The organism is Bacillus cihuensis (assembly GCF_000504145.1).
GTDB lineage: Bacteria > Bacillota > Bacilli > Bacillales > DSM-1321 > Peribacillus > Peribacillus huizhouensis.
The window spans coordinates 22,619-483,991 of sequence record NZ_KI632495.1; the positions used below are offsets into that span (position 1 = coordinate 22,619).

Below are 461,373 nucleotides of genomic sequence, written 5' to 3' on the forward strand. Positions count from 1 at the left end.
TATTTCTGACAATTTACTGTTGTTTTCACCTTTAGGGTTTTTCATCCCCTTAATTTGGGAAAAGTGGTATTCCTTTAAAAGAGTTTTATTTTTAGGTTTAACAGTAACTTGCTTTATTGAAATTATTCAAATGTTTATTGGGCGTAGTACCGACATTGATGATGTTATTTTAAATACATTCGGAATACTTATAGGATACGGAGTATTCTTAATGCTTAACTTAACTATTGTAAAACTGATTCATAAAAAAACACCCCAAAAACAAAGAGTTTTCTGAGTAAAACCAGTCAATTTCTATATAATGATAATGCTTTATTATAAAGAGTTTGTGAAAAATTGTACTTAAGCTAACGGGTGCGTTACTTCTGTAAGGAGTATAAATTCAATAAAATAAAGGAGTAAAATTAATTGAGTGAATATATTTCATCAGGTGCTATTCTTGGAAGCATTATTGGATTATTTTTATTAGTAGTAGGTATATTTCATAACAAAAATCGCCATGAAAAATCGAGAAATGTGGGAGGGCTACCTTTTTTAGCAGATATTATTTTATTGCTTCCGTGGTACATAATAAAAATATTACTCATATTATTGGGAATATCATTAATTATACTTCCAATAATTTCTTTATAGAAATTGAGAATTCCTTATTAAACTAACGGGTGCGTTAACGCCATAAAAAGGCTGCCAAATGACGGCCTTTTTCGAATGTATGATTCTATCTAAAATCATACATTCAGAAAAAACTTCTTCAACTAACGGAGCAAGTTAGCTGAAGAAGTTTAGACGCGACGTACTATAATTTTTATTATGAAAATTATAGAATTATTGGAAAGGGGGCTGTATATGAAGCTAAATTATAAAATTTTTTTACCCAATCACCTTAAGGGATATTTGGAATTAAGAGATGTAATTATTAATTGGAGTAAAATACAGAATAACTCTGGTTTTGAAGAGTTTACAATGATAGATAATAATGGGGTAGAAAAAGGGTACGTTATTACTTTAGGGTTAGTTAAAGAATCATTCGAAGAATTGAAACAGAAAATATTTACCGAATTTTCGTTAGATTTATCAGATGCGGTGATTATTGACTACAAACATTATCACATAAGTCGTTTAAACGATAATTATGAAGTTCTACACGAAGCCACAGCATTTCAGATAGATGAAGATGTTTGGGAAGTTTACTATACAGATGGAGTATTTTCTGATCTACCAGAGGTATATAAAGGTACTTTACTAGATGAGGGCATTTTTATATTTAAGTTAGAAATTAGTAATAGTAAGGATCCTATGGATATGCTAGAACTTAATTTTGATAAGTGGATTGAACGGAAAAAATAGAATTTCTTATTCAATTATCGGGTGCTTATGTGAAAGAAGAATTTGCATAAAACAGCCTTTTTTATGCAGATACCAGGCTTCTTCAGAAGCCGAAATTGTTGATTCATCAACATTGTATAAAATCATGTATAACCAATAAAAACGGACGATTCGGAACTTCCGATAGTTCCCTTTATGTTAACTAGGTTTGTATACAGTATTCATTATGTTTATTTAATAGGGCCATAGATAATAGCCTATAATAATATTAAGGATTTTAAATAAAAAGTAGGTGAAAATCAAATGTTAAATGAAGGTGTAGGTGGATCATTAATCGCTTATTCGGATTTATTTCTTGTTCACTGTCCTAGATGTAACAGCTGTTCTAGAATTTTTACTCCCAGCAATGCAAAAGGTCAGAATGAACCAGGGTATATAGGACACGAATCCAAGCGTTTAGTATGTAGTAAATGTGGGTTTATCAAAGATATACATCCAAAAAGAAGATGGGATAATCTGTGGGCATTTAGCCATGAACTATTTGATGAAAAACAAGGGATTGATTGGTACTTCGGTTTACCTTTATATCTTCAAACACAGTGTTGTGGACATAATATATGGTTTTTTAATTTCGAGCATCTTTCCCATATAGAAGATTATATTAAAAAACATGTAAGACCTTCTGGATTATATTATTTGAGTATTGAAAGTAGGCTGCCAACATGGATGAAACTTTCAAAAAATAGAGAAGAAGTACTTAAAACGATAGAAAAATTAAAACAAAAAGTTTAACCTGCAATTTATTCTTGTTTTATTTTCTCTTCCGATAAAGGTGATTATGTAAACTCTTCTTGAAATAAAATAAGAGGTGTTTTTTAATCTAGCTTATTAAGCTCCCTCAGTTAGATACGATTATCTCTCGAATACTCACTTATTCGCAGGATTTCAAATCACTTGAAAGAAAAATAAGGGATTGATTGAATGAGTTTTGACAATTTGGCTACATGAAGGCGTACTTAAATAAAGGAGGCAGTGATAGCTCCAATGATTTCCATATAATGTACGTATTCTCCACGCCACCCTTGGAGGTTTTCACTCCCATGTCTCAACGGGTCAGAGCCCTTTTGCACAATAAATCCGGTACTTCGTACTTTCTTTTGAGATCCTACGAATAAGCCAATATTCGAAAGATATTAATCTTAAAAGCTATCAGCTACTTTGATATGGTTATAAAAGAATTGCAGTAAGTTTACGTTAGGCTGCCAATGGTGTGATAGGGTGCACTTCGTCAGGGCGATAGGATTCATTCTTTCGCGCCATTCCTACTAATATTCTTGCAAATTTATTAATTAATTTCATGATGGATTTCATTTTTTTCATCTTTTTTACATGAACATTGTTAGAGTGTAGCTCTTTAAAATCAGGGTTGTTCATGACAAGACTCATTGTCGCTAAGTACAAGAAACGCCGCAAACGGGACCTCCCACGTTTAGAAAGGACAATTTGACCCTTCCATTTACCCGAACTAGCCTCTGCTAGATGTAAACCGGCATGACGTAATAAAGAATTACCATGAGCGAACCCACTTAAATCTCCTGCTTCACCTAAAATGCCTGCAAGTGCAATTTCACTGATTCCTTTAATGGTAAGTAACTTTCTCGCGAAAGTAATTTGTTTAAGGACCTCAGTGACTTCTTTTTCAACTCGCTCAAGTTGGATTGTTGCTAGATCAAATTCTTCAATTAATTGTTCTAGGTGTAATTTATAAGCATCAAGAGCTTGGTGAGTACCAACAGAATGCTTAGCTAATTCAATTAGTAATTGTGCTTTTTTTAATCCAGCTTGGCGTTTCATCTGGGTTTTCCAGCCATTAACGATATCCTGTGCTTTCATTGAACGAAGTTCAAGTGGTGTTGGAAATAATCGAAGGGTGGCAATTGCACCTTTTCCTTTAACATCTTTAAATACCTGTCGAAGTTCAGGAAAAACAATATCTACCCAACGATTGATTTGATTGACAGCACTAACAAGTCGTTTAATTGTCATGTCACGGTTAGACATTAAAACTCGTAGTTTTTCAAAGGCCTCTGAAGCAGGACGAATAAAGGAATAGTAACCATTCTTCACCATATCAGCGATGACAAGAGCGTCTTTTTTATCACTTTTTGAACGGGAATTATCTCGGTTTTCTTTGTTCTTTTTTACAAGATGGGGGTTAACAGTTACTACTTCAATATCTTGTTCATATAGCCATTTTGATAAGTTAATCCAATAATGACCCGTAGGTTCCATACCAACTATTGTAGAATCAAATCCTTTTAGGGTTTGTAACTGGTTCATCCATTGTAGTAATCTAGCAAATCCTTCTTCATTATTATTAAAAGAGAGAGGATCACCGACTATAATCCCTCGAAAGTTAACAGCACGAGCGACGTGAACTTCTTGTGCTATATCCACACCGACAACGAGATGTTGGCTAGAAATTCTTTCAATCAGTTGATTTTGTTTGTCTTGCATTTTAAACTTCATAGTAGAGCTTCCTCCTAAGAATGATTTTGTGTTGTGTGTGTATAATCATCTTACTGAGGGGCTCTATTTTTATCAAAGGTGAATATTAACCATCTACAGGAATTCTAACGGTGCAGAATAGTTTAATAAGATTTTAGGAAAAATACTCTTTAATTTAATATTAAAGGGGCGAAAAGATGAAAAAAGTTGGAGTAATTTTAATTAGTTTATTTATAAGTGTATATCTCAATAGTCACCTTGTTTTTGCTGAACAAAATTCACCAGAAAAATTTCCTAAACCATATGTAACTACTCAAGATGTTTTATTCACACTCCTTCTTCCTGAAATGGATAAAATTATTAATGTGAACTATGATAAAACTAAACAACATTGGAATATAGATAGAGTTCTAAATGTTAAGTACGATTCTGAAAAATTAAAAGGGTGGTATGAAATTGATTTTTCAATTCAAGTTTTTGATAATCTTGTAAAAGATATCTACCATTATGATTATATGACCATAAAAGTAGGAATTAAAAATGAAGAAGGAAAAACAGATAATAAAATTGAGTTAGTGAACTATAAAAAGAAGTAAAGTAACATCTTCTTCAATTAACGGGTGCGTTAGTTGAAGAAGGCAATTCGCCGCCATCGGATATCCAACAACCGTCATTTGTCTCAATGGATGTTTAAGGGAACCACATTAGGTCCCTTTTTTTATTTGCATTTTGCAGGAATTCCTATGGAAGTCCCTTCAATTTCCAGTATGATTGAGCAAGTATAAGCGATTACAATGGAAGATGATAGAAATCACAAAAGAGCGACCGTAATTGTCTTGGTTGCGTGGAGGACTGCTTCAATGATAAGTAATTATGAAATAATTGTAAGTGGCTCTGAAGGAATATACGGTATGATTATCATATGTTTTTTATTCAGTATACTAACCGCGGCGAGATTCGGATCAAAAGATAATGGACCAACTAATTTAATGATATATATAAACAAAGTGACATCGCTTTTTTTATTTTTAATCCCTTTTAATCGTAAAATCACAGTATGGGCAGTTCTAATGCAACTATTTACTTATGTTACTTTCGTTAGTTTTACTTTTTTAGATGTGGTACTGAAGATAAATAGTAAAGGAATAGATAGAACATTTGCTTTAATAATAGCGATTTATATGGGTGTTTTTTTAGTTATGTTAATTATTGATGTTATTGTGTACGACGTAAGAAACAAGAACATTATTTAAGACATTGGTTATTTTATTGCTGCAAAATCAATTTCTTTTAAGCTATCTAAGCCTAAATAATAAATTTCTTCTTAAGCTAACGGGTGCAAGAGCTGGGGACTGGGTAGCTGTTGCAGCCTCTTTGTTGTTCCACCAACGGATAGAATAATTGAAGATTATAGTTAAAACTAAGAATAAAATTAACAAAAAATAAACGGTGATTTTTATGCAAATGTACATTCAAATCTGGATTGTTGGTATCTTAATATTCCTAACTGTATTCTTTAAGGAAAAAACGAACTGGAGAAAACATCTTCTTAGGTTTATTTATTTTGTTGTTGGTTTCTCCATTTTGTATTTTCTATTAGATCTATTGTTAAACAGGATTTTGTAATTTTTTACTGACAGGGTGCGTTTCTAAAATAGTGAAGACGCATCTCTTCTTCAAGTAACGGGCAGCTTAATTCAATATGGGATAATTAAAACGCTTTGAGAAACGAATAAAAGTAAATGGAATCCTTTAATACAATAAATAGGAGTAGAAAAGATGAATTCTTTGATAAAAGATTTTTTATTTTATTTAATGGCATTCTTAGGTGTTTTAATTATGTTTATTAGCGTCATTAATATGTGGATTATAGATACGATGAATAAGAAGAGTGAACAAAAGAAAAGTAAATCAAGACATGTAAAATTACTGATATCTGGGTTAATTGTTTTTGTTTTATCCCGTATCTTACATGGACAAATTCTCTAAGTGGTTAATAATGACAACCCTTTTTAAGCTAAATGGTGCAAAAGTTTAAGATTTAATGCTGTCATTTTGGGAGCTTTTCTTGTTTTACTAACGTGGCAGGATAGTTTAATAAGCAATCACAAAAAAATCAACCGTAAAAGAAGGTTAGATTGTTAATATTAATATTGACATTAATTTCATTTAATTACTAAAGAGGCGACGTGTATGAAAAAAGTATTTATTTTTATGTCTTGTATTGTGGTGCTTTTTGTAATGATTGTGAGTACCAAGAGTGCTTCAAATTATTTTGCTGTTCTTACAAACATAGAACCATTGTCAAAGAGTGCTTCGTTGCTAACTTTATTGTTTATGCTCTTTTTCTTTCTTGGAGTTTTCTTTACTGCTCTGGTAGTTTTAATGTGGGTACGCTTTTCTAAGACGAAATCGTGAAGATTAATTGCAAAAAAAACGGGTAGCTTTAATTGAACAGCGGGGTTGCGGAGGCTATCCTGTTTTTTATTGAGCTAACGTGGAAGGTTAATAAGATGTTAAAGGAAAACTAGTCTGTTTTGGAGAATTACCTACATAGATAAATGACTAGAGGTGGGAAATAGTGAGAAAAAATGTATTTTTATTGGGGTCAATTTTCCTTATAGCGTTATTTATATTCAATATTTATCAATTGAATCGCCCAAAGGTTGGTCCAATTGGAAATGGTGAAATATCTACAATATCTTGGATTTTAACCTTTTTCCCATTAATATTGGCATTAATATTTTTATTGTTGTTTATCACTTTGAGCGTCCGTAATAGAAAAAAATAAAGTGGCTAATTGTGTAGAAGAAAATTCAGCATCACCACCTTACAATATAAATCAAATACATTTACTATCACCTTTAGAATAGCTTTGTGAAATAGTGTACTTAAAGTAACGGGTGCTTTAGTGAAAGAAGAATTTGTATAAAATACCCCTTTTTTATGCAGCTACCAGGCTTCTGAAGAAGCCGGAAATATTGATTCATCAACCATGTATAAAATCATGTATAACCAATAAAAACGGACGATTCGGAACCCCTTGAGTGACTTTATGATAACTAGATTTGTATAGAGCATTCATGTTGTGTTCCTTAGAAACCTTATTCAGCAAACGGGCCAAATTGTTTAATAAAGAAATTTAGCAATCTAGAAGAAATTATTGATTGTTATGTGTGCTAAACTTGACTCTGCACATAACATTAATGAAAACTGCAAAGTATAATGTGACATCCCTCATGAACAAAGGAGAACTGAAAATGAGAAAACTCGTTCTATTTCTGCACGCATCGCTTGACGGTTTTGTAGAAGGGCCAAACGGTGAAATGGACATTGGCTGGGTTTCCTACGATTCTGATTTGGAGAAACACGCGAAAGAAATTCTGAGTACTGCCGACACTGTCATTTGGGGACGTGGGACTTATCAGATGATGCACAGTTACTGGCCATCTGTGCCTTCGAACCCATCAGCTTCGCAGTATGAACGGAATCATGCCGAGTGGATCGAAAAGACAGCCAAAATCGTTTTTTCCACGACGCTGGAGAAAGTCGAATGGAACAATTCCAGACTGGTGAAAGAAGATGTCGAGGAAGAGATCAAGAACCTCAAACAGCAGCCAGGCAAGGATATGGTCATCCTAGGCAGTCCTAGATTCGCACACTACCTTATGCAGCTTGATTTAATTGATGAGTATAAAATTACGGTTTCTCCCGTCCTGGTCGGCAGCGGGTTGCCGTTATTCCAAGGTCTCAAGGAGAAGATCAATCTTAAACTTATCGAAAACAAGACATTTGATTCTGGAGCCATAGGTCTCGTTTACCAGACGGGTAGATGACCTTGTCACCTAAAATAGATTACGCTAACCGGATTACGTTAGCACAATAAAAGCAGCGGCAGTCTAGGTCTTTCGAGTTCCTAGTCCGTCACTGCTTTTTTTACGAGTCAGTCTAATTCAGTTTGTCGGGTGATCGACAAACTTTATTTTTTAAACCAACACCAACCCCTTTTTCTTATTTTTAAGTAACAGGGGAACAATGGAAATTGTAATTGTATTATCTTGAAATCAAGTCTTCCATATAAGGGCGCGATTCTTCAATAAAGAGGATCGCTTTTTTCCGTTATAGGGACATTTAATAGATGAATAATTTCAAGATAATTGTGTTTCCGAAAAATTTCACATAGACTATATGGGCAGTTTAGAGCAATAATCACAACCGTATTCTGGTAATATACTTCATAGGAGGAAGTAAGATTAAGTGGGATAATTGTAAGAAGTATTAGTACTTCGGGCAGATCATCGGCTATGTGTACTAACAGGCCCTCGAGAAAAAGCTTCTTTTCGACATTCTCAAGCTACTTGTGTCTGGATATGAAAATAAGTTTGAAGAATTGGAGGGTATAATAGAAATATATAATAAGTTGAATCAGGTTAGAATTGCGAACAAATCAACTACAATACAAAAAGTTTTTTCAATAGTAATTGCAATTATTGCCGGAGTTATATGCTGAAAATAAACGTCAAATTACTATGAGAAAACAACGTGAAAAGGAATTTTTTGATACTAAGAAAGATACATATCCATCATTATATAATTGGCTTGAAAACTCATTCTAGGGGGAAATGTAGAGATGAAACAATTGGATATAATCCTTTGTTTTCTTCTACTAGTTTTGTCACTACCTCATGAAACATCTGCACACAGTGGAAGAACGGATTCGTATGGTGGCCATAATAAAACAGATGATGGCACGTATCACTGCCATTCTGGAGAATGTTTAGAGGACGCTTGGGAAAGTACATATAAGACTGTGTTCCCAATTGGTCAAGAAGATGGCCGAAAAGGTGAAAATCGTTATGAAGAATATGAAGATATATTACACAATAGAGTGCTTACCGGAGAAATAGATGACGAAAAAGCTGATTATTTGATACCTTACACTTTGAAGGCTTATAAAATGGGTTATGAAGATACCTATGTCCCTACATTTTGGGAAAAAGTTTGGGAAACATTCAAGGAAAATCCATTATATATTCTATTTGGTCTAGGTATATTGATATTTTGGGTAATTCCTATAATTTATAACGTTTTTCACGCGTATAGAAACAACTGTAAAAATAAAATATCCCCTAATAGCCATAAAAAAGACCATTAGGGGGATGGATGTAGTTTTATAAAAAAGATTGATCATTTAATACAAAGTTCGATTATTTAAAACAAAGATTGATCATTTATAATAAAGTTTGATTAAAAATCCTGTGTTGATATGCAGGATTTTTTTTGTTCAACAAACGGGCCATATTGTTGAGGAAAGTAAACAAATATTTATCTCTAATGCAATTGAGATTGTGAAGGATTACACTTAAAGTAACGGTGCAGTTTAGTTGAAAAAGCGAGATAACTCCTTCATGTTGCTTTTGAGCGAAACAGGTACACAGAAAAGGCATGGTTTTAGCCATGCCGATAGATTTATTTATTTAATTTATCTAAAGCCCCAATATTGCTGATACTGAGGCATGTAGGGATATTGTTGATTATATTGTTGTTGTTGATACTGTTGAATTAAATACCGCTGAGAGAAATTTTCATTTTTACTATTGCAGTTTGTGTAAGGACCTATAACTGTTGATGGTTTAACCGGTCCAATTGCATCTTTCCATTTATTTTCATCAAGACAGTAGGTATGTGCCATAATATTTGTAGGAGTATATTTTAATATGTCTGAACCAAAAACCACCTCTGGAGTTGGTGCATCAAAAATTGCTAAAAAGTGAGTGTTATCAGCAGTAGCCATTTGATAATGCCACCAACCTTGTGGAATGTTTACCACTTGACCGGGGGTAATAGCGTAATTGAGAATTTGTTTTGTAAATGGGTTCAGCATCGAAACAGTTATCGCCCCGGAAATACAATAGTTCAACTCGGCAGCATTTGGGTGATATTGAGGTTCTGCTACATTATTGGCACTTAGGAAAATGTCTAACAGAGATACATTTTCCAATGTATTTAACTGGTTCACACCTAATATGTTAATAAGGTTGTTGTTATCCTTTTTAAACAAGGGACTGTTATTTACGTCAAATGTGTATTGAGTTGATGGTGATGTGTAATCCATATATAAAGTCATAATTTTCTTCACCTCATTACATAAGAAATATATAGGTATTTTATGTACTTAAAACATGTTCGGTGTGCAAAGTGATTGAGAATAACTTAGTGTGAAGCAGAAGAGAAGGTACATCTCAAAAATGAACGTTTTTGAGATGATTATGTTTATGCTTTGTTATAGCTAATTCGCTTCCTTTTAAAAGTGGTTTTGGACAAGATAGTAGTACATGAAGGGAACTTGTGAAACATTGTACTTACACTAACGGGTGCGATAGTGAAAAGGCAGCGGAGAATCCGTTGCCTTTTGCCATTCACTTTTAAAAATATTTTCTGTAAAATTCTCTTCTAACACTTCCACTTAGCTGAGCATAAATCCTAGTGGTCTCGCTTTTTTCGTGTCCCAGTAAACTTTGAATAACATCAATAGGAGCTCCGTTGTTCAATAGGTGTGTCGCATAGCTGTGGCGTAGTTGATGTGGATGAATTTCTTTGTCGATCCCTGCTCGACTTGATATTCGTTTTATGATATATCTCATTTGTCCAATACTCATTCTATGTGGGTGCCGTTCAGTAACAAAAATAGCTGGGTCTTTATCCTGACGAAGATCCAAGTATCGTTTGAGCCAGATTTCACACCGTATATTAAAGTAGACCTCCCTTTCCTTATCACCTTTCCCAAGCACAATGGCGGAACGATTTGACCAATTAATACAATTTTTATCAAGAGAAACAATTTCCCCTATTCTACAACCTGTTGAAAACATAAATTCAAATAACGCCTTTTCCATTGGCGTAATACATGCTTCCCTCAAATGTTCTATTTCTCTCTCTGTTAAAAATTTTGGAATCCGTTTTCCTTGTTTAGGTTCTTTGATTTTTGCAGCAGGATTCTTCGGTATGTGCCCTTCTTCGTGTGACCAACGAAATATCGATTTAATAAATCGAATTCGATGAGCCATACTTGATGGCTTGAGGTGTTCACTGGATTTTTCCAAGTATTCTTTCAGCCGATCAGTAGTCAATGATTCAATATTCACATCGTCAAAGTATTGGATAAGTAGCTTAGATTGGAGATTATATGCTTTTAATGTCTGAGGGGAGAATCCTTCGATCTTTTTATCCGATCCATATAATTCCCAAGTTCTTGATAATAACAAAAAAATCTCCTCCTTTTCGTATTGGAGGAATTATTGCCTTGATTGTAGAAATGGAGACGTAAGGAATTGTTTCGCATTGGAAGAAAACAATCTCAGTTCGTCAACGAAAACATCTGCTCTATTTGAACCCTTAATTAAACTCTCTTTATTAGAGAGCTACAACAAATATATATTTTATTCCAAAACCACAAACAAAAATTCCTAAAACAAGGAGTTTTCCAAATTAATTTTGCGCCGTTTCTTTAAAACGTGGAGGAAAATTATGATAACTATTGATAAAAAAGGTTATTTTAATTTATCTCTAAAAAAACCCTGAATATAAAGCCGAGATCCAGTTTTAATTTTAAAGTCTTTCTTCATTCTCGGTGAAGCCGCCAATACCACACTACCTTGACGGTCCGTGCTGCCAACAACAGCAAGGTAACAACTCATTGGATCAAGTCCAAGCATTACTGCTGCAACACTAGCATAAAAAGCCTTCATGTCTATACATAAGATAGCACGTTTAGGAAATTGACTATAATCCATCATTTTTCCCTCCATTATGCTTCTTGCACGCTAATAATATTTTTAAAAGGGATGTGATGAAAGTAACCATCTAAGTCTTGGAAAATAATTTGGCTTTTTAACTGATTAATGTAATGAGTAGTTCCGGTAATCGACTCTACAAAACCATTATTAAAAACTTTAAAAGTGACAGGCGTATTATATTCCATTGCCTCACATATGATTATTTCTATTTCTTCAATTTCTTGTTCATCAAGTATGGGTTGTTTTATCCGTTGTTCATCAACTAGAACATCCTTTAGACTTTGTACATGTTCTGGAAGCATCATAGCTGTCCATTTAATTGTTCCTCTATCACGAATCATATGACCATCTCCTTCGATATTAATATTATATGCAAACATTCGTTCGGATACAACTCAAAACCGAACTAATGTTCTTATAAAATAATGGTAAAAAAGGAACTGGTAAAATGTTGGGATTATTTATATCGTCACTTGAAAAGCAAATACCTGTAGAAATTATGTATATGAATAACAAGGGAGTCATTACGGATCGATTGATTATTGTTAAGAGGATAGAGGAGAAATTTATCCGTGCTTATTGCCTAACAAAAAGGCAGCCTAGAATATTTATCAAAGCCAACATTTTGTCAGTCGCTAAACCACGGATAAGAAATGGAGTAAATTATGCTTAGTGAACTTACAACAAGACAGATTAATATAATGAAGGCGATTAAGGATATAACTTTAGAAAATGGAAATCCTCCAACTATTAAAGAGGTGGGAAATGAAGTTGGGTTAAGTTCGTCATCCACAATTATGGGGCATATAATTATGTTGAAAAATAGGGGAATTGTGGACTGGGAAGATGGTAAACCAAGAACATTGCATTTAATAAATAAAGAGGAAGAAGCACTTGTGTAAACAGATAAATGAAGAGTCCTATTCGATGTATGCGGGACTCTTCTTATGTAAATTATGCGGTTGCTTTGACTTGCTGAATTAATTCCATTTCCAATTGATTGGTTTTTGATTCAATTCTTTTTCCAATAAAAAATACATCAATTAATGCCCAAAGTCCCAATCCACCTAAAGTTAACGTCATCCCAATCCCTATACCAATATCCCCAGCATAGTATCGATGACCACCAATTCCACCAAAGAAAAACCACAATAGATAGGCAAGCCCTTTACTTTTTTGTTTCTTTTCTAGTTCACTTTGAACCATTGCCAACTGTTCGGCCGATAGATCTTTTTTTAATAAAATATTATTCATATATAATACCTTCCTTTCAGAGTAAATAGTACCAGTTATGGCACTTAGATGTAAATACCTATTTTTTGTTAATTTTACCCATTGTATAAAAAGGAAAAAACTAATATAGATAAAGACCTTCTCTAAAAGGGACTGTTTTTGAGTCTTTTATACCATTAGTGTAGTCTGGTATTGTGAATTGGGATATAATTTGAAAAAAATGAAAATATAGGAGGATGTACATATGGAAAAGATTTGGCTTTTAGCAATAGTTTCAATGTTTACTATTATTCTAGCAGCGTGTGGATCTGACCAAAAAGCAAATGTGCCACAAAAAGACGATAACAAAGCTTCTTCTAATACAGAGGCTATAGCTGATGAAGAAGCTCCTAATAAACCGGTAATTAGCCAGGAGGCATTTTACGCTGAAGTGTTTAAAGAAGACATATAGATTTTAACAGACCATTAACTAGAACTATCCCAAGAATCTTATGATTATATTGTCGCAAATCACAAATTATCCAGCTATATCAGATGAAACAATTACTGAAGTAAAGCAAAAAGCAGATTCGTCCAAACAGCTAGGCACTTAAATAAAAACCCTCAACCATATTTCAAAAAATTGAACTTTCCAAGGTACAGTGGTTAATGTTGAGGAGACCCCATTTGAAAATCGTGAGGTCGTTTCAGCACTGCATGTACTTGATGACAATGTGAACTCATACCAAATTTTGATGTATAAAACTACAGGTGACATTTTCCAAGAAGACACTGTTCGATGTTTGGGTGTTCCAGTCGGACATCCAGTTTTGAAAATGTGTCAGGTGGAACAACATATATACAGAACCTCTTTGGATCTCATGTTGAAAAAATATACTAATTTCATTAATGCTCCGTTCCTTTAAGAAAGGGGTTTTTTATACTCTTCCAGCCAAGTATTTAGATATGTTTTCTAAGATTCGTTAGTTATCTCATAACCTTCTCGCAATTGCCTTTCCATTTCTTCAGCTGCTAACTGTGTTCTGGTTTACTTTCGGACCCTTTCTTTGATCTTTCCTTTTGTTTATTTGTGAAAGGGTCCTTATGCAATACTCGGTATTCCGAGAAGTATTTTGCATATCCTTTCTTTTTATACTTGTACAAATAGATCATTTCGAAACTCCTTTCGATTCGTTCAGAATTACTCGTACTAACCTTTTAGAACCCCTTTTCGAAACCTTTAGAATGTTTCAGAACCTACTTTTTAAGAAAAAGTGAGCCGTCACCCACTTTATTTGATTAAATTGCTAACGTTAGAAATTTAAAAATCTTGTGTAAAACGAATTTCTTTTCCGATAATTCTTGCCGGATTATTTTCTGTGACTATAAGCCAAATCAGAAGTGGGTACCAGACATTACAGAGTTTAAATTATTCGGGGAGAAACTCTATTTATCGCCTGTTTTAGATTTATTTACGGTGAAATCATTACCTATACAATCGGATCTAGACCCACCTACTCCTTTGTTTCAGAGATGTTAGAAAAGGCGTTTGAACACTTATCTGAAGAGGATGAGCTTCTAATGCATTCCGATCAGGGCTGGCACTATCAAATGAAACAGTATCGCCACTCTTTAAAAGAAAGAGGTATTACATAAAGCATGTCTCGTAAAGGCAACTGTTACGATAATTCCGTTATGGAGAATTTCTTTGGCATTATGAAATCAGAGTTTCTATATTTCAAAGAATTTGAAAGTGTGGAACATTTTAAACTAGAAATGGAGAAATACATAAAGTATTATAACAATCAACGAATTAAGGCAAAATTAAAAGGCATGAGTCCGGTACAATACCGAATCTATGCCCAACAAGCTGCCTAATGAAATAACCGTGTCTAACTTTTTGGGGTCACTTCATTGAGAAAGGGGTTCCGTTAGGGAGGGAAATTTAAAATATCTCACGAATTAACACTGAAATTAGTAAAAGATTTAAACCAATAAACAGCATAAAAAAGAGCATCCACCGATGCTCTTTTTTATATGGAATTTACAAGTTATTATTTTTAACATCAGTTATAATTGAATTTCCCTCTTTAATTATTATATACAGGAAAAATACTGCGAAAATAATGAATAGAAGTCCGATTAAAAAGTATGTGATTTTTACCAAAATATTTGCGGTTTTCTTCGGTAATATAAGGTGAAAAATCACTACAAAAATACCAACAATGAGGTATCCGATGGTTTCAGGTAGGTTGAAAAAACTAAATTTCTTAGAGTTGTCTAGAATTTGCTCAACATCTTTTACAAATTTTCCATTTATCATCGAAAAACCCCATACCGCAATTCTAATGACTAACAGAGGAGCCATTACATAAAAGAATACTGTAATAAACAATATAATCCCTCTCGATCTTCATTTTGGATTGGGTGCTACCTTACCCCTTACTCGTTAGAGGGGTTATTATTTATTGGATGTTTCTATTTAGCAAATGTTTTTAGCAAGATTATTATTAAACGCTATTCCATCTCTAAGGAGTTTTAATTCAAGCTTATCATGCTTTGTTGTGGAAAAGAGGATAAACAATAAAAAATCTTACTCGATTAATGTTTGCTTCTATGTTGAATGGGGAAAATAATAAACACCCCTGTGATTCATATGCTAAAAGCCCTTCTCTTAATTGAGAGGGCTTCTTTTGGATAATCGTTTGTTAAACTAAAGCATCAGTTAGTCATAATGAACGAAACGGCCCCATCGCTTAACGTAGGTTGCACTTGGTCATAATGTTACTACCCAAATAAAAAACTAAGTGTAGAACTACACACGAAAAGGAGCCGTTATTATGAAGGATGTACAAAAATTTGTTGGTTTAGATGTATCTAAAGTTACTATTGCTGTCGCGATTGCTGTTTCTCGTCAGAGACTTGTGCACTTTTTACTTCGTCATGAAATTCGTTCTCCTCAAGGAGTCCGTAATTGGACTGTAAAGCATCGTGAGTGGTTAAATAAATTAACCTTTGCAAGATCTTCACAACGGATCGTTTTTCAGGAATATCTTCATGCCATCTATGAGGTTGAGGAGAGTATGAAACGACTTGAAACTCAAATACATGAAGAGGCTATTCAAAGTGAACATGCGCCCGTCATTCAAGCACTTCAAACACTAAGAGGAGTCGCAGAGGGAACCGCCGTTACTTTGCTAGCTGAAATTGGACAATTTTCTCGCTTTTCTAATCCAAGACAACTGATGTCATATGCTGGTCTAGTCCCTAAAGAATACTCAAGTGGGTCCAACCGTTGGCAAGGCTCTATTATGAAAACAGGAAACTCTCAAATTCGTCGTTCCATAGTAGAAGTTTGTTGGTCTTATCGTCATCGTCCATCTCTTAAGGGTGAGTTGCTTAAACGTCAGGAAGGTCAAGATCCGGGGGCAAAACGTATTGCTTGGAAGGCTCAACACCGTCTTCATATGAAATATCATCGTATCTCTACGAAAGGAAAAGGTTGAAAGGTAGCTGTTGTAGCTGTAGCTAGAGAGTTGCTTGGATTTGTTTGGGCTATCGGTTGTACATTGAGAATAATCAAGTAAGTGAATCAAATGTTGCTTAAGTAGATTGAAAGTAATACCACGTAATAAATAACATAGAAGGATTAGCAACTGGATCAAGGATTTTACCAGGATATATAGGTCGTATACCATTGGGGAAAATGGCTAAACTGGATGATGTAACGGGTGCTGTCTTATTTTTAGTGCCTAATATGGACAATCTTGGTATCGTACAATTAGAAAAAAATCAAACAAGAAATGAAAATGAATTCAGAATTGGTAGCTACTTTTGGAAGCTCAAGATAAGACATCTAAGTTAGTTTGGTTTAATTTCTTGCTAACGCTATCGCTTATGGTAGCTCTTATTCTAAGGTTAGCGACAATGCCTGTTATATTTATAATAGGTTTTGTAATAGCTCTTTCAGTCAACCATCCTAAATCTTGCAGAACAAAAAACGTCATTAAAGAAAATGCAAGTCATGCTGTACCAGTAGTTATGTTGGTTTGGGGTGCTGCTATTTTTACAGTTTTCTTATCTGAGACAAAAATGGTAGATTCAATGACTACAGACTTGCTGACAATTGTCCCTGATTCATTAGGGCCATTCTTCACACAATTATTGTTGCATTAATCAGTTTGTCATTAAGTTTCCTAATGTCAATAATGCGTTCTTCTTCGGTGCTTTGCCTGTTCCCGCCCATTCAGCTTCCGAATATGGGATTAGTCCTATGGAAATAGCGTGGGCAGGAGTAATTGGTCAACCACTCCATTCTATGGGACCAAAATCTACACCATTATGGGTTTTGTTAGAGTTTGTAAGAAGAGTTTTAGGACAATTCCAAAGTTACGCTCTTGTCCCGGTTATTATTTTGTCACTAATGTTTTTTATGTTTAGCTTGATTAGAGGGGCTAAAGAGAAGCTAAAGTAGGGAACATAATCAAATCTAAAAAACAATTGGGAACACTGTCACCAAAGATGAGATTGATACAATGGAAAGAATATCCGACTGGTGAGGCTTATGTAAAATAAACTGGATTAACTAATAATGAATACGTGTTCTAGATGCAGCTCCTGAAGAGCAAACCATAAATGTCACTCCAGACATTCTAAAACTAATTGAATCAAAATATGAATTCAATATTTCTATACTACTATAGATGGTCGAGACATTAAGATTAGTTTGGAAAATTAAAATAAATTAATTTACATAAATAACAATATAGATTTACGTAGTGTTTAATAAGTGCGTATTAGAGGAGAGCAGGTCAGATGGAAGACTCTCCTCAATAATTCATATAATAATCAATTAAATTTTAATGCTTAAATCCACCCATTTGTTGCTCAGCCATTTGCACCAGTCGCTTAGTTATTTCTCCACCAACTGATCCATTAGCTCTTGATGTAGTTTCAGCACCTAACGTAACTCCAAACTCATGTGCAATTTCATATTTCATTTGATCTAATGCTTGCTGTACTCCCGGAACAACTAGATTATTACTGTTACTGTTGTTACTTGTCATGATGTACATCTCCTTAGAATTTTAGAATATGGTGTTGCATGAGTAGTTTGTATTAGTTGGATAAATTTTATACATAAAAAAGAATGAAATTAATCATTCTGTTTTGTTCCATTCATATAACTCTTCTATAGTACAGCCTAGTTCTTTTGAGACTGTCATTGCGGTACTTATGCTCATTATTTTTCTCTTGCTATAATCTGAAAGATTTACCAATGGGATACCTGTATTTTCAGATAGAGTTTTAAAATCAATATTGCTTTTATTCAAAAGGGTCGTAAGGTTGCTCTTTTTTGCTTTATAAATAGCCAATTAAATCACCTCGATTTAATCAAGTCTAACACAGTGGCAATATGAAAGATACCAAATCAAGTAATATTAGGTAATTGAGGTGATATTGCATAGTTATAGGGGAGTTAGAAAGGGAATGGACGAATGGTAATGGTATATTACAAAGCTAGAATCCAAAAAGTTTCAAAAGGATTTTGAAGCAAATGCTAAAGAGCAATGTAAATTACAAAATTGGGACAAAAAGACGTCATGATCATCATTATATAGATAATATTTCCTGCTTTGATCGTACAGACAAAAATTCTCAGAATTATATCAAGGTAATGTCAGATGTATTAATAGAAGATTCATGTCCATTAGGTCCTGTCCAAAATTCATAACCTATTGGTGAAAGGAGGGAATGAATTTATGGAGATTAATGATGAGTCAATTTGTAAAATGTTCGCAAAAATTATCGGTGGCCAAGAAGGATTCGACGGTGGAAAATGCATGGTAACAATAATTCGAGATGATATAAATGTAACAATATTGAAAAAACGTTTTAGAGTAACAACTTCTTTCTCATTCAAATCGAGAGATAATTCAGGAAGAGCCTTGTGTCTAGGCAGAAGAGTCCTCTTACAAAAAGAAGTAGGTGGATTTGTTGCTGCACTTCTTAATTAAGGAATAAAAGTTTCGTCAGTACACAACGAGTGGTTGTTTGATAATCCAAATTTGATTTACGTTAATATTGAAGATGTTGATGATCCACTAGTTTTTTGCAAAAAAAGTCAGAAGAGCGTTATGGAATTAGCCGAGGAATTTAATTATGTAATCTATCTAGTAGGTGAAATTAAATAATTACATGTAGTGAGTCCTGTTCTAGGGCTCTTTCTTTTTATTTTGCAAAGGGATTACCAAATGACAATAGAAATCGGTGTATTAATTGGAATTGGAGCATTATTAATAAGTTTTCTTACTTACTTATAAAACAAACGAAAGGAATTAAAAACGGACATGCGCAAGGCTTCAAAATAGAGGCGCATCTTGACTATGTTGGCATAACTTAACGCTTATGATTTGTTATTGAAAACTAAAAAATCTGGTAAGTAATATTGTAGGAATCATATTTAAAATGATCGAACTTATCAGTTCAGCTTAATCCAGAAAGCTCAGATATAAGATCCCTATGATGCCTAATTTTCAGAATATTAATATTTTCCAACTCAGAATCCCTGGGTGAAGATACGCTTCTAGAATAATAAGAAGGTCATGTACGTAAATTAGTAATTTTCAGCCTAATAAATTTCATTCGATATTTATTAATAGTTAGGTTTTGTAGACCATATCGGTGTATTAAGTTAGTTCCTTTCAGTATGTCAAAAAACAAAAAATGCTTATCATTAAAATGGAAACTAGTCATTAAGCACTGTGTATTAATTCATAAGATTATTGGTTATTTTTGTGATCGTATAGTATATATTAACTGTATTATAAAAAGCAAGTGTTTTTGGAAAATAATGTTTTGTGTTTTATGAAATATTTAGTATTATTGTATTTTATATGTAAGAGATAGAAAAATAAGGTAGAAGGGACGTTGCCAAATATGAAAAAGCATCTTGTTTATCCATTTATAGTTGTATCTTTAAGTTTTTTATTAGGAGCTTGCTCAGATCAGTCAAAGGAAACAACTATACCAAAAAAAGAAGAAGTAACTGACACGAAAGAAAACAAAGCAACAGAGTTAAATGATACACCCACTACTCACTGGTCTTATGAAGAAGAAACAGGACCTGAACATTGGGGGGAATTGAATCCCACATACTCAGCTTGTATCAATGGAAGTGAACAATCACCGATCAATATTGAATTCTCTCAGTTGAAAACAAGTAAAAAAATAGAAAACATTGAAATTCAATATCAACCGACACCTTTCTCAATAGTCAATAACGGTCATACAGTACAGGCTAACGCGGCAACACCAAGCAATAGCATTATCGTTGAAGGAAAGGAATACAATCTTGCTCAATTTCATTTCCATACACCAAGCGAGCATCAATTTAATGGTCAACTCTTGGATATGGAACTGCATCTTGTACACCAAGATGCGAACGGTGAGCTTGCTGTCCTAGGTGTAATGATTCAAGAAGGAAAAGAAAATGAAAAACTGGCATCTATTTGGAGTGTTTTACCAAATGGTGAAACAAAAAAAGATATTTCCATAAAAGAACCTATTGATTTACAAGCTTTACTCCCTTCAGATCAAACCTTTTTCTATTATAACGGTTCATTAACGACGCCACCTTGTACCGAAGAAGTGAAATGGATTATTTTCGAAAATCCGATTGAAATGTCAAAAGAACAAATTCAAGCATTTCAGCAAATTTTCCCTGATAATCATCGTCCTGTTCAGCCTTTAAACGAACGTGAAATTATTAAGGACTAGGTTAAGAAAGATTCCATTCACATTGAGGCCTATAACACCAAAATTCTAAAATACAGAACATTGGGAAAGCATATTTGATTAGAACTTCTCAGATAAGTATTATTTCTATAATAATATAATTTTATGAGAAAGTTTTTTTCTTATCCTTTTAAAATAAGAATATATTGATAAAGTAACCATCCCAATAGGATAGACCTATTGGGATTTTTGGTCATTTAAGAGAATGCGGCTTAAAAGGAATTGAATAGTCTAATAGAAGATGGATGGTATTCAGAATTTTCATCAACTAAATGGTCAGTTTAACACAAATGTATTGAATTTTTAGTGTATTGAACAGACCAATTATTAAAAACTATTCTTTGTTATAGTTGAAGAAGTCAGAGAATTTTTTTTGAGGGTTAAAATATATGAACAATTTATACAATGTACAACTAATATTTTTGCTCATGCTTAACTACAGCTTTTGCTGTATCAACAGCAGTGTTGAATTCAACTTTTAACGTTTTAGCGTTAATCGCACTTTCCCTTAGAACATGATACCCATAAATAAAAGTCCAATCCTGTCCTATCAAGGGTTTAAGAGGATTGTCCCGTATATCAAATATTCAGGTTAATATCCAAATTGGTGTACTCCATCTAAAAATCGAAACACACTGGCTGCTTAGACTTTATTATAGCTGTCTATTTGATAAGGATTAGACCATTTTCTGCTAATCGAAACTTAGCAAAAGAATGGGGCTTAACTATACCAGCTGGGTTTTAAAAAAAAAAAGAAGAAATAAAGGATGTTGAATTGGTTGATGAAGAAATTTTCGGTGGAGAGATATGGCTTATAGGTGAGTTAATCTAAAACTTTTGTTCTTCAACTAACTGGTGCGTGGGACATGGATCACGTCAGGAATGCGGATTTACAACGGTAAGCCCATTTTCTTGACGGTACCCTTAAACCAATCCGACATTTGTCCTCTGAATAAAGAGATTCAGGTTCGAATAAAATAAACCCAATATGGTTATTACCAGGAGGGGTAAAATGGATATTGCAAGTCGTTTAATCATCATCACATTTACTTTTGGTGCACTTGCTTTAATCGCACTTGTCATTTTTCTAATCTATTTATTAATGTTTGACCGAAATCAGAAGCATCACGCCATACTAAGGAATTACCCAGTACTAGGCAGGGTGCGCTATTTTTCAGAAAAAATCGGTCCAGAATTGCGGCAATATTTTTTTAACGGTGATAATGAAGGAAAGCCGTTTTCAAGGGATGACTACGAACATATCGTAAAAAGCGCAAAGTATATGCGAGATGTAGTTGCGTTTGGTTCAAAACGTGATTTTGATGAAGAAGGTCTTTTTGTTCGAAATGATATATTCCCAAAATTAGCCGAAGAAGAAAAATTCGATAGAGAAACAAAGGTGATAACCAAAAGATCTATCTTATTGAAGGATCCGCTTTTTTCGCAGCGAAAGGAAAAATGGGAGGATGAGGAATCGTGTGCTTACTTATTGCATGACCATGATGCCGTGGTCATTGGCCCAAATACAAAGCATCCATTTAGATTAAAAGGTTTGATTGGGATGTCGGCGATGAGCTATGGTTCATTAGGTTATAATGCTATAACAGCTTTATCAGAAGGATTAGCGTTAGCAAAAGGTACGTGGATGAATACTGGAGAAGGTGGGCTATCTTCCTATCATTTAAAAGGTGGCGTCGATATCATTATGCAGATTGGCCCGGCCATGTTCGGAGTTCGTGATAAATTTGGAGAAATGGATTGGGACGAGTTAAAGCTGAAAAGTGAAATTCCTCAAGTAAAAGCATTTGAGATTAAGCTCGCTCAAGGTGCCAAAACTCGCGGGGGACATATTGATGCAGAAAAAGTTACGCCAGAAATTGCCGAAATTCGCAAAGTGGAACCATTCAAGTCGATTGATAGTCCCAATCGTTTTCATCAGTTCAGTGATATACCGACGATGTGTGAATTCATTGAAAGAATTCGTAACCATACAGGTAAACCTGTTGGAATGAAGATGGTTGTCGGTGGTAATGATAGCGTCGAAGAACTAGCCAAATATATGAAGGAGACAGGCAAAGGGCCGGACTTTATCACCGTAGATGGCGGGGAAGGCGGTACAGGGGCTTCCTATCAAGAATTAATTGATAGTGTCGGATTGCCGATTAAATCAGCCCTACCAATTGTTGTCTCGACCCTTCAAAAATACGGGGTGCGCGACCGGGTTAAAATTATCGCTTCAGGTAAACTTTTCAGCCCTGACCGGATTGCGATTGCTTTGGCGATGGGAGCCGATCTCGTCAATATTGCGCGTGGATTCATGATTACCATAGGATGTATCCAAACATTGAAATGTCAATCCAATGCCTGTCCAGTTGGGGTAGCGACAACTGACCCAGAATTGCAAAAGGCTCTCGTAATTGACGAAAAGAAATACCGCGTCGTCAATTTTCTCGTGACACTTCGAAAAGGACTATTTCGAATTTCAGCAGCAGCAGGTTTGGATTCACCCGTTCATTTTCAACCGAAGCATATTAGTTATAAAGATAGCAAAGGAGTCGTGACATCACTGGAAAATATCCTCCATGAAATCCGGCAGCAAATAGGTGTAAATGAACCTAGAAAGTAGAAGTTCCTTATAAACAGAATGATTCACAAACAGTAAATAGTGAAATTAAATCATAATTTTTATGCGCTAGAGAAAACTAAACAAGCAAGAATAGAAAGGAAAGAATGAGTATGAGTCGTGGTAAAAAAATCTCGTTGCTGATGTTTTTTCATGGACCTCTCGCTTTCTGAAGAATTACATCTATTCTCACAAGAATTACAGCGTTTACTATCTCCAATCGTTCTACAAAAAATCGCTAAACAGGTTGGTTTTGTGCAGCGATCTAGTAGGTATCAAGCAGATGAACTCATCGACCTTTGCATTTGGCCCAACCAAGAAGTCGACAGTACATCTCTTACGCAACTATATACATTCAACTTGATATGGTAACATGATGTCAGAGCTGGTAGCTGGTGAAACTTTAGAAATTCCTGAAGCCTATTTGGACAAAAACAAAAGCTTCTAACACGTGTGATTATCCATCGTTTAACAGACGATCAAACGCAAACACGTCTCAACAATCAAGCTGTGCGTGAAAAGAAGAAAGGCATTGTCATGAAGGACAAAAGTAAGCAATTAATGGGGATTAACGTAGTATACCCTATCAATTATTCTTTCTATTTAGGAGAAAAGGATGGAAATATATAGAAAAACTATAGTTGAATATATTTATAAAATTGTGAACATTAACCATGAATGAACATTACTTAATACCTGAATTATTTATAATATTTGCTTTGAGGTGAAGGCAGAGCTTCTTCCGTTAGTCAAACTAGCATCTATTAAGAATTTATGAGAATACTATGGTAAGGCGCTATGATCGTGGATAGATACGGCATTAGAAACAGCTGACAACGCTTGGAAGTTACCTTGATTGTTGTAGCAAACTCTTTGAGGGAATTGAAGGTAAAAGAATAAGAAATTAATGAATAGTAAAAAGCAGCGAATTGTCAATTCGCTGCTTTTTAAATTATTAGAAGAAATAAACACACATATTTTTACAAAAGGGGTATAAAAATAAATAAGTTAAATTTAATTTACCGCAGTTATTGTTCCTTTAAACATATTCATTCCACAAGCATAATGATATGTTCCGGGCTTTAATGCATCAATATTAATGTAGTTGTTAGTATTTTCATTTAATGCAATATTAAACCCAAGTTCATCTGATAAGATAATGCCGGTGCAGCCAACTTCTTCTGTTTTAAAGTTAATTATAAATGGTTTGCCGGCCTTTATTACAAGGTTATTTGGGGTGTATTCGGTTGGAGTTACCATTACTTCATATATATCACTACTTGTTGATGTGAATTTTATATCCTCTACCTCATTTGAAGCCTGTTCACTATTAGTTTGAAATAACGTACCCTTTCCAAATACAAGGATACTCATAAATACTAATAAAACAATTAGTACAATTGGATTGGCTACTAAAGGCCTTTTATTAAAGGTTTTTTCTTTATTATTTCTCTTAGTTTCTTCATCAATTAATCGAATGAGTAGTACTATCACTAAAACGAAAATTACAACAATAAAGTAAATCATTACCTCTACGGATTTGGGCTGTAACATCACGCCTAACATGGAACCCATCATACCGCCCATTATGCCGGCTGTTAATCCATCTAATGAAGCCATGGACGAAACAGGCCTACCAGTTAAATATCCTACAAGCATACCTATTGATACAGATAGAATGGTAGGAATGGTTAAATCTTTGTCTTGTATATAGGCTCCTAATATTGTACCTAAAGCAATACTGGACATCATCGAATTTGTCATGCTTACCATCATTCCGGTCATGGATGTAAGCCTATGTCTATTTCTGAAAGTGTAATAAACAACATAACTTGTTAAGAGAACGATTAACGCAATACTTACTGATAGTAACATTCTTTTTCCTCCACGGTCATAATGTCGCAAAATGAATTTAATTAATTTTAAACCTATTTTATTATAAGTTGTAAGATTAATTACAACAATAAAAATTTTGCGACAAGTGATTCCGCTATATAAATGCCTCAAAACTCTCTATATTAACCAATACTAAATCTAAAAATAATACATATGCCACTAAACAAAAGGACATTAATTAGAGGTAAAAAGATGACGTTAATTCGAGATGTAAACTCGGGGGATCTAGAAGCTATAATGAGAATTTATAATCAAGGAATTGAAGATAACATAGCAACTTTAGAAACTGAAATGAAATATTTACAATACTTGGAAGAATGGTTTGAACAGCATAGAGGGTGGTACAAAGTTATTGATGTTGAGGTGGGGAAAATTAGGATGGTCTTCTTTAAATCAATATAATAACCGTTGTGCTTTTGCTGGAGTAGTAGCTTTATCTGTATCTGTACATATTGCTAGGGAGTACAGAGGAAAAGGTATAGGAAGTTTGTTGCTGGCAGCCATCGAAAGTATTGCCATTAAACATGATTTTCATAAACTAGCTTTTTTACATTTCCATTAAATAAGCTTGGTCAAAATTATTTCAAAATAAAGGATATCATGAGGTAGGTACTTTTAAGAATCAGGATATTCTAGACGGAAAATCTGTTGTTGTTATGTTAAAAAGAAGAAATAGAGACCTGAAAACTTGAACAAAATATGATAAGAACCTTTTTCCTTCTTCATATAATGAATGTTAGAGGAGAAATTAAAGATTTAGACTTAGACAATCAAAGTTGACTAGTCATGCATTTTGAGAAAAGGGTTAATGTTCAACAATTTATCACATATTTCACCATATACCGGATTGTTTTTATTCTTCAACATAGATACTATATAAATAAAGTAATCATCGTTCATGTTCTTTTATGAGGGGGACAAAATGTACCAGTTGAATGACAAGTTTTAACATGGTTAGATGATACTTTAATAGGGTCTAAAATCAGTAAAAGATTAGGCAAGGCAAATATAAAATGATTGTCTATTCATACTGTTCCCAAGTGATAAGTTTAGGAGGGTTTATTTTGAAACGTATATTTACCGTATTAACAGCAATCTTACTAGCAATGTCTATTTCTACTAGTGCATTTGCTCACTCGCATATAGGAGGATCAAATCCAGCAGATGGTGATGTTGTAACGGAGCCATTAAATGAAATTGTTCTTGAATTTGATGGGAAAATTGAACAAGGTAGCTATATAGATGTAAAAAATTCAAAGGGGCAGGCCATTGATCTACAAGAAATTACTATTGGTGATGGTAAATTAATAGGTACTGTTGCTGAGCCACTTCCAAATGACGAATATCAAGTAAATTGGAGTATTATTAGTGCAGACGGTCATCCATTAGAAGGTAATTTCTCATTTACAGTCAATGCTCCAGTTCCTGAATCTGTGGAAGAGCCAACGGAGGAACCGTCAAAAATAACAGAATCAGTTGAGCAATCGACAAAAGATCAAAAAGATGTAGCTTCAGCGGATGAAGTAGAGAAAGAATCCTCTTCTATGACAGTTCTTCTAATTGTTCTTTTAGTTGTTATTGTAGCAGGTGGTTTCTTCATACTTATTAAAAGAAAGAAATAATGAATGGATATTTTAGTAATTATTAGTCAGACGCTTTTATATTTATGTTTTTCGGTCTTAGTAGGAAGTTTTTTTCTACTACTTGTCCCAAACGAATATCGTCCTGATATAAAGATTTCAAAGCGCTTATTACTTATTAGTGCCATTACGCTACCTGTTTTCGCCTTTATTCCTGTACTTGATATTACGTTGTATATTGCTCCACGCTTAGGTTTATTTGAATCGTTAAAAATTGTTTTAACAACTTATTCAGTTGGGACTGCATGGGATTTTACCCTTCTAGGTTCCGGTGTGTTAATACTATTAATTGTCTCGGTAAAGACAACAGAAAAGAGCAATTTCGCTATTTTAGGAGCATTACTAACATTTGGATTAATATTAACAGTTGCTTGGTCAAGCCATGCAAGCGTTATTGATCCAATTATAGGAACTATAAGCGACTTTCTTCATATAGCAGCTGTTAGTATTTGGGTTGGAATTTTACTTGTTATTGGCTGGTGTTCGCTCAATCATAAAAATTGGCTTGAATATTTAAGCTGGTTTTCAAGTGTCGCTATTGGCTGTTTAGTTGTTACAGCTCTTAGTGGTATGTTCTTGATGGATGTAATGGTGGATGGGTATATTGATTCGTGGCTGGTTTCATATGGACAAGGGTTATTAATCAAACATTTATTCCTACTGCCGCTTGTTTTTTATGCCTTGGTGAATGGCTTTATTGTGAAATTTATGATATCAAAAAATGCTACATTTAATCCCATTCCTTGGATTCGTGTAGAAGGCTTTATTTTATTTGTAATTTTTATGATAACAGCTATTTTTTCACAACAATCACCACCTCATGGCAATTATTTAACGAGTGATGCAGTATCACCTTTATTCCGTCTATTTCACGATGGCATAATAGATTCTGGTAGCACAATTGGCTTTGTTGTGAACTTAAATACAGTATGCTTCTTTTTCCTATCCATTTTATTTATGGGATTAATTGTGTTATCGTTTTTCAAAAAAGCATCGATTATTATATCTTTTCTTTTTAGTTGTTTATTTGTAATGAGTATATATCTTATGATAATGATGACTATAGTGATTCGCTAAAAAGAGTGTAACTTAAAAATTAAGAAGAATCTCAAGAGATATTAAGTGAGTTTGTATTCTAAATGCTATAAATAGGGTTGCGATTATTTTTTAGGTAATCAAGAATCGCGATTGTGGAATAAAATCGACTATATTGTTTTATCTTTTTGTATAGTGAAGTATTTCACATGGGAAATTAAACAACTATATATTTACCCCCGTCCTAAGTTTAGAACGGGGGTATTCTTGTTTAAGCTTTTAAAGTTAAATAACTTTATTGTCATTTTACACTTGTGTCAGGGATATACGATTCGGACAGAAACTGTTCTATGAAGAACGGGCGAGTAATGAGGCTACATATAATGGGGTAACCTTCACTAAAATTGGCTGCCCTTTATGAGTAGCCTTTTTTTGTAGCCTATCATGAAGGATCATATAGAACTTGGTGTTAATAAATTGAGAGCTGGGTCAGTGAAGAATTGGCCTATTAAAAATTGACTCTTTGGGTGAATTCTCAATATATTTGTTGGATTGAATTAGGAGAATTGTTCTTTGGTGTATTTACATCGGATGATACTTCAAAAGCTTCCATTTTGAGTGCGGCAAATGGTTCAAGGAACTGTTGCAGATAGCGGTAGCATGGTATAGAAGTATCTAACCATACTTTCTCATCCTCGGGCTTAAGAATAACAGGCATTCTGTCATGAATTGAGGACATCAGCTCATTAGGCGTTGTAGTGATAACGGAACAGGAATAAATCGATCCTCCATCAGGTGATTTCCATGATTCCTATAATCCAGCCATAGCAAATGGGTTCATCTGTCTTAAGTTTGATTCGCATGGGAATTTTACGTTCGGGTGTTTATTTCACTCATAAAAAGAATCAGCAAGTATTAAACAACGTTTCTTTTTGTATGCATTTTTGAAACTTGGTTTCTCAGCAATCGTCTCAGCCCTTGCGTTAATCATTTTGTAACCAATCTTTTCATCTTTAGCCCAGAAAGGAATTAACCCCCAACGAAGGAACGTTTATGTCCAGTTTGAATTTTTCTTCAGTTGTTCATTTATACTCTTCTTTCTTTCGACCACGTTTATCTCGAAGTGCTCCTTCACCATTCGCTTCAAATTTCTTGACCCATTGATACACAAGTTGGTAATAAACCTCAAATGTTTCAGCTGCGAGTTGATAGTTTTTTTGATGGTGTAGACAGTAATTCACAATAAGGATTCGTTCTTCTAGCGTCGTTTTTCTACTATTTGTCATAGAGTTTGTTCTTCCTTTACTGGTATCGTTTAATTCTCTATGATTATTATACTTTTTAATCCACTTTCTCAAAACCGACGTAGTAGATAAGTTGTATTTTTGACTGACTTCTCTTAAAGAATATTTACCTGATAGATAATTAGTGACGGCAGCTAACTTTAACTCTTTCGAATAAGAATTCCAAGAAGGTGCTTCTTCCAGACTGTCTTCACCATTTACTTCATATTTTCTAATCCACTCTCTAATAGTCCCGGGATCTACAGAAAATTTAGCGCTAATATCGGCTATTGAATGATGACCATCTTTATAAAGGTGTAGAATGGCTAATTTCTCAGCTTTAGAATATTTAATTCGAGCCATAAAAATACTCCCCTTAGAGAAACAGAAACTTCACATTATTGTCTTATTTACTTTAAAAATCATTTAAGTATACCCTTGCCTAAATGATTTTTTTAAGGATATTAATGACTGAATTTTCAAAAAACAATTAAAGTAAGAAGTAGGATTTAAGAAGTATGTCTTATTTTTACCTTTCTCTTATAAATTAATCGTGTAAACATACTGATATCAAGGGGTGGCAAGGATATCCTTAAATTCACAATAAACCACTAATTCATCTGAGCTTATCTTCCGCAATCCTTCCTCAAGTTTGAATGTACACCGTTTAGTAAAAGAGACAATTGAAATAAAATGAGGGTCATATTTCTTCTCAATCACATTTTTTAAGGCATTAATATGACCAAAATTTTGCATCAATGGATTCATCATTTTAAACTTCCTATTAATTAACCAAGCTTTTCGATCTTTTCCTCCATAAATTGTTCCTTGATAATTCTTTGTCTCAATTACGAATATTCCATAAGGAGTTATAACAACATGATCAATTTGGGAATAACCAGTTTTAGATTTAGGATTTTCTATTAATAAGTCATTTAAATACATAAATTCTTTAGGCATTTGAGATAATTGAATATCAATTTTGTATTCTCCAAGTTCACCTTTTCTTAAGGCAGTCCGTTTATTATTTTTCTTCGGAGAGTCACCTTTTTCCTTCCGATCTGTAATTTGTTTCCGTTCATTTTATTAAAAAGCCTGAAACCCTTGAAGTATAAGGGTTTCAGGCTTTTTATATTTGCCTTATAAGTTATGGAAAGTGCGATTAATGCTAAACAAGTAGACATTTAATTTAGCAACGAAGTTGACGTAACTGATGCTGAGACTGTATTTAACTATGACTTTTCTAAAATCGTAGGTTCGGCGATTGGTGCAGCTCCAGCAACAGTTAAAGTTCAAGCAGATGGTAAATCAGTAGTACTAACTCTTTCTACGCCAATTACTGTAGAAACAATATTTACTACAACTGTTTTCGGTATTAAAGTTAAAGGTACTGACAATACGTTCCCAACTTTTGCTACATCTGATGACTTCTTATACATCAATGCAGATGGTGTAGCTGGATATCAAGCTGCAACAGATATTAAAGTAACTGGTGCTGCTACTGCTGGTGTGGTTAACCTAAACTCTGCTGCTATTACATCTATTAAAGTAGCAACTAAAGCTGCTGGTCCTTTAACAGGGGCAGATTCTGCTAAATGAAGTGAAGCATGTGAACCGCATCGTGTACGATGTGACAAGTAAACCGCCTGCGACGATTGAGTGGGAGTAACACACAAACACAACTGATAAAATGGAATAAATGCAATGGAAACGAACGTTCTTTATACACGTTCATTTTTGTATTTATTGCCAAAAAGATTTAAGAGCGGAAACCTCTAGAAATTATAATATGACGCCTTTAATATATGGAAAAGTTAAGTAAAATTGATTTTTTTTATATTTTTCATATTTAACTTCAGATGATAACATAATTGTTAAAGAGAAAAAGATTAATTAGATTTTAAGTTTTGCGCCAATAATATTTTTTTCTGCTTTATCTTACCTCACCATGGCGCTACTTGCTGATCTTGTTGGAGTCATGCGGCAAACTTCTGTACTTAGTTTCTCCATGGGGGACGCCATGAACCAACAATTAATAATAGCAGCAGAGAAAGGTGATATTGAGAACGCTCTAAAGCTTCTTAAAGATGGAAACGAGAATTCCGAGAAATTGAAAATATACTAAGAAATGCGAGTGCGTAACTCGCCTAAGTTTTAAAATCTATGCCAAGGCATGAATAAATTAAATACAATTCAAAATAAAAGGAGGTTAAAGAAAGTGACAGATATAGCATATTGGTTAACAAATGTAAGATTAGAAACTGGATACCACTATGAAAATGGTACAGTTACGGGAACAGAAACGAAGCTTTTCCATCTGAGAATTGAAGATGGGAAAATAAATGAAATTGTCTTTGCTGATAAAAAGTTAGAAACTACTTTACCTAAACGGGATGCGAATAATTATTTAATGCTTCCATCATTTAGAGATATGCACATCCATATTGATAAAACATATTACGGAGGTCCATGGAAAGCGCCTACGATTCCAACTAAGGGTCTTTTGACAAGGTTAGAAGAAGAGGAGGTACTACTCCCATGCTTATTGCCTGTTGCAGAAGAAAGAGCGAAAAAATTATTAGATTTATTGCTACATTCAGGTTCAACTCACATACGCACACATTGCAATGTCGATCCTGTAATCGGATTGAAAAACCTCGAAGCAACTTTACAAGCGGTGGAAGCTTATAAAGGAAAAGCTGCTGTCGAAATAGTCGCTTTCCCACAGCACGGATTATTACGCAGCAATTCAGTTTCGCTAGTTAGAGAAGCATTAAAACACGGAGCTTCATTAGTAGGTGGAGTTGACCCTGCATCAATTGACGAAAATATCGAGAAATCGTTACAAATGGTAATGGAACTTGCCGTAGAAGCAAATGCAAACATTGACCTTCATATACATGACCCGGGACATCTTGGTATTTTTACATTTAAGCGATTGGCATCTCTAACGGATGAAGCTGGATGGCAAGGGAGAGTTACCATAAGCCATGCATTTGCTTTTAGTGATATCCCGCTTAAAGAAGCGAGTGAAGTCGCAGAATTACTCGCTCATCAGGGGATTTCGATTACATCATCCGTTCCTATAGGAAAGACGATTCCGATTCCTCTCTTGAAGGAAAAAGGAGTAGAAATTTCCCTCGGTGATGACAGCATTACGGATCATTGGTCTCCTTTCGGAAAAGGAGACAGCTTAGAAAAAGCAGGGATGTTAGCAGAACGTTTCGGCTTAAGTGATGAACAATCACTAGGACAAACTCTTGGGTTTATTACAGGAGGGGTAACCCCTTTAAATAAAAAAGGAGAACGTATTTGGCCAAATGTAGGAGACGATGCGGACTTCGTTTTCGTTGATGCCAGTTGTTCCGCTGAAGCTGTTGCTAGAAGAGCAAAAAGAATAGCTGTTTTATTTAAAGGAAATATAGTCGCTGGGGCACTTAAATCAAAAATAAATCTTTAGATTAAAGGCATAAATCCATTAAATCGGTGAATTAGTAAATTTTTATTCTCACCACATTCTACAATAAAAATATAGAAAGGGTAGATATAAGATGAGTTCTATTTTTTGGCTAACAAATGCACGATTAGAGAGTGGTTACGACGTTGAAAATGGCGTCATAACGGGTACAAATACGGAATGTTACCATCTATTGATCAAGGACGGGAAAATTGCGAAGATCGTATCTTCTGATGAAACTATTACAGATGATTTACCAAAAAAAGATGTGAAACAATTGTTGGTTCTTCCATCTTTTATAGAAAAACATTGTCATTTAGATAAAACATTGCTGGGTGACCGTTGGCGTTCAGTAACACCTGTTAACAATATTTTTGAACGACTTGAAATTGAGAAAGGAGTTCTACCGAACTTAGAAACTACTACTCAGGAACGTGCGGAAAAGTTGCTTGATATTTATTTGAAATCCGGAGTAACTCACATACGTACACATGTTGATATTTACCCTGAGGTTGGCTTGAAGAATTTTGAAGAAGTTCATAAAGCGTTGCAAACGTTTGAGGGAAAGATAGCTTATGAAATAGTTGCCTTTCCACAACACGGTTTATTGCGTACGAGGTCAAAAGATTTAGTAAGAGAGGCTCTCCGTCAAGGAGCGAGCTTTGTAGGTGGCGTAGATCCTGCAACCGTTGATGGCGATATTGAAGCATCTTTACAACTGATGGTTGAACTTGCTGCAACAGAAAATGCGGGGATTGATTTACATTTGCATGACGGGGATCATTTAGGTATCTTTACAATAAAGAGATTGGCGCAGTTAACGAAAGAAGCAGGTCTTCAAGGTAAGGTGGCTATTAGTCATGCATTTGCACTTGGGGATATTCCTCCATCTGAAGCTGAAGAAATGGCAGAACTATTGGCTGATTCAGGAATCACCATTATTACGAGTGTTCCTCTTGATAGAAGGTTTCCGCCTGTTGGCTTATTACACAGGAAAGGTGTATCGGTTGCCGTTGGATGTGATAATATTTTTGATGTTTGGTCACCATTTGGAAATGGGGACGTATTAGAACGAGCTGGTCGTTTGGCGGAGATTTCAAGATGGGCAGATGAACGTTCTTTAGCACAAACGCTCCAGTTTATTACCGATGGAAAAATACCGCTTAATTCTGAAGGAAATCAAGTTTGGCCGCAAATTGGGGACGAAGCGAGTATTGTGTTTGTTGAAGCTTCTTGTTCCGCTGAAGCCGTTGCAAGAAGATCTAATCGTGTAGCAACGATGTTCAAAGGAGAAATCGTTTCAGGTTCTCTTGATTCAAAATAAGTATGATGAATAAACCATTTTCAAGAAGAATCAACTATTATTTTTTCGAGCAAAGAGGAGAAAAAACCACGCCAAAAAATCTGGCCGGGTATTAAGTGTCTGCCTTCGGCTTGTCACAGTTTTTCCTATGTTAGCATATTAGTATATGTAAATTGAATTAAGGATGGAAATATCTTAGAATTAAAAGTAGGGATTCCCTTTTTTGGGTGTCGAATCCTTCCGACTTTTCAGTGAAGAGTGGTAAGATTCAATGAAAGGCATTGTCTTTAGTAACTTCCTTTACGGAACTGCTAACGACAATGCCTTTTTCTATGCTAGAACTAAATAAAAGAAAATGATTTTTTTAATAAAGGCTAAATTAAAGAGCATTGTTGATTTTTTAACCAACAGGCAAATTTAACACAGCCTAAATAAAAGAAATAAGTGCTTCAGATATTTGAATGAATAGTTTAAAAAAAGGTAATTTCGATGAACTAGGAGGAACGATAAGATGGAGATTGATACAAGAGTAAACTCATTAGTCAACATTAAAGTAATCGGTGTTGGCGGCGGAGGGAATAACGCTATTAACCGTATGATCGAGCATGGAGTTCAGGGTGTAGAATATATTGCTGTTAATACAGATGCACAAGTTCTTAATTTATTAAAAGCAGAGATTAAGATACAAATCGGTGCAACATTGACAAAAGGATTAGGATCAGGGGCAAATCCAGAAGTAGGTAAAAAAGCAGTAAAAGAAAGCAAAGGGCAGATCCAAGAGGTATTAAAAGGCACTGACATGGTATTTGTTACAGCAGGAATGGGCGGCGGTACAGGTACAGGTGCTGCCCCTGCTATAGCTCAAATTGCCCGTGATCTTGGCATACTGACCATTGGAATTGTAACACTCCCATTTTCGTTTGAGGGCCGTAAACGTGCAAAACAAGCGGCAATCGGAATCGCCTTAATGGAGAAAGCAGTGGACACATTAATTGTTATTCCAAACAATCGTTTATTGGAGATTATACATAAAAATACACCCATAGTCGAAGCATTTCGAGAAGTGGATAATATTCTTCGTCAAAGTATCCAAGGTATTTCCGATTTAATAGCTGTACCAGGATTAATCAACATTGATTTTGCTGATGTACAAACGATCATGTCCAATAAAGGATCTGCCTTAATAGGAATTGGCAGCGCAACAGGTAAAGACCGTGCTGCTGAAGCTGCAAAGAGAGCTATTTCCAGCCCGTTACTTGGCACTTCTATTGATGGAGTTCAAGGTGTGCTAATGAAAGTCACAGGGGGCACCAATTTAAGTCTATATGAAGTACAAGAGGCAGCAAACATTGTTACTTCTACTGCAAGCCACGAGTTAAATATGATTTTCGGTTCTGTCATTAACGAAAACTTAAAAGATGAGATTATAGTAACCATCATTGCTACTGGCTTTAATGACAAGGAGGTTCCATTATTAAGAACATAGTAAAGATAATTTAAATATACGTAAACATTTTTATTTAAATTTCCTTAATATTTTTTATAATTAAAAAAACAAGTGGTCTTTGCAATATTTTAAGTGCTATCAATGCTAGTAAAAGATACTTTTAAGAGAATAAAAGGAGGATGTATTTTGAAACTGATCAAAATTTTGGCGATCATTCCGTTCCTTGCTGGTATTGCCGCTATTCTTCCAATTCCCGCTTGAAGGTGGGATCATAGCACTTACTATAAATATAATCGGTGATCTTTGTAAGTGTGGTCACAAAGAATTATAGTGTTTCTAAAAATAGAACTGAAAAAGTTGCATCATAATGTTGATAAACCTTTTGTTTTGGAGCCCCTCAAAATAATTTTTGACGGGCTCTTAACTATTTCATTTCTACTTAAAGTTTTTATTGCTGTTTTCGTGTAGATTGTGGCTTTCTTGACCATACTGTTAAAAGGCTGAAATAATGGGCATTCAGGAGGCGTTCGAGTATGTGGAAAGACGTCAGCGAATTAACCAAATCGGAGCAAATAGCGTTATATAATGCGATGAAACAAGACTTGTTTCCAGATGAACCAGATAAAATTACGAAACTACTCAAAAGTATTCGTGAAGCCCGATTCGCTTCTGGTTTGGGGTGTGTTTATTGTGGAAGCACATCGGTTAAACGGAACGGTAAATATCGTTCGCTATCTGTGTAATGATTGCGGAAAATTTTTCAATGATATGACAAACACACCATTTTCAGGCTCTCGTTACCCTGAAAAGTGGTTGAAATACATTGAATTAATGGTTTAAGGTTATACCCTGCCAAAAATCGCTGAACGCTTGAAAATTCATATCTCCACTGCTTTTTATTGGAGACATAAAATCTTGAACGCATTAGAAAGTCTTGGTTTTAATCAACTGCAAGGAATAGTCGAGAGTGAAGAAACCTTCTTTCGTGAGTCTATGAAAGGTCGAGAAGTAACGCACAGAAAAGCCAAGAAGCGTGGCGAAAAAGGCGAAAAGAGAGGTATCTCTAACCTTAAAATTGCCGTTGTGGTGGCACAAGAACGCAATGGTAGTGTAATTGCTCGAAAAGCAGGAACAGGTCGAGTAAAAGCCGAAGAAATTAACGCTGTGATAGGTGAGTTTATTCACCCGTCTGCTTTGTTATGCACTGATACCGCAACGAATTATAAGAAGTTTGCCAAAATGAAAGGATTACAGCACGAAACAGTCAATGAACGTCAAAAACAGCGTGTAAAGAAAGGAATTTACCACGTGCAACACGTTAATAACTTTCATAATCGCTTGAAAACTTGGATGGTGCGTTTCCAAGGAGTTGCAACAAAATATTTAGATAACTACCTCTACTGGTTCAGATGGCTTGAACTTGGTAAAAACTTAGCATTTGAAAATCGAGTGGGGCAAATGCTTATTTCGGCGTGCAAAAAATCTATCACTCAACCACAGATTATTTTAGAGCTTCATAAATTTCAATTAGTATAAAAAATACGAAAAATATAACTAATAACCGCAAAAACGGCTCCCGAAGCTCCAAACAAAATGACCCAATGAAGTTTTTTGGTCCACTTTTTTGCTAATTCATCAGTCAATTCTTGGTCTTTATCAATTTTTTTCAATTCTGTTCTAAAACGTAATAACTGTATTACTGCTCCAACGAAACTAATTGCTGCTATTAACTCGAAAAGTTTAACCCATTCCATTTAATTCGCTCCAAATTTCCAATAATGATTTTCTGTTAAATCATTATATCATGATGCTAATACTTTATTGAATAGCAACAAAGTTTACGAAAACAGCCTTTTTATTTAATAGTCTAAAAATCTTTAAGGCCAATTGTATATGTAGTAATTCCTCTGAGTGTTGTTAAGATTGCATGATACGGTTCCTTTGTCACGCAACTCTACAGTTGCTTGTGATTGACAAGCAACCGTAGAGTTGCTTATACTCGATATATGAATTGGGACAAAGACGCTATATTCAAAGCACTTGGCGATTCGACTCGGCGGCTTATATTAGATGAACTATCCGAACGCAACGAGCTCACGTTGTATGAACTTACGATACGTCTCATTATGAAGCACGACCTTTCCATTTCGCGACAAGCGATAGCTAAACATCTTTCTGTATTGGAAGATGCTGGGCTCGTAAAATCGAAACGAAAGGGAAAATATCGAGTACTTATATTCAACAACGAACCACTTAACAATTTGCTGAAGGGATGGATAGAGTAATTTTATTAAAAAAACTTCTGACGAATGTATGGTTTTTCTGCTTGGAGCCAGATTGTTAGCAGAGTACCATACGTCGAAAATATCAAAGGAGGCAATAACATTATGAAAATCATTGTTACCAGTATCTTCGTTCAAGATCAAGACAAGGCATTGGAGTTTTATACAGAAAAGCTGGGCTTTGTAAAAAAGCATGACGTTCCCGTTGGAGAATTTAGGTGGATAGCCCTTGTTTCTCCCGATAATCAAGACGGTACCGAGCTTTTGCTCGAACCGAATAACCATCCTGCCGCAAAGGAGTACCAAAAGAAGATAGTTGCCGATGGCATCCCAGCAACAATGTTTGGCGTTGTAGATATTCACAAAGAGTACAAACGATTATTGGAAAAAGGCGTAAAGTTTACTATGGAACCGACAAAAATGGGCCAAATCACAATTGCTGTATTCGATGATACATGCGGCAACCTTATTCAGATAGTGCAGAAGTAACTTCATGAAGAAGTAACCTAGTTCTATACGATTTTATTGGCAAGTATTAAGTTCGGTGAAGTGGTTTTTATCAAAAATTAAACACCTTTACGTTAACCCTGTCCTATTATTAGGACGGGGTTATACATTTTTAAAGTCTAAAATAAATGAGATTGTTGTCGTTCTTCAATGGAAATGTACTTTGTAAATTAGTTCACTTAAACTCTAACGGGTGCTTTCCTTTATTAACGATCTACAGCAAAATAGCTAAAAGTAGGTAGATGCTTCTTCAAGAATCGAGCGCTTTAATGGCATAATGATCACGGAAATGATCAAACTTTTTTATAAATCTACTAGAAAAGAATCTATTTTGATCAATCAAAATGGATTCTTTTTATTTACCATAAAAATCATCTTCATTCCGTTGAAACAAGCAAAAAAGGAACTTGAAATAGCGCTTATTCTAAAAGCTGTAATTTTTATGGCAATACATACAAAGCTGCTAAAGCTTTAGGGAGGATCAATCCTTGAGAGTCGTTACATGAAGCTTTTAATAATGAGAAAATCATTATCACCACCATTGATACCTCAGAAATACATAAAGCAAAAGGAGTTTAAAACTACATAACTAATCGTAGATCTGATGTTTATATTAAAGAGGGGTTAATTTAAGGAAGAATTAAAATAAAGAACAACTTGTTCTAGTATCATCTTCTGAATGCTAAATGGCGGGGTAGGATGTAATACATTATTAAGCCCTGAAACAGTATCACTTGATGCTAGTGTAGCAATGGAACCAACATGAATTAAATATTGGCGGACACTAGGAATCCTATGAATTTAGCGGGCATAGGAATCCTTTTTAATGTTATTCGGTTATGTAAACTGGTCCATGTGTTAATGTACATAATCGGCCATCTCTAATCCCTCAGGAAGTATGGGAGCGAATAGCGTCCTACTATGTTGATGTGTTCATGCCAGAGTAGAAAGCTTAGCAACTTCATTCTCCTCTATAATATGTGTATATTCTTTGAATGAAAAGCAGAAGAGTTTACGTGTAATTCTTCCTTTATCACCGATAAGCTGGTACCAGGATTGACCAACATAAAAAGGGTTTGAAATGATCTTATCGATGATGTAAGAAATGCGATCGTTTGCTTCCGAATTTTCAATTTTAGTTTTACACGATAGTGACAGAACAAAATACGATTTATCACTTTCAAGTTCAAGTAATTGAAGGTGATAACTCTCTTTCTGGGTATTATTGAATTCATTTAATACCTTTTCAATACTTTTTTTTACGTCTACTTCATATTTATTTGCTTCTCCCCAATTTGATACAAGAGAATCATATAGTGACAACGTGAGAATATAATGTGTAGCATAATCTTGAGGATCAAATTCTTTCGGATTATCTTCTTCCAAAGGGTAAATAATAAAATCTTTATAGTTAGCAAAAAAATTTCCATTCATATTACTTACCTTCTTTCTTTAAAATGGTACGTTCTAACATGACTAAGATTAACTTGTTAATTCTCTATAGTAGATGCTTAACCCTTTTTCAGAAATGAAAGATAGTCAAAAATACCCATATTTAGGTATTTAAAAATCTCTACCTTTTTCAATAAATTAGTTCGATAAAATCAATGTACATCAACGAACGTTCATAAATGATTTTTGGACTTTTATGACATTACAATCATTGCCATACTGTGAACTCCCACTTAAGTTCAGACGACCACTTCCGAATCCTCACAATTGGTTCCGAATTGGTTTTGAATATCTTGGAATGAAGATAAAAGCAAGGAGAGGACCATCTGCTATCGCATCATGATCTTTTTTATCAAAAAATGAGTGAACATCTTTGAATATAGACCGCTACGAGCCATTCGGCTGCCGCGAGCATTGGCAATGGAAAATAGATTTTCATTCTGATTAATAGACAACAGAGACGTTGAGCCTTGATTTGACAACGTCAATAAGGAGTAGTGAAATGTGTGTTCGTAAATTTGGTGTAGTTATTTAAAAAAGTTTGATCATCTAAAATAAAGTACGATTATTTAAAATTAAGATTGATTAATAATCCTGTGTTGATGTGCAGGATTTTTTCTTGTTCCACAATCGGGCCAGATTGTTGAATAACACCTAAATATCTAGGTGAAAGTTTAGACGAGTTTGTGAAACTTTGTACTTAAAGTTACGGGGCAGTATAGTTTAGGATCATGTACGGTGAACCGTATCATAAGTAAGTGAGGTTTTATATAAATAAGGTTTTTGTATGCCTAATAAAGAAACTCGCCATGCTTGGCGAGTTTTACTTTTTTATATACCAATAACGATGCCAATACGACTGCTATTTCGGCACATATTTTAAGAAAAGCACCTCAAAATGGAACCCTTAATGCTGAAATGCACCATGGTTGAAGAGTGCTTGAAAGTTTGATTAAGCTAATGTTGGTATATATATAGAAAAAGTATAGCCTGAATTTTTTAATATGTTTTTAGAAAAGCCTAGGAAGAAAGGTTATAGCTTGTTTCGAACCTTCCCCGGTTTAATTGTTGTCGCTGAATTTTAAGCTGATGAATTTTTCTTCCATCATTTCGCGCATGGCGTATTTAACGCCTTCTCTGCCTACGCCGCTGTCTTTCCAGCCGCCATAGGGCATATTGTCGATTCTGTAGGTGGGAATGTCGTTCACAATGACACCGCCTGTTTCCAAGCGGGTGGCCGCATAGAAGGCACGTTCAATGCTTGGCGTGATGATTCCGGAATTCAAACCGTAGCGGGAATCGTTTGCTTCGGCTATTGCATTGTCCAGGGTATCAAACGGTGCAATACAAACGACTGGTCCGAAAACTTCAAAACGAGACACTTTTGAATCACGGTTCACATTGGTTAGAACCGTCGGTGCCAAAACATTGCCTTCCACCGTTCCACCGCATTCGATTTTCGCGCCTTCCTGAACGGCTTCATTGATCCAGCTCTGTAGACGATCTAAAGACTTTTTCGAAATAACCGCGGTGATATTCGTTTTTTCATCCAGTGGTGAACCAATCACCAGTTGCTTCGTTCTGCTGACGAATCGATCCAAGAATTCGCCGTATAAGGATTGATGGACATAAATCCTCTGAATTGAAATACACACTTGGCCATTATAGGAAAAAGCCCCCATGACCGATCGCTCTATCAATTGGTCAATATCGACACCTTCGTCTATGATAAAGGGTGAATTAGACCCAAGTTCAAGTGTGAGTTTGCGAAACCCGGCCTGCTGCTGAATGATATGACCGACTTCCACACTCCCCGTAAAGGTCACCTTTTTTACATAGGGATGGGTGGTTAATGCCTCACTTAAAACATCCCCCTTGCCCGGAATAATGTTTAGCACTCCGTCCGGCAGCCCCGCTTCTTTAAAAGCCTCTGCTAAAAATAAAGAAGAAATCGGCGTTTGTTCGGCTGGTTTCAACACGATCGCATTCCCTGCAGCAATGGCCGGCCCGACCTTGTGGGCAACAAGATTAAACGGAAAATTGAACGGGGTAATAGCCGTCACCACACCAATTGGCGTGCGAATCGTAAATCCAAAGCGGTTTTCCCCGCCTTCAGCTGCATCCATCGGAATTTGTTCCCCGTAATTACTCTTGGCGGCTTCTGCTGCGAAACGATAGGTTTGCACTGTGCGATTTATTTCCTCGCGAGCATTACGGATGGATTTGGCGCCCTCTAACGCCATGATTTCCGAACATTCCAAGCTTCGTTCCTCCAGGATGTCGGCGACTTTTGCTAAAATTTTGGCACGGGCATGCGCCGGATAGTTCCTAAATTTTTGAAAAGCCGCATTTGCCTCGACAATCGCCTCTATGGCATCTGCTGGCTCTGCTTGTCCAATATCTGAAAGAAACTCATTTGTATGTGGACTATATAAAGGTTCATACGTTTTTGCTTCTCGCCATTTTCCGCCGATCCACAATTGCCATTTCTTTTTCACCTGATAAACCTCCTATAATTTACAAATATAATCACCAAGTGTTTTTGATAACTTGACATTCTCCGAATAATCAACATCCACATCAATCAGCACAATTTCGTTACTCGATAGTGCTTTTTCAAGCATTGGAAGCAATTCATCAGAATGAGTCACTTTCATCCCTTTTACCCCAAAGCTTTTGGCAAAATCTAAAAAGTTTGGATCTGTAAATTCAATATCCGCTGACCGATTAAATTTATTCAGCTGTTTCCATTCGATTAAGCCAAATTTCGAATCATGAAAAATAATGACCACAAACGCTAGTCCAAGCCGTTTGGCTGTTGCAAGCTCGACCCCATTCATGAGGAAACCACCATCACCCGTTACCGCAATTACTGGTTTTTCCGGATGGGCAAGTTTCGCGGCAATGGCTCCAGGTACGGCAATACCCATCGTTGCCCAGCCATTTGAGATAATCGTATGATTTGGCTTTTCAGGCTGATACAAGCGGGCAATCCACAATTTATGGGCCCCAACATCTGAAATAATAATGGCTTCGCCTTTCTCTGCTTTTTTTATATCGGCAATGATTCGCTGTGGTTTCACGGGGCTTCCTGACAGCTCATCGGCAGCATGCAATTTTTCCACCAGCTGCTCCTTTAACTTCACAACTGCCGGCCACAGTTCTTTCTTTTCAACCAAAGGGCTTAACGCCTCTAGTGCTTCCTTCACATTTCCAACTAATTCAGCTTCAAGTGGATAGTAGGCATCGACCTCCGCTGGAAGGCTGTCAATATGAACAATTCTGTTCCCGGCCTCGTCATTCCAATATTTTGGTAAGTATTCTACAAAATCATAGCCAACCGTAATAATTAAATCCGCTTGATCAAATCCGCAAAGAACATAGTCTTTGGCTTGCATTCCTACTGTATATAGTGTTAAAGGATGATTGGCTGGCAGAACGCCTTTCGCCATAAAGGTGTTTACGACCGGAATATTTTTTGCTTCGGCAAACTGTCTTAACTCTACGGCAGCCTCATCGCGAATCACGCCGTTTCCTGCTAAAATAATTGGCTTTTTCGAATGGTTTATTGCCTCGGCTGCTTTGTTCAAAGAACTTCTTGAAGGACTGGAAGATGGCTTTTGCGATACTGGAAGTGGCTTTCCTTCCGTTTCTTGCATGGCAATATCCTCAGGAAGCTCGATATGAACAGCGCCAGGTTTCTCCAGTACTGCTTGTTTAAATGCTTTACGGACGATTTCCGGAATCGTGTGGGCTACCCGGATTTGTTGATTCCATTTGGTGATTTTATCAAAAACACCGACAATATCTACATATTGATGGGATTCTTTATGGATTCTCTCCAAACTCGCTTGGCCTGTGATGGCGACAAGCGGTGCATGGTCAAGAAAGGCATCCCCGATTCCGGTTAGTAAATTGGTTGCACCTGGCCCAAGTGTGGCTAAGCAAACACCGGGTTTACCGGTTAAGCGGCCATATACATCAGCCATAAATGCGGCCGCCTGTTCATGATGAACCAGGATTAGTTCAATATCTGACTCAATCAGAGAATCAACGAAATCAGTGTTCTCCTCGCCGGGGATCCCAAATATGTATTTAACCCCTTCATTCTCTAAACATTTCACAAATAAATCCGAAGCTTTCAATTCATCGCCCCCATTTCCAATTTTTTTTCGTTTGCTTATTTTCCCTCACAAAGGAAGAAATATGTAGAAATGTATAAACTTTTAAAATCTGCATTAATTAATTCCATATGTCTTTTTAAGGGGCTGGATTCAGATGAATATTGAAAATATTTTGATTATCATTGTGATTGGCTTAGGAGCGCTCATTGTTCTCGGACTTATTATTTTTCTTGTTTACTTATACATATTTGACCGTAATCAAAAAGCCCACTCGATTTTACGCAACTATCCCGCGCTTGGCAGGATGCGTTATTTTTTAGAAAAAATAGGGCCGGAATTTCGCCAATATTGGTTCAATAGCGATACGGAAGGGAAGCCGTTTTCACGCGACGAATATGAGCATATTGTGAAAAGTGCTAAATAAAAAAGGGATGTCGTTGCATTTGGATCAAAACGGGATTTTGATGAGGAAGGTCTCTATATCCGCAACGCGATGTTCCCTAGACTTGCCGAAGAAATAAAAATGGACCGTGAAACAAAAGTGTTTACTAAACGATAATTCTAATGAAGGACCCGCTTTTTTCCCAACGTGAGGAAAAATGGGTGAACGAGGAGTCCCTCGCCCAGTTATTGCATGATGATGATACCGTTGGAGTTTCAGGAGTTCCAATCACACTCACTATAACGAGTCCGGCAACGGTTTCTCCAACTTTAGTTACGACAGGTGCAAGTGTGGTACTTTTAGCGCTACAGTAACTACTCCAGTACCTGGACAACCTGTCACCATTACTGCTACCTCGGCTGCTGTGGATGGACTTCCTTCCGTATCCCAGAGTGCTACTTTTACTTGCACACTATAACAACAAAAGGAGGCTTATCCAGCATCTTCTTTTGCACAGGCCCTTAAGAAAGTCCTTTCTTAGCGGTTATTTTTTGCTATTTGTCCTTTTAGATGCAAAATGGTATCAGGAGGGATTGACCATGATTGGTAATTACCAATCATGGTTTTATCGATGCGGGGCATTATTAGTGCATCATTTGCTTCGACACCCAAATGAAATTGAAAATATTAAGAAAGATGGCCTTGAAGCTGTTCGCGAACACTCCTATAAAGAAAGTGCACAATATATGTTACTAGTTTTGGAGACCAGAAAAATGGAAGTTCTACATCCATTATGTTGTACTTACAATAAAGCAGAAACAACGAAAACCTCATTTACATACATGACGGTTAACCGTACCATAAGTAAATGAGGTAATTAATTAGTATTTTACTATTAAAGGGCACTTTTCACATTGAAAGGTGTTCTTTTTAGTAAAATAAATAAATTAGATAATTAAACAAGGATCATAAAAAAAGTATTGAGTTTCATCGATTGAAAGTTATTGGTATTGTATAATTATCTTTCAATCGATGATGCTGTTGATAGTTAACTTTGCTTAAGGATGAAATAATTTTTCCTGAAGAGTATCGATTGCACGTTCAATCTCTTCTAAATCTTCTTTAGAAGCATTTTGTATTCGATTTAGAAATCGGGTTTCAATTGTAGCAAATGCTTCGTTCATTACAACTTCCCCAACTTGCGATAGATGAATATATTGTTTTCGTCGGTCTTTGCTATCATTTATCTTTTCAATTAATTTTTTGTCACTTAACTTGCTAAGCTCACGACTAGTATTTGACATAGACATATTCTGACAATCGTTAATTTCACTAGGAGTCACAGGTTGACTAACTGCAATAAATTCAAGAATGTTATATTGAACTTGCGAGATTGAATTTGGCTTTGCATTTTTCGTTAATTTATTTGTTACACGATGAACAGAAGTTGTAAATGATACGAGTTTGTAAAAAAGTTCTTTTTTGTCCATTCTCTCACCTCTTAAAGACAAGATAACAAAATGGTTATCAAAATACAATTATCAATTGATAATTAAATTTAATGATGCTACAATTTAGTTATCAAATGATAATTAAGAGGTGCCTAATGAAAATGTTAATCATTTATACATATCCCAATCATAATAGTTTAAATTATGTATTTTTACAAAACGTTATCAAAGGCAGTAAACAGAATCCCAATATTAAGGAGATACAGGTCTTAGATTTATATGATGAGGGATTTAACCCACTTTTAGTGTTTAACGAGCAAAAACGAAGACGTGATATGCATACTGATCCTAATATTGAAAAATATAGACAACAAATTACATGGGCTGACAAGATTGTTTTTATCTATCCTATTTGGTGGGGAAGACCTCCTGCGATGCTTATGGGATATATAGATCAATTATTTGCTTCCAATTTTGCTTATAAAGATAAGGGGGGACTTTTCCCGGAAGGGCTACTGAAAGGAAAGTCCGTTGTATGTGTATCTACCATGAAGGGTCCTACTCACTATCCATTTCTTTGGTTGAATAATGCACATAAAATTTTAATGAAAAGAGCCTTATTTAATTTTGTGGGAATCAAGAAAGTGAAGATCTTTGAATTTGGGAATATGGAAAGTCCAAAAGGAAAACAAATGAAAAAACTAGAAAAGATTTATAATTATTTTAAAAGACTAGACCACTAGGATAACTCGAAACCTCATTTAGATAAGCCACGGTAGGAAATTTCTAGCATGTCTGCAATTGTATTCTTTAGCCAGATTTCTAACGTGTTGGGGGGATCATGTGCAATGAACTACTCATTCATTAAGTTGAGAATACTAATTTATTAATTAGGGGGGATAATAGTGCAGGAAATAAATCAGCATATATTAAATGTTATTGATTTTATGAACACAGATCACAAAACCTTATTTGTAAAAGTTATGGGGTACGATGCGTATCTCGGGAAAGAATTTTCTGGGGAAATAAAATTTCTTAATGGAATGCCTTTTGGCGATTTAATCCATCCACAAAGGTCAATTTTATCTCCTGATTGCATCCGGTACATACGCGAGAATTTATTAAGTAAGTATAACGCGGGGAAGTTTACTTAACTGTAGGTTAAAACCACTTCTGAGATCGCATTAAATAATTAGCAGAATAGACATAGAAAACTCTGGATAAGGGCGTGAAAAGCCCCTTATTCAGGGTTTTCTATGTTTTAGTATTGTAGGAAAATCACACAAAAAAAGCGAATTTTCAAGAAATTCTCCTTGTTTTTCTTTGTTCTCTACACTGATTAAGGTGGAGATAATTACAGCCCGATAAATATTGATACAATTATTTATTATCCGTTCAGATATATGGGGGGAGTATGTTAATCGGCTATATGTTAGGGTGGGTAAACTTACAGGGAAATTACTAATACAAATTATTTTCGAGTATGGTTTTTATGTAGTTATGCTTTAATAAAATTAACCTCAGGCTGTTTAAAAGTCTTATTTAAATATAAAGATTGGAGGGTTCCTGACAGCCTTCCTTATCTTTTTTTATGGTATTGGGAAGATCAAATATTGTGCTAGCTATTTTGGAATTCGTTAACCCTTAATCTGGAGTAATCGAGGAAGTACATGATTAAAAAGGATTAAGAAAAAAATCTAGAAAATAGTACAGGATATTTATTTCTCTAATCATAAAATAATTTTGAGGTGATAAGCATGGTAAAAAAAATAAAGATTGACCCAGGACACGGTGGAAAAGACCCAGGTGGGGTAGCTAATGACCTGCAAGAAAAAAACATCGTTCTAGATATTTCAAAAGAAATGAAAAGGTATCTTGACGAAGAATATACAGATCATAAAACCACTCTTACGCGTTTTACTGATGTCTTTATAGCATTTTCCGAACGCGCTAATATTGCCAACAGAACCAATGCTGATGTATTTATCTCAATTCATGTTAACGCTGGTGGAGGCACTGGTTACGAGTCTTATATATACACCAAGGCAAGTGCTAATTCTGAGAAATTACAAACTCTAGTTAATGCAGAGGCACTTGAAACGGCTAAAAAATACGGGCTAAGAGCACATGGTGATGATAAGAAACGAGGGAATTTAGCAGTTGTTCGAGAAACAAATATGCCAGCAGTCTTAACTGAGATTGCATTTATTGACTCCAAAGACGCTGAATTGTTAAAGAATAGAGATTTCATTAAAGATATGGCATCAGCTTATGCGCGAGGTGTAGCGAAATATTTGGATTTACCAGTTAAAAAAACGACAGTGCCGAAAGAGGAACCAAAAGTGGTAGAAACAGATATAAATAAAGTGAGCAATTGGGCGCAATCTTCATGGGATGAGGCTGTAGCAAACGGCTATTTTGACGGTACAAGACCGGGAGCTTCAATCACAAGGGAAGAAGTAGCGGTAGTAGTAAATCGTTTACGGAGTATCTTGCTTAAATTAATTTCTGAAAACTCAGGTGACATAAAGGCTCTTGAAGTGAAGTTGCATGAAATTGAAAAACAAGATCAGTAATGATTAAAATCTTCTTAAGTGAGTTACCCATATTTTTAAAAGGAAGTCAGCTTTAATCTTATTTAAATAGGAAGGGCAAAGGTTATAATCATTTTCAGAACATTAATAGTTATATTTGTAGCTTTATAACAAAGTCCGATAATTGATAAAAAAGATTGCTAATTTGTAATAAAGTTTGATTAAAATCCTGTATTATTTAAACAGGATTTTTCTTTTTATGTTCTTGCCGATGTTGAAAACTTCAATATGTTACTCCGTTAAAGGGCTGGATTGTTGAATATCACTTAGAAAGAAATGAAACGAAATTGTTAGAATAAAAAATGGAGATTGTGAAGGATATGTACTTAAACGAATGGGAAAGGTTAGATACTAAGGATTCTTTAAGTAAGCGATATTTTGTATACATAGTACATCGCAAAAGCTATCTTTCCCTTAATGAAAAGATAGCTTTATCCTTATCATACTTCCTTGGAAAACATAATCATATCTATCCTCATTTTTTTGTTATACCTTTACACGATGAAAAGGAAAAAACAGCAAGTGATAACCAAATAAAACTAAAGGAGATCCATTGGATCAAAGTGATTGTATTTTCAAATATAAATACCCCGAGGAGAAAAGTAATAGTTGGAGTAATATACTGAAAAAATCCGATTGTTGTTAAAGACATTCTTTTTGAACCTTCTGTGAACCATAAAAGAGGTAAAACAGTAAGGATACCTGCACTAATTAATAATAATGATAAATGAATGTCTGAACCAAAATACATTTTATTATTGCGTTGAATAAACACTAAAAAAAGCAATGCAAAAGGGATGACCATGATTGTTTCTATACACATTCCGACTAGTGTATCGGTCTTGATATACTTTTTCGTTAATCCATAAATCCCAGAAGTCATAGCTAAAGAGATTGCAACCCAGGGAATTTTACCATATTCATAAGTAATAACCAATACTCCTAAAAAAGCCATTATCATCGATATAAGAGTGCCTGTTCGTATATTATCTTTTACTATAAGGACGCCTAAAACCATACTAACGATAGGCGTAATATAAAGTCCTAAACTTGCCTCCATGATATAACCGAAGTTAACTGCCCAAATAAAAATTAGCCAATTTGCACTTATCGCAAGAGATGCTACAAAGATATAAGAGAATTGTTTGAAGTTTACTTTAAATTCTTTAAACAGCTTAAAGAAAGCCCGACGCTTTTTAGTCTGACATGCCATAATAATAACCACAAAGATAAATCCCCACAGAATTCGGTGAGCTAAGATTTCCATTGAGGAGACGGTATCCAGGGCGTTCCAGTATAATGCTAGAAACCCCCAGAGCAAGTAAGATAAGGAGATATAGATATAACCCATTATTTTCTCTGAATGACGGTGCACATAATCTTTTTCTTTAGCTGATGGATTCCATACTGGCATAGCTTTCACCTTTCAGTAATGAACTATTTATAAATATCGCAACGAATATTTTTATACTTCTACAGGATCTTTAGGTCCGTTAAGTTCTAATTGATAAAAAGCTAAGTCAAGCCATCTATTGAATTTGAAACCTGCCTTTTCTATTGTGCCTGAATAAACAAAGCCAAAGTTTTTATGCATAGCAATACTTTTTTCATTTGCTGCATCAATGCCAGCAATTAAGGTCTTATACTCTCTTTCATTGGCAATAGCGATTAATTCTTTCATTAAAGAAGTGCCAATTCCTTTTCTTCTGTATTCCTTATCTAGGTAAACAGAATGTTCAATTGAATATTTATAAGCTGGCCACACCCTAAAAGGACCGAATGTCGCAAATCCAACCACTTTATTATCTTGTTCGCAAACTAGTATTGGATAATCTTCATCCCTCTTTTGTTGATACCAAATTTGTCTACTTTCAAGCGTTTGGGGTTTATAGTCGTATACAGCCGTAGTATAAAGAATGGCATCATTATATATATCTAAAATATCCATTAAATCTTTTGAAGTTGCTTCCCTTATCATTTTTTTCTTCCTTTCATATTAAATTTGTTTTTCTTCATTTATTTTAGAATTCTTCATGTATAACGTAAAATTGAACTTTTTAACCACCTGCTATAGACTAAAGTTATGGCAAAGCAGGCAGCAGGAAAAAACAAGGGACGGTGAGGACATGACTCTTCAGCAATTTCGTTATATAGTGGAGATTGCCAAGCATAATTCTATCAGTAAAGCTGCAACCGCACTTTACGTGACACAACCCAGTATCAGCAAAGCAGTGCGTGATCTGGAAGCTGAGTTAGGAATTAAGATTCTAGATAGAACGAACAAAGGGGTAGTCTTTACAAAAGATGGCACAGAATTATTATTTTACGCTAAAATGCTTCTGGAACAAACGGAGTCTGTCGCCCATCATTTTCATAAAGAGAAAAAAAAAGACTTAACAAAGTTTTCTATTTCATCTCAACATTATGGCTTTGCTATAGAGGCTGTTGCGAATCTAATGAATTATTTTGCTGATCGGAAATATGAGTTGGCAATTCGGGAAGGTAAGACAACCGATGTGATTGATGACGTGTATTCAAGTAGAAGTATTCTTGGAATTTTATCTCTGACCGATTTAAACAAGCATTTTTTTGAGCGTTACTTCACCTCAAAATTACTAACGTTTACTCCCCTTGCTTCATTGAAACAGCACGTCTTTCTACGAAAAGAGCACCCTTTGGCTCATCTCGAATGCATTACATTGGAGCAATTAAGGGACTATCCTTATCTGACTTATCAGCAGGATGACATGTTGTTACATTTTGCGGAAGAAGCCCTCAATGTAGACAATATCAGGAAATTAGTATATCTCAAGGATAGAGGGGCCATGAATAATCTCCTGTCAAATACAGATAGCTACAATTTAGGAACAGGCTGTATCGTGAATAATTACATGAACCCGAATATTATCTCTATTCCATTGGAAGGTGGCAATCTGATTCAAGTGGGCTTGGTGAAACGAAACGATGTTTTTTTGCCAGAAGAAGTTCTGGTATATATTGATTTTATAAAATTAGCTTTAGAAAAATCTATGCCTAATGATCTTATAAAGTAAGTGTCCAGGTCTTGCTGCATCTAAAACCAACTTATTTGAGGATAAAGCTTGGAGGGATTACTGATTACGAAGTAAAAGATAATCAACTTATTGTGAAAGTAAGCGCTCAAATTTCTCTAGCCAGTTATATTGGTGAAATTGTAATAGTTTATGAATATGGTGATAATAGTTTCAAGCCAAATCAATTGAATTAAAAGGGTGATTTACTTCAATAACGATCTTCAACAATCGGGCTCTTTAATGAAGTAATGAAAAAGTCCAATTTCTCAATAAATTTACGGAGAAGTTGGGCTTTTTAGTATTGGAATTTCCTTATCGTTGTAATTCGCATTTTTCTTACGGTACCCCATATTAGAATCATTTTCACTACTCCGTTAACGGGCGCTTTAATGGCATAAGGATCACTAAAATTATGAAAAAACGATACTTCACATCCATAATGGTATTTTACTATGACGTATTCGTTTGTTGTAATTCTAGGGCGTGTACTGGAAACATTTATCCTAATGAGGGATGGTTCCTTGCATGTCTCTTTATTTAGTGGGCCAGTAGTTATTAGCCTACGTTCTAAGAAAGTTCTAAATGATTTTTTTGGTATTTACTATGAAAAAGGTTATAAATTAATATCCACCTTATGAAAAAAAAGACATGGAGAATCCATGTCGGTAGTGCTCTTTATTTAATATCCCCAATATTGTTGATCATAAGGAAAGTAAGGGGTTTGTTGGTGTTGCTCCATATTTTGTGCTTGCTGATGAAAATAATAAGGTGTATTTTCCTTTTGTCTGCTGCAGTCCTTGTATGGCCCAATATATGTTGTTGGTTTAACTGGTGAAATTACTCGTTTCCATTGATTCTCATCGAGACAATAGGTATTTGACATGATATTTGCAGGAGTGAATTTTAAGATGTCAGAACCTAAAATTACTTCTGGAGTAGGTGCATCAAAAATTGCTAAGAGATGAGTGTTATCAACTGTAGCTACTTCATAGTGCCACCAACCTTGTGGAACGTTCGCCACTTGTCCAGGTGTAATAGGATAATGGAGAATTTCTTTAGTATATGGGTTCAGAATTGATACTGTAGCAGCACCAGAAATACAATAGACTAACTCTGCTGCATTTTGGTGATAATGCGGTTCCACAATATTATTTACACTAAGAAAAATGTCTAACAGAGACACATTCTCTAATGAATTCAACTGTTTAATACCTAATACGTTAATATAGTTTTTATTATCTTTTTTATATAAGGGACTTCTATTCACGTCAAAAGTATATTGAGTTGTTGGTGATGTATAATCTATATTTCCAACCATAACATAGTTTCACCTCTTATTATTAACTATAGGCATGTTATGTAAAAGCAATAATAAGGTTCGTATCAATTAAAAAATTCCAGTATTTTACTAATAAAGCTGATATACAAATAATATAATTTAAAAACAAGGGGGGATAGAATGTTTGAACAGGACGAAAGGTTGATTTCTGAAAGTATTGATCGTTTAGAAAGTAATGAGCTGTTGATTGTAAGTCAAAAAGAGGAATATATCAAACTTTTAGAGCTACAAGAACAAAAATTTCTCGAAAGAGCTGAAAAGGTAAAGCCAATCATTTCATACCTAAAAAAACATCATTATTCTTTTTATAATAAAAAGTTCGATTGCCGTTCGTATAAAGGCCCAATTATCGGTCGAAATGAAAATGAGGTGTACATTTACGAAGGGGAATGGTCATTAGTTACTTCAAAAAATCTACAAACAGGGAAAAAAGACTCGATGATGATTAAGACCTTTTTAGATGAAAATTCATTTAAGGATGCGATGGATGCTTTATTAGAAACGGCATTTCTGCAAGAGAATGAATTAACAATTGATCAAAAGAAAATAGAGAATGCAAACAAAGATCTCAATAGTGTATTTGGGTAAATCTGAATAAAGAATCTTTATAGATTTGTAGATTCAACATGGCGAAGGGATCACCACTTATTAACTATTTTAACTGTCAAGAAACTCTTGACAGTTCTTTTCATCTTCAATGCAATCTCCTCCCTATAATATAAAGAATATTAATATTATTTATGTCCAATTTTTTTGGTAAAAAGAAGCCGTTGTCTAAAAGCAAATGCTTTTGGACAGCCACTAAATTTTACTTTGTAATCTTTACTCTCTAGTACTACTATCCCATCGAACATTGCCACCCAATGATTCATTTGTAATGCGTAATGGAACCATAGTTGAGCCATTGGTTATTCCGCAGGTTTTGATAAATCAAACGAAGTAGTATTACCATTTGATTTAATATTAGCTTTTCTATTGCCGATATTTAAAAAATCGTTTTTGCACTTTAGATCCAGTAACTTTTTTAGTGCTACTTTCAAATTGTACAGTAACATCTAATGCCTCAAAGATTGGTCATTGGAATGGGTGTTGTGCCGTTATTATGTAGGCACTTAAATTATAGCTTTGTTTTCCACAATTAAGATAAACGCTAGCGCTAACAGTTGCAGGTTTAGATGTGCTAGGTTTAGATAGTGTTTTTGATGAACCAAGTCCATTGGTAATTACTCTCCGAAACTTAACCTCCATTTTACAATTAGTCCATCTGTAATGCCCTCCATTACTATCGGTACGCCCTGGATGAGCATCTACTTTAGGAACTTGTGTAGTTACAAGGACTAACGGAAGTAGTCCAATAGAAAGTTTTTTCATATAATATACCACTTATCAAAACATCGATTATATAAAAATAATCCTATGAATAGATATATCGATATATTATGGGTGATCTAATATCGAAAAATCTAAACTTCTTAGATTTTTTGTCGCTACATCGTTAGCTGTTGTTTCATGAGGAGTTTCCACATCATCTTTAGCATTCACTTAAAATGAATATTTTACAAATTTAAGAAGTGATTAATTATCTGTAATAATTCCAAGAAACGGTTCATATGAATGATCTAAGTGAGGTTGTCCAAAAAGACAGGGAAATCTCATGTAAATAGCTTTATTAATACGTGGCTTTATATAGGGAACAAATTGCATCCAATTTCTTCTTAATGTTATTTATTTACATGCGCTGTAGGGAGTACTCAAGATAAGTTGTTATAAAAAAATAAACCTCCTGTAATAAACAGGAGGAAAAAACATTAATGGATTTGGCGGTAAAGTCCAATTACTCTTCCAAGAATTGATACGTTCCCAAGAATGATTGGTTCCATATTGGAGTTTTCGGGCTGTAAACGGATGAAATCTTTTTCTTTAAAAAAGCGTTTTACCGTTGCTTCATCATCCTCAGTCATAGCAACAACAATATCACCATTATTCGCTGTACTTTGTTGCTTCACAATAACATAGTCGCCATCATGGATTCCAGCTTCAATCATACTATCGCCCATAATTTCGAGCATGAAGACATGTTCGTCATGTGTTGCCATCGATTCTGGAAGTGGGAAATACTCCTCAATGTTTTCAATTGCAGTAATTGGTAGACCAGCTGTTACCTTTCCGAGTAAAGGCACATTGATGACGTTGTTTTTTGGTATATTGTGCGTTTCAGATGGATCTAGTATTTCAATGGCACGAGGTTTGGTAGGATCGCGACGAATAAGACCTTTACTTTCTAATCTTGATAAATGACCGTGAACTGTCGAGCTTGAAGCTAAACCAACAGCTTCTCCAATCTCTCTCACTGAAGGTGGATAGCCTTTAGTACGAACTTCGTCTTTAATAAAATCCAATATATCATTTTGCCTTTTTGAAAGCTTAGACATACTTTCACCCCTTCTCTCTTATTCTTGTTTTTATTATATCACGCGAAAAAAAAAGATACAAACATAAGTTCGAATAATGTTGACTAAAAACAGATGTTCGGTATATACTGAGATTAACAAATTGCGAACAGGCATTCGATTTTGGAGGGAATAACGATGAAAAAACTATTAAAAAGTTATACTTATACACTTTCACTAGCAGTAATCGTGTTTATTTTTTCTTTATTTTTCTCAATGAATAAAAATTATGATAACCTTGACAAATATATCTCTATTACAGTAGATCATGGTGATACTCTATGGAAAATGGCTGAAGTATACAAAACAGAAGATTTATCGAGAGATGAGTTCATAGACTGGATTATTACTCATAATGAAATATCTGCAAATTCACTTGTACCAGGAGATTCTATTATTATACCAGTAACTAAAACAAATCTAAGTTTAGCAAGTAAGCAATAAGAAAGTTGGAAATAAATGAGAGCAATTATATACTGCCGTGTTAGTACAGAAAAAGAATCACAAGAAACATCTTTAGTCAGACAGGAAGAAGAGTTGAGAAAACTAGCAAGTAAATCAGAATTTGAAATTGTTTCTGTTATTAAAGAACAAGCAAGCGGTTACGAACTTAATCGTGATGGCATTTTTGAAATGTTAGATATCTTAAAAAAGAAGCAGGCTGACGTTCTATTAATTCAAGATGAAACGAGGCTTGGTCGTGGAAACGCGAAAATTGCCCTTTTTCATGTAATTATTAAGGAAGGTGTAAAAATTTATTCTTTATCACATGATGGGGAAATTGAACTATCTGATTCAGATTCGATGGTCATTAATATTGTCGGAATTGTTGAGGAGTACCAGCGGAAGTTACATAATATTAAAATTAAACGTGGTATGCAGCGGGCAGTTGAAAATGGATTTCGACCACAAAAAAATCTGGCCAATCAAGGAATGAGTGGTGGAAGAGAAAGAAAAGAAGTTCCAATTGAAGAAATAGTAAAACTTCGAAACAACGGACTTACATTTGCAGAAATTGCAGCAACTTTACGAGGATTTGGTTATCAAGTTTCAAAAGCAACAATAAATCGAAGATATTTAGAATACAAAGCTGTAAAAGAAGATTAATCAAGAGCAGAGAACTTGTATTTTCGCTTTTTTTTTTATAACATGACACTATTAAAAGTAAAAGGGAGCGAAAATATGTTATCGAAAGAAAAGTTAGCTCGTATAAATGAACTGGCTAAGAAGGCCAAGTCCAGCTCATTGACAGTGGAAGAAGCGAAAGAACAATCTAAGCTGAGAAGTGAGTACTTAGAAACGTTTCGGAAATCTATGTCAAATACGATCGAGCATTTGACAATTATTGACCCAGAAGGAAACGATGTTACACCTGAAAAGCTTAAAAGTATTAAAGATTCAAAAAATCGTTTACATTAATAGATGAAATAAAAAGAATATCGGTTTCGATATTCTTTTTTTGTTTGAAGAATGAGCGGATTATTGAAGGAAGACAGGGCACTTTAATAAAGTATCTGAATTATTGTTGTTTTTATCAAAATGACACTATAATATAGTAAGGGTATACATAAAGGAAGGATGGTTTTATGTTAAACAAAACTGATGCACTTTCAATCAATACAATTCGTACACTGTCAATTGATGCTATTGAAAAAGCGAATTCTGGACACCCTGGAATGCCGATGGGCGCTGCTCCGATGGCTTACACTCTTTGGACCCAGTTTATGAATCACAATCCGAAAAATCCAACTTGGTTTAATAGAGACCGTTTTGTTCTTTCAGCTGGACATGGATCGATGCTATTGTATAGTCTTTTGCATTTATCAGGCTATGATTTATCAATGGATGATATTAAAAATTTCCGCCAATGGGGTAGCAAAACACCAGGTCATCCTGAATATGGACATACTGCAGGGGTAGATGCAACAACTGGGCCTCTAGGCCAAGGTATTGCAATGGCAGTAGGTATGGCTATGGCTGAACGTCATTTAGCAGGAACATATAATCGTGGCTCATATAATGTAGTAGATCATTATACATATGGTATTTGTGGAGACGGGGATTTAATGGAAGGTGTGTCTTCAGAGGCCGCTTCGTTAGCTGCTCACCTTAAGCTTGGTAGAATGGTCGTTTTATATGATTCAAATGACATTTCACTTGATGGGGATTTGGACAAATCTTTTAGTGAAAGTGTTGAAGGTCGTTTTAAGGCATACGGCTGGCAGTATATACGTGTTGAAGATGGAAATGATTTGAGTGAAGTCGCTAAAGCTTTGGAATTGGCGAAATCAGATGAATCACGTCCAACACTTATTGAAGTGAAAACTGTTATTGGTTATGGTTCACCTAACCGATCTGGTAAATCATCCTCTCACGGAGCTCCATTAGGTGCTGAAGAATTAAAACTTACAAAAGAGTATTATAAATGGACATTTGAAGAAGATTTCCATGTACCAAATGAAGTATATGAACATTTTAAGAAAGCGGTAGTAGAAGAAGGCGTTAAAAAAGAAGCCGCATGGGAAAGCTTATTTAGTGATTACAGAAGAGAATATCCCGAATTAGCGGCGCAACTTCAAGCAGCAATCAATGGCGAATTACCTGAGGGATGGGATCAAGACATCCCAGTATACGAAGAAGGGAAAAGTCTGGCTTCAAGGGCTTCAAGCGGTGAAGTATTGAATGCTATTGCTTCTAATCTACCAAGTTTCCTTGGTGGTTCAGCTGATTTGGCCGGTTCAAACAACACATTGATTAAAGCGGCTACAGACTTTGTCCCAGGTGAATATGAAGGTCGTAATATTTGGTTTGGTGTTCGTGAATTTGCAATGGGAGCTGCATTAAACGGAATGGCACTTCATGGGGGAGTCAGTGTGTACGGTGGAACATTCTTTGTATTCTCAGACTACTTGCGTCCAGCAATTCGTCTAGCTGCTTTGATGGGACTTCCGGTAACTTATGTATTCACTCATGACAGTATTGCGGTTGGTGAAGACGGACCTACTCATGAGCCAATTGAACAGTTAGCATCTTTGCGTGCGATGCCAAATCTAGGTGTTATTCGTCCTGCTGATGGAAACGAAACAGCAGCAGCTTGGAGAGAAGCAATTCAATCTAAGAATAAACCAACTGCGCTAATATTAACAAGGCAGAATCTACCTACTCTAAAACATACATCTGAACTTGCGAATGAAGGTGTTAAAAAAGGTGCTTACATCGTTTCTCCTTCTAGCAAAGCAGATGCAGATGTTTTACTGCTTGCAACAGGATCGGAAGTTAATTTAGCAGTTGCAGCTCAAGCAAACCTTGCGAAAGAAGGAATTGACGCAGCAGTCATTAGTATGCCGTCGTGGGATCGATTCGAAGCTCAATCTAAAGAATATAAACAAAGTGTCATTAATCCCGCAGTGAAAAAGCGTCTGGCTATCGAAGTTGCGGCTCCATTTGGCTGGGATCGTTATACAGGAGATGAAGGGGAAATTCTTGCAATTAATCATTTTGGTGCATCAGCCCCTGGTAATAAAATTATGGAAGAGTTCGGATTTACAGTTGAGAATGTTGTAAATCGAGTAAAAGCACTTTTAGAAAATTAATTTAGAATCAAGGATGTCTCAATAAACCTGCTACTTCAATATACGTAGTTTAAAATAGGTGTTTACAACACTATAAGCTGCTTATATCAAATGAGGTCAATGGTATTTGGGATATCCTTGTTTTGCTGTTTAAATGGTTATTGATTCAAAAAAAGAATTTTAATCACTTTCTTATTTTGGTAATATGTACTATAATTGTAATAATTTTTAGAAAAATGATGATTTCGACAAAAAAACAAGCTTTTTTCTCCATCAAACAACATATCTTTTTCACTTTCAAGAATATAATACAAAAAAGAATGTTAGGAGGCAGTTAAATGAGAAGCTATCAAATTTATTTAATCGAAGATGAGTTTGCCCGACATTATTTTGGTAGAGAAAAGATTTTTTTCAATTTGTTTTTGGAGTATATTCAATCATCTAACTGGCATAAGGATATTTTGCAAAAACAAATCGAATATATTACAAAAAAAATTCCTGCTAGCAACATTCATTATTCATTCGAACAAAGTTTACAACGTAAACAAGGATATCTGTCCCAAAATGGGGTATATTATTTAAAAGTAAAGAGTAATAGTAAAGCTACGGTTTATATACATGATCAATCCATTATTTTAAAAGCTGAAGGTGACTTTGACGCGGAAACTACTTTTTTTGAATGCATCCGTAAATGTGAGGCAAGCTTCCTTGCCATTGATTTTGAGAATAAACGCTACGGTTGGTTAAAACCGATAAAAGAAAGAAAATATGGATAAAAGGAGGACATGACCACATGGAGTATTGTATAATAACGATTGGTCTAGTACACTTAATGTAGACAACATGAAGGAGGAAATAATATGCTTTGGCAAATAATTTTAGCCGCAGTATTGGCTTTAATCGCTGGTGTAGCACTTGGCTTTTTCATCGCTAGAAAATATATGATGACTTACCTTAAGAAAAATCCACCGATTAATGAACAAATGCTTAAAATGATGATGATGCAAATGGGAATGAAACCATCTCAGAAAAAAATCAATCAAATGATGAGCGCAATGAACAAACAGGTAAAATAAATTTTACTTAAAAACATTGATATGACGGGGTTTACAAGGTGATAGAGGTAATGAATTATGAAATGGAAAGCTCATCTAATTACTTTATGAGTGAATCATTCTCCTTATTTTTTACCGAAATTACTTAATCCTTCTTTTTAAAACTAAAAACCATCTTTTCTGTTGAATGATTCAGCAGGAAGGGTGGTTTTTTTTGTGCTTTTGGAGGATATTTTAGCAGAATATATTTACCATTGTGAAGCCAAAGGATTTACGCCAAAGACAATGATAAACAAACGACAAGAATATAAACATTTCATGAAATATCTGATAGATAAAAGGGCTGTTAGTGAACTAGAAAGTATCACCGTCCATGAATTAAGAGCCTATTTTAGACTTAAGCAGAAAGGAGGATTACAGCCACAAAGCATTGTGTCCATGTACAAAATGATTAATGCCTTTTTCAACTGGTGCGTAAAGGAAGAGTATTTAGTAGAGAATCCCATGAAAAAGGTTGAGATTCCAAAAATTCCTAAAAAAGTTTTGAACGGATTCACGCAAGAAGAAGTACAAGCCATGATAGGAGCTTTTTCTTTCAACGATTATTTAGAGGCAAGGAACAAAGCTATTATCGCTATGATGGCAGATTGCGGTCTAAGAGCAATGGAAATTAGAGGATTAAAGTCGGCAAATGTAAAGGAAACGACGATTCTTGTTAATGGCAAAGGAATTAAAGACCGATTCGCCTATATTTCTCCTGCATTAAAGAAAATTCTAATCAAGTATGAACGACTGAAAAAGCAATATTTCATTGAAAAAGTAGCAATGGAAGACAACTATTTTCTCACGTACTTTGGAACTGGAATATCGCATGTAGGATTATACAATGTCATCAAGGAAGCAGGGAGAAGAGCAGGCGTAGAGGGAAAGAGGGTAAGTCCTCATACATTTCGTCATTTTTATGCGGTTCAGAGTTTAGTTAGTGGGAATTTGGATGTGTATTCGTTGTCACGCTTATTAGGTCATGCTGATATTTCCACTACACAAAAATATCTTCACTCTTTAAACGATGAACAACTTTTTGACAAGGCAATGTCTAGTAGTCCGTTAATGAACACAGGTAAAAAAATAAAATAAAAATAGAAAATCACCCTAACCTTTTCAACTTTTGGCGAGTAGGAAGGTTAGGGTGATGGGAAAAAGCGCTAATACTTAACGCTAGTAGAACTTTGATAATTATATCATATCTTCTCATTTGTATTAAGTGTTTGGTGTATTTTTCTCTTCTAAATGGGGGATTTTTAATGGAAAGATTTTTTACAATAGAAGACAATCAAACCCTAATTTATTTCCAGATGCCAAAGGTTTTAATGCTTGCGGAAAGATATAGGGATATGTCAAATGATGCCAAGCTTTTGTACATGTATTATTTGGACTTGAACAAGCAGTCAATGATGAATGGATGGAAAGATAAAGAAGGTCACTATTACATCAAATTCAGTGATGAAAAGGCTATGGAGTTCATTAGATGTGCTAAACAAAAGTTGGCGAAATTGAAAAAGGAACTAAGAGATTATGGTCTAATCAAAACTAAGAAAACAGGTCAAGGATATGTTGACAAGACCTATGTATTGAAACTTGAATACACAGATGATGATGTTTACGAGGTTAATAAGTCATTTAAAGACGTAGTTGACGACTCTAACGAAAAAGATAAGAAGGCAGAAGTACGAAAATCAAACTTCTTTACCGAGAGTAAGGATGAGCCAGTATCAAACACGCAGGCGTATGAAAATCAAACTCCTAGAAGTATGAAAATCAAACCTTTAGAAGTTCGGAAATCAAACTCTATTAATAAGAATAACTCTAGTAAAAACAATCTTAAAGAGAATAACTCTATTAATAAATCTTCTTCTTCTTTAACAGAGGAACAAGTTTATTTAGAGAACGAACCTTTTTCAAAAAAAGAAGAAGAGGAAATTAAAGGAAATATGGTATCGTTAGGAAATCAGATTGCTTCTAGTAACATTATGAAATCAAATAAGCAAATCAATAGCACTTTAAAGCTTATGATTGAGAATGGTATTTATAAATTTGATGCAATAGATATACATAGAGCCATTGAACATTACAAAGCAGAATGTTTTAAACGAGGTAGTATCGCACGACCGCCTAGCTTCTTTGTCACTGGATTTGAATTAAAGTGGAATGAAAGATACTCAAGAAGCATCGGAAACGACATTAAAAAGCAATATGAACCTAATAGAGTAGGTCAGTTACATACAGTTAAAGATGTCCCATTTTACAATTGGTTGGAGGTGTGACAATGTGTTAATTCAAGATTCATTGTGGAATGAATTAATGGAAAGATATTACGGTGATGAGTCCAAAACTAGAGATTTATGGATTATCATGATTGACATAATGCACTACTCGAGATTCGATAGAGTTAAACAACCATTTTATAGCAATCTATGTAATGGAAAAGGAGTTAGGAAGTTTAGGAAGAAAATTGAATGGCAATTGCGGTTGGAAATGATTACTATTATTGAAACCAAAGATAAGCAACTTTTTGATTTGCTATTTAAAGATGTCGAGGCTTGGATGACTGCCCAAGCAACCGAGTTGTTAAAATAGAAACATAAATTGAGAGCGAGAGAGACACATCTCAATACAAGAGATGCCTTTCTAGCGCACGTAATGAGGCTCTACGAGCCATTCTGGATGGCAGGGGCAGCCACTAATTCTATTTAAGTCTCACGGTGGCTATATGGTGAAGGCGTAATGACCTAAAATGTCGGACTTGTCAAAATAGCCTACCGACTGTAACTGAACAATTCGTTATTTTATAATAATACTCGCTAGAATATATAATTGTATCCGTCTACTCAAGTTTGAGCAATTAACATTACCGAAATGTTTGTAACCCTTGGGAGAGTGAGGCTAGGGACGAACTCTGCAAAAAAAGGGGAGTGTGCGGGACACAAATAAGAAGATGAAAAATAATAGAAATATATGTGGTAACCTGTGAATACAGCCACAGCACAAGAAAACGAGGACGATAATCGTCCCATTTTGGTACTGTAAGAAGAGGAGAAGAATATAAATAGAGAGAAATTTAAGGCGCACCCGAGTCGCTTCGCTTTTCGGGAGAGTCTTCTAGAATTGGCTTCTTGGTCTTTGTCACTTTTAGGGGAAGTGATATTTTGACCATGGCAGCAGTTGAAATGCTAAAGGCAATGGATGAAATGGATAATAGAGAGAATTAAATTATTAGATGTTCTCTTCTATAAACACTAAAACAATGGTTCTAGGAAAAATTCCATATGCGACTAGAAAAGTCAATCTATGTCCAGTATGTGGAGAACTACTTGGCATGCAAACAATTACCTTTAGAGATGTGATTTAAAAGTCTGTGCAACCTGTTTCTTTGAGAATGCACCCGATATATCTTCATACGAAGACAAAGACTATATATATCGGAAAAACCGTAATGCGTACACGAGCTATGGAAGACAGGGAAGAAAGAATTCTTGATTAATGAATATGGAAATAATAAATAAAGGTGATAGCAATTTATGAAACGAATGAATTGGTAATTAATTACTAAAACTTCGCTCTCAATTAAAAAAATGGTATAATATACTAAGGCGTTCAGCACTATGAATGCCGAACGCTTAACTATCACTTCGACAAGATGTGGTAGCCAGTATTACGAAATTTGATAGAAGTCAAAAAAGTAACTCAACCCTTCATACCATGCGACTGGCGAGGGAGGGTTACTTTTTTGTAACTGAGATTATTGCTTTGAGGCATTGATTAAAAAAACATGGTAGCACCTCAATCTACACCAATCTGGTGTGAAAAATCTCGATTCGAGACGGATAATAACTACGTTACTCTATTAATAGTGTTTACTTTAAATAGATTTTTCAATGCAAACCATTAAATTCTCCAAAATTCTTCAATTAGTTTACACGCAGATTCCCTTGTGAAATATTATCATTTCTTCGATATGAATTAGAACACTTATACAAAAGACGAAACTTTTTGTGAAAAAGTTCTTGACACGATATTTTGAAATTTATAATGAGAAACGTCAGCTTTTTTATGAGGGTTCTAGACCTAATTTATCAATATATCGATTTGATATAATAATATCAGACCTGTTAAGTTAACAATTTAGTCAATTAATAATGACTGTAGAAATTAATACACTCATTCCAAAGTTAGAATCAACTAGTGTATAAATATCTACACTCAATTATCTAGATGGTATCACTGACTGTAGAAATATACACACTCAACGGTACTCTAATAAGAAAAAAACAAGGTAATAAGAAAGAAACAAATAATAAGAGAATAGACGCTCGCAGGCGAGCTATTGTTTGCTTTCTTTTTTCTCTCTTCATCTTCAAATATGATAATAATAGGAAATTATCAATGGTAAAGGGTAAAACAAGGGGAATGAATAATGACTCTGAGGAGGTAATGTCAATTTAAAAAATTACATTACAAAGGAGTTTTACAGTTGTTAAAACAAGACGATTTACACATTCAAATTTCAAAAACAATTTTAAACCTAGGGGCAAATGAAGCTTATATCTATTCTATCCTTAGTAAGAGTTCCCTTCTTGATGGTGGTGCAATGGTGCATTTACCGCAGTTAGCAGAAATGCTTGGTATTGGTAATAGGACAGAAAACAGAAATAAGATTAAGCAATCATTAGAAAATTTAGGAAGTAATTTAGGATTTGAATATTACACGGACTTTCAGTTAAAGAAAAGTCTTAACCTGTTGGAACTGAAAGGCTCACAATACTTCTATGCTAAAGTCCCTTTAGTAGAGGACAATTTTGTAAAAATGTCTTTGAGGGATTTTAACAAATTAGTTTTCTTCCAAGAGAAAGAATGTAAACAAATGTTTATGTTACAATATTTGTACATTGTTGGTATGGTAAATGAGGGTGGAAAAGAAAGGAAAATTTCTTATCCTACTATAGAACAAATCGCTGAGGCAACAGGATTCGATAGAAAGACTGTAATTAGGTATAATGAAATACTAACAAAAAATGAAATTATTTACATTGAAACAGTTAACATTAAAGATAAATCTCATAACATATACTCTCGTTGGAGTGATAGAGAGGATTTAATAGAAGCGGCCGCTGAAGCAAAAATTACAGGTCGTATTTCTAAGGTTAGAAAGAAACAACAGGGAGCTGCTGTTGTTGCAAAAAAAGAAATTGTAGATATATCTAATATACAAAAAAGTAATAATACTGGTTTTGACCCGTCCGTTGACACAGCCTTAGAGGTTTTTATAAAAGCTGGATTAGCAATGCATAAGGGGACTAAATCAAAGATAGATGAGGCAATTGAAATCTGTGGAATAGACCAACTTATCATTGGTACCAAAGAATTGGAATTTACTTGTCGAAATAATGGTATTCCAGAGTCTGGGTGGGGTGGGTACTTCTCGAATAATATAATTTCAAAAGCAACTGAGCGTAAAAGACTGGTGGATGCACAAAAAAGAGCGAATGAAAAGTTAATGAACGAACCTACGAGTGTATTCCATGATTACGAAGCGGCATACAGAAAAAAACATTTGGAAAGTAAGGAGGGTACAAAGAAAAAGAAAGTTAAGACAGGTTTAGAAGATATTTTTCCAGAATTATATGGAGAGACAGAGCAAACTAAAAAAGATGATTGGATGATTGCATTACAAGCTAGATAACTTGTACGTTCAAAAGGCTTTTGCTGGGAGAAATAGGTGTAAGTGAAGGGGAGCTTTTATAATTCCCCTTTCTATTTTCTTTAAAAGGTCTGTATGTTTATGATACTTAAAACTTAATAAATTTTTGATTTTATTTATCCATAAAGGAGAATTTGACTTAATGGTAATGTGTAAGTACGGGCAAGCGTTATGCAAACCCGTATTTTTTTACGTTTATTTAACTAGATTACTAACTAATAACCTTTTAATTTCGGTAATTGATAGCCAAGGTCTTTTACGGTGTAGCATGCGGTGACAGTTAGCACAAACTAAGGCTATATCTTCTACCTTTGTTTGTTCATTTTCAGCCATTTCGGAAATAGGTTTTGTATGATGCCCTTCTATATACCCTTCGCCTATATCACCGTAATGTGCTTTAAAATCAAATCCGCATACCTCACAAAATAACTTGTCGTGCCGTTGCATAAACCGCTCCTTTGCAAGTTTTATAACTTCGGTATTACGTTCCCTTACTAAATGCTGTTTTAAAATCAGCTTCCCTTCTGGAAACCCCTCGTCATCTTCTGTAAAACCAACACTTTCAACTTTATTAAGTTTACGTATAACATCATCAACTGTACTAAAGCCGTATTCTAAAATTGCAGTTACTTCTGAATCAGTTATTTGCCTCCCAGACATAGTGCCATTATCAAATTTTACATTTATATTACTTAGATAAACGGGGTTATCAAATACTTGAAAATCCTTAAGAATTATACAACCTATTTTTCCCGTATATGTATCAGTATCAAACATTTCATTCATTTTTTTAACGAAACTTCTCTTATCTTCAACACCGTTGGAATTACGGTAGTTATCCCAAGCTTCATCTACCGTTAATACTTCATATCTTTCATATGTAGCCTTACCTAATACCGCCCTTTCGCCTTTAACTCTCTTTTCATTTTTTACTAGGAAAAAGAACGGTTCACCATGTGCTAATACTTTAAAATTATTGGTGTTTTTACGCCAAAAATTCACTTCTTTTAGACTTTCGTTATTTGATAAATACATAAACCATTCCCTAGTAGTAACGCCAATGTAACCTTTCATGTTTACTCTCCTTCTATTAAACTTATTTATTTTATCTGTAAAATATTGTACCAACCTGCTAGCGATATTGCACGGTAAAATAAAAAGTGCCTCTTTTAATAGAAGGTACGATAGCTGAAGAGAAAGATTCACATATTCTTTTAGATTTCAAAATTGGTTGAGCCTATCTACACTAAGAATAAACATAATTACATCAATTTTTATCTCATTATTTATCAAAAGATTAGGCGGTTTTAGATGTACTAGACTCAATAAGAGCATCATGTTGTAAAAGCCATACTCCAGTAATGGTTTTTACTTTGGAATAACAGTTACCGAATGAGTGTACTTATATGGTAACGATAATAAACATTTTACAAATACAGTAGTGACAAGGGTTTCTGTATGTTTGGATTGTTACCGTAAGAATGTTACTAGAGAAAATTAGGATTACACTTATTGAAACAAGAAAGTTAACCTAGTATAGGCTCTCCCTTATTGGATATTGGAGCGGATGAATGAACATGGGTTAGAATTCAAAATCTTTGTAAATGTATTGAAAATAATGGAATGTAACTGTTATAATTTTCAAAAAAGGTAAAAGCGTTTGATTACCTATTGATTGTACAAATAAAGGTGATTACAGATGGATATTATATTTAAAATACAATTGTTGCTTGTTGCAGGAACAATAGGGTGTACTATATCAGTAATAATATCGACTTTACTTGGTATCACACCTACCCCCATTACCTTCATTTTTCTTCCTCTTTGTTGGGTTTTAATGATTAAAAAGAATCTTGCTTGGAAAATGCTTTGGGAAAAATGGACAAAAAAGTAGTGTGCAAATAAGTACGGTGTAGGACTCCAAATAGCAAACCAATAGGAGGGTCTCTAAATCGAGGCTCTCTTTTTTTGTATATTGGAGCGGATGATTGAACATGAGGTCTGAATTCATTGCATTGTCATACAAACTAATAAAACCCGTCTTTTATTTTGTCTGACAAATATAGAAACTTAACTTGTATAAACAGAAAAAGCCATAACAAGTATTTTGCATATTGATTTGAATATCATTTATGTTTGCATTAAAAATTTAGGAGGTTTTTATACTTTGTTTGTCGAAATCCATACTATTACTTATTGGGGGAGATAATTTGTTAAAACTAAGAACGGAGTCATTAGAATGGGCATTGAAACATATAGAGAATTATGGTGATACCGATATTTTCCCAGTTCCTTTTGAATATGAAGCAATTAGGTATTTATGGGATACTAATACAAGAGAATTACCTAATGGCACGACTCTTAAAGAGTACTTAAGAAATCAAGATATGTTACAGTGGAAAGTAAGGGACTTTAGAAGGAGTCTTACACCAAAACATAAATATGGTTTTCGGCTATCCACTCAGTTAGACCCGTTGGATACGTTAGTTTATCTAGCTTTAGTTTACGAGATTGGTCACGATATTGAATCAAAGAGGATTCCTGTAGATACGAACGTAAGTTTTTCTTATAGATTTAACCCAAATGATGAAGGAAGAATGTTTGATTCAGAAATTCATTATGGAAGTTTCTTGAATTACTGCGAAGAGAAAGTTGATGAATTAATAGGTGATGAAAACATTAAGTATGTTGTAGTAGCAGACATAGCAGATTTTTTTCCTAGATTATACTTACATCCATTGGAAAATGCTTTAAGTTCTTGTACTACTAAAACTAATCACGCCCTTGCAATTAAACGTTTATTAAACAATTGGAATTATAGCATTTCTTACGGAATACCTGTTGGGCAGGACGCATCAAGATTACTAGCCGAACTTACACTTAATGATATAGATGAAGGATTGCTTAGTGAAGGTGTTGATTTTTGCAGATATGTTGATGATTTTAGAATATTTTGCTCTAGTGAAAAAGAGGCTTATCAACAGTTAGCATTATTAGCAGAAATGTTGTTTGAAAATCATGGTTTAACTTTACAACAGCATAAGACTAGAATAGTGACTGTGGATGAATTCAGAAGGGAATACTTAAAATCTAAAGAATCAGTAGAGATTGAGAGATTATCTGATAAATTTTGGGAAATACTTGAAGAGATGGGGATAGAAGACCCTTACGGAGATATTAATTATTCTTTTTTACCCGACGACATTCAAGAACAAATCGATAGTTTGAACCTTATGGCAATTCTTCAAGAACAAATTGACTCAGAAAGTGCCGATTCGAAAATAGTTGGGTTCGTTTTGAGAAGGATGGCTCAGTTGAGAAACACTGAAGCGTTAGAGTTAGTTTTAGAGAATATTGATAAATTATATACATCTTTTAAACATATTTTCGTGTACCTAAATGAACTAGAATTAAATGAGTTACAAAAGGAAGCTGTAAGTGAAAAACTAATTAGCATACTTGATGATTCTATTGTTGGTCATTTGGAGTATCATAGAATGTGGTTATTTAAAACTTTTAGCAATGGACAAGGATGGAATATCGATAAACTGGCAACATTCTACAATGAATATTTTGATGATTTTTCAAGAAGGAAAATAATATTTGCACTCGGTCAAGCAAATCAACAATCGTGGTTTAAGACTAGGAAGAGGAATATAATGCAATTTCCTAATTGGCAAAGGCGTGCATTTTTGGTTTCTGCTAAATGTCTCCCTGGTGATGAAGCAAGCCATTGGTATCGTTCAATTTTACCAAGATTGGATGTTTTGGAGATAGCGGTTGTAAAGTGGGCAGAGAGAAGGTAAACTTTGAAATGATTAACAATAGCATGATAAAAATAGGTTATTAATATTGAATCTATGGGCATTATGTTAGCCAGATGGAGTTCTATGTTAGTGTGTTAGTTTGATTTTTAGAAACCATGCACATCCACAAAAAAGCATTCGGTAAATTTCTGATACGACTCTCATAATTGGCTTACTGGAGAATACTGGGTAGGTAAATATGTTTGTAATAGACTGATGCAGTTCGAGGGCAATATCTGATGCGTGAAGTCTTCTTTCGCTTAAAAATAGGCATTATGTTGTCGAATGTAAACTAATACATAAAAATTTGCATTCGATAACATAATGTTATTTTGATTTTATTGTATTACAAGATATAGTGAATTAGCGGGGGAAACGATGTTTACGCTTATGAAAATGAAGTATTAATTGGGTCAATATGAAAAACACAAAACTAAAGTATTTATAGATAGGGGGGAATTGAATGGTTCAAAAAATGTATATGCTGACTGAGGAAGAGTTTTTAAAGATGCAGGAAGATATTGATAATATGGAACGAGTCTTACGTATAATTGATAAAGCTATAATACATGCAGAAGAATCCAATACTCTTCGAGGTCATAATGCAAAGTTGTTTTTGAGCATTGAGGATATTAAAGTTGCCTACACGACCTTATTGCAGGAGAAAAATCGAATGGGTAAGGGGGCTAATGTTACTCTTTACCTTGATGAAAAAGCACCTAAGAGTCAAGATGATTGGTATGAATTTAGAGTAGATAGCCACAAGAGGGGAGATGGATATTAGGTGAAGAAATGCCTAAGAAAAAGTGGGCAAGAAAACCCAAAAAATTGAGGCAGTTTGAGCTGCGAAACGACTGAAAAGAGCTGAAATTAATCAGCCTTTTTCCTGTTCATTCACTTGAATTTTATCTTTCTTTTTTACCCACTTAAACTTTAACTTTCCTTTCAGTTTCCATACACTTCTTCTAAGCTTCATCTTTCTAGCTTTCTTTTTAGCCTGCTTTTCATACTTTTCTTCTTGTGATAAGTTGATTAAGTAAAAGTCATCCACATTGACAAAAATTTGAAATAACTCAGCTAATGCATTAACTCCCATTTTTTCAATTCCTCTAAATTCCACAGGAGTACCTTTCTTTACTTTATCTATACCATTGTAGAAACTCTTTATAGAGTATAGTAAGGGGTCTTTTCCTAATTTATATAAGATGCTGTCATGATTATTGTATTTTTCTGTAGCTAAGCTGTCAGCTAAAAGGTCAAAATTGGCACGCTTTTTAGTATCTGGCTTACCTCCGAGTGCATTTACAATAGCAATAGAGTCATTTTCCTTTATCAAATTATTTAATACCTCTACATTGTAAGCAATTTCATGATAGATGATGTTTAAAGAAAGATTATCCTCTTTACTCTCTTTGATTGTCTCCCTTTTAATTTGCTCTTTGTTCTGTTTTTTCAGATTTGACCTAGTTACAAAGTAAGTTATGCCTCCCCCTGCTAATGTACCTGTTAAAACAGGTATAGTCTTTTCAAGTATTTCTATCCAATTCATAGCCATATTCCTCCAAGATGATTGATAGGTCAATTATACTGCATAATGGTATATTTTAGTGTGCATATTTTGTAACACTGTCAAAAAGTTGGAAGCTTTTTAGTTGATACACACATGCCAATTCGTGGCAGCGTTTACGGGATTGATGGTAGTTTTGTTTTTAGGATGGAGTCTGATGGCATATTTAAACTCACTGCGGTGTTGGTTTGTTTGTAGGTTAACGATACAGAAACCACTTTCATCCACACACAAGAATCCATTAAATTTCCGATACGACACAAATAATTGCTGCATTTTAGTGCAGAAAAGTGATAAAACATGTAGTAATAACCTATTTAAGTTCGACAATGATATCCGACGATAGAGAAGTACCTTATATGTGATACTAAAGGAAAAAACACCGTTTTTTAATGTTGTTATCTTATATGCATAAGTTTCAAAAGGTACACTTTCTGCAACGCATTTTGTGAAACGGTAGAATAAGGGTTCGTATAGTCTCGTATGGTATCAAATACAGTTATGAAACGTATCATATTTACCGTTGACCTTTTGATACACATCGAATGAGATGAGAGTATCAAATAACAAAGGCGGAATTAACCATGGACAACAAAGAATTCGGATATGTACGAGTAAGCAGTAAAGACCAAAATGAAGCACGACAAATGGATAGCATGTATGCTCTTGGAATTGTTGAGCGTGATATTCATATTGATAAGCAAAGAGGTAAAGACTTCAATAGACCTCAATACCAAGCTTTGAAATTGCGTTTGCGTAAAGGAGATACATTATACATTCATTAGATAGACTAGGGCGTAACAAAGAGATGATTCTAAACGAGTGGAATGATATCACACAGAACATTAAAGCACATATTGTCGTAATTGATATGCCATTATTGGATACACGGAAATACAATGATTCAATGGGTTCTTTTGTAGCGGACTTGATATTACAGGTCTTACCATGGGTTGCTGAGGAAGAGAGAACTAAGATTAAGACTCGTCAAGCTGAAGGCATAGCATCGGCAAAGGCACAGGGTAAACACCTAGGAAGACCAAAAACATCTATTACATCTGAATTTGAACTGGCTTATAAGGAATGGAAAGCAGGAGAAATCACAGCTGTTGAAGCAATCAAGTATGACTAAGGCTACATTCTATCGCAAGGTTAAGGAATATGGGGCAAACTAAAGAGACTCCCCAAGGAGTTTAACGGGTTCGGTTGGTGGGGAGAAAAATGCCAATAACAAAGTAAAATTCATACTAACCAGCATATATTTCAACAGCAAATTGGCAATATAAATGACAAGTAAAAACGCTCACGAATATGAGCGTTTTTTGATGTAATATTTCACCATTCTTATTGAACTAAAGCACCCGTTAGTTGAGTAAGGTGTGTTAAATATAATCGATAAAAGTACCTTCTTTTATATAACCATAAACCTTTATAGTATTACTTAATACCTCACCTGGTACATTAATCTCTTTAAGGATTTTTACTACTGTATTTTTTATTTCTTCACTTTCCACTTTAATCTCTAACCATTCAATTGTTTCGTATTCTCCAAGTCTAAAATATTCATACCAATCATTTGACCACGGACAAATATAACCATCTTTAACATACTTTGTCCTCCATTGAGTAATAACACCATCCACATCTTCATACCTATCCATTTCTAATCTAATCTCTTCCCATTTTGTATCATTCATTAAACTTTGAAATCCAACAAACTTCATTATTTTCCTCTCCATCCATCTACTTTTTACCAATATTTTTCCCATATTATAAATGACCTTATTGAACTATCCTGCCCCATTACTTGAATAAGAAAAAGGGGTGCCACAGCAACTCCCTCTTAAACTCAGGCACTCCGTTAGTTTAATAACTTTCGTATAAATCTCACTGAAATTGTGGTACTAATTTAAATAAGGAGAATTAAAATTCTCAACAAATAATCCAGAATCTCCAACTTTTTTACGGGCGTTAGGACAATCCTTATTTGCTCCAATGTACATATAGTAATCGTATCCGAAATGAACAAAAAAATCATTTTTGTAACTTAACTTACACCAAATAACATTCCTTAAAGTTAACTTTGCCAACTCATTGATTTCTTGAGTAGTTACACCTTTGCCCACCCACATTTTTGATAAAAAGCCAGAAGCATTTTGATTTGCAACCTCGTCAGACCACATCTCTAAAGCATTTAAATAAACCTTATTTAAACCCATCTCATCCATAAAAGTAGTGATTGCGTTTATGTAATTTGATTCTGTTCTTAAATAATCTTCTTCGCTTACTTTAGTTCCTACCTCTGAAAAACAAGTCCATTCCTTGCCATCAAGATAAGAGCCTCTTTCATCTCTGTTTTTAGGATTATATTTTGTTATCCTCCAAGAAAACAATTGGTTTCACACCTACTCTTTTTATCTTTATTATAAGACTATTATATAGTGTTTATGGGACAATTTTTTCTTTCACTAAACTGCCCGTTAGTTTAAGTGGAATATTTCACAATATTTAAATTTATTTTAACATAAAATTTCAAGTTACCTTCAAAAAAATAAGTCTAGTATATCTAAATCGCAACAGTTTTAGCATTTGTTTTAACAACATCACATAAATTTATGCGGTGTCTTCAATTTGTGTACGTATTGATGTGTTAATTAGTTTGAAGAAGGGAAAGTATTGTATATCATGGAATAACATGTATACATATTGAAAAAAGGAGTAGATGATGTGATTGATAAAAGACTAATAAGAGATAATGACCATGATATAGAGGATGCCTTACAAGAGATTTCAGATACAACAATTTTAATAAACTTTCAAAAAGCAATCGTTAGTTTGTACCCGCATTTAATACCGATTCATGCTTTTGCTTATGATTCTTGGGATGATATTATAATGCCACTATTCTATGAGATGGTTTATAAAACTTTTGCTTTTAAATATGGAATTGATGTTAAACTTAATGAAACTCACACTTATATGTTTTCATTAAGTAGCTATAAAGGAATAAATCACATCGAGTGCATACCGAAGCATCCTTTTTTCAAAGTTTTAATAAACGAAGAATGGATTGAAATGGATATGAGTAGCTTGGTAGATAAGGCACTTGTGTTCAAGTCATTTGGGGATGGAATACATTTTCTTATTAGTGGTCTTGAAGTCGAAGAAGCGTATAAGGTGAGTTTTGACCTTGTTGAGGTAGATATCGTTTCTACGATAACAGGTAAACCTACTAAGACAAGTGTATTTATTAGTAAAGAGGAGTTAGAATTTGTGTTTGTTGCAGAAACCTATGATGAAAATTTACAACATTAATTCCAAGACCAAATAAGAAGGTGATAATATTGGTAAACCAAATACAAGCCATTCATAAATTAAACATTGACCATATAGCAGTAAATCATGACACACATAATATCTGCATTGATTACGATGGTAATCTAATTTTGCTGACTTCGACTAAAAAAAGCGGGAAATACCATCATTCGGTTTTTCATGTTACAGAATGGGGAGTACAGAAAATTATAATTCCCCCTGTAAAAGAACAATTTCATTATGCTCAACCATTAGGGGATAATTGGCTACTTGTTAACGGCCGTGTAGAGAATGATAAAACACATAATGCCTTTGTATACGATGAAAATAAGAACGTGATGTCTTCCTTTCATATGGGGGATGGAATAGAAGATGTCCAAACTACCAAGAATGGTGATATTTGGACTAGCTATTTTGATGAAGGAGTGTTTGGGGATTCTATTGGAGCAAGCGGGTTACTTTGCTTTGATAAAAAAGGTGTAAAAATATTTGATTTTGTAAGATTTGTACAAACACCTAGCAATAATGAAATTCCTTTCATGGATGACTGTTATGCTTTGAATGTTTATTCAAATGAAACTATATATTTGTATTACTATTCGGACTTCCCTTTTTTAGCATTACATAATAAGACAGACTACGAGTTATATAATGATAAACTGTTTAAAGAATCGCCGATTGAAGGAAGCCATGCTTTTTCAATTTGGAAAGATAATATCCTATTTGGACACGGCTATGATGATAAAGGGAAAATTCATCTTTATTCATTAAAAAGTAGGACAATCCAAAGCTATTTTCCTGTGAATGAAGAAAATGACATCATTAACTATGATTATGCAGTAGGGAGAAAGCATAAGCTGTTTTTAGTTTGTAAAAATGCCGTTTATCATGTTGATATTAGAAACATGATTGAGTAGCTTTTTCTAACCTAAAAGCAGTATGAAATAAAGGTTGTATGAATAGAGGGTACTGCCTTTTATGAACACTTTACAGTTTTCTATCACTACTTAATAATTTGAAATGAAGCTTTATCACGAGAAGTGGTTAGTGCTAGTTGAAGATAAGTAATACATGATTATATCAAGGTTTTCAGCTTCTGTGGCTGCAATGACCTTAACAACTGAAGCTGTTATAGCTATTGCTAGTAAGTAAGAGGAAAATGCAGCGAAAAACAATGATATATTAATGTTTTGTAGTGGCAGAAAGGGGATACTGGTGTCCTCACTGTATTCAAAATTATTTACCCTAAAAGACCAAAGACAGTGAGAAAACTGAAATGCTCTCTGTTCTTGGTCTTTTATTTTTACTCAATTCTTAATGAAATATTGATTTTAATAAGAGTAACAATCCCTTTCACTCCCTCGCTACATGCTAAGGTGAATTGAAAAATGATAATAGTTCTAGTATGAAGATAAGCCACGATTCTAGATTGTGCTTATCTTCTTGTGTTTATCTATGGTTGAGTACGAAACAATTAGAGAAGGATTAACGATTGGGCAGGTAGAATATTAGTAGTGCGAGTTGTATCCCAGTAAAGGAAGAAAGAATTCAGACTAAAAAGAAGAGGTAATGTTATGTATCAGAATCTCTTAGGTGAGTGGAAAAATACATTAAGTTTAATTGAGAGTGTTGGTGGAGAGACATATTGTAAAGTTGAAATGAAAGCAACAAATGAAGAAATCGTATTAAAAGAAAAACAATTAGGTATTAAATTGCCATTTAGATTTACTAATGCTCTGCTTGATTTTTCAAAAGATGTTCAAATCAGCTGGAAATTTCCTTATGAATTGGATGCTCCTAAATTTATTGAAGAGGTTTATTCTGGAGAAATAGGATGGCAATTTGCAAAGGTAAGTATAGTTAGTACAAGAGGTGGACAATCGGATAAATTAGTTTTTCACTATACAGCTAATGGTGATTTTCTCGCTTTTGATTTGGCATCCTCATCAGATGACCCAAGAATTATATATTGGGATGATGACGAAGAGACCGAAATACTTTTAGCCTCAAATTTTGATTTGTTTTTACAGGAAATGACTAACTTACACTTTGTAGGAGGAGAACACTGGCAACTTAGATACTTTTTAGGACGGAATGGTCTTGACTCAACCTCCGAAATTGCTTTGAAATGGAAACAATGGCTTGAGAACGAAATCAATGTTAATGATAAAGAAATTGACATTACTAATCTGAATGATATTTTTGAATTGATTTTTAGCTTAAATAGATTACGGAAAAATGAAATTACAATCTTATCATCAATCCCCAAAGATTTACTTTTTAATTTAACTTTATCGAAAATGAAAACAACTTCTTATTTGGAACAAAAATTATTATGTTTCATTATGGGGGAAATTTTGAAAAATGAAGTAAGTGAATGGGTGGAATCACTATGGGAAAGTGAGAATGAACTAATAGTTCCTGGGATGCGTTCTTACCTCAGTTCGAAATGTTTACCTAAAGAAAAAGGACTCTCCTATGTTTTAGAGTATGTTCAGAAAGAACAGCTTGATGGTTTTGGAGCAAATGAACATTTAAAATATTTTAGAGCAAATCATATTATTGTTTGGATGCAGGAGAATGCAAAACTACCATATGAAGGGTGGGACTATCTTTTTGCTTATTCAAATCCCACTTGGAAGGATATTGAAACTTGGTTAAATTTGGATTTCAAACATAAAGTAATTTGTGTTAATTCGTTAGCAGTGATATTAAGACTAAGTAAAAAACAAAATGCTGCTCTTCCTTATGAGGATGAACCCATTCAAATTTTTGATTTACCTTGTGTAGATGAAGTTATAACAACAATTAATAACATTAGGGATACGGGTAAAGTAAAAAACCGACATTATGTACTGGATGAACTTATTGAGAATATAAAGTTCTTTTACTAATAAATACCTATTAAGCTAACTTAATGCGTTTCTGTAACAAGACGGGAACGCTTTTTTTGTATTGTGGTAAGAAAGAGGTTTAGCTAAAGAAGGAAATGCTGAAAAGAAGTTGAATATCTTCTTTAAACTAATTGGGCAGGTGTTTTTTTTGAAAGAAGTAAGAGACCTAATACCTACAAGGAAAATAGGAGTTGGTGAATTAGATATAAAAACAGCGGAAGAACAGATAGGAGCAGATTTCCCAGAACAATATAAAGAATTATTCATGTTAGTTAATCATGCCGAAATAGGTGAATGGATACTTTATCCTATTAAAGACCATAGAAACCCAAAAAAGACTTGGGATGATATTGTAAGACAAAACACTGAAGTCAGAGAGGAAGATATGTCGAAAGACCTTATTGCAATCGGTGATGATGGTACAGGAGATAAATTATGTTTAAAAATAAATAACGGAAAAATGGGCGATGAAATTTATCTCTGGTATCACGAAGATGCTGAAATTGAAGAAATTGCCCCTAATTTGAAAGAATTCATTATTATTATCTCAGAAGAAGATACTGATGATTTTGATAAAGAATAAATTCGTATTTAACAAACGAAAAGCGTTTCTGATATAAGCAGGAACGTTTTTTCATTAATGTGGTCGAGGATAGTATTATAACAATATCAGAGCATGTACATAGGGAGAAATAACAATGAAAAATAGTAAAGAGTTAAAAGCATTTGCAATCGGTGATGATTTCAAACTTAAAATCGTTCAAGTTGTTATCAGCCATAGTAAAGACATTGCTGTCTTCTGGTTAAGAGATGTAGAAGGATATACTAACGAGGAGATAGCAAAATTCAAAGTATGCGAATTTCCTTTGGATAAAAAAGTTTATATTAAGGATTATGGAGAAACAACAGCGAGGGAACTGATGAAGGAAATCGGAGAATACCCTGCTTTTGTTTTCTCAAAGGAAAATGATAATGATTATTATGAAAATTGGTTATCGGACTTAGAGAAAGATGAAATGGATATTTGGGATAAATGTAATTATGTAAGAACTAAAGATGACTTAATATCGTTTATTAATTTGTTAAGAACAGACTTAAAAACAAATGAAGAGGAATGGGAAAATACCACACTAGAAGCATATTTAGAGTCTATTGAAGCTTGGATGACTAATGCAAATAAGTTATCAGACAAACCAAATTGGAAGGATTTTGCACAAATACTCGTATCGGGAAGATTTTACGAATAGATTTCTTATTGAATACTAATGATTTAACATTCTAACAATGAAAGGGACTTGGGGACTCTCCAAGTTCTTTTTAATGTCTATTACAAAGTGATTTCCTGCGTGATTCGACCTGTTACTTCCCTACTTTGTTCTGTTTCTCTCCTTAAAACTGAACCCGTTAATCGGAATCATAGAGAGTCCATTTTATGAGTTTAGTGAGTCCGTAAAGCACATATTCCCACACGCTCAGTATTTGCTCTTGGTGGCGTTTTAAGAGGTCTCACAAGCACAAGATACAAGATAAAGATGCTCTTAGAGGATTGAAACTGAGGATATTATGTATCGCTGTGGTGTTGATGATACTGAAACCACGCTCATCTACACACAAGCATTCGATAATTGTTCGACACGACTCAAATAATCGACATGATTTATCGCAGTAAAGCGATAAAACAATCAGAGATATACTGATACAGTTCGATAAGAATAATCGATAACAGGGTGTAACCTGTTGAGTGTTACCTAAGGAAAGATATCGCCGCTTTTATCATATTGTTTTCGATAAGTTATATGTAAATCTAGAGCGTGCCTTAAGTTTACAACCGATAAGCATTACTGTATTGTAAAATTGAAATTGGTATCATAATTAATTTACAAAATGTAAATAAAGTCTTTGATTCTAATTTTACAATATGCTATCTTGGATTCATCAGATAAGTATGGAAGGAACGATGAACTTGAACATAGCATATATCAGAGTATCAACAGTTGAACAGAACGAAGCAAGACAAGTCGAAGCAATGAAACAGTACAAGATAGATAAGGTGTATCAAGAAAAAGTCTCAGCCAAAAATACAGACAGACCAAAACTACAAGAGATGTTAGACTTTGCAAGAGAAGGAGACACAATCTATGTTGCAGACTTCTCAAGATTAGCACGCTCCACGAAAGATTTGTTAGAGCTAGTAGAACTATTAGAATCAAAAGGAGTTCAACTAGTATCAATTAAAGAGAATATCGACACTTCAACAGCAACAGGTAGACTAATGTTAAAGATGATTAGTGCTATTAACGATTTTGAACGTGAAAATATGCTTGAAAGACAGCGTGAAGGAATAGCAATTGCTAAAGCAGAAGGAAAGTACAAAGGGCGAAGAGAAGTATCAATCCCAGATTTCGATAAGCATTATAAACGGTATATGAATCGAGAAGTATCAAAGACTCAGCTTGCTAAAGAACTAGGAGTATCGAGACCAACCCTAGATAAGTTATTTAAAGAGCATCAACAAGTGAGTTAATAAGGGACTCCCCAAGGGGTCTCTTTTCATTTGCAATTGATATGGGGGTATATTCCCACAGTTTCACTGGGTTAATTGTTGGGATATGGGTTAGGTAGCCTCATCCACACGTCACAGAAAATTCGAGTGTTGCAGAAGGCGATTCTAAGCGACTTAGAAATAAGGTTATGACCTATATGAATCTTAGTCATTTGTACATATATCTATAAATGCAATTGCTTCACACTTCAACAAATAGGTTTGTTACTTGCGGCAAGACTTTAACCCCTTGTATTATGAAATTAAGATTTGTTGTCGAAAAAAGAGTGGAATGGGGTATAATTTTGCGAATTGATATTTATTTTCATGATTATAAAGATAAAAGTGAATCAAACAGGACTTTGGAAGTTCTGAAGTTATTCCTTAACAAAATCATAATCATGAATAATTATAGTAGTTTATACAATAGTATATCATTTAAATTTTTGAATAACCCACCGAAGAAGAGGGAGGCAAAAGTACTTATGCCTTATGGGATTCATCCTGCGATGGAGATTCTCTCCCGTTTTGAAGATAATAGAAAATTATGTGTAGATACATTTCATATTGCACTAGGTTTATTGCAAGAAGCAATTCCTCGTATACCAAATGCCCCAACTAAAAAAGAATTTGATTTTGATGTTGAAGGACTTTTGAGAGATATTAGTATGGCTGCAAAAGATGCCCCACATTCCAAAGAAGCACTCAAACATTTGGAGGACAACAAACAGCAACTTACTATACAAAATCTTATTAATCACAAATTAAGGATAATTGAGAATTTTAGGGAGAATCCTAGACCGTTGGATACTAAGATTGTAGGAGTACGTATCATTAACAATTTTCGATTTAATGATGATGAGGATGTTTATTTCTATCAGAATATGTATGAAACTATCTTTTCAAATGTTCTTCACAGGTATGAAATTTGTTTACCCAGCTATCGGGAAATTTATTTCGATTTAGTAACTACAATAGAAGAAGCCACTGATATTAGCACTAGTAAGGAAGACTGGTTTCAGTACACTCATGCAATATTAGATTACACACGATTTAAACAATCATCACTAGAAATGAAAGAACAATTATTATTAGATAGTTTAATTGAAGGACTAAGGTATATTACAGATTTTGACCACTTAGAAAAGGACAAAATTGAAAGTGCAATTAAGTATATCCAAAAGCATAAGCTGCAAACACCGCTTATTTATGCCATAAAAGAAAATGAAGAATATGAGGTGAAAATTCAATATAAAGTAACAAGAGAGAATATCATCAGAAACTACGTAAAAGCCAGTTATAATTTACAAATTTTCCAAAAGGCAACAGGAGAAGAGCGTGTAATTCCTCTTGGGGTCTTCGAAACATTTAATGTTCCTTACGTTTTGGGTAGTATTCGTCTAACTAAGAAACAAGTCACAATTAAAGGAAGAACAGGGTTAAGAGCAGAAATCTATCGTTCAAGCGAAAAAGCACCCAGTGAGTACAAATTTCAGTTCTATGAACTGTTTGAGCATCAAAGTTGAAAGTATATACTAACTGTTTATCAGTTGCTGGTTAAAAAATTTAAGACAATTTATTTTGGAGGAGTAAAAAATGGGTGCTTGGGGAGTAGCGGTATTATCAGATGATATAGCCGAAGATGTTAGCTTTAGATATAAGGATTTATTGGGTGATAATTACTCGAATGAAGAAGCAAGTAAAATTGTGATTGAAGAATTTCAGAATGAGTTAGATGATGAAGAAATCACGGCTTTTTGGTTGTCATTTGCTTTAATACAATGGAAATTAGGAAGACTTCAAGAACAAGTAAAAAATAAAGCACTTCAAATTATTGATAGAGGTACTGACCTTGAACGTTGGGAAGAAGACCCTAAATTAAAGAAGAAGCGTGAAGCGGTTCTACTTAAACTAAAAGAACAATTAAATTCTCCACAACCCAAAGCTAAAAAAGTACCAATGAGGTTTGTAACTGACACGTATTTAAAAACAGGTGATGCCATTAGTTATCAATTACTAACAGGGGATTATATTATCCTTAAGGTCATAGGTATTATTGAACAATGGACTGGAGATAGATACCCTCTTTTTGAAATATGTGATTGGGAAGGCAAAGTAATTCCTACTAAAGAACATATAAGTCAACTACCACTTAAAGAGTGGACTTTGGGAAATGGAAATAAAGAAATGAACAAACTGGCAATCTTCCCAGCTGGAAAAAGAGATGACCCGACAAAACGGATTAAAGTAGTAGCTGAGAATGTAAAAATAAAATTGGATATGGAAGCACCATACACATTATTTACTTGGAAAGAATTTGATGAAAAGCTAAAGCGATTTTATCATTTTGAGTAGTTTTAATACTTTCAAAAACCATAAGAGGTTACTAAAAGCAAAGTAGTTGTGAGGGACTCCTTAAGGGGTCTCTTTTTTATGTTGAGGACGTAGGGGGCATATTTCCACATTTTCATTAGGAGCATATGCTGGTGATGGGGTAGGCAGACTCATTCACACGTCAGAGTGTGTTGCAGGGACATTTGAAACAGACAATTTAAAGGCAACAAAGGTGGATGCAAATACAGTTGATGCAGTGTCAGTTCTTACAGAAAAGCTTGATATTTCCATGGGGACATCTCTAAAACAATAATTAAACATTCAATAATAATGTGGGTCCTACAAGTATTGGTGGAGTTGCTAGAACTGGTGCTATTTCATTCTTTATTGTTATGGGAGGACTATTATTCGTTGAGAATATTGCTCAGATGGGTGTTACGATGCCTGCTTTTGTTAAAAAATACTTACTTGTATTGAAAGAAAAGACGATGATGTTAATAGGAAGAAAGATGACGAAGGCAAGTAGAATATTGTAGAATGATAAACCACTTTTTTAATAATCATAGACATATAGGTGAGATATATGGTAAAATTTTCTCATCAGAAAAGGTGGTCACAAAAAGACGGAATCACCTTGTATAACCCTTGATATATCAACGTTTCTTCATGATGATGATGCAAATGGGGCAAAAACCATCTCAGAAAAAAATCAATCAAATGATGAGCGCAATGAACAAACAGGTAAAATAAGAAAACCTTATGAACCTTGTTATATCAACGTTTTGGGAAGATATATCTAAAAATCATAATAGAATCAAGTAGGAGAAGGATTATCTAGACTGTATCTTTCCTCTGATTTCTTATGATTCTTGGTTTATCTTTCATTTTTACACTTTAAACCACTTTTTCTGGATGAATGATTCAGTAAAGGTGGTTTTTTGTAATCCCTATTCTCCCATCCCCTACTTGGAAACTTGCCCATAGCAACGAATTGTGGATGGAACAGAATCCTAATTTAGTGGCGGAGGGACGTCACATGTTTAACTTAGAGGATCAGTATAAATTTAAGAAGATCGTGGAGATATATCGAACGAGGAAACTAACTCAACGAACAACAAAGGACTCCTTAGGGAGTTCACCTAAGAGTAACAGAAAAGTCACTATACGAATCAAATAAAGGTTTTAGAATAGGGAAGGTGAGAAAGGCTAGCACCTATCGTGTACATAGGAGATGGCTGTCAGAGACGGAAAAGGGGATATTACTTGGTCTCGGAGCTATTAGCTTTCTATCTGATTCCTAAGCTTTTCTTTGGTAAATAAAAAACTACTGAGTGATTAAATTTACTCAGTAGTTTCATTTTGTTAAGGGAAGATTTTCTTATTATTAGCTTGAATTCAATTTTCTTACAGCATTTTTCTGAATTCTCTTTAGTTATCTATTTATCCAGAAGTTTAAGTTCAAAACTCATTATCGTTCATGTAATTCACTCAGTAATTGTTCCTTCTTAAACGTGATATTATTTGATGTTTTATCAAAATGATAAATAATAATAATTTCTTCACCATTAGAATTAGAATCTCCTCTTAAAACACCAAAATCTCCATCACCGAAATCAATTATATTTGAATAAGAAAATTGAGGATATGTCTGCTCATTATCATAATAAACTGGGTTTGATTCATTATGACTACAAGTTGCAAGAGCAAGTATAACAGTTAAGATAACAAGAGTTATCCGAATTTTTCTTAACTCAGCTGAAGAATTATCGTTCATTCCAACCCCTCCTTATAAAATTATACAATCCCTTTCAATGAATTGATTATTTAATCGTTACTTTGTATTGTGAATTATTCCTAAAAAAACAATAATCTCCTATAAATGTAATGTAGTCAATAAAGTAGATAAAAAGATTATAGCTACCAATAAATTCTAAAATTTACACAATTATAAATAAGACTAGTTTACTGTCTTCACGAATGTATTAAGAGCATAGGATTCAGGCCAAAATACATGTAACTAAGAATTATATTAATATTTTTGGAGATGTTCGACTAAGATACCTGTAAAAATTGAGAATCCAATGAACCATGAACGTTTTTTAATCGGAGAAGCATTCAGGAGGTATGAATAAGTGAATATTATTACTTTGAGAGGGAAGGGGAATACGAATAGGAACAGAGTTTGATAGTAAGTGTTAACAAGAGATCTATATGAGGGGGAGAAATGGAAAATAGAAGAAAACTTATCGATTCGGAGTTGTAATTACAAATATAAAAAGGAATATCTCTTCGTTTCCTACATAACTATAGAGAGTGTACGAGATACTTTAAAAAGGTAAGGGGAGAATCTGTATTGAAACAAATCGTAATCAAAGAAAATATTAAATTCGCTAATAACTATTTATCCAATCTTCATGAAGAAGGAGTTATAGAACCTAATCGAAAAATTAAATATCAGCAAATAGTAAAAGTTAACTACCTCATTCAAAAATACAACTTGGAACCTAACCATAAAATTATCAATGAATATTACAATGATGAAGGGAATCTAGTTAAGCGTGTAGAACATACAGTAGAAGAATACATTCATAAATAAATTGATTAATTTACATAGAGAATCGATATTTGAATGTATGGATGAAGGAGCTGAGCCTAATGAAATATATTATTCCGGCATTTTTAGCATACTTAATTATTTGTATAATTGCTGTATTATCACCAGCATCAGAAGGTTATAATACGGTAGGTTGGAAATTGTTTGTTGGGCAACTTTATGCAATTCCTGTTGTAATCGTAGTAGCTTTGGTCACAGTATTTGTAAGCAAAAAACGTTTAAACAAAACGAATAAATAGGTTATGAATAATCATTTAATGAGTATTCATAACCTATTTATAAGGTTAATATATTTGCTTTATCGCTCACGGTAAAATAAGGTGAATTTACATATAATGGATTGATGTATTCTGACACCTTTAAATGGTCTAATCTTAGCTGCATTCATACTGTTAACTGTATCTGAAAAGGGTTTAATAAAAAATTTCAATATCAAAAAGAGGGACTTTCCAATGCACACGTAAACAACAAGCATAAACGTGGCGAGTGGATAATCTTATCTTTCTTTTTAATCACTCTAATGTATCTTGTGTATGTAAATTCTCTAAATTCAGCATATATTTTATTACCTTAATACATTTTGATGATATCCTTCCGTACAATCATGGAATGGAAATATCAACGTGAAACTAGAAAGCAATTATTATCCACATCAAACATGGTGGATAGTTTTTTATCTTCTACATTCATTTGGAGTAATTTAGTACCAATCACACTTAAGGAATATTACACTCATGTCATCAGTACTATTCACACAATCTAACATTTGGAATATTGCGAGGCCATTAATCATTACTGCTATTTCAATACTAACATCTTTGTGTTTTTTGTATTGGCATTTAATATTTTCAGATGATGCGAGTTTTGTGTCTTGCTGGTGTAGAAAAAACGAAAAGGCATTGGAGATAGAGTAAAAGACCATATAATAATCTTTTACTAAGAATACATATTTCCCTTAAAATGGCGAATTCGCTATTCCTTTAGAATAGTTGTGGAAAAATTTTAAAACCCGCCTATATAAGTCATAAAGGCGGGTTGTATGTTTTGAATGATTAACTGCTTAAGTTAACCAATTTGTTTTAGGAACAATTGGTTATATTGATTTAGCAGCATGTCCAATTCTTGGCTGTATACGATAGTTATTTGAGAATTAAGACCGTTTTTAGAAACGATTTTAATGAGCTCATTTCGTTTTTTTTCGATAAGCTCGAGAAATTCTAATCGGGTCACAACTGCTAGTCCTTTCTAAACATTAATAGAGAGGTGTTTTTACCTGATGTAATCTTATCCCTAAATATGTATGATACTTACAAATTTTATTATACTAGCTTGTGGAAATAAATTCAAACACTTATTCATTATTTTTAACTTTATGCTTTTTTTGAGATATTCACAATTCAGTAAATATCTTTTTCTTGGATCATTTGGTAGAATAAAGGTAAATTGCTATACATAGGAGTTGACATGATTGAGTGACGTTAGCATTTTACTAGCTTTTGGAGCGGGGTTCCTGAGTTTTATTTCTCCTTGTTGTTTGCCACTTTACCCAGCCTTTTTATCGTACATCACAGGGATGAGTGTCAATGAACTAAAAACAGAGAACGCTATGTTGCAGAAGAGAAGCTTATTTCACACATTATTTTTTTTATTGGGTTTTTCTCTAATATTTATCGCATTAGGATTCACTACTTCCTTTTTAGGTGAATTTTTTGAGAATTATCAAGATTTAATTCGCCAAATAGGTGCTATCATTATAATCTTTTTTGGTTTAGTGATTGTTGGAATTTTTAATTTTGAATTCTTAATGAAAAATAAACGAATTGAATTCAAAAATCGTCCAAGTGGCTACGTAGGTTCAGCATTAATTGGTTTGGCATTTGCTGCAGGATGGACACCTTGTACAGGGCCAATATTAACCGCAGTATTAGCAATGGGTGTTAATAACCCAAATTCCGCTATGTTATACATGATTGCTTATATATTAGGTTTTGCAATTCCTTTCTTTATTTTGTCTTTCTTTATCGGGAAAATGAAATGGATCAAAAAACATAGCCACCGTATCGTCAAAGCAGGTGGATATATTATGATTCTGATGGGAATTGTGCTCTTCTTTGATTGGATGACGAAAATTATCATTATTTTTACCAATCTTACTGGAGGTTTTCAAGGTTTTTAATTAGTATTCTAATAGCAATCCACTAATAAAAAACGGAAAATTCTGGTGAGTGGAATATTTGAATATCTTTTGATATTAAGGTACTCTATAAGAATATGTATTAATGAAAATTAACGAAGTGTGTAGCTGATTTTTTTGGTGTTATTTTTACTTGTTGTATGATTTAGGAGGGTTAAGAAATGGCCAGAATATTAGTAATTGATGATGCGAAATTTATGAGAATGACCCTTTTAAATATATTAAATAAAGCGAATCATATCGTGGTTGGCGAAGGGGAAAACGGTGAAGAAGCAATTGAGCTTTACCGTAAATTACATCCAGACATCGTTACTATGGACATAACCATGCCAATTATGAGTGGCATAGATGCAGTGAAAGAAATAAAAAAAGAGTTTCCACATGCAAAAATAATTATGTGCTCAGCAATGGGACAGCAAAAAATGGTTGTTGAGGCTATTGAAGCCGGTGCGAAAGATTTTATTGTAAAACCATTCGATGAAAATCGAGTGATTGAAGCGATTAGCAGGGTGAGTAATTAACTTTTTTTTGAAGGACAATGGGACAGTGCTTTAGCCAATCTACATGAAAGATATACATACATTATTAAGAAAGTAATTCAATATCCGATTCCGTACCGCCAATATTGTGATTAGATGAGAGTAGCGTGCTATAGGATGGATCATTCAAGGTGAATGATGTCGTTTTAATATTGTATTCGTTTGCGGTGAAGCCAAACAGTATGAACTACTATGGGAAAGAATTTTTGATAATTGTTTGTAGTAAGATATAATAAGGTCACAAGCAACATACCTTATTAAATAAAAGGAATGAATGGTTATGATTTATATATCATCAGCTGTGGCGTTACTTATGGCCATCACAGTACTTATTGTTCGTTTAAGAGCGTCAAAAAAACCGGTTAACTTGAAAAAAATAGTATTACCTCCGATTTTTATGAGCACTGGAGCTCTTATGTTTCTGTTTCCAATGTTCCGTTTAACTGGTTTAGAAGTCCTTGAAGCAGTGTTGGTGGGGATGTTATTTTCTATATTCCTTATTAAAACATCTAATTTTGAAGTTCGGAATAATGAGATTTATATTAAGCGATCAAAAGCATTTGCTTTTATTCTCATCGGATTACTTATTGTCAGATTGGTTGCTAAATATTTTTTAAGCTCATCAATCGAAGTCGGTCAATTAGGTGGCATGTTCTTTCTTCTTGCCTATGCAATGATTGTACCATGGCGGATTGGCATGTATCTTCAATATCGCAAAATCCATAATAAACATTTTGGAAACGGTAAAATCGCAAAAGTATAAATCCACTAAAAAAGCGGTAGCAACTATTGCTAGCCGCTTTTTTAGTGGATTCATAAAAACCTAAATGATTTAGTTAGAATAAAGAGTCTAAAGATCCAATAACGTTCATAGTCAGGAATACAACAAAATTAGAACCCAATGAAATAATCGGTGTACTGCTTGTCAAGATTTAGCAAAATGACTATAATAATAGTATTAAATATTTAAAAAATTCGGGGTGAATGACGTGCTTGAAGGTTGGTTTTTATGGTTTATCCTTGCATGGACGGTCATTTTGATCACATTAATGGGAATTGGCGGATTCTTCATGTTTCGCAAATTTCTTAAACGTTTTCCTAAAGAAGATGGAAAATCAGATATGGATTGGGAAGAATATTATGTAAGTCAAACTTCTCATTTGTGGACAAGTGAACAGAAAGAATTACTCGAAGATTTAGTAAGTCCGATTCCAGAACTGTTTAGAGATGTTGGTAGACAGAAAATTGCTGGTAAAATTGGAGAATTGGCTATAAAGGAAAAGTCAGAAACAATTACTCAGGATCTAGTTGTTAGAGGCTATATTATCGCGACACCTAAACGAGATCATAAGTTTTTACGAAAAAAATTAACCGAACGGCAAATTAACATGAATCCATATGAACATTTATTTAGTTGAACATGATGAAGTGGACAGTTTACAGGCTGTCTGCTTTTTTTGTCGTTTTTAGTAATTCTTTGATATGTAAAATGTGGCGTAACCAACTATATCCGAGTTTTGGTATAATGGGGATACGATAAGGAACGGAGTGATTTTATGAAATTTATTCATACAGCGGACTGGCACTTAGGTAAAATTGTTCATGGTGTCCATTTGACAGAAGATCAAAGGCATACACTATGGCAACTAGTACATGTCATTGAAGAAGAGAATCCCGATGCAATTGTCATTGCGGGTGACTTATATGACCGTTCCGTACCACCTACAGAAGCCGTAGAATTGCTTGATGAAATTTTATATACAATTAATGTGAAAATGAATAAACCAATTATTGCGATTTCGGGAAATCATGACAGTGCTGAACGATTATCTTTTGGATCGTCTTGGTATCGTCATAGTAATCTATTTATCCAAGGAAAGCTTAATAAGGATTTAATGCCAGTTCAGGTAAACGGAGTGAATTTTTACTGTGTACCTTATGCGGAGCCTGGTGTTGTACGGCAAGTATTGCAAGATGATCGAATCACATCTCATCAAGATGCAATGGCCGCTATTACCTCGAAAATAGAACAACATATTAATCCAAATGAACCCAATGTTTTGGTTGGACATGCTTTTGTATTAGGCGGGAAAACAACGGATTCTGAGCGTGTTCTTTCTGTTGGAGGATCGGGATGTGTTTCTGCAGAAGTTTTTAATGCTTTCGACTACACGGCTCTTGGTCATTTGCATAGTCCTAATGCTCTCAATCATCCTAAGGTTCGGTATTCAGGCTCGTTAATGAAATATTCATTTTCAGAAGCAAAGCAAAATAAATCGATTTCAATTGTGGAAATGGAGGAAAATGGCGATTTTGATTTGAGATATCGTTCACTTTCCCCGAAGAAGGATATGCGAGAGCTGGAAGGCTATATGGACGAGCTTCTTGATTCATCATTCTATTTATCTCAAAGAACGGATGACTATTTGAAAATTACACTACTAGATGAAGGAGCAATTATTGATCCGATTAATCGCCTTCGAAAAGTGTATCCTAATGTTCTTCATTTAGAAAGAAAATGGGATTTGCTCGACATCCGCAGAAAAGAATCGTTTTCTTCTATTAAGGATGAAAAAAAATCAGAATTAGATTTATTTGAAACATTTTATGCTGAAATGACAGATCGTCAATTTGATCAAAAGAAGCGAGATCTAATGGCTTCAGTCATTAATGCTGTAAAAAAAGAAGGTGTATTGAAATGAGGCCACTTCGATTAATGATGCAGGCATTTGGACCATATGCAGGTAGTGAAATGATCGATTTTTCACAGCTAGGAAATCGAACAATGTTTGTAATTTCTGGGAAAACTGGAGCTGGTAAGACGACCATATTTGATGGAATAAGCTATGCAATATATGGGAAAGCAAGTGGTGAAGATCGAAATGGGCAGGAGCTTAGGAGTCAATTTGCAGCAGATGATCATTTGACAGAAGTAAGTTTGGAATTTATGCTCCGTGGAAAATTGTATTATATCTGGCGTTCTCCTCAGCAAGAGCGGAAAAAGAAGTCTGGTGAGGGGACGACGACGGTTACGGCGAAAGCAGAGTTATATGAAGTCAAATCGAACGATGAAAAAAAATTGCTAGGTGCAAATGTTCGTGAAGTGGATGAAAAGATTAAGAGTATTATTGGGATTGACGCAAATCAATTTCGTCAAATCTTGATGATTCCACAAGGTGAATTCCGAAAGCTATTAACTTCGGAAAGTAAGGAAAAGGAACAGATACTTCAAAGGCTATTTCATACCGAATTATATAAAACGATTGAAGACAAGTTGAAAGAAGAAGTGTCTGAATTAAAAAAGTTAAGCGAGAAAAGCAAGTTAGATAGAATTCGTTATATGAAAGAAATTATAGCAAGTGATAATGAAGAGCTGATAATCGAAATAAATCAAGATGAACCTACTGAGCAAAAGGTCCTGCCACTTCTAGAAAAACAAATAATAAATGACGAATTACAATTAGTTGAACTGCAAACTGTCATTGAAAAGAAACAAAAATCTCGTGATTCGCTTAAAGAAGAATTATTTCGTGCCGAAGAACAAATCAAACGATTTTTGGATTTAGAAAAATTAACCATAGAGAAAGAAAAATTAGAAGCTGTCAAAGTGGAAATTGATCAGCTGAAAATACAAATTTCTAACGCATACAAAGCAGCGAATGCTGAGAAACAAGAACAGTTTTATTTAAGAATTGGTAATCAAGTGAAAGAGTTACAAATGACTCAAGAGCAATTAGAAAAGGAACTTAAACAAAGTGAAGAAAAGAAAAAGAAATTGCAAATGCAATATGATGAAGAGTTAGCCAAGTCTAACAAACGAGAAGAAGCGTCGGTTGCAGTCCATCAACTACAGCAGTTGAAGGAATCAGTTGAAAATCTAACAATTCAAATTCAAAAGACATCACAATTGGAAAAGCAATGGCAGCAAACAGCTAGCCAAATGAATAAGGCAGAAACAGATCTCAGCTCGCTCGAAAAAGAAGAAGATGCTTTGAACGTTATTAAACAAGAATCGGAACAAGCGGCTATTCAAATTGCAGAATTGGAGCGGCAAAAGGATCTCAATGATCAAATTTTATTTGGAATAACTAAACTAATTGAAGTAACAACAACAATGAATCAAGCTAAACATGCATTAGATCGCAACCAGGTTATTCTGGCAACTTCAGTTAGCAAGCTTGAAAATGAAAAGCAGCAGTTGGACTTATTAAACAAAAAATGGCGTGAAAGCCAAGCTGGATTATTAGCACAAATGCTCGTCCATGGCGAAGCTTGTCCTGTGTGTGGAGGGGCGGAACATCCTAATCCTGCTCATTTTAAAGAAGATATGCCGAATGAAGCGGATATCGATAGACAAACGAATCTTGTCAGAGCTGCTGAACAGAAAAAAGCGCAATCAGAAACAGAATATTATCAAGTAAAATCACAATATGAATCAATCCGAGAGACATACAATGAGCGAGCAGCGGAAGTTCAAGAGCGAATTCCTGAAATGGACTTGAACAGCTTAGCTGAAAATGAAAATGAATGTAAAGAGATTAAAAGCGAATTGGCACGCCGATTAAAGACACTTGCAGATAAAAAAGCACAACTTGGGCAAATTTCCGAAAAGCTTCTTAAGTTAAAAGTGACTAAAGCTGAACTGAAACAGCGCTTGGCAGACTTGAAAAAAACTGAAGATTCTTCCCGTATAGCATATCTAGAGGAAAATGCCAAACTCACATCCTTGAATGATGCGGTACCGGATACAGTTCGGACGCCTGAAGGATATCAGAATGAGCTAAACAAAGCGATAACGCAACAAAGAATACTGCAACAGGCGTTTGAAAGCACTCAACATGCCTTGCTAACAGCAACAGAGCAAGTGACGATCATCCAAACTAAACGAAATTCCGTTGCTGAAGATTTGGAAAAAATAGTAGTTGAGCTTGATAAAGAGCGAATTCGTTTCAAAGAAGATTTAAAGAAGCAAGGGTTCGATTCTTACGGACAATATACTGCTTCAAAAAAAACAGAATCTGAATTAAATAATTTAGAGAATCAGGTTCAGGAATATGATAAACAATATCATACAGTAACTGGTCTGCATCATGATCTTGAATTGAAGTTAACTGGTGTTACTAAACCTGACATTTCTGGCTTACAAAAAACGATTCAAACTGTAGATGAAGATTTAGAGAAACATCGCAAATTGTATAATTTCATCTTTACATCAAAAGAACAGAATATCGTTATTCAAGAGAAAATCCTTTTGATTATCGAAGGTCAAAAAGAAATTGATGAAAAATATGCAGTTATTGGTCACCTCCATGAGATATCCAAAGGGCAAAATCCATTTCGTATTACTTTCGAACGTTATGTCCTTGCCGCTTTTTTAGATGATATTTTAAAAGAAGCGAATTTAAGACTAGTGAAAATGACAGGTGGACGATATCAATTATTACGGAAAGTGGATCCGACTAGAAGAAACATTCAAAGTGGATTAGAGTTGTCAGTGTATGATCAATATACAGGACAGGAAAGGCATGTAAAGACATTGTCAGGAGGGGAAAGTTTTAAAGCAGCATTGGCATTAGCTCTTGGATTAGCGGATGTTGTTCAGCAAAATGCAGGAGGAATCTCATTGGAAACGATGTTTATTGATGAAGGCTTTGGCACACTTGATCCGGAATCTTTAGATCATGCGATTGAAACCTTGATGGATATTCAAAGCAGTGGCCGTCTTGTTGGGATTATTTCTCATGTACCTGAGCTTAAAGAAAGAATTGACGCTCGTCTCGAAGTCATTGCAACTCAGAAAGGGAGCAGAACAGAATTTCAATTTTCAAATTAATACTAGATAAAAGAAGAAGGGCTATCACAGTAGTCATTTGAATTTCGAAGAGACGATCGTTCCAATGATCGCCTTAACTTTAGAACTCATCTTTTAACTACGGACACATTCAGTAGACAAACGCTTTATACTTGGTGAAGCTTTAAGGCTGTTAAAAATCAGCATATAGCGGATCAGTCAACGTTTTAACGAGCTTATCTAATCAACAAAATGAAAGAGTAGGACCTCACTAGTTCTAATATTAGTTCGAAATTTAGGAACTGTATATTAGAGTATGAGGTCCGACACTTCTCCAGTATTTAGCTTACATGTCGTGACTAGAATTGTGTTTTTGGCGACTGTGATTTCTGTTTTTTACTTTATGTGACCCGCTTAAAGGAGCGGGTTGTCCGGGATTATCCCCTTTGGGAGCATTTTTCCTTATATCTTTTCCATCATTTTTGTTCATGTGTGATCCCTCCTCTTATCAATTATGATGAGCAGGAATATATAGAATATACACGATTTCACTTTCTAATTATCGTATAATCTTTGTCAATAAGTAAAACCTACTCCTATATCGCAATTTTATAATTTAAAAAGGAGTGGGCAAAATTGCAAGATAAACAAGATAAAAGGCGTGCATTTCAGGCAGCCGATCAAAGCTATAAACAAGTGCAAGAAGCAATACATGGAATTGTTAAAGAGGGACCAGATTATGGAAGTCAACTTAAACATGTGAAGCAAGAAATGAATGAAGCATATCAACAAATTGAAAGTGCGCTGCAAGTTGCCTCAGAGCATCAGCGGGAGCAACTGCAGCAGTATCAACAGGATCTTCAAAGTATGCTCGATGAAGTCGAACAATCGTAATAAAGATTAATCCAGGACACTATTTACAATGGTGGCGAATTTTGAAGAACTTTCTTAATGAGTACGTATAACTGCCAATTAGATGGGTAATATTAGCAAGTCATGAAGCCCAGTTCCCATCTCCTTCATACAAAAGTAACCGCCAGCTGAACGTTTTACTGGCGGTTTTTTGATTACTGGTTTTTCTTTCGCTTTTTATTATTTTGTTTTTGTTCTTCTGTCAAAGGTTGTGAAATTTCTTCGGTATATCCTGCCACACTCCCATTTGCCTTAGCTGCATTCAATCTAATAATATTCTCCGCTTTACGTTTAGTCATGTAGATCACCTCCACTTATAGCATTAGTCATAAATGGGGTTTCTATGTAGATATAAACATTGATAAAAGGTAGAACAGTCCGTAAAAGATGATCTTTACAGAACGTTTCTAATTTGTTGGATTATTTATTAGATGACACAAAATGTTTAGCAAATAAAATCACAAAATGATGATTAAAATAAATCGGTTTTAAGTTCTCTAAGAATCAAAAGCACACCAATACCATACACAATAGAGATGGCTAATGAACTAGAATAAATGCTTGACTAATAAGGAATCCTCCTGAAATTAGAGAAGAAAGACGGTTACCTAATTTAACAAATTAACAAAGTCTGCTTATATATATCCACATGTAAGACAGAAAATGTGAGCCTCCTAATAACCCGATCGTGAAAGGAAGATATTCAGGTATATGCATATACGCAATTATAAAAAAGGGGGTACATGGAAAAATGAGTTAATATTTCTTCATCGTTATTTTACCAGGTAGATCTAAATAAATTATTTATAGTATGGAAAAGTTTTTAAGGAGGAGCAATGCTTGCTGTAAGCATTTTTGCAAGTATGAAACTGATTATATTCATCAAAAATTAGTATGGTATTAAAATTGGAACTATTACTAATTCAATTCCAATTCTAATGGTATGGAGAGAAGTGATTTTTCACCTAACCACTTTCGACATCAAAAATAAATTTGACCACCAACCGTCGATGAAATATGAAAAGTTGTAGTGGAAAACTAATTATAAGAGGGATTACATATGATATATTTCGAATTGGAAAAATTTCTTTAGGTAGAGGGAAATATTATGTTCACTTTACGAGGTCTCCTATTGATATAGCAATCAATTCAAAGATGTGGGTCGATTTCAACCGCGTAGTTCTCTATGAATGTTCGTTTGAAGTGGATGATTTATATTCCATGATGGATTTTACTTTAGATACAGAAGATAGGGGGGATGAGTTACAGGGAAGATTGCCAGTGGGGTTCCATTTTGAGGCAGATCGAATCTTTTAGTCTAGGTTGATACAAATCCAACTTCCGAACGGTTCGGAACATCGTTTTAAATGATTCGGAACGTCCTTGTGAGCTATTCGGAGGTTCCGATCATTTCGGAACGATGTAATAGGTAGTAGACACAGACTATGCAATAAACCAATTTGAAGGAGGAAAACTAATAACGAAATTTAAGTTTGACCACAGCGAAGATCAACACAAAAGGATTAGATTCACATAAAATAAAGGAAAACTTGAGTTCTGGGGTTGGTACTAATGGAACATCCTAAAAATAAAAGCAATAATAGACAAGATTTCAAAGATAAAAAAAGTAAAAAAATTTTAGAACTGGAAAAAGAAATTGAATTGGGGTTGTGGATTCAAGTAATAGGTCAGATTATTGAAGTTAAAGGCTTATCAGGGCTTTTGCATATTGAGGAAGATGCAAATTCATCAGGGGAACAACAAATACTAACTGGTGCATTGATTAGGACGATTGGCCAAATATTAGAGGCTATTTCTGTATCAAGTCAAATAGGGGAAACCGATATAATAAAACTTCTGCGAGAACAAAAACTCGCTATTACAGGAGATTTTCTTGTGTCAATTGGTTCAGCTTATGAAGTAGCCGGGGGAATCCGTGTACTTCAAGAGGAATCAGTCGAAACACCTCACATTGTTCTATAAAGAAAATAACCAATCTGACACTTTGTAAAAAAGTTAACATTCAGTTAATAAAGAGAAATATGTACTACGATACTGATATAAGGTACAGATTTGGCGTGAAAGGTTACTGCACAGTTCGAATAAATAGTGATTGAGAGGATTTGAGATTAATATTATGAAAGCTAATCCAGGGGATTAACTGCAGCTGATTAGTGAGGTTTATTTTAGGAATACCTTTGGGCTTGTATAAACGATTCATTAACTCGGAGCATATTACGCATCTCGCCCTAATGAAAAGTGGGTAACTGATATTACGTACAGAAACTGTATTTGTCTGCCATCAAAGACCTATATAATAATGAAATCGTTGCCTACCAAATTAGTAGACGTAATGATAATAAACTAGTTTTGGATACGTTTAAAAAAGCCATAAAATGAAGGGACGTGTATTGGTATCCTTCTTCATAGTGATCAAGGATACCAATACACGTCCCATAACTATAAACAGGTACTCATAAAATATAAAATGAAAGCTAGTATGTCTAGAAAGGGAAACTGCTGGGATAACGCTAGTATGGAAAGTTTTTTCAGTCATTTAAAAACAGAATGTTTTAACCTTGAATTGCAGTCTCTTATAGCGATATGTAATAAGCTCATACGTATTCTTTTTACAATTGGTACAAAACAATGTGAATTTAGTGAAGAAAGAATGTTGAAGGATATTCCATATTTGGCACCATTACAGAATGCAGTATAGGGTTCATTAGTTGCTAATCAAAAGGTTTTTTAGGAATTATTATTTAGGTATTTGAAGCACGGATTAGTCAGTAAAACAACTAAAGTACGGACTTTGATCCTGTCGGTTAGCATCACTGACATCCACCTCATGGAAAAGTTGGACGAAGGAATTTTGGAGCATAGACTCTGTGAGACATGGGAGGGTTGACCTCCATAAGACATGTGGACATCCACCAGTGTAAACGTACTTTTACTAGTTATCTATTTTTTGGATAGAGTTGGCTAAGTAGCTAAAGTCCTTTTTTCTCTACAGTACCAAAATTGCCCTTACTTTCAACTTACATCCACCGATTTAATGGCTATCTAATACAGATCATAATGAAATCTTAAGAATAAGCGAGGAATCCAGAGTTATTCCTTTCTTTATAGAGGGAGTTTAGTTAAAGAAGAACTGAAAGAATAAATAAAAACAGCCAGATAGGCTGTAAAAAATCCAAATTATTGAAAAAATTAATCAGATTTATGGATAGTTATATTAATTCCAGTTTTTCTCTATAAATTGAATTGCAGGTTGTAAATTTGTTCTGTTAGCAATTGAAATGACAGCGGGAACCACAGTTGGGTCCGTTTTGGAGAAATTAGGAATCCGTGGATTTAACCGAAAAAAACGATTTCCTAGAAGCAGAGAACTGACCATGGATTCATAGTAACCGGATCCACTAGAGATAATCTGAAGAAATGGCAGTAAAGGTTCATTGGGCGATCGGTCCAAAAGAACTCCCCAATTTGGGGGAAGGTTCTTCATATTTTCGGGGCGTATGTTATCCGCACTCACCATCCCCCACCCCTCCGTATCTCTTCTTAATTGAGTCGGCTCCTCACCTGTTCCAATGGATAATACCGCAATTTGATCGAGCGGCTGTTTGGCTTTCCCCACTGCAAACGCGATACTGGCTGTACTGGGGTTAGTTGCAACTGTATACCCATCCACGTAGTTTTGATAGGCTCTTTGCGTCGCGGGAGCACCACTGCTCCGTAGTATTACATCACTCGCTTTCTCATTAAAATAGGGAGAGCCAGGAAAGTTGTGGAATAACACAGGAGTCCAACGATTCAGCTCCGGTGAGAATAAATGAAATGCAGGGACAACAATTCGTCTTTTTAAGTCTTTGAGGAGAAGATCTGGTGGAAAAAATGTTTGTACTGCTTTAATGAAACCAGAATATGGTAATTGTTGGTTGAAAACAGGTCCACCTGGTCGGGAAACGCTGAATGCCGGCAGGATTTTATCCTTAAAAAATTGGAGTGTCTCCTTTGGCGATCTTCCACTTGCTAACGCAAGGGCAGTGAATGAACCGATTGAATTTCCCGAAAAAACATTGGTTCGACTAATTAATTTTGGGTTTTGCTGAGCCAGTCTGTTCAAAAGTTGTAAACTTAATGCACCTAAGGTACCGCCTCCATCAAAGGACATGATCCGATATTTTGTCAAAGTTGATTTCTCCTTTCTAATCTGATCACAAGTATCATTAAGTATATGTTTATTACGTGTCTTGTATGGGTATGAATTTCCTTTCTCCTTTCAATAACGTTTTTGTGACCATTGGTACAGGATTTCTTATAGTAATTGTTGATTTTTTGTTCACGTCATATGTTGTTCAATACGAAGAGGTATTGTGAGGAATTCTACTTAAACAAACGGGATGCTTTACTTTAAATAGAAGTAGAACCCTATTCTTATTCAAGTAACTGGCATGTTAGTTCATAAGGTTGTTGAAAATTTTGTGGTTATGAAGAGAAAAGACCCTTAGATTAGAATCCAGGGGTCTAAAAAGCATTCTAATTATGAGCCTTTTCTAGAGCCAGTTTAACACCAAAACCTATTAGTATGGTACCTGTTATTCCTTCAATAAACGTTTGGGTTCTAGGCTTTTTCATAAAAGCACTAATCTGGTTAAGTAAATAGATATAGAACAAAAACCAGACGGCGGTTAAAACGGAATAAGTTATTCCCATTAATAGAAACGGTAAAAAAGTATTGCTTCCCGAATCCACGAACTGCGGCAAGAAGGTTAGGAAAAAGATAGCGACTTTTGGATTTAGGATGTTGGTAAGGAAACCTTGTTTAAAACAAGACTTGCTTTCATACTTACTTTCGAAAGTCATTTCGGTGGTGCTTGCTGCTTTCTTGTTCTTTAGTGCCCATAATGTCTTGATGCCTAGATAAATTAAGTACACAGCACCGACGTATTTGAAGACAGAAAATAATAAAGCCGATTTCACAATAATTGCTGAAAGACCTACAACAGCAGCCAATGTATGAATTAGTAGTGCACAACAAGTACCAAACATTGTTTTAAAACCTCCTGTTCTTCCAGCAGTGAGGGTATTTTTTGTAGCGATAGCAGTATCAGGACCAGGTAAAATAATGAGAAAAATACACATAATTAAAAACAAATAAAAGTTTTCCATTTTTATTAACCACCTTTCCAAGTATTATTCCTTAATTCTTGTTAAACTTAATTTACCATAAACATTTTAAAAAGTGGGTTATTTTCAAGAACAACTTATCTTCAGCTAATGAAGCAAATTATCTGAAGAAGACATTTTCAAAAAAGGGAATTGTGTCTTTGGAAAATAGTGAAGTGAATGTTGAATTTGAGAAAAAAAGTTTTTACAAAAAATTGTTTAAGGGATTTATAATAGTTGGTTTGTTATTTGTTGCAGTGGTCGGGTATGGAGTTTATTGGGCATTCTTTGATATGAAAAGGTTACCAACGGGAGAATATCTTACAGAAGAAAAATCAACTGATGGAAAATACACGTTAAAAGCATATGTAACCATGGGGGGCTACATCTTCTTATTCTGTTCGTGGTGAGTTGGTATTTAATCGAAAAGGAAATAAAACAAAAAATATCTATCGGAATTATCGATAAGATACTGCAAATATTATTTGGACATACAATAATACAGTGGTAATAAACGGACATATATTAGATGTGCCAAATGATAATTTAGATTTTAGAAATCAGTGATAATGCCCTTTTATCTTCAAGTAACTGCAAGGTGAGTTCAATTAGAAAATGGTATGATACTAATCAGTGATGTTAATCATTTGGACTACCTCTGAACGTTAAAAGGGAATACAATATAAATAAAAAGGTGATTACAATGAAAAAACTAAAAAGTATACTGTTTTTGTTTCTTGGATTTATATCCCTTGTGATTGGCATTGCAGGGACTGTGTTACCTGTTCTGCCGGGCGGTCCGTTTTACTTATTTGCTGCTTTTTGCTTTGCAAAAAGTTCCAAGTCGATTGAAAACTGGTTCAAAAGCACCTCATTATATAAGAAATACGTTGAAGCATTCCTACAAAAAAAAGGGATGACTCTAAAAGAGAAAATTAGAATCAATTTAATTGCCGATTTCTTCATCGTAATTTCTGTGTTTTATGTGGATATCCTTTTAGTGAAAGTCCTGTTGGTAGTGAGCGCCCTCTACAAACATTATTATTTCATTAAAAAAATTAAGACAATTGACCGAAACAGGACGAAACAAAGAGCTTCTTGAAAACTTACTTTGACGAATGGGTGCTTTACTTGATTAATGAGTAAACCCTTTTTCTTATTGAAGTAACGGGGCAATTTAGTTAAAGAAGAAACTCAAATAGCATAGCCTGCAAAAAATAAAGCAAACTAAAATAGTGGGTGCCAATAACAAAAAAATACGGAAAAGATACTACTCTGATATCTTTATATAGTGCATTTATAATTGTTGGCATCCTAGTGAAATAACTAAATCAAACTACAAGGGTGGTGAAAAAATGTCTAAAAAGAAGAATAAGCAATTTAAGAATAATAATGCTCTACCTAAAACAGATGTAGAATTTGCGCATGATGGACTTGAAAAAGTAGCATTAAAAGCCCAAGAAAGCAAGAATAAATAAACATATGTGACAGTCCAACTGCCTCTCAATTAAACTTGATGTTTTTGGGGGATCCTAAAATTAATCGTCATAAGCCCGTCTTTTTATTTTAGGTCATACAAATGGAATTAACGGGTGCAAGAGTTAAACAGGGGTTGCTGCGGCAATCCTTTTCTTTTTGTACTAACGGGCAGGTAGGTTGAAGAAGGAATTTGATTTTATTTCTTGAATATCTAATTTAATCGAAAAATTAAAGAAAGAGAAGGGAACGAGTTTATTATGATGATAAAAGGCTTCGGGGGAATATTTTGGAGGACTAAAAATCTAGATGCTATAAAAAAATGGTACAGTGAAGTGCTGAAGATTGAAATAGATAATTGGAATGGGACTATTATTAAACCCCATTCAGAAAATGAAACTATCTTTTCTTTCTTTACTGAAGATGACCTTTACTTCCCAACAGAACAGCAAGTGATGTTAAATTTCCAAGTTTATAATCTAAACGAGACTATTAAGCATCTTGAACAAATTGGTGTACCAATTGTAAAGGAAAAAGAGATTAGTGAATTTGGTAAATTTATTTGGATTAAAGATCCTGAAGGTAGACTGGTTGAGCTATGGGAGAAATAACGGGTTGTAATTATTCATATTTTGTTGAACAAACGGGTGCTTGAGCGAAACAAGGAGTTGTAGTTACGGCTCCTTTTTCTTGTTCGACTACGAAGCAGTTTAGCATTCCTTTAGATCGCTATTTTTCAACTTTGAAAAAAATAATAGTGCTCCTCAGTAAGATATGAGTTTAGGGGAGTTTGAATTGTGTGAATCTTTTTAAGCTATTTGTTTATCAAGTCGTTTTTTCTATTATTGGTATGGTAAATAATTATTTTTTTAGGGAGTTTTTATATGAACACTTCCACATTAATAATAAATTTATTATTTCATTAATTAAGACACCTATTGATTTGATAATACTTTATTACACCTTTCGGTTATATTTCTTATTGAAAACTAAGCTGAGATACAAGATTTTAATTCACATAGGTGCTTTTATTGTTGGGGCATTAACTTTAGGGTTATTAACTAATTATATAGTTATGTAAAAATCTTAAGGTTCAACGAATGATTTCTTCTTCAACTATTGCGTAGCTATAGCATGATAAGGGGGTGCTACGGCAGCCTTTTTCTTATTGAACAAACGGGTAGTTTAGTTTAAGAAGGAAGTGGTAAAATATGCTATCATTTAATAAAATAAGAATACTTAATAAGCTGGTGGTATCCGATGGAATGGATAGAAGGTAAAGATAGTAAAGATATTGAAAATCTCTTGGATAAATTTGGTGGTTTTCATGATAGTTGTTTAAAGGAATTATATATGTGGACTGACAGTTATGTGGATGAGAATTTATCGATGGGGGTATCAACAGAACTGGATACTAATGTACGAATCCTTTTCCAAAGGCAGTTTCGTGACCCTTCCGCAATTGAGTTATTATTTGAAGGTGTAACTCAGTTTCACATTGTTCCAAGTCCAATTAATTACGATTCAATCATTTATGATGCAAAACTGATTTTACATAAAGGTTTATTTTATTGGGCTGATGCCTATGATTGGGAACCTGAAGACTATTCTCTTCATACAAATAGCTGGATTTCTGCCAAGAGTTTGAAATGGCGGGACGCTAGTTCATGGATGGGGAAACAAAATAGATACGGTGTAATAAATAAAGAGTAAAGGGTTTCTTATTAAACTAACAGGTGCTTGTGCGGCCGAGCCTAGGTCGTATCATATAGCGGGGGGGATTCCCGTCGAGAAAGAACTAGCCATTCACTCGTAGCGAGTCTTGGAGGGCTAATGGTAACATTAGCCTTTAAGCGTAGACAGTTAGGTGGCGGGCCGAAAGCCAAATGGTTGAAGGGATTGAGCTCCATAATGTTAGTAAATCGAGAGGGCTGATGCCTTAAGCACAGCAGAAAGCTATATTTTATCCATCGTTAAAGGCAAGAAGGATAAAACCTCTCTGGAGTCAGAGACCTTGGCACGTCACACATTGATATGATACGGCAACTCGGGAGACCCTACCGGTCTTTTCTTCTTATAGAAGAGTATGGTGTACAAGCGATAATAAGCAAGGAAGCCAAATGCCGTTGTAGGGAGTCGGATAGCAGCGTAGTACCAATGAAGTTGGGTAATGCCGATGGAGGAAAGGCTGCTACCAAGTTATCACCCTTACTAGGGACACATTTACTACACGCAGAGGTAGGGATAATAAATGGAAACAAAACTATTAAGGATAGCAGAATTAGCAAAATCTGAACGGAAGAGATTACCTATATTTTGTGAATGGTGACTAGGAGGAGCCGTGTGCGTAAATAGCGCAAGCACGGTTCTGTGAGGGGGGAGGAACACAATCTACCGCAAGGTAGAGAGGTTCCCTTCTACTCGACTAGTGAAAGAGGAAATAAGTAATATTATGATTGAAATCATATTTTAGCTATTCCATTATAGGGAGCGAATATGGAGTAACGTAGTTGGGAAATTGTCAGGCTTCTTAATAAAAGTGAGACAAAAATTTGAAAACTATTTTTCGTCGACAAGATATCCCCATAATTCTTCTACACTTATATTTTCAAAGCCCTTCCAATCTTCAAAGCTACATGTGTAAGACATTAGTGACAATTGCCCATACTTTGGATCCTTTGATTGATCTTATATTTGCTCTATGTTTTACAGTTTGTTCTGTAATTATTGTAGGAGCATGCTTATTCTTCAGGTTAAGAAAAAGTGATAGAGCATGGAGTAGTATACAGAACGCTGATTTAGGTTATATTCTAATCCAAATCATGCCCCTTTTATTGAATGGGTTGAAAGTTGTTTGGGGGTGATTTAAGTCTTTTTAGAAAGCTCTTTTCGTAAAGAATGTTGTTTTTAGCAAGAAACCAATTCGAACAGATGTTGATTGTAGTGGAAGGTGCGAGACTCCTGCGGGAAAAGCGTGTTGAGGGAGACCCCGCAAGTGCAAAGCACTGAGGAGGCTTCTGAGACCGCCCGCGGAAAGCGAGGACCTGCAACGGAAATCAACCCGGGTATTAGTGTAAAAATGATTGAAAAGTAACAAAGTATGTGAAAACAGCCTTTTAGAAAGAGAATCACTTTAAATAAAATTGACCACATGTTAACTATACTTTGACCACATAATTGACCACATAACTTCCGAATCAATGTGAAACGTTATAACAAAAAAACTAATAGACTGTTTAAGTTTATATAGGGAATACTATACATAATAAGGAAGTAAATAATTACGAAACAGATTAATATAAGTAAAACTTATCAAAAACAATAACTTTCTTGTTATTTACTTATATTCATTTCTATATTACTATTAGTTCGTAAGAAAAGTTTTGATGGGAGAAGATTCAAACTTTTCGACAAAAAAGGGGTTTTTTTATATAGTTGAAAAAGAACATGGTAATGTGGGGATTTTTACTTAACATGTTATAATTTTTCATGTTCAAATGATTTTCGTATAGTTTTTTAGGGGGTAATATTCTGATGACAAAAAATGATGTGTATCAATCACGCTCTTCTTTTGAAATCGATGGAAAGCGCTATAACTATTATAATTTGGAAGCGCTTGAGAAAGCAGGAGTTGGAAACGTTTCTCGTCTTCCATATTCCATTAAAGTTCTGCTTGAAGCGGTACTACGCCAAGTAGACGGCAGAGTTATTACAAAAGAACATGTCGATAATTTAGCTAAGTGGGGGACTAGCGAATTAAAAGACATTGATGTACCATTCAAACCTGCACGTGTTATTCTACAGGATTTTACAGGGGTACCGGCTGTTGTTGATCTTGCATCTTTGCGCGGTGCAATGGCTGCTCTTGGGGAAGATCCTGATAAAATCAATCCTGAAATTCCAGTTGATTTAGTTATTGACCACTCCGTCCAAGTAGATAAAGCAGGTACTTTAGATTCACTTGCAGTGAATATGGATCTTGAGTTTGAAAGAAATGCTGAGCGCTACCAATTCCTTAGTTGGGCTCAAAAATCATTCAATAACTATCGTGCAGTTCCGCCGGCAACTGGGATTGTTCACCAAGTTAACCTTGAGTATTTAGCCAATGTTGTTCAATCTGTTGACACTCCAAATGGGGACTTAGAAGTATATCCAGACTCTGTATTTGGTACAGATTCTCATACAACAATGATTAATGGTATTGGAGTTCTTGGATGGGGCGTAGGTGGAATTGAAGCAGAAGCAGGCATGCTTGGCCAACCTTCATACTTCCCAGTACCTGAGGTTGTTGGAGTAAAACTTACAGGTGAACTTCCAAACGGAACTACAGCTACTGACCTTGCATTAAAAGTGACACAAGTGCTTCGTAAACATGGAGTAGTTGGTAAATTTGTTGAATTCTTTGGGGCTGGAGTATCTAAACTTCCATTAGCAGACCGTGCAACTATTGCAAACATGGCTCCAGAATATGGTGCTACTTGTGGTTTCTTCCCAGTTGATGAAGAAGCAATTGATTATCTTCGTCTGACCGGTCGTGACGAAACTTTAATTCAAGTAGTTGAAACATATTCTAAAGCAAATGGATTGTTCTTTACACCTGACAAAGAAGATCCAATTTACACTGATGTAATTGAGCTTGATTTATCTGAAATTGAACCGAATCTTTCAGGTCCTAAGCGCCCGCAAGATTTGATTCCACTTTCTCAAATGCAACAATCTTTTAAAGAAGCGCTTAATGCTCCTATGGGGAACCAAGGCTTTGGTTTAGGGTCTTCTGAGATTGATAAAGAAGTAACTGTGAATTTCGCAGATGGTCATGAGTCCAAAATGAAAACTGGGGCAATCGCAATTGCTGCGATCACAAGTTGTACGAATACGTCTAACCCGTATGTTATGCTTGGCGCCGGCTTAATTGCGAAAAAAGCGGTAGAAAAAGGCTTAACTGTTCCTGACTATGTAAAAACATCACTAGCACCTGGGTCTAAAGTTGTTACTGGCTATCTTCGTGATGCTGGTCTACAGCCTTATCTTGATCAATTAGGCTTCAACCTTGTTGGTTACGGATGTACAACTTGTATTGGAAACTCGGGTCCACTTGCTCCGGAAATCGAAGCAGCCATTGCAGAAGGCGATCTGCTTGTAACGTCTGTGCTTTCTGGTAACCGTAACTTTGAAGGACGTATCCATCCATTGGTTAAAGCAAACTACCTAGCATCACCAACGTTGGTTGTAGCATATGCTCTAGCTGGAACAGTGGATTTTGACCTCCAAAACGATTCATTAGGTAAAGATAAAGACGGTAATGATGTTTATCTAAAAGACATTTGGCCATCTCAAGATGAAGTAAATGCTGTTGTTAAAGCAACTGTAACACCAGAATTGTTCCGAAAAGAATACGAAACCGTATTTAACGATAACAAGCGCTGGAATGAGATTCAAACAAGTAATGAAGCATTGTATACATTTGATACAACTTCAACATATATTCAAAATCCGCCATTCTTTGAAGGAATGTCACCAGAACCAGGTACAGTTGAAGCACTTTCTGACTTACGTATTGTAGGTAAATTCGGTGATTCAGTTACAACGGACCATATTTCTCCTGCAGGTGCTATCGGTAAAGATACACCGGCCGGTATTTACTTACGTGAAAATGGCGTAAAACCACGTGATTTTAACTCATATGGTTCACGACGAGGCAACCATGAAGTTATGATGCGTGGAACATTTGCAAACATTCGTATTCGCAACCAAGTAGCTCCTGGTACAGAAGGTGGTTATACTACTTACTGGCCAACTGGTGATGTTATGGCTATTTATGATGCTTGTATGAAGTATAAGGCAGATGGTACTGGTCTTGCTATTTTAGCCGGCAAAGACTACGGAATGGGAAGTTCACGTGACTGGGCAGCAAAAGGTACAAACCTTCTAGGCATTAAAACAGTAATCGCTGAAAGCTTCGAACGTATTCACCGTTCTAATCTAGTGTTAATGGGTGTTCTACCACTTCAATTCAAAGCAGGTGAAAATGCTGAGACACTTGGCTTAACGGGTAAAGAAGCAATTGATGTTCAAATTGATGAATCTGTAAAGCCGCGTGATATCGTAAAAGTTACAGCTACTGATGAAGCTGGAAACAAAAAAGAATTTGAAGTACTTGTTCGATTCGATTCTGAAGTTGAAATTGACTACTACCGTCATGGCGGTATTTTACAAATGGTATTACGTGGTAAATTAAAAGGGTAATTTCACCTTAATAAAGAGGATGTCCTAGAAAGAGGAGACTTCGCCTGCAGCACACAGTTTACTGAATGTTGCATGGCGGGGTCCACCTTTAAAAAGGGGCATTCTTTTTTATTAATGTCATATCTATAAGGAATCTACTTATTCGTAATCTGCTCATTAAAAACCTTTATTACTTCAATGAATATTGGTAAGATATAGTCGATACCAAATACTAATTAAATTATCCAATAGAATTAGGTGAATACATATGTACAAAAGAATAATGGCAGCAACTTTTTTACTTGCGCTTATTATCGTTGTTATTGTTCAGGCTATGGACACAAGAGAAGAACGAGAAGCAGAAAATGGTGGCTTTAGCAATCTTAGTAGCGGCCAAAAGGCACCCGACTTTGAATTGGCAACACTAAATGGTGAGACGGTAAAGTTATCGGATTATCGTGGAAAGAAGGTCATGCTCAATTTTTGGGCTACTTGGTGTGGACCGTGTCGTGAGGAAATGCCTGATATGGAGGTATTTTCAAACGGATTAGGTAAAGATACGGTAATACTTGCGGTTAACATTGATTCACAGAATGATGTTCAAACTTTTGTCGATGAAATGGGCGTTACTTTCCCAATCTTGCTTGATTCTCAAAACATAAAAAATGCTGTAAATAAGCGGTATAAAGTTTCGGCTATGCCAACTACATATTTTATTGATAGCGAAGGCCTTATAAGCCGGAAACATATTGGTCAAGTTTCTCTTCAGTCAATGGAAAAATTTATTGCGGATATGAAATAAGAATGTCTATGAAAGGGTCAGATCTAAACACTCTATACACCGTTTATCGTGTCATCATCACGTCTTAAACGATATATAGATGTTTGGGATCTGGTCCTTTTGTTTAGGTACTTTTTACAGCTAATTGAATTTTTTGAAAGTTCACTTATAAACCACTTATTAATTGGTAATAGTAATGTTAAATACAATTGGGTAGGTGGGTGAAGGGTTTGAAACGAAAGAAAAAGACTTTTGCAGAGTTAATTAACGAAAATAAACAAGAGTTGTTGCAAGATGAGGATCGTTTGGCAAAAATTGAAGATCGTATTGAGCGGAGACATTTACAAAAAGCAGAGTAATATTTAACAAATAATTCCGGTAATGTTTACTTATCCTTCGGTCATCCTATTCTTGAGGAGGGGAAAATTGATGAGCAATCCAAAAAAAGATTCCAAACATTTTGCACCGAATCAAATTGGAATGAAATCTCGTTCTGCAGGTGGAAATAAAGGTAAACAAATGCAAGATCAAAGCGGCCAGCACCCACAAGTTATTCAAACGAAGGGTGAATAGTAAAATTAGTTTACATAAAATAATTATGTAAACTAATAAAATTTATTTTTTATTAGGAGGCCATTTCGATGAATTATAAGCATAATCCTGATGATCGCAGTGATAACGTAGAAAAGCTTGAAGACATGATTCAGAACACAATGGAAAATATAGAAGCAGCTGAAGAAACATTGGAGTTTGCTTCTGGAGATGAAAGAAATGCGATAAAAGAAAAAAATCAGCGAAGACAAGAAAGTATAGAGTCTTTTAAAAATGAAATTCAAGATGAAAAACAAGCCAGAGAGAATGGATATGAATAAATAACTTCGAGTAGTAAATAAAAAGGAGAAAGAAGAAATTCTTTCTTCTTTTTTTATGGAAAAAAGAGGGCGGTTCTTCCAAACGAGAAAAAAATCGACTTAGTATGATAAGATGGAAAAGAATTTGTTATTGGAAGATGGGATAAGAATGAATACAAGGAATAAACATCAACATCATGATTATGATGTAAAAATAAAAGAATTAACGGAAGAGATTAATGAAAAAGGGTATATAAATGACTTACATAAAATCATGGCACTTTTAGCTGAGATTGAAAACATTCAATCATTAGCTTCTTATCAATCTGAGTTATTTAGTATGCTTGCTAAAAGCCAGAAGTTTCTTCATGGTGAGGACTCACTATATGAAACATGGCTCAGAGAAGCAGTCCGTTCTGATGCGAACAATAAGCGGGCGAATGAGCTCCTTGTAAGCTCTGGTTGGAAGAAATATAGTGAAGTGTTCTCTGTTATTGAATTTCCGCTAATACGTGAAACAGATAATCGAACAGCAAAGAAAAAAGTAGCTGAAGAATATATTTATTTATGTGGGAAATACATGGAAAGTATAATGGAACAGCGTAGCAAACTTGAAGAATCACTTAAACAGGCAAATAATCATGTTGAGGATGGAACCATCAAAAACTACAAAACAGCTATTACTTTGCTTTCAGAAGCATCAGAAGAGCTTACAGAGCTCCTTCAGGCTGCAAAGGAATATGAGGAGTCCATCTCAGGTGTATTCCATACAGCGACACACTTCAACGATATGAAGGAACATTTGGATCGTGTAATGAAAGTGAAAAAACAGTGGAATGCTTTATTTCAAACGAGCATGGACGTCTTACCTCAACCTAAAGATGCACTTGCCGAACTGCAATCAATGATTGGATTAGCTGAAGTGAAAAATAGAATGAATGAATATTATCGTTTCTTGCAATATCAAAATAAAAGAAAAGAACTTGGTCTGCAAATTAGAGATGAGTTAAGTCTAAATATGGTGCTAACCGGGAATCCGGGAACAGGCAAAACGACCATTGCTCGCCTCCTTGCTAAAATTTATTATGAATTAGGTGTTCTTCCACGAGAAGAAGTGATAGAAGTGGATCGCTCACAACTAGTAGGCTCATTTATCGGTCAAACAGAAGAAAGAGTGCAAAATGCTGTGGAAAAATCTCTCGGCGGTGTGTTATTTATTGATGAGGCATACAGTTTAAAGCGAGAAGGTCAATCAGGGAATGATTACGGACAAACAGTAATTGATACACTTGTGTCACTGATGAGTAATCAAAAATACGCAGGTAAATTTGCCGTAATCTTAGCTGGATATCCTGATGAAACGCGTCAATTTTTACAGGCTAATCCAGGTTTAAGAAGTAGATTCCCTCAGTCCAATCATTTCCAGCTTCCAGACTACACAACTGAAGAATTGCTTCAACTTGCGGAAGGGATGGCACGAGACAATGATTATCTAATGACTAAGGATGCAAAGATGGAACTTGAGATGCGTATTGAGGCCGAAAAAGTAGATGAAACCTTTGGGAATGCTAGAACTGTACGATCAATTGTCAATGACGCAATTTTTAAAAGAGGAGCTCGTACAGACTTAGATGAAAATCCTATTCTCCATTATACGTCACTCACAGGAGTAGACTTCCGGAGAAATGAACTAAAACCTACTATCTCTCCTGGAGAAAAGCTAGGTTTATTAGTAGGCTTAGACGAAATTAAGAAAGAAGTACAAGCGATTATTGCATTTGTTGAGATGCAGCAACTCAGACGCAATTATGGTCTTCAAGCTGTACCAATTCAATCACATACAGTGTTCACGGGGAATCCTGGAACAGGTAAGACAACGGTTGCCAAAATCTACTCAGAATTATTGAAAGAGACAGGTCTGCTTAAAAGAGGCCATATGATTGTAGCTGGTCGCTCCGATTTTGTAGGTGAATATGTCGGACAAACAGCTATTAAGACGAAGAAAAAAATTCGTGAAGCACTAGGCGGAGTTTTATTTATTGATGAAGCATATTCTTTATTCAGTAAGTCGGAAAATGATTTTGGTAAAGAGGTCATTGATACACTTGTTGAGGAAATGACAAAGCATAATGAAAATCTAGTTGTCGTTCTTGCTGGATATAGTAAGGAAATGAACCGTCTTCTTGAGAGCAATCCGGGGCTACGTTCTCGATTTCGAAAATTCATCCATTTTCCTGATTATACAGCTGAAGAGCTTTTACAAATTATCGAAAATTATGCGGTTCAATACCAATACAAATTGGAAGATCAAGCAATTAGTTGGTTGAATGAATATTTAACCAATCATCTAGTTAAAGGGAATGGTCGTTTTGCAACAAGTTTAGTTGATGAAGCTATACAAGAACAAGCGATGCGGATCATGAATAAGTCGATCGAAAATAATTCACAAAACTTGACCATTTTAATGACAGAAGACTTAAGAAAAGCAGCAGAAAAAATAGGGAAGAGTGAAATGTAATGCTAGTATCTGAAAAAAAAATTGAAGTTCGATATGCAGAAACGGATCAAATGGGCATTGTGTACCATGCTAATTATGTGATTTGGCTGGAGATTGGGAGAACACAGCTTATAAAAGATTTGGGTTTTAATTATGCAGAGATGGAGGCAGATGGGATTTTATCTCCAGTCATTGATATCCAGGTATCTTATAAAAAACCACTTCGTTACGGTGAAATTGCCATTGTTAAAACATGGATTGAGTCATATGATGGACTTCGTGTTGTGTATGGGTATGAAATTCTGACCGAAAATGCAGAGTTAGCTGTCTCTGCTAGTTCTGCTCATGTATGTGTGAAAAAGGAAAGCTTCAGGCCAATTTCAATTAAGCGACTTTTACCGGATTGGCATGTGGTTTATGAAGCGAACAAGAAAAAGGATATTGAACAATAAAGTGAAACTTCAACCAGTGGAGGCATCATCCCCACTGGTTGTTAATCCCGTTCCACTGTCGCTAAGATCTTCGCTTTTGCTTCGATCAATCGGACAGTACGAACCCGAATCAATGAATCATAGACTAAGTACGCCGCGTCCTCATGTCTTCGTCTGTGTGACCCACATTCTGTGGGCGCAAACTTAACTTCTGCTCGTGTATCGGTAAGTTTCACTGGACCTCACCAATCGGGCTTTAACGGGCAGTGTCCACCACCTATGCTTCTTAGATTCCTCTAAGCCTTGAGGTGGGGGTCTTACTGCCCGTAAAAGCGGGATAAAAGACTTTACAAATAACAAGCAGTTGCGTGCGTAGTAATGACACAAGCAAAAAATGGAGGTGTGTGTCTTGGCATTCGGCATAAAACGTAAAGATATTACTGAATGGAAACGGAAAATAGATAATGGAGAAATAGCATTTATTACCCACTATTGGCTAGATGATCGATTTCCAGGTTGCGATACTGTGACAAAAGTAGGTTGTAAGAATATGAGGCAGTTAGCAGAGTGGGGAGCACGTCATGGGCTTAAGCAAGAATGGATACACAATCGGAAGGATGGGTACTCACATTACGATCTTCTCGGTGAAAAACAACGTGAAATCCTGAAGACAGAAGGCATTGTAAATAAGCTTATTCGTATGTAAGCGTCTGCAGACAAGAGAGGATGTCTCAATGCATTGAGACATCCTCTTCTAATTCAATCATTATTTTTCGTAATGAAATTCAGGCTCATTATATTTTTCATTATAATTTACTCTCAAATTATGACCATCAAAATACCATAAGTCACTTTCTTCAACGAAAAAAGTAATGTCATCTTTCTGTACAGATACACCTATATCAATTGGTTGATCGCTGTTTACACCTAACGAAAAACCACTTTGGATCGGGCTATGGCCTCCATATCTTGCGAAAAAACGAACACTATCGCCACTTTTTAAATTTAATTCTTCTTTATACCACGTGATGGCCTTATCAGAGATAATAATATTCATCGTAATCTCCTTCCAATATGCAATAAAGTGAAACTTTAATCAGTGGGGGGCTTTTCATCCTCACTGATTGTTAGTCCCGTTCTAGTGTCACTAATATCTCCGTTCCACTTCGTTAAAGCGGGATAGATGTAGTATAAAGCATATTGGAGAAAGATGCGAATGATACGAATGAAGTGTGTTGAACATATATTGCTTATTATGATGTGTTTTTGATATATCTACAGTAAAGCTGCTAACCTTATTGAGAGATGAATTACCACTGATGTTAGTCTTCCTTTATTTTTCGCGAGGCTTTTGCTCTAGCTCTGCCAGTTTTGCGACTAATATATGAGAAGGCATATGTAAAATTTGTTCGATTGGAAGCTTTAGTTTTTCCGAGAGTTTAATTGCTGTTTCAGGTGAAATTTGTAATGGCTTCAAGCTAATCACTCCTTCAATGATATCTGTATTCAACAATAAAAGTAATTATAAAGAGATGTATAAAATTTACTGGCAGAGTCTGACTCAAAAGAGTCTGACCTCACACTTTATACACAGTCTATCGAGTTATATATACATCAATTGAACTATATATTGTAGTTTGGGGTCTGACACTTTCGTTTGAGACAGTCTCAGGAGAAAAAACTAGATAAAGTGAGGAATGCTAAAGCCACTTAATTTTTGGTTCTGTTTTATTAATAATACGTTTAATATTTGCCCGGTGACGATAGCATATAAATATGAAGAGTACAGAGACAACAATTAATAAAATCCATTGCTCTCTTTGAAAAGCCAATACGTATATAATTGAGATGAACGAAGTAATCATCGATGATAATGATACGTATTTTGTTAAGTATAATGTTAGAAAAAATACAATCAAAATAATACCGAATAATATAGGGGAAAAACCAAGTAAAATACCACCAGAAGTAGCAACTGCTTTTCCACCTTTAAAGCGAGCAAAAATTGGGTACATATGTCCAATAACTGCGACGACTCCAGGAATCAGTGGATGAAGATTATCTGCCCCGAACATAAGCGGCAACAGTGTTGCGAGTGTTCCTTTTAAAACATCCATACTCGTTACAATCAGACCGGCTTTAATACCAAGCGTTCGGAATGTATTTGTTCCACCAAGGTTTTTACTGCCATGTTCCCGAATGTCAGTATTATAAAATGTTTTGCCAATAATTAAACCAGAAGGAATAGAGCCTATAAGATAGGCAAGAATTAAAATTAGTATAATAGTAAACATATTATAGCCCTTTCTCATCAAAATTTAGAAGGTTCCTGTTATGTATTTTATCATTTCTTCTTAAAAATACTATGGGTGTAGAAAAAAATATTTACTATAGAAGCTGTATGATAGATTTTTCGTGTCTTTTAATAGCTAAATTGATAATATTCGTTTGACTATAGAACTATTAACTCTTTTCTCAATTATTTTCATTTGCCATAAAATAGTGGGAAATGATTGTATTAGACGTGTGCTAGAAATTTTTGAGAAAAAATGATAGTATTTTTTATGGCTTTTAGAACAGCAAATAAATTTCTGAAAAAGAGGATTAAGACGATTCTGTTTTTTTATAGGAAATGAAAGGACTTGAGAATTTATGAAAACTGTCTTTGCAGCCATCCAGTGGGTGGCTTTTATGCTTGCTTCATCAATCGTTGCTCCGATTGCAATTGCAGATTTATTCGGATTAACAGGAGAGGATGCTGCTAATTTTGTACAAAGAACAGTATTTATTTTTGCGCTTGCTGGACTTTTACAAATATTTTTCGGGCATAAATTACCGATAAATGAAGCACCAGCTGGACTTTGGTGGGGTGTCTTTACAATTTATGCGGGATTTAGCACAACACTTTTTTCTTCGGCAGGAGAAACATTGCAAGCTCTTCAAGGAGCGTTAATTGCAAGTGGCCTTCTTTTCATTTTATTAAGTATGGCTGGTCTTATTGATAAAATTAGCAAGATGTTTACACCAGCTGTAATTGGAATTTATTTATTATTACTTGTCATCCAATTGAGTAAATCCTTTTTAAACGGTATGCTAGGTGTAGGGTATGTAAGCGAAAAAGTGGATTTGAAAATTGCTGCTTTAAGTTTTGTAACTGTTCTTTTGACATTTTATTTTACGAGGCATAAGCTTAGTATAGTCCGCCAATATGCAGTGCTAATTTCGCTTGCTGTAGGCTGGATTTTGTTTGCCGTTTTTGGGGCAATTAAACCTAATACATACACACCTGTGCAAATTTTCAATATGCCTCAAATATTTGTATACGGTAGACCGACATTTGATAGTGGAATGATCATAACGGCGGTGTTTGTAACCTTGCTTTTACTCACGAATTTGATCGCAAGCATAAGAGTAGTTGAACTTGCGGTTCAGTCGATCATTAAAAAAGAAGCGAAAACAAATTTACGTGCATCTGGATATATTACCGGCATCAGTCAGATGCTGGGAGGGGTATTTAGTGCAGTAGGACCCGTACCATTATCAGGGGCTTCGGGTTTCATAGCTACTTCAAAAGTCGCGGCAAAATTGCCATTTATAATCGGATCCCTCCTGCTAATACTATCTAGCTTTATGCCAAGTGTCATGAATTTTCTTGCATCCATTCCAGTTCCTGTAGGGTATTCTGTTATGTTTGTTGTCTTTACAAGCATGATCGGCATGGCATTTTTAGAAATAGAAAAAGAAGAAGAATCTAACCGAGTGAGAACAGTGGTTGGGATATCGCTCCTTGGGGGAGTAGGCGTTATGTTTGTTCCAGCTAGCGCATTTACAGGTTTACCTCCGATTGTAGTATCATTATTAAATAATGGATTAATTTTTGGCTCGATTTTGTCAATTATTACAGACCAATGGACAAAATTTATTTATAAACGAAAACAATACTAAGTTTTAAAACAGTTTAATATGGGGAAAAGATAGGATATTGCTCCTTATTAAAACTATTTTTCATAGTAACAAGGAATTGGATCATAATGAAGCGAATTTTCAACAAAAGGGGAGGTATTGTAATGGCTATTGAGAATCCTACTAGAGAAGAAATAGGTATCATATTAAAAAAGGCAAAACGAATCGCTGTAGTTGGTCTATCTGATAACCCAAACCGCACTTCATACATGGTTTCAGAGGCAATGCAGAAAAGCGGGTATGATATCATACCGGTAAATCCAGCAGTAACTGAAGTTTTAGGGGTTAAAGCTGTTTCTTCTTTAAAAGATATAGAGGGGAAAATTGATATTGTCAATGTGTTTAGACGCTCTGAATTTCTACCTGAAATTGCAAAAGAATTTGCCGAAATTGATTCAGATATTTTCTGGGCTCAGCTTGGCGTTGAAAATCAGGAAGCGTATGATTTTTTAAAGGAAAAAGGTTATACTGTCATAATGGACCGGTGCATTAAAGTCGAACATGCCCTTACAAAGTAATGGAAAAAGGAGCGGACTAGCGCTCCTTTTTTTTGCACTGTATTTGAATAATTACGTATTTGTATACATAGTAGTTATTTTGTTAAATTAACAAGCAAATTTGCTATATTGAAAAATTTCGCTACAATAAACATAGATATGCCTTTGATCGGGCATTTTTAACTTTTTAAATTAGAACGTTTGTTCTTTTGAGTGAATTCATTTATAATTAGTTCATAATATTATTTATCATTTCCATTCATTTTCGCTTCTCCAAAGAGAAATGAATAAGTTTTAATGAGTTTTAGTATTTAGCTAATAACTTACATGCTAGAGGTATCTAGCATACGGTTGAACTGAAAGCTAGCGCATTTCTTAATATTTTCAGTCATTTCATCTTTTTGATATGGCCCGGAAATTGTGGTAATGAAGGAAAGGGGAATTTCTGTGGCAAGAGTTACAAATAACATAGAATATAATGATGAAGCCATTCAAGTATTAGAAGGGCTTGAGGCAGTCCGGAAGCGGCCGGGAATGTATATCGGAAGCACTGATGCGCGAGGATTGCATCATTTGGTATATGAAATTGTCGATAATTCCGTTGACGAGGCATTGGCCGGTTATGGAGATGTTATTATTGTTAAAATACATAAAGATAATAGTATAAGTGTAACGGATAAAGGACGAGGCATGCCAACTGGGATGCATAAAATGGGTAAACCAACGCCAGAGGTTATTTTGACGATTTTACATGCTGGCGGAAAGTTTGGACAAGGTGGGTATAAAACGAGCGGTGGTTTACATGGTGTTGGTGCATCAGTAGTTAATGCTCTTTCTGAATGGTTAGTCGTTAAAATTAAACGAGACGGTTTTATTTATGAACAACGGTTTCATCATGGTGGAAAACCCGAAACAACCCTTGAGAAGATAGGAAAGACAAATCAAACTGGGACAACGATACACTTCAAACCAGACCCAACTATTTTCTCAGTGACAACATTCAACTATGATATTTTGTCTGAGCGATTACGTGAATCTGCCTTTTTATTAAAAGGTATGAAAATTGAGCTGATTGATGAGCGACATGATCAAAAAGATGAGTTTCATTTTGAGAATGGGATTGAAGCTTTTGTTGAATATTTGAACGAGGAAAAAGATACACTCCAAAGTGTAGTTAGCTTTGAAGGCGTTCAGAATGGAATCGAAATGGATTTTGCCTTTCAATTTAACGATGGATACTCAGAAAATATTTTGAGTTTTGTAAACAATGTTCGTACTAAAGATGGTGGAACGCATGAAGTCGGGGCTAAAACTGCGATGACACGTGCTTTTAATGATTATGCGAGAAAAACAGGATTATTAAAAGAAAAAGATAAAAATCTGGAGGGAACAGATATTCGTGAAGGTCTTTCTGCGATTATTTCTGTAAGGATTCCAGAAGAGCTATTGCAATTCGAAGGTCAAACAAAAGGGAAATTAGGAACAAGTGAAGCCCGTTCTGCTGTCGATTCCATAGTTTCTGAGCATCTTGCCTATTTTTTTGAAGAAGATCCGAATACGAGTACAATGCTAATTAAGAAATCAATAAAAGCATTTCAAGCAAGAGAAGCGGCCCGTAAAGCAAGAGAGGAAGCAAGAAGTGGAAAGAAACGTAAGAAATCAGATTCAGTTCTTTCTGGAAAACTAACACCTGCCCAATCGAAAAACCCAGAGAAGAATGAAATCTATCTCGTCGAAGGTGATTCTGCCGGTGGTTCTGCTAAACAAGGTCGTGACCGGCGATTCCAAGCTGTGCTTCCTTTAAGGGGTAAAGTCATTAACACAGAAAAAGCTAAGCTTTCGGATATATTTAAAAACGAAGAAATTAATACGATTATTCATGCGATTGGAGCTGGCGTTGGACCAGATTTTAATGTAGAAGATACGAATTATAATAAAATAGTGATTATGACTGACGCAGATACTGATGGTGCACATATCCAAGTATTATTGCTTACGTTTTTTTACCGCTATATGAAGCCACTTTTTGAAGCTGGAAAAGTATATATTGCTCTGCCGCCGTTATACAAAGTGAGTAAAGGTACAGGTAAAAAGGAAGTAATGGAATATGCATGGAGTGATGAAGAGCTTCAGGGCGCCATTAATAAAATCGGAAAAGGCTATATTATTCAACGGTACAAAGGGCTTGGAGAAATGAATGCTGATCAACTTTGGGAAACGACAATGAATCCTGATACAAGAACTTTAATTCGTGTCAAGATTGATGATGGTGCACGAGCAGAACGTCGTGTGACAACATTAATGGGGGATAAGGTTGAACCGCGCAGAAAGTGGATTGAATCCAATGTTGCATTTGGTCTCGAAGAAGAATCGAACATTTTGGATAACGAAAATATGTCGATTTCAGAGGAGGGCAACTAAGAGATGGCTGAGGAAAAAGTACTTGATTTACCTTTAGAAGAAGTGATTGGCGATCGGTTTGGTCGTTATAGTAAATATATTATTCAAGATCGTGCCTTACCTGACGCACGTGATGGATTAAAACCTGTTCAACGTCGTATCCTTTATGCTATGCACGTTGAAGGAAATACCCATGAAAAGAATTTCCGTAAATCGGCGAAAACTGTCGGAAATGTTATTGGTAATTACCATCCTCATGGTGATTCATCTGTCTATGAAGCAATGGTAAGGATGAGTCAGGATTGGAAATTAAGAAATGTCATGATCCAAATGCATGGAAATAACGGAAGCCTTGATGGTGATCCACCAGCAGCAATGCGTTACACAGAGGCGAGGCTTTCTAGAATTGCATCTGAATTGCTTCGGGATATTGATAAACGTACGGTTGATTTTGTACCGAATTTTGATGATACTGCTGTTGAACCAGTTGTGCTGCCAGCGATGTTCCCCAACTTACTTGTAAATGGATCGACGGGTATTTCAGCAGGTTATGCAACAGAAATGCCGCCACACCAACTTGGAGAAGTTATTGATGCTGCCATAATGCGCATTGATAACCCTGAGGTCACGGTTGATGAATTGATGACAGTTCTAAAAGGACCGGATTTTCCTACAGGAGGAATTATTCAAGGTGTCGGTGGTATTAAGAAGGCGTATGAGACAGGTAAAGGGAAAATTATCATTCGTGGAAAAGCTGAAATTGAAGACATTCGCGGTGGTAAACAGCAAATTGTTGTGACAGAAATTCCTTATGAAGTGAATAAGGCAAACCTTGTTAGAAAAATGGATGAATTCCGCCTCGATCGAAAAGTAGAAGGCATTTCAGAAGTTCGTGATGAAACGGACCGGACAGGACTTAGAATTGTAATTGAATTAAAAAAAGAAGCGGATGCCAATGGGGTCTTGAATTATTTATACAAAAATTCAGATTTACAAGTGGCTTATAATTTTAATATGGTTGCCATCGATAAAAAACGGCCAACTTTGATGACTTTGCCAAAGCTTTTGGATGCTTATATTTATCATCGTAAAGAAGTTATCGAAAACCGGTCACGTTATGAGCTACAAAAGGCACATGATCGAGCGCATATTGTTCAAGGGTTAATGAAGGCGTTGTCCATTCTTGATGAAGTAATTGCAGCAATCCGTGCCTCGAAAGATAAAAAAGACGCTAAAAATAATTTAATGAAGATGTTCGGCTTTACGGAGCCTCAGGCTGAAGCAATTGTTTCGTTGCAATTATATCGTTTAACGAATACTGATATTACCGCACTCCAAGAAGAGGAAAAAGAGCTGAAAAAGAAAATTGAAGAGCTAACAAAAATTCTTGAAAGCGAAAAAGCTCTATTTCAGGTTATGAAGAAAGAATTAAAATTTATAAAAAAAGAATATAATGATCCACGCCGTTCAGTTATTGAAGGTGAAATTGAAGAAATTAAGATTAACCTTGAGGTTTTGGTTGCAAGCGAGGATGTGATAGTAACCGTTACGAATGAAGGATATGTTAAACGGACATCACTCAGATCATATACTGCATCCGGTGGTCTAGATTTTGGGATGAAGGACTCAGATCGTCTTATGCAAAAATTCGAGGTCAATACTACGGACGTTCTTCTATTATTTACGAATAAAGGAAATTATCTATACTGCCCAGTTCATCAGCTTCCGGATATTCGCTGGAAAGAAACGGGTCAGCATATAGCTAACATCATTCCAATTGACAGAGATGAACAAATTGTAAAAGCAATTCCGGTTAAAAGTTTTGAACACCCACATTATTTGTTATTTATTACAAAAAACGGTATGGTGAAGAAGACCGAGTTAAGTTCTTATAAAGCACAACGCCATTCTAAGCCTTTAGTTGCCATCAATGTAAAAGGTGACGATACTTTAGTGGATGTCTATTTAACAGACGGGAACAGTGATGTTTTCTTAGCAACGAACATGGGCTTTTCACTTTGGTTCGATGAGGAAGAAATCAGCCCGATTGGAGTCAGAGCAGCTGGAGTTAAAGGTATAAACTTAAAGGATGAAGATTTTGTGGCGGGGGGTAAAATTTTCGACAAAGGAACATCTGATGCCATCTTAATTGTGACACAGCGCGGAGCAGTTAAGAAAATGAAACTTACTGAATTTGATAAATCTACGCGAGCGAAACGTGGTCTCATTATGTTAAAAGAACTTAAATCAAATCCGCATCGAGTAATCGGTCTTGAAACAGTCGTACCGAGTGATGAGATTTATATTGAAACAGAAAAAGGTATTATTGAATCTGTTCTTGTTAACGGATTACGTTATACAGATCGCTATACAAACGGCTCATTTATAGTAGATGAATCGGAGACAGGAAAAGCGAAAGAAATTTGGAAGGTTAGTGCAGAAAGAGATAAAACGAATCCAGATTCCTGATAATTGTAACTTAAAAAATGGATCCGCTAAATCGTATACTTATTTTTAATAGTTATATAAAAATCCTGTACAAGTGTAAATTCCTTGTACAGGATTTTTTTTCATACTTTTTCATTGTCTGGTAATAATAAACTTACAAAACAAATATGGCGTTAAAACGCCACCATTTATTAATAGAGATCTATCATTGAGCACGCTACACTCACCAAATCACAATCGTGGCAATGCGGAGCCGAATTTTGAAGTACTTTCTTAATTAGATGTGTATATCTGAAGAGTAGATTAACTATATCGGTTAGTCGCGAAGCTTCGTTCCCATGTCCTATATATGAGTGGGAATGTATCTTAACTATAGAGATACTAGTTCTCATTTACATTGTTGAGAAAAAATTAAGCAAAAAAGAGAAAGATTTAACAGCTCAATTTAGCTGTTGCACCTAGCTTGTCTGAGGGCTGAAAATCGCCTCTTTTTCCAAGTTTTGTAGTAAAACTCTTTTCTGCAGATTAGGGAGAGTATTAGCGTAAGTAAAGTGGACCTAACCAGTAATGGGGATGAGAACTTCTTTGCTGAGAGAAATATCAATCGATGAATGAAATGGTTAAGAGAGGTAATAAAGATTTAATAAAAAATTCGGAAGGTGTTTACATGAATATGAAAACAAATATGTTGAAATATTTAATCTTTCTACTAGCCGTTTTTTTTACGTACCAAGCAGTTTCAGCACAGGACCATGGCATATCAAACGAAACGATTTTCGATATAGAAAAACAAGATATCACTGGTGATAGTATCAAGGATCGATTGGTGGTTAAAGGTCTTAAATACGAAGAAGATGCTGAATTTTTAAAGGAAATAACATTGTATGTCGATACAGGAGAGAAAAAGTTTAAATTACCGCTTGCTAGTGGTTATAAGCCAACCGTTCAATTTATTGATGTGAATAATGATGGTGTTAAAGAAGTGTTAATAACAACAGAAACTAGTCGAAGTAGCGGAATATTGAATTCCTTTCTATTCGGTTTTAAGGATCACATGATAAATGAAATACCAGTTCCAAAAACCGTACCAATCACAGCTCAGTTTCTAGATAATTATCAGGCGCAGCTTACCATAACTGGGAAAAAGCCAGTGGTCATCGATTTAACTGATCGTAAAGTAGACTATGAGAAATTAGGCATCTATTCAAATGGTATTTTGAATGAAGCGACAGAACTTTTGGTTGATGGTTTTTCTACTTTAAAACCTGCAAAATTTATCGGAAATGGTAAAGGGCTAGTTGGAATTCAGTTAGTAAGTGGAATAGATCAAATGGATGGTATTGCGCTTATTGAATCAAAATGGACTTATAAAAAAGGGGAATGGAAGTTCGCTAAAGCAAAAATCAAACCATTACTGAACGATTAAAGTGAAATCGTGGGGGAGTACTCCCCCATTTTTGCTGAAAATTCCAGTTTCAAGCAATCGTCTCGATAACACAGTAATCAAGTAATAAGTTTATTGAAAATTGACAATTCATAATTTTCTGATAAAATAAACTTGACCGGATAATTTCAAAAGATTGAACAGTAAAAATGAGAGTATTTTTACATTAAAAAAGTAGGAGGGGATGGCTACGGAATTAAAAGAACAAATTATTAACACATCACTATTCCTCTTTGAAAAACATGGTTTTCACGGTGTATCTGTAAACCAGATTGTTAAGGCAAGCGGTACTAGTAAGGGAGGATTCTATCACCATTTTCAATCTAAAGATGAGCTTCTTTTTGTCATTCATGACTATTTTATTTCATATGTATTAACAAATGCAGAAAAAGCAATTGTATCTAGTACATACCCCACAGACAAACTACAAAAAATTATCAAATCCTTTGTTACTGTATTTGACCTCTACAAAGCACATATCTCAGTTTTTTATCAGGAAAGTACGTATTTAAAACCAAAATATGAAGAAACCATTAAGCAAAAGCGGCAGACATATCGAGATCTAATATTTGCGGTGATTCAAGAAGGAATCGATTTAGGTGAATTTAGACCTGAAATTTCAGTCAGTATAATTGGAATGTCGATTATCGGCATGATTAATTGGTCGTACAAATGGTACAAAAAGGATGGCGAGAAAACGATTGAAGAAATTGCTGATATGTATGTCGACTTTATTCTTCAATCTCTTCTGACAGAAAAAGCGAAACAAAATCCAGAATTTCAGTCATACTTCCTTCATAACCGTTTACCTACTGGTACTTGAATTAGGTGTTACATGATAAAAAAGTTAATTTTATGTTAAACAGACCAACTAGTCGGTCTTAGCTCTAGGGTTCTTGATATTCTAATCTAAAAGGGGGAAAATTATGGATTTTGAATTATCGAAAGAGCAGCAGATGATAAAAAAAATGGTTAGAGAATTTGCAGAAAAGGAAATCAAGCCTATAGCGATTGAGCTTGATGAAAACTCTCGATTTGCTGAAGCTGCTTTCAAAAAAATGGGCGAACTAGGTTTATTAGGTCTGCCGTTTCCGGAACAATATGGCGGTTCAGACGGTGATATGATTTCATATGCCATTGCTGTTGAAGAAATTGGCAAGGCTTGCGCTGGGACTGGGTTAAGCTATGCAGCAGCTGTTTCACTCGGATCAAGTCCAATCTATTACTTTGGTACAGAAGAACAGAAACAAAAATATCTCGTTCCGTTAGCTCAAGGAAAAACGTTAGCAGCCTTTGGATTAACGGAGCCTAATGCTGGTTCTGATGCAGGAGGAACGAAAACGACTGCTATACTCGAAGGTGACGAGTATGTGATTAATGGTGAAAAATGCTGGATTACTAACGCTGGCTATTCAAGAACCGTCACAATTACAGCTGTTACTGGGAAAGACAGCCGAGGAAAGAATATTATTTCAGCTTTTATTGTGCCAACAGATACGTTAGGAGTATCGATTACATGCAACTATGAAAAAATGGGAGTTAGAGCTTCGAACACTTGTGCAATTGTTCTAGACAATGTCAGAGTTCCAAAAGAAAATTTGCTTGGTGATGCAGAAAAGGGATTTAAACAATTTTTGCATACGCTAGATGGCGGAAGAATTTCCATTGCGGCTCTTGCAGTCGGTATCGCACAAGCGGCATTTGATCGGGCACTTAACTATTCAAAAGAACGTATTCAATTCGGTCAATCAATTTCAAAGTTCCAAGCGATTCAATTTAAATTAGCTGATATGGCCATGGAAATTGAATTAGCACGCAATATGGTATTCAAAGCAGCATGGCTTAAAGATAAAATGCAACCGTTTACAAAAGAATCCGCATATGCCAAATTGTTTGCGACAGAAACCGCATTCCGCGCGAGCAATCAAGCAATCCAAATTCATGGTGGCTCAGGGTATATGCGTGAATATGAAGTTGAGCGATATTTACGTGATGCAAAGCTGCTTGAAATTGGTGAAGGAACTTCTGAGATTCAGAGATTGGTGATTGCCAGGCAGCTTGGCTGTTAATGACCATATACAGAAATATAAAAAATCCTAAAAAAATAAACGAGTTTAACTAAAATCGTCTTCATCTGGAGGATTACGATGATAAAAAAAATTCTAATTGCAAATCGGGGTGAAATTGCTTCAAGAATCATTCGAACTTGCAGGAAAATGGGAATTGCTTCTGTAGCTGTTTATTCGGAAGCCGACAAAGACGCCCCATATGTGTCTGAAGCGGATGAAGCCTATCTACTAGGTGGGCCTCGAGTTAATGAAAGCTACTTAAATGCAACGAAAATCTTTGAAATTGCTAAACTGACAAATTGTAATGCTGTTCATCCCGGTTATGGTTTTTTAAGTGAAGATGCTAATTTTGCACGGAAATGTGCCAAAGAAGATTTAATTTTCATCGGTCCTCATCCGGATGTAATTGAGAAAATGGGCAATAAAGTCGCCGCACGTAAATTGATGGAATTATGTGGTCTGCCTGTAGTTCCAGGTTTGTCACGTCCGCTTGTCGACAGCAAAGAAGCTGTTGTGGAAGCGAAAAGGATTGGATACCCTGTCATGTTAAAAGCAGCAGCTGGCGGGGGTGGTATCGGCATGCAGGTGGCGAATAGTGAAGCGGAATTATTGAAAATATACGAAGGTAATCAAAAGCGCGCACTTATGTTTTTTGGGAATGGTGAGATGTTCATTGAAAAATTGATTGAAAAGCCAAGACATATCGAAATTCAAGTGCTTGCAGATTCATTTGGTCATGGTGTTTATTTATGGGAAAGAGAATGCTCGATCCAAAGAAGGCACCAGAAGGTTTTTGAAGAAGCTCCGTCACCTTTTCTTGATGATGAAATGAGAAAAGCAATGGGAAACGCAGTAGTAAAAGCTGTTGAAGCGATTGGCTATTACAATGCTGGTACATTCGAATTTCTCGTTGATAGTGATAAAAATTATTACTTTTTAGAAATGAATACTCGGCTACAAGTTGAACACCCTGTTACCGAAGAAATAACGGGTCTGGATCTTGTTGAACAGCAGATTAGGATTGCTCAAGGAGAAAAATTAGCATTTACACAAGCAGAGATTAATAGAGACGGTCATAGTATTGAAGTTCGCATCTATGCCGAGGACCCTATTACATTTTTACCTTCACCAGGAAAAATTACCGCGTTAAAAGTGCCACAGAAGGAATATATTCGTCATGAGTTAGCTGTTGATAATCGCTCTATTGTGTCTCATTTTTATGATCCGATGATAGCAAAATTGATTGTAAAAGGGAGTACACGATCACAAGCCATTCAACGCTTAATTGAAGCCTTAGATCTTTACAAAGTGGAAGGTATTAAGACGAATCTACCATTATTAAAAGAAATAGCAGTCCATGAGAAATACAAACAAGGTGAAACGACTACAGATTTTATCGACAGGTATATAAAGAATAATAGCACTACTATTTAGGAGGAATCTATATGTCAGATGTAGTCGCAAGTATGGCAGGAAGTGTTTGGAAAATAGTTGTATCTGAAGGAGACACCGTAAGCAGAGGACAAGAAGTGATCATTCTTGAATCGATGAAAATGGAAATACCACTTGAAGCAGTAACATCGGGCAAGATAAAGCAGATATATATAACGGAAGGCGATTTTGTAAATGAAGGCGATGTCCTGGCGATTATAGAATGAATTGGCCCAAAAGCGTAACGATTAAGGAAGTTGGACCACGGGATGGTTTGCAAAATGAAAAACAGATTTTATCTACAGCTGACAAAATTGAGTGGATTAATCAATTATCATTCACAGGACTTACTTATCTTGAAGTGACTTCATTTGTTCACCCAAAATGGATCCCGCAGCTTGCAGATGCAGTAGAAGTCGCTCGAAATATCAAGAAAAATCCATTGGTCACTTATGCGGCTCTTGTCCCAAACATGAAAGGACTTGAAAAAGCGATTGCTTGTTCAGTTGATGAAGTATCCGTTTTTATCTCAGCAAGTGAAACACATAATAAACAAAACATAAATAAAACCATTTCAGAGACATTTCCTGTATTACAAGAAGTAATAGCTGAGGCAATAGCTGAAGGAAAAACAGTTCGAGGCTATATTTCAACGGTATTTGGATGCCCATATGAGGGGGAGGTTGATTACAATCAAGTCCTAAATATATGTGAAAAGCTATTTACAATGGGGATTAGTGAAATATCGTTAGGTGATACAATCGGTGTTGCTTCCCCAAGGCAGGTAGAGAATTTTTTAATTCAGGCGCTTAAACTATATCAACCACAGAGTTTAGCCATGCATTTTCATGACACGAGGGGAATGGCGCTTGCCAATATTGTGAAGGCGCTTGATTATGGCATCACAACCTTTGACTCGTCTCTTGGAGGGCTGGGTGGATGTCCTTATGCGCCAGGTGCTAGTGGAAATGTAGCCACAGATGATTTGGTTTACATGTTTGATAAAATGCTCATCCATACAGGTGTGAATCAAGAAGCACTAGTAGATTCAGCTTTATTTGTTCAGGAAAAACTAAACAAAACACTACCAAGTCATAGAATGGCTATGTATTCTGATTCGAAAGGATGAAAAGTGATGAGTTGCGGTGGATGTAATGACTAATCTGATCGAAATCACAAATACGAAAAAAGATGTAACTGTTCTAACGTTAAATCGTCCAAATTCAGCCAATGCATTATCATTCAAACTTTTGGAAGAGTTTAATAATGTGTTAGATTCATTAAAAAGTAATAGAACGGTACGTTGTGTAGTCATTACAGGTGCTGGTATTAATTTTTGTGCTGGAGCCGATTTGAAAGAAAGAATCGGGATGGATGGGGATCAGGTAAGGAGGACAGTCGAATTAATCCGTTGTACGATGGATGCTATTCAAAATCTGCCGGTACCCGTTATTGCAGCGATAAACGGTGCTGCTTTTGGAGGAGGATTGGAGCTAGCTTTAGCGTGTGATATCAGGCTTGCTTCGACTACAGCGAAAATGGGCTTAACTGAAACATCATTAGGGATTATCCCAGGAGCAGGTGGAACACAGCGTCTACCTCGAATTGTTGGCGTTTCTATAGCCAAAGAACTTATTTTCACTGCTAAAAGAATCGATGCCGAGGAAGCCCTGAAGTTGGGGCTGGTAAATAAGATAACCGAAGCTGATCAACTCATGAATATAGCATATGAACTCGCTTGTGAAATCTCACGAAATGCTCCGCTAAGTCTAAGAGCGGCAAAAAAAGCGATCAATGAAGGGATGGATTCGGATCTAGCAAGAGGGTTGGAAGTTGAAAGAAATTGTTATGACACGATTATTGAATCAAAAGACCGCTTGGAAGGGCTTCAAGCTTTCAAAGAAAAAAGACGTCCTGTGTTCACCGGAAAATGAAAGGAGCTACATGTATGTCAATAGTAGACAAATTACAGCAATCTACAGAGCATATTAAAAAAGGCGGCTTACAAAAATACCATGAGAAAAACATGGAAAAAGGAAAACTTTTTGTTCGCGATAGACTACGTTTATTGTTTGATGACGACATGGAGATCGAAGATGCGTTTTTTGCAAACTGTGAAAGTGATGGTCTACCTGCTGATGGAGTCGTTACTGGGATTGGAAAAATCGATGGTCGAACCGTATGTGTAATGGCTAATGATTCTACAGTTAAAGCCGGCTCTTGGGGAGCTAGAACGGTTGAAAAAATCATCCGTATCCAAGAAACTGCAGAGAAATTAAATGTCCCACTACTATATTTAGTTGACTCTGCAGGAGCACGTATTACAGACCAAGTAGACATGTTTCCTGGAAGAAGGGGAGCGGGGCGGATTTTTTATAATCAAGTAAAACTGTCTGGCAAAGTCCCGCAAATATGCTTACTTTTTGGACCTTCTGCGGCTGGTGGTGCGTATATTCCTGCCTTTTGTGATATTGTTGTAATGGTAGATGGAAATGCATCGATGTATCTCGGCTCCCCAAGAATGGCCGAAATGGTTATCGGTGAAAAAGTGAGCGAAGAAGAAATGGGCGGCGCACGCATGCATTGTAGTGTTTCCGGATGTGGTGATGTGCTTGTGAATACCGAGCAGGAATCAATTGAATTTGCTCGGCGTTATTTGTCTTACTTCCCTGGGAATTTCATGAAAAAGCCCCCTGTAGCTGAAATACGCCTACCGAAAAAATCACAAAAGACACTTGAAGAACTGATTCCGGCCAACCAAAATGCCCCATTTAATATGTACGATTTAATTGACCAGCTCATTGATGAGGGCTCCTTTTGTGAAATTAAAAAATTATTTGCTGCTGAACTTATTACAGGGATGGCAAGAATAGGTGGCCAATCAGTCGGCATTATCGCCAATCAACCAAAAGTAAAGGGTGGAGTTTTATTCCATGATTCTGCTGATAAAGCAGCCAAATTTATTACCTTATGTGATGCCTTTAACATTCCACTTTTATTTCTAGCTGATATTCCAGGATTCATGATTGGTACGAAAGTGGAAAGAGCGGGGATTATTCGTCATGGTGCTAAAATGATTTCGGCAATGAGTGAGGCGACGGTGCCGAAGATTTCGGTAGTTGTCAGAAAAGCATATGGTGCTGGGCTATATGCAATGGCTGGTCCAGCTTTCGAACCAGATTGCTGTTTGGCGTTGCCTAGTGCTTCCATTGCTGTCATGGGTCCGGAAGCAGCGGTCAATGCTGTCTATGCAAATAAAATACATGCATTACCTGAAGAGGAGCGAGCGACATTTATCGAATTAAAGCGTGAAGAATATCGCAAAGATATCGATATATATCGGCTTGCGTCAGAAATGATTGTCGATGAAATCGTCCAGCCTAATCAACTCCGATCAGAACTAATTCTTAGGTTTGCAACATATAGCAGTAAACAACTTTCATTTACACAGAGAAAACATGGGGTGTACCCAGTCTAAATATCGTAGTTATGAGGCCTGACCTAATTCTTTTTCTAGGCAGCCTCATTTTTTGTTTCATTCGGCCAATTCCGATTGTTAAGCCTTATATTAGGCATGAATGCGGCTAAAGTTATTGAAAAACATGTGTAAGGAGTATAGTATAATAATAATTATGTTTTTTGGGGAGTGAGGTAATGGGAAAAAGAGCCTTAATTAATATTGATTATACAAATGATTTTGTCACCGATGATGGTGCGTTAACTTGTGGTAAGTCCGGCCAGGAATTGGAAGACAGAATCGTAAATATAACGAAAGAGTTTATTAATCAGGGTGATGAGGTCTTTTTTGCCATTGATATTCATGAAAAAAATGACCAATATCATCCAGAATCGAATCTATTTCCACCTCACAATATTAGAGGTACAATAGGAAGAGATTTGTTTGGTTCATTACAAAATATATATGAAGCGAATAAGAATAAAGCAAATGTTCATTATATGGATAAAACGAGGTATTCAGCATTTGCCGGAACAGATCTTAGTATCAAATTACGAGAACAGGGTATTACAGATGTCTATCTTGTAGGTGTTTGTACAGATATTTGTGTATTGCATACAGCTGTAGATGCGTACAATCAAGGATTTTCAATCTCGATCTACCAAGATGCAGTAGCATCATTTGATCAAGCAGGGCATGAATGGGCTTTACGCCATTTTAAAAATTCACTAGGAGCTAAATTGCTCTAATTAAAAATAAATAGGAATAGAAAACCTAACCACACCTTATTTCGAATAAGTCTGTGGATATTTTGACGACATGGATGATGGTATGCTTCGTCAAAGAATGTTGGTTGTTCTTAAAAAAGGGGGATTTTCTCCGTCGTAGCAGGGGACAGTACTTACAAGTATTAGAGTTACTCTGCGGGAGGATATTTTTATGGGGAATACATATTTGGACGATAGCTATACACTTCATACAGATCTATACCAAATCAATATGGCGCAAACCTATTGGGAAGACAATATTCACAATAAAATGGCCGTATTTGAAGTCTATTTTAGAAAGCTTCCCTTTAATAGTGGCTATGCGATTTTTGCAGGTCTTGAGAAGGTTGTTCATTATATTGAGAATTTTCGGTTTTCAGACTCTGATATTGAATATTTACGAACTGAAATCGGATATGCAGAAGACTTCCTTGCTTATTTAGCAAATATGAAGTTTACCGGACATATTCGTTGTATGAAGGAAGGAGAGCTTGTATTCGCAAATGAGCCGATTTTGCGCGTAGAGGCTCCACTTGGGCAAGCTCAGATTATTGAAACTGCAATACTAAATATAATAAATTATCAAACGCTAGTTGCGACGAAGGCTTCTCGAATTAAACAAGTAATTGGCGATGAAGTGGCGATGGAATTCGGTACAAGACGGGCTCAAGAGATGGATGCGGCTTTATGGGGTGCAAGGGCCTCCTATTTAGCTGGCTTTGATTCAACAAGCAATGTGCGGGCAGGAAAGGTGTTTGGTATTCCTGTTTCAGGAACTCATGCCCATTCTATGATTCAGGCTTACAAGGATGAATATACTGCCTTTTATAAATATGCAACATCACATAAAGATTGTGTATTTTTAGTTGATACGTACGATACACTTCGTTCTGGTATTCCTAATGCGATTAAGGTTGCAAACGAACTTGGCGATCAAATTAATTTTATTGGCGTTCGATTAGATAGTGGCGACTTAGCTTATTTATCAAAAGAAGCACGAAAAATGCTTGATGAAGCAGGATATCCTGATGTGAAAATTGTTGCTTCAAATGATCTAGATGAATACACAATCATTAATTTGAAGCAACAAGGTGCAAAGATAGATATGTGGGGAATAGGAACAAAACTTATTACAGCTTTTGACCAACCAGCTTTAGGAGCCGTATACAAAATGGTTTCAATTGAAGGTGAAAGCGGGAATATGATCGATACGATTAAAATTTCTTCAAATCCAGAAAAAGTTTCAACTCCTGGGTTAAAGCGTGTCTATCGTATTATCAATTCTATAAACTTACATTCAGAAGGCGATTATATCGCTATGGAAAACGAGAATCCTCAAACTGAGGAGAAATTAAAGCTTTTTCATCCTGTTCACACATTTTTAAGCAAGTTCGTCACTGATTTCATCGCAGTTGATTTACATGAAGATATTTTTATTAGTGGTCAACTTGTTTATGAATTGCCGCATATTGAACAAATAAGGGCATTTTCGAAAGAGAATTTATCTGTTCTATGGCCTGAATATTTACGTGCACTTAATCCTGAAGAATACCCAGTTGATTTAAGTCAAGCCTGCTGGGACAATAAGATGAAGAACATTCAGGAAGCGACAACTAAAGTAAAAGAAATGCTACGGGCTAGATGAACTCCGGAAGAGAGGTTTAGGAGACTATGCGTCCTTTACAGAAAGAAATTGTGAAAAAATTATTAGTACAGCCTACGATTGATCCAAAAGAAGAATTTAGAAAAAGTGTCGATTTACTCAAAAATTATCTCGAAAAGTATTCATTTCTAAAAAGTCTTGTCTTAGGGATATCAGGTGGGCAAGATTCCACTTTATGTGGCTATATGGCTCAAACAGCAGTGAATGAATTGAATGAAGAATTAGGTAAGGAAGAGTATCAATTTATCGCTGTCAGTCTGCCATATGGTGTCCAAGTTGACGAAGATGACCGTCAATTAGCATTACAATTTATTCAGCCAAGTAAGACGGTTACGATTAATATTAAAGCAGCAGTCGATGCTTCAGTTAAAGCTGTAGAAGACGGCACAGGCGAGAAGCTGAACAATTTCTTAAAAGGAAATGTTAAAGCACGTGAAAGAATGAAAGCTCAATACGATATAGCTGGAATTTATAGTGGCATTGTCTTGGGTACCGATCATGCGGCAGAAGCAGTAACTGGTTTCTATACTAAGCATGGGGATGGGGCAGCAGATTTAATCCCACTTTATCGCTTAAATAAGAGACAAGGAAGAGAGATTCTAAAATATCTGAACGCTCCAGAACGTTTATATAAAAAAATACCAACAGCAGATTTAGAAGATGACAAGCCACAACTTCCAGACGAAGTAGCTCTAGGTGTTACTTATGAGGACATTGATGACTACCTTGAGGGCAAGGAAATCAAAGAAGTTACGGCTGAAAAAATCGAAGGCTGGTATCAGAAAACGGAACATAAACGAAATCATGCGATAACGGTTTATGATACGTGGTGGAAATAGAAAAAAGTTTGCTCTTGCAATAAGGGCAAACTTTTTTTCTATTTTAATCTTGAATGTTTTAGAAGCCAAACAGGAATATGATTACATTCTTCCCGTGTTGTTTCCTCTCCAAAATTCCAAATGTATCTTGAAGTTTATCAAGTTTAAATAGTTACTACACCTATTTCAAATATTATGTCAATTAACATTTCTAGGATGTATTTTTCCCTGGGAAATTGTAACAAACCTATAACGGTAGTATTTCCCCAGTTTATTCCGCATTAACGGGCAGTAAACCCCCAATTGGTTCAACTAACAATTAGTGGTGGATGAAGAAAACCCCCATAGATTGAAGTTTCACTTTAAGTTAACTTAAACAGCACTCCTAGTAAATGGTAGGTTAGACTACATCTCGTGGAATAATCTATAAAATTGTATTGTAGATCTGCCTTCTTATTCGAGATAGATTGCCTGTTTTATTACGCATACCTGCAAGCTAGATTGTGTTTTTTTGGTGTTTTGAAGGGAGTGGTACAAAATTCGCCTTTTTTTAATACAGCATGATAAATGTATGAGCCAAGCTGTCCGAATTAGCATTAATTATATTAACCATTTAGAAAGAGGTGAATTAAATGTCTGGTATTACTCCTAGACGCCCTGATGTAGTGACTATACTTTGGCAAAGAAATCTGTTAACACCTTTAACACCTAGAATTGTAGAAGCTACAGTGATCGGAAGCGCTAAACCCTGCGATTTAAGTGCTGGTCAATCTCTCATTACAGCATCAATTTGTTTATTGTCTAATCGATTTGTATTAGTATCGAATACTGACTTGGGTATATTCGGAATTTCCAAATTTGTCCGGCTATTTTAATATGTTAATATGGACAAGGTATTTTAGAATTACGAATCTAACATACCTTGTCTATTTATATAAACAGAAAAAACTAATTTATATATGGCAAATATAGCTGAATCTGAAGAAAGGGAGGAGAATTTTATGATGTCAAAAGGTGAAGGCAGTATAGCGGAAGATTGTAATAAGTATCATAAACTGCTAATAAATCAAAATTCATTTAATTTAAAGACATAAATTTTTTTCTCAATTCTTCCTCAGAGACTACGATCTTACCTCTCATATCTTCAGATTGCAGTACATAGCTTTTCGCTCCAATGAATTCCGATTCGGAAATTACAAAGAATTTAGTACCTTTTTTGTACATAGTGCGATAATCTTCAATTAATTTAAACAACTTCATATTTATCACCCTAAATTAACCGAGAACCTGTTCTATTAATGTGGCTAATTGTTTTTATGATAACTTTAACATATGTCTTACAGAAAGGACGTCGTCTCGATTGATAGAGTTAGGTGCAAGTATATACTTTGAACAATCAAATAATTTAAATGAAATCATTAATATTCTCATTTACCCAGACGTATATATTATCTCTAACTTTCTGATTATCTTCTCCATCTTTTTCGATAAGTAAATTAATCTCAGATGGTAGATTTTTTAACACTTCATCAATTTGTTGTTCTGATGGAGCTGTACCAAGTACATCCACAAAACAATCATGGATAACATCTCTCATTTTATTAGCCTCCTTTAATTAAGCCTTTTACTAGAATCCCCATGCCTTTATTTCTAATCGTTTTGTCGGGAGTGTTATGATAATATATTTCCTATGCACTTTCTCTTTAAGATATGAAGGTAAATATCTCTCTACATTGTGGTTATTGGCATAACAAACAGTCTCTAATAAACCGTTACCCTTATGTTGTTCACGATCAGTCTTAAACTCTTGCTCTGTGGATTCTGTGAAGTCTTGTTCATTTAAATACTCGTGAACTTGTTCCACCGTAAGCGAAAAGTACATTTTGTCACCTTCCTTAAATACTATTATAGATCTTCTCATAGTTCAACTGATTCAAACAAAAACTTATTGACCCCAAATATAAATGAGTATTCTATTGATAATCACAATAATTCCATATACCATAGCTAATTTTATCTCATTTAAGCTGAAAAGTAATCCTACTGGTACTAAGAATATAATTACTTCTAATACTAAGTGAAGTGGTTCAGATAATTGAATACTCGCTTTTGGAGAGCCAAATACCCCCCAAATAACAGCAATTCCCACTGGGATAATAATACATAGTAACCCCTTTATGAATCCAGAGTTCCCTATCTTAAAGCCCCAGTATCCATATACAACGAGTGCACAAATTTCTAAGATAAATCTTAGCCCTAAGTTTATCAATTTAGCCACATCTAGAATCACCAGTAACTCCGCCTTTCTTAACCGTACTTTTCTATTCTTGCAAAAGATTCTTTAATCACCGGTAAAAATGTGTTACAAATTATTTCTTTCGAACAATAATTTTCTATAATTGAATTGTAGTTTATAAAGTAGATAAAAGGATTTATTCATTACAAATATTTATACAACTTTTACAAAGGCTATATTACAAACTCTTGAATGAAATGAGTAAGAAATTTTGGAAAGGGGTATAGAGAAAAATCAATCAGAAATTCATATAACTAAATTTACCAGGAAATTTGACATGGAAACTTGTGGAAATCGAAAAGTGAATATATCGTGAGGCCTTAAAAGGGAAGAAAGATGCCTAGTGAAAAAGATAGAAATTAAAAGGGAATAATCATCTAGTGTCGAAGGTATTAAGTGGTATAAGGTGTGAAAAATAGAGAAAGTTGAAATAATGCACGTTTTTTCGAATGATCAAACGGTTGTAATAAATAACGAAATTATGGAAATTCGATACATAGAAGAGTAAAATGAAGGAAGGCTTAATAAGACAATATGAACCAGGAAAAATTATTGAGAATACATTTTATGTAGGGATCATTTACATACTAGGGTATGCTCAATCCAGAAATACATATAACTACTTTCAGGAGGATTCTATGAACGAATATAATGTTACGGTTAAGAATGGTAGTACGATAATTTTATCAGACATAATTGAAGCTGAAGATGAAAGAGATGTCCTTGGAGCACTATTAATAAACAGCGAATTATTCAACCAACCATTTACGGATATTAGAATTTTAGTGCGTTAATAAGATACCCACAAGCTCATTTTCTGCAATCAATCTTACTAACCATACAAGTAGGTGAAATTATGTGGACGCTTTACTTTGTTCACTGATATAGAAGAAATAATTGACCGTTTTGACATTCAAGCTCCTTTTAATGATGATTATCAATTCAGTTATAACATCGCCCCTTCACACTCAGTTTTATCAGTTATCAAAGATGGAACTAAGAATCGTTTAGGTTATCTTCGTTAGGAATTAATTCCATTTTGGGCTAATGATGAAAAAATTGGGTACAAAATGATCAACGCTAGAGCTGAAACTCTCGCAGAGAAACCAAGTTTCAAGAATGCATACAAATAGAAACGTTGTAATTAAAGATACTCATTTTCTACAACAATACTTAAAACCGTTTGATGCAAAACAAATGGAAGCATTTGAGGTATCAGCCGATATTAACTCGCCTAATAATAATTCATCTTACTTGATAGAACAAATTGGTTAAGTAGTTCATTAGATCTCTTTTCTTTTTGAAAAATCAAGAATTTGATTAGGTTTTAACACCTCCAATGGAGGAGTTTTTTTGTTTAGAAAGATGTTTTTCTACGAAAATGATTTAATAAAAAGGCCATGTTAAAGTTCATTGTTGTTTTGGCTCTATGTTGATTGGAGCGGAAGGCATGAGACTCCCGCGGAAAGCGAACGGCTTACGTTCCAATCAACAAGCATGTTTAACAGAGACAATAATAAAAAGAAACTTCAATTTGTGAGGGTTGGAGAATACCCCAAAGATTGAAGTTTCACTTTATTCTACTGTATTCTTGACAGGGCGCTTTTCAGATTTCCGTAGTCCTTTAACAATAAACTAATTAAAAATAAAGGACTACATACTATACGCGAAAGAGTATAAAACAGGGGGATGTAGATTTAAAATAAAGTCACGATGTTTATTAAAAAGTTGCGAAGTTTTGCCCCTTTGGAAGTAGTCTAAAGGGGTTTCTTATGGTAAATGTAATATAGGGTTATTTCACAATTGGGCCAGATTGTGGAATAACATGATAAATTGTATAGTGAAGATTGTGAAGATATGTACATAAACTAAAGGGCCGGTTTGTTGAGGATTTATACAGAGTTTTTTGAAATTATTATCAAAGAGGATTTTGAAGTCCTTTGGCGAAAATTATATATTAAATCTATAAAATAAGAGGGATGTTGTGATGTTGAAACTGTTTCAGTATAACTGGCAAGTGCGTGATGACTGGTTTACATGGTGTAAGGATGTTCCGGAGGAAGAATTATTAAAAAAACGTGTGGGTGGGGTAGGAAGCATTCTATACACACTGTTTCATATCGTGGATGTTGAATGGGCTTGGATAACCCTGGATCTCAGAGGAGAACAAGTCCCCAAACACCCTACATTTGAAGAATATTCTAGTTTACAAAAGGTGTTAAATCTATCGCGGCAATATCGCAGCGATGTGGAGCCATATGTGAGATCATGGACAAGTGAAATGGAGTCAAAAATATTTTCGGAAAATAATCCTAACGGAGAAACAGAAAACTTTAAATACGGGGAGATCATGCGTCATGTCATTGCCCATGAAATCCACCATATCGGCCAATTATCTATATGGTCACGTGAATTAGGGAAAAAACCTGTGACTGCAAATTTGATTCGAAGAGGATTATTTGACAATTAGACTGTCTTTGCCAATAATACCGTAAACCCGCGCTATTCGCTAAAAAGGATTAGCGCCAATACTTCATCAATCGGGCCAGATTGTTTTATAAAAGGTTTTTGTTATTGGGGGACAGAAGATATGAACCTTGCAGATTATAGGGAAAGATTGGTTGCTATCAATGAGATAGTTTACTTTGATAAAAATGAATATCTTCGTGAAAAAACCTCTAATCCTTTAAAACTAAAGGAACTTATTGATGAAGCAGAAAACTTATTACAGTCAAGCAATGGAGATGACAGATATTTTCTGTATGGAACTATAGGTAATTTATACAGGATAAATGAACAACCAAAAAAGGCATTAAATTCTTTATCGTATTGTCTTAACCATGCAGTCAGAGAAATGAATCTTACAAGAGAAATCGTTGCGTTAATTCGTATTGGTGAAGCCCATAAATATGATAACAATCATACAAAGGCTTTGGAACTATTAGCTAAGTGTGATGCAAAAAGGTTGATGAATATTTGGACTTTGTATTGCAACATAAAGGCAAATGTCTTATGGAATTATTTACTTTGTTCCATACAAAAGAACATAGTAAAGGGGGTAGGTATTGCTTTTAGGTGATTGGAACATATAAAAATCTGACAGAATTTTTATTTTATTAATAACTCATCGGTTTTGCTACTAGAATTGTAACAAAACCAATGAAAAAAACTTCTAAATAGGAATATTACAATGCTTATACTCCCAAACGTTCTTCAAGATAAAAGATTCTAAACCTTAATTCATTGTTGATATCTAAGACACCTATAATAATCTGATTATCTTCAGTTAAAGTAACATATCTGAAGGTTTCACCACTTTCGATCATTAAGTTTGTTTCCGGTGGTGTCTCCATCTTTGCAAAGACCGAATGTGTATATTCAAGTGGAAGAATGTTATCTAACCCTTCCTCAGGACTACCAAGCCACTTATACATAATATCTTTCAATGACATTTGTTCAATTATCGATAGATTTTCCTTAAAAACTAATTTATCCACAGTTACTTCTTTCAACTTTATCACTCCTTAACAGTAGATAAAGTTTATAACTAATGAATCTCAACAACAAGGGTATTCCAATGACAAACCTTTTACAATTTGATTACTTTAAGAAATAAGGGACTGACTTAATGTGTTTTTAAAATGGATAGTAAGAAATTCGTTGTAGATATAAGGCAAGTAGATTATTAAATCATATAACCGCTCTGAGTTGGGTGGCATGGGGGCATCTCATTAAATTAGGAGGAACTATCATTGAAGTAGAAATACTACTTTTGCTACTCTAAGCAATGTCTGACTTTCTAAGAGGTCGAATTTATAAGTGTTTTTATAGTTAATATCCAATTCTCGCACTATCGAGTATGCTTTTTAAATTACTCTAGAATGGGTGCCTATTGTCCAAAGGTGAACAAAAACTGTTAATTGGGAGTTGTGTAATAGGAATTTGGTATTATTATCAGAGAGTTCGCAGACTATTGTATCGAAGAACTCATAGAAAAAGATGAAATAGTAATCATGTATACAACGAATATTATATAGAATAACTCGTTAGAATACATATAATACTAGAACAATTGCCCCTAAGCACAATTTTCCACTAAGCTTACAATTTAATGTATAATGATGTTATATTTTACAATTAGGAGGATTCTGTTAATGGAAGTCGCTAATGGTTTATTTGGTCTTTTTGCAATAATACCTATATTAATTTATCTAGGTCTTGTTGTGTTCAGTATTTATTTTATTGTTAAGGTGATCAAGTTTATGAATGCCAAGACAAGATTGGATGAGCAGCGAAATGAAAAGCTTGATGAGTTGATAAGGGTAATGGGAAATGATAAATAATCATATATAGATAGAAAAAGTCGCTTACTGATTACGTTGAGTGGCTTTTTGTTTTTTTAATCTATTCTTTTTTAACAGTTTTGCTTCTAACAGGCAGATTACCGACAAAAGCACCCTGTAACTTTCCCAATAAGGTCTGCTTGACATGACACCAATTAATGTCCTATTATAAATCAACACTAATCGGAGTCTTTTTAAAACTCGAAAGTAAGGGGAGGGTGATTTTGAACGATACAAATAAAACGAGGGATGTATATGTTGCCGTTGCCGACCCAACTCGACGTGAACTGATTCGTCTATTGGCAGACGTAGAAGAATTACCTCTTCACGAATTGACATCTCAATTTGAAATGGGGCGTACGGCGGTTTCCAAACACTTAGCTATCTTGAAGGATGCTCGTCTTGTAACCACCCGAAAAGTCGGACGGGAAACACGTTATAGGCTCAATGCTAATCCACTGCAGGAAATTCAAGGTTGGGTGGCTTTCTACAGTAAGTTCTGGAGTACGAATATGTTGCGATTGAACCAACTATTAGAGGAGGAAGAAGAATGAGTTTAACATTATCCCTGGATTTTCAGTTCACGCTATCTATCAAGTAGGTTTGGTTCACCTTAACTGATGCAAGCTAGTTTGCCAAGTTGGACATGGAAAATGATTCATGATTGAAAATATTCAAGTAAATCCAAAAAAGTGACAGGAAGAATTGGAGAAATTGAGAATAATCACTTTTGACTGTCAGTTGATCGCAAAATTGAAGAGGGGTATTCCTTGATGACAAATAGTAGAATGAATCCTAAGGTTGATGAATTTTTAAGTAAAACTAACAAGTGGAAGGAAGAATATGAGAAACTGAGAATGATCATTCTTGACTGTGAGCTGACTGAAGAATTTAAGTGGATGCATCCATGTTACACGTTTGAGAAAAAAAACATAGTTTTAATTCATGGATTTAAAGAATATTGTGCCCTGCTGTTTCACAAAGGTGCCTTGTTACAGGATACCCATAGTATTCTAATCCAACAAACGGAGAATGTACAGGCGGCGCGTCAGATACGGTTCACTAATGTTCAAGAAATAGTTGAAATGGAAACCATCTTGAAAGCCTATATATACGAAGCCATTGAAGTTGAAAAATCCGGTTTGGAAGTGAATTTTAAAAAGAATACAGAATTCATAATTCCTGAAGAATTTCAAAAAAAATTCGATGAAATCCCTGACTTGAAAACTGCTTTTGAAGCATTGACGCCGGGACGGCAAAGAGCATACATTCTTCATTTTTCTAAACCCAAACAATCCAAAACTCGAGAGTCAAGGGTTGAAAAATGTTTACAGCAAATTCTCAATGGAAAGGGATTAAATGATTAGCATATTCGATGTAAAAATCAATTAATCAAACTTTAAGATATTACCATACTTAGTGTTCATTCGAACTCCTTGAATCGCAGGTAACACCCAAAAAGATAATTAAAATGGAAGAAAACAAAAAAGGGTTCATAGTGTATAAGCAAATTACCCTGTAATAGGCTTACGTATTACCAGCAAAGAAAAGAAAAATACTTCACAAAAAAAGTTTACCCTTTGGCTGCTGAAGGACGCTTTTCTTGAACTAACACGTAGATTTTTTAATATCTTAAATTATCCACAAGTCGAAAGTATGCAAGTTGTTATTCATTTCTTGCAAATTTTCGGCTTTTTATTTTTAGAGAACATACTACCATAAACAGTATATTATTTGCTAAATGCAGCAGTTTTCTGTTTTTCAAGAATTTCTTTGTTTTTTTATTGATCGACTCAGTATTACTTAGCTTAACGTGGTCATCGATTGAATCATGAATTCCATATAGACTAGTAACAATTCAACTGACTTATCTAGCAACAGGTAGGGGAAGACCAATTTTATAGATAATGAAAAGGATTTATAATATTAGCAAAGTTTTAATGAATGTATGAGAAGTGATTTGGTTCAGTAATGAAAAAATTGAAGCTGAATTTTTCAAGTTGGACCAATTACCTGAAGAAACAGATCCTTTCATTAAGAAAAAGTTGGTTGGATTGAAGGAGAAGCTTGTAAAGAGTTAATGTAAAAGCTATTTCTTTATCGAGCTAATGAGTGCTTTAGCACAATAACAAAGAATAATTTTGAAGTTCCTTTAAATTTTTCGATCTTCAGCAATCGGGCACTATTACTGAGCAACACAGTTAGAAAAAGATCAAACATTTTAAAAAAAATAATCCAATTGAATATATTAAAGGTTTGTTTTGATCAATATTTTTTCAAAACAAGCCTTTTCTTTTTGTTCGTTTATCAAGGGTATTAGTATTAATTTAATCAATCTTCATTTAAAAGCAACACTTAATGGTGTTCACGAATAATAAAGTTCTTTAATTTACAATAAAGTCGTTTAAAACATAATAAAGTTGTTTATAAATATCAGTCGTGTTATTCCATTGTGAAGGATTGCACTTAAACTAACGGGTCAGGTTAGTTTAAGATGAAATGCTATAATTATTATCACGTCAACTATTTATGTATATAAATCCAAATCTTTTTCGGATATCTTGAATTCGATGTAAACGAAAGCGAGAATGAGTAAATGAACATAATGGACTATCTTAATGGAAGGTTTCCAACTGTCGAATTAGTCCCAAGCATTTATTATCAATGGGACATCGGCGTCCACTTTTCACTTGGTGGGGAAATCTATCAATTCAAAGAAAATGATGAACTCAATCTTGAACGATTTCGTCTAGTATATAAGCAAACCTCCACAATTTTTAATGAATTGTTTGAGCAAAACGACGACTTGTTCTTTGTAACGAATGTATATAAGCACAAAACAAAAGAGAAACGTACAAAAAAACTGAAGGTATACCAACCGTTTCTGAAGTGTAAAAATAATTTGAATCGGATTCAGGTGAAGACTTACCCTTATCCCTTCGAGTTGGACGAAGCAGAAGAATTTGAGATGCAACAATTTTCCTTGCTGTGTAAAAGAGAAGACATACGTGTAAATGAATTACTTAAGGCAGCGAGTAATGAGGATTTTCCATTGAAACCAAAGTTTGGGGGATACGCCATTGATTATCCTGATGTTTTCTTTGTGAACATCACAAAAGACATTATTTTCTTTGTTTACGACGACCGAGGGTGCGAAGTCATAGCACGTGAAGCAGACCAGATACGTCCACTTTATGAGAAATACTATGATTGGGTACAAGAAGTTGATAGAAAAAGGATTGAAAAAGGGTTAGGTGAATGAGAATAAAAAATGACCAAAGTTTCATCTAATTTCTCTTGTTGAACTAACAGGGTGCATTACTTATTGAAGCGAGGTAATAAAAGTGACAAATTCATGTGAAGGTTTTTTGGATATTATCGGTTTAGAACAAAATACAAGAGAAAAAGCTAAATTAATGGTGTTAATTGAAAATCCTTCAGGAGAACCTAACAAAGAAATTTTGTTTAACATATTTGATTTTATAAAAAAAGTATATGGAACGGAAAAGTGTACTATTCTCTGGTGGGATGGTCAAATCAAGCCGTCCACAAAAATAATAAGTGTAGAAGACATTGAGTTCTTGCAGAATTTGTGGTCAAGGATTGCGGGCAATTATCTTGTATTTTTACCAGTTCAATTTGATGTAAAACAAATTACTCAAAAGGATGAAGAAGAGTTTATTGGATTAAGTTTAATTACATATTCCCATTTGATATTAAAGTCACCAGATGCATATGAAGTATTATATTTAACCATGAATAAATGGGATGTATTAAACTGATTTTATTGAACTAACAGGTGCATAACTTCAATAAGAAGTAATGCTTTTTTACTACACCAGCTAATAGAGGTTATTTTTTTATTGCATTAAAGGGTGCGAATATTGATAATTGAGAGTAATCGGCAATTACGAAACAGTTGATACTGTTAAAAACCAACATCAATGAAAATGTTCGAATAAAGATACACTATCTGATGATAGAAAAGTTATTTTAAAATAACTCTAAATCACTGAATTATATGATTTATGAAGATAAGTTTCTATAAACTCAGCCAATCCATCATTTTCGTGGTGTCCTGTAACAAAATCAGCTGCTGCTTTAACCTCCTCGCTAGCGTTCTCCATTGCCACGCCAGTACCGACATGACGAAGCATCTCTATATCATTGGGTCCGTCTCCAATGGCTACGACTTCGCTTGGACTAATTCGAAATGCGTGAAGTAAGTTTTTTATAGCAGACCATTTGGAAACATTAGGAGCAACCAATTCAAACCCGTCATTCCAATTGATGACCTCTGCTTCCTTTTTAAACAAAGAGGATAACTCAGGTGTTGGTGCACCTGTTCGAACACTATATTTAAGAACATCTTGATAATTTGCCTGTCTTAAATCTCCAATATAACGTGGCGGAATTTGCCCAACTTTTGTCCAATAATCGATTTCTTCATTTGTTTCCTTACAATAAAGCCCATTTGCTGTATGGATAATAACATTACAAGAATTTTCAGCGGTCAGCTGGTGGAATCGTTCTTCGTTCAGTCGGACGGTTTTCATTTGCATAGCTCTTCCTGTTTCTGCATCGTGAATAGCGGCACCATTCAAACAGATCATTGGAGTTTGTAATCCAATTTCTTTATGGTAGGGAGCGGTTACTTCATAGTGTCGACCAGTAGCTAGAAAAACCTTGACTCCCTGATTAATGAGCCTATTAATGGCTTCCATATTTCGGCTGGAAATGTTGTTTGAGGCCTTTAGTAGTGTACCATCCATATCAATAAATATTGCACGCACAATCATTTATACTGCCTCCTCATCGTTGGTAAACCAATCATATCATCTGACTATTAAAGTCTTGTAAACTCAGTGTACAGATTTAATAAAGTTTATTGGGAGGTAAGGGACGGTTCTATGCAGGTAAAAATATTATTCCATTAACGGGTGCTTGTGCGGCCGAGCCTAGGTCGTATCATATAGCGGGTGGGATTCCCGTCGAGAAAGAACTAGCCATTCACTCGTAGCGAGTCTTGGAGGGCTAATGGTAACATTAGCCTTTAAGCGTAGACAGTTAGGTGGCGGGCCGAAAGCCAAATGGTTGAAGGGATTGAGCTCCATAATGTTAGTAAATCGAGAGGGCTGATGCCTTAAGCACAGCAGAAAGCTACATTTTATCCATCGTTAAAGGCAAGAAGGATAAAACCTCTCTGGAGTCAGAGACCTTGGCACGTCACACATTGATATGATACGGCAACTCGGGAGACCCTACCGGTCTTTTCTTCTTATAGAAGAGTATGGTGTACAAGCGATAATAAGCAAGGAAGCCAAATGCCGTTGTAGGGAGTCGGATAGCAGCGTAGTACCAATGAAGTTGGGTAATGCCGATGGAGGAAAGGCTGCTACCAAGTTATCACCCTTACTAGGGACACATTTACTACACGCAGAGGTAGGGATAATAAATGGAAACAAAACTATTAAGGATAGCAGAATTAGCAAAATCTGAACGGAAGAGATTACCTATATTTTGTGAATGGTGACTAGGAGGAGCCGTGTGCGTAAATAGCGCAAGCACGGTTCTGTGAGGGGGTAGGAACACAATCTACCGCAAGGTAGAGAGGTTCCCTTCTACTCGACTAGTTCCACAAGGAAATAAACAACTTTATTATCTGCTTTAATTTCAGAAGTAAAGCTGAACTTAATCTTTTTAAAGAACTTTAAAAGGAGATACTACAATTTAAGTAGTGTCTCCTTTTACGTTTTTATAAGTGAATTTTAATGACTTTATTATTCCTATTCAAATGGTTCATATCTTGTAGCTTGAAAAATATAGCTATTATTCTTCTCTTTTTATCCCAATGTATGTAATAATCACAGCCAGCTATATCGTTGATAAAAGGGGACAAGGTATCATAGATCGTTTTAACATGTTTCGGAAGTTTCGAACCCTTATTTCTTAAAAAGAATTCTTCTCTATAACATTTAAAAAATATTCTAAATTTTTAAATAATTATAAACGAAATATGGTATATAATAAGAGAAGTATATAACTGTTTTTAGGAGGATGAAAGATATGTTAAATGTTTGCTCAAAAATTTTGGTTCCGTATGATAATTCTGAATTAAGCAAGAAGGCATTGGATACGGCCATAGCACTAGCAAAACATGAGGAAAATATCGAATTGAATGTTATCACTGTCATTGATGTACATGGTACCATCTATTACTACGGTAATGGCGATCCCGTTACTGAAGCTCAACTTGAAGCAGCAAAAGAATCACTCAGTGAAGTAGAACGAAAATTAAAAGCCCTGCCAAACAAGACAGAAACATTCATAGTGGAGGGAAGACCTGCTAATACTATCGTGGATTTCGTTAAGCAGGACAATGCCGATCTTGTTGTTATGGGAAGTCGTGGATTAAGTGGATTGAAAGAAATGTTTCTAGGAAGTGTCAGTCATTATGTTGTGCAACATTCCACATGCCCAGTATATATTGTTAAATAGTACTACTTCTTTTTATTGTTCATTAGTTTATCCCCTTTCATATTAATACAGTAATTACACAAGATTTCGCATATTTTAAAGTACTAGAAAAGGATCTTCGAATGAAGATCCTTTTCTAGTACCAATAAAAATGATTATGTAAACTCCTCTTAAAATAAAATAAGAGGAGTTTTTTAATCTAGTTTATTAGGGGGAGCGTCAGGAAAATGCGGATTTACAACGTTAAGAAAGTTTCAAACTAATAAAAAAGGTCAATCTCCTGTAGAACTGAAATCCAGAATCGTTTCCATACCCCTGGTAGTCCTCTTAAAAAGTAATTATATACAATATAAAGAATATTTGTAAAATAAAAACAAATACGCTAATATAATGATGAAAATGTATATTTAAATACATTAGATAATGAATTCTTGACCGAGCAGGAAATTATTAATTTACTTGAATCCTTCGAATACGTAAACAACTAAGTTGAAATCCAACAAAGAGGGTGATAAACATGAAGAAATTCACATCGAGTATTATCTTTTTAGTTACTATAGTGTGTATTCTATCAGGATGTTTTAAACCTACTGATAAGGATTTGGCTTCAGTAAAAGGTACTTACTCTATATATTCTGTTGGGGACTATGAAGTGGATGTTAAATTGGAAGAAGATCTAGGATTAGTTAATTATATTCATAGCATAACTTTAGAAAAAGACTATGAATATGCAAAAGAAGTTGCCCCCTATTTGAAAATAGATAAATCAAAATACAATTATTTTGTGTTTGATAGTAAGGGATTGATATACGAAACAACAGACTATGGAAAATTATTGCGATTCTTAAAAGACAATCCAAACCCAAAATAATTAATTATAATATTTGTTTTGAGTTAACAGTAGTATAGTAAGACATGTGAAACTTACTATACTACTGTTTTTGTTATTGAACTCCAACACGCAATATCTAAAATATGAAAAGATATACCAGCGTCCTCCTCAGAGAAGGACGTTTTTTAGTTAGAGGGACCCTTCGTTAACCTAATTGGGTGTTTTTGCACAACGCCCCGAAAAGGTTTAATAAGCTGTATCCCTTGAGCCACTTGAGTTTAGGGCAAGTCTTTCAAAAAGTGTGCTTTATGACAAGCCTAATATCCATTGAATTCATTATGTCAAAAAGCCTGTATTCAAGTTATGCAATATTTCGTTTGATTGAGGGACTTTTTGACATATGGACATTAGGAAGGTTCCCTTAACGTTGTCATATCAATGGATTCTTACGTTCTACATCCCTTAGCGTTGTTAATCCGCGTTTCGCTGGCGGTACCCCCTATTAGGCTAATGGGTGACATCGGTTCAAGAAGAAGACCCTTTTGGTGATCTTTTCAATGTACTGAAATAAAAAAAGGTTTCCAACCCAAGATGGAAGCCTTCTGGCAATGTCCCCTTCGTTTTACTTCATCCAAAAAACTTTGATAGAAACCCTTTCTGCTCTTTCTTTTGACTGCTTAGTTGAGCCTCAATTAACTGTAATTTATCTTCTAATTCTGTTCTTTTATGAGCTTCTTCCTGTTTTTGTTCCTGTATATAAACATTAAAAGTATCTTTTAAATTTTTATCTGAGCTAATTAAATCTTTAACCAATCCTTTTAAAGCTTCATTATCCTCCTGGAGCGTATTTAATCTGTTATCTTCAAGCGATTTTGTTTTATTTTGTTTTTCTATTAATTGAGATAAACGATTTATTTCTTGCTGCATCTGACGGAACTCATTGCCTATTTGCATAAACATTTCATTAGCGCCACTTTGTTCAAAGGCCTGTCCAAGCAACAAAGCCATTTCGTTCTCTTTCTCTTTTTCTTTTTGCTCCTTATCCGTTTGCAACTGATGATATAAGTTATCCTTAATTAGCTCTTCTTTCACATCATCAAACGTGACATTTCCTCCACGATTGAAAACTTCAATGATCTTTTCGATCTTTGGAAACTCAGTATGTAATTTATAAAACATACAAAACCACATAAAAGAGTCAGTAAAAAAATATTAAGAGCTTGTTTTATCAATCTATCAAAACAGACTCAATTCTATGATCGTTTATCAAGCAATATTAGATCTAGTTTCCAAGGGAATTTGGGTGGGTTTTAATGGTAATACTAATAAATATTATTAAGGATAAATAGGAGTGAAACCATGCCACAAAAACCTTCTAAGTCTACCGAAGAGTTAAATACGGAAAAAAATGTTCAAATACCAAATAATAATCAGCAAGATAAGGATGCAATTGATAACTTAACACGTATGTTAGCATCCCTATTGAACTATCTATCAGATGAAGAAAACGAAGAGTTAGATATTGATTACATTATTGATGATACGGAGGGTCTTCGAGAATGGTGGAATCAATATAAGGAGAGTAACCGGAAATTGATTGAAGAAGAAATCAGAGAATCTCTTGGTAAACTATCTATTGAAGCCCTTCACAAGATCCATGAACAAGTAAAAGAAAAACAGGATTAATTGTTATGAAGCTAAAATATGAGAAGCGGAAATTTTTTTGTAGCTCGTCATATATTTTGTGATGGATAAAAAATTGATAATATTATTAGAAGTGAGGTGGGACAGGATGAGTACTAAAGTGGTACCAAAAGATGGGGTTCCTATTTAATTAGGACCGCATTCGCTAACAAATACAATAAGATTATTTTTCTTATCTACAATCGGAGCTGAAATCCCATTTTCACTTTCATCCAGTTCTTCTAAGGCAAAACTTGTTTGATGCTGGACAGAATTTTGATGACTTGGCTAAAGTATCTAGTGAATTACGATTACTTGCTTCTTGCTTAATCAAGTTTGCAAAAGATTTACGGTTATTATCATCAGGTCCGGAAGCTGGGTTCCCCTATAGAGAGTGAAAAAGAATTAAATATTGTAGACATTTAAAGAGCACATGTTGATGTTTAGCTTTGAAACATAGTCAAGGACTAAGGTTTTTAAACTATATATCCATCTGCTTTTTCTCAGGAAAGTATAAGAGGGAGTGATTCATGTGGTTATGGTTACACATCCTGTCAGAGGATATGGTTCACCTAATAAATACGTTCAAGGAAAAGGATTGTTACATTCTTTAACTGAATACACTGGCAGATTCGGAGAGAAAGTCATTGCATTGGTCGATTCCTTCTTTTTTGAGGAGTATGAAGTGATTTTAAATAATTTATATAAAAAAGCAGGCTATGAAATTAATGTTGTTCGCTTTAATGGTGAAGTAACAGAAAATGAAATAAAAAGAGTGACAGACATAGCAAATCTTGAAGATACAGAAGTGATTGTGGGCATTGGTGGCGGAAAGACTTTAGACGTGGCTAAAGGAGTTGCCGCTGATGCGAAACTATCATTGATTATTATGCCTACAACAGCTTCTACAGATGCGCCTTGCAGCGCTCTTTCTGTAATTTATAAAGAAAATGGGCAGCATAGTGATGCAAGATGGTATGATAGGAATCCAGATCTCGTTTTGGTTGATTTAGATATTGTGATTAATGCTCCGGTCAGGTATCTTGTTTCTGGTATGGCTGATGCATTAGCCACCTATTATGAAGCTAGAGCAAATGAATGGTCTGATAGTAGCAATTACATATTTATGAATAAAGACGGGAGCGGGTGCAGAAGAACAAGATTAGCTATGATTATCGCTAAATCATGCTATAGAATCCTTATGGAAGATGGGCTGAAGGCTAAACAAGCTGCAGAGTCTAAAATTTGTACAAAGGCATTTGAAGACGTAGTAGAAGTAAACACGCTCTTGTCCGGATTAGGTTTTGAAAATACTGGTGTTGCCGGAGCTCATGCCATTGCTAACGGTTTAACAGCGTTGAAAGAAAGTCATAAATCGCTTCATGGAGAGAAAGTTGGATTCGGGATTATATGTCAATTGATAATGGAGAATAGGCCTTTGAGTGAAATTGAGGGAGTTGTGAATTTTTGTTTAAAGATAGGGCTGCCGCTTACATTGGAGAGTCTAGGGATTGAACCTACAGAAGAAAATATAAGCATCATTGCCCAAAATTCAACAAAATCAAATTTGTTATGTGAACCAATCCTGGTAACAGAAGATTTAATTTACGATACCATCATTCAAGCAAATGAATATGTAAAATCATTTGAAATTTCGTAAATGTTTAATAAAAAAAACCAAATTTCTTATTACAATGTGCCCTATTAAGTAGACACCAAAAAAAGTCTACCAATAGGGTACTTTTTTGTATAATTACGGTGCTTACGTAGCAAGTAAAGCGGCGGTTGAATCAATGATAATGATATTGGCTCGCGAATTGCGTGGTAAAGATTTCTTGACTCCTTTATTAATAATATTAAAAAATTTGGAGTTAAGCCAAAAAAGGGAGAAATACTGGAAAATGTTAAAGAAGTCGTAATTCAATTAAATGAATTAAATGACAAATACGGTTACTTTATTCAGACAATGGAGAGAGAAGAACTATATGAACTTATTACTGAAGCTGCCCGTATAGCTGGTTTAGAAGTCGAAGGAGACATAACCGAAGAATGGAGATAGTGGTAACGTGGTTGGACAAATGAAAGCATAGCAAAAGTGATAAATAAACCATATAAGACGGCTAGTGCGGTAAATAAATATACAAAAAATTCAGTTACAGTTTACTATAAAGATAATATACACTATGTAGCAGTAGATAATGGTTCTGGGAAGGTAATACAAGTTTCTGATTTAACTATATCAAATTGGAGATTTGATCCTGATTTTTCGAAATAGGTGGTGATGTAATGATAATAAAAAAAGAAGGCAAAATTAATGAAATAATCTATGAATATACAACAATTAATAGCGGTAAATCCAGATTATATCCAACAATTACTGATTTAAACGGTATTTTAGAAAAGATAATTGAATCCAAATCAACGACAGAATATATAAGAATTAATCCATTTTATATTAATGAAAAGATTAATATGCAGATAGAATTCGAAGAATTTATGTTTTATTTGGAATGTAGGGAACAGTTCGATAAAAAAGCACTAAAAGACCATATTTTAGATTGCTTAGATGCACATTATCCAACTGTGTCTACAGAGCAATTTGAGATGGGTAAAATACTGTATCCTCTATGTCAACACAACGATTTAAAGAGTTATAAGCTCTCGCTAGAAAAATATCGTGATTATTTAGGTACGCTTTTACCGAGGTTATTTGATTATGCTAAAAGAAAAATGCAATTAAAAGACGATGACTTAGCATTTGGATATTTTTGTTTTGAAGTTCATAGTGGATAATATTTGAACCTTGATAGGCTATTTGACATTCAAGGTTCAAATATTAAAAAGTGTAATGGAAACAATAATTTTATGTATGTAACAATAGATGAAGTAGCTATCTTTAATAAAAAAGGTGTCCTACAAACGGCGTACGGAAAAGACCAATATAAAAAACCAATAGAAATGCTATTAATCAATTTTATGGAAAATAAAAGGAGTTACTAAGCTATGAGTAAGACAAAACGAATAATAAATAAGTGGGATCCTATGAATCTTCTTTTGCATGCACCAGATGATGAGTATGAAGAAGAAATATTACTAATTAATGACGTCTTAGCTCTAACTAGTGATGTTAATCAAGTGGCAAATGAAATTAAAGCTATTTTTATAAAAATGTTTGGTGATGACTTTAAAAGAAGTTATAACGATTGTTTAGAAATAGCAAAAAAAATATTAGATTAATTAAAAACCTTGATTGGCTATTCATGCCTTTCTAGGTTTCTTTTTTTGTTGGTGGGGCTATCGCATTTATTTCCCCTAAAACGGACAGCATAAATCCGTCCGTTTTAGGAGAAAAACCAATATTATTTTTGACAGTTGATGTTTTTTATACCTATTATTTCTTGCCTTGCGAAGGATCACTGTAATAAACTTGTGGATCTTACTAATCCACTTCTTTCCAACCACCTGCAAATCCATCTTTATCTATCCATGAATAAACATTTACTGTGTGGCTCAAAAAATTAAAATCATAAAACCCGAAAAACGTTGCACGAACTTCAAATGGTTGATTACCCACTGCTCTATCATTTTGTTTAAATGTGCTAGATACTCCATCAAAAACCGATACAAACGGATAGATATTTTTTGATCCACCTGTAGCATTATCAGGAGTAATATCACCATCTTTAATAGTCGCAAATAATGTTACATAATATCTACTTACTTCAATATCATTTATTTTTACTGTTGTTTCATATTTGTAATAATATGATCCGTCAGGCACCGATTGCAAAGAATTTATTTTCTGTCCGTTCATATTTTCTATTGAAGAGGTAACTAGAAGATATCCTCCATCCTCACCAATAGGGATTTTTTTGTTTTCTGGTAATGATTCTATGTCATTTAATTTATTAAAAAAATCTTTAGCTGTCTTTGAAGAAAGAGTTGCCTTAAGAAATTTGTTTTTCTCACCTTGATTTAACTTGTTGAATTTTTCTAATTGTTCTTTCGCAAAATCATCCTCTTCAGCATTAGCTTCCCACCAAGCCATATAATGTTTTTTCAAAACACCAAATGCAGGAACACCATTGTTTTCATTGTCCTCTTTTTCCGCATTAACAATTCCACTAGATGATACGAACATTGTAATAACTAGCAAAAAAGTTAACAGTGAAGATCTGACAAAATTAAATTTTTTCAAAACAATCCCTCCTATTTTCATTTTTTTACATATATATAATATAATGTAAAATATTTCGTTGAAAGGGTCTGAATAATCAAATAAATATTGTTTTACTTATTTTATTAATTAAAATACATTAAGAAAGACCCAGCTTATCTCTCTATTTTCATTTGCATGGCTTATCCCACTCGCACCGAAAATTCCTGTGATTTCCCTTTCATAACCAAGAATCTCGCGATTGTGGAATAAGATTTTAAAACGATTATATTGTTTTATCTTTTTGTATAGTGAAGTTTTTCACATGGGAAATTAAACAACTATATTTTTACCCCCGTCCTAGATTTAGAACGGGGGTATGCTTGTTTGAACTTTTAAAATTAAATAACTTTTTTGTCAGTTTACATTTGTGTTAGGGATAAACGATTGGATAGGAACTGTTCCGTTATGAACGGGCAATCATGGAGACTACATATAATGGGTTAACCTTAACTACTATTGGTTGCCCTTTATGGGTAGCTTTTTTTGTGGTCTACATAAGGTTTATGTAGAATTTATATTAATAAATTGAGAGCAGGATCAGTGAAGAATGGACCTATTAAAAGGGTAAATTGACTCTTTGGGTGCATTATCAGCATATTTGTTGGGTTAAATCAGGAGAATTGTTCTTTCGTGTATTTACATCGGATGATACTTCAAAAGCCTCCATTTGGAGTGCGTCAAATGGTTTAAGGAACTGTTGCAGATACGCTGAATGGGTATAATTATGCTAATAATAACCCAGTGATGTTTGTTGATCCCGATGGAACGTTTGCTCAGATCTTAGTGGGCGCTGTGTTAGGCGCGTTTGTGAATGCGGTAATTTATTATGCTAACTTAGTTTTTAAATATGGCTTTAAGAATTACAAAAAGCATATCTCTGGAAGAGCTCTTACTATAACAATGCTTAGAGGAGCGGTTGCAGGGTCAATTGGTATAGTGAGATACTGGCAAAAAATAGGAGTATTTGATAAGGTTGGTGTTCTAATTATGAGCTTTCAACTAGCTCCTGCAGCATATTTTTTCAGTAATTTAGGTGGAAAGTACAGTAGACGTGGCTTTATAGAAAATCAATTTTTATCTCTTTTCAGTCCGAATAAAAGCATTATATATGGTACTATTGTGAAAACTTTAGAGAGAAGTTATTCAGGAAGATGATTTCTTTTACTGTTATAATAGCAAATGAGTAATCAGTAAAGGAGAGTATAAAATGAAAGAAACAATTCTCAAGTTGGCAGAATTACTCAATAATATCCATGATTTTATTCAAATCTACGTTAGCAATCATTTAAATCTAGGTTTAAATGATAAAGATTTACATTTTTGGATTATGGGTATTATTGGGATCTTGATATTTCTTTTTGTGCTAGTTGTATCAAAATTTATTTCTAAACTGCCTTTTGGAATTACAATACTATCATTCATATATAGTTTCACGATTATGATCGTTTTAGTTTTTGTCATTGAAATACAACAAGCCCTTACCAAAAGAGGAAATATGGAATTTCAAGATGCTGTTGTGGGATTATGGGGATTCGTTGTATTTTTTATAGGTTTTGTGATAATTTCATCAATCTTTTTACTAATTAAAAGGTTAATAAATAGTTTTACTGATAAAGATTCTATTAGAAAAAGTTAATCTTTAATATTTATAATGAGAAATATCACCCATTTCGGGTGCTTTTATTTGTAATCTTGTTTAACTATATAAGGACAATAGGGGAGATGACACGGATACCTTTATTAAGCTATTCAAATGATCATTTGGCTATCTAAGTTTGATTTTTTTCCTTCAAACATAGATAGCCAACTTTGCATCTGAGCAAGTTATCTCTCCACGCTGCCAATCGGGCAGGGGAGAGATAATCAAGTTTGAATAATAATACAATGGAACCAAGATTGTTAGCGGTAATATGTTTACATTAATTTATAAACTCTGAAACTCGAAGAAAGAAAAACTAAATACGTATAAAAGGAAATATTAAAAGATAATATTTCCATCGTTAGAAAAAGATTCAGGTGATAAAATATTAATCGAGAGGTATGCCACATGTATAAAAAATCATTCTTAAATTTCATTTTTTAAAGTATGTCTTGTCTTTTTAATATTTCTAGGAGGATATCAGAATTGCGCAAAGAAAAAGTTTCAGCCATCATTGGAGAATCACATAAACTTATGAATCAAGTTGTAACCGATACTGCTAGTATCCTTTCAGATGCTAATTTTGTCTATAAAATTGATGAGTTATTGAATGAGAGAAACATAACTCAAAAGGACCTTGCGTCGATGACGGGTATGAGGGTAGGTACTATTTCTCAATTGGTCAACGGTAAGACAGGTGTTAGTCTCAATAAAACTCAGCTAATTGCTCTTATGGTGGCACTGAGAGTTACTAAGTTATCGGATATTGTTGATTTAGAATTGCCACAGGATGTCTTGTTGAAATTTCAAAAACAGCAAGCTGAATGGTTATTGGATAAAGAAATGCCTATTGAGCTCAAAGAGATGCATAGAAATAATATATTAAAAGCAAACAATTTATAATGAGTTAACAGTTATTTGCAAACTTCTTTTGATTTTGATACTTTATGACTAATCGTTTGTAGATGCATTCTTCTTAACAATTGAAGCAGTTTTTTTGAGTATTATGAAATAGCTTTGAAACTCATTTAAATATTGTATGAATGATTAAGCAATTTCCTTAAAATAACTCACTCAATTATGGACCTTCAGAAAGCATTATGGCATATTTTTCTCAATAGGAAAGGTCGTTACGCATCCTGCTATAAACCATGATATAACAGGGTTTTGATGCAAATGGATATGAAACCATCGCAAAAGAAAATTAATCAAATGATGGCAGTCATGAATAAACACCCTTATATAGAAGGGGTACTACCCTCATATATTGATTTTAGTAATTAAAAAAGAGGAAAAGGTGAATCCTTCACCTCTTTTTTAGGTACTGAGTTAGTTAATTCTTATTAAAATGGATTCATAAACCACCTTTTCTGTTGAAAGATCAGCAGATAGGGTGGTTTTTGTTTTTTTAGAAGATGTTATAGAGGAATATATCTATTACTGTCAAACAAGAGGTTTCACAAAAAAGACGATGATAAACAAACGAATTCCTTAAGTAACAAGAGAAGATTTTATGTGAGTACGATTAAACTGTTTCAATGTTCATTAATGAAGATGTTAAAAGTAAGGCGAAAGAAAGAATTGTAATTTGGTTTGGAGAAGATGCTATTACCGATACTAATACAATTATTGATGATAAATTACATAAAAAAACAAATGAAGAAACAAAGAATGAAGAATAATATAGATTTAAAAAGACACTCAAACTATTCCGTGAGTGTCTTCTTGTGTATCCAACTTATCTTTCTTTAACAATTTCTTATTTTGATTGATAAGTTCTTTATTTTTATTAATAGTAGCATCATTATTCAATTTAACATGATTCGTGAAAGAACCTTTTTCTCCCATAAAATCTAACAGCAATTCAACTGACTTATCCAATAAAATATCTAATGCAATAATTCTATCCTTAGATAATTGAGTGAGTCTTTTGTTAAGATGAGAATCTAGTGAAACGACAATTGAATCTCGTGATTCATTCCTCATTCCCTCTCCTCCTTTTCCGACTCTATAATTATACTTATATTATATGATAGAAGAAAATGGGAAACAACACTATGTATCTGAAATTGTATAAATAGAGAAAAGTACCCACAAAATATGGGTACTTCTTTGTGTATATTTAGAAAATGGTCTATATCAAAAGTTGTGTCTCACGAAGATTAATATATAGCCATGTAAGGTGCAAATCCTTACCCGTGTATTTGTATAGAAGTTATATAGAAGTGGGAGAGAGAATGTAGATAGGGTAAAGATGATAAGCTGGAATAAACCCTTGATGAGAACAAAGGAGCATCGTGGGACATTAACTTAGAGTTGATTCGAGAAGGTGAAAGTGAAATCAGGAAGTTTTAATTGGATCCCGGTTTAATGGAAGACGAGAGGATTCTAATTGTAGTGGGAGTCCTTACATAAAAATTCGATTTAAAAAAGGGGATAACTAAAATTAAAAAATCAAATGTGAGCATAAATGTAGAAGCAAAAAATACTATGAAAAAATTCTTTATTGGGACTATTTTATCTTTTGATATTTCGATTGATGTTAATTGTGAAAACCATTCTGAGGCGATTCAAGAAGGATTACGAAAGCTTGGAGAGTATGCAGTGGCTATTCCTGAGTTGAAGTTAATATTGAATGATGGAACTGTAGTAACTCCTAAAGTTCATAATTGGAGCAATTAAGAAACTGAGTATTGATGAAAACGATGAAGTTGTATCAATTAATGAGGTTAGTGATGAAGAGTGTAGACAATCATAAAACGCTATTTATTTAAAATTATTCTTGCTTCCATTGTATTTATTTACGTCTTATACACGAGTGTGACTATAAAATAAAGAGCCTAGACAGCTGCAACTACTAGACTCTACAAACAATGAAATTTACTAAATAGGGAACACTAATCAGCCTCTTGATTATATTATTTCGAAAACATGATTACAAAGTAGCTTATGCAGTGGACTTGGTTTGGAGATATAATGTAGATAATGGCAAATGGTATCGAATAAAAGGACATTAATATAATAACTATTTTAAAAATAAATTTACAGAAAGTTAACTTTGTGAAAAGCGATTTTGGTTTCATCATGCACACTTTAATATTATTTCAATTTACTGATTATTATAAATAATCGAAATTAGGTCTAGAGAAAGCATACGTTGCATGGTATCATAATGGTATCGACATATAAATACAAAATCCAACAATTTAATTAAAGGAGTAAAGTAATATGAAGAAATACATAATCAAAGATAACAATTCGAGTCGAATCACTGGGAAGCAAGTATTCCTCAAAGCAGATAAATCACAAACTTTGAACTTCGACTATGCTCACATTTATCCTGAAGTAGAAGCAATCAATATAAAAGAACATGATGATAACATGGAATTGATTGAAGTTAACGTAGTAGTTGTTTAAGGGGTTAGATTTATACAAGATTTACCGATCTGCTAATTCAATTATGAAGAAATGAAGCAATCTAATTAATATCTTGAATACTCTTTGTATCTTCATAGCATGACTTTACAAAATTATTTTAAAAAAGTTGAGAACTAAAAATGAAAAAATACGTTAATATAGACTTAGTTTCAACTAAATTAACTGGGAAGCAAGTATTTCTGAAAGTGGATAGATCGCAAACATTAAAATTTGATTTTGCAAATTTATTTCCGGAGAAAGAAGCTAAAGAATTGAAGCCCGGAAACCATAACTTAAGCTATACAATCGATCATTGCTGTCGGCTATCTTAGTTTCTTGATTATTTTTATCTTGAAACTCAGGTAGCCGACTTTACTCACATCCGTTTTCCATACGTCTGCTGCCAATCGTGAAGGGGGAGAGCGAATCAAGTCAAGTTTTTTTGATAGATTGATAGTAAAATATTTTAGTAAGACGTATATTACTGAAAATGGATTTAGCTTGGTGGTGTAAAACTGTGACACTGGGAGTCACAAATCATCATATTTTCGTGTGACTCGTTTAAAAATCTCCACTTATTCCTTCTGCCTGATCCGCTCCAATATCGACATGACATCTTCTGGTTTATGAAATTCAATCGGTGAGACACCTTTTTCAAACACAATCGACTCTGCATCCACAAGCAAAACATACCGTCCGTTAATTTTCCCTAAATGGACATTTTCGCCGAAATCGGAAAGCAATCCTTTCACAGAAGTATTACCAAGCGTCATTCGCATTTCTGCATCAGGCGTATGTTCAACAATTTGTGCTGTGGCTTCAATCACTTGATGCGTATCGAGACGCTCTTGAATCTCCCGTTTTTCACTTGCTTCCCAAACTTCCATTGCCTGTTCAAATTGCTGTAGTTCTTCGCTGTTATCAGCGAACGTTTCTTGGACATGCTCCTGCACCATATTCATGACTTGTGCTTTCATAATTTCTGGCATTGATTCACCATAATCAACGAATTTCAAGAAGTCTTCAAAGTAGCGGGCATGAGAGGCTTGATGAATCTTTAGTTCGCCAGGTTCAACCATTCCTTCTTCTGGCATGTACGGATATTGGATAGATTTCATGTTTTTCGTTGTAATGGCCATTTCTACGTTTCGAATTAAGGTTGCTTCGTCGGATATGGAGGCGACCTTTGGCTCGAAGTCACATTTAAGTAAGAATACGAATGGTTCATCAAAGTATTTTGTTAATTTTGCACTTGTGATGAGAAAAACACCGCCCCGAACTGCGCTAGTGTCTAAATACGCGCTAACAAATTGTTCGTTCTCATCATGAAACTGGTCTTTTGTATCTGCAAAACGAACACGATTGAATAAATTATAGTTTGGATTAGAGTCTAATTCATGTCCTTCTTCGACGATAAAAAAGCCAATTTTAGTTGGAACTTGTTCAGCTTTTGGATGCCGATCAACTTTACGTTTGCTAATTTTCATTAATTCTCCATCAAGAAAATCCTTGAGTGAGCTATTTTCATATTCTTCTTCATCCAATGTTTGGAAATGCTTATATCGTTTATCCGCCTGATCACCTTTTCCTTCGACAGATATTACGTAAAAAGATAAATATTGTATCGAAAAATCCACTGCATTCACCTATTTTCTATCATTCATTTATACAGTATAAGAATCTGTGAATCGAACGTCAATGGCAGTTCTTCGTTTTTTAGGAAGTGACTTGTATATTTGTACCAGAGTTATTAAAATTTTAACAAATTTACCGATATATAATTAAACACTTTAATACAGTATTGAGGAGATTTGATTAATGAAACCATTTATTATGAGAAACAGGAAAAAAAAAGAGAAGAGCTTGCATGAACAATATGAAGATATGACTGAAATTAATGTTAATCACTATCCAGATGTCTTAATTCAAATGGATTTGATTCAGCTAACAAAAAAAGATTTATGTGTTGCACGTTCTCTTCAACCACTGATTAAAGAAAACATAGACATGATTGTCGGTAATTTCTATCTCAATCTGGAAAAACAACCTGGACTGATGAGAATTATTCAAGATAATAGTTCCATCGATAGATTGAAAAAAACATTGAACCGTCACATTTATGAAATGTTTAGTGGGAAAATTAATGATGACTACATAAAACAGCGGAATATCATCGCACACGTCCATGTTCGAATAGGATTGCAACCCAAATGGTATATGTGCGCTTTTCAAGATTTACAAAAATCACTAATTGATTTGGTAACGCCCATAGCAGAAACGATGGAAGAGTATCGAGAAATTGTACTTGCAATTACTAAATTATTAAGTTTAGAACAACAAATCGTTCTGGAAGCATATGAATTGGAAAGTGAAAAGATACGTAACCAAGTTGAATCAGAAAAACAAGTAATTAAATCAACTATTCAAGCTAACACTCAAGAATTAGCGTCAGTTAGTGAAGAGACAAATGCTGCCACACTAGATATTCAGTATAAAATAAATGAAATTCAATCTTTAACAGAGGAAGGCTCCAATATTGCAACTGATACAGTTCAAAAGTCAAAAGAAGGAGTAACACTTTTGAAAAATGTTGAAGAGTTAATGATTAGTTCACAAGAGGCTATGAACCAATTTTCTCATCAAATGGAGCAATTAACTAATACTTCACTTAAAATAAATGGAGTCGTTACAATGGTAACTGCAATTGCTGATCAGACAAATTTATTGGCCTTGAATGCTGCAATTGAAGCTGCTAGAGCAGGAGAAAACGGCAAAGGATTTGCAGTCGTAGCAGGTGAAGTAAGGAAACTTGCTGAAAGTACGAAGAAATCTGTATCTGAGGTTTCGTTGTTAATAAGTGGAATTCAATCTTATACAGAGGAAATGAACGCTTTTATATACTCAGTCAAAGATGATATGAAAAATGTAAAGGAACATTCAGAAGAAACGACGGTATTTTTTAATCACATTCTAGCTTCGATGGAAAAAGTAATGGAGCAAAATGTTATTATTGCTGGAGAAATGTCTGATTTTACAGATATTTTCCATAGCTTGAGCTCTGGATTTGATAAAGTAGCCGTATCTTCGGATGAATTAAGTCGATTAATGATAAATTTGTAAACAAAAAATATATAAAATTGATAAAAAATACAGCAGCTTATCATTTAGAGTTGCTGAATTTTTATAATTTGAGTATTTTGTAAATTTCCTCGTTAGAATATATTATACTTTATTATACCTATGATAGTAAAAAGCTAAATATGGTTATGCAATTAAGACAGAAATACTCAAATTTCAGTATTTAAGGGAAAAATAATGAATAAATTTATGATTATTTCATTAATAACCTCGTCAGAATATATTATATACGACTAATCTAAAAAAGATAATACCCAAATTTTAATTACTAAGGGGTACTTTCTAAACAAAAGGTTAAAGGAGTAAATAAAGGAACCCAAAGAGAAAAAATTATTTTTCAAATAAACCTTGTCTGCTGATCGTCAAAATGATATATTAATAAAGCGATGAGCTAATTTGCATAAGACGAGGAACATGCTTAACGCACGTTAGGGATGTGGCCCAACGGTTTCTCGCCGCAAACGCATCAAAGACGCCTGCAATGCAGGCGTCTTTTCTTTTCGGAAATTTAAAAATAGTTAATTCTTTTTTATCAAGTGAAACTTCAATCAGTGCGGGGCATCATCTCCCACTAATTGTTAGCCGATCCAATCAGGATTTCGGCAGTTTAACTCCCACCAAGGCTTCTTCAAATCCACTAAGCCTTGAGGTGGGGACTGCCTGTTAATGCGGGATAAATTGTGCAACTGAGGATATCACGTATATTACTATTTTAGTGAATCTTGTTTTGCGATTTTAATGTCTTCTTTTACATCTTCTTTAATATCATCTGTTAATTCTTTTGTCGCTTTTTTAAATTCGCGTAATGAATTTCCGACGGCTCTTCCAATTTCAGGTAGCTTACTAGGGCCAAAAACAATAAGTGCTAATATAAGAATGAGAATTAAACCTGGTACTCCAATATTGGAAAACATAAATTTCACTCCTCTTATGTAGATATTTATTATTATAGACTTTTCTTAAGCGTTTGCAAGGTGGAAGTTTAATGGAAGGCTCGTGAACATACTTAGATATAAGTGAAACTTTGACAAGTCTTTTTTTATTCCCAAAATGGGGTTAATTAAACCGCGATTAAAAGCATAATGAATTGTATTATCCAATCAATAGGCTTGCAATTCTTGTTCATTTCAGATATTATACTAATACAAGCTGCGTTGTACGTATTGATAATTAAGTTTTAACCTTTAAGCTGTAATAGGGAGTTTTATATCAAAACAAGAATGTCAGGCCTTTTTCATTGACTGAGGACATACAGGACTGTTTTTGCAAACACCCACTTTGAGGAGTGGTGGTTTAAAACTTTATTACTGAGCTTACGGCAATGGCGGCTACCTAATTGCTAGGGACAAAACCAGTTCTTTATTGAACTGGTTTTTTTATTTTCTAAAGGTGTACCCCATTCCTTAAAGATCTGATCATTGGGTATTTGGGCATTGTACATATAGCTTAAAATAATTATGTCTACTTAGTGAATAATAATTCATTTATTCAGAATTTTTCTTACAATCAATCTTGACATTTAGTAGTAATATCTATAGAGTAATAATTATATTAAAACTAAATATATAATTTTCTTATCCAGAGAGGTGGAGGGACTGGCCCATTGATACCTCAGCAACAGACTATTTTGTACTGTGCTAATTCCAGAAGCGAGAAGCTTGAAGATAAGAAGAGTAAATAGCATAAAGTGCTAAAACCTCTTCTTAATTATAAGAAGAGGTTTTTTTGTATAAAGTTAAGAAAGTTTTTTTAAATAGTTTTGAACGTAAGCAACTTACATCTAAATACTAAAGTCAAACATGTGATAAGGAGTGGCTCTCCTTAAAATGATAGCTTGGTATGAATCCATAAAGATTAGCGAGATAAACGAAAAAGGAGGAAAATTTCGTTGGTAAAAGAAAGAATATTTAGAATGTAATTAATTGAAAGAACAGAAGATGATTGTGCAAATACAAAATGGTCAAGATTCACTATAACTGTCTGCATTTGTTTAAGGCGATTGTGGTTTACTTTATCATGATATACAAAAACAGTGAGTACGAAAACTGAGTAAACTTTACAAGCTAACATACCAATTTCAGTAATGGAATGCTTCGAAAATAAATAAGAATGATGAAAACAGTGAGGATGTCCCATAATGAAAGACTTGCGATATTCCTCAGAAAGAGGGTAATTATGGATTTTCGTCAAGAAATGAAAAAACGAATATTAGTAGGAGAAGGAGCAATGGGAACTTTATTGTATTCCCACGGCATTGACTTCTGTTATGAAGAATTGAATATCACGAATCCAAATCAAATTGAAACGATTCACCAAACATATTTGAATGCGGGAGCCGATATTATCCAATCGAATACATATGGGGCTAATTTTTATAAGTTAAAGCGTTATGGATTGGAGGATCAGGTAAGTCAAATCAATCGTAAAGGCATTGCAATTGCAAAAAAGGTGGCGGCACAAGGGAATGCATTTGTATTTGGTACGATAGGTGCCTTAAGAAGTATACGTAAATCAGATTTAAGCTTGGAGGAGATCAAACGGATTTTCCGGGAGCAGTTATATAGTCTCCTACTTGAAGGTCCAGACGGTGTTATACTTGAAACGTTTTATGATTTTGAAGAATTGGAGACTGTTCTTCAAATTGCACGTCAGGAAACGGATTTACCAATCATCTCAAATGTCTCACTTCATGATATTGGAAACCTACAAAATGGGATGTCGTTAAACGATGCTTTTCAAAGATTAGAGCAGTTGGGAACAGATGTAGTCGGTATTAACTGCCGGCTTGGTCCACATCATATGATTCGTGCATTGGAATCTGTTTCGTTACCAAAACAGGCAGCACTTGCCGTGTTCCCGAATGCCAGTTTACCCGATTATGTCGATGGAAGACTTGTATATGACGCAGTACCTGAATATTTTGCTTCTTCCGCACTTGAGCTTAGAGAGCAGGGAGCCTCCATTATCGGAGGCTGTTGTGGCACAACGCCTTTTCATATTGAAGCAATAAAAAATGCTGTAAGTACGCTAGCTCCAGTTCAAGATAAAAAAATAAAAATAAGAGACATCGAGATTATTGAAGTGGGGAATTCTGATGAAGGGCAAGCATTCCATGAAAAAGCAAAAGTGGAAAGAACGATTTTAGTTGAATTGGATCCTCCAAAAAAATTAGGGATTGAAGCCTTTATGAAAGGTGCCATTGCTTTAAAGAAAGCAGGGGTAGACTCAGTTACTATGGCCGATAATTCGCTCGCCTCACCGCGAATTTCTAATGTGGCATTAGGTACACTTTTGAAAACACAGCATGAAATAAAGCCGCTTCTACATATAACATGCCGTGACCGTAATTTAATCGGTTTACAATCGCACTTGTTGGGATTGCAAACACTTGGTTTAAATGAAATTTTAGTCGTAACTGGAGACCCATCTAAAATCGGTGATTTTCCGGGGGCGACATCTGTATATGATTTATCATCATTAGATTTAATAAGTCTTGTCAAACAATTTAATGAGGGACTTTCTTTTTCTGGGCAAAGTCTAGGACAAAAAACGAATTTTAAAGTTGCTGCTGCTTTTAATCCAAATGTTAAATATCTCGATAAAGCAGTTAAACGGATTGAAAAGAAGATTTCCTGTGGGGCTGACTCTTTTTTGACACAACCAATTTATTCGGTGAAGCAAATAGAGGAAGTATATGAAGCCACGCAGCATTTAGAAACACCTATATTTCTTGGTATTATGCCATTAACAAGTTCAAGAAATGCTGAGTTTATCCATAACGAAGTGCCAGGCATCCTATTGCCAGACGAGGTCCGCAGAGCAATGGCATCTGCAGGTAATGATCTAAATAAAGCTAAAAATGAAGGAGTAGCCATTGCCAAGGAATTGCTTGATGCTGCCATGGATAAATTTAAGGGGATTTATTTAATTACCCCGTTTTTATATTATGACATGACTGTAAAATTGACGAAACATATTAGAAAAGTAGATAGTAGGCAAACTTCGGAGGTGGGAGCATATGAGTAAACAGTTAATACAGGAACAAATGAAAAAGAAAATTTTATTACTAGATGGCGCGATGGGGACTATGTTACAAGCAGAGAATTTAACCGCAGAGGATTTTGGTGGTGAACAATATGATGGCTGTAACGAATATTTAACGATAACCCAACCTGATATTATTCGATCCATCCATGAAAGATATTTGGCAGCTGGTGCAGACATCATCGAAACAAATACATTTGGTGCTACAAGTATCGTGCTTGATGAATATCAAATAAGTTATCTGGCATATAAACTAAACAAAGAATCTGCCGAAATTGCTAAAGCTGCTTGCGAAAAATATTCGAGTAATGAATGGCCTAGATTCGTGGCAGGAGCTATGGGACCAACGACAAAGACCTTGTCTGTAACTGGTGGAACTACATTTGAAGCTTTGACTGCTTCTTATGAAGAACAGGCATTAGGACTGCTAGATGGTGGAGTGGATTTACTTCTTATTGAAACATGTCAGGATATGTTAAATGTGAAGGCGGCCTTTTCTGGAATAAAAGCGGCGTTTGCTAAATTCGGACGAGAAGTTCCCATTATGATCTCTGGCACAATTGAACCGATGGGAACGACACTTGCCGGTCAGTCGATAGAAGCGTTTTATCTTTCATGTGAACATATGAATCCACTTGCGGTCGGATTGAATTGTGCGACTGGACCAGAGTTCATGATTGACCATATTAGAACATTGGCGAATTTATCAAATCGAGCTGTTAGTTGTTATCCAAATGCCGGACTCCCAGATGAGGAAGGGCATTATCACGAATCACCGATTTCTTTAGCAGAGAAAATGAAACAGTTTGCAGAAAAAGGCTGGGTAAATATCATTGGTGGTTGTTGCGGTACAACCCCTGAGCATATAGCTGCATTAGTAAAAGTACTAGAATTGATTGAGCCACGAACTATTGAAAATAATACACACGGTCATGCAATATCAGGAATTGAACCCCTAATCTATGATGATTCAATGCGTCCATTATTTGTCGGTGAACGGACGAATGTTATCGGGTCGCGTAAATTCAAGGAACTAATTAGGGAAAAGAAATTTGAGCAGGCGGCAGAAATTGCTCGAGCACAAGTGAAAAAAGGTGCTCATGTCATTGATATTTGTCTGGCTGATCCTGATGATGATGAATTAGGAAATATAAAAGAGTTCGTCACTGAGGTGGTTAAGAAAATCAAGGTACCACTTGTAATTGATACAACGGATGAAGCTGTCTTGGAGGAAGCGTTAAAAAGATCGCAGGGCAAAGCGATCATTAACTCTATTAATCTTGAGGACGGAGAAGATCGCTTTGAAAAGATTGTACCACTGATCCATCAATATGGCGCTAGCGTCGTTGTCGGTACAATCGATGAAGAGGGGATGGCGGTTAGCGCCGAGAGAAAGCTTGAAATTGCTAAGCGTTCTGTTGATTTACTAGTCAATAAATATGGATTGTTAGACCGTGATTTGATTTTCGATCCGCTTGTATTTCCAGTTGGGACAGGAGATGAGCAGTATATCGGATCTGCCCTTGAAACGGTAAAAGGAATTCAGGCAATCAAAGAAACTTTTCCTGAATGTCTGCTAATTCTCGGGATATCTAACGTTTCATTTGGTCTTCCGCCAAGGGGAAGAGAAATCCTCAATGCCGTTTTCCTTTATCATTGTACAAAAGCGGGATTGGATTATGCGATTGTCAATACAGAAAAATTAGAACGCTTTGCTTCGATTCCGGAAGAAGAGGTCAAACTGGCTGAAGCACTATTGTTCGATACATCATCAGAATCATTAGCGACGTTCACAGAATTTTATCGTGGTAAAAAGGCGGAGAAAAAAGAAAATACCGCCGTCCTTCCTCTAGATGAACGATTGGCAAATTATATTATTGAGGGTACAAAAGAAGGCTTAATTACTGACCTAAATATGGCACTTGAACGCGGAGATGAACCGCTTGAAATCATTAACGGACCGCTAATGGACGGAATGGGGGAAGTGGGTCGCCTCTTTAATGACAATCAGCTTATCGTTGCGGAAGTTTTACAAAGTGCTGAAGCTATGAAAGCGGCTGTTACTCATCTTGAACCGCTAATGGAAAATACAGAAGACAGTGCGAAAAAAGGAAAAGTGCTACTAGCGACTGTCAAAGGTGATGTGCACGATATTGGCAAAAACTTAGTGGACATTATTCTATCCAACAATGGCTATGAAGTAATCGATCTTGGGATAAAGGTGTCTTCACAACAAATCATTGAAGAGGTTCGTAAACATAACCCAACAGTTATTGGACTGTCTGGATTACTTGTCAAATCAGCTCAGCAAATGGTCCTTACAGCGCAGGATTTAAAACAAACAGGCATTGACATTCCTATTCTGGTTGGAGGTGCCGCATTATCACGTAAATTTACAGATTTCAAAATTTCTCCTGAGTATGATGGTCCAGTTTTATACTCAAAAGATGCAATGGACGGGCTTGCAGTTGCAAATATTTTACATGACGATCATAAAAAAACAGAGTATCTAAGGGAAGTAAATGAAAAACGAGAGATAGCAAGGGAAAATGCGGCGATCGTGGCTACAATGGAAAAACCGGAACGAAAAAAAGCAGAAGTAAAACCGTTATCTGTCGCTCCCGTCAAGAAGCCAATTGATCAACTACGTCATGTATTAAAGAACTATCCAATCGAAGTCGTTCAACCATACATAAACAGGCAAATGTTGATTGGTCACCATCTTGGTTTGAAAGGAAAAGTGGCTGAACTACTAAATCAGGGAGATGAGCGGGCGATCGAGCTTAATGACCTTGTTGATGAACTTATCGATTTTTTAAAGTCAAATCATGAATACAGTTTAAATGGAATTTATCAGTTCTTCCCTGCACAAAGTGAAGGTAATAAAGTTAAAATATACAATCCTGATAACCACAAGGAAATTTTGGAGGAATTCGATTTTCCTCGTCAGGAAAGTAGCCCATACTTATGTTTGGCTGATTATATAAAACCTGTTTCGTCAGGTGAAATGGATTTTGTCGGTTTCTTTCTTGTTTCGGCTGGTAAAGGAATTAGAAAATGGGCAGAAAAATGGAAGCAGGAAGGTGACTTCTTAAAAAGCCATGCGATACAATCTCTCGCCCTTGAAACGGCTGAAGGTTTTGCTGAAAGAATGCATCATTTGATGAGAGATGCACAGGGGATTAGCGATCCGATAGAAATGACGATGAAAGAACGTTTCGCAGCAAAATATACAGGTCAACGTTTCTCATTCGGTTATCCTGCATGTCCTAATCTTGAAGATCAGGAAAAGCTTTTCCGTCTCTTAAAACCTCAAGATATCGGTGTAGAATTAACTGAAGGATTTATGATGGAACCAGAAGCCTCCGTCTCAGCAATTGTTTTTGCACATCCTGAAGCACGATATTTTAATGTAGAAAGGTAAATTATTATAGTAAACTTGAATTTTATTATTTCGCTTGAAGATGCAGTAAAACCTCGAACGGTTCTGCTAACAATCAGTGGGGATGAGGAACCCCCACTGATTGAAGTTTCACTTGATAGCATCTATATATGTAAATTCATAGAGAAGTATTCCAAATAGAGTTTTATATAGTGAGATAGAATTCTAAATGTACTTCAAGGTAGCGTATCTATACAACAAATAAAGGTAGGCTAACTTTTTAAGCTGTGAACACATTAATATAAGTTCACAGCTTATTGTATTGGGCTTTCATAAATCGATAGTTAATAGGCAAGGATTGAGATACATACAGAGTGCGTAAATAGGAGTATTACTGGGTTATTTTACGCTTAAGTTGTTTGTCGACTGTTAGGATAACAACTAATAATCATGAAAGAGGTGCCTTGTTAAGTACCTTTTGAAAATATCATTTGTGAGGTATACTTGAAAGTATGATAATTTTGTAAAATAGTAAGGAGATATAATGAATAAAACAGCAATACTGCAATTATCACTAGCTATGGCAATATTCGGCTCTATCGGATTCTTTTCTGAGCTCACTGGGCTACCAGCAATTGAACTGGTATTTGTTCGTTGTGTGTGTGCAGCCATATTTTTATGTACAGTTTGGATTATGACAGGTAACTTTAAGAAAGAGAAATGGAATCTAAAGGAGTTTCTATTAATCGTTTTTTGTGCGGCAGCCAACTTATTGAACTGGATATTCCTTTTTAAATCATTTGAATTAATATCGGTGACTATTGCTATTTCACTCTATCATTTAGCACCTATGATAGTGCTAATTATAGGTAGCTTTATTTTTAGAGAGAAGTTGAAATTGTTCTCAATCTTAGCTATCACTCTATGTTTTATAGGAACTTTATTTATTATGGGGACAGAAGGGTTTAGCTCAAATACTTTTGAATGGAAAGGAATTATATACGGAATTGTTGCAGCATTTTTCTATGCAGCAACAATGCTTCTTGGAAAAAGTATTACAAAGACAAGTGTATATGCGACCACATTCCTTCAAATGCTGATTGGTATTCTAATTCTACTTCCTTTTATTCATTTTCCAAGTTATACATCAATAAATTCTACTCAATGGTTTTACGCAGTTCTTACTGGTGTTGTTCATACAGGTATAGTGTACCTTCTGTTTTTTAATAGCATTCGTCATTTATCTACAAACATCGTTTCCTTTATGATATTTGTAGACCCTGCTGTGGCCATTCTCTTAGATATCTTGCTGGTTGGCTTTCGTCCAGTTTGGTTCCAATGGCTGGGTATATTTTTGATTTTTAGTGGATTGTTCTATACGCTCAAAGCACCTAAACCTGCCTATGATCAAAACAAAAAAACTTTTTTAGAAAACTAAGCTGATAAAGGATAACTGGGTTTAAGTTTAGGTATAGTAAATAAATTCAGTTGCTTTTTTCCATACAAAACATTAGAGAGCTGCTTTTGTTGCAAAAGGACTATTATTAAATGAATATATTTTTTCTCATTTTGAGTAGGTTAATAAAGAATACATATAAGTAGAGGACTATATATAATAGCGATTGAATAAATGGGTAAAAAGTAGCAAATTCCAACTGAATAATGATATAATTCAATAGTTAATGGTGTGAATTTGAGAGAATACCAAGCAGTTTAATATATTAAATGAAAAAATAATAATTCCCAAAGTGAAATTTGGAAAGTATTGTTTTGTTCCCTATCAAGTGAAGACCATCTTTTTTTCGTTGAAATAGTTCCGAAAAAATAAAACTCGATGGGTTATTTTGAAATGAATCACTCCTTTAAATATCTGTCCATTAATTTTCGCGATAATTATACTATAATAACAATACTGCCTTCTATCTCATTTAGAATAATTACATCTTGGAATAGTTTATAATCAAAGGGTGGTAAGTTTGAAAGATAAAGTAGTTGTAACAGGATATGGGGTAAAAGCCCCAAACACAAATAATATTGCACAATACATAAATAATTTAAAAAATGGGATATGTTGTTTAGAAACTGTTACAGACCTTTCACCAAATGGTGAGACAACAATTATTGGGCGTTTAAATAGTGGTTTAGATGAATTGGAGACAGATAATAAGTTTAAACGATTACCAAGGGCTACTTTACTCGGGATGGCATCAGGAAAGGAAGCCTTAAAACAAGCTCAGCTTTCGGATTTAACGGATAAAAAGGTTGGGCTGTTTTTTGGAATCTCTGTGGGAGCAATTGGTGAGAAGCTTTTTCATGATTCAATCATTCATGTAAATGATAATAATTATAGGAAAGTGCCCATAACTTTTTCTCATTTTTCAAATTATCATAGCATTACTGCTGAAATCGCTCATTATTTATCAATCAAGGGGATAACAAAAACGATAACCACTGGTTGTACATCTAGCTTAGAAGCTATCCAAGATGCAATGCTATACCTAAAAAATGGTATTATAGATGTAGCTGTAGTCGGTGGTGCAGATAGTTTAGTGAATAAAATGGCTTGTTTTGGTTTTGCCAAAACAAAGTCTATTCCCATCGATCAAACACTAAATGTAGGTGCGGTACCATTCAATAAACATAGTAAAGGTTTTGCAATTTCTGAAGGTTCTGGCGTAATAATTCTGGAAAGAGAAAAAGATGCACGAAAGAGGAATATTGAAATTTTAGGTGAAATTGACAAGATTGTATCAAACAATGATGGGGTACATATCTATTCTATTGAAGAAACTGGCGAACAAATGATTAGCGCTTTAAAAGAAGTGATAGAAGGAAGAAAACCAGATTATATTAATAGTCAGGCATTAGGAATTCAAGTGAATGATAGAATTGAGGAACGATGTTCCAAAATATTATTTAATCACAACGTTCCTTATACTTCAATTAAAAGTATGATTGGTAACCCATATGGAGCCATTGGGGTATTACAGGTTATTTCTTCTTTAATTAGTATTAATCACGGATTTATCCCTCCGACAATTCGAACCAATAAAGAGGGATATGAAGAAATGTCCATTGTGACAGAAACTTGGCATCAAGAGGTAAATGAAGTAGCAATAACGAATCATGGTCATGGGGGTAACAATGCCTGTGCATATATAAAGAGACATAAATAGAGTGGTGAGTTAGAAATGATCATATCGTTTTTGATTGTTATTATAGGTATAATCCCTATAGTTTTGGCGATTTCTGTATTAAAGATTTATAAAGGTTCGGAATTATCATATGCCTTGTTGTTTTATATGCTATCCATTAGTTTTTGGCAAATAGATATTGCGGTATTATATTTGAAAGGGGTCATATCTGAAGAACTTATTCTCTTACTATTTAAGTTTTTTAGAGCAGGTCCAACATTTATGATTCCTCTAGTGTTTTATTTATCTTATGTTACGGTAAAAAAACATTCGGCATATATTAAAGATAACCAATTTTATCGTCCTTTAGTATCAATTTTTAATCAAAAGGTATTGATTTTATTAGTAGTTTGGAGTACTTTTGTTTTTATTGTTAATTTAACAGATTATGGAATAGTCGGACTGAAAGAAGTGCAGATAATAAATACCAACAATTCTTTTTATTTTCCAGAGTATGGACCGCTTCAATCTTTATATATGTTTCATACAGCAAGTTTTGTAATTTTTATTGTTTTTTCTTATTTTATTTCTAAATATATTCAAAATATCTATTTAAAAGGGTTTTTAGGGACTTTTTCTTTCTGCTCTTTTTTACTATTTCTTTCAGGTTTATTAAACTTTGTACCTGGGACAGGTGCATTGTATAGTAGCTTTGGCGTTATTATTTTTTCTGTCATCATAATCTTCTCTTTTGTAAAAATGAATACGAAGATGACAATCAGTTACAACCAATTATTGGAACGCCAAAAGAAATTAGATTATACTGGTAATTTGACTGCGAGCTTAGTTCATGAAGTGAAAAATTCATTACAAATTATTAAAGGATATTCAAAATTGATGAGTGAGTTGACACCATTACCAGAACAAGGTAAAAATATGAATGAAATGATTCAAATTGCTGCAGACCAGCTTAATGATTTAACACTAAATTACACGAAATATATAAAATATAAATCTATTGATTTTAAAATGTTTGATCTTAATGAAATAATAGATCAAGCAATTGGATTATCAAAAGAAGTCCTCAAAGAAAATTCTGTAGAAATTTCTTTTGAGAAAAAGTATAAAACTTTAAAAGCTTATGTAAATGATACTTATATAAAACAAGTGTTTGTGAATTTAATTAAAAATAGTTTGGAAGCTATACCACAGGATAGAAAAGTAAAAAAAATCGTTGTGACTACTCTTGTTGAGGGTGATAGAATCATTATCGATATTGTTGATACTGGAAAAGGTGTACCTTTAGAAAATTGGGAAGCCATTTTTGATCCCTTTATCTCTTTTAAAAAAGATGGATTAGGTCTAGGGTTACCTTTTATAAAGAAAATCATTTTTGAGCATCGTGGAGATATAAAAATAGTCGATAGCAGTCCTAATGGGACACATTTTCAAATAATATTACCTCAATATATATTCAGTGACTTTTATACTCACTGAGTTAATCGTATAAATTATAGGAAAGCACCTGAATGGGTGCTTTTTTATGTTCCGTAAAAGTATAACTTTATTTATTACAAGGGTAAACGACAGTATAAACTTATAGCTTAAGACAGAGTCTTCTTAGGTTTTGTGTTTGCGAAAAGGTCTAATTATCTTTTCTTTCGCAAGTAGAACAGATTTCCACTCTCACCGCTATGCTAATTGCCATAACATATTGAGTTATATATACTCAACAAATTGAATAGTAAAGAGTAAAGGGGGATGATTACATTAACTAAGATTGTTTGGATAGTTATATCATGTTTTCTTTTATTTATTATCCTTGAAACAGGAATATCACTTTGGATAAACAATTGGACTTTTGAAATTCGATTTTCTAAATTAAAAAGATTTTCCATTAAAAAGATAATAAAGATTAGGCGGCGATCTAAAATGAAAGGGTGAATTGGTACTAGACGGGATTTGAACTCCATGGGTATCGCGGTTCTAGTCCGGCTCCGGTTATAAATATGATGCATTAAGAATAATTAGTGGACCTTTTGATACGAGGGGATCACTTCACAATAGGAGCTTTTTTACAGCTCCTTATTTCTGGTTGAATGGGTCAGGGGGGAATAACATAACCCATCTGAATGTAATTATTTCAATTTGTCGGTATGTAGGAAAGCTGTTATTATAGTTTTTTAAAATCGATAAAAGTAAGGTAGTTCCCTAGTAAACTATAAGTTCAAATGATACAAAGGTTTATAGCGAATGCTTATCCCCGTACATAGAATAAAGAAATGCTAATTTAGCTAACCTAAACGGGTTATAAGTGTGATACTCCACATCTGTCCTTAAAAAAGGAGTTGCTACTTCCCAATTAGGGTTAATTTGAAGGGAGAGGAACGTATTGCCTAATGTTCAACTAATACCGTTCCGTGTTGAAGGTGTTAAAGAAAACACTGTGGAAGTTCCACGAGGGATAAGAATGATTCGCGCACGCTCAATTTGGAGGGAAGGTTATAAAGGAGAGAACATTGTAGTGGCTGTAATTGATACGGGATGCCAGCCAGATCACCCTGATTTAATTAATCAAATTATTGGAGGGTATAATTTCACAGATGATAATAATAGTAATCCTATTAATTTTGCCGATAATAACGGACATGGGACACATGTCTGCGGAATTATTGCAGCAGCAAAAAATGGTTTTGGAGTAGTTGGTGCAGCGCCTAAAGCGAAATTGTTAGTACTTAAGGCTTTAAATGGATTAGGAGAAGGAACTACAGACAACATTTCATCAGCTATTGATTACGCTATCAATTGGACTGGCCCAAAAGGTGAAAAAGTACGGGTTATCTCTATGTCATTAGGGGGATCAAATGATGATCCATCCTTACATTCATCGATTAGAAACGCAGTTCAAGCAAATATAATGGTCGTGTGTGCTGCAGGAAATGATGGGGATGGAATTGCCGATACAATTGAGTACAGTTATCCAGCTGCTTATCCGGAAGTTGTAGCTGTAGGTTCGATTAACCAGCGCGGACGCATATCCAGATTTAGTAATTCTAATGGTGAAGTGGATTTAGTAGCCCCAGGGGAGCAAGTTGTATCAACCTTTCCTGGTAACCAATTTGCCGTATTATCTGGTACATCTATGGCCGCTCCACATGTGTCAGGGGCTGTTGATCTATTAATAGACAAGTTTGAAACAATTCTTGGGCATAGATTAACAGAGTTAGAAGTATATAATGAACTCTTAAAACAGACAGTTCCACTAGGAAATCCAGAGACTCAAGAAGGACATGGAATGCTAAAACTAAATCACCGGAAGGTAGAAAAAATAAAAGAACTGTTAAAAGGGTTTAACTTACACATAGAAAATTAACATCATAATTAAATTATCTAAAGGAAAAAGTTTGCATATAAGGAGATACCCCTTGGTCAGAGCGTGTCTAGGAAAAGATTGTGATCAATTCACAACTTCTAATTGGGAAAATTAAAAAATAAAAAATTGCAATATTTTGAATATTTTGTTATATTTAAAATTGAATAAGCTAATTAATAGGTGTGAATAAAGAACTTTTTATATCTACTTAAAAGGGAAGTTGATTTGAGTCCCGCAACTACCGTCTTTTGTAATTGAGAGCGCACCGAAAAATGCCTCTGTTCTTGGACAATAAAAATGGGAAGATTCGAAAATCAATTATCATGAGCCGGTAGTCCTTCCTAATTAATAGAGTACTAAGTCCCTGAAAGGCTAGGGATAGTCGTGGATGAGATAGCAATAAAATTTTTTAGTGAATGAACAACTTATTAGAAGTTGTTTTTTTGTGTTTAGTTCCTGTTCCAATCAATTATTAAGACTAAAAGCACCAATGAAAAATATAAATCGGTATTGTTTGTTGCTATTTAAGATAGTTCGCAAAAATTAAAAGGGGGCTATAGAGTACAGAAGGCTATTACAACAATTGCTTTAAGTCTGTAATATTAAACAATCTAGTTTGTAAGAGATCCAACACGACAAGATAGTCATACAAAATAAAATATGAAATAGAATTACAAAGAATAGACGATGAAGAGAAGAAGTTGCTTTTGCATAATTTTGATAATACTTTCAAGAACTTGTATCAAGACTATTTGAATTGGAGGAGTAAAAATGACTAGACAAGTAAATTATTCCCCTGGACTGGATGGAGTTATTGCAGCTGAAACAAAACTGTCTTTCCTAGATACAATTCATAGTGAGATTGTCATACAAGGATATGATCTTATTAAGTTATCAGAAAATAACGATTATTTAGATATCGTATTTTTACTACTTCACGAAAGATTTCCATCATCAGAAGAAAAACGAATACAAGAACAAACTTTGAAGGATGAATATGATGTTCCCGAAGATATTCTGAAGATATTAAAACTATTACCAGAGAAAACACATCCAATGGATGGACTAAGAACGGGTATTTCTGCATTAGCCGGATATGATGCTCAAATTAATGATCGTTCATTAACAGTAAATAAGAAACGCGCCTACACTTTATTGGGGAAAGTACCTAATATCGTAGCAAATAGTTACAGAGTACTTAATAAACAAGAAGTTGTACCTCCGAAAAAAGATTTATCATATAGTGCCAATTTCTATTACATGATTACCGGAAAAGTACCATCTGCAATTGAGGAAAAAATATTTGACCAATCTTTATTATTATATAGCGAACATGAGATGCCGAATTCTACTTTTACAGCTAGAGTTATCGCCTCGACACAATCTGATTTGTATGGTGCCTTAACAGGAGCTGTAGCTTCATTAAAAGGTAGTTTACATGGAGGAGCAAATGAAGCTGTTATGTACATGCTTTTAGAAGCTGGTTCAGTTGAAAAGTTTAAGCAGTTACTTAAACAGAAATTAGCCAGTAAAGAAAAGATCATGGGATTTGGTCATCGCGTTTATATGAAGAAGATGGATCCTAGAGCACTCATCATGAAAAAAGCATTAAAACAGCTTTGTGATTCTAAGGGTGACGACTTACTTTATAAAATGTGTGAAGCTGGTGAAGTTGTTATGGAGAGAGAAAAAGGGCTTTATCCAAATTTAGATTACTATGCAGCTCCTGTTTACTATATGCTAGGACTTCCAATTGAAATATATACACCGATTTTCTTTAGTGCTAGAACAGTAGGTTTATGTGCTCATGTGGTTGAACAACATGCAAACAATCGACTTTTCCGACCTCGTGTCAATTATATTGGCGAGCGTCATAACCCCAATGTTTTATCAAAACCGTAAGATATTAGCTCGCTGGATGGACGTTGTGAAAGACGTCCATCCAATTAATAAACGAATTATAATAGAAAGGGAATGAAAAAATGCTGAAAATAAACGGAATTGATCGAACGCAAACAGATGTGTTATTAGCAGACATTGCAGATTACGTATTAAACAAAGAGATTACTAGCACAGAGGCATATGAAACGGCTCGTTATGTTCTACTTGATACAATTGGCTGTGGTATTTTAGCACTTCGATATCCAGAATGCACGAAATTATTAGGACCAGTAGTTCCTGGTACAATTGTTCCAAATGGTACTCGTATTCCAGGTACTTCATATGTGCTAGACCCAGTTAAAGGTGCGTTTAATATTGGCTGCATGATTCGTTGGTTAGACTATAACGATACATGGTTAGCTGCAGAATGGGGACATCCATCTGATAACTTGGGAGGTATTTTAGCAATAACTGATTACTTAAGTCGTGTGAATATTGCTGAAGGAAGAGAAGCATTAACTGTGAAAGATGTTCTTGAAATGATGATTAAAGCACATGAGATTCAAGGAGTATTAGCATTAGAAAATAGTTTAAATCGGGTTGGACTAGACCACGTTTTATTTGTAAAAATAGCGACAACTGCGGTCGTTACAAAAGCACTAGGTGGAACTAGAGAAGAAATTATTGCTGCATTATCTAACGCATGGATTGATAATTCTAGCTTGCGTACATATCGTCACACTCCCAATACGGGATCACGAAAATCATGGGCAGCTGGTGATGCTACAAGTCGAGCTGTACACCTAGCTATGATGGCAGTTAAAGGAGAAATGGGGTATCCAACAGCTCTTTCTGCACCAGGCTGGGGCTTCCAAGATGTATTATTCAATAATCAAGAATTGAAACTTGCCCGTCCACTAGATTCATATGTAATGGAAAATGTGTTATTTAAAGTATCTTTCCCCGCTGAATTTCATGCGCAAACAGCTGCAGAATGTGCAGTAAAATTGCATGCTGAAGTAAAAAACCGCCTTGATGAAATAGATCAAGTAAAAATAACAACTCATGAATCAGCTATTCGAATAATTGATAAAAAAGGACCGTTGAACAATCCTGCTGATCGTGACCACTGTATTCAATATATTACGGCAATTGGGTTGATTTATGGTGACATTACAGCTGACCATTATGAAGATGAAGCCGCAGATGATGTTAGAATTGATCAATTGCGAGATAAAATGGTGGTTTTAGAAAACAAACAATATACGGTCGATTATCTTGATCCGAACAAGCGCTCAATCGCGAATGCCATTCAAATAATTTATAAGGACGGATCAGTTTCAGATATTGTGGAATGTGAATATCCGCTTGGGCACCGTTTTCGAAGAGAAGAAGCGTTTCCGGATATTATCAAGAAATTTACAAGTAACATTAGTACGCACTATTCATCTAAGCAACAAAATCAAATCCAAAAGGCTTGCTTAGATCCCAAGATTTTAACAAACTTAAAAGTAAATGAATTTGTAGATTTATTTATCACGCATTAACGGGCAGTTTCAGTAGATCGGGAATAACAATAAGTGGGGAATGAAGAAAACCCCCACTTATTGATGTTTCACTTAATAATCTAAGGGGGAAAAGCAAATGTCTTGGATCGTAAATCAACCATCACCACAAGCGGATTTAGCAAATCGTTTTCGAAAATTAATAGCAGCACCAGAAATTTTACAAATTCCAGGTACTCATGATGCGATGGCGGGACTAGTAGCTAAAAAAACAGGTTTCAAAGCTCTTTATTTATCTGGGGCAGCATACACAGCAAGCCGTGGTTTACCTGATTTAGGCATTGTAACATCAGATGAAGTCGCAGAACGAGCAAGAGATATAGTTCGTGCTACTGATTTGCCAATACTTGTTGATATCGATACAGGTTTTGGTGGTGTACTGAATGTGGCACGTACTGTTAGAGAAATGCAAGAAGCAGGAGTAGCAGCTGTTCAAATAGAAGATCAAGATCTTCCAAAAAAATGTGGTCACCTAAATGGGAAGAAACTTGTAACGAAAGAAGAAATGGCGCAAAAAATTAAAGTGATTAAACAGGTTGCACCTACCATGTATATTGTTGCTCGTACTGATGCAAGGGCCGTAGAGGGAATAGAGTTAGCAATCGAAAGAGTAAATGCTTATATTGAAGCAGGGGCGGATGCTATATTTCCTGAAGCACTCCAATCTGAAGAGGAGTTTCGTCAGTTTTCTAAGCAAATTAATATTCCTTTACTGGCGAATATGACAGAGTTTGGTAAGACCCCTTATTATACAGCCGAAGAATTTCAGGAAATGGGTTATCAGATGGTAATTTATCCTGTTACTTCACTTCGGGTTGCAGCCAAAGCATATGAGCGAGTATTTGAACAAATTAAGCAGGAAGGCACACAGAAAGGCGCTTTACAAAATATGCAAACTCGTAGCGAGTTATATGAAACGATTGCTTATCATGACTTTGAAGACCTAGATAAAGACATTTCCAAAACCGTATTAACGAAAGAACAATAGGTCATGCCTCTAATCTGAAAAAATTACAATTTAACAATCGACTAGATTTGACTGAAATGTATCATGACTTTTCTAAGAAAATGAATTCAGGGATAATTATTGTTTATCATGCAAGTAAAAGCTCGCCTCAAGGCAAAATGGAATCGAGGAAGCTAAGGTGGGGTAAGAAGAACCCCTCGCTGTTTGAAGCTTCACATTATCATTTGTCTTTCTATCTAGTCTTTCACAGTTATGTCGTATATGTAACAATCGATTAGATTACATATAGTTGTAATTGATGAACGAATTATATAGCGGAACATGCTAATAGTTATTGTTGATATTTTTTATATAATAGAAAACGGCAGCGATATGCTGCCGTTCTACTCTCTAATTATTCTTTACTATCTTTTGCTTGTTTTGCCACTTTTTCATGTATTTCTAATTCAATTGCCTGCACATGATCATCTTCAAGTTTTTGCATAGGTTGCGGATGGAACCATTGTATTTCCCCTTCGTGTACAAATCCTTTATATTCCTCACCTTGCACTTGTAAAGTGAATTGCTGCCGTTCGTGGAGCCGGTCTTCGAATGCTTGTATTATTTCAAAGTCTTTAATTCCACTTGAAATGCCGTATTGACTCATTAATTCATATATCTTATTTTCAATAATTTCTAATTTCTCTTCACCAATCATTTGTTTTGGATGGGGATGAAGCCATTGAATCTCGTCATTATGAAAATGACCTTTAAACTCATCTCCATGAATCTTAAAGGAGAATGCGTGACGCTGATGCACCCGATTCTCAAATACTGTTTCTACTTCAAAATCTTGAATTTCAGACATACTTAGCCTCCTTAGGAATGTTTCTAAATAAGTATGTTTCCTAGCTTATACTAAATATCCTAGTCTTGCAAGAAAAGGGAGCAAGTTTCCAAATAAATAGAGTAATATTTCACTAATATGATAATCCTGTGATATTTGGTAATATGTTTTAATTAGGTGGGAGCACTGTGCTTGGTACGTAAGTATTTACATGATGAATACGATTTGTATTGTTTTGGAAATATATGTACTTTGATTGTTCGGTTAAAATTAGAATAAGTATAGCCATTCCATAAATTTCAAGAATAATATAATTTGTTATACAAACCTAACTTTATGAGACCTTAAAAACAAACGAAAAATGTCTAAGACCATAAAGATTTGAGAAACATTTAAATCGAATCAATAGATAAATAAAGTAAAATCGTGTACTCTGTAAAAGTATGTTTTGCAGCAATTATTATTATACTTACTTACTAGCATAAGAAATTGATCAGGAATGAGGAATTGGAAGAATGGAAACACCAAATTATAAGCAGTCTACGATAGTAGCGCTTCTGCTTGCAGGAGCGTTTATTGCAATATTGAATCAAACACTGATGATTACAGCCATACCGCCGATTATGAAAGAAATGAATGTTACGGCGAATAGTGCGCAATGGTTAACGACTGTATTTATGTTAGTGAATGGGATTATGATCCCTATCAGTGCCTTTTTATTAGAGCGTTTTTCAACGAGGCAGCTCTTTATATCAGCGATGAGTATTTTCGCTTTCGGAACATTAGTTGCGGGTGTAGCGCCTAATTTTGAAATGCTGTTACTTGGAAGAGTGATTCAATCAAGTGGAGCCGGTATTATGCTTCCGCTTATGCAAACGGTATTTTTAATGATTTTTCCAGTTAATAAGCGAGGAGCGGCGATGGGATTAGTAGGACTTGTTATGTCGTTTGCTCCAGCAATTGGTCCAGCTTTGTCTGGATGGGTGACCTCACATTATTCTTGGAGGCTATTATTTTTCATAATTCTACCAATTGCCCTAATAGATATAGTAGTTGCCTTTTTTGCAATGAAAAATGTGACAGAGGTAACTAAACCGAAAGTGGATGTCTTGTCGATTATTTTTTCTTCTTTCGGATTCGGTGGATTGCTTTATGGATTTACATGTGCAGGAAATAATGGTTGGCTAGCTACCAGTACGCTCGTCTCACTCGGGTTAGGAGCGCTTACGCTTATACTGTTTATAACAAGGCAATTGCGATTGGAACATCCAATGCTTGAGTTCCGTGTATTTAAGAATTCTGTTTTTCCATTAACTGTGCTCATTGGGATGATTACCTTTATGGGGTTAATTGGATCTGAGACAATCATCCCACTATTTATGCAAAATATGAGAGATTTTACAGCATTTGAAGCTGGACTTGCACTTTTACCTGGGGCGCTAATCACCGGTTTGATGTCCCCGATTACAGGTAGAATCTTTGATAAAATCGGTGCAAAATGGCTTGCTCTTACGGGATTAACGATTATTACTGCATCTTCGTTTGCCTTATCGAATTTAAGTCCCTCTACTTCTTTTACGTACATTACGGTTATGTACGGAATTCGAATGTTTGGTTTATCAATGGTCATGATGCCCGTAGCAACGGCAGGTTTAAACCGGTTGCCAAAACGATTAATTGCTCACGGTGCGGCCATGGACAATACAATGAAGATGATTGCAGCGTCGGTCGGTACTGCTATTCTTGTTACTATAATGACTACGACAGCAGAAAAAGCTCAACAACGTCCGGAAATCTCCAATCCAGATATGTATGGGGCCAATATAGCTTTTATCGTCATTTCGATTCTCTCGTTTATAGGAGTAATAATTTCTTTTTTCATCAAAAAAAAGCAATCACAGGAAGTTAGAGGAAAGGAAGGTCAAGCAAAGAGTGGAAGTGTAAATGTGCAGTAATAACAAATGTGCTTGCTTCAATAAACAGAAGATGAAAAGTACTACTTTATTCGTCCTTTAAATATGGGCGAGTATGTAGGAACAGAAATGAGAAGAAAGGACGAAACCTTATGTATCAAAGGTTTTGTCCTTTTGCTTATTATTTAAATCTGCCCTTTTGGATGCTTATTGACTAAATTCGTAAACAGATTCTCAACAAATTATGATTATTTAAATTTGAATAGTTCACATAAACTTTCGGCTGCTTGTTGGTAAAAGTATTTCTACTACTTTTTCGTCATCCACTTCAGTGTTAGTTACTCGTAACTTTAGGTTTCATTGCAGAAGCGATTGGTTTTCTTTTATTAATTTCCATGCATGCAGCAATTTGATGAAGGGAGCGATCGATTTGGAAATCAAAGATAGCTCCCTTTATGAAGGTGGCGGGGTTATCCTAAACAGACGGCTCGAATTCTCTGGGTATATTGAAAATGTTTCACTAGCAAAAAAGCAGTATTATATTCGGTTTACATAGAATCCGATTGATGAATTCAGTGAAAAGAAGTGGGTTGATTTCAACCGCGTTGATCTCTATGAATTACCACTTGAAGAAGAAGATTTATTTTTCATGATGGATTTCCCTTTAGATATAAAGGGAAGGCGGTTGTTTGATGAGTTGCAGGAAAGATTACCATAACAATTGCCCTTTTGAAAAGTAATACTAATAAGTTGATTTAACCATACGTTGATACTGATAAATCATCTTGTCTAGTTCTTGACTATATTTAATAGTTTCGGGACTAGAGATTCCATTTTCCATACCAGATTTTATCATTTGATTTTTTAATATATTAATATTTTTGTATAATACTGTGCGTTTTAAGTGTTTTAACATAATAGATTTTCTCCTAAAAATTAAGTATTCTTGAAAATTATGCAATAAATTGAAGTGGATTGGAATGCGTTAGACCTCTAATTTACGAAAAATTAATAATTTATTTACACTAATTTTACAATTTCAATAGTTAACATAAGACACAACCCAGGAGAGTGGATTTCATTGGTAAACAAATATATTAAACGATAAAGAGAGAATGATTTTACTTATGCTAATTGACAGTGTCATAGAAGTTTGGGTATTCATACTGTAATTTACAATCCGAATAAGCTTTGATTTAAGTAAACAGAAAAAGACCTTCTATATGAAGGTCTTAAATCATAGAGCAAATGAGATTTGATACTGATTTAGGACTCTATTATCCAGTAAAGTCAACGGGATAAGATACTATCTATTAATAAGAAAATCCCAGTACACCCTAAAAGGATATATGTAAAGATCCCAAATATTTTTTGATTAAGATGTTTAAATAGAACTTGTCCTATTATTAATCCGATAAATACAGCAGGAATGGCATACAAACTTGAACGCCAAATACTCATATCTGTTCCAGTTAAAAAAATCTGCGAAACAAGACTAATGAAATATATAAATAAATAAAATGCTAATGTTGTGGCTCTTGTTTTTTCTTTTACAGTATTTGTTCCAGCAAAATATATTAGTAATGGTGGTCCAGGCATACCGATACTTATTGTTAAAAGACCAGATATACCACCTATAAAATAATCTCTCGTTGTAGTTGATTTAAATCTAATATTGAAAAATAGCATTAAAGTTAATATTAATAAAATGATACTTATGATAATTTTAAAAGTACTAATATCAATAGATAAATAAACTAACCCACCAAATGGAAGACCAATAATGCTTCCTAAAACTAATTTTTTTAATAAATGTATATCAATATCCTTTTTGAGTTTCATTATTAAAGCACCAGAGATAATTAATGAAAGGATAATATTTATTTGGATGGCTTCTTGAGGTTTAAATAGCATTAATAAGAAAGGTGTGGCCATAATCGAAAATCCAAAACCTGTACTTGTTTGTAAAATGGATGCCACGAATATTATACAAATATATACAAAGAAATCCTCCAAAGCTATACCTCCTAATAATAATATGACCATATATTCGGTTTTATTAGACTTTATCAAAAAAACAAAGGTAAATACAGATGGAAGTTGAGAGTGATGCATAGGGAATGTAGGTATTATGACACTGGATTTCTCCTTGTATCAGTAGACGGAGATGTTGCATGTGCTGGTTGTGGTGCTGAAAGGGAGACTGCCAAAATTCTTGATGAAGATGAAGAAGAATAGTTCGTAGTCCGAATATACGGTTGACACATACTATGCCATTGGAGTTATTAATCTTGAATATTAGCTATTTTATAAAATTATGTAGCAAGGCATTTTCAGGGAGGGTGTTTACTAAAATGTATTTTGCCTTGCTCTGATATTAATTTTCACTATTTTTAGAATGAATTATACAAAAGTTAGAAAACTCATTTTGGTAAAAATTGTACAACAAAATAATAAAAAAAAGAACACCATAGGATGTTCGTTAAGTTAAGAAAATTAAATCTTTGTTGGTGTTTGACCCACAGCAATAGAGATTCTATTCCAACTGTTTATTTGATTAATAATAAGAACTAGATCAACATATTGTTTCTCATCATAATGTTCTCGGACACGGTTGTGTAAGTCATCAGGAACTCGTTTTGTTGATATCAAGGTAATATGCTCAGTAAGTTCTAAAGCAACTTTTTCTTCAGGTGAATAAAAATCGCATTCTTCCCAGGCATTTAAACAATAAATTCTTTGTTCAGTTTCCCCCAACTTACGAGCATCGGATGTATGCATATTGATGCAGTTAGCACAACCGTTAATTTGAGAAGCCCTAATTTTGATCAACTCTCTAGTAGTTTGATTAATTGAAGACATTTTAGTGTACTTCTCCATATCTAACATAATCTTCATTGCATCTGGTGCAATATCATTGTTGGAGATGCGTAGACTCATAAGGAACAACCCCTTAGCGTTAAGATAATATTTTATTATACTTGCGGACGAACATTAATAGAACTTTTTTAGACATTTATATTCAAGAGAAATTTAGTGTATTTTCTTCGCAGTTCGTATAAACAGGGAATGTGGGAATTTATTCGAAATAGAAGTGGGTAAAGAAGCTGAAGAATTCTGTCTAGCTACTAAAAATGGATGGGCTAAATTAGCTGGGCATTCAATCAATGTAGGTCAGTACCAATTTAGTGTAGTACCTTTAAAAAATATTTTTAGAGTATCTGAAATAAATTCTGGTGCCAAAATTTTAGATGTACCAGTTCCGAAAGCAGTTGAATCAAATGAAGATACAACTACATTTATTGAAATTATAGTCGGGGCGTAGCTAGTTTCATTAATTAATTGTGTAACTGAAAAAGAACCTGGTCTGCTCGATAGAACAATTGAGCAAACCGGCATATGAGACGTGTGGCGAAAACCCACTCCTGAAAATAGTTGATGTAGCACAGTACCACTCGGGTAAATTAGATTTGCACATTGTGAAAGAAAAAGTCATTAACAGAGCAAGGCTCACTGGTGGATTTCCATATATGACTAACACCTTGCCCTATAACTAATATATTGTTCTTGAATATTTTCTGTTACACCTATAATAAGGGGGGATTTTAATGAGTTAGGTAAAAGTTTGGTATTTGACTGAAAATGAACGTCTTGCTTATATTGAAAAAATCCGATTAGATCTTAAATGTCAACTGGTAAGTCGGGAAAAGCTTATGAACGCGAATCAAATTTTGGGTTTCCATCCTTTAAGTATGAATAAAGTAGTCTAAAGAAATCCGAACTATTTAAGGATGTCCCAAAAGGGTCTAACTACATTCTCTATACACAGTTCATAGTGATTACTTACGCTTGATTAATACTGTGATGCGAGGTTGATTCTTATTGTTGGGGATATCCTTTTTGTTTAAATTATTGCTGATTTTTCATAGAATGTATCACAATAATGTTGGCTTTTCTTTTATCAATTTGAACTTGTGAGTAAAGCTGTCTTTCCCTTTGCATATAAATTCCTTATGATAAGTATAAGGGGAGTAAAGGGGGATTTTGATGTTATTGTTTTTCAAAATTTTTGTATGGTCGATATTTGCCGCTTTGGTCGGCTATGTCATTTTATCTTGGAAATATCAGGAGCAAATTAGGTATAAAATAGAAGTAATTAGGAAAACATGGTATCTTTTATTCGTTTTAGGTGCGATCATTTATTGGAGTATGTATCCTAAAAGTATTTTTGTTAATTGGAATTATTATTTAATTATTGCCCTCGTATTTGTATTGATTGATATGTTTGTGTTTCTTAGTATGTACTTTACAAAAATCGGTGATCACGAATTATCTTTTGCATCAAAGGCTGTCGCTGAGAGTGATCAAATAATTACGGATAATCGGGAGAAATTGAAGAATATGTTTCAACTTTTAAAGAAAGAGGGGATACCAGAATATTATCAAACTAATTCGGAATATTTAGCATATTTAGGAATCCTTCTTCAAGCTTATGTTGAGAAAGACGGAATGAATGTCCAAATCCTCCCTTTTAGAACAGAAGAGGAGAAGCAATTGGCGTTAAATGGATATCCTCACTTGAATGAAAGCGCCATCCGTGCTACATTGGAAAGAGAAGATACGTACTATAATGATAATGAAAAGATGGCACTTCATCCTGTAAGTCTATTAACAGATCCTTTTATTATAAAAATAAAATCTCGAAATTTTGTATCAGAAGTGGATTGTTTACTGATTGCTTTATTGATTATGATGTTCGATATGGTCATAAAACAAAGGTAAAAGGCGGTGAAGGATCAATGAGTATTTATAGCAAAGCCAATAAAAATGACATCGTTGTTGTAAGAAAGCCAAAGGTGAAAATTCCAGATGTAAGTTTAAGCCCACATACAAAAAAGGTTATGGAACAAAATGAACGCATTATGCTGAATTATAAGGCTAAAGCACCTAGATTAAAACGATTACGAGAAATATGGTAAGTAAATAGAGGATGTCCCTAAAGAAGTGTCAAGATCCCACTCTTATTACATGCAGTGAAAGTACCATCAAAAACTGTGTAATGAGTGCATGGTCAGACTCTTATGGGATATCCTTATTTTTTCATCGTTTTTATCTTTTTACATATACTAAAAAAAATATGTATGGCGGAGTGAGAACTAATAAAATGAATAAAAAACCCGAGAGAGTAAACATCCCTGCACCTACAACATCTCCATCGGATAGAAAAATTCATCAGCAAAATGAATCTGTAAGAAAAATTCTAAGAAGATTAAAAGAAAAGCGCTGGATTTTTGGAAAATGAATCTTTTGTAACAATATTCCCAGTTGTACCATCAGTGGGGATGAAAAAAACCACTGATGGGAGATGGGAATTTCTCATCAATGATAAATAGTACTAGGAATGATAATCACTGGTTGTCCAGAAGAATAAGGTGCTATTTCATACGATTGAAATAGCAGTGCGATTCCATCATCTACAAAATAAAATGCGTGATCTTTGGTCACTTTTAAGGCATTTAATGTCTCACTGTCAGTAAAAAATACATCAGGATGCTTTTGGATATATTCTTTGACGTAATTTGAAATCTTTGCATAACTATTTTCTTTTATAATAATGTCATCAAGTTTATATTGTTTTCCATTTTCTGTATTGAAATTATAAGCCGTGACTATTGTATTACCATGGGCTCCACCAGAAAATTGATAATCATACATCAATATGCTGATTTTGTGATCTTTATTAAACAAAACTTTATAACTCGAATTATACTCATATTGACACGCAGAGGGAGCTTCTTTGCAAAGGGGCTCGCCTTGGATTTTTTCCATGGACTTTTTTAAATTCTGAAAGTTATCATAAGAATTTTGAATATGTTTATTGAAAATAGCATTGATTTTGTTTTGTGCTGTTTTATTAATTAACTTTGATAACTGGGGGAAAGTTAAAAAATCCAAATCTTTATATTTGTATGTTATCACTTTAACTGGAGCATCGGCATAGGTTTTTACTGTAGATAATGTGAAGAAATTCATTAGGAAAAAGATACTCATCAACAATAAAGCTCTCATTACAAATGTTTTTCTCATAGAATGCCTCCAATAATTTGATCTATACTATTTTGATTAGTATTTATTACTTGGATGTTCTTTATCCTATGAGAAAAAAGATAAACAAAAAAATGAGTTTATTTTTGATCAATAAAAAACTCACCATTAAATAAATTATATGATTCATCTTCAAATGGTTCATCATGTAAAATCGGTTCCGCATCATTTCCTTTTCTTCGGCGATTCAGATTTGTGAATTCAGCTTCAAGAAAATCTGCTTGTTGGTGTGAAAGTTTAATGGTAACTTCATTATTGTTTTCATCTGCAGCTTTAAAAAGAACGTAACTATCGACTGAATCACGTAAAGTCACGTTGCTTAAAGTTATGTTCATATTAGTAAGTTCGTATCTGGCTTTCATAATAAAAAGAATCCTCCGATTGCACTTTAATAGTAGATGTCAATTATAGTTTACTTTATCATAGGTAAAGTGAAACATCCATCAGCGGTTTTTTCTTCCTGTTCAATCGGGATACATACAATGGTTCCCTAGTGAAATAAGATGAAGGAATGGAAAAAGTACTGTTATTAATGTGGTAAGTATACATAGATGTAAAGCTTTGATATTAGTAATACGGACTAAATCGGTACATTCGAAAGGGTGCGAGTCTATGGGAAAGAAAATTGCAATTGTAACGGGTTCAGCAAGTGGGTTTGGATTATTAACTTCATTGGAGCTTGCCAAGCAAGGATTTCAAGTAATGGCTACGATGAGAAATAAGGGTAAAAAGACGGAATTAATAGAGAGAGCAGAGATGGCAGGAATCGCTGATCGGATAGAAATCTATGAACTGGATGTTACGTCTGAAGACTCTATACGGCGATTCAAAATCAATATTGAAATGCATGGGAGAGTAGATGTATTAGTGAATAATGCTGGATATGCCGGTGCCGGATTTGTAGAAGACATTCCAATTGATGAATATAGACAACAGTTTGAAACAAATGTTTTGGGCGTAATTGCTATAACTCAAACGGTACTTCCTTATATGAGAGAACAAGAGAACGGGAAAATTATAATAATTAGTAGCATCAGTGGTAAAATGGGTTTCCCAGGACTATCTCCCTATGTATCTTCGAAGTTCGCAATTGAAGGCTTTAGTGAATGCCTTCGTCTTGAGTTAAAACCTTTTGGAATAGATGTTTCCCTCATTGAACCAGGCTCATATAAAACCAATATTTGGACTAACGGAAAACATATAACAGAAAAATCTTTACATAAAAATTCCCCATATCATGAATATCTCGTAAAAATGGAAAACTATCTAAAGCAAAATGAAACCTCGTATGGAGATCCAAAGGATGTTGCAAAAAAGGTTGCTAAGCTAGCGATAAGCAAAGAAATGAAGCTCCGCACTAAGATTGGCCGAGGCGTTAAAATAGGAATATTACTAAAGAGCATACTTCCATGGAAGGTTTGGGAGAGAATGGTTTTAACGCGATTGGATAAGTATTAACAGAGTTTTTCCGCATGAAGGGGGTAAGTAAGACCCTACTTCTCAAGGCTAACAGGAATCGGAGAAGCATAGGTGGGGGACAGCTGCCCGAAATAGCCCGATTGGTGAGATACAGTGAAACTTACCGATGCGTGAGCAGAGGTTTAGTTGAGGCCCACAGGATGTGGGTCACACAGACGTTGCCGCAGGACTCGGCGAACTTAGTCTGTGATTCATTGATTCGGGTTCATACTGACGATTGATCGAAGCGAAAGCGAAGATCTTAGCGACAGTAGAACGGGACTAACAATCAGTGGGGGATGAAGAAACCCCCCACTGATTGAAGTTTCACTTTATTTTGCTTTTCCATTCTTTAAAGGATAAGGTTAAGAGAAGAAAGATTTTATCTATAAAGGGTGGGAACAGATTGAATAAACATAAGCGAATGCCAGCTTTTATATATACTTATGCATGTCGGATGGATGAACGCGCATTATGTCAGATGGAAATGCGCTCCTTATTTGGTATTGAGACGAAAATGAATATTTTAAAAACGGATGTTAAAGTCAATCCGAGCCGAAGTCCTTTTATCAAAGAAAGGATTGAAGTCCTCTTCGAAGGGAATGACTTATCGGAAATCCTAGATCAGGTTCAATCTATAGAATTGTATGAATCAACATTCAAAGTTATTTTTGTGAAAATTAATGACCTTGATAAATCGGAGAAAATTGAATATAAAGAACGTCGTAGTATAGAACGCGAATTAGGTTTGCGAATCAATGGAGAGTTCGATTTCTATCAACCTGATTATGAGTACGGCATAGTTACTATGGCTGGGCGATGGTATTTTGGAATCTATCGAAAGAGTGAGTCGATTTGGTTCCATCATCAAAAAAAACCTCATGAATATTCGACTGCACTTAGTACACGTGTAGCAAGAGCTATAACTAATATTGCTATACCGAATCCTGATGGAGTTCAAGCAATTGATCCGTGTTGTGGTATTGGAACAGTGTTGGTAGAAGCACTTTCGATGGGAATTGATATTGTTGGCCGTGATATTAATCCACAGATAATAGAAGGAATAAACGAAAACCTTCGCTATTTCGGTTTTGAAGGAGATGTATCATGTGGTCCAATTTCCGAGATATCAGAGTATTATGATGTAGCCATTATCGATTTGCCATATAATTTGTATACACATACTACACTTGAGAATCAACTATCTATCCTAAAGCATGCACGACGTATTGCTAGAAAATTAGTTGTGATTTCGATAGAAACAATCGACCAGATGATTGAAGATACTGGATTAGAGATTATTGATCGATGTATAGCGAAAAAAGGATTATTTTCAAGACAGATTTTAGTATGTGAATAAGGCTCTTATACATAATGGATAGAGGTACGTAAAACGGTTTAATGAGCATAGTGATTAACGATTTTTCTCATTTAATAGAGTAAAACTCATTTCATCCCACATTAACGGGAAGTAAGACTCCCATCTGGAGACTTAGCAGAATCGAAGAAGCTTAGGTGGGGGGATGAAGAACCCCCCACTGTTTGAAGTTCACTTTATTAGGCTGCCCCATTATACGAAATTAACGGTATGTAGAGTTCAAGTTAGACTCTTTTGGGACAACCTTTTTCTTCTTAATATCCTGATAATCTATATTTATCATTTTCTGTTATACTACTACAATATTTGTTATGAATATAAATGGTGATGACTAGATTAAATCTATAACAGGATTAGGCTTTATTTTTTCATCTAGCTTTTGCTTCTAAAACCATTAAACAATAAAATGACAAGTTGATAAAGTGTAATAAAACCTTATTTTTGATATTGTACAAATAGTTTTCGTGGAATATAATAGTACAAATAGAGTGTAATTGAAGGAGGAGCTTTATTGATTATCTAACAAATTTCATTATATTTATTGAAAGGACCTCACTTATTTATTTTATTATTTGGACTAGAATTTTCAAATCTATCATTTTTAACAGTAAACAAGAAAGATACGGTAATTATCATAATCTTATATTTTTTTCGCGTTAAAATTCAGAACATTATAAATTATCACTCTAATTTATCGTTTGATTTATTGTTTTGTCAAATAATTTTATTGGCACCTGAGGAATTATTATCATTGGTTATCAAGCGTATGAAATTATCTAATTTAAAGTCTTGGAGTCATGTTGCATCTCACTTAAGCAGCACTGAAAATGCTGAAATAAATCACAAGTAACAGCTATCACTTCTTTATTTAATGTGTTTTTTCAGTATAAAAATGAAAATTAACAGGAAATACTCTGTACCCAGCTCGTTATTATTTTAAAGAGAAAGGAACGTGAAACTATGACTGAGTTTATGACTAAATTAAGTGACATAATTTGGGGACCTCCACTACTAATTTTATTAGTAGGAACTGGGGTTTATTTAACGCTTCGAATATCTTTCCTCCAGTTTAGTAAACTACCATATGCATTAAAACTTGCTTTTTCTAAGAACCAAGATCATTCTTCAGAAGGTGATATCTCTCATTTTCAATCATTAATGACAGCTTTGGCTGCTACAATAGGTACAGGTAATATTGCGGGTGTAGCTACTGCCGTTGTTTTAGGTGGTCCAGGTGCTGTGTTCTGGATGTGGGTTACAGCACTTGTTGGGATGGCAACTAAGTACGCTGAAGCGATTCTTGCAGTTAAATATCGAACGATTGGAAAACGTGGTGAAATGGCTGGTGGACCCATGTATTATATTGAAAGAGGATTAGGATGGAAATGGTTGGCTATTCTATTTGCTCTTTTTGGTGCCATCGCTGCTTTTGGAATAGGTAGTACAGTTCAATCCAATTCTGTTGCTGCTGCAGTTGAGTCTAGCTTTGGTCTAAACCCTTGGATTACGGGTGTAATTTTAACGATTGCAACTGCCCTTGTTATATTGGGTGGTATTAAAAATATTGGTAAAGTTACAGCATACTTTGTACCGATTATGGCCATTTTTTATGTTGTAGGTGGACTAGTTATCATTTTATTTAATATAACGGAAGTTCCTGCAGCTTTAGCTTTGATTATTAAAGATGCGTTTACAGGGGAAGCGGTAGCAGGAGGCGCCATTGGTGCAGTTATCCGATATGGTGTAGCACGAGGAGTTTTCTCAAATGAAGCGGGTATGGGATCTGCTCCAATTGCCGCAGCCGCAGCTAAGACCGATCATCCAGGGCGGCAGGCTCTTATTTCGATGACTGGAACTTTTCTTGATACGATCATCGTGTGTTCAATAACTGGCATCACGTTAGTAATGGGTGGATTATTTACAGAAAGCAAATTATCTGGCGCTGCTTTAACTACCAAAACTTTTGATCTGATGCTTCCAGGAATTGGCGGGTGGATTGTTACGATTGGCATTATCTTTTTTGCTTACTCCACTGTATTAGGATGGGCTTATTATGGAGAAAAGTGTTTTGAATACTTATTTGGAATAAAATCGATTATGTGGTACAGAACTTTTTACACTTTATCTGTATTTGTAGGTGCTGGTATGAGCCTTGGCTTAGTGTGGACCATTGCTGATGTATTTAATGGATTAATGGCGATACCGAACTTGATTGCTCTTGTCGCACTAGCGGGAGTTGTTGTATCAGAAACTAAAGACTTCAATAAAATATTGGCACAGGAAAAAAGAGAGAAAAAGAAAAATGTTGATATTACACATTCCACATAAGATATAGAATATGAAAAAAGCTATCAAAAGATATCCTTTTGATAGCTTTTTTGTTGTCTTAGTATATGGTTAGGACATTCTATGGTTTTAACCAAGTGAAACGTATTTTATTATTTGGCATTACCGATATTGATTCGTTTCAAAAATATTTCATTACACTTTTCAATCTTTTTAAAGGTATTCACTATTGGATTTGAATTTGTAGATCCATATTTAATAGTGAGCTAAATTGTTAAATGACATTTTGTCTAGGCTTCGTTAACCAAATTGAAATCCCAACTTTTTTGCAAATCGTTACATAATGCATCGCGGTTAATAAAACAGCACCTGTGTTCATGCCCAAAATAACACCAATCATATTTAAAAAGGATTGAGATCCTAATAGATACATAAGCATAAATGAGATGATGTGGGACCATACAGTATGGATGAATGCGTCTTTCACTAATCCTAAACCGATTAAATAAGCCTGCATCGGGATAATGAAGAAGTGGAATAAGAAATAAGGCCATAAAAGTTTAAGGTAGACCGCTGCTGTAGTTGACGAAAAAAAGAGTGCAGTTAGAGGTTCTGAAAATACATACATAATAAAGACAGCAGGTAATCCATAAAGTAGTGTTAAGGACATGGATTTTTGCAATAAATTTCTTAATTTTTGATAATCTTGTTTGGCATAGGCATCCGATACATTTGGAATGAGCATAATCATCAATGAATGAGCAATAAAAGCGGGGAAAAAGCCAATTGTCATGGCTACTCCCATCAACATTCCAAAATGTTCAGTCGCCATAACCGCGCCGAACCCAGCTGATAGTAAAGCTGAGTGGATTAAAAAGGGCTGGATGGCATTGGTAATGGCGTGAAAAATGCGAAGTCCTACGGTTGGTACTGATACTGCAAGCAGTTTGTAACGTGCATGTTTACCTGAAATCAACGTATTTGAAACTTTTCTCATTGTTTGCATTTGAATGATAAATAAGCTAATCAAATAGAGAAATACAATGAATTCACTGGCAATTAATATAGTCAACGCGCTTAGTAGTGATTTTTCTTGGTCAAATTGTAGAAAATGAAAGATAAGCAAAAGCAGTAGAAATTGAGATCCTTTTTTCAAAAAGTTTGAAAAGGCGATTTTCCCCATTTCTTGAACGCCCATGAAATACCCTCTTGCAATCGTTGAAATAGCTGCAATTGGGATTAACCCGATTAATAGCCACTTTACATATGGATGAAAATTATCCAAAACATTCGAAAATAATACAACGATAAATGTTAACAAAAGTGTGATCAGGATTGCATATCCTGCTAATTTAAGTGCATGTTGCAGTAAATTATAATGAAGTTTTGATTTATTTTCAGCAACAAATTTCGATATAGAAACCTGTAATTCGAAGCCGGAAATAATATAAACTAAGAAAATGATTGGCAGTATGGACATATAAAGACCCATTCCTTCTTCACGAAGTTCTCTAGCGAGGATCATATTGACAAAAAACTCAATACATTCTCCAAAGAACGCTGCAACAATCAATATGATGGTTCCTTTGTAAAAAGATTTCATGTTGACTCACTCCCAATAGGTCTTTGTATAAAGATATGAGACATGCTTTGGAATATTCGTATGAGAATATCAGTTTACCTATCCATCTTTCGGTTATTAACTACTTTTTTAGGTGAGAAAAGATTTTTCTGATAAAAGGAAACGATTGGATGGGAATTGGAACGTGTACCTGCTTGATTTGTGCATACTAAACATGAGGTGAAAAATGAAAAAAACTTTTCAAATTTCATTGTTAGTAATCCTGTTACTCTCATCTCCAGTAAAGGGGAGCTATACTTGATTCAGAATGTCCAAAGGTAAAAAGTCTAAAAAAAACCACCGAAAATGAAAAAAGTGAACTAATCCGTTCTTTGGTTGCTATTATTCCTGATGTTTATGGGACAAGTTCTGAATATAAAGAATGGAGTGTTGAAGTATTGAAACCTATGCCAGTTTTGACCGGGTTTGAGCAAACTTATTATAAAATAGCGATTAATTTTTGCCGGGATGACGTAGCGAATCATTCTTGGTTTGTCAGGCTAAGGTTTCCGAGATTGCTACCAGCTCAAAGTGCTTCTGTAGGAGAGCTATTTATAGTAAAAGACATCAACAAATGTTGGGTCCCTTGGTTTCAATATCATTAAATGAGTAGATTAAAAGATTATATATAATACGTTTCCACGACGGAAAAAGCAGAGGGAATCCCTTTGCTTTTGTCGTTTTAAAAGAGGTTGATATCTTTGGCTGTGAGCTTGCGCATATATAGATTTATAAACAAACTTAACGATAATGCTCCAACAATGAAAAGAATTCTTTAACAAATTGATAAAAAACTTGCTCAGTTGGTGCCAAGCTTCTATTTTTAGAAGAGATAATTCCTACGGTTCTTTGTACTTGTGGAGTATCAATCGGTATTTTTACTGTGAAGCGAGGTGTAGTGTCATAAAGAGTACCATCTGGTAAGATGCTTAGACCTATACCAGCTGAAACGAGACCTTTTATCGCATCCATATCTTCTCCCTCCGCAATGATGTTTGGTGCAAAACCTGCTTGTAAACAAGCATCTACTGCTATTTTTTGAAGAACATATCCTTTTGGAAATAATACGAAGTCATCGTTTCGTAAATCGCTAAGGGATAAGCTCTTTTTCTCTGCCAAAGGGTGGTTCTCAGGTACTAATGCAGAAAAACTTTCCGAAAATAAAATATCTGCTTTAATCTCCGGTTCATTTGTAGGAACAGGACCAAGCAATGCTAGTCCGATATCTCCGTTTTTAACAGAGTCGATTAAAGATGCATAGGATCCTTGTCGGAGATGATAGGAAACGTTCTGATATTTTGCTTTAAAAGCAGAAATAACCGTTGGTAGCGTATGATTCGCCAAGCTTGTTGGATACCCAATTTTTATCGTCCCGTTTTCTGGATCTAAGTACTCGTCAACCTTCTCTTTTGCATAATCGACAGCCTTGATGGCTGTTTTCGCGTGGATTAAGAAAATTTTTCCTATTTGGGTAAGTTTAACGTTTCTTCCAACTCGTTCAAATAAACTCACACCAAGTTCAGCTTCAAGTTTAGAAATTTGTAAACTTATTGCGGATTGTGCCACATGAAGATGGTCTGCAGCAGCTGTTACATGCTCCCGTTCAGCGACTTCTATAAAATAGATTAACTGACGCAGTTCCATGAATTTACCTCCTCGTATATTCTAATCCAAGATTGTTTATATCTAAATGATATATTATTTAAATCTATTTGAATACATACAATATCACGTAATTTGGTAATCTTTAAAAATTGATGAACCGCTGGGATCTATTGTTTTTTTGAAAATGTGAAAAAGTAACTTTTTTTGAATAAAGTCAAACCGCAATGAGTAGCGGTTACTGATCGTTAATACAGGATAAATCTTAAAATTTTGGTTAATTTCAATTGATAAAAAGTGATTGAGTTAGATTAATCAGAATATCGGGGTGTAATGTTCAAATCATTATAATTAATTATATAAAAACAATATGGTTTACATCTAAATGATATATTGTTTATATTGATTGGGAAAATTACAATAAAAAACAAAGATATTGGTAAAAAAGAAACGGGGGAGATAATCATGACCTTTAATCAACTACCAAAAGCGCAAGGTCTCTACCGTCCTGAATTTGAACATGATGCATGTGGAATTGGCTTATACGCTCATATAAAAGGCAACGCAACACATGATATTGTGAAAAAGGGACTTCAAATGCTATGTCAATTAGATCATCGTGGCGGCCAGGGAAGTGATCCACTTACAGGAGATGGTGCAGGATTAATGGTGCAAATTCCAGATGAATTCTTCCGTCAAGTTTGCCTAAACTTTCATTTGCCTGAAAAAGGGCGCTATGGCGTTGGAATGATCTTTTTTTCAAATGATCAAACCGAGCAAATAAAGATTGAGGCGCAAATAAACGACTTAGTTGAACGAGAGGGACAAATAATTCTAGGATGGAGAACTGTGCCAGTAGATGTCGGAATAATCGGAAAAAAAGCTATGAAAACATGCCCAATTATTCGCCAAGTTTTTATCAGAGCGAATATTGATATCCAGGATGACTTAGCATTTGAACGTAAATTATTTATTATTAGAAAACAAGCTGAACTATGGGCGAAAGAGAGTGAGTCACGTTTTTATTTTGCTAGCCTCTCCAGTAGGACGATTGTTTACAAAGGGTTACTGACTCCCAAACAAGTGGATGCGTTTTACTTGGATTTACAAAATGAGTCTTTTGTTTCTGCCTTCGTTCTCGTACATTCTCGTTTTAGTACGAATACATTTCCAAGTTGGGAAAGGGCGCATCCGAACAGATATCTCATCCATAATGGAGAAATCAATACTTTGCAAGGAAATATTAACTGGATGAAAGCCCGTGAACAAAAGCTTGTCTCTAAAGCATTTGGAGACGATTTATCGAAAGTGTTACCGATTATTGATATAAATGGCAGTGATTCATCGATGTTAGACAATGCATTGGAATTCTTGGTGCTTGCAGGCAGGAAACCAGCTCACGCAGCCATGATTCTTATTCCTGAACCTTGGACAAATAACCCTCATTTGTCGAATGAAAAGCGAGCATTTTATGAATACCACAGCTGTTTGATGGAACCTTGGGATGGTCCGACAGCCATATCCTTTACCGATGGGAGACAAATTGGGGCTGTTTTAGATCGTAATGGTCTACGTCCAGCGCGTTATTATGTGACAAAAGATGATCATATTATTTTCTCATCCGAAGTTGGTGTAATCAACGTGGAACCAGAAAATGTTTTATATAAGGAACGTTTGAGCCCGGGGAAGATGCTACTGATCGATCTAGAACAAGGACGGATAATTTCCGATGCAGAAGTAAAATCGGAACTGGCAGGGGCTTATCCGTATCAAGAATGGTTGGATGAACACCTTGTTCAATTAGATAATGAGGAACGAGAAGAAGTTGAAATCCCTGATTTGCTTTCACGGCAAAAAGCGTTTGGATACACGTATGAGGAAGTTATAAAATATTTGCTGCCAATGGTCATTGAGGGAAAGGATCCGCTAGGTTCAATGGGGAATGATAGTCCACTAGCAGTATTATCGGATTTTCCACAATCCCTTTTCAACTATTTTAAGCAATCCTTTGCTCAAGTCACCAATCCACCGATTGACTCAATTCGCGAGCAAATTGTTACTTCAACGATGACGCTGTTAGGCGCCGAAGGGAATCTGCTTCATCCAGATGAAACAAATTTTCGTAGGATTCAGCTTGAATCACCTATAATAACGAATAGTCAAATGAAGCAATTAAAAGAGATTCAAGACTTTAAGAGTGCGTATATAAACACTTTATTTTCGGAAAATTTAGAAAAAAGGATCGAGTGTATATTCCTAGAAGCAGATCAAGTAATAAATCAAGGTGCAAGCCTGTTAATATTATCCGATCGTTTTATGAATAAAGATGATGTTGCAATTCCTTCTTTATTAGTAGTAAGTGCCCTACATCATCATCTTATTAAACAAGGAAATCGCACGAAAGTAAGCATAATCGTTGAAGCCGGAGATGTAAGAGAGGTTCACCATTTTGCCGCACTTATTGGGTATGGTGCGGATGCGATCAACCCCTATCTCGCTTATGCTACTTATAAAGAGGCAATCTTAGATGGCAGTTTATTAGTTAGCTATAAAGAAGCGGTTAATAAGTATGTTAAAAGTGTTACCGATGGCGTCGTTAAAGTGATGTCAAAAATGGGTATTTCGACGGTACAAAGTTATCGTGGTGCACAAATTTTCGAAGCGGTAGGCATCGGTTCAAGTGTTATCAATCGTTACTTTTGCGGTACAACTTCACAAATTGGGGGCATTGATTTAAAAATTATTGCGGAAGAAGCTAGGATTCGTCATAAGAAGGCATTTATTGAATCGAGTGATGATACGTTAGATTCAGGAAGCGATTTTCAATGGAGGAAAGACGGTGAACACCATGCGTTTAACCCAAAGACGATTCATACCTTGCAATGGGCTACCCGCAAAGGTGATTATGAATTGTATAAACAATATTCCCATATGGCAAATGAGGAAAGGATTGGCTTCTTACGCAACTTATTTTCATTTGATCCATCACGTAAGGCAGTGCCAATTGAGGATGTAGAATCTGTTGATTCAATCGTCCGTCGATTTAAAACCGGTGCGATGTCTTTTGGTTCTTTAAGTAAAGAAGCGCACGAAACATTAGCGGTTGCGATGAATCGTTTAGGTGGTAAAAGCAACAGTGGCGAAGGAGGGGAAAGTTCAAGTCGTTATATCTTAGCCGAAAATGGCGATAACCGTCGAAGTGGCATAAAGCAAATTGCTTCAGGTCGCTTTGGTGTAAACAGCCATTATTTGGTCAATGCAGATGAATTGCAAATTAAAATGGCTCAAGGAGCGAAACCAGGTGAAGGAGGACAGCTTCCAGGTAATAAAGTGTATCCGTGGGTTGCAGAAGTGCGGGGTTCTACACCAGGTGTTGGACTCATTTCACCTCCACCGCATCATGATATTTACTCAATTGAAGATTTGGCACAATTGATTCATGATTTGAAAAACGCCAATCGTGATGCAAGAATCAGTGTGAAGCTAGTATCAAAAGCAGGCATAGGGACCATTGCAGCTGGAGTAGCTAAGGGAGCTGCAGATGTCATTGTTATCAGTGGTTACGAAGGCGGAACAGGTGCATCTCCTAAAACTAGCATTAAGCATACCGGGCTACCTTGGGAACTTGGTCTTGCAGAAGCACATCAAACATTAATACTGAATGGCTTACGTCAACGAGTCATTTTAGAAACGGACGGAAAGCTCATGACAGGTAAAGACGTTGTCATGGCTGCAATATTAGGCGCAGAAGAGTTTGGTTTTGCGACAGCGCCACTTGTAGTTCTAGGTTGTGTAATGATGCGCGCTTGTCATTTGGATACTTGTCCTGTTGGGGTTGCAACGCAAAATCCTGAGCTTCGGGCAAAATTTAGCGGGAATCCCGATCATGTTGTGAACTATATGCGTTTTGTTGCCCAAGAAGTACGTGAACTTATGTCAGAACTTGGATTTAAAACAGTTGAGGAAATGGTTGGTCGTACCGATGTCCTTCAAATAAGTGAGCGGACAAAGAATCATTGGAAAGCAAAATATTTGGACTTATCTACATTGTTATATCAGCCTGAAGGAATTCGTACGTTCCAAACACCTCAAAATCATAAGATTAATGAAACGCTAGATATTCTAGAAATTTTGCCAAACGTATTCCCTGCTTTAGAAGATCAGATACCAGTGGATATCACGCTTCCGATTTCAAATGTCAATCGTGTTGTTGGAACCATTGTCGGTAGTGAAGTGTCAAAGCGGTATGGAAAAGAAGGTTTACATGAAGATACAATTACACTTCGCTTTACAGGGTCAGCCGGGCAAAGTTTCGGAGCCTTTGTCCCAAATGGAATGAGTCTTCATTTAACTGGTGATGCGAATGACTATCTCGGAAAAGGACTATCCGGTGGAAAACTGATTGTGAAAGCACCCCATGAAGCACAGCTTGTAGCGTCTGAAAATGTAATTGCCGGGAATGTTGCTTTAATTGGTGCAACTAGCGGCGAAGTCTATATCAACGGTCTCGTTGGTGAACGTTTTGCAGTACGAAACAGTGGTGTAAACGTTGTAGTGGAGGGGATTGGCGAGCACGGATGTGAATATATGACTGGTGGATGCGCTGTTATTTTAGGGAACGTTGGGAAAAACTTTGCGGCAGGTATGTCAGGAGGAGTCGCTTACGTTCTTCCGGATAATCGTGATGAGTTTACGGCACTGTGCAATCAAGAGATGATTGAACTTTGTGCAATCGATGATCGACACGATGTTGCTATATTGTGGGAAATGATTCTTAGTCATTATATATACACGGGCAGTATTAAAGCGTGTAATGTTATTGAGAATTGGGATGATGTCGCTGAAAAATTCGTAAAAGTCATTCCGAAGGACTATAAGCGCATGTTGGAAAGTGTTCAAGATCAAAAGCTAACTGGTTTGACAGAAGAACAAGCTGTAATGGCTGCATTTCAAGCGAACGCTAGACGAGAGCAAAGAAAACCTGTTCAAACATTTGAAACAATGATGATGAAATAAGGAAGGAGAGGGGTACATGGGAAAAACAACAGGATTTATGGAATATACTCGTCAAAAGCCAAACGATAGAGATGCTTTTAAACGGTTAAACGACTGGGAAGAATATTCTTCTCCTTATTCTGATACGATGTTAAGTCAGCAAGGAGCGCGGTGCATGGACTGTGCCACACCTTTCTGCCATATGGGGATGGAAATACAAGGGATGACAACAGGTTGTCCCATTCACAATTTAATTCCAGAATGGAATGATTTAGTTTATCGAGAGAGGTGGAAGGAAGCGTTAGATCGTTTGCTTAAAACGAATAACTTTCCCGAATTCACAGGTCGAGTTTGTCCCGCTCCTTGTGAAGGGGCTTGTACAGTAGCCATTTCTGATCCAGCGGTCACTATCAAAAATATCGAGCGAACCATCATTGATAAGGGATTTGAAAAAGGATGGATCACAGCACGCATTCCAGATAAACGAACAGGGAAGAAAATTGCTATTATCGGCTCTGGACCTGCTGGTTTAGCAAGTGCCGATCAACTTAATCAAGCGGGTCACAATGTAACCGTCTATGAACGTTCAGACCGTGCAGGTGGATTATTAATATACGGCATTCCAAACATGAAGCTTAAAAAAGAAATTGTTGAGCGTCGAATACAATTATTAACTTTAGAAGGCATCAATTTCATCACAAATACGGAAGTTGGCAAAGACATCTCAGCTTGCGAACTTCAAAATGAGTTTGATGCCATTATCCTTTGCACAGGTGCTCAAAAACAACGTGATCTTGTGCTTCATGGCAGAGAGGCGAAAGGGATACACCTTGCAATGGATTACTTAACATCCACTACAAAAAGTTTACTAGATTCTAATTTTGAGGACGGCCAGTTCATTGACACAAAAGGCAAGGATGTAATTGTAATCGGAGGTGGAGATACAGGAGCTGACTGTGTCGCTACCGCTCTTCGTCAAAATTGTCGTAGTGTCGTGCAATTTGGCAAGCACCCAAAGTTACCGACATCTCGTACGCCTGAAAATATGTGGCCAGCATATCCAAACGTCTTTACTCTTGAATATGCGTATGAAGAAGCCGAAGCGAAATTTGGTGTCGATCCACGTGAATATTCCATTCAGACGAAGAAAATTGTTGCAGATGAAAAGGGAAATGTAAAAGAGCTTCACACAATTCAAATGAAAAAATCAAAAGATAATAATGGGAATTATTTCTACAAAGAAATTCCGGGATCCGAAAAAATATGGCCCGCACAATTGGTCTTCATCGCAATTGGGTTTGAAGGAACAGAAGAACCGTTATTAACTCAATTCGGTGTAGAAATAACGAATCAAAAAATCAATGCTGCCTATGGCGATTACAAAACAAACATCGATGGTATTTTTGCTGCAGGTGATGCTAGAAGGGGGCAAAGCCTCATTGTATGGGCGATTAATGAAGGTCGAGAAGTTGCACGTGAAGTAGACTGTTATTTAATGGGAAGTTCGGTATTGTCTTAAGTTCAAAAGGTGGGTATCTCATAAGGGTATGACTTCGCACACTAAATCAGTTGTTGCGGGGTCTGACCCTTTCTTTTTTGGGCTACACCTTTTAAATACATAAGTTACTGAAAATAAGACTACAATATTTTTCTTTAAAAAACAGAATTATATTGAGTAGAGAAAAATATTTACTTCTCTTAATGATTGCTAGTGAATAGGGTAATCCTAAAAGAAAAGCCTGGATACTTTATAAGCAAGGATGTATGAAGTAAAGAGTGCATTAGGAGGACAATATGAAAGTAACGGATGTACTTGTTCAATGTTTAGAAAACGAAGGGGTCGAATATGTTTTCGGCATTCCTGGTAAAGAAATTCTTGATCTTGTTGATTCCTTATCCCGTTCTCATCAAATTCAGTTTGTGAATGTTCGTCATGAACAAGGGGCCGCTTTCATGGCAGATGTATATGGAAGATTATCAAATAAGGTGGGTGTATGTTTATCAACGCTTGGACCCGGTGCTACCAATTTGTTGACAGGTATATCAAGTGCGAAGCTAGACCATTCACCAGTAGTGGTCATAACGGGACAGGCTGCTTTTGAAAGACAACATAAAGAATCTCATCAGTATTTGGATATGGCAAAAGTATTTGAACCTGCAACAAAATGGAGTATTCAAATAAAAGATTCCCAAAGAATTCCTGAAATAATCCGAAAAGCCTTTAGAGTCGCAAGGATGGAGAAACCAGGACCAGTAGCAATAGAATTACCGGAAAACTTAGCAAGTCAAATGATTTCAAGCAACCCCTTACCGATTACTCCTGTTCCAGAAAGCATCCCTGTAATAGAGTCGATTAATGATGCACTAACACTTATGCAACAATATAAGAAACCGCTTGTTATTATTGGTAACGGGGTGGTTAGACAAGAAGCCGTAGCTGAACTCCACCCCTTTATCGAAGCTCTTCAAGCACCAGTGATTCATAGCTTTATGGCAAAAGGCGTTTTACCTCAACATCACCCTCTTAATTTCTTCACGTTTGGGTTTAATGAGAAAGACGAAGTATCAGCTGTCATCAAGGAAGCCGACCTACTTATTGTCATTGGATTTGATTTCGTGGAAAAGTTACCTAAAGAATGGAATAAGAAGAAACTGCCGATTATACATCTGGATGCAATACCTGCCGAAATGGATGAGTATTATCCAGTACAAGTAGAACTGGTTGGAAATATCAAGCAAACCTTGAGGATAATTAATCAACTTGATATCCCAACTAAATCATGGGTTCCTTTCGGGAATCTTCAAGAAAAAATCAAGCAATCCTATCAAATTGAAGAGATACAGAAAGATCTAAATTCATTACCTTTAACGATAGAGAATATCCTACATATAATCGAAAAACTCTCTTCAATGAACACCATTGTGATTTCTGATGTGGGCGCCCATAAAGTGTCTATTGCTCGCACTTATCAGCCTAGACAGCCGAAAAGACTTATAATATCAAATGGACTGGCCTCGATGGGAATCGCAATACCAGGTTCAATAGGTGCTAAATTAGCTTGTCCCGGTGCAACTGTAATTTGTATAACTGGGGATGGTGGAGCATTAATGAACTTCTCTGAAATAGAGACGGCTAAGCGCCTCGGACTTTCTTTCATTATCATTGTTCTAAATGATTCAATATTGAAATTGGAACAGGAGACGATGAATAAGATGTTTGGAAAGAGCTATGGAATAATGTTTCAAAACCCAGATTTTGTCCAGTTGGCAACTAGCTTTGGAGTCATAGGAAGACGTGTGAATCATGTAGTTGAATTTGAAAATACGCTGAAAGAGGCTTTATGTAGATCAAATGAGCTTGTAATAATTGACGTGACCTTATAAATCTAATACATGATGTCTTTTCAAGATGATTGAATGAAGGCAACTTTCTTTTGAATATATAGAAATAGAGGCTTTTTTAGGATAGGTACCGTGAATCGATAGTAAAATCAGATGGAACTAAGAAGAATATTATTTCAGGATTACCGAGCCTAGGTGATCATCATAATAATCGTGTTATATTCGATCCAGATGGCAAGATGTATTTCAGCCAAGGAACGGCACGACTAACTCCGGTGTAGTGAGAGTTGATAATAGCCGATGGGTGAAGCAGTATCCGTACTTTCATGATTATCCAGGTTCTATCATTCCACTAGTCGGACAAAATTTTGAAACGGGAAATATTTTATTTAATCAATCAAGTGAACAAGTATGGATAGGAGCATACTCTCCATTCGGTGTCCTACCTATCGGAATATAAAAAAGGATAGTGAAAGCGAGCGGCAGTTATTTTGAGAGCGAATTTTGATGGAACTCAGCTTGAATAGTTTCTTGTAACTAAGGAATCCATTTCGGCTAAAATTTGATCGAAAAAATGGTTTGTTTTACGGTAATCATGGAATGGATGTTCGAGGAAGTCGCGTTGTTGATCAATCTACGGATGAAATTTAATGGATCCGACAAGGAATGTTGTACATTGTACGGCTGGCCCGATTAAACAGGGTGCAACCTGTGACAAAACGTCTATTTTAACCCGAAGGAATATTACAGCCACTAGAAACACGGTCACCGACTAGAGATGCAGGGTTTCCACCAGTCGTATCTGGTGCCTCACTTCCAAACTCAGCAATTAATACCTCCCCAATTGGACCAAACGAAGGGTTATAGTTAAAATCAAAGCAAACCATGGTCGAATGGGGAGTAAATGTAGCGACAGTTTTTGGTGCCTGCATGGGGTGCTGTCCAAACTATAAAGGAGGGTTCACCACGAAACAGGAAAAATTACGACATTTGCTATCAATAGGACTGGGCTTGTAGCAAGTGCAACAGAGGGGGGCGGCTTGGAACGGCCGATTGATGTTAATTATGGAATACAAAAAAAGGTATATTACAGATTTTAGAATCTTAATACTGACTGAAAGTACTAATCCACTTATTCCGAGTACAGGTGTAATTTGGAAGTTAAGAAGATATAATCGGTTTCACCCTTTTAAAAATGATTATGCTAATTTCAACCCAAACCCAGTTATAAAAGATAGCAAATAATAAAATGAAACTAAGTGAAAGAAATGAAAAAGTTTGAGAAATAGTAGGACCTAGTACTGGGAATTCGAAACCGTATAATAAGATAATAATTCCAACAGTTAATAGTGTGGCACCGCTAACAATAATAGTTAACTTTTTTTTAAAAAAATAAAAAGAAGCCCCAGTAGCTATCCCTAACAAACCTGTTGTAAAGGGGAAAATAATAAGTTCACTTGGCTGAAGAATTAGAAGTAATCCGATAGTCAGAAAATAAGAAATAGAACCAAGTGGAATAGAAAGCATGGAGCAAAAAAGGATTGGAGCAGTGGCTAATGGACTAATAAAATAACCAATCCCAGGAAAAAATCCCCCTGCTGATTGAAAGAGGGCGGCTAGACAGGCGAAAAGGGAACTTAACACAAGCCGTTTGGTTTTAGATAGTCTAAGAAAAGTATGTTGTGTAGATTTGATCTCATCTGAATTGGGTTTTAATGAATTTATGGGATTCACCTCATTTAGATTTTTTATACACTATATGTGCCATTTCTAAAATATTTGCTGGAATTGATAAATTTCGAAGTACTTTTAATACAAAAATGGTACACATTAATAATAAGTAGAGATGTAGTATATTTGCTATCAATCCGTTTAATGGGAGCAAAAAGTTAATGGTTATCATAAACAGATGAAGATGTTCCATAAGCCATTTGGACAGAACTACTATCACACCATAACTCTGGGATATCGCTATGAAGACATAATAATGGTGATGCGTAAGAGCTATCGCACCAAAAAAAATTATATATAAAGGGAATACTGGATTAAAAATTCTAAATATAAACCCAAGAAGGAATATTATTTTTCTATAACGCTTACAATTTTTTGTTGACGAATAATGTCGAAGGTGATATTCTACATTTATCATTAATTAGTTAGTTTAATAAACAAATTAATTGATTTTATTTCATTCTAAATTGGGTATTGCTTTTTTATTTAATTTCCTTTGAAAAGGATTACAAACATGAGCAGGTTTAACTGAAAAAGGGGTGGGTTTTTTATGGGAGCACCAACATTAGCATCAAAAACAACAACAGCAACTAGTAAAAAATTAAGTTTAAAAGAGAAAATATCCTACGGTTTGGGGGATGTTGGAAACGGTCTCATGTTCGATATGGGGCAAATCTATCTATTGAAATTTTATACGGATATATTAGGAATTTCAGCATATTGGGCAGGTCTAGTATTCTTAATTTCGAAAATTTTCGATGCTTTCGCTGATGCGAGTGTGGGGGCTTTTGTTGATTCTAGAACGAAAATCTCAAAACGTGGAAAGTTTCGTCCGTTTATTCTTTGGGGTTCCATACCTCTCGCCATCTTAACAGTTGTCTCATTTTTAGCACCGGATTTTTCTGATAATGGAAAAATCGTGTGGGCATTTGGAACGTATATGGCATTTGGACTTGCATATTCCATTGTAAACATTCCTTATGGTTCTTTATCTGCAGCAATGACTCAAAATCCAATCGATCGCGCGTCGCTAGGATCATTTCGAGCAATTGGAAGCCAAATGGCTTTACTGATTGCAGGTGTTTCTGTTATTCCAATTGTTCTTCATTTTTCTGATCATGAAACAGGGTATATCGTTGCCATTTCTATCATGGCGTCACTTGGAGTTATTTTCCATTTTATTTGTTACCGAAACACTAGCGAAAATATTGTGAGAGAGCAAAGAAAAGAAAAAATTCCACTTTCTGTTTTGTTTAAATTATTATTATCTAATAAACCATTAATTGTACTTTGTTTAGTATCATTATTCATGATAGCAGCTACCAATCTTCGTACAGCCGTTCAGCTATATTACTTGGAATATAACTTAAACAATCCAGGTTTAATGGCAATTTTAACTTTTCTAAGTATTGGACTTGCGATTTTGGGATCTATGTTTATACCAGCTCTAGTAAAACGAATTGGGAAAAAGAAAACGTTTGCTCTTGGGCTTATAATTGGTATCACAGCTGATATTGTAAACTTTGTGTTGCCAACTGATACGACAACATTCTTAATTGCATTTTCAATCGGAAGCTTTGGACTTGCTTTTGCTTTAGGTCTTCCTTGGGTAATGGTTGCTGATGCAGTTGACTATCATGAATGGAATTCAGGGGAAAGAACTGAAGGTGTTGTCTATTCATCTTACAGCTTCTTCCGTAAATTAGCACAAGCACTTGCAGGTTTCATTCCAGGGGTTGCGTTAGGATTGATTGCCTATGTTCCTAACGTACAGCAAACTTCAGAAACATTGCTTGGCCTTAAAGGATTGATGTTCATGGTACCTGCAAGTCTCAACATCATTGCACTTATTATCTTATTGTTGTTTTACAAATTGACTGATGAGATATATAGTAAAATCGTCAGTGAATTAAAAGAAAGAAATAACAATAAACCAGATCTTGCATAAGCTTTCTGAATAAATAAAAGTATGATTTGATAATATCTAACTAAAATCCCCTTTTAGCAATTGTGCTAGAAGGGGTTTTTGGTGTAATTAGGAAAAGATTCTCTACCAGAGAATATCAAAGCAATATCCTTCGTTTTTCAAGGTAAATGGAGCTAAAGTGTGATAAGAAATGTCGATTATGCTAAAAGTAGCAGAGTATATTAAGCTAATAAGGGGGAGGGTGTAAGTGATTACAGAAATAAATTGAATCTTCAATAAGCGGGATTTTTCATCTACTATATACGCTTCTTCGATTCCTCTAAGCCTTGAGGTGGGGGGACTGCCATTAAATACGGGATAAATTCGATTAAAGCTTTTTAGGTTTTGGGGATATTTATTAATTATCCTCTTACGAGAAAGAAGGTGTCCAATTAAAGGGTCTACCTCAGCAACCATATTATTCAGTTCAAATTAAGCATAAGAATCACTGAACTGTGCAGGTGTGATCGAACTCTTTAAAGCACCTTCCTTTATTATATTCAGGATAAGAGGGGATCAGGCTATATGATTAATTTTGATTTTGGCGTTTCTTCTTCATAGGTTAAATTAAGCATCGGCACATCCAAGAAATGTTTGATGGCAAGTGCACAAGCTCCCATAGCGCAAGCTTTTTTTCCAATTGAAGATATCGACAGTTCACGGTAATGACTGATGGAAGATGTAAGATTTTCTTTAAGTCTATTGACGGAATCTGGTAATATTCGAAGGAGTTCACTATATAACACTAATACATCGGGATTATACAGATTAATCATATTGTTTAACCCAATTGATAAATAGTAAATAAATTCTTCAATTTTTGCTAGTACGATCTCATCACCTTCGTTAATCCATTTTTGAATATGGTCATAACTCAGATTCTTGATTTGACGTTCTTCAGACAGTTGCTTGAAAAAACTAGTTTCGGACGCGTATTGCTCCCAACAACCTAAATTTCCACATTTACAAGGTTTCCCTCCAGGTACTACAATCATATGGCCAATCTCACCTGCAAATCCATCGTGTCCACGAAAAAACTCACTGTTCATCATCATACCAAGACCGATCCCTGAAGAAAGGCTGGCACTTAATAAGTTGTCTGTTTCATGATGGACATAGACTCGTTCGGCAAACGAGCATAGGTTTGCATTGTTTTCGAGATAAATATTAATGTCTATTTCTCTTTGAAGATCCTTTTTTAAAGGGACGTCGCGCCACTGTAAGGATGGGACATATTGAATAACTTCATCTTTCGTAACTAGTCCATGGATACCGATGACAATTCCTACAATTCCATAGAGGCTGTCTGAAAAACTTGTAATAAATGATTTGATTTCAGTAATTAATATATGAAAAATCGTTGTGTATTCTGTAGTATTTATTTCGATAACTTTTGTAGTAATAGGCTGGCCAAGTAGATTTGATAGAGTAAAAGAAATGTGGCCATAGTCAAGGTCAATACCTAACGCGTAGCCTGCTTCACCGTTTATAGAAAGCATAATTGGTTTTCTGCCGACGGCGTAATGTTCTAGTTGCTTTTCAACAATCAGGCCTTCTTCTAATAAAGAAACAGCTTGCGCTGAAATGGTTGCTCTAGTTAAGTCTGTTGCTTTCGAAAGGTCTGCTCTGGAAATCATGCCTTCCTCTATGATTTTTCTGATGATTAATGATCGATTAATTTTTTTTATATAAGATGCATCCCCCGTAATCATGCATTTATTCCCCCGTTCATGAGCTGTTTATATGTATGCGTTTTCATTATAACAGTTTTCATAACATTATTCCTATCTATTTTAAGAATATCTTCGATAAAGTGAATTGACGAAATAAAAAAAAAATGATAAATTAGATTTGTAATTAATTTGTTTGATAAACAAATTAATTAGATGGGATTTTAATTAATATTATTATTGTATTTTGAAAAGGTTTACAGAGTTACGTTATATAAGTATTAATCACGAAATTTGGAGGGAAAAACGTTGAAGAATTTTTTAGACAAAGACTTTTTATTAGATTCAGCTACTGCAGTAAGTTTATATGAAAATGCAGCCAATCAACTACCGATTTTTGACTTTCACTGCCATTTGGATCCACAAGAAGTGTGGGAAAATAAGCCGTTTGAAAATATAACACAATTATGGCTTGCTGGAGATCATTATAAATGGCGGACTATGCGAATGCATGGAATAGGTGAAAGATTCATTACGGGTGATGCATCAGATTATGATAAATTCGCTGCATGGGCACAAACCGTTCCTCATTTAATTGGCAATCCACTATATCACTGGACGCATATGGAATTAAAGTCTTATTTCGGTATTGAAAAAAGTCTTAGTCCAGAAACCGCACGTGAGATATGGGAAGAATGCAATGAGAAATTGCAACAGCAAGAATACAGAGCAAGAGGATTTATTGAAAAATCAAATGTAAAATTTATCGGAACAACAGATGACCCAGTGTCAACACTTGAATATCATCAGTTATTAAAAGATGATTCAACTTTTACATCAATCATTGCTCCAACGTTCCGTCCGGATGGGGCACTCTTTATAGAACGTCCTACTTTTGAAAGTTGGCTTGAAAAATTGACACAAGTATCAGGTTTTGAGTCTGATTCTTTGGATGGCTTATTGAAAGGGCTTAAACAACGGGTTGCATTTTTCCATGAGAATGGTGGCCGCGCATCTGATCATGATATTCCAAAAATGTATTATAAGGAAACATCTAAATCAGAAGCAGAAACGATTTTCAATAAACGAATTAGTGGCGAACAATTGTCAGATGATGAAATCGTCGCATATCGTTCATTCCTTTTAAAAGAACTAGGAAAAATGTATGCTGAAAAACAATGGGTTATGCAGTTGCATATGGGTGCAATTCGTAACAACAACACAAAAATGAAGGAACTGATTGGTCCTGATACAGGTTTTGACTCAGTAGGTGAGGCAAATATAGCAGAAGGATTGTCACATTTCCTTGATGCATTAGAACAGCAAGATGCTTTGCCAAGAACAATTCTTTATAATTTAAATCCAAAAGATAATGCTGTGCTCGCTGGAATGATGGGGAATTTCTACGAAGAAGGTGTCCCTGGGAAAATTCAATTTGGGTCTGGATGGTGGTTTAATGACCACATCGATGGCATGGAAAGACAAATGAAAGATTTAGCTAATGTTGGCGTTCTTAGCCATTTTGTCGGCATGCTGACAGACTCACGTAGCTTCCTTTCTTACGAGCGTCATGATTATTTCCGTCGGATCTTATGTAATATCTTAGGTAATTGGGTAGAGGAAGGTAAAGCTCCAAACGATATGACTTTCCTTGAACAAATGGTTAGGAATATCGGATATAACAACGCTGAAAGATATTTCTTGGAAAGATAAAGTAAACTTCAATCAGTAGTGGTGGCTTCATCCCCCTCTTATCATCTATGATTCCCTAAAGCCTTGAGGTGGGAGGGGACTGCCCGTTAATGCGGGGAAAAATTAAGTTGAGTTAACTTCTTAAAACCGGGCAAATGCCTGGTTTTTTTATGGAGTTTTGGTGTTATGTAGAAGATGGTCCAAAAGGGGTTTACGGTGTTTAAGCTTCCTATGTATGTAACCATATACAACTAAGAGTACACACATAAAAAAATAAAACTGATTTTCACAAAAATTCTTGTCGAGTTAATTGACTAACAATGAGAAAAGTGTTAAATTATCTATAAATTATTATTAATTTGTTTATTAAACAAATTAATAATACTAGATTTAAATTTAAGTTACTAAAAATGATTAAAAAAGGCGAATTTCAGAAAAATTTTATGTTCACAGGAGAATTTAACGTTAGCGTACAATTAGTTGGATGAATCACGAGAAGTGGTTGCATACGCTAAAGGTACTGCGGGAACAATTAGCATGTTTGAATGTGAAACTTTATCTAAACTTTATATTAGATATTTCTGTCTTATTCGACCAATTTTATGTAAAATGGTATAAGAGGACTCATATCATGCTTTAAAAAAAAAACTAAAGCGTCAAGAAAGGAATTAGATATGTCAAAACAACAAATTGGAGTAATCGGTTTAGCAGTAATGGGGAAAAATCTTGCGTTAAATATTGAAAGTCGTGGATATTCAGTTTCTGTTTTCAACCGTTCATATGACAAAACAGAAGAGTTCTTAAAGAATGAAGCAGAGGGAAAAAATTTCGTTGGTGCGAAAACAGTTGAAGAGTTTGTTAATTCATTAGAAAAGCCACGTAAAATTCTTTTAATGGTTAAAGCTGGTGCAGCGACAGACGCAACAATTGATTCGTTAAAACCATATCTTGAAAAAGGCGACATTCTTATGGATGGCGGAAATACTTTCTTCCAAGATACAATTAGACGTAATAAAGAACTAGCGCCTACAGGTATTCACTTCATCGGTACAGGAGTTTCTGGTGGTGAAGAAGGAGCGTTAAAAGGACCTTCGATTATGCCAGGTGGACAAAAAGAAGCTTACGAGCTAGTTGAACCAATCTTAACAGCCATTTCAGCTAAAGTTGAAGGCGATGCTTGTGTTACATATATCGGACCGAACGGTGCTGGCCACTATGTAAAAATGGTTCATAACGGAATTGAATACGGGGATATGCAATTAATTTGTGAAGCTTATTTTATTCTTAAAAATGTACTTGGTTTAAGTGCAACAGAACTTCATGATGTATTTGCAGAGTGGAATAAAGGTGAGTTAGACAGCTATCTTATCGAAATTACTGCTGATATTTTTACAAAAGTTGACGAAGAAACAGGTAAACCACTAGTTGATGTGATTCTTGATACGGCTGGACAAAAAGGTACAGGCAAATGGACAAGCCAAAACGCTTTAGATTTAGGTGTTCCACTACCAATTATTACTGAATCTGTATTTGCTCGCTTTATCTCTGCAATGAAAGATGAGCGTGTCAAAGCAAGTCAAGTGTTAACAGGTCCTAAAGTTGAAGCATTTAAAGGTAAAAAAGAAGAGTTAATCGAAGCAGTACGTAAAGCACTTTATTTAAGTAAAATCGTTTCATATGCTCAAGGATTTGCACAAATGCGTGCAGCATCAGAAGAATATGATTGGAATTTAAGCTATGGTGATATCGCGATGATTTTCCGCGGTGGTTGTATCATCCGTGCTCAATTCCTACAAAAAATTAAAGATGCATATGACCAAGATCCTAACTTGGCAAACTTGTTATTAGATCCATACTTTAAAGAGATTGCTGAAAGTTACCAATCTGCATTGCGTGAAGTTCTAACATTGGCTATTGAGAGTGGAATCCCAGTACCATCATTCGCGAGCGCAATTGCTTATTACGACAGCTATCGTACAGAAACTTTACCAGCTAATCTTTTACAAGCTCAACGTGATTACTTTGGTGCACACACATATCAACGTGTTGACAAAGAAGGCGTGTTCCATACAAACTGGATGGGCGAGTAAGTAGGAAAAGAAATGAAAAAAGGACGAAACCTTTAATACATAAGGTTTCGTCCTTTTCTTATTGTTTGAACCTGACCCATTTGGGTGCTTGTTGACCAATTTCGTCAACTAATTAAATTTGAATAGATTATCCAATTTTTTAGCTGCTGGTGTAGATGGGGATAATAATGCATTCTGTTCTTGAAAATAACACCAATAACAAGAGATCTTCTGTTAGTATAGATAACATTTAATAATTAATTTGACAGGAATACTCTTAAAAAATCAAGAATATACAGTAGACTATAGTATGTAACCAATACATGCATCGATTTTGCTGTAAGCATAACTATGCAGCCATGCTTACACAGGTTTAATTTTGTGAATCATTTTGATGATTTTCAAAATCAGTTTCTGGCATTCCGTATAGATCGTTCATAGCTTGTTCCTCTGGATCAAGACCTACTTCATTAATACTTTGTTGTAGCTCTTTTTTTACATGTGTATCCATTTTAGGATCTGGGTTAATCATTTATATCACCTCCGATTATTATATAGTGGCTAAAAATGAGAGAAATATACTGGTATAAGGAAAGAATTTATTCTTTCAATACTAGAAATATGAGGATTGGAAAGAGTAGTAGCGTGATGAATCTTCGTAGAACACAAAAAAATCCGGCATTTGACCGGACAAATTAATGGGAAACTCATGAAAAAGATTGGGGCTTCTTTACCTTTATATCTTACCGAGTAGATGTTACTAAACTATGAATAAATTTTTAAGATTTAAAGAAATGTCATATTAAAGTATCCTACAAAGTAGAACCACCAAATTCACTACTTTATTAAGTATCAGCTTTATCTTTAGTTAATTTGATGGTTATGGTCTCCTGATTAGCAACAATGAAGCAACAACCTTTGACAGGGAACTTATAGATATTGCTCCTAAAGTTTGTAACGTCGTTTTTGAATCACGTGATTATGTCATTACAGATCAAGATGGTATATATAAATTCCACTATATAAACTATAAAATGATAATAAAAGCAGCAAAAGATAAAGAAAAAGAAGAACAATTAAGAAGATTAAAAAATAACTTTTCGTAAATTCTGGATTAATATTATTTGTAGCGGGATGTGGCAATAAGGCAACGATAACGGTAGGTGGAAAAGGAGGTACCACTAAAAGAGGAGCGTGTAGTTAAACATGTTAAAGAAGACACAGCGATTATAGGCACTCTTAAAAAATCGTAATGCTTTATCAAGGATATAATAGGTCTAGCTGGTTTAACTAGTTTTCTAATTATTATTAGTTGTTTTGGTGCTGTTACAACACTAGTGAATGCGGACTGTGATATGATAAATGATTAATAAAAACAGTGGAAAAATCTATTTTTTTTGCATCTAAGAAAATGTGATGAACTTCAATATGTATAGTGTTCGGAGCATATAAAAAAATATAGCGATAACCTTAAAAATAGGTCATAAAAAAACACCTCATAGCATGGTTTTTGTTAATTTGTCGAGAATCACAAAAACCGTACAAAAGAGGTGTCTCCTAGTCGAAAAATGTTCAAAATAAACAATTACAAAATGAACTAACACTGACTTTCAAATAATTACTGATCCTAAAATATCTAAAAAACTGGTATTATCTTAGACTACGGGAGAGTTCAGTAAAAATAACTCCTAGAGCATAGGCGCCAGCATCAGGATAACCTAGGCTTCTTTCGCCAACCGTACCAGCACGGCCCATTCGAGCAACGATTTCCTTTGTGTATTCGGCTCCTTCAACAGCCGCGGCTGCTCCTTTTTCAAAAGCGGACTTAAAGTCCAGGCCAGCAGCTGCACTTTCTGACCAAGAATTTGCACAAGGCACAAGCGCATCCACAAGGGTTTTATCGCCTACCATTGCACCTCTTCCAAAAGATCGCTCGCCAATAAATTGTATTCCCTTGACTGAAGCATGCAACATTTCAGCAAACTCTCCGACTGTTAATTCCATTTTGTCTTCCGTAGCCTTACTAGCAGCTCGGAAAGCTGCGCCCCAAATTGGACCAGAAGCACCTCCACAATGTTCCATAATAATCATAGAGCACGCATCAAGAAAGTTCCCTATGTGTAAACGTTCTTGATCCAAAATCGAGCTCCATTCTCGTTTTAATTGCTTGAATCCCTTGGAGATGCTCATCCCAAAATCGCCATCTCCTGCGTGTGTATCCAATTCGCAGAAGGGCACTTCATTCTTGATAATGACTTCACTCATTTTATCTACAAGATAGATGATATTATCTAATGTGATTACCTTATCCTTGATTATAGCGTGTTCTATTGCCGTTTCTGTCTCGAAAAAAACAGGATTCTTTTCTACGGGATCCCCAATTTCAACGTATTCTACACTCTCAATTGGTCCATCTACTCTAAAAGCAGGTGTATTACATTCTCTAGATAGCAATGTTTTCAACTCATCATCTAGTTTCATCACTGTCAGGGAAATTCCGGCCATATCAATACTAGTCATGTAATTACCGACAAATGTTCGATAAATTCGTATATTTCTACTGTTCAACTCCCGAGTAACGGAATTGTTAAAAAGATAGAGCTCTTGCAATGGTGTACCACCAAAGCCGTTTACTAGGATAGCAATTTCTGAAGGAACATCATCATCTAGTTCTAAATCCTTCAGAAGGTCAGTTGTCATACGTAAGGCCAATTCGTCTGCGGTCGCAACTTTTTCCCGTTTTATGCCCGGCTCTCCATGAATGCCTACACCATATTCCATCTCGTCCTCATTCAATTTGAAAGTGGGCGTTCCATTAGCTGGAACCGTACAGGAGGTTAGTGCTAGACCAATGGTTCGAACATTTGTCGCTGCTTTTTCCGTTACGGCTTTGACCTGCATTAGATCTCTACCTTCTTCTGCTGCTGCTCCGGCTATTTTATGTACCATTACAACGCCTGCAACGCCACGTCGTCCTACCGTGTAGAGACTGTCTTCTACAGCAATATCATCGTCTACTCTGATATATTCTACTTGAATACCGTCCTCGGTAGCTAAGTAGGCTCCATTTTTAAAGTTCATGATATCCCCACTGTAATTCTTAATGATCAGTAGAGTACCTTGTTTGCTTACTGTTGCTTTAATCGCCTGATATACTTGTATCTGTGAGGGGGAAGCAAACACGTCTCCACAAACTGCTGCATCTAGCATTCCTTTTCCCACAAACCCTGCATGCGCAGGTTCATGGCCACTACCACCACCGCTAATTAGGGTCACCTTATTTTCGTTCATTTCTTTTTTCTTTATTACCTTATACTTTTTTAAAAACTCGAGTTCGGGATGGGCCATGACCATCCCATTGCACATTTCTATGACAAGATTTTCAGGTTTATTAATAATTTTTTTCACTTGTTATTCCCCCTTTATTTTACAAACTCGGAAACTTATTAGTTTATTGATTCATAGAGTGGTACGGAGATACCTCCTTAAAAAAGGTATATCATATTATTTCGCCAATGTTTTTAGCATCCCTTCTTCATCTTATTTGTCCCTTCCGTATAATTAGGTCAAAAATCAGAAAAGAAATAAAAAAGTATTGTTTAGAACGTTAAGGGGAAAATACTTATTGTTGGTAAACTAAAATGTGTTTAATTTTTCTTTCCAGTGACTTTACTAAATACAAGTCCTCCTTTGCGAAGCAGAAGCGAATCAATTAGAAAGCCAAATAACATCATTTATGACAGGTTTGCAACTTGAGACTACTAAATATAACTATGACTGAAAAATTCAAATAATTGGGGTAGGTTGTTTTTTCTGTATTACAGGGGATATACGGGCATGGAGAAATAATTTCGACAACAAAGCTAAGTTGGGATTGAAATAGAAAAGTAGTATCACTTGAAAACAGAGTCTTAATAGTTATGATACAACTCTTTAATGGTTTGAAATAATATCATCCATTCAAAATAGTTAGAATAAATGATAAATAAAGTGAAATTCAAAATAAAAAGTTATTGTAAAATCATAAAATGATATTGTAAAATCTTCTCAATGCGTCTAAAGTTTGTCTCTGTTTTTTTTTCTAGTATTTTACTGGAGTTTGATTACAAAAAGCAATATGAGTCAAAAAACATTAAAATCCAAGCAGTTTTGGAGAATGTTTTTTATAAAAAGTTCCATTAAAATAAAAGTAGCTTCAGTTATATATTACTTAATTGATAGCGTTTTCGTAAAGGTGTGAGAAAGATGGATGAATGGATATATGGTCAGTATAGAATGCAAGGAAATTTAGATCATTCATTTACTTTTCATTCTCACCACGAATATGAAATATATTTTTTTCATGCAGGAGAATGTAAGTATTTAATTAACAATCGGATATACGAATTGCAGCCAGGTGATATCATTTTATTAGATGGCTTAACTTTGCATAAACCAAACCCACGATTAGTAAGTACGTATACGAGGAGTGTTATTCATTTTTCACCGACATGGTTAAATGAATTATTGTCTGTTCTTGGAATCCCAAATTTATTGGATCCGTTTCAAAAGCTGAACAATTTTTTACTACGTACAGGGTATGATGAAGCGGGGCAATTTGTAGATGGCAAGATTGAGCGAATTGTAAGTTTGCTTTCGAATGGTGATAAAGTGAGGCAGCAAACAGGTCAAACAAGCGAAATAATTGAAGCTGAAGTTAAGATTGAGTTGGTTCAATTATTGTTAAAAATTTATAAAATGAGCCAAAAAGATTTAGCTCAGGTGACAAGTAAGAAAAGTGAAAAGGAACATCATGCCGAGGCCATTGCATCATGGATTGATGCTCATTATGCCGAAAAAATTAGTTTAGATCGAATGGCATCAGAGTTGAATTTAAGCAAGTATTATACTTCACATGTTTTTAAGGAAGTCACAGGATTTACTGTAATGGAATATGTGATGGGGTGTCGTCTAAATCAAGTGAAATATTTGTTGGAGATGGAACCAAACCAATCGCTAGGAGAGGTTTCTCGTACTTCGGGTTTTGAGAGTGTGTCACATTTTAGTCGGTATTTCAAAGATAAAGTAGGCATAACGCCATCTCAATATCGTAAAAATAAGCAAGTTCAATCAAGTAATTCTTAAAGTTTCAATAGATTGGTCTTTTAGCAAGAAGGAGGAACAGAACTAAATGAATATGGTTAAAGACATAATGACTTCAGGCTTTTCCGATGAAATTTCATCAGATTTCGATACTCAGCTTGATGTGGTCGCAAATCTAGGTATGCATTATATATCATTACGTGGGATTGATGGTAAAAACATTGGAGACTTTAATGTAGAAGAGATAAAAGAATCTGTATTACCACGTCTTCAAAAAGCTGGCATCCAAGTTTCTTCAATTGGATCGCCCATAGGCAAAGTGTTTATCAATGATCAAGAAGGTTTTGCTAAACAAAAGGTAATGTTGGACGAGCTTTGCCAAATTAGTAACTTGTTAGACTGTAAATATATTCGTATTTTCAGTTTCTATATTCCAAAAGGTGAAAATGCAGATCAATATAGTAAAGAAGTAATCGCGAAAATAACGGAGTTTGCTGCTATTGCAGAAAAATATAATGTGATTTTAGTACATGAAAACGAAAAAGATATCTATGGTGACATAGCAAGGCGTTGTCATGAGATATTGAAAGCGGTTGACTCTCCTTATTTTAAAGGGATATTCGATTTTGCTAACTTTGTACAATGTGGGGAAGACACGCAGGCTTGCTACGACTTGCTAAAGGATGAGATTGTTTACATTCACATCAAGGATGCAGTTACAACAGATAGCCAAAACGTTGTGTGTGGTACTGGCGATGGGAAAATACCTGAGCTACTTGCACAGTTTATCCAGAGTGGTTACAAAGGGTTTTTAACTCTAGAGCCGCATCTTGTATTATTTGATTCATTAAAGGATTTAGAACTTGAAGAAGCTACAGATGTGATTAAGGATAACAAAGGACTTGATGGTGCTGGTGGATACAAGCTTCAATATGAATCATTACTAGCCATACTTGAAAAAATAGAGAGTGAGGAGAAATCAATATGAAAACGGTTAGATTAGGAATTATCGGAATTGGTGCACAAGGTGGAACTTATGCTGGATTTATTTCAGAAGGAAAAGTAAAAAACATGGTGATTGGAGCTATTTGTGACATTGATCCAGAAAAAAAGGCAATGTGCGCAGAAAAGTATCCAGACGTACCTTTCTATGATAACTATATTGACATGCTTGAGAGTGGAGATGTTGACGCAGTCGTTACAACTGTTCCACATTACTTACACCCAGAAATCGGAATCGCAGCATTACAAAGAGATATTCATGCATTAGTAGAAAAACCAGCTGGTGTATACACGAAACAAGTAAAAGAATTAAACGAATTCGCAGCATCAAAACCAGAATTAACATTTGGAATTTTCTTCAACCAAAGAACAAATCCACTTTATCAAAAATTGAAAGAGCTTATTGATAATGGAGAAATTGGTAATATCCGCCGTACAAACTGGATGATTACAACATGGTGGAGACCACAAGGTTATTACGAGCAAAGCGCATGGAGAGCAACATGGAGCGGTGAAGGCGGTGGTGTTCTTGTAAACCAAGCACCACATCAACTTGACTTGCTTCAATGGATTTGTGGAATGCCTAAAAAAGTCTATTCCAATGTAAAATATGGCTTCCAAAGAAATATTGTCGTTGAAGATGAAGTAACGACATTACTTGACTATGGTAATGGTGCAACTGGAGTGTTTATTACGTGCACACATGATATTTTGGGTACGGACCGTTTTGAAATTTTGGGTGATAAAGGAAAAATTGTCGTGGATGATAGTAAGAAAATTACAATCAAACGACTTAACACACCTGAATCTGAAATGAGTGCTAATATGAGCTGGGCAGATGTAATGGCCATTTTCACAGGAAAAGGTCTATCAGATATATACACTGAAGAAGTGCTTGAATTTGAAAGTGTATGGGGTGCTCAACATATCTCTGTTTTGGAAAACTTCGCAGCAAATATCGTAGAAGGCACACCTTTAATTGCACCTGGTAGCGATGGTATCCATGGTGTTGCACTTGCTAATGCTATCCATCTTTCAAGCTGGTTAGGTAAAGAAGTTGAGCTTCCAGTTGACGAAGACTTATACTTTGCTGAATTAAACAAAAAGATTGAAGAAGAAAAAAAGAGTCCTGTTAAACAATAAATAATAATATCCCAATGAACTCATGGCTAGTTTGGTCGTGAGTTTGTTTTAAAAGGAGTTGGGCGTATGCTCAAAGTAGCAGTTATTGGACTTGGAGATATATCCAAAATCCATATCCCAGCTATTATATCTAATCCTAATGTTGAATTAGTAGCGGTATGTGATACTGATGTAACATTAAAAGATACCGTACTTGATGTGAATTTTTATACGGATTTTCACGAGATGCTTGAAAAAGAAGCGTTAGATTGTGTGCATAATTGTTTACCACATCACCTGCATTATCCTGTGACAAAAGCGTGTGTCGAAAAGGGCGTTCATGTTTTTCAAGAAAAACCATTATCTTTGAACACAGAAGAGGGATATGAGTTAGTTAAACTTGAGAAGAACAACAAGGAAGTTAAGATTGGTGTCTGTCTGCAAAATCGATATAATGAGTCTTTTGAAAAACTTCAAGAATTAGTTACGAGCGGACAATATGGCAAAATTATCGGGATTAAAGGTATCGTATCCTGGTTTAGACCGAAAGATTATTATGATGCTAAACCGTGGCGGGGCAAAATGGAGTACGCCGGTGGTGGAGTCATGATTAATCAGGCACTTCATACTTTAGATTTAATGCAACTGATCGGCGGTGAAATTGAATCGATCAGAGGATCTGTTGATAATTTATTGGATTATGGCATTGAGGTGGAAGACACAGCCACAGCCAACATAAAATTTAGAAATGGTGCTTCAGGTCTGTTTTTTGCGACGGTTGCTAATTCGGGGAATTCCAGTGTTGAACTCCAAGTAGTCTTTGAGAAAGAAAAATTTACAATTAAAGATAGCATTTTAACAAGATTAAATGAAAATGGTAGAAAAGAAGAGATAATAGAAGACAAAAAATTGCCTGGTACAAAATTTTATTATGGTGCAAGCCATACAAAATTAATTAATCAGTTCTACGCGTGTATTGAAAACAACTCTCAGGATTATGTTCATGCTAAAGACGCACTAACATCTATTAAAATGATAGACGCGATTCGCAAATCATCAGAAATAAAAAAAGAAATTAAATTGGAGGTTTGACAATATGAAAAAAGGAAAAATTGGCGTTCAAATGATGATGCTTAAAGGCAAAGTCGAAGAACTAGGTGCATATGAAACAATGAGAAAGATAAATGAGCTTGGATATCATGCTGTCGAAGTATCACAAATTCCAATGACTGAAGAAAATGTATCTGAGTTAAAGAGAGCTAGTGCCGATTTTGATATAAAAATTGCTGCGATGTCCGCTGCTCTAGAGCCTATGCTACCTGGTGCTCCTGGAGAAACATTGACAGATGATTTCGAGAAAATAGTGAATGATTGCAAAACATTAGATTGTAATTTCTTACGTATCGGCATGTTGCCTTTAACCGTAATGGGTGATAAAGATAAAATCATGGATTTTATCCATAAAGCTGAAGTAATGGCTGAGAGATTAGCTGAACATGGTATTGAATTATATTATCATACTCACCATCTCGAATTTCAAAAATATGATGGCGAATATCTATTAGATTTAATGAAAAATAATACGACTAAACTTGGATTTGAGTTGGATGTTCATTGGATTCAAAGAGCTGGTGTAAACCCTGTTGATTTTATTAAACAATATGCAGGACGTATTTCTCTATTACACTTGAAAGATTATCGAGTTGGACAGATGGATTTAAGCGAAGTTGATTTTAATGACATGGCTAAATTCATGCAGATCTTTACAAATACGATAGAGTTTGCAGAAATTGGTGAGGGTAATCTTGATATGAACGCCATTATTGAAGCTGGGCTTGAAAGTGGTGCACAATATTTCTTGGTAGAGCAAGATAACACATATGGTCGTGATCCATTTGATTGCTTGCAAACGTCTGCTGAGCATTTAAGAAAAATTGGATATGCCGATTGGTTTTAATTGAAATGAAAAATAAAAGTACATTAATGGTATAAAAACTAAGAGTCTCAGAACCACACGTAGACAGATGTCTAACAAATGGTTTCTGAGGCTTTTTTTTCGAATTTGCTTATACTTAGTAGTTTCTTACAATCTTTAGGATTGAAATCGAAGAAATGTCAAAAATTTTTTAATCATATATTTTCCTCATTCAGGAGCATAATGGGCTAAGTAGTGCACCGGTAGCAAGACCGCCTAAAAGCCTCTAAAGAATGGTCTTCCAAAACAACCAAACCCAATTGGTCGCGTTGTGTCATTAACATCTATATTAATATCTTCTAATTCATTATTCATGTGAGCCACTTCTAATCTATTATGTTTATCTTTATCAAAAAATGTAATCTCTAATAAAATTTATAGTTGAATACCCTAAGTTACAATGGATATTGCTGTGTAAGCATATTAGTGGTTCGTACTTATTCAGTTTAGGACCAAATAGTAAAATTGCTTTTATAAAGAAAGGTCTTTGATTTTTATTCTCCTTGTAAAAGTGGATAGGATGATACAGTTTAGCCAAGGGAGAGTAGGCACATACTGTGCAGTATAATTATTTTTTTCTAACAAATGACCATCCTGAATAAGGATGGTCTAAATTGGACGTTAATTTTGTTTCAAATTTATTTTATTCAATTAACTTGTTGCTTGAACGTAGTCTTATGTTAATTTGCGGATATAATTGCCCAACAGCTGCAACTATAAAATCAGTCCAAGACCTACAATTAGGATCATTACTAACTGCTATCACAGCATCTCAAAAGTTCGTATAGATAATTGGAATTTTCATTTAACCGCCCATGATAAGGTAACCATTAATATATGGGTGTAAAGGAAGCTTTTTAGTATGTTTATGTCCTGGGGAATGCCATATTTTGTGCTGAATATTCTGTCCTTGGTTCCATAACTGTGGATGATAAATTTGCTGATATGGAAGTAATTGATGATTATGATACCAGAGTTGATTAGGGTCCCATAGAGGCTCAGATTGATATTCTGGATATTGGACGTATTGACGGTATACCAACTTTTTCACCTTCTCCATCTTAGTATTCCTTATATGGTATGTAGTGAGAAAGAAATAGAGAATGTATTATGTGTGATATAAATGCTGAAATATTGTCTATTTTTGAGAAACATGTACGAATCCAAAAAGGCTTTAACATAGTCAAAGACATAATCTTCAATTCGGTTAAGATCTATGTTTACTATGATAAGATTGTTGATAAAATAATAGGTATTTATGCTGTTCTGACTCTAACTTGGATAGGTGCTCTTTGTATTGAAGAATGATGAATATATACAACTAAAAGAAAAAATGAATTTATTAAAGGAGAGTTTAAGGATACCAAGATATTTTCAATCCTAAAAGAAGAGTTCTTGTTAAACTATTGGGTGCGTTAGTGAAAGAAGGGACTGCATAAAACACCCCTTTTTTTATGCAGCTATCAGGCTTCTTAAGAAGCCGAAAATGTTAATTCATCAACATTGTATAAAATCATGTATAAACGATAAAAACGGACCATTCGGAACCTTGGGATATTGTTCACTAATAGGGCAGAAGATAGTTAAATAAGACTTGATTTATAAATAGGATTTATACCGTATCTACGTATAATAACAAGGAATTTTAGGAGTGATTTTAATGAAAATATATGAAGCCTTAGAATGGCTTAAAAGTAACAACAATTCATCAGCATTAGCATCTGATAGGTTTGGTGAAACTGTTAATGCAATCAAATTTGTTGAAAAACTCTATGAACTTGGTGTATCAAAGGTAAATGTTATAGGTATTCAGGATGAACCAGAAAGAATAGAAGATGAGGGAGGACCATATGCTACGTCCTTGATTGTCGATTTACCGAAAGACAACGAAAAGCGTAATAAGATCATTGAGTTTTATAAAAAGGAAATGAAAGAACAAGAAATTTGAAGAAGGAGAAGGAATTTTAGAATGGAATGAAAGCAAATTGAATGAAGATAAATTGGGTTTTAGTTGGGACTAATAAGGCATACCACCTAACAGACCTATAATTGAACAAGCAGCTAAAAGGATTTTTCAGACGAAGATCCTTTTTCACTGCCTATAACATCGCTTATGGTGACTAGATTTTCTGCACCCCTTTTGGGGAGCTGCTTCAACTAACGATGCACCCTTTAGTGCAATAAGAAAAGGTTCAAACAAAAAAACGAAGTCCAAATACTTCGCTTTTCACTTAATCAACTTCAGCTTATAACCCAACAAATAAACCAGCATTACAACGATAAAGCCAACAATAAATTCTGTAATGTAGGAAGAGCTAAAATTTCCACCTATCACTACTTCACTTTGAAGATAGTATACTTCTTCTCCATTTGATACCATATCAGGTTGATACATAGCTGTTAATATAAAAGCTAATACAAATTTAACAATTAATAATGCTAAATTTGTAATCAAGGAGAAAATAAAAGAGCGAGTAAGTAAATTCAATATAATCACCCATTAAATAATAACAAAAATGATATGTATTTCCTATGATTATACTATCCATAGTTCTGGAACTAACGGATAGCATTAATTCAATAAGCAGCAAAAAAGGATCTTCAACTGAAGATTCTTTGTTCATTGCCGATAATTGACCTTGGATCTACTATAACTAATGTATGTTAGAATTAGCATATCCAAACACCTTGTCTAAAGGAGGTATGTTATGAGTCTTGCAACTTATCTAGGATGTAATTTTAAAGTGGAAATTACAGACGAAGTAACTGATGACCTTATCGAAATTAGATACATTTTTTCAGAAGAAAAAGATAGAAGAAATGTTCAAAAAAAGCATTTTACTACTCAAAATGTTTATGAAATTGAATTACCGAATCCTATATATTGGATAAGTCATTATCAAAAAAAGAACTCTCCACATAATTATAAAAAGTCACAAATAGATTTTATTGCTTTATGTGACCTTCTAAAACAGTATCTTAAGCCAGGAGAGTATTGTGAAATCTATCCTTGTTGGCTAGGTGAAGAGCTTGAGCCAAATGAAGGTGAATGTACAATTCGATTAGACGATTATAACATTGATGAAATTGAAATTTATGAAAAATGTCTGGTTAGGATAGAGAAATAAATGATCATGGATCTTCATTGAAGATCTTTTTTTATGCCTATAAGGTTGATTATGTAAACTATTCTTGGAATAAAATAAGAGGAGTTTTTTAATCTAGCTTATCAAGCTAATGGTTGAAATCAGTTCAAGAAGTAGCAAGGGGAATATATTCAATTAGAATTTAATGAGGGTGGTAGTATATGAAATTTCCTAACGGTATAACTGGCTTTTATGAACAACAATGCGAACCTCCAAAAATTGATGGAAAACAATTTAAACAGCTATGTTACAGTATCATAAAAAATAACGAAGGAACGGTTTTAGAATTTAAAGCACCAACAGAAGTAACAAATTTCTTTGATGTGGAAGTTAATGTTTTTAATAAACATTTTCATATACTGCTGAATGCATATTATCCTTTACTAACTTTTGCTTCTGTTGTTAATTTCGGAGAAATCAATTTTATTGATGAACCTCATTTATATAAAGAATTTAGCCCTTTTTATAGTGTTTTGGGTACTAAGGAACTGAACGAACCATTTTTTCAAAAAGACAATGAATAAATAATGCTGAATTGGAACAAATAGCCTATTGGAAACCCGAAAGAATTGGTGATGTAATCTTTAATTATTGGGATTAAGTCTATTTATAGCAAAAGTTCTTGTAGAACTAACGATTGATTAATTCAACAACGCGACCACCAAATTGGTGGTCTTTTCAATGGACGAAAATAACGATAATCATACATAGTGTAGAATCGCTTAACCCCATCATCTCGTAAAATGTTGGCCAGAACCCAATTACTTCACTTGAATCAAATTTTCCATCTATAAATAAGAGCAAATACACTTTTGTTGTCATAAACTATACAAGCTAATTAAATAGATAAAGGAAGGGAGATTTAGCAATATGAATCCTGAAGAAAATGATGTTTCTAGAACCGTTTATTGCCGGAAGCATAAGGAGGAACAATGCTTTGGTAATTTAATTAACGAATCTACTGTGTTTTGTAAAAAATGCCAAAATAAGCCGTGTTGTTGTAAGAGTCAGAACGCAAATCGAGGAGATCAAACACAAACGGTGGGAGATCAAACTCAAAATCAAAATCAATCAGAAAGCCAGCAACAAACCTTAGGCGATCAAACTCAAAATCCAAATGAGAACCAGCAACAATTCATGGGCCCTCAAACCCTAACACCACAAGAGAACCAGCAACAATTCATGGGCCCTCAAACTCAAAATCCATTTGAGAGCCAGCAACAAACCTTAGGCCCTCTAACTCAAAATCCACAAGAGAACCAGAACCAGCAACTAACCTTTGGCTCTCTAACTCAAAATCCAAATGAGAGCCAGAATCAAGCCATGGGCCCTCAAACCCAAACACAGAGACATGGGGACCAGACTTTAGGCGATCAAACCCTCACCAATAATCCACAAATCAGTACACCTGTTTCAGTAAGTGGAGTTACAGTAAATGTTCCTGTTACCGTAAAATGCGGATGTGAAGAGAGGAAAAAGAAGGAAAAGAAAAAAGATAGACGCAATCGAAAAGAAGAATGCTGTGATTGCTGTGCCCGAGCACTAGCCAATGTACTGAATCAAATAAGAATATTTGAATTGACTCATCCTACTGACACAGTCGATATCTATTTCATCAATTTTCCTTCCGTTATTCCCAATCCTACTACCGGACAAACAATTACCAGTGTAAATGACTGTTCAACGGTATCTTTCAGGACAGATACCACACCCCCAACAACAACGGTTCAATTATGCAAGGTAGCTGGTATTAGCGTTGATACAACAACCTCTCCTGATTTATTCCAATTTTTAGAAACCTTTGCAAAAAATAATTGTAATAATAGCCCGATATTAAGTAAATGCGAAGAGTGCGAAAATAAATGTGGAGGAAATTGTCATACCTGCAAGAATTCCTTTTGCAGCTGCAATAATTGTGCAAATGGAATTGGGCAACAATTGGAATTTGCAGCTGGACTTGGTTTACCTGTCAATCTTATTATTGAAAGTTTGTCTTCCACGATTGATGGAGTATTTTTACTAGCAATCTGTGATTGTTTAGCGTTTTTTGTCAATAATTCAACTGCTCCTACAGTAATCTACGCTTTTTCATTGTGCTCAGTGGCTGGATTTACCATACAGTGATTTAAATGTACAATACCGAAGGAAAATATAGGCCACCATTTTGGTGGTCTCGTTGTTTGGGATTGCAGGATTAATAGTAATAGGGATATCTTTGTGTACAAAAAGGCTTTCAATTGTAGTGTATTTTACCTGGAAGGATATCGTGTATGTGCTGTTTAATTTATTATTAGAGGTTGATGATATATGGATGATTTAAAAGGATTAGAATTAGAAATTGAAGATTATAGACAAATACCGTTAAATTAGGATTTAATAATGTCTCATAAAACTTGTGTCAAAATGCTTATCGTTGTAATCCGCACTTTCCTGACTCTACCCCTAATTAAGCTAAAGGATGCTTTTGTATAATAAGGTCAACCAGTAAAATTAATGTGTACCCTATAGAGTAGACACTAAAAAAAGGTCTGCCCTATAGGGTACTTTTATGTAAAATGAAAAAAATGGAAGAATCAGAGAACAACTAAATGCCAAAAAAACACTTTACCGAGAATGAAATAGAAATACTATCTAATAATCCATATGTTAAATCTGTAAGTTCAAAGGGTGTTACATATACAGACGAATTTAAGAGGATTTTTATAGCTGAAAATAAAAATGGAAAGTTGCCAAGGCAGATTTTCGAGGAGAATGGTTTTGATATTGAAGTCATTGGTATTGTCAGAGTACAAAGAGCAGCCTTCAGATGGCGTACTGCTTATAATAAATCAGGAGTATTGGGACTTAGGGATATGCGTAGTGATAATTCAGGAAGACCCACTCAGAAGGAGCTTTCTCTAGAAGAAAAGAATGCTAGATTAGAAGCACAAATTCAATTGTTAAAAGCTGAGAATGAGTTACTAAAAAAGTTAGACATGATGGAAAGGGGGCTGGAGAAAAACGAGTAAAAGTCTCTGCTGAACAGAGGTTTCTTTTAATACGTTCAGTAATAGAAAAGTACGAACTTAAAAATATGGAGAGTTACTTATGTGAAATTGCGGGAGTTTCTCGCTCTGGTTTTTATAACTACTTTTCTTTAGAATCTCAGGAAAGAAGAGAGCAAAGAGAAGAGAAAGACTTGATAATTAAAGGAAATATTTTAAATGCTTTTCATTTTATACGCCGCAAAAAAGGTGCACGCCAGATTAAGATGACGTTAGAAGGACAGTTTCAAATTACATACAATTTGAAGCGAAGAAGTACAAGATTGTATGTCCTATCAGAAGAGCTAAAGCTTATAAGAAAATGTTGAAAGCCACTCAAGAACACACGGTACTGCCTAATTTATTAAACCCCGAGTTTAAACAAGCAATTCCAGGAAAAGTATTACTCACTGATATTACATATTTATATTACGGTAATGGTTAAAAGGCATATTTATCCACCATTAAAGATAGTTCAACGAATGAAATACTTGCATATACTGTGTCCAGCCGAATGACATTAGATATAGCTACTAATACATTAGAAAAGCTAATGAAGAATAAACGAGTAAAAATTGCAGAAGGAGCTTTTATTCACTCTGATCAAGGAGTCCATTATACTAGTCCAACCTTTCAAAAACACTTAAGAAAATTAGGTCTTGGACAATCAATGTCAAGAAGAGGAAACTGTTGGGATAACGCTCCCCAAGAGTCCTTCTTTGGTCACTTCAAGGATGAAGCCTATATAAAACAGTGTCATACTTTGGTAGAACTTAAAAGAGAAATAAAAAATTATTTGACGTACTATAACAATTTCAGATATCAATGGAACTTAAAGAAGATGACTCCTATTCAATACAGAAATCACCTTCTCCAAGTGGCATGACCTTATTTAAAAATGTCCTTTATAAAGGGTACACTTCATTTAGATACCCAACCTCTTTTTTTCCGAAAAATGACTTTATGTTAACTAGATTTGTATACAATATTCATTCGACTCTTTCGGATAGGTTTAACGTACTTTATCCCCATTGAGGGTAAGACCCTTACTAAATTAGCCGTTTCGGGCTTGTCTGGCATCGAATAACTTATATAGAATGAAAAATTTAAAAATTAAGGAGGAAAAGATTAATGGCTTGTCCAATAGTCAATCCAACAACTTGTTGTGAGATTTTGATCGATCACGAGACACAGCTGATACCACCCGCCCTTGAGAATACAGTTGTTTTTACAAAAACCGTTGAAGCAAATATTGAACATGTATGTCCAGAAAAAGTCGTAGTTTGTGGAGTAATTCATAAGATCTTAACTTATACAGCAGTTTTAGAAAATGGTACCCTAGTACCAGGATTCCAAGTTTTCGACGATATTCCTTTTCAGTGTGTTATTGACCGCGACGACGCTAACGAAGGTGATCTTTTTGAGGTCACTGGAACGGCCGTTGTCTGTGAAGTTTTGTCCCAAGAACAAAATTTTGGAATTAAAGCTGGCCTTAGAGTTGCTTTCAAATTTAGGGAATCGGAGATTATCAAAGTCTGTGTTAGAAAAGTAATAGCTACAACAGTTTCAATTGAACTTGAATCAATTATTGTGGGTGGGTGTAACGTTCCTTTTCCTGTAAATGGTGTTGTGTTAGTAAACGGCATTGGATTTGAAGGAATCCCAGTTTCATTCACAGTAATAGGTCCGGCAACCGTTTCTCCAACTACAGTTACAACAGGAGTAGGTGGAACCTTTAGTACAAATGTCACCCCTACTGGGCCTGGAAGTATCATAGTTACGGCGACAGCTACAATAAATGGAGTACCTTTCACTGTAACCAGTCCTATCATTACTTCGCCATGTGTATAGGGTAAATTATTTAATACTTGAGAAAAAAGGGGCACAAGATTAACAATTAAAACATCAAGCAAACGACTCATCAATTTGGGTCGTTTGTGTTTTTCCTTTGATTGCACTATGATGATTAAGCTCTTTTTCAATTGCCGATAAGGGTGATAATGGTAACTAGTTTTGTATAAAGTATGCATACTTTTTAAACCTAATATTGCGACTTAAAATTTAGGTGTTGTAAAAAATGATTTCTACAAACTTTACAAATCTGTGCGCTTAATGTGGCAATAGATTTTGAAAAATAGCTACAACGTGTAATATATTTTTTTAGATTAATCCGGGACACTTAATGTTAAATGTCTTTTTATTTTAAAAATACACGAAAACAAGAGATATACATAGTGGTGAAGTATTTATTTTTTTATAATAAGTTCTTCCACAATTGGGTGCTTTTCGTTAATAAGAATGCGTCTTTTTGTATTGGACCAGATTCTGGAGCCAAACATTTAAGGGATTAGATATATTAAAGTGAGAAGAGATTGTGAAGCTTCTACTTAAGTGGCCTTAGTAAAAAATTAAACCCCAATTTTATCTTTGTATCTCATAGATAAAATTGGGGTTTTTATAACAGGCAACTCTTAATGTTACAAATCCGCATTTTCCTGATGCTAATTCTATTATGAAAATTTAAATAGACTTCAAATAATACCATATCATATTTGTAAATGTGTGTACTTGCGATTGAATGGTTGTTTCGTTAAATAATTGTTGAAACGGCTTTAATAATTGCTGAATTACAATCTTTCGTACCCGTTCACATTGTAATTCGTTCATTATCACATCGAATAAATCTTGTTGCTCTTCATTAAATGTATAGTGTTGCTGAAGTTGATCTGCTAATTCCTTTAATTCTGCTATAGTTACCACTTTTTTATCAACATTTGTGCGTAATAAATCAATTGCAGAATAGTTTAACATAAAACTGCCATTCTTCATCATATACGGCATAATCAATTCTATATATGACAAAATGACATTTACTAAATGATGTAAAGAATACGGACTATTCGTAATTCGCATGGTAAATAACATATGTTGCAACATGCCATAAAACAATATGGTTCCTTCAAAAGCGTATTCTCGAATTTCTTCTCCCACGACTTCAATAAAACGATTAGATAGCCATTCTATTTCGAAAACTCGGTGCTGCAACACTAACTTTTTCAGTTCTGTTTCATTCGAATGTAAAATAGCCTCAAATAGTGCATGTAAATTTCGTTCTTCGTTCAACCGAATTAAAATAGTAATTTGTTCAACAAAAACGTCGCGATCTTGTGGATCTTTGCTGATTTGCATGGCAATTCGCTGTTGACTGGCATCATAACGAAGAAATTCCAATATATCTGCAATACAATCATTTTTAGAGGAGAAATAATTGTAAAAAGTACCTTTAGATATGTTCGCTTTTTCAATAATTTCTTGGATAGAAGTTTGCTGAATACCCTTCTCAACAAACAATTTTAATGCAATGTCGGCTACTTTCCTTTTTCGGTTATTCATGCCGTCCTCCTGTCATTTCTATATAGAGTAGTATAATTTTCTTACACTAAAAAAACAACTGTTTTAAACCGATAGTATAAAAAAGTTGTTGTTTTTGAACTATTGGTTTAAAATCAATTGAGTGAAGAAATTAATTAGAAAAGATAAGAGGGGTAAAAATATGGATTCAACTTTACATCATAAAAAAACACCTTATTTTATGATTGCTATCCTATTCGTAGGTGCATTTGTTTCATTTTTAAATAACTCGTTATTAAATGTAGCACTGCCATCCATTATGGTCGATTTAGAAATTGCCGATTATTCAACAGTACAATGGCTTTCTACAGGCTATATGCTTGTCAGTGGTGTATTAATTCCAGCGTCAGCATTTTTGTTAACACGTTTTTCGAATCGTCGTTTATTCATTACAACGATGGCGATTTTCACGTTAGGTACTGCAGTAGCAGCCTTTGCACCAAACTTTAGTGTATTACTTACTGGGCGTATGATCCAAGCAGCAGGTTCTTCGGTCATGGGACCATTATTAATGAACATTATGTTAGTAAGTTTCCCACGTGAAAAACGTGGTGCTGCAATGGGTATTTTTGGTTTAGTTATGATTACTGCACCAGCAATCGGACCTACATTATCTGGTTACATCGTACAATACCACGACTGGCGCGTACTTTTCGAAATGATTTTGCCTTTAGCTCTCATTAGTTTATTACTAGGGATTTGGAAGCTTGAAAATGTAATGGAACAAAACAAAAGTGCAAAACTTGATTACTTCTCAGTTGTATTATCTTCTATCGGTTTTGGTGGATTACTATATGGTTTCAGTTCTGCGAGTTCAGATGGTTGGACAGATACAATCGTATTAACAACGTTAATTGTTGGTGCCATTGCATTAATAGTCTTCATTGTTCGCCAATTAAAAATGGATGAACCATTATTAGATTTACGTGTTTACAAGCACCCAATGTTTGCACTTGGATCTGTGATTGCAATTGTAAACGCAGTAGCAATGTTCTCTGGTATGATATTAACACCAGCGTATGTTCAAAACGTAAGAGGGATTTCACCGCTTGATTCAGGTTTAATGATGTTACCTGGTGCAATAATTATGGGTATTATGATGCCAATCACAGGTAAACTGTTCGATAGGTTTGGTCCACGTATTTTAGCAGTAGTCGGACTTGTGGTTACAGCAATTTCAACTTACATGCTAGCAAACTTGCAAATAGATTCTAGTTACACACATATTGTACTTGTTTACACTTTACGTATGTTAGGCATGTCAATGGTTATGATGCCAATTATGACAAATGGTTTAAACCAATTACCAACTCGTTTAAATCCCCACGGTACAGCTATTAACAATACAGCCCAACAAGTATCAGGTTCAATTGGCACAGCTATTCTGATTACTATTATGAACTCAGTTACGAAGACAAAAGCTGAAAACTTAATGGCTGGCGTTGATCCAGCAACATTAACAGATGCTTCAACAGCTGTATTAACGCAACAAGCATTACTAGCTGGAATTCAATATTCATTCCTTGTAACACTTGTGATCAATATTATCGCCCTAGTATTAGCACTATTTGTTAAACGTGTCGATACAAGTGCAGCAGCAATAAGCAAATTAGAAAATCAAGACAATCAAGACAATATTGCATCTAAAACTGTAACAAATTAAAGGGCGGGGTTAATTAGAATTGAGTGTTTTTAGGACTAATCTAGATTTTCGTTATTTCATAAAAGGGCGCTATTGTTTAAGATCAAAGGTAGAAAATGATCAAACTTTTTTATAAAACCCTAACTTAAATATGCTAATGAAGAATCTATTTTGATCAAATTTGATATGCTCCCCATTAGGTAGACAGGTTAAAAAATAAAATCTGTTTCTCTAAGGGGAGTATTTTTATGGCTCGAATTATATATTCTAAAGCTGAGAAATTAGCCATTCTACACCTTTATAAAGATGGTCATCATTCAATAGCCGATATTAGCGCTAAATTTTCTGTAGATCCCGGGACTATTAGAGAGTGGATTAGAAAATATGAAGTAAATGGTGGAGTCAGTCTGGAAGAAGCAGCTTCTTGGAATTCTTATTCGAAAGAGTTAAAGTTAGCTGCCGTCACTGATTATCTATCAGGTAAATATTCTTTGAAGCTAAGGGGCGACCATGAAGGTCGCCCTTTTTGCTCCTTATTTCCAAATCCACTACAGAAGTTGGCTCCAATAATGATTAAGAGGATAAACAATACAATTAGCAAGGCAAAGCCGCCGCCATATCCAAAACCACCATGGGAAGGACCCAAGTAAGATGCCAGAAGAAATGAAACCCCCGGAAGGGCTTGATCCAAGCCAATGACTAAAAGCGGGACTGCCGATCCTTCCGTTTCCAAATCATAATGGGGAACCGCCCAGAGGATTTACATGATGCATCAGTCTTTATTAAAACTTATAATGGTTCTATCATAGATGCGAAAATAGAAGTAACTAAATTACTAGGGGCAGTAAATATTCTACACTCATAAATCGAGGTCAACCATATACTGCCCGACTTGATACACGATCTGATGTTAAATAAGAACAACTCCTTAAGCTGTCAGCGGATATGAATAAGATGCATTTTTTTATTACAAAACATAAAATCGTATTCATCTAGATGGATAATAGGAAAAATTCACAGGTTTATATTTATTAAGGGTTAATTTTCTGAAAAGTATGAAAAATATGTATTTTTATAATTAGTTAGTATAAAATGTAAATAGTTATAATTAATTATATCAAAAGGGTGGAGAGGGTAGAGGTGGAAACATGCAAAAACGGTTTAAATTCGTCAGTATTCTCTTATTTTTACTTATGTTTGTAGTAGCGTGTTCTAATAAAGAGAGTGCGGATCAATCTTCAGACAAGCAGGTAACACAAACAGCATCTGAAATTAAGAAAAATGTTGAATTAACCATTTCAGCAGCAGCTAGTTTGAAAGATGCAATGGATGTTATTCAACATACATATCAAGAAGAACATCCCGAAATAACGTTGAAATTCAACTTTGGGGCTTCTGGTTCTTTGCAGCAACAAATCTCTCAAGGAGCGCCGGTTGATCTATTTTTCTCAGCAGCAGAAGATAAATTTGATTTATTGGTTGAGGAAGGAAATATTGCGAAGGAAGACGGATTGGATCTTCTTGGAAATGAACTCGTATTAGTTGTCCCTAAAGAGGATCAATCTATTAAAAGTTTCGAAGATCTTGTAAAAGCTGAAGTAGATAAAATTTCAATCGGAACTCCTGAAATAGTGCCTGCGGGAAAATATGCAAAAGAGTCTCTTGAAAAGATGGATATATGGAAAGATGTTGAGTCAAAAGTAGTTTATGCAAAGGATGTCCGTCAAGTATTATCCTATGTGGAAACCGGTAATGTTGACGCTGGAATTGTGTACAAAACAGATGCATTGGTTTCAGAAAAGGTAGAAATTGTTGCAACCGCTGGTTCTGCAACACACATCCCTATTATTTATCCTGTCGGTATCATTAAGGATTCTGAACATTACGAAGCGGCAAAAGAATTTTATGAGTATTTACAAAGCAACGATGCATTAAAGGTATTTGAGGAATATGGATTTACTATTGAATAAAGATTTTATGCAAGAATTTTTGAGTCCAATTTGGTTGTCGATAAAAATAGCTACTATATCAGGTGTTATAGTTATTTTGATTGGAACATTGATAGGACGAATTTTGGCTAGAAGATCTTTTAAGGGGAAATCCATTTTGGAAACTACTCTCATGCTCCCGATGGTTCTCCCTCCTACAGTTGTTGGATTTTTTCTTATTGTCATCTTTGGAAAGAATAGCATGGCTGGAAAGGCTATTGAATGGCTTTTTAAGCAGCCCATCATTTTCACTTGGTGGGCTGCTGTCATTGCTTCAATAGTTGTAGCATTTCCACTTATGTATCAGTCCGCAAAATCAGGATTTCAAGGAATAAACCTTGATATTGAAGAAGCAGCTCGGGTAGATGGAGCGAATGAATGGAGAATTTTCTTATTTATTTCTATTCCTCTAGCTTCAAAGGCCCTTATTTCAGGAAGTATATTAAGCTTTGCACGGGCATTGGGGGAATTTGGTGCTACCTTAATGTTTGCTGGTAACATTCCGGGAGAAACACAGACGATACCTACAGCTATTTATATAGCTATTGATTCTGGTAATATGAAAATGGCATGGATGTGGGTGATTTCCATCGTCATTCTTTCCTTTTTAATACTGCTGACTGTCCGGGTAAAACAAGAATAATATAATTAAAGAGGCTGGAGAAACTGGAGCCTCTTTAGTTTATATATTTATCAAACTTTCCAAGTTAATAAACTCATTATTTAATCTCCTAGATAAAGATATCTAAACAAATCATCGCGGTGATATTATTGGATTGAGAGATCAAAATGGTTCGATGGTCGTCACGTATTCCTATGATGCGTTTGGCAGACCTCTAACAGCAACAGGGGCAGCGAAAACGGCCAGTGAATTTCGTGGATCATGATGGAAAATTTCCATTCCCAGTCATTTTCCTTGCGATTCGCTTAGGAATTGCGGCGTATGATGCTTATACGACCTAAAAGTCCATAAATAATGACCAAGGCATAGTGGTTCTCATAATTAAACAATTTATTTTATTGACGAGTGACACAAGTCTAGACACTCTTGTACTACAACTCGGGTTATCGAGAACGAAACTTTATTCAACAAACGGGTCATATAATGGAGCAAGCATCTCAATAAAATTAGATATTTTTGCTAAAGTATAGATAAGATTTTTTGCATGTATTGTATAATATTAGGGAAGATTCAATAGGAGGTATAAATTAATAAAAATATATAAAAAGTCAGATACTCTAATCATTGTAGTTCATGAAATATATGGAATTAACCAGCATATGAAGAATATTTGTCAATTATTATCAGAAAAAGATTTTGATGTTATTTGTCCAAATTTATTAAATCAGGAAGCACCATTTGAATATTCTCAAGAGGAATTAGCTTATCGTAATTTTACTGAGAATATAGGTTTTGTAAATGCTTCGGAGGAAATTAAAAGTCTATTATTAGATATTAAAGATAAATATAAAAAAGTATATATTGTCGGATTTAGTGTTGGGGCAACTATTGCCTGGTTGTGTAGTGAGGAAGATTGTCTCGACGGAATTGTGGGATATTATGGCTCACGAATTAGGAACTATGTAGGGATAAACCCCTTATGTCCAACAATTCTATTCTTTCCTGAAAGAGAGCAAACATTTATTGTTGACCAGTTAATTTCATCTTTAGCAAAAAAGAATATCGAGATACATAAATTTTATGGGCAACACGGATTTAGTGACCCATACTCTTCAAAATATGATGAAAAATCAGCACAAGAAGCTTTAAATAGAATGGTTGATTTTCTTCTAAAACATTGATTATCTTAATAAGCTGTTATGACTTGGAAAAGTATTTTTAGAAGATATAGAAGCTCCTAAGTTATTCCGTTATAGGGCGTGATTCTTCAATAAAGAAGATCGCTTTTTTTTATTAAAGGGGCAGTTAATGGAGTAACGGTAACCCAAATCCTACCGAGTTTGATTTTCGAATGGCTAATCAACCCACTAATTCGATCATGAAAATTTTTATTAATGCTTTATTTTTAAAACTACTAAACCCATTCTCATCATGGAAATGGGTTTATATAGGTCATCTGATTGTACACCTTATTTAAATAGAATAGATATCGATCATGTGAAATCGAACTTTCGTTTTGGTGTATTACGACATGTTGAATTTCATAAGTCGCATTACCTCGTGGCAGCATTGAAAATTTCGCCAAATCTTTAAAAGATGGCCTTATGACTACATTTATCAGATAGGCTGATTGATTACTCCCTGGCTTTTTCGTTTTATTCAGAGCTTGAATCATTTGTTCCGCGGTCCCTATTCCTAATCCATGTCCAAAATATGTACCATCTCCGAGTACAAGGGCATTTTCTCCTCTCCACCAAGAAGTTTCTGGATCAAGGTCTGGATTATTAAAATAAACAACATCTCCAGGTAAGAAATGATCCGTATGAATGGATTGTATCCCGAGATCAGGATCTACGTGCCAGCTGTATAAATAAATGTTGTCTTGTAAGATTACCCAAAATGCAAACCCTGATTGCTTTGTGTAACAAGCTTATTCGTATTTTATTTTCAATTGGTAAAAAACAATTTACGTTCCAAGAAGACAAGATGTTAAGGGATATTCCTCATATGGCTCCATTTATGGAGCTTCAAGCAGTCGCATAAGTTCAACTTATTGAGGTAACAAAGTCACTTCATTAGATACTATTAATTACAAGGGAAGCACGGATTAGTCGGCAAAGTAACTAACGTAAGGTTAGATCTTGTGGGGCAGCGTGACCGACATCCACCTCATGGAAAGGTTGAAAGAAGGAATGTAGGAGCATCGACTCTGTGAGGCATGGGAGGGTTGACCCCCATGAGATATGTGGACATCCAAAAGTACGATCATAATTGAATTAACCAATTTTCCCTATGATTGGTTACTTTAATATACAATTTTTTTGGTCATCCGCTATCCTTGAGGAATCAGGCTGAACTTGTGATGGTAGTGGTTAATCATTAGGCTATGAAAACCTAAGAATTTTTGAGCAATCGTGAGATTGTGATTAGTTTATTGAGGGAGGTTAGTTAAACATGTTCGTAAAAATAAAGGGGCAGTACCTGTTTTTTTCTAAGGCACTGTCCCTTTTGCTTTGACTAATCTATTTTTTTAACCCAGCTGCAAAAAAGGGTCCATTTACTGTTATGGTTGATAGGATACGAGCCATTTCTTGAGGAGATTCTTTCCTACCACTGTCTAACCATTGTTGAATTACTCCTATATGTGCAGACGCAACGTAAGAAGCTAAATATTGTCCTGGAACAAGTAAATTTTCTTCCTTAATAAGTGCGTTTGGTTCATTACCAAACATTGTTTTCCACATAAAATCCTTCAGCCTTGTTTGAAATGATAAATCTCCTTTTGGACCTAACACAGCTCTCATATAACCGCTATTTTCATTTAGATATTCAAAAATTGAAACTGCAAGGGGAAATGGTGTTACAGTCGGTGAGTTGGTTTCAAGTGCGGCGATTACACCTGGGAAGTTCTGTTTTGCAATTCTGGACATCTCAAACATAATTTCGTCTTCGCATTTAGTCATTAAATCGAATTTGTCTTGATAGTGTGCATAAAATGTTCCTCGATTAATCCTCGCTCTGGTTGTTATGTCTTTAACTGTAATTGCCTCGAAACCTTTTTCCTCGATTAATTCCACTAGTGCATCTCGGATGGATTCTTTTGTCCGAATGATTCGTAAATCCGTATTACTATCTCGCAAACTACTCCCTCCTTAATTTTACCCAACACATTTATAAAAGGTGTTCCGTAACCAACACATCTGCCATTTTTGATTATTGAAGAGAAAAGGATTCAATTATAAAATTTTAAGTATAATGAACAACAGGTTGTTCATTATTATAACAAAAAATAAGGGAGGATAAAATATGTTCAGAAACAAACTATTTTTAATTTCACCCATTATCGCATTAGCAGTTATTTTTATCTTTTCACTTACATTATTTCCATCGGTTCAACCTCAACCAAAAAATTTGCCCATTGCAATTGTAAATGAGGATGTAGGGGTTGAAATCCCTAATCAACCAAAGATGAATATGGGGCAAACAATCGTTGACATGATACAAAAAAATTCAAATGCAACAACTGTGAAAGACCCTGCTGTAAAATGGGTTGTAGTAAAAAGTTCAGAGGACGTACAAAAAGGGTTAGATAATCAAGAATATTACGCAGCATTAGTCATCCCGAAAGATTTCAGTGCGAAACATGCTTCCATACGGACTCCTACACCATTATCGCCCGAAGTTAAAATATTTATTAATCAAGGTATGAATCCAGCAGCATCAGCCGCGTCTGGGCAAATATTGACCGGGGTAGTTGATAATATGAATAATAATATTCGTACACAACTACTTGATGGTTTTGAAAAGCAAGGAGCAACTTTAACAGTAAAGCAAGCTGCAAGTCTAGCAACACCTATTACAAAAAAAGTCATTAATGTTAATGAAATTGGTATTAATAGTGCAAACGGAAATTCTCCTGTTTCCCTATTTCAACCATTATGGATAGCAAGCTTGGCAAGTGCTGCCATTATCTTTATCGCTGTTAGTAAATTATCAATTGCAAATCGGAAAGAGAGCCTTATCGCAAAGATAGGACAAATAGTGATGGGGGCAATTGTCGCCATTGTCGTTGGATTTGGTTTACCTTGGTTGGCAGATGGGATGATAGGACTTCATATTCCATATTATATGGATACAGCTTTATTCCTATCGATTACTTCTTTTAGTTTTTTCCTAATGATTTTAGCTGTACTTTCGTTGTTAGGAATTAGAAGTATTGCTGTTTTTGCCTTAATGTTATTCTTTGGAGCACCATTACTTGCAATAGCTCCAGAAATGATGTCTCCATTTTATCGAGATTGGGTTTATTCTTGGTTGCCAATGCGATTTATGATACAAGGTTTGCGTGAATTGTTCTTCTTCGGAAAGGGATTAACTTGGAGTTCACCTTTATCTACCCTTGTATGGATTGGAGTAGTAAGCATGGTAATCATACTAGCCTCTGCTTTAAAACATAATTCAATAAAAATGAAAACACAAACCGAAAAATTGGAGGTATAACAATAAACAAGCCGTATCCTTATGGGAAAACGGCTTGTTTTAGATAAAGTTTGTAAACAAACGCACTTAAACTAACGGGTTGCGTTTGTTCAATAAGACATTTACTTCTGATATTTCATAATCGGACGCGATTGTGAAATAAAAACTTAGATTTTTTAAGCGACTATATTGTTATATCTTTTTGTATAGTGAAGTATTTCACAGAAGTAAATAATCAACAATATTTTTAACCCTGTCCTAAATTTAGAACGGGGTTATGCTTGTTTGAGATTTTAAAATTTAATAACTTTATTGCCATTTATATCTTTAACATAAGAAGGAATTTTTATTATATATCCATCTAAAGAGGGAATTTTAATGAAAGAAACGTTTGGTTCTGCCGCTGTTTGTATCAATGAGAAAAATGAAATTCTTATGGTGAGTGGTTATGATTCAGAATATTGTATTAGAGAAGTAAAAGGGGAAACTGGATACGAAGTATAAGTTATAGATACCCTGTTTGTTAAGGAAAACACTATTAAAGGAATAAAAGTTAAAACACACTATTTCATAGTGAAAATATGAGGAAGTCAAGGAATTAACGAACCTGAAAAAAATAGAATGTATCTCAGGAAGAGTGGAGACTACGGACCATAACCAAGTTTATAGAATCTTAGTAGATTATGCTCACAACAGGAATGCGTTGTGGTTATTGATTTGAAATTATCCGATACGCCACCAAAACTAAATACAACTATATTACATAAAAAAGCGAAGGCTTCCTCGATTTAATTGAGGAAGCCTTTGCTTTTCTATACTATAAAGACTTTTTCAGTGCCCTCAAGTAGTCTTTTATGGAACTTCGTAAGAAAGATTACATTAATTTTCCATGGAAGATTGAAATATTAAGGAAAAGTTAAGGAACGAAATCCATAATGGGCTTATCAAGGCAAAATAAGGAGGAATAAACATGGAACAGGCTAAACAAAATCTAATAAAAATTTTACTCATCGTAAATTTGGTGATAAGTACTTGTGCAGCTATTGGTGTAGGGTATCTAGTTTATAAACAAAGTCAAAGCCCTAATTTTTCAGAAATGGGACCAAGAGGGAATGGTCAGATGTTCCCAGGTAACGGTCAATTCCAACAAGATCAAGATCAATCAAATCAAACTCAATGATGGAAAGGAGAATAGAGATTTGAAAAAGTGGATGATTATTTCAGTCATTATTGTTGTAATCGGAGGAGCAAGCGCTTGGTTCTTTATAGGTAAAACAGATAAAACACAAAATGTTGCGGCTGCAGTACAAACAACGGCAGTCCAAAAAGGGAAATTAGAGGTAGCCGTTAGTGGCTCAGGTTCGGTTACAGCCATAACAGATCAAGATGTTACAGCAGACAACACAGTTCTTATTGTAGAGAGTGTAAGTGTAGAATCTGGAGATACAGTAGATAAAGGTGACACACTTGTCACGTTTAAAAATGGTGATGTTGTGACGGCGCCATATGATGGAGAAATCAAATCAGTTAGTGTAAGTAGTGGCAGCAATGCATCACAAGGAACAGTCCTTCTTCGTATCGAAGATGAAGATGAGTATACATCACCTGTAACAAGAGAAGACAGTGGTGGAAGTTCAGAAAGCTTAGGTGGTGGAAGTAGCTTAACAGCGGATACAGTTAGTGTTAAGGAAGGAGATGTTGTAAAAACAGGTGCAACACTTGTAACCTTTACAGATGGAAGTATCTTGCAAGCACCGGTTGCTGGGACAATCACAAGCCTTTCTGTTGCAAGCGGCGACTCTGTGCCAACTTCGGAGCCAGTTGCACATATTACCAATTATAGTGCATTGCAAACAACCATTAGTGTTGATGAATTAGATGTAACAAAGGTAAAAGAAGGCCAAGCGGTAGAAATAACAGCAAGTGCATTTGAAGATGAAAAATTTGCTGGAAAAGTAACGAATGTAGCAAAAGTAGGAACAGCATCAAATGGCGTTTCTTCATTTGATGTAACAGTTCAAATTACAGATCCAAAAAACTTAAAAATTGGTATGTCGACGGAAGCAAGTATTTTAATTGAAAGTAAAGACAATGCCTTATACGTTCCGGTTGAAGCGGTATATACAAGTGGAGATGAGAAGTATGTAATCGTTCCTAAAACTTCTGATTCAGAGGATTCTGCACAATCAACAAATAAAGTAACGGTAGAAACTGGTATTGCAAATGATATGTATGTAGAAATTACAAGCGGGTTAGCAGAAGGAGAAACTGTGCAAATACCAAGAGTTCAATCTAGCGGTAATTCTTTTCAAGGACCGATGATGATGCAAGGAGGAGGTTTCCCAAGTGGCAACTTCCAAGGGGCACCAGGCGGTGACTTCGGAGGAAGAAGTGGAGGCGGGATGCCTTCAGGCGGCAGACAAGGAGGGAATTAATGACAATGATAGAGCCGATTATTCAAATAAAGAACATGGAAAAGATGTATGAACTTGGTGGCGAAACAGTAATGGCTCTAAAAGGTGTTTCCCTCGATATCAAAAAGGGCGATTTCATCTCTGTTATCGGACCATCTGGCTCAGGAAAATCAACATTTATGAACATGATTGGCTGCTTAGATCGACCGGATTCAGGTGAATACATGTTAGATAATGAAAAAATCGGGAAAATGAAAAGTTCCCAACTTGCGACCATTCGCAATGAAAAAATTGGGTTTATTTTTCAAAACTTCAATCTTATTTCGAAACTAACAGCAGTTGAGAATGTTGAACTTCCACTCATTTACCGAGGCATGAAAGCGGTGGAACGAAGAGAAACAGCATTAGCGGCATTAGAAAAAGTCGGCTTGGCAGATCGAGCGAATCATTTGCCTTCGCAATTGTCTGGTGGGCAACAGCAACGTGTCGCAATCGCGCGCGCATTAGCTGGACACCCTCCTATTTTACTAGCAGATGAACCTACTGGAGCACTTGATAGTAAAACAAGTAAGGATATTTTGGCGATTATGAAATCGCTAAATGAGCAAGGGCATACCATTATTCTCATTACACATGATTTAGATGTTGCTAAACAAGCAAGCCGTGTTGTTCGGATTCACGATGGACAACTTTATGAGAATGGAGGTGAATGGTTTGCAGACGCTCAAAATGGCACTGAAAAGTATTATAGCAAATAAAATCAGAGCATTCCTCACGATGTTGGGGATTATTATCGGTGTCTCCTCTGTTATCGTCATGGTTGCAATCGGACAAGGGTCAACAAAAGACGTACAAGATCAAATTGGCAGCTTAGGTACAAATGTATTAACTGTATCGGTTACGGGTTCAGATGTTACCTTTAAAGAAGGGGACGCAGAACAGATTAAGGATGTCAATGGTATTGAAGAAATTGCACCAACAGTGTCAGGAAGAGTAACATTGAAAAATGGTAAAACTAATACACAAGTGTCAATGATTGGCACAACTTCTTCCTACTTAAAGGTCCGTGATTTACAGCTACAATCAGGGCGTTTCATTGCAGACTTAGATCATGAGAATCATTCAAAAATTGCAGTCCTTGGTTCAGACACGGCACAAACATTATTTGGCTTAGGAGATCCAGTCGGTGAATCCATAAAAGTAAACGGAACATCCTATAAAGTTGTTGGCGTTCTTGAATCAGTTGGAAGTTCATTAGGAACGAGCGGAGATAGTATGATTATTGTCCCTCTTAGCACGGGGCAACGTTTAGCTTCTACGACGAATATTGGCACAATATATGTGAAAGTAGAAAATGAAAATTCGATTAATTTTGTCTCAAGCCGTATTGAAAGTACGATGTATTCTATTGTAGGTGATGCGGACAGTTATAGTGTCTCAAGTCAAAAAGATTTAATGGAAACTGCATCATCTGTCAATGAAACGATGACATTGATGTTAGGCGGAAGTGCAGCCATATCTCTAATCGTTGGTGGGATTGGTATTATGAATATTATGCTTGTATCTGTTTCAGAACGTACTAAAGAAATTGGCATTAGAAAAGCAATTGGCGCCAAGCGTAAAAATATTTTGCTGCAATTCCTTATTGAAGCAGTTGTATTAAGTTCATTAGGTGGAATCATAGGCGTAGGAATTGGGGTCGTCAGTGCGCAAATTTATACTGTTGTGACGGGGTCGACAATCGCCTATTCGATACCTGTTATGCTGCTATCATTTGTTTTCTCTTTATTAGTTGGCGTTGTATTCGGTGTATTTCCGGCGAATAAAGCGTCTAAGCTTGATCCGATTCAAGCTCTACGATATGAATAGAACAAAACAAAGCGATTCGTTTCTACGAACGCTTTGTTTTGTTATTATGTAAGAAAGGAGTGACACATGGTGCGTATATTAGTAGTAGAAGATAATGTTGCTTTGTTGCAGTCTATTAACCAAATTTTATCTGAGGAATTTGAAGTAGATTGCGCAGAAAATGGAGAAGAAGGGCTATTTATGGCCATGCAAAATATTTATGATTTAATTGTCCTTGATGTTATGCTTCCAGAAATGGATGGATTTGAGGTGATACAAAAGATACGTGAGGAACATATTCAGACCCCTGTTTTGTTTTTGACTGCCAAAGATTCATTAGGAGATCGGGTCAGAGGATTAGACCTTGGAGGAGATGATTACTTGACCAAGCCATTTCAAGCACCAGAACTTCAAGCACGTATTCGAGCGTTATTGAGAAGGAGTGGCAGTCTGACGACAAATCAAACGATTCAATATCGAGGGATTGAACTATTTGGAAAAGAAAAAGCCATTTTTGTAGATGGCCATCCGATAAAATTAACGTTAAAACAGTATGAAATGCTGGAATTTATGATTCAGAACAAAGGAGCCATATTAACGAAAGAACAGCTTTACGATCGAGTATGGGGATTCGATTCCGATACAACAATCGGCATAGTAGAAGTATTTGTCCATCATCTTCGCAAGAAGATGGAACCGTTCGGTTATCATAAAGACATTCAAACGGTACGCGGCATCGGCTATATGTTGAAGGAACAGTAGGAGAGAAGGGTATGTTTCAACAAACTCGTATTAGACTCACTATTTTAAATTCATTGGTCTTTATCATTTTAATCGGAGTTCTTGTATCCGTTATTTATTCTTATGCACAATCGCGTTTATATCGGGATGTAAATAATGACTTGCTTGAGGCGGTAGATCGTGTAGCAGAGCTAGGGCAACCTGGACCGCTTGAACAGCCTGATCGATTGCCAAGAGGGCCAAGAGATCCCCGTATTGCTTTACTGATATGGAACGAAAAAAACGAACTAATAACTTTAAATGAGGGTGCAACAGTTTTTGCCGATAATGAAACCAAATTTCGCCCTAAAGAGTTAAGAAAGCTTAGGGACGTAGAAGCAGAAGGGTTTTACTTTAGGACAATTGCAATAACTATGTATCATCCGAATTTTGGAAAAATAACGATGCAATTTGTTCGAAACATTACTTCAGAAAAAGACATGCTTCATACATTGTTATTAATTATGATAATTGGTTGTATCCTCGGCAGTTTTTGTGCTGTCGGTGCCGGATTCTTTTTGGCAAAAAGAGCGCTAATTCCTATTAAGGAAGCATGGAAAAATCAGCAGCAGTTTGTGTCAGATGCTTCCCATGAATTAAGAACACCTTTAGCTGTCATTCAATCTAAGACAGATTTATTGTGGCGATCACCCTCTTCTACCATACAAGATAAGGCAATAGATATATCTGTCATATCAAAAGAGGCGAGACGATTGGCAAAGCTCGTTGCCAATCTGCTTACATTGGCTCGTTCTGATTCAGATCAGCTAGAGATAGAAAAGAAAGAGTTTTCAATAACAAATTTACTGAAGGAATTAATTGAACATTATTCAGAGATTGCCTTATATCAAGAAAAAAAACTTGTATTGGATGTCCCATCATCGGTCTTTATTATGGGAGATAAGGAAAGAATCCATCAATTAATGGTCATTTTATTAGATAATGCTATGAAGTATACGAAAAAGGGTGGAAAAATTATCATTTCTTGTTCCCAAACCACTCATACTGTTTTGATTAAAGTTCAGGATAACGGCATCGGAATAGACGAAGTGAATATACCCAAAATATTTGATCGATTTTTTCAAGTGGATAAATCCCGGACAGAAGAAGCAGGAGCTGGGCTTGGTCTTTCTATTGCAAAATGGATTATTGACAAACATCATGGCAAAGTAATCGTCCAAAGCAAAGTTGGAGTGGGAACATGTTTTGAAATTAATCTTCCAAAGAATCAAAAAATATAATGGAAACTCGCTGATTGCCGAGCCCAAAAGGGCGGTTCATGAGGCGTAGTTTATACTTATACGCGATAGAATAGTATAGATTGACATGAATGGGCTAAGAATAATTGGTTATTGATTTGAGATTATCCGAGGCACCATCAAAACTAAATATTCCTGTAATACATGAAAAAAGCAAAGGCTTCCTCGATTTCATTGAGGAAGCTTAAGCATTCCATTGAATTCTATCAAAAGACTTTGGGACAAAGTTTTTAGTCCAAGGGCGGAAGTTAGCTTATGATGACCCGAATGGACTGTGGTATACCGTTCTTTTCACAGAAAAGACTATCTATTGACAGCCCTGTTCTTTAAATAAAGAATAAAGATAATAAAGGCTTTTCAAGAAACTTATTGCACTTTCCATAAATAATATCTATCATCTCCTTATTTAAACCTATCCCACCCTCTACTTTACTTTTTTTACTCTTGTTACATTGGATAAATGTACTAACTCAATATTGTATTAATTACTGTATTTTTAACGCATCACCATCGTGATGCTTCTTTTAATCTGAGCACCTATACATTCTTTGTTGTTAAGTTCATCGTTGGAATCTCTGGTATCTTCTATACAATGTTTACATTTTTCTATTAATCATTTTAAGAGATTTTTGCAAGCGAATAATCTCATTCTGTATACTTGGGAACGATTCTATTTCAGGCACGTTTTTAATAGAAGGCGACTGTTTTCGTCCGGCAGCATTTGCCGTAGTTTCACAAACATAAAGCATTTGGGCAAGCTTTTCCTCTGAAAGAATTGGCCGCTTTTCTACTTTTGAGCAACTTTCTAATAAATACCCTAATCGCTCGACGGAAAATATAACTGGCCAATAATAGTCCAACGCCTTTTGATTGACCGGAATCTCCCCAGCAGCGCTAGTATAGAGTGTTTTTAAAGTAATGACATTTGATTGCATTTTTTTAATTTCACTGTTTTCTTCGACTTTAAATCCTACTCCGTGGTCAGAGAAAAGGAGTAATAAAAATTGTGCTTGACTTCGGATGGTTTTGGTTACTAAATGAGGTAGACGGCTAGATGCAGACCTTCTCCCTACAAACCATACTCCAATTAAGCCAATGACACTTCCGATTAGTACATCAATTAATCTAGCTGAAGCAAAATAAGAAAAACTGAAGCTTCCTTTACTTGTGCTTTCAGCCATAAGTAACGCATTCGGTGTGAAGAACAGTGCAGCTAACCCGTAATTTTTCACAATAAAAAGCTCTGTAATAAACGTCAATAGTAGAATTAAAAGAGCAATGATGTATCCATATGGCTGTGTAGCAAGAATGAAGCTAGCAATTAGAATACCCACAATTGTACCAAACCCTCTTTGAATCGCACGATGATATGTTGTAACAATCGTTGATCCTGACATAACTGCAACACAAGATAATGGCACCCAATAGGAGCGCGCTAAATTAAGTTGATAGGCGATTATCGCTGCAATGATCGTTACTACACAAAATCGTAATGCAGATATAAATACAATTGAATTTTTGTCAAATGCTTCACCAAAAATCATCTTAAGTGATGGTTTAGAAATTCGTATCACTTTATTAACTTTTGATGTTGGTTCATTCATGATCGCGTCCGCATCATATATTTTTATGAATAATGTAGCAACATTTTCATTCATTACTTCTGGCTGGAGTATTTTTTTACAAACCCGTTTACACTTATCCCTATTATCCAGTGAAATCGTGATTTCCCGGATCGTTTGCCCTAGTTCCAGTGGTAATTTTGAATGTTTTTCTGAAAAATTTTCGAGTATATATAAAAATATCTTGTTTGCATGATCATTAAGTACATACAGTCGATTAAATAGATCGGTTTTTCTCCAAGGAATATACCCCGCTGCAAGTGTTTCTTCTGATTCTTTTAAAACTGACATGACTTGATTCTTTGACTCATTAAATTTCTCTGTACCAACTGAATCAACAAATGCAGCAAGTTCTAAATAAACTCTTTTTACTACACCTGTTTCAGGTTCATGAGGATTAAATAACCAACCAATCATTGCAATGATCCACGATAAAGTCCCACCTAAAAAAACGAGGCCAGCCCGTATAGGGGCAAGTTCTGGATTAACAGGCATACCTGTTGTCATAGCAAAGACTAAAACAAAAAAAATAGCAGATGGCCCAGTAATTCGTAATGCTCCAAAAATAAAAATAGCTGTAGCTCCTATAATCCCCATCAAAATAGCTGTTGCAAGCGGGTAAGGTGCAGCAAGTGTCCCAAGTGCTGAAACCAATGTCATACCAAGTACAACAAAAAATAGCTTTTTAGCACTTTGAGCATATGGAATATTGAAAACGTAAAGGTAGGAGAATCCTCCCATCCCAGCTATCAACCCATATTCGAAATTGCCAAACAATAATCCAATAATAACTGGCAAAGCTGCAGCTACCCCTGCACAAAATGCTTTTACCCAAGGAAACGGCTTTCTATTCACACTCATTGCCTGTTTTAAAAGAGATGAGGATTTAGCAGGGACTGATTTATTTGTTTCTTTCATACAATGGCTCCTTTTCTATAAGCATAAAAATATGTTGGCACATATAAACAGGTTGTAATATTTTTGAATCTTAATCACTACGTAATAGGCACCATATTTTTGAATACCACTAAATATAGTAACCACCCACCCAACTTATAATGAACCGATATTTTCATTATACTTCTGGAATACTATACACTACTAATTGTCTTTTTTATGAATTCCATGCATTATTGTAATACCAGATATTATGGGAGGATTTTGTTTATGGATTTTCAACAATTAAAATATTTTCAAACATTGGCTGATGTTGAAAACTTTACAAGGGCATCAGTTAAATTAGACCTTTCTCAGCCAGCATTAAGTCGTTCGATCTCTCGACTTGAAGGAGAAATCGGCGTTCCGCTTTTTGAACGGAAAAGTCATGGAGTCGAATTAAACAGATATGGAAAAATTTTTCTTCAACATGCAAACCAAGCTTTAGGAGAAATAAATGCAGCAAAACAGGAAATTAATGATTTAACCAATCCTCTAAATGGGACTATTTCATTGGCATTCATTCAAACTCTTGGTTCTAGCTTTGTCCCTGAGTTAATTAGTGCCTTTCGAAAAGAAGTGCCAAGATTAAATTTTCAATTGTATCAGCACACAACAAGTAAGATATTGGATCAATTAGCATCTACTGAAATTGACATCGGCTTCTGTTCTCCACAAGAGACCATTGAAAATTTTAGCTCTATTCCAATTGTGAGGGACGAATTATTTTTAATAGTCCCCAATAACCATAGACTTGCTGGTCGGAAGGAAGTCGATTTAAGTGAGGTAGCCAATGATTCATTTGTGCTTTTTAAGCCTGAAACTGCTATGCGTGATGTGATTGAGAAAATTTGCCATAAAGCTGGGTTTCATCCCAAAATGTCTTTTGAGGGATTAGAAGAGAGAACTGTTGCAGGCCTTGTTGGAGCCAAATTTGGAGTTGCTCTTATTCCATTTATTCCTGGTCTGGATAAGAAAAAAATATCAATGATTCGTATCAAGAATCCACAAAGTATTAGGGTTATTCGAATGGTTTGGAGAACAAATGGATATATGTCACCTGCAGTTGCTAGGTTCAAGACCTTTGTTGAAATGACGATGCGATTATCTGAAACAGAAGGCAAATAACTGGTTTTGGTGTGAAACTATTTCTACTTCTGTTTGGTTGTTTATAAACTGAACCCTTAGAAGGGTGATAAAACTAGGACCGTTTTATGAATGACAAGGTAAAAAACGCTATACAGGCTTGGATTTAGGAGAGAGCAGAAAAAGAGAACTTTGAGGTCTATGGATTTACAAGCAATCGGAATAAACCATTAGATAGAACTACGATAACTAAGTTGTTTAATGAGTATTCAGAAAAGCTTGGGAAACATATAACTCCCCATGATTTACGAGATTTCTCTTGTTCTTACGCGATTAATAGTGGAATGAGCGTTCATGACATTGCTAATCAGGCTTGCCATTCTAATATTCATACCACGTTGTTATATTCGAATCTTCTTTATTATTTGTTACAAGCAAATTATCACCTAATTTTATTTTGGGAGGCAGGATGGACTCTTGGTACCTAGTCTAAAGTGTGGGCAGTCCCATTTTTTTTAGTAAACGCATTATTAGAAGGGCTTATATTAAAAATCTTATTAAATAATACTCATCGATTAAAAAGTATAAAGACGTTTAACTTTAGTTTAATTTGTGAAGAATTGCAATTAAACTAAAGGGATGCTAGAGTTCAATAAGTGCTAGCCATCTACTGCAGCCGCAGATCTTCAACAATCTAGTGCGATTCTTCAATAAAGAAGATCGCTTTTTTCATTATAGGGCCATTTAATGGAGGACAAATATGATAGTCAAAGCAGAGGTAATAAATCAACCTTTTTCAGGAGAATACAAAGAAAGGGTCTATGATATTTCAAGTCCTTGGAACTCTCAAAGTTGGAGTTGGATAAAATTCACCAACGAAAATTCAACTGAATGGTGTGGGAATTTTAGAGGATTTCCAAGTGGAGTTGCAGTATCCAGTAAATATAATGCCGTTCTTGTCCTAACTTCTGATTATTTATTTAGACTTAACGCTAATAATGGAGAATTAATTGGATATGAAGACCAACCTCAATATCAACACATAACAGTTAGTCCTTCAGGAGAGTTTATAGTAGCTGATTATTATGATATTGAAATTATAAATTCAACATTAAATAAGAAAGTACTACTAGATAGTCCAATAAAAATGGATAGAATAAAATTTCATAATTGGTATAACAATAGACTCTTAATAACTTGTGAAGAATTTTTAAACTGGGACAACAAAGTGGAATTGGAACTTGACGGTGTGACGTATGTAATAACAATAAAATGATCAGGTTCACATAAATAGCAAAAATAACCGTAGTTCAATTAAAAGGCGCTTATCCGTAGCAAAGATAAGTGCTCTTTTTCAATTTTTGGGTCATACCGTTAAATAAGGCATATTGAGATAAAAGAGCAAGCAGAATAGTTCAATCATTTGCCTCCCTGAATATAAATATATAAAGAAGTAGAGGACTCTTTTTTGCACTTATAACTCTCATAATCGCTATTATTGTCGGTGTTCATTTTCTTCCATTGGTCCATCTTTTCCAAGTAAGAATTGGTTAATAGCCCAAAATTTTAAGTATCATAACGTAAGAAGTAGATTAAGTGTTAAGTACAAGTCTTACACAAAGGATCTTAGGATACTGTCGAGGTGATCGTTAGTGGATACGAATCTGTCGTCGAAACCAGCGCAATCAAAATCGTCCTTTTGGGCGGGGATCGCTGTTTTTGTATGGTCCATTGCTTATATGCTGCCACACCTATATTGGGCTTTAGGCGGAAGAATGGGGCTGCTCCTACTAAAACCCAGTGTGGCTGCATCTTCCCAGTTTCAACTAATTAATTGGGTTGCTACACCAATCTTTATTGCTGCAGGACTCGTAGGCCTTGGTTTCATTTATATAGGCAATAATAAAATTCTGCGCTCGTTGTTGCTTTCCATATCTATGTTAGGGTGTTCGATAGCCACTGCTCATGGCATTTTTGGCATTGTTTATCGTGGCTTGCAAATTGCAGGTGTGATTGGCTTGGGGAATGAGACATATCATATCCACGATGATATGTACGTAGTGTGGGATATGGTCATGTTCGAACCGTGGTTTTTGATTGAGGGCATTTTACTTGCTATTGGAGGATGGTGTTTTTTGAAAGGAGCGCGGAGCAGGAAAATTTGGCTTGCGGTGTGTATATTTGGCACGCTTGTTGGGTTGGTCACAGCGATGCTGGGTGTGCGATTTGCCTAGTTAATGTGTTAAAGATACCAAGTGATGAGCTGCTTGGACTGTTATACTGAGGTAAATACCGTATGAGGGACAATAAATCGGTGGTTAAGATTTAAATTGTCTGAGGTTATTGAACAATCGGACGCTTTCCTTGAATAAGAAGTTGCAATTCTTGAAGGGCTAGATGTGTTGAATCTTTTCTAAAGTCTTTGGATTTTTATGTTTGAATATATAAGGATTGTGAAAAGACATTCTTAAACTATTGTGCAGAAAACTAAAAAAAGAGTTTTAAAATATAGGGGTTTATCTATTAAGGAAGTCAAATAAATTCATATTAATCTTTATTTTCGAAAAATTAAGTATTGACAACTTAAGTCTATCGATATATTATCGTATTTAATTAAATAACAACAAGCAAAGATTGGAATTAGTAAAAGGATTTATAAATTTGTCAGAGAGCCGATGGTTGGTGAGAATCGGTAGTTATAGCCTTTGAACTCATCCATGAGCTACTCCCTGAACATAAGCAGTAGGGGATGTCGGTTTTCTACCGTTATGAAGATAGGTGGTGATTGCCACCGAAAATGAGTGGGTTAATTTTATTACGATTAATCAATTAGAGTGGTACCGCGAGCAATGCCTCGTCTCTATAAAAATATAGAGACGGGGCTTTTTTATTTTAAAATAAACTAATCATTATAAATGAAAAGGTGGGAATCAGGATGAAAAATGTCGATAAATATTCCAGAGGTTACTTTATGCCCCCAGTGCAAAGCTTGAAATGGGCAGAGAAGGAGTATATTACAGAAGCTCCTACCTGGTGTAGTGTGGATCTTCGCGATGGAAATCAGGCGTTGGTCGTCCCGATGAGTCTAGAGGAAAAGCTAGAATACTTCCAATTGCTTTTACAAGTAGGTTTCAAGGAAATCGAAGTAGGTTTTCCTGCTGCTTCGGAAACCGAATTTGCTTTTTTACGTACCTTAATTGAAGAAAATCTAATTCCAGATGATGTAACCATTCAAGTTTTAACACAGTCAAGAGAACATATTATCAAAAAAACTTTTGAGGCGTTACGGGGTGCGAATAAAGCTGTGGTGCATTTGTACAATTCCACATCTTTGGCGCAGCGTGAACAAGTATTTAGAAAATCGAAGGAAGAAATTATTGATATTGCTGTAACAGGAGCAAAAATGCTTAAGAAATATGCAGCTGAAACGGAAGGGAATTTCCAATTCCAATATTCCCCAGAAAGCTTTACGGGTACAGAAATGGAGTTTGCACTTGAAATTTGCAACAAGGTACTTGATATTTGGCATCCGACAGCTGAGAACAAGGTTATTATCAACCTGCCAGATACGGTACAAATGTCTATGCCTCACGTTTACGCAAGTCAAATTGAGTATATGAGTGATCATCTGAGCTACCGAGATCATGTCACCCTATCTCTTCATCCACACAATGACAGAGGAACTGGGGTTGCAGCTGCCGAGCTAGGAATGCTTGCCGGGGCGCAAAGGGTCGAAGGAACGTTGTTCGGAAATGGAGAAAGAACAGGGAATGTGGACATCGTCACGCTTGCATTAAACATGTTTTCACATGGGGTGGATCCAAAGCTTAATTTTGAAAATATCCCTGCCATTATTTCCAAATATGAAAAATTAACAAGAATGAAGGTTCATGAAAGACACCCATACGGCGGTGAACTTGTCTTTACAGCATTTTCAGGTTCCCATCAAGATGCCATTGCAAAAGGGATGAAATGGCGCGATGAGGAAGTACGTCAATATTGGACTGTACCTTATCTAACAATTGATCCGTTGGATATAGGCAGAGAATACGAGGGAGATATCATCCGAATTAACAGTCAATCCGGTAAGGGGGGGATCGGTTTTATCCTTCAGCAAAGTTATGGAATCGATCTACCTGCCGAAATGCGTGAGAGCTTCGGATATAGTGTGAAAAATGTTTCAGATCGTCAGCACAAGGAACTTATGCCGAATGACATCTATGACATTTTCATCAATGAATATGTGAATGTTAACACTCCCATCGAATTTATCCGTTACAAATATACTCAAAATGATCATTACGAAACGATTGTATCGGTCCAGATGAATAATGAAGAACATGATTTTACCGGTGTGGGAAATGGTAGACTTGATGCGATTAGCAACGCTCTTCAAACACAACTGGGCCTCGACTATACAGATTTGGTTTATAAGCAGCATGCGCTAGAAATAGGCTCAGGATCAAATGCTGTATCTTATGTAGGAATTACCGTGAAGAATGATGCTGTATATTGGGGTTGCGGAATTGACACTGATATTATGACTTCCTCGGTAAAAGCTTTATTTAGTGCCGTTAACAATATGGTATCCATCTTACAACTCCCTGTTGAAAAAGATTATATCTATTCAAAAAAATAAATTAATTAGGCTGATAATTCTAAATAATAGAATTATCGGCTTAATTATTAAAAGTTAGTTCTTGTTCAAGAAACCAAGAGGAAATTTGCAGTTTTACAATTCCCTTGTTCAGCAATACCAGCTAATAGAAGCTTTTTGTTTATTACAGAAAAGGGAGCGATTATTCAATAAAGAAGATCGCTTTTTTTCGTTATAGGGCCATTTAATTGAATAAAGAGATTGTGGAATTTATGGTGATTTGAAATAATTGTTATTAAATAAATGTCAAAATTAAGAACTAAATAAAGGGAGAGATTAAATGTTTCCTACATTAGAAACAGACAGACTAGTATTACGAGAATTAACAAATGAAGATGCAGAAGGCATTTTTGCTTGTTTTTCTAACAATGATGTAACACGTTTTTACGGACAAGAAACCTTAAAAAGTATTGAAGAAGCAGAAAAATTCGTAGATTTCTTCTCAAGAAACTATTGTGAAAAAAGAGGCATACGATGGGGCATTGAGCGAAAAGAAACCACAGGCATAATTGGAACAATTGGCTTCAATGCTTGGTCACCAAAACATAAACGAGCTGAAATTGGTTACGAAATTCATCCAGAACAGTGGAGAAAAGGATACACTTCAGAAGCTGTATCTAAAGTTCTTTCATATGGCTTTGATGTGATGGGTTTAACCCGTATAGGTGCCGTTGTATTTATTGAAAATGAAGCATCGAATAAATTATTAGAAAAAGTAGGTTTTCAAAAAGAGGGAGTTTTAAGGGATTATATGTACCAAGATGGAAATGCATATGATACATATGTTTATTCCCTCCTTAGGAAGTAATCTTCCATATAATGAAGCTTTTCTTTAACATCTGTGGAGCCTATATCCTACAAATAAACTTCCGTTATAGGGCCATTTAATAGAATAAAATAATGGTTTATCAGCGATGTACGATTAAGAAAGGGAAAGGATAAATCTATATTATGATTAATAATGACAATTGTTATGGGAAGGAACATTAACTAGGAAGGAGAAACTAAAACAGTGGTGAATTTAAGTATTCCACCTATTCAAAGTGGCGATAAAATAATTGAAAGAAAAATACGGTACGACTCCGTAGTTGTAGAATATAGCTGTAAGCTGTTAAAAGTACAAAATCAAAATGTAGTGCTTTTCCATATCATACAAGAATCCTTTACGATGGTAGCAAACCAAACCACATTAACTATTCCTAAAGGTAGCTATACAATCGCATATTACTGGAAAGATCGTCCTTATAATTTATACATCTGGAGAGATAATAAAGGGAAGTATTTAGGCTCCTATTTTAATATTGTAAAAAATACATATATAACCGATAAATTGGTATCCTTTGAGGATTTGATTATTGATATTATGGTTCTTCCTAATGGAGACTATTTTATTTTAGATGAGGATGAGTTACCTGAGCCATTGGATCAATTTGAGAATGGGTCAGTCCTACAAGCGCTAAACTCATTAACGGATTCCATTGATATTCTTCTTTCTCAAATTATTTCAGAAACTGAAAATTCCTATAAACATGAAGAAGTTCTTCCTTGGTTGAACAACAGATAACATTTATGAAAGTTTGTTTTAATACTTTGAATTACCACGAAACCAGCCAATAGTTGTCAACATTTTTAAATAAAAATATTAAAAATATCATGTTATACTAAATTTGTGCATACCAAATAACCGTCCAAATACTATATTTGGAAAGCTCTGGACCAATTGGTTAAATTGTTAAATCAAGCTAAATCTAGGAAAGAAGTTTTGTTTTTTAAAAGTGCATAAATCCAATGTAAAAGTTTGTTTGCACAAGCTATCACAGCTACTCTAAAAGGTTTTCCTTCTTCCCGTTTTTTATCATAAAACGCTCGTAATCTCTTATTACGAGGAAGGATTTCATCCGTTGTTTTCTGTTTGCGACAGTCACGAATAGCACATTTAACAGCCATATACAAAGCTTGCCGGAGTCTGCTAGAGCCTCTTTTGGTAATTCGATTGTAAGTACCTTTGAATGTGCCAGATTCAAAGACACTTGGATCAAGACCGGCAAATGCGACTAGTTTCTTAGGATGATTAAACCTTTCAATTTCCCCAATTTCAGAAATAATCGTGGCTGCGATTTTTTCACCGATACCGGGAATTGATCGGATAATCTTAGATTCTTCAATACCTTTTACTAAAGCATCTATCTCCTTTTCAATCATGGATAGATGTTTTTTGTATTCAAAGAGCATATTAATAAACATATCTAAGCTCAGGGCAAGACTAGAGTATAAAGCCTTCTGAAAAGGGTTTTGAGTTGCGGCAGTCATTAGCTTTTCAGCCTGTTTGTTTGCCCATTGTAGTGAACGAGTATTACAGAATTCTTTTATTTTTGTTGTTAATGTTTCAGTATCGCTTTTCAAGACATCTTCTGAAGTAGGAAATGCTTGTAATGTTTTTAAAGAAACGTCCGAATATAAATCTCCAAAAACCTTACTATATTCAGGAAAAACTTGATCCAAAACGGCCTGAAATTGTAATTTGGTTTGTACAAACATGCCTGTAATATTATCGTGCTGTCTTGTAAGGTGACGTAAGTTCATAAGTTGGATACCACGCTTTTTATAAGGCTCTAAATCCTCTTTATAATACAGCTCGCAGAGGTGATTGGCATCAATGATATCTGTTTTTACCTTTCGCAAACTAGAACTTTTTGCTTTATAGGAGATGAGTGGATTTACGATAATGATTAAATAGCCTTTGTCCTCAAAATATTGAACAACCGGTGTGTGATAATGACCCGTTGATTCCATTACGAGAGGGGGACGTTCTCCTGAAATATCTTCTATCTCTTTAATAAACTCTAATAAACTAGCTAACCCATCAAGATCATGTTTTACTTTGAAACTTTTCTTGTAGGGCTTCTTTCTTTCCAAGTATGCTTGAATTTGACTTTCACCTTTTGCCACATCCAGACCAACGACTGGATTCATTAAAATTCCTCCTTCAAAAATATAATTGCCGGTAACCCCTGAATCCTCCTCATAGTGTCATAGCTTCGCTTGTTATACGAGATCATTGTCCCAACCAGCCTCAAACATGTTTCTACAAGTAGGGGGGCGAACTGTTTTGCGGACGGGGTCTTAGCCCCACGGGCGCGAACGTTCTACCTCGGCTACCGTTATCATATATCGATATAAAAAATGGTCAACCAGAAATAATTTCTGACTGACTTTATAATACGATCGGGCGCGATTCTTCAATAAAGAAGATCGCTTTTTTTCGTTATAGGGCCATTTAACAGAATAAGCCTTTGGGGATATTCCTAGTAACAGGGGATGCGCCTTGTTCGACTAATGGACAGCCAACACAACACCGCATGTATTTTGTGCTAAATGTAGCTTTCCTGACTAAAAGAAGTTTAGGAAAAAGGAAAAAAGGGAAAATCTGTTTATGGAATTAAACTGCAAATAGTATAGAAAATTCATAAACTAAAAGGTGAGAAATAAAAAAGAAAAGAGGAAGTGCGATGAAAAAGCTAATAATACTAACTTTTATTATTGTGGTAATGACTGCTTGTGGAAATGAAGACGAAACAGTGTTACAAACACAAAATAAAGATCAAATAGTAAACGATGTTGAAGTAGCTAATGGTCAGACGGAAGAACAAGGTACAGAAAATGAAGAACGTGTTGAAACAAATACAAATGGAGCAAGTGAAAGCGATACAGATCCAAGAAGTTTCCAAAGCATTATTCCAAGTGAATGGGACATTACGTTACCTACAGATTTTTCTGTCACACAAGGAAAATATTTAACTGCTATCGCATCTTCACAACAGGATGTAGTAACTTTTGAATTTTATGAAACAGAAAGAGAACTAGCTATAAACGATCCGAATATAAAAAAAACTGGGCAAATAATTGGGCATTTAGTAATTACTAAATATGCAACGGCAGAAGCAGCAAGTGAAGAAATAGATAAAACCGTTTTCACTGATGGTGAAACTGTTAATTTAGGTCATGGCATAACTGGGTATCAAGATGCAGGAGCGGGCTCATTATTTACAAGTTGGAATGAAGGACGCTGGGCCATTATCGCACGTTCAACAACAGAAAAATCAGAAGAAAGCTTAGCGACAGCAAAAGAAACTGTAGAATTTTTGGAAACGAATAGGATGCCAATTCCAAAGCAGTATGGGCATTTGCATATTGATGCAGAACATAAAGGTAGCCTTGCAAAATGGCAAAAACAAAACTTAGTTTATACGCTAACAGATTTTGGTGACAAAACACTCAATTGGCTTGTAACTTTTAAATAAATGGTATGAGATATTTCTCATACCACTTTTGTTTTTAAAATTCTTCTTTATAAGATAATATATTCTGCAATAATTCACAATTACATGTGCATGGTTATACAGATTATAATGGTAGTCCATAAATTCACGAGTTTTGTAACAAAAAATAAACACTATTGTAACTACAAGATCAAGAGTTAACTATTTTTTCAGCACTGTTAAGTGAGAAAAAAGTTGTTTAATATAAATAAAGTTGTATAAAAGGATGTGAGTCATTCTATTCAACAATCAGACCATATTGTGGAGGAGCATTTTAAAAGAAAATTGGATATTTATCGATGAGATTGTGAGGATTGTACTTAAGCTAAACGAAGCAGGTTAGCGTGATTGTTAAGTGTTAGAATATTAGTTAAAATAAGAAAATATTACCCAATACTTAAGACTTTAGTTGTAGGGGATTTATTTACGAGGGGGAACGTACTATGCATTATGACGTAATTGTAATTGGAGCAGGTTCGATGGGGATGGCGGCAGGTTATTTTTTATCAAAGAGTGGGAAAAGAACTTTATTAGTAGATTCCTTTAGCCCGCCCCATAACAAAGGGAGTCATCACGGTGACACTAGAATCATTCGACATGCGTATGGTGAAGGTGAAGAATACGTTCCGTTGGCGCTCAAGGCTCAAGAATTATGGAACGAATTAGAGAAAGTGACGGGAAAACAATTATTTCTCCCAACCGGAGTTCTAAACGCGGGCCATGAAAAAACGGATTTTATTCAGAATATCATCTCAAGTTCAAAAGCCTATTCATTGCCACTTGAGGTTTTAGATTCAATTGAAGTGAATAAGCGTTGGCCGGGCATCACTTTACCAAACAAGTATATTGGCTGCTTTGAACCAACATCAGGAGTGCTGAAATGTGAGGAATGCATTGAAGCCTATCGAGAACTTGCAGAGCGACACGGAGCTACCATCTTAACCAATAGTAAAGTGAGAGAATTATCGGTTCATGATAAAAGAGTTACCATCAAAACCGAGGGTCAAACTTTTAACGCTGATGCGTTAGTGGTTTCAGCAGGAGCATGGTCAGGAAGTCTCCTTTCCATGTTAGATTTAAATCTCCCTCTAAATCCAGTAAGAAAAACATTTGCTTGGTTTGATGTCAATGAAGATTTGTATAATCTTAAGGATTTTCCAGCCTTTACGTTTGAGACATCTCAAGGACAATATTATGGTTTTCCAAGCATCAATGGTTCCGGATTAAAAGTAGGCCGACATGATGGAGGAGAAACAATCAATCCAGATGAAGCCATCCTAGGATTTGGTGAACTAGAGAAAGACGAGACAGATTTAAGACAATTTTTACATCACTATATGCCTTCTACACAACATTTGAAGTACGGTAAAACCTGTATGTATACACTGACTCCTGATGAAGATTTCATTATCGATTTGCATCCTAACTATTCAAACGTTGCCATTGCATCAGGCTTCTCAGGACATGGCTTTAAATTTAGCAGTGTAGTTGGTCAGATTTTAAGTGAATTGATTATTTCAGGGAAGACAGAACAAAACATTTCTCCTTTTTCAATCAATCGATTTAAATAAACTTCTTTAACTAACGGAGTGCGTTTGTTGAAAGAATTAAGTGATTTCAGGACTGAGTCTATATGTTAGTTATTCCATTAAAGGTCGCAATTCTTGAAGAGGAATTGTGCCTTTTTCAGTATAAGGCCATTTTCTTGAATAACACCTCATAGAAAAGTATAGATGAGATGTGAAAAACTGTTCTTAAAGTAACTGGCAGGATAGCTCTAGATTGAAATGGAGAATTAATGTGACCTAATCAGGTTAAATATCATACAATAAATAGTCTATTGCTCATTTCATTATTTTTTGGAGGTGAAAATAATGATTTCTTATTACACCAACAGACAAAAGCTTCCCTTTCCGAAACTTCTCGAAGCTAAACAAATCGCTCCAAATCAAATTTTCATTCAATATGACCGTTCGACCAATTTAGCATCTTCGACCAATGTTTCTAATTATTGGATTAGGAGTAATATGGAGCATCCCATTACGGCTGGTATTTCGACTGAGGGTATGGACTTTGCCCTAACTGAATCAAACACTATACGTCCTGATGCAGCAATAATCACACCTATCGACAATTCGAAGATGAAGTTTGTCATGACATTTAAGGTAAATGCTATTACGGGTCTGATGCATATTGTACTCCCTTGTTTTGTTAATCTAGAGGGAAGGACAGGTTATAATGATGAAAATTGGGGTCCTTTCAGCAGGAATATGTTTATCGGCATGTAAATAAATTAATTATTTATCTAAGTTTTATTGATAGCGAAATGAGAGAAGCATGTTTTGAAACAGCTCCTCTTTTTTATCCTTTATATTTTTATTTTTTATTAGTCATCTAATAGTTGTGAATTGTTTCACTTATACTAACTGGACAGGATAGTTCAATAACCCCCGTCCTATTTCCCTTCTATGGCCTATAACAAGAAGGCACAATAAGGACTTCAACAATCGGGCGATTCTGAAACAAGACGCTTAAAGAAAATTGGTTAGGGTGAAGAGATTGTAAATGTTTTCATTTAAATTAACGCGGCAAGTTAGTTAAAGTAAAATAATTATCGGAAGACAGTACATTTCCAATAATGGAAACAACCTGCCGGTTAATTCGCCTTAAAAAGAGGCTACATCTGGGTCAGCAGTATGGGATTGTTTAGGGAATAGGAATCCTGTGGTGTAAGGTGATGATTGGCCTTTTAATCTAAAAGCTTTTTCAATTTCAACTGCAGCCCGACGTGCATCTTCTACGGTTCGTTTGCCAGTCACAATGTCGTTCATCAAGTTTAATGCCATAAAATTCGCAGCTTCTTGATCACATTTAGCTGTGGCTTCACCAGCAGTTCGGTCTGGATACAAACTACCATCAAACTGTGCTAATTCATCAAAAAGTCGAACAGGAACTTTATAATCAATAGTTTGTTCTAAATAATCAAGATGGGGAGTTGGAGTGTAATGAGGTACAGTATCAAGATTAACAATCGTACGCTTCCAAGGACTATTGTTATACCAGATGATTCTCCTTGAACTTGCTTCATTAGGTAAACCATATTTATTTACTAACAAATAAACAGTATTTTTTGGTTCCCCAGTCCATCCCTCCAAAATTTGATCTAAAGTTGGATGAAGACCTGAATGTTGACGGTAATTACTGTTAAAGCCATTATTCATTTTAAAATCCCCTCCTGATATATTTTATACTAGTCCTTTGTCCATAGTTACATTTGGAAGGGTGGAGAACACAAACAATAAATAAATAAATAATTGTAAACAAACAGGTAGCTTTTCTGGAGTAACGAAAATGTTGGTTTGGAATAAAATTTGTTCATTTTTTATAAATACTTTTTTTATTAGCCTGTTGATACTCTTTTATCATCTTAACAAAGTCAAGTGCAAGACCTATATTGTCTGACAATCTAAGTTCTGAAAATAAATTCAGTGTGTAACTTAACCTCTTACGTTTTTTGAAAGGCTTAAAAAAGTTCTGTTCCTTTTATCACACAAAAATAAGCTTTTATTTTAAGAAGCTTTTCCTTCTAATATTCATCTTTTCATAATTCTACCTGTTCAATAAGATCCACTGCATAAGAGTTTTCTTTCTGTTCACATATCGGTTCATATTCACTTAATATTGCATTTTCCTGAAAAATGCTACTAACTTTAAAGAAACTATATTTTCTAATGAATGTTGAAAATAAAAGAAGAAGATACATATTCTAGCCTTAAAAATCATATTTAGTAACGATTGATGGTAATTAAATTTTGGAGGCTATAAATATGAATGAAAAACATCATGAACTGAGGAAAACTTTATTAGAGGAAAGCCATTATGAGAATCGAGATCTCTCCAATGAGCCAGCTGAACTTCATTCCCAGACGATCGGCTCTGGGGGACCTGTACTGGAACAAGATGGTGTACTACACGAAACCTTACAAGATTTTATTCATGAAAAGATTTTAGAAAGACCTGTTCATGTAAAAGGATCTGGTGCATTTGGTTATTTTCAAACGATATATTCGATGTCCGAACATACGAAACTGAGCTTTTTACAAAATTCTAATCAGAAAGTTCCTGTTTTGGTTCGCTTTTCGTTAGCTATCGGTACGAAAGGAACGCCTGATACATCTAGAAATGTACGTGGTTTTGCTACAAAATTTTATACAGAAGAAGGCGTTTTTGACCTGGTATGTAATCACATTCCTGTCTTTTCTGTTCGTGATGCGATACGATTTCCGGATTTTATTAAAGCATTCTTACCTTCACCAAAAAATAATTTAATTGATCCTGATAAGTCTTGGAGCTTTGTAGCAAGAGCGCCTGAATCGATTCATTTTGTTGTACGTTTATACTCTGATGCTGGTACGGTAAAAAGTCTTCGCCACATTCCAGGACATAGTGTAAATACATATGTTTGGAGAAATGCTCAGGGCATTAGAAAGTACGTTAAATACCATTGGTACCCATTTGAAGGTGTACAATACATTGGTCGCGAAGAAGCAAATAGACTAGCCGCTGAAAATCCTGATTATGCTGGTAAAGATTTATACGATGCGATTGCGAGTGGTACACCGGTGGAATATGGCTTATATGTCCAGCTCATGGACCCAAAGGATGAAGCAAATCTTTCTTATGATCCTTTAGACGATACAAAAGTATGGGATGAAAAAGAGTATCCCCTAATACCAGTAGGCAAAATGGTATTATATAAAAATCCTGATAATTATATGGAACAAGTAGAAAAAGTCGCCTTCTCTCCTTCTAATTTACTAGACGGCGCAGAATTATCTGATGATAAAATACTGCAGGGCCGTGCCAATATTTATAGTGATTCTCAAAGAAGAAGAATTGGAGCTGAATTTCGTAAATTACCGGTTAACCAACAGGAAAATTGGACACTAGCAAATCAAGTTACAAGTGGTAATGGTAGATATGTTGAAGGCAAACTAGAAAGAACTTCTATAACAAAGCAAGACGATTTTGGGCAGGCTGGTGAATTCTATACGAGGTTAACCCAAATAGAAAAAGAACATCTTGTCGAAAATTTAGCTAGTGATTTGAAAGTCATATCTGATGATATTAGAAAGAAAGTAATGGAGTATTTCGATAAAGTATCATCTGACTTAGCAAGGAGAATTGAAATAGAATTGAAAAAGTGATATGAAAATTAAATGACGTTTTTTTGTATAATATTAATTGTTTCCAACATATTCTTAATAACCGTATTCTTTCACAAAAAAGAAATCCTGAAGGTTTATACTTAACAAGCGCTGCTGCACAGTTAAATAATCAAATTTTTTCTTAGAAACAAAAATTTTAGAAGTGGACAGTTATATTAATTACAGCTTAAGGGAGCATTACATTAATAAGAGATGCTCCTGATTTTTTTATCAATAGACACAGTAACCTTTTTAATCCCAAGTTATACACTATGAAAAAGAATTTTCCCTTAATAATCCCATAAACGAGGAGCGTAATGATGGATAAACGAATTATTAATCAATTGGGTGAGAACGTGCCTCAACCTATCCGAAGTGATGGAGCTGGAGGGATTGACTCAGGCCCACGTAATATTATGCGAGATATTCAAAATCCAGATATGCTCGTCCCACCTATTACAGATGCAGGCTTAGTTCCTAACTTGAAATTCTCATTCTCAGACACTTTTATGACATTAAATCACGGGGGATGGTCACGGGAGATCACCGCAAGGGAACTTCCTATAGCCACTACTCTTGCTGGAGTAAATATGAGCTTAACGGCTGGCGGAGTACGTGAACTCCATTGGCATAAACAAGCAGAATGGTCATATATGCTGTTGGGACGGGCACGTATAACCTCGGTTGACCAACAAGGACGAAATTTTATTGCCGACGTGGGTCCTGGTGACCTTTGGTACTTTCCCCCAGGTATCCCACATTCGATTCAAGGGTTGGAACATTGTGAATTTCTGCTCGTCTTCGATGACGGAAACTTTTCCGATCTTTCAACCTTATCCATCTCCGACTGGTTTGCACATACTCCAAAAGAAGTTCTGTCGGCCAATTTTGGAGTACCAGAGAGTGCGTTTAACTCCATTCCTTCTGAACAGGTATATATCTATCAGGGGGAGGTACCAGGTTCACTGGAAAGTCAAGAAGTCCAGTCACCTTACGGAGAAGTCCCTTTTACCTTTAAGCACGAGCTGTTGAAACAAACACCAATCAAAACGCCTGGTGGTAATGTACGAATTGTGGATTCTTCCAACTTTCCAATTTCAAAAACAATCGCAGCAGCACTCGTTGAGATTAAACCGGGTGCAATGAGAGAACTTCATTGGCATCCCAATAACGACGAGTGGCAGTATTACCTTACCGGACAAGGGCGAATGACTGTATTTACTGGAAACGGTGAAGGACGTACATTTGATTATAGAGCTGGTGATGTCGGATATGTACCCTTTGCTACTGGACACTATATTCAAAACACGGGTACAGAAACATTATGGTTTTTAGAGATGTTCAAAAGCGACCGATTTGAAGATGTGTCGCTGAATCAATGGATGGCACTGACTCCTAAAGAATTAGTTCAAAGCAACTTAAATGTTGGATCAGAAATGCTCGATTTTCTACGTAAGGAGAAATGGCCAGTTGTGAAATATCGCGGGTTTTCCTACTATCCAAATAACAGTTAGAAAAGAGTAGATTTGTTTATCCATAAAGTTGTGGAGGTGATTACTATGTACAAGACAATTTACGACCACGCAACTGAGATTACACAAGCTGTTATAAAAGCAAGAGGGGAAGCGATTAATGGCGAAAAAGAATTGATAGAAACTTACCTAAGTGATGAAGCTGTTACCAACTTATATAAAAAAACATTTAGAGTTCTATCTGACCAATTAATTTTCCATGAGGTTGCAGTGGAGAAAAATTATTTCCTCCAACCATCAAACTATTGTCAACCAGGGGTAGTTTATCGAAATTCCTTGGATGCTTTTTAAAATTAGTTGGAAAGTATGAAAAAATTCGTTAAAAAAGTTTGTTCTTAAGGAGTCCTATGAGAATTATCTAGAAGGACCTTTCTTTATTAGGTTTTTGTGAATCTTTGAACTTAAACGAAGGGGTGCTTTACTTTAATTAGAAGTAGAGCAATTTTCTTATTCAAGTAACGGCACAGAATAGTTGAACAAGGTAAATCAATAGAAATATAAGATTACATGGTAAAATAGTGAAAAAAGGCTGTGTCATATATGAATGTTTCTTTAATTGTTGCGATGGACAAGAATAGAGTAATTGGCAAAGAAAATGATATTCCATGGAGAATTCCAAAGGATTGGAGTATGTTAAAAAAACTACAAAGGAACTCGTCCTTTTTAAATTATGACAAGTTTTGTCGTAATTAATTGGTATACTAATTTTATCATTTGAAACAAAGGAATGGAGATTCACATGAAAAAACAGCGTAACATTATTTTATACATTGGCACTTCAATTGATGGCTATATTGCAAATGATGATGGTACATTAAAGTGGTTAGAATCAACAGAAGTAGAAGGAGATTCTGGCTACAATTCACTCCTGGAAAGAATTGATACTGTTGTAATGGGTAAAGGAACTTATGATGTCATCCGTGGATTTGATATGAATTATCCTTATAGTGATTATAAAAATTATGTATTTTCTAAATCTGTTAGTGGGTCAGATGAATATGCTTCATTTATTGATGAAGATGTCAAAACTTTCATTAAAAATATAAAACAAAAGCCTGGTAGAGATATATGGTTAATTGGTGGAGGAAATTTAGCACGTGAATTTTTTAAAGAAAATTTAATTGATGAATTCCAAATAGCCATTGCACCTATTATTTTAGGGAAAGGAATCTCCCTTTATAACGGAGATGATATCAGTCTAAAATACAAATTAACCAAAGTGGAAAAATTAGGTCAACTTGCTATGCTTCACTATATAAAAAAATAATTTTCATCATCTTTTCCTTAGTTAGTAGGGGAAGATTTTTTACCTTTTCAACTACATTTTTTACTGAAAACCGTTCGAAAATTAATAGATGTTTATATAACTAATAGGGGATATAAATTTAGAGTCGATAATACAGCTCTCTTTTCTTGTTCAACTAAAGGGTATAGATAATTTATCAATTCAACAATTTAATAAACATTGCGGATTCAATTCGCACTAAAGGGTGCAAGAGTTGAACACAGGAGTTATTATGATAGCTCCTTTTTCTTAATGCGCTAACTAAGCAGGATAATGTAACAAAAAGGTCTTTTTACTAATTAATGTTAAAATAAACTTAATATTTTAACTTAGAGGACAGAAAATATGAAACTAGCGCAAGAACGAAAAATAAGGAGGGTACAGAATGAACTGCACCTCTACTCAATAAACTACATAGTATTGTAACTTATTATTATTCTTCGTCTGTTACTGGTTACATCCATATGGAAGGACCTACTGTAACATCTCCTTCAATTGTAAGATGAACAAACCAGCTGTCCGCTGCAGTACCATGCAAGTGTTTAACGTTCGGAGCCATTTCTACTACATCTACTGGATGTAATTCTTGTGCAGGCATTCCTTCTTCTTGATACCATCCTCTTCTGCCAGTAATCAAAAGAATTTGTTCTCCCGGATGTGAATGCATGTAAGAATATCGTTTAAAGATTCCTATCCAACAAAATCCCCACTTGTTCTGCTATCACTTGAGGTGGTTCTGGTATTTCATTCGTAAAATACGTTTCCATCATTCCAACAATAGCTGTTCCAAAAAAATTAAGAATAACATCTTTACTTAATCCTTTATTTATTCCTTGAGTTATATCTACATCCACCCTTAACTCTTCTATGACAAACTCAAGGAAGCGACTTCGAAAATAAGGAGCGCCACTGCTTGCTAACATAGTCGAAAAGAATGAATAATTACTTTTAAGGTATTCGTATAAAGTGAGATTTGCATCTTTAAAAGTCAAATTAGATGCAGACTCGCAGTGTCTCCTCACTTCGTTGATATGTTCTTCGGTGATCTTATCCAGAAGGTCATATTTATCCATATAGTGGTCATAGAAAGTCCTTCGCCCAACGTTTGCTTTATCAGAAATTTCTTGAATTGTAATTTTATCAAAATTTTTTTCAGCCATTAGTTCAATAAAAGCGTTTTTTATTGCTTCTTGAGATTTCAATATTCTTCTATCCATCATTGACATTATAGAAATCACCATACTTTCTTAAAAAAACTGCACAATTTCAATCTGCTTGTGCGATAAGGCACAAAACGTATTCATTTGATTATTGCAGACATCCTGTTTTCATTTTATATTATACACAGATGTGCGATATCACATCAATGTATATTCCTTCGACACGTCAAATTTGACTCCCTTTTGCAAATAGAAAAATGAAAGAAGGGGGAATATATAGCGCCAAATCCTAAAGAACTTACCCGTGTACTAAATATTTGGGGATATTGCTCCCAACAAGAAAAATAAAATCGAAAAATGAATCAAGGAGGAAATAATTATGACTGACAATAAAAAAGTTTGGTTTATTACAGGTGCTGGACGTGGAATGGGCGTGGAGTTTGCAAAAGCTGCCCTTGCCGAAGGTTACCAAGTTGTTGCCACTGGTCGTAATACCGATAAGGTAGCCAAAGCTCTCGGTGATGCCGAAAATCTACTAATCGTGAAACTGGATATTACTAACCCAACAGATGCCGAAGCTGCCGTCAAGTTGGCAGTTGACCGATTTGGACGCATTGACGTATTGGTCAACAACGCTGCAAACTTCTATGCTGGATTCTTTGAGGAAATGACCCCACAGCAGATCGAACGTCAAATCACGACCAATCTCTTTGGACCGATGAACGTCACCCGTGCTGTGTTGTCTGTGATGCGTAAGGCTCGTTCTGGACACATTATTACAATCTCTTCTCTTGCGGGTTTGATCGGATCTGAGTACAGTTCTGCTTATACTGCTTCGAAGTTCGGTGTTGAGGGTTGGATGGAGTCGTTGCGTTATGAAGTCGCTCCATTTGGCATCAAAACAACCGTAGTCGAACCAGGTATGTTCCGTACCGGATTTTTGGAGGAAGAAACAACAACATGGCACGAGTTGTCAATCGATGATTACGCAGAGCGTAGTGCAAAATCTCAAGTTTTTTGGGAAGCACAAAAAGGCAATCAGACAGGAGATCCTTCCAAACTTGCAAAGGCTCTAATCACCATCGCAAGTCAAGATGAACCACCGTTTCGTTTTTTGGCTGGTGCAGATGCAGTCGCTGGTGCAGAGCAGAAAGTAGCTGAACTTCAACAACAGATCAACGCCTATCGTGACCTGTCCGAGTCCCTTGGTTACGAGGATGCAGAAACTATCAGACGGAAGTTAGCTGAGCTTCTTAATCAATAAAGTAGTACAAACTTACATTTGAATACAATTTGTGCATTATCTCACAAATCGGTCAAAACTGTGTGGTTATTTTAGGGGAATATGGTCATTACTTTAATGTCAATGGTGGATAGAAGAATGATGAAATCTAAAGAAAAACAAAAAAACAACGAAACACCCAAAGGAGAAAAATCATGAACGATTTATACCAGACTGAAAAAGCCATTCGTCGTACCATCGACTTGTACGCACATTATGCGGACACGCGTCAAGCTGAGAAACAAGCGGATTTATTTTCTAAAGATACGGTGTTCAACGTTTTTGTAGCAGGTAATGAAGCGCAGCCCGCGCAGAGCTTCACGACGCGCGAGGAGCTGCTTACCGTTTTTGACAATCTCAACACTTATCGCACGACCTTTCATTTTAACGGGCAGGCGATGATAGACGTGGCTGAGGACGGCGAAAGTGCCCGCGCTGAGGTCTATACACTGGCTTATCACGAGCGCGAGGTCGATGGACAAAATAGCCTGATGAACGTCGCCATTCGCTACACTGACAGCATTGTCAAAGAAAACGACAGCTGGAAATTCAAAGTTCGCAACCTCTACATTCGCTTCATTGATACCCAATACGGGATTCATTCGGAGCAAATTTAATGCAAAAGCACTGACGGGATAAAATATCCCGTTTTTTATTAGCGATATTTAATTTGAAATCATGTTTGCCATTGTGGAAGCAAAGAGGTTAAGCATTGAGCACTGTTACGTGTCGCACAACTTCATTTGCGACATGACATGGAAGATAACCAAAAATCAATTCTTGAAAGTGACTATGCTCGGAGTGTGATCAAAGAAGTGTAACTGCCAGTCGTTAAACAAGCATTGGAGTCCCCTGGGCGTTGGATACCAGCCTGAGTGATTTCACTCGCAAGTCAAGATGAACCACCGTTCGTTTTTTGGATGGTGCAGATGCAATCGCTGGTGCAGAGCAAAAAGTAGCTGAACTTCAACAACAGATCAATGCCTATCGTGACCTGTCCAACTCCCTTGGTTACGAGGATGCAGAAACTGTCAGACGGAAGTTAACTGAGCTCCTTAAGAATCAATAAAGTATCATAAACTTACAACCGAAAGTGATCGATTCGTAATCATACTACACTTTCTCAGCCATCAATTTAATGATGGCTTTTAGAAGGGAGAGCAAAATAAATGAAGGTTATAATATTTGGGGCTACTGGTATGGTTGGTCAAAGTGCATTGCGGGAATGTTTATTGGATGAAAAAGTTCAGGAAATCCTTACGATAGGTCGAAATCGTACAGGTCAGCAACATAAAAAACTAAATGAAATCGAGCTTAATAATTTAACTGATTTATCGTCAATAGAAAATAAAATAACAGGATTTGATGCTTGCTTTTTCTGCCTTGGAGTATCTTCTACGGGTATGAAGGAGGAGGAATATACAAGAATAACGTATGATATCACGCTATCAGTTGCTCAAACTTTAGCAATATTGAATCCTCAAATCACATTTATTTATGTTTCAGGAAGCGGGACGGACAGTTCCGAAAAAGGGCGCTCTATGTGGGCAAGAGTGAAGGGAAAAACCGAGAATGCTTTATTGCATCTTCCATTTAAGGCGGCTTATATGTTTCGTCCAAGTGTCATTATTCCATTGCATGGTGTGAAATCAAAAACAAAATTGTACCAATTTTTTTATGATGTAATGAAGCCTTTGAATCCATTACTATTGAAACTGAACAGTGTCATTACATCTGAACAATTGGGAAAAGCCATGATTGAAGTAGCAAGTAACGGTTATTCTAATCCTATTATTGAAATCAACCAACTAAAAAAAATAAGTATGTGAGCTCGATAAGGGAATTCCTAACTTCATTTCAAGTGGTAAAAATTTTATTGAACTATCGGGGTGCTTTACTACAATAAGGAGTAGGACCATTAATTTGTTCTCATCCTATTGGCGAAATATGTTTCAATAATTTTTCATTAGGATGGGAGTTAAATAACTATAAACTAATCTTTTGTAACTGTATATCTAACTTGTTTAAAGGTTACTATGTCTCCATTTTCAGTATCATCTTTAGTTTGCATAAGTTGAACTTTTGGCTTGTAGTCCGTCCTATGAGCATCTTTGATACCCATAATGTTAAGTTTGTAGGATTCATCATTTTTTATTTTTTGTTCAAATACTTTTTTATTGGCAACAACGATAAAGGTCATTTTATTTTCATCAATTCCCTCAGTTATAAATTCTAATTGATTATCTTTTGTTGTAATTGTTGGTGTTAATAATTCAATACTTCCGTTTCCAGTTTCTTGTTTAGTAGCAATTTCATAATCAGCTCTATCACTTGAATCTAAAGAATTTTCTATTATACCGGAACATCCGGATAACGTGATACCAGCAAATAGAATAAAACTTAATCCAATTATCTTTTTCATAAGAACATCCCCCAAAAAAATTTCGATTTCGTCAGTCGTCAGCAAGGATCTTCATACTCGAGTATATCACCAGGCTGACAATTTAATGTCTGGCAGATTTTTTCTAATGTGGCAAACCGAATACCACGCTTTACCTGTTTTTAGTATTGATAAGTTAACTGGGTAATTCTAATTTTTTCTGCTAACGCTTTTGAAGAAATTTTTCTTCCTAGCATTACTCGATCTAGATTGATTTTTATCATTGGGATTTCCCACCTAAATCACATTGTTAGAATCGTCTTGTAAAGATATGCCGTATTTTAAAACCACATAAAACGTATAAACGATGGATAACAAAAGAATGTTTCCTATTAAACTTGGCCGAGAATCTGGAAAAATATCACTAACATTGTACACATGTACTTGCGCAAATAACAGCTGACTAATGAAGTTCAAAACGGTAAAGCTAGTGATCGAGATTAAGATTAGTTTTAGGTATATAAGATTTCGAGAAACAAAGAAGTGTTGTTCGTAAATATTACCAATTATCTTGTGTAGAGCGTACATAATGATAAACAAACAAGTAATAATTGCTAGCGCGACAAAGCAAGAAAGTACTAAAAACCACACTGATAGATTTGTGTTTGAGTTTAAATCTGCATACTGTAGCAATTGTTTTTTGACTCCTGTTGGTACTAACAATAAAGATCCAGACGCAAATAATAGCACTAATCCAACAAAGGCACATAAAACTTGAGCAATTAGCGACATAATTGATAAAAATTTTAGAACAGTCTTGGTAAAAAAATCTATTGGAAATCCCCTCCTTATTTTACATATTATTCTAAATTAATAAAACATTATCGTCAAACGATAATGTTTTTAATGATTTTTTTCAAGGAGATTGATTCCTGTACTATAGCTTTAATATTTAGTTTGATCAAAACAATTCAAAAGTTTGGTGGTGTTCAAAATGAAAGATGGGCGAGGGCGGCTGGAAAGAAATCTTCCATAACTAAACGATTGAAAATAGCCGTAATAATAGAAGTGTTGAACCAACATAGCTTCCACAATCGGGAGTATTCAAGTTTCGTGCATTGCAACATTTATATCACTCTTTGTGAGTGTCATTAATTATTTAGTAGCGTATTCGATAGGAAAAACGCGTATAACTGATGCGATTTTTAATAATCTTTATGTAAAGTATTTGGTTTACCTGACAGTTTTGTTCCTGGGGCTAACAATTCTCCTGTTAGTCTTTTTAATACTAAAACCTAAGAATAAGCAATTATATATAACCAATCAAGGTAGTGAATATACTAATACGAAATCAGGATCTGAATTATTTGATTTTATTCTAGAAGATATCCAGCAATTAAAGAAGATTTTATTTGACCCACAAAGTTTGGGTGTGATTATGGCGGCACAGGATGCTTCATCATGGATCAATGAAAATATGAACAAGTGGTTAGGTGAAAAAAACGTAGCAGATACGCTTTCTCAATCCGTACCAAACAATATTACTTCGGAAATGGGTCTTGCGCTATTGGATGTCGCAGATGTGATTCGTCCTCATCCAGAAATAATTGATTTTTTACAACATGTAAAAGATGATAACTTTTTGGATGAACTGGTTAAGTTTGATGGTGGACAGGAAATCCAAGCCGCAATAATAGCTTTTCTCAGCAAATACGGAATGCGATGTACCGGAGAAATCGATATGACTAAAACTCGTTGGAGAGAAAAACCAACTATACTTGTCCCTATGATTCTCAATAACATCAAAAACTTTGAGCCTAATGCAAGCAATCGGAAATTTGAGCAGGGGCGGCAAGTTGCTTTGAAAAAAGAACAAGAGTTATTAGATCGATTGAAGAAATTTCCGGATGGTGAACAAAAAGCCAGAGAAACAAAACGAATGATCGACCTAATCCGGAATTTCAGCGGGTTTAGGGAATATCCAAAATACGGCATGATTAATCGCTACTTCGTATATAAGCAGGCTTTACTGAAAGAAGCCGAACAACTCGTACAAGCCAACGTTATTCATGAAAAAGAAGATCTATACTATCTCACATTTGAAGAACTTCACGAAGTCATATCCACAAATAAACTAGATTACCAGATCATCAGCAAACGAAAAGACGAGTACAAATTATATGACAAACTAACTCCGCCACGTGTAATCACGTCTGATGGTGAAATCATTGTAGGTGAGTACAAACGAGAAAATCTCCCAGCCGAAGCTATTGTAGGTCTACCTGTTTCTTCCGGTGTTATAGAGGGACGAGCACGTGTCATCTTAAACATAGAAGATGCTGATCTAGAGGATGGAGATATATTAGTCACCTCCTTTACTGACCCTAGCTGGACACCATTGTTTGTATCCATAAAAGGCCTAGTCACTGAAGTTGGTGGACTGATGACCCATGGAGCAGTTATCGCACGTGAATATGGCTTACCAGCAATTGTTGGGGTGGAAAATGCCACCAATCTGATAAAAGATGGGCAACGAATTCGCGTGCATGGAACAGAAGGGCTTATCGAAATATTGTAATTGCTGAATACGTCCAGATTTAATTAGTAGCACCGCTTCAGTGGCAAACATTAGTCATCTATTATTAAGATTGTAATGAGTATATCAGTGGTCTTGTAAAAATCGGCGAAATCACAGAGGGAGTCGAAATATTAGAAAACGATCCAGGAAATATCGAAATAACGATTGATATTGAAGAGAGGTGATTAATAAAAATGGACGTGAAAGATTTTATAGTTTTTTGTAAAAGTGGCAACCCCATTTCGGGTGAGGATAAAGAATTGCATGGACTATTAACTCAATGTAGCTTTGAAATCCAATGCGAGTCATTCTATACAACAATTAGGCCATTTAACATTCATTATTTGGAATTATTTTTATCGCAGATTAACAATGTAATTATGCAGTTAATACAAAATATGATGACTAATAGCATAAACTTTGTAATTAAACTCCAATTTAAATGTTTACACAATAGAGTTATGTTAGAAAAAAGAGTTTCTATTATCTAAATATTTAAAAATATTTTACTCTTTATTATTAAAATTAAACGGTTAGAGCCTAAAACAATTATATACGTGCAAACACGAATAGATTTGAGGTGTTAAATGATTGGTGATAACCTGAAAATTTGGAAGTATGCTTTTGCAAGCATAATGGTTACGATAAGTGTTCAAGGTTTTGGGAGAATGTCTTATGGTATTTTGATGCCATTTATGAAAAAAAGTTTATCGCTTACATATGCACAGGCTGGTCTGTTAGGGACGGCAACATCAATCGGCTATTTAGGGATGGTTCTTTTTGCCGGTATTTTAGCATCGAAGTGGGGATCGAAGAAATTAGTCATTCTCGGGACATTGCTTGTTGCCTTTGGGCTGTTTTTCATTTCGATGATACAAAGTTATCTTGCTTGTTTGGCAGGAATGGCGCTACTTGGAATCGGAACGGCGTTTGCATATACGCCACTAGTTAATATTGTTGTTGGTTGGTTTCCGAAGCAAAGAGGGCTGATGATCGGATTTCTTCTCAGTGGATTAGGCTTGGGAACTGTTATATCAAGCTTGCTCATCCCGTATTTTACCGCATGGTTTTCAAATAATGGCTGGCGCAGCCTGTGGATTTTATATGGGATAATCTCCTTGCTGTCTGTCGTTTGTGCCTACTTTATCCTGCGGGATCCTCCCGTCCCTTTACGCAAGAAGGCTCAAAAAAGCGGATCCTTAATCCGTGAAGTCTATTTGCATAAAGGGGTCCTTACTGTAGCAATTATTTATGGATTGATTGGCTTTGCTTATTTAATCCCGCAAAGCTTCTTATTCAGTTTTATGTTAGAGGCGAATCTTGACCGCTATTCTGCTGGCCGGATTATGGCGTTAGGCGGTTTTATCTCGATATTTAGCGGACCAATATGGGGCGCGGTTTCAGATAAAATCGGCCGGAAGAAATCGCTGCTTATTACACTGTTTATTGGAGCTGTTTCGATGGTGTTTCCAGTCATTTATCCAGAATATATTGGCTTTGGCATCAGCCAGCTTCTTTGGGGCAGTACAATTGTCGGCATGCTTTCACTTATTCTGGCGCTTTCAACAGAGCAGATTCATCAATCATACGCTCCGATCGCATTAGGCTACTCTACGGTCTTTTTTGCCGTTGGACAGCTGGCAGGACCCGGACTTGGCGGCTGGATGATTGACCATATGGGAGGCATACCGTCTGCATTACTGCTTTGCTGCGGACTTTTGCTTTTAGGATTCATTCTATCTATGCAATTGAAAAAAGATGTGGTTAATGAACAGGCTGCACTTGAAAAAAATCGATGGAATGTTAATACTAAATAGATAATTTTTTGGAAAGAGGATGAAATTAAAGACCAAATCGCAAATGTGATTTGGTCTTTAATTACTTCTACAAGGCCAGCCTTCCTGTAATGAGTTGTTCCACAGTCGGGCGCTATTGTTTAATAAAATATAGATTTTTTAACGACTTTATAGTTATATTTTTTAGTTTAGTGAAGAATCTTACATCAAAATAAAACAACTATATTTTTACCTCGTTTAAATTTAGAACGGGGTAACAAACATCTGCATAATCTCAACAAATAAGCAGCATTATGGAAGAAGTAGCCTTTCTGTTCTATTCAAAGGACGTGAATTATATATACAGTTTGATCATTTAAAATTTGTTTGTTGTAAAGGGACAAGAAATTGATTGAGAAATGCGAGTCATCTATTCAATAATCGGGCCATTTTCTGGAATAAAGAGAAGGGGTTATTAGGAAGTGAAAGAAGCTCTAAGTTATTCGATTAATGGGTCTAGTTAATGAAAAAGAAGTAGATGTAAACGCTAGAATGAAGTTAATAGTTTTCGCTAGTCTGAATTTTACACTTTTGCTTCATCAATTTAAAACTCTAGTAAACTAATAATAAATGTTATTTTATTGAGGGGAGGATTTTGGAGGAGAAATTTATGTTGTATGTACAGATTCATCAATTGTATGTGCAAAAGTTTAGAAAGTCACAAATCGCAAAAGAACTTAAAGTGTCACGACCTACGATCTATAAATACTTACAGATGATTTGAGGAGACTAAAAAACTTTTAGAAGGCCCTCATCGAAAACCTAGAAAGTTAGCATCTTATCGAGACTGGATTATTGCCTGGCTGGAAGAGTATCCGCACCTTAGTGCAGCAAAAATCAGAGATTGGCTCCTGAAGCGTTATCCTGACTTGGTGATTAGGGAAAGTACTGTCAGAACATATGTGAAAGAAATGCGTGAGATCCATATAACAAAGTTATAGAAATACTTTAACTAGCCATATTTACTTGACAGAAATTTCTTAAAACTATAACATTGAATATAACTTAAATATATGCACTAGGGGTGTTATTTAACTGAGATGAGGATTACCTCAAACCCTTTGAACCTGAACTAGCTGAAACTAGCGTAGGAAAGTGTAAACTCTAATACATACTTAAAGAGCGATTGTGCCTTATTCTTACTATGTAGTTATTTGTTTTTACGCAACTTTCCTATGGGAAGGTTGCGTATTTTTTATTTTATCTATCATTTTATTATTTAAGTTTCATCAAAATTAAAAAACATAGGAGTTGTTATGATGACTAGAACAGTATTAGTAACTGGTAGTAGTAGAGGTTTAGGAGCAATTATTGTAAAGACATTGGCACAACAAGGATTTCAAGTGGTTATCAATTACTATAAAAGCCAAGATGCTGCTGAGAAGCTCGTTTCTGAGATTGGTGAAGAGAATGCTATTGCAATTCGGGCTGATGTAACAAATCGTAAAGAAGTAGATAACTTGATAAAAAAAGCAACGGAATATTTTGGTCAAATTGATGTTGTAGTCAACAATGCATTAGTAGACTTCAAATTTGATCCAAACAAACAGAAACCCTTCACAGAACTCACTTGGGATGATTATCAAAAACAACTAGATGGTACTTTAAAAGCATCATTTAATGTAGTTCAAAGCGTCATACCTCAATTTATTGAACGGCAAAATGGGAGTATTATAGGTATAGGTACTAATTTATATCAAAATCCTGTTGTACCCTACCACGAATATACAACAGCTAAAGCTGGATTAATCGGTTTTACACGTAATATCGCTTCTGAATTAGGGATATATGGTATAAAAGCGAATGTAGTTTCAGGTGGATTATTAAAAACGACTGACGCAAGTGCTGTTACAACACCAGAAGTATTCGATTTAATTGCTCAATCAACGCCATTGAAGAAGGTGACCACACCTCAAGATGTAGCCAACATGGTCGCTTATTTATCTTCGGAAAATGCCAACGGTATTACAGGTCAAAATTTCACAGTAGATGGCGGTTTGACCATGAACTAATAGCTTAAATTAACATAGATAATCCTTCAAAAAAAGGAGTATACAAGACAATTAATAATGATGTATTTTGAGGTGTAAACAAATGACAAAAACTAAAGAAAAACAACTGCACCTAGGTGTTTTGCTGTATGGTTGTGGACACCATCAAGCTGCTTGGTTAATGCCTGACTCAAGCGTTGAACGTATTGGAGACATTTCTTATTACCAATCTTTAGCACAGTTAGCAGAAATGGGTTACTTTGACGCAGTATTCTTTGCTGATAATCAATCATTTCAAGGTAAAGATTCTAGTGATATGCCGGCATTTTGGTTTGATCCGGTAGTCAATTTAACTGCTATTTCTCAAGTGACAAATCATGTGGGATTAGTTTCAACAATTTCAAGTACTTTTTCTAATCCTTTCACAGCTTCACGACAACTATTAAGTTTAGACCATATTACAAAAGGACGTGTTGGTTGGAATCTTGTTACGTCAATGACTGATTTAGAGGCGTTAAATCATAGTATGGAAGAACTACCTTCTCATGACAAACGCTATGAGAAGGCAGATGAATTTGCTGCTTTAATGAATAAGTTATTTCTTTCATGGGACAGTAATGAGTTTCTACATCATCGAGAAGAAAGAAAATTGATAAATCCTTCAAACATTCAGCCTTTTAATCACATTGGTACCCATTTTAAAGTGTATGGCCCATCCACTACGCCAAAAAGTCCGCAAGGTAAACCAGTATCAATGCAAGCAGGAGCATCTAAACAAGGCATTGCATTAGCCGCAAAATATGCCGATGCAGTCTATTCAGTGTCGTGGAACTTAAAGCAAGCAAAAAAATTTCGTGAAAAATTAGATGAACAAGTTAAACAAAGCGAAGACAGCGATAGACATATTAAAGTATTTCCAGGCTTAGTAACCTATATAGGTCATACTCATGAAGAGGCTTTAGCCAAAAAAGCAGCATTAGATGAGCAATTACCTCTTGAAACAGCTTTAAAACAGTTGAGTTTCTTTATTCAACAAGACTGTTCTAAGTGGGAAATTGATAAAGAAGTACCTCAATTACCCCCAGTAGAAGAATTTACTGGTCCAGTTGGACGTTACGAAACGATACTAGAAATTATTAATGATACACAACCTACAGTAAGAGAATTATTAGGATATCTTAATGCAGGCGGTGGACATCACACGCTGATAGGTACACCCGACGAAATTGTGGATCAGATGGAAGTCTGGTTTGAAGCTGGTGTGGCTGACGGATTTAATCTTATGCCACCTACATTACCCGGTAGTTTAGAAGACTTTGTTGAACTAATTGTTCCTGAAATGCAAAAAAGAGGTATTTTCAGAAAGAAATATGAAGGTCATACCTTCCGTGAACATTTAGGATTAACATAATAAATTATTATAAAATGACTGTACTAGTAGAAGAGGTAAGATGTTGGTATAAGTATAAAAACTTGAGAATCTTCTAACCAGCCTCAAACATGTCTACACGTAGGGGATGAACTGTTTTACGTACAGGATCATGGTCCCGTGGGCCATACGTCCTACCCTGTTTTACAGTGTCATATATCGATATTAAAAATGCTCAATCAGAATCAACTGGCTAACATTATAATACGATCGGGCAAAATAATTCAGGAAGGATCTAGAAATAAATTGAAGCTCAAAAAAGAGCTGAGGACCTCCTTCATTTTAAATAAGAAGAATTAAAATAAGCCCTCATCTTAATTGAGAGGGGCTATTTTTTATGTCCACCAACCAACTTGCTCTGATGCAATGCAGTTCCGGCGGTTGTAAATGATACAGCTCTTAACAGGGATGAGGCACCAAATTTATTTCTAATCTTGTCTACTATATATCTAAGCTCTCGTTTTTCCATCCGTCTGGCTCAAATAAATCTAATTTCATTTCATAATCATCAACCAAGTTACTAATGGACAGAGATATCTGCCTAACTGTGTTTCCTCGATAGCTTCCTTCATTAGTTGTAAACAAACCTTGTATATTTCTATCGTAATATTTGTTGGGCCCTCAATAGTCCTTGAACGATAAAAACCTCCACCAAATTCATCCTTCGAATAACCTAATCCAAAACTGATTGTTCTCCCAGCCTTTCAACGATTGCACGAAGCGTAAGCGAAGGTCTTAGCGACAGTAGAACGGGATTAACCATCAGTGGGGGATGAAAAACCCCCCACTGATGGAAGTTTCACTTTATGAACCTTCTTCATCAGCTATATTTAAACATATATCTGAAACGTCGAAAAAGTTCTTAATAACTAAAGCACAGGCACCCATTATACATGCCTTTTTTCCGAATTCTGATATTAGCAGTTTACGGTAATGACCAACAGTTGACTTTAGTTGGGACTCAATTTCGGAGATAGCATTTGGATATAAACGAAGTAATTCACAATTAATAACTAATATTTCTGGGTTATACAGATTAATAATATTATTTAGGCCAATTGAGATATACTTGATGAATTGATCCATTTGATGACATATGACCGGATCTTGTTCTGTAATCCAATTTTGTATATCTCCATATTTAATATTCGTTTTGTTTTGGCTATCAGATACTTGTTTAAAAAAACTATATTCTGAAGCATATTGTTCCCAGCAGCCTGAATTCCCGCAACTGCATGGTCTGCCATCAGGCACTACAATCATATGACCAATCTCACCAGCATAGCCATGATACCCTTTGAGAGATTCACCATTAATCATAATTCCAAGGCCGATTCCCGAATACAAACTTACACTTAACAAATTTTCACTTTGATGATGCTTATATACTCTTTCGGCAAATGAACACAAATTCGCGTTATTTTCAATGTATACATCTATGCCTATTTCATTTTTAATGTCGGTTTTTAAATTTTTGTTATGCCATTGATGCTGAGGCACGAAATAAATCATCTCATCATTATTAACAATACCGTGAATGCCGATGACTACGCCGACTAGTCCATAACGGGTTTTCATGCACCGTTTTTTATAACCCTTGATATGCTTGATTAAAAGCTCAAGAACTACATCGTAATCAGATGTTTGCAATTCAACTGTATCGGTATGAACTGGAAAACCCAATAAATCAGAAAGAGTAAATGTAATTGTATTCTTGTCAAGATCAATACCTAAAGCAAATCCTGCTTCTTGGTTTATTGAAAGCATAATCGGCCTTCTGCCTAGATTTTTATGTTCTTGAAGCGTTTCGATGATTAATCCTTCATCTAATAAATCAGATGCCTGTACTGAAATTGTCGCTTTGTTTAAACCAGTAATCTTTGCTAAGTCAGCTCTAGATATCATTCCGTGCTCTATAATTTTGCTAATGATTATACATCTATTAATATTTTTAATATATGCAGCATCTCCAGTAAGCATATATTTCCCTCCTCGTGTTTTATAGGTTAATAAGCATCTCTTAAATAGAAGAGTACCGTTTTTTTACTTAGATACTTATTTAAATAAAAAAATTAATAATTCATGAATCTTTACTCAATAATAATTGACGAAAGAATAGCTTAATGATATTATACAGTTAATTAATTTGTTTGGTAAACAAATTAATATAAAAAATAATATATTTTAGTTATATAACAATGATACAATCATTATACTTCTATTTTTGAAAGGGATTACAACTATACTCTTTCAAATACTTTTTTTGCGTAATCTATATTCATATTTTGCAGAACTTTGAAGGAACTTAAAGAAAAGGGAGTGTAGTTATTTATGGGTATTTTACAAGAATTATTAAAAGATATTCCAGTGCCAAAAATGGCAAAGGTAAAAGTAAAGTTTGACGACAAGCAGATAGATGATCTTGAACAAGAATTGATGAAAAAATTACAACAAGATTCGATTGGAAAACTGATTCAGCCTGGTATGGAGATTGCGATTGCAGTAGGTAGCAGAGGATTAGATCGTCTTGTGGAAACGACTGCAACAACAGTGAAGTTTTTAAAAGATTTAGGAGCTAAACCTTTCATTGTACCGAGTATGGGAAGTCATGGCGGTGCAACAGCAGAAGGTCAGCGTGCAGTATTAGAACATCTTGGAGTTACTGAAGAAACAGCAGGTTGCGAAATTCGATCTACGATGGAAGTAGTGAAGCTAGGTGAATTACCGAACGGATTGCCTGTTTATATAGACAAATATGCTTCACAAGCAGATGGTATTGTTGTTATTAACCGCGTGAAACCACATACAGCATTTAGAGGACCGGTTGAAAGTGGATTAATGAAAATGTTAAGTATTGGTTTAGGGAAACAAAAAGGAGCCGAGGCTTGTCACCAAATGGGCTTTAAATATATGGCTGAAAATGTTCCCGCTATGGCGAAAGTTATTATGGAGAAAACGCCAGTCCTTTTCGGTGTTGGAACAGTTGAAAATGCTTTTGATAGGGTAGCTGTTGTTGAAGTTTATACACCTGATGAAATTATAGAAAAAGAACCAGCACTTCAAAAGAAAGCGAAAGAACTATTACCGAAGCTTTTCTTTGACCAATTAGAAGTTCTTGTTATAGATGAAATCGGTAAAAATATTAGTGGGGATGGTATGGACCCTAATATTACCGGACGTTATCCAACTCCATATGCACAAGGAGGACCAGAAGTTAACAAAATGGTCGTACTGGATGTAACGCCGCAATCAGAGGGGAACGCTAATGGAGTTGGGACGGCAGATTTTACAACTCAACGTTTAGTAGACAAAATGGATAAAGAAGGAACATACGCGAATGGATTAACATCCACTGTTTGTTCGCCAACCAAAATAGCTACTACATTACCGAACGATCTACAAGCTATTCAAGCGGCAGTTAAAACAAGTAATGTATTAGATTTTACAACAGTAAAAATGGTACGCATAAAAAACACATTAAAGTTAAGTGAAATTGAAGTATCTGAAACATTACTAGATTATGTTGCTAAACATCCAAATATGGAACAAATTTCAGATGTATATGAACTTGGATTTGATGAAAAAGGAAACTTATTTTAAAAATTGGGGGAGTATTAAAATGACAAAATTATTCGATTTAACAGGGAAAACAGCAGTTGCTATTGGCGGAAATAGTGTATTAGGATCATCGATTGCAAAAGGATTAGCTGCTCAAGGAGCGAAAGTTGCGATTGTCGGTCGTAATTTAGAAAAAGCAAATGAAGTTGTCAAAGAAATTGAAAGTAATGGAGGAACTGCAAAAGCGTTTCAAGCAGATGTAAGTTCACGTGATTCTTTAGTACAAGTTGCAAATGATATCGAAAAATGGTCAGGTGGATGGGATATTTTACTGAATGCACCTGGTACGAATAGTGCGACACCATTTTTTGACCTTGATATGGATGAGTGGGATAATATTATGGATGTTAACTTAAAAGGAATTGTTTTAACATGCCAAATTTTCGCTAAACGAATGATTGAACAAGAAAGAAAAGGTAGCATCATTAATATTTCATCTGTATCATCTACTACACCATTATCAAAAGTATTTACATATTCAGTATCGAAAGCGGGTCTTAATAGTGTAACTCAGTATTTAGCCCGTGAATTCGCTCCAAACGGTATTCGTGTTAACGCGATTATTCCTGGCTTCTTCCCAGCAGAACAGAACCGGAAGATTTTAAGCCCTGAAAGAGTAGAGTCAATCATGAATCATACACCAATGAATCGTTTTGGTACTCCAGAAGAACTGCAAGGGGCTGCGGTTTGGCTTGCTTCTGAACAGGCTTCAAGCTTTGTTACAGGAACTCTTATTCGCGTTGACGGTGGTTTTGGAAGCATGACCATATAAATTTGTGCACATAAAGCAATCAACAATTTAATATGGTAAACTGTGGTTGATTCATTCCTAGATAAAGAAACATAGACTTAATGATGGAGGGAGATGAGACCGTGCTAACAGAGAAATACAATCAATTAACGTCGATTCTCCGAGAAATGGGATCAGTTGTCGTAGCATTCTCAGGGGGAGTAGATAGTACGTTCTTATTAAAGGCTGCTGTAGATACATTAGGTGCAGATCACGTGCTTGCCGTAACAGCTGACTCTGAAACGTATCCATCTAGTGAATTAAAAGAAGCAATCGTATTAGCAGAAAAAATTGGTGTCAAGCATCAAGTAATAGAAACATCTGAATTGGCGATTCCAGGCTACTCAGAGAATAATAAGAATCGATGCTACTTCTGTAAAAGCAGTTTATTTGATCACTTACTTCCGGTTTTGGAGGAAAAGGGATTTCAAAATGTAGTATATGGAGTCATTGCTGATGACATGAATGAACATCGGCCTGGCATGAAAGCAGCTAAAGAAAAGGGAATACGAGGTCCATTGTTAGAAGCTAATTTGTTTAAAGAAGAAATTAGGGAACTTTCACGTAAATATGATTTACCAACATGGGATAAACCTTCATTTGCCTGCCTTTCATCAAGGATTGCCTATGGTGAGTATATTACAAAAGAAAAGTTAACAAAGGTTGAAAAAGCAGAAGCATATCTAAAAAGCCTTAAGATTCGCCAAGTTCGGGTCCGAACGCACGAAGATATTGCTAGGATTGAGGTAGAACCTGAAGATATGAAGACCGTTTTAGAAAATCATGACGCTATTGTCAAAGAGCTTCAAGATTACGGTTATAAATATATCACGTTAGATTTAATTGGCTATCAGAGTGGAAGTATGAACAAAGTTCTTACAACTTAATCTCATCCCACATTAATAGGCAGCCAAAAATGATGGAAATTGCAGTAATGGCCCGATTGGTAAGATACAGTGAAACTTACCTTTGTGGTCTTCAATAGGATAGGTGAGGCCCACAGGATGTGGGTTATTACGACGAAAGTCTATAAGACGTGGAGTACTTGGTCTGTGTTCGTAGAACCTTAGATTGTAGTATCGCTTTATCTATGTTGCACGAAGGTATTAGCGGCACTAGGGTTGGACTAACAATCAGTGGGTTGAAAAAAAACTACTGATTGAAGTTTCACTTTATTGCTGCTTTTGTGCGATTTAAGTTAAAATTGTATCGGATACAAATGAAAAGGCTTTGGAGGGATCCAAAGCCTTTTCTATTAAGATTATGAATCAATATAGTTTTTTACTATAATTAATGTTTATATAAAAGGAAGATGAATCATGTCAAGAGAATTTGTAATTGGCCTTGATATTGGAACAACAAGTGTTAAAGCATGTGTTTTTAACTTGAATGGCAATGTAGTTGCAGAAGTTGAAAAAATGAACACATTTTATTACCCACAACAAGGCTGGGTAGAGCAGGATGCAGTAGAAATAGAACGATCAGCTGTAGTAGCCGTTAGAGAAGCTATTGAAAAAGCAAACATCACTAAAAACGAGCTGATTACGCTCGGGTTTTCTGCTGCCATGCATTCAATTATTTGCGTAGATCACAATGGTAAACCACTTTCACCAGCGCTTATTTGGGCGGATGGAAGAGGTATTACGATAAGTGAAAGAGTGATGGAATCTCATGGGGACGAAATTTACTCAAAAACAGGCACACCGATTCATCCTATGACACCATTCATAAAATTATTATGGATGAAAGAAACGGAATATAAACCATATCATGAAGCAAAATACTTTATGTCGATTAAAGAGTATTTGCTTCATAGCTGGTTTAATAAAAGGGTTATTGATTTCTCGATGGCATCGGCAACAGGGTTATTTAATCCAACAATCCGGGAATGGGATCATGAATTATTGGAGTTAACGGGAATTGATATTGAACAGCTTTCTGAAATTGTCTCACCGACGGAACGATTAACAGGGATCAAAAGCAACATAGCTGAAGAAATGGGAATAATGCCTGAAATGCCTTTTGTTGTAGGGGCAGCTGACGGCCAATTAGCTAATTTGGGAATCGGGGCAATACTACCGGGAGAAGTTGCCGTATCTGTTGGTACAAGTGGAGCAATCAGACAAATAACTAATGGGTTTAAAATAAGTGAAAATCGTGAAACATTTTGTTATTCTTTTACGGAGGATTATTCCATTGTCGGAGGTCCGACGAATAACGGTGGGATTGCTTTACAGTGGTTAAAGGACTTATTGAATTACGAAGGCAGCTTTGAGAAATTTCTTGCAGAAGCGGAACAGGTAGCTCCAGGAGCAGAAGGAATGATCTTTCTTCCTTATGTTAATGGTGAAAGAGCACCCTTATGGAATCAGAATGCAAAAGGGAATTTTTATGGATTGACTCTTACACACAAAAGAGAACACTTTATTCGTGCAGTTCTTGAAGGAATTACTTTAAATCTTTATCAAATTGGGAAAGCTTTAGAAAAGATAGCTGGTGAACCTGAAAAAATTTATGTGAATGGCGGCTTGGCAAGGTCTCCTTTATGGCTTCAAATGATGGCTGATGTTTTTGGAAAAGATATTTTAGTGCCAGAGAGTCATCATAGTGCCGCATGGGGAGCTGCCTGGACAGCGTTGGTTGCCATTGAAAAGGTTGAATCTTTTGCGGATATTAAAAAGAATATTCCAATGGGTGAAGTGATTAAGCCGAATAAACAAACGAATGAGTTTTATAAACATATGTATGAGAAATATGAAATGATGGTAAAAGACTTGTCGAAGTATTTTTAATTTTTTCCTACCACGAAAAAGAGCAAGAAATATTGGGGAGTGAAGATATGCTAGAGAATATTTTGGAACAAGTCCAAAACGGAACGTTAAGTGTAGCAGACGCAAAAGAACAATTAGCTACATATGAGAATTTAGGTTTTGCAAAAGTTGATCATCATCGGAAGAAAAGACAAGGTTTCGCGGAAATTATCTTCGGAGAAGGTAAAACGGCTGAACAGATTATTTCTATTTCCGAGGCACTAAGAAGCAAAAACAATCAAGTCTTAATTACTAGAATTTCAAAAGAAAAGGCTGAAATTGTTCTGAAAGCATGTCCTGACTTTATTTATAATGAAACGGCACAAATTCTTTATTGGAAAGATCAAGAAGTGTCCGATAGTAACTTACAAGGGTACATTGCTGTTATTTGCGCAGGAACATCTGACTTACGTGTAGCTGAAGAAGCAGCCGTAACAGCAGAAGTACTAGGAAGCAAGGTACATCGAATTTATGATGTAGGTGTTGCTGGAATTCATCGGTTATTGAATAATTTAGATGAAATTCAACATGCTACAGTCTCAGTTGTAGTTGCTGGAATGGAAGGGGCTCTCCCAAGTGTAGTAGGTGGACTTGTTTCCCATCCGGTTATTGCTGTCCCAACGAGCGTGGGGTATGGTGCGAATTTTAATGGCTTATCGGCTTTACTTACCATGTTAAATTCATGCGCTTCAGGGATAAGTGTTGTCAATATCGATAACGGGTTTGGTGGAGGATACAACGCTGTTTTAATACATCAACTTGCACAAAGAGGGGCAGAAAAGAATGAAGACACTTTATTTTGATTGTATATCTGGTATTAGTGGAGATATGGTTATCGGAGCACTTATCGATGCCGGAGCAGATCCAATGATTCTAGAAGAAGAGTTAAGAAAGCTTCAGATTGAAGAAGAATACCAATTGAAGTGGGAAAAAGTAATAAAAAACGGAATTACTAGTACGAAGTTTGATGTTTTATTAACGGACAAGCACATTCATAACCACCAACACGATCATGCTCCTAAACATACACATGACCACGGCCATGAGCATAGTCACGATCATAAGCACGACCACGCTCATGAGCATAGTCACGATCATAAACACGACCACGCTCATGAGCATGGTCACGATCATAAACACGACCACGCTCATGAGCATGGTCACGATCATAAACATGAGCATAGTCACGAACATGACCACGACCACGATCATGCACATTCTCATCATCATCGTGGCTATCAAGATATTGTGGAGTTAATTGAAGCTGCTGGATTTACTGTCCATGTAAAAGAAACAGCTTTGAAAATTTTTAAGAAAATTGGCGAGGCAGAAGGACGTATCCATGGTATCCCATTAGATCGTGTCCATTTTCATGAAGTAGGTGCAGTTGATTCAATTATTGACATTGTTGGTGCAGCAATATTACTTCATCAACTCGATATATCGGTCATTAAATCATCGTCCATTCCTGTTGGTGCAGGAAGAATTCATATCGATCATGGTATTTATCCAGTACCTGCACCTGCTACATTAGAAATTTTAAAAGAAGTACCAATTGAGCAATCGAATATTAGAGCCGAGCTTACGACTCCAACAGGAGCAGCAATTGTATCGGTACTTGCAGAGGAGTTTTGTACCATACCTTCTATGAAGGTTAAATCAATTGGGTATGGAGCAGGGACAAAGAGCTTCCCTAATCATCCTAATGTGCTCCGTGTTATTATTGGGGAATAAGCTAAAACGAACGTAATAGCGAGAGGAGCAAAAATGATGGGTGCCCAACATCCTCCAAACCATGAACATCTTGATGAACAAATGATTAAAATGGAAGTCAATCTTGATGATATTCCAGGAGAATGGCTTGGATATGTGATGGATTTACTTTTCGAATCTGGTGCTAATGATGTATTCTATACCCCAATTTTTATGAAAAAAAATCGACCGGGTATATTACTTCAATTACTCTGTTCATCTAGCAAAATAAACAAAATGAAAGAAATCCTTTTTAAAGAAACAACAACACTTGGTGTGCGCTACTATCCATTAACGGTTCACCGGTTAGAAAGAATGTTTAGTAAAGTAACAACTGAATGGGGAATAGTGACGATCAAAGAGGGAATATATGATGGACAAGTTGTACAACGAGCACCAGAGTATGATGAATGTAAAAACATCGCCCAACTCCATGATGTTCCTTTAAAAAAAGTGTATGAGCAAGTTTGGAAGTCATTTGAAAATGAAAAGTAAGCCTATCCATTTAATATATTCTTATTGAGACATGGAGTTCACACATTTGTTACACTCATAGCTGTATTAGTATATCAGTGAGGTGTAATACAAATGTGTGAATTCTTTTTATTTCTATCTAATTTTACTAGATTAGACTAGCAGCTTTACGTGCAATGCCTGGACTTTCTATTATTCGTCCAGCTGATCAAAAGAAACAGCATGGCAATTAGCTTTGGAAAGCAAGGATACACCTACTGCACTCGTTTTAACTCATCAATGCTTACCGACTTTAAATGTGGATGAGCAGACTGTTTATGAAGGAGTGAAAAGATTTAAAGAAGTTACTATTTTAGAACTGACAATATAATACCAAAAATTTGATACTTTACTGAGTATGTTATAATTCCCCACATTTTAGCCTGTTGTGAACATTTAATATGATGTGTTTACTAGCTACCTGTGAGGGGATTTTTTATGGTGAAAAAGGACAAATCTTTACTTAGTCAGAGGCTCTGTTAAACTTGCCTGTTAATTAAACGAAAGGCGTTCGCTTTCCGCTCCAATCAACATAGTGCCAAAAATCAACAATGAGCTTTAACACAGCCAGTCATAAAGAGTGAAGTAAGATAAGTTTACGGTTTTGAGCACACCGCAACTCATGAAATCAGAATGGAAATGATTATCTTATCTATTTATTTTTCAACTTCAACTTTTATGATAAGCATTTTTTCTATGATTGCTTTTTGTTTTGAGGGCTTATTGCTTCTTGTTTTTGTTTTCTATGATACAAAATTATGTCAATCGCTATAAAAAGTATAAAAAGAAACACGACGATATAGTCGAGAGTATTCCCAACACGAAAGGGACTAATAGCATTGTAAACTGCTGATTTTCGATTAAATCCTTGTATAATATCTAAGCCAAAATTAAGGCCAATTAATAGTACCATTATCAAAATTGAAATGCCTATGATTTTCACTCCAATCACTCTCCTTTACGTATCTTTAGCTAATCCTCTACGTCTATACAAAATTAATTGTATAAATAAAAACTTATTAAGAAACATTACTAATAAAACCCACGGAAGGTAATTACTTATGTATTTCAAACGTAATAAACAGAATAAAAACCAGCAAAATGTTCAAAATCACACAACTGAAGAAAAGATCAGCTCTTCTTTAACTGCCAATCTCGATTGGATTAAGAAAAAAACTGGTGAGAGTTCAGACCTTGTCATTCGCCCAATAAAAGCAGGGGTGAACTTTGATATGAATGCTACTGTTGTTTTTATTGAGGGGATCGTAGAAGGAGCATCTATCAATGATTTCTTAATTAAATCAATTTTAAGTTATCGGAATTGGAAGGAAGTAATTGCTTCTGAACAGATTTTCGACATAATTTCTGAACAGGTGATTTCACTTGGGTCTACGAAAAAAATATGTGAATGGAACGATTTATTTTTGTCATTAATGGCAGGTGAATCCATTATTCTTGTAGATGGAGTAGTGGGAGCTTTGAGTGCGAGTACGACAGGCGGCGAGAAACGTTCTGTGTCAGAACCAACTGCTGAGAATGTCGTTCGTGGTCCTCAACAAGCTTTTACAGAATCACTTAGAACAAATACTGGTTTGGTTCGACGTATCATAAAGAATCCGGATTTGTGGCTCGAGTCTTTAAAGATTGGAAAAATGACCAATACTGATGTAGCCATCATGTTTATAAAAGGCACTGCTAATGAAAAAGTTGTTGAAGAAGTACGTAGCCGTTTACAGAGAATTGACATTGACAGCATTCTCGAATCTGGCTATATTGAGCAACTTGTTGAAGATCAGACGTTAACTACATTTCCAACCCTGTACCATACGCAAAGACCTGATGCAGTTGCTGGCAATCTTCTTGAAGGAAGAATAGCGATCTTTGTGGATGGAACTCCTTATGTGTTGCTGGCTCCCGCTGTCTTTATTCAATTTTTCCAGAGTACCGAAGACTACTATACACGTTTCGATATAGCTACATCTATCCGTTTATTAAGAGTAATTATATTTATTATTTCGATCCTTGGTCCTGCCATCTATATCGCGGCGACAACTTTTCATCAGGAAATGATTCCAACACAACTGTTAGTGATCATCGCCGCACAGCGCGAATCCGTTCCTTTTCCTACACTGATTGAAGCATTTATTATGGAGGTTGTGTTTGAAATTTTACGAGAAGCGGGGATTCGTCTTCCTAAAGTTGTAGGCTCTACAGTGTCGATTGTAGGAGCTTTGGTCATTGGACAAGCAGCTGTTCAAGCTGGGATAGTTTCGCCAGTTATGGTAATTGTCGTAGCGATAACAGCGATGGCCAATTTTGCAACCCCTGCCTTTTCCATCGCTATTTCTGCTCGATTGATCCGGTTTTTATTTATGTTTGTTGCTGCTGTATTTGGCTTCTACGGAATTGTCCTTGGAATTATTATGCTGATTGTTCACTTATGTAGTTTACGTTCGTTTGGCACTCCTTACATGACACCACTAGCACCTTTTATTCCGGCTAACATAGGGGATTCAATCGTTCGTCAACCATTATGGGCGATCAATAAAAGGCCAAAATTAATCAGTAAAGAAAATGAGACAAGGGAAGGGCATGGCCTAAAACCTCAACCTGATGATGAACGAGGCATGAAAAATAGTACCCTAAAAAAAGGTGACCAAAATGAAGTGTAAAACGTTCTTTTTATCCTTGATGATTTCAAGTATTCTATTTATTACTGGTTGTTGGAGTCAAAAAGAGTTAAATGATTTAGCTATTGTCTCGGCATTCGCAATTGATAAAAATGAAAGTGAGAAGAATAAGGGACGATACGAAGTAACTCTTCAAGTGATTAATCCAGGAAATGTGGCGGGTAGTTTACAGGGAGGAGGCGGGCAAACCCCTCCTATTTCCACTTATACTTCTACTGCGAATACTATTCTGATAGCTAGCCGAGAGTTATCAAAGAAGGTATCACGTAAGCGTTATTATGCCCATACTAACTTGGTGGTTATTAGTGAAAAGCTTGCAAGAGAAGAAGGTATCACAAGAGTTCTAGACGCCATTGAACGAAGTCCGGAATTTCGAACAACAGCACAAATTGTCATTGCTCATAATGCAAAAGCAGCTGATATTGTTAAAATTTTGACTCCCATAGACAAAATATCTTCTAATGATGTAATTAAAACAATAAAGTTTACTGAAGATATATGGGGAGAAGTTGTAAAAGTTAATCTTCAAGATGTAATCAGGGCCCTTGTAACACCGGGGAAGGAACCAGTCATTACTGGATTTCGAATATTAGGAAGTAAAGACAAAGGAAGCAAATTGGAAAATATTCAAGATACGAAACCCTCAGGTAATATTGATGCTAACGGTATTGCTATTTTTAAAGAAGGGAAATTAATTGGTTGGTTTCATAATAAAACATCACGGGGAGTATCGTGGATTTTGAATAAAATCAAAACAACAGCAGTCGCTGTAGATTGGGAAGAAGAAAAGGAAGCGATTGTTTATAATGTAATCCGTCAAAAAACGAAGGTGAAGGCGGATATGGAAAAAGGAAGTCCAGTCATTTCCATACATACTGAAGTGGAAGGGGATATCGGTGAAGTAAATACGTCTATTAAGCTATCTGACCGTGATACATTATTCAAGATTGAAAAATCATTTGAAAAGGAAATTAAAGAAGAGATCAAACAAGCTGTTAAACAAGCGAAGAAAAATCAATCAGATATTTTTGGTTTTGGTGAAAAAGTATACAGGGCTAATCCAACTGAATGGAAGAATCTTGAACAGGATTGGAATGAAGTTCATTTTCCAAAGGCGAAAATCCGAGTATCAGTCGAAGCTTTTGTTCGTCGTACAGGTCTTACTAAGGAATCCTATATTTCTGACCTTGAGAATAAATAAGAAGGACGTGACAAACTAGTGGAAAAAGCGAAAATCAGCATAACCCAATTGTTTGTCCTCATTTTATTGTTTGAACAGGGCGACTCCATGTTGCTTCCTCTTGCTATGGAGGTGAAGCAAGACTCATGGATTTCTATACTGTTATCAACTATCGGGGGAGTTTTACTATTTCTAGTTTATTATCGATTATATCGATACTTTCCCAATGTCCTGCCAACCGATTATTTTCAAAAAATAGTAGGAAAAGTTTTGGGAAAGGGTCTTGCCTTTTTATACATCCTCTATTTTGTTTATTTTTCGGCACGTTTATTAAGAAGTTTCGGTGAAATACTAGGGATTTTTGTTTACCCGTTTACTCCGTTAATTTTCATTAATATTTTCATGGTCATTGTCGTTGTTTATACAGTACGGAAAGGGATTGAGGTATTATCAAGAACAGCGGAATTGCTATTCATTGTCTTGCTGTTTCTTTCAGTGACTGGACTCATACTCGTTAGCAGTTCTGGTTTAATAAATATCCACAATCTAACACCTGTCCTTGAAAATGGCATTTCTCCTATATTAAAAAATGTATTTACAGAAACATTGTATATCCCTTTTGGGGAATTGATTGTTTTTACAATGATTTTCCCTTACTTAAACAGCTCAAAAAAAGTGAAATCTATTGGTGTAGTTAGTGTTATTTTAAGCGGTATGAACCTAGCTTTTGGCGCTGCATTAAATATTGGTGTTCTTGGTACTCATCTTGCTTCTCGGTATCAGTTCCCATTACTAACGACGATGCAATCGATCCAGATCCTTCAATTTTTGGAGCGTCTTGATGTGTACTTTCTTATTGCTTTAATCATAGGCTGTTTCTTTAAAATTGCGCTATTTTTTTATGCTGCTGTTATTGGAATATCTGACTTATTTAAAATAAGAGAACCTTCCCAGGTGAGCTATCCCCTCGGTTTTGTCGTATTATTTTTGTCGATCCAGATGGCGAGCACCTATTCAGAACAATTACAAGAAGAACTAAAAATTCTTCCTCTAGCTATCCAGCTTCCTTTTCAAGTGATTATTCCTATTTTGCTGTTAATTATTGCGTTTTTTAAGAATAAAAAGAATCATTAACATGTCCCTTGTTGAAGGAAAGCAGCTTGTAAATTGCTTGACTAATACATACGAAAATTCCCATACGAACTATAGATTTTGAATGGCCAATCATGGGAAATTAGATAAACACTGAAAAGTATTGGGAGGTAAAGTAGGATTTAAGAGGCAATGGTCAGGACAGTGGGTAGTATAACATATCTCTTGATAGAATTACCTAAGAAAAATTATTGAAACTAAAATGTTTATCTCCTTGCTCGCTATTATTTTAGCAGTTTTTTCGTATAGTTTTTTATTGCTATGATGGTATGGATAAATAAATTTGCTTTTTTACCAACAATTAGTGGGTAAGCATGGTATTATAAAGACACTTATTAAATCATTTTAATAAGTGTCTTTATTAAGTTGAAGAACTTTAAGAAAGAATGATATGTACTATCACTTGCAATATAAAAATTTTATTAGGAGCTGAATATCATAAAAACAGAAAAAGAAAAAATGTTGAACGGTGAATTGTATAATGCTGCAGACACTGAATTAATTAGAGAGCGATTGGATGCTCGAAGGCTAACTAGATTATACAATCAAACCATAGAAACAGAGGCAAGCGAGCGTACGGAAATATTAAAGGAACTTCTTGGTTCAACTGGTGATCATTTAATCATTGAACCAAATTTCAAATGTGATTATGGGTATAATATCCATGTTGGCGAAAACTTTTATGCGAACTTTGATTGTGTGATATTAGATGTTTGTGAAGTTCGAATAGGGGATAACTGTTTCATTGCTCCAGGCGTTCATATTTATACGGCTGCACATCCATTAAATCCACATGAACGAATTGCAGGACCAGAATTCGGTAAAGCTGTTACGATTGGTAATAACGTTTGGATTGGTGGTAGAGCTATTATCAATCCAGGTATTCGTGTTGGAAATAATGTGGTTATTGCATCAGGTGCCGTCGTAACGAAAGATGTACCTGATAATGTAGTAGTAGGTGGGAATCCCGCAAAAATTATTAAACAAATTGAAGCTTAATATGTTACAAGATATAAATCATTAATTTCTAGCAAATTCACAGTAGTAGCACAAATAACTCATTTAATAAGCTGGTGAACATAATGGATGAACGATTTGCACCAAAATCAATGAAAAAGGTCATTCTTCGTGTAATACGGACAACGCTGTTACAGCTTGGTAGTGCTACAAAAGTAGAACTTAGCAAGCTGTTAGGAATTAGCTTTCCCACAGTCAGCAAGATAATTGCTCAAATGGAACGAGATGGTGAGGTTTATGAAATCGGATTAGATCACTCTAGTGGAGGAAGAAGAGCAAAACGATATGAATTTAATCCAGAGCATATGCTAGGTCTGGCTGTTTTTTTAGAGGAAAATGAAACAGTTTACGCAGTTTTTAATTGTGTTGGGGAAGTAAAAGAACACGGAACTAGAGCAAGCGTATTCCAAGGTGCTTTCAATTCGTTGACAGAGTTATTACAGAATATCCTATTAGAATTTCCGAAAATCAGTTCAATTGCGATTGGTGTACCTGGTGCTGTCAATAACGGAAGAATCTTTCATATCCCTAATTATCAAAGTTTCCATGACTTTGAATTGAAAACATACTTTGAGGATCTGTTTTCGATACCTGTAGTTGTAGAAAATGACATGAATGCTGCAGTTCTAGGGTTTCAAAAAAGGAGTGGGGGAGAGGATAAACAATCGCTTGTATATTTGTATTCTGGGAAAAATGGCCCAGGAGCTGGGATTCTTATTAATGGTGACGTTGTACGTGGTAGTACATTTTTTACTGGTGAAATTTCGTTCATGCCATTGTATGATAACCAGAATTTCCATCAAGCTATGTACCAGGGAAACAAGAAGAATACAGAGAACCCCACAATTCATGAGAAACATGAGATTCAAGCTATTAGTCGCTTAATAGCTTCTCTTGTAGCCATTATTAATCCTCATACAGTCATTTTTTCAAAAGAGGAAATGAATCAGACAGTACTAAATCGAATTGCGATAGAAAGTGCTAAGTATGTACCTAAAGAACATCTTCCTGAGTTTATTATGAGTGATTGGAAACAAGACTATCTTCATGGATTGCAGCGACTTGCTATTGAACGGATGATTACTGGTATTCGGATAGTTGATGAATTAGAGTGAGCAAAAAACACAAAGTTTAAACTATACAATGATTAAATGAAAAATAAAGGGGTGGGACTTATTATAGCTACTATATTTTTAGTAATCATATATATGGCGTTTATTAGCTTAGGTTTGCCAGATTCTATGTTAGGCGTTGCATGGCCGGTGATGCAATCAGATTTTGGGCAACCACTTGAAATTGCAGGCTTGCTTTTCATGGTAATTGCAGGCGGTACAATTATTTCAAGTTTAGCAAGCGGACCTGTTATTAAGCGGATGGGAACAGGTTATGTTACTTTAATTAGTGTATTTATGACTGCCATTGCACTATTAGGGTTTTCTTTTTCACCATCGCTCATATGGCTTTTTATATGCGCTGTTCCACTCGGCTTAGGTGCGGGGGCAGTCGATGCAGGATTAAACAACTATGTTGCTACACACTATAAAGCACATCATATGAGTTGGTTACATTGTTTCTGGGGAGTTGGCACTTCTCTTGGACCGATTATAATGTCTCAGTTTATCACCACTCAAAATTCTTGGCGACATGGATATGTTGCCATTGCAGTTATTCAGTTTGCGTTGGTTTTACTCCTCTTTTTTACTCTTCCATTATGGAAACGAGTAGCAAAAAGAAGTCATGGTGATTTTAGTGAAGAACATGATAACAAAAGAATTGTTTCTCCTGATGAAACTACGTTGAAGAATGTGAAACCTTTACAAATTAAAGGTGTAAAGTTTGCGCTCGTTTCTTTTTTATTTTATTCCGCTGTGGAAGCAACCATTGGGTTGTGGGGAAGTAGCTTTCTTGTAAATGTTAAGGGCATATCAGTAGCAGTGGCAGCTCAATGGGTTTCCTTATACTACGCTGGGATCACAGCAGGAAGATTAATTACAGGATTTATTACCTTGAAGGTGAGTAACCGTATTCTTATTCGTACAGGACAGATTATAGCATTAATTGGAGCTACTTTTCTTTTAATGCCCTTGCCAACTAACTTTTCACTTGTAGGGTTTATTTTGATTGGCTTAGGATTGGCACCGATTTTTCCATGTATGTTACATGAAACACCTGCCCGTTTTGGAAAAGAACATTCTCAGTCTATTATGGGCTATCAAATGGCAATTGCCTATACAGGGAGTACTTTTTTGCCACCTATTCTTGGAATGATTGTTTCGTATTCCACAATGGAAATTTTCCCATTTTTTATTGTCGTGTACATAATCACTATGCTTCTTGGATCAGAAAAAGTAAATGCCCTTATGAAATTACGACTGTATGATAAAAATGTTAATGCTTGATTATATGAATACTAGTCTATGTATGAATGACTTATAATCTATTAAGTCGTCATTATTCTCATAACTAGTGATGGTTTATTCATTGGACAACACAAGAAATTTCACCTAGGCTTCAACAGTAAACGAAACCTATTTTTATAGAAAAGCAATAGTGGCTACACGCTTGAATAGTTGAAAATCCTTTTTATACTGCAGATTTTATGGTACCTAGAAAACAGTATTGTGGAAATATGTTATTATCACCTTTCTTACATGGGCATAATGCAGTCAATAACTTTGTTTTTTGGTATAATCATTTAGTAGTTATATTTGCGAAAGAATAATGGAATGCTCTAAGGTATAAACAATCAATATTATCTGAACTTGTAGGAATGGAGAGAAGCAAATGATTAAAAAAGTTGGTCAAATTATGTTATATGTAAATAACCAAGATGATGCATTAAAATTTTGGACAGAAAAAGTAGGGTTTAGTAAAATTTCTGAAGAAGACAATGGCCAAGGACTGAGATGGATTGAAATTGCTCCAACAAAAGAAGCTGAAACGAGTTTCGTTCTCCATAACAAGGAATTCATTGCTAAAATGCAGCCGGAATTAAATCTACAAACACCATCAATAATGTTTTATTCGGAAAACCTGGATACATTATATAAAGACTTTTCCGATAATAATATCAAAGTCGGAGAAATTGTAAGTATGCCTTCTGGTAGAGTTTTTAACTTTGCTGATAATGAAGAAAATTACTTTGCGATTATGGAAAAAAAGTGAACATAAAAAACTAACACCTCTAAAATACTAATTTTAGAGGTGTTAGTGTGGAACAACATTAAAACTTTATTAATACCGTCCTTAATTGGACGGTTCTTTGTATTAATATAATATAACTTTGTTACTGTCTTTTTTATTGAAAACGTGATAAAAGGATGTAAACTATAACTGATTCTTTTGGCATTCTGATTATAGGAAATTTTAGCGATGTGGCAAAGTGATAACGAGATTGATAAACGATAAATAAGAACAAAAATCAACTTGATCTAAGACTTACCATTTTTGAAAGGAGAAATTATGAAAGCCCAAAAAACTACGTTTAAATCGATTGATGAATACATTGTGCAATTTCCTCTAGAGGTCCAGGAAATATTAAAAAAATTAAGAGAAGTAATAAAAGAGACTGCACCGGATGCAGAAGAAAAAATTAGTTATCAAATGCCTACATTTGTATTACATAAAAATCTCGTGCATTTCGCAGCCTATAAAAATCACATCGGGTTTTATCCAACTTCTAGTGGAATTGCTGCTTTTCAACATGAATTATCCGAATATAAAGGAGCAAAAGGGTCTGTACAGTTTCAGATTGACAAACCGTTGCCTTATGAACTAATTAAAAAGATCGTTAAATTTAGAATTGCTGAGAATATAAAGCAAGCAGAAGACAAATTGAAAAAGAAGAAATAATTTTAAAAATTCCGGTTGGGATAATTGAAATGTATAAATAAAATAAACGGGTACTGAATCTAATAGAGAATTTCCTTTTAAGAATATTAAATTTGCGTTCAGATAATAGCTTACTTTTAGTTAAGGCTGTTTTCACATACTTTGTTGCTTTTTAATCATTTTTACACTAATATCCCGGGTTGATTTCCGTTGCAGGTACTCGCTTTCCGCGGGCGGTCTCAGAAGCCTCCTCAGTGCTTTGCACTTGCGGGGTCTCCCTCAACACGCTTTTCCCGCAGGAGTCTCGCACCTTCCACTACAATCAACATCTGTTCGAATTGGTTTCTTGCTAAAAACAACAATCTTTACGAAAAGAGCCTTAGTTAAAAAAGCAATGTCGAAATAATATCTGTAGTTAGGATTAAATTAAGGGGAGTTTAACAAGTAATAAATGTCAGTCATAGATAGTCAAAATGCCGCTATATTTCTTGTTATCAGAGAAAGAAACTTTTGTGGTATTTGATTCGGCTTTTTTAGTTTACTTAGATTATGTAATAAAATATATTTTAAATTATTTGACAATTAACTTAATAATGGTACTATAGATGAAAATAAACTAAATATTAACATATACCACTAGGGGTGCTTTACTGGTAAAGAACAATATTACCGAAAAAGCTGAGATTAAAGTATTGCTTTAAGACCCTTAGAACTTGATCTGGTTTATACCAGCGTAGGGAAGTGGTGGCGTCGAAAATAGGTTTGTGTATTTTATTAAGACTAGCCACTTTCTTTATGAATGTAGAGAAAGTGGCTTTTTTATTTTGTTTAACACTTTGATACAGATAACGATTAGGGGGGATTTGCCCGTAACTGACTTTGTATTGTTAGTATGTAGCATAATTTGGTCCAGTTTTTTATGAAAATATTAGTTAGTCGAGGCTCAGTATTTTGTATATTTGTAAGAAAGAGAATGATGAAACAACCCTTTATCCTATGTGGTCGACGTTAGTAGATGCTGTACATGATTTTGTTTTCAATTTAACTTAATAGTTCACGAAAATTGGATTTTCTGTTAAGGAGTTTTCTTATGAGTGTACCTGAATTGCATATTATTTCTACTGGTAAGCAGCAAATTACAAAGTTCGTTGAGATTGCATCTGAAATTCATGAGTATATTGATTTCATCCATCTTAGAGAAAAGCATATGAGTGCAGCACAACTCTATCAAGCTGTAACTTTGTTATGTGAAAAGAATATACCGCTCTCTAAAATCATTGTGAATGACAGAGTAGATGTAGCATGGAGCCAGCAAGCTTATGGTGTCCAGTTAGCGTTTCATAGTTTAGATGTCAGCGTTGTAAAAAAAGCATTCCCAGGAATTCGAGTGGGGCGTTCTATTCATTCCTTTGATGAAGCACAAACTGTTTTTGAAAAAGGAGCAGACTACGCAATTTATGGACACGTTTTTCCTACCAATTCCAAATCAGGTTTACCACCTAAAGGTGTAGAAGAACTTAAAGAGATCACGATGAGTATGAAACTACCAATTATTGCAATTGGCGGGATTACACCTTCCAATAGTGAACTATTAATTAATGCTGGAGCAAAAGGGATAGCTGTAATGTCTGGTGTATTGGATGCAAAAAGTCCAGTTCAGGCTGTTAAAGAATATTGCAGGTCGTTAGGGAAGGGGAGATAAGATGTGAGATCCATATACGATGCAATTGTTGTAGGTGGTGGCGTTATTGGGGGATCTATTGCTTATCATTTAGCTAAAAGAGGTAAACAAGTTCTTCTGTTAGAAAAAGATCGACTTGCCTGTCAGGCATCTAGTGCAGCTGCAGGAATGTTAGGGGCACAAGCGGAGCTAAGCGCAAGTAACCCTCTTTTACCATTAGCAAAAAAGAGCAGGGAGATGTTTCCAACGCTTTCAGCTGAATTAAAAGAATTCTCAGGGATCGATATTGAATTCATAAACAAGGGATTGTTAAAGGTAGCACTTACAAACGAGCAAGAAACAGAGTTAAAGAACTTGATAAATAGCCAAAGTTGGACAGGAGAGGAAGAGTGGCTTTCGACCACTGAAATTAAAAAAATAGAGCCACTCATATCTGATGATATTAGAGGTGCTATGTATATTCCTCGAGATGGTCAAGTCTCGCCATATCATCTTTCAATAGCATTTGCAAAATCAGCTGCTATGCTTGGGGCAGAAATTAAGGAATTCATCCAAGTGAGAGATTTATTGTTCGAGGATAACCGAGTAAAAGGAGTTTACACGAATGAAGGGGAATTTTTTAGTGAAAATGTCATTGTAGCAAGTGGAACATGGAGCAAATTTCTACTTGAGAAGGTTGGGGTCAAAATTGATACATATCCAATAAAAGGGGAATGTTTCTCGATTATGACACATCGTCCATTGCTTGAAAAAACGATTTTTTCTCATGGATGCTATCTAGTACCTAAAATTGGCGGGAGAATAATCGTTGGTGCAACAGAGAAGCCACATACGTTCGACCAAAGAGTAAGCATCGATGGTATTTCAGCATTAATGGAAAAAGCAAAGCGTTTACTCCCGGCTATTAAAGACACAGAGTTCGAACGAGCATGGGCTGGGCTCCGCCCCCAAACTGGGGATGGTCTTCCTTATATAGACGAACATCCAGAATTTCATGGACTATTTATTGCAACGGGTCACTATCGAAATGGAATACTCCTATCTCCGATTACGGGCCAAATTGTTGCAGATTTAGTAGAAAGAAACGCTTCATCTGAATGCACTGCATTTCGAGTGGATCGTACTTATCAAATAAATTATTAGGGGTGTATGTATTGGAAATAGTTATTAATGGTGAAAAATTAGAAATTCCTATTGATGTGGCAACTGTTTCAGAGCTTTTGCAACATTATGGCTTAAATCAAAAAGTCGTGATTGTAGAATTAAACAATGAAATATTAGAAAAAGGAAATCACCAAGAAACACTTTTGTCAAACGGAGACAGAGTGGAAATGGTACATTTTGTAGGAGGCGGATGATATGTTGAGAATAGGACCTTTTGAATTTTCTTCAAGATTATTATTAGGAACTGGGAAGTATCCAAATTTCGATGTTCAAAAGAAAGCAGTAGATGTTTCGGAAGCGGAAATTTTAACGTTTGCTGTTCGGAGAATGAATATTTTCGAAGCAAGCCAACCGAATTTTTTAGAAAACCTCGATCTTAAAAAATATACATTACTTCCAAATACAGCAGGCGCCAAAACAGCAAAAGAGGCGGTTCGGATTGCAAAACTGGCTAAAGCATCAGGACTTTGTGACATGATAAAAGTAGAACTGATTGGTTGTCAAAAAACATTATTACCTGACCCAATTGAAACAATAAAGGCATCAGAAGAGTTGGTAAAAGAAGGATTTATTGTTTTACCATATACTTCAGATGATGTTGTCCTAGCGAAACATTTAGAAGATTTAGGCTGTCACGCGATTATGCCCGGAGCTTCGCCAATTGGGTCTGGACAAGGAATAATGAATCCTCTTAACCTACGATTTATTATTGAACAGACCACAGTTCCTGTTATTATCGATGCTGGAATCGGCACTCCTTCAGATGCTGCAATTGCCATGGAATTGGGGGCAGATGGAGTTCTTCTAAACACAGCTGTATCTGGGGCCAAAGATCCAATCAAAATGGCAGAGGCAATGAAGCTTGCGATTAAAGCTGGCCGACTTGGGTTCGAAGCAGGAAGAATCGCGAGAAAAGAATATGGTCAAGCAAGCAGTCCGGTTGAAGGAATGAGCATTGGATGAGTGAACGCTATTCACGTCAAGAATTATTTACGCCCATTGGAGTAAAGGGACAAGAGAGAATTCGTAATAAACATGTACTGATAATTGGTGCTGGAGCTTTAGGAACTGGAAGCGCAGAGAACTTAGTTCGGGCAGGAATCGGATCGTTAACGATTGTCGACAGAGATTATGTGGAGTGGAGTAATTTACAAAGACAGCAGCTTTTTTGTGAAAACGATGCCAAAAAACGACTACCAAAAGCAATCGCTGCAAAGAACCGATTAAAATTATTGAATTCGGATGTAAACATTACATCGATTATAGCGGATGTATCAGTTGAAGAATTAGAGCAACTCATTGACGGTGTAGATTTAATTATGGATGCTACCGATAATTTTGAAACAAGAATGATTATTAATGATATTTCACAAAAACACAATATACCTTGGATTTATGGTGCTTGCGTAGGAAGCTATGGAATCAGTTATACGATTATACCGGGGATAACACCTTGCTTACATTGTTTAATGGAGGACATCCCTTTGGGTGGCTTAACTTGTGATACGGCTGGAATTATAAGTCCTGTTGTGCAAACCGTTGTTGCTTATCAAACAGTAGAAGCGTTAAAAATCCTTGTGGAAGATTATGAAGCTCTAAGAAACAAAATTGTTTCATTTGATCTTTGGAAAAACGAACATTCAGCTATTCGTGTAGCGCATGTAAAAAAAGATTCCTGTCTATCATGCGGAACACACAGAACTTATCCATATTTATCATATCAAAATCGAACGAAAACAGCTGTATTTTGTGGTAGAGATTCCGTGCAGATTCGCCCGGCGATAAAGACTAATAGAGACCTAGCACAACTTGAAAAAATCCTACTTGCACAAAAAGGTGAGATTGAAAGAAACCCATATTTACTTTCCTTCACTATTGGTTCTCATCGATTAGTTGTTTTTAAAGATGGTCGTGCTATGATTCATGGAACAAATGATATTTCTGTAGCAAAATCATTGTATCATCGTTATTTAAGTTGATTTTTGATGAATTTTTATATAATTTCCTAGTAATGATAAGGTATAGAGAAGAATTCAGCGATTATCACATAAGCAGAATGACTAATAAGTCATAGGTTGTACAATTCCTTCGATAAGCAACCATATAGTTGCTCATAATTGATGTCAGCGGAGAATTTAGATGGATTACGCTAGTCTCTCCCGAGGAGCATGATGGTATTGAGCTTTTGCTCGAACCCAATAGTCATACAGCAGCCAAAGAGTACCAAAATAAGCTATTTGAAGAAGGCATACCTGTAACAATGTTTGGTGTTGAAGATGTTCGCAAAGAGTGCGATAGGTTATTGAATCACAGCGTGAAGTTTACTATAGAGCCGACAGAAATGGGCGAAGTCACAATAGCTGTCTTCGACGATACATGCGGAAACCTTATTCAAATAATACAGAAGTAACTTTATTTATAACCCTGTCCTAATTTTAGGACGGGGTTTAACGTGTTTAATGTTTAAATATAAATAATATTGTGAATTCTACACTTAAACTAATGGGTGCTTCAGCATGATAAGCATGTTGCTACGGCACCTTTTCTTATTCTTATTCGACAAACGAAGCAGTTTACTTGGATAAGATTATGATAAAATTGAAAAGTATAGAAGACGAAAAAAATATTACAATTAAGTGGGTATTAAATTAAGGAAGGAAGTACAAAACTATGGATTTCGAAACAGTTATGCGAGAGCTTGAAGTCTTGGGCAAGGAACGAATGAAAAAAATGTACATATCCAATGGTGCACACGAGCCGCTTTTTGGCGTGGCTACAGGTGCTATGAAACCAATCGCAAAGAAAATAAAAATAAATCAACGTTTAGCTGAGGAGCTTTATGCTACTGGTAACTATGATGCAATGTATTTTGCAGGCATTATTGCAGACCCAAAAGCAATGACAGAGTCGGATTTTGATCGCTGGATGGATGCAGCATATTTTTATATGCTGTCCGATTATGTGGTAGCAGTAACATTATCTGAGTCAGATATTGCACAAGACGTTGCCGATAAATGGATTGCAAGCGGTCAGGAGCTGAGAATGTCAGCGGGATGGAGCTGTTACTGTTGGCTTTTAGGGAATCGCCCAGACAATGAATTTTCTGAAAGCAAGATTTCCAATATGCTCGATATTGTAAAAAATGCGATTCATGATTCGCCAGAACGAACGAAATCTGCTATGAATAATTTTCTATACACAGTGGGGATTTCATATTTACCACTAAATGAAAAGGCAATTGAGACCGCAACGGAAGTAGGTACAGTAGAAGTCAAGCGGGAAAAGAAAAAGAGCAGTTACCTAAACGCTAACGAAAGTATTCAAAAAGAAATTGATAAAGGAAAGCTAGGTTTCAAACGCAAATATGTAAGATGTTAAAATTTAGCTTTGCATAGAGGTGTTGATCCAAGAAGGATTGACGCTCTTTTTGTTGAAGTTACTGAACTAACGAAGTAGTTTGGTTGAAGAATGATTTTTGATTCTAGTTACCGAATTATATAAATTACCAATCAAGATCCAGATGTGGTGCGAGGGGTCATCTCAGTCACAAACTACTAAGGTAAAAAAATTGCTAAAATGAAAGAAGTGAAGGTTTTGATTAAATATAAATGTCTCCATCATGTAAGTCTTTCTGTGACAGATTTGGAAAGAGCAAAAGAATTCTATGGTAAAATTTTATGTTTAAAAGAAATACAGCGTCCTGATTTTGATTTTCCAGGTGCTTGGTATGAAATAGAGGGACATCAACTTCACTTGATAGTTGATCCCTCTTCACAGACGATTCGTAAGGATAAAAGCTTATCTAGCAGAGAAGGTCACTTTGCCCTTCGAGTCGAGAACTACTATGACACTCTTAAATGGTTAAAACAGAATGAAGTTGAAATCCTTGAAAAACCAAATGGAAAAAGTGGATTCGCACAAATTTTCTGTGCTGACCCAGATGGTAATTTGATTGAACTAAATGTTTATCAAAAAGATCTAAAAGTAGGTAAGATAAATAAGGATGCTATTCCTGGCACTTTTCTTATTGAATGAACTGGAGCTTTTCATTACTAGATCGTTCTTTCCAAAAAAAAATTCATTGATTAATCTTCAAGAATCGGGTGTGTTTGTTGAAGAAACCAATGATTATTTATGATGGTGAAAATTTTGATGTTGTAGTAGTAAATGAGGTCATATTTTGTACAAAAAGGATAGATGTAAGCAGGTTTTATCCCTGTTCATTTATCCTTTTCCATTTACCCTATATAATATGCGACCTTATAATTATAAGGTTCTGTAATTATCTTCTTGACTTTTAATGAAAAATGAGAACGAGGTAATGTGAGTTTGGATAAAAACTTTATTTTCATCTTATAAGAGTGAATCCTATCTAGGATGAACAATACCAACTTTCTTTAAAATCGAGCATTAGAGGCAAAAAATGATTTATAATAAGATAAAGTTCTTTTCTCTTCTAAATAGCTGCAATACTTGGATAGCTGGTCTATAGCGGAGAATATTAATATAAAATATGTAAAATAGAATACAATAACATACTGTAAACTATCAAAGGGGTTCAACATGGGAAAATTAGAAGAAATATACCCGATTGCAATTGAGCAAACGAAACAAAAAATTGTACAAGATATGGATCGCTATTTAGAGGTACAAGAAATGCTTCCTGCTTGTGAGACATACATAACAGACAGATTATCCTATATCGAACAAATCTGGATAAATGTTTGGTTGAATAAAGCTTCAAATGATGTGCCAAGAAAAGAAAAGAAAGCATTTTTGAAAGCTAAGGGTTATGACACCGAAGGAGTAGCGCATAAGTTAATCAATAATATGTTTCGTAATGAGTTGCGAAACATTCAACCATTCGAGGCAATCCCTTGGATAAAACAATCTTTTTCTCAAAATCAGCAAGACTGGGAGCTGAGATATAGAAAAGCAAGGGAAACGTACTTCAAAAGACTGGAAGAACAAAGACAGGCTGAAGAGCGGTGGAAAGTAAGAGTCAAACTTCAAGAAACAGTTCGTGAATTTTTTGAAGAAAATACACTGATTTTATATTTGCATGTTCGTCATTATATAGCTGGAGTTTTAGCAGATGATCTTCAAAATAAACCGAAGTACCACTATACCGAGCCTTATCTGCTTGAAGAACGGTTGGTGGAGCAAGGATCGTTTGACAGCACAGAGTATATCATGGTAACGGATTTTTTTGAAGAACTGACAGGTGATATTCATTCTCTATATATTTGGGGACGAAGTGAATTTGAATATGAAACATATTACTATCGCTACGAAAAAATGGTTTTGGAATTTATTACGGACATCGCACCTAAACTAGCAATGGAACACTTACCAAACAAGTTACTTCAGGATTTCTCAAAAACTTATGGCGAAGAATTGACTGTAGTAGCTCTTAAAGGATTGCTGCGTGATGAATGGACTGATTTATCTGAAGCCTGTTTTGATGAGCTTCAAGAAGAATATTTGGCTGATCTACTAAAACTTAGTGATATTCCTTTTGATAAAGTATTGCATCAAGAAATCTTTGAAAAGGATGAGGCTGAACGGGAGCGAAAAATAGCCGAAGAATTGGCGGAACAAGCACGAAGGAAAGAAGAAGAGAAAAGGATTATTGATGATATTTTTGGTATGGCTTTTACTCCAACATTAGGACAAAGTAAAAGATATGTATTACATATTGGTGAGACAAATACAGGGAAAACTCACCAGGCGCTGCAAAAAATGAAAAAAGCAAAAAGTGGTCTGTATCTTGCCCCGCTCAGACTTCTCGCACTTGAAGTGTATGAAAAGCTAAATATAGAAGGCGTTCTTTGCTCATTAAAGACAGGTGAGGAAGAAAAATTAGTGGAAGGCGCAAACCATATCTCCTCAACGGTCGAAATGTTCCATGAGAAGGACTATTATGAGGTAGTCGTCATTGATGAAGCACAAATGATCGCAGATAAAGACCGTGGTTTCTCTTGGTATCGAGCCATTACGAAGGCGAATGCAAAAGAGGTCCACGTAATCGGGAGTAAGAATATCAAAATGATGCTTCTTGATCTTTTAGAAGAAGCCGATATTGAATTACACGAATATAGCCGAGAAATCCCCTTGGAAGTAGAATCGAGAGAGTTTAGTTTGAAAAATACGGAAAAAGGGGATGCCCTAGTTTGCTTTTCTAGAAGGCAAGTACTTGAAACAGCGTCCAGGCTACAACGAAGTGGACATAAAGTTAGTATGATATATGGAAGTATGCCGCCAGAAACTAGGAAAAAACAAATTGATCTGTTTAATAAAGGGAAAACATCCGTTGTTGTTGCGACAGATGCAATCGGAATGGGGCTAAACTTACCGATCCGCCGCATAGTATTTCTAGAGAATGAAAAATTTGATGGGATTAGAAGAAGAAGATTGACTTCCCAAGAAGTAAAACAAATTGCAGGGAGAGCGGGAAGAAAAGGTATTTATAATACAGGAAAAGTGGCATTTACGTCTGACATAAAAATCATGAAAAGTCTGCTAGAACAAATAGATGATCCAATACAGACTTTTGCGATAGCGCCAACCACTCCAGTATTTGAACGCTTTCAGAAATATTACCGGCATATGGGCACATTTTTTGAAATGTGGCAGAAATTTGACCCGCCAAAAGGAACGCAAAAAGCATCTCTTTCAGAGGAGCGAGAACTTTATGAGCTGATTTGCGATACCGAAATCGAAGTTCGTTTTTCTTTAATGGATTTATACGGATTTCTCCACCTACCATTTTCAACAAAAGAATCAGCACTCGTTCGTCAGTGGCTAGACACAGTAAAAGCAATTGCAGAAGAAAGGGAACTTCCCGAACCGGTCATTAAAACGAGAAATCTAGAGGAACATGAACTTTCTTATAAAGCCATTGGCCTTCACCTTTTATTTTTGTATCGTTTAGATAGAAGAACTGAAGCCGTGTATTGGGAACGTGTCCGGGAAGAAATTAGCGATGGTGTTCAAGATCAATTAAAAGATGAAGTGATTAATTTTCAGAAAAAATGCAAGCGATGCGGTAAAAAGCTGCCGGATGATTCACGTTTTCCTATTTGCGAAGCTTGTTACCGTAGTGGGCAAAGACGAACATTTAGATCACATCATCGCTGAAATTAAACAGGTTAAAGATCTGATGAAAAGGTCCAAATAATAGTAGTTTAAAAAGTAGGAAGGAAATAATTTATTTAATAACTTACTAAAAAGAGGGTAGCTAAAAAGGCTGATCTCGCACACCCCATACAGTATAGCGATACATACAATTATCTTATACTGTATTAAGTAAGTGCGAATCTATTCCTTTTTTATACCCTCTTTTTAATCTGTTCAAGAAGCGATTGGACACTTAATAAAAAACTTTTCAATCATTTTGATGTCTGCTTTTACTCTTCCATTCACCATTTGTCGAAGATGTTGTATTTCAATTTTTTCACCGTTCATGAGAGCTTCTAGAATACATCGACCGGAAACACCGAAAATGTCAGATAAAACGGAAGTCAGTTTAATATTAGCGTCTTGAAGAATTTTGTGAATGCGATTCCGTTCAGAAGTTCGGGTATGAATCAATTTTTTTCGGTAACGTGTTAGATCACGTAAATCACTAATATCTTCAGGTGGAACAAACTTGTGTTCTATAAGTCCAGCGCGTAATAGTTTGGCAAGCCACTCGACATCTTTCCCGTCGGTTTTACGTCCGGGAACATTCTTCACATGTTTAGCGTTGGCGAGCACAAGATGGAAGTCACCTTCAAGAATGTTCCATACCGGTTTCCAGTAGACTCCGGTGCTTTCCATTACGACATCGGTGATTTGGTAAGAAGATAACCAATCGTTTAATGACAAAAGTCCATGGGTTGAAGTCGAAAAGGTTTGAATTTCTTTTTTTGGTCTTTTATCCAAAGGACCATATAAAACACAAGCTACTATAGTCTCTTGGTGCACATCTAGACCTGCACACCGTTCAATCATTGCTTCCATAGAACATTCACCTCAAAATAAGATTAACAATACATGTGACAGGAGATCCGTTACAAAAATTTTTGTATAAGTACTTTACGTGCATTGGTTCTTCAAGACTTTCACAACCAGTTTTGACCCAGTTAATTTGTTAATTATACTAATGTACCTTTAAGACTGTTCTCTAGGAGATTGTTGCTTTTTATCATATTGAAAGGAACGATTCAGAGTATAATTTAAAAAAACTACTTTAAAAAGCATCTATAATTCAAGCACAGCTGTGATTAGACGTGTACAGCGCTTGATACTAAAAGATTAAATTTTAAATACAATATCTCTAAAAAACACTAAATGTCAAAAATTTTTCAATTAGGTAAAAAAAATATATATATAAATATTTTGAACTTTCGTACAATTATTTGTATAGTAAATTAACAAAAAAGAGGAGGAAATGATGGGATCTACTAGATTAATGAGCCATGTTAATACAGTATGTGACTGGGTAATTAGACTACTTTATCTAAATTTTCTTTGGTTTTTTTTTACAATCGTTGGTCTGGTTATAGCTGGCATATTTCCTGCTACTGTTGCTTTGTTTTCTGTACTTCAGGAAAGTTTTCAAAAAGGGGAAAATGTAAGGGTTTTCAAACGTTTTTGGAACGTGTACAAAAGGGAATTTAGGAAAGCGAATGTATTAGGAATTATTATCGTGATGATTTCTATTATTTTTTACACGGACTGGCTATTTACCAATCAAGTTATGGGTACTTTAGGGATGATTGCAAAAGGTATTCTTCTTGGAAGTTGTTTTGTATATGGAATTACATTGTTGTATGTGATACCGGTTTACTTACATGTAAATGGCAAGTTATTTACTACAATGAAATTAGCTTTTCTGATAGGAATTACCTATCCACATTATACGTTTTTCATGTTGCTTTCCATAGTTTCTATTATGCTAGTAAGCTTCTTACTGCCAATGGCTGGATATCTCTTTTTCATAAGTGGCATAGGATCTGTACTCATGTATTTTTCCATACATGTAATAAAGAAAGTAGAAGAACGACAAAAAATAACAAAACCAGGAAAATCACGTTTGATCATCCATAATTAAAATTGGGAAAATGATACTCTTGGGAGGGTGGGTTATATGAGTGTTGATGCGAAAAGTGTGATGGAAAAAAATGTTGTAAAGAATATTAAATCTATAAAAATCAATAAGAAAAGTAAAATTGAGAAAAATGAAAACTTAGCCGGGCTATTATTTGTTTCTCCCATGTTAATAGGGGTCGGAATATTAACGCTACTTCCGATTATAGCAACGTTTATTTTAAGCTTTGCCGATTGGAATTTTATCATGGGAATTACACAAATAAATTGGGTAGGACTGGATAATTTTAAAGCTTTGTTTGAAAATGAAGGATTCCTTAAATCAGTCGTGAATAATTTACTTTTCTTGTTAACGGTTCCGATAACAATGATCTTTTCATTACTTATCGCCATTGTCATTGATAAACATGTATACATGAAGAGTTATTTTAAAGTAGCCTTTTTCATGCCGTATATCTCTAGTATTGTTGCCATTGCAGTAGTTTGGCAAGTATTATTTAATCCAACAAATGGACCGATCAATCAATTTTTATTCTCGATTGGTATTGAAAATCCACCTACATGGATAGCCGATCCGAATTTCGCGCTAATTTCTGTAATGGTAATTCAAATTTGGGCATCGATTGGATTTAATATGATTCTCTTTTTAGCAGGTCTCCAGTCTATACCTAAAGAACTATATGAAGCCGCTGATATGGACGGAGCGACAGCGTGGGATAAATTTAAGAACATCATGCTTCCTGCTTTATCGCCTACAACCTTCTTTCTTTTGATTACCGGAATTATTGGTACATTTAAAGTGTTTGACTTGATTGCCGTATTAACAAAAGGTGGTCCAATTAATTCAACAACTATGCTTGTATGGCACTTATATGAAAGCGCATTCGTGGATCTAAAAATCGGCTATGCTTCCGCCATTGCCGTTGTCTTATTCATTTTTGTTCTAATCATTACTTTATTACAATGGGTCGGACAGAAAAAATGGGTGAACTATTAAGAAGAAGTCTTATGAGACTTTCATTGATTCAGAAATACAATCGTTAATATGTTGCTTGGGGAGGAAGATCCATGGAGAAAAAAATCACCCTACGAAAGATTATTATTACCATAATTGCTTTTGTAGTTAGTATCGCCTTTTTATTGCCTTTCATTTGGATGTTATCAACATCATTTAAGATTGAAGCAGATGTTTTTAAATTTCCTGTTGAGTGGATTCCAACAAGATGGAATGGGATTGAAAACTTTAAAGAGGTTTGGTTAGGTCAATATCCCTTTGCACTTTATTATTGGAACTCTATTAAAGTCACTGTGATAACAACAGCGATTTCCGTAACGGTATCAGCTATGGCAGCCTACGGTTTTTCGAAAGTGAATTTCCCGGCTGGTAAGTTTCTGTTTTTAATTGTTTTGACCACTTTTATGGTACCGCAACAATCAATCTTAATTCCGCAATTTATTTTATATCGCTATTTAGGTCTATTTGATAGCCATTTCGGCTTGATTCTTTTAGGTAGCTTTAGCGTCCTAGGAACATTTATGTTAAGACAGTTTTTTATGGGAATTCATTCGGACTATATTGACGCTGCAAAAATAGATGGTGCTGGCCACTTTAGAATTTTTTGGTCGATTGCTTTGCCGATTGTAAGACCAGCTATTGCAACGTACGCAATTTTACGTTTTATTTGGACTTGGAATGATTATCAAAATCCACTCATCTTCTTACGTACAGATGGATTATATACTCTTCAGCTAGCTATGCAAAAATTTACATCATTAAATGGCGAATTCTATTCCTTAATTATGGCAGCAGCGGTATCAGCAATACTTCCACTCGTAATTGTCTTTATTATTGGTCAAAAGCAAGTTATTGAAGGGATTGCTATGGGGGGAGTAAAAGGATAATTGGTTTCACAGAAAGAAAATATAAAAAATTAAACGAATACAGGGGGGAACGAACAATGAAGAGATTCTTAATGCTAGTTTTGGGTCTTAGTTTAGTTATTGGGATCGTAGCTGGTTGTAGCCAAAAGCAATCCACAAGTTCAAATGGTAAAGAAGCAGGACCAGAAACGATTAAATTTTATACACATGGAACTGAAGATGGGTATGCATGGAAGAGAACAATCAGTGCTTTTGAAGAAAAATACCCAGATATTAAAGTTGATGTTGTTCAATTAAGTGAGAAACAGGATTCACAAGAGGCGCTAAAAAAGATTGATTTAGCTGCAGCGTCTGGCGAAGAGATGGATGTCATTATGTTTACAAATGCTGCAAATTATGCCCAGCGTGTTAATTTAGGCATGTTAGAACCGATTGATAGTTATATCGAAAAAGATGGATTTAAAATGGAAGACGAATATAAAGTGGATACGAGTATTAACGGTAAATATTACGGAGTGCCGGGAAAATTTGTTTCGTGGTATGTCCTATTAAATAAAGATCGGTTAGATGCTGCTGGACTTGAAGTGCCAAAGAGTTGGACTTGGGATGAATTTATGGAATATGCTAAAAAGCTGTCTTCTAAAGGTCACTATGCTACTTATTTTCATGGTCCATGGGATGGAGCTTGGGTCAACTATATGAGCTTGCGACTACAGTCTCAAGAAAAAGATGCTGGTTTCTTAAAAACAGATGGAACTTCAAATATGGACAATCCATTGTATAAAGAATCGTTAGCGATGCGCTTAAAAATGGAGAAAGAAGATAAAACAGCTGTGCCATATTCTTCAATGATTTCACAAAAAATGAATTATCGTGATCAATTTTTTACACAAGCAGTAGATATGATAATTACGGGTACCTATATGACAGCAGAACTTGGTGGTTCAGAGCGCTTTCCGGCTGAGTTCAATGTTGCAGTAGCACCGTTTCCACAAAATAAAATTGACGAAAAAGGATCGTATTCAGTCGGTGAAGGTGATATTCTAGGTATATCCGCTAATTCCAAACATAAAGATGCTGCATACAAATTTATTAGATGGTATTCAACTGAAGGACAAGAAGCACAAGGACTAAATATTCCTTCATGGACTAAAGTGTCAGATGAGCAAATTGTAGAATTGATTAATAAAACTTTGGGTGAAGCAAAGAATCCAGAAAAAGTTGATAAAGATTCATTAATTCATTCGATTCAAACAATTATTACAGCAAAAGCTGGTAAGCCAGTATCATACCAATCTGAAATTGATCAAGCTTTATCAGCGGAATTTGAAAAATTAATTCTTGATAGACAAAATCTTGATGAAACAGTGGCAAACTCGAAAAAAATCGTACAAGATATTTTAGATAAAAATAAAAAGTAATTTAAATTTTGTTTTTCAGTTACATCGAATAAAAAAGCTAGATTAAATCTGAACTAGTTGAATCATTTTCCGCCTTAGCTGACTATTTAAATAGCCAGTTAAGGCTTTTTTTGTTGGTGTTATCAAGGACAGTTACATAGAGGACAATCCGCCGTAAATAGCCGTAATGTTTCTGTTTCCAAATAGTGGGAGTAAAGAATACTAGATGACAAGAAATTTCCCGAATTATAAAAGAGTTTTCTTGGAAGATATGATAATGATAAAATAGATAAAAGTAATTAAACTGATGAATTTTGTATTTATTTCCATTATATCCCTATTAAAAAGAGAACCCCAAAGATGAAGACAATGCGCTGTCTTCATTCAATTCTATTTCAGATATTGTTCAATTATACTTTTTGAATGGTTATGTTAAACAATATTGTTGATCAAGCGTTTCGTGGAGGTCGGTGCTAGAATGAGAGTCAAAATCAAACGCATCAAATAACATAGCCTCTTGAATAATAAATTTACCTTAGTACATCCAGCTTTTATTAGTCAAGAATTGTTGACTGTTATGGAGGTTTTGGCATGAAGACAAGAATAAACCAAATTGTATCATCCTTCTCATTTCGTGATAAAGTGCTTTTGCTAACCATAACTTGTCTAATATTACCCGCAATATGCACATTCTCAATCTATAATTATTTAACGAAAGATGCTGTGGAAGAACAAGCAATTATTAGCGCAAAAAATGAATTGAAACTAACAGACGAATACTTAAAGAAAATCTTTGAAGATATGTTATACACCCTAAATTTTATTCAATTAGACACAGAACTGAACACCATTTTTAGAAATCCTAAATTGAATACGGATGATTTAGAGCATGATAGTCTATATATAAATTTTATTAATGATAAAAAAGTGAATAGAATTTTGGAAACCCTTACTTTGAGAGATCAAAGTATATTTATCACGATTATACTTAATAATGGGAAATTTTATTCGAACTATTCATTTAATGAATATAGTCCGGAACTTGTAAGAAATGAGTCGTGGTTTAAAAAATTAAGCCAACTAACAGGATATCGTCCAATTTGGCTGGAGCCACATACAACGATGTTCGCATCTGAAAAACTAAAAAGTCCTGATTCAATATCTGTAGCAAGAGTATTACAAGATAGCATAACAGGAGTGTATGGATATGCGATCATTACGACTACTGTAGATAGAATTAGCGAGATATTGAAAAGTGAAAACAGTGATAATCACATTTTATTAATGAATGATACGAATCTACTAATTGGTACTAATCAAGATTTAGATAAAATGTTATCGACACACGTGAGAAGTAAAGAATATTTTAAAAATGAAACGATTATTCGGATCGAAGGTCAGGACTATTTGATCAATACTCGTGATCTTTCAATAACGGATTGGAAATTAATTTCACTAATCCCTTATGAAAAAGCCACGTTTCGAGTTAATGCAATTTTCAATAAAATCTTTATCGTTCAAACAATTGCATTCCTATTATTTTTATTTTTACTTACATTTATATTAAGTAAGATATTAAATCGGTTAGTTGATTTAAGGAATTTCGCGACAAATGTGCAAAGTGGTGATTTGTCTGTACGCTCATCTTTAACAGGAAATGATGAGATCGCCACTCTTTCCACCTCTTTCAACCTCATGTTAGATAAAGTGAGGGAAATGATAGAAGAAAATACAATCATCCAATCACGAAAAAGGCAAGCGGAATTAGAAATGTTACAGGCGCAAATCAATCCACACTTTTTATTTAATGTCTTAAATTCTATCCGAATGAAAGTATTGATGAAGCGTGATCATGAAAGTGCTGAAATGATCAGCTCGTTGTCAAAGCTATTACGAATGACGATAGATAAAAACAAAGGGATGATCACTTTTCAAGAAGAGTTAGAGATTAATCGAGATTATATTCGCTTAATGAATATGCGCCAAAAACATGAAATTGGCTTGGAAATAAATGTTTGTAAAGAAACGCATCACATAAAATTACCGCGCTTAGTGTTACAGCCAATCATTGAAAATGCCATTATTCATGGGTTGAACGGACAAGGGGGTTTTATTGAGATAGAAGCATTATTTCATAATCATACATTGAAAATTGTAATAGAAGATTCAGGGGGAGGAATAGAGGATGAGCATCTTTTAAAACTTAATGAAAATTTAAAGCATGAAGATTTAGGATCTACCGAAGACAGTGAAATAAATGGTTTTTCAAGTATTGGTCTATCAAATGTTTATGAAAGAATGAAATTGACATTTGGTGAGAACTTTATCATGCATGTACAAAGTGAACTGAATAAGGGGACCAAAGTAACTATGGTAATTCCTATTCAGGAGGAGTGAATAGGATGTATAAAGTGATGTTAGTAGATGACGATTATCCAGTATTAGAGTATCTTTCAAAAATGATTGATTGGAGTGAACTTGGTTTAACTTTACAAAGTGTACATATAAATGGCATGAGTGCGTTAATAGAAGCGGAGACGAGCATGCCAGATATCCTAATAACAGATATTGGAATGCCGAAAATGGATGGCATTAATCTTACAAAAAAGTTAAAAGAAAAAAACTCATCTTTAATAGTTGCTATTCTTTCATGTCATAATGAATTTGAATTTGTACAATCAGCATTAAAATTAAAGGTACAAGAGTACATTTTAAAGGATAGATTAGATCTTGATCAAGTCGTACAATTATTACGTCAATTCAAACATACATTGGATGTTGAGCAAAATAATAAGAAAAGTCAATTGCAATTGGCCCATACCCTTGAAAGAAATAAAGCAATGATGATAGAGAAACTATTAAATAAAACGATCTATCAGCCACTTCATTATGAAAAAGATTGGTCAAAAGAGGCTGAATTATTTGGTATCAAAAGAAACCAGAAATACATCATTATATTATGTGTAGTCGATGCTTACCAATCATTGCTTAATCAGTTCCGTTCAAAGGCTCTGATGAACTTTCTATTTTATAATGTCATAACAGAAATGATGGATAAAGAAGAATTAAAAGGTGTGTACGGACATTTTGACAAGGAGAATTCCTATTTATTTATTCCAGATCACGATATATGTGAAGAAGATACTTATAAGATTAAAAAAGTCATTGAAAAGATCCAATGTATATTTTATGAAACATTTGGAATATCTATATCGTTTATTATCGGTAAAGGTGCTACATTACCAATTGAAATTAAGAATCAAATGATTAAACTAATGGAGTCTAAAGTTCAAAAATTTTATCTGAAACCAAAGAGTATAGTGAACTTACAAGAATTACCTATATCACAAGAAAATATTTTTAGTTGGTATAATGAAGCATCTAGGGAATTCAAAGAAACCATCGTGCTAAATAATGTGGAAATGGAACAAAAAGTAGTAATGATAAAAAAATGGATCCAATTTATTATAGACCATCAATTTTCACCAGACTCGGTTAAAGACTGGATGTTGAAGATATTACTTGATATTAAAGTAAAAATTCAAGCGTTGACAAATTTTAAATTGTATGGAGTACCTGGAAATCTATATGATACGATTTCACAAATCAACGGAATTTTTGAAATGGAAAATTGGCTAATCGAGTTCTTTAATAAAAGTAGTAATCAAGCAATCTATGAATCAATATCAAACGTAGAAATTGCAAATGCTTGCAGGTACATTTCTGAAAATATTCATAGGAAAATAACACAGGATGAAGTAGCGAGTTACTTACACCTTAATTCTAGTTATTTTAGCCGCTTGTTTAAAAAAGAAGTAGGGGAAAATTTCGTTAAGTACATTGTAAATTTGAAAATGAAACGTGCGAAAGAATTATTGGATCAAACGAATTATACAGTAATCGAAATTAGTGAACTGTTGGGTTATGAAAATCAGAGTTATTTTAACAAAACTTTTAAAGCGTTTGCAGGGATTGCTCCTATAGAATATAGAAAGGGAGATTATGCAAAATAGGACATGGGGTTAAAACGGCTACCTTTTACCATGAAGGGGTCATTCTGTAGCTGGCTACATTCACCTAATCACAATGATGGCGGTCGGAGACCGGATTTTGCAGTAATTTCTTAAAAAGTACATATATTTTCTAAATAGTTTGGCTAGAAACTTCTGATCTACGAACTGGATAAGGACAGATTGCAAGACTAGATTGATTGGTATGTCTGAGATTTCTAACAGCTTTTAAGTTGTAAGGAAAAGGGACAGGCGCAGAAAATTTAATACAGCAAGCCACTTTCATCAGGTGATACTGTTTGAGATCCAGGACCATTTTCAACGAATGAATCAGGTCTTGTTCGTCAATGGCTAGATACAGTCAAAGCGATCGCAGAAGATCAGGAACTTCCTGAACCGATTATCAAAACAAGAAACCTAGGAAAATATGAACTTTCATATAAAGCAATTGGCCTTCATCTTTTATTTTTATATCGTTTAGATAAAAGGACAGAAGGTATTTATTGGGAACGTGTCCTTGAAGAAATCAGCGATGGTGTACAGGATCATTTAAAAGATGAAGTAATCAATTATCAAAAAAATGCAAGCGTTGCGGCAAAAAACTGCCTGACGACTTAAAATTTCCAATTTGTGAATCTTGTTACCAAAATGGGAAAAGAAGAATATTCCGATCTAATAATCGTCGGTAGTAATATAGATTTAGACTTAAAGTCTGGATTCTCAATATAGTTAGGAGATATCTTTTTATCAGATTAATTTACATAGATTATTCAGCTAAAACCACTAATTGGAGAATGAAATAACCTTCAGTAGGAAATAAAAGCCTCACTGATGGTTATTTTATTTTTTTTAAATATTTAATGAAAGTTGTGCGCAATAGTATAAAAAAATTTATTAAGAATGAATTTTGGTTGTTGAATTTTCAGAAACAAATGACTATAATAAAATATATTATTCCGATTGATTTACATTGGATAAACGGTTGTTATGAATGGAAGGGGGCAGAAGCATGCGAGGAATCATACATAATAGTGAAATTTTAGCATCTATATATAGTGATCTTGATAATAGCTTCGAGCAAATTAAGAACTGGAGAAGATATTTGCACCAACATCCTGAACTTTCTTTTCAAGAAGTACAGACTGCTGAATTTATTGCTGAAACTTTGAAAAGCTTTGGTCTAGAAGTTAGGACGCAAGTTGGTGGGAATGGAGTTATTGGGATATTACAAGGAGAAAAAGAGGGGAAAACGATTGCATTAAGAGCTGATTTCGATGCCCTTCCAATTTTGGATGAGAAGGACGTCGTGTTCAAATCACTTAATCCGGGCGTTATGCATGCGTGTGGTCATGATGGTCATACATCCGCTTTATTAGGTGTAGCCCAAACATTAAATAAATTTCGCCATAACATAAATGGGAAAATTTTGTTTGTTTTTCAACATGCTGAAGAACTTCCACCTGGTGGTGCGCAAGCAATGGTTGCTGAAGGAATTTTAGATGAAGTAGACTATGTATTTGCAGCTCATTTGGCAACAGAACTTCCTTTAGGAAAAATCGCTGTAGGCGAAGGTTATAAAATGGCAGCGGTTGATAAATTTGCAATTACGATACAAGGAAAAGGGGGCCACGGGGCAAAACCGGAAGAGTCCATTGATTCGATTGTAATTGGGAGTGAAATCGTTAGTTCCTTACAAAAAATCGTAAGTCGAAGAATTAGTCCTTTACAATCAGCAGTTGTGACGATAGGCGTTTTTCAAGCGGGAACAGCGTTTAATATTATCGCTGATTCTTGTAAATTAGAAGGGACAGTACGTACATTTAATCGTCAAGTAAGAGACCAGGTTGAAAGTGAGATCAAGGCGATAGTTAACGGAATTACATCTGGTTTTCATGCTACTTCTAAAATCGATTATCTAAGAGGTTATCCTGCTTTATATAATCACAAGGTGGAAGCTGAAACAGTAAGGGAAATTTTATCTGAAACCTTTTCAAATGATGCAGTAATTGAATTAGAGACGTCTATGGGAGCAGAAGATTTTTCTTATTTTTTACAAGAAAAACCGGGGACATATTTCAAAGTTGGCGCTCGAACGGATGAAGAGTACACACAATTCCCACATCATCATCCACGTTTTGATTTTGATGAAAGAGCATTGTTAATGATTGAAAAGAGTTTCGTGAAAATTATTTCGCATTATTTATTTTAGTAAGAGAAGGAGGAGACGTCATGGCGTTTGTTTTTGACCACTTAGTTCATTTTGTTGAAGATCCGAAAGTAGCAATTGAAGAATTAGAATCTTATGGGATCCATGCAGTTGAAGGTGGGGTACATGAAAAGCGAGGAACATACAATACTCTTAGTTATTATGATTTAAGTTATATAGAGTTTCTTGGTACATATGATCGAATTTTAGTTGAACAAACGGAGCATCTTCCAAATAGCCTGCAGGAGACAATCGTTTTAGACCGATTTGCAGAAGGGTTCTCTCGGTTTGCAGTACGGACTACAAATATAGATAATGATGCAGAAAAATTTCGTGAAAAAGGATTGAAGGTCAATGGCCCTGTTCCTTATAGTAGAAAAAGACCTGATGGCAGTTTAATAGAGTGGCAATTATTATTTGTAGGAGATGATCAGAACGAATTACAATTACCGTTTATCATTCAATGGCATGATAGTGATGAGGTAAGACGAAATGAACAAATTAAAAAAGGGGTAATTGTAGAACACCCTGCTGGGATTGCTTTTTCCCACGTCATGTTTGCCGTTAAAGATGTAGATTATGCGATTGAAAAATGGTCGAATTTATTAGAGTTAAAAGCTGGCGATGTTTATATCGATGATAAACTGCAAGCTAAATGTCAAACATTAGAACTTGAAGGCGGTAATTTAGTGTTCTGTAGTCCGATAGGTGATGGGATTGTTTCTGAAACATTAGAGAAAAGAGGCGAAAAGCCATTTCAAGTAAACTTTTCAGGAGGAAGCAGTAATCTAACCTTTGAGTTATTAGGTGGAGTATATAACATTATCAATTCATAAAAATAGCTATATTGCTAATATGATAGGAATGTTGGTTAGAGTGTAGCTAATCACTTCTTATTAGGGACTGTTGAGCATTTCAATTGAAATATTTCTTTAACTATAAAACCAAGTAAACGGATATAAATAAATAGTATAGGAGTTTAGAAAATGAAAATTAAAAGAAATTTGTTTTCCTTCATTAGTTTGATGATCGTATTGGCTGTCGCTTTAGCTGGCTGTGGTTCTTCACCTAATTCTGATAAAACTTCAGGACAAAACGAAAATGGTAGCTCAGATAAAATAATTCGTATGGGCTACCAAAAAGGAAATACGATCAATATATTAAAAGAAAGTGGCATATTAGAGGAAAAATTGAAAGAAAAAGGCTATACAGTTGAATGGAAAGAATTTGTCCATGGAAATGCAGTTGTAGAGGGACTCGTTACAAAAAATATTGATTTTGGTCATGCAGCTGATGGAGCAGGTATTTATGCTCAAGCAGGTAATAAACCATTGGTTTATGTTGGGGCTGATTTACCGAACCCTGAAGGTGTTGGTGTATTAGTTCACAAAGATTCTGGTCTTACATCGATCAAAGATTTAAAAGGCAAAAAGATTGGTGTATTACAAGGTGGAAACCATCATTATTTAGCAGTTCTTGCCCTAGAAGAGGCAGGGATCAGTGCTGAGGATGTGGAGTGGGTGTACTTAAATGATGCAGCTCAAGGTCGTACAGCATTTGAAACGAATAAAATTGACGTACTTGCTTCATACGATCCATTTTTAGCGGGGACTGAAATAGACTTAGAAACGATTAATTTGACAGAAGGCAAAGATTACGGTTATCCAAATCGAACATTTTATTATACGAACGAAGAGTTCAATCAAGAACATCCTGAATTAGTAGAGCTAATCTTAGCAGCGACAGATGAATCTGATAAATGGGCTAATGAAAATAAACCAGAAGTAGTGAAGTTAGTATCTAAAATGTTAGGAATTGATGAAGCTATTATCGCTAAGGCTATAGAACGTCGTGAATATGGTGTCAATAAAATAAATGAAGAAATTATTGCTGCTCAACAAAAACAAGCAGATGTTTACTATGAACTTGGTTTAATTCCAGCAAAAATAGATGTTGCTGAATATATGCCGATTAATTAAGCTAGGAGAATATAATGAATAAAAAAATGGTACCCAAATTTATCCCATGGATTATCCCAATTGGAACAATTCTCATATGGCAACTTATTGCCTCGAATGAATGGATATCGACTCGACTTGTACCAGCACCTTTTACCGTATTAACGAGTTTTTATCAATTAGTCATGTCGGGTGAATTATTTTATCATATGGAAATGAGCTTAACGAGAGCTCTCATAGGATTGCTCATTGGTGGTGGTATAGGTTTTATACTTGGGATTGCAAATGGTCTGTCTAAATTTTCATACTTGTTTACAGATACATCTTTACAAATGATTCGAAATATACCGAACTTAGCGCTTATGCCGCTTGTCATCATTTGGTTCGGCATTGATGAAGGGGCAAAAATCTTTCTAGTTGCTATTGGTGTCATGTTCCCCATTTATATTAATACACTTCATGGTATTAAAAATATTGATGCTGGGTTTATTGAAATGGGAAAAATGTACGGATTGAAGGGATGGGCATTATTTAAAGAAATCTTATTACCAGGGGCATTACCATCTATTTTCGTTGGCTTGCGCTATGCTTTAGGTATAATGTGGATTACTTTAATTGTCGCTGAAACGATAGCTACCTCAAGAGGTGTTGGATACTTAGCTATGACCGCTCAACAATTTATGCAGTCAGACATTATCCTAATTACGATTATCTTATATGCCGTATTCGGAAAAGTAGCCGATTTAATTGCTCAATGGGGAGAAAGAAAAGCACTGCGATGGCATAAAAGCTACATTAAGTAATGTCTGGAGGGATCAATTATGGGTGTGCCATCTTTAGCAGAGAGATCTACACATCAAAAAAAGGCTGTACAAATTCATCTACAGCAGATTGATAAATCATTTGGAGATAAAACGGTATTAAAAAATCTTAATTTAGAAATTGAATCAGGAGAATTTGTTGTCATCGTTGGTAAAAGTGGAAGTGGAAAAAGTACTCTTTTACGTTTAGTGGCTGGTTTAGAGGAACCAACATCAGGACAAATTACCTTTAATGATCAATCGATTAAAGACTCTAAATTAAGCGCTACTATGATGTATCAAGATTCTCGTCTTTTACCTTGGAAAACAGTTATAAATAATGTAGGTTTAGGGTTAAAAGGGGACTGGAAGGAAAAAGCAGAAAAAACATTAGATTTGGTTGGTTTGTATTCTTTTAAAGATCAATGGCCATCGACGCTTTCTGGTGGACAACAGCAGCGGGTTGCACTTGCTAGAGCATTAGTGCACAAGCCATCCCTATTATTATTGGATGAACCATTAAGTGCATTAGATGCGCTAACTCGCATGGATATGCAAAATTTAATAGAAAAGCTTTGGCTAAATCAAGGTTTTACAGCATTACTCGTCACACATGATGTTCGTGAAGCTGTGAAATTAGCAGATCGAATTATCTTAATTGAGGATGGAGATATCACTTTAAATATCAAAAATACAGTAAAGAGACCGCGTGATTTTTCTGATGTGACGTTAGCGCAAATGGAGAAGAAGATTCTTGAGAAAATTATGGAATCGTAAAATGGAACTTTGAATCATATGGTCTGTTAAAGAAGAGAGCAAACATTGCTCTCTTTTTTATAGTTTTTCTAACAGGTCAATGGTCAAAGAAAGAAAGGTCGTCCCCGTTACGAATAATGTTCTCTCTGTTGTAAAACAGTACCACGTTTGCAACTCCATCTCTTTCATGCAAATCTATATGTATCTGCCCACTTCCATGTGAACGATACTCCAATTGACAAATAAATAGCTCCATAATTCACGCACAATTTTGTCATGCACCTAATCTTTTGTTATCTTATAAATATAGGAGATGATTTATTTGAAAATTACAGCGATTAATGCAGCGAATATTGATGAGTTATGTATCGCATTTGAAGGATGCCTTATAGAACATGATATATCATTTACATATACTGATATGATAGAAGAAAACGGCATTATATCGTTTATTTTTTGTAACGATCTTGAGAAGGCTAGATCTGTAGAATTTGATGGACAGCATTGTATTGGTTTGGACTCAGATTACATTGCTAAGGAAGTATTGGAGCCCGTTCTTCCAAGATTAAAGGCTTACGCAAGATTAAAACCGTTTTAATCAGTTATTTGATTTCTAACAAATTACCACAGAGTATTTTCGTAGTGGTAATTTATAAATACCTTTTTAAAGAAACAGGGGCGATATGAAAGGTTATATGAAATTAATTATAGGAGTGTTATTCTCCTTTTCATTAACAGGTTGCTTAGGAGAAGATTATGATTTTACTCCTCCTACTGTTACACTTTTGAATACTGATTCAACATTCGAAGAAGAATTAGAAGAAAATTGAAGGAAAGCATGTATTCTTGTACATGGTAAATACAGCAACTTATAATTTTACAAAAAAGGAAATAAGACTATTCCATTAGGAGAAAAGTCTTATTTCCTTTTTTTCATGGGAGTAAAACCTCCGCTGATAGAAGTTACATTTTATATCTTGGTTTTTTTAATAAAATTACATTTCACTGATTCCAAAGTTGAATTGCCAACCAATGCCAAATTTGTCTGTTAATTGGCCGTAGCATTTACTCCAAAATGTTTCTTGAAGTTCCATACCAACGGTGCCGCCCTCTTTTAGTTTATCAAATTGAGATTTAATTTCATCGATGTTCTCGCTTACTATTGAGAGACTAATGTTGTTACCTTCAATAAAAGGCATACCAGGAAAAACATCAGAAAACATAACATTACTACCACTGATGTTAAGGCGTGTATGCATGATTAAATTTTTTGCTTCTTCTGGAAGAGGATATTCTGGATTAGGCGGCATCTCTCCAAAAGTCATAATTTTGGGATTTTCTGTTTCAAAAACCTGTGCGTAGAATTCTACCGCTTCACGACAGTTTCCATTAAAATTAAGATAAACATCAACAGACATTTCCTTCACTCCTAAATGTTTACTTGTTAATCACTGAAAAATGATTACATTTTATATTGTATCATTTACCAGTTCAATAGCAAAAATACTTACCCAGAAAAAATCGCTTTTCCAATGTTGATTAAAGCAGCGATTCCTGGAGTACTGGCCGGTGTGTTAAATATTCAAGGAATATCTTATAGTGCTGGTTTCGGTTTATCTGGCCAGTAATTTATATCAAATAGCTGAAGGTGGATGGACATCTAAAAATGTTTCAAATTATGCTAAGCGAATTCTTTATCCTGCCGATTGTATTGAATCTTGGTCTGATTTATGTATTTTCTAGAAAATAAAAAATGATTAAAGTGGAAGATTATCAACTACATTTTGGTTATCACACAAACGATCCACAACTTGAATAGTTAATAGCTGTTTATGGTGTTTTTTATTGGGAGCGTGTAAAGTATAGTAAACATATTTGAATTAATAATTTCAACTATATTAGAGATCTATGTGAAAAATAGTCATCATCTTATAAATCGATATTTAAAAAAAACTACTAGAAGTAGGATGTCGAAATATGTATAATTAAGTCTTACTAATGATTTTGTGTTCGTTATAAAGATAAATGGATAATCAAAATACAAAATGGAAGATGTTATCAAAGAGTCTGGTCTTCTCATTAAGTGGAGGCTTTACATACATTTATACTTTTGCTCTTGGTGCTTGACTAATTCAATAAGATATACTGTAAATGGTGGGATAATAAGAAGTTTTTTTAATAATTAGTGGTAGCGATTACATCGATTTGGGGGAAATTATGTTTAAATTTAGCAAAAATAAAGAACTTGCTCAGGGGAATTATTCCGAAAATCAATTGATTGTTGAATTAGAAAGAATTTACGAAATGAATGCAAACTATGAATTATCTGGTGAAGCATACTTACAAGGGAATAATGAAGTAGAAATCATGATTAATAAAATACTAGAATTAAAAAATACTCAAGTTAGAGAACAGTTTTTACTAAATAGTGAATTGATTGAATTTGTTACTCAAATGGACTATGTGAAAGATATGGTAGACCATATTTCTATTCAAAAAGAATCCGTGGAGGAGGTAGCAGCTAGTAGTGAAGAAATGAGTCATGCGATTGAAGAAGTATCAAATCATGTTCAAACTTCATTAATCACAACTAAAGAAGCGGTTTCGATCTCAACAAATTCTCTTGAAACGATTAATCAATCATTTACATATATTAATGAATCTTTCGAACAAATTAATCAAGTACAGGATAAAATGCAACTTGTAGTAGAAGACACAAAAGAGATTGATACTGTTGTTAATATAATTAATGATGTAGCAGAACGAACAAATCTCTTATCTTTAAACGCAAGTATTGAAGCAGCTAGATCAGGAGAAGCAGGTAGAGGTTTTGCAGTAGTTGCAAATGAAATTAAAAAATTAGCGGAAAATACGAAAAATTCCGCGAATTATATAAAAGAAATGGTAAAGAAGCTAAGAACAGAAATTGGTGCTTCCGAACAAGCAATTTCTGAAGCTGTCAGTGTATTTTCAAAAGGGAAAGATCATATTAATCAAGCGGTAGAATCTATGGATAAGATGGAAGTGTCATTAGAGGGAATTAGTTCAGTCTTTGAAAATATATCAGCCAATGTAGAGGAACAATCTGCTACTACTCAAGAGGTCACAGCAAGATTAAGTGAAATTAATCATCAGACTCAAATGCTTAGTGACATATGTATGAGAACAGGCCAGGGTATTTATACAATTAGTACGATGGCAGAAAACCTGAGAAACACAGCACTTCCTTATTTTAAGGATTTTAAGGGAAATCAACATTTTAAACCTGTTGCGGCCGAACATCTCTTATGGAAATGGAAAGCTTATAATGCAGTATGTGGTTTTGTAAAACTTGATGAAAATAGTATAGGGGATCATACTTCGTGTACACTTGGAAAACACTTAGAAAATACGAAACAATCTAATCCTTTTGATGATATGGTCGTCAAAATGTATGAACCGCATAAAAAAGTACATACTCTTTCAAAAGAAGTAATTCGTGCAGTAAATAGTGGGAATAGAACTAATATTGCAAGTTATTTAAGAGAGCTAGATGAAGCCACAGGCGAATTAATGAATGGTTTGAAATAATAAAGATTTAAGTGGTATATCATTTATAGTAGAAGGAGAACAAATATGGAATACAATGAAAAAGAATATGAAATATTAATTGAAAAAGCCATCGAGTTTACCCCAATTTGGTTGAAACAGGATATTGAAAGCATTATACAAAAAAAAGATGAGACAACTAGAATAAGTTATGTCATTAGCGAGCTTTATAAAAAATATACGTTTAATGCTACACATATTTTAGCTGCTATGGGGCAAAATCCAGAATGGACAGTTGTTTCTCGTGAAAGATTGAATTTTATTGATAATAATATCGACTTAATCCAAGCAATGTTAAAGAGAATTTGGTAAATAATGAATGAAGAACTAAAGAGGGTGTCCATAAAAAGGGGACTTCATACTCCTATATATCGTTTATCGTGTGATGTATACATCGTATAAACGATATATAGAAGAGATGAGGTCTGACTCTTTCATATTGGACATCCTCTTTAATTTTTATTGAGATATCGCAAACCATGAGTAGTTAAAAAGGTAGTGGGAAGGGAAATAATAATCTCTGCTTACTTAGGTTGTCATCTATTCTGGATGACCATTGTTGAATTTTAAATATTATTAATGTATTTCTTAAGACTTTCCGATTGCGTTTATGTATTCAGAGTCTAGAGCTAATATAAATGGGTGATAAGAATCTCTACTTCAAAACTAGGAGAAAACATTATAGAAACAAGTTCTTTTGGAATAATACATGAGGAAGATATAAATAGCATACAAAGCGAGGGAGTTTTATGAAAAAAGTTATAGTGATATTTTTGTTTCTACTTATCTTATTTCTTCCATCACAAATTTTTGCAGAGCAGAAAGTTCCTATCTTAGTTTATCATTCAATCGACGAGTATAAAGGCATAGGTACTAAAGAATTATATGTAACTCCGAAGAATTTTGAAGAACAAATGATGTATTTACGAGATCAAGGCTATACATTATTAACTTTTGATCGGTGGCAAGATATTTCTAAAGTAAATAAACCCATTTTTATTACCTTTGATGACGGATACAAAAATAACCTCCATGCATTCGAGATATTACGTAAATTAGAAAATGAACAGTTTAAACCTACCGGCTCAATTTTTGTTATTTCTGACTTTATCGGTCGGCCTCATCGATTAACGAAATCGGATTTAAAAATGTTGACTGATTCTGGTATATTTTCAATACAATCTCATACTGCAACTCATCCTGATTTAACGAAAATAAAAAATTATGAATATGAATTGAAAGAATCTAAAGATAAAATTCAAAAAATAACAGGAAAACCTGTTATTGCTCTTGCGTATCCGTACGGAAATTCCAATGAAAAGGTCGTAGCAGAAACGAAAAAGTACTATTCGTTTGGTCTAACGACAACTCCTGCATTATTTTCTGGAGTTGGTTTAAAAGACGAACTTTTTCTCTTACCCCGAATTTATGTTAAGTATTCAACGTCTATTAAAGAATTTGCCGAATTGCTTGACGGATAAGGAAAGCGGTCACGATATTAAGTAACCGCTTTCCTTATTGTGTCAAGGTCAAAAGGTAATAGCTTTTGAAAATGGAAAGTAGTACATGAAAGAAAAGTATTAGGTAAATGTTAACAGTTGAACAACAGGGAAACATAGTGGCTAGGTGCTGGTTGAGATTGTGATATACGAAAGAAATAGATATGGATATGAGCTAGATGCCAAAGTAGTAAAATTGAATTTAAGAAGTGATCCGCAACTGAAGGATTTTAATAGTTGAAGATAAAAAAACGAAATATTTAATTTAACACGATGGTGGGTTAAAAAGGATACTATTATGTCTAGAGAGAAATAAACAAATAGAGAAGAAGACAGCGACCACCCGATCACACGGTGGTCGCTTATTTAGTTAAGTTGATTCTCTTTCCTAATTTTCACAAGTAATTCTCTGCAACCGTCCATGATAAGGTCATATGTTTCCTGAAAATCACCTGTGTAATATGGATCTGGCACATCCGCTTTATGTGTTGTTAAGTCAAGAAGTCGGATAATCTTCGGATGATTAGGCTGTCCAGTCATTTCATAAATGTTTTTAATATTGCTACTATCCATACCAACAATGAAATCAAACTTCTCAAAGTCTTCTTTAATTAACTGACGTCCAGCAAGACCTTTTGATGAGATATTGTATTCTTCTAAGATTGAGAGTGTACCTTTATGCGGTGGCGCTCCAATATGCCATGAACTAGTAGCTGCGGAATCGACACTAACTTTTTCAAGTAGATTTTCCTTTCCGAGTAAATCACGGAATAATGCTTCAGCCATCGGCGAACGACAAATGTTTCCTAGGCAGACGAATAAGACTTTAATCATATATATGACTCCTTTTTTCATTTAATAAAAATGAGGATGGTTTTTAAGAAGCAATCATCGTCTAAAATACCTTTTTGTTCAGAATATCATACCATAATTTGAAAAAATAAGATATTAATCGACATCTAACTAAAAATTGATAATGATTATTAATTTTAATATAGTGAGTTTTGTGCTTTAAGTAAAAATAATACAAGGTAGAGAGATTAATTGAAAAAGTATGGGCTTTTGGTGCACCTTCTTTATTAGCATTTGCTTTAGCAGGTTGTGGAGACAAGAAAAGACATCGACGGAAACTAAAGAGAACGTAGTTGAAGAAACAAGCGAAGAAAGCAAAGCAGCTGAGAAAAAAGCGGCTATAGAACAATCTATTACATATCTAGGTAATGAATATTGTCTTACCAGCAAAAATTGAATACATTGTAGTTGCAAGTTTAGAATCGATGGAAGATGCTGTTATTAAAATATAATTATGGTCCAATAACTGAATGGTAAATAGAAATGCGAGATGATGTAGCAATTGTGAATGGTAAAAGGGAAACGAATATTCCTGTGGTTTATGGAGCAGGAGATTTCATTGATCATAATAGCAAGGTAAGGTTGATTTCAAGGGTCCTTTCAGATGGCGTACTATTGAATAGCGAAAAAGCTATATATTGAGCCAGATGCACCGATAGTGGCGAACGTATCTTCACATAATATCCTGTTTACGGAGCGAAACAAAAAGTTTCGGTTAGATGACGATAATTATAGAGAAGTGAAAAGATAATCGTAAATCAAGCTGGAGTGCGAATCGAACGTGTCGACACATAATATCTTCGTAACAAATATTTTTCCCGAACAACTTTAATGTACTACAGTCTCAAAAAATTTTTCTTTACTAGTTACCAAGAAGAGAAAAATAAAGAGTGTTTCGATCATCAATGTTATAATGTTGAAGTGAATTTGAAATAAGTGACTAAACTGGGTTGGTAATATTAAATGGAGGTAGCTATGAAATACGAAATCATATTGTTCGATGTTGATGATACATTGTTCGACTTTAGTATGTCGGAAAAAAGGGCATTACATAATACTTTTGTAGAATTTGGATTACCTACAGGATTTTCGGATTATGGAGTCAACTACAAAGAAATAAGTAACATATTATGGAGTGAATTGGAACAGGGGATAACCACTTTATCAGAACTACGAGTTGAGAGATTTAGAAGGTTGTTCCTTGCCTATGATCTTGAAATCGATGCAGATACGTTTAGCAGTGCATATCTTGGGTATTTGGGAAAAGAAGTGCATCTGGTATCAGGAGCTGAAGAATTATGTGGCAATCTTGTCAGTTGTCGGTTAGCCATTATTACAAACGGATTCAAAGATGTGCAGACATCAAGAATCGAAAGTTCTCCTCTCTGTAATACTTTTGAACATATTATTATTTCTGAAGAAACAGGATTTCAGAAACCCGAAAAGGGGATTTTCGATTATGCATTTTCTAAGCTACAGATATCAGATAAAGCTAAAGTGTTAATCGTGGGCGATTCTTTAACCTCTGATATTCAAGGGGGGATAAATTACGGGATTGACACCTGTTGGTATAACCCACATCTTAAGGAAAATAATATAGGAATTCAGCCAACCTATGAAATCCGTGAGCTGATGGATCTTATAGAAATTGTAGGCGTAGGGGAGAGGATGGGGTAAAACAAAAATCAATTCTTCCAAGCTAGGAATAAATGAAATTGCTGTACTGAAAGCGATCCCTGCAAACTAAAAGGTGAGCCAGTACCAAAGTAACTTGCTCACCAAATCGTGAAATAGACTATTCTAAATTCAATTAATTTCAAAATGATTTAGAATTATTAATATACTTTATCACCGTTAAATATTGAATTCTTAACTACGACATAATCCACATTGCGAATTGCATCTAACTTATTTCCACCAGCATAAGAAATAGAGGATTGAAGATCTTGTTCCATTTCTTTTAGCGTATCTTCTAAAGCACCCTTGTGCTCCATTAACATTTTCTTGCCTTCTACATTTTTCTTTTCGCCTTTTTGAAATTCCGAAGCGGAACCAAAGTACTCTTTATAAAGCTTTCCGTCTTTTTCAATTGTTTTTCCTGGCGATTCTTCATGTCCAGCAAATAATGAGCCAATCATGACCATAGATGCACCAAATCTTACTGATTTAGCTATATCACCATGTGTACGAATTCCTCCGTCAGCAATAATCGGCTTGCTTGCTGCCTTTGCACACCAACGTAGTGCAGCTAATTGCCACCCACCAGTTCCAAATCCAGTTTTAATCTTAGTAATACATACTTTCCCAGGTCCAATTCCAACTTTTGTTGCATCTGCACCAGCATTTTCTAGTTCTCTTACTGCTTCTGGAGTTCCAACATTTCCTGCAATAACAAAACTTTGAGGTAAGTGTTTCTTAATATGTTGAATCATCTCAATCACTGCATTGGAATGACCGTGTGCAATATCAATCGTAATATATTCTGGTGAAAGCTGTTCATCTGATAGTTGTTGGATGAAATCATATTCTTCATCTTTAATTCCAACACTTATAGATGCGAATAATCCACGTGATTTCATATCTTTAATAAAAGATAGTCGTTTCTCTGGTTCAAAACGATGCATTACATAGAAATAATCATTTTCTGCTAAATAAATGGCGATTTTTTCGTCTATAATAGTTTGCATATTTGCAGGAACAACAGGTAACTTAAATGTATGTCCGCCTAATGTTACAGAAGTATCACATTCAGAACGGCTATTTACTATACATTTTGCAGGAATTAATTGAATATCTTCATAATCAAATACATTTTCCATGGTTTACACCCCTAAATCCGAATATTGAAGTTTGGATAATTTAAAATTATTCGTCCAAATGGTAATGTACCTTATTTTTATCATTATGTCAAAGGTTTAATACCATATTATGTACATGGCATATAGAAATTTAATAATCTTCATGTAAAGATTGATTTCCTATTGAGAACTAGAGTAAAAATCTTAATAATGTAAAACTTAACTTGGTAGGTATTATGAAGGAAAAGGTGATGGCATGGAACTGGATAACGAAAACCGTACGTATAATGCTGGTGATATTGTATATGTTTTTTATCGGAACCCGCACACACAGGATGTAACAAATATTCAGGAAGCAGCGGTAGTAATGAACCCTGAGAATCCACAAGAGTTAGCTTTGTTTCTCTATGAAACATACTATCCATTATCAAATGAATTAGCTGTTTATTCTTCAATCGAACAAGCTGAACAAGACTATCAGTATTATTTCGGAGATGTTTCAGAGGGGTCGTTGGAATGAAGCCGTTTACACCCAAGCTCATCTATTTTGAACCGAAGGCACTGGACTACCCATTAGGAAGAGAACTTAAAGAGAAATTTGAAAAAATGGATGTTGAGATTCGCTATACGACTTCCCATAATCAAGTAAGAAATCTTCCTGGTGAAAATGATTTTCAAAGATACCGTGTAGCAAAATCCACACTAGTCGTTGGAATTAGAAAAACGCTTAAATTTGACACATCAAAACCTTCTGCAGAGTATGCCATTCCTTTTGCAACAGGTTGTATGGGTCATTGTCATTATTGCTATTTGCAAACAACAATGGGGAGCAAACCATATATTCGTACATATGTAAATGTAGATGAAATTTTGGAAGCTGCTGATAAATATATGGAGGAAAGAGCACCTGAGATAACGAGGTTTGAAGCAGCTTGTACATCCGATATTGTTGGTATCGATCACTTGACTCATTCATTAAAACGAGCCATTGAACATTTTGGCGAATCGGAGTATGGAAAATTGAGATTTGTTACGAAATTTCATCATGTAGATCATTTACTGGATGCAAAGCATAACGGAAAAACGAGATTTCGTTTCAGTATTAACGCAGATTATGTTATTAAAAATTTCGAACCAGGCACTTCTCCATTAGAAAAACGTTTAGAGGCGGCAGGGAAAGTAGCAAGAGCTGGGTACCCACTTGGGTTTATAGTTGCCCCGATATATCTTCATGAAGGATGGCAGGAGGGATATTATCATATGTTTGAGCGTCTTGAAGCGGAACTGCCATTAGAAGCTAAAAAAGATTTAACTTTTGAATTCATTCAACATCGATTTACAAAGCCTGCCAAGAAAGTAATCGAAAAAAACTACCCCATGACAAAATTAGAATTAGATGAAGAAAAGCGAAGATATAAGTGGGGGAAATATGGAATCGGAAAATACATCTATCAAAAAGAGGAAGAAGAGGATATAAAAAATCATCTTTATACTTATATGGAAAAATTTTTTCCGAATGCCAAATTGGAATATTTCACCTAACAAATGATTTTTCCTCTGATTTTAGTTTACTAAATAGAATATAGCAAATTCCCTCAGAACAAGTTAATTAACATTTTACGTGGAAAACGTACAGAACTTTTGTTTTGGGGGTATTTTTGTTCCGATGCTTTTTGCCTTAGGTCTTTTATCTAAGGTTTATTTTTTGTAACTAATCTTGTTAAATATATTATAAAGGTATTAAATGAGGAACAATGCATATGTCGCAATGGGTAAGGTTAAAAAAATATGACTTCGTAATTCTCACTACAACTCATAATAAGTATGCATAAAAAGCCCCTGCATAATTGTGCTCAAAATGTCGGATAGATGTATTTACTTCCTGCTATTCTTTTGGTTAAGGAGGTCATTTAATGGATTACTTAATAACATGAACGGAGAAATTCAGTATATTGAAGAAAACCTTACTCATGATATTGACTTTAAAGAAGTCGCGAGGTTAGCTTTTTGTTCCGAAAATCATTTTAAAAGGATGTTTTCTTTTCTTGCAGATATTTTACGCTATCAGAATACATTCGTCGAAGACGTCTGACTCTTGCAGCATTTGAACTAACTAATAGTAACTTAGGAATATTGATATTGCTAATAAAATATGGATATAGTTCACCGGATTCTTTTACTAGAGCCTTTCAAAGTTTGCATGGTGTAACACCGTCAGATGCGTGAAATAATGGTCAGGTATTGAAAGCCTATCCACAAACGATCTTCGCTACGAGCTGAAATAACCAGTTTAGCCCCTTGTTCCGCAAGTTTATAGGCGGTTGCATCTCCAATTTTACTAGGTGCTCCATAATAACGACAACTTTTTTGTAGTTTCCCCTTTTCTTGGCGATTCTGAAAATAACGCAGTAGTTCACGTATTTCAGTGCGATCTTCCGCAAACGGGCGTTTTTCTGTAATAGGGATCAGTACTATTTCCATTGTAGGGCCGGATTAAAGAATAACACTTGGGGTAAATTCGTGAAAATGTAAAAAGTAATTGTGAAGCAATGTATTTGATAGCTGGCAGTTATATACTGGTATGGTTTGCCAACAAAATCAATGTAAATATCGAAACAAAAATATCTGTTTTCTATCTTCGTTTACCATAAATCTTGCAGTAAGCGATTATAATTTCTAATGTAAACAACGTTAGGACTTTACTTGGAGAGGTGGGCATGATAAGGCTCGCTTGCCTGATGAAACCACTGCATTAGCCTTTCAAGACAAATTGTACCCACAGAGGCTCCAAGTCAAGGTTTTAAACGCTTATCAATGGATACAAATAAACAAAGATATAAGGTGCACTATCCCAAAAATTCGCTGGCGATGCTTTATATAGTCAGTTTTAAGTTCAATAAAAGAAAAGTTATTGACAAAAAAAATGATAAGTATTATTATTATCTCATATTCGAGATAATTTAATTCAAGATTCTTGGAGGAGGTTCAATTAATGGAGGTTAACTGCGATAATTTGCCTTTTCTGATATTAATGCAAACATCTAAAGCAATTCATGATGGTATTAAGGAAGAAAAGGTAAAAAAATAAGCTTGGTATGTATTACAGAATTTTCTGTTTTAGAGGTACTTTATCAAAAAGGAAACAAACAATTCGACAAATTGGAAATGGCATACCGATCTCAAGTGGTTCGATGACCTATGTTATAGATAAGCTAGAACAAAAGGGTGTATTAAGCCAAAATGCCTGTACAGTTGACCGCAGTAAGATACATGTAGATTAACTGATGATGGAAATGAATTGATGAATGAAATCATGCCGAAATATCATGAGTTAGTTGATAATATGTTTGATTCATTAAATTCTGATGAGGCAGAGACATTGATGAATCTTTTGAAAAAAAGTAAGGAATAAAGTTAAAAATGCTTTTTGATATCTCGAATTCAAGATAAAATATTTTAGGAGGATTTTAATATGATAAACATTGGTTTATTAATAATTCGTTTGGTAATTGGCGTATTGTTCATCGGGCACGGTGCTCAAAAATTGTTTGGTTGGTTCGGTGGTTATGGGTTGAAAGGAACCGGTGGATGGTTTGAATCCATTGGCATGAAACCAGGAGTAACAATGGCTCTTTTCGCAGGGTTAGCAGAACTTATTGGAGGACTTTTGTTTGCTTTAGGACTATTAACGCCACTTGCAGGAATTATGATTGCAGGAACTATGTTAATGGCTATCGTAAAAGTGCATGCCCCAAATGGATTATGGGCAACAGTTAATGGATATGAATACAACTTAACTTTGCTTGCAGTTGCTATTGGTATAGCTTTGGTTGGTCCCGGTCAATATGCTTTAGATTCATTCTTATTATAAAATATCTCAAATTAAAGATTATATATATGTAAAATGAAAATACTCGACATGTGTTAGGCAATTTCAAATGGGCAAAATAAGGTAGATAGGTTAACTGGAACAAATATTTTACCTTTTGTAGTTAGTCTTTGTGAGGAGAATATCTTCTTTGTTTTGAAAGGGGGAAAAAAATAATGAAACATATATTTCAAAAAGGAACGAACCCATTAATACCTACTTTTTTATTGCTTCATGGTACTGGTGGAAATGAGCTAGACCTCTTACCTATTGCAGGAAAAATTGATAAGGAAGCTTCAATATTAAGTGTCCGTGGGAATGTATTGGAAAATGGAATGCCTCGTTTCTTCCGAAGATTAGCAGAGGGAGTATTTGATGAAGAGGATCTGAAATTTCGAACAAAAGAATTAAATGAGTTTCTTGACGAAACAGCACAAAAATATAATTTTGACCGAAATAATATTTTTGCAATCGGCTATTCAAATGGTGCAAATATCGCCGCTAGTTTATTATTTCACTATCAAAATGCTTTAAAGGGTGCAATTCTTCATCATCCGATGGTACCGATAAAAGGCATGGACCTTCCTGATTTATCAGGAAAATCAGTATTTATTACGGCAGGAACCAACGATCCATTAATTTCACCATTGGAATCAGTTGAACTGCAATCGTTATTAGAAAAAGCTGAGGCAAACGTAGAGCTTCATTGGGAAAATAGGGGACATCAATTGACCATTGAAGAAGTAGAATCCGCAGCTGAATGGTATACAAAGATTGTGACAGGAGTGAAATGAGATGGAACTTTTAGGACTACATCATGTATCAATATTGACAGGAAAAGCGGAAAAAAATTATGAATTTTATACAAAAATTTTAGGAATGAGATTGGTAAAGAAAACAGTTAACCAAGATAATACAGAATCCTATCATCTTTTCTATGCTGACGCGGAAGGAACCCCAGGAACTGAAGTTACGTTCTTTGACATTCCTCATCTTGCACAAACATACAGAGGAACTTCAGATATTTCTACAGTATCACTAAGGGTTAGAAATTCAGATTCATTGTTATTTTGGAAAGAACGTTTTAAACAATTTGGGGTTGAACATGATGATATTCAAAAAAGAGCAAATCGTGATACATTGGCTTTTAGAGATTTCGAGGGGACACGCTTAATACTGGTAGCCGATAACGGTGAAAAAGGTGTGAGAGCTGGGATCCCTTGGAAAAAAGATGACATTGCACAGGAAGATGCCATTATTGGTTTAGGGCCTGTAACCCTCACAGTCGCAATTGCAGAACCAACTATCGGTGTTTTAACAGAAGTTATGGGTTTTCGATTTGCCGGTTCTTATCCTTCACTTGAAGGGGAATATCCAGATATATTGATTTATGTAACTGGAGAAGGCGGCAGCGGTGCGGAAGTTCATATTGAAACAAGACCCGATTTGCCAAGAGTCCGCTTAGGTCGTGGAGGTGTTCACCATGTTGCCTTCCGTGTTCCGAATGAGGAAGAATATGATCAATGGGCAGAGCGTTTGAAAGAATACAGGTTACCGAATTCAGGAAAAGTGGAACGGTATTACTTCAAGGCATTATATTTCAGGGAACCCAATGGCATCTTATTTGAATTATCAACGGATACACCAGGATTTGCGACAGATGAACCAATGGAAACAATGGGGGAAAAACTGGCACTTCCACCATTTTTGGAACCAAATCGAAAAGAGATCGAGGAAAAATTACGACCATTATTCTTAAAATAAATTTTGGAGGAATATATAATGATCCATCTAAAAGGAATACACCATGTAACAGCTATTACAAGTAGTGCAGAAAAGAACTATGAATTTTTCACTTATGTTTTAGGTATGCGTTTGGTTAAAAAAACGGTAAATCAAGATGATATTCAAACTTATCATTTATTCTTTGCAGATGATAAAGGTAGCGCAGGCACAGACATGACTTTCTTTGACTTTCCCGGCATACCTAAAGGCGTACATGGTACAAATGAGATTTCAAAGTCATCTTTCCGTGTACCGAATGATGAAGCATTAGACTATTGGGTAAAACGCTTTGATCGTTTAGAAGTGAAGCATACTGGAATCAAAGAGCAATTTGGCAAGAAAACACTCTCTTTCATTGATTTTGATGAACAACAATATCAATTGATTTCAGATGAATTCAACCAAGGTGTGAAATCTGGCACACCATGGCAAAAAGGTCCAATCCCACTGAAATATGCCATTACTGGTTTAGGACCTATATTTGTCCGTATTGCGAACTTTGATTACTTTAAAGAAATGATGGAAAAAGTCCTATTATTTAAAGAGACAGATAAAGTAGGGTCATTCCATTTATTTGAAGTAGGGGAAGGCGGGAATGGTGCCTCGATCATTGTAGAATATAATGCCATTCTTCCTGAAGCCCGGCAAGGTTTTGGTACGGTGCACCATGCCGCATTACGTGTAGAGGATCGCTCTGTTTTAGAAGAATGGATTGAACGAATGAGTAGTTTTGGAATCCATACATCCGGATATGTAAATCGTCACTTTTTTGAGTCATTATACGCAAGAGTTGCACCGCAAATTTTATTTGAGTTTGCTACAGATGGTCCTGGTTTTATGGGAGATGAACCTTATGAAACGCTTGGGGAAAAATTATCTCTACCTCCATTCTTAGAGCCTAAACGTGCAGAAATAGAAAAATTAGTTCGCCCAATTGATACAGTGAGAAGTACAAAGGAATTCATCAAAGAATAAAAGGAAAAATATTAAATCAAACAGATATTTACGAAGAAAAGTGGAAACCTTAAGTAGGAAATTCATACATGAATATGGAACGAATAAATTTAATCCCTTTTAAAACCATTATCAGCGATTTAGTTACGGTAGCTGCACCTGTAACTATTATCGACTTTAGGGGAACTATTACTGTTAACACCATTAGCGTTCGCTATCTTTCATTAGGAATTATAGTAAACAAAATTTGAGTAGTGTTAACCATTTTTCTAACAACAATATTCATCGAAACATATCAACTTCTCGATAATTTCATCGTTTCAGGATATGTGTATTCTGAGGGAGGTTCTCGTGCTATTGATATCGATGAGATTTTATTGAATACAATGGCTGGATTAATTGGAATCGTATTGTTTATCATTTATAAAAAGTTGTTTTTACAAAATCCTTTTATAAAAAATTAGGCCCACCAAAAACCAGTAATGCTATTATGGAACAAGAAGTAAAAGAGCGATACATATATACATGACTAATATGTATCACTCTTTATTTTTTATGACTTTTCACAATTTAGGTCTTGATAATTATAAAACCAATATAAAGATAATTGGTGGATTTAGGTTAAGAAGCACCACTAAAAATGATCAATCTTTTTTCAAAATGGATTCTCTTTGTTTGCCATCAAACATAGATTCAAACGATGTTTATAAAAAAGTTGCACCGTTTTTGGATATGGTTATCTAAAGGGGTGTTTTTTATAGTACATTTGAATTGAAAGGTGGATTAAGGAACTGTTGATTAAAATAGAGTTGTTCCGATAATTGGCCATTTAATTGAATATCAGTGATTGAATAAAAATATAATTGTTTGTACATGAAGTGGGGAGTATATATGAACTTATACCTGAGTTTTCAGATTTGACCGATTATTTAAAGGAGTTAAATGTGGTTGACTATACACATGCCTTAATTCAAACAAAGGTCGATGAACTCTATGGAAACAAACCTTCAGAAATAGAAAAGGTTAAAGTAGTTTTTGAGATTGTACGAGATATTGTATGTTTTACTTTATATTGCTTTTGTAATTATCCTAGAATTTAATGAAGCGAACTACATTGCATTACATGAAAAAGGAAACTTTCATTCAAATGATTATAGAACAAGGCCTTTTGTCATTGGTATTTACAATAATACCAAGCGCCGTTTATCAACGTTAAGGCATTTTTCCGTAAGGTGAGCTTCAAACATGTCAATAATTTCAAGGAAAGGTCTGGCTTCCCGAAAAACATGATCTGCTAATAAGAGGTGGATAATACTTTTTATCCTGTATTCATCAATTAAACTCCGTGTTTTTTTTGAAGTCTCTAAAAGAAACTACAGACCCATGATTCTGATCTAGAAATTAATCCAGAAGAGGAACAGTCTGAGAATGTGGCTTCATTCCCTCAAAATCTCTAGCTTGAAAAAGCAATTCATCAAAATTGTTGTTAAAGTCTCGTACCATATCTACAAGCTTTCTTTCGGATGGATCAAGAAGGTGAACGATAAATTTCGCATGATCGGCCATAATTCTTAAAAAGAAAACATTCTCTTTGATGATTGAATCAGCAAAGGGTTTCAATTTTTCTTCGTATAATTAAAATAAACGTTTTCTAAAATAATTGGCTTCCCTACTACTATAATCGATTAAGGGGGGAATTATTTGCACCAGGCAACTGGCATGAAAGAATTAATCCTAATGCTTTTCGTTTTAACGCGTATTAGATCTTCTCATTTGCTTAGGAACTGTTTGATTTGTCAATGAATTAGATCGTTGTTCAATCTTTTCGAATACATGATCAAAATGATTCGCTTCATCTATTAATTGTGTATCTCCGCACCTAAATCCTAATCTAAGGAATAAGAAATGTTCCTTCATTATTCTCGAACAAAACCTAATTACCTCTAAGGAATGTGTCACAAACATTACAGTATCTATTCGATTATTGGGATCTTGTGAATTTTCATTCCATGTTTTTAAACAGGGCGCTATAATCTTAATTGAGTATGTTTCTCCCTGAAAAAAACTTCTATTTCAATGTATTCAAAGAGAAGTAGTCCTCATTTCAAATATTTATTAATAGGTTCTAACCATAAAAATCAGAATCAATAGTTATTACTTTTTAGGGTGGTTCAGTTCCTTCTATTCCATAATCATATCTTTCTGCATTTTTACTTGTATGTCCTGAAAGGTATCTTTTCCAATGAAAGTATGAGCTTTTTTCTCTAATCTATTTAAAATGATATCATTTTCCTTTAACATCTCCCTAATCCGTTGTATCAATTGAAGAGCGCTTGATCCAGTGACTTGTTTGGCTATACGTTCGAGAAGAACTTTCGCATCACCGGAGAATTTAGGGATGAAGCTAATACACATTACCATATTGATCTTAAGAGCATCGCCAAATTCCTTTGTAAATGCACGGCGGACACCACCTCGAACACCTGCATAACCATAGGATATCTCGGAGATAGCTCGGTAAAAAAGAATCATTCCATCTGCATGACTTGATTCCGGATTTAACCGAAGTTCACTCACTAAAGATATTAACCGATGGACTACTGGTTTGGCCGATTCCATTGTTTGCCACCATTCCAACAATCGATGCTGGTCCTCCTCACTTAAATTCAAATGTCGTGTGTTTGGCATTGTTACTTTCCTCCTTAGTTTGCCTATGCATGGGTAAATGAAGCAAAAAGAATAATTTTATTAATATAAACCAATTAGTAAAATCTCTTTTGTCCTTATATACAATTTTTAAATTATCCATTACATGTTATTTGGCATGTATTTTTTTAAGATGACTATGGAATTCCAATTTATCCTGAGTATAACACTCATCCCTATTCATTTAATTTCATAGTTTCTACTTTACTCACAGACGTGGAATTGCTTGTATATTCTCGATTCGTGTACGTATGGTATCCCAATCAGGTCCAAGTAGGGCCTTACCAAGACTTATTGCTTCCTTGATTCTTTCCGAAATTTGATAATTTAAATGGCGACTTTGCTCTATCAGATAAAAAACATCAGGGTTTGCTTTTCTTACAGCGAGTTCAAAGTTAGGGCATAGTTGTTTTACACTGATACCAAGTGTATCAAGATCAAACACCAGCATTTCCTTTACTAGAGAAAAGGATTCACCTTGACGGATTCGATTAATCGTTCCTTGTACTGCATCGAATCCATAGCCGATATCTGCAACAGAAGCATGATAGGGATTCAAACCAGGTGCAACGCGCATGGATGGAATTTTTCGAAAACCCGTAGTAATGGAACATACTACTTCTTTTGCAGCCATCCCTTTCTCTAAGGCTGTAAGAATGGCTTCAAGATAAGCATCTCTTTGACCGTAATCTACATCCATAAAGATAGATGTCATTGATTGTTCCCTCCTCTTTGTAATCTATAATTATGTACTAAGATATTCAAAATGAAATATATAGGTGTATGACCTTCTCAGTCTATATGTCGTGTATATCTGTTCAACAAACTGAATAATGATTAGGAAGGTGGGTTTGAATGGGGGAAGGATTGTGATTGAATATGAATGATTATATGCCGAATGGGATGTTGGAAAAGGAAATGCGCTGACCAATTCAAAACCGGTTCTTTATGGCGAGTAAAGAAGGATAGAAGACAATAACTTTTAATTCAAATGACTGTTTACTCTAAATTTACCCCCGTTTTATGATCGACTTTCTTACTAATCTTTTCTAGAGTGTCAGGTGAAAATGAGTGACGGAATAATGGTGACTATTTAAGTCTAAAAGTACTGAGAAAAAGGATAGAGACCAATAAATCGCACGTTCTGTATGCATAGAGAAGGAGGAACTTATGCGTTGGTTTAGCATTTTATCACAAGAGTCATACAAGCTTCACCATTACTTTAAACCATTTTCTTATTCTAAAAAGCTCGTACTAACCGCCTTACTATCTACACTTGCAGCTATCCTACAGTCAAGTGGAAACTTTCTCCCAGGGATCGGGTATTTGATTAGTCCTTTTGCCACCGCTCCTATTTTGATTTGTACTATGATATCTATTACCTTTGGGATTCAAAGTTACGTTTTAACGTATTTTTTACTGACTCTGATACAACCAGGCGAATCTTTTGCTTTCCCTTTTACAACAGGGATATTAGGTTTAGGAATGGGGATAGCGTTTCTCATTTTAAAAAGAAGGATCGAAATCATTGTTGTTACGTCTTTATTATTGCTAGGTGGAATTTGTTTCCTTCTGTATATTGTCCATTTCCCTATTTTAGGTCCAATTGTCAGCACATCTCTTTCATCAAAGCTAATAGGATTTATTTACATTTTTTCTTTTATATATAGCTGGATATGGGTTGAATTAAGTAGGGTAATCTTTAAGAAATGTTATCAAGTGATGGGGACAAAATAAGATAAGCATTTCTTGCATCATTACTTACAAAGTTAAAAGATACTAAAGCATCACATGAATACCTATACCAAACTAGTTATCCTATAAAACAATTTGGGATTCGCTGTTGTGTGCTTGGCAATGCATTTCTCTAAAGGCAAACCTCGGAACAGGTGGCAAGAACCGTGTTGACTAGTAGACATGGAGAACCTTGCAAAAGATGGGGCAGTCCGACACCACATTGTTTTCTATTAGTTATGAGGACTGGATTCAAGGGAAAGAGACTGGGCGTGACCCAAAGAGGTCTCATCTTTTCCACCTATGTGGTATGTATGTTTCAAAACCCGGATGGACAAGAAACATGTTATGGAAGGTGAGAAGTCTGAACAGGGGATATTAGTGAATAAGCTTACCGGAACGGCCACAATGGTAACAGACCTTTATCTTCTAATTGATAAGGCAGACATTGCTCCAAAAGACAATGTTATGACGCGAAGCCCCTCTGACTTTGAATGATAAGTGGAGCGCTTTAGACTCTACATGTACTAAACAAAAGTCGATGAGGCAGATAACCATAGAATCCAAAGGAAGTAGGTTGTTTAGGGCGGAGTACTAACATTATGACTATCCAATGATATATCTACTCAGATAGTTGTAAAGAATAGGAATGAAACGACTACATGAATGAATCTGAAGGATGAAAAAGCCATCAAAATCGGCGTAAATGGATGGTCCAAACTTCATATCAATTATTGCACGACAAATAAAAAAAGCGGCTGCGCAAAACAGCCATTGAAAATTCTACGGAGTAAAAATGAAAATTCAATGTATGAAACAATATAATGTTATACATTAAGAAAAAACTGGATGTTTTGGGAACGAAAAAAGGTGGGCATCATATAGATACCCAACCTTTTATATGTTTAGTCTATTGATGACATTCAAAAGATTGATTTTTGAACATTGATTTTACTTTGAAAATCTTGATAGATGTGGTTTGTCATCAAGTCATACACTGTAGATTCCAAGTCTCGAAGGACCTCTTCTTCAAGATTATTTTCAGGTTGAGGGTGGAACCACTGGATTTCTTCATCGTGGAAAATTCCATGATAATGATCTCCTTCAAAGTTAAGCGTAAACTGATGACGTTCATGAACTTGATCTTCGAACAATGGTTTTACTTTAAAATCTTGATTAGTATGTTTTGTCATCAAGTCATACACTGTAGATTCCAAATCTTGAAGGTCCTTTTCTTCAAGATTATTTTCAGGTTGAGGGTGGAACCACTGAATGTCTTCATCATGGAAAATTCCTTGATACGTATTCCCTTTAAAGTTTAGCGTAAATTGTTGTCGTTCATGAATTTGATTTTTAAATAATCGTTTTACTTTAAAATTTTGAAACATGATAAAACCTCCTAAATTGGTTATTCATTGAATTTTTCTTTAAATGATCTTAAATCGTTCGTACCATGGCCCTATCAATCTTTTGTGTTTTGATCAATTTTCAAAATGTCACCTGTTGATGCATCAATATCCACGACATATTCTGTATCTTGATTTACAATAGAAATTTCGTATTTTTTAATCCCGTAATTCTCAATGGTTTGAGTGTTCGTTACTAGACCGCCTTTTGATGTGTCTAAGGCAATAGTCTTTGCTTGTAATTCATTAATAGATTGTGAGGGTGCAATGGTTGATTTCGCTATTGGTTGGTTATCAAGCACTGCATGAGCCCCTAGACCACCTGCGATTAAAGCACCTGTTAAAAGCATTGTCATCAAGTTCATTTTTGATAACCTCCTTGTTTTGTTGATAGTTGTATCATAACCACTCGAGTTTAAAGAAATAGAAGAAGTACCTTAAAATTTCCTTAGAAAAATAAAAGAATATCAAGTTTGCGTTTTTTTGACTATGATCTAGTAGGTGAAACTAATAGAAACCCCCACTTGATTAATTGAGTGGGGGTTTCAGCTTTCCATTCATTACGCAAAGCATATTGGAGTTCATACTGTGATGAATGTATGAAACTAGCCAAAATTCATACATTAATAATATAAAATCAAAAACAAACTTTTGACTCGCACTTTTTTTGTATTTGGGGATAGTACCTACATTTTCGTGGATATTCGCCGTTAACCGTATGATCGAGCATGGAGTTAAAGGTGTAGAATTTATTGCTGTTAATACAGATGCACAAGCTCTTAATTTATCAAAAGCAGAGATCAAGATACAAATCGGTGCAACATTGACAAGAGGTTTAGGATAAGGGGTAAATCCAGAAATAGGTAAAAAAGCAGTTAAAGAAAGCAAAGAGCAGATCCAAGAAGCATTAAAAGGTACAGACATGGTATTCGTTACAGCCGGAATGGGCGGCGGTATAGGAACAGGTGCTACCCCTGCTATTGCTCAAATTGCCCGTGAGCTATTGGCGTTGTAACACTTTCGTTTGCGTTGGAAGGCCATAAGCGTGCAACACAAGCAGCAGTCGGAATCGCCTCAATGAAGAAAGCAGTGGACACATAATTGTTATTCCAAACGATCGCTTATTAGAGATTTTACATAAAAATACACCCATGCTTGAAGCATTTCGTGAAGCGGATGATGTTCTTCGCCAAAGTATCCAGGGTATATCGGATTTAATTGCTGTACCAGGTTTAATCAACATTGATTTTGCTGACGTGAAAACAATCATGTCCAATAAAGGGTCTGCCTTAATAGGCATTGGCTGAGCAACAGGTAAACATCGCACTGCGGAAGCTGCAAAGAAAGCCATTTCCAGTCCGTTACTTAACACTTCCATCGACGGAGCCCAAGGTGTGCGTCCTTCTTGTAAATTCTAATTTGGATATTCGAGATGCTCATGATATTTCAACAAGAGTTGAAAATGAATTAATGAAAATACATGATGTATATGCTGTATGTTCATGTTGAACCTAATTGAAGAGGGGGGCAACATAAGAAGGTGATCTCACGTCCAAAGTAAGGATATAGAAGAAAAACAGAGTCAAAAATAATATACATACCTTACTTTACATAGTAATATATGTATATTCTGTATAATTATACCTATTCTTAAAGGGAAAATTCATGAATATGTTTAGTCGTTATAGTGCTGGTTATCTGTAATATTTATCTGGAGTAGTATAAAAAATCCTTTCAGTTATAAGACTGGGAGGATTTTTTAGGACTTACTTCATTTGTTATATCCAAAACACCGGATAATTTCTTTCCTTTCGCAAATTATTAATGAATAATGCGACGAGCACAATGACAATAGAGCCTATTAATACTGGTGTAAATAAAAATTCCCAAGTATAAGTACCAAGGATCACAATAATCGGATCAGCTCCAGCTGGAGGATGTGTTGTTTTGGTTAACATCATCAAACTGATTGCTAATCCGACTCCTAAGGCGAGAGACCAAGGTTCATTTCCAAATACATGATAAACAATTAATCCGACTAAAGTTGATATGAAATGTCCGCCGATTATATTTCTTGGTTGTGATAAAGGAGAGTTCCAAAGAGAAAAAGCTAATACACAACTTGCTCCAAATGAAGCAATTAATATTGGTGACGATGTAAACATTGATAATAAATACAGAATAATAATTGTGAAAGTCCCACCAATAAAACCAGTTATAACATCTTTCACATTTACTTTCAAAGGACTCCGCCCTTTTCCCCTCATTTTCATTAGGTAGGAATACGTCTTGTACTGAGTGATTTTTTCTGGCTGCTCTTTATTCGCTAGATTTCCATCTGTAATCAAATTAGTTTTCCTCATCTCTAAAAAATTTTCTAGATTATATTACTATTTTTTTAAAAGAATTGAAAGTGGCATATTGGTATTGGCCGGTCCTTTTCCGGAATTTCATACAAAGGATTTACCCGTATACCCATCAGACTTGTTCATAGAATGGATAAACATTGCAATTGAGGAAGGTGTTTATGAACCCCATACGATGACATTATCCACTATTGACGAGTCCGGTGCACCTGTTGCAAGAATATTAATTCTAAAAAATGTAACACGAAATAAATGGTACTTTGCAACATCAGCCACAAGTAGAAAAAGGGAACAATTGAAATCTAACCCGAGAGTTGCCTTAATGTTCAATTGGTCAACAATTGGCAGACAAATTCGGATACGTGGAGTTGCTTCCAAAATGACAGCAGAAGCAAGTTCAAGAGATTTCTTAGAATGATCGAGTGAGACTAGGGAAATTGCTTTATTGGGAAATCAAAGTAAAGAAATGATACATCGTGAAGACATTGATAAAGAATTATTGAAAACGTGGGAATTGCTAAAATAAACACCAAATATTGTAAGTCCTACCTGGAGGTTGTACGAAGTCGATGCAAACGAAGTTGAGTTTTGGTAAGGAGATTCAGAAAGAAAACATAGGAGAGTACAATATCAGCTAACTTAAATGGCTACTTAAAAAATTTAAAGGTGTATATTCCTGAAGGAGAAATCCGTCTATGAGATTTTCGGAACGAGCAAAAATGGATTAGTTCAAACTATTAATTTGGAATGCTCGGTATTAGAAAAAATTTAAAGGAATTTATTTGGAATGTTGAGATAAAGCCATTTTATCTTGCAAAATATACGGTTACAGAAGAACTTTATGCGATTATTATGGGGAAGAAATTTTTAACGACGACTGAGGCTCGAAAACCAGTTGTTAATGTTTCATGGATAGATGCAATAAATTTTTGCAATATACTGTCTGATGCACTGGGTTATGACAGGTTTTACGATTTTGATAATGAAAATAAAGCAGTTATTTGCAATTATGGTACTAATGGTTTTCGTTTACCGACAGATCCTGAATGGCAATATGCATGTAAGGCGAAATCAAAAGATTATCGGTATGGTGAAATTGATGAAATTGCTTGGTATAAAGATAATTCTTAGGAACGAGTACACGAAGTTGGTAAGAAGAAGCCTAATGTATGGGGTTTGTATGATACGATTGGAAATATTTGGGGTTTCACTGAAACTTATACGATGAAGAGACATTTGGTAATTACAGAATAATCCGCGGAGGAAGTTGGGCAGAAGAAGAACGTGGGTGTGGAGCTACTTGTCGTAGCAAGAGTATGCCTGATTTTTATATAGATGATATCGGATTTAGAATTGCTAGATCAATCGTCTAATAATTTGAAATTCTGAATTGATATACGAATTATAAGGTAATTCACAAGGTTCATAGAACCTAAAAGGAGGTGTGGAAAGGTAATTTTACCTAAACTATCCAGTGCGCTTTTCCACAATATCTTACGTAAGCAGCAGAAGGCTCTTAATAATGATGAACGATCTTCCTTTAAAGGGCATTTTCCTTAAGGAAGTCTTTTTTTCGTTTTATGATTGTTCCATTCCTATTCAAGTTGGTTTATCTACAACTCAATGGGCATTGATTCCTTACAGAATAAAGTATCACTAATTATAAGGTGTTTAGAAATATTTCATACATTTTTTAGAAAGTTTTAAGATTTGTGTGATATGGTTCTTTTAATATCTTAGAAAAATGAGCTTCTTTTATCTGAATAGTGTGGTTTACAAAAGTATCTTTCATGCTAAGAATAAGGAATGATCTGGTGAAAATTTTATAACAAAGCGAGTGAATAAGATGTCAATTAAGATGAGGTTTCTGTTGTCTTACGTTGGGGTGATCCTTTTTTCTATCACTTTATTATTGGCAGCTGGTTTTTTAATTATTTTTGCTATAACAGGTGATGTAAAATCTATAGAACATCTTTACAAAAAAACGTATGTACAAAAACCTTTGACAACAGTAGAAGAAAGTGTATTTCTCGATTTAAAGCTTTTTGCTAAAAAAAATCCTAAACAGCTCCTAAATGAAAAGGAGCTCAAGGGGATTGAGCAGGAGGATATCGAGATTGTTGTTAGAAAGGGCACAAAAGTTGAGTACGCTTCCCCAGCTCTTGACAAACAGGCATTGATTAAATCCCTTCCCGGGTTTGAAGAAACAAACATCAATACGCGAGATACGATTAAAATCAACGACTATTTTTTTACGTATGTGAAGTTTGATTTTTATTTTCCGGATAAAAGTGAAGGTAGTATTTTCGTATTAAGAAAGGCAAGTTCCTATGCTGAGCTCATTCGAGAATTGTTTCCAATTTTATCGGGACTTTTGCTATTTCTGTTTATTATGATTATTGGTATATTGAACTATTTAGTTTCACGAAGCATTATTAAGCCTATCTCAATTCTTAAAGAAGGTGCCGAAAGAATAAAATCAGGAGATTTAAATTTTGAAATCAAGGCCATTTCGAATGATGAAATCGGACAATTAAATCGGGCGTTTGAGGAAATGAGAATAAAATTAAAAGAATCCGTTAATCTTCAGCTTCAGTATGAGGAGAATCGAAAAGAGCTCCTGTCTAATATTTCCCATGATTTAAAGACACCTATTACTTCGATTATTGGATATGTAGAGGGGATTAAGGATGGTATAGCAAATACCCCTCAGAAAATGGAGAAATATTTATCGACTGTGTACTTAAAAGCAAAAGATATGGATTCATTGATTGATGAGTTGTTCTTATTTTCCAAGCTGGATTTAAAAAAGGAACCATTCCATTTTGAAACTGTCGAACTAGATAAATATATGAGAGACTACGTAGAAGAACTTTATTTGGATTTACTTCAGCAGGGTATTCATATTGAGTTGCATCTTTTGAATAAGCCAATCTACGTGACAGCGGATAGAGAGAAATTTAAACGAGTATTGGCCAACTTAATGAGCAATTGTGTGAAATATATGAACAAAGACAAAAAGAACATTTCTATTTCTCTCCATGAACAATTATATGATGTGGTTGTACAAGTAACAGATAATGGGCAAGGGATAGAACCTTCTGCTTTACCATATATTTTTGATCGTTTTTATCGTGCAGAACAATCGAGAAATTCTCAGACAGGCGGAAGCGGTTTAGGACTTGCGATTGCAAAGCAAATTATTGGGGAGCATGATGGGGAAATCTGGGCTACTAGTGAGTTAGGTAAAGGTACGAGTATATTCTTTTCTCTAAAGAAAGGTGGAAAAATGTGAAACAAATATTACTTATTGAAGATGATATTAGCATTGCAGAATTGCAAAGGGATTATTTGGAAATAAATGGCTTTTGCGTCGATATTCAACATAATGGTGATGCAGGACTCCAACTGGCTCTTCAAGAACATTATGATTTAATTATTTTGGATATCATGCTTCCAGGAGTAAATGGGTTTGAGATATGTAAACAAATACGCGCAGTTAAAAATATTCCTATCTTGTTTGTATCGGCTAAAAAAGAGGATATCGATAAAATTCGGGGTCTCGGTTTAGGGGCAGACGATTATATTACAAAGCCTTTTAGTCCAAGCGAACTGGTAGCTAGAGTGAAAGCACATATTGCGCGCTATGAACGTTTAGCAGGGAACCCAACCAATTCAAATACGATTTTCGTTCATGGAATTTCAATCGATAAGTCAGCACGCAAAGTTTATCTTAACGGAGAAGAAGTTCCGTTTACGACAAAGGAATTTGATTTGATCGTGTTTTTTGTGATGCACCCGAACCAAGTATTGAGCAAAGAACAGCTTTATGAAAAGATTTGGGGGCTGGAGTCAGCTGCAGATGTTTCAACGGTCACCGTTCATATCAGGAAAATACGTGGGAAAATTGAACGAGACCCTGCACAGCCGAAATTCTTGGAAACCGTTTGGGGAGCCGGATACCGATTCAATGTTTAAATTAAATAATGTGTTTTAGACCCGTCACAAAGGTGGCGGTTATTTTTTTATAAACATGAAGAAATTTTAAGAATAAGTTTATCTTTTTTAAGAATTTATTTAGAGGGAGTTTACATTTGGGTACTAACATAATAGAAGTAGTAACTAAGTTCATTGAGGGGATCTGAGCCTTTTCATTTCAAGTTAATAGCAAAAAATAATAAAAGAACGATAGGCAGGTGAATTTGATGTGGAGGTAGTTAACAATAGTTATTGGAGGCATTATCCTCCTTCAGGGATGTATCTCAGATAATGTTGCAGAACCAAATACACAGGAAAAAGAGATAAGGGTAGAAATAGATATAAATGAACAATTAATTCAAGCTGCAGAACGCAAGGAAACAGAAACAATAAAGAGATTGATTGAGGAAGGTGTCGATATAAATACAAAGGACTCAGAAAGACGAACTGCTACTATGATCGCAACTAATAATAATGATGTCGAAACCGCTAAAGTCTTGATTAAAGCGGGGGCTGACGTCAACATTCAAGATAACATGTAAAAACATTCCTTTTTTATATGCCGGTGCAGAAGGATATGTTGAAATTCTTAAACTTACGATCGAAGCAGGTGCGGATCCGGCGAAGATTAACCGTTATGGAGGAACTGCATTGATTCCTGCTTCAGAACATGGTCATATAGATGTCATCAAGGAACTTCTCACCAAGACTGATATTGATGTAAATCATGTAAATGATCTCGGTTGGACCGCATTAATCGAAGCTATCGTGTTGTATAACGGTGGTGAAAGACAACAGCGAGCCATACAACTGCTAATCGATCACGGGGCGGATGTGAACATTCCGGATAGAAATAATGTAACTCCTTTGCAATATGCACGTGAGAAAGAGATTAAAGTTATTGAACAAATTTTGTTAACAGCAGGAGCAAAATAGCCAGATTGTATAAGCTTCCAAGTAAAATCAATACCGTATTACTGCTTAATTATTAGGATAATCTAAAATATACCACAATAAGAAAATGAGGAGACGATAAAAATGAACAAAAAAGCAAAAGCAATAACATCAATAATGCTCGGATTCACATTATTTTTAACAGGTTGCAACGCTAACGCCCAAGAAAATCATAGTGAACAGAAGCAAGAACGAGCTGTTAAGAAGACTAAAAAGGAAGATAAGTTAACCAAAGGTCAGGAAATGGCTAACATTCTTAGTAGTACAAATTGGCAAGGTACAAGAGTGTATGACAAAGATAATAATGACTTAACAAAAGAGAATGCAAACTTCATTGGCCTTGCGAAATATGATGTGAAAACAGGAAGATATGAATTTTTTGATGCTAAGACAGGTGAAAGTCGTGGCGATAAAGGAACATTCTTTATCACAAATGATGGGAAGAAGAGAATATTAATTTCAGAATCAATGAATTATCAAGCTGTTGTTGACATAACAGAAATAAATAAAGATGTTTTTACTTATAAAAGAGTGGGGAAAGATGCTAATGGTAACGATGTAGAGGTATTCGTTGAACATGTTCCATATAAAGAAAAAGAGCTGTCTTTCACTGATCCGGACAAGCAGTTGAACACTACTACAGGAGATATTGTTAAAGACGTTGATGGAGATAAAATTTTAGGTAGTACCCTTTGGAACGGAACAAAGATATTAGATGAAGACGGCAATGATGTAACAAAGTATAATTCGATGTTTATAAGTCTGGCAAAATTTGATGACAAAACGAATAAATATGAATTTTTCAACATTGAAACAGGAAAAAGCCGCGGTGATTATGGCTACTTCGATATTGTACACGAAAATAAAATTAGAGCCCATGTATCAATTGGAGATAATAAGTATGGTGCCGCTCTTGAACTTACAGAACTTAATAATAATAAATTTACGTATAAAAGAACTGGTAAAGACAAAGATGGCAAGGACATAATTGTATTCGTTGAGCATGAACCTTATAAAGGTGATCTTAAACCAAAATTTACTAAATAAAAAACGTCAAATAAGATTAGCGTCTAGTAAAAAAGGGAATGGGGAAATCCATCCCCCTTTTTTTGCGACGGGCAGTCGCATCGTTCCACGTGCCATTTTTGAAGTATTCTGGCTCAGGGTTCTTGATATAAATGCGTGTATTCAGCTTCAACCGCGAGATATAGTAAGCCTTTTTATCATGAATGGCTTGTAAGTCTCCTAAATCGAAGTAACCAAGATCGCGCAAACATAAATCGCCTGCCTCTACGGTTTCAAGGCAGATGGTACCGTATGTTTTATCATTATTCTTTCCTGGGCCAAGCTGCACGTTAAGAAATTGACCACTGAGTAAATCATATTCCAATTGGATTTTTACGCCTTCCGTATTACTGCTCCCACCTGAACCTTGATAGTCTGCGACGAATTGATCAGGCAGCTGAAATACTGTCGCATCTAAAATACGGATACGATTGAAAGCAGACATTATGTGTGCAGAAAGCGATTGAATGGAACAGAATTTTTGTGTGAGAAGAGAAGTAAAAACTTCTCGAAGAAATGATGGCTGCTGGATTAAAGCGTTGATTCAGTCCTTCCAGGCTCATCAGTACCCCTGTAGAAGCTTCTTAACCGTGATGTGCTAGAGACTTCCTGACTGAGCCATCTGAAAAGGGCGATGAGTTCGTTTGCTTGATACTTACTAGATCGTTTACAAAGCCAACTTGTTTGGCAATGTCTTGTAGGACTACTGGAGATAGAAAGCGTTGTAATTCTTGTGAGAATAGATGTAATTCTTCAGATAGCGAGAGAATCATGAAAAAACGTCATTCTTTTCGAGTTTTTTACTGAAAGAATAACGTTTATTCATTTTGGGGGAAATTCATTTCTTTAGCTTGATGGGCATGGGGTAGCGTCAGGAAAATGTGATTTTCTTCCAGGACTCATTATAATGAACGCTAACATTATCGTTTTTTGGGCAACACACAAAAAGCTAGGGCACATTCATTCATTTTGTTGAATTTACCCAAATATGGGACAAAGTGCCAGTCCCCGTATGCTAAAAATTTACGTCCCAACGATCACTTCCACCCCATGCCTTTCAAGTATTTCTTGCATGTTTTCTCCTACTTCCTTTTCCGTTATAACGATATCAATAGCATCCAAATCACATACTTTTTGAAAAAGGTTTTATTAAACTTTGTTGAATCTATTAATACAATTACCCTGTCAGAGCGTTTGTAAAAGTATTCTAATAAGGAATTTATCCGTTCATAAAAGTACACTTTTTCGAATGGGTATTTTTTGTTTGAATACTTTCAATAATTACGTTCGTAAACTTTAAAATTAATTTACGAACGTCTGTTTAGTTATATCTACTTTTGTGAACGCCTATTGATAGAATTATAGAAAAAGAACCAAAATGAAGGAGATTAAAATGACGTTCGAAAGTTTGGATACATACGAGTTAGCAGCAAGGATCAAAACGAGGGACGACAACTTGAAGCCATGAAAGAAAAGGGAATAGGCGAACGAGATATTTTCATGGACAAACAAAGTGGAAAGGATTTTAATCGAACTCCGTATCAGTTGCTTAAACGAATGTTGAGAAAAGGAGATGTCTTATATATCCATTCCTTGGATCGCTTTGGACGAAACAAAGAAGAGATTTTACAGGAGTGGAATGAAATCACTAAGAACATCCAGGCTGACTCTGTGGTGTTGGATATGCCACTGCTTGATACGACTCAAATTAAGGATAGCCTAGGGACTTTCATAGCCGATCTCGTTTTGCAGATTCTTTCCTGGATTGGTGGAAGAAGAACGGGAGCGAATTCGAAAACGGCAGAGGGTATTGATTTGGCTATGCAAAATGGAACAGTATTTGGTCGACCTAAAGTTGAGGTGACTGAAGAATTCAGAGTAGTCTATGATCGTTGGAAAGCAGGGGAGATGACTGCTGTTAAAGCGATGAAGGAAATATGTATAAAAAGGACGACTTTTTATAAGTTAGTCAAGGAGTACGAGGGATCATTGAAATAAATCATATGTATTAACTCGTCAAAGACGTGACCTACCGTCGATGGTAATAGTCCCATTTTTACAAATTGGTAATGCTTTTTGGGATCATAGGTTACCATTTGGATAAATTGGTTAGGGGTTTATAAAGACAAATTGCAATAAGATATACGTCCAAAGAGGGGCTTTTGTATGTGTATCAAAGCTTGTTCTGAAATAAGAAGAAATAAGTATTCGGCTCAGCTGCAAAACTGGGCTTTTTGTATGCAAACTTTTTTAAATATTTCTTTGGGAATTGCACGACAAAATTCGTCATACTTTCAAGTATCTAAAAATTGGAAAGTCAGAATAATCTTCACAGATTGTGCAAAAAATACACTTAAAACGTACTAAGGAGAACCAATTAATGAAATTTTCGGGGATATGGAAAAAGAAGAAAGATCATTTTCAAAATATACAATTGAATGAATCGTTGGATACATTACCAAAAATCCCTCTACATACGGAGTTAAATCAAAATATAGAAGTACTAAAATCAGTATATAAAGATTGCTCTGATGTGGTATTTCGTGAATTTAGTATCGGTAGCAGCATTAATGCGGTTCTTCTTTACATTGATGGTCTTTCAAATACTGAAGAAGTCGATCAGCATGTGCTTAAGCCGCTTATTCAGATGAAAAACCATGAACATGGTGCAATATTTGAGAAAACAAAAAAGGAAATATCGGTTTCCGATATTAAGGACATTTACTCGATTAATGATATTTTTAAACAAATTTCAATTGGCAACTCGATTATATTAATTGAAAATGAAACAAATGGAATTTCCATTGGGTTGCCGAAGTGGGAAAAACGCAGCATTATGGAACCAGACGCGGAATCAGTCATACGGGGACCAAGAGAAGGTTTTATTGAAACTTTAAGAGTAAACACCTCCCTTTTACGCAGGAAAATTCGTCATCCGTTATTAAAAATGAAACAAATGGATATTGGTCGTTACACAGAAACACAGGTCATCGTTGCTTATATCGAAGGGATTGCCGACAGCACATTAGTTGATGAAGTGACAAGCAGGCTAAAGCGAATTAAGATTGATGGCATTTTAGAAAGCGGATATATTGAGGAAATGATTGTAGATCACCCGTTTTCTCCTTTCTCACAAGTTTTAACAACGGAACGGCCGGATGTAGCAAGTGCCTGCCTTTTGGAAGGGCGTGTTGTAATCTTGATTGACGGCACCCCTATTACATTAATTGCTCCTTGTACGTTCGCAAGTCTGATGCAGGCACCTGAAGATTACTATAATCCGTTTTACATCAGTACCTTGATCCGTTGGCTGCGATATATATTCTTTTTTATCGCTTTGCTCGCTCCATCAGCATATGTGGCAATCTTAACGTTTCATCAAGAAATGCTTCCAACCACACTGCTCTTAACCATTGCTCAAAGCCGCGAACAAATCCCTTTTCCGGCATTGATTGAGGCGTTTATTATGGAAATCACTTTTGAGGCGCTAAGGGAAGCAGGTGTGAGATTACCAAAACAGGTTGGCGCTGCTGTTAGTATTGTCGGAGCCCTGGTCATCGGACAAGCGGCGACTGCGGCAGGACTGGTTTCATCACCGATGGTCATGGTAGTCGCCATTACAGGTGTCGCATCGTTTTTAATGCCAAGATATGCGACCGGCATATCGATTCGAATCCTGCGCTTTCCTATCATGATTTTTTCCGGAATGTTAGGTTTATTAGGTGTCATGATCGGTATTACCGCTATTGTCGCACATATGTGTACCCTAAAGTCCTTTGGTGTACCATATTTCAATTCGATAGCGCCTCTTAAGATTCAAAATTTGAAGGATGTCCTGATTCGAGCCCCTTGGTGGGCCATGGATACACGTCCTGAATTTATTTCAAAGGATACTAGTAACCTAAGGCGTCAGTCCAGTAACCTAAAGCCCGGTCCAAGCAAAGGTGGTGGCGAAAGTTGAGTTGTATGATCAGACCTATTAAGAAGGCTATGACCTTAATGCTTCTGCTTTGCTTGACATCGATTTTCCTAACAGGATGTTGGGACCGCACTGAGGTGAATGATTTAGCTCTCATTTTGGCAGCAGGTATAGATAAGGGCAAAAACAAAAATATCGAATTATCGGCCCAAATTTATATCCCGGGAGGCTCACAAGGCGGACAACAGTCCGGGATGTCCAGCAGTTCCAGCATTGGTCAGTCATTTGTTAGGTCAGCTGAAGGAGAAACCATTGCGGATGCGATGGCGCGACTCCAGGAAGAACTCACAAGGGAGGTTTTTTGGGGGCAAAATGAGGTGCTCATTATTGGTGAAAAATTAGCAAAAGCAGGAATAAATGATGAAATTGATTTTTGGATGCGGCATTCGGAACCTCGTATACGTGCCGATGTTTTTGTTTCGAAAGGAAGGTCAAAGAATGTTTTGGGGGCCATGCCTGAATTGGAAAGAGACGCCGCAAAACAACTACGTAAAATCGTAAAAACACATATAGGTGTAAAAGTGACAGTGAAGGATTTATCCCAGATGCTAGCAGGTGAATCTGCTCCAGCCGTACTTCCTTGGGTTGAAAAACTTCCCCCATCCCTAATGGATAAGAAAAAGGAAATTCCAATCATTAATGGAGCAGCCATTTTTAAGGAAGGAAAAATGGTAGGAAGATTAGACGATAAAGAAACAAGGGGTATTCTTTGGCCTAGAAATGAGATTAAATCTGGTATGATTACGATTTCTATTGACGACGAAAATGGCTACATCTCCTTGAAATTATTAAGAAGCCATACTGAGTTGATCCCTTCCATAAAGAATGGTCAATGGAGCATGCACATCAAAACAAACGCAGATCTTGAAGTTGTACAAAATACGACAAAACTAAACTTATTCAATTCAAAGGTCATAAAAAGGTCTAAGCAAAAGGTTGCTGATGAAATTGAACAAAGAGAACGGTTAGCTTTCTCGGAAGTACAGGAAAAGTTAAATTCTGATATTTTCGGCTTTGCTAATGAATTTCAGAGTAAATATCCACAAATATGGAAACAAAAGAAAGACGAATGGAATGAAATTTTCCCACAAGTAGCCGTTTCTTTTGAAACGAAGGTAAAGATTAAAAGAACCGGTTTGGCAACTGGAAAACGTCAAAGAGGTGTTGAACAATGAAGATTGGAGGGATATTAGGGGTAACAGTTATATTGGTGCTTATCTTTTTATACCAATGGCCCAAGTTGAAGAAAAATGGGAGAAAAGTAAAAATGACCTTTTTTTTGTTGATGCTTCTTAACTGGGTTCTTGCTGTTTTGCTCGTTATCTTTCCAGAAATGCCGGGACCTGGGCAATTAATTGATTTCATCTATAAATCATTTGAAACGTTTTGGTAAATAGACTCCTTTTAGAAAAGGAATGAACAAATATGATTGAAAAAGGTAGAATTTCTTACTTAGAGCTAGCACTCATTATGTATGCAACAGTTGTAGCCACGGCCATTCTTTACATCCCATATGTCACATCACAGCATGCAAAGCGTGATTTGTGGTTGTCTCCCATATGGGGTTCCTTGAGCGGCTTTCTCATCGTCATGATTATTGTAAAGCTTTCTAAGTTATATCCAGGGAAAACACTAATCGAATATGGTGAACTTATTCTTGGTCGGACCCTTGGCAAAATTATCTCGTTCATTTACTTGTTTTTTCTATTACACGATACTGCTATCGCATTTAGGGAATATGGTGAGTTCATTGAAAGTGCTTTTTTGCATAAAACGCCAATCATTTTTGTTACCGGTAGTATTGCCCTTTCTTGCGCGATTGCTGTCCACGGGGGCATTGAAACGATTGGAAGATGTGCTACAATCTTTTTGCCGATTGTTTTAGCTCTCTATATACTGATTTATGTCTTTCTTATTCCTGATTTAAATGTAAAAAATATATTTCCAATCATGCAAGATGGGATAATGCCCTCCATTAAAGGATCCATTGCACCACATGCCTGGTTAAGTCAATTTTCATTGATGTCATTCCTGATCCCGTTTTTAACGAATCAACAAAAGGTTATGAAGTGGGGAATGTTTTCTGTCATTGCCAGTGTCTTAACCATGGTATTTATTAATCTTGGGAATCTTTTATTATTTGGAGGAATTATTTCTAACCTATATTTCCCTGTGTTTGAGGCTGCAAGATTTATAAGTGTCGGTTCTTTTTTTGAACATATTGAGTCAATGGTCATCGCCTTTTGGGTTCTTGGTGGTTTCGTACAACTTTCCTCCTTTTTTTATATGCTTACACTTGGCACTTCACAATGGCTAACACTGCCCAGTTATAAACAGTTTGTATTACCAATTGGTTTTTTAATTATTATCTTTTCAGTCTGGTCAATCCCCTCGTTTGAGGAAATGATTCGAGGAATGGGTACAACTATGCCCTTTTATTTCTTAACGGTTCAGTTCCTCATTCCTGTTTTACTCCTAGGTGTTGCGGTCATACGGCGGAAGAGATCGAACTCGTTCTTGCCGTAAGTTTTTGGGGTGCCAATATAGCAGTCGGCATTCAATTACAAATGCAAGGTATGAATGCAAATCAGCTGCGTGAATCCGCAGACCATTTGTTAAATCAGTCATCATTCCATAAAGCTGCGGCAAAAATGAAAGAATCCTTGCAAAAATCGGCGAGGTATCAACAGGCTGTTGATGAGATTTTTGAATTTAAAAGACAATATAACATCTAATAGAAGAAACTCGTCAAAAAATATAGCCTTTGCTCATGATAGCAAAGGCTAATATAACGAGGAATAAATTATCACTATCTCTAAAACAAGCTCTAAATATAGTTTACTGGGGTATCGTCAGGAATGTGATGCTATACAACGATTAGGTTGGTACACGTTTTATTAGTCAACATAAGACCTTATATAGAGATAATTTGATTGTGTATCATTAGCTAATGAACATTGACTATCATCGCTGATATAAGGAGTTATTCTGTTTCTTCTCCAGAAGGCCGAGTCGTTTGGGTTGGAAGGGTATTCCAAAAACTTGTATCCACTTTTTCAATTGAACCATTAGCGATGGCTCTAGTTGCTGCATCAAGGGTGGTTATTGTTTGCTTAATCAAATAACCATTGCTTTTTTGTCCAAGTGCGTAAGACTCATAGTTGTGATCAGACATGCCGCGCATTTCAAAAAGAAGTGTTGAAATATCATATTGAACTGCGGCACCATTACGGCCAATTGTTTCCTCTGAACCGCCATTGTATTTTCCAATATTCCCCCATCCCTTAGAGTTAATAGCATTGAACACGACAGCTCCTAATTTTTTTGAACGTTCTAGGACTTCCGGCTTTACATTCCGGTTTGTCGGATAAAGGATGGACCCTGATACATATTTCCCGTCTATTTCACTTTGAGTTCCTTGATGATGGAGATCAATCATATAATTTATTTTGTACTTTTTTAACACATTATTGTGCAATGCTTGAGTTTCTGGATGTATTTTGGCAACATGGTCACGGTTCAAATCTGCGCCAACAGCATTATAGCGAGTCAAATGCCTTCCGCCGTCAGCGACATAGTCATCAAGGGAAAAGTTGACATCACCCATTGCTCCGTCAGCATTTAACATTGGTACGATAAGGATGTTTACATGATCAAGAACACCTTTCATTTTGTTCGTTCCTAAGTGTTTTATAAATTCTAGAGCGCCTTCCGTCGTCAGTTGTTCATTACCGTGCTGTTGGGTTAAAAAGAGGATGGTAGGATTGCTAGGGTTAGAAATATATTTCGCGAGGTAAATATCACGGCCTTTTACAGTTTGACCAATCACTTCTAGTTCCATATCATTTTGTTTTGCATCTTGGGTTTTAAGAAATTCAACTAGTTCATTGTATGTATGTAGGATAGAAGTCTGAATCGATTCATTTCCGCCATAATTCGGCCCTTCACCGACTGCCCCAACAGAATTGGGAGCGCTTACAAATCCTCCGACTACCATTAAACCAGATAAAGATAACGCAATGACTTTCTTTTTCATTTTATAACCTCCATTTAATATAATTGTAACAATATTCAATAAATTCACTACAAGGAGAATATTACAATTAATATGGGGGCATGTACATAGTGATTAATTACTAAATTTGTTATCCTTAAATTTACCTATTTAGGTTGATTTTAGGAATAAAAATAACCGATTTGCTCTTCAGTTTTCACAAAATTAAACAGTTATTAATGGCCAAAAACAAACAGGCAGAATTAGAGGAAAGGGTACCAGAAGGCCGGAATTAAAAATTGATAATCAATTTCGACTTCCCCAGAGGATTGGTCGCTACAAGGGGACGATGGATTTGATGTATTTCGTGGAGGGGAAGTCTGTTATTAAGGTAACTGGTGCTTTACTTGAACAAGATTAAATAAAAAAGGTCGATTCCTACAATTGACCTTTTTTAATGGGTTGGATCAGGACCAGGGAAAGCTTCACGGATTGAGGGAAAAAACATTCGTTTTTTTTCTTGATATCAAGCAGGTATCGAACCTGCTTGATAGTTGCTGAAACAGCCTAAAACGTATGAAAGGTTATTCGGGGAAGAAAGGAATGCATTTGGAGCAAATGCTTACAATCATTAGCTTATCTAGCTTTTGACTTAAATATAACGTTTTTGGTGCAGTTAAGCCGAGTTCAAGACCGGCTTTTATTAGTTCTTTTCTCATCAATTCTATTTCAATAGGTACATCGTTCATAGTGGTAGTTTCAAGAGACTTACCTCAAATCTATATATCTTTAATTAAATGAATTATTACATAAAACGGAAATTAATTCAATGATTAGTATTGGAGACATAATTGGGATCGCAACACTACAGCATGTAAGAAAGGGAAGAGCGTCCTTTCTTACATTCTATACGGCTTTAAGTGGCCCGATGACCACAGTCTGTGGCTTATGCATACATTTTTGCTAGCAGATGTGCAAGATTGATATTTATCCTTATCACTGTCAAGAATCCGTTGTTCTTTACGGTTAAGAGCAAGATTGATTTATGCCTTTTTTGCTTCAGCAAAGGTGTCCTAATGCGGTGAAAATTGCACGTAGGGTGTTTGCTTCAGTTGTAATCAGGGACAAGTGGATAGATATCTCAATAAATATCTAAATTTTTTGAACATTTAATATTGGACAAACTATGAAAATCCATTTACTATTTATATAGGTGGTAAATTTTGAAAATAAAGGAAATGAAAAGGGGGTACCACATTGATAAGAAAAACATCCTTATCCATTTTACTTGCAGCTAGCCTTTCCTTTGGGGGAACTGCTGTATGGGCCGCACCAGCACAGAAAGCAAATCTACAATCGGATCAAGCGTTTGACAACAAGATTGTCAAACGGATTAAGGAAGAAAACATTTACAATCATATTGCAGAGCTTTCAAAGAATCCACGTGTTGCTGGAACACCAGGTGAGGACGTAGCGGTGGAATACATAAAGCGCCAATTTGAGTCTTATGGATATGAAACGGAAGTGCAAGCATTCGATATTAATAGTTATATAGAACCTAGTTTAATTGAATTAAGTCTTGATGGTATGACCTTCGAACCTGCACCAATCAGCTTTACCTATGGTGTAAATGGGGAGGTAACTAATGAGCTAGTTTACGTTGGTTTAGGAGCACCAAGTGATTTTGAGGTAAAAGATGTAAAAGGCAAGATCGCTCTGATCAAACGTGGTACCTATACCTTCGCTGATAAAATCTTGAACGCTACGGCGGCAGGAGCTTCTGCTGTCATTATTTATAACAATACTGATGGCGTAATCAGTGGAACACTCGGTGAACCCAATGATGATTATGTTCCATCTCTAGCCATCACTTACGATCAAGGATTTGCTTTAGAGGAACGTCTGAAAAAGGGTGAAACCGTAACGGCCACCTTGAAAATAGAGGGAGCTCAAACAAATAAGGCAATTTCTCATAATGTGATAGCAACAAAAGAAGCGACTCAAAAATCGAAGAATCAATTGGTTCTTGTTGGTGCTCATCATGATTCTGTAGATGGAGCGCCGGGAGCAAATGACGATGCTTCGGGTACAGCTACTGTGCTTGAGTTGGCACGAGTATTTGCGAATGCTCAAACCGATACCGACATTCGTTTTGTTACCTTTGGGGCTGAAGAAAATGGGCTATTAGGTTCATATGAATTTGTTAAAAGTATGACCGATGAAGACTATTATCGCACAGTCGGAATGTTCCAAATGGATATGGTTGGAAGTAAGGATGCTGGTCCATTAATTATGTACACAAATGACGGTGAGAAAAATATCGTGACGGATTTAGGAGCATCAGCAGGTGCTCGTTTAGCCAAGACGGGAGAAGCAACTCCTTACGGTATGGAAGGGCGAAGTGATCACGTTCCATTTGCGGAAATAGGACTTCCTGCTGCATTGTTTATCCATGCGCCAGTAGAACCATGGTATCATTCGCCACAAGATACCTTAGACAAAATTAGTTTAGATAAGCTAAAAGAAGTATCTAATATTGTAGGTGCTGCTATATATCAAATTGCTCGCCCTGATACTCCAGCATTAGAAAAGGCTAAAGTTGCACCAAAAGAAGTCGATTACAATTTTGAGGAAAGAGAACTGGAATAATCGATATTAGCCCTGCGGGTTTTCCGTATGGGCTTTTTTAGTTTTTATTAACTCATCGACTAACGGTGTAGTTTAGTTAAAAGGAGTTACTGCAATTTAAGTAGTGCCTACTTTACATTTTTAGATTGTACATCTACCATCTATGTTCCAAAACTCTGTTCATTATTCTATGTTCAATAACATATCGAATTCTATCTTAAGTTACAACTTGAACTTAAAGGAAAAATGAGAAAAGAGTGATTACTGGTGTTAATTGGATATGCGCGCGTTTCGACAGGGTTACAAAATTTAGATTTACAAATGGACGCGTTAGCGTAACATTTCTGTGGAAAAATCTTCCACGATAAGATGAGTGGAGCGAAAAAGCAGCGCCCGGGTTTGGAGGAAGCACTTCAATATGCACGTGAAGGCGATACCATTGTTGTTTGGCGATTAGATCGTCTTGGTCGTAACTTGCAAGACTTAATACAGATTGTGAATACTTTGAACGAACGAGGTGTAGGCTTTCACAGCCTGCAAGAAAACCTAACGATGGATAAAAGCAACGCAACGGGACAATTAATGTTCCACCTCTTCGCTGCCTTTGCAGAATTTGAACGGAATCTGATCGAGGAACGCTCAGCCGCAGGACGAGCAGCAGCTAGAGCGCGTGGTCGTCTTGGGGGACGTCCGGAGAAACTGGAAGCGAAAGATATTGAAATGATGAAATCGCTCATTGAAAATGGTACATCAATTAAAGATGTGGCGGAAAAATGGGGCGTATCACGAACAACCATTTATCGCTATTTAGAAAAACCTCTAAAATAAAACGTAAAGCGCTTATTACCAGCTCACAGCTTGGATAAGTGGTTTTATTGTTTAGAATAGGCGTAGTGAAAAATTGCAATAAGAAACAGTTGCAAATTACCCAATAAAGTGACAGAAAAATTAGCACTATTATTCTCTGTGTCTATAAAGTTTTAACTTCTGGACATACAAGCTATGTGTCGACTTTTTTTAAGTTTTCACTTAGCCTTCATATTGATATTAACCTATCGAAAGGAGAATATAAAATGAAGTGAGCAAAGAGAATAATAAATTATGTTTGTTTTAGTGTTTGGGAAAGTAAGTAATTTTTCTATAATAAACTCCTCCTAATAAAATTGACTGGAAAAGGGCGGATTAAATAATCCGAGATTACCCGTTACTCAATTATAACAAGATTTTCTGTAATATCTTAAGGCTAGAACCTCTTAATACTGTTGAACGATCTTCCGTTAAACCAGCTAATAGTTTGTCAACATTTTTCAATAAAGACTTAAAATATTTCATACTATTCTAAAAATATGCATAGCAATTCATCCTGGGACTAATTGCCCGTTTGTTAAACAAGAAAAGCAATACCCTTACTTAAGCATTACGACCATTCCATTAATAAAAAAGAGTCTTATATTTGTTGGTATTCAAGGTGACCTGTCGCTATCAATTTATCCTCAATAACTAGTTTTTCCTTACCCTACTTAACTACAAAATAATGTAATATTTACTATATTTAAAAGAGATCTAAAATGCTCATTACATTATTTTTAAGATAAAGTATAATTTTGGAAGAGGAAGAAAAACATCTGAATATTCTGAATAAATTTAATATTCTATTTACTATGACTTATATAAATAGAGTTTAATTGGGGGAGGATGGAAATAGTGGCTAAGAAAAATTTAAGTAGACGTAAGTTTTTAGGTTATCTAGGAGCTGGTATAGTAACTGCGACAGCAGCTAGTTTACCTATTAAAGCTTTAGCAGGATTAAACGAAACGAAAGCTACATCTGAAGTTAATTCAGAAGATTTACCTAAAGAACCTGGTACATGGGGCGATACAATTTTAGAAATGGAAATTGAACTACCTCAAGACCCAAATGTTCTCCTGATGGATGTAGAGACCATTTATAATTTAAATCAATGAAATTGTATAACAAATCAGGGGGGAGTTTTTATGTCCTTACGAATTAATATGGTCAACACAGCCATATCTCAGATTGGCACATTAGAAGGGAATAATAATGACAATAAGTATGGGAGATGGTTTGGTCTAAACAATCAGCCATGGTGTGCCATTTTTGTGAGCTGGTGTGCTGCTAAATCAGGAAATATGGAATTCAATGGGGAACACCGTCCACTTTTTGCTCGCAGTGCTGCAGTAAGAGATCATCGATGGTTTCATGATACTTTTGGTGAATATTTTACTAAATCAGGATTCATCAATTATATCGGGAATGACTCCAAGAAAGTTGCCAGAGCGACAGGATGCCTTATTTTTTTTAGTGGAGACTCTCATATAGGCATCGTTGAGCAATATTATCCTGGGGAACAAGCAGTACTTACAGTAGAAGGGAATACTTACACCCCCTCTAAAGGAGAGGAAATTCAAGGCGTGTTTCGTCGTTATCGCCGTCTTTCTGATTCGAAAATAGTTGGATTTGCTCTTCCTTACTATGAATTTTATAGCAGCGGATCCCCTGGGGGCGTTAAGCCGATACCACCTCCTTACGGTAACAGTGGAACTGTGGATAACCCCACTTCTTTCCCAGGAGCAAGGTATTTCTATATTGGTGCCTACAATAACTATGTCACGCTATTAGGGAAAATGCTAATAAAAGCAGGATATGGTAATTTTTATCAAGTAGGAGCAGGTCCTCGCTTTACGGAAACAGACCGGCAAGCATGCGCATCTTTTCAAAGAGCACAAGGCTGGAGTGGAAGTGGCGCAGATGGTATTCCTGGAACATCTACATGGGAGCGGCTTAGTGCCATCTATTATGGTGGTGGCGGAAGTGGTGGAAGCGACTGGCCGCCAGCATTTCCAGGTGCACAATATTTTAAGGCTGGAGCCTCAAACGAATACGTAAAATTATTGGGTGTTCAGTTAGTAAAGGCAGGATTTGGTCGACACTATACCGTTGGACCAGGTCCAGCGTGGAGTGAAGCAGATCGCCTAAACTGTCAAGAGTTCCAAAGAGGACAAGGTTGGACAGGCAACGATGCAGATGGATATCCAGGTCCTACGACATGGCAAAGATTGTTTGATATAGTTGGTAGCACCCCAAATATTTCGATATTTCCCGGAAGCCATTTCTTTGGTCCTGGTGCAAATAACGAATATGTTACAACCCTTGGTAAACGATTAATTAACAAAGGGTATAGTCGGTATTATTCTGTCGGAGCAGGTCCAAAGTGGAGTGAGGCAGACCGTCAAGCTTGCGCTGCTTTCCAACGTGCTCAAGGTTGGTCTGGAAGTGATGCAGATGGCATTCCTGGTCCTTCAACATGGCAAAAGCTCTTTGCATAAAAAATATAACAGAGAGGAATTGATAAAATCCCAAACATGGGGGTTCCTGGATTAATACTTATATTAGTAATTGCCCTTATTATTTTTGGGCCGTCAAAACTCCCCGAAGTTGGATGTGCCTTTGGTAACACATTAAAAGAATTTAAAAACGCAACCAGGGATTAATGGAGCAGGGATCATAAAAATTATCAAACTTTTTTATCGATTCAATTGAATTTAGAAAAAGCGTGTATTGATCAATCTTTTTTCAAAACACGCTTTTTCTATTTGATTTTATATTAAGGTTTTTTAAATTAAATTAATCAAACTTTATTCCAAAGTTACGCCCTAAAGCCGCCCTGGTCCGATTCCTTTCAGAATCAGACCAGGTGACAACATACTATTAGTTGGGTGTTATTGAAGAGAAAGTTATGTTTCGACTTTCGTTTAGGTCTTCACTTAGCTTTATATAAATGCTTTCTTTAGGAATATAAAATTAATGTAGCTTTGGAATAAGTTAAAAGGCACGTGGTGATGTGGATTTAAAATAAAGTTCGATCGTTTAAAACAAAGTTTAACCGTTTGTAAAAAAGTCTGATCAAAAGTTCTGAATGAAAGCAGAATTCTCCTTGTTCCGTAATCGGGCCATTTAACGGAATAAAGCAGGAGAATTCAAAAGAGCACCGAAATAGTAAAGATATAATTAAAAGGGAGTGTGACTGATATGTCACATGCTAAAGATGTTTTGGTCGATCAGTTGTTAGCAAATGCAAACGACCCTAGCTTTTACGTTCCTTTTTCGGAATCAGTAGCAAACTTGTCAGAGGAAGAAGCGTTTTGGAAACCCAACGATGAAAGTAACAGTATCGCTGAAATTGTGCAACATCTACTTTATTGGAATGAGACATGGCAAAAGAGGTATGAAAAATCTCATGTGAATGCTGTTGCGCCAATAGGTGATAATAATAAAAGCTTTATTGTTCCGGAAAATAAAAGATTTGCTGACGTAAAAGAGTGCCTCCTAGAGGTTCTGCTTCAGTGGCAAGATCTACTAACTGAAGAAAAGGTAGAAAGTGAAGTGAATGGTTTACCAGAGACTGCAAAGTGGTGGGGGTTACTGGGGAATATGTCCACGCATAACGCTTACCATATTGGACAAATTGTTTACATCCGAAAACAACTACAAAAAGGCTGGAAAACTAATATTAAATGAGAAAGTAAGACAACTTACATTTCTCGTTCAACAAAACCAGCCAATAGTTGTCAATATTTTTAAATAAAAATATTAAAAATATCATGTTATACTAAATTTGTGCATACCAAATAACCGTCCAAATACTATATTTGGAAAGTTCTGGACCGATTAGTTAAAATGTTAAATCAAGCTAAATCTAGGAAAGAAGTTTTGTTTTTTAAAAGTGCATAAATCCAATGTAAAAGTTTATTTGCACAAGCTATCACAGCTACTCTAAAAGGTTTTCCTTCTTCCCGTTTTTTATCATAAAACGCTCGTAATCTCTTATTACGAGGAAGGATTTCATCCGTTGTTTTCTGTTTGCGACAGTCACGAATAGCACATTTAACAGCCATATACAAAGCTTGCCGTAGTCTGCTAGAGCCTCTTTTGGTAATTCGATTGTAAGTACCTTTGAATGTGCCAGATTCAAAGACACTTGGATCAAGACCGGCAAATGCGACTAGTTTCTTAGGATGATTAAACCTTTCAATTTCCCCAATTTCAGAAATAATCGTGGCTGCGATTTTTTCACCGATACCGGGAATTGATCGGATAATCTTAGATTCTTCAATACCTTTTACTAAAGCATCTATCTCCTTTTCAATCATGGATAGATGTTTTTTGTATTCAAAGAGCATATTAATAAACATATCTAAGCTCAGGGCAAGACTAGAGTATAAAGCCTTCTGAAAAGGGTTTTGAGTTGCGGCAGTCATTAGCTTTTCAGCCTGTTTGTTTGCCCATTGTAGTGAACGAGTATTACAGAATTCTTTTATTTTTGTTGTTAATGTTTCAGTATCGCTTTTCAAGACATCTTCTGAAGTAGGAAATGCTTGTAATGTTTTTAAAGAAACGTCCGAATATAAATCTCCAAAAACCTTACTATATTCAGGAAAAACTTGATCCAAAACGGCCTGAAATTGTAATTTGGTTTGTACAAACATGCCTGTAATATTATCGTGCTGTCTTGTAAGGTGACGTAAGTTCATAAGTTGGATACCACGCTTTTTATAAGGCTCTAAATCCTCTTTATAATACAGCTCGCAGAGGTGATTGGCATCAATGATATCTGTTTTTACCTTTCGCAAACTAGAACTTTTTGCTTTATAGGAGATGAGTGGATTTACGATAATGATTAAATAGCCTTTGTCCTCAAAATATTGAACAACCGGTGTGTGATAATGACCCGTTGATTCCATTACGAGAGGGGGACGTTCTCCTGAAATATCTTCTATCTCTTTAATAAACTCTAATAAACTAGCTAACCCATCAAGATCATGTTTTACTTTGAAACTTTTCTTGTAGGGCTTCTTTCTTTCCAAGTATGCTTGAATTTGACTTTCACCTTTTGCCACATCCAGACCAACGACTGGATTCATTAAAATTCCTCCTTCAAAAATATAATTGCCGGTAACCCCTGAATCCTCCTCATAGTGTCATAGCTTCGCTTGTTATACGAGATCATTGTCCCAACCAGCCTCAAACATGTTTCTACAAGTAGGGGGCGAACTGTTTTGCGGACGGGGTCTTAGCCCCACGGGCGCGAACGTTCTACCTCGGCTACCGTTATCATATATCGATATAAAAAATGGTCAACCAGAAATAATTTCTGGCTGACCTTATAATACGATCGGGCGCGATTCTTCAATAAAGAAGATCGCTTTTTTCCGTTATAGGGCCAGATTGTTGAATAACGTTGAGAGAGATCATGTTAATATTAGGAATGGGTTGTGAAGAAAAAATAATTAAACTAAAGAGCAAGTTAGCCATGAAAATTATTTACAATGAAAAGGGTGTTGAAATGAGGTTCCTTATTGAATTTAAAGACTTCAAAAGTAAAGAATTAGAAAATGTATCCTTACGTTTATTGGATACTTTTTTAAATGAGCATTTGATAGGTAAATTTCATGGACACTTTTATGAGTGTATACTTGTTAGATTTATCAATAATCCTCCAACTTCAAAAAAATTAAAGCTAAAAGTACTCTATAAAACAATAGCCGAGGTAGAGTTATCTGGGACTTTTATGAATAATAACCAATTAAATATTGAAGATTTTCAAAGTGGATTAGAAAAAATTGAGGAAGCAATCAAAAATGTGTATTCTATCGAAGCTAAAGAACCACTGGATTATCATGGGGAAGAATTACTAGCAGACTTTAAGGAGTGTAAAAGTTTTGCGCCAATATCTTTTGAGGAACTAAATAAATACGCTAAGAATCAACAGAATATTAAATTCCAAAATCGTTCAAAAAGATCTGATTGCTTAATGTACAGCTATTCAATTAATCCACAGCAATTAACTAAAAAAATAGTAGGTATTAGAGTATATGACCAATTTGTTGATGGGACTTTAGTACCTTATAATTATATTTATTCAGAATTATTCAGTAATTTACTACGGAGAAGCGAAGTTAAACTTCCGAATTATGATGAAATATATATCAATATTGGCGAAACAATGGAACAGGCAAAGCAGGAACTTGCATTAGAAACTTGGCACAAGTACACATATGCGACATTAAATTTATCTACATACTTGTCAAGCGATGAAGAGACTAAATCGAAAATGTTGTTAGAGTGTATTAGTAATGGATTAAGACTAATTGCTGATTTTGATCATTTAGAGAAAGAAAAAATTGAAAAAATAATTCAATATATAAAGGAAAATGGAGTAAATATAGAACTAATATATACTTCAAAACAAAACAATAATTTCCTAGCTGAAATTATTTACAAGGTCCCTCAATCCCACTTGTCAAAAGCAGAATATAAATTAAGATTGACAGATTTGAAAAATGGAAAATCTGGTGAAGCTCATATCGACTTTATACATACATATTGGGCTCCTTATAGCTTTGGAAATATTTTAATAAAAAAAGAAGAAATATTAATAAAAGGGAGAGGGAGCTTGAGAGCAGAGATTTCACGTCAGCGTGATAAATTGCCAGATGAGTATATATTTAAAATTGGAGATATAATCAAATAGTCAGAAAATAAGGGTTTATACTAACAGCGCTTTAGTTAAATACCGATTTTCAACAATCGGGCGCGATTCTTCAATAAAGAAGATCGCTTTTTTCCGTTATAGGGCCAGATTGTGGAGGAACTCCTTTAAAGAAAATAGGATATGTATGTTAGAGCTTAGAAGAGATTGTGAAGCTTTGTACTTAAAGTAACGTTGCAGGTTAATGAAAAAGGGTATCTACTACTATTTGTGGAATTGTTATTTAAGATAAGTAATGGTAAAGGAGGTAAACATGATGACAAAAAATAATATTCAAGTTTCCCTTAGAACAGGAAATTTAGATGATGCAGAATCCGTGAAAGAACTTCAAAGGGAAGTTCTTTCAGAAAGCGAGTTTATGATTTCTGTTATAGAAGAGTTTGAAGAGACAACTGAGCAACTAAGAAACTGGATCCAGAGAATTTTACTGAATGAAAGAGAAACGTTAATTGTTGCGGAAACTGAAGGAAAAGTTGTTGGTTTAATTGTCTTTCGCTCAAAAAATACCAAAAGGCTTTCTCACACTGGTTCTTTTACGGCAATGGTCAATAAAGCGTATCGTGATAGGGGTATTGGTAAACTCCTGATTAAAGAACTTTTAAACTGGACGGAACAGAACCCATTAATAGAGAAAATAAGTTTAGGTGTTTTATCAACAAATCAGCGGGCTATCGGCTTGTACAAAAGTATGGGATTTGTTGAGGAAGGACGTAAAATTAAAGAAGTAAAGTTTAAAGAGGACTTATATGTAGATGACATTCTTATGTATAAATTGGTTTAACAAGACTTAGTAATTAAGATTTTCAACAATTAAGGATCGAAAAAACGCTAAACCTTGATATAACAAGGATCGTTTTATTTCGTGTTTCTTCATATTATATGGACACATAAAAGAACGTAATTTATTTGCATGTCTTGTGATGAAGCATAGCAACATAGATGATTCGATGCTTCAATAGAGAAGGGACGCTTTTCTTATTCAACAAAACCAGCCAATAGTTGTCAATATTTTTAAATAAAAATATTAAAAATATCATGTTATACTAAATTTGTACATGCCAAATAACCTTCCAAATACAACGTTTGGAAAGTTTTGGTTTACTCGGTTAAATTGTTAAATCAGGCTAAGTCTTGGAAAGAAGTTTTGTTTGTTAAAAGTGCATAAATCCAATGTATGAGTTTGTTTGCACAAGCTATCACAGCTACTCTAAAAGGTTTTCCTTCTTCTCGTTTCTTATCATAAAACGCTCGTAATCTCTTATTACGAGGAAGGATTTCATCCGTTGTTTTCTGTTTGCGACAGTCACGAATAGCACATTTAACAGCCATATACAAGGCTTGACGTAGTCTGCTAGAGCCTCTTTTGGTAATTTGATTGTAAGTACCTTTGAATGTGCCAGATTCAAAGACACTTGGATCAAGACCGGCAAATGCGACTAGTTTCTTAGGGTGATTAAACCTTTCAATTTCCCCAATTTCAGAAATAATCGTGGCTGCGATTTTTTCGCCGATACCGGGAATTGATCGGATAATCTTAGATTCTTCAATACTTTTTGCTAAAGCATCTATCTCATTTTCAAGTATGGATAGATGTTTTTTGTATTCAAAGAGCATATTAATAAACATATCTAAGCTCAGGGCAAGACTAGAGTATAAAGCCTTCTGAAAAGGGTTTTGAGTTGCGGCAGTCATTAGCTTTTCAGCCTGTTTGTTTGCCCATTGTAGTGAACGAGTGTTACAGAATTCTTTTATTTTAATTGCTAATATTTCAGTATCAACTTTCAAGACCTCTTCTGAAGTAGGAAATGCTTGTAATGTTTTTAAAGAAACGTCCGAATATAAATCTCCAAAAACCTTACTATATTCAGGAAAAACTTGATCTAAAACTGCCTGAAATTGTAGTTTGGTTTGTACAAACATGCCTGTAATATTATCGTGTTGTCTCGTAAGATGACGTAAATTCATAAGTTGAATACCACGCTTTTTATAAGGCTCTAAATCCTCTTTATAATACAGCTCGCAGAGGTGATTGGCATCAATGATATCTGTTTTTACCTTTCGCAAACTAGAACTTTTTGCTTTATAGGAGATGAGTGGATTTACGATAATGATTAAATAGCCTTTGTCCTCAAAATATTGAACAACAGGTGTATGATAATGACCCGTTGATTCCATTACAAGAGGAGGGCGTTCTCCTGAAATATCTTCTATTTCTTTAATAAAATCTAATAAACTAGCTAACCCATTAAGATCATGTTTTACTTTGAAACTTTTCTTGTAGGGCTTCTTTCTTTCCAAGTATGCTCGAACCTGACTTTCACCTTTTGCAACATCCAGACCAATGACTGGATTCATTAAAATTCCTCCTTCAGAAATAAAATTGCCGGTAACCCCTAAATCCTCCTCATAGTGTCATAGCTTCGCTTGTTATACGAGATCTTAGTCCCAACCAGCCTCAAACATGTTTCTACAAGTAGGGGGTGAACTGTTTTGCGGACGGGATCATGTCCCACGGGCCATTACGTTCTACCCCGGCTACAGTAATCATATATCGATATAAAAAATGCTCAACCAGAAATATCTGGCTGACCTTATAATACGAACGGGCCATTTAGTTGAATAAGACTTTAAAGAAAATTGGATATGTATGTTAGAGTTTAGAAGCAGTTTGTGAAGGAATTGAGAATGTTTATTATTCGAAACAAAAACTTATAACTCACCGTGAAGTAAACACAGGTCTTCAAGACTTAATTAAACCTACAAATGAATGGAAAAAGAGAATGGCTGATGGTGATGATATATTCACTTTAAAAAACATTGAAGCTACTAACAAGGTTCTTGACTCCTTCATTAATAATTTTAAAAAACTTGGAGTTAAGCCAAAAAAGGGAGAAATACTGGAAAATGTTAAAGAAGTCGTAATTCAATTAAATGAATTAAATGACAAATACGGTTACTTTATTGAGACGATGGATAGAGAAGAACTATATGAATTTATTACTGAAGCTGACCGTATAGCTGGTTTAAAAGTCGAAGGAGACATAACCGAAGAATGGAGAGAGTGGTAAAAACTAAACGGGTACTTAAATCAACTTTCTCTTAATAAGGAAAAGTTTGTGAAATATTGTACTTACACTAACGGGGGGCTTTACTTGAAAATGAGTAAAGCCTATTTCTTATTGTAGTAACGGGCAGAATAGTTAAAGAATATAAAATAGATTTAGTCTGGTGTATGTCAAAAAAACTACACTCTATCTAGAATGTAGTTTTTCGAACGAGACTATTTTTACTTTACTTCACTGTTATAAAAATCATATAACTTTTCTATGGATGAACTTGACAAAAGAGGCACTGCTCTTTCAATTATTTTTCGATCCCAATCAAACCAACGCATTTCCATTAACATATTAATTTCTGAATCGGTGAATCTTTTTTTTATTTCATTTGCAGGATTTCCACCAACAATTGTGTATGGTGGAACATCTTTTAAGACGACAGAGCCTGCTGCAACGATTGCACCTTCACCGATCGTAACACCTGGCATTATTATAGCGTTCATACCAATCCAAGCATCACTTTTTATGACTGTATCACCTTTTGGTTCATATGATTGTTCTAATTGCTCAACAAATGGATAAACCGTAACCCATTCAGAGTGGTGGTTATGGTTGCCTCCCATTAAAATAACTACTCCACTAGCAATACAAACATAATTTCCAATAATAAGTTTATCTAGTTGCCAACCATATTGTTCAATAGGATTGAATAGTTCCCGAGATTGAATATCACCCCATAGATACCTTACACAACCATCTTCAAAGTTTTGATCTCCATAATACCCTGAATAATAGGAATACTCACCTACTTCAATAAGTGGATTTGTCACTATATCTTTTAAATACTTTATTTCAGACCAATGATTAAATAAATGTTGTTTCATAATTATACCTCGCTTCTAAGTATTATAGATTATACGATTTACTTAGAAGCTTAATCCCACAGCTACATTTTTAAACTTTTTCAAACGACGAATCATTATCTTCAGCCTTTCTTTTATAGTAACAAAAGCGTAACTCAATAAATCACGTTAGTCAAATTGTGAAAATATTCACTTCAACTAACGGGTGCTTGTGCGGCCGAGCCTAGGTCGTATCATATAGCGGGTGGGATTCCCGTCGAGAAAGAACTAGCCATTCACTCGTAGCGAGTCTTGGAGGGCTAATGGTAACATTAGCCTTTAAGCGTAGACAGTTAGGTGGCGGGCCGAAAGCCAAATGGTTGAAGGGATTGAGCTCCATAATGTTAGTAAATCGAGAGGGCTGATGCCTTAAGCACAGCAGAAAGCTACATTTTATCCATCGTTAAAGGCAAGAAGGATAAAACCTCTCTGGAGTCAGAGACCTTGGCACGTCACACATTGATATGATACGGCAACTCGGGAGACCCTACCGGTCTTTTCTTCTTATAGAAGAGAATGGTGTACAAGCGATAATAAGCAAGGAAGCCAAATGCCGTTGTAGGGAGTCGGATAGCAGCGTAGTACCAATGAAGTTGGGTAATGCCGATGGAGGAAAGGCTGCTACCAAGTTATCACCCTTACTAGGGACACATTTACTATACGCAGAGGTAGGGATAATAAATGGAAACAAAACTATTAAGGATAGCAGAATTAGCAAAATCTGAACGGAAGAGATTACCTATATTTTGTGAATGGTGACTAGGAGGAGCCGTGTGCGTAAATAGCGCAAGCACGGTTCTGTGAGGGGGGAGGAACACAATCTACTGCAAGGTAGAGAGGTTCCCTTCTACTCGACTAGTGAAAGAAGAATTTGCATAAAACACCCCTTTTTTATGTAGCTACCAGGCTTCTTCAGAAGCCGAAAATGTTGATTCATCAACCATGTATAAAATCATGTATAACCGATAAAAATGGCCCATTCGGAACCCCTTGACCACCAAGGGGTTTTATGTTTCGGAACTTCCGAAAAATGACTTTATGTTAACTAGATTTGTATAGAGCATTCATATGCCACAAAAAAACATATAGCTAAATATTTGTGCTAAATAGACAATTTTTTATGAAGAAAAATAAATATTTGTCCTAAATGTATAATAGTAAAAGTAATTAGTAAAATGTTAGTATTGTTCTGAATGAATTTATTATAGTGTTATACAGGAAACAATGTTATTCCACCCAAAACAATTAACGTCACTGCTGGAATTCTTAAAGTTTTAACTTTAGTATTTGGTAAATAAATTAATTAGAAAGGATGATTGGTTCCTAAATTTCTCCCTTACAACACCCAGGTTTTATTTCCTCTTTGTCCAATTTTCTTAAATACCCAAATCAAAATTTTCTTTTTCGGTCAAAATTGTCAGAATAATAATAATTTTCAAATAAATAGGAAATGGAGGTAATAATAATGAAAATTGAACATGTTGTACAACCAGGAAATAGGGTAGAAGTTAAGCCTTCCGATGTCAAAAGGGCTGTAATGGGCGCATCGATTGGAAATTTAATTGAATGGTTTGACTATGCATCCTATGGGTATCTGGCGACAATTATCGCTGTTGTATTTTTCCCCGCAGGCAACCCCAAATTAGCTTTGCTCGCAACATTCGGTGTTTTCGCCGTATCCTTTATAGCAAGGCCAATAGGCGGGATTATTTGGGGTCATTACGGGGACAAGCTTGGACGGAAAAAGATCTTGATCCTGACACTGCTTTTAATGTCACTCTCAACATTTGCCATCGGAATCATACCTAATTATGCAACGATAGGAATTGCAGCACCGTTACTTCTCCTTTTGTGCCGTATTGTTCAAGGTTTTTCCGCATCTGGTGAATATGCCGGGGCTTCCCTGTTTATTGCCGAATATGCTCCTAAAAAACGCAGGGGCTTGCTTGTCAGTATGGTGCCGGCAAGTACAGCTGCGGGACTCATGCTTGGTGCTCTAGCTGCTTTTGTACTTGAAGCTTCGCTATCCCAAGAGGCAATGCAAGCTTGGGGCTGGAGAATTCCATTTCTATTAGCAGGTCCATTATGTTTAATCGCCCTTTATTTGCGTATGAAACTTGAAGATACACCAGTCTTTAATGAAATCGGACATAGTGAGGAACAATTACCGATTGTCCAGACAGTTAAACTTAACTGGAAACAAATTATCGTTGCTTTTGGTGTTGTCTTGCTTAACGCTGCTGGTTTTTATATAATTCTAAGCTATATGCCTACTTATCTTACAAACGAGCTAAATTTCACTGGAACAAAAGGTATCCTTACAACGCTTGTCTCGCTGGCTACTTATGTGATCTTCCTTCCAATGGTTGGAGCACTAGCGGATCGTGTCGGCAGAAAACCAGTTCTTATCGGAGCTTGTATATCATTCATTGTGTTATCATACCCTGCATTTTTAATGCTGACACTTGGCGGCATTTGGCCTGTAATAGCATTAATCTTACTTGGAGCAATATTAGCCGGTAATGATGGGGTTTTAGCGACCTTCCTTACTGAAATGTTCCCAACAAAAGTCCGCTATACTTGTTTCGGATTATCTTTTAATTTAGGAAACGTGATCTTTGGAGGAACTGCCCCATTTATTGCAACTTTTCTAATTATACAAACCGACAATCAATTTGCACCAGCCTTCTATTTAATGGCAGCAGCTTTAGTCGCATTATTAGCATTAATGAGGACGAAGGAAACTGCCCATAAAAATCTTTAATTACTGCGATTTCTAGTTTTATCCATACCTTATAATACAAAATGCAGATAATGATTTTGTGAATTAAATGTACTTAAACTAAAAAAGGATCTTCTGGGAAGATCCTTTTCATTGCCGATAATTCATTTTATGTTAACTAGATTTGTATAGAGTATTCATGTGTTCCTTAGAAATCTTATTCAACAAACGGGCCAGATTGTTTGATAGTATAGGATAGATTGGAGGTTGGCCCTATGGCTTATCTATTATTCTTAGTGGTAATTATTTACGGAAAAAGGAAATTAAGGCAGTACATTACCTGCAGCACGATAGATGCCATACCACTCCTCACGAGTAAGAAGGATATTACTTGACTTACAGCAATCCTTTAAACGGCCTTCATTCATCGTACCGATAACCGGTTGCATGTTTGCTGGATGACGTAATAACCACGCGATAGCGATGGTTGTGTTGCTTACTTCATATTTGTTCGCAACTTCATCAATCTTTTGATTCAATTCAGGAAACTTGTCGTTACCTAGGAATACTCCATCAAAGAACCCATATTGGAAAGGGGACCATGGCTGAATGGTAATATCGTTCAGTCTGCAATAATCTAGTATGCTACCATCTCTGTTCACAGCAGAATCATTTTCCATGTTTACATTAAATCCATTAGAGATCATATTTGCATTGGTAATACTTAATTGAAGTTGATTAGCAACGATTGTTTGCTTCACCGACTTCTTAAGTAATTCGATCTGCATTGGGTTCTGATTGGAAACACCAAAGTGACGAACTTTTCCTGAACTTTCAAGAATATCGAAAGCTTCTGCCACTTCTTCTGGTTCAACCAACGTATCCGGACGGTGTAGCAGCAGAATATCTAGGTAATCTGTATTTAATCTCTTTAAGCTTCCGTCAACTGATTCTAAAATATGTTCTTTTGAAAAGTCGAACATCCCTTCTCGAATACCGCACTTAGATTGCAAAAAAATCTTTTCACGAATATCATCGTTCATATGGATGGCTTCAGCAAATATTTCCTCGCATGTTCCACCCCCATAAATATCAGCATGGTCGAAGAAATTTGCACCTAATTCAAGCGCTGATTGGACAAAGTGCTCAGCCTCGGCCTTTTCCAGAGAATTAATGCGCATACAGCCGACTGAAACAACCGGCACCTCTAAAGTACTTTTTCCAAGTTTCATAGTCCTCATGATATATCCTCCTTGATTGTAATTGTGTAATTTCATATAATGCGTTTGAACTTTTCTTCCACGCTGGTGGCAAATGTATATGTATACAATGAAAAATTCGGCGTATGTATCCCTTATTGATTGTGACACACAGGTAAAGCGTGTTCAAGAAATTATTACGCAGTATTCAACCTTGTTCTCCATGCAGAAGGCAGTTGCTTTTTGTAATTATTTAACTTTATTTTATAGAATATTTTCGTAAAGTGAATTAGATTATAAATTGGGATATTTTTATGAGCACTTTGGATATTCATTGCAACTAACTAATAACCTTCTTCCACAATCGAGAGCTTTAATTAAACAATCAGCTAAAAGGATCTTCACTGGGAGATCCTTTTTCAATGCCTATAAGGGTGATTATGTAAACTCTTCTTCATAAAATAAGAGGAGTTTTTTAATCTAGCTTATTAAGCTACCATGAAAATAAACTTCTCTAACTTCGAAAAAAGCAATACCATAGAGACCCCTTAGCCATCGTATAAAAAAATGGTTAGAGCTACAATTCATTGATCTTTGGAATGGGTTGACTGGATTAAGGTCAGTATCAGTATTGGCGCTTACTATTTTCATACTCTGTGGATCGGCACTGATTTTGTGCTACATGGATGGCTAACGGGGCAGTTTAGTGAAATAAGGAATATCATTATTAACTAGCAAATGTATGTTATAACAATCCGAAATTTATAACAATTAATAGAATTTTTGTTATAATTAGTAAAAATACATTAATAGTTCAACGGAGGTACTAATGAAGATCAAAACTATTTTAAAAGTCATTTATGCGTTGACACTTCTGTTAACAGTCTTTATTCCATTAACTTCAAAACAAACTCAGGCTGCTACAACACAGGTTGGAACCATTGATGTTTCCATTGGAAAATCATTAAATGTGCGAAATGGTGCAAACTCAAAAGCAAAAGTAATAGGTACACTAAAACGAAGTGATAAAGTAAATGTGTTTAGTCAAAATAGTACTTGGACAAAAATTCAGTATGGAAAAGGTATAGGCTACATCTCATCTGATTATGTAAGATTCTATAAATCAACGTCTTTATATAGTGCAAAACAAATTACTGATAGAATTCTTTCTGTAGAAAGAAATATGTGGACAAAAACATTTACTAAACAACAATTCTATCAAATTATGTCACCAGCATTCACTAAAGAGTACACTGATTTATACTTTAAAGGACAACTATGGAATGTAGGTAAAGATAAAAAGGGCAATCGATTATATAAAATCAAACCAACTGAAATACACGGTCAATCGATTGAAGAGTTCGATTGGTATCTTGAATATGCCGAATATAAACCATATATATCTTTCTATATTAAAAATGGTGTTGAATATTTAAAAGTTTCACAGTATCACTATTATCCACATCAACAAAATTTAAGTAGGACTACTTCTTTGTACTTGATTAAACAGCCAAAATCAAATTGGAAAGCATATAAAATTGAAAGGTGGTTCCCTAATCAATAGTTTAGTTCATTTTTCTAAGAAGTCCCATGGGCTTCTTTTTTCATGAAATATTTTAGAATATTTTATAAAAATTAGAGACTAACATATAGAGGGAGTTGAAAAAAAATATATCATTTTAGGTTTGTTAATATTTACCTGCTTAATTAAAGGTGATAGAATCATTTTAATAATTGAAGAATAGGAGATAACCCATTGAACAAATATTCGCTATTCACTGCTGCAACAGCTACCACAGTAGCCATTTCTAGTTTAGCAGTTCCAGTGAGCGCAGAGTCGAGCCACCCATTTACGGATGTAGGAAGCCAGTATGATGACGCTGTCAGCTTTTTATATGATATAGAAGTAATCAACGGTATTTCGGCAACAAAATTTGGCACAAGCCAAACGTTAACACGGGGCGATGCGGCCGTTATTTTAGCTAATATGCGCCTGTTTGATACGAAAGACGCACCTGATGCAGGTTTTAGAGATTTAAATGCCCGCGTAAGGGGATCTGTCAATGCCCTTGCTGAAATCGGCGTAATTTCTGGTGTGACGAAAACGGAGTTCAAGCCAGAACAGACTTTAAGCCGTGGCGCAATGGCTAAATTTCTTGTAACAGCATATGAATTAGAGAAGTATGCAAAGCAAACGTCATTCACAGATGCCGGTGGCGTGTTCAAGCCTTATATTGAAGCTTTGCATGGAACCGGCATTACATCAGGCAAGACCAATATATCTTACGGTACAAACCTAAATATTACTCGTGGCGAATTTGCCAATTTGTTATATAAAACGTTTTTCTTCGTATTGGAAAAAGAAAATTTTTATATCCCATGGGTTGCAAATGCACAAGTGATTTCTACTACTCAAACGAAAATTAATTTGACAGAAGCAGTGCCGAAAGAATATATAGCAGGCGATGTAATGGTTTGGCTGCAATTTAATGTTCAGTATAGCAATGGAAGTGTAGTAGAATTTGATCCTGCTTCTTATTTTCTTACAGCTGACCGTAAAGCTCTTGTGATCAACCACACGAATCTATCATTAGCCGGTAAAAAAGGAACGATGATCATTAAAGACTTCAAAGTTAAAACAAAAGCCTCATTTGATTTTGCAGCAGTGAAAATATCTTCAAGTACAAACGTGGATTCTTCATTCACTCATACGGATGCTCTGCCTGCAACGCAAGCAACAAAGTAAATAAACACTAAAAAAGCCGGCATGTCGCTTCTCTTAGACGGAGAATTAAAAAATTGGAAGAAAGAATTGAGGAGTTGGAAGATGAAAACAAAAAATTACGCAAAACAGAAAGTACAGAACTAGCAAATTATATGAGAAATTTATAACAAAGGCTAGGGTAGTAAGCGTTATTACATAGACCATAAAAAAGAGACAGCGATTGCTGTCTCTTACTATACTAATGCCTCCGTTAGTTGAATAAGTATACTAATTTTCTTGTGTTTTTTTCAAATAATCACTATAATAGTCTGCTTAATCTAAGTCATCATATTTAGGTGTCGCAATCATTGTATAGTTCTTTTTTTAAAAGCATATGTATCTAGTTCATCTCTTGATGAAAAATCTGAACTAAAAAACTAAGCCCAATAAATAAAAGGGAGGTGAATAATTTGAGTGTTATAATGGAATCTCAAGTTGGAGATAAAATTTTTATTATTGAAGAATTTACAGGTAGCGAACATCATAAAGCCTTCTCATGGGATGACTGTCGTGATTTTAATATAGGAGATGAAGTATATTACCTGGATTTCCTTGAGGATAAAAACGATCCTGGAAAGTATGATTCATGGTCTATATTATATAAAACAAAAGATGGTAAAGTATATTCTGCAATTCAGCAGTTTTTTGTTACTGAAAGTGTTTGGAATAATCTAAAGGATTATTTTAATAATTTGTAAATTAATGTTTTTGTTTATATAGAAAAAGGAATTTAATCAATGAAAGAATTCTCAGTAAGAAAGTAAAACGTGTGTTACTTATTTGAACTGCACCTCAATTGGTAGACACATCCATCAATCGAAGGTGTAGTTTTACACTGTTGGTAAACTAAATACGTAATTACGTGGGGAAACTTGGTATATTGTTGAAGAGATGTTCTTGGTTTAGTTGATAGTAATGGTAATGTGGTTGCTTCTTATACTTATGATGCGTGGGGGAATATCCTGTCACAAAGTGGAGAAATGGCTGAGGTTAATCCATATTGATATGCAGGGTACCGTTATGATGAAGAGACGAAGTTATATTATTTGATGGCAAGATACTATAATCCTGATAATGGATTGTTTTTATCTATTGATCCAGTGACGGGGGATTTGATTAACACCATCACATTGAATGGTCATAATTATAATAATAACCCGGTAATGTATGTTGATCCAAATGGTCATTTTTCAGTGGCAGGAACCTTATTATTTGTACCAGGAGTTGGGCAAGCTGTACTTTTAGTTGGCGGTGTTGTGCTTTTAGGGGGACTAGCGATATACGCAGGTTCACAGGTATACAAGCAAGTGCAAGCTAAGGCTTCTAGTGATTATAATACTGCAAAATTAATTGGCTCTAAAACAATAAATCACTCAAAATAAACTGGCGAATCACTACCTACCAAAGGAAAACCTTATTCATCTAAAGATCTAATAAAAAATGGGAAAGCTCACCAAAGAAGATACTATGATAAAGACGGAAAGCCAGATGTAGATATTGATTATACTAATCTCGGTAATGCAAAACGACATCCCAAAGTCCCTCATAGACATGAATGGATTAAATGGGGATAGTTCGGCTAAAAATTTATATTCGAAACTGTAAAGTCCCAATCACATTTACAAATTTTATAGTTCTCAGGCACTTGGTACCAGTGATTTTATCAATTGAGGTTTATAGTAAGACATACACAAAAAATACCTTGAAAAATACTGAAGCAATAAACAGTTTAATTTAAATAATATTTGGGAGTTGTTTTATTATGCAGAGAGGAATTAGTTTTGAAATACCAAATAAACGCGGTACATTACTTGGAGATGTACTGAAACCAATTGACATTACTACTTTCTGTTGGCGTATTGGCAGTGGAGAGTCATATAAAGTAGTAAATGGACAATTAAATGAAAATCTTTTCTCATTTGAAACAAAGGTTATTGAGGGGGCCGAGCTCAAAAATCTAATAGAAAACAATATTCATTATATTATTTCCGCTGACTTACAAGCATATCGGAAAGGTGAGTTTTCTGATATTAGGACATATGAAGAATTTATTGAGAGTACATGTGAACTTGTTCTATTAGTGGTCGATAGTTGTTACGTCAGCATCTATTGCAAAAATAAAGAGCTAATCGAAATGCTTTACATGAATGCATCAGAATGTCGATTTAAAGAAATTGAATATATTACTGACAAAAACGATACTAGAACAAGACTATCTGTTTGGTGATGGAAAGGTTTTAGATTTAACTTTCGGCAATGCTTCTCAAAATTAATGGGAAGTTCTTTTTTATTTTTTCGACTCTTCTACCAAAGAAAAACATGTAGGTTAGTATTATTTCTGCTTTTTTCAATGGAAGAAATTTAAGAAAACAAGGTGTCAAGCACCATCCAAAAACATGGAAAATTAAAAGTCAGAGAGCAATTTTTTTAGCTTTCTGACTTTTTTATTTTGATTGTTATTGACCTATCAAGCTGTAACTGCTTTTAAAAGGGATTATTCGGATGCTTCTTTTAGTTTTCCATTGTATGAGCTTGGATTTATGATAATACTAAGAAAATGGCAGTAAAAATTGCTCGCTATAAATATGGAAAATAAATTCAGCGATGAAGGGTAGGACAAACCTCATTACGTAACTGGTTTATTAACTATTACAGTAAACAAAATAACTTCATATGTTTGTATTGTTATCATAACCTTTCGAGTTTAAAGAAAAAGAAGAAGAACCTTAAAATACCCTTAGAAAAGTAAAGGAATATCAAGTTTGCGTTTTTTGACTTTGATCTAGTAGGTGAAACTAATAAAAACCCCCATTCAATTAATTGAGTGGGGGGAACAAGAGATATTAGTACATCTTCGAAAAGCTGTTAAACGTGCAGTGGGACTCAGTAAAATAAAAGAATTAAAGAAGGTTGTAGTTGCTCCAATTGGCATTCGGGAAGGTTATGATATGGCTAAATTAGAACTTCGCACTTTAATAGACAAGATAGGGAAAGACACGGTTGCAGGCTTTTTTTCAGAGGTAGGAGACCTAAGTTACTATTACCACCCAAAGCAGATTATCAAATTAGCTGGGCTTAGTCTAAAGGAAAATACATCAGGTAAGCATAAAGGACAATCCAAAATTACCAAGAGAGGTTGGAAGTTTTGTTGAACAAGTTGTAAATTTAACATTTTAAAGTAAGAGCATTCCTTTGTAATGAGAAATGCTTTTTATTTATGTCAAAATTAAAAAGATATTTTAATAACAATAACAATATAATAAAAAACAATACTAATTTATTGTAAAACAATAAATTATATGGTAAAGTCAAAACTGACATTAAATAAGTGAGGTGCACTTTATGAATCGAGGAACAACACTCTTTTTGAAGATGGCTGTTATTCTTATTGGAATCCCAATTCTTGCTTTATGCATATTTTTAGTGCCTAAGATTGGGAATTTTGCTGGAGAATTGTATCCAGAAATGGCTTATATGAAATCTCTCGTTTTAATCGATATGTACGCAGCAGCGATTCCTTTTTACTTTGCTCTGTATCAGGCTTTTAAACTTTTAAGCTATATTGATAAAAACCAAGCGTTCTCGGAATTATCGGTAAAAGCTTTAAAGAATATAAAATACTGTGCCATCACAATCAGTACCTTGTATCTGCTAGGTATGCCGCTCTACTATCTCATGGGGAAGAGAGTTGACCCTCCAAGTTTCATACCAATCGGATTGGTCATTATTTTCGCCTCTATGGTTATCGCCGTTTTTGCTGCTGTCCTCCAACGGCTTCTAAAAGAAGCGATTAACATAAAATCAGAAAATGATTTGACGGTCTGAGGTGGAGGATATGGCAATTATTATTAATATTGATGTGATGTTAGCAAAACGAAAAATGAGCGTAACGGAGCTTTCGGAGAGGGTTGGAATTACTATGGCAAATATTTCTGTTCTGAAAAATGGAAAAGCAAAAGCTGTTCGTTTTTCAACATTAGAAGCGATATGTAAGACTTTGGATTGTCAGCCAGGGGATATTTTGGAGTACAAAAGCGACGAAGACACTCAATAAAAATAGACAACATATTTATATAATTAAAGGTAGTCGATAGAGAATTTATGGGATAGCCATTAAGCTATCCCTTCTTTGCGTTTATTGATGTTATTTAATCAGAGAATTCCATTGATATTAGTGACAAAAAATATGATGCGATTTGCAATGTTTGCACCTCAAAAGGGAACCCGTTAAGACTAATACATCCTGTTTTATGTTAGTATTTAAGAAACAGAAATTTCCAAAGGTACATTAAGGGATATTTTATAAAAAGGGGAATAGGGCCAGTTTGTTGAACACATTTTTAATGAAATCCGTATAATTATTTATGTTAATATTTAGGTAGGGTTACCAAAAAAATGTAATAGAATTATCAGGGAAGATAATGAAAGAAAGAAATATATTATTTCAAAGGATGATTATGCATGAATAAGGTACAACAATTTTGGAATGATTTTTGCGTAGCAAATCATAAGGAAGGGAACGAATATAAAGATGCTTTTCAATTTGGATCTTCACCTGATTGGTTAGCTGATTTAGTTGTTGAAGGAAAGAAGACAGCAACAACTTCAGGGTTTGTGTTTTATGAGTTAGAAAAAGAAGCTCTACCTCAATCTGGTGAATATTATATTGTTTTAAATGGTCAGGATGACCCTGTCGCAGTTATTCAAATTCAATCCGTTGAAGTCGTTCCAATGAATGAGGTAACAGAAGAATTCGCTTTAGCAGAAGGTGAAGGAGATTATCAATTTTGGTGGGATGCACATGAAAAGTTCTTTACCCAATTATTAAAAGAATACGATAAAGAATTTTCACCAAATATGTTAGTTGTATGTGAGCGTTTTAAAAAAGTGTCCTCAAAATAAAATAGTTAAATAACTTTGAAGTTTTTGCGTATTAGGACAGTTCTTCAACGAACGGAACGTTACTAAACAAGACATAGCATTTGAGAGCATAAACAATCGGGCTCAATTCTAGATTAGACCTGCCTTATTTAGAAACAAAGAGACTAAAACTTGTAACCTTTTCAAAAGATATGATGGAAGGAATATTAGAAAATAATTTTAAAAAACTACCATTCCAACCTGCTCATGAGTTGCCGATGAAGGTTTACCTTGATATTGTACCTTATAAAATCAATAGATTTAATGTATTTTAAGATGAAACAGAAGGTGAAGGAATTATAATTCATAAAAAAGATCAATTTATTATAGGAGATATGGGATTTAAAGGTGGTCCAAATGCAGAAGGTATGATCGATATCGGTTATAGCGTTGTCTAAAATTATCAAGGGTATGGCTATGCAATTGAAAAGGGAAAAGCATTGGTGAAGTGGGGGCTATATCAACGTAAAGTAAAAGAAGTAGTAGCAACTTGTAATCCAGATAATATTCTTCTATACGTGTATTAGAGAAAATCGGACTCCATATAACAAATAAAACAGAAGAAAAAATATATTGGTCTACTTAATGTTAATTCCATTAAAGCGCGCGATTGTGGCATAAATATTAGATTTTTAAACGACTTTATTGTTACATTTATGGGTTCTTATTTAGTAATTGTGAAAAAACTAAACAACTTTATTTTTACACCGTCCACATTTGCGGACGGTGTAATGCGTTTTTTCAGCTTCAAAATTAAACAACTTTATTATCATTACACAGGATGTACCATAAAAAAGGTAGATTGTTTTAGGAATCTACCTTTTAAACTACTAAGTTTCCAAAAAGAATTCTACCACTTCAAGGTATGTGAAGGGCGTACCAATAAGTAAGTGGGAGATGAATTTTTGGTATCAAAATGTTAAAAAAATTATACTTAAACAGATTGCTCTTTGAAAACTGAAGATACTAGGTTGTTTTAGGTAGTCTACTACGTGCAATCGCCTTATACGACTGAAAAGCGATAACCAAACAGTACATTGTATGGTGAGTCAACCTACAAGATTGTGTTTTTAGAAGCAGGAACTCCCGTCATAGCTTGGTAAATATAAGTGGCTAATAAAATCAATTACTTCCCAAGAAGCTCCCACTTCAAGCGTAGCTAAGTGATCAGTAGTTCACTTTCTTATTTAGTTTTCGGAATGAACCTCAAAATACATGAACTGATGTTGTAGTACCATATTAAACATGTGGTTATCTGTATAACCACACCCTCATGATTGAGAATAGCTGTTCTAAGTTTACTGGTTTACTAATATAATCAGAAGCACCTGCCTCAATGCATTGTTGTCGATCATATTTCATTGCCTTAGCTGTAAGTGCAATGATAGGAAGATTTTGAAATTCAGGAATTTGACGTATAACTCGAATCGCCTCAAATCCATCCATTTCAGGCATCATAATATCCATAAGAATCAAATCAATGTCTGAGTTCTCTTGTAAAACTGCAATACTTTCATTTCCATTTTCTGCAAATACTACCTCAACTTGATAACTCTCAAGTGCTGTCGTTAACGCAAATATATTACGCATATCGTCATCCACCACTAGTATTTTTTTCCCCTCTAGTGATTCTTTCCTTCCTTGAGCCTGTCTCCATGTATCATCAGCCCGTAATGGATACTCAAAAGCAGCGCCAGATTCGGGACCTGATTCTTCAAAAAGCCCTGGAGCAGCCTCTACTTCAGACATGGATAACTCCGTACTTACCATGTTTTGATAATTAGGCAAATACAAGGTAAACGTGCTTCCATTTCCTTCGATGCTTTCAACTTCAATGAAACCGCCTAATAATTGAGCGAGTTCCCGGCTAATTGAAAGCCCTAATCCTGTTCCGCCATATTTGCGGCTGATTGTTCCGTCCGCTTGTTTAAATGCATCAAAGATAATGTTCTGATTTTCTACTGCAATGCCAATCCCTGTATCCTTAACGGAAAAAGCAAATTCTATATTTGAATGAGTAAAAATACTCACTTTTTCAACTTTTTGTATTGTTAAAGATACAGCACCATGCTCAGTAAATTTAAATGCATTTGATAATAAATTCTTCAAAATTTGCTGTAATCGCTGGTTATCAGTTTTAATCATCTCCGGTAAATCAGCAGTGAGTTGAACGTTAAATTGAATTTTTTTATTGCGGGCAACAGGAGTAAACTGTGCTTCTACAAATTCTTTCACATCTCTAAGTTTTACATCTTTATAAATAATCTCCGTTTTTCCTGCTTCCACTTTTGCTATATCTAAAATGTCATTTATTAAATGTAACAGATCGTTTCCTGAAGAAAAAATAGTTTCCGCATAATTGACTTGTTTTGAAGTCAGGTTTCCATCTGCATTTTCAGCTAGCATTTGGGCTAGAATCAGCAAGCTATTGAGCGGTGTGCGCAGCTCGTGGGACATATTAGCAAGAAATTCTGATTTATATTGAGAACTAATGGATAACTGTTGTGCTTTTTCTTCAAGAATGCTTTTTACTTTCTCTACCTCTCTTGTCTTCTGTTCAGACTGTTCAATTTGTTCTTCAAGTTGCTCATTAACTGTTTTTAACTCTTCTTGCTGCGTTTGAAGCTCTTCAGAGTGGCTTTGCAGTTCTTCTGCTAAAGCCTGTGACTCTTGGAGCAGCTTTTTAAACTGCATATTTCTTAGTATACTGTTTATATTGACACCGAGATTGTCCATTAATTCTTTTAGCAGCATTTGTTCTTCAGTATTAAAAGATTTAAATGAAGCTAATTCAATAACAGCTAAAACTTCTCCTTCAAATTTCACTGGTATAATCAAAATGGCTGATGGTGTTGCTTTACCAAGACCAGAGGTGATTTTAATATAATTCTCAGGCACTTGATCTAGCAGAATCATACGACTCTCTAATGCGCACTGCCCCACAAGCCCCTCTCCTAAACGAAAGCTCTCTGCACCAATGTTCTGTTGATTATAAGCATAAGCAGCCGTTTTTTGGAAAATCCTTTCGGGTCCTTCTTCATTTTTTATATAGAAAACCCCATAAGATCCTTCAACCATAGGCGTGACTTTTGATATGAACAGATTTGCTAAAGAGTTTAAATCAGCTATCCCTGAATACATCGTAGCGATTTCAGCAATTTTTGTTTTGATCCAGCTTTGTTTCTCTGCAGTATTTTTTAGTTCAATCAGTTCGAGTTGGGTCACTTCGAGTTCTTCTGTTCTACATTTAAGTTGACGAACTAAGGATTCATTTTCAAAAATTGTAATGACTTGTCGAATGACTATAAATAAAAGAATAAAAGCTCCACCTATTAAAAAACTTGAGTAATCTTCTTTTTTGGTCATACCAAGAATGATGAAAATTAGCAAAGTAAAATACGGTAATATATTAAACAGTCTGTAGAACGGTTTTTCATGCTCTTTTTTTTCTTGTGATAGATTATCCTTCATTTTGACAGAATAAAAACTTGATATACTTATTAATAATAGACAGAAATTCCATACTGGGTTTAAAGGTGACAAAAGATCAAATGTAGAAGTAATTGAATAGAATAACCAAAAACAATCTACAATGGTGTAAATAATCATTGCAAAACCATTTAAAAACATGACTATAGGCGAAAAAATCCCTTTATTAAAAAAGAAAAGCAACGCAATACTAAACAGAACCCCTAAAATAGCTACCGGATAAGTTACTGAGATAATGAGTTTTAAAGTGGATATTTCAGAATTATGTAAAAGGGGTTTTAAGATATAAACCCAGGAAATTGTTGTTAATATAGTCATAAATATAAAGGAATTAAAAAAAAGTTGAATTGTTCGATATTGCCCCTTTTTCGTAAATATTTTATAAATTACAGCAATACTGTATATAATACTAAACATGGCATAAAATAAATTATCCCAACCTGGGAATGGGTTGTACTCTTTTAAAACAAATTGGTGGTATCTCCATATTAATTCCCCAATAAATTGACTAAATAATGCGAGACAGAGAATGAACCAAAATCTTTTCTCTTCTTTTTCCTTTATATGATAACTGGCTATACCTATAAATGTAATTGCAATCAATGGACCCAAAATTGCAATTAATCCAATTCCTAATAGGTTTGTTGGCCAAAGTATAATCAAAAAATAATAAACAAATGTATAGACCAATGTAATTAATATTGAAGGTTTCTTAAATTTCTCCAATGAGTTTAATCTCCTTTCATCTTTAGGGGTTTTCCTAAAAGGTCATTATTTCAATGATATAAATTATTTGATAATTTTGAATATTTAACACACATGATCATTGACGTCCCTTGATTGTGGGGTATGGATATAATGCAAACAGAACACTCGCTTTTATTTTACACCCTTAACACATCTATTTCCAAATTCAAACAAAAATTTACAAATCGATCCGATCCATATTAATAGTAATTCCTATTAGTAAAATCATCAAAAACTACAATTTTTCGAGCCTTACCACTACCAGTCATTGCCCTCAAAAAACCATAAATAATAAAGCCTTATATAGTAAATATAAGTTGTTCAAGCGATTGCGCATAACCCATCATGATTATAAGAAGAATTACTATTTGTATAACTCGTTATTACTGTTAAACATTCGTTATGTTCTTATACCTTGATGTCCAATTTCAATGAACCTATGAGGTTGGAATTGCTATTTAATAAACAGACTTACTTAAGACTTTAATCAACAGCGCTTTCATTTATTATATTTTATACTAGTAATTCGGTATATAGATAGATCCAAAAAAAATAAAATCGATTAATTCAGCATTACTTTTATAAACAAGATTCCTAGATAAATTTTTCTTATAGGAAAAACAATATATCAATTGATTAAGTAATAGATTCAGTAAAGTTTGGCGGAGGGATATGAGTGAGTGTAAATATCGAGGTAAATCAAAGTGTTGAAAATTATGCTGATTTAGAAGATAAAGTACTGGTAAAGAAGGTTCATAGTGGTGATAGCGAAGCACTGGCATTCTTAATTAATAAATACCAGAACTTCGTTCAGATGAAAACACGTCCATACTTTTTAATTGGTGCAGATAAAGAGGATCTAGTTCAAGAGGGAATGATTGGTCTTTATAAAGCTATTCGTGACTTTAAAGAAGACATGGATACCTCGTTTAAATCTTTAGCTGATCTTTGTATCACAAGACAAATTATAACGGCGATCAAAATGGCTAAACGTCAAAAGCATGGTCCTCTAAATGCTTAAATATCTCTGGATATGCCAATTTTCGATAATGAATCAAATTATACGCTCATGGATATGATTTCTAAACAAGAAATAACGAATCCGGAAGTATTAATCATAAACCAAGAAAACTTTCATGATATCGATAAAAAAATATCAAAATTGCTTAATGAATTGGAAAGAAGAGTGATGGACCTTTATATTAAAGGACATTCATATATAGAAATTTCTGAAGAATTGAACACGCATGAAAAGTCGATTGATAATGCTCTCCAGCGAGTGAAAAGAAAACTTGAACAGATACTGAAGGAAAAAATCGCGATCTAATCCTTTTTAATTTAAAGGAAACTCTTCATTTTGATCAATCTTAGTTCAAAATGGTTTCTTTGTTTATTATAAAATTTGACTTTAAAGGTTGCATGTAATCAATCTTTGTTATAAAGCTACATTAGAAGAGATTGTTAAGGAATGTACTTAAACTATAGGGTTAGTTAATTGAAGAAGTAGGCTAAAATTTCATTTTAAAATATACTGTTTTTATACAGTTACTATTGAAAGTAGGTGAATGGAAGAGAAAAAGTTAGGAGTGTTAGGAAATTACATTTACAAATATGAGGGTACGGAAACAGAAAAAGCAAAAAATGAGTTTCTAAACATTTTTAAATATAAATTGCTACAATATGAAGTTACATTAATTTTTATAGAGAAAATAAAAATGTGTTTTGTTCTCTATATTGTTATTCAAAATGTAGGGGATGTTCAAGATAAAAATATAATTGATAAATCAGTTAGAGTTTTTCATGGAGATGATTATCTGAAAGACGATTACATGCCAGTCTATTTGGATATGATCGGTGATGAGTATAATTTTATTGAAAGCATTTTTAAGTTTCAGTCAGATAGTAATGTGAAAGCTGAAAATCCAAACAGTAATCTTAATTATAATCAAAGTGAATTTCACATAAACAGTTTTAATAATGAATTAGATATGTATATTGCAAAAACTCAATATGAGGATGCCAATTATAATGTTATAGAATTAGAAGTTAAAAATATCAGACCAAGTGAAAGTAAATTTGTGAACAAATTAGTATTATTGCATTCTCTAAACAAAGAGCTTGAAATTAAGTATACGATTATTTCTGTTAAATCGGATGGCTTCAAAGAAGTGGTATTAAGAATCAATTATCAAGACTAATGAAAAAGGTTATCAAGGGTATTAGTATTAATTTAATCAATCTTTCTTTAAAAGCAACAATATAAACAAAAACCCCCTTATTTGGGGGTCTTGGTGTCTCTTATGATTGTCTGGAGTTGTGGCTATACCCATTTCTATGTTATGCATTAATTTAGTGAATGAGCTTATCTTCATTAAAAATAATAAAAGCCTGACCACATCATATAAACATGCTTATATTTATGTCATTTCATTATTTTAAACATACAATAAATTAGCTCATGTAAGTATCTCCTTAAAAAAAGGAGTTGTAAATATATGTCAGGTTGTGGTGTTGATGGCGGCTGCGGATTTGGTGGAGGATTTGCCTTATTAATCGTATTGTTCATCCTCTTAATCATTATTGGAGCCAGCTTCTGCGGTGGATTTTTTTAATAATAAATAACAATAAGGACGGCCATTGATGGTCGTCCTTTTGTCCTTTATTTATAGTTCTTATCACTTTGTCTGGTACGTGCTTCTCCGCCCTTAAAGGATTCTATTCAACTCAAAAGTTATCTTTAATGTGTTTTAATTATCATACATTGTTCAAAAGCTACACTTACGAAAAAGACTTTTTTTAAATTCACAAGGGTGAACCATGGAGGTTTATAAAAATGGTTGATTATTTAAAACAAAGGTAGCGTCAGGAAAATGCGGATTTACAACGATAAGCTGTTTGATACAAGTCTTAATTTAATTATGTACCAATATGCTTACTCTATTGAGATTATAAGTTTTCTAAGAAGAGGTAGCTGGGGTATCGTTAGTTGACTCATTTGTTGTTACATTATTCTCACTCGAATTTGTGATACGTAAGACAATTATTAATAAAATGAAAAAATATCTTGCCATTCTATCGTTAGTTACAGTCCTGATCAGGGCTGCAAAAACCAAAGTTTCCGTTATATTGCCACTAAATAATAAATTTGAGATTTCTCTGAGAAGAATAATAATATAATTATCATTTAAGTCCATACAATTGTCTCACTCCTTCTTTAAAGCAAGTATATTCAAGAAATTGAAATAATGTGTGTCTGCCCTTTTTCATTTATTACATGCAAACCTGTATTCGAATTCAATCGAATACAGAACTAATGTTTGTGTATACTTTTAAAAAGGAGATGGTTAATGTGTTAAAAGGCAGAGGTACAATAAAAACAATAGTATAATTTAAGGGCGGATATAAAGTATCTAATGATATATCCTCCTTTATTTTTATATTGTTATTGACAATATAAAAATAGTAATCCTACATAGTAAACAACGTATCTAGTGATTTGATTAGATTGAGAGGGGTTTGAGTGACAAAGGTATATGTAATAAAAATTCCATCTGGAGAAAAAAGATGGATTGTAGTAAATGGTTCTTTAAGTTTGACCATTTCTTATTGAACTAAAGCTCCCGATAGCCATCCATGAAGCTATGCTTCACCACAGAAAATGCAAGAAAATATTTGTTCTTACATGGTAGTTGAATAAGAAAATTATATCAAACCTGTTAATTTTCCATACATTTATCCCAATTAACAGTAACAGGAAAGGATTTAATAAATAATGTAACCGATACTCAAAAGATCAATATAGATGAAGTTGCTGCGGAATCAAAAATTAATGAGGCTACTTATGCTGCTAGTGCTAATTGGGTAAAAGCTTCTGGTGTCAAAATGGCATATAATAAATATTCAAATGGCGGAGGGCTGGCTAGGTTTTCTACTATGGAGAAAAAAACTAGTTCCTATAATTCAAATTTTGATACATTTACAAGAAATGTTGATACTTTACATGCTTTAGAAATAGGATCATTAAGGGATTTTGTGGGTTTAGGATTGATTGAAGCCACAAATAAAGTAGGAACTAAAATATCTGTAGCCTCTACAATAAAAATTGCAGGTAAATTCGCGAATGGCGTTCCATTACTTTCGCTTGCATCGACGCTAATTCAATATGTTTGGTATTACGATAAAGCTAATAAAGCCTGGTGGAAGATCCCAGGTATTTATTATTATTGGTAGGAAAATTTAATTAGAATTTAGGTGGAATATGAATAGAATACTTTTGCTAAGGATAATAATTTTAATTGTTATGTTTGGAGGTATTGCATATTCTATATGGCAATTTTTTGAAAGAAGTAAAACATCCTTAGTTAGCTTACCTTCACTAATTGGTGTGTTTCTTGTTTCTTTAATTGGAATATATATTTATTTTCCACGGAAAAATAAATAACTTTTAATCTTGATTGATAAGTAATATTTAGGTTAGTGAAAGGAAAGAAAGAATTTCGCCTTCCTTTTTACAGAAAAATTACTCGAAATCCTTAATCGCGGCAGGCGATTGAGGATTTTTTTAGTTGTAAATCCGCATTTTCATGGTGTTACCCTATTTGTGGATCCTACCAGCTAACGGCATTTTGTCGGCAGGACCTTTTTTGAAAATAAAAGAAATTAAGGGTGTCTTTCTCATTAATATAAGCTAATTGCTTATTCCAGAAAAGTGTAATAAAGTTTAATCAAAAATACCTTACAGACCCCGTTTAACAGTAAATGCAATGAAGTCATTTTGAAAAAAGACTGATTAAAATGGCTTCACACTTTGTGAATTAGTGTAAATTTTCTGAAAAATAGTTTGATCATTTTCTACCTGCGTTGCTCTACAATCGAAGGAAACAGTGACCATTGTCAGATGAGAATCAAAGGTGTTAAGGGCGGTAACCCGTGGGATAAAAGCCCAGTTCCAACTGATTACGGGATTATCGGTTTAGGTGCGATTAAATTGACTGTCCGTAATATGACACCAACAGTCGATGTCCTGACCGAAATTTTAGGATATCAGCAAACAAGACAATATATGTCGGAAGTGGAAGTGCAACCAGATATTTTAGTATTTGAAACAGATGAAGGTGGAAACGGTTCAGAGATCCACCTTGAAGAGCGCAGCGACCTTCAAGTGGAACGTTCTGGTAGAGGGAGTGTCCATCATGTGGCATTCCGAGTGGATAATGAAGAAGAATTGCGTAAGTGGATTCAAAAAATTGACGTTGCCGGATTCCCTAACTCTGGATTTGTCGACCGTTATTATTTCCGTTCTCTGTACTTTAGAGAACCAAATGGGATCCTTTTTGAACTTGCGACAGATGGTCCTGGATTCGCAATCGACGAATCGGTCGACCACTTAGGCAAGAATATTGCCCTCCCTCCATTCTTGGAATCAAAAAGAGAGCAAATTGAACAGAAATTTAAACCACTTGTAACTAAATAAAACATCCTAGTAGACACCCGGTAAGAAAAAGTGCAAAAAAAAGCTTCAAATAAATCAAAACTTCATTAATTGATAAATAGTAGGGTATAGGGAAGATTAAATATGTTCTACTTATTAAAAGGAGGAATACAATTGGGATCTCTATCGCCGTATTTCTAAAGAGGATGCCGTCGTACTTCTAGTCGAACACCAGACGGGACTTATCTCCGGTCTCGTACGTGACTACGGTGTTGATGAATTTAAGAATAACGTCCTGGCTTTGGCCAATACCGCTAAATTTTTCGATTACCTGTTATCCTGACTTCGAGCTTCGATAACGGTCCAAACGGTCCATTAATGCAGGGGCTGACCGAGCGAGCTTACTCCAAATGCGCCGATGATCTCTCGCCCAGGCCAAATCAACGCATGGGATAACGAAGACTTTGTCAATGCTATTAAGGCGACTGGCAGAAAGCAGTTGATCATCGCGGGCGTGGTCACCGATGTCTGCGTGGCCTGACCAGCACTTTCTGCTGTAAATGCGGGTTATGAAGTATTTGCCGTCAAAATGCCTCCGGAACCTATTGCGAACAGGGCGCGAACGCTGCGCTGATGCGTGTTTTAGCGTGGCGAGCGAACTGATTGGCGCAACGACATACCCTACTTGCTGGCCATCTGGCGGGTTACGAAAATGTGATTGGGACTTATATGGGAGCCCAGAGCGATGTTAGCAAGTAAAATAACACTGTAATAAATGGGCGAAGGGCCGTAATAAATGAAAGAGGGACGAGCCTACATTAGACTACGTCCCTCTTTTATACTGCCGTAATAATTTCCTTACGTCGATTATTGCAGATAATAAATTTTAGGGAGAATGTAAAATGAAAAAAACAAAAGTCAATACACTTTTAGAATTGCTACAAGCCATATCGGAAAATATCCCACAAGTTTTGGAGATAGAAGCATCCATTCTTTCCCCTCATTCCATTACGTTACCTGAAGGCTACCAATTAACAGGAAAAAGTAATGAGTCATGTATGGTGAGCTTTAACAATAGTGATGGTTTTGGTGTGACCCGCGACAATACCATCTCAAATCTAACAGTTATGACAAAGCAAACGAACCGAGCCATATATACGGTGTGCGGTATTCGAGATATGGGAAATATTGACCTTGAAAATTTGAAAATTACAGGGCAGGTTTCTATTATTTCTAGGCAGGGAACAGACAAGATCAATTTCATCGCAAATAACATACACATTACTTCTTGCGATTCCAGGCATTACAGTGAGCAACCGCAAAAGTATGGCGTGAATGTATACCAAGGGGCACTGACGGTATACAATTTTAATTCTGACGAAAACAGTAGGATTTATTGCGAATTAACAAATATCAGCTTGGGCTTTATTAATGCTCCTGTTATTGGTTCAGGCATTTTTGTTTGTGGTTTTGGCGATAAAGGTGGCAAAGTATATTTGGAAACATTAACTACTGATGCTGTGTATTCAAATGGTATGTTACCCTTTGGTACAGCTGATATTATTACCGCTGCTGTTTTCATTGTTTATGGTGTTGAGGCAAAAACAATTGAACATCATGGTGAACTTGTGACATACGGTGTGAACGACATGGTTCTGGATACATGGGGCAAAGTTGAAAAATGGGTTAGCAATGATTCAATCGTTTCTTATGGACCAAGCGGTATCGGATTCGTGAACTTTGGCACAGTAAAAGACTTCATGGCACAAGATATTACTACATATGGGGTAGGTGCTAGAGGCTTTAACCAATATGACGGTACGGTTGAAAATATTACTTTTAAATCCATTACAACTCATGGTGATGGTTCAATAGGCATACAAGTGAGTAAACCAATTGGACATATGACTGTGAAAGAAAATGTAACAACATATGGCGCTGTAGGTAATTCCTTAGTTAAAGGCGTATTAACGGAGCTTGCAGCAAATGCAATAAGTATTAAATCAGGTGGCAAAATTGAAAATTTAACGATTCATGGTGACATTGTTACTTACGGCGACAATGTTACGAATTATGCATTGGAAGGCGGCGAAGTTGCGAATTTTAATATTGACGGCGAAATGATAGTTCATGGGGAAAATTCACAACCACAACGAACGGAGGAATGAACGTTGCAGCGAACGGTTGAAAGTATGATTAAAGGCCAGAAAGTAATTAACGATGGTGATATGACGCTTTTTAGAGCACTACCTCAAATTGAACGTCGATCCTTAGGCCCATTTGTATTCCTTGATCATTCTCTAAAAGAGGTATAGGTGATAAGCCACACCCACATGCAGGTACACCTACCTGATCAAAGGTAAAATGGAACACAGTGATAGCAGAGGCTATAAAGATGTTCTTGAGCACAGTGATTCACAATGGATACGTGCAGGCAGTGGGATATTACATGAAGAAAAGCCTTTTGAAGGAAGACATGGCTTACAATTACATGGCTTACAATTATGGGCGGCATTACCACCGGAAAAATCTGAAATGGAACTGCTTATTAATCATTTAAATCCAACGATATACCAGTAATTGAAAAGGATGGTGCTACGATTAAAGTACTGACAGGAACAGTTGATGGTGTTCATGGCCTTATTGAGTCAGAATCGCCAACTGTTCTCGCTAGTATTAACTTTAGTAAAAATACGTCGATTGAAATTGAAGTAAATGAAAGGTTTGAATTAGGGCTTTACGGAGTTTTAGGCCGCTTAATAGTAGATAATAAAAACATACAAACAGGAGAATTAGCAGTTTTATCATCCGGTATTAAAATTACCATATCTTCACAATCAGATGAGGCGATTGTTGCCTTAATAGGTGGTGAAAAAATTAAATGGAAAATATACTTCTAAGGCCCATTTGTTGCAACGAGTAAAGAAGAGCTCTCAAAGGCTGAGAAGAATTTTGTTAACGGCAACATGGGAACGCTTGATGGTGTACCATTTTAAATTTCTTAACATGGCTAAATTAGTAAGGGCTTGGCAGTTCGGACTTGGTTTTTCGTAATCAGTATTCTCAGTAAATGAGTTTTTTGATACTAAGGAGGTTCTTAATAATATTTTATTTAATTAAGCTTGAAACCATATCAAAAACAAATTGGGAAGTGCAAAAAAGCGAATTCTTTGCTAAAAGGAATTCGCTTTTTATGTTTTTTATCGTTTTTACAATAATTAATTCGAGAAAATGGCCCGAATTTGGAATAACATGATGAACATTTTTCAATGACTTTATTATTTCATTTCACAACAACGTATATCTTTTAAGCAGTACAAATGCCATCTATGTTCTAAAACTCGTCCTTTTCTGAACACACTTCTTTTTCAATTGAAAGGGTCGTTTATTATTAAAATGGATTTTTCGAGGCGAAAAAGGGTGGGCATCATTTAGATACCCACCTTTTATATATTTAGTCTATTGCGAACAATGATTTTCCTTTAAAATCTTGATATACGTAGTTAGTCATTAAGTCATACACTTTGGATTCCAAATCTTGAAGGTCATCTCCTTCAAGGTTATTTTGGGGTTGAGGATGAAACCACTGAATTTCTCCATCGTAGAAAATCCCTTGATAATTATCCCTTTCACAGGTTAACGAAAACTGATGACGTTCATGAACTTGATCTTCAAACAATGGTTTTACTTTAAAATCTTGATATACGTGGTTTGTCATGAAGTCATACACTTTCGATTCCAAGGTTTGAAGGTCATCTCCTTCAAGGTTATTTTGGGGTTGAGGATGAAACCACTGAATTTCTCCATCGTAGAAAATCCCTTGATAATTATCCCTTTCAAAGGTTAACGAAAACTGATGACGTTCATGAACTTGATCTTCAAACAATAGTTTTATGTTAAAATCTTTAATCATTATAAAAACCTCCTAAGATAATTACTCATTGAACTTTTCCATAAATGGTTTTAAATCGTCTATACCGTGGTTACTTCACTCTTTCATCTGTTGATTAACGATCAAAGCATCTCCTGTTGATGCATCAATATCCACCGTGTATTCTGTATCTTGATTTACAATAGAAATCTTGTATGTTTTACTTCCATAATTTTCAACGGTTTGAGTATTCGTTACTAGACCGCCTTTTGATGTGTCTAAGGCAATAGTCTTTGCTTGTAATTCATTAATTGTTTGTGAGGGTGCATTTGTTTGTTCAATTACCGGTTGGTTATCAAGCAGTGTATGAGCTCCTAGACCACCCGCGATTAAAGCACCTGTTAATAGCATTGGTATCAATTTCATGCTTGATAACCTCCTCGTGTTGTTTGTATTGTTATCATAACCTCTCGAGTTTAAAGAAAAAGAAGAAGAACCTTAAAATACTCTTAGAAAAGTAAACGAATATCAAGTTTGCGTTTTTTGACTCTGATCTAGTAGGTGAAACTAATAAAAACCCCCACTCAATTAATTGAATGGGGGTTTCAGCTTTGCATTCATTATGCAAAGCATATTGGAGTCAATATTGTAATGAATGTATGAAAGTATGCAAAATCATACATAAAAAAACCGTATTCAACTAAAAATTGAAGATCTTTTTTTATGCCGATAAGTTATTTTATGTAATTTTGTTGTACGTCTAATTTAGTAAGTAAGGATTTGTTGAACTTTTCTTGCTGTTCATTGGTGTCATTAGTCGTTCGATCATTTCATTACAGGACGCAATAAGGGACGGTATTAGCACCATTTACTCAACAGTTTGATACTCTGAAGCACTTTATGAAGAAGGAACAATTTATGGGGACTTCTTTCAGAAATTTTTATGAAGATAAATTGGTAAATTAAGGGGCGCTAGTGTCTCATATAACTTATCTCAAAAGTCTTATCATAGTAAATCCTCATTCCGAGACTGGACCCGAAAGAGAGCTCAATATCGAGCTCTTTATCATTTATAATTCATCTTTTAATCATTAAATGAGGTACGGTTTTGTATTCTCCTTATTAATCCAATAATCATAATTATTATTACAATATCTAAAGCAAAAACGTTTATCCAATTGTTGATATGAATTTCTAAAAAACCTTCTAAGAAAATTAATAATTCCTTTGTTATAGGATCTTTTACAATACCTAAAATAGCAACATGTGCAATTAAACCATTTACAATTATTTGAATCCACGATGTATCAGCAATTATTTCAGAAAACAAATTAATTATAATAAAAATCGTAGAAATACTTAAAAAAATCCCTATTACAATAAAAAGGATATTCGATGAAAGTTCAGCCGTAATCATAATACTATCTAAACAAATTGAAAAATCTGTTACTATAATAATCAATAACATCTGAAAAGTCGATATAGTGGGAATAGATCTTGTTTTCCTTACTTTTTTAATTGACCATGCTAATCGAATAGCAATATAGAGCATAACAATTCCTATAATTACTCGTAAACCAGGTATATCTGACAATGAATGAATAATCATTATATACAACGTTCGACTTATAGTTAAACTGATGACAATATATATAAATAATGCTTTTATTTGATAATGATATTTTCGGATAACTGCTAAAATAATTAAAATGTTATCAATGTCATTAATAAGATTCATTAAATAAATCTTTAAAATATCACTCAAAATAAAATACCCCCATATAAGATTTTCCTTTTAAAACACAGACACCTACCAGAAATATGTTCTATTCTGATAGGAGTCATTAGCTTTATGCCAGTTATGGCGAACTCCATCGCCTATTCAAATTAGATACAATACAAGATATATTGCTTGTCACAAAAATATATCTAAATTATTAATTATTTTTAGATGTTTACAGCTATTAAAGGAGTAGCACCAGCAAAAAGCAAAAAAGCCACCGTATACATGGTTTCGGAGTGTAAGGACAAAACGATAGAAATTGAGACAATTGTCTATTAAAAGGTCTTATTAAAAATCATAATACGAAAAAACGATTCAGTAATAACATGGTTAAATTCAAAGAAATAACAAATTGCTCTTGAAATATGGGAAAGTTTTTCTAAAAAAAATTGCATAAAATCCCACTTTTTATACAGTTGCCAGGCTTCTTCAAAAGCCAAAAACGTTAATAAATCAACATTGTATAAAATCATGCATAATCGATAAAATACAGACAAGAGCCAAACCCAGTATTATCAAAGGTTTGGCTCTTTTGCAGCTTCCGAAAATTGACTTTATGGTACGACAAGAAGTCACATTCACACAGTGTAGCTTATGCTCCTCATTTAGACACAAAGAAGATCACCCATCTGAAACTGCATGCTTGGCAACAAGTTTGTAGATTGCATGAGGAAATAAGGAAACAGAGGACAAATGTATGGTCCGGAATACTGCTAGGAGAACACAGATATGGTGAACAAAAGTGAAGGTATGTAAGCTTCGTTAATTAGCTAGAGATAATACATAGTTTCGCTTGGGTATTGGTAAGAGGAAAAGTAGATCCATAATGCTACTGTGCTGTGTCCCACATCTTGCCCGGAGTCTTTAACAAGATTAACACCAATAGTAAGAAAAAATGGATTTTTGAAGGGGACTTCAAGAGTTGTTTTGATCTTTTGCGTCATGAATGGATAGAGAAACAAACCTCTCGTTTTTTCAGGAAAAGCACTCATTAAAAGATGGTTGAAGATGGGATATGTAGATAAACACGTGTTCTCCGAAACACAGGAAGGGAAATTACGAATAGCTTATTTTACTCTATCGAGGTAGTGTAATTTATGTTTCAGATTGGACCAAACTGTTTATTTCTCTTCACTTATAAAACATCTTTTAAACGCTGAGATACTTTTTAAAGGAATAAGAAATGAATATAGTGAGTACCCTACTTTCTAAACTCTATATGATTTAAACAAGATTACTTTATCACAAATGAGGGGAAGTCATGACATCAAATTATCCACTTGATATATCTACACGCTTTACCGTTGAGATGCGTGATGCGATTCGTACACCTAGGGGGAACGATGCAATCCACGGTTTAGTAATCAATCCACAGACCGGTGATGTAACCAATGACGTTCTTGCCGGTTATCTTAGTAGTATTAAGAAGGATCAGATTCTCGAACTTGCATACTGTGACATCATTGATAATAAAATCCAGCAGCTTCTTCTTGGATATACAGAATTCCAGAACAGATTTGCCGAAATTAGCAATACCCTTCGAAATATCGAGAATACTCTTAACGAGGTACATCAACGCCAGGACGGAATCATCGAGTTGTTGGGTTATGTCACCGTTCCAGACTGGCAGAAGAAAGAAGAAGTTGAAAAAGGCGATGACATGGGAATGGTTAATCCAAGTGCTGAATCTCTTGGTCTTCGAGTCGAGTACATTATATTACAAGCTGATCCTAGATATGAAAATGAAGAGGTTGTCAATATCGAACCACCCCCTGGAAGTTTGGTACGGAAGGGCAGCACAGTAAAAGTGACTATAAACTTAGAAGGTTGATTTGTGAAGTTGTTGTGATTCTCATTACTTCACCTAGCTCATTGCTATATACTCGTCATAATAATGAGGTTACGGCAAACTTCTCGGAACTATTATCAATTAATATACCGAATGGATCTGTTTTAGATGGGAAATTATTGTGTATGGTTCTAATGGGAAACAGGAATTTGAAGCAATGATGTCCCGGTTCCAATTCAGACGCAACTTATAGAGTGCTTTAAGTTGTTACGTTATTGATGTGCTTCAATATCAGGGTACTTGGGTTACCAGAAAACTAAAACGTCGGTTATGCTATTCAACAAACTTGCCAGATTGTTGAATAACACTGGGTGGTAAAAAAATTTACAAATGCTTATTAATCCCTCCTCGTAAATTTGTCCCTATTGGACAAACTATATTATGGGACAGTGCTGCTAAAACAATAGCACTTCCCTATAAAAAACGAGGGAGTGAAATAGATGGCTGATATCAACAAACGCAAACGTGATGATAACTATACTGACAAGGCAGTAGGAACTGGTGTAGGTGCTTTTACTGGGGATACCATGGCTTCTGCTCTTGATCCATTTGGTTCAGTTGCAGTAGAAGGTGCTGTTTCTGGAGGAGCGCTGGACAACAAGGCGGGGAAAGGTACCGTTGATGACGACAATCATGGCTCCAAAACAGGAGATTAGAATTAAGTAAAGTCATCCTTTAACCGAAGGGTTATGGCATGCAGTGGACTTCCTAAATGGGAATCCATTTAGAGGGACTTCTTATGTTTGCAAATTACAAACTTGCTTATCTATCGATAAAATCCGGTAGAAAATGAGTAAAGTATTTGAAAGTGCTTATCTTCAACTACCATGAAAATAAACTTCTGTAACTCCGAAAAAAGACAAAAGTCTCATTCGTTTTAAAAAAATGGAGAGAGCCACAAATCATTGATTTATAGATTGACTGGATTAAGAATCAGTATTGACGGTGGTTTTCTGTCATTTTCATTTTCTGTGGTGTAGCGTTGTTTTTGGCGCTGAATGATGGCTAACGGGTGCTATCCTTGAATGAGGGTAGTGCTCTTTTAATATAAGGGCCATATAAACGAACAACATCTTTAAAAAAACTGGCATTTATTTTGAAAGATAGCTGAGATTATGAAGGATTGCACTTAAACTATCGAGTGAGTTAAAGATAGAATTATTGAAAAGAAAAACAATTAGTTTTATAATTCAAGTATTCAATAAAATACTTGAATAGGTTGGATGGTGATTTAAAATGATCAATGAACGAAATTTAAAAGATTTACTGTATCAAGAGTTCGCAAGAATAGGTAAAAGTCTGTCTAGTCCAAAACGATTGGAGATTCTCGATATTTTATCTCAAGGCCCGAAGTCAGTGGAGGCATTATCAAAAGCAACTACTATGTCTGTGGCGAATGTATCTCAACATTTACAAACTCTTGCTAATTCTAGATTAGTAAAGTTTCAGAAGAAAGGGAACTACGTCATTTACGAACTTGCAGATTCAGCTATTTCGGATTTTTTAACTTCCTTGCACACATTATCAGAAAAACAGTTTGTACAGGTTCAACAAATTAAACAAGAGTTCTTAAATGCCAATCTCGGCATGGATGGGGTTTCACTACCAGAACTTAAAGAACGGATTGAAAAAGGTGAAGTTATTTTGTTGGATGTGAGACCTACAGAAGAATATGAAGAGGCTCATATTCCTGGTGCTGTTTCTATGCCAATTGAAGAGCTAAGGGAAAAACTTTCTACTTTACCGACCAATTGTGATGTGGTTGCTTATTGCCGAGGTTGTTACTGTTTAATGTCGGTGGAAGCTGTTGAACTTTTAAGGTCTAGAGGTGTTAATGCTTTTCGTTTAGAGGAAGGTGTACGTGATTGGAAGAAATTACAGAATAATAAATGAATTGAGGTCCTAACCAATGTCTAGTAAACCCTATCATTTGAGTCAGAGTTATGTAGATTCCCAAGAAAAACAAAAAAAGTTATACAAACGTACATTAATGATTGTAAGTATTTCACAAATTTTTGGTGGTGCAGGGTTAGCAGCTGGAATTACTGTAGGTGCACTTCTCGCACAACAAATGCTGGGTACGGACGCATATGCTGGACTTCCTTCAGCTTTATTTACTTTAGGGTCCGCAGGAGCTGCTTTATTTGTTGGGGGACTTTCCCAACGTTTTGGACGTCGTTCAGGTTTGACAGCTGGTTTCATGATCGGTGGACTTGGAGCAATAGGAGTAATTATTGCAGCCATAATAGATAGTGTTTTCCTGTTATTTGCTTCCCTATTTGTTTATGGTGCAGGGACAGCAACAAATTTACAAGCTCGGTATGCAGGTACGGATTTAGCAAATAGTAAACAGCGAGCGACTGCTATTAGTATTACTATGGCTTTTACAACATTTGGTGCAGTTGCAGGTCCGAATTTAGTGAATGTCATGGGGGATTTTGCTCTTTCTATTGGCGTTCCATCACTTGCTGGTCCTTTCATTTTATCGGCAGCAGCATATATTTTAGCAGGTCTTGTACTTTTCATTATGCTTCGTCCAGATCCGTTAGTTGTAGCAAGAACAATAGAAGCGTCCAATCAGGAACATGACCATAAAGATCGATATGAAGATACTGACCAAATAGAAAACAAAAAAGGTATTATCGTTGGTGCGACAATTATGGTTTTTACTCAAATTGTAATGGTTGCCATTATGACAATGACGCCAGTACATATGAGACATCATGGACATGGATTGGGAGAAATAGGTCTTGTTATTGGATTTCATATAGGCGCAATGTATCTACCTTCACTGGTTACAGGTGTCCTTGTTGATAAGTTGGGGCGTACTGCGATGGCTATTGCTTCTGGAATTACGTTGCTTCTAGCAGGTTTAATAGCAACGATTGCACCAGGAGATTCTATGATTCTTCTAATAATTGCTCTTTCTTTACTAGGATTAGGATGGAATTTTGGTTTGATAAGTGGGACCGCACTTATTGTTGATTCGACTGAAACTTCAACACGAGCTAAAACCCAAGGTACAGTGGATGTTTTAATTGCATTATCAGGAGCTTCTGGGGGAGTCTTATCGGGAATGATTGTGGCAGTTTCAAGTTATACAACATTATCATTTGTTGGAGGAATTTTATCTTTATTACTGATTCCAGTCGTAATCTGGTCCCGTGGAAGTAAAAAACTAAAATAAACTATTTGTTTTACGAGATCAGTATTTTCTTGTTGAACTAACGGGCGACCATATTTTAGTTATTCAATTAAAGGGCGCGATTCTTCAAAAAAGAAGATCGCTTTTTTCCGTTATTGGGCCATATTGTTTAGCAACTCCTTTAAAGAAAATTAGATTTCTATGCTAAATTTTAAAGGAGATTGTGAAATTATGTACTTAAAGTAACGAGCAGGATAATTAAACAAAGATTGATACCTTGCTGGTGGATTAATATATGAAGTAAAGGAGGGAGTTTCATGTCAAACCATATATTTATTGCAACAAAGAAAATTGGATAATAATTTAAATAAATATTGAGTTATTGGGAGTTAGAAGATGAAAAATAAAAAAAGAAAGGCAGAATGGCTTTTTTAAAGAAATCCTAATTGAGCTTAGAGATTCAATCTTATTTGAAGTGGCTTGGAACATCTTAATGTTTTTACCAAAAATGATGATTCGCTTAATAAAAAACATTTGGTGAAGTGGTTAGTCAAAATAGAGCTAACGGGTTGCATTATTTCATAAACGATATTCCGCAATCGAGCGCGATTCTTGAATAACTTAGATTTTTATACGATTTTATTGTAATATTTTTTATTATAGTAAAGTAGCTTACATCAAAAATTAAACAATTATATTTTTAACCACGTCCTAGATTTAGAACGGGCAAGTATGGAGGCTACATATAATGGGGTACCCTTCACTAATATTGGCTGCTCTTTATGAGTAGCCTTTTTTTGTGACCTGATGGATTATGTAGAATTTGGTGTTATTAAATTGCGAGCAGAATTAGTGAAGGATTGACCTATTAAAAGAAAAAAATGACTCTTTGGGTGATCTCTCAGCATATTTTTTGGATTAAATTAGGAGAATTGTTCTTAGGTGTATTAACTTGGGATGATACTTCAAAAGCTTCCATTTGGAGTGCATCAAATGGTTTAAGGTACTGTTGCAGATAGTCGGTATCATGTATAGAAGGATCTAACCATACTTTCTCATCCTCGGGCTTAAGTATAACAGGCATTCTGTCGTGAATTGAGGACATTAGCTTATTAGGCGTTGTAGTGATAACGGAACAGGAATAAATCGGTCTTCCTTCAGGTGATTTCCACGATTCCCATAACCCCGCCATAGCAAATGGTTCATCTGTCTTAAGTTTAATTCGCATGGGAATTTTACGTTCGGGTGTTTTCTTCCACTCATAGAAAGAGTCAGCAAGTATTAAACAACGTTTCTTTTTATAGGCATTCTTAAAACTTGGTTTCTCAGCGATTGTCTCAGCCCTAGCGTTGATCATTTTGTAACTAATCTTTTCATCTTTAGCCCAGAAAGGGATTAACCCCCAACGAAGGTAGCCTAAACGATTCGTAGTTCCGTCATTGATCACTGACAAAACAGAGTGTGAAGGAGCGATATTATAACTGAATTGATACTCGTCAATAAATGGAGCTTTTATGTCAAAACGGTCCATTATTTCTTCTATGTCAGTGAACAAAGTGTATCGTCCACACATAGTATCACCTACTTGTTAGATTAATTAGGTTGATTCTAGCATATGATCCTTTTAGTGACAAATCAGCGTTCCAGAATTCCAATATTTCTATATGGTTAATTGGATAATTTGCATTTTATTATTGTGGTTTTGAAATAAATAACAAAAAGGTAATGTTTAAACGGTGGCAGCACTACAGCCTGTAAGAAAGGGAAAAGCGTCCTTTCTAACAGGCTATACGTGTCACTTCGGCATTAAATGGTACAGGAACCTACGGGTCTGTACGGCTAACGCCTACATTCCGTAGGTTCCTGTACCATTTACGGTTCCCGCCATATTGAACGAGCCGAACAGCTAAAGATCAAAGAGATAAAGAACAAAGAGATAAAGACGAAAGGAATGCGGCTGCTTTTTATTTTATTTTTCCCTTCCGAATCGTAAAACAGCTAAGAAGCCTAGTCAATTGGTCAAGGAGCACAAAACTTTTTTATTAATAAACGCTACGCAACATAAAAAACTTTTGGCTCAGACCGCCTTTGCCCATTGCTATGCGTGTTTTTCTTTCTACTTGCAAAAGAGGAAAATTAATCCCCCTTTTGGGAACAGACTTCGCTTCGAAAGACAAAAGGAAAGGCTTAAAACCCAAAACCATTAAAGGAAATTCTTTAGGCGGTGGGACAAGCCCAATCGGATAGCCAAAAATCAATGGAAATAAGTAACGTACAAAATCATACGAAAAAGGAGTGTTTTTAATGAAATTAAACTCAATTTTTGAAGTGGTATGAATTAAACAGGAAGTTAGTGAAACGTCAGAACCATTTTCATCCTATTGGATTGTATCACCGGGTGATGTGCAAGAGTTAGCGGCTTCATTTATCGCTGATGAAGATAGAGAAGTATTTCTTGTGTTGATGTTCAACGCTAAAAATCAAGTTATCGGGCTTCATAGTGCACATGTAGGAAGTCTGAGTTGCTGTTAGATAAGGATTGAGGGATATTTTTCAATCAATCTTTATTCCAAACTACAATAGGGGCTATAATAATTTTCTCGGTATTGTAAGCGAGAAATTAGGCTTTTTCTTCAAAATTCCAGTCAGTGGTCGGTGTATTCTATAATAAATTATAGTCTAACCTTAACCTCAGTACCGTCCTTAGCTTTGACATCTACTAGCACGAACCCCTTATAATCTTTCAGTTCCTTGACGATAGGCTTTAACGTTTTTTTATCTATTAATGGAAAGGTAAAGTCCAGTTTTTTTCTTTTGAAGTGCTCTTTTGTCCATTTGTTTGCATTTTTCTGAAAAAAATTTGAAGACAAAATTGAAATAACAATGTTTAAAATAGGATATGGAATTGGGATGGTAAACCGAACGTCTTTTGCTTTCACTTTTACATGCATCATAAGCAAATCACTAATCAATGATGACCGAAACGGTATCCCCGTTTGCCGATTTAATATCAACAATTTGGCCATCTAATTCGTTTTCGATTGCTTCAATAATAAGGCTTATGTCTATATCTTTAACGTATTTTTCCGATTGAGGAATACTCGCTGCGATGCTGTGTCCAGCCATTAATACTACCTTGACAAGTTTTATAGGCAAATTGACCGTGACGTTATCATTTTCGGCCGATACAACACGAATTTTTAATGTTTTATCTAAATATTTAGTCGGCTTTTCAAAAAGCTTATTACCTGTTTCTTCTTTCTCTTTTAATACTTGAATCAGTTCTGTACCCTTATCTGCTTCAATCTTCCCTTCTTTAACCATTGTTAGCACTCTTGTAATTTCCTCTTTCATGATAAATTCCTCCCTAATCCTCTTTTAAGAGCTTAATGGCTTCTTCATATGTGATTTCGCCATTTTCCAACATGGTGACAACCTTTTTCTCGTCTACCCCATTTTTCTTCTTCTGCACATATCCAAGGGATGAAATGATGTCTGTTAGCTTGCCTCGGACCGTTGGATACGAAATCCCCAGTTCCTTTTCAACTTCTTTGATATTCCCTCTGCATGTTAAAAATACTTCCACAAAATGAAGCTGATCCTTTGATAAGGATGCCAGCTTAGATAATTCAAACTCATTTTCAATCGTAGTGTGACAATGAAAGCACTGTAACTTTGTAATTTTCAATGTTTTACTGCAGACAGGACAATTTGTGATTACTTTATAAGCCATAATGAAATTCCTTCCTTTTAGTTGATACGATTATATAACAAGAAATCGAAAAGATAAATAATTAAATTTAAGCTTTTTAACTCAAAAAATCAATAATGTTAATTTACTATTCAATATCATTAATCATCCATTTTCATTATTCATACAAGTATTATATTTACCATAATGGTTGATATTGTAGATATTAGACTTGGCGAAAATACCCAATTATTTAATGAGCACGATTACTAGACTTTGCGATGCTGACTAATAATCCATGGATATTTGATATTAATATTCCAACTGATGATGATTCAGCAGTCGTTAGCATTGATGTATTATTTAATGATTTAGAACTTGAAAATTATTAAGCTTAAGGGTTGATTAATCTCCGATTATGCAGTGATATGAAGACTTGGTCTATATTTTAGTTATTCCAGCATAGGGTGCCTTTTTAGGATAAGGAAGGCATTTTTGTTTTACGCACAATTTGTCGAAGTATGTCTTTAACGTTTTGTATTAAACCAATTAAATAAATTTATTGTTCTCTTGTATGTTGATATGAAGGAGGGGGAGACAAGGTGTATAGGTTGAATAGTATTGTGTTAATAGTATTATTTACGATTGTCGCAGGGTGCAGTAATGTTGAAGAAAAAAAATCGTATAGATTCTATTCAAGAGACTAGAATATGATTTCTTTTCTTCAAGATAACGGAGCAGATATGTCTGCTCACGTAAACGTAGAACTTTTAGAATAGATATTGTTTGTTTTGAAACAACAAGTGATAAATACATACCGGTATCTTCAACAATCGGGCGCGTTTATTTAGGAACGCATCTTTTTTATTTAAAGGGCCATTTAATGGAGGAAATACCTCAAGAAAAATAGTACTTATGGTATTGTTTTTGTGCTGTTTGTGAAAGATTGTATTTAAACTATAAGTGCATTAAGTTTAGGAAGGGATTTTTATAAAAATATAGAAATTATTAGAGTGACAAAATTTTCAAAGATTACAGAAGGGAAAGTGATTAACATAAAAAAGGTTATCTGCATTTTTGGGATATTATTTCTTTTAGCACTAGTAGGCTGTTCTTCTAAAAATAATGCTGGTCAGGATAAACCAAAAGAATCTATTAATAATCAACATAAGGTGGAGGAAACCACAAAAGAAAGTGGTAAAGATATTGTCAGGGAAGAACGTGATTGGAAAGAAAGCGAATACTTTAAAATTGATAATAACACACTAATTGGAACACCCAATCTCTTAGGAGTTACATTTGATGAAAATGATAAATTTTATGTAAATAAACCTCAAAAACATATTTGGTATTTTTGGGGAACTGGTGAACAATTGAATGGTAAACTAACGGTAAAAGCAATTCACCAAGACACTTCTGAACAAATTGAGTTAGTAAAAGATGCTCCTATGGGTGGTTCGCTTAATGGAGCTAATGGCCACGCCCCAACAACTATGAAATTTAATAAAAGTGGGACGTGGGCTTTAGATACCTATATAGGTGATAAATTATTTGGTAGTGTTACCATTATGGTTGAGGATTAATTAGAAACTAGTCACTTTCAATAGTTAAAGTTACTATCGCTGTTTTTAAAATTTTCTTATTAGGAATAGTCGTTACTCCATAATGGCGCTTTTCTGTAATAAGGAACCGCTATTTCCATTTAGGGCCATATAATTGAATAAAACCTTTAAGGAAAACTGGATATCTATGTTGAAATATTGTTGAGTTTGTGAAGAATTACACTTAAGCTAACGAGCAGTATAGTTGAATTAACATTTTATTAATAAGTAGTTATAGCATCTTTGTTAAATTTACGAGTGCGAAAAAATTTTTTGTTGGTTCTAGAGAGAAAAATACTATATCATAACACTAGTTCTGTTTGAGATTTTATATACAAACAAAAAGGCAGGTAAGTGTTATGGAGATAAAGACTGAACGATGTACTGTACGTCGATTTGAAGAGAAAAATCTTGACGATTTTATGCAATATAGAAATGATGAAAACTGGATGCGATATCAGGGTTTCAAAGGATTGACAAAGCAAATGTATGCTAAAGAATTACTTAGCGAACCTTCTTTTTTAAAGGGGGTACAGCTTGCCATAATCAACAATACAACTAATCGATTGATTGGTGATGTTTATTTAAAAAGGGAAAATTACACTTTTTGGATTGGATACACTATAAGTCCTTTTCACGCCAAGCAAGGCTATGTATATGAAGTACTTGTTAAAATTATCGCTTGGCTCAAGCAAAAAGGCTGTATCAATATAAATGCAGGTGTTTCATCTGAAAATCTTGCTTCAATCAACTTACTTAAAAAGCTTAAATTTACTTATCTTTCCACAGATGATAACGGTGAACTTATATATTCATTGGATTTGCAAAAGCTATGAACTTTTCTCAATGACCAATTCGCTTAAAAGAAAATAATATTATGTTTAAAAGGATTAATCTTATGATGTAATTCACTTAAACTATCGGGTGCTTTTCTTAAATAAGCAACAACCTTTTGCGACATCCAGACCAACTACTTGATTCATGTATTATCTCCTCCTGATGTAATGGATTGACCGGTAACCTCTATCTACCTTGTCATTCATATCTTCGCTTGTTATACGGGATCACTATGTCCCAACCAGCCTAATCATGTGTTAACAAGTAGAGGGCGAACAGTTTAATGGTCGGGATCAAGCCCCACGGGCGCGTACGTTCTACCCCGGCTACGGTTATCATATATCGATATAAAAAAAGGTCAACCAGAAATATTTTCTGACTGACCTTAAAATACGAAAGGGCGCTTTAATGGAGGAAAGATCACAAAAATGAACCAGCTTTTTTTTAATGAGTGATTCAATTGAATATAGTAAGAGTGTGTTTTGATCAATCTTTTTTCAAAACATGCTCTTTTTTTTGTTCGTTTATTAAGGTTATTAGTGTCAATTGATGCAATCGGAAGAAAAAGGTTGTAAAGATTACCTATCGATTAAACAGCTATAGCACCCTGAGTAATAACTTGAAAGTTCTTTTACCTAGTTGTCCAATTTCAATGAACCTAGTAAGTTGGAATTTAATAAACAGACTACATAAGACTTTAATCGACAGCGTTTTCATTTATTATATTTTATACTAGTAATTCGATATATAGATACAAAAAAATAAAATCGATTAATTCAGCATTACTTTTATAAACAAGATTCCTAGATAAATTTTTCTTATAGGAAAAACAATATATCAATTTATTAAGTAATAGATTTCAGTAGAGTTTGGCGGAGGGATAAGAGTGAATGTAAATTTCAAGGTAAATCAAAGTGTTGGAAATTATGCTAATTTAGAAGATATGGTATTGGTAAAGATGTCCCATAGTGGCGATAGCGAATCACTGGCATTTTTAATTAATAAATACCAGAACTTCGTTCAGATGAAAACACGTCCATACTTTTTAATCGGTGCAGATAAAGAGGATCTAGTTCAAGAGGGAATGATTGGTTTATATAAAGCTATTCGTGACTTTAAAGAAGACATGAATACCTCGTTTAAATCTTTTGCTGATCTTTGTATCACAAGACAAATATTAACAGCGATCAAAGTGGCTAATCGTCAAAAGCATGGTCCTCTAAATGCTTATATATCTCTGGACAAGCCACTTTACGATAATGAATCAAACTATACGCTAAAGGATATGATTTCTGAACAAGAAATAACGAATCCGGAAGTTTTAATCATAAACCAAGAAAACTTTGATGATATAAATAAAAAAATATCAAAATTGCTTAGTGAATTGGAAAGAAGGGTGATGGACCTTTATATTAAAGGACATTCATATGTGGAAATTTCTGAAGAATTGAACACACATGTAAAGTCGATTGATAATGCTCTACAGCGAGTCAAAAGAAAACTTGAACAGATACTGAGGGAAAAAATCGCAATCTAAAAAACTTCTTGGGATAATTCTTTTTATGAAAATATACATCCTCCTTAATTTAAAGAAACCCTACATTTTGATCAATCTTAGTTCAGAATGGTTTCTTTGTTAATAATAAAATTTGATTTAAGAATGGGGATAGTATCAGAGCATTCCCGATCAGAATCAGGTTATAGAATGTACCCATCGAAAACAGTTGATCGAATTCGGTTTATTAAACGAATGCAAGAATTAGGATTCTCTTTACCTTAAATTCATAAATTACTTGGGGTAGTTGATAAAGATGATGAGCGATGTCTGCATATGTATGATTTTGTCATTCAGAAAATAGATGAAGTACAAAAGGAGATTAAAGACTTAAAAAGAATAGAACATATGCTTACTATTTTGAAAGAATGATGCCCTGATGAAAAATCTTTATATGAATGTCCTATTATTGAAATCTTAATGAATAAGAAAAAGGTGGGAGAATGATGGAAGATTGTTGTAGTAACGTAAATAAAATAAGAACTGAAAGTGATGGTATCTGCCCATTATGTAAAAATAAAGGTAAAAAGGTACTGTTAATTACACTAAAATCATTACTTAAACCATCCGCATTAGAGTCATTAAATGCAAAAGAAAGTCACTATTTTTGCTCAACTAAAAAATGTAACGTAGTCTATTTTGATACGAATAATAACATGTATCTTATATCTGATATACAGGTAGCTGTTTATCAAAAAGATGATTCGTCTCTTACACCGATTTGTTATTGTTTTGACTGGACAAAAGAGAGAATAATGGAATATGTTGAAAACGGTATTAATCCTAATCCGGTAGAACATATTCGAGAGAACATAAAGGAAAACCGATGCGGTTGTGAAGTGAATAACCCTCAAGGTAGTTGCTGCCTAGGAAACGTTACAAAGTTTATTAATCAATTAACATAGGGAGGATTTTATGGGTTATTGTGAAGATATGAGAGAAATGATCGGAAATGCTCCACTGATAATAGTCCGACCAAGCGTTGCTATAATAAATAATAAAGGCGAAATATTATTGTATAGATATTCAGGTGCACCTTGGGGAATTCCAGGTGGAATTTTGCAGTTAAATGAGTCAGTTGAGCATTGTATTAAAAGAAATGTAAAAGAAGATTTAGGTTTGATGTTAAATTCTCTAAGATAATTTGGTGTTTACTCTGGTCAGGAATTAAATACAAAACCTGAAAACGGTGAAGATGAATATCATACTGTTGCAATTGGTTATTTATGTACGGACTATGAAGGAGAATTAATACCAGATGAGAATCAAGTAATTGAAGCTGAATTCTTCAAGTTGGACCAATTACCTGAAGAAACAGAGCCTTCCATTAAGAAAAAGTTGGTTGAATTGAAGGAGAAGCTTGTAAAAAGTTAATGTAAAAGCTATTTCTTTATCTAGCTAACGAGTGCTTTAACACGTTAACTAATAACAATTTTTGAAGTTCTTTTAAATTTTTTGATCTTCAGCAATCAGGCGCGATTGCTGAACAAAACAGGTAGAAATGAACTAACTTTTTTTAAAAACCTAACCTAAATCTGCTAAAAATGAATCTATTTTGATCAATCTTTTGTCACAATGGATTCTTCTTATTTATCATAAAATATGGGTTTGCGAGGTGTTTTGATTAAACTTTATTTCAAACCAACAGTTGTAGTAGCATAAGATAGAAACGACAATACGATTGCTCGTAAAGCAGGAACAGTACGTGTTAAAGTCGAAGAAATCGACACTGTATATGGTGAGTTTATTCACCGTCTGTTTTTTATGTACTGATACAGCCACTAACTACAAGAAGTTTGCCAAACTTAAAGGATCATTACACGAAATGGTTAATGAATACCAAAAACAGTATGTGAAAAAAAGAATATATCACATACAACACGTTAATAACTTCCATAAACGATTAAAAGGGTGGTTGGAGCGTTCTCAAGGTATGGTAACTCATTAATTGGACAACTACCTCTATTGGTTTCGTTGGCTCGAATAGGGAAAGATTTAGCATTTGGTAAATGAATAGAGCAAATGCTCATTTCAGCGTGTCAAAAGTCTAAATATACAACGGTTGAGATTTTGCGATGTGCATAAAAGAGACCTCAAAATAGAGGTCAATAAATTACTTTTCTATTGTAATATATTCATCGTCTTTAAGTCTCTTAATTTCACAATTTTCAAGCGTTTCAAATTCTTTCAGTCTATCTTCAATTGTCTTGCTTGTACTAACCTTGAACAAATCTTCTCTGTCGTAGTGAGGGAAAACAAGTTTATCCGTTAATCCTAATGCTGAAAAATCTTTAGTATTTAGTGTATCCATTTGCGGAGTTAAGTAATGAACGACCTTAATATTAGGACCAAGTAGAACAGCACCAGCACTAACACCTACAATAAATACATTTTTTGAAACGAATGGCATTTTTCTGAAATAAGAGATTTAAATACAAAAATATTAAAAGAGTATAAAGATAAAATCAATATGGAGTAGCAATGAAAAGCCCTAAAAGAGAATTAATCTCTTTTAAAGCTTTTTTACGAACTAAACTTTAAAAAGTATGCATAACTAAAAAGTATGCATAACTAAATAAATATCATCTGCAATTCTAGACCTAATAATTGTTAAATACAATAAACATGTCTAATTAAAGAAAAGTCGTTTCATTTATTATCAAAACATAAATTGTAAAAAGTCAAAAAATAAAGGTCGATACATATTAGACATCACCCTAGCCTTCAACTACTTACCTCAAAACAAGAAGAAAACCAAAAAATAATAATTATCTACTTTCCATTGCAATGTTAAGAGATTCTCTTCATAAAATTCTCGATTTATCTATGGAGTAATGGAGTTAGCCTGAAGTTCAGTAAAAAAGGATATGATGATTATTAGCGTTCATACTAACAATAAGAAGCAGGGTGGATTTTATGTATGATGCTTGGATTTATAATCATTTCATAATTACTATGTTCTTCCCTGTGTTAGTGATGGGTGGAACGATAATAATATCAGCTATCTTTATTTATTTTGTATCTAGAAAACAAAACAATTTGTAAAGGAATACCCCTATATATCTTTGATCATTAAGTTTAACCATAGCATTGAACGCTAATCTAAACACTTATCAAATGATTCCCCACTTTTAACCCCAGAAATAGGATCTATGAACAGCGCATAGAATAGTATAGAAAGACTGCGGCTAATGCTAGACATGTAGGGGATGTTTTTATATGAGTACCAGAATGATCCGGCAGTTGAAAGGTTAAGGCAATAGGAATTAATCCAACTTGTATTTGTGTATGGATTTGGCTGCATATTCACCTATCCGCGCTTGTACTTACATGACCTCCTTAAAAATACAAGCCTTCTGCCCATTTCGTCACGTACATATGGAATCTTTATCCGAATGTAGAAGACTTAAACGTGCATCGCATATTATGGCTAAAGGCAAGATGCTTATTTTTACTTATAACAAGTATTTACCTGTTTTTTCGCTCCCGATGTGCTTCAACGAAGTTTTCAGCCTCTCTGCGCATGAGAAAGAAGGTGATGACTCCAGATAAAATAGATCCACCGGCTGCTATCAGTATTCGTATTGGCATATCGATCATTGCATAATCTTTATTCAACTTCCACATAGCAAAAAAATAAACGATAATTATAACTGGAATAACTAAAATAAATCGTTTCATCCTACAGCTTCCTTTCTTATTCCTTTTAATTTAGTTTATCATAAATCAAATAATAATATTTCCATCATTTCCAAAGCTAATATTTCTAGCGTGTGACATACTGATGTATCATCTCTTTTTTTTATGGTTAAGAGAAGAAAAGTTTGCTTATTTAGGACTATTTTGAGAATAGCGTTTGCTTTATATGGTGTTATTGTAAATTTTTAATTATATCAATGGGAAATGTTAAATTGGAACCTAAAAAAGATAACTTAAAAGTGAAACCACCTACTACTTTTAGAGAACAAGTAGAGTTGTAAAAAAGTAGGAACCTAAAAAAGGAAGCAAAGAAATTTGAAAAATTCCCTATATTTTCTGCAACATATATCACTCAGAGGTTGTTAACCAAAACTATAGGAAACAGATGTACGTGAAAATCAAGTTATCGGGCTTCATAGAGCATCAATAGGAAGTTTGACCGCAAGTATTGTCCATCCAAGGGACGTATTGAAAAGCGCGAAAAATTATGAAAAAAATCTTACTGAAAATGAATAGGAACTTGAAATGATACGCAAGGAATAACTTTAAGTTTCAGATAAAGAAAAGCAAAGTCATCGTAAGGAGTCTCAAAAAGTAGCGAGAAATTTTGATTTTACTGAAGCGGAAACTAGGATGCTTATTGACCAACAGTTTCAGGAATCTTTGTGGGATGCTGATACAGAAAAAATACGGTGGCGCACTGCTTCATGAATCCATCATTGTTTTATTATTCTAATCTGGGTAGTTGTTGCACGTGTCTAGCCAAGGGTATTATTTATGCTATTTTACCAATTGGACCAACGAGCACTATGGCAGTGTTCATTTTTAATACTTATAAAAAATTTTTCCCCTAGTTTAGATCCGGTCGAATCTACTCATACTATCGATAGTAATAGTCGAATTTCCCAGAGGTGAACCACATTTGGAACTAATTTACCGAGCAGTTATTGTGTTTTTGGTCGGATTTTTATTTTTAAGGCTGTCAGGAAAAAAGGCCGTGGCCGAAATGCACTCGTTCGATTTATTGTATGTCTTTGTGCTTACGAATATTATCAGTGCACCGGTTGTGGTCAATAATCTCGGAAAAGCCATCATCTATGCTGGAATCACCGTTATTATTTATAAAATTATCGGCCGTTTATCCCTACATAATAAATTAAGATGGCTTTTATATAACAGTCCTACTGTATTGATTCGTAATGGGGACATCGATCGAAAGGGACTGAAAAAGGTCCGAATGCCTGTGAATGAATTATTGTCCCATTTGCGGGTGAAAGGTTACACGGATACACAAAATATCGCCATTGCCGTTATGGAGGATTTTGGTGATATAAGTGTCATACCTAAGGCTGATTACCGCCCTGTGCAGCCGAATGATTTAAACTTAAAGGTAAAAAAAGAATATGTGCCAATCCCTCTGATTATGGATGGCCAAATTGTTTCCCATAATTTAAAATACCTAAAGCTGGACATAGATTGGCTAATGACTGAAGTGAAAATAATGGGTGAAAAAGTAGAGAGTATCATGCTGGCCACGTTTCAGGAAAATGGAAAGTTATTTATTGATAATAATGAAATCAAAGATCATAAAAATGCTCCTTATTACTACAAGCCAGGCGAGGATAATTGATTAATTCCCCGCCCCAACTCAGCATATTCCTTTTTAAATATCATTAGGAATAAAGCTGTTGAGGGATGGGGAAAATAGCATTCCTTAATATTGAAGAAGTTCATTTCAAAAGAACAACTAAAATATTTCTTTTCTGAGGCATATTATCTTCACTTGTACAGTCCTACCTCATTCGGATCATTTATTGTTCGAGGAGACATTCCTCTCTTGGATGCTTTTTGTTTTACGGTACGTTATTGGTTAGTGTATACATCTATATTTATTTGTTCATTAACAATCGAGCGCTATTCTTAAAAAGAATTGTGCCTTATTTAGCTTTAGGGCCAATTTAATTGAATAAGACTTCCAAACAATACTGGGTATTTATTTGAGATGTAGATTTGAAATAAAGTCACTATGTTTATAAAAAAAGATGCGATGTTTTGAATAAAGTCGCGACGTTTCCCCTTTGGATATGATTATCTAAATGGGTGTTTTTATATCGAATTAAAAGGCGGATTAATGAACTTTGATTGAAAATAGAGTTTTTCCTTTAAAGTGCCAGATTGTTGAAAATCGTGTAGACAAACGTTTTCGATCAGCTGGAAATTTTTAAAAATTAACTTTGTCTACAAACTAAAAGTTAAAATAAAAATATATTTGTTGACAATATTAATAAGAAAATATAATATCGGTATATCCTAATATTACGATTAACTTTTCTTTTTTAGTTTTTTTTAATAGAAGAATAACCTTTATCTCAATATCTATAGAAGAAGGTTTTACACAATCGGTAGAGTGGGCAAAATATGTTGATAAATCAGGATATCAACATTACTCGTTATCATAACATCATAGTACAGATGCGTTAGCCTGGATCTTCTCCTGAAATTCATGCTAGCTATTTGTTAGCTAAAACAGTTAATATTAAGGTAGGTACTGATGGTGTTATGTTACCACAATATAGTGCATACAAAGTAGCAGAGAACTTCAAGGAAGCGTCTTTTGTATAAAGAAAGGATACTGGTTAACGATGGAAGAAAAACAAGTAATCATTGATGAAAAAATTGTAGACATGTTTAAAGCATTATCAAATGCAACTAGGTTGAAAATTATCCAAATGTTAAAAGAGCCGGAAAACAATTTCCCTCCCCAAGTTCATATCCATAAGGGAGACGATTTCCAAGGAGGGGTTTGTGTGGGAGATATACGAGATAAGATAGGCTTGGTTCAATCAACTACTTCTCAATATTTATCACTATTGCAACAAAGTGGTCTTTTAGAGATGAAACGAATTGGCCAGTGGACATATTATCGCAGAAATGAAAAAGTGATTACACAATTAGAAGGTTTTATTGGTAAACAACTGTAATACAATGGAGGAATTACATGAGTCTCAATCAGCATAAGGGATTTAATCGTATGTATCAAAAAGGTAAAATGACGCTTGGATTTTTACCACCATTTGAACCGATGACCAATGAGGTCCCAAAGATGGAAAATACAGTTGAGCTTTCTCGTAAAATAGAAGATCTTGGATTTTCTGCGATTTGGTTACGGGATGTTATAATGCAAGATGTAAAATCGAATGATCACGGACAAGTCTATGATTTATGGATTTATTTAACCTATTTGGCTGCACACACGAAACATATAGCGTTAGGAACTGCAAGTGTGGTGCTTCCGTTGCGTCACCCTGTTCGAGTTGCCAAAGAAGCAACATCCATCGATCGGTTATTCCCTGACCGACTGATTATGGGAGTTGCTTCGGGAGACCGACAAAAGGATTTTACTGCTTTAGGAGTAGAGCGGGAAGGAAGAGGGAATCTCTTTTAACAGAACTTCAATTTTGTTGAAAGATTACTAGAAGAAGAGCATCCAACGATTGACTCTAATCAAGGAATGATAGAAGGAAGAAGTTTGAAATTGATTCCAACTCCTGTTACGACCATTCCGACGATGGTGACAGGGTTTAGCCAACAATCCATCGAATGGATCGCTGAACACGGAAATGGTTGGATTCAATACCCACGTGGTATCGAAGAGCAAGCCACATTAATTCGAAATTATCGTGAACTAGTAGAGAGAAAGAACCCAGGGTTATTTAAACCATTTACGCAAACTTTTTACATCGATTTATTGGAAAATCCCGATGCGGTGCCGATGCCAATTCCATTAGGTTTCCGTTTAGGGCGTAATCATCTACTTGAATTATTATACAAATTCCAAGCAATAGGGGTTAATCATTTGGCGTTTGTGCCTTATTTTGCACATAGACCAATGGAAGAAATGATTCAGGAAATTGGAGAAGAAATTTTACCACATTTTCCAACACACGACTCAATTAGTTAAGGTACCTTATATTCGGAAGAATGCAATTTTTATGATTGAATTCGTCAGCAATGTTTCACTTTTATATTTGAACCATCTTCCATTTATGCACAAACAATTGTCAATGTAGGTGTTACTATTATCCAAATAGTTTTTTACTACCTTCTTTAGTATCAATGGGTTCTTTAAATAGCGATTATTGCTGTTTCGCATGGAGGCCTATTTGCAGGAGTCGATTTTTCTGTAGAAGCAATGCTTTTAAAAAAGCACGAATGAACACGATGTAATGTGAAGATTCAAATGTGTTGACAACATAAAATATAATCTTTAATATCTATATATCGAAATAAATAGATATAATTAATTATCTAATTTTTTTATTGGTAAAGTATCGTAACAACATACATATCGATGAATTTGAATTTCTCGATATAAAAATATTGTTTTATCAATAAATAATAATAAAGGAGAAAACAAATGAAAATCAGTGTATTAGATCAAACTCAGTTATTAGAAGGAATTACAGCGGAAGAAGGCTTTGCCCATTCAGTTGAGTTAGCAAAATATGTTGATAAATTAGGGTACCATCGTTATTGGTTATCAGAGCATCATAGTACAGACGCTTTAGCAGGATCTTCCCCTGAAATTCTTGCGAGTCATTTGTTGGCTAAAACAGATCATATAAAAGTAGGTACCGGCGGGGTTATGTTACCACACTATAGTGCCTATAAAGTAGCAGAGAATTTTAAGGTAATGAGTGCACTTGCTCCAGGACGTGTAGATATGGGGGTGGGGCGTGCCCCAGGAGGCCACCATTTATCTACGATTGCATTACAAGGTGAAAGAGCTAGAAATGTAGATATCTTCCCAGATCAAATTGACCAAGTGCTAGAATATCTTGAGGATACGCTACCTGAAAACCATCCTATAAGAGGTTTAGAAACAACGCCAGTTATTGATAGAAAACCGGAATTATGGATATTAGGTACAAGTAATTCTTCTGCAATTTTAGCAGCAGAAAAAGGATTGCCTTACGCCTTTGCGCAATTTATTAACTATCAGCCAGGTGGAATGGAACAAGCGTTGAAGTTATATGTTGATAACTTTACACCATCAAAATATCTAGAGAAACCAAAAGTGTTGGTCACAATGAAAGTGATAGTAGCAAGCACTGATCAAAAGGCGGAAAAAATAGCTGAAAGTGCGTTGAGGTTTAATTATTATTTACACCGCGGACGACTTACACGTCTAGTAGATTCAGAAAAAGCATTGTCACATGTAATAATTCCATCTGAAAAACGAGAAATGGAAGCTGTCAAAGAAACATATATTATTGGTTCTAAAGAAACTGTAGCTCAAAAAATAAAGGAATTAACGAATAAGTTTCCGATTGATGAACTAATGGCCATTACACCTATTTATGATTTTGAAGAACGAAAACGCTCCTTTAAATTGTTAAAAGAAGCTGTTAGTGAATAAACATACACTTTATCGGCTGGCTTCTGAAGCATAGCGGTAAAATAAATCATAGTTTCTAAATGAAGTGTTTCGTTTCTAGAGATAAGTTAAATATTTTACATATGCTAAATGAGCCAGAAAAAATTTCCCTCCTCAAGCCCATATCCATAAGAGAGACGATTTCTTTGGAAGGGTTTGTGTGGGAAATATACAAGATAAGATTGGTCTAGGGGAGTCAACGTCAACTCAATATTTATCATTCTTTCAGCAAAGTGGTCTTTTAGAAATGCATCGGGCAGTGGACCTATTATCGAAGAAATGAAAAAGCAATTAAACAATTAGAAAGCATTATCGGTAAAAGCCTTTCATAAATAGGAGGAATTATATGAGTCTCAATCAACATAAGGGATTTAATCGTATGTATCAAAAGGATAAAATGACACTTGGGTTTTTAACACCATTTGAACCAAAGTCGAATTTACTTCCAAAAATGGAGAATACCGTTAGCCTCGCGTGTAAACTTGAGAAAATGGGGTTTGCGGCAATTTGGCTACGTGATGTTACGATGCAAGATTTAGAATCTGATGATCACGGACAACTCTATGATTTATGGATTTATTTAACCTATTTGGCTGCACAGACGAAACATATCGCATTAGGAACATCTAGTGTTGTTCTTCCGTTGCGTCATCCTGTTCGAGTTGCAAAGGAAGCAACATCTATCGACCGTTTATTCCCTGACCGACTGATTATGGGAGTTGCTTCGGGAGACCGAAAAAAAGATTTTACTGCTTTAGGAGTAGAGCGGGAAGGAAGAGGAAATCTTTTTCAGGAGAACTTTAGTATCGTTGAACGATTACTGAAGGAAGTGCAGCCAACGATTGATTCTAATCAGGGAATGATAGATGGAAGAAGTATGAAATTAATTCCAACTCCTGTTACGACCATTCCGACGATGGTGACTGGGTCAAGCCAACAATCAATGGATTGGATTGCTGAACATGGAGACGGCTGGATTCAATACCCAAGGAATATTGAAGAACAAGCCTCTTTAATTCGAAACTATCGTGAATTAGTGGACAAAAAGAACCCAGGATTATTTAAACCATTTACGCAAACCTTGTATATCGATTTATCGGAAAATCCAAATGAATCCCCAACAGAAATTCCGTTGGGGTATCGATTGGGTAGAAATCATTTGTTTGAATTGTTATTTAAATTCAAGGGAATAGGTGTTAATCATTTAGTATTTGTACCGTATTTTGCTACAAGGCCAATGGATGAAATGATTCAGGAAATTGGAGAAGAAATTTTACCGCATTTTCCAACACATTAATATTAATGAAGAAGAAACTATTTTCAGATAAGAAATAGGAGTGAGAACTAGAATGGAAACGAACCAAAAGTCTAACACTGTATTTAACAAAGGTGGCTCAAGCCGTGCTGAAATTCAGCAAGTCTTTATAGCTTTTGCTAAGGCACTTGAGGCAAATGATGTTTCTACAGTTGAAAGTTATTTTTTACCTGATTCAGAAGCGAAATTTAGCCATTTAGGACAATTTAAAGGGATAGAAGCAATCATAGAAGGGTTGACTCATGTCGGACCAAAAGTTGATGTAACAAAATTTAATATAACTAATTCGTACGTTGCGGTAGCCGGAGAAAAGGCGCAACAAAGTGCCTACCTCACAGGGGTTCTTGCTAACGATATCGGAGAAGGTAAGCTTGACAGCTTTATATTTGGTGGTCATTTTGTTAATACCTATGTCAAAACTATTAAAGGGTGGAAAATTTCACATCTCCGGTTCGAGCTTGATTGGCAAAGTGGCAAAAGTAGTTATGTGAAAGATTGGAAGTTAGCTGATGGAGCGGTTGGTTGGCATCCGAAAACAGTTACACCAACTATCCTAAGTGAGTTAGATGCGCCTTGGCGAGTTTTTCCTAACCCGGATGAACAAGGTACAAATGAAGAGCAAATAGCTGAAACATATATTCGCTATTCATGGGCATTGGATCAAGCTGACTTTAGCTTATTGACAACTGTATTTACAGAGGATGCAAAAGCGGACATGTCTCCATTTGGTCTAATGGATGGACGACAGGAAATTGTTAGCTTATTGAAAATCTTGCGTTCAGGTCACCCTTATATGCAACATGCAGCCACAAACTTTCGTGTGAAGGTTACAGGAGATATTGCGACATTGAATATCTATCGTGTTGTACCGTTCCTTCCTACTAAAGAAACCTTAGATACTCCAATATTTGGTGCCCGATATGAAAGCCGATTACGACGAGAAAATGGGGTTTGGAAGTTTGAGTGGCTTCATTATATTCCAGGTTGGCTTCAAGGTGAAGAAGGTATGTGAACACAAAATATGTTTCAATGTGGGACGATGTAGAAATTGGAAGAGCTGATTTACACCTCATTGTTCTGACACTTAATCTTTTATTTAAGAGATTTTTATAGTGGAAGGTCTGTTAAGTTGGCCATAATGTTCATCCTTTCAATTCAATAATATAACTGAATAAAGAAAAGGTTAATGTGAAAACATCAGGAAGATTGAAGAATAATATTTAAAAATAGTAGTCTTAGAAGTCTAAGATGTAAAGTATAATTTGCAACGTTCAAATATAAATGTAGAAAAATATCTTATTTCCTTAAAATATGTATTCATAAATAGTAGTGCATATAAACAGTAAGCTTTGGTCTAGATAGGAATTAGTATAGGCCGTTTCTAATCTAAAAGTACTGATGTTGGGTGGAGTATTGTTATGAACGAAATACAAGAGCAAATTATCAATAAAACTGATTTGCATTTTTTTAGATATTGCCAAGAGCAGTTTGGAATAAATCGAGGGGTCTATAACACCATTGAACAGTGGTTTTATAATAAGGAAATTCAGGAAATTGCATATAGAAGGAAATATGTTCTTTGTTTTCTTAAGCACGTATACGGTGATGAAAAGGGGTCCGGAAAATTTTTGGATGAAGGATTAGTAAGTAGACTTCATAAGTTCTGGAAAAAAGAATGATAGATTAAACGATGCACTTTTATTAATAACCTTTCCTTAACTTAATAAAAGGCGAACTTCTTATTTTGATTCCATCAATCATTATAAAGCTTTGTAGCAATTTGAACAGTTGCTTGCTAGCGTAAAAGAAAAAATCTAAATTATTGTAAAACTATCATTAGTTATAAAATTAAAATTCGTTATTTTAAAAGGAGTTATTCATGAAAATATTATTTTATTTATTAGCCCTAGTAGCAGGTGCTTCATTAAGTATTGAAGGTGCAATAGGGGGAACAATAGGACGAAATATAGGAGCGATAGAAACAACCTTATTTATGTTTGCTATAGGGTTTATGACAATCCTATTAATTACGTTGTTCTTTGGTAGAGGTGATTTAAGCCAGACGTTCAAAGTACCAAAGTGGAAATTGCTTGGTGGTAGTTTAGGAAGTTTCTATAATCTGATGCTAGTCATTAGTGTGCCAATCGTTGGAGTAGGAATTTCAGTTATTGCTGCTCTTGTTGGGCAGATCGTTATGAGTACAATGATAGAACATCGTGGGTGGCTCGGATCTTCCCAAATTAAATTCAATAAAAATAAAGGTATTGCGATTATATTATTAGCTGTATCGCTCTATCTTGTATATTAAAGGGAGAGGTATGTTATGAGTATTCTTATTATTATTCTTACGCTTATATCCGGAGCAGTTTTAGCAACTCAGGCCCCAATTAATGCAGCTTTTGCTGCAAAAGCTGGATCGTTGGAAAGTACATTGGTTAACTACTTCTTTGGAACTGTAATCATGGTGATTGTAGTTGTTCTATTTGGTAAGGTAGATATGATTGCTATTTCTGAAGCACCGACTTGGCAGCTTTTATGTACGTTTTTTGGGTTAATTTATGTATTACTATCAATTATTACTGTTCCAAAAATTGGAGTAAGTGCTGTTGTTATTTCGGTTATTATTGGTCAATTAGTAACTGGCATGGTGATTGATAACTTTGGATGGTTTGGAAATACGGTCATTCATTTTGAAATCAAACGTTTAGCAGGTTTAGTAATGATGTTTATAGCACTTTATTTTACATTGAAAACTGAACCTGAAACGCAAGGGGCTCAAGAATATAAAGCGGCATAATGGTTCGAGACATAAAAGTACTAAAAAGTGAATTAGGGGAAAAGGAAAGAGCGGCTTAAGCTGGAGTGAACTCCAGATTAAGAGTATTAATAATTTATTCGATCTAAATTCTTCTTCAACATTCTGGTCCTATATGGAAAAACTTCATATGGGGGTGCTGCCGACAAAACGCGGATATTATACGCTAAGCAGATTTACCTAAAAAAGTCGGATTCCTTCCGCGTAAAGGAACCGACTTTTTAGTTTGTTTTGTTAATCGAAGCACCCGTTTATGCAGTATCTTTCAACGTTATTTTTTTAGATTTGCCTTCATTAATAATGAAATCTTTTGCTCATCTGTGTTTGAAATCTGTTCCAGTTGAGCAACGATTAACTCTTGTCTCTGCAATGGATGGTTTTGACTTAACTTTGCTTTCCCTTCTATTTTGTTGATTTTTATTTTAAATCCTTGAACACCTTTGTTCATACCAGCAAGAAACTCGGCATCTATATCTTGCAAACTGTATGAACTGTCAGGAGCTTCGTATTTCAATACCATATCATGTAAGGAGCCCGTTAACTCATGTTCATCCTCTAATAGTTCGACTTCTCCGTAAACATGAACGGTCACATAATTCCATGTCGGTACTGCTTTATTTGTCTCATACCAAGATGGAGAAATATAACAATGCGGACCATGAAAAATTGCTAAGACGGTTTGATTTTTGATATCATTCCACTGAGGATTAGGACGAGCAAAATGTCCATATAAGTATGAATGATCCTTGTTCAAAATTAACGGTAAATGAGTCGCAAAAGGCATTCCATTGTGTTGAGAAAAAAGAGTCGCAAAACTATGTTCCTTCATAATGTCGAAGGCAAGTATTTCGTCTTTAATTTTAAAATGTGCAGGAATATACATATTTTTTCTCCTCTCAAAATCTTTTCTTATCATTAAATTTATGATTTCTCTATAAGATAGCCGTTTTTTTACCATGATCCTCTTTATCAATGACTACTTCTTCATCTAATACAATTCTCATTCCATAGACTATATGCCCTACGATACATCCTTTTTCATATATAATTATTTAACTATCTCAATTGAACATGTAATTAGTTTTTCTCTGATACAGATCTGATTTTTGATACGGGAGCATTTTTTCCTAATATTACAGAAATAACAACAATCACTGCTATTACAAGAGTGAAAAATGTGATGGATTCATCTAGAAATACTGTTGAAAATAGAATCATTAAAAATGGTTGTAAGTATTGAAGCTGACTCACTCTTGCTATTCCACCCATAGCCATTCCGCTATACCAAGCAACATATGCTAGAAATTGACTAACAACTGCGAGATAAATAAAACTGACCCAAGCTTGTATAGGGGCATGGAGCATTTCAGTTGTAAGGTTTAGTCCAACTGGAATGATGAAAAATGGAGCACCGATCATAATTGCCCAAGCAATCACTTGCCAACTACCTAATTCTTTCGCTAACTTCCCACCTTCTGCATAACTAAGTCCAAGTATAATTACTGCTGCGAGTATTGCTAAATCGGCAAATTGTAATTGACCGAATCCGAGATGCAGTGCATACATAATAACAGCTAAAGAACCGATTATACTTGAAATCCAGAATTTGCGAGAAGGGATTTCACCTGCTCTAAACATAGCAAAGCCGGATGTTGATAATGGTAACAGGGCCAATTCCACAGCTCCATGGGAAACAGGCAAGGAATTCATTGCCCAGGAAGTGAGGAGTGGAAATCCTAAAACTGCACCAACAGCAACAATAAGTAGACTTTTGAATTGGCGAGGAGAAGGAAGCTTTTCTTTTCGAATAATAAATATCACAGCTACTAAAATTGCAGCAACAACCGTTCTACCTAAACCGACGACCGTAGTCCCAAAGTACTCTACAGCAATATTTGTAGAAGGAAGTGTTAAGCTAAAACAAATTACACCTACTAATCCCAACAATATTCCAAATTTTTCTCTGGTTTCTCTCGGCATCTTATCCTACCTACCTTTTTACTTCGTATTATATCTGTACCATTTTCTACTTTTCTAAAAAACAGTTCTGATATAATTAAAATATTAATTGGTACAGGCTATAAAAATAAACCATTTATTTAACTATCTGTACCGGTACAGTTGAAGGAGGATCCATGTATGAGCTCAAAATATATCGAGATTATGGAAGAAATTAAGCTTCGGCTAGCAGACGGGGCGCTTATTGCAGGGAGTAAACTACCTTCTGTTCGTCAGATGTCTGAGCATTTTTCATGTAGCAAAAATACAGTCATTAAAGCATACGAGGAACTAGAAAAAGAACATTTAATTTATTCTGTTCCTAAAAGTGGCTACTTTGTTGTGAATGAATTTCAAATTGCGACGAATGAAAATGACGTGATTGATTTCTTGTCTGCTGGTCCAGATAAAAATGTTATGCCTTATGTTGAATTTCAACATTGTATGAATCAAGCAATTGAACAATATAAAGAGGAGCTTTTTACATACTCTGATCAACAAGGGCTTTACACATTAAGAGTACAGGTAGTGAAATATTTGCAGAATCTACAGGTGTTTACTCAACCTGAGAGAGTAGTCGTTGTATCTGGCTCACAGCAAGCCCTGAATTTATTAGTTTCAATGCCGTTTCCAAATGGAAAAAATAACATTCTAATTGAGCAGCCTACTTATTTCGGATTCATTGAGTCTATCAATCTGCACCAAGCTACTACTTTTGGAATTGAGTTATCGATGGAAGGGATTGATTTTGATCGTCTGGAATATATTTTCCGAAATAATGATATTAAATTTTTCTATATTATTCCAAGATTTCACAATCCACTTGGACATTGTTACTCGAATAGCGAAAAGAAAAAAATCGTTGAGTTAGCTGAAAAATACGATGTGTATATAGTTGAAGATGATTTTTTAGGAGACCTTGACCCAAATCCTAAATCAGATCCCTTGTTTTCATTTGATCCTTCTGGAAGAGTAATTTATATTAAAAGCTTTTCGAAAATTTTTCTTCCAGGGTTAAGGATTGCTACTGTCGTTCTTCCTACATTAATGATTAACAATTTTTTACGATATAAATTTAGTTCGGATTTTAATAGTTCAGCACTTTCTCAAGGTGCGCTTGAAATATATTTAAAAAGCGGCATGTTTAATAGCCATCTCAAAAAAGTAAAAGAGGTATACCGTACTAAAATGCACATCCTTCAAGAAGCGTGTGAATTATTGCTACCAGCTAATACTCACTTTTCTAAACCAACTTCAGGATTCTATCTATCCATTAGTTTGCCAGAGAATGTAACAGCAAAACAGGTAGCCCATATGCTAAACGAGCTGCATATATATGTTGATGATGCCTCTAGAATGTTTTTACCAGAATATAATAAGGAAAATCTCCTTCGAATATGCATCTCTCAAGTGAACGAGAGTCAAATTAAACTAGGGGTAGAGCGTTTGGCTCACTGTATTGCTTTAATTGACAGTAGAAAAAATTATAGTACTCCATGGGTAAGTTTATATAGAGGGTAGTATCAGGATTATGCGGATTTCCAATGCTAAGAAAATATGCTCAAAACAGTTGTTTATGTGACTTAGAATTTGAGCAAACATTTGAGACATATTTACTCTCCAAATTTACAAGTTTTTAAATAAAATAAAACCTCTCAAATGAACTGCCCCGTAAATGTTAGACAGCAACTAATATTTACGGGGTGCTTTTATGTCTAAATATACAGTAGAAATTAAAATACAAGCGGTGGAACGCTATTTAACTGGAAACGAAAGCTATAAAACCATTGCAGAATGCATTGGGACAACTACCAATCCTGATAGCCACCAAGTAGGTTTAGAATGGATATATATAAGTGATTTATTGCAGTATAGGATATACCCCAAAGAATTAAGAAAATATATAATAAAGTAATTTAATGATGAAAGTCTCAAGTATATTTAGGGGATATTAATTGAAATCTTATTCCCAAATTGGGCGCTTTAATTGAACATCAGGACCAGATCAGCAACTCCATTTCTTATGCAGGTAACAGTATTCGTATAATTAAGTGATATTAAAAGAAGCAAATATTATCTTTAAGTAGGTGAAATCGTGGTACAAGTGATTAAAGAAATTTTTTTCTCTAAGCAAGCAATACAAGGCCGAGATAATAAAACGATCAGATGGTCTAAATTCGACAGAAATTTATAAGTGGTACAAGTGGGAGGAACCATATGAATATGATTACTGGGGTTCCATTAAACAAGGGGTTTCTTTATTTGATACAGAGGAACGTGCAATAGAAGGAGCTATTCAACAGCTAAATGAACTTTTAGGTGAGAATACTAACCAATAATAAAAATACTAGTTTCATTGGGTCATCAAGATAACATATTTGAGCTGTAGCACTACAGTATGTAAAAAAGGGAAAATCTACCCTTTCTTACATACTGTAAGTGTCTGGTACAGCATTTAAAGACCCGATAACCACGGTCTATATGGCACATACTACTACCAAAATAAATGGTCAGGAGGTAGCATAAATTTTTATAGGACTTTAAATATGCATATGGATTAATATTAATTATTTTAACGCAATTAAGGTTTACTATATTATTTTAAGTTTAATGTTATAATTTGTTAGTTTAATAATCGCGATAGGATTCAACCTAAGTTTTTGTTGATCCTGAGGACCCTTTATTTCCTGCAATTCGTCAGTTACGATGTTTTGTCAAAAAGACATCTTGGGCAGCTTTTACTCCAGCTCCTGCCTCAAATGAATATCCAAAGTCTTGTAATCCCGCTTCCATTAGAGAAATAGCTTCTAAAATATCACTTGGGAAGCAATAGCCCATATGACCGAATCTGAAGATTTCACCTTGCAATTTTCCTAGGCCTCCGGCAAAATCAAGATAATATTTTTGCTTTAGGTGTCCGATGTATTTACCAAGATCTACACCTTCAGGAGCACGGATAGCGGTAATCGTAGGTGAAGCATCTTCCTCGCTTGTTAATAAGCCAATACGAAGAGCCCTCATTCCTTCACGAACCATATTTTTCATTAATTGATGTCTTTCTATTGTTTGCTGGAATCCTTCTTCCTCAATTAGATCACATACTGCAGATAATCCATAAATAATAGTAATTGCTGGTGTATTAGGAGTCATTCCTTTAGCAAACCATTCAAGATAGGTTAATAGATTTAAGTAATAGGCTGGAGTCTGATTGTTTTCAATGACTTTCCATGCTTTTTCACTAACGCTAATAAAAGAAAGTCCTGGAGGAAGCATCATCGCTTTTTGTGACCCTGTTACTAAAATATCAATTCCCCAGCTGTCCATCTCTCCCGGTACTCCGCCTATGCAGCTAACCCCATCGACAATAAATAAAGCGTCTGAATGTGTACGGACAACGTTCGCAAGTTTTTCTATTGGATTAATGACGCCAGTAGATGTTTCGTTATACGTAGCAAAAACAGCTTTGATATTTTTTAATGGTTTTAAGAATTGGATAAGATCATCTTCTGTACAGGCTTGGCCCCATTCTTTTTCAAGCTTATGTACCTTAAAGCCATATTTTTCACAAATTGAGACAAAGTAATCTCCAAATGCGCCAATAGTAATAACAACTACTTCTTCTCCTGGTGAAACAGTGTTAATTGCTGCAGCCTCCAAAGCAGCCGTACCACCGGATGGAATTAGTAATATGTCTTGTTTTGTACCAAAGAGCGGTTTAACGCGATTCGATGTTTCCCTAAAAAACTGAACAAATTCTTCACTTCTGTGGCTGACGATATTGTTATTCATTACTTGTTGAACTTTCTGTGGAATAGGAGTAGGACCGGGATGTCTTAAAATGTTTTGGTACATGTAAATTCCCTCCAATATTAAATTTAATAATTACATCAATTATGACACAATTTTAATAGTAAGGTGGCGATTCGTTATGTCGGAATTAAAGTATCAAAATATCTTGTCGTAAAGAGATCTGAGAATATTGACCTCAATCTTTGTTCACGTATGCGTTTCTGCTATTTTTAGTTCAATAGCTAAACCAATATAAAAATAATATCTTTGATAATATAGCTTTAAATACTGATTCTATTGGAAGGTAAAAAGCGCACAAAGTAAACTAGCGATTGTTTAATATACTTTAATTAACTCCTGAACATTTCTCGATCCAATTAAGAGTATATGGGACAATAAATGAAAACGTTGTCGAAATATATCAATGTTAGCGAAAAATCGAAAAATCCAATTTTCTATGATTGGATATTATTTTGGTAAAATCAAGTGCCCAAGAAGCAATGAAAAATTCCGTAGGTTTTTCTTTTGCCCCTTAAACTCCAGCTGGATTAAATTTATAAGAGATTGTGAAGAGTGGTACGAAGTAAAATGTTATGATTTCCATAGTTTACGCCGGGAGAGTATAGGATATAATAATAATTTTGATCAACTTTATTTCAAAACGGAGATTTTCATTAGTTATCAAATAAAGGTTTGTTTCGTCATTTTATAGCTTTTCTTAACGAAAAACATTTTGAAAATGTAGTTTCATTCGGCAAACAAGAGTGATAAAATCATTTTACAAATTTCGGTGACGATGCTGAAAGTGATTCGATTCATAATGCAGTAGAATGATATATTTCAGCTATGGAAGTCAGCAGCTGAAATGAGGAAATAAACAAAAGTTAAGAGCCGACAAGACATTTGGTCTTATCGGCTCTTCGATGAATTACCTGTATTATTGTTATAATTCAAAATGAGAAAGTGTTAAAATATTTTCTGGGAATTTATTTTAAAAACTAGTGCCAGAGAAACTCCTAATTACAATCTCAAGGGTTTTGTTTACCACAAATCTCGGCAAAGCCTCAACTAGTATGGTATGAACTCATATGTGTGAATGAACTTTTTCTCCTTGCACCCAGACTTCTCGAATATTTTCAGGACGAGCAAGATACATGATCTTCTGGAAGACATCATGTAAATTTTCATTTGCATGAAAAATTGGCAGTTTTGCTGATTCTATTGTCGTATCGATGATTTGTACATCCCAAGCATAGTTTTCTGTCAAGCGACCGATTGGCAAGCTTAAACTTTCACCACCGCCAACAGTTGCTAAATAAAACGCTTCATTAATGGTGATCCGTGAATTGGGTACACCGCGTTCGTTAGCAGAAAGTGCAGTATTAACACCATCTTCTAACATTCTTGATGACATCACTGCCTGCCTAGCATTATCGAAAAGACTAGGTGAAAAACCGCCAGAAATATCGGATCCTAAACCAATTTCAACACCTTTTGAGTGCAAATGGGCGATTGGAATAACACTATTAGCAAAGTAGGCATTTGAGATCGGACAATGGCTAACAGCAGTACCTGTTTCAGCAAATAAATCTGCATCATCATCATTTAAGAAATTACAATGCGCCATGATAGATTTATCACGTAATAGACCAAAATCATGTAAAGCAAACGCATCGTTCTTATTGAATCGATCTTGTACATAACCATGCTCCCAATCACTTTCACTGCAGTGTGATTGAACGTACGTATCATACTTAGCAGCTAATTCTCCTAATCCTTTTAAAGCATCGTCTGTACAGCTCGGAATAAACCGTGGCGTAACTACTGGGTAAACACCTTGTTTCGATGATTTCGCCAATTCTGTGACAGCAATAATAAATTCTTCTGTATCCGCTAATGCTGTTTGCGTATCAACGTCACGATAATATTCTGGATTTTGTTCGGGGTTATCCATAACAACTTTTCCAACTAAACCGCGTTGCCCCTTTTCAGCGCAAATTTTAGCAAGTAATAAACTTGCTTCTTTATGTACAGTGGCAAAATAAAGTGCAGTAGTTGTTCCATTTGCTAGTAGGGTACGTACTACATCTTGGTAGACATCTTTCGCAAAATCTAAATCTGAAAATTTAGACTCAATTGGGAAGGTATAAGTGTTTAACCAATCATAGAGTGGAATGTCTAAAGCCGTTCCTGCTTGAGCCCATTGAGGCGCGTGAACATGTAAATCGACAAAACCAGGAAAGTAATATTGGCCTTCTGCTAAACGGTGAAAGTTTTCTTCTCCTTGGTAAGCATCTAATAAGAATTGATAGTCGGCATCTTCTGGAGCAACGATTTTCTCAATCATTCCTTTATCATTAATGCAAAAGAGATTTTCTTTTAAAATTTGGACTTCTTTTGGTGACTTGCTGGAAAAAGCAGTTCCTTGAAAAACTTTTGTATATTTTTTCATTTTTAACACCTTATTGTTCGTATTTTGGAAATATATTTGCTATTATAGGGCATTTAAAAAGCAAAGTCTATTAAAAGAAGAACAAGAAGGGAAGCTAGTTTTCGTATCTATTTGGTTTCTCAACATGCAAATGTGATCATTAAAAGTACAGTATAGGATAAAGAATACGTATGGAATGAAGTGTTTTGAAATAATAAAACATTGTACCCATTTTCTTGAGAAGTGGATAATGGCGAAGGATCACAATTCAATATACGTTATAATTATGATTTTGCTTTACTTAATGTAGGCTAGCTACCAATTCAATTCTTTATAGCTAATAATGATAACAAGTAAGAAGGTAATTGCTGTAGTTACCTAATGTTGAGGATTATTATTAATCGACTAATGCAAATTAAACAAATAATATCTCGTTCCTGCTATCATTGTAAACGATTTATCCCGGGGGACGTAAAAAACCACCGTCAAGATTAGAAGAATCGAAGAAGCGTATGAGAGGAGGGTGACTGTGAATCATTGAATCGGGTTTGTAGGGGAACTTTACCTATGCTACGTGAAGATATTATTGACAATAAAACGAGACTAACAATTAGGGAGGATGATGAATTCCCCTCTGATTGAAGCTTTACTTATTTTAAGAAATTCGTTGTTGTACTTTCTTCTAATATTCTTGCTAACTATCATTCACTAATTTAGAGGCTCATATTAATTCCTCTGAAACGCTTCATCTATTACTTTTCCCTCAACGAAGGAAGGAGCTTCTAGCTCGAGTAAACGATAAATCGTTGGGGCGATGTCAAGATTGGAGGTTGAGCCGATTTTCTTCCCTTTTTTCAGTTCCGGTCCGGTAGCGATAAAAACGGGTTTCAGCTCACTTCTTTTTTGGTTTCCACCGTGAGTTCCTAATTCAACTGGTGAATCTACTCGTTTTGAAGTACCACTTCCCATGACATAGCCCGGAGTTCTCAGCAATAAGAGATCTGCTTCTATTACTGTTGAAGTTTGCGCAATTCTTGAAAAAGAATTGTACTTTCTTTAACTCAGGTTGTATATAAGACGTTTTCTAAAAGTATTTCAAGAAGCTCACCCTAATTTAAAACAGTTTAAAGAAGATATACATTATTCATTCATTGAATATAGTGGTGGCAATATAACTCATTGGTCATTCTTAGATGATGAAACAGAAGCTGATGAAGGACATGCTTCTATGAATGCTGAAAAAATCTGCAGCACTCTTTTTTTGATTTCAGACAAAGACGGTGATGATAAGCGTCCTCGACAAGAAAAGTTAAAAGAAGTTCTAGGAGAAAGGTATTATTGTTTGGAATGTAAAGAAATTGAGAATATACTCTCAGCAGATACAATAAGAGAAGTAATTACTGAATACGAAAAGGGTACACTAGAACACCTAACCAACAAAGACTTTACTCAAGAAGAATACAAAAACAAGCATTTAGGTACCTATATAAATTCTCTTTTTCCAGTACGAGCTAGAAAGAGAAGGGGTAGTTATGCTGCAGATTCAGGAACTATAGTAAATAAATTGGATTTCTGTAAAAAAGGTATTGCCCATATAACTGCGTATGATCAATTAAGTGAGGAAGCCCAGAAATTAAGTCATGATATTTATAACTTTATAAAAGCACACAATGAGTAACAACATTTATTTAAAAAACTCTCAATTAGAGAGCTTTTTTCTTTAGTCGAATATTGATAATAATGAACTTATTGCATAGGCTAAAAAGCATTAATCAACTTAGTCCAGACTTGGATACATTGGATTAATGCTGTATCCAAAAGATGGCTCATACAATTATTCATATAAATGTTATCTAAAGCTTAGAAAAACCTCATTTACTTATGGTACGGTTCACCGTAACTATTCTAACAGCAAACTTTAATTTGAACCTTTGCTTCTGTTACTATAGTTACTACATTAATTCCCAATGCTTCATTTTCAAAATTAGGTTTATTTTCAGAATCACCTTCATTTTGGTTTGGAAATAGAGTTTCAAAAAAAGAAACTCCATAAAATCATTTAAATCACCATACTGCAAGGCATTTACATAATTATTTTAACCCCGTCCTTACTTAACGGGGTTATGCGTGTTTTAGGTTTATTATTAAATAACTTTATTGTCACTTTTCAGTTATTCTTGAAAATGTAACTTAGATTATATATTTTTCATTCTCTTAACTATGCTTGTGGATGTTTTAGGTAAAACTATTCTAGTTAAAATAGATCCACTAACAAATGGATATATATTTTAGAATAGACTCACCTTTTTACATATTTCCTGTTAAAAAATTACGAGCTTTATTATTTCGGGCATCTATGATTCTAGTAGCGAAGAACAAAGCCTTTAAAGCCCTACATCATTATTACACAACGAGACCTGACAATCCGTTGAAAAAGATGCAGTCTTTAATTACTTTATGTAATAAGCTCATACGCATTCTCTTTTCTATCGGGAAAAAACAGTTTGTATTCCAGGAAGAGAAAATGTTAAAGGATATCGCCCATATGCATGCATTTATTCAAGAACCAATAGCAGCTTAATCAATATAAAACTGACTTTTGACAAATAGATAGACAGATCATCAGACAAAATCAGCATGGGATTAGTTGGCAACGAAACTAACGTAAGGACATAGATCCTGTAGGGCAGCATGACCGACATCCACCTTATGGAAAGGTTGAACGAAGGAATGTAGGAGCGTAGACTCTGTGAGACTTGGGAGGGTAGACCCCCATAAGATATGTGGACATCCATTGGTGCGTACATACCTATTTATCCAACTTTTTGTGGATTTGAAATGAAGTCGTACCGGTTGTAAAAAAGATGTACTGTTTAAAACAAAGTTATACCGTTTTACTCCTTTGGATTTTTTATCTAACGGGGTGTTTCTTTGTAAAAGGACTAACTTAATTAAGTAGTTCAGTGTAAACTGAATTTATAGAAATAATTGAATTGTTAGGTGATAATAAAGTCGTTTAAATCATAATATAGTTGTTTAAAAAATAATAAAGTCAATTAAAATTAAAATTAAAATGTCGATTATGCTATTCAACAAATGGGCCAGATTGTGGAATAATACCGGTCTATTAAATTGGATATTTATGTTAATATATAAATGACATTTTATATTATTGGAGGAACATGAATGCGAATTTCACTTTTAGGAATTTCCATTTCGCTTTTTGGAATAGCACTTATACTAACATCAAGCGGTTCAGCAACTTCATTTGGACTTTTGGTTTCATTTTTAGGCTTAGCAGTTTCTCTTACTTCTTGTTTTCTAAAAGAATGAGCTAAATTCTTACTTTAGTACGATCCGAAAAGACTCCTTCTTCAACTATTAACTTAGTAAATGAAACCTATGAAGTACTTAGTCATATAAATAAACAAGGAGGGATAAGTTGAGGTATTTTCTTATAGGAATTATTCTATCCATTATAGGTTTCTTAGTATCTTTAGTTGTGTGGGGAATGGATAAGGCTTATTTCATTCCTGGTGGTATTGGATTTTTTTTCATCGGAATATCAATGATTTTTTCAGGTTCAATGGCAAGTGGAGACCAAATGAGAGCTAACTTTGCAACGGAATCTGTTGAAGACAGGCGTAAACGAAATAGAGTTACTTTTCGTTCAGCTTTGATTGGAATACCTAATCTTGTTATGGCGTTCTTTTTTTACTTTTTCTTGAACTAAAAGGTGCTTGTGCGGCCGAGCCTAGGTCGTATCATATAGCGGGTGGGATTCCCGTCGAGAAAGAACTAGCCATTCACTCGTAGCGAGTCTTGGAGTGCTAATGGTAACATTAGCCTTTAAGCGTAGACAGTTAGGTGGCGGGCCGAAAGCCAAATGGTTGAAGGGATTGAGCTCCATAATGTTAGTAAATCGAGAGGGCTGATGCCCTAAGCACAGCAGAAAGCTACATTTTATCCATCGTTAAAGGCAAGAAGGATAAAACCTCTCTGGAGTCAGAGACCTTGGCACGTCACACATTGATATGATACGGCAACTCGGGAGACCCTACCGGTCTTTTCTTCTTATAGAAGAGTATGGTGTACAAGCGATAATAAGCAAGGAAGCCAAATGCCGTTGTAGGGAGTCGGATAGCAGCGTAGTACCAATGAAGTTGGGTAATGCCGATGGAGGAAAGGCTGCTACCAAGTTATCACCCTTACTAGGGACACATTTACTACACGCAGAGGTAGGGATAATAAATGGAAACAAAACTATTAAGGATAGCAGAATTAGCAAAATCTGAACGGAAGAGATTACCTATATTTTGTGAATGGTGACTAGGAGGAGCCATGTGCGTAAATAGCGCAAGCACGGTTCTGTGAGGGGGGAGGAACACAATCTACCGCAAGGTAGAGAGGTTCCCTTCTACTCGACTGATTCAACAGCGTGACCACCAATTTGATCATATCAATGTACGAAAATATACTAAATCATACATTCGGAAAAATCCTTACTAAAGGGCAAGTTAGCGTTAGTTTAAGAGGAATTTTTAATATCCAATCAAGTTAATGGAATTATGTGTTAAAGTTTCACTAAAAAGATTTGGGGATTAAAGGAAGGGAAAGATGAGAAATGTAATTTATATATTTGTTACTGTTGTGATTTGGATATTATCAGGAACTTTTTTGTTCATTCATAGTAAAGGGGCGATGAATGTTAGTCCTTGGGGAATGCACAATTTTGTTAATATAACGATACAAATAGCAGTTATTCTATTACCTGTTATTGGACTATTTTTGTCAATTTTTATTAAGAAAAGAGTCATAAAGTATGTAATGATTCTGGGATGCTTAATAAACATTTATTATCTCTCCGTTCCATTTATCTTTGCTTGGTTACATTACTTTAAGGCCATTTAATGGAAAAATATATGCTAAAAATGAACCAATAAGATTGCTAGCTTTGAACTATAACGGAGGTGGAATTTTTGAAAAAAGTTTTAATCCTTGCATCCACAATACTTTTATCAATGTTAGTTGCCTGTCAATCAATTAAGGAACAATCAATTAAGGATACCTCAGATTTAGTTATACCTACTAAGGATAGTATTATAAGCGATGGTTATCCAACAAATGAAAATGGGCAAACTTACGGTCCTAATATGGCAAACTTAATGCTTGTTGAACCTGATTTAATGTTGGCAGAAGATGAGAACGGTGTATTAGGATATATTTATCAGGCTGAAGGTATGTCTTCGCCAAGTGAGTTAGATGAATATAATAAATCATTCAAAGAATCTACACCATTATATTTACAAGATGGTAAAACGCTTATTGGTACATTTTATTTTACGCATTGATTGTAAGTCGAAAATAAACTGTAAACATCTTCTTCAACAATCGGGCGCTTTAATTAAACAAGTAGCTAAAGGGATCTTCCAGCCGAAGATCCTTTTTCAGTGCCGATAACATGTGATTATGTTAAGTACCTTAAGGTGCTCTTTTCCATGTACGAAAATATCTAAAATCATACATTCTTAAAAGATTTCTTCAACTAACGAGCAGAATAGTTGAAGAAGACTTGATTTATAATAGGATTTCCGTTCTACGTATAACAACTAGGAGCTTTGGAGTGATGTTAATGAAGGCTTAATTAACAGCATCAGCTAATTAATAGTTGTTTTATACTGTTATAGACATAAATACAACTAATACAAAACTTACTTGAATTGAAGGGAAGATTATTTTGTCATTTCAAATTGTAGTTGACTACAAAGAATATTCATCATACGAACATGATTGGACTTTTGACGAACTCTACACTTCTATTGATTTTTTTATAAATGGTCAATCGTTTTTTAAAAACTATTTCCGTTTAGCGAAAAAGATTGAAAAAAATCACAAAGATTTTGATGAGTGGATCGAGCAATTATATATCAATCCAAATGGAAAAGAATATTACCCATTGTTTCAAATTATTATTGACTTAAATATTAGTATTAAAAATATTCTAGATTCAGAAATTTTAATATTGGATGAAGATTCATCCCAAGAGCAACTTGTATTCCATAGAATAGCTGATGAAATTCATATCTTTTTTTATCCATACAGTCGTGTTTGGTATGACGGAAAGACTATAATTGCTTCAAAAGAAATCCCAAAAAAGTCAAATTTTATAGTTGATGTAAATGAATTTGTCAAAGTGATTGAGGACTCTGTTTCTGAAATTCAGGAATTTTTATTGAAAAGACATTCGAATATTTACAAAATGATGTTAGTACAACGAAGTTTTGGTTTAGATAAAAAATGGAATGAAGAATTTGGCAACTATAAAAAAACATTTACAGAATAGTTTAAACTACTTATTTAGCTAGTTAATATATTCTTAATTATAGTTAGTTAACGAGTGCGATTGCTCAATAAGGGCAGTCGCTTCTTGAGCTACCAGGTAGCTTTAGTGAAAGAAGAATTTGCATAAAACAGCCTTTTTTATGCAGATACCAGGCTTCTTCAGAAGCCGAAAATGTTGATTTATCAACCATGTATAAAATCATGTATAAACGATAAAAATGGACCATTCGGAACCCCTTGAGCACCAAGGGGTTTTATGTTTCGAAACTTCCGGAAATTGACTTTATGTAAACTAGATTTGTATAGAGTATTCATGTGATACTTTAAAGTCTTATTCAACTAAAGGGCCATATTGTGGAACAACAACTTTAGATTGTGAATGTTTGTACTTAGACGAATGGGTGTGTTAGTTGAAGAAGGAGCCTCAAAATAATCAAACTTTAAAGGAGGTTAACAGATTTAATAATGAGCAAACAACAATCTTTTACAAAAGAGCCAAATAAAAAGATGACCCCTATTCTCAATTCAGAGATCATCTTCTTTTTAATAGTCTCGTATGAAGGACACTTTTCTTTTTTACTCACTTACTAAATCCCGTTTTTTATAGCCGATGAAACCAATAACGATTATGAAGAGAGCCAATAATTTGATGAGGATGATGGCTCCCCATTTCCATTCTTCAATTGGAATTTTTGGAATATAGCTAAATACATCTAGGTTGGTTACGAATTCCGGAATCTCCATCATTTGCCCAAAATAACTGATAAAGAAAGTAAATATTAGATAAGCCCAAATGATCATCGTAAAGCGCGGCAACCAACCAATTAGGACAGACAAAATGCCGATAAAGAAGAAAATCGCAGGTATCCACACAATCCCAGCCTTAGTAATTTCCCAGAAACTTAACGGTGTTTCCATGACACTTCGTTGGGCCAAATAGAGCCCTAATATTGCAGAAAATTGTCCAACCACTCCTAGTATGGAAGCCATTATCACATGGTACCAGTAAAATTTTGTGCGACTTAATTTAGTGGCATAAAGCTGATCCCAGTGCCCTTTCTTTTCTTCGTTTACGAGCCTCATGAGACTTCCTACAATAAAAATCGTAGTCAATAGAGATAAAATCACGAAGAGAACGCTCATAAATTGTTCTTGTATGGTGTAATCTGAATTATGAAGGAACATTTGCTTCATGATTTCATTTTCACTTACAAAATCATCCATATCTCCAAAAATGGACCCATACATAGCTCCACATATAAAGAGAGCGAAGAGCCAGCCAATAATAAATATTTTTTGCAGCCGTAATACAAGGCCAGGAAGACTCAACAGACGTTCTTTTGCATGTGCATGCCCAGCGCGTTCTGGTAAATATCCAGCCCCCAGATCTCGAGCTTGTTCCAAAAGATAAGAAACTGCAATGAAAACGATACTGGTAACAAAAGCAATGACGATTGGAAGCCAGCTATCACTAACGTAAACATTTACTAGATAACTCCATCCCAGCGGGTTGAACCAAGAACCATCTGGTGCGTTCATATCTGTTGCCATTCGAAGGATATAAAAAAAGCCAAGAGTCAAGAAGCTCAGTCCTCTTGCACTTCTAGCTCCAGCAGCTAATTGGACAAATATGAGTGCAATCATTGCCCATAAGAACCCTTGCATACCTAATGAAGCGGAATATAACAAATTACTGGAAAAATCCATTCCAGGTACATCTTGGACTTGTAGTAAGCCTGTAGAAAGAGCGATTATGACCAAATGTAAAAGAAGCATTTCGATAACGACTGCTGTCGTGTTGGCCAGTCGACCAACTTGAAAGGAACGAATAAGCTCTGTTGTTCCATCATCCTCTTCTTTTCTTGTCCGACTGATTACATGCATAATCGATACAATGGCAAATACGAGTGCCGTAAAGAGGATCATTTCATGTGCGTACATTGCTCCCAATGTATACGTTTCGGCAGTAGCTGATGTTGGTCCAAGCATGGCAATCATTGCTGGATTCTTTAAGGTTTCATACATAGCCATCAATCCAGCAGGGTCTTTTCCATAGATTTCATACATTGCACTCGCAAAGCCGCCTGTGAAAAGACTTAAGGCCACTGCCCAAATGAGAAGCTTTAACCAATCTCTACGTAATGTATGAAGAAAGAGCATTCCAGTCATATTAAAGCAATTTTTCATTTTTCTCACCTACTTTCCAGTGTAATGACGCATAAACAATGCTTCAAGAGTCGGCGGTACACTCTCGAGCTTTGTTACATGGTAAGGCATGATTGCTTCTAGAATGGTCTCAATTTGATCAATATCGGCTTGGAAAACAGCTTCTTTGCCATTGATCACTAGGTCATGCACACCGCTCACCTGTTTTAATCCAATCGGTACGTCACGAGTCGTAACTTTGTATTGATATCGGGTTAAATGTCTTAATTCATCTAATGTTCCAGTTTCAATTACTTCTCCTTGACGAATAATCGCTACGCGGTCACATAAGCGTTCTACCTCGCTTAAGATGTGGCTGGAAAGAAGGATGGACTTTCCTTGATTTTTTAAATTTTCTACTTCCTCTTGAAAGACAGCTTCCATTAGAGGATCAAGACCGCTAGTTGGTTCATCAAAAATATAAAGTTCTGCATCACTAGCAAGTGCGGCAATAAGGGCAACTTTTTGACGGTTTCCTTTTGAATAAGTCCGTGCTTTTTTCTTAGGATCCAGGTGAAATTTTTGAATTAATTCATCGCGTCGTGCATCGTTTTTCGTTCCCTGCATGCGCATAAAAACATCAATAATTTCTCCGCCTGTTAAATTTGGCCAAAGGTTTACATCGCCAGGAACGTAGGCAAGTCGTTTATGGATTTCAATCGAATCTTTCCAGACATCCTTCCCGAAGATTTTGGCTGCTCCTCCGCTAGATTTTATAATGCCCAGCAGGATGCGGATGGTCGTCGACTTTCCGGCTCCATTTGGTCCTATAAAACCTAATACTTCACCTCTTTTTAATTCCATCGTTACATTTTTTAAGGCTTGTGTTGATTTATATTTTTTTTGTAGGCCCTTAATTTCTGCTATAACCATTCGTCTCATCTCCTATTCTGTGAGATTGAAGATTTTTACTAAAAACATATTTATAGTTCATAATATACGTTCATTCCTATATTAATTCAAACTATTTTTACTAAAACGTTTGAATTAGTTCAAAAAATCAAATACTATATATATGTAGAAAGTAATTGAAAAACGGAAAAAATGTGGTGAGAAGATGACGAAAAAAAATGGCTTTGATCTAAGACGTGAAAAGAAAATGAAAATTATTGAGGAAGCTACGCTTGAATTGCTGAATAAAAAGGACATTTCAAATATAACCATGGACGAGATTGCAAAAAGTGCGGGTGTTAGTAAAGTAACCTTATTTAATTATTACAATACAAAAGATAATTTAATAAATACCGCGATTCAGAATTCATTTGCCTCTATCCATAAAGAATACGAACGATTGATTGAAAGTGATTTATCTTTTGAGCAAACGTATATGGAACTCACGCAATATAAAATGAAAAAAATCCAAAGTACGACATCAGTGTTTTTTCATAATGTGATGCAGCAATTTGCAAGTGAACAGACTTTTTTTGATAAGGATACACAAGAAACAAGTGATCGATTAGTTTTAAGAATGTTTCAAAAAGGGCGTAAAGAAGGAAAAATTAATCCCGCATATTCTGATGAGGTTTTATTGATGTTTATGCATATTTTCACGGAGGGACTGAAGAGTCAAGCGATTAATAGTGATAACTTGATAAAATATAGCCCTCAAATCACTCAAATGTTTATGAATGGCTTGCGTTAAAGTAATCTCGACAAATCGAACAAATTATTCGATATATGTGTTAAAGATTTAGGACAAATATAATAACTATTGCTGCTTGTTTAGCTAAAGGGTGCTTAGTTCAATAAGACATGTAGATGAGATCTTCAGCAATCGGGCGCTTTAATGCATATGAATGATTTATAAGTGGAGGTTTATATGATGACTTTTTTTGATTGGAAAATTGATATGGCAGATAATCTTAAGCCATATGTAGATATTGAAAATAAAAGAATGGCTATTTTGACAAATGAGGATGATGAGATTCATATGGCTTTAGAATTTGATGTGAATAATAACTTGGTTATGCACCCAAGATGGAATATTAATATTACTATCTTAGGGTATAAACACATAAAGTTCACTACTAATTCATAGAATTTACAATAGATTAACCAAATAATGATATTTGATTATTCAAAGAAAAGGGCGCATTTCCAGAGTAGGGATTTGCGCTTTTTTACATGAAAGGGCCATTAAATGGAAGATAACAATTGCTTAACATAAGGCGATTTGAAATAATTGGTATATAGCTAAAGAGCGTTTTGGTATTAGATCAATCCTATTTATAATATTTTGTTAGATAAGAGGAGTGGAGGGAATGAAAGAAAATTTAAAATTAGCTTGGATAGCTTCGTGGTTTGCACTTGTGGGACAGCTAGTGTTTTTTATTGGAGTGTCGATTTTTACAGGAGAATGGCGTTATGTAATGTGGAGTTTTATGGTGAGTATGCTAGCTGGTGTTCCTAGTATGATTAATACTTGGCGAGCACAGAAAAAAGCGAACAACAATAAAATTGAACAAGTCCAAAAGAACTCTTAATATTCTTATTCAACAAAAGGGCGCGATTGTTGCAGAATGATTGGGCTTTTAAACGACTTTATTGTTATTTCCACGAGTTCTTATTCAGTAATTGTACAATTTATTTTTTACACCTTCCACGTTTTCGGACGGTGTAATGCGTTTTTTCTGATTCAAAATTAAACATCTTTATTATCATTACACATGAATGATATATGGAAGTTTGTGAACAAATGAACTTAAACTAAAGGGCAGATTAGTTTAAGAAGCGAAACTTTCTGACTTTTCATCCGTATATAATGTAAGGGGGAGATTTTTATTCATACAATAATAAATAGAATATCAATTGCAGTGATTGTACTAGTTGTAGTTTTATTTTTGGTAGATAAATCTATTTTAGGAGTTAATTTTATAGGGGTTATTCCTTTAATTTGTTTAGTCTTAGTCACTTCCTACATTGGTAAATTAGAGAAAAAAGCTGAAATTGATAAAAAAGTAAAAATAATAAGTTGGATTTGTTTTTTTGCAACTGCAATTATAGGTTTAGTGCTAATTCTTTCGTTTCCTGATTTTTTTAATACATATGGTCTCTAGATCAACAGGAAACGGCTTTTAGCTTATTCAACAAAATGGTGCGTTAGTGGAATAAGGAGATTTAAAATAATCAATCTTTTTTATAAATTAACAGTTCTAAAATAAAAGAAAGCAATCGTTTTGATCAATCTTTATTCAAAACGATTGCTTTTTACATTCAGTAAAATCAAGGATTTAAGGTGATTTATAATCAAACTTTATTTTAAAGCTACACTTTTTGAAATTAACCGAAGGTTGGCTAGTTTCGTGCGCTCATTTTCTTCGTAAACTGTCTGATTGTGTTCTTTTCGTTCTAATCAAATCTGTATAGTTAAATAAGTTAGGTAGTAATATAGAGAAAAACTGCGTATTTAAGAGATAAGTGTTTGTTTATTGAGGGAGGTTAGTGGAATAAAAAGTGAATTAATCCATTATTATGTGTATTATGTTAACTGCATAAATCAGGTTTACAGAGGTTATAAAGTTGTTTAATTTGCAATTATTTTGTGGTAATGAAATTAAATATCAAATAAAGGAAATATCTTCTTGACAGTCGAATTTTAGTATAGAACCATAATTAACTATTCCGATGAGGAGGATTCTTGTGCGTCCACGACCATTATCTATTGAAAATCCAGAGCATGCTAGGTATGTTAGTCTTGTGCCAGATGGTGATATTGAAGAAATACTTAGTAAGCAACGAACTAAGACCATTACCCTCTTGAGCAGCATATCAGAGGAGTCAGCAAGGAAGGCGTACGCACCAGGGAAATGGACTTTAAAAGAAGTGATTGGGCATATGACCGACTCTGAACGTGTGATGTCGTATCGAATGCTTGCCATTGCACGAAATGAAAGTGCGCCACTCCCAGCAATGGATCAGGATCAATACGTTTCTGCAGCAAACTTCAACAAATTATCCTGGGAGCAGCTACTAGCTGGTTTAGACACGGTACGCTCCAACACGTTAAGTCTTATTTCAACCATTGATGATGCAGCATGGGATCGTAATGGAACTGTAATGAACAGCCCAGTTTCGGTAGGTACCCTTGCATATGGCATTGTCGGGCACGAGTTACACCATATGAAAGTGATTAGTGATAAATACTTATAAGTCTTTTTCTATTAATTAAAAAACCTAATTTCTCATTTAATGCTGAGAAATTAGGTTTTTTAATATTGAAACTTCCTTAAGGTTGTAAATCCGCATTTTCCTGACGCTACTGTACAGAGATAATAAAGTTGTTTAATTTACAATAAAGTCATTAAAAAATAATAATGTTGTTTAAAAATCCTTATGTCACTAACGGTGCAGGTTCAAGAGAGATTCAGGCTAAAATTACCTGATGTAATACATAAAAATAACTATTATTATTGATTAGAAAACAAAGTATAAAATGGATGTGAAACACACATTATGGATTTGATTGATTTTGTTTTTTTAATAATAATGGCAGTTATTTATGTTGTAACATCTAAAGAAATGAAATTAGCAATATTTGATTATTTATTAATAATTTTACCTTTTTACTGTATTTATTATTTAATTGGTTTCTTGTTAAACATCCATAGAGATTTTCTTAACACTATCAGTATTATCGTGTGGTTATTAATGATAAATCGTTTCTTCAAGATTAGTTCAAAAATCAGAAAATATATAGTCAAAAGAAAAATGAGTAGACATTGTTGAACTAACAGGTGCTTTAGCTCAATAAGGGAGGTTGCTGAAGCAACCTTTTTGTTATGCAAAAAAGGTCTTTTCCAAAGACCTTAAAGGAGTAATATCCGGTAGACAAATAATTGTTACAAGGGTGGGAGGATATTAAAAATATCTTATCAATTATCAGGAGGATTTATGGAGTGAAGAATTGGGTAATTCGAGTTTTAGTTATTATTGCAGGGTTACTTCTAGGGGCTGTTTTGAGAATTCTATTTCATTAACCTTATTAAACTAAAGGGTGCTTTAGTTGAACAAGAACTTGCTTATTAAGTAGATTCTTTGCTTCGCAGTACAATAATACTCTGCAATAGAAAATGCTCTTTCACAATTTTTACATGATTTTGAAACGAAAGCGAAGAAATACGTAACTTTATAGAGGTAGTGATTTTTTTGAATAAATTCAGTTTAATTTTGTATTCAACACTTTTATCAATAGTGTTACTTGGTTGCCAACAGGAAAATGGAATTGATAATCCCAAAAAACCTTATTCTTCTGAGGAGGCTATAGAGAATGGAGATGTAGTTGATCTTCATGGGGAAATTAGTAACTTAAATGAATTTGAGAATTTTATCGAAAATGTTAAGGATAGTGCCAAAGATCAAATTCGTCTCACAATGTACACCATTGAAGGAGACCCAATTTTCTATAATCTAAATTATGACGGTAATAAAATTCAATTTACTTATGATAATTCACAAGACGGATATGCAGGTTCTGGAAAAGGAATAAAAAGTACGTCTTGTTCTAATATAGACTCGAGAAATACTGAAAATGGAGTTGAGTATAATTTAAGTGAGTGTTCTTCTGAAGTTGGAAATACCTTTAACTTTTTAGTTACGGAATAAATAAAGGTAGAGAAAATTCTGAATATTATATTCAACAATCGGGCGCGATTATTTAAAAAAATTTATTTTTAAATGACTAAATTGCTAGAGAATCCTTATTAAAAATTTCACAACTTTATTTTACCCCCATCCAAAACAGGACGGGGGTATGCATGTTTGAAGTAATCTTGACATTTCCTTACTGCGGGTGGTGACAGCTTCGCTGGTAGTAGCCCATTTTATAGAACTTTAATAGGAGATACTACAATTTAAGTAGTGCCACTTTTATGTTTTTAAAAGTAAATTTTAATGACTTTATTATTTCTATTCACCTAAAGACACTAAATCCCATAATTAATGCATCTAATTTTTCTTAAGCCTTTTTTGTCTCATCATCTGTATCCTTAAAAAATTTCACAACCTTACCTGTAAACCCTATATCAAGAAAAGAAAGTCATGAAACTTCCTTTCAATAGCTTTCTTCATAACATTTTTTAAGTGTTTTTTTACTTAAATAAAAATTGGGTAGTAAATTCATCTTTATTTGTATGATACCTAGTACATCGAAGTCTTGGTATTTACTTAACCTTAACCATCTCAATTCTTTCCATGTCTAAAGGTATGGTGGTTTTTGCCACTGGACAAGCCGTTTTCGGTTTGATGTATCAAATACTCCAATTTGTCTAAAATACGTCCAACTTTTCGCCCTTATTATATATTATATTGTCATTATCAACACAGATTATAAAAAACAGAAAAGAAAGTCATTTATAGATTTAGTGTCCAACTCACAAAAATAACTAAAACTAGCTTGTATCGTTCACTTTTTGCAGTTTTTTCAAGGGAAGGTGCTAAAGTTTGTAATGTTGTACAAAAAAACGACTTATCATAAATGATCCATGCTGTGGACCGGAAATCTCTATTGGATTCACTTGAAAGAACAATCGAGATTTTCAAAATGAAAAAAAGATATTCTCAGTATGAACTATACAATGACCGTAAACTGCTTGCTATGCTAATTGAAGAGCATGAGATGAATATTGTTTTTGAAGAGACGGCCTGGGAAAATTCAAAAAAAATGAACGAGGAATATAGTATTGTGGATTGGAGAAGTTTCGAGTTAGTAAAAGCGCAAGGCTTAGCAACCTATATTCATTTATATCAAGAAGATCTTAACCTTTATAAGCGACTCGTGGCCGAACATAGCGATCAAATTGCTTAATGAAAGGCGAAGTAAATTATTCAAAAGAAAACAGTGCACTTGAATAACGTAACCAGTTAAAAAAAAGAGATCATTCCATCTAAGAACATTGTAACTCTAGTATATGCACTCCAGGCTAGATGTTGTTTTTGAAGATTATACCACTTCACAACAATAAATATTAACAAAACAGACAGTTATCACTTTAGGTGACTATGGTTTTTTTAGTTCTTAGATGGGTTTAAAATGAATATTCAGTTAAAGTCGCTTTCTTATTTTTGTACAATACTAGTGTAATAAAAAACAGCTTAAATGATCATTTAATCGATTATTCGAGACCCGCATGTTTTTCTTACAATTAATTCAGCAGGTAATAAAATATTATGATGATTATTTGTATCGTTATTTGTAATCTTGTCGATAAGTAATTCCATAGATTTTTGGCCAATTTCATACCGTGGAATCCTTATTGTTGTAAGTTGAACAGAGCGCATACTAGAAATAAACAAATCATCAAAACCAACGACTGCTAATTCTTCTGGTACCTTTATCCCTAAATCACCAGCTGCATCCAGTACCCCTAAGGCACCTAGATCACTAATATTAATGATAGCAGTAGGTCGGTTGTTTGAATTTTTTAACAATTCCTTTGTGAGGTCATAACTTTGCTGGTACTTCGCTTGACCAGATGCAAGCCAATCTTCCTTTGTTGGAAGGTTAGCATCTTTCATTGCTTTTAGAAATCCCTTAATTCTCAGGTTATTAATCGACGATTTAGTAACGCCTGTCATAAAAGCGATTTTTTTATGACCCAAGTTAATAAGGTGATTAGTGGCATCTATAGCCGCTTGTATATTATCTGCAACAACTGTGTCCATATTTATACCATCTAATAACCGGTGGGCAAGGACTATAGGGTATTTATCTTTTATTAAGTTCTCCATTAATGAACGATGATGATCTAATACTGTTGTATTAATAATTCCGTCAACTTTTCCTTCTCTTAACTGCATAACAGCTTTTATGAACCGGTCGTCTTGATCGTTTGTGTTGACAATATTTAATGTATAACCTGATTGATAGGCAACTTGTTCACAAGCTTTTGCAATATCCGGATAAAAAGGATTCGTAATATCGGATACTACTAAACTGATTACCTTACTATTTTTTACACGTAGCCCTCTTGCTACTGCATTGGGAACATAGTTCAATTCTTTTATAGCTTCTTCAACTCTTTTTTTCTTTTCTGGACTTACGAACCGTGTATTATTTAACACATAAGAAACTGTGGCAACAGATACATTTGCTCTTTTAGCAATGTCTTTTATTGTACTCATGCTAAAACTCCTTTATAAAAATCATTTCTCTATAAAAACGCTTACCAATTTTGATTGAATTAAAGCCTGTCATTGAAGAATTAATTTTATCCCTTTTAAAGAATGATTAATAGCCAAAATTTAATCAATTATACCATATCAACTATTACCTAAGGAATGTGATGGTCCTGAATATAAATGCGTGTTTTTTATCCCGCATTAAAGGCCATTAAATCTCCCACTCAATGAAGTTTCACTTTATAAGATAGCTAGAGTAGACAACTTTTTTATTCAACTATATAATAAAATTGTCAGAAATAGAAAGCGTTCGCTATTTACTTTCGGTAAATCTAATCGATTAGATGAGCTGTTTTAGTGTTCAATACATAATTAGTATTGGAGTGTAAACTCTCTCGTTCTACTATTACTTTTGGCTAAATTCTAAGGTATTACAATAGAAAGGAAGGTAATGATAATGAGTTTTTTGGAGACAGCATGTAAAGCGGCTAAACAGGCAGGGAAGATGATACTTTCTGAGGTAAATAAGGATTTGGTTACTGAGAAAAAAAGCTCCAGCTTTGATGTAGTGACAGAGATTGACAAGCAGTCGGAGCGAATGATTCGCTCATGTATTTTGGAATCGTATCCTGATCATTCTTTTCTTGGGGAAGAAGAGACCTTTGCATCCGCACAATCGATTGATCAAATACTGGAATCCGCCCAAGACATTCCCTATCTGTGGATTGTCGATCCGATTGATGGGACAGCAAATTTTATCAATGGCATTCCCGGATTTACTGTTTCAATTGCACTGGTCTCTCAAGGAGAACTAGTGCTCGGCGTTATATATGATCCTTGCCGAGATGAATTGTTTTGGGCAGAACGAGGGAGTGGAGCGTATTGCAACGGCAATCCGATTTCAATCTCAACCGTAGAGCGAGCTGTTGATAGTGTTATAGCTACCGGCTTTGTTTCCACAACTGAATTTCGTGAAATTAACATCGCCAGCATGGAACATATCGGGAAAGAATTCAGAACGATACGTGTATTAGGATCAGCTGCCCTACATTTGGCATACGTCGCTAGTGGTAAACTTGGCGCCTTTTGGGAGTATGGTTTAAGTGTTTGGGACATTGCAGCAGGCGTATTACTAGTCAAGGAAGCTGGGGGAATGGTAACGAATACTGAAGGAGAGACGTACCAGCTCTCTAATCAAAATATCGTAGCCAGCAATTTGAAAGTACATCCAACAGTTTTGAATTGTTTAAGTCATCATTCGCTGAAATCGATAGGATAGCAGCAAGCAAAGCCTGATAGAAAATGAAGAGTAGTTCCGATAATGTGGAGAAAATCTAAAATCGCAGGTATTTTTTTCCGAAAACAGTAGAAATAGCATGATAACTAGCAGTTATTTTAGCTCATAAAAATGCTTGGAGAAATCTCCAAGCATTTTTTCATAGTGCTTAATTTTTTCCTTCAAATAAAGTACCCTTTAGACAAACAAGTTTTGCTATTGCTAAAAGTTAAAGTCTTTTGTAAATCCAGATGTAATAGACACTTTTTTCTTATAATCTATAAATAGAAATAAATTCAAAAACACTAACGATATTAACATTGTAAGAGGGATTACCCACAAGTAATCACCATTTAAAATCAATCCAATGAAAAAAATTAACAGAACCATTATAGGTGATAGAATATAAAAAACTTTTGTATTATAAAGCCAACCAAATGGAAAGAAATGTGCGCTCGTTATGATGGCAAAGAACACAAGCACTTCATTTGGGTTAGAAATAAATGCCCAAAAGATTAAAGGAAAATAAACCAACTGTGCCAAGTTCAAAATTAAACCTAAATTACCTAGTGGATTGCTCTTAGCTTTCCAATCAACTTTCATTATTTTTGAAATAATAACTGCTAACGGAAACATTAGTCCAGTTGCGTACAAAGTAATTATATTCTTCGTATTGATTTCAAATGATTGTAAGAATAGGATGGTTATGATACCCCATATAATTACACCTGATAACAAAAAAGAGGTACCATTTTTTCCTTTTACAGATAACTCATTTTTCATAGTCAATAAATCCATATTTTTTACCTCCTTTATTTATAAATAATATAATTGAGAAGTTACAATAATTATTAAAATTTCATCTGTAAATATTTTACTAATCCACATTATATAAGTAAAACCATTCACAATCTATATTAACATAAATTTTCCATTTCACTTCAAAAAATAGTATCTTAGCATCCAAATTCTAATATTAACAACAGCTCTTGTCACTCAGTTATTTACAATGATTTAGATATTCAACTGTCTACTTGGTAGTTTTTTGTGTTATATTAACCGCCATTTTGACAACAACGACAAAAAATTAAAAATAATACACTGAATAATTTGATGATTCTAAATGGTTGAGCTATATTTGCATAGTACATATTTTTAAGGGAGGATTTAAAAATGGCTAATTTTACGTGGCAAGGACATCCAGTAACACAAATAGGAAGAGACCTAAGGGTTGGAGATACTGCTCCTAAATTCACAGTACTAGCGAATGACTTATCACCTGTTACACTCACTGACTCAAAAGGAAAAGTTCGTTTAATTTCTGTTATACCTTCTATTGATACTCCTGTTTGTGATGCACAAACACGTCGTTTTAACGAAGAAGCTTCTAAATTAGGTAATGTACAGGTTCTTACGATTAGCGCTGATTTACCGTTTGCACAGGGAAATTGGTGTGCAGCAAATGGTATTGATAATGTACAAACATTATCAGATCATCGTGATCTTTCATTCGGAGAAGCATATGGTGTTGCTATCCAAGAACTCCGCTTATTAGGGAGAGCCATTTTTGTTGTTGATACAAACGACATAGTAACATATGTTGAGTATGTTAATGAATCAACAGACCATCCAAATTACGAAGCGGCATTAGATGCTGCTAGAGCAGTATTATAAACAAATAGAGTAATTGAAGATCATATGTTGAAAAGATTTAAAGGATCGTACATATTAGTCAAGCTAATATGTATGATCCTTTATTTGTATTTTCTGCTTCTAAATGGGATGATCTCGGAATTAAACTTTCGATCCACAGTAGTGAGCTGAAATTACTGCGACTCCACTTTAGACAACAAGGGAACTATTAAAGGGACATCCCGAAGCTTTAGCTATCACGGAAGCAACAAAATGACCGAAATTTATTAGTTATGTTATTATCCCCCAATCAATAGCACTACATTATGAAGCTAATTATGATGAAATTTGTTATTAATTATCAAGAAGTACCGTTTTTTACAATCATATATAGGGAGATTCTATTAATATAAATGTAAATCAAATGTATTCTACACAAAAGATATTTCATTGATTTGAAAAGCTAATTTTCAAATTTGAATTATATCTTTATCTAAAGTTGAAGAAAGGGTCCGCTATTGTTAATTAGAAATTAACAAATAGTAACATGTTTAGTGTTGGGAAATTATTTTTAGGTATACGTAAATATATTGGAAAATTACTTGTATTTACCGTGGTATAAAATGGAGGCTGATAAAACATCAACTAGATTCAAATCAAATGATTACGAAAAAATTGAAACACTCCAGAGAAAAGAGATTTGCGAACTAGTATTCTTTGTTTCAGATTGACCTATTACTAAAATATAGAAACAACTTTGTAATTTCTTCAGATTCAAGTTCCAATTCCATAATGGAGCAAGCCGAGAATATTCAATACATGTTGATTGCCTAAGTTTACCTTTTAATAAGAACAGGATATTAAAGATTCTTATACTGAGCATTTTATTGATTTTATAGTTTATTTATATATTTTAAAAACGATTGGAGATTCTATTATGAAAAGAGTATTAACATTAACGGTATCAATGATTGGTGCATTCTCTCTTTTTGTTGGTATGGCCAGCGCCCATGTTACTGTACAGCCGAAGGAAACTTCACAAGGAAAATATGAAGTGTTTACGGTCCGAGTTCCATCTGAAAACGAAGTGGTTCCAACAACAAAAATAGAGGTTAAATTTCCAGAAGATGTAGATATTACACGATTTGAGCCAAAACCAGGTTGGGTATATGAAGTTCAAAAAGATGATGCTGGCAAAATTACGAGTGTTACTTGGATAACGGAAGGGGAAGGCTTATCACCAACTGATTTCGGACAGTTTAACATGCAAGGAAAAGTAGCCGATGATGCGACCGAAATTGTTTGGAAAGCATATCAAACTTATAAAGATGGAAGTGTAGTAGAATGGGTTGGGGCACCAGATGCTGAAAAGCCTGCCTCTGTGACAGTAGTAAATCCAGCTGATGGATCTGCCCATGATCATGGACACGGAGAAGTTACAACTGATTCTACTCCCAATGACCAAGGTGGCATGAAAGAACATGCAACTAATGAAGAAACAAAATCAAGTTCGAGTAATGCCCCACTTATTCTATCTATAATAGCTTTAATTGCAGGTTTGTTATCAGTGGGTATTTCTCTCAAAAAAAAAGCTAAATAATACGCATTAGGCAAGAGAATCGATTCTCTTGCCTTTTTGGTGTACGAAAATATTTGATATTTTCCCATATTATTTACATTTCATATTTAATATCTTTTCAAAGTTTTCTTGTAGTTCTTCTAATTAATTTAAAATCTGCAGGCAGATCAAACAAATCTCATAAATAGGTTTTTCAACTTGTCAGGTAAGTTCAATAAATTTCAATTAAAAATGATAGGTCTTAAAACTAATATTATTTTTGGAAATATTTTCTTATAAACAAATCTTAGGATATATAAATGTGATTTATAGCCATACTAATATAGATTAAAATTTCGTTAGGAGGTTATTTTATGGGAAGATCAAACAATCAAAAATCATCTAGCAGAAAAAAATCATTACCTCAAACTCCCAAAAACTTAAAAATAGAACCGGAGCATGTGAACGAAGAGTTTTCTCGTGAGATAGGTGAAAGTGTGAAAATAAGAGCTACGAGACCTAAATAAAACGTAATGACGGACTGGAGACATTCTGCTTTAGATTTTAGTAAAACAGATAGGCTGTGAAATCGATCTTGAGTTGATAAAATTCTAATAAAAAATTCTCTCCATAAAGTAGGAGAGAATTTTTTATTAGAATTTATTGTATTATATTTGTTGATCTAGCTAAAAACCAATAGCCGATCCAAGTCTGTTTTTTGTGAGAAAGATTGCAAAGATGGATGTTACAGCAATGCTATCGCCTCGATATTCGTACAAATGCGAAATGTGTATTTTTATTGTAAGCGAGATTTTTTACAGGACTTCCCAACGAGAAAGCCAATGCAAGGCGATAGCTCGTCTTTTGAAATGGGATGATAGTGAGGTAAAAGAGTACAAAGGGAAGGTTTAGTACCTTAATTATTTGAAGAAACAACCAAAAATTGTATACTTATAATCTTCCCTATTAGAGGATCAGTAACATAATGCGATAACGAAAAATTGAAGTCTTTCCTTAGAGGAGACTCTACTAACTGATATGCTTAAAAAATGGGATTCAAATATCAAAACGTTCATTGTTGGGGAGCAGCAAAGGAGGATGTTCCCTTATTTAAAAGAATAATTCGATGAAATTTTTTAGAGTTACATATTCACTCACAATAAATGTGAGAGGAGGAGGTGTAAACCTCCGTCCCTCATTTTCTAGCTATTTATTAGTTTATTTTCGATTAAATTCAGCACCCCTGATATCACCTTGTCGTACTGTTCCATGAAATTCAGGCTCCTTTAATTTACTCGGCTCATCAAGAATTTCACCTGATGGACCAATTTGATGATTGGTTGAATGCGATTGATTTATCCCGTTGCCAATTTCATTGTTTTCTTCGATAAGGACCAAAATTTCCCCAGCTATTACATTAACCGAATAATCAGCTGCATCTCGATCAGTTAAACCTAAAGTGACAAGTTGCTCTGTTAGCGAATCATCTTCATCTTCTCCTATAAAGAAATTCTTTACTTTTGCCATCCATGATTTGCCTCGATGCTCGTCCGCTACAACATTCACATCTGTTGTCAGATTGTTAGTGACAAAGTTCAATTGATCTTCTTTATCTGCCACAACCAGAATTTCGTTTCCAGCATACCCTTTTGACTTCAGTTCATTAATTGCCTTTACTACTTCTTCATCCGAATTTAAAATCCCATATACTTTTCTTCTCATTTTTATCCTCCTCCAATCTTCTGTTTATACTGTGAATACCCACCACTAAGTTTATAAAACCAGAAAAATCAAAAAATGTAACATGATGATGCGTATTAGTCGAAAAGAAAATGGTGAAAGCACACTGATGAGTAAGCCGAATAAGGTGAATGGATCAATGTTGATTATGTATAAAATTCTGTTAAACTTTGCTCAATTTATCTAACTATTAGGGCAAGTAATTGAGGACGGAATCCCGAAAAGACTTTATCTTAAAAGGAATATTTATATATGTCACGAATTTATAAATAAACATTATAGTGGTGTGGTGAATTTATGATGCTTGTTGAGGCAGATTTAACTAATTTTAAGTTATTTGACCGCTCATTAAGAATAATTAATTTTGCAGAACTAGAAGCTAAAAAAACAAACAAAATTGTCTATCCAATTCATTTGTTAATAGGCACATCACTTGAGAGGACGGGTGTTTGTGCAGAACTGTTTATTAATTATCCATATCTTTTTGATGTTTTAATTGAACGAGCAAAAAATATGAATTTTGATTTTGATGAACAAGGTATTCTATTTCATCCTATTAGCATGAATATTTCTCTAACAACTAAACAGGTATTGGAGAATGCATATAGGCGGATGAAACGATTCAATCAGGTTTATATAAATGAAGGAATATTAATAAAAGCTCTTTTGGATTTAAAAGATCCTGCGACAAATTCAATTATAGAGGGATTGGATGTTTCAAAGATTCTTGACATCATATCTTCCCAGAGGGATATGATTGATTCATTGAAAAATTATACCTTTCCTGAAATTGCTCCCAGTGAAGTCATTTATAGAAAAGCAGAACAGGATGATGCAGCAGCATTAGAACTTTTTGTGAAAAAGGAATTTGGAAATAGATGGTTAGCAGCTATTGAAAATGGATTTCAAGAAGAAGATATTCCAATTTATGTTGCTGATGAAAATGGAATGATTGTTGGGTTCGCTTGCTTTGATGTTGTCCGAAGAAAAAAGGATTATTTGGTCCAATGGGTACATCCGTATCAAAGCGTATTCATGGTATAGGGTATACTTTGCTTC

At 35.0% G+C, this 461,373-nt stretch carries 405 protein-coding genes, 44 pseudogenes, 5 riboswitches and 1 other annotated feature; of the genes and pseudogenes, 334 read left to right on the plus strand and 115 right to left on the minus strand.

The features are described 5' to 3' along the window. From V179_RS29645 to V179_RS0105785, 4 genes are all read left to right on the plus strand, one after another. Positions 1–277, plus strand: a 277-nt coding sequence (locus V179_RS29645; RefSeq protein WP_200868660.1) for a VanZ family protein, incomplete at its 5' end; no start/stop codon positions are given. Between the two features lie 131 nt (positions 278–408). Continuing rightward, positions 409–633 carry a hypothetical protein gene (locus V179_RS0105775; protein WP_028390655.1) on the plus strand — a complete coding sequence of 75 codons (225 nt, stop codon included), beginning with the start codon at positions 409–411 and terminating at the stop codon, positions 631–633. 213 nt (positions 634–846) lie between these two features. Continuing rightward, on the plus strand, positions 847–1,347 hold the full coding sequence (locus V179_RS0105780; protein WP_028390656.1) for a DUF3986 family protein: 501 nt from the start codon (positions 847–849) through the stop codon (positions 1,345–1,347). A 282-nt stretch (positions 1,348–1,629) separates the two neighbouring features. After that, positions 1,630–2,118 (plus strand): hypothetical protein, encoded by a 489-nt coding sequence (locus V179_RS0105785; protein WP_028390657.1) that lies wholly within the window; start codon positions 1,630–1,632, stop codon positions 2,116–2,118. 462 nt (positions 2,119–2,580) lie between these two features. Here V179_RS0105785 and V179_RS0105790 read toward each other — a convergent pair whose 3' ends face one another. After that, positions 2,581–3,855, minus strand: coding sequence for an IS110 family RNA-guided transposase (locus tag V179_RS0105790; RefSeq protein ID WP_028390633.1), 1,275 nt, complete (start codon positions 3,853–3,855; stop codon positions 2,581–2,583). A 176-nt stretch (positions 3,856–4,031) separates the two neighbouring features. On the opposite strand from V179_RS0105790, the gene V179_RS0105795 reads away from it, so the two are divergent. The 5 genes from V179_RS0105795 to V179_RS0105825 all read left to right on the plus strand — a co-directional run bounded on the left by V179_RS0105795 (position 4,032) and on the right by V179_RS0105825 (position 8,989). After that, a complete protein-coding gene (locus V179_RS0105795; protein ID WP_028390658.1) occupies positions 4,032–4,430 on the plus strand; it encodes a DUF3888 domain-containing protein in 399 nt (132 codons plus the stop codon). A 264-nt stretch (positions 4,431–4,694) separates the two neighbouring features. After that, positions 4,695–5,087 (plus strand): hypothetical protein, encoded by a 393-nt coding sequence (locus V179_RS0105800; protein WP_028390659.1) that lies wholly within the window; start codon positions 4,695–4,697, stop codon positions 5,085–5,087. Positions 5,088–5,613: 526 nt separating this feature from the next. Next, positions 5,614–5,823, plus strand: a complete 210-nt coding sequence (locus V179_RS0105805; RefSeq protein ID WP_028390660.1) for a hypothetical protein — start codon at positions 5,614–5,616, stop codon at positions 5,821–5,823. Positions 5,824–7,094: 1,271 nt separating this feature from the next. Further along, positions 7,095–7,670: a dihydrofolate reductase family protein gene (locus tag V179_RS0105820; RefSeq protein WP_028390183.1), complete on the plus strand. Its 576-nt coding sequence runs from the start codon at positions 7,095–7,097 to the stop codon at positions 7,668–7,670. A gap of 794 nt (positions 7,671–8,464) precedes the next feature. Further along, entirely contained in the window at positions 8,465–8,989 is a 525-nt protein-coding gene (locus V179_RS0105825) for a YHYH domain-containing protein (RefSeq protein WP_028390663.1), read from the plus strand. Between the two features lie 327 nt (positions 8,990–9,316). Here the strand turns inward: V179_RS0105825 and V179_RS0105830 are convergent, their stop codons facing one another. From V179_RS0105830 to V179_RS0105845, 4 genes and pseudogenes are all read right to left on the minus strand, one after another. Beyond that, the gene (locus V179_RS0105830; RefSeq protein WP_028390664.1) at positions 9,317–9,961 is read right to left on the minus strand and encodes a cupin domain-containing protein; all 645 of its coding nucleotides are present in this window, start codon (positions 9,959–9,961) and stop codon (positions 9,317–9,319) included. Between the two features lie 298 nt (positions 9,962–10,259). Further along, positions 10,260–11,099 carry a tyrosine-type recombinase/integrase gene (locus tag V179_RS0105835; protein ID WP_028390665.1) on the minus strand — a complete coding sequence of 280 codons (840 nt, stop codon included), beginning with the start codon at positions 11,097–11,099 and terminating at the stop codon, positions 10,260–10,262. A 318-nt stretch (positions 11,100–11,417) separates the two neighbouring features. Then, positions 11,418–11,630 (minus strand): annotated as a pseudogene (locus V179_RS30515) (UV damage repair protein UvrX); the annotation flags it as partial. An 11-nt stretch (positions 11,631–11,641) separates the two neighbouring features. Next, positions 11,642–11,971, minus strand: a complete 330-nt coding sequence (locus V179_RS0105845) for a YolD-like family protein (RefSeq protein ID WP_028390636.1) — start codon at positions 11,969–11,971, stop codon at positions 11,642–11,644. Positions 11,972–12,078: 107 nt separating this feature from the next. On the opposite strand from V179_RS0105845, the gene V179_RS0105850 reads away from it, so the two are divergent. Then, positions 12,079–12,303 carry a hypothetical protein gene (locus V179_RS0105850; protein ID WP_028390667.1) on the plus strand — a complete coding sequence of 75 codons (225 nt, stop codon included), beginning with the start codon at positions 12,079–12,081 and terminating at the stop codon, positions 12,301–12,303. Next, complete coding sequence (locus tag V179_RS0105855) at positions 12,296–12,532, plus strand: LexA family protein (RefSeq protein WP_028390668.1); 237 nt, start codon at positions 12,296–12,298, stop codon at positions 12,530–12,532. Before V179_RS0105850 ends, V179_RS0105855 begins: the two co-directional genes overlap by 8 nt. Positions 12,533–12,584: 52 nt before the next feature. On the opposite strand, the gene V179_RS0105860 is transcribed toward V179_RS0105855, so the two are convergent. Beyond that, the gene (locus V179_RS0105860) at positions 12,585–12,884 is read right to left on the minus strand and encodes a TM2 domain-containing protein (RefSeq protein WP_028390669.1); all 300 of its coding nucleotides are present in this window, start codon (positions 12,882–12,884) and stop codon (positions 12,585–12,587) included. 223 nt (positions 12,885–13,107) lie between these two features. On the opposite strand from V179_RS0105860, the gene V179_RS0105865 reads away from it, so the two are divergent. Further along, positions 13,108–13,314 (plus strand): hypothetical protein, encoded by a 207-nt coding sequence (locus V179_RS0105865; RefSeq protein ID WP_028390670.1) that lies wholly within the window; start codon positions 13,108–13,110, stop codon positions 13,312–13,314. A 915-nt stretch (positions 13,315–14,229) separates the two neighbouring features. Continuing rightward, positions 14,230–14,720, plus strand: a pseudogene (locus V179_RS27130) (IS3 family transposase); the annotation flags it as partial. Positions 14,721–14,886: 166 nt separating this feature from the next. Here V179_RS27130 and V179_RS0105880 read toward each other — a convergent pair. Then, on the minus strand, positions 14,887–15,237 hold the full coding sequence (locus tag V179_RS0105880; RefSeq protein ID WP_028390671.1) for a hypothetical protein: 351 nt from the start codon (positions 15,235–15,237) through the stop codon (positions 14,887–14,889). 445 nt (positions 15,238–15,682) lie between these two features. On the opposite strand from V179_RS0105880, the gene V179_RS27135 reads away from it, so the two are divergent. The 4 genes from V179_RS27135 to V179_RS29040 all read left to right on the plus strand — a co-directional run bounded on the left by V179_RS27135 (position 15,683) and on the right by V179_RS29040 (position 17,316). After that, positions 15,683–16,348 carry an IS110 family transposase gene (locus tag V179_RS27135; RefSeq protein WP_051404851.1) on the plus strand — a complete coding sequence of 222 codons (666 nt, stop codon included), beginning with the start codon at positions 15,683–15,685 and terminating at the stop codon, positions 16,346–16,348. 200 nt (positions 16,349–16,548) lie between these two features. After that, positions 16,549–16,707, plus strand: a complete 159-nt coding sequence (locus V179_RS30980) for a hypothetical protein (RefSeq protein ID WP_161632337.1) — start codon at positions 16,549–16,551, stop codon at positions 16,705–16,707. Positions 16,708–16,769: 62 nt separating this feature from the next. Next, a complete protein-coding gene (locus tag V179_RS29035) occupies positions 16,770–17,018 on the plus strand; it encodes a hypothetical protein (protein WP_152534701.1) in 249 nt (82 codons plus the stop codon). A 97-nt stretch (positions 17,019–17,115) separates the two neighbouring features. After that, a complete protein-coding gene (locus V179_RS29040; protein ID WP_028390673.1) occupies positions 17,116–17,316 on the plus strand; it encodes a hypothetical protein in 201 nt (66 codons plus the stop codon). Positions 17,317–17,701: 385 nt separating this feature from the next. Here V179_RS29040 and V179_RS0105900 read toward each other — a convergent pair whose 3' ends face one another. Further along, entirely contained in the window at positions 17,702–17,908 is a 207-nt protein-coding gene (locus tag V179_RS0105900) for an alpha/beta-type small acid-soluble spore protein (RefSeq protein WP_028390674.1), read from the minus strand. A gap of 93 nt (positions 17,909–18,001) precedes the next feature. Then, positions 18,002–18,217 carry a helix-turn-helix domain-containing protein gene (locus V179_RS27145; RefSeq protein ID WP_051404852.1) on the minus strand — a complete coding sequence of 72 codons (216 nt, stop codon included), beginning with the start codon at positions 18,215–18,217 and terminating at the stop codon, positions 18,002–18,004. Between the two features lie 387 nt (positions 18,218–18,604). Here V179_RS27145 and V179_RS27150 point away from each other — a divergent pair. From V179_RS27150 to V179_RS32300, 5 genes and pseudogenes are all read left to right on the plus strand, one after another. Then, a pseudogene (locus tag V179_RS27150) lies at positions 18,605–18,989 on the plus strand (DUF1259 domain-containing protein). A 792-nt stretch (positions 18,990–19,781) separates the two neighbouring features. Continuing rightward, positions 19,782–20,621: a carbonic anhydrase gene (locus tag V179_RS0105915; RefSeq protein WP_028390675.1), complete on the plus strand. Its 840-nt coding sequence runs from the start codon at positions 19,782–19,784 to the stop codon at positions 20,619–20,621. A gap of 1,030 nt (positions 20,622–21,651) precedes the next feature. Beyond that, positions 21,652–23,265 (plus strand): FMN-binding glutamate synthase family protein, encoded by a 1,614-nt coding sequence (locus V179_RS0105920; protein ID WP_028390676.1) that lies wholly within the window; start codon positions 21,652–21,654, stop codon positions 23,263–23,265. Between the two features lie 150 nt (positions 23,266–23,415). Then, positions 23,416–23,610, plus strand: a pseudogene (locus V179_RS32630) (IS4 family transposase); the annotation flags it as partial. After that, positions 23,607–23,838: pseudogene (locus V179_RS32300) on the plus strand (IS4 family transposase); the annotation flags it as partial. The pseudogenes V179_RS32630 and V179_RS32300, both read left to right, overlap by 4 nt. A 438-nt stretch (positions 23,839–24,276) precedes the next feature. Here V179_RS32300 and V179_RS0105925 read toward each other — a convergent pair. Then, complete coding sequence (locus tag V179_RS0105925; RefSeq protein WP_028390677.1) at positions 24,277–25,137, minus strand: cupredoxin domain-containing protein; 861 nt, start codon at positions 25,135–25,137, stop codon at positions 24,277–24,279. A 343-nt stretch (positions 25,138–25,480) separates the two neighbouring features. On the opposite strand from V179_RS0105925, the gene V179_RS32140 reads away from it, so the two are divergent. From V179_RS32140 to V179_RS0105940, 3 genes are all read left to right on the plus strand, one after another. After that, entirely contained in the window at positions 25,481–25,720 is a 240-nt protein-coding gene (locus tag V179_RS32140) for a GNAT family N-acetyltransferase (protein ID WP_326929535.1), read from the plus strand. Positions 25,721–26,222: 502 nt separating this feature from the next. Then, the gene (locus tag V179_RS0105935) at positions 26,223–26,780 is read left to right on the plus strand and encodes a copper resistance CopC family protein (protein ID WP_051404853.1); all 558 of its coding nucleotides are present in this window, start codon (positions 26,223–26,225) and stop codon (positions 26,778–26,780) included. A gap of 3 nt (positions 26,781–26,783) precedes the next feature. Further along, positions 26,784–27,875, plus strand: coding sequence for a copper resistance D family protein (locus V179_RS0105940; protein ID WP_028390679.1), 1,092 nt, complete (start codon positions 26,784–26,786; stop codon positions 27,873–27,875). A gap of 493 nt (positions 27,876–28,368) precedes the next feature. Here the strand turns inward: V179_RS0105940 and V179_RS29655 are convergent. The 3 genes and pseudogenes from V179_RS29655 to V179_RS27165 all read right to left on the minus strand — a co-directional run bounded on the left by V179_RS29655 (position 28,369) and on the right by V179_RS27165 (position 30,184). Further along, a pseudogene (locus V179_RS29655) lies at positions 28,369–28,824 on the minus strand (SOS response-associated peptidase). A 91-nt stretch (positions 28,825–28,915) separates the two neighbouring features. Beyond that, complete coding sequence (locus V179_RS27160) at positions 28,916–29,479, minus strand: helix-turn-helix domain-containing protein (RefSeq protein WP_034301333.1); 564 nt, start codon at positions 29,477–29,479, stop codon at positions 28,916–28,918. 207 nt (positions 29,480–29,686) lie between these two features. Then, the gene (locus V179_RS27165; protein ID WP_084552231.1) at positions 29,687–30,184 is read right to left on the minus strand and encodes a nuclease-related domain-containing protein; all 498 of its coding nucleotides are present in this window, start codon (positions 30,182–30,184) and stop codon (positions 29,687–29,689) included. Between the two features lie 520 nt (positions 30,185–30,704). Between V179_RS27165 and V179_RS29660 the strand changes: the two are divergent. The 5 genes and pseudogenes from V179_RS29660 to V179_RS29665 all read left to right on the plus strand — a co-directional run. Beyond that, a pseudogene (locus V179_RS29660) lies at positions 30,705–30,785 on the plus strand (GMP synthase (glutamine-hydrolyzing)); the annotation flags it as partial. Positions 30,786–31,334: 549 nt separating this feature from the next. After that, the gene (locus V179_RS0105965) at positions 31,335–32,576 is read left to right on the plus strand and encodes an amidohydrolase family protein (RefSeq protein ID WP_028390680.1); all 1,242 of its coding nucleotides are present in this window, start codon (positions 31,335–31,337) and stop codon (positions 32,574–32,576) included. A gap of 91 nt (positions 32,577–32,667) precedes the next feature. Next, positions 32,668–33,897, plus strand: a complete 1,230-nt coding sequence (locus V179_RS0105970) for an amidohydrolase (protein WP_028390681.1) — start codon at positions 32,668–32,670, stop codon at positions 33,895–33,897. Positions 33,898–34,387: 490 nt separating this feature from the next. Continuing rightward, positions 34,388–35,362 carry a cell division protein FtsZ gene (gene ftsZ / locus V179_RS27170; protein WP_051404856.1) on the plus strand — a complete coding sequence of 325 codons (975 nt, stop codon included), beginning with the start codon at positions 34,388–34,390 and terminating at the stop codon, positions 35,360–35,362. Positions 35,363–35,856: 494 nt separating this feature from the next. Then, positions 35,857–36,859, plus strand: a pseudogene (locus V179_RS29665) (IS1595 family transposase). Here V179_RS29665 and V179_RS0105995 read toward each other — a convergent pair. Then, positions 36,847–37,077, minus strand: coding sequence for a hypothetical protein (locus V179_RS0105995; protein WP_028390684.1), 231 nt, complete (start codon positions 37,075–37,077; stop codon positions 36,847–36,849). The pseudogene V179_RS29665 and the gene V179_RS0105995 overlap by 13 nt on opposite strands. A 252-nt stretch (positions 37,078–37,329) precedes the next feature. Between V179_RS0105995 and V179_RS0106000 the strand changes: the two genes are divergently transcribed. After that, positions 37,330–37,608 (plus strand): ArsR/SmtB family transcription factor, encoded by a 279-nt coding sequence (locus tag V179_RS0106000; RefSeq protein WP_028390685.1) that lies wholly within the window; start codon positions 37,330–37,332, stop codon positions 37,606–37,608. Between the two features lie 102 nt (positions 37,609–37,710). Beyond that, positions 37,711–38,094: a VOC family protein gene (locus V179_RS0106005; RefSeq protein ID WP_028390686.1), complete on the plus strand. Its 384-nt coding sequence runs from the start codon at positions 37,711–37,713 to the stop codon at positions 38,092–38,094. A 951-nt stretch (positions 38,095–39,045) separates the two neighbouring features. On the opposite strand, the gene V179_RS27180 is transcribed toward V179_RS0106005, so the two are convergent. From V179_RS27180 to V179_RS0106025, 3 genes are all read right to left on the minus strand, one after another. Further along, positions 39,046–39,546: a hypothetical protein gene (locus V179_RS27180; RefSeq protein ID WP_051404857.1), complete on the minus strand. Its 501-nt coding sequence runs from the start codon at positions 39,544–39,546 to the stop codon at positions 39,046–39,048. Between the two features lie 1,079 nt (positions 39,547–40,625). Continuing rightward, entirely contained in the window at positions 40,626–42,062 is a 1,437-nt protein-coding gene (locus V179_RS0106020) for an aldehyde dehydrogenase family protein (protein WP_028390688.1), read from the minus strand. A 12-nt stretch (positions 42,063–42,074) separates the two neighbouring features. Next, positions 42,075–43,709, minus strand: coding sequence for an acetolactate synthase large subunit (locus V179_RS0106025; RefSeq protein WP_028390689.1), 1,635 nt, complete (start codon positions 43,707–43,709; stop codon positions 42,075–42,077). Between the two features lie 133 nt (positions 43,710–43,842). Between V179_RS0106025 and V179_RS31275 the strand changes: the two genes are divergently transcribed. From V179_RS31275 to V179_RS0106040, 3 genes are all read left to right on the plus strand, one after another. Next, positions 43,843–44,112, plus strand: coding sequence for a hypothetical protein (locus V179_RS31275; protein ID WP_028390690.1), 270 nt, complete (start codon positions 43,843–43,845; stop codon positions 44,110–44,112). A gap of 179 nt (positions 44,113–44,291) precedes the next feature. After that, complete coding sequence (locus V179_RS31280) at positions 44,292–44,444, plus strand: hypothetical protein (RefSeq protein WP_200868661.1); 153 nt, start codon at positions 44,292–44,294, stop codon at positions 44,442–44,444. 225 nt (positions 44,445–44,669) lie between these two features. Further along, entirely contained in the window at positions 44,670–44,942 is a 273-nt protein-coding gene (locus tag V179_RS0106040) for a hypothetical protein (RefSeq protein WP_028390691.1), read from the plus strand. A 186-nt stretch (positions 44,943–45,128) separates the two neighbouring features. Here the strand turns inward: V179_RS0106040 and V179_RS0106045 are convergent, their stop codons facing one another. Next, positions 45,129–45,560: a MarR family winged helix-turn-helix transcriptional regulator gene (locus tag V179_RS0106045; protein WP_028390692.1), complete on the minus strand. Its 432-nt coding sequence runs from the start codon at positions 45,558–45,560 to the stop codon at positions 45,129–45,131. A gap of 116 nt (positions 45,561–45,676) precedes the next feature. Between V179_RS0106045 and V179_RS0106050 the strand changes: the two genes are divergently transcribed. The 3 genes from V179_RS0106050 (at position 45,677) to V179_RS27185 (ending at position 48,097) form a co-directional block, all read left to right on the plus strand. Next, positions 45,677–46,264 carry an NAD(P)H-dependent oxidoreductase gene (locus tag V179_RS0106050; protein WP_028390693.1) on the plus strand — a complete coding sequence of 196 codons (588 nt, stop codon included), beginning with the start codon at positions 45,677–45,679 and terminating at the stop codon, positions 46,262–46,264. A gap of 162 nt (positions 46,265–46,426) precedes the next feature. Beyond that, entirely contained in the window at positions 46,427–46,675 is a 249-nt protein-coding gene (locus V179_RS0106055) for a hypothetical protein (RefSeq protein ID WP_028390694.1), read from the plus strand. Positions 46,676–47,278: 603 nt separating this feature from the next. Continuing rightward, the gene (locus V179_RS27185) at positions 47,279–48,097 is read left to right on the plus strand and encodes an N-acetylmuramoyl-L-alanine amidase family protein (protein ID WP_051404858.1); all 819 of its coding nucleotides are present in this window, start codon (positions 47,279–47,281) and stop codon (positions 48,095–48,097) included. A 493-nt stretch (positions 48,098–48,590) separates the two neighbouring features. On the opposite strand, the gene rarD is transcribed toward V179_RS27185, so the two are convergent. Continuing rightward, a complete protein-coding gene (rarD, locus tag V179_RS0106065; RefSeq protein ID WP_051404859.1) occupies positions 48,591–49,529 on the minus strand; it encodes an EamA family transporter RarD in 939 nt (312 codons plus the stop codon). A gap of 51 nt (positions 49,530–49,580) precedes the next feature. Next, entirely contained in the window at positions 49,581–50,093 is a 513-nt protein-coding gene (locus V179_RS0106070; protein ID WP_028390696.1) for a GNAT family N-acetyltransferase, read from the minus strand. A gap of 148 nt (positions 50,094–50,241) precedes the next feature. Here V179_RS0106070 and V179_RS0106075 point away from each other — a divergent pair, with 148 nt between their 5' ends. Continuing rightward, complete coding sequence (locus V179_RS0106075; protein ID WP_028390697.1) at positions 50,242–51,168, plus strand: LysR family transcriptional regulator; 927 nt, start codon at positions 50,242–50,244, stop codon at positions 51,166–51,168. Between the two features lie 679 nt (positions 51,169–51,847). On the opposite strand, the gene V179_RS0106085 is transcribed toward V179_RS0106075, so the two are convergent. Further along, positions 51,848–52,486, minus strand: coding sequence for a cupin domain-containing protein (locus V179_RS0106085; RefSeq protein ID WP_028390699.1), 639 nt, complete (start codon positions 52,484–52,486; stop codon positions 51,848–51,850). A gap of 141 nt (positions 52,487–52,627) precedes the next feature. On the opposite strand from V179_RS0106085, the gene V179_RS0106090 reads away from it, so the two are divergent. Next, positions 52,628–53,095, plus strand: a complete 468-nt coding sequence (locus V179_RS0106090; protein ID WP_028390700.1) for a hypothetical protein — start codon at positions 52,628–52,630, stop codon at positions 53,093–53,095. Positions 53,096–53,329: 234 nt separating this feature from the next. On the opposite strand, the gene V179_RS32305 is transcribed toward V179_RS0106090, so the two are convergent. The 3 genes from V179_RS32305 to lexA form a co-directional block, all read right to left on the minus strand. Next, positions 53,330–53,401 carry a hypothetical protein gene (locus V179_RS32305; protein ID WP_084552401.1) on the minus strand — a complete coding sequence of 24 codons (72 nt, stop codon included), beginning with the start codon at positions 53,399–53,401 and terminating at the stop codon, positions 53,330–53,332. A gap of 180 nt (positions 53,402–53,581) precedes the next feature. Further along, complete coding sequence (locus tag V179_RS0106105) at positions 53,582–53,878, minus strand: YHYH domain-containing protein (RefSeq protein WP_028390701.1); 297 nt, start codon at positions 53,876–53,878, stop codon at positions 53,582–53,584. A gap of 437 nt (positions 53,879–54,315) precedes the next feature. Continuing rightward, the gene (gene lexA, locus V179_RS0106110) at positions 54,316–54,939 is read right to left on the minus strand and encodes a transcriptional repressor LexA (protein ID WP_028390702.1); all 624 of its coding nucleotides are present in this window, start codon (positions 54,937–54,939) and stop codon (positions 54,316–54,318) included. Between the two features lie 156 nt (positions 54,940–55,095). On the opposite strand from lexA, the gene yneA reads away from it, so the two are divergent. The 10 genes from yneA to V179_RS0106160 all read left to right on the plus strand — a co-directional run bounded on the left by yneA (position 55,096) and on the right by V179_RS0106160 (position 65,324). Then, positions 55,096–55,401, plus strand: coding sequence for a cell division suppressor protein YneA (gene yneA / locus V179_RS0106115; protein WP_028390703.1), 306 nt, complete (start codon positions 55,096–55,098; stop codon positions 55,399–55,401). Between the two features lie 15 nt (positions 55,402–55,416). Further along, positions 55,417–56,064, plus strand: coding sequence for a YneB family resolvase-like protein (locus tag V179_RS0106120; RefSeq protein WP_028390704.1), 648 nt, complete (start codon positions 55,417–55,419; stop codon positions 56,062–56,064). Between the two features lie 75 nt (positions 56,065–56,139). Next, positions 56,140–56,376, plus strand: a complete 237-nt coding sequence (locus tag V179_RS0106125; RefSeq protein ID WP_028390705.1) for a DUF896 domain-containing protein — start codon at positions 56,140–56,142, stop codon at positions 56,374–56,376. A 167-nt stretch (positions 56,377–56,543) separates the two neighbouring features. Beyond that, positions 56,544–58,550: a transketolase gene (gene tkt, locus V179_RS0106130; RefSeq protein ID WP_028390706.1), complete on the plus strand. Its 2,007-nt coding sequence runs from the start codon at positions 56,544–56,546 to the stop codon at positions 58,548–58,550. A 317-nt stretch (positions 58,551–58,867) separates the two neighbouring features. Beyond that, positions 58,868–59,305, plus strand: a complete 438-nt coding sequence (gene sirA / locus V179_RS0106135) for a sporulation inhibitor of replication protein SirA (protein WP_028390707.1) — start codon at positions 58,868–58,870, stop codon at positions 59,303–59,305. 84 nt (positions 59,306–59,389) lie between these two features. After that, positions 59,390–59,605, plus strand: a complete 216-nt coding sequence (locus tag V179_RS0106140) for a YneF family protein (protein ID WP_028390708.1) — start codon at positions 59,390–59,392, stop codon at positions 59,603–59,605. Positions 59,606–59,800: 195 nt separating this feature from the next. After that, positions 59,801–60,721 (plus strand): tyrosine-type recombinase/integrase, encoded by a 921-nt coding sequence (locus V179_RS0106145; protein WP_028390709.1) that lies wholly within the window; start codon positions 59,801–59,803, stop codon positions 60,719–60,721. A gap of 167 nt (positions 60,722–60,888) precedes the next feature. Further along, positions 60,889–61,908 carry a replication initiator protein A gene (locus V179_RS0106150; RefSeq protein WP_028390710.1) on the plus strand — a complete coding sequence of 340 codons (1,020 nt, stop codon included), beginning with the start codon at positions 60,889–60,891 and terminating at the stop codon, positions 61,906–61,908. 4 nt (positions 61,909–61,912) lie between these two features. Continuing rightward, positions 61,913–62,221: a hypothetical protein gene (locus V179_RS0106155; protein ID WP_028390711.1), complete on the plus strand. Its 309-nt coding sequence runs from the start codon at positions 61,913–61,915 to the stop codon at positions 62,219–62,221. Between the two features lie 1,894 nt (positions 62,222–64,115). Beyond that, a complete protein-coding gene (locus tag V179_RS0106160; RefSeq protein ID WP_028390712.1) occupies positions 64,116–65,324 on the plus strand; it encodes a hypothetical protein in 1,209 nt (402 codons plus the stop codon). 213 nt (positions 65,325–65,537) lie between these two features. On the opposite strand, the gene V179_RS31525 is transcribed toward V179_RS0106160, so the two are convergent. After that, positions 65,538–66,416: an HNH endonuclease gene (locus tag V179_RS31525; RefSeq protein WP_235178969.1), complete on the minus strand. Its 879-nt coding sequence runs from the start codon at positions 66,414–66,416 to the stop codon at positions 65,538–65,540. 1,136 nt (positions 66,417–67,552) lie between these two features. Here V179_RS31525 and V179_RS0106175 point away from each other — a divergent pair. Then, on the plus strand, positions 67,553–69,148 hold the full coding sequence (locus V179_RS0106175) for an RNA-directed DNA polymerase (RefSeq protein ID WP_028390714.1): 1,596 nt from the start codon (positions 67,553–67,555) through the stop codon (positions 69,146–69,148). Between the two features lie 463 nt (positions 69,149–69,611). Next, on the plus strand, positions 69,612–69,932 hold the full coding sequence (locus tag V179_RS0106180) for a hypothetical protein (RefSeq protein WP_028390715.1): 321 nt from the start codon (positions 69,612–69,614) through the stop codon (positions 69,930–69,932). A gap of 90 nt (positions 69,933–70,022) precedes the next feature. On the opposite strand, the gene V179_RS0106185 is transcribed toward V179_RS0106180, so the two are convergent. After that, the gene (locus tag V179_RS0106185; RefSeq protein WP_028390716.1) at positions 70,023–70,697 is read right to left on the minus strand and encodes a hypothetical protein; all 675 of its coding nucleotides are present in this window, start codon (positions 70,695–70,697) and stop codon (positions 70,023–70,025) included. Between the two features lie 602 nt (positions 70,698–71,299). On the opposite strand from V179_RS0106185, the pseudogene V179_RS27195 reads away from it, so the two are divergent. Beyond that, a pseudogene (locus V179_RS27195) lies at positions 71,300–71,890 on the plus strand (recombinase family protein). Between the two features lie 207 nt (positions 71,891–72,097). On the opposite strand, the gene V179_RS0106195 reads toward V179_RS27195, so the two are convergent. Further along, positions 72,098–72,439 carry a DUF6678 family protein gene (locus V179_RS0106195; RefSeq protein WP_028390717.1) on the minus strand — a complete coding sequence of 114 codons (342 nt, stop codon included), beginning with the start codon at positions 72,437–72,439 and terminating at the stop codon, positions 72,098–72,100. 180 nt (positions 72,440–72,619) lie between these two features. Beyond that, positions 72,620–73,108: a hypothetical protein gene (locus V179_RS0106200; RefSeq protein ID WP_028390718.1), complete on the minus strand. Its 489-nt coding sequence runs from the start codon at positions 73,106–73,108 to the stop codon at positions 72,620–72,622. A gap of 334 nt (positions 73,109–73,442) precedes the next feature. Between V179_RS0106200 and V179_RS0106205 the strand changes: the two genes are divergently transcribed. The 10 genes and pseudogenes from V179_RS0106205 to V179_RS30530 all read left to right on the plus strand — a co-directional run. Further along, the gene (locus V179_RS0106205; protein WP_028390719.1) at positions 73,443–74,030 is read left to right on the plus strand and encodes a hypothetical protein; all 588 of its coding nucleotides are present in this window, start codon (positions 73,443–73,445) and stop codon (positions 74,028–74,030) included. A gap of 29 nt (positions 74,031–74,059) precedes the next feature. Beyond that, positions 74,060–74,947: a hypothetical protein gene (locus tag V179_RS0106210; protein ID WP_028390720.1), complete on the plus strand. Its 888-nt coding sequence runs from the start codon at positions 74,060–74,062 to the stop codon at positions 74,945–74,947. Positions 74,948–75,604: 657 nt separating this feature from the next. Further along, a complete protein-coding gene (locus V179_RS0106215; protein WP_028390721.1) occupies positions 75,605–76,924 on the plus strand; it encodes an SMI1/KNR4 family protein in 1,320 nt (439 codons plus the stop codon). A 148-nt stretch (positions 76,925–77,072) separates the two neighbouring features. Next, entirely contained in the window at positions 77,073–77,507 is a 435-nt protein-coding gene (locus tag V179_RS0106220; protein WP_028390722.1) for an SMI1/KNR4 family protein, read from the plus strand. A 115-nt stretch (positions 77,508–77,622) separates the two neighbouring features. Beyond that, on the plus strand, positions 77,623–78,171 hold the full coding sequence (locus tag V179_RS27200) for a DUF7660 family protein (protein ID WP_034300830.1): 549 nt from the start codon (positions 77,623–77,625) through the stop codon (positions 78,169–78,171). A gap of 710 nt (positions 78,172–78,881) precedes the next feature. Next, positions 78,882–79,448 (plus strand): recombinase family protein, encoded by a 567-nt coding sequence (locus V179_RS0106230; protein ID WP_235178971.1) that lies wholly within the window; start codon positions 78,882–78,884, stop codon positions 79,446–79,448. A 323-nt stretch (positions 79,449–79,771) separates the two neighbouring features. Continuing rightward, entirely contained in the window at positions 79,772–80,992 is a 1,221-nt protein-coding gene (locus V179_RS0106235) for a hypothetical protein (protein ID WP_152534702.1), read from the plus strand. A gap of 70 nt (positions 80,993–81,062) precedes the next feature. After that, the gene (locus V179_RS0106240; RefSeq protein ID WP_028390725.1) at positions 81,063–81,821 is read left to right on the plus strand and encodes a hypothetical protein; all 759 of its coding nucleotides are present in this window, start codon (positions 81,063–81,065) and stop codon (positions 81,819–81,821) included. A 311-nt stretch (positions 81,822–82,132) separates the two neighbouring features. Next, positions 82,133–82,336, plus strand: coding sequence for a phage holin family protein (locus V179_RS27205; protein WP_034300833.1), 204 nt, complete (start codon positions 82,133–82,135; stop codon positions 82,334–82,336). Between the two features lie 124 nt (positions 82,337–82,460). After that, positions 82,461–82,550 (plus strand): annotated as a pseudogene (locus V179_RS30530) (YneF family protein); the annotation flags it as partial. A 718-nt stretch (positions 82,551–83,268) separates the two neighbouring features. Here the strand turns inward: V179_RS30530 and V179_RS0106250 are convergent. Beyond that, the gene (locus V179_RS0106250) at positions 83,269–83,574 is read right to left on the minus strand and encodes a hypothetical protein (protein WP_028390726.1); all 306 of its coding nucleotides are present in this window, start codon (positions 83,572–83,574) and stop codon (positions 83,269–83,271) included. 579 nt (positions 83,575–84,153) lie between these two features. On the opposite strand from V179_RS0106250, the gene V179_RS0106255 reads away from it, so the two are divergent. From V179_RS0106255 to V179_RS32310, 3 genes and pseudogenes are all read left to right on the plus strand, one after another. Then, positions 84,154–84,396, plus strand: a complete 243-nt coding sequence (locus V179_RS0106255) for a hypothetical protein (protein WP_028390727.1) — start codon at positions 84,154–84,156, stop codon at positions 84,394–84,396. A gap of 59 nt (positions 84,397–84,455) precedes the next feature. Next, positions 84,456–84,653, plus strand: a complete 198-nt coding sequence (locus V179_RS0106260; RefSeq protein WP_028390728.1) for a DUF4017 family protein — start codon at positions 84,456–84,458, stop codon at positions 84,651–84,653. Positions 84,654–84,838: 185 nt separating this feature from the next. Next, a pseudogene (locus tag V179_RS32310) lies at positions 84,839–84,988 on the plus strand (DUF4181 domain-containing protein); the annotation flags it as partial. Positions 84,989–85,479: 491 nt separating this feature from the next. On the opposite strand, the gene V179_RS29685 reads toward V179_RS32310, so the two are convergent. Further along, on the minus strand, positions 85,480–85,644 hold the full coding sequence (locus tag V179_RS29685; RefSeq protein ID WP_084552235.1) for an aspartyl-phosphate phosphatase Spo0E family protein: 165 nt from the start codon (positions 85,642–85,644) through the stop codon (positions 85,480–85,482). A 238-nt stretch (positions 85,645–85,882) separates the two neighbouring features. On the opposite strand from V179_RS29685, the gene V179_RS0106265 reads away from it, so the two are divergent. From V179_RS0106265 to V179_RS0106290, 6 genes are all read left to right on the plus strand, one after another. Beyond that, positions 85,883–86,590 carry a cytochrome c biogenesis CcdA family protein gene (locus tag V179_RS0106265; RefSeq protein WP_028390729.1) on the plus strand — a complete coding sequence of 236 codons (708 nt, stop codon included), beginning with the start codon at positions 85,883–85,885 and terminating at the stop codon, positions 86,588–86,590. Positions 86,591–86,769: 179 nt separating this feature from the next. Continuing rightward, positions 86,770–87,129 carry a response regulator gene (locus V179_RS0106270; RefSeq protein ID WP_028390730.1) on the plus strand — a complete coding sequence of 120 codons (360 nt, stop codon included), beginning with the start codon at positions 86,770–86,772 and terminating at the stop codon, positions 87,127–87,129. A gap of 292 nt (positions 87,130–87,421) precedes the next feature. Continuing rightward, entirely contained in the window at positions 87,422–87,910 is a 489-nt protein-coding gene (locus V179_RS0106275; protein WP_028390731.1) for a CcdC family protein, read from the plus strand. 226 nt (positions 87,911–88,136) lie between these two features. Continuing rightward, a complete protein-coding gene (locus V179_RS0106280; RefSeq protein WP_028390732.1) occupies positions 88,137–88,565 on the plus strand; it encodes a DUF2621 domain-containing protein in 429 nt (142 codons plus the stop codon). A gap of 138 nt (positions 88,566–88,703) precedes the next feature. Then, positions 88,704–89,849, plus strand: a complete 1,146-nt coding sequence (locus V179_RS0106285) for an exonuclease SbcCD subunit D (protein WP_028390733.1) — start codon at positions 88,704–88,706, stop codon at positions 89,847–89,849. Then, positions 89,846–92,980 (plus strand): AAA family ATPase, encoded by a 3,135-nt coding sequence (locus V179_RS0106290; protein WP_028390734.1) that lies wholly within the window; start codon positions 89,846–89,848, stop codon positions 92,978–92,980. The genes V179_RS0106285 and V179_RS0106290 overlap by 4 nt, the downstream gene beginning before the upstream one ends. Positions 92,981–93,284: 304 nt before the next feature. Here the strand turns inward: V179_RS0106290 and V179_RS29690 are convergent, their stop codons facing one another. Further along, on the minus strand, positions 93,285–93,428 hold the full coding sequence (locus V179_RS29690; protein WP_082190999.1) for a small acid-soluble spore protein P: 144 nt from the start codon (positions 93,426–93,428) through the stop codon (positions 93,285–93,287). A 146-nt stretch (positions 93,429–93,574) separates the two neighbouring features. Between V179_RS29690 and V179_RS0106300 the strand changes: the two genes are divergently transcribed. After that, entirely contained in the window at positions 93,575–93,832 is a 258-nt protein-coding gene (locus V179_RS0106300; RefSeq protein ID WP_028390735.1) for a hypothetical protein, read from the plus strand. A 173-nt stretch (positions 93,833–94,005) separates the two neighbouring features. Here V179_RS0106300 and sspO read toward each other — a convergent pair whose 3' ends face one another. Both sspO and V179_RS32315 read right to left on the minus strand, forming a co-directional pair. Continuing rightward, positions 94,006–94,149: a small acid-soluble spore protein O gene (sspO, locus tag V179_RS29695; protein WP_084552237.1), complete on the minus strand. Its 144-nt coding sequence runs from the start codon at positions 94,147–94,149 to the stop codon at positions 94,006–94,008. A gap of 322 nt (positions 94,150–94,471) precedes the next feature. Next, positions 94,472–94,567 (minus strand): DUF7010 family protein, encoded by a 96-nt coding sequence (locus V179_RS32315; protein ID WP_376766778.1) that lies wholly within the window; start codon positions 94,565–94,567, stop codon positions 94,472–94,474. An 855-nt stretch (positions 94,568–95,422) separates the two neighbouring features. Between V179_RS32315 and V179_RS0106315 the strand changes: the two genes are divergently transcribed. Both V179_RS0106315 and V179_RS32635 read left to right on the plus strand, forming a co-directional pair. Then, positions 95,423–95,833 (plus strand): hypothetical protein, encoded by a 411-nt coding sequence (locus V179_RS0106315; protein WP_028390737.1) that lies wholly within the window; start codon positions 95,423–95,425, stop codon positions 95,831–95,833. Between the two features lie 598 nt (positions 95,834–96,431). Continuing rightward, positions 96,432–96,569, plus strand: a pseudogene (locus tag V179_RS32635) (IS110 family transposase); the annotation flags it as partial. Between the two features lie 516 nt (positions 96,570–97,085). Here the strand turns inward: V179_RS32635 and V179_RS0106325 are convergent. Continuing rightward, the gene (locus V179_RS0106325; RefSeq protein ID WP_028390739.1) at positions 97,086–98,042 is read right to left on the minus strand and encodes a patatin-like phospholipase family protein; all 957 of its coding nucleotides are present in this window, start codon (positions 98,040–98,042) and stop codon (positions 97,086–97,088) included. A 347-nt stretch (positions 98,043–98,389) separates the two neighbouring features. Further along, positions 98,390–99,022: a LysE family translocator gene (locus V179_RS0106330; protein ID WP_028390740.1), complete on the minus strand. Its 633-nt coding sequence runs from the start codon at positions 99,020–99,022 to the stop codon at positions 98,390–98,392. Positions 99,023–99,195: 173 nt separating this feature from the next. Here V179_RS0106330 and V179_RS27210 point away from each other — a divergent pair. From V179_RS27210 to V179_RS0106420, 13 genes and pseudogenes are all read left to right on the plus strand, one after another. Continuing rightward, positions 99,196–99,586, plus strand: a pseudogene (locus V179_RS27210) (DUF5412 family protein). 136 nt (positions 99,587–99,722) lie between these two features. Continuing rightward, entirely contained in the window at positions 99,723–100,121 is a 399-nt protein-coding gene (locus V179_RS0106340) for a YbaN family protein (protein WP_028390741.1), read from the plus strand. Positions 100,122–100,374: 253 nt separating this feature from the next. Beyond that, on the plus strand, positions 100,375–100,497 hold the full coding sequence (locus V179_RS31970; RefSeq protein ID WP_268745176.1) for a hypothetical protein: 123 nt from the start codon (positions 100,375–100,377) through the stop codon (positions 100,495–100,497). Positions 100,498–100,758: 261 nt separating this feature from the next. Beyond that, a complete protein-coding gene (locus tag V179_RS0106350; protein WP_028390742.1) occupies positions 100,759–101,106 on the plus strand; it encodes a VOC family protein in 348 nt (115 codons plus the stop codon). A 649-nt stretch (positions 101,107–101,755) separates the two neighbouring features. Further along, positions 101,756–102,208, plus strand: a complete 453-nt coding sequence (locus tag V179_RS0106360) for a hypothetical protein (protein WP_028390744.1) — start codon at positions 101,756–101,758, stop codon at positions 102,206–102,208. A 1,821-nt stretch (positions 102,209–104,029) separates the two neighbouring features. Continuing rightward, positions 104,030–106,741, plus strand: a complete 2,712-nt coding sequence (acnA, locus tag V179_RS0106385; protein WP_028390746.1) for an aconitate hydratase AcnA — start codon at positions 104,030–104,032, stop codon at positions 106,739–106,741. Positions 106,742–106,988: 247 nt separating this feature from the next. Next, positions 106,989–107,522 carry a TlpA disulfide reductase family protein gene (locus V179_RS0106390; protein ID WP_028390747.1) on the plus strand — a complete coding sequence of 178 codons (534 nt, stop codon included), beginning with the start codon at positions 106,989–106,991 and terminating at the stop codon, positions 107,520–107,522. 200 nt (positions 107,523–107,722) lie between these two features. Continuing rightward, positions 107,723–107,860: an FbpB family small basic protein gene (locus V179_RS29715; RefSeq protein WP_152534705.1), complete on the plus strand. Its 138-nt coding sequence runs from the start codon at positions 107,723–107,725 to the stop codon at positions 107,858–107,860. Positions 107,861–107,930: 70 nt separating this feature from the next. Further along, the gene (locus V179_RS0106400) at positions 107,931–108,074 is read left to right on the plus strand and encodes an acid-soluble spore protein N (RefSeq protein WP_028390748.1); all 144 of its coding nucleotides are present in this window, start codon (positions 107,931–107,933) and stop codon (positions 108,072–108,074) included. A 68-nt stretch (positions 108,075–108,142) separates the two neighbouring features. Then, positions 108,143–108,373 carry a small acid-soluble spore protein Tlp gene (gene tlp / locus V179_RS0106405; protein ID WP_034300840.1) on the plus strand — a complete coding sequence of 77 codons (231 nt, stop codon included), beginning with the start codon at positions 108,143–108,145 and terminating at the stop codon, positions 108,371–108,373. Positions 108,374–108,521: 148 nt separating this feature from the next. After that, positions 108,522–110,870, plus strand: coding sequence for an AAA family ATPase (locus tag V179_RS0106410; RefSeq protein WP_028390750.1), 2,349 nt, complete (start codon positions 108,522–108,524; stop codon positions 110,868–110,870). Beyond that, entirely contained in the window at positions 110,870–111,301 is a 432-nt protein-coding gene (locus V179_RS0106415; RefSeq protein WP_028390751.1) for an acyl-CoA thioesterase, read from the plus strand. The genes V179_RS0106410 and V179_RS0106415 overlap by 1 nt, the downstream gene beginning before the upstream one ends. Positions 111,302–111,689: 388 nt before the next feature. Next, a complete protein-coding gene (locus V179_RS0106420) occupies positions 111,690–111,986 on the plus strand; it encodes a hypothetical protein (protein WP_028390752.1) in 297 nt (98 codons plus the stop codon). A gap of 60 nt (positions 111,987–112,046) precedes the next feature. Here the strand turns inward: V179_RS0106420 and V179_RS0106425 are convergent, their stop codons facing one another. The 3 genes from V179_RS0106425 to plsY form a co-directional block, all read right to left on the minus strand. Beyond that, positions 112,047–112,337 (minus strand): HesB/YadR/YfhF family protein, encoded by a 291-nt coding sequence (locus V179_RS0106425; protein WP_028390753.1) that lies wholly within the window; start codon positions 112,335–112,337, stop codon positions 112,047–112,049. A gap of 276 nt (positions 112,338–112,613) precedes the next feature. Then, entirely contained in the window at positions 112,614–112,757 is a 144-nt protein-coding gene (locus V179_RS29720) for a YycC family protein (RefSeq protein ID WP_084552242.1), read from the minus strand. 223 nt (positions 112,758–112,980) lie between these two features. Next, positions 112,981–113,574 carry a glycerol-3-phosphate 1-O-acyltransferase PlsY gene (gene plsY / locus V179_RS0106435; RefSeq protein ID WP_028390754.1) on the minus strand — a complete coding sequence of 198 codons (594 nt, stop codon included), beginning with the start codon at positions 113,572–113,574 and terminating at the stop codon, positions 112,981–112,983. A gap of 358 nt (positions 113,575–113,932) precedes the next feature. On the opposite strand from plsY, the gene V179_RS0106440 reads away from it, so the two are divergent. The 15 genes from V179_RS0106440 (at position 113,933) to nadE (ending at position 132,258) form a co-directional block, all read left to right on the plus strand. After that, positions 113,933–115,225: a purine/pyrimidine permease gene (locus tag V179_RS0106440; RefSeq protein ID WP_028390755.1), complete on the plus strand. Its 1,293-nt coding sequence runs from the start codon at positions 113,933–113,935 to the stop codon at positions 115,223–115,225. Between the two features lie 122 nt (positions 115,226–115,347). Next, complete coding sequence (locus tag V179_RS0106445) at positions 115,348–115,761, plus strand: CoA-binding protein (protein WP_028390756.1); 414 nt, start codon at positions 115,348–115,350, stop codon at positions 115,759–115,761. Positions 115,762–116,208: 447 nt separating this feature from the next. Then, positions 116,209–118,161, plus strand: coding sequence for a DNA topoisomerase IV subunit B (gene parE / locus V179_RS0106450; RefSeq protein ID WP_235179075.1), 1,953 nt, complete (start codon positions 116,209–116,211; stop codon positions 118,159–118,161). Positions 118,162–118,164: 3 nt separating this feature from the next. Next, complete coding sequence (gene parC / locus V179_RS0106455; RefSeq protein ID WP_028390758.1) at positions 118,165–120,609, plus strand: DNA topoisomerase IV subunit A; 2,445 nt, start codon at positions 118,165–118,167, stop codon at positions 120,607–120,609. 646 nt (positions 120,610–121,255) lie between these two features. Then, positions 121,256–122,014, plus strand: a complete 759-nt coding sequence (locus tag V179_RS0106460; protein ID WP_028390759.1) for a hypothetical protein — start codon at positions 121,256–121,258, stop codon at positions 122,012–122,014. A 202-nt stretch (positions 122,015–122,216) separates the two neighbouring features. Beyond that, positions 122,217–122,855 (plus strand): TetR/AcrR family transcriptional regulator, encoded by a 639-nt coding sequence (locus tag V179_RS0106465; protein ID WP_028390760.1) that lies wholly within the window; start codon positions 122,217–122,219, stop codon positions 122,853–122,855. Positions 122,856–122,958: 103 nt separating this feature from the next. Beyond that, positions 122,959–124,101, plus strand: coding sequence for an acyl-CoA dehydrogenase family protein (locus V179_RS0106470; RefSeq protein ID WP_028390761.1), 1,143 nt, complete (start codon positions 122,959–122,961; stop codon positions 124,099–124,101). A 78-nt stretch (positions 124,102–124,179) separates the two neighbouring features. After that, positions 124,180–125,535, plus strand: a complete 1,356-nt coding sequence (locus tag V179_RS0106475; protein WP_028390762.1) for an acetyl-CoA carboxylase biotin carboxylase subunit — start codon at positions 124,180–124,182, stop codon at positions 125,533–125,535. Between the two features lie 11 nt (positions 125,536–125,546). Continuing rightward, on the plus strand, positions 125,547–125,759 hold the full coding sequence (locus tag V179_RS0106480; protein ID WP_028390763.1) for an acetyl-CoA carboxylase biotin carboxyl carrier protein subunit: 213 nt from the start codon (positions 125,547–125,549) through the stop codon (positions 125,757–125,759). After that, positions 125,756–126,661: a hydroxymethylglutaryl-CoA lyase gene (locus V179_RS0106485; protein ID WP_028390764.1), complete on the plus strand. Its 906-nt coding sequence runs from the start codon at positions 125,756–125,758 to the stop codon at positions 126,659–126,661. The genes V179_RS0106480 and V179_RS0106485 overlap by 4 nt, the downstream gene beginning before the upstream one ends. A 25-nt stretch (positions 126,662–126,686) precedes the next feature. Continuing rightward, a complete protein-coding gene (locus V179_RS0106490; protein WP_028390765.1) occupies positions 126,687–127,466 on the plus strand; it encodes an enoyl-CoA hydratase in 780 nt (259 codons plus the stop codon). Between the two features lie 14 nt (positions 127,467–127,480). Further along, on the plus strand, positions 127,481–129,010 hold the full coding sequence (locus V179_RS0106495; protein WP_034300843.1) for an acyl-CoA carboxylase subunit beta: 1,530 nt from the start codon (positions 127,481–127,483) through the stop codon (positions 129,008–129,010). Between the two features lie 176 nt (positions 129,011–129,186). Beyond that, positions 129,187–129,738 carry a cysteine hydrolase family protein gene (locus V179_RS0106500; protein ID WP_028390767.1) on the plus strand — a complete coding sequence of 184 codons (552 nt, stop codon included), beginning with the start codon at positions 129,187–129,189 and terminating at the stop codon, positions 129,736–129,738. Between the two features lie 190 nt (positions 129,739–129,928). After that, positions 129,929–131,401, plus strand: a complete 1,473-nt coding sequence (locus tag V179_RS0106505; protein ID WP_028390768.1) for a nicotinate phosphoribosyltransferase — start codon at positions 129,929–129,931, stop codon at positions 131,399–131,401. Positions 131,402–131,427: 26 nt separating this feature from the next. Beyond that, on the plus strand, positions 131,428–132,258 hold the full coding sequence (gene nadE / locus V179_RS0106510; RefSeq protein WP_028390769.1) for an ammonia-dependent NAD(+) synthetase: 831 nt from the start codon (positions 131,428–131,430) through the stop codon (positions 132,256–132,258). Positions 132,259–133,314: 1,056 nt separating this feature from the next. Here the strand turns inward: nadE and V179_RS0106525 are convergent. The 4 genes from V179_RS0106525 to V179_RS0106540 form a co-directional block, all read right to left on the minus strand. After that, a complete protein-coding gene (locus V179_RS0106525) occupies positions 133,315–133,497 on the minus strand; it encodes a hypothetical protein (RefSeq protein WP_028390771.1) in 183 nt (60 codons plus the stop codon). Positions 133,498–133,642: 145 nt separating this feature from the next. Beyond that, positions 133,643–133,834 (minus strand): hypothetical protein, encoded by a 192-nt coding sequence (locus tag V179_RS0106530; protein WP_028390772.1) that lies wholly within the window; start codon positions 133,832–133,834, stop codon positions 133,643–133,645. A 30-nt stretch (positions 133,835–133,864) separates the two neighbouring features. After that, positions 133,865–134,119, minus strand: a complete 255-nt coding sequence (locus V179_RS0106535; RefSeq protein ID WP_028390773.1) for a hypothetical protein — start codon at positions 134,117–134,119, stop codon at positions 133,865–133,867. Positions 134,120–134,182: 63 nt separating this feature from the next. Beyond that, positions 134,183–134,527 (minus strand): YrdB family protein, encoded by a 345-nt coding sequence (locus V179_RS0106540; RefSeq protein WP_051404862.1) that lies wholly within the window; start codon positions 134,525–134,527, stop codon positions 134,183–134,185. 515 nt (positions 134,528–135,042) lie between these two features. Here V179_RS0106540 and V179_RS0106545 point away from each other — a divergent pair. The 4 genes and pseudogenes from V179_RS0106545 (at position 135,043) to V179_RS0106555 (ending at position 137,612) form a co-directional block, all read left to right on the plus strand. Continuing rightward, a complete protein-coding gene (locus tag V179_RS0106545) occupies positions 135,043–135,327 on the plus strand; it encodes a hypothetical protein (RefSeq protein ID WP_028390775.1) in 285 nt (94 codons plus the stop codon). A 54-nt stretch (positions 135,328–135,381) separates the two neighbouring features. Continuing rightward, positions 135,382–135,651 (plus strand): annotated as a pseudogene (locus tag V179_RS32320) (SOS response-associated peptidase family protein); the annotation flags it as partial. Positions 135,652–136,520: 869 nt separating this feature from the next. Beyond that, positions 136,521–137,003, plus strand: coding sequence for a DinB family protein (locus V179_RS0106550; protein ID WP_028390776.1), 483 nt, complete (start codon positions 136,521–136,523; stop codon positions 137,001–137,003). A 120-nt stretch (positions 137,004–137,123) separates the two neighbouring features. After that, positions 137,124–137,612: a hypothetical protein gene (locus V179_RS0106555; RefSeq protein WP_028390777.1), complete on the plus strand. Its 489-nt coding sequence runs from the start codon at positions 137,124–137,126 to the stop codon at positions 137,610–137,612. Between the two features lie 115 nt (positions 137,613–137,727). Here V179_RS0106555 and V179_RS0106560 read toward each other — a convergent pair whose 3' ends face one another. Continuing rightward, positions 137,728–138,045, minus strand: a complete 318-nt coding sequence (locus V179_RS0106560) for a CBS domain-containing protein (protein ID WP_028390778.1) — start codon at positions 138,043–138,045, stop codon at positions 137,728–137,730. 642 nt (positions 138,046–138,687) lie between these two features. Between V179_RS0106560 and V179_RS0106565 the strand changes: the two genes are divergently transcribed. The 5 genes from V179_RS0106565 (at position 138,688) to V179_RS0106590 (ending at position 142,658) form a co-directional block, all read left to right on the plus strand. Then, complete coding sequence (locus V179_RS0106565; protein WP_028390779.1) at positions 138,688–138,876, plus strand: hypothetical protein; 189 nt, start codon at positions 138,688–138,690, stop codon at positions 138,874–138,876. Positions 138,877–139,100: 224 nt separating this feature from the next. Beyond that, a complete protein-coding gene (locus V179_RS0106570) occupies positions 139,101–139,430 on the plus strand; it encodes an ArsR/SmtB family transcription factor (RefSeq protein WP_028390780.1) in 330 nt (109 codons plus the stop codon). 219 nt (positions 139,431–139,649) lie between these two features. Then, positions 139,650–140,243, plus strand: coding sequence for a YdeI/OmpD-associated family protein (locus V179_RS0106575; RefSeq protein ID WP_028390781.1), 594 nt, complete (start codon positions 139,650–139,652; stop codon positions 140,241–140,243). A gap of 1,229 nt (positions 140,244–141,472) precedes the next feature. Further along, a complete protein-coding gene (locus tag V179_RS0106585; RefSeq protein WP_028390782.1) occupies positions 141,473–142,138 on the plus strand; it encodes a DUF3885 domain-containing protein in 666 nt (221 codons plus the stop codon). A gap of 82 nt (positions 142,139–142,220) precedes the next feature. Then, positions 142,221–142,658, plus strand: coding sequence for a hypothetical protein (locus V179_RS0106590; RefSeq protein ID WP_028390783.1), 438 nt, complete (start codon positions 142,221–142,223; stop codon positions 142,656–142,658). Between the two features lie 222 nt (positions 142,659–142,880). On the opposite strand, the gene V179_RS0106595 is transcribed toward V179_RS0106590, so the two are convergent. Further along, positions 142,881–143,675, minus strand: a complete 795-nt coding sequence (locus tag V179_RS0106595) for a Cof-type HAD-IIB family hydrolase (RefSeq protein WP_028390784.1) — start codon at positions 143,673–143,675, stop codon at positions 142,881–142,883. A 1,267-nt stretch (positions 143,676–144,942) separates the two neighbouring features. Here V179_RS0106595 and V179_RS0106610 point away from each other — a divergent pair. Together V179_RS0106610 and V179_RS0106615 are read left to right on the plus strand one after the other, a co-directional pair. Then, positions 144,943–145,374, plus strand: a complete 432-nt coding sequence (locus tag V179_RS0106610) for a universal stress protein (RefSeq protein WP_028390785.1) — start codon at positions 144,943–144,945, stop codon at positions 145,372–145,374. A 496-nt stretch (positions 145,375–145,870) separates the two neighbouring features. Further along, the gene (locus V179_RS0106615; protein ID WP_028390786.1) at positions 145,871–146,224 is read left to right on the plus strand and encodes a hypothetical protein; all 354 of its coding nucleotides are present in this window, start codon (positions 145,871–145,873) and stop codon (positions 146,222–146,224) included. Positions 146,225–146,812: 588 nt separating this feature from the next. Here V179_RS0106615 and V179_RS0106620 read toward each other — a convergent pair. Then, positions 146,813–147,364: a hypothetical protein gene (locus V179_RS0106620; protein WP_028390787.1), complete on the minus strand. Its 552-nt coding sequence runs from the start codon at positions 147,362–147,364 to the stop codon at positions 146,813–146,815. Positions 147,365–147,544: 180 nt separating this feature from the next. On the opposite strand from V179_RS0106620, the gene V179_RS0106625 reads away from it, so the two are divergent. The 8 genes and pseudogenes from V179_RS0106625 to V179_RS0106645 all read left to right on the plus strand — a co-directional run bounded on the left by V179_RS0106625 (position 147,545) and on the right by V179_RS0106645 (position 151,105). After that, a complete protein-coding gene (locus V179_RS0106625) occupies positions 147,545–147,871 on the plus strand; it encodes a hypothetical protein (RefSeq protein WP_028390788.1) in 327 nt (108 codons plus the stop codon). Between the two features lie 206 nt (positions 147,872–148,077). Then, the gene (locus V179_RS29730; RefSeq protein ID WP_407637240.1) at positions 148,078–148,266 is read left to right on the plus strand and encodes a lyase family protein; all 189 of its coding nucleotides are present in this window, start codon (positions 148,078–148,080) and stop codon (positions 148,264–148,266) included. 140 nt (positions 148,267–148,406) lie between these two features. Beyond that, a complete protein-coding gene (locus V179_RS0106630; protein ID WP_028390789.1) occupies positions 148,407–149,528 on the plus strand; it encodes a glycerol dehydrogenase in 1,122 nt (373 codons plus the stop codon). Positions 149,529–149,622: 94 nt separating this feature from the next. Then, a pseudogene (locus V179_RS30555) lies at positions 149,623–149,700 on the plus strand (3-ketoacyl-ACP reductase); the annotation flags it as partial. A gap of 2 nt (positions 149,701–149,702) precedes the next feature. Then, positions 149,703–149,927: pseudogene (locus tag V179_RS32145) on the plus strand (hypothetical protein); the annotation flags it as partial. Positions 149,928–149,945: 18 nt separating this feature from the next. Next, a pseudogene (locus V179_RS32325) lies at positions 149,946–150,143 on the plus strand (colicin E5-related ribonuclease); the annotation flags it as partial. 11 nt (positions 150,144–150,154) lie between these two features. Continuing rightward, positions 150,155–150,661, plus strand: a complete 507-nt coding sequence (locus V179_RS0106635; protein WP_028390790.1) for a hypothetical protein — start codon at positions 150,155–150,157, stop codon at positions 150,659–150,661. Positions 150,662–150,871: 210 nt separating this feature from the next. Beyond that, on the plus strand, positions 150,872–151,105 hold the full coding sequence (locus tag V179_RS0106645; protein WP_028390792.1) for a DUF1871 family protein: 234 nt from the start codon (positions 150,872–150,874) through the stop codon (positions 151,103–151,105). 202 nt (positions 151,106–151,307) lie between these two features. On the opposite strand, the gene V179_RS0106650 is transcribed toward V179_RS0106645, so the two are convergent. Then, the gene (locus V179_RS0106650) at positions 151,308–152,066 is read right to left on the minus strand and encodes a hypothetical protein (protein WP_028390793.1); all 759 of its coding nucleotides are present in this window, start codon (positions 152,064–152,066) and stop codon (positions 151,308–151,310) included. 828 nt (positions 152,067–152,894) lie between these two features. Between V179_RS0106650 and V179_RS0106655 the strand changes: the two genes are divergently transcribed. The 3 genes from V179_RS0106655 to V179_RS0106665 all read left to right on the plus strand — a co-directional run bounded on the left by V179_RS0106655 (position 152,895) and on the right by V179_RS0106665 (position 154,629). Further along, a complete protein-coding gene (locus V179_RS0106655) occupies positions 152,895–153,242 on the plus strand; it encodes a hypothetical protein (RefSeq protein WP_152534706.1) in 348 nt (115 codons plus the stop codon). Positions 153,243–153,294: 52 nt separating this feature from the next. Beyond that, positions 153,295–153,723, plus strand: a complete 429-nt coding sequence (locus V179_RS0106660; RefSeq protein WP_028390795.1) for a hypothetical protein — start codon at positions 153,295–153,297, stop codon at positions 153,721–153,723. Positions 153,724–154,212: 489 nt separating this feature from the next. Continuing rightward, a complete protein-coding gene (locus tag V179_RS0106665) occupies positions 154,213–154,629 on the plus strand; it encodes a helix-turn-helix domain-containing protein (protein ID WP_028390796.1) in 417 nt (138 codons plus the stop codon). Positions 154,630–155,427: 798 nt separating this feature from the next. Here V179_RS0106665 and V179_RS0106675 read toward each other — a convergent pair. Then, positions 155,428–155,712, minus strand: coding sequence for a hypothetical protein (locus V179_RS0106675; protein ID WP_028390797.1), 285 nt, complete (start codon positions 155,710–155,712; stop codon positions 155,428–155,430). A 504-nt stretch (positions 155,713–156,216) separates the two neighbouring features. Here V179_RS0106675 and V179_RS0106680 point away from each other — a divergent pair. Together V179_RS0106680 and V179_RS0106685 are read left to right on the plus strand one after the other, a co-directional pair. Then, a complete protein-coding gene (locus V179_RS0106680; RefSeq protein WP_152534707.1) occupies positions 156,217–156,408 on the plus strand; it encodes a hypothetical protein in 192 nt (63 codons plus the stop codon). A 546-nt stretch (positions 156,409–156,954) separates the two neighbouring features. Beyond that, complete coding sequence (locus tag V179_RS0106685) at positions 156,955–157,143, plus strand: hypothetical protein (protein WP_028390799.1); 189 nt, start codon at positions 156,955–156,957, stop codon at positions 157,141–157,143. Positions 157,144–157,718: 575 nt separating this feature from the next. On the opposite strand, the gene V179_RS0106695 is transcribed toward V179_RS0106685, so the two are convergent. Continuing rightward, the gene (locus V179_RS0106695) at positions 157,719–158,780 is read right to left on the minus strand and encodes a DUF3900 domain-containing protein (RefSeq protein ID WP_028390801.1); all 1,062 of its coding nucleotides are present in this window, start codon (positions 158,778–158,780) and stop codon (positions 157,719–157,721) included. 292 nt (positions 158,781–159,072) lie between these two features. Between V179_RS0106695 and V179_RS32330 the strand changes: the two are divergent. Both V179_RS32330 and V179_RS32335 read left to right on the plus strand, forming a co-directional pair. Further along, positions 159,073–159,504: pseudogene (locus V179_RS32330) on the plus strand (protoglobin domain-containing protein); the annotation flags it as partial. 240 nt (positions 159,505–159,744) lie between these two features. After that, positions 159,745–160,263 (plus strand): methyl-accepting chemotaxis protein, encoded by a 519-nt coding sequence (locus V179_RS32335; protein WP_235179077.1) that lies wholly within the window; start codon positions 159,745–159,747, stop codon positions 160,261–160,263. 725 nt (positions 160,264–160,988) lie between these two features. Here V179_RS32335 and V179_RS0106705 read toward each other — a convergent pair. Continuing rightward, a complete protein-coding gene (locus tag V179_RS0106705) occupies positions 160,989–161,195 on the minus strand; it encodes a twin-arginine translocase TatA/TatE family subunit (RefSeq protein WP_028390803.1) in 207 nt (68 codons plus the stop codon). A gap of 657 nt (positions 161,196–161,852) precedes the next feature. Next, positions 161,853–161,952, plus strand: a riboswitch (SAM riboswitch). 504 nt (positions 161,953–162,456) lie between these two features. Here V179_RS0106705 and V179_RS0106710 point away from each other — a divergent pair. The 9 genes from V179_RS0106710 (at position 162,457) to prpB (ending at position 178,648) form a co-directional block, all read left to right on the plus strand. Continuing rightward, the gene (locus V179_RS0106710) at positions 162,457–164,307 is read left to right on the plus strand and encodes a bifunctional homocysteine S-methyltransferase/methylenetetrahydrofolate reductase (RefSeq protein ID WP_028390804.1); all 1,851 of its coding nucleotides are present in this window, start codon (positions 162,457–162,459) and stop codon (positions 164,305–164,307) included. Beyond that, positions 164,300–167,749 carry a methionine synthase gene (gene metH, locus V179_RS0106715; RefSeq protein WP_028390805.1) on the plus strand — a complete coding sequence of 1,150 codons (3,450 nt, stop codon included), beginning with the start codon at positions 164,300–164,302 and terminating at the stop codon, positions 167,747–167,749. The genes V179_RS0106710 and metH overlap by 8 nt, the downstream gene beginning before the upstream one ends. A gap of 502 nt (positions 167,750–168,251) precedes the next feature. Next, positions 168,252–169,145 carry a DMT family transporter gene (locus V179_RS0106720; RefSeq protein ID WP_028390806.1) on the plus strand — a complete coding sequence of 298 codons (894 nt, stop codon included), beginning with the start codon at positions 168,252–168,254 and terminating at the stop codon, positions 169,143–169,145. Between the two features lie 538 nt (positions 169,146–169,683). Beyond that, on the plus strand, positions 169,684–170,883 hold the full coding sequence (locus tag V179_RS0106725; protein ID WP_034300847.1) for a beta-ketoacyl synthase N-terminal-like domain-containing protein: 1,200 nt from the start codon (positions 169,684–169,686) through the stop codon (positions 170,881–170,883). A 15-nt stretch (positions 170,884–170,898) separates the two neighbouring features. Beyond that, positions 170,899–172,338 (plus strand): sensor histidine kinase, encoded by a 1,440-nt coding sequence (locus V179_RS0106730; RefSeq protein ID WP_028390808.1) that lies wholly within the window; start codon positions 170,899–170,901, stop codon positions 172,336–172,338. Between the two features lie 895 nt (positions 172,339–173,233). Next, complete coding sequence (locus tag V179_RS0106735) at positions 173,234–174,214, plus strand: S8 family peptidase (RefSeq protein WP_028390809.1); 981 nt, start codon at positions 173,234–173,236, stop codon at positions 174,212–174,214. 161 nt (positions 174,215–174,375) lie between these two features. Continuing rightward, a riboswitch (cobalamin riboswitch) is annotated at positions 174,376–174,573 on the plus strand. A 412-nt stretch (positions 174,574–174,985) separates the two neighbouring features. Further along, positions 174,986–176,116 (plus strand): citrate synthase, encoded by a 1,131-nt coding sequence (mmgD, locus tag V179_RS0106740; protein ID WP_028390810.1) that lies wholly within the window; start codon positions 174,986–174,988, stop codon positions 176,114–176,116. A gap of 80 nt (positions 176,117–176,196) precedes the next feature. Then, positions 176,197–177,642: a 2-methylcitrate dehydratase gene (gene prpD / locus V179_RS0106745; RefSeq protein WP_028390811.1), complete on the plus strand. Its 1,446-nt coding sequence runs from the start codon at positions 176,197–176,199 to the stop codon at positions 177,640–177,642. Positions 177,643–177,739: 97 nt separating this feature from the next. Continuing rightward, the gene (gene prpB, locus V179_RS0106750; protein WP_028390812.1) at positions 177,740–178,648 is read left to right on the plus strand and encodes a methylisocitrate lyase; all 909 of its coding nucleotides are present in this window, start codon (positions 177,740–177,742) and stop codon (positions 178,646–178,648) included. Between the two features lie 373 nt (positions 178,649–179,021). Here prpB and V179_RS27220 read toward each other — a convergent pair whose 3' ends face one another. After that, positions 179,022–179,474 (minus strand): hypothetical protein, encoded by a 453-nt coding sequence (locus V179_RS27220; RefSeq protein ID WP_034300850.1) that lies wholly within the window; start codon positions 179,472–179,474, stop codon positions 179,022–179,024. A 494-nt stretch (positions 179,475–179,968) separates the two neighbouring features. Here V179_RS27220 and V179_RS27225 point away from each other — a divergent pair, with 494 nt between their 5' ends. Together V179_RS27225 and V179_RS31975 are read left to right on the plus strand one after the other, a co-directional pair. Further along, positions 179,969–181,408: a DHA2 family efflux MFS transporter permease subunit gene (locus V179_RS27225; RefSeq protein WP_051404864.1), complete on the plus strand. Its 1,440-nt coding sequence runs from the start codon at positions 179,969–179,971 to the stop codon at positions 181,406–181,408. A gap of 388 nt (positions 181,409–181,796) precedes the next feature. Beyond that, on the plus strand, positions 181,797–181,922 hold the full coding sequence (locus V179_RS31975) for a hypothetical protein (protein ID WP_268745178.1): 126 nt from the start codon (positions 181,797–181,799) through the stop codon (positions 181,920–181,922). Positions 181,923–182,108: 186 nt separating this feature from the next. On the opposite strand, the gene V179_RS31980 is transcribed toward V179_RS31975, so the two are convergent. Beyond that, on the minus strand, positions 182,109–182,282 hold the full coding sequence (locus V179_RS31980) for an aspartyl-phosphate phosphatase Spo0E family protein (protein ID WP_084552244.1): 174 nt from the start codon (positions 182,280–182,282) through the stop codon (positions 182,109–182,111). A 374-nt stretch (positions 182,283–182,656) separates the two neighbouring features. Further along, a complete protein-coding gene (locus V179_RS0106775) occupies positions 182,657–183,382 on the minus strand; it encodes a sulfite exporter TauE/SafE family protein (RefSeq protein WP_028390814.1) in 726 nt (241 codons plus the stop codon). A 93-nt stretch (positions 183,383–183,475) separates the two neighbouring features. On the opposite strand from V179_RS0106775, the gene V179_RS31985 reads away from it, so the two are divergent. After that, complete coding sequence (locus V179_RS31985) at positions 183,476–183,604, plus strand: hypothetical protein (RefSeq protein WP_268745179.1); 129 nt, start codon at positions 183,476–183,478, stop codon at positions 183,602–183,604. Positions 183,605–183,862: 258 nt separating this feature from the next. Here the strand turns inward: V179_RS31985 and V179_RS0106785 are convergent, their stop codons facing one another. After that, the gene (locus V179_RS0106785; RefSeq protein WP_028390815.1) at positions 183,863–184,306 is read right to left on the minus strand and encodes a carboxymuconolactone decarboxylase family protein; all 444 of its coding nucleotides are present in this window, start codon (positions 184,304–184,306) and stop codon (positions 183,863–183,865) included. Between the two features lie 154 nt (positions 184,307–184,460). Here V179_RS0106785 and V179_RS0106790 point away from each other — a divergent pair, with 154 nt between their 5' ends. The 3 genes from V179_RS0106790 (at position 184,461) to V179_RS0106805 (ending at position 186,345) form a co-directional block, all read left to right on the plus strand. Beyond that, complete coding sequence (locus V179_RS0106790) at positions 184,461–184,691, plus strand: hypothetical protein (protein WP_028390816.1); 231 nt, start codon at positions 184,461–184,463, stop codon at positions 184,689–184,691. Positions 184,692–185,413: 722 nt separating this feature from the next. Beyond that, the gene (locus V179_RS0106800) at positions 185,414–186,148 is read left to right on the plus strand and encodes a type II toxin-antitoxin system SpoIISA family toxin (protein ID WP_028390817.1); all 735 of its coding nucleotides are present in this window, start codon (positions 185,414–185,416) and stop codon (positions 186,146–186,148) included. A gap of 17 nt (positions 186,149–186,165) precedes the next feature. Then, positions 186,166–186,345: a hypothetical protein gene (locus V179_RS0106805; RefSeq protein ID WP_028390818.1), complete on the plus strand. Its 180-nt coding sequence runs from the start codon at positions 186,166–186,168 to the stop codon at positions 186,343–186,345. A gap of 400 nt (positions 186,346–186,745) precedes the next feature. On the opposite strand, the gene V179_RS0106815 is transcribed toward V179_RS0106805, so the two are convergent. Next, positions 186,746–187,453, minus strand: a complete 708-nt coding sequence (locus V179_RS0106815; protein WP_028390820.1) for a DUF3298 and DUF4163 domain-containing protein — start codon at positions 187,451–187,453, stop codon at positions 186,746–186,748. A gap of 98 nt (positions 187,454–187,551) precedes the next feature. Continuing rightward, a complete protein-coding gene (locus tag V179_RS0106820; protein ID WP_028390821.1) occupies positions 187,552–187,833 on the minus strand; it encodes a hypothetical protein in 282 nt (93 codons plus the stop codon). 250 nt (positions 187,834–188,083) lie between these two features. Here V179_RS0106820 and V179_RS0106825 point away from each other — a divergent pair, with 250 nt between their 5' ends. The 3 genes from V179_RS0106825 to V179_RS27235 all read left to right on the plus strand — a co-directional run bounded on the left by V179_RS0106825 (position 188,084) and on the right by V179_RS27235 (position 192,635). Continuing rightward, the gene (locus tag V179_RS0106825) at positions 188,084–188,929 is read left to right on the plus strand and encodes an SDR family oxidoreductase (protein ID WP_028390822.1); all 846 of its coding nucleotides are present in this window, start codon (positions 188,084–188,086) and stop codon (positions 188,927–188,929) included. Positions 188,930–189,335: 406 nt separating this feature from the next. Then, positions 189,336–190,289 (plus strand): TRM11 family SAM-dependent methyltransferase, encoded by a 954-nt coding sequence (locus tag V179_RS0106830; protein ID WP_028390823.1) that lies wholly within the window; start codon positions 189,336–189,338, stop codon positions 190,287–190,289. A gap of 978 nt (positions 190,290–191,267) precedes the next feature. After that, positions 191,268–192,635, plus strand: a complete 1,368-nt coding sequence (locus V179_RS27235; RefSeq protein ID WP_034300858.1) for an alanine/glycine:cation symporter family protein — start codon at positions 191,268–191,270, stop codon at positions 192,633–192,635. Positions 192,636–192,867: 232 nt separating this feature from the next. On the opposite strand, the gene V179_RS0106840 is transcribed toward V179_RS27235, so the two are convergent. Both V179_RS0106840 and V179_RS0106850 read right to left on the minus strand, forming a co-directional pair. Then, positions 192,868–194,196 (minus strand): oligosaccharide flippase family protein, encoded by a 1,329-nt coding sequence (locus V179_RS0106840; RefSeq protein ID WP_028390824.1) that lies wholly within the window; start codon positions 194,194–194,196, stop codon positions 192,868–192,870. Between the two features lie 759 nt (positions 194,197–194,955). Beyond that, positions 194,956–195,858: a LysR family transcriptional regulator gene (locus V179_RS0106850; protein WP_028390825.1), complete on the minus strand. Its 903-nt coding sequence runs from the start codon at positions 195,856–195,858 to the stop codon at positions 194,956–194,958. 423 nt (positions 195,859–196,281) lie between these two features. On the opposite strand from V179_RS0106850, the gene gltB reads away from it, so the two are divergent. The 3 genes from gltB (at position 196,282) to V179_RS0106865 (ending at position 204,195) form a co-directional block, all read left to right on the plus strand. Beyond that, the gene (gene gltB, locus V179_RS0106855; RefSeq protein ID WP_028390826.1) at positions 196,282–200,832 is read left to right on the plus strand and encodes a glutamate synthase large subunit; all 4,551 of its coding nucleotides are present in this window, start codon (positions 196,282–196,284) and stop codon (positions 200,830–200,832) included. A 16-nt stretch (positions 200,833–200,848) separates the two neighbouring features. Continuing rightward, complete coding sequence (gene gltD / locus V179_RS0106860; protein ID WP_028390827.1) at positions 200,849–202,330, plus strand: glutamate synthase small subunit; 1,482 nt, start codon at positions 200,849–200,851, stop codon at positions 202,328–202,330. A 275-nt stretch (positions 202,331–202,605) separates the two neighbouring features. Continuing rightward, complete coding sequence (locus V179_RS0106865; RefSeq protein ID WP_028390828.1) at positions 202,606–204,195, plus strand: acetolactate synthase large subunit; 1,590 nt, start codon at positions 202,606–202,608, stop codon at positions 204,193–204,195. A gap of 686 nt (positions 204,196–204,881) precedes the next feature. Here the strand turns inward: V179_RS0106865 and V179_RS29045 are convergent. Next, positions 204,882–205,085: a hypothetical protein gene (locus tag V179_RS29045; RefSeq protein WP_028390829.1), complete on the minus strand. Its 204-nt coding sequence runs from the start codon at positions 205,083–205,085 to the stop codon at positions 204,882–204,884. Positions 205,086–206,434: 1,349 nt separating this feature from the next. Here V179_RS29045 and V179_RS0106880 point away from each other — a divergent pair. Then, on the plus strand, positions 206,435–207,832 hold the full coding sequence (locus V179_RS0106880; protein WP_028390831.1) for an MFS transporter: 1,398 nt from the start codon (positions 206,435–206,437) through the stop codon (positions 207,830–207,832). 539 nt (positions 207,833–208,371) lie between these two features. On the opposite strand, the gene V179_RS0106885 is transcribed toward V179_RS0106880, so the two are convergent. Next, on the minus strand, positions 208,372–209,562 hold the full coding sequence (locus V179_RS0106885; protein WP_028390832.1) for an ROK family transcriptional regulator: 1,191 nt from the start codon (positions 209,560–209,562) through the stop codon (positions 208,372–208,374). Positions 209,563–209,829: 267 nt separating this feature from the next. On the opposite strand from V179_RS0106885, the gene uxaC reads away from it, so the two are divergent. Together uxaC and gndA are read left to right on the plus strand one after the other, a co-directional pair. Continuing rightward, on the plus strand, positions 209,830–211,233 hold the full coding sequence (uxaC, locus tag V179_RS0106890) for a glucuronate isomerase (protein ID WP_028390833.1): 1,404 nt from the start codon (positions 209,830–209,832) through the stop codon (positions 211,231–211,233). Between the two features lie 653 nt (positions 211,234–211,886). Next, positions 211,887–213,302 (plus strand): NADP-dependent phosphogluconate dehydrogenase, encoded by a 1,416-nt coding sequence (gndA, locus tag V179_RS0106895; RefSeq protein ID WP_028390834.1) that lies wholly within the window; start codon positions 211,887–211,889, stop codon positions 213,300–213,302. A gap of 352 nt (positions 213,303–213,654) precedes the next feature. Here gndA and V179_RS29750 read toward each other — a convergent pair whose 3' ends face one another. Together V179_RS29750 and dhaK are read right to left on the minus strand one after the other, a co-directional pair. Then, a complete protein-coding gene (locus V179_RS29750) occupies positions 213,655–213,813 on the minus strand; it encodes a DUF4021 domain-containing protein (RefSeq protein ID WP_084552246.1) in 159 nt (52 codons plus the stop codon). Positions 213,814–214,931: 1,118 nt separating this feature from the next. Next, positions 214,932–216,689 (minus strand): dihydroxyacetone kinase subunit DhaK, encoded by a 1,758-nt coding sequence (dhaK, locus tag V179_RS29755; protein WP_028390835.1) that lies wholly within the window; start codon positions 216,687–216,689, stop codon positions 214,932–214,934. Between the two features lie 837 nt (positions 216,690–217,526). Here dhaK and V179_RS0106910 point away from each other — a divergent pair. The 5 genes from V179_RS0106910 (at position 217,527) to V179_RS0106930 (ending at position 222,444) form a co-directional block, all read left to right on the plus strand. Continuing rightward, on the plus strand, positions 217,527–218,405 hold the full coding sequence (locus tag V179_RS0106910; protein ID WP_034300864.1) for an AraC family transcriptional regulator: 879 nt from the start codon (positions 217,527–217,529) through the stop codon (positions 218,403–218,405). A gap of 46 nt (positions 218,406–218,451) precedes the next feature. Continuing rightward, entirely contained in the window at positions 218,452–219,351 is a 900-nt protein-coding gene (locus V179_RS0106915) for a sugar phosphate isomerase/epimerase family protein (RefSeq protein ID WP_235178975.1), read from the plus strand. Continuing rightward, entirely contained in the window at positions 219,348–220,508 is a 1,161-nt protein-coding gene (locus tag V179_RS0106920; RefSeq protein WP_028390838.1) for a Gfo/Idh/MocA family protein, read from the plus strand. Before V179_RS0106915 ends, V179_RS0106920 begins: the two co-directional genes overlap by 4 nt. Before the next feature lie 66 nt (positions 220,509–220,574). Next, a complete protein-coding gene (locus tag V179_RS0106925) occupies positions 220,575–221,579 on the plus strand; it encodes a Gfo/Idh/MocA family protein (protein WP_028390839.1) in 1,005 nt (334 codons plus the stop codon). A gap of 4 nt (positions 221,580–221,583) precedes the next feature. Next, positions 221,584–222,444: a sugar phosphate isomerase/epimerase family protein gene (locus tag V179_RS0106930; protein WP_028390840.1), complete on the plus strand. Its 861-nt coding sequence runs from the start codon at positions 221,584–221,586 to the stop codon at positions 222,442–222,444. An 823-nt stretch (positions 222,445–223,267) separates the two neighbouring features. Here V179_RS0106930 and V179_RS0106935 read toward each other — a convergent pair. After that, entirely contained in the window at positions 223,268–223,522 is a 255-nt protein-coding gene (locus V179_RS0106935) for a hypothetical protein (RefSeq protein WP_028390841.1), read from the minus strand. A gap of 600 nt (positions 223,523–224,122) precedes the next feature. Between V179_RS0106935 and V179_RS0106945 the strand changes: the two genes are divergently transcribed. Continuing rightward, positions 224,123–224,410, plus strand: a complete 288-nt coding sequence (locus V179_RS0106945; protein WP_028390843.1) for a hypothetical protein — start codon at positions 224,123–224,125, stop codon at positions 224,408–224,410. A 279-nt stretch (positions 224,411–224,689) separates the two neighbouring features. Here the strand turns inward: V179_RS0106945 and V179_RS0106950 are convergent, their stop codons facing one another. Continuing rightward, positions 224,690–224,950: a hypothetical protein gene (locus V179_RS0106950; RefSeq protein WP_028390844.1), complete on the minus strand. Its 261-nt coding sequence runs from the start codon at positions 224,948–224,950 to the stop codon at positions 224,690–224,692. Positions 224,951–225,170: 220 nt separating this feature from the next. Here V179_RS0106950 and V179_RS0106955 point away from each other — a divergent pair, with 220 nt between their 5' ends. The 5 genes and pseudogenes from V179_RS0106955 to V179_RS0106980 all read left to right on the plus strand — a co-directional run bounded on the left by V179_RS0106955 (position 225,171) and on the right by V179_RS0106980 (position 230,482). Further along, positions 225,171–225,590 (plus strand): hypothetical protein, encoded by a 420-nt coding sequence (locus V179_RS0106955; RefSeq protein WP_028390845.1) that lies wholly within the window; start codon positions 225,171–225,173, stop codon positions 225,588–225,590. A 179-nt stretch (positions 225,591–225,769) separates the two neighbouring features. Continuing rightward, positions 225,770–226,132: a hypothetical protein gene (locus V179_RS0106960; protein ID WP_028390846.1), complete on the plus strand. Its 363-nt coding sequence runs from the start codon at positions 225,770–225,772 to the stop codon at positions 226,130–226,132. 346 nt (positions 226,133–226,478) lie between these two features. Next, the gene (locus V179_RS27250; protein ID WP_051404865.1) at positions 226,479–227,732 is read left to right on the plus strand and encodes a hypothetical protein; all 1,254 of its coding nucleotides are present in this window, start codon (positions 226,479–226,481) and stop codon (positions 227,730–227,732) included. A gap of 464 nt (positions 227,733–228,196) precedes the next feature. Beyond that, positions 228,197–229,517, plus strand: a pseudogene (locus tag V179_RS29760) (IS3 family transposase). 245 nt (positions 229,518–229,762) lie between these two features. Next, positions 229,763–230,482 carry a hypothetical protein gene (locus V179_RS0106980; protein WP_028390848.1) on the plus strand — a complete coding sequence of 240 codons (720 nt, stop codon included), beginning with the start codon at positions 229,763–229,765 and terminating at the stop codon, positions 230,480–230,482. A 669-nt stretch (positions 230,483–231,151) separates the two neighbouring features. Here V179_RS0106980 and V179_RS0106985 read toward each other — a convergent pair. Further along, complete coding sequence (locus V179_RS0106985; RefSeq protein ID WP_028390849.1) at positions 231,152–232,024, minus strand: TetR/AcrR family transcriptional regulator; 873 nt, start codon at positions 232,022–232,024, stop codon at positions 231,152–231,154. Positions 232,025–232,184: 160 nt separating this feature from the next. Here V179_RS0106985 and V179_RS27260 point away from each other — a divergent pair, with 160 nt between their 5' ends. Together V179_RS27260 and V179_RS31555 are read left to right on the plus strand one after the other, a co-directional pair. Continuing rightward, positions 232,185–233,705, plus strand: coding sequence for a DHA2 family efflux MFS transporter permease subunit (locus tag V179_RS27260; RefSeq protein ID WP_051404866.1), 1,521 nt, complete (start codon positions 232,185–232,187; stop codon positions 233,703–233,705). 227 nt (positions 233,706–233,932) lie between these two features. Continuing rightward, positions 233,933–234,076, plus strand: a pseudogene (locus V179_RS31555) (transposase); the annotation flags it as partial. A 152-nt stretch (positions 234,077–234,228) separates the two neighbouring features. Here V179_RS31555 and V179_RS31560 read toward each other — a convergent pair. Next, positions 234,229–234,342: pseudogene (locus V179_RS31560) on the minus strand (YjcZ family sporulation protein); the annotation flags it as partial. A 490-nt stretch (positions 234,343–234,832) separates the two neighbouring features. On the opposite strand from V179_RS31560, the gene modA reads away from it, so the two are divergent. From modA to V179_RS0107010, 3 genes are all read left to right on the plus strand, one after another. After that, entirely contained in the window at positions 234,833–235,654 is an 822-nt protein-coding gene (modA, locus tag V179_RS0107000; protein WP_028390850.1) for a molybdate ABC transporter substrate-binding protein, read from the plus strand. Further along, entirely contained in the window at positions 235,635–236,315 is a 681-nt protein-coding gene (modB, locus tag V179_RS0107005) for a molybdate ABC transporter permease subunit (protein WP_028390851.1), read from the plus strand. The genes modA and modB overlap by 20 nt, the downstream gene beginning before the upstream one ends. A 575-nt stretch (positions 236,316–236,890) precedes the next feature. Continuing rightward, positions 236,891–237,475, plus strand: coding sequence for a dienelactone hydrolase family protein (locus V179_RS0107010; protein ID WP_028390852.1), 585 nt, complete (start codon positions 236,891–236,893; stop codon positions 237,473–237,475). Between the two features lie 248 nt (positions 237,476–237,723). On the opposite strand, the gene V179_RS31565 is transcribed toward V179_RS0107010, so the two are convergent. After that, complete coding sequence (locus V179_RS31565; RefSeq protein ID WP_326929550.1) at positions 237,724–238,185, minus strand: hypothetical protein; 462 nt, start codon at positions 238,183–238,185, stop codon at positions 237,724–237,726. On the opposite strand from V179_RS31565, the pseudogene V179_RS31570 reads away from it, so the two are divergent. Further along, positions 238,185–238,337: pseudogene (locus V179_RS31570) on the plus strand (IS110 family transposase); the annotation flags it as partial. The gene V179_RS31565 and the pseudogene V179_RS31570 sit on opposite strands and share 1 nt — an antisense overlap. Positions 238,338–238,816: 479 nt before the next feature. Here V179_RS31570 and V179_RS0107025 read toward each other — a convergent pair. Further along, positions 238,817–239,434 carry a TetR/AcrR family transcriptional regulator gene (locus V179_RS0107025; RefSeq protein WP_028390854.1) on the minus strand — a complete coding sequence of 206 codons (618 nt, stop codon included), beginning with the start codon at positions 239,432–239,434 and terminating at the stop codon, positions 238,817–238,819. Positions 239,435–239,600: 166 nt separating this feature from the next. Between V179_RS0107025 and V179_RS0107030 the strand changes: the two genes are divergently transcribed. From V179_RS0107030 to V179_RS0107065, 8 genes are all read left to right on the plus strand, one after another. Further along, positions 239,601–240,794 (plus strand): YhgE/Pip domain-containing protein, encoded by a 1,194-nt coding sequence (locus V179_RS0107030; RefSeq protein ID WP_028390855.1) that lies wholly within the window; start codon positions 239,601–239,603, stop codon positions 240,792–240,794. Between the two features lie 357 nt (positions 240,795–241,151). Next, on the plus strand, positions 241,152–241,277 hold the full coding sequence (locus V179_RS31990) for an NUDIX hydrolase (protein WP_268745180.1): 126 nt from the start codon (positions 241,152–241,154) through the stop codon (positions 241,275–241,277). 466 nt (positions 241,278–241,743) lie between these two features. After that, positions 241,744–241,953: a hypothetical protein gene (locus tag V179_RS0107040; protein WP_028390856.1), complete on the plus strand. Its 210-nt coding sequence runs from the start codon at positions 241,744–241,746 to the stop codon at positions 241,951–241,953. A gap of 19 nt (positions 241,954–241,972) precedes the next feature. Then, positions 241,973–243,208: an efflux RND transporter periplasmic adaptor subunit gene (locus tag V179_RS27280; protein ID WP_034300870.1), complete on the plus strand. Its 1,236-nt coding sequence runs from the start codon at positions 241,973–241,975 to the stop codon at positions 243,206–243,208. A 5-nt stretch (positions 243,209–243,213) separates the two neighbouring features. Next, the gene (locus tag V179_RS27285) at positions 243,214–243,945 is read left to right on the plus strand and encodes an ABC transporter ATP-binding protein (protein WP_034301369.1); all 732 of its coding nucleotides are present in this window, start codon (positions 243,214–243,216) and stop codon (positions 243,943–243,945) included. Then, entirely contained in the window at positions 243,917–245,056 is a 1,140-nt protein-coding gene (locus tag V179_RS0107055; protein WP_034300873.1) for an ABC transporter permease, read from the plus strand. Before V179_RS27285 ends, V179_RS0107055 begins: the two co-directional genes overlap by 29 nt. Positions 245,057–245,125: 69 nt before the next feature. Further along, complete coding sequence (locus tag V179_RS0107060) at positions 245,126–245,797, plus strand: response regulator transcription factor (protein ID WP_028390858.1); 672 nt, start codon at positions 245,126–245,128, stop codon at positions 245,795–245,797. Positions 245,798–245,808: 11 nt separating this feature from the next. Then, on the plus strand, positions 245,809–247,056 hold the full coding sequence (locus tag V179_RS0107065; protein ID WP_028390859.1) for a sensor histidine kinase: 1,248 nt from the start codon (positions 245,809–245,811) through the stop codon (positions 247,054–247,056). A gap of 614 nt (positions 247,057–247,670) precedes the next feature. Here V179_RS0107065 and V179_RS0107070 read toward each other — a convergent pair. Continuing rightward, entirely contained in the window at positions 247,671–249,614 is a 1,944-nt protein-coding gene (locus V179_RS0107070) for an FUSC family protein (protein ID WP_034300876.1), read from the minus strand. A 249-nt stretch (positions 249,615–249,863) separates the two neighbouring features. On the opposite strand from V179_RS0107070, the gene V179_RS0107075 reads away from it, so the two are divergent. The 7 genes from V179_RS0107075 to V179_RS0107100 all read left to right on the plus strand — a co-directional run bounded on the left by V179_RS0107075 (position 249,864) and on the right by V179_RS0107100 (position 256,939). Then, positions 249,864–250,760 carry a LysR family transcriptional regulator gene (locus tag V179_RS0107075; RefSeq protein ID WP_028390861.1) on the plus strand — a complete coding sequence of 299 codons (897 nt, stop codon included), beginning with the start codon at positions 249,864–249,866 and terminating at the stop codon, positions 250,758–250,760. A 212-nt stretch (positions 250,761–250,972) separates the two neighbouring features. After that, positions 250,973–251,206: a site-specific integrase gene (locus V179_RS29775; RefSeq protein ID WP_084552253.1), complete on the plus strand. Its 234-nt coding sequence runs from the start codon at positions 250,973–250,975 to the stop codon at positions 251,204–251,206. Positions 251,207–251,478: 272 nt separating this feature from the next. Next, positions 251,479–251,994: a hypothetical protein gene (locus tag V179_RS27290; RefSeq protein ID WP_034300879.1), complete on the plus strand. Its 516-nt coding sequence runs from the start codon at positions 251,479–251,481 to the stop codon at positions 251,992–251,994. A gap of 376 nt (positions 251,995–252,370) precedes the next feature. Beyond that, positions 252,371–252,952: a DUF3995 domain-containing protein gene (locus V179_RS0107085; RefSeq protein WP_028390862.1), complete on the plus strand. Its 582-nt coding sequence runs from the start codon at positions 252,371–252,373 to the stop codon at positions 252,950–252,952. 387 nt (positions 252,953–253,339) lie between these two features. Beyond that, positions 253,340–253,583 (plus strand) — a binding site (T-box leader). 70 nt (positions 253,584–253,653) lie between these two features. After that, the gene (locus V179_RS0107090; protein ID WP_028390863.1) at positions 253,654–255,357 is read left to right on the plus strand and encodes a 2-isopropylmalate synthase; all 1,704 of its coding nucleotides are present in this window, start codon (positions 253,654–253,656) and stop codon (positions 255,355–255,357) included. A 298-nt stretch (positions 255,358–255,655) separates the two neighbouring features. Further along, positions 255,656–256,183 (plus strand): GNAT family N-acetyltransferase, encoded by a 528-nt coding sequence (locus V179_RS0107095; protein ID WP_028390864.1) that lies wholly within the window; start codon positions 255,656–255,658, stop codon positions 256,181–256,183. Positions 256,184–256,390: 207 nt separating this feature from the next. Then, complete coding sequence (locus V179_RS0107100) at positions 256,391–256,939, plus strand: DUF402 domain-containing protein (RefSeq protein ID WP_407637241.1); 549 nt, start codon at positions 256,391–256,393, stop codon at positions 256,937–256,939. Between the two features lie 173 nt (positions 256,940–257,112). Here V179_RS0107100 and V179_RS0107105 read toward each other — a convergent pair whose 3' ends face one another. Continuing rightward, positions 257,113–258,348: an IS110 family RNA-guided transposase gene (locus V179_RS0107105; protein ID WP_028390866.1), complete on the minus strand. Its 1,236-nt coding sequence runs from the start codon at positions 258,346–258,348 to the stop codon at positions 257,113–257,115. Between the two features lie 536 nt (positions 258,349–258,884). Between V179_RS0107105 and V179_RS27295 the strand changes: the two genes are divergently transcribed. From V179_RS27295 to V179_RS0107120, 3 genes are all read left to right on the plus strand, one after another. After that, positions 258,885–259,676, plus strand: coding sequence for a hypothetical protein (locus tag V179_RS27295; protein ID WP_051404867.1), 792 nt, complete (start codon positions 258,885–258,887; stop codon positions 259,674–259,676). 461 nt (positions 259,677–260,137) lie between these two features. Next, on the plus strand, positions 260,138–261,265 hold the full coding sequence (gene solA / locus V179_RS0107115; protein ID WP_028390867.1) for an N-methyl-L-tryptophan oxidase: 1,128 nt from the start codon (positions 260,138–260,140) through the stop codon (positions 261,263–261,265). A 303-nt stretch (positions 261,266–261,568) separates the two neighbouring features. Continuing rightward, positions 261,569–261,982, plus strand: coding sequence for a hypothetical protein (locus V179_RS0107120; RefSeq protein ID WP_028390868.1), 414 nt, complete (start codon positions 261,569–261,571; stop codon positions 261,980–261,982). A 378-nt stretch (positions 261,983–262,360) separates the two neighbouring features. Here the strand turns inward: V179_RS0107120 and V179_RS0107125 are convergent, their stop codons facing one another. Then, positions 262,361–262,915 carry a hypothetical protein gene (locus V179_RS0107125; protein ID WP_028390869.1) on the minus strand — a complete coding sequence of 185 codons (555 nt, stop codon included), beginning with the start codon at positions 262,913–262,915 and terminating at the stop codon, positions 262,361–262,363. Between the two features lie 606 nt (positions 262,916–263,521). Between V179_RS0107125 and V179_RS0107130 the strand changes: the two genes are divergently transcribed. From V179_RS0107130 to V179_RS0107145, 5 genes and pseudogenes are all read left to right on the plus strand, one after another. Then, on the plus strand, positions 263,522–264,901 hold the full coding sequence (locus V179_RS0107130; RefSeq protein WP_028390870.1) for a catalase: 1,380 nt from the start codon (positions 263,522–263,524) through the stop codon (positions 264,899–264,901). Between the two features lie 320 nt (positions 264,902–265,221). Beyond that, entirely contained in the window at positions 265,222–266,415 is a 1,194-nt protein-coding gene (locus tag V179_RS0107135) for an oxalate decarboxylase family bicupin (RefSeq protein WP_028390871.1), read from the plus strand. 45 nt (positions 266,416–266,460) lie between these two features. Next, positions 266,461–266,724 (plus strand): hypothetical protein, encoded by a 264-nt coding sequence (locus tag V179_RS0107140; RefSeq protein ID WP_028390872.1) that lies wholly within the window; start codon positions 266,461–266,463, stop codon positions 266,722–266,724. A gap of 249 nt (positions 266,725–266,973) precedes the next feature. Then, a pseudogene (locus V179_RS29780) lies at positions 266,974–267,083 on the plus strand (dihydrofolate reductase); the annotation flags it as partial. 89 nt (positions 267,084–267,172) lie between these two features. Next, the gene (locus V179_RS0107145; protein ID WP_051404868.1) at positions 267,173–267,700 is read left to right on the plus strand and encodes a dihydrofolate reductase family protein; all 528 of its coding nucleotides are present in this window, start codon (positions 267,173–267,175) and stop codon (positions 267,698–267,700) included. A gap of 472 nt (positions 267,701–268,172) precedes the next feature. Here V179_RS0107145 and V179_RS27300 read toward each other — a convergent pair whose 3' ends face one another. Both V179_RS27300 and V179_RS0107155 read right to left on the minus strand, forming a co-directional pair. After that, on the minus strand, positions 268,173–268,355 hold the full coding sequence (locus V179_RS27300; RefSeq protein WP_200868662.1) for a cupin domain-containing protein: 183 nt from the start codon (positions 268,353–268,355) through the stop codon (positions 268,173–268,175). Positions 268,356–268,398: 43 nt separating this feature from the next. Then, a complete protein-coding gene (locus V179_RS0107155) occupies positions 268,399–268,944 on the minus strand; it encodes a TetR/AcrR family transcriptional regulator (protein WP_028390874.1) in 546 nt (181 codons plus the stop codon). Positions 268,945–269,257: 313 nt separating this feature from the next. On the opposite strand from V179_RS0107155, the gene V179_RS27305 reads away from it, so the two are divergent. The 4 genes from V179_RS27305 (at position 269,258) to V179_RS0107180 (ending at position 271,989) form a co-directional block, all read left to right on the plus strand. Then, positions 269,258–270,142, plus strand: a complete 885-nt coding sequence (locus tag V179_RS27305; RefSeq protein WP_051404869.1) for an SDR family NAD(P)-dependent oxidoreductase — start codon at positions 269,258–269,260, stop codon at positions 270,140–270,142. Between the two features lie 173 nt (positions 270,143–270,315). Then, a complete protein-coding gene (locus tag V179_RS27310; protein ID WP_034300882.1) occupies positions 270,316–270,777 on the plus strand; it encodes a nuclear transport factor 2 family protein in 462 nt (153 codons plus the stop codon). A gap of 299 nt (positions 270,778–271,076) precedes the next feature. Beyond that, positions 271,077–271,229, plus strand: coding sequence for a hypothetical protein (locus tag V179_RS30570; protein WP_235178978.1), 153 nt, complete (start codon positions 271,077–271,079; stop codon positions 271,227–271,229). Between the two features lie 100 nt (positions 271,230–271,329). Continuing rightward, the gene (locus V179_RS0107180; protein ID WP_028390875.1) at positions 271,330–271,989 is read left to right on the plus strand and encodes an NAD-dependent epimerase/dehydratase family protein; all 660 of its coding nucleotides are present in this window, start codon (positions 271,330–271,332) and stop codon (positions 271,987–271,989) included. A gap of 164 nt (positions 271,990–272,153) precedes the next feature. On the opposite strand, the gene V179_RS0107185 is transcribed toward V179_RS0107180, so the two are convergent. From V179_RS0107185 to V179_RS31575, 3 genes and pseudogenes are all read right to left on the minus strand, one after another. Then, positions 272,154–272,582: a hypothetical protein gene (locus V179_RS0107185; RefSeq protein WP_028390876.1), complete on the minus strand. Its 429-nt coding sequence runs from the start codon at positions 272,580–272,582 to the stop codon at positions 272,154–272,156. Positions 272,583–272,620: 38 nt separating this feature from the next. Further along, positions 272,621–272,824: pseudogene (locus V179_RS32340) on the minus strand (helix-turn-helix domain-containing protein). A 13-nt stretch (positions 272,825–272,837) separates the two neighbouring features. Further along, on the minus strand, positions 272,838–273,332 hold the full coding sequence (locus tag V179_RS31575; RefSeq protein WP_235178980.1) for a DUF2975 domain-containing protein: 495 nt from the start codon (positions 273,330–273,332) through the stop codon (positions 272,838–272,840). A 553-nt stretch (positions 273,333–273,885) separates the two neighbouring features. On the opposite strand from V179_RS31575, the pseudogene V179_RS27315 reads away from it, so the two are divergent. The 5 genes and pseudogenes from V179_RS27315 to V179_RS0107230 all read left to right on the plus strand — a co-directional run. Further along, positions 273,886–275,118: pseudogene (locus V179_RS27315) on the plus strand (PEP-utilizing enzyme); the annotation flags it as partial. A gap of 587 nt (positions 275,119–275,705) precedes the next feature. Then, entirely contained in the window at positions 275,706–276,935 is a 1,230-nt protein-coding gene (locus V179_RS0107210) for a YbfB/YjiJ family MFS transporter (protein WP_028390879.1), read from the plus strand. A 628-nt stretch (positions 276,936–277,563) separates the two neighbouring features. Continuing rightward, positions 277,564–277,879 (plus strand): annotated as a pseudogene (locus V179_RS29800) (helix-turn-helix domain-containing protein); the annotation flags it as partial. An 84-nt stretch (positions 277,880–277,963) separates the two neighbouring features. Continuing rightward, positions 277,964–278,064, plus strand: a riboswitch (TPP riboswitch). Between the two features lie 148 nt (positions 278,065–278,212). Then, entirely contained in the window at positions 278,213–278,965 is a 753-nt protein-coding gene (locus V179_RS0107225) for a 3-oxoacyl-ACP reductase (RefSeq protein WP_028390880.1), read from the plus strand. An 82-nt stretch (positions 278,966–279,047) separates the two neighbouring features. Next, complete coding sequence (locus V179_RS0107230) at positions 279,048–280,355, plus strand: LLM class flavin-dependent oxidoreductase (RefSeq protein ID WP_028390881.1); 1,308 nt, start codon at positions 279,048–279,050, stop codon at positions 280,353–280,355. A gap of 346 nt (positions 280,356–280,701) precedes the next feature. Here V179_RS0107230 and V179_RS31580 read toward each other — a convergent pair. Both V179_RS31580 and V179_RS0107235 read right to left on the minus strand, forming a co-directional pair. After that, positions 280,702–281,077 (minus strand): annotated as a pseudogene (locus V179_RS31580) (DinB/UmuC family translesion DNA polymerase); the annotation flags it as partial. Between the two features lie 100 nt (positions 281,078–281,177). Next, positions 281,178–282,353: an ROK family transcriptional regulator gene (locus V179_RS0107235; protein WP_028390882.1), complete on the minus strand. Its 1,176-nt coding sequence runs from the start codon at positions 282,351–282,353 to the stop codon at positions 281,178–281,180. 351 nt (positions 282,354–282,704) lie between these two features. Here V179_RS0107235 and V179_RS0107240 point away from each other — a divergent pair, with 351 nt between their 5' ends. The 23 genes and pseudogenes from V179_RS0107240 to V179_RS0107360 all read left to right on the plus strand — a co-directional run bounded on the left by V179_RS0107240 (position 282,705) and on the right by V179_RS0107360 (position 309,711). Then, positions 282,705–283,973: a nickel pincer cofactor-dependent isomerase, group 22 gene (locus V179_RS0107240; protein WP_028390883.1), complete on the plus strand. Its 1,269-nt coding sequence runs from the start codon at positions 282,705–282,707 to the stop codon at positions 283,971–283,973. 19 nt (positions 283,974–283,992) lie between these two features. Continuing rightward, a complete protein-coding gene (locus V179_RS0107245) occupies positions 283,993–284,763 on the plus strand; it encodes an SDR family oxidoreductase (RefSeq protein WP_028390884.1) in 771 nt (256 codons plus the stop codon). A 101-nt stretch (positions 284,764–284,864) separates the two neighbouring features. Beyond that, positions 284,865–285,668, plus strand: coding sequence for an ATP-dependent sacrificial sulfur transferase LarE (gene larE / locus V179_RS0107250; RefSeq protein ID WP_028390885.1), 804 nt, complete (start codon positions 284,865–284,867; stop codon positions 285,666–285,668). Positions 285,669–286,100: 432 nt separating this feature from the next. Then, positions 286,101–287,573 carry a gluconokinase gene (locus V179_RS0107255; protein WP_028390886.1) on the plus strand — a complete coding sequence of 491 codons (1,473 nt, stop codon included), beginning with the start codon at positions 286,101–286,103 and terminating at the stop codon, positions 287,571–287,573. A gap of 47 nt (positions 287,574–287,620) precedes the next feature. Next, positions 287,621–288,394, plus strand: coding sequence for a nickel pincer cofactor biosynthesis protein LarB (larB, locus tag V179_RS0107260; RefSeq protein ID WP_028390887.1), 774 nt, complete (start codon positions 287,621–287,623; stop codon positions 288,392–288,394). Between the two features lie 25 nt (positions 288,395–288,419). Next, positions 288,420–289,838, plus strand: a pseudogene (gene larC / locus V179_RS31585) (nickel pincer cofactor biosynthesis protein LarC). Positions 289,839–290,917: 1,079 nt separating this feature from the next. Continuing rightward, positions 290,918–292,528, plus strand: coding sequence for a spore germination protein (locus V179_RS0107280; protein WP_028390890.1), 1,611 nt, complete (start codon positions 290,918–290,920; stop codon positions 292,526–292,528). Further along, on the plus strand, positions 292,518–293,747 hold the full coding sequence (locus V179_RS0107285) for a Ger(x)C family spore germination protein (RefSeq protein WP_028390891.1): 1,230 nt from the start codon (positions 292,518–292,520) through the stop codon (positions 293,745–293,747). The genes V179_RS0107280 and V179_RS0107285 overlap by 11 nt, the downstream gene beginning before the upstream one ends. A gap of 18 nt (positions 293,748–293,765) precedes the next feature. After that, entirely contained in the window at positions 293,766–294,860 is a 1,095-nt protein-coding gene (locus V179_RS0107290) for a GerAB/ArcD/ProY family transporter (RefSeq protein WP_028390892.1), read from the plus strand. A gap of 456 nt (positions 294,861–295,316) precedes the next feature. Continuing rightward, on the plus strand, positions 295,317–295,877 hold the full coding sequence (locus V179_RS0107295) for a sugar O-acetyltransferase (RefSeq protein WP_028390893.1): 561 nt from the start codon (positions 295,317–295,319) through the stop codon (positions 295,875–295,877). Between the two features lie 83 nt (positions 295,878–295,960). Then, positions 295,961–297,010 carry an ROK family transcriptional regulator gene (locus V179_RS0107300; RefSeq protein WP_028390894.1) on the plus strand — a complete coding sequence of 350 codons (1,050 nt, stop codon included), beginning with the start codon at positions 295,961–295,963 and terminating at the stop codon, positions 297,008–297,010. Between the two features lie 63 nt (positions 297,011–297,073). Beyond that, a complete protein-coding gene (locus tag V179_RS0107305; protein WP_028390895.1) occupies positions 297,074–298,294 on the plus strand; it encodes an MFS transporter in 1,221 nt (406 codons plus the stop codon). A 385-nt stretch (positions 298,295–298,679) separates the two neighbouring features. Next, positions 298,680–299,060, plus strand: coding sequence for a VOC family protein (locus V179_RS0107310; protein ID WP_028390896.1), 381 nt, complete (start codon positions 298,680–298,682; stop codon positions 299,058–299,060). Positions 299,061–299,357: 297 nt separating this feature from the next. Continuing rightward, positions 299,358–299,747 (plus strand): iron chaperone, encoded by a 390-nt coding sequence (locus V179_RS0107315; protein WP_028390897.1) that lies wholly within the window; start codon positions 299,358–299,360, stop codon positions 299,745–299,747. 607 nt (positions 299,748–300,354) lie between these two features. After that, positions 300,355–300,483: riboswitch (TPP riboswitch) on the plus strand. 333 nt (positions 300,484–300,816) lie between these two features. Then, the gene (locus tag V179_RS0107320) at positions 300,817–301,428 is read left to right on the plus strand and encodes a thiamine phosphate synthase (RefSeq protein ID WP_028390898.1); all 612 of its coding nucleotides are present in this window, start codon (positions 300,817–300,819) and stop codon (positions 301,426–301,428) included. 3 nt (positions 301,429–301,431) lie between these two features. Beyond that, positions 301,432–302,550 carry a glycine oxidase ThiO gene (gene thiO, locus V179_RS0107325; protein ID WP_028390899.1) on the plus strand — a complete coding sequence of 373 codons (1,119 nt, stop codon included), beginning with the start codon at positions 301,432–301,434 and terminating at the stop codon, positions 302,548–302,550. Positions 302,551–302,561: 11 nt separating this feature from the next. Further along, positions 302,562–302,765 carry a sulfur carrier protein ThiS gene (gene thiS, locus V179_RS0107330; RefSeq protein ID WP_028390900.1) on the plus strand — a complete coding sequence of 68 codons (204 nt, stop codon included), beginning with the start codon at positions 302,562–302,564 and terminating at the stop codon, positions 302,763–302,765. A 1-nt stretch (position 302,766) separates the two neighbouring features. Then, positions 302,767–303,534: a thiazole synthase gene (locus V179_RS0107335; protein ID WP_028390901.1), complete on the plus strand. Its 768-nt coding sequence runs from the start codon at positions 302,767–302,769 to the stop codon at positions 303,532–303,534. Then, a complete protein-coding gene (locus tag V179_RS0107340) occupies positions 303,531–304,550 on the plus strand; it encodes a thiazole biosynthesis adenylyltransferase ThiF (protein WP_028390902.1) in 1,020 nt (339 codons plus the stop codon). The genes V179_RS0107335 and V179_RS0107340 overlap by 4 nt, the downstream gene beginning before the upstream one ends. 128 nt (positions 304,551–304,678) lie before the next feature. After that, complete coding sequence (locus tag V179_RS27325) at positions 304,679–304,981, plus strand: VOC family protein (protein ID WP_051404871.1); 303 nt, start codon at positions 304,679–304,681, stop codon at positions 304,979–304,981. A 260-nt stretch (positions 304,982–305,241) separates the two neighbouring features. Then, positions 305,242–305,949: a DNA alkylation repair protein gene (locus V179_RS0107350; RefSeq protein ID WP_028390903.1), complete on the plus strand. Its 708-nt coding sequence runs from the start codon at positions 305,242–305,244 to the stop codon at positions 305,947–305,949. A 216-nt stretch (positions 305,950–306,165) separates the two neighbouring features. Continuing rightward, a complete protein-coding gene (locus V179_RS27330; protein ID WP_051405012.1) occupies positions 306,166–306,606 on the plus strand; it encodes a VOC family protein in 441 nt (146 codons plus the stop codon). A 528-nt stretch (positions 306,607–307,134) separates the two neighbouring features. Beyond that, complete coding sequence (locus V179_RS0107360; protein ID WP_028390904.1) at positions 307,135–309,711, plus strand: DEAD/DEAH box helicase; 2,577 nt, start codon at positions 307,135–307,137, stop codon at positions 309,709–309,711. A 213-nt stretch (positions 309,712–309,924) separates the two neighbouring features. Here V179_RS0107360 and V179_RS27335 read toward each other — a convergent pair whose 3' ends face one another. Next, on the minus strand, positions 309,925–310,575 hold the full coding sequence (locus tag V179_RS27335; RefSeq protein WP_051404872.1) for an IS110 family RNA-guided transposase: 651 nt from the start codon (positions 310,573–310,575) through the stop codon (positions 309,925–309,927). 433 nt (positions 310,576–311,008) lie between these two features. On the opposite strand from V179_RS27335, the gene V179_RS27340 reads away from it, so the two are divergent. The 12 genes from V179_RS27340 to V179_RS0107425 all read left to right on the plus strand — a co-directional run bounded on the left by V179_RS27340 (position 311,009) and on the right by V179_RS0107425 (position 325,273). Beyond that, a complete protein-coding gene (locus V179_RS27340; protein ID WP_051404873.1) occupies positions 311,009–311,668 on the plus strand; it encodes a YesL family protein in 660 nt (219 codons plus the stop codon). Positions 311,669–311,704: 36 nt separating this feature from the next. Beyond that, the gene (locus tag V179_RS0107375; protein ID WP_084552259.1) at positions 311,705–312,661 is read left to right on the plus strand and encodes a carbohydrate ABC transporter permease; all 957 of its coding nucleotides are present in this window, start codon (positions 311,705–311,707) and stop codon (positions 312,659–312,661) included. A 71-nt stretch (positions 312,662–312,732) separates the two neighbouring features. Further along, complete coding sequence (locus V179_RS0107380; protein WP_028390906.1) at positions 312,733–313,566, plus strand: carbohydrate ABC transporter permease; 834 nt, start codon at positions 312,733–312,735, stop codon at positions 313,564–313,566. Between the two features lie 56 nt (positions 313,567–313,622). Next, positions 313,623–314,966: an ABC transporter substrate-binding protein gene (locus V179_RS0107385; protein ID WP_028390907.1), complete on the plus strand. Its 1,344-nt coding sequence runs from the start codon at positions 313,623–313,625 to the stop codon at positions 314,964–314,966. Between the two features lie 570 nt (positions 314,967–315,536). Next, positions 315,537–317,342 carry a sensor histidine kinase gene (locus tag V179_RS0107390; protein WP_051404874.1) on the plus strand — a complete coding sequence of 602 codons (1,806 nt, stop codon included), beginning with the start codon at positions 315,537–315,539 and terminating at the stop codon, positions 317,340–317,342. A gap of 5 nt (positions 317,343–317,347) precedes the next feature. After that, a complete protein-coding gene (locus tag V179_RS0107395) occupies positions 317,348–318,958 on the plus strand; it encodes a response regulator transcription factor (RefSeq protein WP_028390909.1) in 1,611 nt (536 codons plus the stop codon). A gap of 1,006 nt (positions 318,959–319,964) precedes the next feature. After that, positions 319,965–321,164 carry an amidohydrolase gene (locus V179_RS0107400; protein WP_028390910.1) on the plus strand — a complete coding sequence of 400 codons (1,200 nt, stop codon included), beginning with the start codon at positions 319,965–319,967 and terminating at the stop codon, positions 321,162–321,164. A 20-nt stretch (positions 321,165–321,184) separates the two neighbouring features. Then, positions 321,185–321,997, plus strand: a complete 813-nt coding sequence (locus V179_RS0107405; protein WP_028390911.1) for a VOC family protein — start codon at positions 321,185–321,187, stop codon at positions 321,995–321,997. Positions 321,998–322,147: 150 nt separating this feature from the next. Further along, positions 322,148–323,140 carry an aliphatic sulfonate ABC transporter substrate-binding protein gene (locus tag V179_RS0107410; protein WP_028390912.1) on the plus strand — a complete coding sequence of 331 codons (993 nt, stop codon included), beginning with the start codon at positions 322,148–322,150 and terminating at the stop codon, positions 323,138–323,140. A gap of 14 nt (positions 323,141–323,154) precedes the next feature. Then, a complete protein-coding gene (locus V179_RS0107415) occupies positions 323,155–323,922 on the plus strand; it encodes an ABC transporter permease subunit (RefSeq protein WP_028390913.1) in 768 nt (255 codons plus the stop codon). An 18-nt stretch (positions 323,923–323,940) separates the two neighbouring features. Continuing rightward, a complete protein-coding gene (locus V179_RS0107420) occupies positions 323,941–324,696 on the plus strand; it encodes an ATP-binding cassette domain-containing protein (protein ID WP_028390914.1) in 756 nt (251 codons plus the stop codon). A gap of 301 nt (positions 324,697–324,997) precedes the next feature. Beyond that, positions 324,998–325,273 (plus strand): hypothetical protein, encoded by a 276-nt coding sequence (locus tag V179_RS0107425; RefSeq protein ID WP_028390915.1) that lies wholly within the window; start codon positions 324,998–325,000, stop codon positions 325,271–325,273. Between the two features lie 397 nt (positions 325,274–325,670). Here V179_RS0107425 and V179_RS0107435 read toward each other — a convergent pair whose 3' ends face one another. Beyond that, positions 325,671–326,093: a VOC family protein gene (locus V179_RS0107435; protein WP_028390916.1), complete on the minus strand. Its 423-nt coding sequence runs from the start codon at positions 326,091–326,093 to the stop codon at positions 325,671–325,673. 1,117 nt (positions 326,094–327,210) lie between these two features. On the opposite strand from V179_RS0107435, the pseudogene V179_RS32345 reads away from it, so the two are divergent. The 4 genes and pseudogenes from V179_RS32345 to V179_RS27345 all read left to right on the plus strand — a co-directional run. Next, positions 327,211–327,747: pseudogene (locus V179_RS32345) on the plus strand (methyl-accepting chemotaxis protein); the annotation flags it as partial. Positions 327,748–327,870: 123 nt separating this feature from the next. Then, a complete protein-coding gene (locus tag V179_RS32350; RefSeq protein ID WP_407637242.1) occupies positions 327,871–328,245 on the plus strand; it encodes a CZB domain-containing protein in 375 nt (124 codons plus the stop codon). A 45-nt stretch (positions 328,246–328,290) separates the two neighbouring features. Beyond that, positions 328,291–328,575 carry a hypothetical protein gene (locus tag V179_RS0107445; protein ID WP_028390918.1) on the plus strand — a complete coding sequence of 95 codons (285 nt, stop codon included), beginning with the start codon at positions 328,291–328,293 and terminating at the stop codon, positions 328,573–328,575. 437 nt (positions 328,576–329,012) lie between these two features. Then, positions 329,013–329,744: a polysaccharide deacetylase family protein gene (locus tag V179_RS27345; RefSeq protein WP_051404875.1), complete on the plus strand. Its 732-nt coding sequence runs from the start codon at positions 329,013–329,015 to the stop codon at positions 329,742–329,744. A 384-nt stretch (positions 329,745–330,128) separates the two neighbouring features. Here the strand turns inward: V179_RS27345 and V179_RS0107455 are convergent, their stop codons facing one another. Next, positions 330,129–330,596, minus strand: a complete 468-nt coding sequence (locus V179_RS0107455; protein WP_028390919.1) for a low molecular weight protein-tyrosine-phosphatase — start codon at positions 330,594–330,596, stop codon at positions 330,129–330,131. Between the two features lie 993 nt (positions 330,597–331,589). On the opposite strand from V179_RS0107455, the gene V179_RS0107470 reads away from it, so the two are divergent. After that, positions 331,590–332,291, plus strand: coding sequence for a YjjG family noncanonical pyrimidine nucleotidase (locus V179_RS0107470; protein ID WP_028390921.1), 702 nt, complete (start codon positions 331,590–331,592; stop codon positions 332,289–332,291). Between the two features lie 158 nt (positions 332,292–332,449). Here the strand turns inward: V179_RS0107470 and guaC are convergent, their stop codons facing one another. Then, a complete protein-coding gene (guaC, locus tag V179_RS0107475; RefSeq protein WP_028390922.1) occupies positions 332,450–333,433 on the minus strand; it encodes a GMP reductase in 984 nt (327 codons plus the stop codon). Between the two features lie 235 nt (positions 333,434–333,668). On the opposite strand from guaC, the gene V179_RS0107480 reads away from it, so the two are divergent. The 3 genes and pseudogenes from V179_RS0107480 to V179_RS27350 all read left to right on the plus strand — a co-directional run. Beyond that, positions 333,669–333,932, plus strand: a complete 264-nt coding sequence (locus V179_RS0107480) for a transcriptional regulator SplA domain-containing protein (protein ID WP_028390923.1) — start codon at positions 333,669–333,671, stop codon at positions 333,930–333,932. After that, entirely contained in the window at positions 333,929–334,954 is a 1,026-nt protein-coding gene (gene splB / locus V179_RS0107485; RefSeq protein WP_028390924.1) for a spore photoproduct lyase, read from the plus strand. Before V179_RS0107480 ends, splB begins: the two co-directional genes overlap by 4 nt. 388 nt (positions 334,955–335,342) lie before the next feature. Beyond that, positions 335,343–335,635: pseudogene (locus tag V179_RS27350) on the plus strand (helix-turn-helix transcriptional regulator); the annotation flags it as partial. On the opposite strand, the gene V179_RS32355 reads toward V179_RS27350, so the two are convergent. Next, the gene (locus V179_RS32355; protein ID WP_028390925.1) at positions 335,627–335,893 is read right to left on the minus strand and encodes a hypothetical protein; all 267 of its coding nucleotides are present in this window, start codon (positions 335,891–335,893) and stop codon (positions 335,627–335,629) included. The pseudogene V179_RS27350 and the gene V179_RS32355 overlap by 9 nt on opposite strands. A 710-nt stretch (positions 335,894–336,603) precedes the next feature. Here V179_RS32355 and V179_RS31590 point away from each other — a divergent pair. From V179_RS31590 to V179_RS0107525, 5 genes are all read left to right on the plus strand, one after another. Beyond that, positions 336,604–336,693, plus strand: a complete 90-nt coding sequence (locus V179_RS31590; RefSeq protein WP_235178982.1) for a hypothetical protein — start codon at positions 336,604–336,606, stop codon at positions 336,691–336,693. Positions 336,694–336,884: 191 nt separating this feature from the next. Further along, positions 336,885–337,283: a DoxX family protein gene (locus tag V179_RS0107510; RefSeq protein ID WP_028390926.1), complete on the plus strand. Its 399-nt coding sequence runs from the start codon at positions 336,885–336,887 to the stop codon at positions 337,281–337,283. Between the two features lie 173 nt (positions 337,284–337,456). Further along, complete coding sequence (locus V179_RS0107515) at positions 337,457–338,074, plus strand: alpha/beta hydrolase (RefSeq protein WP_028390927.1); 618 nt, start codon at positions 337,457–337,459, stop codon at positions 338,072–338,074. Position 338,075: 1 nt separating this feature from the next. After that, positions 338,076–339,044, plus strand: coding sequence for a ring-cleaving dioxygenase (locus tag V179_RS0107520; RefSeq protein WP_028390928.1), 969 nt, complete (start codon positions 338,076–338,078; stop codon positions 339,042–339,044). A gap of 18 nt (positions 339,045–339,062) precedes the next feature. Next, positions 339,063–340,040 (plus strand): ring-cleaving dioxygenase, encoded by a 978-nt coding sequence (locus V179_RS0107525; protein ID WP_028390929.1) that lies wholly within the window; start codon positions 339,063–339,065, stop codon positions 340,038–340,040. 1,160 nt (positions 340,041–341,200) lie between these two features. Here V179_RS0107525 and V179_RS27360 read toward each other — a convergent pair. The 3 genes and pseudogenes from V179_RS27360 to V179_RS0107555 all read right to left on the minus strand — a co-directional run bounded on the left by V179_RS27360 (position 341,201) and on the right by V179_RS0107555 (position 343,440). After that, a pseudogene (locus tag V179_RS27360) lies at positions 341,201–341,984 on the minus strand (DUF2935 domain-containing protein). Positions 341,985–342,200: 216 nt separating this feature from the next. Beyond that, the gene (locus V179_RS0107550) at positions 342,201–342,707 is read right to left on the minus strand and encodes a hypothetical protein (RefSeq protein WP_028390932.1); all 507 of its coding nucleotides are present in this window, start codon (positions 342,705–342,707) and stop codon (positions 342,201–342,203) included. Positions 342,708–342,933: 226 nt separating this feature from the next. Beyond that, positions 342,934–343,440: a hypothetical protein gene (locus V179_RS0107555; RefSeq protein WP_028390933.1), complete on the minus strand. Its 507-nt coding sequence runs from the start codon at positions 343,438–343,440 to the stop codon at positions 342,934–342,936. A 455-nt stretch (positions 343,441–343,895) separates the two neighbouring features. On the opposite strand from V179_RS0107555, the gene V179_RS0107560 reads away from it, so the two are divergent. Then, positions 343,896–344,462, plus strand: coding sequence for a YybS family protein (locus V179_RS0107560; RefSeq protein ID WP_028390934.1), 567 nt, complete (start codon positions 343,896–343,898; stop codon positions 344,460–344,462). A gap of 920 nt (positions 344,463–345,382) precedes the next feature. Here the strand turns inward: V179_RS0107560 and V179_RS27365 are convergent. Both V179_RS27365 and V179_RS0107575 read right to left on the minus strand, forming a co-directional pair. Then, complete coding sequence (locus tag V179_RS27365) at positions 345,383–345,847, minus strand: DUF5342 family protein (protein WP_051404876.1); 465 nt, start codon at positions 345,845–345,847, stop codon at positions 345,383–345,385. 74 nt (positions 345,848–345,921) lie between these two features. Beyond that, positions 345,922–346,230 (minus strand): PepSY domain-containing protein, encoded by a 309-nt coding sequence (locus tag V179_RS0107575; protein ID WP_028390936.1) that lies wholly within the window; start codon positions 346,228–346,230, stop codon positions 345,922–345,924. Between the two features lie 341 nt (positions 346,231–346,571). Here V179_RS0107575 and ftsZ (V179_RS27370) point away from each other — a divergent pair. Continuing rightward, positions 346,572–347,262, plus strand: a pseudogene (gene ftsZ, locus V179_RS27370) (cell division protein FtsZ); the annotation flags it as partial. A 381-nt stretch (positions 347,263–347,643) separates the two neighbouring features. Here ftsZ (V179_RS27370) and V179_RS0107595 read toward each other — a convergent pair. Continuing rightward, positions 347,644–348,138 carry an HPP family protein gene (locus tag V179_RS0107595; protein ID WP_152534758.1) on the minus strand — a complete coding sequence of 165 codons (495 nt, stop codon included), beginning with the start codon at positions 348,136–348,138 and terminating at the stop codon, positions 347,644–347,646. 154 nt (positions 348,139–348,292) lie between these two features. On the opposite strand from V179_RS0107595, the gene V179_RS31595 reads away from it, so the two are divergent. The 6 genes and pseudogenes from V179_RS31595 to V179_RS0107625 all read left to right on the plus strand — a co-directional run bounded on the left by V179_RS31595 (position 348,293) and on the right by V179_RS0107625 (position 354,210). Next, a complete protein-coding gene (locus tag V179_RS31595; protein WP_235178984.1) occupies positions 348,293–348,649 on the plus strand; it encodes a pyridoxamine 5'-phosphate oxidase family protein in 357 nt (118 codons plus the stop codon). A gap of 329 nt (positions 348,650–348,978) precedes the next feature. Then, positions 348,979–349,604: pseudogene (locus V179_RS27380) on the plus strand (formylglycine-generating enzyme family protein). Positions 349,605–350,077: 473 nt separating this feature from the next. After that, a complete protein-coding gene (locus tag V179_RS0107610) occupies positions 350,078–351,526 on the plus strand; it encodes a sensor histidine kinase (RefSeq protein WP_028390938.1) in 1,449 nt (482 codons plus the stop codon). Further along, positions 351,523–352,209: a response regulator transcription factor gene (locus tag V179_RS0107615; RefSeq protein ID WP_028390939.1), complete on the plus strand. Its 687-nt coding sequence runs from the start codon at positions 351,523–351,525 to the stop codon at positions 352,207–352,209. The genes V179_RS0107610 and V179_RS0107615 overlap by 4 nt, the downstream gene beginning before the upstream one ends. Before the next feature lie 245 nt (positions 352,210–352,454). Beyond that, positions 352,455–353,145 (plus strand): annotated as a pseudogene (locus tag V179_RS27385) (ankyrin repeat domain-containing protein). A gap of 102 nt (positions 353,146–353,247) precedes the next feature. After that, on the plus strand, positions 353,248–354,210 hold the full coding sequence (locus tag V179_RS0107625) for a DUF4822 domain-containing protein (protein WP_028390940.1): 963 nt from the start codon (positions 353,248–353,250) through the stop codon (positions 354,208–354,210). Positions 354,211–354,298: 88 nt separating this feature from the next. Here V179_RS0107625 and V179_RS27390 read toward each other — a convergent pair. Next, a pseudogene (locus tag V179_RS27390) lies at positions 354,299–355,001 on the minus strand (IS4 family transposase); the annotation flags it as partial. A gap of 643 nt (positions 355,002–355,644) precedes the next feature. On the opposite strand from V179_RS27390, the gene V179_RS0107635 reads away from it, so the two are divergent. The 5 genes from V179_RS0107635 to V179_RS0107660 all read left to right on the plus strand — a co-directional run bounded on the left by V179_RS0107635 (position 355,645) and on the right by V179_RS0107660 (position 360,733). After that, on the plus strand, positions 355,645–356,226 hold the full coding sequence (locus V179_RS0107635; protein WP_028390942.1) for a recombinase family protein: 582 nt from the start codon (positions 355,645–355,647) through the stop codon (positions 356,224–356,226). A gap of 382 nt (positions 356,227–356,608) precedes the next feature. Further along, positions 356,609–358,189, plus strand: coding sequence for a spore germination protein (locus tag V179_RS0107645; RefSeq protein WP_028390944.1), 1,581 nt, complete (start codon positions 356,609–356,611; stop codon positions 358,187–358,189). A 5-nt stretch (positions 358,190–358,194) separates the two neighbouring features. Continuing rightward, positions 358,195–359,382 carry a Ger(x)C family spore germination protein gene (locus V179_RS0107650; RefSeq protein WP_028390945.1) on the plus strand — a complete coding sequence of 396 codons (1,188 nt, stop codon included), beginning with the start codon at positions 358,195–358,197 and terminating at the stop codon, positions 359,380–359,382. Continuing rightward, the gene (locus tag V179_RS0107655; RefSeq protein ID WP_028390946.1) at positions 359,379–359,600 is read left to right on the plus strand and encodes a hypothetical protein; all 222 of its coding nucleotides are present in this window, start codon (positions 359,379–359,381) and stop codon (positions 359,598–359,600) included. Before V179_RS0107650 ends, V179_RS0107655 begins: the two co-directional genes overlap by 4 nt. Before the next feature lie 32 nt (positions 359,601–359,632). After that, entirely contained in the window at positions 359,633–360,733 is a 1,101-nt protein-coding gene (locus V179_RS0107660) for a GerAB/ArcD/ProY family transporter (protein WP_028390947.1), read from the plus strand. Between the two features lie 457 nt (positions 360,734–361,190). On the opposite strand, the gene V179_RS0107670 is transcribed toward V179_RS0107660, so the two are convergent. Both V179_RS0107670 and V179_RS29815 read right to left on the minus strand, forming a co-directional pair. Then, positions 361,191–362,243, minus strand: a complete 1,053-nt coding sequence (locus V179_RS0107670) for a M14 family zinc carboxypeptidase (RefSeq protein WP_028390948.1) — start codon at positions 362,241–362,243, stop codon at positions 361,191–361,193. 542 nt (positions 362,244–362,785) lie between these two features. After that, positions 362,786–362,950, minus strand: a complete 165-nt coding sequence (locus V179_RS29815; protein WP_084552264.1) for a Spo0E family sporulation regulatory protein-aspartic acid phosphatase — start codon at positions 362,948–362,950, stop codon at positions 362,786–362,788. A gap of 511 nt (positions 362,951–363,461) precedes the next feature. Here V179_RS29815 and V179_RS0107675 point away from each other — a divergent pair. The 6 genes and pseudogenes from V179_RS0107675 to V179_RS0107695 all read left to right on the plus strand — a co-directional run bounded on the left by V179_RS0107675 (position 363,462) and on the right by V179_RS0107695 (position 369,369). Beyond that, complete coding sequence (locus tag V179_RS0107675; protein ID WP_028390949.1) at positions 363,462–364,850, plus strand: M28 family peptidase; 1,389 nt, start codon at positions 363,462–363,464, stop codon at positions 364,848–364,850. Between the two features lie 246 nt (positions 364,851–365,096). Beyond that, positions 365,097–365,657: pseudogene (locus V179_RS27395) on the plus strand (recombinase family protein). 876 nt (positions 365,658–366,533) lie between these two features. Then, positions 366,534–366,794: a twin-arginine translocation signal domain-containing protein gene (locus V179_RS0107685; protein ID WP_028390950.1), complete on the plus strand. Its 261-nt coding sequence runs from the start codon at positions 366,534–366,536 to the stop codon at positions 366,792–366,794. 30 nt (positions 366,795–366,824) lie between these two features. Then, positions 366,825–368,177, plus strand: a complete 1,353-nt coding sequence (locus V179_RS29055) for a peptidoglycan-binding protein (protein WP_051404878.1) — start codon at positions 366,825–366,827, stop codon at positions 368,175–368,177. Between the two features lie 36 nt (positions 368,178–368,213). After that, on the plus strand, positions 368,214–368,342 hold the full coding sequence (gene tatA, locus V179_RS29820) for a twin-arginine translocase TatA/TatE family subunit (RefSeq protein ID WP_084552266.1): 129 nt from the start codon (positions 368,214–368,216) through the stop codon (positions 368,340–368,342). A gap of 538 nt (positions 368,343–368,880) precedes the next feature. Further along, a complete protein-coding gene (locus V179_RS0107695) occupies positions 368,881–369,369 on the plus strand; it encodes a DinB family protein (RefSeq protein ID WP_028390951.1) in 489 nt (162 codons plus the stop codon). A gap of 167 nt (positions 369,370–369,536) precedes the next feature. On the opposite strand, the gene V179_RS0107700 is transcribed toward V179_RS0107695, so the two are convergent. Further along, positions 369,537–370,772, minus strand: a complete 1,236-nt coding sequence (locus V179_RS0107700) for an IS110 family RNA-guided transposase (RefSeq protein WP_028390866.1) — start codon at positions 370,770–370,772, stop codon at positions 369,537–369,539. 329 nt (positions 370,773–371,101) lie between these two features. Here V179_RS0107700 and V179_RS0107705 point away from each other — a divergent pair, with 329 nt between their 5' ends. After that, entirely contained in the window at positions 371,102–372,382 is a 1,281-nt protein-coding gene (locus tag V179_RS0107705) for a hypothetical protein (protein ID WP_235178986.1), read from the plus strand. Positions 372,383–372,656: 274 nt separating this feature from the next. Then, positions 372,657–373,181 (plus strand): GNAT family N-acetyltransferase, encoded by a 525-nt coding sequence (locus tag V179_RS0107710; protein WP_028390953.1) that lies wholly within the window; start codon positions 372,657–372,659, stop codon positions 373,179–373,181. Positions 373,182–373,519: 338 nt separating this feature from the next. On the opposite strand, the gene V179_RS0107715 is transcribed toward V179_RS0107710, so the two are convergent. Beyond that, positions 373,520–374,755 carry an IS110 family RNA-guided transposase gene (locus V179_RS0107715; RefSeq protein WP_028390954.1) on the minus strand — a complete coding sequence of 412 codons (1,236 nt, stop codon included), beginning with the start codon at positions 374,753–374,755 and terminating at the stop codon, positions 373,520–373,522. Positions 374,756–375,180: 425 nt separating this feature from the next. On the opposite strand from V179_RS0107715, the gene V179_RS0107720 reads away from it, so the two are divergent. Continuing rightward, positions 375,181–375,468, plus strand: a complete 288-nt coding sequence (locus V179_RS0107720) for a hypothetical protein (RefSeq protein WP_051404879.1) — start codon at positions 375,181–375,183, stop codon at positions 375,466–375,468. A 218-nt stretch (positions 375,469–375,686) separates the two neighbouring features. Here V179_RS0107720 and V179_RS0107725 read toward each other — a convergent pair whose 3' ends face one another. Continuing rightward, the gene (locus V179_RS0107725) at positions 375,687–376,340 is read right to left on the minus strand and encodes a CatB-related O-acetyltransferase (RefSeq protein ID WP_028390956.1); all 654 of its coding nucleotides are present in this window, start codon (positions 376,338–376,340) and stop codon (positions 375,687–375,689) included. Positions 376,341–377,823: 1,483 nt separating this feature from the next. Here V179_RS0107725 and V179_RS0107745 point away from each other — a divergent pair. Beyond that, positions 377,824–379,122 (plus strand): MFS transporter, encoded by a 1,299-nt coding sequence (locus tag V179_RS0107745; RefSeq protein ID WP_028390958.1) that lies wholly within the window; start codon positions 377,824–377,826, stop codon positions 379,120–379,122. 281 nt (positions 379,123–379,403) lie between these two features. On the opposite strand, the gene V179_RS0107750 is transcribed toward V179_RS0107745, so the two are convergent. After that, a complete protein-coding gene (locus tag V179_RS0107750) occupies positions 379,404–380,321 on the minus strand; it encodes an aldo/keto reductase (protein WP_028390959.1) in 918 nt (305 codons plus the stop codon). Positions 380,322–381,108: 787 nt separating this feature from the next. On the opposite strand from V179_RS0107750, the gene V179_RS0107755 reads away from it, so the two are divergent. The 9 genes and pseudogenes from V179_RS0107755 (at position 381,109) to V179_RS0107800 (ending at position 387,945) form a co-directional block, all read left to right on the plus strand. Continuing rightward, positions 381,109–381,843: an SH3 domain-containing protein gene (locus V179_RS0107755; RefSeq protein ID WP_028390960.1), complete on the plus strand. Its 735-nt coding sequence runs from the start codon at positions 381,109–381,111 to the stop codon at positions 381,841–381,843. A gap of 192 nt (positions 381,844–382,035) precedes the next feature. Further along, on the plus strand, positions 382,036–383,025 hold the full coding sequence (locus V179_RS27405) for an S-layer homology domain-containing protein (RefSeq protein WP_051404880.1): 990 nt from the start codon (positions 382,036–382,038) through the stop codon (positions 383,023–383,025). A gap of 428 nt (positions 383,026–383,453) precedes the next feature. Continuing rightward, entirely contained in the window at positions 383,454–383,741 is a 288-nt protein-coding gene (locus V179_RS0107770; protein WP_028390961.1) for a hypothetical protein, read from the plus strand. Between the two features lie 318 nt (positions 383,742–384,059). Continuing rightward, a pseudogene (locus V179_RS29060) lies at positions 384,060–384,425 on the plus strand (RHS repeat-associated core domain-containing protein); the annotation flags it as partial. Between the two features lie 380 nt (positions 384,426–384,805). Further along, entirely contained in the window at positions 384,806–385,270 is a 465-nt protein-coding gene (locus tag V179_RS0107780; RefSeq protein WP_028390963.1) for a DUF2691 family protein, read from the plus strand. A gap of 757 nt (positions 385,271–386,027) precedes the next feature. Then, positions 386,028–386,180 (plus strand): annotated as a pseudogene (locus V179_RS31605) (transposase); the annotation flags it as partial. Positions 386,181–386,385: 205 nt separating this feature from the next. After that, the gene (locus V179_RS0107790; protein WP_028390965.1) at positions 386,386–386,868 is read left to right on the plus strand and encodes a DUF2975 domain-containing protein; all 483 of its coding nucleotides are present in this window, start codon (positions 386,386–386,388) and stop codon (positions 386,866–386,868) included. A gap of 10 nt (positions 386,869–386,878) precedes the next feature. Further along, positions 386,879–387,097 carry a helix-turn-helix domain-containing protein gene (locus V179_RS0107795; RefSeq protein ID WP_028390966.1) on the plus strand — a complete coding sequence of 73 codons (219 nt, stop codon included), beginning with the start codon at positions 386,879–386,881 and terminating at the stop codon, positions 387,095–387,097. 407 nt (positions 387,098–387,504) lie between these two features. Next, positions 387,505–387,945, plus strand: a complete 441-nt coding sequence (locus V179_RS0107800; RefSeq protein WP_028390967.1) for an ASCH domain-containing protein — start codon at positions 387,505–387,507, stop codon at positions 387,943–387,945. Positions 387,946–389,214: 1,269 nt separating this feature from the next. On the opposite strand, the gene V179_RS27425 is transcribed toward V179_RS0107800, so the two are convergent. Next, positions 389,215–392,055, minus strand: coding sequence for a response regulator (locus V179_RS27425; protein ID WP_235178988.1), 2,841 nt, complete (start codon positions 392,053–392,055; stop codon positions 389,215–389,217). 820 nt (positions 392,056–392,875) lie between these two features. Here V179_RS27425 and sigH (V179_RS27430) point away from each other — a divergent pair. The 10 genes and pseudogenes from sigH (V179_RS27430) to V179_RS32360 all read left to right on the plus strand — a co-directional run bounded on the left by sigH (V179_RS27430) (position 392,876) and on the right by V179_RS32360 (position 400,530). Continuing rightward, positions 392,876–393,526, plus strand: a pseudogene (gene sigH / locus V179_RS27430) (RNA polymerase sporulation sigma factor SigH). A 238-nt stretch (positions 393,527–393,764) separates the two neighbouring features. Next, positions 393,765–394,397 carry a hypothetical protein gene (locus tag V179_RS0107815; protein ID WP_028390969.1) on the plus strand — a complete coding sequence of 211 codons (633 nt, stop codon included), beginning with the start codon at positions 393,765–393,767 and terminating at the stop codon, positions 394,395–394,397. 297 nt (positions 394,398–394,694) lie between these two features. Then, positions 394,695–394,811 (plus strand): YjcZ family sporulation protein, encoded by a 117-nt coding sequence (locus V179_RS29825; RefSeq protein WP_082675207.1) that lies wholly within the window; start codon positions 394,695–394,697, stop codon positions 394,809–394,811. A 1,270-nt stretch (positions 394,812–396,081) separates the two neighbouring features. After that, positions 396,082–396,429, plus strand: coding sequence for a hypothetical protein (locus V179_RS0107830; RefSeq protein WP_028390971.1), 348 nt, complete (start codon positions 396,082–396,084; stop codon positions 396,427–396,429). A 676-nt stretch (positions 396,430–397,105) separates the two neighbouring features. Continuing rightward, positions 397,106–397,672, plus strand: a pseudogene (locus V179_RS27435) (VOC family protein); the annotation flags it as partial. A 151-nt stretch (positions 397,673–397,823) separates the two neighbouring features. Then, a pseudogene (locus V179_RS29830) lies at positions 397,824–398,389 on the plus strand (isochorismatase family protein). Positions 398,390–398,532: 143 nt separating this feature from the next. Further along, positions 398,533–399,798, plus strand: coding sequence for a hypothetical protein (locus V179_RS0107845; RefSeq protein ID WP_028390973.1), 1,266 nt, complete (start codon positions 398,533–398,535; stop codon positions 399,796–399,798). A 3-nt stretch (positions 399,799–399,801) separates the two neighbouring features. Continuing rightward, positions 399,802–399,945, plus strand: a complete 144-nt coding sequence (locus tag V179_RS30985; RefSeq protein WP_154663994.1) for a hypothetical protein — start codon at positions 399,802–399,804, stop codon at positions 399,943–399,945. 37 nt (positions 399,946–399,982) lie between these two features. Further along, the gene (locus tag V179_RS0107855) at positions 399,983–400,210 is read left to right on the plus strand and encodes a pirin family protein (protein WP_268745200.1); all 228 of its coding nucleotides are present in this window, start codon (positions 399,983–399,985) and stop codon (positions 400,208–400,210) included. A 95-nt stretch (positions 400,211–400,305) separates the two neighbouring features. Further along, positions 400,306–400,530: a pirin-like C-terminal cupin domain-containing protein gene (locus V179_RS32360; RefSeq protein ID WP_407637243.1), complete on the plus strand. Its 225-nt coding sequence runs from the start codon at positions 400,306–400,308 to the stop codon at positions 400,528–400,530. Between the two features lie 554 nt (positions 400,531–401,084). Here V179_RS32360 and V179_RS29065 read toward each other — a convergent pair. From V179_RS29065 to V179_RS0107870, 3 genes are all read right to left on the minus strand, one after another. Further along, positions 401,085–401,543 carry a DUF5342 family protein gene (locus V179_RS29065; RefSeq protein ID WP_051404883.1) on the minus strand — a complete coding sequence of 153 codons (459 nt, stop codon included), beginning with the start codon at positions 401,541–401,543 and terminating at the stop codon, positions 401,085–401,087. Positions 401,544–401,618: 75 nt separating this feature from the next. Continuing rightward, on the minus strand, positions 401,619–401,927 hold the full coding sequence (locus V179_RS0107865; RefSeq protein ID WP_028390975.1) for a PepSY domain-containing protein: 309 nt from the start codon (positions 401,925–401,927) through the stop codon (positions 401,619–401,621). Positions 401,928–402,585: 658 nt separating this feature from the next. Continuing rightward, entirely contained in the window at positions 402,586–403,266 is a 681-nt protein-coding gene (locus V179_RS0107870; protein WP_051404884.1) for a TerC family protein, read from the minus strand. A gap of 63 nt (positions 403,267–403,329) precedes the next feature. Next, a riboswitch (Fluoride riboswitch) is annotated at positions 403,330–403,389 on the minus strand. Between the two features lie 1,156 nt (positions 403,390–404,545). Between V179_RS0107870 and V179_RS0107875 the strand changes: the two genes are divergently transcribed. The 4 genes from V179_RS0107875 (at position 404,546) to V179_RS0107890 (ending at position 408,320) form a co-directional block, all read left to right on the plus strand. Continuing rightward, positions 404,546–405,115 carry a PASTA domain-containing protein gene (locus V179_RS0107875; protein ID WP_028390977.1) on the plus strand — a complete coding sequence of 190 codons (570 nt, stop codon included), beginning with the start codon at positions 404,546–404,548 and terminating at the stop codon, positions 405,113–405,115. A 458-nt stretch (positions 405,116–405,573) separates the two neighbouring features. Then, positions 405,574–405,789, plus strand: a complete 216-nt coding sequence (locus V179_RS0107880) for a hypothetical protein (protein ID WP_028390978.1) — start codon at positions 405,574–405,576, stop codon at positions 405,787–405,789. Positions 405,790–406,372: 583 nt separating this feature from the next. Continuing rightward, entirely contained in the window at positions 406,373–407,026 is a 654-nt protein-coding gene (locus V179_RS0107885; protein WP_028390979.1) for an ArsR/SmtB family transcription factor, read from the plus strand. A 16-nt stretch (positions 407,027–407,042) separates the two neighbouring features. Beyond that, complete coding sequence (locus tag V179_RS0107890) at positions 407,043–408,320, plus strand: MFS transporter (RefSeq protein WP_028390980.1); 1,278 nt, start codon at positions 407,043–407,045, stop codon at positions 408,318–408,320. Between the two features lie 859 nt (positions 408,321–409,179). On the opposite strand, the gene V179_RS0107895 is transcribed toward V179_RS0107890, so the two are convergent. Beyond that, positions 409,180–409,851, minus strand: a complete 672-nt coding sequence (locus V179_RS0107895; RefSeq protein ID WP_028390981.1) for an SOS response-associated peptidase — start codon at positions 409,849–409,851, stop codon at positions 409,180–409,182. An 812-nt stretch (positions 409,852–410,663) separates the two neighbouring features. Between V179_RS0107895 and V179_RS32365 the strand changes: the two genes are divergently transcribed. Further along, entirely contained in the window at positions 410,664–410,810 is a 147-nt protein-coding gene (locus tag V179_RS32365; protein WP_407637244.1) for a JAB domain-containing protein, read from the plus strand. Positions 410,811–410,950: 140 nt separating this feature from the next. Here V179_RS32365 and V179_RS31610 read toward each other — a convergent pair whose 3' ends face one another. The 3 genes from V179_RS31610 to V179_RS0107915 are packed head-to-tail and all read right to left on the minus strand — an operon-like array spanning position 410,951 to position 412,011. Then, positions 410,951–411,232 carry a hypothetical protein gene (locus V179_RS31610; protein WP_028390982.1) on the minus strand — a complete coding sequence of 94 codons (282 nt, stop codon included), beginning with the start codon at positions 411,230–411,232 and terminating at the stop codon, positions 410,951–410,953. A 10-nt stretch (positions 411,233–411,242) separates the two neighbouring features. Then, positions 411,243–411,632, minus strand: a complete 390-nt coding sequence (locus tag V179_RS0107910; protein WP_028390983.1) for an SHOCT-like domain-containing protein — start codon at positions 411,630–411,632, stop codon at positions 411,243–411,245. A gap of 13 nt (positions 411,633–411,645) precedes the next feature. Further along, complete coding sequence (locus V179_RS0107915) at positions 411,646–412,011, minus strand: DUF2089 domain-containing protein (protein WP_028390984.1); 366 nt, start codon at positions 412,009–412,011, stop codon at positions 411,646–411,648. Between the two features lie 971 nt (positions 412,012–412,982). Between V179_RS0107915 and V179_RS0107920 the strand changes: the two genes are divergently transcribed. From V179_RS0107920 to V179_RS31290, 7 genes and pseudogenes are all read left to right on the plus strand, one after another. After that, on the plus strand, positions 412,983–413,552 hold the full coding sequence (locus tag V179_RS0107920) for a hypothetical protein (protein WP_051404885.1): 570 nt from the start codon (positions 412,983–412,985) through the stop codon (positions 413,550–413,552). A 377-nt stretch (positions 413,553–413,929) separates the two neighbouring features. Next, a complete protein-coding gene (locus tag V179_RS0107925) occupies positions 413,930–414,406 on the plus strand; it encodes a GNAT family N-acetyltransferase (protein ID WP_028390986.1) in 477 nt (158 codons plus the stop codon). 881 nt (positions 414,407–415,287) lie between these two features. After that, positions 415,288–415,944: an RNA polymerase sporulation sigma factor SigH gene (gene sigH, locus V179_RS0107930; protein ID WP_034300897.1), complete on the plus strand. Its 657-nt coding sequence runs from the start codon at positions 415,288–415,290 to the stop codon at positions 415,942–415,944. 87 nt (positions 415,945–416,031) lie between these two features. Next, a pseudogene (locus V179_RS29845) lies at positions 416,032–416,409 on the plus strand (MerR family DNA-binding protein). Then, complete coding sequence (locus tag V179_RS0107935) at positions 416,409–416,867, plus strand: putative iron-sulfur cluster-binding metallochaperone (protein ID WP_028390988.1); 459 nt, start codon at positions 416,409–416,411, stop codon at positions 416,865–416,867. The pseudogene V179_RS29845 and the gene V179_RS0107935 overlap by 1 nt, the downstream one beginning before the upstream one ends. A gap of 10 nt (positions 416,868–416,877) precedes the next feature. Continuing rightward, entirely contained in the window at positions 416,878–417,105 is a 228-nt protein-coding gene (locus tag V179_RS31615) for an NUDIX domain-containing protein (protein ID WP_235178989.1), read from the plus strand. A gap of 519 nt (positions 417,106–417,624) precedes the next feature. Next, positions 417,625–418,047: pseudogene (locus V179_RS31290) on the plus strand (IS1595 family transposase); the annotation flags it as partial. A gap of 28 nt (positions 418,048–418,075) precedes the next feature. On the opposite strand, the gene V179_RS27450 reads toward V179_RS31290, so the two are convergent. Continuing rightward, positions 418,076–418,372 (minus strand): Type 1 glutamine amidotransferase-like domain-containing protein, encoded by a 297-nt coding sequence (locus V179_RS27450; protein WP_051404886.1) that lies wholly within the window; start codon positions 418,370–418,372, stop codon positions 418,076–418,078. A gap of 1,058 nt (positions 418,373–419,430) precedes the next feature. Next, positions 419,431–419,643, minus strand: a complete 213-nt coding sequence (locus V179_RS0107950; protein ID WP_028390989.1) for a hypothetical protein — start codon at positions 419,641–419,643, stop codon at positions 419,431–419,433. Positions 419,644–420,583: 940 nt separating this feature from the next. On the opposite strand from V179_RS0107950, the gene V179_RS0107955 reads away from it, so the two are divergent. From V179_RS0107955 to V179_RS0107995, 11 genes are all read left to right on the plus strand, one after another. Further along, complete coding sequence (locus V179_RS0107955) at positions 420,584–421,291, plus strand: DUF421 domain-containing protein (protein ID WP_028390990.1); 708 nt, start codon at positions 420,584–420,586, stop codon at positions 421,289–421,291. 1,012 nt (positions 421,292–422,303) lie between these two features. After that, entirely contained in the window at positions 422,304–422,642 is a 339-nt protein-coding gene (locus V179_RS0107960; protein ID WP_034300900.1) for an ArsR/SmtB family transcription factor, read from the plus strand. A gap of 17 nt (positions 422,643–422,659) precedes the next feature. Further along, positions 422,660–423,106 (plus strand): LLM class flavin-dependent oxidoreductase, encoded by a 447-nt coding sequence (locus tag V179_RS32160; protein ID WP_326929536.1) that lies wholly within the window; start codon positions 422,660–422,662, stop codon positions 423,104–423,106. Between the two features lie 84 nt (positions 423,107–423,190). Then, positions 423,191–423,622: an LLM class oxidoreductase gene (locus tag V179_RS32165; RefSeq protein ID WP_326929537.1), complete on the plus strand. Its 432-nt coding sequence runs from the start codon at positions 423,191–423,193 to the stop codon at positions 423,620–423,622. 456 nt (positions 423,623–424,078) lie between these two features. Further along, positions 424,079–425,080 carry an LLM class flavin-dependent oxidoreductase gene (locus tag V179_RS0107970; protein WP_028390992.1) on the plus strand — a complete coding sequence of 334 codons (1,002 nt, stop codon included), beginning with the start codon at positions 424,079–424,081 and terminating at the stop codon, positions 425,078–425,080. 178 nt (positions 425,081–425,258) lie between these two features. Then, a complete protein-coding gene (locus V179_RS32170; protein ID WP_326929538.1) occupies positions 425,259–425,381 on the plus strand; it encodes a hypothetical protein in 123 nt (40 codons plus the stop codon). 63 nt (positions 425,382–425,444) lie between these two features. Beyond that, positions 425,445–426,395, plus strand: coding sequence for a TIGR03571 family LLM class oxidoreductase (locus V179_RS0107975; protein WP_028390993.1), 951 nt, complete (start codon positions 425,445–425,447; stop codon positions 426,393–426,395). Between the two features lie 52 nt (positions 426,396–426,447). Beyond that, entirely contained in the window at positions 426,448–427,425 is a 978-nt protein-coding gene (locus tag V179_RS0107980; RefSeq protein ID WP_028390994.1) for a nuclear transport factor 2 family protein, read from the plus strand. Positions 427,426–427,831: 406 nt separating this feature from the next. Then, the gene (locus V179_RS0107985; protein WP_028390995.1) at positions 427,832–428,092 is read left to right on the plus strand and encodes a hypothetical protein; all 261 of its coding nucleotides are present in this window, start codon (positions 427,832–427,834) and stop codon (positions 428,090–428,092) included. A 200-nt stretch (positions 428,093–428,292) separates the two neighbouring features. Further along, positions 428,293–428,721 carry a DMT family transporter gene (locus V179_RS0107990; protein WP_028390996.1) on the plus strand — a complete coding sequence of 143 codons (429 nt, stop codon included), beginning with the start codon at positions 428,293–428,295 and terminating at the stop codon, positions 428,719–428,721. A gap of 15 nt (positions 428,722–428,736) precedes the next feature. Beyond that, the gene (locus V179_RS0107995; protein WP_028390997.1) at positions 428,737–429,210 is read left to right on the plus strand and encodes a DMT family transporter; all 474 of its coding nucleotides are present in this window, start codon (positions 428,737–428,739) and stop codon (positions 429,208–429,210) included. A 289-nt stretch (positions 429,211–429,499) separates the two neighbouring features. Here the strand turns inward: V179_RS0107995 and V179_RS0108000 are convergent, their stop codons facing one another. Continuing rightward, complete coding sequence (locus V179_RS0108000) at positions 429,500–430,111, minus strand: FMN-binding negative transcriptional regulator (RefSeq protein ID WP_028390998.1); 612 nt, start codon at positions 430,109–430,111, stop codon at positions 429,500–429,502. 194 nt (positions 430,112–430,305) lie between these two features. Then, positions 430,306–431,208: a DMT family transporter gene (locus V179_RS0108005; RefSeq protein WP_028390999.1), complete on the minus strand. Its 903-nt coding sequence runs from the start codon at positions 431,206–431,208 to the stop codon at positions 430,306–430,308. A 159-nt stretch (positions 431,209–431,367) separates the two neighbouring features. Between V179_RS0108005 and V179_RS0108010 the strand changes: the two genes are divergently transcribed. Together V179_RS0108010 and V179_RS0108015 are read left to right on the plus strand one after the other, a co-directional pair. Beyond that, positions 431,368–432,747 (plus strand): aminotransferase-like domain-containing protein, encoded by a 1,380-nt coding sequence (locus V179_RS0108010; protein ID WP_028391000.1) that lies wholly within the window; start codon positions 431,368–431,370, stop codon positions 432,745–432,747. A 190-nt stretch (positions 432,748–432,937) separates the two neighbouring features. After that, on the plus strand, positions 432,938–433,141 hold the full coding sequence (locus V179_RS0108015) for an NUDIX hydrolase (RefSeq protein ID WP_028391001.1): 204 nt from the start codon (positions 432,938–432,940) through the stop codon (positions 433,139–433,141). 782 nt (positions 433,142–433,923) lie between these two features. Here V179_RS0108015 and V179_RS0108020 read toward each other — a convergent pair. The 3 genes from V179_RS0108020 to V179_RS0108030 form a co-directional block, all read right to left on the minus strand. Beyond that, positions 433,924–435,078, minus strand: a complete 1,155-nt coding sequence (locus V179_RS0108020; RefSeq protein ID WP_034300903.1) for a pyridoxal-phosphate-dependent aminotransferase family protein — start codon at positions 435,076–435,078, stop codon at positions 433,924–433,926. A gap of 1,021 nt (positions 435,079–436,099) precedes the next feature. Further along, positions 436,100–437,467, minus strand: coding sequence for a guanine deaminase (gene guaD / locus V179_RS0108025; RefSeq protein ID WP_028391003.1), 1,368 nt, complete (start codon positions 437,465–437,467; stop codon positions 436,100–436,102). Positions 437,468–438,172: 705 nt separating this feature from the next. Beyond that, complete coding sequence (locus tag V179_RS0108030) at positions 438,173–438,439, minus strand: hypothetical protein (RefSeq protein WP_028391004.1); 267 nt, start codon at positions 438,437–438,439, stop codon at positions 438,173–438,175. Positions 438,440–438,512: 73 nt separating this feature from the next. Here V179_RS0108030 and V179_RS0108035 point away from each other — a divergent pair, with 73 nt between their 5' ends. The 6 genes and pseudogenes from V179_RS0108035 (at position 438,513) to V179_RS0108070 (ending at position 443,789) form a co-directional block, all read left to right on the plus strand. Next, on the plus strand, positions 438,513–439,124 hold the full coding sequence (locus tag V179_RS0108035) for a hypothetical protein (protein ID WP_028391005.1): 612 nt from the start codon (positions 438,513–438,515) through the stop codon (positions 439,122–439,124). A gap of 645 nt (positions 439,125–439,769) precedes the next feature. Continuing rightward, positions 439,770–440,027: pseudogene (locus tag V179_RS0108040) on the plus strand (IS110 family transposase); the annotation flags it as partial. Between the two features lie 605 nt (positions 440,028–440,632). Further along, positions 440,633–440,779 carry a hypothetical protein gene (locus V179_RS30990; RefSeq protein WP_154663995.1) on the plus strand — a complete coding sequence of 49 codons (147 nt, stop codon included), beginning with the start codon at positions 440,633–440,635 and terminating at the stop codon, positions 440,777–440,779. A gap of 109 nt (positions 440,780–440,888) precedes the next feature. Next, positions 440,889–441,179: a DUF5316 domain-containing protein gene (locus V179_RS0108050; RefSeq protein WP_028391007.1), complete on the plus strand. Its 291-nt coding sequence runs from the start codon at positions 440,889–440,891 to the stop codon at positions 441,177–441,179. A 1,246-nt stretch (positions 441,180–442,425) separates the two neighbouring features. Beyond that, a complete protein-coding gene (locus tag V179_RS0108065; protein WP_028391009.1) occupies positions 442,426–442,797 on the plus strand; it encodes a hypothetical protein in 372 nt (123 codons plus the stop codon). Between the two features lie 386 nt (positions 442,798–443,183). Then, positions 443,184–443,789, plus strand: coding sequence for a hypothetical protein (locus V179_RS0108070; RefSeq protein ID WP_028391010.1), 606 nt, complete (start codon positions 443,184–443,186; stop codon positions 443,787–443,789). A gap of 575 nt (positions 443,790–444,364) precedes the next feature. Here the strand turns inward: V179_RS0108070 and V179_RS0108080 are convergent. Beyond that, a complete protein-coding gene (locus V179_RS0108080; RefSeq protein ID WP_028391011.1) occupies positions 444,365–445,975 on the minus strand; it encodes an ABC transporter permease in 1,611 nt (536 codons plus the stop codon). A 9-nt stretch (positions 445,976–445,984) separates the two neighbouring features. Beyond that, the gene (locus tag V179_RS0108085) at positions 445,985–446,866 is read right to left on the minus strand and encodes an ABC transporter ATP-binding protein (RefSeq protein ID WP_200868663.1); all 882 of its coding nucleotides are present in this window, start codon (positions 446,864–446,866) and stop codon (positions 445,985–445,987) included. 184 nt (positions 446,867–447,050) lie between these two features. Between V179_RS0108085 and V179_RS0108090 the strand changes: the two genes are divergently transcribed. The 6 genes from V179_RS0108090 to V179_RS27460 all read left to right on the plus strand — a co-directional run bounded on the left by V179_RS0108090 (position 447,051) and on the right by V179_RS27460 (position 452,795). Next, complete coding sequence (locus V179_RS0108090) at positions 447,051–447,635, plus strand: TetR/AcrR family transcriptional regulator (RefSeq protein WP_028391013.1); 585 nt, start codon at positions 447,051–447,053, stop codon at positions 447,633–447,635. Between the two features lie 180 nt (positions 447,636–447,815). After that, positions 447,816–448,031: a hypothetical protein gene (locus V179_RS0108095; protein ID WP_028391014.1), complete on the plus strand. Its 216-nt coding sequence runs from the start codon at positions 447,816–447,818 to the stop codon at positions 448,029–448,031. A 223-nt stretch (positions 448,032–448,254) separates the two neighbouring features. Beyond that, positions 448,255–448,476: a hypothetical protein gene (locus V179_RS0108100; protein ID WP_028391015.1), complete on the plus strand. Its 222-nt coding sequence runs from the start codon at positions 448,255–448,257 to the stop codon at positions 448,474–448,476. A gap of 1,156 nt (positions 448,477–449,632) precedes the next feature. Next, positions 449,633–450,142: a DinB family protein gene (locus V179_RS0108110; RefSeq protein WP_034300905.1), complete on the plus strand. Its 510-nt coding sequence runs from the start codon at positions 449,633–449,635 to the stop codon at positions 450,140–450,142. Between the two features lie 996 nt (positions 450,143–451,138). Further along, a complete protein-coding gene (locus tag V179_RS0108120; RefSeq protein WP_028391018.1) occupies positions 451,139–451,594 on the plus strand; it encodes a DUF4362 domain-containing protein in 456 nt (151 codons plus the stop codon). An 871-nt stretch (positions 451,595–452,465) separates the two neighbouring features. Further along, positions 452,466–452,795, plus strand: coding sequence for a hypothetical protein (locus V179_RS27460; RefSeq protein ID WP_152534709.1), 330 nt, complete (start codon positions 452,466–452,468; stop codon positions 452,793–452,795). A 299-nt stretch (positions 452,796–453,094) separates the two neighbouring features. Here V179_RS27460 and V179_RS0108130 read toward each other — a convergent pair whose 3' ends face one another. Further along, complete coding sequence (locus tag V179_RS0108130; RefSeq protein WP_028391019.1) at positions 453,095–454,111, minus strand: LacI family DNA-binding transcriptional regulator; 1,017 nt, start codon at positions 454,109–454,111, stop codon at positions 453,095–453,097. Positions 454,112–454,565: 454 nt separating this feature from the next. Here V179_RS0108130 and V179_RS0108135 point away from each other — a divergent pair, with 454 nt between their 5' ends. Then, the gene (locus V179_RS0108135; protein WP_028391020.1) at positions 454,566–455,387 is read left to right on the plus strand and encodes an inositol monophosphatase family protein; all 822 of its coding nucleotides are present in this window, start codon (positions 454,566–454,568) and stop codon (positions 455,385–455,387) included. A 219-nt stretch (positions 455,388–455,606) separates the two neighbouring features. Here the strand turns inward: V179_RS0108135 and V179_RS0108140 are convergent, their stop codons facing one another. Continuing rightward, positions 455,607–456,182, minus strand: a complete 576-nt coding sequence (locus V179_RS0108140) for a DUF7010 family protein (protein WP_028391021.1) — start codon at positions 456,180–456,182, stop codon at positions 455,607–455,609. 375 nt (positions 456,183–456,557) lie between these two features. On the opposite strand from V179_RS0108140, the gene tpx reads away from it, so the two are divergent. The 3 genes from tpx (at position 456,558) to V179_RS30600 (ending at position 459,101) form a co-directional block, all read left to right on the plus strand. Beyond that, positions 456,558–457,058, plus strand: a complete 501-nt coding sequence (tpx, locus tag V179_RS0108145) for a thiol peroxidase (RefSeq protein ID WP_028391022.1) — start codon at positions 456,558–456,560, stop codon at positions 457,056–457,058. Between the two features lie 895 nt (positions 457,059–457,953). Further along, positions 457,954–458,616 (plus strand): YcnI family copper-binding membrane protein, encoded by a 663-nt coding sequence (locus V179_RS0108150; protein ID WP_028391023.1) that lies wholly within the window; start codon positions 457,954–457,956, stop codon positions 458,614–458,616. 332 nt (positions 458,617–458,948) lie between these two features. Then, positions 458,949–459,101 carry a YfhD family protein gene (locus V179_RS30600; RefSeq protein WP_152534710.1) on the plus strand — a complete coding sequence of 51 codons (153 nt, stop codon included), beginning with the start codon at positions 458,949–458,951 and terminating at the stop codon, positions 459,099–459,101. A 691-nt stretch (positions 459,102–459,792) separates the two neighbouring features. Here V179_RS30600 and V179_RS0108160 read toward each other — a convergent pair. Continuing rightward, on the minus strand, positions 459,793–460,296 hold the full coding sequence (locus V179_RS0108160) for a general stress protein (protein ID WP_028391024.1): 504 nt from the start codon (positions 460,294–460,296) through the stop codon (positions 459,793–459,795). Between the two features lie 315 nt (positions 460,297–460,611). Here V179_RS0108160 and V179_RS27465 point away from each other — a divergent pair, with 315 nt between their 5' ends. Next, positions 460,612–461,358, plus strand: coding sequence for an acetyltransferase (locus tag V179_RS27465; RefSeq protein ID WP_152534711.1), 747 nt, complete (start codon positions 460,612–460,614; stop codon positions 461,356–461,358). Positions 461,359–461,373 lie beyond the last annotated feature (15 nt).

Excerpts from the sequence above, each read along its gene's own strand:
- V179_RS0105780 (WP_028390656.1), top strand. The coding sequence starts at position 847 with ATGAAGCTAAATTATAAAATTTTTTTACCCAATCACCTTAAGGGATAT.
- V179_RS0105785 (WP_028390657.1), top strand. The coding sequence starts at position 1,630 with ATGTTAAATGAAGGTGTAGGTGGATCATTAATCGCTTATTCGGATTTA.
- V179_RS0105790 (WP_028390633.1), bottom strand. The coding sequence starts at position 3,855 with ATGAAGTTTAAAATGCAAGACAAACAAAATCAACTGATTGAAAGAATT.
- V179_RS0105795 (WP_028390658.1), top strand. The coding sequence starts at position 4,032 with ATGAAAAAAGTTGGAGTAATTTTAATTAGTTTATTTATAAGTGTATAT.
- V179_RS0105800 (WP_028390659.1), top strand. The coding sequence starts at position 4,695 with ATGATAAGTAATTATGAAATAATTGTAAGTGGCTCTGAAGGAATATAC.
- V179_RS0105805 (WP_028390660.1), top strand. The coding sequence starts at position 5,614 with ATGAATTCTTTGATAAAAGATTTTTTATTTTATTTAATGGCATTCTTA.
- V179_RS0105820 (WP_028390183.1), top strand. The coding sequence starts at position 7,095 with ATGAGAAAACTCGTTCTATTTCTGCACGCATCGCTTGACGGTTTTGTA.
- V179_RS0105825 (WP_028390663.1), top strand. The coding sequence starts at position 8,465 with ATGAAACAATTGGATATAATCCTTTGTTTTCTTCTACTAGTTTTGTCA.
- V179_RS0105830 (WP_028390664.1), bottom strand. The coding sequence starts at position 9,961 with ATGACTTTATATATGGATTACACATCACCATCAACTCAATACACATTT.
- V179_RS0105845 (WP_028390636.1), bottom strand. The coding sequence starts at position 11,971 with ATGATTCGTGATAGAGGAACAATTAAATGGACAGCTATGATGCTTCCA.
- V179_RS0105850 (WP_028390667.1), top strand. The coding sequence starts at position 12,079 with ATGTTGGGATTATTTATATCGTCACTTGAAAAGCAAATACCTGTAGAA.
- V179_RS0105855 (WP_028390668.1), top strand. The coding sequence starts at position 12,296 with ATGCTTAGTGAACTTACAACAAGACAGATTAATATAATGAAGGCGATT.
- V179_RS0105860 (WP_028390669.1), bottom strand. The coding sequence starts at position 12,884 with ATGAATAATATTTTATTAAAAAAAGATCTATCGGCCGAACAGTTGGCA.
- V179_RS0105865 (WP_028390670.1), top strand. The coding sequence starts at position 13,108 with ATGGAAAAGATTTGGCTTTTAGCAATAGTTTCAATGTTTACTATTATT.
- V179_RS27135 (WP_051404851.1), top strand. The coding sequence starts at position 15,683 with ATGAAGGATGTACAAAAATTTGTTGGTTTAGATGTATCTAAAGTTACT.
- V179_RS30980 (WP_161632337.1), top strand. The coding sequence starts at position 16,549 with ATGGCTAAACTGGATGATGTAACGGGTGCTGTCTTATTTTTAGTGCCT.
- V179_RS29035 (WP_152534701.1), top strand. The coding sequence starts at position 16,770 with ATGCCTGTTATATTTATAATAGGTTTTGTAATAGCTCTTTCAGTCAAC.
- V179_RS29040 (WP_028390673.1), top strand. The coding sequence starts at position 17,116 with ATGGAAATAGCGTGGGCAGGAGTAATTGGTCAACCACTCCATTCTATG.
- V179_RS0105900 (WP_028390674.1), bottom strand. The coding sequence starts at position 17,908 with ATGACAAGTAACAACAGTAACAGTAATAATCTAGTTGTTCCGGGAGTA.
- V179_RS0105915 (WP_028390675.1), top strand. The coding sequence starts at position 19,782 with ATGAAAAAGCATCTTGTTTATCCATTTATAGTTGTATCTTTAAGTTTT.
- V179_RS0105920 (WP_028390676.1), top strand. The coding sequence starts at position 21,652 with ATGGATATTGCAAGTCGTTTAATCATCATCACATTTACTTTTGGTGCA.
- V179_RS0105925 (WP_028390677.1), bottom strand. The coding sequence starts at position 25,137 with ATGTTACTATCAGTAAGTATTGCGTTAATCGTTCTCTTAACAAGTTAT.
- V179_RS0105940 (WP_028390679.1), top strand. The coding sequence starts at position 26,784 with ATGGATATTTTAGTAATTATTAGTCAGACGCTTTTATATTTATGTTTT.
- V179_RS27160 (WP_034301333.1), bottom strand. The coding sequence starts at position 29,479 with ATGGCTCGAATTAAATATTCTAAAGCTGAGAAATTAGCCATTCTACAC.
- V179_RS0105970 (WP_028390681.1), top strand. The coding sequence starts at position 32,668 with ATGAGTTCTATTTTTTGGCTAACAAATGCACGATTAGAGAGTGGTTAC.
- ftsZ (WP_051404856.1), top strand. The coding sequence starts at position 34,388 with ATGGAGATTGATACAAGAGTAAACTCATTAGTCAACATTAAAGTAATC.
- V179_RS0105995 (WP_028390684.1), bottom strand. The coding sequence starts at position 37,077 with ATGGAATGGGTTAAACTTTTCGAGTTAATAGCAGCAATTAGTTTCGTT.
- V179_RS0106000 (WP_028390685.1), top strand. The coding sequence starts at position 37,330 with ATGAATTGGGACAAAGACGCTATATTCAAAGCACTTGGCGATTCGACT.
- V179_RS0106005 (WP_028390686.1), top strand. The coding sequence starts at position 37,711 with ATGAAAATCATTGTTACCAGTATCTTCGTTCAAGATCAAGACAAGGCA.
- V179_RS27180 (WP_051404857.1), bottom strand. The coding sequence starts at position 39,546 with ATGAATGGAAATTTTTTTGCTAACTATAAAGATTTTATTATTTACCCT.
- V179_RS31275 (WP_028390690.1), top strand. The coding sequence starts at position 43,843 with ATGAATATTGAAAATATTTTGATTATCATTGTGATTGGCTTAGGAGCG.
- V179_RS0106040 (WP_028390691.1), top strand. The coding sequence starts at position 44,670 with ATGATTGGTAATTACCAATCATGGTTTTATCGATGCGGGGCATTATTA.
- V179_RS0106045 (WP_028390692.1), bottom strand. The coding sequence starts at position 45,560 with ATGGACAAAAAAGAACTTTTTTACAAACTCGTATCATTTACAACTTCT.
- V179_RS0106050 (WP_028390693.1), top strand. The coding sequence starts at position 45,677 with ATGAAAATGTTAATCATTTATACATATCCCAATCATAATAGTTTAAAT.
- V179_RS27185 (WP_051404858.1), top strand. The coding sequence starts at position 47,279 with ATGGTAAAAAAAATAAAGATTGACCCAGGACACGGTGGAAAAGACCCA.
- rarD (WP_051404859.1), bottom strand. The coding sequence starts at position 49,529 with ATGCCAGTATGGAATCCATCAGCTAAAGAAAAAGATTATGTGCACCGT.
- V179_RS0106070 (WP_028390696.1), bottom strand. The coding sequence starts at position 50,093 with ATGATAAGGGAAGCAACTTCAAAAGATTTAATGGATATTTTAGATATA.
- V179_RS0106075 (WP_028390697.1), top strand. The coding sequence starts at position 50,242 with ATGACTCTTCAGCAATTTCGTTATATAGTGGAGATTGCCAAGCATAAT.
- V179_RS0106085 (WP_028390699.1), bottom strand. The coding sequence starts at position 52,486 with ATGGTTGGAAATATAGATTATACATCACCAACAACTCAATATACTTTT.
- V179_RS0106090 (WP_028390700.1), top strand. The coding sequence starts at position 52,628 with ATGTTTGAACAGGACGAAAGGTTGATTTCTGAAAGTATTGATCGTTTA.
- V179_RS0106105 (WP_028390701.1), bottom strand. The coding sequence starts at position 53,878 with ATGAAAAAACTTTCTATTGGACTACTTCCGTTAGTCCTTGTAACTACA.
- lexA (WP_028390702.1), bottom strand. The coding sequence starts at position 54,939 with ATGTCTAAGCTTTCAAAAAGGCAAAATGATATATTGGATTTTATTAAA.
- yneA (WP_028390703.1), top strand. The coding sequence starts at position 55,096 with ATGAAAAAACTATTAAAAAGTTATACTTATACACTTTCACTAGCAGTA.
- V179_RS0106120 (WP_028390704.1), top strand. The coding sequence starts at position 55,417 with ATGAGAGCAATTATATACTGCCGTGTTAGTACAGAAAAAGAATCACAA.
- V179_RS0106125 (WP_028390705.1), top strand. The coding sequence starts at position 56,140 with ATGTTATCGAAAGAAAAGTTAGCTCGTATAAATGAACTGGCTAAGAAG.
- tkt (WP_028390706.1), top strand. The coding sequence starts at position 56,544 with ATGTTAAACAAAACTGATGCACTTTCAATCAATACAATTCGTACACTG.
- sirA (WP_028390707.1), top strand. The coding sequence starts at position 58,868 with ATGAGAAGCTATCAAATTTATTTAATCGAAGATGAGTTTGCCCGACAT.
- V179_RS0106140 (WP_028390708.1), top strand. The coding sequence starts at position 59,390 with ATGCTTTGGCAAATAATTTTAGCCGCAGTATTGGCTTTAATCGCTGGT.
- V179_RS0106150 (WP_028390710.1), top strand. The coding sequence starts at position 60,889 with ATGGAAAGATTTTTTACAATAGAAGACAATCAAACCCTAATTTATTTC.
- V179_RS31525 (WP_235178969.1), bottom strand. The coding sequence starts at position 66,416 with ATGAAAGGTTACATTGGCGTTACTACTAGGGAATGGTTTATGTATTTA.
- V179_RS0106180 (WP_028390715.1), top strand. The coding sequence starts at position 69,612 with ATGGTTCAAAAAATGTATATGCTGACTGAGGAAGAGTTTTTAAAGATG.
- V179_RS0106185 (WP_028390716.1), bottom strand. The coding sequence starts at position 70,697 with ATGAATTGGATAGAAATACTTGAAAAGACTATACCTGTTTTAACAGGT.
- V179_RS0106195 (WP_028390717.1), bottom strand. The coding sequence starts at position 72,439 with ATGAAGTTTGTTGGATTTCAAAGTTTAATGAATGATACAAAATGGGAA.
- V179_RS0106215 (WP_028390721.1), top strand. The coding sequence starts at position 75,605 with ATGTATCAGAATCTCTTAGGTGAGTGGAAAAATACATTAAGTTTAATT.
- V179_RS27200 (WP_034300830.1), top strand. The coding sequence starts at position 77,623 with ATGAAAAATAGTAAAGAGTTAAAAGCATTTGCAATCGGTGATGATTTC.
- V179_RS0106230 (WP_235178971.1), top strand. The coding sequence starts at position 78,882 with ATGAACTTGAACATAGCATATATCAGAGTATCAACAGTTGAACAGAAC.
- V179_RS0106240 (WP_028390725.1), top strand. The coding sequence starts at position 81,063 with ATGGGTGCTTGGGGAGTAGCGGTATTATCAGATGATATAGCCGAAGAT.
- V179_RS0106250 (WP_028390726.1), bottom strand. The coding sequence starts at position 83,574 with ATGAACGATAATTCTTCAGCTGAGTTAAGAAAAATTCGGATAACTCTT.
- V179_RS0106260 (WP_028390728.1), top strand. The coding sequence starts at position 84,456 with ATGAAATATATTATTCCGGCATTTTTAGCATACTTAATTATTTGTATA.
- V179_RS0106270 (WP_028390730.1), top strand. The coding sequence starts at position 86,770 with ATGGCCAGAATATTAGTAATTGATGATGCGAAATTTATGAGAATGACC.
- V179_RS0106275 (WP_028390731.1), top strand. The coding sequence starts at position 87,422 with ATGGTTATGATTTATATATCATCAGCTGTGGCGTTACTTATGGCCATC.
- V179_RS0106285 (WP_028390733.1), top strand. The coding sequence starts at position 88,704 with ATGAAATTTATTCATACAGCGGACTGGCACTTAGGTAAAATTGTTCAT.
- V179_RS0106290 (WP_028390734.1), top strand. The coding sequence starts at position 89,846 with ATGAGGCCACTTCGATTAATGATGCAGGCATTTGGACCATATGCAGGT.
- V179_RS29690 (WP_082190999.1), bottom strand. The coding sequence starts at position 93,428 with ATGAACAAAAATGATGGAAAAGATATAAGGAAAAATGCTCCCAAAGGG.
- sspO (WP_084552237.1), bottom strand. The coding sequence starts at position 94,149 with ATGACTAAACGTAAAGCGGAGAATATTATTAGATTGAATGCAGCTAAG.
- V179_RS32315 (WP_376766778.1), bottom strand. The coding sequence starts at position 94,567 with ATGCATATACCTGAATATCTTCCTTTCACGATCGGGTTATTAGGAGGC.
- V179_RS0106315 (WP_028390737.1), top strand. The coding sequence starts at position 95,423 with ATGGAACATCCTAAAAATAAAAGCAATAATAGACAAGATTTCAAAGAT.
- V179_RS0106330 (WP_028390740.1), bottom strand. The coding sequence starts at position 99,022 with ATGGAAAACTTTTATTTGTTTTTAATTATGTGTATTTTTCTCATTATT.
- V179_RS0106340 (WP_028390741.1), top strand. The coding sequence starts at position 99,723 with ATGAAAAAACTAAAAAGTATACTGTTTTTGTTTCTTGGATTTATATCC.
- V179_RS31970 (WP_268745176.1), top strand. The coding sequence starts at position 100,375 with ATGTCTAAAAAGAAGAATAAGCAATTTAAGAATAATAATGCTCTACCT.
- V179_RS0106350 (WP_028390742.1), top strand. The coding sequence starts at position 100,759 with ATGATAAAAGGCTTCGGGGGAATATTTTGGAGGACTAAAAATCTAGAT.
- V179_RS0106360 (WP_028390744.1), top strand. The coding sequence starts at position 101,756 with ATGGAATGGATAGAAGGTAAAGATAGTAAAGATATTGAAAATCTCTTG.
- acnA (WP_028390746.1), top strand. The coding sequence starts at position 104,030 with ATGACAAAAAATGATGTGTATCAATCACGCTCTTCTTTTGAAATCGAT.
- V179_RS0106390 (WP_028390747.1), top strand. The coding sequence starts at position 106,989 with ATGTACAAAAGAATAATGGCAGCAACTTTTTTACTTGCGCTTATTATC.
- V179_RS0106400 (WP_028390748.1), top strand. The coding sequence starts at position 107,931 with ATGAGCAATCCAAAAAAAGATTCCAAACATTTTGCACCGAATCAAATT.
- tlp (WP_034300840.1), top strand. The coding sequence starts at position 108,143 with ATGAATTATAAGCATAATCCTGATGATCGCAGTGATAACGTAGAAAAG.
- V179_RS0106410 (WP_028390750.1), top strand. The coding sequence starts at position 108,522 with ATGAATACAAGGAATAAACATCAACATCATGATTATGATGTAAAAATA.
- V179_RS0106415 (WP_028390751.1), top strand. The coding sequence starts at position 110,870 with ATGCTAGTATCTGAAAAAAAAATTGAAGTTCGATATGCAGAAACGGAT.
- V179_RS0106425 (WP_028390753.1), bottom strand. The coding sequence starts at position 112,337 with ATGAATATTATTATCTCTGATAAGGCCATCACGTGGTATAAAGAAGAA.
- plsY (WP_028390754.1), bottom strand. The coding sequence starts at position 113,574 with ATGTTTACTATTATACTAATTTTAATTCTTGCCTATCTTATAGGCTCT.
- V179_RS0106440 (WP_028390755.1), top strand. The coding sequence starts at position 113,933 with ATGAAAACTGTCTTTGCAGCCATCCAGTGGGTGGCTTTTATGCTTGCT.
- V179_RS0106445 (WP_028390756.1), top strand. The coding sequence starts at position 115,348 with ATGGCTATTGAGAATCCTACTAGAGAAGAAATAGGTATCATATTAAAA.
- parC (WP_028390758.1), top strand. The coding sequence starts at position 118,165 with ATGGCTGAGGAAAAAGTACTTGATTTACCTTTAGAAGAAGTGATTGGC.
- V179_RS0106460 (WP_028390759.1), top strand. The coding sequence starts at position 121,256 with ATGAATATGAAAACAAATATGTTGAAATATTTAATCTTTCTACTAGCC.
- V179_RS0106465 (WP_028390760.1), top strand. The coding sequence starts at position 122,217 with ATGGCTACGGAATTAAAAGAACAAATTATTAACACATCACTATTCCTC.
- V179_RS0106470 (WP_028390761.1), top strand. The coding sequence starts at position 122,959 with ATGGATTTTGAATTATCGAAAGAGCAGCAGATGATAAAAAAAATGGTT.
- V179_RS0106475 (WP_028390762.1), top strand. The coding sequence starts at position 124,180 with ATGATAAAAAAAATTCTAATTGCAAATCGGGGTGAAATTGCTTCAAGA.
- V179_RS0106480 (WP_028390763.1), top strand. The coding sequence starts at position 125,547 with ATGTCAGATGTAGTCGCAAGTATGGCAGGAAGTGTTTGGAAAATAGTT.
- V179_RS0106485 (WP_028390764.1), top strand. The coding sequence starts at position 125,756 with ATGAATTGGCCCAAAAGCGTAACGATTAAGGAAGTTGGACCACGGGAT.
- V179_RS0106490 (WP_028390765.1), top strand. The coding sequence starts at position 126,687 with ATGACTAATCTGATCGAAATCACAAATACGAAAAAAGATGTAACTGTT.
- V179_RS0106495 (WP_034300843.1), top strand. The coding sequence starts at position 127,481 with ATGTCAATAGTAGACAAATTACAGCAATCTACAGAGCATATTAAAAAA.
- V179_RS0106500 (WP_028390767.1), top strand. The coding sequence starts at position 129,187 with ATGGGAAAAAGAGCCTTAATTAATATTGATTATACAAATGATTTTGTC.
- V179_RS0106505 (WP_028390768.1), top strand. The coding sequence starts at position 129,929 with ATGGGGAATACATATTTGGACGATAGCTATACACTTCATACAGATCTA.
- nadE (WP_028390769.1), top strand. The coding sequence starts at position 131,428 with ATGCGTCCTTTACAGAAAGAAATTGTGAAAAAATTATTAGTACAGCCT.
- V179_RS0106525 (WP_028390771.1), bottom strand. The coding sequence starts at position 133,497 with ATGAAGTTGTTTAAATTAATTGAAGATTATCGCACTATGTACAAAAAA.
- V179_RS0106530 (WP_028390772.1), bottom strand. The coding sequence starts at position 133,834 with ATGAGAGATGTTATCCATGATTGTTTTGTGGATGTACTTGGTACAGCT.
- V179_RS0106535 (WP_028390773.1), bottom strand. The coding sequence starts at position 134,119 with ATGTACTTTTCGCTTACGGTGGAACAAGTTCACGAGTATTTAAATGAA.
- V179_RS0106545 (WP_028390775.1), top strand. The coding sequence starts at position 135,043 with ATGAAGGAAGGCTTAATAAGACAATATGAACCAGGAAAAATTATTGAG.
- V179_RS0106550 (WP_028390776.1), top strand. The coding sequence starts at position 136,521 with ATGTTGAAACTGTTTCAGTATAACTGGCAAGTGCGTGATGACTGGTTT.
- V179_RS0106555 (WP_028390777.1), top strand. The coding sequence starts at position 137,124 with ATGAACCTTGCAGATTATAGGGAAAGATTGGTTGCTATCAATGAGATA.
- V179_RS0106565 (WP_028390779.1), top strand. The coding sequence starts at position 138,688 with ATGGAAGTCGCTAATGGTTTATTTGGTCTTTTTGCAATAATACCTATA.
- V179_RS0106575 (WP_028390781.1), top strand. The coding sequence starts at position 139,650 with ATGACAAATAGTAGAATGAATCCTAAGGTTGATGAATTTTTAAGTAAA.
- V179_RS0106585 (WP_028390782.1), top strand. The coding sequence starts at position 141,473 with ATGAACATAATGGACTATCTTAATGGAAGGTTTCCAACTGTCGAATTA.
- V179_RS0106595 (WP_028390784.1), bottom strand. The coding sequence starts at position 143,675 with ATGATTGTGCGTGCAATATTTATTGATATGGATGGTACACTACTAAAG.
- V179_RS0106610 (WP_028390785.1), top strand. The coding sequence starts at position 144,943 with ATGTTAAATGTTTGCTCAAAAATTTTGGTTCCGTATGATAATTCTGAA.
- V179_RS0106615 (WP_028390786.1), top strand. The coding sequence starts at position 145,871 with ATGAAGAAATTCACATCGAGTATTATCTTTTTAGTTACTATAGTGTGT.
- V179_RS0106620 (WP_028390787.1), bottom strand. The coding sequence starts at position 147,364 with ATGTTTTATAAATTACATACTGAGTTTCCAAAGATCGAAAAGATCATT.
- V179_RS0106625 (WP_028390788.1), top strand. The coding sequence starts at position 147,545 with ATGCCACAAAAACCTTCTAAGTCTACCGAAGAGTTAAATACGGAAAAA.
- V179_RS0106630 (WP_028390789.1), top strand. The coding sequence starts at position 148,407 with ATGGTTACACATCCTGTCAGAGGATATGGTTCACCTAATAAATACGTT.
- V179_RS0106635 (WP_028390790.1), top strand. The coding sequence starts at position 150,155 with ATGATAATAAAAAAAGAAGGCAAAATTAATGAAATAATCTATGAATAT.
- V179_RS0106645 (WP_028390792.1), top strand. The coding sequence starts at position 150,872 with ATGAGTAAGACAAAACGAATAATAAATAAGTGGGATCCTATGAATCTT.
- V179_RS0106660 (WP_028390795.1), top strand. The coding sequence starts at position 153,295 with ATGAAAGAAACAATTCTCAAGTTGGCAGAATTACTCAATAATATCCAT.
- V179_RS0106675 (WP_028390797.1), bottom strand. The coding sequence starts at position 155,712 with ATGAGGAATGAATCACGAGATTCAATTGTCGTTTCACTAGATTCTCAT.
- V179_RS0106680 (WP_152534707.1), top strand. The coding sequence starts at position 156,217 with ATGAAAAAATTCTTTATTGGGACTATTTTATCTTTTGATATTTCGATT.
- V179_RS0106685 (WP_028390799.1), top strand. The coding sequence starts at position 156,955 with ATGAAGAAATACATAATCAAAGATAACAATTCGAGTCGAATCACTGGG.
- V179_RS32335 (WP_235179077.1), top strand. The coding sequence starts at position 159,745 with ATGATTAGTTCACAAGAGGCTATGAACCAATTTTCTCATCAAATGGAG.
- V179_RS0106705 (WP_028390803.1), bottom strand. The coding sequence starts at position 161,195 with ATGTTTTCCAATATTGGAGTACCAGGTTTAATTCTCATTCTTATATTA.
- V179_RS0106710 (WP_028390804.1), top strand. The coding sequence starts at position 162,457 with ATGGATTTTCGTCAAGAAATGAAAAAACGAATATTAGTAGGAGAAGGA.
- metH (WP_028390805.1), top strand. The coding sequence starts at position 164,300 with ATGAGTAAACAGTTAATACAGGAACAAATGAAAAAGAAAATTTTATTA.
- V179_RS0106720 (WP_028390806.1), top strand. The coding sequence starts at position 168,252 with ATGAATAAAACAGCAATACTGCAATTATCACTAGCTATGGCAATATTC.
- V179_RS0106730 (WP_028390808.1), top strand. The coding sequence starts at position 170,899 with ATGATCATATCGTTTTTGATTGTTATTATAGGTATAATCCCTATAGTT.
- mmgD (WP_028390810.1), top strand. The coding sequence starts at position 174,986 with ATGACTAGACAAGTAAATTATTCCCCTGGACTGGATGGAGTTATTGCA.
- prpD (WP_028390811.1), top strand. The coding sequence starts at position 176,197 with ATGCTGAAAATAAACGGAATTGATCGAACGCAAACAGATGTGTTATTA.
- prpB (WP_028390812.1), top strand. The coding sequence starts at position 177,740 with ATGTCTTGGATCGTAAATCAACCATCACCACAAGCGGATTTAGCAAAT.
- V179_RS27220 (WP_034300850.1), bottom strand. The coding sequence starts at position 179,474 with ATGTCTGAAATTCAAGATTTTGAAGTAGAAACAGTATTTGAGAATCGG.
- V179_RS27225 (WP_051404864.1), top strand. The coding sequence starts at position 179,969 with ATGGAAACACCAAATTATAAGCAGTCTACGATAGTAGCGCTTCTGCTT.
- V179_RS31980 (WP_084552244.1), bottom strand. The coding sequence starts at position 182,282 with ATGTTAAAACACTTAAAACGCACAGTATTATACAAAAATATTAATATA.
- V179_RS31985 (WP_268745179.1), top strand. The coding sequence starts at position 183,476 with ATGCATAGGGAATGTAGGTATTATGACACTGGATTTCTCCTTGTATCA.
- V179_RS0106785 (WP_028390815.1), bottom strand. The coding sequence starts at position 184,306 with ATGAGTCTACGCATCTCCAACAATGATATTGCACCAGATGCAATGAAG.
- V179_RS0106800 (WP_028390817.1), top strand. The coding sequence starts at position 185,414 with ATGTTATTGTTTTTCAAAATTTTTGTATGGTCGATATTTGCCGCTTTG.
- V179_RS0106805 (WP_028390818.1), top strand. The coding sequence starts at position 186,166 with ATGAGTATTTATAGCAAAGCCAATAAAAATGACATCGTTGTTGTAAGA.
- V179_RS0106815 (WP_028390820.1), bottom strand. The coding sequence starts at position 187,453 with ATGAGAAAAACATTTGTAATGAGAGCTTTATTGTTGATGAGTATCTTT.
- V179_RS0106820 (WP_028390821.1), bottom strand. The coding sequence starts at position 187,833 with ATGAAAGCCAGATACGAACTTACTAATATGAACATAACTTTAAGCAAC.
- V179_RS0106825 (WP_028390822.1), top strand. The coding sequence starts at position 188,084 with ATGGGAAAGAAAATTGCAATTGTAACGGGTTCAGCAAGTGGGTTTGGA.
- V179_RS27235 (WP_034300858.1), top strand. The coding sequence starts at position 191,268 with ATGACTGAGTTTATGACTAAATTAAGTGACATAATTTGGGGACCTCCA.
- V179_RS0106840 (WP_028390824.1), bottom strand. The coding sequence starts at position 194,196 with ATGAAATCTTTTTACAAAGGAACCATCATATTGATTGTTGCAGCGTTC.
- V179_RS0106850 (WP_028390825.1), bottom strand. The coding sequence starts at position 195,858 with ATGGAACTGCGTCAGTTAATCTATTTTATAGAAGTCGCTGAACGGGAG.
- gltB (WP_028390826.1), top strand. The coding sequence starts at position 196,282 with ATGACCTTTAATCAACTACCAAAAGCGCAAGGTCTCTACCGTCCTGAA.
- gltD (WP_028390827.1), top strand. The coding sequence starts at position 200,849 with ATGGGAAAAACAACAGGATTTATGGAATATACTCGTCAAAAGCCAAAC.
- V179_RS0106865 (WP_028390828.1), top strand. The coding sequence starts at position 202,606 with ATGAAAGTAACGGATGTACTTGTTCAATGTTTAGAAAACGAAGGGGTC.
- V179_RS29045 (WP_028390829.1), bottom strand. The coding sequence starts at position 205,085 with ATGCAGGCACCAAAAACTGTCGCTACATTTACTCCCCATTCGACCATG.
- V179_RS0106880 (WP_028390831.1), top strand. The coding sequence starts at position 206,435 with ATGGGAGCACCAACATTAGCATCAAAAACAACAACAGCAACTAGTAAA.
- V179_RS0106885 (WP_028390832.1), bottom strand. The coding sequence starts at position 209,562 with ATGATTACGGGGGATGCATCTTATATAAAAAAAATTAATCGATCATTA.
- gndA (WP_028390834.1), top strand. The coding sequence starts at position 211,887 with ATGTCAAAACAACAAATTGGAGTAATCGGTTTAGCAGTAATGGGGAAA.
- V179_RS29750 (WP_084552246.1), bottom strand. The coding sequence starts at position 213,813 with ATGATTAACCCAGATCCTAAAATGGATACACATGTAAAAAAAGAGCTA.
- V179_RS0106910 (WP_034300864.1), top strand. The coding sequence starts at position 217,527 with ATGGATGAATGGATATATGGTCAGTATAGAATGCAAGGAAATTTAGAT.
- V179_RS0106915 (WP_235178975.1), top strand. The coding sequence starts at position 218,452 with ATGAATATGGTTAAAGACATAATGACTTCAGGCTTTTCCGATGAAATT.
- V179_RS0106920 (WP_028390838.1), top strand. The coding sequence starts at position 219,348 with ATGAAAACGGTTAGATTAGGAATTATCGGAATTGGTGCACAAGGTGGA.
- V179_RS0106925 (WP_028390839.1), top strand. The coding sequence starts at position 220,575 with ATGCTCAAAGTAGCAGTTATTGGACTTGGAGATATATCCAAAATCCAT.
- V179_RS0106930 (WP_028390840.1), top strand. The coding sequence starts at position 221,584 with ATGAAAAAAGGAAAAATTGGCGTTCAAATGATGATGCTTAAAGGCAAA.
- V179_RS0106935 (WP_028390841.1), bottom strand. The coding sequence starts at position 223,522 with ATGGAGAAGGTGAAAAAGTTGGTATACCGTCAATACGTCCAATATCCA.
- V179_RS0106945 (WP_028390843.1), top strand. The coding sequence starts at position 224,123 with ATGAAAATATATGAAGCCTTAGAATGGCTTAAAAGTAACAACAATTCA.
- V179_RS0106955 (WP_028390845.1), top strand. The coding sequence starts at position 225,171 with ATGAGTCTTGCAACTTATCTAGGATGTAATTTTAAAGTGGAAATTACA.
- V179_RS0106960 (WP_028390846.1), top strand. The coding sequence starts at position 225,770 with ATGAAATTTCCTAACGGTATAACTGGCTTTTATGAACAACAATGCGAA.
- V179_RS27250 (WP_051404865.1), top strand. The coding sequence starts at position 226,479 with ATGAATCCTGAAGAAAATGATGTTTCTAGAACCGTTTATTGCCGGAAG.
- V179_RS0106980 (WP_028390848.1), top strand. The coding sequence starts at position 229,763 with ATGGCTTGTCCAATAGTCAATCCAACAACTTGTTGTGAGATTTTGATC.
- V179_RS0106985 (WP_028390849.1), bottom strand. The coding sequence starts at position 232,024 with ATGAATAACCGAAAAAGGAAAGTAGCCGACATTGCATTAAAATTGTTT.
- V179_RS27260 (WP_051404866.1), top strand. The coding sequence starts at position 232,185 with ATGGATTCAACTTTACATCATAAAAAAACACCTTATTTTATGATTGCT.
- modA (WP_028390850.1), top strand. The coding sequence starts at position 234,833 with ATGCAAAAACGGTTTAAATTCGTCAGTATTCTCTTATTTTTACTTATG.
- modB (WP_028390851.1), top strand. The coding sequence starts at position 235,635 with ATGGATTTACTATTGAATAAAGATTTTATGCAAGAATTTTTGAGTCCA.
- V179_RS0107030 (WP_028390855.1), top strand. The coding sequence starts at position 239,601 with ATGTTCAGAAACAAACTATTTTTAATTTCACCCATTATCGCATTAGCA.
- V179_RS31990 (WP_268745180.1), top strand. The coding sequence starts at position 241,152 with ATGAAAGAAACGTTTGGTTCTGCCGCTGTTTGTATCAATGAGAAAAAT.
- V179_RS0107040 (WP_028390856.1), top strand. The coding sequence starts at position 241,744 with ATGGAACAGGCTAAACAAAATCTAATAAAAATTTTACTCATCGTAAAT.
- V179_RS27285 (WP_034301369.1), top strand. The coding sequence starts at position 243,214 with ATGATAGAGCCGATTATTCAAATAAAGAACATGGAAAAGATGTATGAA.
- V179_RS0107055 (WP_034300873.1), top strand. The coding sequence starts at position 243,917 with ATGGCACTGAAAAGTATTATAGCAAATAAAATCAGAGCATTCCTCACG.
- V179_RS0107065 (WP_028390859.1), top strand. The coding sequence starts at position 245,809 with ATGTTTCAACAAACTCGTATTAGACTCACTATTTTAAATTCATTGGTC.
- V179_RS0107070 (WP_034300876.1), bottom strand. The coding sequence starts at position 249,614 with ATGAAAGAAACAAATAAATCAGTCCCTGCTAAATCCTCATCTCTTTTA.
- V179_RS0107075 (WP_028390861.1), top strand. The coding sequence starts at position 249,864 with ATGGATTTTCAACAATTAAAATATTTTCAAACATTGGCTGATGTTGAA.
- V179_RS27290 (WP_034300879.1), top strand. The coding sequence starts at position 251,479 with ATGATAGTCAAAGCAGAGGTAATAAATCAACCTTTTTCAGGAGAATAC.
- V179_RS0107090 (WP_028390863.1), top strand. The coding sequence starts at position 253,654 with ATGAAAAATGTCGATAAATATTCCAGAGGTTACTTTATGCCCCCAGTG.
- V179_RS0107095 (WP_028390864.1), top strand. The coding sequence starts at position 255,656 with ATGTTTCCTACATTAGAAACAGACAGACTAGTATTACGAGAATTAACA.
- V179_RS0107105 (WP_028390866.1), bottom strand. The coding sequence starts at position 258,348 with ATGAATCCAGTCGTTGGTCTGGATGTGGCAAAAGGTGAAAGTCAAATT.
- V179_RS27295 (WP_051404867.1), top strand. The coding sequence starts at position 258,885 with ATGAAAAAGCTAATAATACTAACTTTTATTATTGTGGTAATGACTGCT.
- solA (WP_028390867.1), top strand. The coding sequence starts at position 260,138 with ATGCATTATGACGTAATTGTAATTGGAGCAGGTTCGATGGGGATGGCG.
- V179_RS0107120 (WP_028390868.1), top strand. The coding sequence starts at position 261,569 with ATGATTTCTTATTACACCAACAGACAAAAGCTTCCCTTTCCGAAACTT.
- V179_RS0107125 (WP_028390869.1), bottom strand. The coding sequence starts at position 262,915 with ATGAATAATGGCTTTAACAGTAATTACCGTCAACATTCAGGTCTTCAT.
- V179_RS0107130 (WP_028390870.1), top strand. The coding sequence starts at position 263,522 with ATGAATGAAAAACATCATGAACTGAGGAAAACTTTATTAGAGGAAAGC.
- V179_RS0107135 (WP_028390871.1), top strand. The coding sequence starts at position 265,222 with ATGGATAAACGAATTATTAATCAATTGGGTGAGAACGTGCCTCAACCT.
- V179_RS0107140 (WP_028390872.1), top strand. The coding sequence starts at position 266,461 with ATGTACAAGACAATTTACGACCACGCAACTGAGATTACACAAGCTGTT.
- V179_RS0107145 (WP_051404868.1), top strand. The coding sequence starts at position 267,173 with ATGAAAAAACAGCGTAACATTATTTTATACATTGGCACTTCAATTGAT.
- V179_RS0107155 (WP_028390874.1), bottom strand. The coding sequence starts at position 268,944 with ATGTCAATGATGGATAGAAGAATATTGAAATCTCAAGAAGCAATAAAA.
- V179_RS27305 (WP_051404869.1), top strand. The coding sequence starts at position 269,258 with ATGACTGACAATAAAAAAGTTTGGTTTATTACAGGTGCTGGACGTGGA.
- V179_RS27310 (WP_034300882.1), top strand. The coding sequence starts at position 270,316 with ATGAACGATTTATACCAGACTGAAAAAGCCATTCGTCGTACCATCGAC.
- V179_RS0107180 (WP_028390875.1), top strand. The coding sequence starts at position 271,330 with ATGAAGGTTATAATATTTGGGGCTACTGGTATGGTTGGTCAAAGTGCA.
- V179_RS0107185 (WP_028390876.1), bottom strand. The coding sequence starts at position 272,582 with ATGAAAAAGATAATTGGATTAAGTTTTATTCTATTTGCTGGTATCACG.
- V179_RS31575 (WP_235178980.1), bottom strand. The coding sequence starts at position 273,332 with ATGTCGCTAATTGCTCAAGTTTTATGTGCCTTTGTTGGATTAGTGCTA.
- V179_RS0107210 (WP_028390879.1), top strand. The coding sequence starts at position 275,706 with ATGATTGGTGATAACCTGAAAATTTGGAAGTATGCTTTTGCAAGCATA.
- V179_RS0107225 (WP_028390880.1), top strand. The coding sequence starts at position 278,213 with ATGACTAGAACAGTATTAGTAACTGGTAGTAGTAGAGGTTTAGGAGCA.
- V179_RS0107230 (WP_028390881.1), top strand. The coding sequence starts at position 279,048 with ATGACAAAAACTAAAGAAAAACAACTGCACCTAGGTGTTTTGCTGTAT.
- V179_RS0107235 (WP_028390882.1), bottom strand. The coding sequence starts at position 282,353 with ATGCTTACTGGAGATGCTGCATATATTAAAAATATTAATAGATGTATA.
- V179_RS0107240 (WP_028390883.1), top strand. The coding sequence starts at position 282,705 with ATGGGTATTTTACAAGAATTATTAAAAGATATTCCAGTGCCAAAAATG.
- V179_RS0107245 (WP_028390884.1), top strand. The coding sequence starts at position 283,993 with ATGACAAAATTATTCGATTTAACAGGGAAAACAGCAGTTGCTATTGGC.
- V179_RS0107255 (WP_028390886.1), top strand. The coding sequence starts at position 286,101 with ATGTCAAGAGAATTTGTAATTGGCCTTGATATTGGAACAACAAGTGTT.
- larB (WP_028390887.1), top strand. The coding sequence starts at position 287,621 with ATGCTAGAGAATATTTTGGAACAAGTCCAAAACGGAACGTTAAGTGTA.
- V179_RS0107280 (WP_028390890.1), top strand. The coding sequence starts at position 290,918 with ATGTATTTCAAACGTAATAAACAGAATAAAAACCAGCAAAATGTTCAA.
- V179_RS0107285 (WP_028390891.1), top strand. The coding sequence starts at position 292,518 with ATGAAGTGTAAAACGTTCTTTTTATCCTTGATGATTTCAAGTATTCTA.
- V179_RS0107300 (WP_028390894.1), top strand. The coding sequence starts at position 295,961 with ATGGATGAACGATTTGCACCAAAATCAATGAAAAAGGTCATTCTTCGT.
- V179_RS0107310 (WP_028390896.1), top strand. The coding sequence starts at position 298,680 with ATGATTAAAAAAGTTGGTCAAATTATGTTATATGTAAATAACCAAGAT.
- V179_RS0107315 (WP_028390897.1), top strand. The coding sequence starts at position 299,358 with ATGAAAGCCCAAAAAACTACGTTTAAATCGATTGATGAATACATTGTG.
- V179_RS0107320 (WP_028390898.1), top strand. The coding sequence starts at position 300,817 with ATGAGTGTACCTGAATTGCATATTATTTCTACTGGTAAGCAGCAAATT.
- V179_RS0107335 (WP_028390901.1), top strand. The coding sequence starts at position 302,767 with ATGTTGAGAATAGGACCTTTTGAATTTTCTTCAAGATTATTATTAGGA.
- V179_RS0107340 (WP_028390902.1), top strand. The coding sequence starts at position 303,531 with ATGAGTGAACGCTATTCACGTCAAGAATTATTTACGCCCATTGGAGTA.
- V179_RS0107350 (WP_028390903.1), top strand. The coding sequence starts at position 305,242 with ATGGATTTCGAAACAGTTATGCGAGAGCTTGAAGTCTTGGGCAAGGAA.
- V179_RS0107360 (WP_028390904.1), top strand. The coding sequence starts at position 307,135 with ATGGGAAAATTAGAAGAAATATACCCGATTGCAATTGAGCAAACGAAA.
- V179_RS27335 (WP_051404872.1), bottom strand. The coding sequence starts at position 310,575 with ATGGAAGCAATGATTGAACGGTGTGCAGGTCTAGATGTGCACCAAGAG.
- V179_RS27340 (WP_051404873.1), top strand. The coding sequence starts at position 311,009 with ATGGGATCTACTAGATTAATGAGCCATGTTAATACAGTATGTGACTGG.
- V179_RS0107375 (WP_084552259.1), top strand. The coding sequence starts at position 311,705 with ATGAGTGTTGATGCGAAAAGTGTGATGGAAAAAAATGTTGTAAAGAAT.
- V179_RS0107380 (WP_028390906.1), top strand. The coding sequence starts at position 312,733 with ATGGAGAAAAAAATCACCCTACGAAAGATTATTATTACCATAATTGCT.
- V179_RS0107385 (WP_028390907.1), top strand. The coding sequence starts at position 313,623 with ATGAAGAGATTCTTAATGCTAGTTTTGGGTCTTAGTTTAGTTATTGGG.
- V179_RS0107390 (WP_051404874.1), top strand. The coding sequence starts at position 315,537 with ATGAAGACAAGAATAAACCAAATTGTATCATCCTTCTCATTTCGTGAT.
- V179_RS0107395 (WP_028390909.1), top strand. The coding sequence starts at position 317,348 with ATGTATAAAGTGATGTTAGTAGATGACGATTATCCAGTATTAGAGTAT.
- V179_RS0107400 (WP_028390910.1), top strand. The coding sequence starts at position 319,965 with ATGCGAGGAATCATACATAATAGTGAAATTTTAGCATCTATATATAGT.
- V179_RS0107405 (WP_028390911.1), top strand. The coding sequence starts at position 321,185 with ATGGCGTTTGTTTTTGACCACTTAGTTCATTTTGTTGAAGATCCGAAA.
- V179_RS0107410 (WP_028390912.1), top strand. The coding sequence starts at position 322,148 with ATGAAAATTAAAAGAAATTTGTTTTCCTTCATTAGTTTGATGATCGTA.
- V179_RS0107415 (WP_028390913.1), top strand. The coding sequence starts at position 323,155 with ATGAATAAAAAAATGGTACCCAAATTTATCCCATGGATTATCCCAATT.
- V179_RS0107420 (WP_028390914.1), top strand. The coding sequence starts at position 323,941 with ATGGGTGTGCCATCTTTAGCAGAGAGATCTACACATCAAAAAAAGGCT.
- V179_RS0107435 (WP_028390916.1), bottom strand. The coding sequence starts at position 326,093 with ATGTCTGTTGATGTTTATCTTAATTTTAATGGAAACTGTCGTGAAGCG.
- V179_RS32350 (WP_407637242.1), top strand. The coding sequence starts at position 327,871 with ATGGCAGAAAACCTGAGAAACACAGCACTTCCTTATTTTAAGGATTTT.
- V179_RS0107445 (WP_028390918.1), top strand. The coding sequence starts at position 328,291 with ATGGAATACAATGAAAAAGAATATGAAATATTAATTGAAAAAGCCATC.
- V179_RS27345 (WP_051404875.1), top strand. The coding sequence starts at position 329,013 with ATGAAAAAAGTTATAGTGATATTTTTGTTTCTACTTATCTTATTTCTT.
- V179_RS0107455 (WP_028390919.1), bottom strand. The coding sequence starts at position 330,596 with ATGATTAAAGTCTTATTCGTCTGCCTAGGAAACATTTGTCGTTCGCCG.
- V179_RS0107470 (WP_028390921.1), top strand. The coding sequence starts at position 331,590 with ATGAAATACGAAATCATATTGTTCGATGTTGATGATACATTGTTCGAC.
- guaC (WP_028390922.1), bottom strand. The coding sequence starts at position 333,433 with ATGGAAAATGTATTTGATTATGAAGATATTCAATTAATTCCTGCAAAA.
- V179_RS0107480 (WP_028390923.1), top strand. The coding sequence starts at position 333,669 with ATGGAACTGGATAACGAAAACCGTACGTATAATGCTGGTGATATTGTA.
- splB (WP_028390924.1), top strand. The coding sequence starts at position 333,929 with ATGAAGCCGTTTACACCCAAGCTCATCTATTTTGAACCGAAGGCACTG.
- V179_RS32355 (WP_028390925.1), bottom strand. The coding sequence starts at position 335,893 with ATGGAAATAGTACTGATCCCTATTACAGAAAAACGCCCGTTTGCGGAA.
- V179_RS31590 (WP_235178982.1), top strand. The coding sequence starts at position 336,604 with ATGACCTATGTTATAGATAAGCTAGAACAAAAGGGTGTATTAAGCCAA.
- V179_RS0107510 (WP_028390926.1), top strand. The coding sequence starts at position 336,885 with ATGATAAACATTGGTTTATTAATAATTCGTTTGGTAATTGGCGTATTG.
- V179_RS0107515 (WP_028390927.1), top strand. The coding sequence starts at position 337,457 with ATGAAACATATATTTCAAAAAGGAACGAACCCATTAATACCTACTTTT.
- V179_RS0107520 (WP_028390928.1), top strand. The coding sequence starts at position 338,076 with ATGGAACTTTTAGGACTACATCATGTATCAATATTGACAGGAAAAGCG.
- V179_RS0107525 (WP_028390929.1), top strand. The coding sequence starts at position 339,063 with ATGATCCATCTAAAAGGAATACACCATGTAACAGCTATTACAAGTAGT.
- V179_RS0107550 (WP_028390932.1), bottom strand. The coding sequence starts at position 342,707 with ATGCCAAACACACGACATTTGAATTTAAGTGAGGAGGACCAGCATCGA.
- V179_RS0107555 (WP_028390933.1), bottom strand. The coding sequence starts at position 343,440 with ATGACATCTATCTTTATGGATGTAGATTACGGTCAAAGAGATGCTTAT.
- V179_RS0107560 (WP_028390934.1), top strand. The coding sequence starts at position 343,896 with ATGCGTTGGTTTAGCATTTTATCACAAGAGTCATACAAGCTTCACCAT.
- V179_RS27365 (WP_051404876.1), bottom strand. The coding sequence starts at position 345,847 with ATGTTTCAAAATTTTAAAGTAAAACGATTATTTAAAAATCAAATTCAT.
- V179_RS0107575 (WP_028390936.1), bottom strand. The coding sequence starts at position 346,230 with ATGAACTTGATGACAATGCTTTTAACAGGTGCTTTAATCGCAGGTGGT.
- V179_RS0107595 (WP_152534758.1), bottom strand. The coding sequence starts at position 348,138 with ATGAAAATGAGGGGAAAAGGGCGGAGTCCTTTGAAAGTAAATGTGAAA.
- V179_RS0107610 (WP_028390938.1), top strand. The coding sequence starts at position 350,078 with ATGTCAATTAAGATGAGGTTTCTGTTGTCTTACGTTGGGGTGATCCTT.
- V179_RS0107625 (WP_028390940.1), top strand. The coding sequence starts at position 353,248 with ATGAACAAAAAAGCAAAAGCAATAACATCAATAATGCTCGGATTCACA.
- V179_RS0107645 (WP_028390944.1), top strand. The coding sequence starts at position 356,609 with ATGAAATTTTCGGGGATATGGAAAAAGAAGAAAGATCATTTTCAAAAT.
- V179_RS0107650 (WP_028390945.1), top strand. The coding sequence starts at position 358,195 with ATGATCAGACCTATTAAGAAGGCTATGACCTTAATGCTTCTGCTTTGC.
- V179_RS0107655 (WP_028390946.1), top strand. The coding sequence starts at position 359,379 with ATGAAGATTGGAGGGATATTAGGGGTAACAGTTATATTGGTGCTTATC.
- V179_RS0107660 (WP_028390947.1), top strand. The coding sequence starts at position 359,633 with ATGATTGAAAAAGGTAGAATTTCTTACTTAGAGCTAGCACTCATTATG.
- V179_RS0107670 (WP_028390948.1), bottom strand. The coding sequence starts at position 362,243 with ATGAAAAAGAAAGTCATTGCGTTATCTTTATCTGGTTTAATGGTAGTC.
- V179_RS29815 (WP_084552264.1), bottom strand. The coding sequence starts at position 362,950 with ATGAACGATGTACCTATTGAAATAGAATTGATGAGAAAAGAACTAATA.
- V179_RS29055 (WP_051404878.1), top strand. The coding sequence starts at position 366,825 with ATGTCCTTACGAATTAATATGGTCAACACAGCCATATCTCAGATTGGC.
- tatA (WP_084552266.1), top strand. The coding sequence starts at position 368,214 with ATGGGGGTTCCTGGATTAATACTTATATTAGTAATTGCCCTTATTATT.
- V179_RS0107695 (WP_028390951.1), top strand. The coding sequence starts at position 368,881 with ATGTCACATGCTAAAGATGTTTTGGTCGATCAGTTGTTAGCAAATGCA.
- V179_RS0107700 (WP_028390866.1), bottom strand. The coding sequence starts at position 370,772 with ATGAATCCAGTCGTTGGTCTGGATGTGGCAAAAGGTGAAAGTCAAATT.
- V179_RS0107705 (WP_235178986.1), top strand. The coding sequence starts at position 371,102 with ATGTTAATATTAGGAATGGGTTGTGAAGAAAAAATAATTAAACTAAAG.
- V179_RS0107710 (WP_028390953.1), top strand. The coding sequence starts at position 372,657 with ATGACAAAAAATAATATTCAAGTTTCCCTTAGAACAGGAAATTTAGAT.
- V179_RS0107715 (WP_028390954.1), bottom strand. The coding sequence starts at position 374,755 with ATGAATCCAGTCATTGGTCTGGATGTTGCAAAAGGTGAAAGTCAGGTT.
- V179_RS0107720 (WP_051404879.1), top strand. The coding sequence starts at position 375,181 with ATGGCTGATGGTGATGATATATTCACTTTAAAAAACATTGAAGCTACT.
- V179_RS0107725 (WP_028390956.1), bottom strand. The coding sequence starts at position 376,340 with ATGAAACAACATTTATTTAATCATTGGTCTGAAATAAAGTATTTAAAA.
- V179_RS0107745 (WP_028390958.1), top strand. The coding sequence starts at position 377,824 with ATGAAAATTGAACATGTTGTACAACCAGGAAATAGGGTAGAAGTTAAG.
- V179_RS0107750 (WP_028390959.1), bottom strand. The coding sequence starts at position 380,321 with ATGAGGACTATGAAACTTGGAAAAAGTACTTTAGAGGTGCCGGTTGTT.
- V179_RS0107755 (WP_028390960.1), top strand. The coding sequence starts at position 381,109 with ATGAAGATCAAAACTATTTTAAAAGTCATTTATGCGTTGACACTTCTG.
- V179_RS0107780 (WP_028390963.1), top strand. The coding sequence starts at position 384,806 with ATGCAGAGAGGAATTAGTTTTGAAATACCAAATAAACGCGGTACATTA.
- V179_RS0107790 (WP_028390965.1), top strand. The coding sequence starts at position 386,386 with ATGAATCGAGGAACAACACTCTTTTTGAAGATGGCTGTTATTCTTATT.
- V179_RS0107795 (WP_028390966.1), top strand. The coding sequence starts at position 386,879 with ATGGCAATTATTATTAATATTGATGTGATGTTAGCAAAACGAAAAATG.
- V179_RS0107800 (WP_028390967.1), top strand. The coding sequence starts at position 387,505 with ATGAATAAGGTACAACAATTTTGGAATGATTTTTGCGTAGCAAATCAT.
- V179_RS0107815 (WP_028390969.1), top strand. The coding sequence starts at position 393,765 with ATGGAAGAGAAAAAGTTAGGAGTGTTAGGAAATTACATTTACAAATAT.
- V179_RS29825 (WP_082675207.1), top strand. The coding sequence starts at position 394,695 with ATGTCAGGTTGTGGTGTTGATGGCGGCTGCGGATTTGGTGGAGGATTT.
- V179_RS0107830 (WP_028390971.1), top strand. The coding sequence starts at position 396,082 with ATGGCATATAATAAATATTCAAATGGCGGAGGGCTGGCTAGGTTTTCT.
- V179_RS0107845 (WP_028390973.1), top strand. The coding sequence starts at position 398,533 with ATGAAAAAAACAAAAGTCAATACACTTTTAGAATTGCTACAAGCCATA.
- V179_RS29065 (WP_051404883.1), bottom strand. The coding sequence starts at position 401,543 with ATGATTAAAGATTTTAACATAAAACTATTGTTTGAAGATCAAGTTCAT.
- V179_RS0107865 (WP_028390975.1), bottom strand. The coding sequence starts at position 401,927 with ATGAAATTGATACCAATGCTATTAACAGGTGCTTTAATCGCGGGTGGT.
- V179_RS0107875 (WP_028390977.1), top strand. The coding sequence starts at position 404,546 with ATGACATCAAATTATCCACTTGATATATCTACACGCTTTACCGTTGAG.
- V179_RS0107880 (WP_028390978.1), top strand. The coding sequence starts at position 405,574 with ATGGCTGATATCAACAAACGCAAACGTGATGATAACTATACTGACAAG.
- V179_RS0107890 (WP_028390980.1), top strand. The coding sequence starts at position 407,043 with ATGTCTAGTAAACCCTATCATTTGAGTCAGAGTTATGTAGATTCCCAA.
- V179_RS0107895 (WP_028390981.1), bottom strand. The coding sequence starts at position 409,851 with ATGTGTGGACGATACACTTTGTTCACTGACATAGAAGAAATAATGGAC.
- V179_RS31610 (WP_028390982.1), bottom strand. The coding sequence starts at position 411,232 with ATGATGCATGTAAAAGTGAAAGCAAAAGACGTTCGGTTTACCATCCCA.
- V179_RS0107910 (WP_028390983.1), bottom strand. The coding sequence starts at position 411,632 with ATGAAAGAGGAAATTACAAGAGTGCTAACAATGGTTAAAGAAGGGAAG.
- V179_RS0107915 (WP_028390984.1), bottom strand. The coding sequence starts at position 412,011 with ATGGCTTATAAAGTAATCACAAATTGTCCTGTCTGCAGTAAAACATTG.
- V179_RS0107925 (WP_028390986.1), top strand. The coding sequence starts at position 413,930 with ATGGAGATAAAGACTGAACGATGTACTGTACGTCGATTTGAAGAGAAA.
- V179_RS0107935 (WP_028390988.1), top strand. The coding sequence starts at position 416,409 with ATGGAAGATTGTTGTAGTAACGTAAATAAAATAAGAACTGAAAGTGAT.
- V179_RS31615 (WP_235178989.1), top strand. The coding sequence starts at position 416,878 with ATGGGTTATTGTGAAGATATGAGAGAAATGATCGGAAATGCTCCACTG.
- V179_RS27450 (WP_051404886.1), bottom strand. The coding sequence starts at position 418,372 with ATGCCATTCGTTTCAAAAAATGTATTTATTGTAGGTGTTAGTGCTGGT.
- V179_RS0107950 (WP_028390989.1), bottom strand. The coding sequence starts at position 419,643 with ATGAAACGATTTATTTTAGTTATTCCAGTTATAATTATCGTTTATTTT.
- V179_RS0107960 (WP_034300900.1), top strand. The coding sequence starts at position 422,304 with ATGGAAGAAAAACAAGTAATCATTGATGAAAAAATTGTAGACATGTTT.
- V179_RS32160 (WP_326929536.1), top strand. The coding sequence starts at position 422,660 with ATGAGTCTCAATCAGCATAAGGGATTTAATCGTATGTATCAAAAAGGT.
- V179_RS0107970 (WP_028390992.1), top strand. The coding sequence starts at position 424,079 with ATGAAAATCAGTGTATTAGATCAAACTCAGTTATTAGAAGGAATTACA.
- V179_RS0107975 (WP_028390993.1), top strand. The coding sequence starts at position 425,445 with ATGAGTCTCAATCAACATAAGGGATTTAATCGTATGTATCAAAAGGAT.
- V179_RS0107980 (WP_028390994.1), top strand. The coding sequence starts at position 426,448 with ATGGAAACGAACCAAAAGTCTAACACTGTATTTAACAAAGGTGGCTCA.
- V179_RS0107985 (WP_028390995.1), top strand. The coding sequence starts at position 427,832 with ATGAACGAAATACAAGAGCAAATTATCAATAAAACTGATTTGCATTTT.
- V179_RS0107990 (WP_028390996.1), top strand. The coding sequence starts at position 428,293 with ATGAAAATATTATTTTATTTATTAGCCCTAGTAGCAGGTGCTTCATTA.
- V179_RS0107995 (WP_028390997.1), top strand. The coding sequence starts at position 428,737 with ATGAGTATTCTTATTATTATTCTTACGCTTATATCCGGAGCAGTTTTA.
- V179_RS0108000 (WP_028390998.1), bottom strand. The coding sequence starts at position 430,111 with ATGTATATTCCTGCACATTTTAAAATTAAAGACGAAATACTTGCCTTC.
- V179_RS0108005 (WP_028390999.1), bottom strand. The coding sequence starts at position 431,208 with ATGCCGAGAGAAACCAGAGAAAAATTTGGAATATTGTTGGGATTAGTA.
- V179_RS0108010 (WP_028391000.1), top strand. The coding sequence starts at position 431,368 with ATGAGCTCAAAATATATCGAGATTATGGAAGAAATTAAGCTTCGGCTA.
- V179_RS0108015 (WP_028391001.1), top strand. The coding sequence starts at position 432,938 with ATGTCTAAATATACAGTAGAAATTAAAATACAAGCGGTGGAACGCTAT.
- V179_RS0108020 (WP_034300903.1), bottom strand. The coding sequence starts at position 435,078 with ATGTACCAAAACATTTTAAGACATCCCGGTCCTACTCCTATTCCACAG.
- guaD (WP_028391003.1), bottom strand. The coding sequence starts at position 437,467 with ATGAAAAAATATACAAAAGTTTTTCAAGGAACTGCTTTTTCCAGCAAG.
- V179_RS30990 (WP_154663995.1), top strand. The coding sequence starts at position 440,633 with ATGCGAATTTCACTTTTAGGAATTTCCATTTCGCTTTTTGGAATAGCA.
- V179_RS0108080 (WP_028391011.1), bottom strand. The coding sequence starts at position 445,975 with ATGAAAAATTGCTTTAATATGACTGGAATGCTCTTTCTTCATACATTA.
- V179_RS0108085 (WP_200868663.1), bottom strand. The coding sequence starts at position 446,866 with ATGGTTATAGCAGAAATTAAGGGCCTACAAAAAAAATATAAATCAACA.
- V179_RS0108090 (WP_028391013.1), top strand. The coding sequence starts at position 447,051 with ATGACGAAAAAAAATGGCTTTGATCTAAGACGTGAAAAGAAAATGAAA.
- V179_RS0108095 (WP_028391014.1), top strand. The coding sequence starts at position 447,816 with ATGACTTTTTTTGATTGGAAAATTGATATGGCAGATAATCTTAAGCCA.
- V179_RS0108100 (WP_028391015.1), top strand. The coding sequence starts at position 448,255 with ATGAAAGAAAATTTAAAATTAGCTTGGATAGCTTCGTGGTTTGCACTT.
- V179_RS27460 (WP_152534709.1), top strand. The coding sequence starts at position 452,466 with ATGATCCATGCTGTGGACCGGAAATCTCTATTGGATTCACTTGAAAGA.
- V179_RS0108130 (WP_028391019.1), bottom strand. The coding sequence starts at position 454,111 with ATGAGTACAATAAAAGACATTGCTAAAAGAGCAAATGTATCTGTTGCC.
- V179_RS0108135 (WP_028391020.1), top strand. The coding sequence starts at position 454,566 with ATGAGTTTTTTGGAGACAGCATGTAAAGCGGCTAAACAGGCAGGGAAG.
- V179_RS0108140 (WP_028391021.1), bottom strand. The coding sequence starts at position 456,182 with ATGGATTTATTGACTATGAAAAATGAGTTATCTGTAAAAGGAAAAAAT.
- tpx (WP_028391022.1), top strand. The coding sequence starts at position 456,558 with ATGGCTAATTTTACGTGGCAAGGACATCCAGTAACACAAATAGGAAGA.
- V179_RS0108150 (WP_028391023.1), top strand. The coding sequence starts at position 457,954 with ATGAAAAGAGTATTAACATTAACGGTATCAATGATTGGTGCATTCTCT.
- V179_RS30600 (WP_152534710.1), top strand. The coding sequence starts at position 458,949 with ATGGGAAGATCAAACAATCAAAAATCATCTAGCAGAAAAAAATCATTA.
- V179_RS0108160 (WP_028391024.1), bottom strand. The coding sequence starts at position 460,296 with ATGAGAAGAAAAGTATATGGGATTTTAAATTCGGATGAAGAAGTAGTA.
- V179_RS27465 (WP_152534711.1), top strand. The coding sequence starts at position 460,612 with ATGATGCTTGTTGAGGCAGATTTAACTAATTTTAAGTTATTTGACCGC.